Below are 461373 nucleotides of genomic sequence, written 5' to 3'. Positions count from 1 at the left end.
GATTGACCGATACCGGTTATGAAGTTCGTCGTTTGGATAACGGTAAGATAGTGAACGCGGCCTTTGATGGTGCAACCGGGACGCTAACGTTTAATGGTTTAGAGATCACCATGACAGGTACCGTAGAGCCGGGTGACAGCTTCCGAGTTCGGCCATTAGTAAATCAAGCACAGAGTTTTGAATTATTGCTCAATGAAGGTTCACAACTTGCAGCGGCTCAATCAACGGCTAGCGGTGACAACCGTAATGGTTTGGCCATGCTCGATTTGCAGAATCAGTTGCTCGTGGAAGGTAAGGGTACATTCAACCAAGCCTACGGCACGATGGTGAGTACCTTAGGTAACCAAATTAATGTCGTGCAGGCGAACTTAGCGGCTCAAGAAGGGTTAACTGAACAATTAACCTCATTACAGCAGTCGGAATCGGGCGTAAACCTTGATGAAGAGGCGGCTAACCTTATCCGCTATCAACAATTCTACCAAGCCAATGCCAAAGTGATTGAGACCGGTTCAACCATTCTCGATACCATTTTACAGTTGCGCTAAGCGAACAACGCGGAGTTTAAATCATGCGAATCAGTACTCTCACCATGTATAACCAAAGCGTGTCATCGATGAATCGGCAGCAAACCGATTTTATGAAAATAGGTCAACAAATTGCCAGTGGTAAGCGTATTGTGAACATTTCTGATGATCCGCAGGCAATGACGCAAGCAATTAACATTGGGCAGTCGAAAGCGGTATCGAGTCAGTTTAGCGACGCGCGCGTTGGCGTCCGTAATGCGTTATCGCAAGAAGAAAGCGTATTGAATACAGTGAACGATATATATTCACGCGCCAAGACCCTGATGGTTCAGGCGTCCAGCGATACCTTGTCTGATGCTGACCGAGCTTCGGTTGCCAGTGAGATACGTGGGTTGTACGAATCATTGATTGGCTTAGGCAATACACGCGACGGTAACGGCCGCTATTTATTTGGTGGCTATCAAGATGATACCGCACCGTTTGTTCGTGATGTGAATGGTAACGTCAACTATGTTGGCAATCCCGATGTGCGCGAACAACAAGTTGATGGTGATCGTCGGATGGCGGTCGGTCACTCAGGCGACAAAATTTTCCGTTCGGTGCATAGCAGCGCGGGCTACTTAGCTGACGCGGGATTAACCAATCAGGGAACAATGCAATTTAACGGTATTAATATCGTTGATTCGAATCATCCTGATTTCGGTCAAGCCTATGATATTGAGTTTGCCGATAATGCTGGGCAAATGCAGTACCGCGTGAATGGCGGCGCATGGACCGACTACAATGATCCAACAACAATTACGTTAGGTGGCGTTGAAGTTGAGTTGGAAGGTGCCCCAGCTACCGGCGATACATTGCGTGTGGCGCGTGGTCAAGATAACAACATGGATATCTTTCGGACATTTGAGAAAGCACTTTCAGTACTTGATAATGCTGCGAATACAGATGCTGAAAAAGCGCAGCGAGTGAATACATTACGTACCGCAATGCGTGAATTCGATAACGGCATGGACAATGTGTTAACCACCCGCGCCGAAGTTGGTGCACGGTTGAACGAGCTTGATGCGCTGGACACTATTGGTGGTAATCGCACATTAGCCTACGAACAAGCATTATCTGATCTAGTTGATTTGGATTATGTTGAAGCGGCATCGCAGTATAGTGTGCGGATGGTTGGTTTGCAGGCGGCACAGAAGGCGTTTGTAGACATGAAAGATATGAGTCTGTTTAAGTTCCTTTAAACGCAACGACGATATTAGCCGTTAGATATTAGATATTAGAGCGGTTGTTTTGGGCTTTTCCTAATATCCAATATCCAATATCTAATATCCAATAGCTAATATCGTAGTTGCCCTTTACATCGCGAGGAGGACTTGTTCGACCATGTCGAGGCCTAGACGGAATAGGCGCTGCAAGTAACCTCCGAGCTCTGTTGTTAGTACGGTCATCAAGACCAGTCCAAGCGTCAGCGACATGGGGAAACCGACTGAGAATACAGTAAGTTGTGGAGCTGAGCGGTTCAAGATACCGAGAGTCAGGTTCACAATAAGTAACGCACCGAAAACAGGTAACGCCAGTAAAATCCCCGAGCTAAATACGACTAGACCAAAGCGCGCGACTTGTTCGAATGCGCCTGCATTCAAACCGAGTGTACCTATCGGTAAAAACTCAAATGAACGCGCTAAAATTTCTAGCATGATCAAGTGCCCATCAATAGCCAGAAACATCAGGATAGCGAAGGTATAGAACACACGCGACAAAATCATTGTGTTCGCGCCGCTGTCGGGCGAAAAGAAGGTAGCGAAGGCAAGACCCATCTGTAAGCCAATGTACTCACCGGCAGCTTGTACGGCGGCGAAAACAACTTGAACAACAAGCCCGATAGTCACCCCAATGATGATTTGCTCAACAATAATGCCAAAGCTGGCCCATGAGAATAGCGGGATATCCGGTAATGGCGGCAGAACTGGCGCGATAATGACACTGAATATGAGAGCTAGCCCCAGTTTTACCTGATTTGGAATGCTGGAATGGCTGAATACAGGCGCAATCAGTAATAACCCCGTAAATCGACAGAATGGCCATAAGAATAAGCTAATCCATTCTTGAAGTTGCGCGAAGGTGACCGTAATCATGCGCGACTCCGTTATTGAATCATGGACGGAATATTGGTGAATAACCGCGTGGTGAAATCAATAATAAGCTGAAGCAGATAAGGGCCAATAAGCACGAGTACCGCAAGTACACCAAGAATTTTCGGAATAAAACTTAAGGTCATCTCGTTAATTTGCGTGGCGGCTTGAAACAAACTAATCAACAAACCGAGTAGCAGAGCTGTGAGCAACAAAGGGCCAGCTAAATAGACACAAAGCAACATGGCTTGGTAGGCAATTGTCATGACGGTTTCAGGTGTCATTGTTGCCCCCTACACATAAAAGCTGGCCGCAAGCGAGCCAATCAGTAACTGCCAGCCATCCACCAGAACAAACAGCATGAGTTTAAACGGCAATGAAATGGTTGCCGGTGGAACCATCATCATACCGAGCGCCATAAGCACACTGGCCACAACTAAATCGATAATCAAAAACGGAATAAAAATTGTAAAACCGATTTGGAATGCCGTTTTAAGTTCACTGGTTACAAATGAAGGTACAAGTACGTGAAATGGCACTTCTTGGGGCGAAGCTATGGGACCAACGTCAGCAAGATTTGCGAATAATGCCAAATCAGGCTCGCGGGTTTGTGCGAGCATAAATTCACGTAGTGGGCCGGACGCGAGTTCTAAAAACTGCGGGAAGTCGATATTGTCTTGACTAAATGGTAACCAGGCAATGTCATAAATTTGGTTGAAAACCGGTGCCATGATGAAAAATGTCAGAAATAACGCTAGCCCCAGCAACACCTGATTGGGCGGTGCTGACTGAGTACCCATTGCGGTTCTTAATAAACCAAATACGATGATAAGTCGCACGAAGCAAGTCATCATAAGCACAACAGCGGGTAAAAATGTCAGGCTGGTTAAAAAGAGTAAGGTTTGGAGCGATAATGACCATTGCTGACCGCCATTTTCGGTTGGCTCCACTAAAACACCAGGAATAGACTGGGCGAGTGTTTCAACAGGCAACCAAAAGACACCAACAGCGATGATGATAAGCCAAATACGACGCATTATTTTGCCTCTTTGGATGGCGCCGAGGCGTTTTTATTGAGAGCTTGTTGCAACCGCGCGGCGAAGCCATTTAGCTGAGCCTCTGGGCGTTCTTGAGCAGGCATTTCATGGAGCTTGCTCACCTTGCCTGATGCCACCCCTAATACCAACCATGTATTGTTGATTTCGACAATAACGACGCGCTCGCGCTGGCCGACGGCAACAGAGCCGACGACATTGAGCAGTTTCGAGTGGCCTAAAGAGGTGCCATTCATTTTGCGGAATAACCAAGCGCACAGCAGAATAATGCCAATGATTAAAATCAGCACCAATGTTACTTGGCCGAGGAGTGCGAGGCCGCTGTCCACTTCTACTGCCATTGGCTCGTTCATCGGTTTAGCTTTTGTACACGTTCAGACGGCGTCACAATCTCGGTGATCCGAATACCGTATTTATCATCTAAAACAACCACTTCGCCTTGAGCTATTAAATAGCCATTAATCAGGATGTCCATTGGCTCACCGGCTAAGCCATCAAGTTCCACCACGGAGCCTTGTGCTAATTCGAGTAGCTGTTTAATGGTAATGCGGGTACGGCCTAATTCCACACTCAACTTCACCGGAATATCCATGATGATATCCAGTTCATTCATTGAGCTTGATTGAACGGAATTTTCTAGTGGTTTAAATACACTATTCGCATTTTCATCTGGGGCAGCGTCAGCGTTCTCTTCCAGCGCATCAGCCCACGGGTCTTGCTCGTTATCAGGATTTAATTTGTCTTTATTCGTCATCAGAGGACTCCTTGGCACGCAACGGGGTAAAAACACCGCCTTTATTTCGTTCACGCAGAAGTGACTGCGGGTATCGATGATTTTCGAGTAATCGCTTCACTTTGAGCGCACGATTGTCGTTGAGACTGCCAAACTCACATTCCATGATTGGCAAGGCATTCACTGTTGCAGTGACGGTTTCGGGTAGCTCAATTGGGAGGACATCGCCAGGTTTCAGTGACATGACCTGCGGAATTCGCATTGGAATATCAACAAAATTAGCAATGAGCTCGACACTTGATGCTTGTAGTTCATGTGTGATGCGTTGGCGCCATGCTTTGTCGTTACTATTTCCGCCGATATCAGCGCGTAAGTTGGTGAGCTTGTCACGCAACGGCTCAACCATGGCGTATGGCATACAAATTTTAAAATTACTATCGAGGTTACCAACTTCGAGGTGAAATGTAGTCGTTACGACGATTTCACTTGGCGAGCTGGTGATTGCCGCAAATTTAGGCTGCATTTCTGAGCGAATGTAGCTGATTTCTAGCGGGTGGACAGCACGCCACGACTCTTGGTAGGCATCGATCGCCAAATTAAGAACACGATTGATGATTCGTTGTTCAGTACCGGTAAATTCTCGCGCTTCGTTGCGGGTCATAAAACGGCCATCGCCGCCAAATAAATTCTCGACAATCATCGATACAAGCGCGTGCGGGAACACAACAAGTGCGCTGCCGCGCAACGGCTTCATTGAGATAATATTTAAATTGGTCGGTGTTGGCGTCGCGTCAGCAAAATCGCTAAAGCGTTGGTATTTTACCGACTCAACCGAAATGTCAGCGTTACGGCGCAACAAGTTAAACAGGTTCATGCGAAATTGACGTGCGAAGCGCTCGTTTATGACCTCTAGAGTATGTAAGCGCTCACGTACAATACGCGCTTGTGATCCCGGATCAAACGGCTGTTGTTTCACCTTACGCTTGGGTTTTGGTGTCAATACATCGACGCCAGCATCATGGCTAAGAGGAGCCGTAGTCTGGTCATCAGCATCAACATCATCCTCGGGAGCGATACCCGCCAATAATGCATCAAGCTCTTCTTGTGACAGTTGGTGTCCGTTACTCATGTGTTCTCTTTAGTTTATGCTTATTCACGTCGTATTTTCATGCTTACTGAACAATGAATTCGGTAAACAAGACGTCGTTTATAGCGAGCTCTTCGTCACCTTGATAAGGTGCGCTGAGTGAATCCATAATGCTTTTCGCGAGCACTTTCTTGCCTTCTGATTGCGCGATGCTCTCGGCTTCTTGACCTGATAACAACACTAACAAGCGATTACGAACTTGCGGCATATTTTTCATGAGTGTTGCTTTAACTTTCTCGCTTGGCACTTCTAATGTTAGCCCTGCATATAATAAGCGCGGACCAAATTGATCACTCTGCAAATTCACCGTAAATGGCGAAATGTTCACAAATACTGGGTCGGTTGGTTCTGGCTCTGCTTGAACTGCGCCGATGGCAGAAGCCGCCGCCAAGTTACGCGTATCCCATAGTAAATAGGTGTTGAGACCAATTAGCACCAACACTAAAATCAAAATGATCAGCATAATTGGCGAATTACTGTTGCCAGGTGCTGCTTGAGTGTCATTTTTGCGCGCCATTTTCTTATCCTTTAATTTTTACCAACGTACTCATTAAGCAAACGTATCAACTTGACCGTTATGAGCGGCGGCAGTATGCCGAGAATTTGAGCCCATGTCAGTATTCTCGGCCGATTCTGAATTTTCTACAGTGCTTTCGTTGGTATTTTGTCCATTATTTTGCGAATTTGCTGCCCATTGTTGTGCTTGCTGGCGAGCCTGCTGTTGCGCAAATTGCTGTCCTTGATCGCTCACTTGCGATTCACCCAATTGAATGCCTTGGTTAGCAAGTGCATCACGCAAGGTCGACATAGCTTGTTCTAGCGCGCCACGAACCTGTTGGCTGTGCGTCAAAATATTTAACTGCGCCGTGTTGTCATCCATGCGCAACTGAACTTGTAGCGGGCCAAGTTCTGCTGGATGCAAGCGTAAAGTCATTTCATTTTGATTATGCATGACCATTTGCATCACGTTTTGTTGTAATTGGTTCGCCCAAGCTTGGCTACCGACCGGTGCTGCAAGTGACGCCGTCGCTGCTGTTGTGCTTGGTGTTGTTGGTGCCGTTTGGGCTGATTGCACTGATTGAGCAACCGGTGCTTCAACCATGACGACGCTTGCGCTCATCGTCGAAACCGGTGCTTGAACGGTACGAGTGGTTTCTAGTTGAGTGGTCGGTTTAACTGAATTCAACTCAGTTGTCAGCGGCGCACTTGAGCCACGGATGTCAGGTTTTGCCTGTTCAGGTTCAGGTGTAGCGACAGGAACAGACGCGGCTAATGGCTCGACAGGTTTTGTCGACACTGCATTATTACTGACAGGGGCGGAGGCAGTCGTTGTACTTGGTTCATCAGTGATGACCGGCGATATCTGGTTGGTTGCTACCGGTTGGCGTTGCGGTTGAGCTGCGCTAACAGCATTCGCAACAACGGCCTGCACAGATGGCTTGTTCGCAACCGACTGGGCTGATTGAGGCTGTTGCAAAGCTTGTTGCTGTTGTAGCTGCGCTAAAATCTGAGCAATGGCTTCGGGATTCAACTCGGCCTGCTCTAGTAACTGCTCTTGCTCACTTGGCTTTAAATTGTTGGCCAATTGCTGAAGCTGAGCTTCTGTTGTTGTGGCGTCGAATGAGTAGGTGTTTACCCCAGATTGTGAGCCGGAGTGGTTCGACAGCGCGGCAAAAAGCGCAGCAAAGCCTGAGATCGGTGCTTGTGTATCTGTCGATGCAGCAGCGCCTTTGGTGCTGGCTGGTGTAGTCGTCATTAAATTATTGAAATTAACCATCATACTCACCTTTTTTCTCCTAACGCAGCCCACGCTGACGCATGTACATGGCTAACGACAGCTCATCAGCGAGCTTCTGTTCGTGTTTCATGGCTACTTTAACTTCGGCTGCCTGCTTGCGGTCAGCTAAGGTTTCATAAGATGCCAATTTACGTTGTTTGGTCTGCCAAAATTGTTGGCTTTTATCTACTTTTGTTTCTTGATCGACTAACGCATTTTGAGCCCGCGCGACGGCGCTATCTAAACTCGCTAAAAACTGACGATAGTTGCTTAGTAAATGGCTCGCGATACCGTTTTGCATCTGTTGATGAAGCTGCACCGCATAATCGTTTCGATATTGTTGTAACGTTTGTAACTGTTGCGCAATTTTGTGTTTGTTTTGGCGTTCTTCTGCCAATAATTTGGCTGCCTCATTGCGTGCTTTCTCAGCTTGCTCAGTCAAGTGGGCTAAAACAAATCCATTCATGCTTAGGCGCCTCCAACCAATTCAGTTAAACGCTGCTGTGCTTGTGCAGTCGATGCTTGTTCCGACATTTTTTGCTGCAAATAGGCTTCAATTTGCGGGAATTTTTGTACCGCTTGGTCTAACAATGGATCATGTCCGGGGCTATAGGCACCAACGCTAATTAAGTCACGATTGCGCTGATACACTGAGATCAACTTTTTCAGTCGTTGAGCTTGTTGCTGTTGACCAAGCGTGGTTACCGACGGCATCACGCGACTAATCGATGCTTCAACATCAATTGCGGGGTAGTGACCGCTCTCAGCTAAGTGGCGCGACAATACAATGTGGCCATCAAGAATGGCTCGGGTAGAATCCGCAATCGGGTCTTGTTGGTCATCGCCTTCAGTTAAGACGGTATAAAACGCCGTAATTGAACCACCACCGCGAACACCGTTTCCAGCGCGCTCAACAAGAGCTGGAATTTTAGCAAACACACTCGGCGGGTAACCTTTGGTGGCCGGTGGCTCACCAATCGCCAAGGCAATTTCACGTTGCGCCATGGCAAAGCGAGTCAATGAATCCATGATCAGTAAGACATGCTTGCCTTTATCGCGGAAATCCTCAGCGAGACGTGTCGCATAGGATGCACCCTGTAAACGTTGTAACGGCGAGGAGTCAGCCGGTGCGGCAACAACAACGGAACGAGCCATACCCGCTTCGCCAAGAATATGGTCAATAAATTCTTGAACCTCACGACCCCGCTCGCCAATCAGACCAACCACAATCACGTCAGCTTTGGTGAATCGTGCCATCATGCCGAGTAATACCGACTTACCAACACCAGAGCCAGCAAAAAGCCCCATGCGTTGACCACGACCAACACTGAGCAAACCATTGATGGCGCGGATGCCAACATCAATCGAGGTATCAATGGGCGCGCGAAGCATTGGGTTGATGGTTGTGGTTGCCAAATAGCCGTATTCAGATTGCTTCGGTAACGGTTTGTTATCAAGTGGGCGTCCGCTACCATCAAGAACGCGGCCTAATAAACTCTCGCCTAACGGGAATCGACGGCTATCATGGTGACCATCGTTGAGCGGCATGACGCGAGCGCCAGGTACCAGCCCTTGAACTGCGTTAAGAGGCATCAAATAGGTCACCTCACCGGCAAAACCAACCACTTCCGCTTCAACTAAAACCTCGCCTTGCTGCGGCATTTCAATGACACAGCTACTACCCACTGGGAGTTTTAAACCAACAGCTTCAAGCACCATGCCGGTAGCACGCATCAAACGGCCGCACAGGTACCATTGTGGTAGGTGCTGCAGACGCTGGTTGACACTATTCAGTGTCACCTGCCATTGATGCAATTGCTGCTGGGCGTTAGCCATGGCGTCCTCGTAATTGGTGTACAATGCGTTGCCAACGGGTTTCGATAGTGGCATCGAGCTCGCCGTTAGCGCTAATTAAACGACATCCGCCACGCTCAAGACGATCATCAGCTCGTAGTTTCCAGCCGACCGTGGCAATCTCGTGTTCTAGATGCTGTTTGACTAGCTCTAAGTCATCTGGATTAAGCAACAACACTGGCTTGTCGATAAGCATTGGGTCTTCGTGCAAAATCGCCCGAATTAACTCTAAAACTTGCTCAGGATTCGCTGCTAACGCTTCACCAGCTAGCTGCCGACCGACAGTTAACGACAGTTGCAACAGGCTTTCTGATAAATGCGCATCCATACCTTGCACAGCTGTATCCGCTTCCTTAATCAGGTCAGCGATTGGCACTAAGGCGGCTTGTAACTGTGCGTTATATTCAGTAAGTCCTTCTTCGCGCCCTATTTTTAAACCTTCGTCATAACCTGCTTGATAGCCGGCTTCATGACCCGCTTTTAAGCCCTCGTTATAGGCTTCTTGGCGAGCTCGCTCACGCAGTTGGCGTAGTTCACTTTGCTGATCGAACTGCGCTTGTTCTGCTTTTTGCTGTTGCGAAGCATCGCGTTGCTGCTTGGCAGACAACGGCTCCATATTCCAACTGCGCCACTGATTATTGGTGTTAGACGTAGGCATCATCACCACTACTCAACACAATTTCACCCGAGTCGGCCAAACGCCGAACCACTTGCAGAATGGCTTTCTGTTCGCTTTCCACTTGAGAAACACGAATTGGCCCACGGGTTTCCATTTCTTCGCGAATAAGCTGTGCTGCTCGCTGTGACATATTGCGTAAGAATTTCTCCACCAAGGCATCGTCGGCACCCTTGAGTGCCACCACCAGTGAAGTGGTTTCGATTTGGCGCAGTAGTACTTGAATACTGCGGTCGTCCAAGTCCATAAGGTTTTCGAACAAGAACATTTCGTCGACAATTTTCTGCGCCAATTCATCGTTGTAAGCGCGAATGTTTTCAAGTGCGGTGTCTTCTTGACCGGCACTAAGCAAGTTAAGAATTTCTGCGGCGGTGCGCACACCACCCATTTTGCTGCGTTTCAGCGACTGACCATCAAGCATGCCACCGAGTACCTCGGTGAGCTCTTGCAATGCCGCCGGCTGTACGCCGGTAAACGTCGCAACACGCAGCACCACATCGTTACGCAAGCGCTCTTCAAACAACTCCAACACACCAGCGGCTTGCGCACGGTCTAAGTGAATCAAGATGGTGGCGATAATCTGCGGATGCTCGTCTTTGATCATCTCGGCCACTTCTGGCACGTCCATCATATTCAATGCATCAATACCAATGCCGCCAACTTTGTGCTCTAACACATCTTCAATGAGCGTATTGGCGCGGTCTGAACCTAATGCTTTCGTGAGAACCGAGCGTACATAATCATCATATTTGTCGAGTGAAGGTGTGTTCGCTAAATCACTGTGGAACATTTCAAGCGCAGCTTTAATGTCTGCATGCGACACATCGGATAGCTTCGTCATTTCTTTGCTGATTTTCTGAATCTGATTTGGCGCAAAATGCTTAAATACTTCCGCTGCCGATTCTTCTTCCAGCATCAACAGCAGCAGCGCCGTACGACGCAGGCCGGTCATTTCTTTAGCGACACTTTTGTCAGGTGCGTTAGACGTGGTCATCATCGTTCATCCAATTCTGTAAGATACGAGCAACTTGGCGCGGATTCGTTTGCGCTACTTCTTTCGCTTTTGCTAAGGCTTGGGTGTAGCTCTTGTTGTTACGCTGCTCTGGCCAATGGAAGCTATCGCCTTGATCTTCGGCGACGTTCGAGTCATCTTCAGCATCGTAGTTGGACCCATCTTTACGGCGGCGACGTTTCACCACAACGTCTTCCATGTCATCATCGTCACCAACAACCGCGCGTAGCGTTCCTCTACCGTTAGTTGCTGAGCCTTCGGCCGCCGGCGAAACATGTAAATAGCGCTTCATGACAGGGCGTAGCAGTAATAAGTAAAGAAGCAAAATGCCGATGCCGGCTACTACGTAACGCACCACGTTTTGCGCCAGTTGCATCACAGCAGGTTGTTTGTACCAAGGTTCTTCAACAACAGATTCTTGCTCGCTTACAAACGGACTGTTTACCACTTCAATTTGGTCACCGCGCGCTTCTTGAAAGCCCATGGCTTGGCGCACGAGACGGTTGATGTATTCGAGCTCCTCATCGCTGCGTCGAACGAGCTCAGGATTGCCTTCGTCATCAAGCACGGTACGGTGGTTTATCACCACAGCTACCGATAAACGCTCAAGCTGACCGCGCTGGTGATCCACATGCTCAACAAAGCGGTCGAGCTCGTAGTTCACGACTTGGTCTTGTTGCACTGCGCGATTGCCTGTGGCTGCCGTCGTTTCCGTCTCATTGCCTTCGGCAGTTGTTTCAATCGGTGACGGCTCAACGCCCGGTGGTGTATTCGTTAATGCGCCAGGAACGCCCGTTGCACCAACACCGTTACCTTGCAGGTTGGTATTACGTTGAATGCTACGAATAGCGGCGGTTTCGGGGGTTTGGTTTGGGCTGTATCGCTCAGCCGTCGCTTCACGCTTCGAAAAGTCAACTTGCGCGACAACCTGCGCTTTGATGTTGTCACGACCCAAAATAGGAATCAGGATGTTCTCAATACGTTGCTGATACGAACGCTCAACTTGTTGAATATAATCTAGCTTTGAGCCACTTAAAGCATCATCGCGGTTATTTTGGGAAAGTAACGCACCGTATTGGTCAACAACAGTAACATTGTCCGGTGCAAGCTCAGGTACGCTGCTCGATACCATATGAATTATGGCTTGTACTTGGCCGTCACCAAGCTTACGACCAGGATGCAAGGTTAAAATTACTGAAGCTTTCGCTGGTTCGCGCTCACGCACAAACACTGAGGCTTTCGCCATCGCAAGGTGCACGCGTGCTTTTTGCACCGGACCTAGCGATTCCATGGAGCTGGCGAGTTCGCCTTCGAGCGCACGCTGGAAGTTAACCTGCTCGGCAAATTGGCTGATACCGAACGCTTGATTATCCATAAGGGAGAAACCGGCGTTGCCACCTTGCGGTAAACCTTGTTCTGCCATTTGTAAACGAAGCTTATGTACTTGATCACTTGGTACCAAAATACTACCAGTGCTGTTAAGCTGATATTTCACTTGGCGGGCATCAAGTTCGCTGACAATTCGGCCGCCATCGGCTTCACTCAGGTTACTATACAACACCCGATATTCTGGTGCGCTTGCCCACATCACTAACGCAAACACCAAGCCAATAAACGCCGCACCACCAATTAGTAAGGGCACTAAACCGCTTTGCTTTAGCTTATTCAGCCATTGCGGAGGCGCTGCATTCGCTGCCGCTGGACTGCTCATTGTTTGTGCTTGCGTTGCTTCCATTGGGTATCTCAATTCAATTTGTGCACGGATTTATCTACTGCACATTATGCGCAAGGAAAAACAAGTCAAAGTGGTAATAAACGCACTTTTTTATGCTTTATTGCGGGCTTCAGTTTTGCATTGAATGGGTATAGTTGCTGCAATCAAAGAAGTGGGTTAGAAGGAATTAGTAATGAGCGTACCGGCTATTCAAACCGCATTACAACAAATGCAAACCATGAAAGCAGAGGTTGCTGCACCAGCCGCTGCTAAGGTGAATTTGAATGTGCAACCAGGCCTTGAGCAAACACAAAAAGGCAGTTTTGCAGGTGAATTGAAAAATTCAATTGAACGCATTAACTCGCTACAACAAACCTCTGCGGCAACAACGACAGCGTTTCAACTTGGCGACCCGAATGTGTCGTTGAACCAAGTGATGGTCGATAAGCAAAAAGCCGGCTTGGCATTTGAAATGGGTGTTCAGGTGCGCAATAAATTGGTGAGTGCGTATAAAGATATTATGAATATGCAGGTGTAACGAGTTGGCTGGTGTGAAGAGGCGTTAAGCCTCTTCGCGTACCAGTAACCCACTCATTTCATGCAAATGCTGAGCAATACGTAGCACTTCTTCGTTTGGAATTTGACGAATCACTTCGCCTGTTTCTTGGCTGACCACTTTGACAATGGTGCGGCCTGAACCATCATCAAACTCAAAATGAATGCCATAGTTATTCATGACTTCATTAATCTGTTGAACTGGTTTCACTAACTCGTCTTTTTTTATTTCTCGTTGCGCTTCGCTTTGACGTACGGCAGGTAATTGCTGCAGTACGCGGTCTAGTCGCTGCTTTTCAGCGGCGGCGGTTGTCACCGGCCAATTGGAAGTGGCTTCATTAATTGGGGTAGCCATAGTGTCATCTCCAAAAATACGAAAATATTTTTCGCTTATATTGGAATATCGGCTGAAATCGGACAAACTTTAGCCGATTATTATAGGTTATAAAGTGGAAGCTAATTCACTGACTTTGTTATACAAATTCATAATAGTGCTAAGCGCAACGCGCTCGCTGTCGTCGAGTTCCAAATAGGTATTTTCCGCGCGTCGGCCTTGCGGTTTAATAATATCGGCGTACCGAGTTAACAGGTGATCTAAGTTCATCTGAATCATCATTAATTCTAACTGAAATTCTTGCTGATAAACCTGATATTTAGCCTGTTGCTGCGCATCCTTGCTGTTTTCAATGGCGGCTTTGAGTTTGCTCTCCAAAATAAACTCGACCGTTTTTAGCTTAGGAATCACATCATTGATGAGTTGCTCTGATGTGATGGTTGCGCCTGCAGATTTCATAGTGATTATCCTACCTGCTTACAAACAAAACAGGCCCCCGAGGGAGCCTGCTATTGAGTTTGGCACTAGTTGAGTGATTAACCCAACAGTGACAATACTGACTGTGGTACCTGGTTTGCTTGCGCAAGAACCGAAGTACCAGCCTGTTGCAAGATTTGTGAACGGGTCATGTTCGATACTTCAACTGCATAGTCAGCATCTTCAATACGCGAACGTGCAGCAGACAAGTTGGTTGAAGTTGTTGCTAAGTTTTCAACAACTGAATCAAAGCGGTTCAGGGTCGCACCCAAAGTGCTGCGCGAGGTGTCAATTGTTGCCATGGCGGTATCAACGGCATCAATCGCTGCTTGAGCATTTACAGCGCTATCAACAGTCAAAGCGTTTACGCCAAGTGTTGCTGAAGTTGCGTCTACAGTAGCGACTTGAATTGAATCATTTGCAGTTGTGTTTGCGCCAACTTGAATCTGTAATGGTGCTAGAGCGCTTCCGTCAAGCAAGTTTGTGCCGTTGAAACTAGCGCCGCCAGCGATACGGTCGATTTCCGCAACACGCTCGGTGATTTCTGTTTGAATTGAAGTACGGTCATCAGCGCTGTTAGTATCAGACGCTGCTTGAACTGCCAATTCACGAATACGTTGTAAGTTGTCGTTGATTTGGTTTAAGCCGCCTTCCATAGTTTGCACCATAGAGATACCGTCGTTAGCGTTACGCTGAGCCTGACGCATACCAGTAATTTGTGCAGTCATGCGGTTAGCAATTGCTTGACCCGCTGCATCGTCTTTGGCGCTGTTGATACGCAGGCCTGAAGACAGACGTTCCATTGAAGTTTGCAGTGAAGACTGTGACTTCTGGAGGTTTTGCTGACCGATCAGTGAGGTCATGTTTGTGTTGATAACTGACATAGTCTTATTCCTTCTGTTTCCAAATTAGGCTGCCTAGTTTGGCCTGCCGTCGCTAAGGGTTATCGGTGGGTTAAAAAAAACCTTTAGAAATTTTTTTCAAAAAGCTAAAAATATTTTCGAAGGGAGCACAAACGCTTGCTATATTAGGGGTCAGTTAAAGGCATTAGCGCACATGCCGATAAATGGAACCAGAACATAACTAAGGAAAGGAGCATCGCGTGAGCGAGGCCAGTCAACACGCTCAAACGAGCGAAAATGAATTTACGCCAATAAACAGCTTGGTTGAGCTTGCGACATATTATGACGCATTGAGTCAGCCGGGCGTGGCGGTGTTGACGTTGCTTGGGCCTGCGGAAAAAGATCATCCTGTGGTGCTGGTTGAACAACTCGAAGAAGATTACCTCCTTTTTGATCTCACCGCGATTCGTGATGTAGCGCCACCACTGCGACGTGGTGGTAAGTTTATCCTTTCAGGTTTTACCCCCGGTGGTCTCGTTCGCTCGAACCCCATGGCTGTTCGCGAATTCACCACGGTTGATAGTCGTCTTCTAGCCTATGTCGATTGGCCTACCGAAATTCATGTGAAACAGCGTCGCGCGAGTTTCCGCGCCAGTTTGCGTATTGGCATGAACGTGGGTGTACATGTTCGCACTAAAGATAACGATAAAGATGAACTCGTCGAGCTACAGGGCGACTTGAAAGATCTGTCGGCCACAGGGTGTTTGGCAGAGTTTTTCATGCAAGATGGCGTGTCGCGAGTGTTACCAGATATTGCGACTGAGATTGAGTTGTATTTTCCGAACGGTACCTCGTTTGAAGTAAAAGCCAAAGTGCGGCATTTAAAAACCGACAATGATCGTCAAGTGCTAGCGGTTGGATTTGAATTTGAAGATGTGAGTAAACCGCAAGAACGAGAAATTTGGGGTTATGTTCGTGAAATCGAGCGCGAGGCGTCGCGCAGTGCGGGTAACGGAGATAATCGCAGTGAATCTGAATTGTTCCGCGTTCGCGATGAAAACGACAAGAAGCTAAGTCGCCGCCATGGGCATACTTATGCGACACCGATGGCTCGAAAAATGGCTCGCATTGCCGGTTATCTTGATAGTCAGATGGTGGTGATGAAGCAAGGGCAACCGGTGAACTCGTCGCAGTTGTCACTTCATGCCGACCGCATTTTGGATATGCTCGAAGATGACCGCCAAGAAACCTTATTCTCGGTGCATTGTATTCATCGCGAATCGCGCTGGGTGAAGCATGGGTTAGCTGTTGCCGTTCGTTTGGCTGATTTGTTAAATGCGGCAAAAATGCCGCGTGACCTGCGTAAAGCAGTGGTTGCGGCGGCAATGGTTCATGATCTTGGTAAGGGCACGCTTCCCCCGGAAATTTGGAAAGCGACGACATTAAGTACCGATGTGTACGAAGAAATGCAAAGTCACGTGGAAGCGATTATTGAAAAATTAGACGGTGTGAAGTGGCTTGCGCCGGTTGTTCGTGACAATGTGATTGCACAAATCAATGAACGCTTGGATGGCTCCGGTTATCCCAATGGACTTAAGGACAAGCAATTGGGTCAGTTGGCGCGGGCAGCTGCGGTGGTCGATGCAATTGATGCAATGCAGCGGCACCGACCTGATCGTCCAGCGATAACGCCTGTTGCCGCTGGCAAATCAATGCAAACAAGGCTAGATCAGTTTGATGAAGCGTGGGTGAAGCGTTACGTTGCACATTTCGGGCCGCTACCTATTGGTTCATTGCTCCGTTTTGAAAAAGGTCAGTTTGGCTGGGTTGTTGGCTTAGACGCTAAAAAGCGCGTCAATCGTGTTCGAATCTCGCCACATAAAATGGCTCCTGATGATAAATTAGGTTCCCCCATTGAAGGCGCTGCGCTAGCTGAATTGGGGCGTATTCGCGATATTTTAATACCGGAAAGTTGAAGCATTTCTCCGGTAACCGAAAAAATCACTAAAGTTGAACAAATTGTGGCCGATATACAGAATAGGCGTGTTTTGCGTCGCTTTTTATCGGTTTTGAATTGAATTTATTCATGCAAACTGATTGGCATGAGAAATAGGGGTTAGCACCATGGCATCAATAGCAGCATTAGGTATCGGTTCGGGTCTCGACCTGAACGGCTTACTAAATCAGCTGGAAGCAGCTGAGCGGCAGCGCCTACAACCGATCTCGTTACAGCAAAAGAGCTTTGAAGCGAGAATTTCTGCCTATGGCAAGCTACAGAGCGCGTTAACTAAATTTCAAGACGCAACTAGCGCTCTCAATTTAACGCCAACATTTAAAGCGACGAAAAGCTCAGTTAATTCTGATGTGCTGACTGTTGCCGCTGCATCGAATACACCGACGGGTACCTTCGACGTCAATGTGACGGGGTTAGCTAGAAGCTATAGCATTGCGACTCAGGGAGTTACTGATAGTGCTGCACAAATTGGAACAGGTACGGGAAATGTAAGCCTCACTCTAGCGAATGGTACAACACATAGTATCGATTTAGCGGATGGCGCAACGTCGTTAGAAGATATTCGAAGTGCCGTAAATAACGCACAAACTGATGTTCAAGCTTCAATTATAAATGATGGAAGCGGTAACCCATATCGGTTGGTTTTTAGTTCCGCGAGCACAGGAACCGATTCTGCTATTGCTGATATCACCTTCGGAGGCGCTCTTGCCGGCAATGTGGCGACGGATGTCTCTACTGAAGTGGCTGCATCGAATGCAACGCTTTCAGTCAATGGTGTTGCTATTACGAGCCAGACAAATGTTGTTGAGAATGCAATTCAAGGTGTGACGCTTTCGTTGGCGAAAGAAGGGCAAGCGCAAGTCAGTATTACGCGTGATGCCGAATCAATTTCAGGAAATGTGAACGACTTTGTTGAGTCATTTAATGAGCTCCAGCAACTCATTACTGATATGACGAAATACGACGAAGGCTCACAAGTTGCTGGCCAGTTGTTAGGTGACAGTGGCGTGAGAACGATCGAATCTCGTCTTCGAAACCTGCTGAGTGAAACGGTTGCAAGTCAGTTTACCAGGCTTGGTGATATTGGCATTTCGCGAGAACTTGGCGGCAAGTTAAAAGTGGATGAAGAAGCGCTCGCAAATGTCGTCCAAAATGACTTGCCAATGTTGCAAGAGTTTTTCGCAGGTACAGATACGATAGAAGGTTTTGCCGACAAGGCAAAGACAACGTTGAGCAATCTTTTAGCCGATGAAGGCCCAATCAATAGTCGAATCAAAGGGTTCGAGAGTACGCTTGAACGCTTAGATGACCGTTACTTCCAAGAAGAACAACGAATTGCATCAACAGTGGAAATCTATCGTAAGCAATTCGCACAAATGGACAGCATGATTGCGAGCATGAATTCAACCAGCGCTTACTTGCAACAACAATTCGCATCATTAAATGCGCAGTTAGGCCAAGGTAACTAGAGGGAATTATCATGTACGGTATGCGTGGTGCAGCAGCTTATGGTCGTGTGGATGTAGAGAGTCATGTGCTTTCTGCAAGCCCGCACAAGCTCATTGTAATGTTATTTGATGGCGTGCAAAAGCAAATCAGAGCGGCCAAGTTGCATATGGAAAACGGAAACGTTGCAGAAAAAGGGAAGGCCATTGCTAAAGCAACAGATATTGTGCACCTGGGTTTATTGGCGGCGCTAGATAAAGAAAAAGGCGGCGAGCTAGCTGAGCGGTTAGAGTCAATCTACTTATACGTGAGTGAACTCTTGCTTAAAGCGAATTTAAAGAACGATGTCGCCAAGTTAGACGAAGCTGCAGAGCTTTTAGAACAAATCGGCTCTGCATGGAAAGAGATTCAACCACAGGTTGAGGGGGCGTAAGGCACGTGGCCGCGCAACCAAAACTACAACGTGACTACCTGATGTCACCGACGGAGGTCATTATGTCGTATCAGACGCTACTGGAACATTCGAACAGAATGCTCGCCAGTGTGCGCAACGAAGACTGGGAAGCCTTAATTGAAACGGAAGTCGAGTACGTTCGTGAGGTTGAGCGGTTGAGCCATGCCGAAGCCGGAGTTAAGTTGTCTGAGGACCAGCAACTTAGCAAGTTACAACTTTTGAGCACCATCATGGATCAAGACCGTGAGATTCGGGAGCGGTTAGTCGCGCGTCGCACCATGTTGGAGCAGACGTTGCTCAGCATGCAGAAAAAGCAGAAGCTCGAGCACACCTATAGCAGTTGAGTAGTATAACTCCTCTTTTGGATACTTTGGTCCACCAAGTTGCCAAGCAACGTTCAACGGTGGACCTCCTCCCTCGCCACACCTTGCCAGTGGCTCCCATACAAGCTACCGCAAGCACCACCGAATTTAGTCAAGCCGGTCAGCAAATTGCTCGGCTAATCCAATTGATTCAGTCGTTTCAACAACAAGTACCACAACAAATGCAACCGTCTTCGCAGCAAATGGGTGGGCATATCAAGCCGGATGCACCTTTATTCCCAGCGTCAACGCAGCTCGACACACTCACGTTGATGGGGCGATTACAGACAATTGTGAAAGACTCAGGATTATTTTACGAAGCGTTATTAGCCCGGTGGGCAGCAGAGAAAGTCCCATTCCTGCAGGTACGCCAGCAACCACAAAACCTTGGGCAATTTCGAGCAAGCTCACCACAAATACAAGCGATTTTAGGTCAGCAACTTGAGTTGCTGAATTCGGGTATTATTCGTATTGAATCTGAATTGTGGCCACAAGCGCATTTGCAGTGGTTAGTGCAACCAGATGTGAATCCTTTGGTACAACGTTGGCGCGATGAACAACGCCGTAAACAAGGAGAAGAGCCAGAACCGCCGGCATGGACCAGTGAATTAAAGCTCACCCTGCCGCAGGTGGGCGAGATCCGCGCGCAAATGCGGCTGTCACAAAAGCATCTTACGATGCAGCTACAATGTGCAGAACCGTTGGTTGCATCATTGCAAGAAGCAACAACCCGTTTAATGGCGCGCTTGCGACTAGGAGCCGGCGTGGAGATTGATAGCATTCCAGTGTCGAGGTTACCGTGATGGCAGATGACCTTTCAAAAACCAAAAAGGCAGTTGCCTTGCGATATCAGGAATTCGAACCGGCACCTAAAATAGTCGCAAAAGGGGAAGGTTTGATCGCCGATAAGATTATAGCGCTGGCAAGCGAGCATAATGTGTTTGTCCACGATTCACCAGAACTGGTCGATCTTTTATCGCAAATTGATCTTGATGAATATATACCGCAAACGCTTTGGCTTGTTGTTGCGGAATTGTTGATTTGGGCAAAATCGGTTGATGCAAGCCGCTGACTTTACGTTTTATACCTCGCTTCAATTAACAAAAAACAAACAATAAGGTATGTAATGTAGGCTGTAAAGATTGATCTTTACTATTGACCAACAGTGGTAAGATTTGTTAAAGATCGCTTAAAGAAAGAAAAATAAACAGCAGTGTTGGAGAAATGCCCCCATGAGTCACAGTAAGACTATTTCTGAACTTCAGGAATTAAATTTCAGTTACCTGATGTTGGTTCAGAAATTAATCGTCGAAGATCGCGATACCGCAATTTTCCGATTAAAAATCGACGATGAATTAGCTGATCTTATTGCTGATATGTCTGCGAAGGAATTAACCATGTTGGCGCGTCAGCCGCAAAGTCTTCTACAACCTAATTTGGGTTCGGTAAGCCACTTAAAAGCGATTTTGACTAACAAGCGTGACACCGGTATGCAGGCAACTCATATAGCGATGCACATGGCTTCCGCTTAACCTAAACATAAAGAATCCTTGATGACTGCTAAGAAACTTCTTGAAGAACTCAATCAGGTACAGCTTGCAATAGAGCTCATTGAACTTGGTGCTCGGTTGCAAGTTTTAGAATCAGAGGTGAGTTTGAATCGCGGCCGCTTAGTTCGGTTGTATAAAGAAGTTTCAGGCAAATCACCTCCCAAAGGAATGTTGCCATTTTCAACCGATTGGTTCATGACATGGCAACCTAACGTCCATTCGTCGTTCTTCTTCAATATATATTCGCGCTTGCGAGAAGGGCAGAAACTGGAACGGATGCAGGCATTTATTAAAGCCTACAAACTCTACCAAGAACATATTCAACTGAGCGGTGAAGAAGAGGTTCTGGCGCTAACGCGAGCTTGGACATTAGTGCGTTTCTTTGAAAGTGATATGTTCCAGTTGTCTAAATGCAATTGCTGCGGGCTACAATTTGTTAATCATGCTCATACACCCGATGCGGATTATATTTGTGGGGTGTGTCAACCTCCCTCAAGAGCGGGTAAGCCGCTCAAGCAAAAAACCTCAAAATCGCGAAAAGATATTTAAGTCTTAAGCGTTCGCGCCGATAAACTTCTTAGATGTGTTTTTAGAAAAAGGAAGCGGCCGTGTTAATAGCTATCGGTTTTGTTGTAGTCATTTTTTCCGTATTTGGCGGCTTTGTTTTAGCCGGCGGAGCTTTAGGGCCTATTTTTCAGCCGCTTGAGTTACTAATTATTGGTGGTGCCGGTGTAGGCTCTTTCATTGCCGCCAATAATGGTAAAGCGATTAAAGCAACGTTGCAGTCAGTAAAGCGTTTTAAGCGTTCGACACAGTACAATAGCGAAACCTATCTTGAACTTCTCGCGGTCATCTACAAATTGCTCAATAAAATGCGCCGCGATGGCATGTTAGCCGTAGAGCGAGATATTGAAAATCCAGAAGAAAGTTCCATTTTCCAAGAACACCCCGATGTTCTTGAAGACACCATGATGTTGAATTTTATCGCCGACTATTTGCGTCTCATGATCAGTGGCAACATGAATCCACAAGAGCTTGATGAACTCATGTTGCACGAAATAGAGACGTTTGAAGCAGAGGCCGAAATACCTGGTGATGCATTGCATAAAGTCGGTGATGCGATGCCTGCGTTTGGTATCGTGGCGGCGGTACTTGGCGTGGTGCGTGCGCTCAGCACGGCTGATGTTCCCCCTGACGTTATGGGTACGATGATTGCTCACGCTCTAGTGGGGACATTCTTGGGTATTCTATTGGGTTACGGTTTTATTAACCCATTAGCAAGCCGAGTTGAACGTCAAGTTGCCGAACTTGTGAAAACGTTACAAGTGATACGTGTTACTTTGTTGGCAAGCATGCATGGCTATGCGCCACAGTTGGCAGTAGAGTTCGGTCGAAAAGCACTGCACACCTCTGAGCGTCCAACCTTTACTGAACTCGAAGACCATGTTCGTGGTGCGAAAGCGGAGCAGTAGTCATGGCTGAAGACCATCGCCCGATAATTATTCGACGAAAGAAAATCGTCAAAAAGCACCATGGTGGCAGTTGGAAGATTGCGCTAGCGGACTTTATGACGGCTTTAATGGCGTTGTTCTTGGTGATGTGGATTTTGTCGATGTCGAGCGAAAAAGACCGACAAAGCATTTCGGAATACTTTCGTACACCACTTTTGGTTTCGATGGCTGGCGGCGAACGCTCAAGTAATGCCGCAAGTGTTATTCAAGGTGGCGGTGCCGACCCAACGCATATGGAAGGTGAACAAGCGAGAATTGACTTGCGTCGTGAGACTCGCCCATCGGATGTGCGTCGGCATTTTAATGAAATTCGTCGTCGCGTTGAATCTGCAATTGAAGCGGACCCAGTGTTACGAGCTTTAAAAGCACAGTTACAATTTGATGTGACCCGTGAGGGATTACGCATCATGATGCTGGATACCGAGACGAAACCCATGTTTGAGGTGGGAAGTGACCGTATCGCGCCCTATATGGAACGTTTACTTCGAACGTTAGCGCCATTATTAAATGAAATTCCGAATGAAGTGACCATTAGTGGTCATACCGATAGCCTCCCGTATGCTGGCGGCGAGCGTGGCTATAGTAACTGGGAGCTTTCTGCTGACCGTGCGAACGAATCGCGCAAAGCGTTGCTAGACGGTGGATTTGAACCCGAAAGGCTGTTACTGGTAATGGGCGCCGCCGATCGGATTCCACTGGATGGCACGGCACCAGACGACCCCCGTAACCGCCGAATTACGATTGTGGTACACACATTTGAATCGGCGGAATTTATTAAACGCCAGGGCTTTTTCCCGCAAGATCAAGAAGAGCTCGATGCGCGCCTCGAACCGGATGTTCAGCAACTGAACGAAGAGTTTCAGCGCGCCACGAATGCAACGGATCAAACAAAACAGAAATAAGGGGTTCTAACCCCTTTTTTCGACCCTTCGCTCTTGCATATCATCAGCAATAATTGCTGTCATGGCAGAAGAGCAAACAAGTGACCAAGAAAAAACAGAGGAACCCTCCGCCCGCAGGTTACAAAAATCTCGGGAAGAAGGTCAGGTTGCGCGATCGCGCGAGCTGACCACTTTTGTGATCTTGTTTGGCGGCGTTGTGATGCTTTGGGCGCTAGGTAGCACCATGTATCAGAATCTTGGCTTGGTGATGGAGCAGGCGTTTTTATTCGAACGTTTGCAGGTATCGGAATCTGGTCCAATGTTGCAGAACGTATTAGAGCTCGGGCAATCTGCGTTACTCTCGATACTCCCTTTGTTTGCCGTAATGATGGTGTTGGCGCTCGTCGCGCCAGCCCTACTCGGAGGTTGGGTGGTGTCGGCAAAGGCAATGGCACCAAAGCTTAGTAAGCTAAATCCAATCAAGGGGTTAAAACGCGTATTTTCAAGCCAAGCCCTGGCTGAACTTGGCAAAGCCATTGCGAAAACGGTGTTGGTTGGCAGTGTTCTGATGCTGTTTTTGTGGGACCAGAAAGCGAACTTTCTACGTTTAATGAGTCTTGAAGTGAAACAGGCGCTAGGCGAAGCCATGAGTATGGCTGCGCTCGCTTGCTTTTTGATGATACTAACCTTGTTGGTTGTTGTTGCTTTTGATGTGCCGTTTCAGTTGTTCACGCACACCAAAAAATTGCGAATGTCCAAAGAAGAAGTGAAACGTGAAAACAAGGAAACCGAGGGTGACCCCCACGTTAAGGGTAAGATTCGACAGCAGCAACAAGCTATGGCACGCCGGCGCATGATGACCGAAGTTCCTAAAGCCGATGTGATTGTAACTAACCCGACACACTATGCGGTGGCATTGAAATACGATGATAGTAATATGGGCGCCCCGCGCGTGGTTGCGAAAGGCACCGATCTCGTGGCACAGCGTATTCGTGAATTAGGTGATGAGCATCAGGTGCCACGATTAGAAGCACCACCGCTAGCCCGAGCATTACATATGCATGTTGATCTGGGACATGAAATTCCTGCTCCGCTGTATACCGCGGTAGCCGAAGTTTTAGCTTGGGCATTTCAATTAAAACGTGCTCGTGAAGGGGCTGCAATAAAGCCACCAACACCAACCAATATTTCAGTTCCTGATGATTACGAGGTACCGGCACAATGAAGTTAAACATGAATGCGCTAGCAGGAAGCTTTAGCTCGGCGCGCTTGCAGGTTTTAATCGGCCCGGTACTCATCCTCATGATCTTAGCGATGATGGTACTGCCGTTACCGCCATTCGCGCTGGATTTCTTATTTACGTTTAATATTGCCCTGTCGTTGATGGTTTTATTGGTGAGCATGTTCACTGAGAAGCCACTTGAGTTTGCGGCTTTTCCTGCCGTGCTATTGTTTTCTACCCTGTTGCGCTTGTCATTGAATGTTGCTTCAACCCGTGTTGTTTTGATGGAAGGGCACAATGGTGGCGATGCGGCCGGTAAAGTCATAGAGGCGTTCGGGCAGTTTTTGGTTGGCGGTAACTTTGCCGTTGGTTTGGTGGTGTTCTTAATTCTCGTCGTCATCAATTTCATGGTTATCACCAAAGGTGCAGGACGTATAGCCGAAGTGGGCGCTCGCTTCACTCTTGATGCGATGCCGGGTAAACAAATGGCAATTGATGCTGATTTGAATGCTGGCCTAATCGGTGAAGAAGAGGCCCGTCGTCGTCGTCAGGAAGTCGCACAAGAAGCAGAATTCTATGGTTCAATGGATGGTGCCAGTAAGTTTGTTCGCGGTGATGCTGTCGCCGGTATGATCATCATGGTGGTAAACATCATTGGTGGTCTTTTGATTGGGGTCATGCAACACAATATGAGCGCCGGCGCTGCAGCAGAAACTTATGTGTTGTTGACCATTGGTGATGGCTTGGTTGCGCAAATTCCTGCGCTGATTATCTCAACCGCAGCCGGTGTGACCGTGTCACGCGTGAATACCGAGCAAGATGTGGGTCAGCAGTTAATTAAACAACTGTTTGTTAGCCCGAAGGTTTTGATGCTTGCTGCCGGTGTTATTGGCTTGTTGGGCTTAGTGCCGGGAATGCCCAACTTCGTGTTCTTGTTGTTTACCGCAATGTTAGGTGGTTTCGCGTGGTACCTTCACCAGCAACAAACCGCGGAAAAGGCCGCTACTGCGCAATCTGAACAAGTCGCGCCAGCGCCATCATTTAGCGCACCAGAAGCGAGTTGGAACGATGTTCAATTGGTTGATACGCTGGGTATGGAGGTTGGTCATCGTTTAATTGCCTTGGTTGACGATACGCAGCAAGGCGAGTTACTCGGTCGCATTAAAAGCGTGCGTAAGAAATTTGCGCAAGAAGTTGGTTTTTTGCCGCCTGTTGTGCACATTCGCGATAACCTCGAACTCAATCCAAATACCTATACCATCACATTAAAAGGCGGTGAAATTGGTCGCGCTGAAATTTATCCCGATCGCTGGTTGGCGATCAATCCAGGGCAAGTAAGCGGTGAAGTAGAAGGCATTGATACGACAGACCCAGCTTTCGGATTGCCGGCGAAGTGGATAAGCCAAGATCAACGCGAGCACGCGCAAATTTACGGCTATACCGTGGTTGATGCAAGCACCGTAGTTGCCACCCATTTAAATCACTTATTACAACGTTATGCATCGGACTTGTTAGGTCGCCAAGAAGTGCAACAGCTTGTTGATAAGTTGTCGGAAGAAAACAAAGCCTTAGTCGAAGATGTCGTGCCGAAATGTGTTACCGTAACCACATTGCAGCGTGTGCTACAAAACTTGCTTGAAGAAGACGTGTCGATTCGCGATTTACGCACAATTTTTGATACGTTAGCTGAGTTTGAAGGCCAGCAAGCCGATGCGCATGAATTGACGGCGCGTGTCCGTATTGCCCTAGGTCGCAATATCACGCAAAAATGGTTCGGTGGTGAGCGCGAGTTGCAGGTTATCGGCTTAGATGTTTCGTTAGAAAACATGCTTTCACAAGCGCTGCAGCAGAACAGCTCATTGGAGCCAGGTTTGGCGGTAACGCTACAAGAACAAACACAAAAAGCGTTGCATCATGCCGAAACATTAGGGTTGGCGCCGGTACTCGTAGTGCCACATCAGCTGCGTCCATTATTGTCGCACTTCTTACGCCGCCAGCTACGTGATTTAGTGGTATTATCGCAAGCCGAAATTCCAGATGACAGAACCATTAAAGTAGTCAGTGTTATTGGAGGGTCACAATGACCATTAGGCGCTTCCGAGCAGCCAGCCACAAAGATGCAATGCGCAAAGTTCGCGATGCGTTAGGTGATGATGCGGTAATTGTTTCATCACGTAAGACAACGCAGGGCGCAGAAATTTATGCCATTGGTGAAGCAGATTTGGCTAAACTTCATGATGCTGAAGATATTGATGCAACAGCAACCCCCGATTTTTCTGGTATTGCTCAACAGTTACTAAGCGATGTCCAAGATATGCGTGCCATGCTGCATCAACAGCAAGGCGATAAAGTAGCTGATGATAATCGTAAACGGCTGTATCGACAGCTACGTGCAGGTGGCTACAGCGATACATTGAGTCGCCAGTTAGTTGCGTTGCTACCCTCGGCATTGAATCATTCGAATAAAACCTATCCCGAAGCACTGAAGTGGCTACAGCAGCAAATTGTTGCTCGAATTTCTCATCAATCAGAGATGCAAGTACACGATTGGGAGCTTGTTCAGCATCAAGGCGTGATGGCACTCGTTGGGCCTACAGGGGTAGGCAAAACTACAACAACCGCGAAACTAGCCGCGAATTACGTAATGCAACATGGTAATGATAGTTTGCTGCTGGTGACCACTGATAGCTACCGTATTGGTGCGCAACAACAGTTGGCGATATATGCGGAGTTGCTCGACGTGCAAATGCATGCATTGGCAGATGGCGATACACTCGATTCATTAGCCGAGAAGATGCAAGGCAAGCGTTTGGTTCTGGTTGATACCGTTGGTATGAGCCAGCGTGATCAGCGTTTAGCGCAAAAAATTGCTGCGCTCGGTAGCGCCGAAAAACGAGACTCGACCCGTATTGTCTTATTGCTAAATGCGGCAGCGCAGCAAGAGACGTTGGATGAAGTCGCTCGTATTTACCAGCGCATTGCCAGTGTAAGTGATTTAATTATCCAAGATTGTATTTTGACCAAGCTGGATGAAACCGCCCGCATGGGGGGTGTTTTGGATACCGTGATTCGACATAAGCTGACGGTTCAGGCAACCTCGACAGGTCAACGCGTACCTGAAGACATTCAAGTGCCAGATGTAGAGCAATTAGTTGCTGATTCGTTAACGGCGGATGTCAGCCAATCGGCCTTAGCAGAAAGTGAGTGGGAACAAGGCAATGAAAAGCTGGAACCGTCGCAGGTATTTGCGCACGGCCATCTCATTCAATCGAGTATGCAGGCGCTGCGAAATCAGGTGCCACATTTTCAAGACTTCGTGCAGGCTTGGAAACAGCGGGTCTTGCCTGAAAACTGGATGAATGCGGCGTTTCCAGACGAATTGAATATGATTCGTTGGGCCGCGCCGCAACCGTTGCAAGGCTGGCATCATCTAACCCCACATTTGGGCTTGAACAAGCAAGGTTTGCCATTAGTGCCGCCGGTTCTGCGCAGCGCAGATGCGCCAGTGCTACCGGATATGGCATTAGCGCCGGTACAACTATTTGATTACCTGCCGCAAACCGAGCTACTTGAGGTTTTCTCTGAACATCAAACAGGTTGGTTGGCCACGTTAAATTTGAACCACAAAGTAACTGTTCAGGGTCAACCGAGAGCGGTCAGTGAACTCGTCAAAAAACACGGTATTCCACTGAGTAAGCACACAATTCTTTATCGTGGCGAACGGCGTCGCCTTGAGTTAACGATTGCTGCGGCCGAGTCAGAACAGAGTCAGCAACTCGTTCAAGTGGTGTATGCCGAATTGCATGGCGGGCCGAGTAAGAATCCAATCCAGCGCCGCTATTGGTTAGCTGATGGCCATTGTACCGCAGAACAAGTGGTTGAGCGCGCGCGCACCATGATGCAGCTGGAAGAATATGCGCGACTGACGCGTCTGGCATGGCGCGCTTTAGGGAAATTTGATTTAGACGGCGACACTCAATTGGCCTTAGCTGGCGCATTAGCTGCAGTAACCTTGCACGTTGAATATCATAGCGCCGCGCAGTTTGCTGGGTTAAGAGGCGAGCTTCTGAGCATTAGTGGCAAGCGCGGTCGAGTTCAAGGTGATAAACTGCTTCCCGCAATTTTGCATGTGATGCATGCCTATGAGTCGTTAGTGGCAGCAGGCCGAGAAATAGAGGCATAAGTTTAATATGAGTGATCAGGCAGCGAGTTTGCGGCAGTGGGCAGCCAAACGAAATGGCGATGACCAGGCAAACGAAGCCGTATCAGAAAAAGTGTCGGCGACGAAAGCGGCCGATAACCTGGAACAAGTTGTAGTACTTGGGTTGCCTAAATTGAATGAAGAGTATGCGCTGAAGGCAGCTTCAGTGTTTCATCGCTGGGCAGAAGATGGTATGAAATGGGTTGGTGCTGCTGAACGATGGCGTGTGATTCCGGTATCTTTGGAATACCCTGAATTTGATAAGTTGGTGGCAAACTATCCGCGCTGGGCGATCTGGGTAGAAGGCGATTTAGATAGCTTTCAGCGGGCTTATCGGGCGTTAAAACGAATTCATGAAGTGAATGGGCCGCGAAGAATTATTGCGCTGCATCCGCCGATGGCGCGAAAAGGGCTGTTGGCGAACATTCAGCAAGTAGCGCGCCAGTATTTCAACATTGATGTATTAGTATTTTCGGGCTGAAAATTATGTATACAGCTGAAGGTAAGTTCAACAAACACAGTATTATCGAACAGTATTATCCACTGGTTCGGCGCCAAGCGTTTAATTTGAAAGTTAAACTGCCCGCAGGCGTTGACGTGGATGATTTGATTCAAGCTGGTGTTGAAGGCTTACTGAGCTGTGTCGACCGCTTTGATCCTGATTCTGGCGTGGCGTTTTCAACTTACGCCCATCAACGTATTCGTGGTGCGATGATTGATGAATTACGTAGCCGAGATTGGCTACCGCGCAGCGTACGTCGCAATGGACGTGAACTTGAGCAAACCATACGAAAACTGGAACAGCAATTAGGACGACCTCCAGAGGAGCGGGAAATCGCTGCAGCGCTCAAGATTGAGTTGGCCGAGTATCATCAACTTTTGTTGGACACTAATAATGGCTTGGTTTTATCGTATGACGACGTGGTTGCCGATGCTCCGGGCAGTGAAACAAACGATGACGAAGATGCAGAACCGGAAGCACAAATTGGCAATGCGCAGTTAAAACAGCTATTAATAGAAGCAATTGATATGCTCCCAGAGCGTGAAAAATTAGTGATGACGCTCTATTATCAGGAAGAACTAAACCTCAAAGAGATTGGCGCAGTACTCGATGTTACCGAATCACGTGTATCGCAGTTACATAGCCAAGCGATCAAGCGAATTCGAGCACGGGTTGCCACCGATTAACCCAAACAGCGTACTCAAAGTACAAGTAGGTGCTTGATGAATAATTATAAATTAGAAATTCGTTGGGGCTTTATTTTTAGCGTAGCGATGCTGCTCTGGTTGTTATTAGAGCGTTTAGTGGGATTGCATAGTACGTATATAGCGCAACATATGATGTGGACTAATTTATTCGCAATTGTCGCTATCGCTATTTATGTGTTGGCTTTGCGTGAGAAGCGTGTGCGCGAACTCAATGGCAGCATGACCTGGAAGCAAGGGTTTATGTGTGGCGTTGGCGTAACCATCGTCGTTGCCATATTGTCACCGCTTACACAGTGGCTCGCACACACCTTCGTTTCCCCGCACTTTTTCGCCAATATGGTCGAGTATGCAGTGAGTAGTGGCAACATGACCGAAGCTCAGGCGCTGGATTACTTTTCGCTACAGAGCTATATGGTGCAGGCCGTTATTGGTGCCGTCGCTATGGGGATTATTACCTCGGCAGTCGTTGCATTATTCGTGCGTAATGCGAAATAACGAAGCGTTAATTTCAAGCAAACACCACGGCAGAATTTCTTTACTGTGCTAAATTGTATGTAACGTTCAGTTGCAAAAGGGAATATCAGCATGATGAAGAAATTAGCAGTCGCAGTGGCGGTATCTTCGCTTGTGGTAACCGGCTGCGCCAACATGAGTAACACTCAAAAAGGTGCTACGATTGGTGCAATTGCTGGTGCCGTTATTGGTAAAGGTACCGGCGATCACGATAAAAGCCGTTATGTATGGGGTGCTGTCGCCGGTGCCATTGCAGGTGGAGCGATAGGTGCTTACATGGATAAGCAAGAGCGCGAGTTCCGTGAAGAGCTCGCTGGTAGCGGCGTTCAAGTCATTCGTGATGGCGACAACATTCGTCTGCAATTACCAAGTAATGTGACGTTTGCTGTGGATAGCACGACCATTGCGTCAAGCTTTGATCCGGTGCTTGTTGATGTTGCAAAGGTGCTCAACCGTTATGAGAAAACCACCATGCTGGTGGAAGGTCATACCGATAGTACTGGCGATGCCAACTACAACCAACGTTTGTCAGAGAACCGCGCGTTAGCGGTGCGTAATCACTTGGTGGGTAATGGTGTCGATCAGCGTCGCGTGACCACCGTGGGTTATGGTGAAACTATGCCGATAGCGGACAACAGTACCGCTGATGGACGGCAACTCAATCGTCGCGTTGAATTACGTATTGTGCCGAACGAGGCATAATCTGAAGGTCTTGCTGTAATAAAGAAAAGCCGCTGATTGATATCAGCGGCTTTTTTGATCGTTTCTTCAAAACGAATTAGGTTGTTTTATTCGGCCTTAGACGCTTGATTCACCAAAAGTGCGATCGCTCCATCGCCGGTCACGTTACACGCCGTACCGAAGCTGTCTTGTGCCATATACAATGCGATCATCAAGGCAATGGCGGTTTCACCAAAGCCCAGCATGGAACCCAATAGACCTACCGCCGCCATCACCGCTCCACCAGGAACACCCGGCGCCGCCAGCATCACTACACCTAACATAAAAATAAATGGCAGGATGGTTAAGAATGATGGAATTGCTAATGCGCTGTGCAAATACATCACCGCGATGGTGCAGCTGACAATGGTAATAGTCGAGCCGGCCAAGTGTGTTGTTGCACACAATGGAATGGCAAAGTTAGCGACATCGTCATTCACTTTATTTGCTTTGGCGCTGCGCAAAGTTACCGGAATGGTTGCTGCGCTCGACATGGTGCCTAATGCGGTGAAGTATGCTGGCAACATGTTTTTGATGAGCGTAATGGGGCTGATACCGGCTTTTAATCCAGCGATGGTAAACATGCTGATGATATACACCCAATGCAAAGCTACGGCCAATAGGAGTACGATGCCGAAGGTCTTTAGCGTGCTAAATACAGTACCTGCGGCAGCCATTTCAGCGAAAACGCCAGTAATGTAAAACGGTAACAATGGAATAATCACTTTACCGAGCAATAATTCAATAATATCTCGGCCTTGATCGGAGATTTGTTTGAGTTGCTCTGCGCGGGTCGCGGTAATACCCAACCCAAAAATAAAGGCCAAAACCAGTGCTGTCATGATGCCAAACACGGGCGGCATATCGAGTGTAATAAATGGCTCTAATACCGCCGCATCGGCTGTTTGCGTAGTTCTAGCGGCAGTGGTCAACATCGGTACCGCAAAACTTGCGACAAAGTACGCAATAGTACCCGCAACAATAGTTGAAATGTAGGCAATACCTAAAGTGCGACTAAGAAGCTTGCCAGAATTCTGTGGTAAGCCAGCGATACCGCTCGTGATAAAAAACAAAATCAATAGCGGAATGGTAAAGAATAATAGTTGGCCGAAGAGTTCTTTAAACGTCAGCAATAGTTGAGTCACCCAATCAGGCGTATAAAGCCCAATTAGGGTACCAATCACAATCCCTAGAACTAGTTTAATAATTAAACCCATGGTGTTCTCACTTTTTGGTTTTATTGGTATCGAGAGTTCGGTTATTTCCCGATGCAGAATCTAACATACTATTTAAAAACAATAACGTATAAATATTTTGGAGCACCTACGGAGTGCAAAAAAACTGCGAAAAAAGTGCAAATATTTGTGTTTTTTTCAGAACCGGCTCCTGATCACCCAATCCCAAACCGGGATAAGTGGGAGACTGGGTGTAAATATCCCATTTAACCTAAACAGCCTTCCCCCCACTGCACTAGCTAGGGCTCGTAGTTCGGCACAAGGCTGAAGTCGCTTGGCTGCTTCGCTGTGCAGATCCATGACCCACTTTCCATCAAACTCCCGGTTGTAGTTCCACAAGCATCTCGCGAGTCTTGCCGGCCCGCTCCACTAACAAGACCACAACATCTCCAACATGCTTGTCGTCTAGCCGGGCCTGTAATGTGGTGACGTCGTCGACGGCGATACCGTCGATGCTGAAAATGCGATCGCCGGGCACGATGCCGCCGGCGGTGACCTCGACGCCGACGAGCCCGGCCCTGTGCGCCGCCGAGCCCGGCGTCACGCGCAATACGAATACGCCCTTACTGCCGGTCAGCGCCTGCAGACGCGTGTTGAGCTGCTCATCCACCTCGATGCCCAGCGCCGGACGGATGTACTTGCCGGTCTTTATGAGTTGCGGCACCACGCGCATGACGGTATCGACGGGCACTGCAAAGCCGATGCCGGCCGAGGCGCCAGACGGACTGTAGATGGCGGTATTGATGCCGATCAGCCGCCCAGCCGAATCGAGCAGCGGGCCACCGGAATTGCCGGGGTTGATAGCGGCGTCGGTCTGGATCAGGTGCTCGATGGCAGGGCCGCCACCTTCGCCGTCGAGCGTGCGCTCGAGCGCGGAAACGATGCCAGTGGTGAGCGTCCAGTCGAGCCCGAAGGGATTGCCAATGGCAAAGACCTTTTGCCCCACCTTGAGATCAGCACTGGTGCCCACCGGCACCGCCGGCGGGCGCTTGAAGCCGACGCCAATCTTGAGTACCGCGATGTCGTGGGCAGGACTGGCGCCAACAAGCGCAGCCTGATAATCGCGACCGTCGGCCAGTTTGACCGTGGCAGACGATGCCCCCTGGATCACGTGGAAGTTGGTCACCACGTGGCCGGCGTCGTCCCAAATGAAGCCCGATCCCGTGCCGCGGGGCACGGAGAAGACATTGCGCGTCCAGACGTCGTGCACTAGCTGCGCGGTGGTGATGTAGACCACCGAGGCGCGTGATTTTTCGAACAGTTCGATGGTGGCCTGTTCGTCAGCGGCCAGATCGCCACGCGGCGTGACGGTGCGCTCAGCGGCTTGGCGCGGGCTGAACCAGGCTTCGATGGCGGGCAGGAACTGCCAGAACAACATGAGTGCTGCAACGCACGCAGTGATGACGAGCCAGCGCCGGACGAAATGATCCGGTGCTGGGCGTTGTAGGTAAGGACTGGGGGAAGACATGACGGAAGCTCCTTTAGAGTGATTTAACGCCAAAAGGCCGCTCAGGCCCCGGCGTGGCGGACAAATCGGGGCGAACGACCTTCAGCAGGGTCAAAACCAGCAACAAGGTTTGAAAGCGATTGAGCCAGCGGTGCCTCGATCTGGCATCGTGTCGATCGTCTAGACTATAAAGAGTCATGGTCCAATTACTCGCTCATCCGGTCGTCGCGTTCACGCATGAGCCAATAGGTCAGACCCAAGGCTAGTATCGTCCCCGCCAGGGCGGCCAGTTTGGCAGGATCAACGTCGGGGGCAAGGATGATGAACTTGCGGGCCAGTGCCAGGATTGCGATCAGAATGACGGTCTTGACCTGGATGATGCTTTCCTTACGCAGCGCCACGCGCACGATGGAATGCTTGAATTCCATCGCGATCAGGAGCGTCATGATCATGCCGAACACCTTCTGGAATACCTTGTGATCCAGGGGATTGAAGGCATCGAGGACCAGCAGCGTGAAGACGATAGCGATCAGCTGGAACAGCGACACCACGATGATGACGGCAATGACCGCCGACAGAACGAGGGCGATGACCTGCTCGAAGCGCTCGTAAACCGTCATCAACCGCCACTGGGCGCGCATCTCGTCAAGGGTCGTGTGGTCAGATTCTTTATGCATAAGCGTTGCTCTCTCTTTCAATGAAACGTTAATGGAACGGGGAGTGCGAGAAGACGACTCGATCAGCCTTTTGCACGTCAACCCTTTGTCCCGTGCATGGCATCAATCCGGCTTCTGGTCTGGCGGCAGCAACTCCAGCAGATCCGCCTGCAAATGTTGCAACTTGTCGATACCCGCCCTCAATGCCTCGACACGGCCGGTATTTTTCATTTCACTCAGGGTGTGCGTTAACTGCTGGATGCTCTGATGCAGGACATCGACCTGATCATCAGGGTCCTTGCCGAAGAACGTAGGGCGGCCACTTTGATCCCGCCAGTATTGGAGTGCTTCGGGTTGAGGCGGCACTTGGGTCTTACCTGACAGATAGTCGATCATCTGGGAAATCCAGACCCGGTGGTCGACGTATGTGAACGGTACGGGCAGCGCGGAGCGACTGTCAGGTTTGAATCCCTTCCAGGATAAGGGTACCTGCCAGGTGTGTAGCCATTGCTCGAATTCATGCGCCGGCATCGGATGCCCGATGGCATAACCCTGGCCCCACTCGCATCCCATACGCAGCAGCATTTCACCATGCCGAATGGATTCGACTCCCTCCGCGATGCAGTTCCTGCCAAACGACCTTGCCAGTGCCAGCAGCGCATCCAGGATGGCGATATCGTCCGGATCCTCGAGCATGTCGCGTATAAAACCTTGGTCGATCTTGAGCAGGTGCGCGGGCAGGCGCTTCAGATAGGCCAGCGATGAATAGCCGCTGCCGAAATCGTCGAGGGCAAAACGCAACCCCATCCTCTCGCACTGCGCCATCAACTGAGACACTTGAACGAAGTCCTCCACGGCGCTGGTTTCGAGGATTTCCAGCTCAAGGTCTTGCGGCTGGGCGCCGGGATGACGTGACAACATACCCCGTAGATGCGTGATGAAGTCCGGTTGCAGCAAGTGCCGCGCACCGATATTCACGCTAATCGGGACATGAAGGCCGGCCTTGCGCCAAACTTCGATCTGGGTCAGTGCAGCCTCGATGGTCCATTCCCCCACGTCAATCCCGAGCGGATGGTTCTCAATGATCGGTATGAAGGAGGCAGGAGATAACAAGCCACGCGTCGGATGTTGCCAGCGGATCAAGGCTTCGGCGCCCAGCACCTCACCGGTGCGCATGTTGACCTTAGGTTGGTAATAAAGCAGAAACTGCCCATTGGCAAGTGCATTCTCTATGCTGTCAAATCCTTCGTGACGGGTGCGCAGTGTACGATCCTTCTCCGTATCGAAAACGTGATATCGATTCTTGCCGGCTTGCTTGGCACGATACATAGCCTGATCTGCCTGCCGCAGCAGTTGGTCGGCGTCGATATCTTCGCCTTGCGGGTAGTAGCTCACACCGATACTCGCGCTCACCTCGCACAGTGCGTCACCAATCGGTACGGGCTGTGCAGCCACCTCGATCAGGCGATCGAGAATCGGTACGCTGACGGAAATATCCGGCAGGTCGAGCAGAATAGCGACAAACTCATCACCACCAAGACGGGCCAAGGTATCGCCTTCGCGCAACACCTGCGTCATACGCCTGGACAGGACGGAAAGCAATTTGTCGCCGACTCCGTGGCCGTGCTGGTCGTTGACCTTCTTGAACCCATCCAGATCGATGAAGACAACCGCCAGGTGCATGCCACGCCGACGTGCCTGACGAATGGCCTGCTTAAGGCGGTCTCCAAGCAATAGTCGATTGGGCAAGCCGGTGAGCAGGTCGTAATGAGCAACGCGTTCAAGCTGTTGCTGGTTCTCCTTCAGCGGTGTGATGTCGGAAAACATGGCTGCGTAATGCTCGATATTGCCCCGCATATCCGGGACTGCGCTGATCGTCAGCAGCGCGGCAAACTGACTGCCGTTCTTGCGTCGGCACCAGAGCTCTCCGTGCCAGTAGTCGTGCTCACGCAGAGCCTGCCAAACGGTCTGATAGAACTCATCTTCATAGCGATCGGACTCGAGCAGACGAGGTGTCTGGCCCATTACTTCCTCCCGCGAATAACCAGTGATCACGGAAAACGCCCGATTGACGTTGGCAATGTGGCCTTGAGCGTCCGTAACGAGGATGCCCTCTCCTGCGTGCTCAAAAACTTTAGCCGCAAGGCGAAGCTCTTCCGCGGATCTTCTGCGTGAGGTGACATCATGGATATAGCCGTGCCAGAGGATGCTCCCATCAGGCATGGCTTCAGGCGACGCCTCGCCTTCGACCCAGATCACCCGACCGTCTGGAAACTGCACCCGGTACTCGTCATGCCAAAGCGCGAGTGACTGCCCCGACGCCTGTATGGTTTCATGCACACGGTCGCGGTCTTCAGGATGGAGCGCAGCGAACGCAGGAGTGGCATCTTCAACAACATCCTCCGGTGCAACCCCGTATATTTCCCGTATCTTCGCGCTGGCATAAGGGAAGTGCGAGCTGCCGTCCGGACGAAGACGGTATTGGTAAAGCATACCGGGAACGTGGCTGGCCAACTCTTCTCGCTGTAGGCGCATAGAGTTCAGCGCCTGCTCGATCCTCCTGAGATCGGTGATGTCCTCTACCGACGCTGTGGTCATCTCGATGGGGTCTCCGGTGAAAAGAGGTGCTGGCACTGCACGCAATTGGGCTTCTCTGCCAACTTGTTGGCTGGCACGCGATTGGTGGCTTGGTCGATGCGTGTCTGAGTCGATTCAGCGACCGCCAGCGACACCACGACGGTGGCTGCCCATGTCAGCCCGTTGGGGTCGGACACGACAGCCTCCCATCGCTCAAGATTGCTCAAGATTCGCCGCCCGCCGGCTTCTTCTTGCGCGTAACCTTGCTCTCGCCGTTCGGCGGTGCCTCGGCCACGTTCGCGGCATCGGGCTCGGCCGGCTTCGCGGGTGGCTCCTGGCGCTCGAAGACCACCCGTTCGGCCTTGTCATCCCAGCGGGCACTGGCGTGATCGGCCTTGCCGATGCCACCACCGAGCATTTCGCGTGCCAGCGCGGTTTCCAGCTCGCTGCGGATCAGCCGCTTGAGCTCGCGCGCGCCGAACTCGGGTTTGTAGCCTTCCTCCGCGAAGTGGTCGATCAAGGTCTGGTCGAAGGTTAACGTCACGCCCTGGCTGGCGGCGTTGCGCGCCACGCGATCGAGCTGCAGGCCGACGATATGGCGGATCTCCTCCTTGCCCAGCGCATGGAAGACGATGATCTCGTCGATGCGGTTGAGGAACTCGGGGCGGAAGTGTCCGCGCAGCACGTCCATCACCTCAGACTTGGTCTTCACGTATTCCTCGCCGCCGGCGCTACGGGCCTTCAGCCGACGCTGGATGATGTCCGAGCCCAAGTTCGAGGTGGCGATGATGATGGTATTGGTGAAATCCACCACCCGGCCCTTGCCGTCGGTAAGCCGCCCGTCGTCGAATACCTGCAGCAGGATGTTGTAGACATCGGGGTGCGCTTTTTCGATCTCATCGAGCAACAACACGCTGTAGGGTTTGCGCCGTACTTTCTCGGTGAGCTGGCCGCCCTCGTCATAGCCCACATAGCCCGGAGGCGCGCCCACCAAGCGTGCCACGGCATGGCGTTCACCGTACTCGGACATGTCGATGCGCAGCAGCGCACCTTCATCGCCATAGATGGAATCGGCCAGCGCCTTGGCGAGTTCGGTCTTGCCCACGCCGGTCGGCCCAAGGAACAGGAAAGTCGCCACCGGCTTGCTGCCCTCGCGCAAGCCCGCCCGCGACAACCGCACGGCATCGGCCACCGCACGCACCGCTTCGTCCTGGCCCACCAGGCGCTCGTGCAGCCGCTGCTCCAGATGCAGCAGCTTCTCGCGTTCTTCCACCGTCAGCTCGTTGACCGGAATGCCGGTCAGGCGCGAGACGATCTGCGCGACATGCTCGGCCTTGACTTCGGCGCTACCCGAGGCGCGCTCGCGTTCCCATTCCTCGACGAGCTTCTTGAGTTCAGTCTCCTTGGCCTCGATGCGCTTGCCCAGCTCGGCGGCCTTGTCGTACTGTTTTCGCGAGGCCATATAGTCCTGCTCACGCCGCAGCTGGTGCAGTTCGGACTCCAGCTCTTGCACCGCCACCGGGCGGGCCGTGGCCGACAGCTTTACGCGTGCGGCCGCCTGGTCGAGCAGGTCGATGGCCTTGTCAGGCAAAAAGCGCGCGGTGATGTAGCGGTCCGACAACTCGGCGGCGGCGATGATCGCATCCTCGGTGATGCTGACCTTGTGGTGCGCCTCGAAGGTGTCGCGCAGGCCGCGCAGAATCATCATGGTCTGTGCTACCGTTGGCTCGGGCACCATCACCGGCTGGAAGCGACGCTCCAGCGCGGCGTCCTTCTCGATGTACTTCTGATACTCGTTGAGCGTGGTGGCGCCGATCAGGTTCAGTTCGCCGCGCGCCATCATCGGCTTGAACACGTTGGCGACGTCCAGACCGCCTTCACCGCCACCCTGGCCTGCACCGACGATGGTGTGCACCTCGTCGATGAAGAGAATCATCTCGCCCTGGTGCTCGGTCACTTCCTTGAGCACCTTCTGCACGCGCTCCTCGAACTCGCCGCGGTACTTGGCGCCTGCCACCATGGCGTTGATGTTGAGTTCCACCAGGCGCTTGTCGCGCAGCGTCTCGGGCACTTCGCCGGCGACCATCCGCTGCGCCAGTCCTTCGACAATGGCGGTCTTGCCGACGCCGGGCTCACCGATTAACACCGGGTTGTTTTTCTTGCGCCGGGCCAGCACCTCGATGGTGGTCTCGATCTCCTGCGCACGACCGATGACCGGATCGAGTTTGCCCTCGCGCGCCATCTTGGTGAGGTCTCGCGAGTATTTATCCAGCTCGGGCGTGTTGGTCGGCGTCTCGGCGCGGCCATCCTCGGCACCTTTGCCGACCACCTTGCTCACCTGCTGGCGCAGCGCTTGCGGCGTGAGGCCGTAACGGCGCAGCAGGTTAGCTGCCAAGCCTTCGCCTTCCTCGGCCAGCCCGATCAGAAAATGCTCTGGGCCGACATAGGCGTGGCTGAGTTCGTTGGATGCCACGAAAGCGCGGCTGAGCGCGTCCTTGACCCGGGGCGATACGCCGATTTCGCCCTCAAACGGCTTCTCGCCACGCTTGGCTTCGGATTCGATTTGCCGCTTGAGGTCATCGACCTTGATCTTGAATTGTCCCAGGATGGTCTTCACCACGTCGCTGTCGGCGAGAGCCAACAGTAGGTGTTCGGTATCGACTTCGGGGCGGCCAAATTCGGCGGCATGTTTGGCGGCCTCCTGCAACAGGGCCTCAGACTGTTCGCTGATACGGCTGGCCAGCCCACTGCCGCGGCGGCGTGCCGTGCCCGCCGTTGCGGGAGCAGATTCGCCGAAAGAGGCATCGACGACCTCGTCGGTATCGGCCGCCATGGACGGTGCGTCGTCACCGATGCGGAGGAGGTCGCTGCCAAGGAAGTCTTCGAACAGCCCGCTGCGCGAGCCGAACAAGGCTTCCAGCGGTGAGACGGTGCGCTTTTGCTGGCGCACCAGTTGGCGATAGTGATCGTCACACAACTGTATAGTGCTGTGGCGACCATTGAGATTGGCTTCCACCCGCACCGTGGCGGGTTGGCCGCAGATTCGGCATTGTTTTCTGACCATGATGATGCTCCTTAACAGGACTCATTTGACGAGGCACCGAAGGTCACGGCGCCTTGCCTTTCACTTGGTTTTTCTGTGGAGAACGAGCCGATCGGCGTCAGTCGTTGATCGGGATCGAGCGGCCCTGCTTAGGCGCACTGGCCTCGCGCTTGTCCATCGAGATCGTGAGCACGCCGTTCTTGAATGCGGCCTTGATCGATTCCTGGTCGGCGTTGTCAGGCAGGTTCAGGACACGCTGGAAACTGCCGTAGGAGCGTTCGACGCGATGGAAGCCACCTTCCTTCTTTTCCTGCTCCTGGCGCTTCTCGCCCCGTACCATCAGCACGTCGTTGTCGAGCGTGATCTGAATGTCCTTTTCCTCGACGCCGGGAACCTCCAAGGAAATCTTGTACTGCTTGTCGGTTTCTTGAATGTCCAGCGCCGGCTTCAGCATGTCCGGCCACTCCGACGACCATCGCGGCATGGCCAGCGCCGGGAAGCCGAAGCCTCGAAACGCATCGTCAAACAGGCGATCGATCTCGCGATGCAATTGCAGGATGGGACCGCCTGCCACCGGCAGGTCATTGCGCTGCACGGACAGCGAGGCAGTGCTCTGTTGTTCTTCCTGCTCTTTCTTAAACCAGTTCCAGGGAGCCAATTTCTTAAAATCAATGTCCATGTCACACCTCCAGAAGAAAAATTAAAGAATCTCACTCACTTCGTTTGCCTGCGGCTATGGATAGCCGCCCAGGCAACACGGGATGTTTCGCTGACTTCGACTGCTCATCTGTAGGTATCACCTCCTTCTTTCTGCCTGCTTGGGTCTGATTATTGATCCATCGATCGATTTCACTTTGACGAAACTGTCATACCCCCCCCCACAAGTTCCGTCGTCACGCGGCCTCGATCGAGGAAATTCTTGCAAGACTTTGTAAGTTATGGTGCCTAACATGCCGAAAGTCAAGAGTCAACATCCAGCGACCGCACGATTCACTCAATGACATGACGCCATTTGAGTACCGCAATGCGGCATAAATACTCTACAAGTTGACTGTGTTATAAATGGGGATTTACACACCGAAGATCAAGACGGCGGAGTGTTTGATGTGGGGCAGGTGTAAAGCGGGACTGTGAAAGCTCCTCATGGCTTCAGTACGGCGCGTTTCGAGAATATCCGCATAGATCTCTGTAGTGCGCAGTTCGCTGAATACACGGGCAACAGGCTTGCCAGGATTCTCCAGGTTAAGCAGTTTTACCGCTGAATCGGGAAGGTCAAGGTATTGCAACGAATTTCCGGCATTTACCAGCTTCTTCTACCGGAAAATGATGCGGTAATGGCCATCAGCGAATTCCTCTATCTCACCCCAGACCAGCTTGTGGATGTCTGACCAGCGAAGGCCAGTAGTGCAGGAAAACAGGAAAGCCCGCCTCAGCACGTCATACCGGCATTCGGCTTTGGTCAGAGCCCGGACCTCTTCCAGGGTCAGGTAAGTCCGTTTCGTGTTTTCCGGCTTGATGGACTTGACATGTTGAACCGGGTTGTCGCGGACAATGCCATCCCGATATGCTTGGTCCAATCATCCAATCCATGTCGTGACGACTCGATTTCCAACAGCCGCTTTGCGCGGATGGCCTCAGCCTTCTGATTCACGGTCTTGTTGTGCTCACGCTTCGCCGGAAGGCGGGGTTTGTCGTAGAGGAGCAAGAGGGGGCAAAAAGGATCAAACCGTTTGCAAAAAAATAAAATAAAATACGTTTTAAAACAATGGTCTATTTGTATTTGATTGGATGCTTTTCGATCTTTTTGGCCGTTTCACTTCCCGATACAGAAGCTACTAAAAATTTTGCCCAGCAAGTCATCGGAAGTGAACTCACCGGTGATCTCGTTTAAGTGTTGTTGGGTGAGGCGAAGCTCTTCAGCAAGCAATTCGCCGGCCAAATTCATTTCTAGTTGTTCTTGCCCAATCATCAGATGTTCGCGCGCACGCTCGAGGGCATCAAGGTGACGGCGACGTGCCATAAAGCTACCTTCGCTGGTGGCGGTATAACCGACGCAGTGTTTTAAATGCTCGCGCAGTAAATCAATGCCGTGTCCGGTTTTTGCGCTTAGATGAAGCACTGGAATGCCACCAATATCTTCAATGATCACCGGCTCTTCATTCAAATCAACCTTGTTACGAATAACCGTGAACGGCAGATCTTCGGGTAACTGCGTAAAAAACTCAGGCCAGATATCGGCAGGATGAACGGCGTTGGTTTCAGTCGCATCGACCATAAATAGCACACGGTCAGCGCCACGAATTTCGTCCCATGCGCGTTGAATACCGATGCGTTCGACTTCATCGGGGCTTTCTCGGAGTCCGGCGGTATCGATGATGTGCAATGGCATTCCATCAATTTGAATATGCTCGCGCAACACATCGCGCGTGGTACCAGCAATAGCCGTTACAATCGCTGATTCACGACCGGCGAGGGCGTTTAATAACGACGATTTCCCAGCATTAGGTCGACCGGCGATCACCACTTTCATGCCTTCGCGTAATAACGTGCCTTGCTTTGCTTGCACCATCACTTGTTGCAGCCGATCAATAATCGCCTCAAGGTCCGCCGCAACTTTACCGTCACTGAGGAAGTCAATTTCTTCATCGGGGAAGTCAATCGCAGCTTCGACGTACATGCGCAGGTGTATGACTTGATCGACAAGTTGGTCTATCTCGTGTGAGAAACCGCCTTGCAGACTCTGTAAAGCGGCTTTAGCGGCTTGTTCTGAGGTGGTATCGATGAGATCAGCAATGGCCTCTGCCTGAGTTAAATCGAGTTTATCGTTTAAAAACGCGCGCTCGCTGAATTCGCCGGGGCGAGCAGGGCGTACTTCAGGGAAGTCGAGAATTGCCTTGATGATCATGTCGATGAGTATGGGGCCACCGTGGCCTTGCAACTCAAGTACATCTTCACCGGTAAACGAGTTTGGTCCCGGAAAAAAAAGCGCAATGCCTTCATCAAGCACTGCGCCGTCAAGGTCTTTAAACGTTAAGTATTCCGCCTTACGTGGAACTGGGCAATGCCCCAACATCCGCTCAGCGACGTTGCGCGCCGCGGGGCCGCTAACGCGCACAATGCCGACACCGCCACGCCCAGGAGGCGTGGCTTGTGCAACGATAGTGTCGTTCGTTAGCTCAAAGTCCATGACTTATTTCTTTTTACGACGTTCCATCATGCCTTTCTTTTCAAGGCCTCTGTAAATCCACTGCATCTGACCAATGGTGATCAAGTTGCTGCTCAACCAATAAAGTACGAGGCCGGCAGGGAACCAGAGGAAGAATACCGTAAAGATGACCGGCATATATTGCAGTAGCTTCTGTTGCATCGGGTCAGTAGCAGGCGTTGGTTGTAGCTTCTGCATAATGAACATCGATGCGCCCATCAATATAGGTAAAATGAAGTATGGGTCTTTCGCTGACAGGTCGTTAATCCAAAGGAATAACGGTGCGTGGCGTAGCTCGACGCTCTCCAAAAGTACCCAGTATAGAGCTAGGAAAATTGGCAACTGAAGAAGCATCGGTAAACAACCACCGAGTGGGTTTACTTTTTCTTCTTTATACATCTTCATCATGGCTTGTGACATCTTCTGACGGTCGTCGCCATAACGTTCACGAAGCGCTTGCATCTTCGGTTGAATCATCCGCATTTTTGCCATCGACACGTACTGTGCTTTAGTGAGCGGGTACAATAATGCTTTGATGATGATGGTGATTGCGATGATTGATAGACCCCAGTTAATGAGGACGCTCTGTACCAATTGAAGCAGTTTAAAGATAGGCTGCGCTAACCACCACAAGAAACCGTAATCGACAGTAAGATTCAAATCTTCTGCAACCAGAGCCATGGCGTCTTGGTCTTTTGGACCAATAAACAACGTTGAGCGAATCTGCGCTTCAGCACCTGGTGCAACAGTCGCGGTTGGGTAAAGTACGCCCATAATCGCTTGGTCGCCGCCGACAATACGCGAGAACAGTTGCTTGGTGCCTTCACCACGGGGAATCCATGCCGATACGAAATAATGCTCAAGCATGGCAACCCAACCTTTTTGGGTTTCGCGGCTTAAACGTTGATCGCGCATGTCATCAAATGAGTATTTTTCGTAACGATCTTCGTCCCAAGAATAAGCACCTCCTTTATAGGTTGGCATCATCATGTTGCCTGAACCTTCAGTCATAATTTGTTTCAGCTGAGCATAGAACTGGAGCTGTTTATGCGTGGTGGTGGCATTGCGAATGGTATAAACCACATCAACGGCATATGAACCCTTGCTGAAGATGAAGGTTTTGATGATTTCGCTACCATCCTCAAGAGTGTAGTAAAGTGGTACTTCAAGCTTGTCGCCGGTTAATTGGTATTCAGTTTGTTCTACGTGGAACACCGGACGACCTTGAGCTGAATCGGTGCCGTCGGCGCCAATCAAGCCGGACTGAGCGATATAGAGCTGGTTCGGGTTTGAATGTAGTAACTCAAAACGCTCTTCTGAATTTTGTGTACGAGCAAACTCAAGAAGCTGGGCGTTAACAACGTCGCCGCCGTGGGTGTCGATAACCACATCAAGTACGTCTGTTTTGACCTTCACGCGTGGATTGTTTGACGCGCTACTTGTGGCAGGCAAACCACTGTCACTTGACTCTGGAACAGCGCTTTCAGTCGCTGACGGTTCCATACGCGCTTCAGGCACACCTGAATCGATTGTTTGAGTTTGTTGGGTTTGCGCCGATTTTTGTGTACCCGGTGCAGTATCAATAAGCCAATTTTGGTAGAGGAAAAAGCTTACTACCAAGAAAGCAATAAACAAGATAGAACGTGGCGAATTCATAAGTCCTTCGTCTCTGTTTTACTTTGATTCGTTGTTTCCGCTTCACAAGGTTCAGTACCTGGAACCGGGTCGAAGCCACCTGGATGCCCTGGGTGACATTTGAGAATACGCGTACTGGCAAGCCAGAAGCCTCGAATGATACCATGCTTTTGGATTGCTTCTATGGCGTATTGTGAACAGGTTGGCGTAAATCGACAACGCGGCCCTATTAGCGGACTAATAATCAGCTGGTAGAGTCGGATGAAGCCGATAGGTATTGCGCGCAACGCTTGCTTAAGGTTCGCCATAAGTAATCCAAACGTTGCTGTAATTCTTCCTGAGAAAGGTCAACAACACCGTTTTTTCCAATCACGATAATATCGAATGCCGGTATTTTATGCTGTTTTAGACGAAAACTCTCGCGAATCTTGCGTTTTATTCGATTTCGATCAACAGCGCGCTTGGCTCGCTTTTTTGAAAGCGTGACACCAATTCGAGGAAAACCGAGATTATTAGGGGTAGCAAGCATGGTGAGTTCAGCCGTGACAGCTTTCACCGGGGGATTATCGAAGACTTTTTGAAAGTGCGCGGGAGTTAACAGTCTTAACTCCCGCCCGTAAGCGTAATTCTGCTTCAATATTATGCAGACAGAACTTTACGGCCTTTGGCACGACGGCGAGCCAACACTTGACGACCGTTTTTCGTTGCCATACGAGCACGGAAACCGTGAGTGCGCTTGCGCTTCAATACGCTTGGTTGAAATGTTCTTTTCATGACGTTACTTCCGTATTCGAGTTACCTAAAAATTTAGAGCGCGAATTCTAACGGTTAAAAGGATCAAAGTCAACGTAAAAAGCTATCCACAAATGGAAGATGAGAATGATTTTAATTGTGGATAAGCGCTCATATTCCACGCAGTAAATTTGCTGCAAATGCTAGCGATCCTGAGGTGCTTTTAGTACAATCAAATCAATCCAGCCGATACTAAAAATAAAGGATCGCTACCGATCTGGCTTTAGCTATCGAGACTAATAATTATAACTGACAATATCGGGAGACAGGTGTGAATAAATCGCTTTGGCAATTATGCGCAGATAGACTGCAAAGCGAATTAACCGCGCAGAATTTCAATACCTGGATCCGTCCACTTCAATCTGAAGTTGAAGACAACATTCTTACCTTATACGCGCCAAATTCATATGTTGTTGATTGGATCAAAGATAAATATCTGAATCAGATTAATGACTACCTGAATGAGCTTGCTACCGAACGCGGCGAGAAGAGTCCTCGTGTTTCGTTTCGTGTTGGTGGTGTCGAGAAGAAGCAATCCGGCAATGGTGTAGCAACAAGTACCACAACGAATCGAACGGCATCAACGCCTGCTACAGCGCCGGTCCAGCGGCAGCCACGCGCAACGCCATGGAATGCAACTGATGCACCAGCTCCCGCTTTTGAATGCAATATAGATGAAGAATATACCTTTGATAATTTCGTTGAAGGTAAATCGAATCAACTCGCACTGGCGGCTGCACACCAAGTAGCTGAGAATCCCGGTAGTGCATACAACCCGCTGTTTGTTTACGGCGGCACTGGCCTAGGTAAAACGCATTTGTTACATGCGGTAGGCAACGCTATTCGCGCACACAAGAAAGATGCAAAAGTATTCTATATTCGTGCCGAGCGATTCGTTCAAGACATGGTGAATGCATTAAAGAATAGTACTATTGATGAAATGAAGCGCTATTATCGCTCTGTCGATGCATTGCTTATTGATGATATTCACTTTTTCTCGAACAAAAAGGGTACGCAAGAGGAATTCTTCCATACTTTCAATGCGTTACTTGAAGGCAATCAACAGATTATTCTCACGAGCGATCTGTATCCGAAAGAGATTGAAGGATTAGAAGATCGACTGCGGTCTCGTTTTGGCTGGGGTTTGACCATAGCAATTGAGCCACCAGAACTAGAAACACGGGTGGCGATTTTGATTCGCAAGGCGCAAGAACGTGGTATCACTTTGCCGCATGAGGTGGCGTTTTTTATAGCGAAACGGCTACGTTCGAACGTACGCGAATTAGAAGGCGCTTTGAACCGCTTGGTTGCCAACGTAAATTTAACTGGTCGTCAGATTACTATCGATTTTGTGCGAGAAGCACTACGAGATTTAATTGCGGCACAAGAGAAGTTAGTTACGATTGATAATATTCAAAAGACAGTGGCTGAGTACTACAACATTAAAATGTCAGATATGCTGTCTAAGCGTCGCTCGCGTTCAGTCGCTCGACCTCGCCAAATGGCGATGGCGTTAGCGAAGGAATTAACGAACCATAGTTTACCGGAAATTGGTGACGCCTTCGGTGGGCGTGATCACACGACGGTATTACATGCGTGTCGAACGATTGCTAAGTTAAAAGATTCACAGAACGATTTAAAAGAAGATTATCGTAATTTAATTCGGACGCTGTCGGCGTAACGTTTGACGTTTAGTACAGACGCAGCGAAGCGACAAGGAACAAACAACAGGGGAATGTGGGTATGAAATTTTCCATCAGTCGTGATGCTTTTTTAAAGCCACTTCAAGTTGTCAGCGGTGCAGTTGAGCGCCGACATACCATTCCGATTTTATCGAATGTACTCATTCAAGCATCGTCGGATCAGGTACGGCTTACCGGTACGGACTTAGAGGTAGAACTAGTTTCTTCCTGCGCTATTGAGGGCGGCGAAGCCGGTGAAGTAACAGTTCCGGCGAAGAAGTTGGTGGATATTGTCCGCAGCCTACCCGATGGTGCAACAGTTGAATTTACGGCATCTGCAGATAAAGCAATGATTCGCTCAGGTCGCAGTAAATTCACGCTAGCAACATTGCCGGCGCAAGATTTCCCAAATATTGACGACTGGGATAGCGATATTCAGCTAGTTACAAGCCAAGCAGTGCTTAAAGACTTAATGGAACGCACCCATTTCTCTATGGCGAACCAAGACGTTCGCTATTACCTGAACGGCATGCTGTTCGAAACAGATGTAAACACCTTGCGTACCGTCGCAACCGATGGCCACCGTCTCGCCATGAGTAGCTGTGAGATTGGTCAACCGAATCTCGCTGCCCGTCAAGTGATTGTGCCGCGTAAGGGTGTCATGGAATTACTTCGTCTACTGGACGATGTTGAAAACGAAGTGAAGATTTTAATTGGTAACAACCATATACGCATTGAAACGAATGGTATTGGGTTTACGAGTAAGCTTGTTGATGGTCGCTTCCCTGATTACCGCCGTGTACTTCCGAGTGGCGGAGACAAGGTAGTGGTGGCTGAGCGCGACGTTTTAAAACAGGCCTGTTCGCGCGCTTCGATTCTTTCCAATGAAAAGTATCGTGGCGTCCGTGTTAATTTAAGCGCCGGCGAGATGTGTTTAACAGCAAATAACCCAGAGCAAGAAACGGCTGAAGAGGTGATTGAAGTTGAATACCAAGGCGAGCCATTAGAGATTGGCTTTAATGTAAGCTACTTGATTGATGTACTGAATACCGTACAAGGTAGCAAAGTAAAACTGACGCTATCCGGTTCAGATGCAAGTGGACTTATTGAAGATAACGATGATGATTCGTCGTTGTATGTGGTCATGCCAATGCGTCTGTAAAAGGCGCATTGTTATCGTTTATGTATCTGGAGTCGTTGTCGCTTAAAAGTTTTCGAAATTTTGCGTCAGTATCGATGACGCCAAGTCGAACGGTTAATATTATTTCCGGAGCAAATGGTAGCGGCAAAACAAGTTTAATCGAATCAATTTATTGCTTGGGTTTTGGACGGTCGTTTCGACCCGGTACATTTCGCCAATTGATTCGAAACGAGGATGACCATTTTGTTGTGTTCGCGCGATTAACCGAACAGAATGGCGCAAAGCATCAGGTTGGCTACCAGCGTAATCACGCAGGCGAAGTTCAGCTACGAATTGACCAAGCAAAAGAAAAACGATTTTCAGCATTGGCCCGAATGGTGCCGGTTCAGCTGATGACCCCCGAAAGCATCGAGCTAATTTTGGGTGGCCCTAAGGTAAGACGGCAATACATAGATTGGGGCGTGTTCCACGTGGAACATTCCTTTTATAGCGATTGGGTTGGTTTCGCGAAATTGTTGAAGCAGCGAAACAGTTTGCTCAAGATGAAACGCTTTTATGAAGAACATCAGTATTGGGATGAGCAATTTGCAAGGTTTGGAGAACGCATACAAGCGCATCGAGAAACTTACGTTGAAGGCTTCGTTCCGGTACTAACAAAACGTTTGGCGGAGTTTTTGCCAAACTATAAATTTGAGTTTCAACTGCGGTCTGGTTGGGAGAAAGGCATTTCTCTAGCTGAGGCGCTCGAAAAACATCGTGATCAAGATTTACGATATGGGCACTCAACCGTCGGTCCGCACAAAGCTGAACTTAGAATTTTGGCCAATGGAGAAGATGTCAAAAACTTACTCTCACGAGGCCAGCTGAAGTTACTTGTTGCCGCACTCAAATTGGTACAAGGTGAATACCTTCAGCAGAAAACTGGCGTACAATGTATCTACTTAGTGGACGACATTACAGCCGAATTGGATTCGGTTAGTCAGCAGAAGTTTTGTGGTGCGCTTGTCGCATCCAAGTCACAGGTTTTTGTATCGGCGATTGACGGCAGTGACGTAAGTGCACTCCTCAAAACTGAAGATACTAGAATGTTCCACGTGGAACATGGAACCGTCAAGGAACAATAGAGAAGCTAATTATGGCAGAAAACAATTACGATTCGTCCAGTATTAAAGTCCTTAAAGGGCTTGATGCAGTTCGCAAACGCCCCGGTATGTACATCGGTGACACCGATGACGGTACCGGCTTACATCACATGGTTTTCGAGGTTGTCGATAACTCAATCGATGAAGCGTTAGCAGGGCACTGCAAAGATATTCTCGTGACGATTCATTCCGACGGATCAGTGTCAGTTCGAGATGATGGGCGTGGTATTCCGGTCGACATCCACTCAGAGGAAGGTGTATCAGCGGCACAGGTAATTATGACTGTACTGCACGCCGGCGGTAAGTTCGATGACAACTCGTACAAGGTTTCGGGCGGTTTGCACGGTGTCGGTGTGTCTGTAGTGAATGCTTTGTCAGACAAACTATTGCTGACTATACAACGCCAAGGGCATATTTATCAGCAAACCTATAACCTAGGTGACCCAGTAGCGCCGTTAGCTCAGATCGGCGATACCGATAAAACGGGTACAGAAATTCGTTTCTGGCCGAGCCCTACAATTTTTAGTGATATCGAATTCCATTACGACATTCTTGCGAAACGATTACGCGAATTGTCTTTCTTGAATTCAGGTGTATCAATCATCCTTAAGGACGAGCGTAACGAACGCCAAGACCACTTTAAATATGAAGGTGGAATATCGGCGTTTGTATCGTATTTAAACAAGAACAAAACCCCAATTCACCAGAACGTGTTCCACTTCACAAGTGAGCGTGAAGACGGTATTTCAGTGGAAGTTTCAATGCAATGGAATGACTCATTCCAAGAAGCTATCTACTGTTTCACCAACAATATTCCGCAACGCGATGGTGGTACGCACTTAGCCGGTTTCCGCGCAGCATTGACACGTACGTTAAATACTTACATGGAAAAAGAAGGTCTGAATAAGAAATATAAGACCAATGCTACAGGTGATGACGCGCGCGAAGGTTTGACAGCGGTTGTTTCGGTGAAAGTACCCGACCCGAAATTCTCATCGCAGACGAAAGATAAATTGGTTTCGTCTGAAGTGAAGAGTGCGGTCGAGCAAGCTATGAACGAAAAGCTTGCGGACTTCCTACTTGAGCAGCCTGGTGACGCGAAGATAATCGTCGGTAAAATTATCGATGCAGCGCGAGCTCGTGAAGCGGCTCGCAAAGCCCGTGAAATGACTCGTCGTAAGGGCGCATTAGATTTAGCTGGCTTACCTGGTAAGCTAGCAGATTGTCAGGAAAAAGATCCGGCTTTGTCTGAACTCTACATTGTGGAGGGTGACTCTGCGGGTGGTTCTGCGAAGCAGGGCCGTAACCGCAAAAACCAAGCGATTTTACCTTTGAAAGGTAAGATTCTAAACGTCGAAAAGGCACGCTTCGACAAGATGTTGTCATCGCAAGAAGTTGCAACACTCATTACCGCATTAGGCTGTGGTATTGGGCGTGACGAATATGATCCAGATAAAACCCGTTATCATCGCATCATCATTATGACCGATGCCGATGTCGACGGCTCCCATATTCGGACGTTGCTGTTGACCTTCTTCTATCGTCAAATGCCAGAGCTTATCGAACGTGGTTATATGTACATTGCTCAACCGCCGCTTTATAAAGTGAAGAAAGGGAAGCAAGAGACATATATCAAAGATGATCCGGGTTTGATTCAGTATCTGACCAGTCTTGCACTTGATGGTGCCTCTTTGCATGTTACGAGCGATGCCCCCGGTATTAGTGGTGCACACCTTGAAACATTGGTGAACGACTATCAGTTAGCGCAGAACTCAATTAAAACACGGCTCTCGCGTCGTATGCCTGAAACGTTCCTGCAACGCTTACTGTATGCACCTCGGTTGACAGAGGAAATGCTTAAAAATCAACAGGCTATGACGGAGTGGGCGGGTACGTTGCAAAATGACCTTACTGCACGAGAAGTAAACTCTGCAACATATACCTTGTCGGTTCAACATGACGAAGAACGTAACTTCTATTTGCCAGTTGTTATCGTACGTCGGCATGGGATTGATACGCCATATCCATTGAGCTATGAATTCTTGATGTCGCGTGATTACGACCAGCTCGTATCAATTGGTGAAAAGATTAATGGATTGGTCGAAGCGGGTGGCTTTGTGCGCCGTGGTGAGAAAGAGAAACCTGTCAGCGATTTCGTTGAGGCCGTTGAGTGGTTAATCAGCGAATCGAAACGTGGTATCTATATCCAGCGTTACAAAGGTTTGGGTGAGATGAATCCGGAACAATTGTGGGAAACCACGATGGATCCAGAAACTCGCCGTATGCTTCGCGTAACAATTGAGGATGCTATTGCCGCAGACCAATTGTTTACGACCCTAATGGGCGATGATGTAGAGCCGCGTCGTGCGTTCATTGAAACGAATGCTCTGAAGGTTGCAAACCTTGACGTGTAGTTACTAATTGCATCAAAAAAAGGGAGCCAATTGGCTCCCTTTTTATTTTTGGAAACAAAGAATCTAGGCCAGTTATCAAGTAACCTGAATCTTATGGACCTTAGTTTAATTTAAAACCGAAATATCCGCAATTTGTAAGAATAGCTCACGTAGATTTTGTAGTAACGCGAGACGATTCTGACGTACTGAATCATCATCGGCGTTCACCATCACATGATCAAAAAACGTATCTACCGGTTGTTGCAGCGACGCCAGCGAAGCGAGGGCGGCGGTATAATTGCCTGCGTTCAATGCTGCTGCCGAAACCTCTCTAGCTTCTTTAATCGCGTTCGCCAAGGCGCGTTCCGCATCCTCTTGTAACAAGTCATCATTGACTGTACTGGGTAGCTTGCCTTCAACCTTCGCTAGGATGTTACTCACCCGCTTATTGGCGGCTGCCAACGCTTCAGCGGCCGAATGATTTCTAAACTCAGTCACCGCTTTCACGCGAAGATCAAAATCAACAGGCTTGGTAGGGCGTCGCGCAAGAACCGCTTGAATAACGTCAACTGCGATACCCTGTTCTTGATACCAAGTGCGGAAGCGGCCTAACAAGAAATCGACGACATCCTGTTGAACATCTTTCGCGGTTAATAGCGTTCCAAAACTCGCCGCAGAGTGCTTAACTAACACTTCCAAATCGAGGTTGTAGCCACCTTCAACGATGATTCGTAACAAGCCGATGGCGGCGCGACGCAATGCAAATGGGTCACGGTCGCCTTTTGGTGTTTGCCCGATACCGAATATTCCGACTAAGGTATCGAGCTTATCCGCGATAGCAACTGCCGCGCCTTCTGGCGATTGGGGCAGTTCGTCACCAGCAAAGCGTGGTAGATAATGCTCGAAAATCGCTTGCGGTACGCCTTCGGCTTCGCCGTCATGACGCGCATAATGCATACCCATCACACCTTGTGTTTCAGGGAATTCCAACACCATTTGCGAGGCGAGATCGGCCTTACACAAATAGCCGGCGCGCTCTGCCACTGCCGCATTGGCGTTCAAGTCAGACGCAATTGACGCTGCAACTTTCGCAATACGGTCCGATTTATCTTTGATGGAACCAAGTTGCTTTTGGAATAAGATACTAGCTAATCCATCAACACGGTCAGCTAAACGGATCTTCTTATCTGATTCAAAGAAGAATTGCGCATCGGCTAGGCGAGGGCGAACTACTTTTTCGTTGCCCGAAACTATTTGTGCAGGGTCTTTCGATTCAATGTTAGTAATAAAGATAAATGCAGGCAGCAAATTACCTTGCTCATCTTCGAGTGGAAAGTAGCGCTGATCGTCTTTCATGGTCACAATCAACGGCTCTTTCGGAACCGATAAGAATGATTCATCAAACGAAGCCGATAATGCCACCGGCCATTCAACTAGGGCAGTAACTTCGTCAATCAAGTCAGCATCTTCGACAACACGGCCACCGAGTTCTTTGGCTAATTTATCAATACCAGAAACGATAATATCCCGACGTTTTGCAAAATCACCGACAACCCAAATAGATTCGAGCGTCGCTTCATAATCATTGGCACTCTTCAGCGCGGCGCCTTGAGGGGCGTGAAAACGGTGACCTTGAATCTGATTGCTCGCACTCACGTCCAAAATGGTGCCCGGAATCAGTTCAGAACCGTACAGCATGGTGACGGTTTTAACCGGACGAATAAACTGCGCTGTGCCGTTACCCCAACGCATCGGCTTCGGAATTGGCAGTTTTTTCAGTGCCGCAGCTACGAGTTCAGGTAACACGTCAGCCAAGGGCTGCCCCTGAACCTCAGCTTTATAGAGTAACCATTCGCCTTTATCAGTGACCAAACGCTCAGCTTCCGCCACCGTGATACCGTTACCGCGCGCCCAACCTTCGGCGGCCTTGGTCGGATTGCCTGCGTCATCAAACGCTACATTGACCGCAGGGCCGCGTTTTTCGACGATTTTATCGGCCTGTTGAGAAGCTAGCCTCTCAACCTGAACCGCTAATCGACGCGGGGTTGCGAACGACTTGACGCTGTCAAAGGTAAAGTCGTTTTCTTTAAGTAGGCTGCTTAAACCGTCTGTAAATGATTCGCTTAAGCCTTTTAATGCTTTTGGAGGTAGCTCTTCGGTGCCAATTTCAACTAATAACGTATCGTAGCGCACGGTTAAGCTCCTTCTTTTACTGCTGATTGGTTTTGCACAAGCGGAAATCCTAATGCTTCACGAGCCGCAAAGTAGGCTTCAGCGCAACCTTTCGCCATGGTTCGAACGCGTAAAATATATCGTTGACGTTCGGTCACCGAAATGGCGTGGCGCGCATCGAGTAAATTGAATGCGTGTGAGGCACGCATAACCTGTTCGTATGCGGGCAATGGCAGGTTCGCTGATAGTAAGTGCTCACATTCTTTCTCACAAGAATCAAAGCGAGCAAATAATACATCAACATCGGCGTGCTCAAAATTGTAAGTCGATTGTTCGACTTCGTTTTGATGGAACACATCGCCATAAAGGATCTTGCCGCGCGGACCATCGGTCCACACCAGATCATAAATGCTATCGACACCTTGAATATACATAGCGAGGCGTTCGAGGCCATAGGTGATCTCACCAGCAACCGGCTTACACTCAAGACCACCAACTTGCTGAAAATAGGTAAACTGGGTGACTTCCATACCGTTTAACCAAACTTCCCAGCCTAAACCCCACGCGCCCAAGGTAGGTGATTCCCAGTTGTCTTCCACAAAACGAATATCATGAACAAGCGGGTCAAAACCCAACATCTCAAGTGAGCCTAAATAGAGCTCTTGAATATTCGAAGGTGATGGTTTGAGTAGCACTTGGAACTGGTAATAGTGCTGTAAACGATTGGGGTTTTCACCATAACGACCATCTGTCGGACGGCGGCACGGCTGCACATAGGCAAAGCTAGCTGGCTCGGGGCCAACTGAGCGCAAGAACGTCATTGGATGGAAGGTGCCTGCACCCACTTCCATATCCAACGGTTGTACTACAGCGCAACCTTGCTGCGCCCAGTAATCTTGAAGGGCTAAAATAAGGCCCTGAAATGTTTTTACATCGTAGCTAGCCATGCGATATCTCGTGCTGATTTTTAAACCAAATTGGCGTAAATTATACCCTGTGTTGACGCGAGGTTACAGGATACCGTGCGAAATGACGAAAACAATTCACCGCTGCAGTTGGTGCGGCACCGACCCTGAGTATGTTCACTACCACGACACCGTATGGGGGCGTCCTGTGAGTGACAGCCAAGAGCTATTTGCGAAGTTGTGTCTTGATGGCCAACAAGCAGGATTAAGTTGGATTACTATTCTACGCAAGCAAACCAATTACGAAAAAGCCTTTTGTGACTTTAACCCCCATAAAATTGTGCAATTGTCAGAAGATTACCAAGCCAGCCTGATGCAAAATGCGGGCATTATTCGCAATCGCTTAAAAATAGAATCAATCTTTAAAAACGCACGCGCCTACCTTGCACTCGAAGAGCAGGGCATCAGTTTTAACGAGTTTCTATGGCAATTCAGCGACGGGCAGCCCAGAATTTTCGCTCGACAGGGGGGTGACATTCCCACTTCTGATAAAGTTTCTGATACCATGGCGAAAGCCTTAAAAAAAGCTGGCTTTAGCTTCGTTGGTACCACTATTTGTTATGCGTTTATGCAAGCGGTGGGGATGGTGAACGATCATGTCGTCACTTGCCACTGCTATGAACCAACCTGCGACGCCATGCGCCGTTTCTCATTATAGATAAGAGTTAATCATGTTAGAGATTGTACTTGCCGATTATAGTAATCCGAAACACCGCCAAGCCGTTGTTGATATGCTAGATGACTACGCCCGTGATCCAATGGGTGGTGGCGAAGCATTGCCCGAAGCAACGCGGGAAAACTTGATTGATGAAATGGCGAAGCGTGACCACGTCTTTTCAATTCTTGCGTATGTTGATGAGCAGCCAGTTGGCCTGGCGAACTGCGTTGAAGGTTTCTCAACGTTCGCTGCGAAACCAGTGATGAATATTCATGACATTGCAGTCATCAAAGACTTCCGCGGCCAAGGTATTTCGAAGCGCCTGTTGCAAGAAGTTGAAACTTTGGCGCAATTCCGCGGCTGCTGCAAACTAACCCTTGAGGTGTTGCAAGGCAATGAACCAGCAAAAATAGCTTACGAGAAATTTGGTTTTAAACCTTATCAGCTCGATGATGCGATGGGCAAAGCGGAATTCTGGCAGAAATACCTGTAATTGACGTTATTCGTTAGTCGTTATTGGTTATTCGTGAAGTGAGGTAAACGCATGGCGGGAGAAGTGACGTCACAGCTCGATACTTTGGGTTTGCGGTGCCCAGAGCCGGTGATGATGTTGCGTGTCGCGATGCGTAAACTGAACCCTGGTGATACGCTGGAGGTGATTGCTGACGACCCGGCTACGACTCGCGATATTCCAAGTTTTTGCCGCTTTATGGATCACGAGTTGCTTCTGGCAGAAACGGAAAATCAGCCATATCGCTACCTCATCCGCAAAGGCTCTTAAAACCAAAAGCGTTATTTGTTAATCGTTATTCGAAAAAAAACTCCGAAGCATTTAAGCCTCGGAGTTTTTTTAGTTTTGCTTCTTGGCTTTTCCGAATAACGAATAACCAATAACGAACAACGCTTTTTACTTACACGCGTTCGAAGACGGTGGCGATGCCCTGACCTAAACCAATACACATCGTCGCCACACCCAACGTCGCATCTTTGCTTTCCATAAGATTAATGAGCGTGGTTGAAATACGCGCACCTGAACAGCCGAGAGGGTGACCTAACGCAATTGCGCCGCCGTTCAAGTTGACCTTCTCGTCCATCACATCAAGTAAGCCTAAGCCTTTTAGTACAGGCAGTGACTGTGCCGCGAACGCTTCGTTAAGTTCCCATAAATCAATGTCTTTGACATCTAAGCCAGCGCGTTTCAGTGCTTTTTGCGTCGCTGGCACTGGGCCGTAACCCATAATGGAAGGGTCGCAACCAGCTGCCGCCATGGCGCGAATACGAACACGCGGGGTTAAGCCAAGCTCTTTCGCTTTGTCTGCAGACATCACCAAACAAGCGGCTGCACCGTCAGATAACGCTGACGACGTACCGGCTGTCACGGTACCGTTGGCTGGGTCGAAGACCGGGCGTAACGCGGCTAAGCCTTCTACCGTGGTTTCTGGGCGGATGACTTCGTCGTTTTTAACCAAGTGCAAAATACCGTCGGCGTCGTGACCTTCTAACGGTAAGATTTCTTTTGCAAAACGGCCTTCAACGGTCGCTGCGTAAGCGCGTTGATGCGAACGCGCGCCAAATGCATCTTGAGCAGCACGATCGATACCAAATTTGCGCGCCAATAACTCAGCGGTCATACCCATGCTACCAGCTGCGCGAGCAACGGATTTGTTCATGCCTGGGTGGAAATCGATGCCGTGCGTCATTGGTACGTGGCCCATGTGCTCAACACCACCCGCGATCATAATGTCGCCGTCGCCGTGCATAATGGCACGAGCAGCGTCATGAATCGCTTGCATTGAAGAACCACATAAACGGTTCACTGTGACCGCTGAAACTTGATGCGGAATGCCAGCAATAAGCGCGGCATTTCGCGCAATATTAAAGCCTTGTTCTAAGGTTTGCTGAACACAGCCCCAGTAGATGTCTTCGAGCTCGTTAACATCTACTTGCGGATTACGTTCGAGTAATCCTTTCATTAAGTGCGCCGATAAATCCTCGGCGCGAACATTGCGAAAAACACCGTTTTTCGAACGACCCATCGGGGTGCGAATACAATCGACAATCACTACGTCTTTCATAAATTCCTCCGTTAGCGCTACGCTAATGATTAACCGGCCAGGTATGACTTGCCTGACTTCGCCATTTCACGCAGGCCATCGGTTACTTGATACATTTCACCTAAGTGCGCGTACTTGTCGGCCAAAGCAATAAAGTTATCGAGGCCAACGGTTTCTAGGTAACGGAATGGCCCACCACGGAACGGCGGGAAGCCAAGTCCGTAAAGTAGCGCCATATCGCACTCAGCAGCACTAGCGACAATGCCTTCCTCTAAGCAACGTACGCACTCGTTTACCATTGGAACCATGCAACGAGCGATGATTTCATCAGCATCGAGTTGCTTGTCGCCGATACCGAGCATTTCGTAGACTTCAGGTGCTTTTTCTTTGGCTGGGCGACCTTTCTTGTCCACGCCATAGTTGTAGAAACCTTTGCCGTTTTTCTGACCGTAACGCTCAGCTGCTGCTAATTTTGCAATCGCACTGCTGGTGTCGCGTGGCATACGACTTGGGAAGCCATCAGCCATAACCACGGTACAGTGATCCGCGGTGTCGATACCGACAACGTCAGAAAGGTAGGCTGGACCCATTGGCCAGCCAAACTGACGCTCCATGACCTTATCGATACCGGCGAAATCGACGCCTTCATCAACCATACCGGCAAAGCCAGCAAGGTAAGGGAACAACACGCGATTCACTAAGAAGCCTGGGCAATCGTTAACAACAATGGCGGTCTTACCCATGCGCGAAGCATAAGCGACAACAGCTGCGACGGTTTCGTCTGAAGTTTTCTCGCCACGAATGACTTCCACTAATGGCATTTTGTGCACTGGATTAAAGAAGTGCATACCGCAGAAGCGTGACGGGTCTTTTAGATTCTTCGCTAAGCGATCAATTGAAATGGTTGAGGTGTTTGACACGATAATGGTGTCATCATCAACAACGCTCTCCATTTGCGCCAGTACTTTGCCTTTCACATCGGGGTTCTCGACCACCGCTTCAACGACAATATCAACGCCTTTTACGCCTTCATCGAGCAACGTCGGGGTAATGGAAGACAGTACTTTAGCCATTTTCTTGTGATCCATACGACCACGTTCAACTAATTTACCGAGAATCTTGCTTGCTTCAGCCATACCTAAATCAAGCGCTTCCTGACGGATATCTTTCATCACAACCGGCACGCCTTTATAGGCTGATTGGTAAGCAATACCGCCGCCCATAATGCCAGCGCCAAGTACCGCTGCGCGCTTAATTTCTTTGGTTGCTTGCTTAGCGGCTTTCTTTGCTTTGCCCTTGACTAACTGGTCGGCCATAAAAATACCGACTTGTGCGCGACAGGCATCTGTTTGCGTTAAACCGACAAAAGCAGCGTTTTCTGCATTTAAAGCTTCTTCACGACCATGTTTCGCGCCATCCTCAACCGCTTTAATAGCTGCATGAGGTGCTGGATAATGTTTACCAGCTTGTGCCGCAGCCATCGCTTTAGCGGTAACAAAGGTCATGGTTAATTCGGTATCGTTAGCTTTCAATGCTTCAAGTTTTGGCTGACGTTTTGCGCGCCAATCTAACTCGCCATCTGCTGCTGATTTCACCATGCGCAATGCCGCATCGCGCAATTTCTCTGGCATCACGACGGCATCCACTAAGCCAATCTTTAACGCATCTTCAGGCTTATTATTTTTACCAGTCGTGATGAGTTCTAACGCGTTGTCTGGGCCGATAATGCGCGGTAAACGCATGGTGCCACCGAAGCCTGGAATCAAACCAAGTTTTACTTCCGGCAGACCAATAACAGCACTGGTATCAACAACACGGTAGTCACACGCAAGCGTGGCTTCACAACCACCACCAAGCGCAAAGCCAGCAACTGCGGCAACGGTCGGTACAGGTAAGTCTTCCAATTGGTCAAATACGCGCGATGCTTTGGCTACCCAAACTTTGGTTTGTTCGACATCGGCAAATAAAGTAAGGAATTCTGTAATATCAGCGCCTACAATGAAAGTAGGTTTCGCGCTGGTGACAATCACACCGCGCAAATTTTTGCTGTTGGCCAATTCAGTTAATGCTTGGCTGAATTCTTCCAAGGTTTTCTGGTCAAATTTGTTCACAGAGCCTGCGGCTGCGAATTGAAGCTCGGCAATGCCGTCTTCTACAAATTCAACCCGAATGCTATCACCCTGATAAATCATATTCGGTCTCCTTGAGCGTTTACTGATAATCAGATTGCTTTCGGTTAAAGTGGTTCTTATAGTCGCCCTAGAGTGTGGCCTTATTGGGGCAATTTTTCAATGATTTTTTAAACGTGCGTTTGAATTATGTCGAAGTGGTATCAGCATTTTTGTACGGTTGTATTATGTACTAGCGGTTTGGTGAGCGGTATTCATGCCAATGAATTATCGACGACTCAAGCGGCAGACAGTGCTATCGATGTGCGTCAACATCAACGCGACCTTTTTCTAGACGCAGAGGAAGCCTTGAAACGACGCCAACTCGATGAGTACGCTCGGCTTAACCAAGCGCTAAAAGACTACCCTTTACAGCCTTACCTCGAGGCAGATTACATTCGGCTGTTAGCCACACCTGAAGATGATGATCGAGTACTTGAATTCCTCAGCCAACATCATTTATCGCCATTAGGTTGGCAAGTGCGCTCGGTGTGGCTGGATAAGCTCATGGATGGTCATCATTATGAACAGTTTCTGCGAGATTATGAGCACCCTGGTAGCACTCGACACCAATGTTTCTCTATTTATGCGCAGTTGGCGACCGGCTCGGGTGACACGAAACCGGTATTGCGACGCGTCAATGATATTTGGCTGACCGGCGAGTCGTTACCTAAAGATTGCGACCCAGTATTAGAAGCATGGACAAATGCTGGTATGCGCACGACGGACATGGTGTGGCAGCGAATTGCACTGGCAGCTGAAGGTGGTAAGCACACATTAATTCCGTATTTGCAGAAAATGTTGCCGACGCCGATGCATTATTTATCCGAGCACTATCATCGGGTTCGACGTAATCCGAGTAGCCTCAATGAATTAAAGTACTTAACTGGAGACTATCCAGAACTTGAAACACAAATTGTTGCATATGGTTTAGGACGATTAATTTGGCGTGATCCAGACATTGCGCTCAAACTCATCGATAATTTACCGGCTCATATTAACTTTTCCGCCGATCAATACCTCAAACTGAGGCAAACATTTGCCGTTGCCTTGAGCGTGAAAGGCCATGAACAAGCTGGCCGATGGCTTGCTCGAATTGACGCAACCGAACACACGGATGTAACTCTGCATTGGCAACTTGCCGAATGGCTGAGGCAGGGGGCGTGGACTCAAATCATGGGCCTAGTACCACGACTACCGGATACACAACGCGAGTCTGAACAATGGCAGTATTGGTTCGCTCGATCGCTTGAAGCGTTGGGTTTTGTGCCGGTATCAAAGCAAGTATTTGAGCGCGTTGCTCAGCAACGCAGCTATTATGGATTTCTCGCAGCAGCGAAACTGAAACAACCGTTAACTCTCAGCCGTAATGGGCTTGAATTACCTGCTGAGCAAGTGAATCGAGTGCGACAACTACCCGGTGTTCAGCGAGCGTATGAGTTACGAGCATTGGATAGAAATTTAGCTGCGCGACGAGAGTGGAATGCATTGCTTGAGCATCTACCGCCAAATGACCAGCGGGCGTTGGCAGTCATTGCAAGCGAGTGGGGCTGGCATGATCAAGCGATTTACACGCTGGGTCTGCTCGGCGAATATGACGCCATTGCTCAGCGTTTCCCAACCGCCTACATGGAAGAGCATCAAGAATTTTCAAACGCAGCAAATATTGATGTGAACTGGGCCCTTGCCGTTTCAAGGCGCGAAAGTGCGTTTCGTAATGATGCGCGCTCACACGCCGGCGCTTATGGTCTCATGCAATTACTTCCGAGTACCGCCAACTTGGTCGAACGTCGCGATGTGAGCGTGCATGAGTTGTTTAATCCGTCCTATAACATCCGGCTGGGCACGCGTTATTTAGCGGATTTACAGCGGCGGCTAGGGAACAATTGGATCTTGGCGACAGCGGCGTATAATGCTGGCATCTATCGAGTCTATGATTGGCTTCCAGCGCAACCAATGGAGGCCGATCGGTGGATAGAATTGATTCCGTATGTTGAAACAAGAAACTATGTAAAGAATGTATTGGCGTATCAACAGATTTATCGCTCGCTACGTGAAAATGAACTACAACCGGAATTATTTGGTGAATTAGTGCCAATGCAAATTAGCGGGTCGCAACTGAAACCTTAGGATGGATATGAGCGGATATCGGGTGCCGAGTGTGCCGGCAACCCATGAAATAGTGATTAAAAACAGCCGCTTTGTTGCTTCGGTACGTCATGCGGATTCGGCCGCTGCGCATCAGCAGCATATACGCGAATGTCAGCAACAATGGCCTGGTGCGAGTCACTATTGCACCGCAGCCCTCTATGGGTCACCTCAAGATAGTCAGAGCTATGCCATGAGTGACGATGGTGAGCCATCAGGTACCGCGGGACGACCGATGTTTCATGTGTTGCAAAGTAGTGGTATTGGCGAAGTTTCAGTGGTTGTTACGCGTTACTTTGGTGGGGTAAAACTTGGCACGGGTGGTTTGCAACGCGCCTATAGCCAAGCGGTAAGTGAAGTGCTTAAAGTTTTGACCTGCCATGAAAAAGTACTACGCAAACCCGCTCAGATAAACTACGATTATGCAGACCAAAGTGTGGTTTCGCACGCGCTACAACATTATGATGCAGTAATAAAAGAACAACAATTCACGGCTCATATTGAAGCGATACTTGATGTTGTGGCTGACACGGCAACTGAACTTCAATCCGACATAAAAAATGCTACGCAAGGGCGCGTAGTCATGACAATTATAAATGAGGACGGCTAGTGCGCTTTCGCGGCATACTTCGTATTCTAGGACTACTGATTTGCCTCTTCAGTGTGACATTGATTCCGCCAGGAATCGTTGCGCTTATTTATGAAGACGGCGGTGGCGTTGCGTTTTTGCTGGCATTCATTGTCAGTATTACCGTGGGCTTTTTGGTGTGGTACCCAAACCGCAATGAGCGTTCCGATTTAAAGGTTCGTGATGGTTTTCTTCTAACCGTTTTGTTCTGGACGGTACTTGGCTCGGTAGGTATTTTGCCGCTGTGGTTCACTGCCGAAGTGCCACTTTCTATTACGGATGCGGCTTTTGAATCCTTCTCCGGCCTAACGACGACTGGGGCGACAATACTTACCGGTATCGAACATTTACCGCACAGTATTCTGTTTTATCGCCAACAACTTCAATGGCTAGGCGGTATGGGTATTATCGTCTTGGCGGTTGCAATTCTACCAATGCTAGGTATCGGCGGCATGCAGCTTTATCGTACGGAAATACCTGGGCCATTAAAAGACGCTAAAATGACCCCGCGCATTGCCGATACTGCCAAACATTTATGGTACATCTATGTGGCGTTAACAGCAGTGTGCGCAATTGCCTACAAACTCGCAGGTATGGGCTGGTTTGACGCCATAGGTCACGCCTTTTCGACCATTGCTGTCGGTGGTTTTAGCACTTACGATGCCAGCATCGGTTATTTCGATAATTCGCTGATAAATACCATATGTGTGGTATTTTTGATCTTATCATCGATCAATTTTGCCGTTCACTATGCAGCAATAACTGGGCGTTCTTTATGGGGGTATTTTCGCGATCCAGAAGCGCGCGGGTTCATCTTTATTCAAGTGACCCTCATTATCATCGTATTTATGACCGTGCTCGTGCATAAAATTTTCGACAATACCGAAACTGCCTTCAACCAAGCGATGTTTCAAGCTGTCTCGATTAGTACGACGGCCGGTTTTGCAACGACCGATTTTGCGAGTTGGCCGTTGTTTTTGCCGATACTTCTTATTTTTGCCAGCTTTATCGGCGGGTGTGCGAGTTCAACCGCTGGGGGCCTGAAGGTTGTGCGCGTGATGCTGTTGTTCCGTCAAGGTGTCCGCGAATTGAATCGGCTAGTTCATCCGCAGGGTATGTATTCGGTGAAATTAGGGAAGCGAATTGTTCCTCCACGTGTTGTCGAGGCGGTATGGGGGTTCTTTGCTGCTTATGCATTAGTGTTTGTTGTGATCATGCTGGGGCTATTAGCAACGGGCCTCGATGATATCACTGCTTTCTCGGCAACCGCTGCGTGTTTGAATAATCTCGGGCCAGGTTTAGGCGATGTTGCTGCGAACTATGCTGGTATACCAGATACCGCGAAGTGGCTACTGGTTGTAGCCATGCTGTTTGGGCGCCTTGAGGTATTTACCATTTTGGTGCTACTAACACCTACGTTCTGGCGTAGCTAGAAGAATAGGGCGCTTGGTTGGAACAGGCGCTCTACTTCGCGAATATATTTCTTATCAACTAGGAATAAAATGACGTGGTCATCTGCTTGCAATACGGTATCGTCATGAGCAATGAGCACTTCGTTTCCGCGCACAATGGCACCGATAGTAGTACCCGGCGGTAACTTGATTTCATCAATCGTCTTACCGATAACTTTCGAAGTCTTCTCATCACCGTGAGCAATCGCTTCGATCGCTTCAGCAGCTCCTTTGCGGAGTGAGTAAGCGTTTACTATATCGCCTTTTCGAATCAGCGATAATAATGCCGAAACGGTCGCGCGTTGCGGCGAGATCGCAATGTCAATTACGTTATCTTGTACAAGATCCACATACGCTTGACGCTGAATCAGTACCATCGTTTTCTTCGCACCGAGCTTTTTAGCTAACATCGCCGACATTATGTTGGCTTCGTCATCGTTAGTTACCGCAATAAACACATCCATATCTTCAATATGTTCTTCGGTAAGCAACCGCTCATCAGAAGCGTCACCTTGTAAAATAGTAGTGTTTTGTAGGCTCTCGTTAAGTGCTTCTGCCCGCTCTTTATTGTGTTCGACAAGTTTAACGCGATGGTTTTCTTCGAGTAGTGCTGCGAGCCCCGCACCAACATTACCGCCGCCGGCAATCATGACACGACGATACTGGTGCTCGAGTTTTTGCATTTCTTCCATGACCATTCGCACATACCGGGTGTCCGCAATGAAAAAGATTTCATCGCCTGCTTCAATGATGGTGGTACCCATGGGCTTAATCGCTTGCCCTTGGCGGAAGATTGCCGCAACCCGTGTTTCCACGTTTGGCATATGGCTTTTTAATGTCGAAATAGCATGCCCAACTAACTTACCGCCATAATAAGCTCGCACAGCAACAAGGCTGGCGCGCCCACCGGCAAACTCCATTACCTGCAGTGCGCCCGGATAGTCCACTAAGCGTTTAATATAGTGGGTAACCTGCTGCTCAGGAGAAATCAGGTAATCTACCGGTATATCGTCTTTGTGGAATAACTTATCTTTGTAGTCGCTGTATTCTTGCGAGCGAATGCGCGCAATTCGTTTCGGTGTACGATAAAGCGTATAGGCAATCTGGCATGCGAGCATATTGGTTTCATCGCTTGGCGTCACCGCAATTAGCATATCCGCATCTTCGCAGCCCGCTTGGCGCAGTACCCGCGGATGTGATGCATGCCCTTCAATCGTGCGAATATCGTGAACTTCAGACAGGGATTCGAGGCGCGATTTATCCGTATCAACAACGGTAATATCGTTGTCTTCACCGACTAGGTTCTCAGCTAAAGTACCGCCAACTTGACCACCGCCTAAAATCACTATTTTCATTTGCGCTTTTCCAGTTTTGCGTAGTAAAACCCATCACCATTTTGGTCGCCGGGTAACCATTGCCACTCTACTGCGCCATCGGGCTTCGTTGCAACAGCTATTGCATCCGAATGGCGTTGTTTAAATGCTTCAATTTGCAGTGTATTTTCTTCTGCCAGTATAGAACATGTTGCATACAATAGTGTGCCACCAGGCTTTAAGGTTGGCCACAAGGCATCCAAAATCTGTCGCTGAATAGCTACAAGCTCAGTAATATCGCTATCACGACGTAACCATTTGATATCAGGATGGCGGCGGATGACACCGGTTGCCGAGCAAGGTGCGTCGAGCAAAATGCGATCAAATAACTGACCGTCCCACCACTTGGTATGAGTGGCGTCGGCGGTTTGTACTTCGGCTTTAAGCTGTAATCGTTGTAAGTTTTCATGAACGCGCTTTAAGCGCTGTTCATCGGCATCAATCGCTAAAACCTGCGCTTCTGGTTGCTTCTCTAAAATATGCGCGGTTTTTCCGCCCGGCGCAGCGCAACAATCTAAAATACGTTCGCCAGCTTGTGCATCAAGTAACCATGCGGCGTGCTGCGCGGCGATGTCTTGCACTGAAACCCACCCATCTTGAAAGTGCGGTAGTTGTTGCACATCAACTGCATTTACGAGTTGTATGGCGGTTTCTAATGGCGCATCGGCAACCGCCTCAATATCGGCCTCGCGCAATAGCTCAAGATATTCCGCCCGATTCGTACGTTGAGAATTGATGCGTAACCACATCGGTGCTTGGTCATTATTGGCCTTGAATATCGCGTCTGCTTGGGTTGGATAATGTTGCGTTAGTCTATCGGCAAGCCAACGCGGATGGCCGTGTAACAGAGCAGGTTTTGTGTTTAATTGCTGTTGCAGTTGCGGAAGCTGGCGCTGAAGATTTCGTAACACGCCATTCACCAAGCCTTTTTGTTTGCCGCGCTTTAATAACACCGCCGCATCAACGGTGGCGGAAACCGCAGCATGTTCAGCTGAGCCCATATAGACGAGTTGGTAGGCACCTACCAGCAATAAACTGTGCAATATTTTCAGTTCACCCTTGAGCGGCTTACTTACTAAGGCACCAACCATAAAATTAAGTGCAGGCAAATGACGCAATGTTCCATAAGCGAGAGCTTGCGCCATACCTTTATCACGCGGTGTCAGCTGTCGATTTAAGTTTGGCAAGGCTTGGCTAAGTGAGCGACCTTGTTCAATAACTTGAAATATCGCCTGAGCAGCAACAGCCCGACTATCGGCTCCCGGGCGCACGTTGGTTTGGCTCATGACTGTACCTGAGGTAGCGAAGTGTTTGGCGTAAGCCAATCACTGCGGCCATTGAGAAAGTCTGCGGCAGCCATCGGCTTTTTACCAGCTGGCTGAAGTTCCAATAAACGTAGTGCTTGGTCTGCGGTTTGAACAACAATGCCGTGCTTATCGGCGCGTAAAATTGTTCCTGGTGCGGCATCCCCACCTTCAACAACATCAGCGCGCCAAACTTTGACAATCTCGTTATTCGCACAAGTGAACCAACAAATGGGCCAAGGATTAAACGCACGAACCCATCGTTCTAGCGCGACAGCGGGCTGATGCCAATCGAGTTGCGCTTCTTCTTTGCTCAACTTCTTCGCATATGTTGCCTGAGACTCATCTTGAGTGATTGCGGCGCCTTGCAACTGCTCTAAATTGTGTAGCGCATCACGTAATGCTGCGGGACCCAGCTTTGCAAGTTTTGTATAAAGTGTCGCCGATGTATCAACGGGTAAAATAGGTAATCGGGCTTCAAGCAAAACAGGGCCGGTATCTAAACCTGCCTCCATTTGCATAATGGCAACGCCAGTCTCGTCGTCGCCAGCCCAGAGTGCGCGTTGAATTGGCGCCGCACCGCGCCAACGCGGCAACAGTGAGCCGTGAACGTTCACGCAACCAAGTCGAGGCGTATCTAATACCGCCTGCGGTAACAATAAACCGTAGGCAACCACCACCATCACATCAGCGTGATAGCTTGCCAACTGCGCTTGCGCTTCTGCCTGTTTGAAGTTCTCCGGTTGCTCTACCGGAATCTCATGTTGTAGCGCTAATTGCTTGACGGGGCTTGCTTGAAGTTTTTTACCGCGTCCTGCTGGCCGGTCAGGTTGTGTATAAACGGCGACAACATTGATGTTGTCATCCTCGATTAATGCCGCCAAATGCTGCGCAGCAAAATCTGGCGTACCGGCAAACACCACCTTCAATTTATTCGGCATGCAAACGCGCTTCTTTTTCGAGTTTTTTACGAATGCGGTCGCGTTTTAGCGGCGACAAGTAGTCAACGAACAGCTTACCATTGAGGTGATCGAGTTCGTGTTGGATACAAATGGCCAGCAAGCCTTCGGCCGTCAGCGAGAATTCTTCGCCGTTGCGGTCAAGTGCTTTCACGGTCACTTTGCCGGCGCGTTCAACCTTCGCGTACACGCCAGGGAACGATAAACAGCCTTCTTCGTTGGTGAAATGGCCTTCTTGTGCTGTAATCTCAGGGTTAATAAACACCAGAGGTTCGTTCTGATCTTCACTACAGTCAGCAACGAATAGGCGACGGTGAATATCGACCTGCGTAGCCGCAAGGCCAACGCCATTCGACTCGTACATCGTTTCAAACATGTTGTCGATGGCCGCTCTCAGAGCGTCGTCAACTTGCTGAATTGGTTGTGCGACGGTGCGTAATCGCTCGTCTGGATATTTTAAAATTGTTAATTTACTCATAACCTTTCATTCGCTAGTTTCATCTTGCGTGATTTTAACGTAATTTGGGGATGAACACACGGTTTTACAACGGAGCTCAAGATGACCAAATGGCAATTACCGGCGATTGCGCTAATCGGTTTTCTGCTAGGTACACCACTGCATGTTGCCGTGGCGCAGTCAAATACAGCAGAACAAACAAAAGGCGATGTGTTGTCGTTACGTGAAGACGCGCCGCAAGAATATGTTGTCAAAAAAGGCGATACGCTGTGGGATATTTCCGAGTTGTACTTAAACGACCCGTGGTATTGGCCTGAATTGTGGCGTATTAATGAAGATGTGGCGAACCCGCATTTAATTTACCCTGGCGACCGATTACTTTTGGTTTGGGTAGATGGCCGACCGCAATTAACGCGTAAAGAATACCGTGCGTTGTTGCCGCAAGGTGAAGTGAAAGAAAAAGGTGAGCCCATTCCGACGTTTTCGCGTGAGATGCTAGCACCACTGCTAACTGAGCATCGATTGGTAACCCGCGCAGCGCTGGATGCATTGCCGCAAGTTTTGGGTGACAACCGCGGTGCGCCGCGCGTGAACGGAATGTTACCAGTATTTATTAAAGGCGCGGTGGAGAAAACCACCTATAGTGTGTTCACTCCGGTTGAGCGCATTGATCAAGGTGAATTACTTCGCTATGTGGGTGATGTCGATATCACCTATAACAGTGGTGAAATCGCCGAAGGTGAACTGAGTCGAATTCAACGAGAAATTCGTCGTGGCGACTACCTGCTAGAGACCAAACCATTAAATATTCCAGACGTAATCACGCCAGTTTCTGGCGCTGAAATGGATGGACAAGTGATTGCCTCACTCAATAATCGTAAAGAGCAGGGCAAGTACGATGTGGTGGTGTTAAATAAAGGCGCAAAACAGGGCGTAAAAGTAGGCCAGATGTATCAAGCGATTCGCCCAGGTTCAACGGTTTTTGTTGAAGGCAAGGAAATCAGCTTGGTGAATTTCTACAAACCATCTGATGACATTTCGCGCTACTGGCGTAACACCGTTCAGCTACCGGTATCAGCAACGGCCGAAATGATGGTTCTAGAAGTGCAGGAAGAGACGAGTTTCGCGATTGTATTGCGTTCACGCGAGTGGCTATCGGTAGGCGATTACTACATTCCAAAGCAGCTTTAAATAAAATCAGAAGCTTGCATTCCTAAACACTGGAGGTTATCAGCATGGATGCTGAAACCGCGACGACGTTGCTGGCACTTGCCAGCGCGCCGAGCAAACATCGGAAGTTTTTACGCACCCTGAGTTCGTTTGAACAAATTGCTGCCCATGCACGATGGCCGAGTGCCAATCTTGTTCCGGCACGCATTGAAAAGCTGCAGCAGTGGGCAGAACAGCCAAATTGCCATGCTATTCATCTGCGCGATCCGTTATATCCTGAAGCCCTAAAACATATTCACGATCCACCGATGGTACTGTTCGCTCACGGCGATTTGCGCTGTCTGGATGCAACAAATGTTGCGGTAATTGGCAGCCGAAACGCGTCTCCAGTAGGGCAACATACAGCCGATTATTTCGCGCGAGGCTTAGCTCGTTCTGGCGTCGTTGTCAGTAGTGGCTTAGCAGCGGGTATCGATGGAGCGGCGCATCGTGGTGCGCTAGATGAGGGGAGAACGCTTGCGGTATTGGCGTCTGGTCCTGATATTTACTACCCATCGCGGAATCGTCAACTGCAACAACAGATTATGCAAGCCGGGTTAGTGATTAGTGAATTCGCGCCGGGTACGCCCCCAAAACGCGATCATTTTCCGCGGCGCAACCGTATTCTCAGTGGTTTGTCGCAACTGGTACTGGTGATTGAGGCGAAGCTTTACAGCGGCACACTGATTACGGCTGGGTTAGCGCAAGATCAGCAAAAAACAATTATGGTTGTACCTGGTTCAATTTGGGATGCCGCATTTACTGGAAGTTTCAAGCTGCTAACTGAAGGTGCAGGAATAGCGGTTTGTGTAAACGATATTCTGCGTGAGTTGAATTTACCAGAATTGCCCCCATCTCAATTATCAGTAAAACAGCATCAAATAAATTCAACGCGAAGCTTGGCAAACCGCCAATTGTTGGCTAATGTGGGATCAGAGGTCACCTCAATAGACACCATTGTGGCGCGCAGTGGACTGCCGGTTGCGATTGTTACAGAGCAGTTGGTGTTACTAGAACTTGAGGGTAGTGTGATCTCAGTTTCAGGCGGTTATATAAAAATGGGGAGGCGCTAACGATGTTTGATATCCTCATGTACTTGTTCGAGAACTATATACATTCGGACATGGAGGTTGTAGTTAACCATGATGAGCTAACTGACGAACTCACCCGCGCTGGATTCCATCGCCAAGAGATTCATAAGGCGCTTGCTTGGTTAGAACGCTTGGCTGACTTACAAGACAGCCATGCCTCACCGTATGTAAATAAATCTGAGAGCAAAAGTACACGGGTCTTCACGACCGAAGAAGTTGCACGACTGGATTGTGCCAGCCGTGGTTTTTTAATGTACCTAGAGAGCCTTGGGGTATTGGATTTTACGACTCGCGAAATGGTAATTGACCGAGTCATGGAACTCGACACCCAACAGTTTACGCTCGATGATTTGAAGTGGGTGGTGCTGATGGTGCTGTTTAATGTACCTGGCCGCGAAGATGCCTACGATCAAATGGAAGGCTTGCTGTTTGAGGAACCCGAGGGTTTATTGCATTAAATGACCGATAACTTCTTGGAACCACAGTCGCTGGGCGTGCCTTGCCCCCGGTGTCAGCGTGATCTGCAACTCAAAAAGGGCCGCTACGGCTTATTTGTTGGCTGCAGCGGCTACCCTGATTGTGATTACATGACTGCTGCCGACTTCGATCCCGGTACTGATGCGCCTTGTCCAGTATGCCAATCTGGCAAGCTGGTTCAGAAGACGAGTCGTTTCGGTAACTCCTTTTATGCCTGTGACCATTATCCTACGTGCAAGTATTCGGTGAATTTGCCGCCAGTTGCCCAAACTTGCCCAACCTGTGAATTTCCGCTGCTACTCAAGAAGAAAACCGCGGCTGGTGAACGGTTGATCTGCGCAAATGATTCCTGTAACTACAAATCTTCGTTAAAATAACGCCACTTTCGGAAATAATCCGGCACTTTTAGGCATTTGAAGAGATTATTTACATGACTGAACAAACTGATCCATGGTTCTCAGCTAAGCAAGCATTTGCCAACGGCGAATTGTTGGCATATCCAACTGAGGCCGTGTTTGGTCTGGGTTGTGATCCGCGTAACGCTGAGGCGGTGAATAAACTACTGCAGGCAAAACAGCGTCCACAAGAAAAGGGGCTCATTTTGTTGGCTGCCGATTACAGTCAGCTGGTGGAATTTGTTGCTGATCATAAAATTCCACAAGATAAACGTTTCAGCGTGTTTTCAAATTGGCCAGGACCGGTCACGCTACTATTACCGGCGGCGGAAAATGTACCGGAATGGTTACGCGGTGCGCATGACCAAATTGCAGTGCGTGTAACCGCTCATGAGCCGGCTCGTCAGTTGTGTAAAGCGCTAGGTAGCGCCATCGTATCAACTAGTGCGAATTTATCTGGGCAGCCAGCGCTCACCACTGCTGACGATGTCCGTGCAACTTTCGGTGACAGCATCGCTTGGGTGATGGATGCACCAACCGGTGGCGCATTAAAGCCATCACGGATTATTGATCCACTCACGAAAAAGGTTATCCGAGATTAAACATGCACGATTCGATGTTGGAACAGGTCAATCACTACTTAAAAAGCCTGCAAGATAAAATCTGCGATGCCTTAGAGCAAGCTGACGGCAAGGGTGTTTTCCAAGAAGAGGCTTGGCAGCGTGCTGGCGGCGGCGGTGGTCGCTCTCGCGTACTTCGCGATGGCGCTGTTCTAGAGCAAGGTGGGGTTGGCTATTCGCATGTGTTTGGTGAACAAATGCCAGCATCGGCAACAGCTCATCGACCTGAACTGGCCGGTCGCAATTTTAATGCGTGCGGGGTGAGTTTAGTGATGCATCCACGTAATCCTTATGTACCCACAAGCCACGCAAACGTTCGTTTTTTCATTGCCGAAAAAGAAGGTGTCGAGCCTGTTTGGTGGTTTGGCGGCGGTTTTGATCTCACGCCATTCTATCCATTTGATGACGACATCAAGCATTGGCACCAGTTGGCATACAACGCGCTGCAACCGTTTGGCGACGAGCTGTATCCAAAATTTAAGAAATGGTGTGATGATTATTTTTGGTTAAAACACCGTGATGAAACGCGTGGTGTTGGCGGATTGTTCTTTGATGATTTGAACGAACGTGGTTTTGAGGAGAGTTTTGCGATAATGCGTGCTGTTGGCGACGCTTATCTCGACGCTTATTTGCCAATTATTGCCCGCCGTAAAGACATGCCATATGGCGAACGCGAGCGTGAATTTCAGCTCTATCGCCGCGGTCGTTATGTCGAATTCAATTTAGTGTGGGACCGCGGCACATTATTTGGCTTGCAAACAGGCGGTCGCACCGAGTCTATCCTCATGTCGATGCCACCGCTGGCGCGTTGGGAGTATGGCTATCAGCCTGAACCGGGAAGTGCTGAAGCCAAACTGTACGCGGATTATTTACGTCCGCGCGACTGGTTAACAGAGCTTTAATTAGAATTAATCATGTGATGCGCCAATTGCGTGAAGCGTTGGCGTAACTGCATTTTTAACAGTTCATCGTGCACTTGTTCATCAAGTACTTGATACATACATAGCAACCATTGATCTCGTAATTTAACGTCAATAGTAAACGGCATATGGCGTGCGCGAAGACGTGGGTGGCCATATTTTTCTTCAAATAATTGTGGACCACCAAACCAGCCGCTCAAGAATTCAAAGAATTTTTGCCGAATGGCCGTCATTGGTTGTGGGTGTATCGCTAACAAATCTTTTGCGCGTGGGTCACTCTCCATGACATCATAAAATCTCTCAGCCATGGCGCGAACTGCAGGTTCTCCGCCAAGCTGGTCATAAATTGATTGTGGGCCTTTTGCTTCTTTGCCCGCACGAAGGAAGTTAAACATGGCGATATTTACAGTTTTTGGGAATCCGGTTGCACACAGTTTGTCTCCCCAAATTCACCAAGCATTTGCTCAACAAATTGGGGTAGAGCTTAATTACACGCGCAGTTTAACATCAGCGTCTGGGTTTAGCCGAGCAGTCGCTAAGTTTTTTCGCTCTGGTGGTGCGGGCGCTAATGTTACGGTACCGTTTAAGCAACAAGCCTTCGAACTCGTCACCTATGTAACGACACGTGCACAGCTAGCTGGCGCCGTGAATACACTGGTGCCTCTCGGTTACGGTCAGCTATTGGGTGACAATACCGATGGCATTGGCCTCGTACGCGATTTACAAAAGAATTTACAGCAAACGTTGGCCAACCGTGATGTCGTTGTTTTGGGAGCGGGTGGGGCCGCGCGCGGCGTTATTGCACCGTTAATAGAGCACGGCGTCGCCAGTTTAACCATTGCGAACCGATCGCGGGAAAGAGCCGCCAATTTGGTCGAGCAGATGGCGGATTTAAAACTTCGAGCATTTACCTTCAAGCAACTGACTATTCCTTCGGGTGCCATTGTTATTAATGCGACCAGTGCCAGTTTGACAGGTCATGAAATTCCTATAGAGAACAATGAATTAGCGAATGCTGGATGCGTCTATGATATGGTGTATGGAGCGCAACCAACGGCGTTCATGCAGCAAGCGCAACAAGCAGGTGTCGCGACTGTTTATGATGGCTTAGGTATGTTGGTTGAGCAAGCAGGAGCTGCTTTTCAAATGTGGCACGAAGGCGCCAAGTTAGATACTCAAAAAGTCATTCAGAAATTACGTGAAACAATAAGCGGGTGACGTTTAGTCGCGTAAAACAATATCAGGACTGAGGTCAACATCGCCTTCATGATTGACACTGGCGAATTCACTGCCACGGCGCACAACCGCCAGCGGGCCGTCTTCAGTATTACGGATAAACGCCAAATCAAATCCAAACTTCTGTAGCTGGTAAACACCAAACTTTTGGTCCATTGACAATCGATCCCACCACTCTGATTGATTGAGAGCGATACGGCGTCGCTCAAACTCCTCGAGTTGGCGTAGCTCATCTTTTGTCAACTTCATTGATTCTGTTTCCATAGGACCACGTTTGGTTAAGTATTAAACAGTCACACTCATCATATACATAGTACTCATTCAACACTAGTTCAGATTGCTTTTGCAAGAACTATGACAAGCAGTATATAGAAAAAGTAAGACAATGTTGATTCCTTTTGCGTATATGGGATTTTGATAACGCACAAAAATTGTTCTAAGAAAATCGCATTTGGCACTGGCAATCGTCGATTAATGTGATAGTCTTCTATTTCGATTCAACGAGAATTGACAGAGCACGCCGTTACCTTCCAAGTATGTGCTAAAAATCAGTTTCCACAACTGAGCCAAAATAAGAATAAAACGCTGTCAGGGATTCAGAAGTACTTCGAACCCCTTGTTTTTCAAGACGTTTACAAATCTGCTGTCACCAGAGATCTATGATCTTTCGCTGGTGCAGTTTGTCGTTTTCAACAGACTTATCCACAGCCTTTACACAGTATGCTCACGCCTCTCAGTGGCGAAGATTTCGAAGCTGTGGCATGCTACACAGCAACTCTTAGCAGCAAATTTTTGAGATTGCATCCATGGCATCACCAACACCATCAGTACCTGAGAACCCATTCATTCTTGTCGACGGTTCGTCCTATTTATTTCGGGCGTTTTATGCGCCACCGCATTTAACGAATTCTGCGGGAGAACCTACGGGTGCAATCTACGGTGTGGTTAACATGCTTAGAAGCCTGTTGAAAAAATATAAGCCTTCCCATATGGCCGTCGTGTTCGATGCAAAAGGTACGACATTTCGTAATGAAATATATGCAGAATACAAAGCGCATCGTCCGCCTATGCCAGATGATTTGCGTCAGCAAATAGAGCCGTTGCATAAAATTGTTCAGGCTCTCGGGTTACCACTGCTATGTATTGATGATGTTGAAGCCGATGATGTGATTGGTACCCTAGCCGAACAGGCGGGCAAGGAAGGGCGATTTACCCTGATTAGTACCGGCGATAAAGATATGGCGCAGTTGGTAAATGACCACGTGATGCTGATTAATACCATGACAGACACGCTGTTGGATTATGACGGCGTGGTCGCAAAGTATGGTGTCAAGCCAGATCAAATGATTGATCTCCTCTCATTGATGGGCGATAGCTCAGATAATATTCCAGGCTTACCTAAAGTGGGTGAGAAAACTGCCTTGGCGATGTTGCAGGGGATGGGGTCAATTGATGCCATGCTGGCCGATCCTGATGCAATTGCAAAGCTTGAGTTTCGTGGTGCTAAAACGATGCCGGATAAACTCCGCGAAAACCAAGACATTCTGTTGATGTCGCGTGAACTCGCAACCATTAAACTGGATGTTCCACTGGATTTTCGACCTGATCAGTTGACCATTCAGCCATCAAATCGCGATGAACTCATCCAGCTCTATAAACAGTGTGAATTCCGCCGCTGGTTAGCCGAGGTATTAGAAGAGGGCGCAGCGACCGATCAAGCGTTGGGAGAGGCGAGTTCGTCAAACACTGCAAACGAAACGCCGGTAAGTCATGACGCCTACGAAACAGTGACCACGAAAGAGCGTTTTGCGCACTGGTTGAAACAACTAGAACAAGCCGAGTATTTCGCTTTTGATACTGAAACCACCAGTTTGAATTATATGGAGGCTGAGCTTGTTGGCGTTTCATTTGCGATTCAGCCAGGGCAGGCCTGTTATATTCCGGTGGCGCATGATTATCCTGGAGCCCCTGATCAACTTGACCGAGCTTGGGTACTCGAGCAATTGAAACCGCTGCTTGAATCAGAGCAGCCTAAGTTAATTGGTCAAAACCTGAAGTATGACAGCCACATTTTGCGTCGTTACAACATTCGAGTTGGCGCCATTCGTAACGACACTATGCTGGCATCTTATGTATTCAATAGTGTCGGCTCACGTCATGACATGGATAGCTTGAGCTTGCAGTATTTGGGGCATAAAGCGATTTCTTTCGAAGATATTGCCGGCAAGGGCGCCAAACAATTAACGTTTAACCAGATTGGATTAGAACAGGCCGCGCCTTACGCGGCAGAAGATGCTGATGTGACGCTTCAGCTGCATCACAAGCTTTGGCAGGAAGTAAGCCAAGAGAAAGCGCTGTTAAATGTATTGCAAACCATTGAACTACCCTTGCTACCAGTGCTTGTCGATATGGAGCAACGCGGTGTACAGATTGATGCACCATTACTGGCTAAACAAAGCCACGAAATTGCGATGGCGCTGCAGCAACTCGAGAAAACGGCTTATGAAATTGCTGGCGAAGAATTTAATTTGAGTTCGACCAAGCAATTGCAGACGATTTTGTTTGAGAAATTACAGCTACCAGTGCGTAAAAAAACGCCAAAAGGTGCACCATCGACTGCGGAAGAAGTACTACAAGAATTAGCACTCGATTATCCCTTGCCAGATGTCATTATGCAGCACCGCGGATTGAGTAAGTTGAAATCGACTTACACCGATAAATTGCCGAAGATGGTCAACCCGCGCACGCATCGCATTCACACCTCTTACCATCAAGCGGTGACGGCAACTGGACGGTTATCATCGAGTGACCCGAACTTGCAGAATATTCCGATTCGTACCGAAGCCGGGCGTCGTGTACGTAAAGCGTTCACAGCACCTGCAGGCTACAAAATCATGGCGATTGACTATAGCCAAATCGAGCTGCGGATTATGGCGCACTTGTCGCAAGATCCGGCGCTTGTAGAAGCCTTCTCAAAAGGTCGAGATATTCACAAAGCCACTGCCTCGGAAGTGTTTGGCGTGGCCTTGGATCAAGTCACCAGTGAGCAACGTCGCCGAGCGAAAGCCGTGAACTTCGGGTTGATATACGGCATGTCTGCGTTTGGCTTGGCGCGTCAGCTTGATATTCCGCGCCAAGAAGCGCAAGACTATATGGACAAGTACTTCGACCGTTTTCCAGGTGTCTTGAAATATATGGAAAACACGCGCGCGCAAGCGAAACGAGACGGTTATGTCGAAACAATCTTTGGACGTCGATTGCAGCTACCGGAAATTAAATCTCAAAATGGCATGCGTCGCAAAGCGGCGGAACGTGCCGCAATCAACGCGCCAATGCAAGGCACTGCTGCTGACATTATTAAACGCGCAATGATAGCCGTTGCCGATTATATAAATACCCAGGTAGGTGACGACGAACTACATATGATTATGCAGGTGCACGACGAATTGGTATTTGAAGTGCGAGAAGATAAAGTTTCTGACTATCAAAAGAAACTCGTTGAAATCATGGAACAAGCGGCGGATTTGAAGGTGCCGCTTATTGCCGAAGCGGGTGTTGGAAACAACTGGGACGAAGCTCATTAAAAAATTTTCAGAAATTAAAAATTTTTTTTGAACTATTTTTTGAACAGCCAGTCTGAATCAGTGAAAGGCGCATTAAACGAATCGAGTTCGTTTGTCATTACCTTTCTGAGATGTTCTCTCCCTGGATTGTAAGAACTTTTGCCCGGCTTTATGCCGGGCTTTTTCTTTTTAAAAACAGAATAAATATTAAAATGAATCCTGCGAATGTGAGTAATGACGATACGCCAAGAAATGGATCTAAAACTTCCCGCTTAATGTAACCACCATAAAGAAGATAAAGCCCGATAGTGAGCCCTAACGTACCAAGCTGGTGCAAACCAAACTGTATCCATAACTCTTTTGTCGGTTCGGTTAGTTTCATCCAAACTTTAAGCAGCGCGGCATAAAGAATGGGCACCGTAAAGCCTAACAACATCATGTGAGTATGGGTGGGTAGTTGACGGTGATTTGCGGTAGCCGCCATCCACATGCCTAAGGCAATGCCTAAAATGCCATAGATGAAAGCTATTATTATATATTTGCGATCCATGGTGATGTCCTCTCGTTTTGCATCACCACAAATTTAGTTGGTTATTTTTTAACCGCAAGTTTACGCCGTTGGAGCCACGCGAGGTTTTCGGGCGCGTCGATTAGCGATAAATACGCCAGTCAAAATGGCCGCCATACCAATTGCGTGTTCAATCAGGAACGGCTCACCATCAACCACCCCAAGTATCAACGCCACAATCGGAATGAGGTAGGTGACGGAGCTGGTAAACGTCGTATCAGTCATTTTTACAACCGTATTAAAAATGACGAGTGCCATTGCCGTCCCAACAACACCAAGTATCAAAATCGCTGTTAGCGAGAAATAGGCATCCGGTTGCGAGCCAAGTTGCTCAACAAACGGTGTTGCAAACAGTAAATAGATGAGCGCTGGCGGTGCCACTAAAAATAGACTTACCCCAGTAATAGTTAAGGCACCCAAATCAGGAATATGATGCTTAATGAGATTGAGGTTAATGCCATAGCAAATGGTTGCAACAATGATCAGTAGTGCATAGGCATTGAACTGAAACTCACCGCTGGCATTGGCGGTAATTAGAACCACGGTGCCTGCCAAGCCAATAAGAACACCCACCCATTGCTGTACGGCGACAATTTGATGAAAAATTAGCACACCAATAAGCAAGGTAGCCAACGGCGTAAATGTATTGAGAACGCCAGTAACACCGCTGGGTAGTTGTGTTTGCGCAAACGCAAACAAAAACGCTGGAATAAAACTACCAACTAATCCAACCGAAATTAACTTAGGCCAGTGGTGCCGTTGCACAGTTTTAAAGCGTTGCATTAAGAATGGCAGTAACACGAAGCCTGCAGAGGCAATACGAATTGCGGCAAGTTGATCGGGATTAAAGGCAATGAGGCCCTTTTTAATCAAGATAAATGAGCTACCCCAAATCATTGCGAGGAGCAGTAACAATAACCAAGCTTTTAGCGGTGGTGCTTCATTCTGCTGCATCGGCGCTAACCGTTGCTTCTGCTGGCGTGTTAAGCCAGTCGGAAAGAATCACCTCAACTTGTGGAAGGCCGATTTTGTTATGCGATGAAAACATTTCTACCTGCACGCTATCACCGAACACCAATGCAGCTTCACGAGCTTGTAATAACGTGCTTTTACGTTGGCCGGGTTTCAGCTTATCCGCTTTCGTTAACAAGACGAGAACTGGAATGCCGCAATCAGTTGCCCAATGCAGCAAATCCTGATCGGTGTCACGGTATGGATGACGAATATCCATCAATAATACGAGGCCACGCAGTGACTGACGTTTCTGCAGGTATTCACTGAGCGCTTGGTTCCATTTTTCTTTAACCGCTAAAGGCACTTTGGCATAACCATAGCCAGGTAAATCGATTAAGCGTTTATTGGGTTCCACTTCAAAAACGTTGATTAGCTGCGTGCGGCCAGGCGTTTTACTGGTGCGAGCTAAGGCTTTTTGCCGCGTGATCGTGTTTAGTGCGCTTGATTTACCCGCGTTTGAACGACCCGCAAATGCGATCTCGACGCCTGAATCTTCAGGCAATTGTCGAATATTTGCGGCACTCGTGATAAATTTTGTGGGCTGAAAGTTTAACGTGGTATTCATAAACGTATTGTGCGACCTCATTTGAAACCACATAGTAGCATGATTAGACGTTTAATCCTTACAACTTTTGTGTAAAATAGCGTCTGTTACAACTACCCAGAGCAGAGATATCGATCATGAAAAAAATCGCAATGTTCGTAGGCCTGTACCTTGGCTTGACTGGTTTTGCCATGGCAGCAACTGGCGATGCGGAAGCAGGACAACAGAAATCCGCTGTATGTGCTGCGTGTCACGGGCCGGATGGCAATGCCCCATCTGATATGTATCCGAAAATTGCTGGTCAGCACGAGAGCTACCTGTTCAAGCAATTAACAGATTATAAGCTAGCTGCCGAAACGGGTGGCGAGCAAGGTCGTGCCAACGCAATAATGCAAGGTCAAGTTGCGATGCTAAGCGAACAAGACATGGCTGATTTAGCAGCGTTTTATGCTGCTCAAGAAATGGAAGGCGGTTCTGCCCCAGAAGATGTCATCGCTGCAGGTAAGAAATTGTTTGTTGCCGGTGATGAGTCTCGCGGAATTGCAGCTTGTGCAGCGTGTCACGGTCCTCGTGGCGATGGCATGGCACTGGCGAACTTCCCTGATATTTCAGGTCAACATGCCGCATATACCAAGCAGCAGCTTGAATTATTTCGCAGTGGCGAACGCGCAAACGATTTAAACAACATGATGCGTGACGTGGCTAGCAAACTGACCGATAAAGACATCGAGATCTTATCTCAGTATATTCAAGGTCTATATTAAAATAGGCGATAAAAAGGCAGCGAAAGCTGCCTTTTTTGTTTTTTTGTTGCAAAAAAAACGTAAGAAAAGCCCTATAAAATCGAGGGTTTGACAATAAAGTTATAAAGAAATTCATTTTTAGAACATAATAATCATTGATAATTCGGCACGAATCAGTACTCTGAATGCCATTGGATTTACGGGAAGCCTCATATTATAAGGCTTTCCCAGTAATAAGATTTAAAATCCAGGGAATAACAACACGGCCAGGAGGCCGACTTTTAACCAAGCAAAATAAAAACAACAGAGCTCGGTTAATGCGCTTAATTAATAACAATAATAATAAAGACCTCACGGACGTTATAATTAAAAACATGGAAGATAATGACAACCGTTCTCGAAATCGCACGTGCGCTGTGTGAAAGAATGAGAATAAATCAGGCGATGGCAACATCGCCTTTTTTATTGTCTGCTAGATCAGTTAAACTATGTGTTACGTTTGCAAGCACGCTATGCTTAAGCCAACGTATTACACTCAACTGTTCTGGAAGCACACATGACACGCGTCAAGAAAACCCGCAAAACTGGTCCTCTAGCCCCATCCAAGAAAGTCGAAAAGGATTGGCAGCAGCCGAAAGCAAAGTCAGCACCAACAAAACCGACGCATAAAACCAAGGGCCACAAGCCGGGCAGTCGATTTAATCCAACTTCGAATAAAGCCAAGCGCCAAGATGCGAGTGGCAATACTCAAGCGCACGACCCGCGCCATGGTAGCAAGAAGCCAATTAGCTTAGTTGATCCGAAGCAGGCGGTGCCAGTGCCGAAACAGCCTAGCTTTGACCGTAAAGCAGCAATGGCGGAGTTGACGTCGATTGAAAACGACGAACGTTTACAAGCGTTGTTAGAGCGCGCTGAAGATGGCGAAACATTAAACGCCAGTGATACAAAGTACATGGAAGAACGTACTGAGAGATTCTCTCAGCTTGCTGAAATGCTCGGCATTGAGCTTGAAGACGATGATGATTTAGACTTCGACGACGAATTTGAGGATGACGATGACAGAAGCTAACTTTCCAGCCTGGGCTTGGATTGCTGTTCTGCTCGGTGTTGTAATTATTGCCGGGCTCGCGTTTTATGCTGGTCGCCTGTTAGCGCAATTAAAAGCGCAGAATCAACGACGTGATCAAGCATTAGCAATGCGAAATGAGAATCTCCACGAAAGTATCGTAACGATAGCGAAGGCGATGGAGCAGGGGCAATGCCCACTGTCAGAAGGCGCGCTTCGTTTGGTGGTATTGTTGGATTTGCGGGTTGAATCAAACCAAGCAGGGTATGCGAGAAAATATCCGTCGTTGCATGATATGTATGAGCGCATCAAACACATGCCAACTCATGAGGCACGCAAGCAATACCCGAAAGCAGAAATTCGCAAAATGGATAATGAGCGCGAAGGCTATGAAAAAGAGCTGGAAGACGTGATATTGCAAGACGTCCGCCAGCTCTTGAAAGATTTCGCTTAACTTATTGTTTGTAGACCGTACCGTCTTTCACAACCAAATTAATGTTGCTGAGCAGGGAAATGTCGTTTAACGGATTTCCCTGTACCGCTACCACATCAGCGCGCTTGCCAACTTCGATGGTACCGATATCAGATACGCCCAAGAGTTTTGATGCTTCTGCTGTCGCACTTCGAATCGCCGCTAAAGGCGGCATACCGGCTTCAACCATGTAGATAAACTCGCGATAGTTTTCGCCGTGGTCGAATACGCCTGCATCAGTACCGAACGCAATTTTCACGCCAGCTTTGTAGGCTTCAGCAAAAGTGCTCTGAATTTTTGGGCCGATGGCAGCGGCTTTTGGCCGCACTAGTTCAGGGAAGAACCCGTCAATTTTAGCGCGGTCAGCGACAGACCGACCCGCCGTAATGGTTGGAACGTAGTACACACCTTTCTTTTTCATGGCGCGCATGACTTCGTCATCCATATAAGTGCCGTGCTCAATGGAATTAACACCGGCCTCAATAGCGCGCAACATGCCTTCTTTACCATGTGCGTGAACGGTGACCTTCATTTCGTAGTCTTTTGCGGTTTGCACCACAGCTTCGAGTTCATCCATCATAAATTGTGGGTTGTGACCGCTCTTCGCAACGCTCAGTACACCACCTGTAACTGTCAGCTTGATCAAATCTGAGCCGTCTTGATAACGAGCGCGAACTGCTTGTCGTGCTTCATAAGGGCCATTTAACACGCCGTCTGCCGGCGTCGGTGTTTCATACAAGCCACTATGCGCGCCGTTGGTTGGATCAGCATGTCCGCCTGTCGTTGCAAGTGACTTGCCTGCAGTATATATGCGAGGGCCAACCACTTTACCGGCGTTTACAGCGTTACGTAGTGAAATACTGGCATTATACGAGTCACCCAAATCGCGAACCGTAGTAAAGCCAGCCATAAGTGTTTTGCGGGCATAATTTACCGCATCTAAGGTGACGTCTGGCGCCCCTTTGGTAAATTTATTCATATAGCTACCGGGACCCAACTGTGAAGTCAGGTGTGTGTGCATATCGATAAAGCCAGGCATCACCGTGCCGTCACGGCGATCGATGACCACATCTCCGTCTTGCGGCTGTTTGAAGCCCTTCTCGATGGCCTTAATCGTGCCTTCATCAATAACCACGGTCATTTCTGACTTCGGATTGGCTTGAGTACCGTCAATGAGTGTACCGGCGTAAATAAGCGTGTCGGCATGGGCGGTTGAAGCCAAGCCGAGTGCTATAGATACTGCTAATAATTTCCGCATGTGATTTACCTCGCTTTATTTTTGCTATAGTCACCACAGTAGCGAGTTATTGCTAGAGGGGTCAATGAAGCGGTCAGCATTTAACCGCTTAAACTGAGTGAACTGACGCAACCAACCTTAAATCTTGGTATAATAACGTTCTTAATGACACTGATTAGGCTTTACATTTCATGTTCAAACGCGTTCGAGAAGATATTCAAAGTGTTTTTGCCCGCGATCCGGCTGCGCGTAATGCTTTTGAAGTACTCACCACATATCCAGGGCTTCATGCTATTTGGTGGCATCGTTTTAGCCATAAGCTATGGACCTGGCGTTGGTATTGGCTGGCGCGTTTCGTTTCCACCATCTCGCGATGGTTAACGGGAGTCGAAATTCATCCAGGCGCGAAAATTGGCCGGCGTTTCTTCATTGACCACGGAATGGGTGTCGTGATTGGTGAAACGGCCGAAATTGGCGATGACGTGACCATCTACCACGGCGTCACGCTCGGCGGAACAAGTTGGAATCAAGGTAAACGTCATCCAACACTCAAAAACGGCGTGGTTATTGGTGCAGGAGCTAAGGTTCTTGGTCCAATTGAGATTGGTGAGAATGCACGTATTGGTTCGAATGCGGTCGTAGTGAAAGATGTACCAGCCGAGGCAACCGTAGTTGGAATTCCGGCGCGCGTGGCGCGAAGTGCAGCAACAGCGGAGACGTCTGAGGTCACCAAACGACGTCAAGAAATTGCGAAACAATATGGCTTCGATGCGTATGCAATTTCTGCAGATAATCCCGATCCTGTTGCAACGGCCATTGGCCGCATGCTCGATCACGTTCATTTATTAGACCAAAAAGTGAGCGATTTGTGTTGCGCAGTGAATCAACTTGGCGGTAATGTGTGTGAAGAAATACCGGATGTCGATTTAGACGATATGGACTTCCTTAAGGCGGAACAGGAAGCAGCTGAACGTCGTCAGAAAGAGCAACAGAAAGAGCAACCAAAAAAGTCGCCCACTGAAACCAACTAACTCTTGACGATAACCAGTTGCTAGCGGAGGTAATTATGAAGCTAGCAAATATTCTCATGATGGCATTATCACTTGCTGCAATAAGCGGCTGTGCCGGGCAATCGTCAATGAATAGTGTGGCAGAGGCGCATGCGAAGGCTCAAATGCCGAGCCTAAACAGCGCTCTCTTCAGGCCCCAACAGTCCGTTGTGTCAGCACAACAATTGTTTGCACTAACCGCTTCGCAACAGCAAGATTTCTTACTTGATTTCAATGATCGTCTCAGTGATTTACCTGAGCACGAACGCATTAGCGTATACCTTCAAGATTTAACTTTCGGCTTCAATTATAAGGAACAAACGTATACTGCCAGTGAAGCTTTTGCACTGAGCGCTGGTAATTGCATGGCATTAGCCATTCTTACGAAAGGTTTAGCTGATCTTGTTGATGTAGAAATTAAGTTCCAGCGCGTGACCAATGCACCGGTCTTTGACCGCAAAAACAATATTGTTCTGGTATCTGATCATGTTCGCGCACGATTGTATAAACCGCTTGAACCAGCAAAAGAAGGCGAGAATAAAACGCTTCTTAAGCGCGCTTGGGTTGTTGTGGATTACTTTCCTTCATTGGCTTCGCAGAATGCCGAGATGATTAGCGAAACGGAGTTTCTGGCACTGTATTACCGTAATCGGGCGGCTGAATTGATGGTTGATGGCTTGGTGGATGAGGCTTATGCGTATGCCACCGAAGCTCTGACATACACGCCGAAAGATAGTGAAGTACTGAATATTTTGGGGCTCTTGCACGGGCGCAAAGACGACGCTAACACCGCAGAGCAACTATTTAATTACGCTTTGCGCTTAGATGCCGACAACCTCAACGTACTGCACAATTACCAAGCCCTTGCTAAACGTCAGCACCGTCACGAATTAGTGGCGAAACTTGAGCAACGTATTCAGTCAATTCCCGAAGCGAATCCATACGCTTGGATAGCCTTAGGTGATGCGGCGTTTGCACAAAACCAGCTTGATATAGCCATGACCATGTACCGCAAAGCAGCTGAACAGGCACCATACGTGCACGAAGCCTATTGGGGACAGGCCCAGGTATTTGTCGCACAAGGTGAAACTCACAAGGCGCGACGCATTCTTGAGAAGGGAATGCGCGAAGCGAAAATGTCAGCTACTAAAGCGCGTTTCAAAACTGGCTGGTATAGCTATCAAGAACAGGCACAAAAAAAGCCGCTCAAGTGAGCGGCTTTTTGGAATTCTTCGCTAGAAGAAACGTAATTACATAGGAACTACGTTAGAAGCCTGTGGGCCTTTAGGACCTTGTTCAATAGTGAACTGAACAGTTTGGCCTTCAGCTAAGGTTTTGAAACCGTCTGATTGAATAGCAGAGAAGTGTACGAATACGTCCGCGCCTTGCTCTTGCTCGATGAAACCGAAACCTTTAGCTTCGTTAAAGAATTTTACTTTACCAGTTACTGTAGACATGCTGTGATTCCTCGTAGTGCATGTGAAAATCTAGGGTATTGCTAATAAAAATTACGTGTATTACTTGAGGACTTACAAAACGAGGTACAGCAATTGACTTCGTAACAGGCCACAATTAGACAGCCGAATTTTTCTAGCGACCGTCAGTATACGCTGATCCTAACCCCTGTCAATTAAAGATTTATTAACGCTTATAAGGGCTTTAGCCGCGAATCCAGTTTTTCGTGATGTGACGAAACTGGTCAGTTCCTGAGCGATATAGCCATTCATAGGCCGCCATTTCCGAAGAAATTATCACGACACCCTCTTGCCGCATGCGCTTTAAAGCGGTTTGTTTGTCACTATCGCGACGTGAACCCACCGCATCTTCAACGACAAATACTTGATAATCGTCGGCAATTAAATCAAGCGCCGTTTGCAATATACATACGTGTGTTTCCATTCCCATTAGTATCACTTGAGAGCGGTTGATTTCGCCGATAGCGTTGACGAAGTTGGGTTCTTGCATGGCGCTAAAGTGCATCTTCTCGATTACTTGAGCATTCTCAATAACGCCGGATAGATCATCGACACTAATGCCTAAGCCTTTGGGATACTGTTCGGTAACAACAACAGGTATATCTAATTCATTGGCGATTTCACCAAGCCAACGCATGCGAGCGATGAGTTGATCGCGCTGATGGATGACGGGCGCGAGTTTTTCTTGCGCATCGACAATGACAAGTATGCTTTGGTCTGCTTTCATCAGCATGATGACAACTCCTTTGATTTGACTTAAATGAATTATGCCGCAAAGTTATTGCTATTCCTAATGCTTGGCGATACTTTGAGCATAGACATGCAATTCAATTTGGTAAGTCAGAAGGACGCTGGCCATGCCCAATCAATCGGCAGATACGCTGCTGCAAAGCTTTCGAAATAAAGTCACGCGCAACATTGTGTGGGCGGGGGCAATTACTCAGCTGCTATTAGCTGGTGTTCAAGTGTGGTTGGTTCATTACATTCAGGCAGCAGTTCTGTTGGCCGCGGCAATCGTGTTAGCTGTCATTGCATATTGGTATCGCAGTAAACGTATTCCTGACGTGTGGCGAGTCATATTCATGATGCTGCTAACCTCCATTTGTTTTGCTTCAATTCGCACCAATGGTGCCATCGGTGTTTACTGGGCATATCCGTTACTCGTTGCTAGCTTCTTTATGTTTCGCGATGGCTTTGCTATTGCGCTTGCCTCGGTTGTAACCATAGTGATGAGCGCGGCAGCGTTACTTTATATGCCGGTTAGCGATGGTTGGCGTATCACCGCATCGCTGCTGGTTATTTTGGTACTCGGCAGTGTTTTTGTGGTGATGCTGGGGCGCATGCAAAAATTACTACATCAGTTGGTTGTCACCGATACTTTGACCGGTCTACAAAATCGTCATCGATTAAATAATGTACTTAGCCAGTTGATTCATAATTTTCGCCGATACCATCGTCCCGCCAGTTTAATTATGCTCGACCTCGACCATTTTAAACTGCTTAATGACAAGCATGGGCACCTATTCGGCGATCAGATGCTCAAGCAACTTGCCGCACGATTAAAAGCAACCTTACGCATTAATGATCAATTATTTCGCGTTGGTGGTGAAGAGTTTCTGGTGGTCATGCCAGAAACTGAACTCGAAGAGGCTGTAAAAGTTGCGGAAAAATTGCGACTTGCCATTGCGAATACGCCGTTCGACGGTAAAGATGCACAGGCTCACTTGACCATTAGCATTGGGGTTGCCCAGTTGCGAGCCGAACAAACATGGGCGGAATGGATAAATACCGCAGATACTGCTTTACTTGAAGCAAAACGCAAAGGTCGCAATCAAGTTTGCAAGGCAGAAAGTTACACTCCAACAGCTTAATTGAGAACGGATATTCATGAACTCGACGGTAGCAACTCCCGCATTATCACTGAATTTGTGGCAGCAATTTCGATTAGTTGCCATGCGCACTATCTATTTTGGTGTCGGCTTGGTAATTCTGGTGTTAGCTGGGGTACTTGCCACGGATTCACGCTGGCTAGAATCTGGGGCATTAGTGAGCGTTGCCTTAGCGTTTATTCTCACCGGCGTTATTTACCGAAATGAACTCGCACCGCAATGGATAAACTTCCTATTTATCTGCGCGTTGGGCACGCTAGTTAGTGTCTCGATGAAATCATCCGGCATGATGGGTGTGTACTGGATGTACCCAGTATTAGCTATGGTCTTTTTTATGTTTGACCGCACCATATTCGTGCTTGTCATCATGCTAATTTATGCACTATTTGCAGCAGTAATGTACCAGTTTTTACCGTTTGAGTACGCCTGGCGAATAGCGCTTTCGATGTTGGTGTTAATAGGCGTCGGCGCCGTATTTTTGGTTATGATGAGTTATATGCAGCGCAATCTTTCCAAGCTGTATGCAACCGATCCGTTAACTGGTTTTTATCGTCGCGACTATGTATCCGAGATGATGCAAGCTGAGCTCGAGCGCGCAAAACGTCATCAGCATCCCGTAAGTGCAATGCTGCTTGATCTGGATTCGTTCAAGAATATCAATGACAAGTTTGGCTATATGTTTGGCGACGCTGTGCTAAAGGAAACAGCCGCTCGGTTAGCTCGAATTTGTCGTAATAACGATGTCATGGTGCGCTACGGCGGTGCCGAATTTCTTGTCATTTTCCCAAATACTTCTCTAAAGCAAGCCGCTGAGCTAACCGGCGAGATGCTTGATAGCCTGCGCCACGAACCATTTGCGATAAAAAGTATGATGACCACAGTCACGGCCAGCGCTGGTGTTGCCGAATGGCGCAAGGGGCAAGATTGGGGCCAGTGGCTTGAGTGCGCCGACGCCGCTAAGGATAAAGCCAAAAGTCAGGGCCGCAATCGTTTGAGAATTGCGCAATAAATTTGCACCTATCGCTTGTCCTAGCTACAATTCGCTCCTTTGAAAAACGGAGCACCACATGGCACCTGTCTTGATCTTAATGGGCTCGCAGTCTGACTGGCCCGTCATGCAACATGCAGCACAAATGCTGAAAGACCTCGGCGTTGAATGGCGCGCTGAAGTTGTGTCTGCGCACCGCACCCCTGATTTATTGAAAACCACCATGGAACAAGCCGAACAAGATGGCGTTCCTGTGGTCATCGCTGGCGCCGGCGGCGCAGCACATTTGCCTGGCATGCTCGCGGCATTCACTGCTATTCCAGTATTGGGCGTACCGGTGCCGAGCAAACAACTGAAGGGCTTAGATAGCTTGCTGTCGATTGTACAAATGCCAAAAGGCGTCGCGGTAGGCACATTAGCAGTTGGCCCCGCTGGCGCTGCGAATGCTGGCTTATTAGCGGCACAAATTATCGGCTCATTTAATGTCGATGTTCGTCAACGTGTGCATGCATTTCGCGAGCAACAACGCGAGAAGGTGATGAACGGTCCGAAATTGGAGCTGCCTGAATCATGAAAATTCTGTTTATCGGTGATGGCCAATTAGGGCAGATGCTGGGTGCAAGCGCTATTAGTCATGGACACGAGTGTCTACTATTTAGTACCCGCAGCAACACCGTTAAACCGCTTTCAGCTCAGATTGATTTGCAGTTATCGCTAACCGACGCCATTGCTTGGGCTGATTTGGTGAGTTGGGAGCACGAAGATATTCCGGCGGATATCCTTGCCGCTGCGCACGACAAGTTTTTGATGGACCCAGCGCGAATTAAAAGCCTTACCGACCGCCGTGCTGAAAAGAAACTCTTTGATGATTGCCGTGTACCGACCTCGCCGTGGCAAACTTATAACAATGCGGATGAGCTTGAAAAAATTCTCAGTAAAGCAGAACAGCCGATGGTGCTAAAAGCCGCTCGTGGTGGTTATGATGGTAAAGGCCAATGGCGTTTCCGAATGGTGGATAACCCGAGCGAGTTAGCGCAACAGGCTGGTCAAGCGCCCGGTATTGCCGAGCATATGATTCCGTTTCACCGCGAAGTATCGCTAGTTGGAGCGCGCAGTAAAGATGGCAGCATTTGTTGCTATCCGCTAATTACCAATGTGCATGATCGCGGTATATTAAGTTATAGCCTCGGCGCCATTGATGTTGTCGACGAGCGCCTACAGAGTGTTGCTGAAGACTGTTTCCGTAAGCTCACGGATGCGCTGCATTACGTTGGTGTTTTAGCCATTGAGTTTTTTGTGGTAGGCGAAGGCGATGATGCACAACTGTTAGTGAACGAAATAGCACCGCGAGTACACAACTCAGGGCATTGGACAATGACCGGCGCGAATAGCAGCCAATTTGACTTACATATTCGCGCACTAACCGGGATGCCACTACCTTTATTGCGGTTAGAACCAACCCTCATGATTAACGTGATTGGCGCTGACCAAATTCCTGCCGGCTTATGGCATCACGCTGATACCGATTGCCATTGGTACAACAAAGAACCTCGCCCAGGCCGCAAGGTTGGCCATGTGAATATTCGCACAGCGAATCGCGATACGGCCATGACGTGGGTAGCGCAATGGGCAGAAAAACTTCAGGTTCTCGCTGACTAAGCGAGAACCTTCTGCAACCATGTATTTATGGCTTGCACCTGCTCGCCACATACCTGATGTTGCATTGCAAAGCTTTGATATTCGGCGTTGTAGCCCTGCTGTTTTAACCATTGATAGGCATGCTGTCCGAGTGCTTCAGGTACAACAGGATCTTGCGAGCCATGCTGCACCAAAATAGGGATATCATTGTTCGCTGCATGCGGTGTAATACTTTGATGCGTCGCTAAATAGGTTGAGAGCGCTAGCAAACCACGTAAGCGTTTGGGATAAGTTAGCGCTGCTTCATAGGCAACCGCGCCGCCTTGAGAAAAACCTGCCAATAAAATATTTTCGGCCGGAATACCACGTTCAATTTCACGCTCAATCAATTGCTGCACTGCTGCTGCAGAATCACGAAGCTGCTGCTCATCAACTTCACGCCCAAGTGACATGCTCAGAATGTCATACCAAGCAGGCATACGCATACCGCCATTAATAGTCACTGGTATTTGAGGTGCATGCGGGAATACAAATCGAACCGCAACCGGCGGTGTTAAATGCGGTACTAAGGGTGCAAAATCGTTACCATCGGCACCGAGACCATGTAACCAGATAATTGCATGCGTGGCCGGCTTCTGAGGTTCAATTTCTACACATGGAAGGTAAGACATATATACTCCACTAGTCTTCGTTTACTGGAAATTGTCGATTTTTACCAAGCCCACCGCTAATAGTGAGTTGCATGGCATCTGCGGGTGACATATCGAGTTTTTCGACGCTTTCGCGCGGCACAATAAGCATATAACCACCGACGTTGTAACTCATTGGCAGGAATACGGCGATGTGGTCTTCATCGAGCATAGCTGAAAGTCGATCGTCTTTTTGTCCTGGTTTTTTCGTGACGATGCCAATTAATTTCACGTCGGCACCGGGCAGTGTGACAAGTACAACAGACTCATCTGAAAAACTTTTGCCTGACATTAAATCAAACACATCAGTAATGGTGCCGTACAAACTGCGTAGAACTGGCATACGATGCATGATGTTGCCCGGCAGCTCCCATAGCTTGTTAATGAAGTTCCAGCGAGCACTAAAGCCAATGATAATGGCAAGTACAATGAAGCTTAAAAACGCTAAACCAGGGAAGTAATATTTGGTGCCAAGAATTGTTTCCCAAATAGGGCGCAACCATGACTCAATGGTCACTAAAAACCAATGAACCAGTGCGATTGTCACCACCAATGGGAGTAGAATGGTGAGACCTTTGAGTAAATACTGTATTCCACGTTTCATTTTGGTAATCTCAAGCAGAATGAAGGCATAGCTTAACGTCTTTTAGGGGGCATTATGAAGTTATTTGGCAGTTATACCTCACCATATGTGCGTCACTGCCGTATTGTGTTGACCCAGAACAATGACAAATTTGAATTTATTCCAACCGATTACACGCAAAGCGCGCAACAATCACCCACCCAACGTGTGCCGTTTTTACATGATGGCGAGGTGCAATTGACCGACTCAGCATCTATTTTGCGTTACCTACGCGAGCGTCATCAACAGCCATTTTGCGACGATGTTGCCGACTTCGACTTATTTTGTCTCGCAAATACGGCGCTTGATGCCACGGTGAATTTATTTTTACTCGAGCGTGATAATATAACTACCGAGAACAGCCCATATTTGCAGCGCCAAAAAGATCGAGTTCACTCCATCTTAACGGAGCTCGATCAGCGTGACTGGCCACAGCGAGAAACATACAGTGATGGGCAATTACGGCTCGCATGTTTTTTAAGTTGGGCACAATTTCGCGAGCGTATAAACGTTGCCGATTACCCAAGATTACAACAGTTTTTACTAGGCATGAATCATCAGCCTTGGTTTGCAAATACGCATCCAGCGCTGAGTTAAAAAATAATAACGAGGGGAGTTAAAGCACACATGAAATATCTAGCAGCTGTGGCTGGCGTTGCATTACTAAGCGCCTGTTCGCCACAACAAGAATCACACACGGAGACTGCGGTGGATGCAAATATCAGCTATCCAATGACAGTGCGCGGTAATGTTACCGATGAGTACTTCGGTACCGTTGTCGCTGACCCATACCGCTGGTTAGAAGATGACCGTTCGGCTGAAACCGAAGCGTGGGTAAAAGCGCAAAACGAAGTAACCTTTGACTATCTGGAGCAGATTCCTTATCGCGACCAAATTAAAGACCGTTTAGCTGAGCTTTGGAACTACGAAAAAGTTGGCGCACCGTTTAAAGAAGGTAAATACACCTATTTCTATAAAAATGACGGTTTGCAAAACCAGTACGTGGTGTACCGCACTGATGAAGAAGGCAACACTGAAGTATTTTTAGATCCAAATACCTTTAGTGAAGATGGCACCACCTCATTGGCAACCTTGAGCTTTTCAAAAGATGGTTCACTTGCTGCTTACGCTATTTCGGAAGGCGGAAGCGACTGGCGCAAAATTATTGTGATTGACGTTGAAACCAAAGAGCAACTTGAGCCGACATTGGTTGATGTGAAATTTAGCGGTATCTCTTGGTATGGCAACGAAGGTTTCTATTATTCAAGCTATGACAAGCCAGAAGGTAGTGAGTTGTCAGCGAAAACCGATCAACACAAGCTTTATTATCACCAGCTAGGTACTGACCAAGCCGATGACAAGGTTGTATTCGGCGGTACTGAAGCTGAGAAACATCGTTATGTTGGCGGCCAAGTTACCGACGATGACCGTTTTTTAGTGATCACCGCAGCAGTTTCAACTTCTGGTAACAAGTTATTTATTAAAGACTTAACGAATCCAGAAAGTGACATGGTCACAGTTCTTGACCACACTGATTCTGATACTTACGTATTGGATAATGTGGGTACCAAACTCTATTTGGTAACGGATTTGAATGCGCCGAACAAGCGCGTTGTAACGGTTGATGCAGCGAATCCTCAGCCTGAAAACTGGGAAGACTTCATTGCCGAAACTGAGCACGTGTTAAGCCCTTCAACTGGTGCTGGCTACATTTTTGCCGAGTATATGGTTGATGCAATTGCAAAGGTAGAACAATACAACTACGACGGCGAGCGTATTCGTGAAATTGAATTGCCAGGCGTTGGTAGTGTTGGCGGCTTCAGTGCGAAGCGTGAAGACGACGTGGTGTATTACACGTTTACCAACTACAACACCCCAGGTACCATTTATGCGTATGAGCCAGACGCTGGTGAATCTGAAGTATATGCTGAATCGAAAGCACAATTTGACAGCAACGCTTATGAATCGAAGCAGGTGTTCTACACGTCAAAAGATGGCACCGAAGTACCGATGATCATTACCTATAAAAAAGGTATGGAACTGGACGGAACCAACCCGACCATTTTGTACGGTTACGGTGGCTTTAATGTTAGCCTTACCCCAAGCTTTAGCATGACCAACGCAATGTGGCTTGAGTTAGGCGGGGTTTATGCAGTTGCTAACCTTCGCGGTGGTGGTGAGTACGGTAAAGATTGGCACAATGCTGGCACCAAAATGCAAAAGCAGAACGTGTTCGATGACTTTATTGCCGCGGCTGAATACCTCATTGAAGAAGGTTACACGTCAAATGGTAAACTTGCCGTACGCGGTGGCTCAAATGGTGGTTTGTTGGTTGGTGCGGTGATGACTCAACGTCCTGACTTAATGCAAGTGGCATTGCCTGCAGTGGGTGTACTCGATATGTTGCGTTACCACACCTTCACAGCTGGCGCTGGTTGGGCATACGACTACGGCACCGCTGAAGACAGCAAAGAAATGTTCGAGTACTTAAAAGGTTACTCACCAGTGCATAACGTTGAGTCGGGTGTGCATTATCCCGCAACGATGATTACCACGGGTGATCATGATGACCGTGTGGTTCCAGCACATTCATTTAAGTTCGCAGCTGAGCTTCAAGCGAAAGACTCGGGACCGAATCCACAGCTGATTCGCATTGAGACCAATGCAGGTCACGGTGCCGGTACCCCAGTATCGAAAACCATTGAGCAGTATGCTGATATCTATGGTTTCACCTTGTGGAATATGGGCATTAAAGAACTGAAGTAATTGCTAAGAGAGGCAAAACCCCGAACGTCTAGCGGCGCTCGGGGTTTTTTATTAGGGTTTTGGTTGTTCTGGGCCGTGGAGAATTTCGACACTGATGGCATCTTGCTCAATGGCACCAGGTAAGTCGGTTTCAAGTAGCTTTTGCACTTCGGCGAAAGGCTTGTTGAGCGCCATGACACCCCACGCCTGATTGCGGCCGTGAACTTTACCGGCATAAAGAACCATATCGGCAAGCTGCAATGTTTCTTCCCAATCCATTTGATTCTCATGCAAATCAGCAAACGGGTAACTAATAAAGCCAGCCGTTGCAGTTATCCAGATTTCACGGTCACCGGACTGAATTGGGGTGGAACCAATCACGTCGAGCATGCGTTTTGCCATTGCTGGCAGTTTGCTTTGCTCGGTATTGGTTAAATAAATCAAGAATTCTTCACCACCCCATCGGACAACGAGATCAGACTCTCGAGAAACTTGCAGAAGGCGTTTTGAAACTTCAACGAGCACGTCATCGCCAGCGGCATGGCCAAGGTTATCGTTAATACGTTTAAAGTGATCAACATCGAGTAATAACATCGCGTCGTGACCAACTTTATGTGGCGTTCTTAGTTTATTTTGTAAAGCGCGTCGGTTCAAAAGACCGGTTAATGGGTCGCGCACGGATTGCTCAGCTAGCTTACTATTCGCCACTTTTAATTCCCGGTTACTACGCTGCGCGGCACGGTATAACAGGACAACTAAAATCATCGCAAAAACAGCAACAACAACGAAAAGCGTTAAAATGGTGCGCTTTTGACTTTCATTTTCAATAAGCTGTTGGTTGAGTTCATTTTTTTGCGATAGCAGCTCGATCTGCATGGCTTTGTCTTTGCTATCATACAGATTCTGCAATTCAGCAATGCTCTTTTGCTGATCACCCTTGTATGCTTCTTCTCGCAATTCGCGCTGCTCTATCAATACATCGATTGCTTCGTCATGTAACCCAACATGAATAAGTGCGTCGGCATACTCTCCGAGTAGCTCTTCAAATTCAGATGGTGCCCACGCCTCGCGAGCAGCATCCACAATCTGACGCATTTCATTTAAACCCTGTTCGATTTCACCCAGGAAAACATCAACATAACCTAAATTAAATTGAATAATATCGGGTTTAAATTGTTGAGGGTTCAACTTAGCAACGGTGTAAGCTTCCTCTAATACGCGTCGAGCATCTTCGTAGCGGCCGATACGAATATCGACATCGCCCATATTATTGAGGACGGTGAGATAGTTCGCGACGTTATCGGGATTGTCTTTAAGTTGATCACGCAGGCGTGCGTAAATTCCTAACGCGCGGTCGAAGTTTTTACGATCGCTTTCAATATAGGCGCGCTGCAACATGATATCTGCGCCCACTTGCTTCATGAGGTCGTTTTCGTTTGCTAACTTTTCCGCATCATCGAGTTGCTCGATAGCTAAGTCATAACTTTTTTGCTGTGTGTAGAGATTCGCAATTTGCAGCTTGGTGGAAACCAGTCGAATTAGGGTTCGCGAATCATCTGTTTCAGCGACAGCATCGGCCGCATAAATGAGGTGTTCAAGTGCGCGATCAAACTGACTACGTTGCTGATAAAGATAAGCCGCTAAATTATTTACAAAATACTTCACACGAGGTATTTGCGCACTTTCAAGCGGAATTAAGGCGTCATTGAGATTTGCCATGGCTTGCGAAATTTTACCCTGCATGGCCACAATTAAGAGTGCCGTTGCTTCAACTTCAGCTATCGCGTCAGGTAAACCGCTTCGCTCAGCAATGCGACGAACCTCTTCAATTTGTTCTAATGCTTTTTCTTGGTCGCCAAGGTATGCGTAATCAAGGGCAATATAACTGAGGGTGCGAACACGCGTCATTACCGGTGTTTCAGCAGTAAGGTCGTCGCGAATTTCGGTTAACTGCTGGAGTGATGTTTCTGTATTGGCGGCATTAAGCACTGCATCGAGCCGATCTTCGATGGTTTGGTCTACAGCAGGAACAGTCGCTTCTTGGGCTGAAACGGTGGTAAACGACAGACCCAACAACAGTGCTATCAGAAACAAAAATTTAGGCATCCGCCCTCCAACTAGATGTTAACTTTGCCTAAAACATCGTCAGTTTGACACAAGTGGTCGGACGTGTGTGCCCAATTGCGGCGAATGGCGCGCTATGAACGTTCGTAAGATGGCATGTTAATCTTATGTGTTATACGCTCGATGATACCTCATTTTTTGAGCAAGTGTAACAACTTGTAACACTGATTTGTTGCGCATTTAGAAATGCGCCGTATAGTTAAATTTCCATCTCCTTCGGAATAACAACATGGCTTTAAAAAACCGTTTATATACAACTAGTTTAGTTCTTTCAGCGCTCTGGTTGGCTGCGTGTAGCCCAGCTTCACAAAATACTGCAACGAACGATACGACCGCACAACCACCGATAGCGGAACAACGCCCATATGTGGTTGAGTCACCACAAGGGAATCGTCAAGATCCATACTACTGGCTACGTGATGACAGTCGTACCGACGCTGATGTACTTGCGTATTTAGAAGCTGAAAACACGTACTACGATGCTTATCGTGCGGACTACACTGAACTGACAGAAACGCTCGAAAGCGAGATTATTGGCCGTATTAAACAAGACGATACTTCGGTGCCCTACCAGAAAGGTGACTACCTGTATTCGGTGAAATACGAAGCCGGTAAAGAGTATCCAATTTACGTGCGTGCTGACAAAGAAGGCACCGAGCAAGTCATGCTCGATGTGAACAAGCTGGCTGAAGGCCAAAGCTATATGAACGTTGGCAACTTGGCGGTTAGCCCAAATCAGCAATTGATGGCGTACATGGTCGATAACACCGGCCGTCGCCAGTATGAATTGCGTATTCGTGATTTAACAACGGGTGAAGATAACGCTCAGACTTTAACTGGCTTATCCGCTTCAATTGCGTGGGCGAAAGACAATGAAACATTATTCGTGATTGAAAATGATCCGCAAACCTTATTGTCTACTCGCGTAATGAAATATCGCATTGGTGAGCCGGCAGATACCGCTGAACTGGTTTATGAAGAGAAAGACAACACGTTCTACATGTGGGTGAACAACACCACGGACGGTGAGTACATTCAGATTAACTTGGATCAAACGGTTTCAACAGAAGTGCATGTATTGGATGCGGATGAGCCTGATGGCAAATTCCAAGTATTGGCGCCGCGAGAGCGCGATTTTCAGTATAGTGCTGATCACCTCGATGGTCGGTGGATTATCCGCACGGATTTAGATGCACCGAACTTTCAAGTCATGCAAGTTGCACATGAAGAAATTGGCGATAAGACAAAATGGCAGCCTCTAGTCGAGCATCGCGATGACGTATTCATTCAAGACTTCGCCGTGTTCAGTAATTACCTCGCCATTAACGAGCGTAGCGATGGCTTGCGTCGCATTCGCATCGTGCCTTGGGATGCACCAGACGAAGCGAAGTTTATTGCTTCCGACGAAGAAGCGTACGTCACCGTGTTTGAGCGTAACGTGCAACAAGATACCGACACCTTGCGTTATACCTACAGCTCATTAACCACACCGTCGACGGTATATGCTTACGATATGTCGACCGGTGAGCAAGAGCTATTAAAGCAAAACGAAGTACCAAACTTTGATGCAAGTCTTTATGAAACTGCACGCACTTGGGCAACCGCAGAAGACGGTACAAAAATTCCGGTGTCGCTGTTGTACAAAAAAGGCTTTAAGCAAGATGGTTCTGCGCCATTATATCAATACGCCTATGGCTCATACGGTAGTAGCTCTGACCCTTATTTCCGTTCCACCATTTTCAGCCTTGTCGACCGTGGCTTTGTTTACGCCATTGCTCACATTCGAGGTGGTCAAGAAATGGGTCGTCAATGGTATGAAGACGGTAAGCTTCTGAAGAAAATTAATACGTTTACCGACTACATTGACGTAACCAAGCACCTTGTTGCCGAAAAGTATGCACACCCAGACAAAGTTTTCGGCATGGGCGGCAGTGCGGGTGGCCTATTAATGGGCGCCGTGGCGAACATGGCACCGGAACACTATCGCGGCTTAATGGCCCATGTGCCGTTTGTTGATGTGGTAACCACCATGTTAGACGAGAGCATTCCGCTTACGACCAATGAGTTTGACGAGTGGGGTAATCCAAAAAATCAACCGTATTACGACTACATGCTGTCGTATTCACCGTATGACCAAGTGAAGAAGCAGGACTATCCGGCAATTTTGGTCACCACCGGATTACACGACTCGCAAGTTCAATACTTCGAACCAGCGAAGTGGGTTGCTAAATTGCGTACCCACAAAACCGACGCAAACCCGCTGATGTTCAAAACCAATATGAGTGCAGGACATGGTGGTAGTAGCGGTCGGTTTGCGCGAATGAAGGAAATTGCAGAAGAATACGCCTTCATCCTAAACCTACTGCAATAACGAAAAGCGTTATTGGTTGTTCGTTATTAGTTATTCGTGACCCGGCGTTTTACGCCGGGTCTTTTTTACGAACAACGATTAACGAATAACGATTAACGATTAACGAAGTTACCACTGGGCGTTGTGGTAGACGTTTTGAACGTCGTCACAATCATTCAGCATATCCAGCAACTTCTCCATCTGCGCAATATCTTCCTCACTTGTCAGGTCAGTCATCATTTGCGGTAGATATTGCACTTCGTCGACTTCAAACTCGATACCGTCGAAGGCGTCTTGTAACGCAACTTTCGCTTTATGTGATTCGGTGTGCGGTGTGAATACGGTAATAAAGCCTTCGTCTGTTTCAATGTCGGTCACATCAACATCGGCCATCATCAGGGCTTCAAGCGCCGCGTCTTCATCGTCGCCAGCGAATCGCAAGATAGCGCAGTGATCAAACATGTGGGAAACGCTACCCGGTGCGCCGAGCTTGCACTTGGTTTTGGTGAAGCAGTTACGTACTTCACCAATGGTGCGGTTCGGGTTATCTGTAAGCGCGTCAACCATAACCATACAATTGCCTGGACCAAAGCCTTCATACATGGCTGGCGAGTAATCTTCACCGGCACCGCCTTTGGCTTTATCAATCGCTTTTTCGATAACGTGTGCGGGAACTTGGTCCTTCTTGGCGTTATCAATCAAGCTACGTAACTGCAAGTTCGCATCGGGGTCGACTCCGCCTTGCTTTGCCACGACATAAATTTGACGACCGTACTTGCTGTAAACTTTGCTTTTTGCAGCGGCCGTTTTGGCTATCGAATCTTTTCGGTTTTGATACGCGCGACCCATAAATTGCTCTCAATCATGTTTGGTTATAAATGAAGTTGGCAATTTTATACCCAGTTACAGGTGATAATCCAGCTTAAACCAGAAAGTACGACCTGGTTCGTTGACCTGTGTGGTTTGTTCGAACCCGGCAACTGGCATTCTTGTCAACTTGATTCATACTTAAACAGTAATTCGGTAGGAGCTAAAACATTTGACCATTCGGGATATTTTAACGGCAATCATACTACTGCTCATTACGGTGCTCGCTAACAGCTTCATTTGGCTAAACGGCGCGGCAACGAACCCTTATGCCGTGTTGATTCTCGTCCCGATGGCGGCAGCCATGTTGCTCTTACCATTTCGTTTAGCATGGTTGGTCATTGTTGTGGGTGTCGCAGGGCAACTGATGCAGCTACAGGCGCCACTACCCACTCATCATCAGATGGATACCCACTATAGGGCAATGGTGTATGGTCAAATTTTCGCTGGCTTGCTCCTTGGGGTGACCTTACATATCTTGCGCGTGCGCATTGTGCGTCAGCAACAAGCCTTACGAGCCTTGCATCAGCGCCAACATCGCGACGAACAATTGGTAACTATTGGTACCGCTGCGGCGCAATTCAGTCATGAGGTTGCCACGCCCATCCAGACCATACAGTTTATGCTTGAAGATGTGCGGCAACGCTATCCAAACGATGAAGACTTGCAGCGAGCAGAGCAGCAAATTAAGCGTATTCACAACTTGCTATTAGATTGGCGGCAAGTGGCCGAAGATGTTTGGACTCACCGTGTACTTGAGCTGCAAGTAAACGAACTCGTTGAGCAGGTTCGCGATGCATTGCTGATTGCCCGTCCCGATATTCGTGTGCATTGGCATGACGATGAACAGCCTGGCTGTGTTATTCAAGCAGATCGAACATTAATCCCAGCCATTTTAAGCTTGTTGCACAACGCTGCCGATGCAGCGCCGCTCGATTCGAAAATCGACGTTAAAACGCAAGTTGTTGAGAACACTTGGCAGATGATTATTCGTAATGAGGGCGAGCCACTTGATGCTCCTCGAAAGCGTGGGTTAGGGCGAGAGCTGCTGCCAAGTAGCCGTGGTGTTGGCGCTGGCGCGATGCTGAGTTATGCATCCTTTGAGCGGTTCGGCGGTACTGTAAGTTGGCATGTTGAGTCGGGGCACACCGTGACTGAGATTTGTATGCCAGTGGAGGCTCGTCATGGCTGACACCGTGCTGATTATTGATGATGACATTAACCTGCTGCAGGCGCTGAGTAGTCGGCTGGAACGTGCGGGCTATCAAGTGGTGACAGCAGCGACGAAAGCCGAGCTCGATATGCAGCCTTGTGCGCAAGTCGATCATATTCTTTTAGATTTAAAGTTCGGTGAAACGAACGGTTTAGAGTTAATCAAACCATTGAAAATGCGGTTTAATCCTAAGAATCTAGTGATTTTAACTGGCTATGCGAGTATTGCCACATCAGTAGCAGCGATTAAGGCTGGAGCGACCGATTATCTTGCCAAGCCAATACAAACGCAGGTTCTGCTGCAAACCCTGGCAACAGACGAGGAATTGCCGCCTGAGTTGAGTGACCAGCCACTGACTCCAGCCCAATTAGAGTGGGAACACATTCAACGTGTTATGCAAGAACACCAAGGTAATATTTCTGCCACCGCAAGGGCGCTCGGTATGCACCGCCGCACTTTGCAACGCAAATTAAGCAAGCATTCACCTATTAAGCAATAATCAAACTATACGGGTTTAATCCGTGTAAAAAGTAGTTTAGTATTTACTAAATTAATCAATTTTCTTGATGAGGTTGAGTGATGTCAGCAGTACAAGTGAAAGCATTTTTGGACGATGACAGCGAAACGTTTAGCTATGTGGTTTACCGTGAGGATGAACGAAAAGCCGTTGTTATTGATCCGGTCTTAGATTTTGACTACAAGTCGGGTCGTACGAGCACACGCGGCGCTCAACGCTTAGTTGATTTTGTCAAAGCTGAAAAATTGCAAGTAGAATGGGTGTTGGAAACGCATGCGCATGCCGATCACTTATCTGCAGCTCCGTTTGTGAAAGAGCAGGTTGGTGGCCAAATTGGCATTGGCGAGCACATCAAAGATGTGCAGAAAATTTTCAAAGATGTGTTTAACCTCGAAAAAGAATTCCTACCGAATGGTCATCAGTTTGATCATCTATTCAAGGATGGTGAAACGTTTAAAGTCGGCTCGATGACGTTTCGTGTCATGCATACTCCAGGGCATACCCCAGCAGATTTGTGTTACATCGTCGATGAAGAGAAAATTTTTGTGGGCGATACGTTATTTATGCCTGATGTTGGTACCGCGCGTTGCGATTTCCCTGGCGGAAGCGCAAGCACACTGTATCAATCGATTCAGAAAATTTTGGCATTACCTGAAACAACGGAAATTTATATTTGCCATGATTATCCGACACAAGGGCGCGAGCATGAGTTTAAGACTACCGTGGCGCAGCAACGTCAACACAGCAAGCACGTTCACGATGGCGTGACGGAAGCTGAATTTGTGAAAATGCGTGAGGAACGCGATGCGACCTTAGAGATGCCGCGGCTGATTTTGCCGTCAATTCAGGTTAATATTCGGGCGGGACACATGCCGCCAGCAGACGCAGACGGCAAAGTGTATTTAAAATTGCCGATTGACCAACTCTAAGCAAGCGTCAATCTCCACCGCAAAGGTGAGTTGTGACTCATATTAAACCGGCATTGTTTTGGCTTGTCGGCATTCTAACGTTAACACCTTGGATCAGTGCGCCGGTTGCTTTAATTCTCGGCGCGCTGATGGCCCACTTCAGTGCCATTCCGCCGTATATTCAACCAAGTATATTGGTGAAAAAACTACTCGCAATTGCGATTGTGGCGTTGGGCTTTGGTGTGCAACTCAATGTGGCTTGGCAGGTGACCAGTGATTATTTTGCATTGATGGTCACTAGCATTGTGGTGACTTTGCTGCTGGCGCTGGGGCTCGGTCGACTATTTAAAATGGACACCACCACGAGTCACCTGTTGGGTTCAGGTACGGCCATTTGTGGTGGTAGTGCGATTGCGGCAGTGGCCCCAGCCATTCATGCCAGAAACGATCAAATGGCTCTAGCGCTGGCCAGTGTATTTACTCTCAACGCTGTTGCCTTGTTAGTTTTCCCAATCATTGGCACCGCTTTGGGTCTCAACGAACAAACATTTGGTGTGTGGGCGGCCATTGCCATTCATGATACCAGTTCGGTGGTCGGCGCGGCACAAGCATACGGCGACCACGCATTACAAGTGGCGACAACGTTAAAACTGGCGCGAGCTCTTTGGATCATTCCATTGGCACTCATTTCGGCGCTTGTCTACCAGCACATGACGAAAACCGAAGGACAACGCAACATCACTGTTCCGTGGTTCATTCCTGGTTATATTGTTGCCATGCTGTTTGCGTCTTTGCTACCGCAGCTTGAAACCTTTTACAGCGCTACGTTTAGCGTTGGTAAGCAGTTACTGGTTTTCTGTTTGTATTTGGTGGGGGCGAGCATTACCGTCGAACGGCTTAAAGCAGCTGGCTGGCGTCCGCTGCTTTTGGCCGTTGTGTTATGGTTTGTTATTGCGACGCTATCGTTAGTGTGGCTTACAGTACTGACTGGCTGAGTACAAAAATAGCCATTAAAATCAGAAACACAGCAAATGCCTTTTGCAGTTTCTGTCGCGGTAAACGTGCGCCAATCCACGCGCCGGCGTAACTTCCGGCAATACCGGCAACCGAAATAATGGCAATAATGGTCCAATCGAATTCATAGCCTTGCGCACTGAGGGCAGAATAGTATTTGGCAAAGCCAACAAACGATTTCAGCGCAATAATCATCAAGCTGGTACCGATGGCAAGAATCATCGGAACGCCACCCAAAAGGACTAAAGCCGGAACAATCAAAAAGCCGCCGCCAACACCAACGAAACCAGTGATTGCCCCTACCAAAAGACCATCAATAACAACGCGGATAACTTTCACATCTTTAGGGGTATCGGTCGTGCTGCGACCGCGCCACATCATCACCGAGGCAATAGCCATCAGCACAACGAATACTAAGAGCTGAATGCGGCTATCAACCGCCGCACCGCCCCATGCGCCAGCGTAGGCACCAATCATGCCCGGTATACCAAACAACCAAACGTGTGGCCATGAGACGATCTTCTTTCGAGCACTTAATAACCCGCCAAACAAACTGATGAATGCAACAATCAACAAAGACGAAGCAATGGCGAGATTGGCCGGCATGTTCACCAAATACAGTAGCACTGGCACCGTCAGAATTGAGCCGCCCGAGCCGAAAATACCTAAGCTCAAGCCGATTAGAACCGCACCAATAATTGCTTGAATCATGCTTACCACTCCACATTGCGACGCTCACATAACAATTTAAATGAACGCTGAATTCAATCGAACGAAACGATTGCTTGTATCGATTGTCGATACTTGCAGAGCGTCATCATAGCACCTATACATTAGAGTCAATCAACAAGAGGATATAGCAATGGGATTACGTATTGGCGATATCGCACCTAACTTTAAAATTGAAACCACCAAAGGTGAAATTGATTTTCATGAGTGGTCAAAAGGTTCTTGGGTATTCTTTTTTAGTCATCCTGCCGACTATACGCCGGTGTGTACCACAGAAATGGGACGTACATCGCAGCTTGCAGGTGAGTTTGAGAAGCGTGGTGTGAAACCTTTGGGTCTTTCAACGGATACCGTTGAAGAACACTTAGGTTGGATTAACGACGTAAATGAAACACAAAACACCAACCTGCAGTTTCCAATTGTCGCAGACAAAGACAAGAAAGTAGCCGCGCTGTATGAAATGATTCATCCAGGCGAAAGTGAGACCGCGGCGGTGCGTTCGGTGTTTATCATTGATCCGAACCACAAAATTCGTCTAACCATGACCTACCCAATGAGCGTTGGTCGTAACTTCACCGAGATTCTACGTGTGATTGACGCATTGCAAACCGGCGACCAATTCGGCGTGGCGTGTCCGGCTGATTGGCAAGTGGGCGGTGATGTGATCATTCCACCTAGCGTATCGATGGAAGACGCAAAGAAAAAATTCCCACAAGGTTTTAAAACCGTGAAGCCTTATTTGCGTTACACTAGCGTAAACAAATAACCTTCAATTGATGAATGATTGCGACCGCCTACTCAACAAGTTTTGATACGTTACTCCCCGCGCTTGAGGCATGGGTAACCGAAGCTGAACGCGAGGCGGCGCAAACTTATCGACAAGAGCCACGTCAACAGCAATTTCTTGCTGGGCGTGGCTTATTACGTTGGCTTGTCTGCACTACTTGGCATTGTGCTGCCGGCGCTGTATCGATAACCCGCCAAGAAAACGGTGCGCCGTTACTCTCTGTTGGGGGGCAAACATGGCAGTGCTCAATTAGTCATACCAAGGGTGCCGTTTTAGTTGCCGCAAGCCCTGAATATGTGGTTGGTGTTGATGTTGAACGCATTAAACCTCGCAAGCGTTTAGCTGAACTTGTCGCGAATTACCAAGATGGTTTTTTTGCCGATTTGTCTGCTGAGCATTGGCAACGATTTTTTGAACGGTGGACTCTTGCTGAGGCGGTGACAAAGGCTGAGCAGGGGCTGCTGTTACAAACACTCAAACGGCCAGTTGCGAACTACCAAACTGATGCGACACATGAACACCACGATGATTTTATGTTGTGTTGTTACACGCCGAAATTTACCGACTCAGTCACTTTTCAACGCTTTCCCAGCTAAGCCTTCAATGGTAATCTTGCTTTCATAATCCTTTATACGATCTACCATTAACGAGAGCGCCATGACTCCAGAACAAGCAAAGCAATTGGTTGAAATGCAAATTGCATTTAACCAAGTCATCGATCCGTCTTATCCGGAAAATCCGCAAGTAAAACGCGACGACGTGAAAGCAATATTGGTCGAACTCGGCGAGTATTTTGAGCATACAGCTTACAAATGGTGGAAGAAGCAATCAGCCGATTGGGCGCAAGCCAATATGGAGCTCATCGATATCCTGCATTTCGCCATATCTGATGCGGTCGAAAATGCCTGTGCGCGAGGCTTGAATCATGAACAGGCGGCAGAAGAAGTTGCTGCACTGGTTCTTCAAGGCGCCACTGGCGGGGCAACCATTAACGATGGTAAAGAAATCGTCGTCGCCCTTGCGAAAGATGGCGATGCGACCAAAGCGTTACAGTGCGGAAGTGCTTTTTTCGCGACATTATTTGCCGCGCTCATTGATGCTTATGGTGATGCGAACACAGTTTACCTGACTTATATTGGTAAAAATGCCCTGAATAACCTACGTCAACAACGCGGATATAAGCAGGGTACTTACATTAAAATGTGGCAAGGTCGTGAAGATAACGAAGTGATGATGGAGTTGCTTGAGGCGCACGAAGAAGCAATTATTAATGCGCCTCAACCATTACAACAAGCTCAGCAGTTGCTTCTTAGTCACTATGACGAGCAAGTCGCTTAAGATGCTTTAACGAAGCGCAGCAACGTTTCATTGTTGTTGCGCAATTGCAACGTGTTGCCATTGTCACCCACTTCGAAACCGGTCACTTGATCAAGCGCTTCAAATAGCGCTTGCTCGGCTGACATCTGTTCCTGCGAGCACATCATTTTCGTAGCGGCTAACGGATTAAAGCTGAGCCCCTCACCACTTAATTGAAAGTTACCTTGAAAACGATTGCAGCCACTGTAACCAAATACCGAATTGTCACTCATAAACTGAATGGTCGGCGGCTTATCGAGCTCACTAGCGTGTAACTGCCACGATGCCCCCGAAAGGAGTCGTTGTGGCTCACCCGCACAGCCACTGAACGATGTATCATCACGGGTTAATTTTGCTGTGTATGGATAAGGCATGCCGGACATGGAGTCGCGACAGATAACGTCTGAAATTTGCAGTACTTCGTCAGTGCGTAGTTTTATTTCCCAAGTATTTCGAGAGGTATCGTTCAGTCGAGACGTTTCTATTTTCGGGTAATCACGATCCCCAGTAGGCTGACGTAGCGATGCGCTACCATTATTGACGTGCACAAGCCAGAAGGGCTCGTTGCCGCGCGCACTAAATTGTTGCGGAAGGCTTGCTTTGTCGATACACAGCGGATAAGGCTGCCCAGCGATGGTTAACTGTGCTTGTGAGCCTTTATTCCAAAACTCAAGCTCTTGTTGTTGGTTAACGTATAGCGCGCCAGATGCACTCGTTTTGGCATCGAGCGCAACACGTTGATCGCCAAACCGAAGTTCGACGTTTTGATTTGAAAAGGTTGCTTCTACGTCAAGTGCACCGCAACCGTACTCAACTGTGGTCGATTGCGGTGCGTTATCACAACCTGTTAAAACAATGATGCTACCAAGCGCTGATAATGCATAAATCAAACGCATCTTAGAATCCTTCACCTAACTGACGCCCATGTTATCTGTTATGACCGTGTTTCAAGTGAATGATTCCATTTTTTAATAATCGTCTTTTTTATCTCTATTCTTCCGTTTATCGTTCTCTTTCATGCGATCTTTCATTGCCTTCGCACGGTCTTTTTCAGACTTTTCCATTTGTTTATACGCTTCGCGCTCTTCCTTATGCATTTCGCGCATCATTTCCATCTCTTCTTTGTGCATTTCACGCAGCGTTTTTTCTTCGTCCTTATGAATTTCACGCAAGAGCTTACTATCCTCTTTCATCATTTGAGCTTGGGTCTTGCGATCACGTTTCATCATCTCCATTTCCGCCTTACGTTGTTCACGCATGGCTTCCATTTCTGCTAGGCGAGCTTCTCGATGTTGCTGATCCATCATTTTAGTTTGCTCGCGCATTTGCTCAGAATCTTGGCTTTGTTGTGCCATTGCTGATGAAGAAAGTACTGCCATTACAATAAAAACTGAAAGTTTAACGTAGTTCATAATCAATTCTCCGTAATTACAGGTCATCTGCACTGCTCGCTGAGTATAGTTCAACTTTCAAATAGCAAATTGAAGCTTTACCTTTTCTTGATAAGGCACAGATATTTTCTTTCCTTTGAGCGATCTATTGACTACTTTCTTTAGTAATAACTAAAAAACATCGGAGGCTTTATGGTCAACGTCGGAACACCGGATCGGATTATTCGAATTATCATTGGAATTGCACTGATTGCATGGAGCGTTTCTGCGGGAAATCTGTGGTGGATTCTTGGTGCAGTCGTACTTGCAACGGGTATCTTTCGTTTTTGTGGATTGTACAAAGTATTGGGTATCAATACCTGTTCAGTAAAATAAGCTGTTTCAAGGAGAAAGTAGTTCCATGTTAAATATGGATTTCTCACAACGAATTGTGATTCGAAGCGCTGAGCTTGATTGGGTCAAAAGCCCAGCCGGTGGTGTGTTGCGTAAGCCGCTTGAACGCGAAGAAGCAGAACGTGGCCGCGCAACCAGTATTGTAAAGTATGAGCCCGGCGCTTCCTTTCAAACCCATCAACATCCGTTGGGCGAAGAGATTTTTGTACTCGATGGCGTCTTCTCCGATGAGCATGGCGACTACCCAGCCGGTACCTATATTCGCAACCCACCGGGCTCATCGCATGCCCCATTTAGTGAGCAAGGTTGTACATTATTCGTCAAGCTCCACCAATTTTCTGATACTGACCGTAATGTGGTGCGTATTGATACCAAAAATACGCCTTGGCTACCTGGGCAGGGAAATTTAGAGGTGATGCCACTACATAGTCATGAAACTGAACATTGCGCGTTGGTGAAATGGCCAGCCGGCGAAGTATTCAAACCACATCGGCATTTCGGCGGCGAGGAAATCTTGGTGCTAAGCGGCGAGTTTATTGATGAGAACGGGCGCTACCCAACTGGAACATGGATACGCAGCCCACACCTAAGTACGCATACGCCATTCGTTGAGCAGGAAACAATCATCTACGTAAAAACCGGTCACTTACCGTTATCACCAACCTAAAATGCGCGGCCAAATTTCGCGTTGATGTTGCGTGGTTTCCACCACGTAATGTTGGTGCATGGCTGCAGTCGCACACGCGTGATTTGGCAATACACGTAGCTGGGTACCAATGGGGAAGTCTTGCACGGTGCGACTATCTGGTAGCGCAATAACCCCATGTTCTTGATTAACTTTGGTGACGCAAACATTGTCTAGCGGAACGCCGTTTCTGTCGCAGACAAGGCCGTAACCAAAATCTTGGTTTTGCGATGCCGTGCCACGGTCGCGTGACAGAGCCATCCAACCGGCATCGACCAATACCCAGTTTTTTTCTGCGTTATGGCCAATGATCGTCGTTACAACCGACATGGCGATATCGCTGAGAGTGCAGACGCCGAGGTTATACATAACCAAATCAAATGTGGTATACACCCCAGCGCGAACTTCGGTGATGTTGCTTAGATCTTCGGCAAAATGCGCTGTTGGTGTCGAGCCGACGCTGAGAATCGGGCAATCAATGCCAAGCTCACGAATTTGTTCTGCTGCTAGACGAATTGCCGCGCATTCTTGTGCTGCGGCTTGCGCAATCTCTGCCGTTGTTGTTGCAGAATACGAGCCGCCCGAATGCGACATAACACCGGTAACAATCATGCCATTATCGTGAAGTAATTGGGCTATACGACCGATGAGTGCGCTGTGCGGAGGCAACCCACCGCGATGGTCGTCGCAATCAATTTCAATGAACACAGAAAATGAAACACCATGGTTTCGACCGTAATCGACGACCGCTTCGGCTTGCGTAATGCTATCAAGCAATATATGTAACTGAACGCCACGTTCAAGCAGCGCTCGAACTCGGCTAAGTTTATTCGCACTGATACCTACGGCGTATAGCAAGTTGCTATAACCCGCATCGGCAAAAGCCTCGGCTTCTGCTAAGGTCGATACCGTTGCCGGTGAGGATAAATCTGGTAATAAATAGCCCGCTGCATCTATCGAGCGTAAGGTTTTGAGATGCGGCCGTAGCTGACACCCAAGCGCCGAAATACGTTGTTGTAATCGCTCAACATTACGAAGGAAACGTTGCTGGTCGATCAATAAAAAAGGCGTTTGTTCAGTTTCAAGCCACGGCACAACATCAGTCATGGATACAACCTATAGGTAATCAAAATTGGTTACGAAGATAACTCCGATGTACAAGCAGGGCAGCGTTTTGCCGCTAACGGAATGCTTGTTGCACAAAATTCACAGGTTTTTGTAGTGACCGGCGCAGCCTCTTCTTTCGTGCGTAGTGTGTTCATGCCTTTCACAAGGAAGAACACAGCAAATGCTACTATCAAAAAGCTAATGGTGTTGGTAATAAATAAACCATAATTTATTGTTACCGCACCGGCAGCTTGGGCATCAGCAAGCGCCACGTAAGGGCCCGCATTCTCGACACCTTCGCGTAAGACAACAAACATATCGGTGAAGTCGACACCACCGAGCAACAAGCCAATCGGTGGCATAATAATGTCTGAAACAAAGCTTTTCACAATTGTACTAAAAGCTCCGCCAATAATAATACCTACAGCCATATCGACAACATTACCTTTCATGGCAAATTTTTTGAATTCATTCAACATAAGCGTCATCTCACTGTAAATAGCCGTAACCCATTGTTGCGGCAGTGTTATATGTTATAGGCGATATTTGGGATAAAAGATATGTTCAGAGCCAGATTACACACTACGGCGAAACACTAACTTTTTCTGAAAGCGATAACTCAGCAGAAAAACAATGATTTCTGCAACGGGTTTCCCAATAAATGGGGATAATCCAACAGCGTAAAGGGTTTTCGTAAATAGATAATTTGCGAGGACAAGCACAATAGCGAGTGTGGTGTATTTCAACGCATCAGTGGCGAGCGAACGGCCTTTACCAAATACCCATTGTCGGTTGAGTGTGAAGTTAAAAATGCCGGAAACAAGTCTTGCGGAGGCAATTGCGAATAGAATTTCTCCAGTCAATCCATAAACGAGAGCGAATAAACCATAGTCTAGCGCTGCCGATGCAATACCGACACCAGAAAACTTCAGGAATTTTTTATAAATTAGGATGGAGTCTTGCAATGGGCGAAAGTGACTGCTGGCGTTACCTTGTTCATAAACGGTCGTGATCTCAATCGAGCGAAATGGAACCTCTTCCTGCTTAGCTAAAATCAGCATATCAAGTTCAAACTCATAGTGATCGCTTGGCGTGTGAACCAATGCATTGAGCAACTTGATTGGAATGCCACGTAATCCGGTTTGGGTGTCAGGGATATGAATACGCAAGCCCAGACGAAAGGTATAACGAGCAAACGTATTGCCAAGCCATGAACGAAACGGAATACCTCGGCGTTTGAAATTTCGGCTACCAAGCCAGAGTTCCTGAGGGTTCTGGCGAAATTGATCCAGAACCCGAATAATATCTGTCGGTAAATGCTGGCCATCTGCATCCGCAGTTATCGCGCCGAGACTGTTGGGTTTATTATCGAGTACCCACTGAAAACCAGATTTCAGCGCGGCACCTTTGCCACGATTATCGTCATGGGTGAGTACATGCAAATTATCAATTTGCGGTAATCGGGAAAAAACATCAGCGCTGGCGCTACCGTCATTGATGACGACAATACTGTCATAGTGTTGGCGAAATTCCTGCAACGCTTCAATTAAGTGCAGTAGTTCGTTATTTGGATTGTATGCAGGTATTACGATGACTGGCTTTGACACAAAGTCCTCATCCTTTGGTTTGTGGTTATTAAGATAATGACCACAAACCGGGATGAGCGCAATATAAAGGTCGTTTGCTAACGGCCTATTCAGCTGAATTTAAGTAGCGGTCAATCACCTCAGTGATACGTTTATCCATGGGTTCTACTTTGCTTGGAAAACTCGTTACCTGTTTTCCATTTGCCGAAACAATGTATTTATGAAAGTTCCAGCCAGGGGCTTGCTCGGTAGCTTGAGTCAGTGCTTTGAAAATTGTATTTGCTTCGTCGCCTTTTACCGATGTTGTTGCCATCATTGGAAACGTGACGCCAAAATTAACGAAACAAACCGTTGCTGTCTCTTCCTCTTCGTTATGCTCTTGGCGAAATGAGTCGGAAGGGAATCCTAAAATAACGAAGTCTTCTTCTTTGTAGGCTTGATAGAGCTCCTCAAGCCCTTCGAACTGGCCTGTGTAGCCGCATTTGCTTGCCGTATTTACCACCATCACGACGCGATTCTTTGTTAGCTCGCATAAGTTGTGATTATCTTTCGAGTGTAACGCTCGCATACTGTGGTCGAACGTTGCTAAACATTCTTTATCCGTTGTAGCAAAGCTCTGTGCCGCACGCTGCGCTGTTGTCACTTCTTTTTGCGTGCCACCGGCAACAGCTGAAAATAAGGTAACACCAGCAATGCCTGCTGCCGCAATTAGCGCAATGCGCTTGCCAATTTTAGTTTGAACCGGTTGCTTCATTGTAAAAAGCTCCACAACAATTTGATGAAAGATGAACTACAACATACGACGATCACCAAGTAATAGCGATATCGTGATAAAAACGATCACTTTGATCGCGATGACATATGAGCCATATCAAGTTAGCGCCGCCACGAGGCTTCACAGTAATCTTCGTTATAGCTAATTTCAAACTTTCCATCATAGGCTTGTTCTAGCGCATGACCAATTCGCTTTGGATGGTGACCATCCGTGAAAGTAAGCACTGTTTCATCAGCATCAGAGTGCAGATCAATAAGTCGGTTCAGAGGGTGTTGTTTGGTTTCGACTTCGATGACGTGTCGAACAAGCCCGAGCACTTCATCTCGGTGCGCTTGAAAAAAATCACCGGCAAGCATCAAGCGACCGTTTGACTGCCCATTTTGAATTAATTCGCATGCCGGGCAGATTACCTCTGCTGCATCAGGTTCTGGCCGCTCGAGCCACTGCCAACGAGAATTTTGATACACCACACCACACTGTGAACAAACCGACGGACTCTTTAATTTGTGTGGCGATAATTTGGGTTGCCAAACGCCTCGTTGACCAAGCGTTTTTTGCGGATCTTTGGGAAAGTGAGAGCTCATGATTGACCTCCTCGATACAACTCGCTGTACCAATAGTGAACGAAGTATAGTTAGTGATTGTGAGACTGTCGAACTTCCCTCTCGAAAACAAAATTAGTTAGTAATAATGCGTTGAATCACATGATGTTTGCGTTCGAGGAAAACGGCCAGTTGTAAAATTGTGTTAACTTGATAACAACAACTAAAGACAACAAAAAGGCATTGTTTATGAACAAACCTTCCGCATTGAATGCATTGGTATTAGCGCTGGGGCTTGGCTCGTTTTTGTTAAGTTCAGCGCCGATTAATGCTAATCCAGTTAAAATTGATTACCAGCAGCCAAGTCAGGGGCTAATTGATATTGTTGATGCTGCTCCGTCACCTGGCGGTAGTTTGAGTCCAAATGGTGATTTGCTGATGGTGATGAACTATCCGTCGCTGCCAACTATTGCGGACGTTGCCGCTGACGAGCTGAAACTGGCCGGACGTCGCATCAATCCGGCCAACTATACAGTTAGCCAAGCTCGATACATAAGCTCGTTAGGGTTCGTTGATGTCGATTCAGGCGAGAGTCTGCGCATTAAAGGGTTACCTGAAGAATTGAAAATTATTGGCGCCAGTTGGGCGCCTAATGGCGACTATGTCGCGTTTGCACAAATGACAGCTGAAAACGTTGAACTTTGGCTTGTCGATATTGAAAAAACTCGAGCGAAGCGTTTAACCAAGCAGTCGTTGAATGCCGTTTGGGGGCCGATGCTAGAGTGGCGCCATGATAGTGCAGGATTGTATACCTACACCGTAGCAAGTGGGATGAAGAAACCAGCGCTGAAGACAGTACCGACCGGCCCAGTCATCACTGAGAGTATGGGGCGTAACGCTCCTGGTCGTACCTATCAAGATTTGCTGCAGAATAAACAAGATGAGTTGCTGTTTGATTATTATTTCACCAGCCAAATCAGTTTTGTTGGCGTGAATGGTCGTACGAAAGAAGTCGGTGAGCCGGCTATTTATCGTAGCGTAAGCACCTCGCCAAACGACGAGTTCTTGCTGGTTGCGAATATTGAACGCCCATACTCTTATGCCGTGCCTTGGTACCGCTTCCCAGTCACAACAAAAGTCTGGAATACGAGTGGCAAAGCGGTTTATACCGTTGCTGAGCAACCGTTGGCCGATAACTTACCGATCGCTTTTGACGCGGTTGAACAAGGACGCCGCTCGATTAGCTGGCGTAACGACGCGGATGCCACCTTAGTTTGGGCAGAAGCCGCCGACCAAGGCGACCCAGCTGTTAAAACTGAAATTCGTGACCGCGTGTATCAACAAGCAGCGCCGTTTAACGAAGAGCCGCAAAAACTACTCGATTTAAGCAAGCGATACTCGCGTTTATTGGCTGCTGATGCTGACACCATGTTGGTGTGGGAACGTTGGTGGGCGGACCGCGATGAGAAGCTCTGGTTGGTGGATGGTACAGGCGCAGCCGAGCCGAAACTTGTTTGGGAACGCTCGTGGGAAGATCGCTATAACGATCCAGGTCAACCGTTCACCGTGCAACAAGATGGTCGAACGTTACTGTATGTTGATGGCGACAATATGTTGCTAAGAGGTGCTGGCGCTTCCGACGAAGGCGACCGTCCATTTGTGGACAGCTACAGCCTTGCAACCGGCGAGAGCGAACGTTTGTGGCGCAGTGAAGCACCATATTTTGAGCAGCCGCGTGACATCATTGATGCCGAAGAGCTTACCTTCTTGACGCAACGTGAAGGTGTCGATGATCCTGCAGACTTCTATGTTCGCGATCTCGATGACAACAAACTTCGTGCTTTGACAGAAACGCCGCACCCTATGCCACATACATTAGGCATTACGCGCGAACTGATTACTTATAAGCGTGAAGATGGCTTGCCAATGTCTGCGGAGCTGTATTTACCCGCTGGTTATGACAAAGACCGCGATGGTCCATTGCCGACTATGGTTTGGGCTTATCCACGCGAATACAAGAGTTCAGCTGCCGCAGCGCAAGTTTCGGGTTCGCCATATGAATTCGTTCGCATTAGTTATTGGGGTCCGCAATACCTCGCGACGCAAGGCTATGCGGTGCTTGATAGCGCCACCATGCCAATTGTTGGGGAGGGTGATAAACAACCGAATGACACCTTCATTGAGCAATTGGTGATGAACGGTAAAGCGGCGATTCAAGCGGGTGTTGAGCGCGGTGTGACCGATCCAGAACGTGTAGCACTTGGCGGGCACTCCTACGGCGCCTTTATGACAGCAAACATGCTGGCGCACAGTGATTTGTTCACCACCGGTATCGCTCGAAGTGGCGCGTACAACCGCAGTTTGACGCCATTTGGCTTCCAGCGTGAAGAACGTACTGTTTGGGATGACCCTGATTTGTACATTCGCATGTCACCGTTTTTCCATGCGCATAAAATCAACGAGCCATTGTTGATGATTCATGGTTCTAACGATAACAACTCAGGTACTTTCCCGATGCAGTCTGAGCGTCTGTATCAAGCCATTAAAGGCTTAGGTGGCAGTTCGCGCTTGGTGATGTTACCGCATGAGTCTCATGGCTATCGTGCACGTGAATCAATTCTGCACATGTTGTGGGAGCAAACACGCTGGCTCGATACCTACTTAAAAGAAGAGAAGTAAATTTTATTTTCGGTGACTTTAAAACCCCAATAATTGCAAAGTTATTGGGGTTTTTTGATGGTCTATTTTCCCGCCTGCTTCGATTTAAAGTGCTGCGCAAGGTAGTACGCCACAATGCCAATCAGTAACCCCCAGAATGAACTATTAATTCCGAAAAAATGTGTCCCGGATGCGGTGGTTAAGAAAGCCAAAATGGGCGGAAGTTGATTATTAGCGTCGCTAAAAGCTTTAAACATGTTCGTACTTAGCACCGGTAATAACGCTAGGCCGGCGATGGTGGCAGTAACTGCGGCAGGTAACATTAGAAACAACCCAACAATTGCCGAACTTGCTAAACCAGCAAGGAGATAAAATATACCGCCGGCTACGGCTGCTTTGTAACGCTGAGAGCTATCTGGATCAGCGTCTGACGATTGGCAAATAGCGGCTGTAATTGCTGCGAGGTTTATTGCAAAAGCTCCCAACGGCGCAAGAATTAAACCAGCTAAACCGGTTGTTGTAAGAAGTGGCGACATGGGGGGTGTATAACCATTGCTACGCAGCATCATTATGCCTGGTAGGTTCTGCGACACCATTGTCACAACAAATAATGGAATACCAACCCCAATCATTAATGACAAATCAAACTCAGGCCAAACCCAAACCCATGTCGGCATTGAAAATGTTAATTGGGAGAAATTAAGATCTTGCATGAAGGCTGGTAAACCGATCGCCAGCAAGAGAACCCAGAAAAATACAAACCGTGGGGTGAAATAACGCAACACAAAGAATGCAATCACAAGCGAACCAGCGATAATCGGTTGCTCATAAACTGCCGGCATGACCGCCAATACAAATTTCAACAAAATACCGGCGAGAATCGCCGCGGCTACCGATACCGGAATGTACTTTATCAGGCGATCTGAAATGCCGCTTAAACCAAACAGAACAATAAGCGCAGACGAGAAAATAAAAATACCAACAGCCTGAGATAGTGATACGCCCTCGAGTGCCACAATGAGTAACGCAACGCCGGGTGTTGACCAAGCCGTAAATATGGGAGCTTTATAACGCAACGACAAAACAATACTGGTCATGCCCATAGCGAGACCAAGTGCAAGTAGCCATGAACTTTGCACCGCAGGCGAACCATTGAGCGTTTTCACCGCTTCAAGTATCAGTACCACGGCACTGCTATAACCAACAAATACGGCTGTAGCGCCGGCAGAAATGTGTGATAGAGAAAATTTCATGCATTTGTTTCCAAAACGGGACATCGATGAACTATTGTCATATTAAGCATATTGCCGTTTTTAGGGAACGACAAAACCGAATGAAGTTACCATTTAAAAATCGTCGAGAAGCCGGAGAACAACTGGCAAGCGAATTAGCATCGATGACCAGTCTCACCAATGTTCTTGTCTTGGCACTGCCGCGCGGCGGTGTTCCAGTGGCAGAGCCAATTGCGCAGCGGCTCGGCGTGCCGCTTTCCGTTTTACTTGTTCGAAAATTGGGTGTTCCTGGTCAACCCGAGGTAGCGATGGGCGCAATTTCAGAGAACGGTGTTCGTGTACTTAACAATGAGATAGTGGAAACCTTGGCGATTGATACGCGCGAGATCGCCCGTATCGAGCAACGTGAGCGCCAAGAACTAGAGCGCCGTCAACAACTCTATCGCTCGGGAACGCCATTACCCAAAGTTACGGGAAAAACTGTCATTTTAGTTGATGATGGGCTGGCGACAGGAGCAACAATGAAGGCAGCGATTAAAGTGCTCAAAAGAGATAAAGCCGGCACTATCGTGGTGGCAGTTCCCGTTGCCGCCCGCGAAACCGCGCTGGAAATACGAAGCGATATTGATAGGTTGGTCTGTTTGGCGAAACCGTATCCGTTTGCTGCTATCGGTTATTGGTATCAGGATTTCTCGCAAGTAAGTGACGATGAGGTGCTAGAAATTATTCAGCGACATTCATCTAAATTCGGAAGCGCAGTATAAGCGCTAACTTTATTTGCTGAAACCGCAAACTTCCTTTGTGTTTTTCGTCTAAACCACGTAGATTACGCGCCTATTTTTTGTTCGGGTGTTAAAACGTGATTTCTGCTGCAAATATCACCATGCAATTTGGTGCAAAACCTCTTTTTGAAAACATTTCTGTTAAGTTTGGCGAAGGTAATCGCTATGGTTTGATTGGCGCAAACGGCTGCGGCAAGTCAACGTTCATGCGTATCCTTAGTGGCGAGCAAGAGCCATCAGCCGGAAACGTTTCTATTGAACCAAATATGCGCGTGGGTAAATTGCGCCAAGATCAGTTTGCCTACGAGCAATACAGTGTCATTGATACGGTGATTATGGGCCATGAAGAATTATGGCAAGTAAAAGCTGAACGCGATCGCATTTATGGCATGGCAGAAATGAGCGAAGAAGATGGCATGCGGGTGGCTGACCTTGAGGTTGCCTTTGCTGAAATGGATGGTTACACCGCTGAGTCACGTGCAGGTGAACTTTTATTAGGCGTTGGCATTTCGTTGGAATCTCACTTCGGATTAATGAGCGAGATTGCGCCGGGCTTAAAGTTACGTGTGCTATTGGCGCAAGTGTTGTTCTCTGACCCAGACATCATGTTGCTTGACGAACCAACCAACAATTTGGATATCAACACCATTCGTTGGCTGGAAAACATTTTGAACGATCGCCAAGCTACCATGATCATTATTTCGCACGACCGTCATTTCTTAAACAGTGTGTGTACGCATATGGCGGATATTGATTATGGCGAATTACGCGTATATCCCGGCAATTACGACCAATACATGTTTGCTGCGACGCAAGCGCGTGAGCAATTGCTCAATGATAATGCGAAAAAGAAAGGGAAGATCGCCGAATTACAACAATTTGTGAGTCGCTTCTCGGCAAACGCCTCGAAGGCAAAGCAAGCCACGTCACGTGCAAAGCAAATTGAAAAAATCCAGCTTGCCGAAGTAAAAGCTTCAAGCCGAGTTAGTCCATTTATTCGCTTCGAACAAGAAAAGAAGCTCTATCGATTAGCGCTTGAAATGGAAGGCGTAAGCAAATCATTCGACGAACTACAGGTGCTTCGTAAGTTGAGCGCCATGATTGAAGTCGGCGAGAAAGTCGCGATACTCGGTGCCAATGGTATCGGCAAAACCACGTTGCTCAAGTGCTTGGTTGGGCAACATCAAGCTGATAACGGCATGATCAAATGGTCTGAAAACGTCAATATTGGTTACTACGCGCAGGACCATGCTGATTGGTTTAAAGAAAAAATCACTGTATTTGACTGGATGAGTCAGTGGAAGCAGCCGCACCATGATGAACAAGCGGTGCGTGGCGTGCTTGGCCGTATGTTGTTTTCTCAGGACGACATTAAAAAGCCGGTCACAATTTTGTCGGGTGGCGAAAAGGGCCGCATGATTTTCGGAAAGCTGATTATGCAGCGTCCGAACATTTTGATTATGGATGAGCCGACCAACCACTTAGATATGGAATCGATTGAAGCGTTGAACCTCGCGCTTGAGCATTACGACGGTACGTTACTGTTCGTGAGTCACGACCGTGAATTTGTGTCATCGCTCGCCACGCGCATCATCGAATTGACCGAGAGCGGCATGCGAGACTTCTCAGGCACTTATGACGACTATTTGCGCCAGCTAGCTGTTGATTAAAAACGTGCAGCGCATTACCGTTAATAACTTCTGAAGTTAAGAAGGCAGAACAATGAAAAAATTAACGAGCGTTGCAGTTTTTCTCTCTTTTGGGTTGCTTGGACAAGCTCAAGCCAGCACCGAGAGTTCGCATGAATTAACACTCACTGAGGCGGACAAGTTAATCACGTTGCCACTGCACTGTGTTGAAACGCCTTATCCTTACAAAACTGGGATTGTGCTCGGTAGCGCGGAAGATCTAAAAGAACCTTCACAACATCACCCAATATTTTATGGTTGCTTTGATTGGCACAGCGCTGCGCACGGTTATTGGTCGTTGGTAACTTTGCTTCGGCAGTTTCCAGACATGGCGCATGCAGAGCAAGCTCGCGAAGTATTAAAGCGCAATATCACCAAAGAGAATGGCCTGCGCGAAGCGGAATTTTTCAGCAAAGACATCAATAAAGCCTTTGAACGCACGTATGGCTGGGCTTGGCTACTTAAGTTGGCCGATGAACTCGAAGCTTGGGACGACCCAATGGCTGCGGAACTCTATGCTAACCTGCAACCGCTTGTTGATGTGATTGTGCAACGTTATATGGAATTTCTACCGCAGTTACTTTATCCAGTGCGTGTGGGTGAACATACCAACACCGCGTTTGGATTGAGTTTCGCCTATGACTACGCGGTAAACCATGAATTGGCAGAGCTTCAGCAACTTATTGAGATGCGAGCAAAAGCCTATTTTCTTACTGATAAAAACTGCCCAATTAGTTGGGAACCAAGTGGGTATGATTTCATTTCGCCATGTTTAGAAGAAATTGGCCTGATGCAACGCGTTTTATCGAAGAACGAGTTCTTGCCTTGGTTATCTGATTTTATGCCGCAGCTCGCCGATAAAAATTATCAGCTTGAGGTAGGTAAAGTTAGCGACCGTGGTGACGGTAAACTCGTTCACCTTGATGGCCTAAACTTCAGCCGAGCGTGGAATTTATATGCGCTAGCGAATGCCTACCCACAATACGCGCATTTACGTGACGTGGCCGACAAACACGTTGCTTATTCGTATCCAAATTTAATTGGCGATAGCTATGAAGGCGGGCACTGGTTAGGTAGCTTTGCTATTCAGGCATTAAATCAATCGAGAGATTAGCAGACGTTTGAAAAAAGGTGGCTATAGCGAAACAATCTAACTTAGAAAGATTCGTTCGTTCATAAATTAAACGCAACAACATATATTGAGCGCCAATACCTTTATGGGAGGCGCTCATGAACGCTGCAACATTACCGATTATCTCTTTAACATCGCTTGATTCTGATGAAGGCTTGGCGCATTTGCTCCAAGCTGCCAGTGAGGTCGGTTTTTTCTACCTTGTTGATCACGGTTTAAGTCACGATGCGCAACAAGGCTATTTGGCGTTAAGTAAGGCATTTTTCCAACTCTCCACTAAAGAAAAGCAGTCGGTTGACATGATTCATTCGCCGCATTTTCGCGGTTATAACGCTATGGGAAATGAAATGACAGCCGGTCGGTTTGATGCACGCGAGCAATTCGACTGGATGAATGAAGAGCTTGCCCTTTCAGCCGAACAAGTGCGATACCCCTGGCAAAAACTAATCGGACCTAATCTATGGCCAAGCGCGATGCCTAAACTCAAGCCGACATTAACTAAGCTGCAAACTAAGCTAAGTGATATCACGGTTGAGTTATTGCAGAAGCTCTGTGAATCATTGGGTGTTGACGGTCACGCACTTGACCATACCATTGGTGCGCAGCCATACACTCATGCAAAACTAATTCGTTATCCAGCGCAGCAGTCGCCCCAACAAGGCGTTGGTGCGCATAAAGATCCGGGCTACCTGACATTGGTCATGCAAGATTCACAGAGCGGACTCAAGGTTGAGCGTGGCAATGAGTGGGTTGATGTCGCACCAATTCCGGGCGCTTTAGTCGTGAATATTGGTGAGTTATTGGAGCTTGCTTCGAACGGCTTTTTAAAGGCAACCAATCACAAAGTTGAAAGCCCTACTCAAGGTAGCGAACGTTATTCCATTGCTTTCTTTATGGCTGCACAATTATCCGCGACAGTACCGGTACTCTCATTGCCGCCAGAACTGAAATCGCGTGCCTTAGGTCCATCGGTTGATCCGAGTAACCCGCTACTGACTGATGTTGGCAATAACGTGCTGAAAGGGCGTTTACGCTCGCATCCTCACGTAACACGGAAGCATTACTGCGATGAACCGTTAAGGCATCTACTTGAGAAAAGCTTTGCCCACATGCCAACCGCTGACATCTGTGATGAGTGCCGCGTATAGGCCCCATTTTGGTTAAAATGATACTCTAGGGTTGCAAGGTGATACCTTTAGGTTATATTATGAAACCTAAGGGTATCATTGTGATGCCTCAAAGAGGATTACTTTATGTCAAAATGGACAGCAGAAGCTCAGGCGAAATCGCTCAAATATGGCGCTTATATCTCGCTTATAAGCGGTGTTTACTTCACTATTATGTTGATATCGAAATGGCTGGAGCTTGCAGGAAAAGATGTTGGTGAGTGGCCAAGTATTTTGATGGTTCTAGTGGCACTACTATTTGTTGGTGTTGTGACACGAATGAGTACAGGTAGTCATAAACTCGCTGGTGGCTGGCGGGAAATGTTTGGCATTTATTATGACGAATTCACGCGTGAAACAAGTCGTAAAGCCAATGCTCGAGCGTTTGTTGGGTTAATCATTGTATTGATTCCTGGTGTGTTGATTGGCGAGAATCTAGAAGCAGCGCATATTGGAAGTTACGTAACCGTGAGCACCTATAGTTTAACGCTCATCGTCGTCGGAACTTTAGTGTGGTCATTGTCAGTGTTGTGGGAAATGCGAGATCAAGGAGACGATGACAATGGATGATCAGGTTCTGAATAATTTGCCAACATTTCGAGCAAAGCACAGCATGTCGCAACAAGAGCTGGCTGATGCTATCGGGGTATCGCGCAAAACTATCAGTACCATTGAAACACGTCGGTTCACGCCATCTGTAGTAATTGCTTTGAAATTAGCGAATTTTTTTAATGTGCCTGTTGAAGAAATTTTTACTTTAGAGGTTAGTTCATCATAATGAATCGATTATGGTAGAAAACGTTAATTCGCATAAGGAAATCAAAATGAAAGCAATAGCATTAGCACTGACGTCAGTAAGCCTGTTATCAGGCTGCGTGGTCTACGCGAATGTACCAGGTGATGGTGACTCATGGAGAAACAGTGAGCTTCAGCATGAAACAAGAAGTCTGTCGTTAGAGCTTACTGACATTGATGAGGTGAAAGCTGATACAGGCGCCGGAAGTTTAGAAATTATCGGTGAAGCGGGTCGTACTCGAATTGATGTGGTTGCAGAAGTTTATTATCGCGATGCTGAAGACATTCGATTGTCACTTCAGAAAACGGGCAGTGACGCAGTTTTAATTGCGGATTTTGACCGAAATTCATATCGCGGTAACAACCCATATATCAATTTGACAGTGCGCGTACCGGCCGATCTGAGTATTGATTTGAATGACGGATCAGGCTCAATTGTATTGCGCGATGTGATGGGTGATCTCAACATCGAAGATGGCTCGGGTAGCATCACGATTGAAAACGGCGGCAATGTCGATATTGACGACGGTTCAGGCTCGATCACGGTACGTTATCTTCGTGGCGATTTAACGATTGAAGATGGCTCAGGTTCAATTGATATTGAACAAGTGGATGGCAAGGTGACTATTGACGATGGCTCTGGTGGCATCAATGTGCGCCAAGTTGGCGACCTAAATATCATTGAGAGTGGTTCTGGCAGCTTGCGCATTGAGGGCGTTGGTAACTCGTCGAAAATGTAAGGTTGGAGCGCAGGCGAATACGCCTGCGCATTATCGCAATGAAGCGTTTTAGGCCGGACAAGCTACAGTTTCACCATATTTTGCGAACTATTGCTGAACAACAGGTTTTTCGCAACAGTTCTAACCACCGTTAACCGGAACCCACGGAAGAGAATAAGGCTGCTTTCTGACCTCAATGAAGTTTCCAGACTCATGATCAACAATGCGGGCAACTGTTCCCTCTGGATAAGAGCCTTTTTGTTTTGCCGAATCTTGTATATCACCAACTAAAGTTAGCTGAACTGACAAATCTTCCCAAACTTGATCTTTAACAGCATCACAAGATAGCCAGCAGTCAATAATCGGGCCGTCGAAATCAACGTCAGCAAAGTAGCTGCCTGAAGCATGATTTGAATAGTTAGTTTTTGATACTGAGTTTTGCTTCGCCGAAACGTAGCGATTCAAGCGCAATGCAAGTGTCAGTGTGCTATCAAACGTTCGGTAAAACTGACGGAATTTCTCCGCATCAACGTCAGCTCGAGCTGCTAACAATTCGGTTTCGATTTCATATCGCTTCGCAATTAACATCAGGTGTTCGGTTTCTATATTCGCATAGGGCTCTGCTTTCAAATTAACTTTGGCAAGTACCTCTTCATCTGAGAGAGACTCAAGTTCCGAGAGAGCAAATTTACGCGACTGAAAATCGGATATGACGCTAAAAGATCGGTTCAACTCATCGCGCGAGAGACCCACTGTCGATGCTATAAGAAGGATGACTTCTGCGCCTAGATCTGGTCGTTGTTTGTCATTGGCATTGACCGGTTTCGCGTTTAGCAATGACAGCAAGGTCAGGAAAGCTATAGGTAAGAGAAATCGCATTGCAGGAACTCCCAGATATTTAGTGTCATTACTTTATGGATGAACACCTAATTAAGATTCACGTAATATGTTATATAAAAGTTAAAAAATAAACCGTAAAAACATACCTGTCAATTTAAAGTCGGTTTATCGATATCGTTAACGCTTTTGAGGTGATTCCGCAGGTTGATAATCATGGCGAACTTCATGATCGTCGCATAAGCCAAATTAGGTTTCGTCAAACCAGAACACTTCAATAAGACTTTTGTTGAAAACTTTGGCAATACGAAAAGCAGTTTCAAGGGACGGTGAGTAGCGGCGTTGTTCAATTGCCGCTATCGTTTGGCGTGTTACACCAACGAGATCGCCTAATTCGCCTTGCGTCATATCGCCATTTTCTGCTCGTAATTCTCGTACGCAGTTTGCGATTGGCAACATGACTAATAACCTCGGCGGAAGCTAGCAATCTGGACAGCGTATTCGGTGACTTGTGCCACAACTAAACTGAGAAGACAGCTATAGAAGAGTAGGTTGCCATCGTTCAAGAACAAAAAATGTAGTAACGAAGTGACAACACCAACGGCTAATACACCGCCTGCCGCAGCTTGACCACGACGGATAAATAGCTTTTCTCTCTCGTCAGTTTTTTGTTCAGCCTGTTTACGGTTGGTGATAGCTAGAACTATTTGCCCAATCACACTTAGAACAATTAAGGTGATTGTGAGTTGAATAAATACAGGTAGTACCGCCGGAACCTGATGTTGCTCCACGTAGGTTTGCACGACAACGTACGTCATGTAAAGCCCGACGCTTAAGGTTGCCAACAACAATAACCAAGCTGATTTTTCCTTGAAAGCCATGTTTCAATCCTAAAGTAAAAAATAATTAACATGCTTAGTTTATATACAAAGCTGCCAATGTCAAATATCTTTAACATTGGTTGTCGTTAAAAGCTATCTAATATAAATGACGCATCCGGCAGAAGTTGAACCTGATATACTCAAATAGTGTCTGATTTGATGGCGAAAGCAGTGTAATAAGAGTGCGGATTTTCAAAAGGCGGATGTGTGCTTAAACCCAAGGTTGTGATTCCTCAGCAATTTATCCATGAACATCCTATTGTTCACGGTGAAGAGTTCGGTGTGCTGTGTTGGAACACTCAGAAACTTACCGAGACACCGCAGTTTCAGCGCGCTTTAGCAAGCGTTCTAGCCGACTACCCATGCCTATTTTTATTGCTGCAAGAGGCGAAGTTGAGTGCGAAAGAGAATTGGCTACTCCCACATTGGTCGTATGCTGTTGCTCCGAATATGCAGACGCGACGCTCTAGCTATGGCGTACTTACTGCAAGTCAGTATGCTTTTACCGAAGCCCAAGCTCGACTGAGCAGGAGGCGCGAAGGTATGTTCGCCACACATAAAAGTTATATGTTGTCGTATCACTCGCTGGCAGAAGGTGGTTCATTGTTAGTCGTCAATGTGCACGCAATCAACTTCGTTCGCGCACATCAGTTTTCGCAAGAAATAGAGCTAATTAAAGAAGAGATTCTAGGTCACAAAGGGCCGCTTATTGTGGCTGGTGACTTTAACGTGTGGAGCCGCCAGCGCCGCTTGCGCTTACTGCAATTCTGTCGAAGCATTGGTCTTCGGCGGGCGATTATGGTGGACCCACATCATATTAAAACTTACCGCCAACACCCTTTGGATTTCATCTTCTACCGCGACCTGTCGCTTCAAGAGGCGTCCGCGATTGATACTAATACGGTGTCCGACCATAATCCTCTTTATGCTCGGTTTAAGTTATAGCGGTTTAAGTTATGATTCTGCAACCCAATAAAATTATTGGGTTGCAGAATTACCGATTAGAACTCCGCCTTGTAAAACTTTGCAGGCTAATTAATTTGCGAACTGTATGGGATTGAATACTTTCCATCCGTCAACTCGTCAATTCGTCAATTCGCCAATTTCAATGTAATCGTTGATTGTTTCATCGAAACAACTGCATGTCTTCTTTCCTGAGCTATTAGGGGGCGTCGAGCTTCCGTAATAACCTTTATCTAAGCAAATCTTCGCACATTGTTCGCTAAGCGTTTTGGGGCGAAGTTCGCCGCGTATTAAAAACAGAGTGACCGAAAGAGCCATAATGCCAGTGGCAGTAATAGAATAGATTAATTGAGTCTTGAAAGAAGAAGAACGGGTATTTTGTTTACAGCCGTGTTGAAATCCAGCATAAATGGTGAGTAACCAGACGCTCAGAAAAACAATGAGTGCAACACTACCAAGGAAATAATCTGACCAATCCGGCCAAGGATTGTCGCCATAAATAAAGAGCCAGAAAATACCAGCAAGCAATGCGACAGTCGCCATCGCCGCAATAAACGCCACCACAAGACCGGGTAATCCAAATAAAATTGCGTAACGATAAGTGGTTTTCATGATTGTTGAGAGACCCAGTTTATTAGTTCAGAGCGCACCATAACTTTAAATTTAGCTGGAAGGCTACAAATTATCCATACAGGCGCTACCACAGGCATCACGGACCGCGCTGGGTTATAACCGACGTCATTGAAGTGGAGTTGGATTTTCTACTTATAACTGCTCCGATTTTTCGGGGGGATTACAGTGACGGTGCAAGGTTTCGTATCAATGCAATGCTTGGTGGCAAAAGCCATCAGTTTCTTATCGTAAAAGTTAATATCCCGTTTGTAACGGCAGAAGAACTTTATTTCTGCATTTTCTTGGTCATATATAGCCCGAATATCGTTTTCCCCGGCATCAGCCGAAAAAGTACCATCGTCTAGCAGATATCGGAATTGTCTCTAACAATGCTCCTTTGGCCAATGAAGAAGGCGCGTCTTTAATTTTATTTAAAACCGGGCTAACCGTTTAATCAGCTCTGGTGGTATAACCTATCAATATGATGGTCATGGTCGACGCGTGTCGAAAACCTCGGGTGGAATTAAGACCTATAGTCTGTATAACCAACAAGGGACGTTACTGGCGACCTACAGGAATGGCAATTACATTGAGTATTACCATTTAGGCTCGCAACTAGTAGCGCGCTATAACGATGCGCCACAGCAGTCGGATGGTCTCGGCTACACAGGTCATTTGGAAGACGATGACCTTGAGCTGACGTATATGCAGGCACGATACTATGATCCTGTTATCGGGCGGTTTTATTCGAATGATCCAGTTGGTTGGACAGCTTCCAACCCAGTAATGTCGTTCAATCGCTACTTGTATGTTAATAATAACCCTTACAAGTATACCGACCCAAAGGGTGAGTATTTAGAATCTATTTGGGATGCCGCAAGTCTTAGTGTTGGCTTAACATCACTTGGAAGCAATCTGGCTAATGGAAATTGGGCTGCTGCTGGATTAGATGCACTCGGCGTAATAGCTGATGGAGCTGCACTGGCTCTACCCGTGGTTCCCGGCGGTGCAAGTATGGCAATTTCGGCCTCCAGAAAAGGGGCAGATTTTATAGCTACAGCAGATGGAGCAGTCGTCCACAACTCAACAAGTGGAGTAAGAAACTCCCTTGAAGAGGCAGGTATGAGCGGTACGACTGTGACAAATAAAGCTGGAACTGAATCGGGAACGATACACAATGTGCCTGAAATGAAAATGGATGTGCGGGTAATGGATTGGGGGGCCAAACCATCCCCAAGAGTGGTGACTTCACGAGAGGGATCATCACAAGCAGTTAATCCAGCGAACGGCTCAAATTTTGGTAATATTCCAAAAACTGAGCAACGACGCGAAGTCACATTGAATTAGAGAATTAAAATTATGGATATAGCACTGCTAGCTCTAGCCAATAAAAGGGCAAATGATCATCTTCTTAAGTGTCAGTTGGATAGGTTGATTGTTTCAAGTATCGAGTTGCGCCTATGCTTCTTGACAGAATCAATTCCAAAAAAAGAAATTTGGTTAACTGTTTCAGGTGCTGCATGGGTCGATGATCAATCAGAAAAAGAGGATAACTTTTTCTTGCAGCGAGGTAGGTTTTTATCCCAAATTTATATGCTTATGGGGGAAAGTGTAACAAGTGTAGAAGTTCACAAAGACGGACAGCTCTTGCTATCCGTTGGGCAGCAAAATCTCGTTGTAGAACCTGACGAAGAAAGCTTTGAAGAGGTTTGGTCAATTACTCCAGATAACAGTTCTCAGTTCGCCGAGTTTGACTGGTATGTAACTTACACAGACAGTCGTGAGTTACAATTTAAATAGACAACGATTCGAACCTCTGGCCTCTGCCTCCGGAGGGCAGTCACGGGTTCGGTGGTAAATCGTTAAAGCTATATTGAGCAGGGGATTAAGCGGTGTTTTGGTTCTCAAGCTAAACATCCGTATGGAACTTAAACGCTAATAAAGCATTCCGCACCATTAATGGTTGCGGGGTAACGCTTTATAAACGTGAGCCATATTATTTCAGGAAAATAAAAAAGGAATTTAAGGAGCCCTTGGCAATGCGTCATAAGTTAATTTTATTGGCAGGTTTGTCAGCATTGTTTTTTATCGCTGGCTGCGCTGTACCAATAGTCTACTTAAACGATTATGAGCTTGAAGAAAGCAACTTTGAAAAGGTGAAAAACGCATTAGAAGAGAAGGGCTTTAAGGTAAATCGAGTGTCGTTAAAACCGCCTAGTAACATCCATGAATCTACAATCATAACCGGTTCGAAAGCGACCGTTGAACAGAACTATAATCAGATTATGCCGATTCTTGCAAGCTTAGGGTATTCAAACACGGATATTACATTCGTTGAGTCGGGAAATCACTGGTACCGTGGTGATAACATAGGTGTATACCTTTTTGATGATGGGGTTGGTGAAAAGCCCGAGAGGGAAATTATTGGTGAATACTCAAGCGATAATTGTGAATCGATGAAATCACTAATATTAAAAGCGGATGGCAATTTTAATGTTGCTTATACTTTTGGCGGTGAACTGTCCGGCGAATGGCAGATCATCTCGATGCCCTATGTGAATCTTTGGAATAAACGTACGGGTTTAAATTTTTACTATCAGATAGAGATAGAAGAGCAATCAGATTTCTCAGGTAAAGTAGATGTCATTACTTTAGTACCTCTTGATGATCAATCTCAGATTCGAGATTGTATATTTTACAAAGGTATTAGAAAGGGTAAAGCAATATGATTCTCTCCCACAGGAATCGAGCCCGTGACCTCTGCTATCGTGATAGAGCATTTTTCAGGCATGATTAAAATCTCAGTTTAGAGGTAGAAAAAATGCCATCTAAGAAATCGTTCAACTACCGCTAGGGATTAAGCTGATGTCATGAGTTTCATCAGGCGAGGATTCACAAATAGCTTTTCTTTACCTGAAGTTGTCTCTTCTAATATGCCAATTTCAACGAGCTGTTTAAGGTAAACAGAAGCGGTTTGACGCTTGGCGATATCGCGTTCCACTAAATTACTAATGCGACAATAAGGCTGCTCAAAAATCACTTGAACAAGCTCATAGCTGTATATTTTCGGTAATTGCTCGCGAATCCTGTTTGTAGTCTGCTCCATTAACGCTCGAATAGCGGCGATCTTCTCACAAGTCCAAAGCGACGTTTGCTCAACACCACGCAACATGAATACCAGCCAGTCTTCCCAGTTTTGTTTCTGAGTTACTTGATTCAGTAATCGATAGTAATCTTGCTTGTGCGCAACAATGTACCGGCTGAGGTATAAAATCGGCAGTGTTAGGAGCTTCTGCTCAATCAAATAAAGAACATTTAAAATTCTGCCAGTACGCCCGTTGCCATCATAAAATGGATGAATTGCTTCAAATTGATAGTGGCTCACCGCCATTTTTATCAGCGGATCGATAGTATCGGTATCGTGCAGAAACTGTTCCCAGTTACTGAGTAAATCGCGAATAATCTGTTCGCCCACCGGTGGTGTATAAATCACTTCATTTGTTGTTTGATTACCAATAATGGTGCCAGCTAGCTTCCGTAATTCCATCGCAGTGTTCTTCAATGTACTACATACTTCAATGGCTGTTGTCGTACATAGAGGTTTGCGTTCTAACTGTAAGAAACCTTGATAGAGTGCGGTGCGATAACGAAGCGCTTCTTTGGTTGCATGATCAGCACCGCTGTCTTGTTGTGCATATCGAAATAGCTGATCCGTTGTGGTGACGATATTTTCAATTTTCGAACTGTCTTTTGCTTCTAAAAGAGGAAGCAAATTGATCAGCATACTTTGATTAGGGAGTAGCGCACCAGCTTGTTTCAACTCGGCAAGCGCAGCGCGCGCAGAGATGCATGCTTTCAATACATCGCGCGTTTCGATGAGTTCTAATTTGGGAGGTAACCTCGGCAAATCGTTGTAAGGTTGGTTAGCTTGCCACGTCATGTTTAAATATCCATGTAATTTCGACACATTATCAAATTAACCTAAGTGTATGTCGATTCGATCGACACGACAAGTTTATTTGTCGATTATTTATTGTTTTATCGACACGGCTCATTTCGAGACTGTAACGGGTCAATTACTCGAGTTTGAATACGGAAACGGGTTGTTGTTTAACCAGAGCTTGGACGCAAAGTTTCGTCCTGACCTGCGGTCGATCAGCAATAGTACGGCACTTTTTGAGCATACTTACCACTACGATCTGAATAGCAATTTACTGGCAGTCACAGACATTCTAATGCCTGTCAACACTCTGACGCTCGGCTACGACCGTCTTGATAGATTGACAAGTGCCGATGGTGCATGGGGTAGAGGTTATTTTAGTTATGATGCGCTTGGCAACATCATCAGTAAGACGGTGGGGAACGAGAATATCAATTACCACTACAATAGCTCGAATCGATTGGCTAGTGTGTCAGGTGCAGTTTCGCGAACCTTTAGCTATGACAGCCGTGGCAGTGTGACTTCAAATGGAACGCGTAGTTTTAACTATAATCGGGCTAACCGTTTAATCAGCTCTGATGGTATCACCTATCAATATGATGGTCATGGTCGACGCGTGTCGAAAACCTCGGGTGGAATTAAGACCTACAGCCTGTATAACCAACAAGGGACGTTACTGGCGACCTACAGGAATGGCAATTACATTGAGTATTACCATTTAGGCTCGCAACTAGTAGCGCGCCATAACGATGCGCCACAGCAGGCGGATGGTCTCGGCTACACAGGTCATTTGGAAGACGATGACCTTGCGCTGACGTATATGCAGGCACGATACTATGATCCAGTCATAGGTCGGTTCTACAGTAATGATCCGGTTGATGCTTTAGGGCATATACAGCGTGGTAACAGCATTGCACATGGTTTTAACCGCTATGCTTATGCCAATAATAATCCATATAAATACACTGACCCTGATGGGGAATTTGTTTTCCTAGCAATCGCTGCTGTTGGAGCTGCGATCACCGCTTATGATACTTATCAAACTTATCAGAATGAAGGTGCTGGTGCAGCAGCCAAGTCTCTTGCTGTGGGCGGACTTATAACAGCCGCTACTGGAGGAGTCGGAAAGCTTGCTCATTCAGCCTATAAAGCCTATAAAGGTGCTAAGGTTGCCAGTGGAGCTGAATCTGCTGTTCAAGGTGTCAAACTAGAAAAACAATTAGCGTCTGAATCCCAGTTAACAGAGCTTGCTGAGGGAGGAGGCACCGTAATCAGTCAACCTGCTAAGCAGGCAAATCGTATCGCTGAACAACATGGCGTTGATGCCGTAAATGTACAGAAAGTTAGTTCTTCTGCACATACCGCAAAAGACGGTTCTCAAGTGCAAACCCATGCTTTTAGAGATGCCTCTAGTAATAAAGTTATTGAGCCTAAGTCAATAATTGATGAAAATAATTAGTGAGTGAAGAGTTATGACAAAAATTAAACGTATCTCAACAGAAGATGGCAAAGAAAGTGTTGAAATACACCAGTCAAAAGAAGGAGCATATGTACTTCATAAATATGTTCAGAAGTATGACTTTGAAGAAGAGGTGTATTATGAGGTGCGAGTAACACCAGATCCTGCTGGATTGTTTGGTGACGCAGATTCAGCCACCCAAGAAGCAAAACTATTGCTAGGGTTGGAGTGATGTAAGCCTTTTGTAAATACCCTGTAACTACCCCGTAAAATAATACAGCTCACTCGTAGAATTTCTTTTAAACTAAAATTGATACGGCCTTAGGTTTGCAGACACTTTTCATTTTAAAAACTTGATAAAGGCATATCGTAGCTGTCAAGAAAAAAACAGGATTGTCACTTATCGGTTTGGTCAAGTCATTAGGGACGTTTTCAATTAAACACGGCGCATAGATTTAGAATTGAAACTATCGATTAGCAATCGTTACTGCCGATAATTGGCATTATCGGTAGTTAAACGATCATGAATCCCCTAGCGAAAGGATGTGTCAACATTAGTTGTAATCGCATTCGTGTAGAGAAAGCATTTCGTGAATTTGTTTCAAGGAATCGTTATTTGGCGGTAGAACTTTAGAACTAGAGAAACCTCATTTAAATATTTCCTAAATGAGAGTTTATCAATGGCCCGCCCGAGAGGATTCGAACCTCTGACCTCACCCTCCGGAGGGGTGCGCTCTATCCAGCTGAGCTACGGGCGGCTTGTATTTGCTGAGTGCATACAGGTGATTCACTAAGGAATCGAAATGAGCCGGCATTATAGTGACCGTCGGCGTTGCTGTCCAGCCGGAATAACGCCAACTAAGGTTGGCGTTTTAACTCTAAATTATGAAAATCGAAGCTGAAATCGGTAAATGGCGCAACGGCTTCCATTTTGGCACCGGTGACCTCGTTCGAGCGATTCACTTCGAAATCTATATAGGCATCGGCTTCTAACAATGGTTCGTCCCAGCGCACCACAAAAGTATCGCCGTTGTAGTGCTCTAGCGTTCCTTTGAGCATTGGCGTGTGGGTAAAGTTAATGCGTAACTTCTTGTCTGCCATGCCAATATCTACCGCACCGTACCAAGCATCAACGTAGCTGCCCACGTAACGCGTCAACGGCAACGCTTCGCGCACAACATCAGGTGTTGGCATTTTAAATTCGGCTTTCGAATCCATAAACTCTCGGTATTTTTCACTTTCTTCCGCCACCCAATCACGATCTGGCAGTTCTAATAAATCTTCCAGCGCTTCTTGAGTGATAGCTGTTAACGCACCGAAGGCTTGTTGGTTGCTCATCACGGTAATGGCGAAATTGCGCTCTGGAATGATAGTAGTGAGCGAGAGCATGCCTAAAATGCCACCGCTATGGTAAACGTGCTTCACGCCATGCTCGTTTTTCACGAACCAACCAAGGCCGTAGCCACGGTAATGGGTGCCGTTCTCTGCAGCGCTAGCGCTTACCGACAGTGGCGTCACAACCTGCCACATGGCACGTTGCGAATCCGCACTGAATACTGATGAACCTGAAGAATTAGAACCTTGAGCGACCTGCGCTAGAAGCCATTTTGCGAAGTCATTGGCGTTGCTTGCCATAGCGCCTGCTGCTGCAAAATCTTCCAGATAATCCAGCGGGAAGCGGTGTAAGTCGTCATTCATTTCAATGGTGCCGACGGCGACATTAGAAACGTCTGACGGTATATTCGAATAACCAAGTACGGTGTCAGTCATGCCCAACGGTTCAAGTAGCGTTTCTCGCACATAATCGTTATATGACATGCCACTTGCGCGTGCGATCACTTCACCGGCGGTAACAAACATTAAGTTGTTGTAGGCGAACCGCTCACGCAGCCCAGAAGCAAATGGTACGTGCGCAAGCCCAGCCAGAATGTCGGCGGTGGATTTGTCGGTATTTGGCCAAATCATCAAATCGCCTGCGCCAAGGCCTAAGCCTGAACGATGGCTCAACAAGTCACGAATGGCCAGCTCGGCGGTAATCGTAGGGTCTGACAGGCGAAATTCCGGAATATACTGAATGACTTTATCGTCCCAACGAAGTTTCTTTTGCTCAACGAGTGTGGCAAGCGCCGCTGCCGTAAACGCTTTGGTATGTGAGGCAACGCCAAATAGGGTGTCGGCAGTTACCGGTTCGCCTTTACCAATATCACGTATCCCGAACCCTTCAGCTAACACCACCTCGTTATCTTTCACCGCAACCACGGCAAGCCCAGGAATGTTAAATGCGCTTAACGCCTCTTCGGCGATTGCGCGAATTTCATCGGCAGATTGACCGAACGCTGGCGCGGTTGAAAAGAGCAATGCACCGCACACGAAACTGGCTATAGGTTTGAAAGATAACGTCATGATGGTGTCCTAATTTTTGTTCTATTTGTTGCTTGCCAATCTAACCTCATCGCAGAGTTTAGGCAACTTGCCCGAATAGACTAGTGAACCGAAACGGTTAGGATAAACTACATAACGATATATTTCTTAACGAGGAAGAATGATGAAAGCAATGAAAGTTGTTGCGATACTTGCAGCCTTGATGTTGTCAGTACAGGCGTTTGCTTCGCAGTTTTTAATAGAACATAAGTTCAGCGAAGCGGCGAACAATGATAGCAAGGTGATGGTTGTATTTGCCGCCGAAGATCAGACCGTGGCGCTAGAGTCGTGGTCAAGTGCAACGCAAACCATGGTAACCACAGCGTTAAACGCGAAAGAGTTCGCGGGAAAACATGGTCAAATGGTTGAAGTATTGGCGCCTACAGGTTTAACTGCAGAACGTTTAGTTGTTGTGGGTGTTGGCGCGGCTGAGGCGTTTAATCGTGTGAAAGCTGAACAAGTCGGCGCAAAACTCTTGAGCTCATTACCAAGTGATAGCGCCGTGGTTTTAAACGCTAGCCTTATCAATGACGCTGCGGCTGTTGCTGCCATTGCGCATGGTATGGATTTAAAGAATTACCGTTTTGATCGCTACAAGAGCGATGCAAAAGATCGCGAAACAGTTGCCTATCACTGGCAAGTGGCCGACGATTCAGAGGCACAGCAACATTATGCTGAATTCCAAGCCATTGCTAAGGGTGTTTTCTTATCGCGCGACATTATTAATTTACCTGGTGGTGACGGCTATCCCCAGGCCATTGCAGAAATGGCTTCGAAGGCACTGAAGCCGCTTGGCATTAAAGTGACCGTGTTGAACCCTGAGCAAGTGCGCAAAGCCGGCATGGGTGCGCTATACGGCGTAAGTAAAGGCAGTGAACACAAGGCTTATTTACTGGCGGCGCACTGGGAAGGTAGCAACGATCAGCCGATAGCATTGGTTGGTAAAGGCAATACGTTTGATACTGGTGGGTATAATCTTAAAACGTCATCAAGCTCTATTCTGCGCATGCAGACAGACAAAGCGGGTGGCGGTGCGGTGTTGGGCGCAGTAATGGCATTAGCTGGCCAAAAAGCGCCAGTGAATGTTGTTGCCGTTGTACCGTTGTCGCATAACTTAATTTCAGGCTCAGCGTTGTTGCCAGGTGATGTGGTCACTGCTGGCGATGGCACCAAAGTTGAAGTGGCGAACACTGATGCAGAAGGTCGTCTGATTCTTGCTGATGGCATCTGGTACGCTCGCGACAAATTCAAACCACGCGCCATTGCTGACATTGCAACGCTAACCGGTTCAAAAGTAGGTGCCTTGGGCACAGCTTACTCAGCTGTTTTCACTGAGCACGACGATTTGCTTGCAACAATGAAGCAAGCGGGTGAAGCAACCGACGAGTTGGTGTGGCAACTACCGTTAGGTCCATATCCGGGTATTATTAGCAGCACCTTGGCGGATATTAAAAACGTCGGCTCACCGGGTGCGCAAGCTGGAGCCGTGTTTTTGCAGCATTTTGCAAAAGACACCCCATGGATTCACATCGACATGGCAGGTAATGCTTACAATGCTGGCGCGAGCGGTATTCACCCAGCTGGCGGTAACGGTTACGGCGTTCGCTTACTCACCGAGTGGGTGAAGCTGTACTCAAACCAAGCAAACTAAAGTAACACCGCTCGAATAATCAGGCCGACCAGGGTGATGGTAATCACTCCGGCGGCCCATATACCAACAAACCATAGCCAGCGCTGCCAAGTTGGTTTAGTCATGATAGCCACTATCCTCTTTCACTTTGCCGCGAAATACCCAGTACGTGTAGCCGGTATAGGCGAAGATAATCGGCAACAAAATGACCGCGCCAACTAACAAGAACGCCAAGCTATTGTCCGGCGCTGCAGCTTCCCAGAGCGTGATTTGAAATGGAATTAAATAAGGAAAAATACTTACGGCAAACCCAATAAAAGCAATTAGAAATACGCCAAGCGCCCATAAATAGGGGCGGCCTTCTTGTTGCTTAGTGAGTGAGTTGAGTAATCCGCCGCCAATCACAGCCAAGGCAAATGGTACCACCCACAGCGCTGCTGAACCCGGCCAAGTGAGCCAGCGGTCTGCCACATTTTCAAATGATGACACCAGATAAATACTGACGGCAGCAATGGCGAGAATTAACAAGATGGCGCTGTTACGTCCATAGTTATAGGCTCGCGCTTGCAGCGGGCCGTCGGTTTTCATTACCAACCAAGTTGCGCCCAACAAGGCGTATCCCACACAAACGGCAATACCGGCAAAGATAGTGAACGGGCTGAGCCAGTCAAACCAGCCGCCCGCATAGGCGCGGTCGGTTACTTTAATGCCTTGCAACATGGCACCAAGCATGATGCCTTGGCTTAACGCCGCCACCATAGAGCCGAGCATGAAGGCGCGGTCCCACCAATGTTTGTTGGCTTTACTCTTAAAGCGGAACTCAAATGCTACGCCGCGGAAAATCAGCCCCAATAACATCGCAATCACGGGCATGTAGAGCGCGGGCATTAATACCGAGTAGGCTAAGGGGAAAACGGCAAGTAAGCCGCCACCGCCAAGTACTAACCAGGTTTCATTGCCATCCCATACAGGAGCAACGCTGTTCACCATACGGTCACGATATTTTTCTTCAGGCACCCAGGGGAATAAAATCCCCATGCCTAAATCGAAGCCATCGAGTGCGACATACGCGAACACAGCAATGGCAATAAGAGCTGCCCAAATGAGTGCATAATCCATGGCTTAGTCCTCCTCGTGATAGAGACGTTCAGCGGCCATCGGCACGCGCGCGTAATCAGGGATGTGAGTGTGTTCAGGACTGCCCGCCATTTTCCGTAAAATGTAAACGGTACCTGCGCCAAACACTAAGAAGTACACCACAATAAAGGCCACTAAGCTGGCGCCAACACCTACCGCGTCAATCGGGGATACCGCATCATTGGTGCGCAACAAGCCTTGAATGACCCACGGTTGACGACCGACTTCGGTAACAACCCAGCCAGCGATAACCGCGACGAAACCAAGTGGTCCCATGAGAACTGCGGCACGATGAATCGGGCGCGATTCATAGAGTTGTTTGCGCAAACGCAAATATCCTGACCATAAGCCAATAAGCACCATCAGCACGCCAATGCCAACCATGATTCGAAACGACCAAAATACAATTGGAACTGGAGGCCATTCGTCGCGTGGAAAAGCGTCTAAACCAGTCACCGTGGCATCAATGTCGTGCTTCAATATCAAGCTGGCGAGACCGGGGATCTTAATCGCGTAATCCACTTCTGCGGTTTCTTCGTTTGGCCAGCCAAATAAATACAGTGGTGCTCGGGCTTCCGATTTGAAGTGCCCTTCCATGGCAGCGACTTTGGCCGGTTGATGCTCTTGGGTGTTCAATCCGTGCAAGTCGCCAACGAATACTTGCAGTGGTGCGACAATTAACGCCATCCACATTGCCATCGAGAACATTTTACGCGCCGCTTGTGAGCTCTTGTCTTTCAACAAATGCCAAGCGCCGACAGCGCCCACCACAAACGCAGTGGTCAAGTAAGCAGCTAATAACATGTGCGCGAGTCGATACGGAAACGACGGATTAAATATCGCTTCAAGCCAGCTCGTTACAACGTATTGACCTTGTTCATTCATGGTGAAGCCGGCAGGCGTTTGCATCCAGCTATTCACGGATAAAATCCAGAACGCACTGATAGCGGTTCCTACCGCCACCATTAAAGTTGCAAAGTAGTGTAAGCGCTCACCAACTTTGTTCATACCGAACAACATGACGCCCAAGAAACCGGCTTCTAGGAAGAAAGCGGTCAGAACCTCGTAGCCCATCAATGGACCGATGACGGGACCGGCTTTATCGGAAAACACCGACCAGTTGGTGCCAAATTGGTAACTCATGACGATGCCTGAAACCACGCCCATGCCGAACGCGACAGCAAAGATTTTCAGCCAGTAACGATAAAGCTTTTGGTACACTGGGTTACGAGTTTTTAGAAATAAGCCTTCGAGTACCGCCAGATAACTGGCTAAACCAATGGTGAAGGCAGGGAAGATAATATGAAAGGCAATGGTGAATGCGAATTGAAACCGGGCGAGCAACACCGCATCTGCCTGTGAGAACCAACTTTCGAACATCGTTCACCTCATGGGTAGTATGTACCTTAGTCAAAATAAGTATAGGTGTTATTTTAGCTCGTTACGAACGATAACCTGCTGCAGAGCAAGATAATAACTAATCATGCCCATACAAAATGTATGGCATAAAACCTGAGAATTCATCATGTACGTCACACTTTTTATAGCCGCATTGTTATCAGCCACGCTGTTACCCGGCTCATCAGAAGTTTTGCTGGTGACACTGCAAACGCAAGGTTATGCCGTTGGGTGGTTGTGGTTGGTGGCAACACTTGGGAATACATTGGGTTCATGTGTGAACTATGGGCTTGGGCGCTATGCGTTGCACTGGCAGCATCAACGTTGGTTTCCGGTATCACCGAAGCAGTTAGAGAAAGGTCAACAGTGGTTTGGGCAATACGGGAAGTGGAGCCTGCTACTAGCTTGGTTGCCCGTGGTGGGTGACCCTATCACTTTGTTTGCGGGCATTATGCGGCTTCACTTTGGCGTGTTTTTTATGCTTACCGCCATCGGTAAAGCCGCACGTTATGCGGTTATTCTTGGTTTACTGCTCAGTCTCGGTTAATTCGGCGTAAGCTTTTGCAATGTCGGCTAAACGCGCATCGATGGTCTCTCGATCTAGCCATTGCCCCGCCACCATTACTCCAGCATGCTCAGCAAGAGTTTCCGGCGTGATCAGTGGGTTCTCGTTAAGCAAGATAAAATCGGCACGCTGGCCCTCAGCAATAGCACCGAATTTGTCTTTGTTGGCAAAATATTCACCGGCAGCAACCGTTGCACTATGCAGAATGCCTGCCGTAGGAATGCCAGCGTCACGCAACATGCGAATTTCATGCATGGCCGAAAAGCCCGGAACACTAAATAATTGGGGTGCATCGGTGCCAAAAATCATGGTTACACCACCGTCATACAGGGCTTTGATTAGGCGTTGACGATTTTGCTGCTGCACCATGGCGTTGTCTTCATTGAAGTAGCCAAGCGTCGGCTCAGTGAGATAACCAAACCAGCCATCACGAACTTGTTGTGGCACATAGTTAATCTCAGGATAAGCACGTAAGGCTTCTTTGTCCGCAGCGCCGATAATGGTTGCCCATAGTGCTTGAGTTGGCACCACTGCAACGTTATGGCGCAAGGAAAGTGCAACCAAATACTCAAGCTCATATTTTGACGCCGCTCGATTGGTTGCATCAATGGCTTCAAGGTAACCGTCAAGGTGGTCAATTGTGCGTTGACCAGCCTTTAAGGCTTCTTCTAAACCAACATCAGTCGGCACATGGCCACCGAAATCCATCTTCGCATCGCGCGCCGTTTTCGCCATCGCTTGGTATTCAGCCAGTGTTAACCCCGGGTGAACTTTGAGTAAATCCCAGCCTTCGTCACGTTGATCAATGACGCGCTGCGTTGCCTGCTCTGGCGATTCAATGCTATTGCCATTGAAGCTTGGGCCCGCTAAATAAAGCGTTGGGCCAATACGCTTACCGTCGGCGATATCTTGTTTTAATTGCAGTTGATGCGGGTAACCGAGCATACCGCGCACGGTTGTCACACCGTTGGCGACATACATAAACAATACATCATCGAGGTAACGGTCAGGATATTGTCCGAAGCCACTCGCTGGCGGAACGTGCCCATGCATTTCCGCTAAGCCGGCAAGTATATACTTCCCTGTACCATCAATGTGTTGGTAATTTTCAGGAACGGACAAACTAGCTGTATCACCCACCGCCGTAATACGGTCCCCCTCAACTAGAACCGTTTGATTGCTGCGAATCGAACCATCCGTGCGGGTTAACTCAACAACGCTCACCCCATGAAAAGCATAACCACTTGGCTCAACTGCTTGCGGATTCGCTTCGGATTGAGGTTGGCAAGCACTGACTCCAACCACCAAGAAAAGCATGAAAACAAGAACAATGTAACGTTGCATACAGGGTTACCTTTTCTTAAGAAACTAAAATGTATTGTAGTCAAAACACTTCAATGAACAGGCGTTATTTATCGCATGAACATACAAGCTAATCGGATTTCTACTCGCAACCGCTGCAAAATGCTTTAGTCTGAATCCAATAACTTCACTAGAACAACGAAAAAGGATCATCCATGCGACAATTTATCATTCCAGTGGTGCTGGGTTTGTCAGCACTAACGACACAGCTAATGGTTGCGCCAGCAACTGCGCAAGAAGCGCCTAAAACACTTCAGGCAGAAGATATTTTTGCATTGGAGTGGGCCAATGACGTGCAAATTTCACCAAACGGACGTTATGTGGTGTACGTGCGTCATGGTTTCGACATCATGAAAGATAACACCAAGCGTGCCTTATGGTTGGTGGATACCGAAACGGGGTCACATACGCCGCTATTTGATGACCAGCATTCGTACGGTAATCCGAGCTGGTCGCCGGATGGCTCAAAATTAGCGTTTAGTTCCAACCGCGATGGTCGTAACCAAATTCATGTGTATCACGTTGCCACCAAAACTTCGAGTGCGATTACTGAAGTAACCGAAAGTCCACGACAGTTTTCGTGGTCACCAAATGGTAAGCACTTGGCATTTTTAATGAATGTAGCGGCTGAAAAAACTGAGTATGCGAAAGCGGTGAAAAAGCCAAAGGCGCCAAAAGGTGCGAAGTGGGCGAAGCCGCCAGTCATTGTAGAGCGCACGTATTATCAACGTGACGGTGCGGGCGTACTTCCAGATACGTACAGCCAAATTTTCGTGGTGCCTAGTGACGGCGGTTCTGCGCGTCAACTAACCAGTGGTGCTTATAGCCACAACGGGCCGTTAGCCTGGGTCGATAACGGGAAGGCGCTCGTATTCAGCGCTAATCGGAACGACGACTGGGAATACCAAGTCAATGAATCTGATTTGTGGAAAGTGGCCGTGCAAGATGGTGCGTTGACCCAAGTCACCGATATGCCAGGGCGTGAATGGTCACCGGTAACCTCACCAAATGGCGAGCAACTAGCATTTTTACATCGCGGTAACGAAGCTATTCCATACCACAATACCAAGCTACGGATTATGGATCTTGACGACAACGAGCAACGCGAACTGCTCAGTGATTTCGACCGCTCAATTGATAGCCCGCTGTGGATCAGTAATGACCGCTTAGCTATTCAATATGCGGACCGCGGTCGCTACAAGCTCGCTGAAATTCGCATTAATGGTAACAAGAATGAGTGGGTGGATGACGTCGGTGGTGTCTCGGTAAGTCGTCCGTACATGAGCGGTATGTTTTCAGTTGCCGCCGATGGTGACAAAGTTGCCTACACACGTGGCTCAAGCTATCGCCCAGCAGATGTTGCAGTGTTTAAAATTCCACGTCGCGGTAGCGCAAAACCACAAAGCTTTACGGCGTTGAACGATGATGTTTTAGACCATCGTAAGTTGGGTAAAGTGCATGAGTTCACCTACAATTCAAGTTACGACGACACAGAAATTCACGGCTGGTATATTACACCGCCAGATTACGATCCAAACAAAAAGTATCCGTTATTGTTAGAAATTCATGGTGGCCCTCATTTAGCCTATAGCCCTATGTTCGCTGCTGAACAGCAACGCTATGCTGCTGAAGGTTACATTGTCTTCTACAACAACTATCGCGGAAGTACTTCATACGGTGCAGAACATGCACTGAAACTGGATGGTTTCTACTCGTCAGAGCGAGATCACGCAGACCATATGTCGGGCATAGATGCGCTGATTGATAAGGGCATGGTTGATCCGAATAACCTGTTTATTGCGGGTGGTTCAGCGGGCGGTATCGCAACGGCCTATGCCGTTGGTCTCACGGATCGCTTTAATGCTGCGGCAGCGACGAACCCAGTGATTAACTGGATTAGTAAAACACTGACAGCGGATAGCTATTTGGGTCAAATCACCAACCAGTTTCCGGCAATGCCGTGGGAAGACTACGACCATTATTGGAAGCGTTCGCCGTTATCGATGGTGGGTAAAGTAAATACGCCAGTCATGCTGTTCAGTGGCGAAAATGATCGCCGTGTACCGATGTCTGAAATAGAGCAGTTCTACCAAGCATTGCAGTTACGCAAAGTAGATACCGCGATGGTACGTGTTCCGGATGCATCGCACGGGGTAACCGCGCGTCCATCAAATATGATTGCGAAAATTGAACACACGCTGGCGTGGTTCAAGCTTTATCACAAGAAGTAACGTTTAAAAAGTAGCATGTGAACAAAATGGTTGCGGCATTGTATTTTTTGATATGATGTCGCAACTTTTTTTGATTAGTTAAGTGACGGGGCAGAACATGGAACGATTCATTGAAAACCTGATGTACAATTTGCGTTGGTTATTGGCGCCTATTTATCTGGGTTTAAGTCTCGCAGTGTTACTTCTTGGTGTGAAGTTCTTCCAAGAACTTGTGCATGTATTTCCCAACATTCTTGAAATCAAAGAAGTCGATCTCATCCTTCTGACTCTAACGCTTATTGATATCGCATTGGTCGGTGGCTTACTGGTGATGGTGATGTTAAGTGGTTACGAAAACTTTGTCTCCACGCTTAATATCAATAACGACACGGAAAAGTTGGCCTGGTTAGGTAAAATCGATTCAGGCGGTTTGAAGAACAAAGTGGCGGCTTCAATCGTTGCGATTTCTTCCATTCACTTACTCAAAATTTTCATGAATGCACAAAATATCGATCACGAAACCATCAAGTGGTACGTGATTATTCACTTAACTTTTGTGGGTTCGGCGTTTGCAATGGGTTACTTAGACAAAGTAACTCGTAAACAAGGTGACTTTTAACGAGTTACCCGCGGCACGCGCGCTGAAACATTAGTGAGTAAATCGTAGCTGATGGTACCGGCGTGCTGTGCTACCCGCGCCACGCTTAAGTTAGGCCCCCACAACTCGGCTTCATCGCCTACGGTGATTTCTGCAAAGTCCGTCACGTCGACGGTAATCATATCCATGGAAACTGTGCCGGCGAGCGGTACTTCATGGTCACGTATTACTACCGGTGTACCGTTTTTCGCGTGGCGTGGATAGCCATCGGCATAACCAATTGCAATGGTTGCGATGCGACTTGGACGTTCGGCTTTCCAGGTACTTCCGTACCCAACAGATTCACCTTTAGCAACATCACGTATCGCAATGACGGGTGCAATGAGGCGCATGACCGGTTTTAATGGCTGCGGCAATGGCATTGCCTTTTCCACTGGATTATCGCCGTATAGCAAAATGCCGGTGCGTATCCAATGACCGTTATGTTGCGACATATCAATGGCTGAACTCACAAGAGCAGCCGAAGTGGCAAGACTCATGTCGAGTTGAGATTCGGTTTGCGCGCAGACATCTTCGAACAACTCTAACTGTTTGTTGTTTAATGGGTGAACATGTTTCTCGGCATTGGCAAAATGTGACATTAAGGTGACACTACCTACTTGCGGCGAGGCTTTTAATTCATCATGAACACGTTGTACCTCATTCGGCGCCCAACCGAGTCGGTGCATGCCGGTATCAACCTTGAGCCAAACCGCCAACGGACGCACTAAGCGAGCCATTAAAATAGCGTCAAGTTGCTGTTGTTGATGAACCACAGGTTGAAAGTTGTGATGTGCGCAAACAGGCAATTCAGCATCACTAAAACAGCCCTCAAGTAGAACAATGGGCTGTTGGAATCCAGCGTTACGAATGGTAATAGCTTCATCAATAAAGGCGACCGCAAAAGCATCCACATGCTCACTAATCGCCTCAGCAACAGTCAGAACACCATGACCATAACCGTCGGCTTTAATCACACCGAGTAAGCGGGCATCGCCAGCAAGCTGACGTGCAATTCGTGCATTATGATGCAAGGCATCGCGATCGATCTCGGCGCGGGTAGGGCGAAAGTGCACACCATTAGCCATGGAGAGCGCCTAATATTGTCGCGTTGAGTTCAATCACGCAGTGATACAACATACAACCGTTTCCTTAAATCATCATAAAACTAGCAATAACGTACAAAATAAGTGTCGCCGCACCTGCAGTTAGCGCATATGGTAATTGCGTGCGTACGTGCTCGAGCAAGTCACACCCAGACGCCAGAGCCGATACTGCCGTGGTGTCTGAAATCGGCGAGCAGTGGTCACCAAAAACGCCACCGCCTAGCACCGCCGCCAACAGTAGCGGCGCTGGTAAATCAAGCGCAATAATCATGGGCGCGGCAATAGGGATCAAAATTGCAAACGTTCCCCACGAGGTGCCGGTCGTAAACGATATTAATGCACCAGTTAAAAACAGCATCGGGGCTATTAGGTATAGCGGCAGGAAATCACCGACTAAGTTTGCCAAAAAGATACCGGTACCTAACTCACGCAGGCTGCTACCAAGTGCCAATGAGAGCAGGACGATACTCACCAGAGGTAATAATTCGCTCATGCCCTTAAAGCCGATATCCACCAGCTGTTGGTGACTATTACGTCGGCTCATCAGCAACATGATATAGGCTACCACGCACGCCAAGGCGGTTGCATAGAGCACAGATTTTGAGCCATCACCTTGGGTAATATCACCGTCACCGGTGCCAAACATAAAGGCAACCATGCCAAATACCATCACCGCCAGCGGCACCAACATATAGCGCGCTTTGCTGTTGCTTGGCACATGTTCTGGAATGTCTTGGTGCGGTTGCGGCTGCTGCTCAACGGCGCGCATCGGCCCGTATACTTTGCCTGAAAACGCCGTATAAAACACGATGCTCAGTGTAACGAGTGCGTAAAAATTATATGGGATGGTGGCCCAAAGCGTACTGACTGAGGAGCCGGGCAACCCCTGTTGCTCAATCATGCCAAGCACATAAGCCCCCCAACCGTTAAGTAAAATCAAGATGCATACGGGGGCACTAGTGCTATCAATAAGGTAAGCCAAACGTGCGCGGCTCATGCCGAGTTTTTCAAACAATCCGCGTGATAAAATGCCTGCCGTAAGCACACTCAAATTCGATTCAATAAATACAAACACACCGGTAAACACTGTCATCAGGCTGGCGCTACGCTTGGTTTTCCCTAAACCGCGCGCAAGCAGCGCCTCGACGGTTGCAGCAACGCCGCCGGATTCTCGGATATACGCGAGTAATGCGCCGACCATTAGGCTAAATACTAAAATGCGCGTGTTACTGGCGGAGCCAAATACGGCCACAATACGCTCAATAGTGGCAGTAAAGGTGAGTAAAACTGATTCACCTGCTTGCACAGTCAGCAATAATTCAGACGTCATAATGGCGAGTAGTAGTGCGACAATGACTTCTTTTCGCCAAAATACCACCAAAATGGCGACAAGTGGTGGTAAAACAGACATCCAACTCATAAGAATGGCCTTTTGTTGTTATTGTTCGGCTTTAGTGACAAATGCTGTGACAGCTTGCCTTGCATTACGATGCAATAGTGCCAAGGCTTCATGATTTATGCAATTTCTACCCACGAATTATGACATTGAGCAATAAAACCTCCTAGTGCTATTGCAATTCAAATGCGAATCGTTATCATTAGCACAATCATTTAGGTCGCTCTATTTTTGGGGGAAGTCATGCGCCTTAACGCTCTATCAATCGCTGTAGCTGCAGCATTAATCACCACACCACAGGTTGTCTTCGCACAAGACACTTCGGCAACCGTGAATGAAATCATTCAAGTTTCTGCTACCCGTACCTCGCAACCAGCCAGTAGCATCGCTGCAACGGTTTCGGTGATTGACGGTGATGAAATTCGCGAACAACTAGCTGTTGCCGACTCGTTGTCCGATGTACTTGGTAATTTAGTTCCTGCATTTTCACCATCGCGCCAAAAACTCACCAGTGCAGGTGAGACCTTGCGTGGTCGCGAGCCACTTTATCTAATTGATGGTGTACCGCAGTCAAACCCATTGCGTAATGGCTCGCGAGCAAGCTATACCATTGATCCACTGATGATTGAGCGCGTCGAAATTATTCACGGTGCCAGTGCCATCCAAGGTATGGGAGCAAGCGGCGGTATCATTAATATCGTGACCAAATCGGCAACTGACGGTTCAGAACAAGAAATTGTGGCCGGTTTAACAACTTCGCCGGAAGAGTTTAGCGACGGCTTGAGTTATCGGGCTGGCTATTTAACGCGTCATGTCTCGGGTGATTGGCAAGTTGTTGCTGGCGCACAGTTGCGCAGCACCGGCATGTACGTTGACGGCAACGGCGACTTCATTGGCACCGATGTCACCCAAGGTGATACTCAAGATTCAGAAAGCTTCGATGTATTCACCAAAGTTGGTTACAACATCGACGACCAACAGCACGTTGAATTGATGGTGAACCACTTCAATTTGCAAGGTAACGGCGATTTTTCGCCAGTTGATGGCAACCGTGCTGAGGGTATCGCCGCTATTTCTGTGAAACAGCCAAGTGAAGGTGATCCAGCTGAAAACAAAGTTACCACTGCCACGTTAACCTACAAGAATAAGTCGGTATTAGGCGCTGATTTGAACTGGCAAGTGTTCTTGCAAGATTTCTCAGCACTATACGGTGGCGGTCGCTACGCCACATTCCAAGATCCGGCTTACGGCGATGATATCTTCGATCAATCACGTAACGATTCGAACAAGTTCGGTTCGCGCCTAACAATGAACTGGCCTGCATTATCGGACTTGCCCGTTGACTTGAGCGCGGGCGTGGATTATTTGCGTGACACCACCTTCCAAGAGCTCGCGCAAACCAACCGTAAGTGGGTTCCAGAAACAACTTTCGATAATTGGGCACCGTTTGCACAATTACGCTATCAACAGGACGGCCTGACCGTCAGCGGTGGTTTGCGTTACGAATACGGCAAGCTCAATGTCGACGATTTCACCACGCTGTACGCTTATAACAGCACGTTTGTTGAAGGTGGTGAGCCATCATTCAACGAATTACTTCCAAACCTAGGCGTGGTTTATGCGTTTACTGACTCAGTACGTGCGTTTGCGAGTTACTCAGAAGGCTTCAGCATGCCAGACGTTGGTCGCGTGCTACGCGGTATTAATACCCCTGATTTAAGCGTAGATAGCTTTTTAGATCTGCAACCGGTGATCGCCGATAATCGTGAAGTGGGTGTTGAATATCGTGGGCAAGCGATTCGCGCAAGCCTCAGCTATTTCACCTCGGAATCCGACTTAGGCGCACGTTTACAACCAAACGAAGACGGCATTTTCTCGGTTGCGCGAGAGCGCACTGAAATTGATGGTATCGAATTCTCAGCAAGCTATGCACTGTCGAATTCCACCAGCTTTGATTTGAACTATGCCGATACGGACGGTGAGTATGATAGCGACGCTGATAACGTAGTCGACACGCAATTAGGTGGCCGTAACATTGCGCCACGTCGTATGAATGTAAGCTGGCAGCAGCAATGGACCGACATGGTGAATACGCGTCTGCAACTGAACCATTTATTCGACCGCGATATCTACACCGGTGAGCAAGCCATTAATAACTTCGAAGGCTATCAAACCGTTGATTTGCAGATGAACTACGATTCACCAGATTACGGTTTGTTCACGGTGGGTATCGAGAATCTGTTGGATGAGTATTACCTGACCTATTATGCGCAAACCGCGGGTGCAGATCGCACTAACTTTGCTGGTCGTGGCCGCACAGTGAGCATCAATTGGTTCTATCAATTCTAACCAAGCTGCATCGCTGGCTGGGCTTATTCTTTGGTATATGGCTCGTGCTCGTCGCTTTGACGGGCACGTTGCTGTTGTACAAAGTCGAATTGTTGCAGTGGCGCTATCCGCAATTGCAGCTCGAGCAGCTACCGACCGAACAAACCGCCGCCGGTGTTTTTGATCGTTACAACGAAGGCTACGCGTACATGCCGCGTGAGGCGAATCCGTGGCTTGAAATTGTGATGCCATCGGGTGCTCGTCATTACTATAATGCGAACGGCGAACAGATACTCGAACGCCCGTACTTAAGTGACCTCGTGGGTTTTATGGTGGAGTTTCATCACCACTTGTTACTCAAAGATTTGGGTAAAGATCTACTTGGTTATATGGGGATAGCTGGGTTAATTCTTCTTACTACCGGCATCATTCGCTGGTGGCCGCGTCATTGGTCTCGGCGGTTACTTGCAATTCGCTGGGTCTGGCCATGGCACCGCAGTTTCGCTGCTACCTTATTTCAGTTACATAAAGTGATTGGTAGCGTTCTATTTGTACCGGTACTCATTGGAATGCTCACGGGTACCGCGATCATGTATGCCGCGGCAGTGAGTGCTGGTTTAACGGCACTAGCGCCCGAGCAACAGCCACAACCGATCACCGCAGAGGAGTGGCAGCAAGTGGCACCGGCACATAATTGGCAGGAGCGTTTCGAGCGCGCGCATCAATTATTGCCAGACCATCAGCCGCAGCTTGTTTCGTTGTCGAACCTGAGTTTGCGTATGACGTTTCCAGGTGAATGGCATCCGAACGGTCGCAGTCATGTGCAATTTGATGCAGGTACTGGCGCGGTCACCAGCGTTTATGATTTACGTTACGACAGCAAAGGCTACCAAGTTAGCCAGATGATTTTCCCAGTACATGTCGCAGCCGTTGGTGGTCTAGCGTGGTTTATTGTGGTGCTTTTAGGTGGTTTAGCTTTAATTATTCTGCCAGTTAGCGGTATATATTTTTGGTGCTGGCGTCAGTACAAAAAACGCTGTAGGTTGTAGAAATTCCTGCAACCTATTTAAGTCGTGAGAAGTTCGCTGTGACCACTAAAATTGCCACGCTTGGCCCCGCCGGCACATTTTCAGAGCTTGCCGCTCGTGATTTTGCCAAACGCTACAGCAGTAGCGACATTGTTTTCTTTCCGACACTTCGACGCACCATTGACGCCCTAGAGCAGGGTGCTGATATTGTCGTGGTGCCAATTGAAAACATTGTTGAAGGCATTGTCTCACCGGTCGTTGATAGCTTTGTTCGCAAGCCATTACAGATTATTGCTGAAGTCGCAATTCCGGTGCGTTTCTCAGTGGTCATGAATCACTCTCAGCCACAGCGATTATTCGCACAGTTTGTCGCACAAGGTCAGTGCAGCGAATGGCTAACGCAGCATGCGCCCGATATTGTGACAACCGCGAGCAATACTGAAGCGCTCGCATTATTGTTGGCAAACAATGAACCGGCAGCGGCGTTAATTCCAGAGCATTTACTTGATTCGGGAAATATCGCGTCACAATCCTTTGCCAAGGTTGTGCATGACGTGACTGATTTTGCCCACAACGTTACTCGCTTTGTCGCGTTGCAAGCGGCGCAACCGCTGGCGTTACCGAATCATGCCAGTGTTTATAAATCTGCGGTGGTCATTGTGGATGATGCCGATCATCCAGGGCTACTTTTGGAACACCTACAAGCGTTTGCGGTGCACCAGGTTAACTTGCTGTCGTTGGTCTCGCGTCCCACTGGACAAAAGTTTGGTCAATATCATTTCTTTATTGAGTTTGAAGGGCATTTACAGCATAGCCGAGTACAAGCGGCACTTAGCGCAATTAAGTTACGTAACCAGGTGATTGAACTCGGTAGCTACACCTACTCAAGCTCCAGCTCAAGCTGCAGCTGATCGTCAGGGTCGGGCAACGCGACGCTGATGCCAACTAAGCGCACACCTCGATGATTACGACGTTCCCAGGCTTCGCGCACTAAATGATAAAACAAACTCGGCGATGCGGTTTGTGCGGTGCGCGACACGGTGGTTTGTTGGAAATCGCTAAACTTTAATTTCACCGTTTGATTTTTAATGTGTGTCTGTTGCCAACGTGATACGCGCAATCGTTTCAACAACTGTGGTAGTAAAACCTCATCAACAAATTGCTCAACTTGGCGTAGTTGATGAAAATCGCTGGGAAGTGTTTCTTCGACACCGACGCTTTTACGAATGCGCTCGGTCACCACTTGTCGAGGGTCAATACCTTGGCAGCGTTGATATAACAACCAACCTGCTTTCTCGCCAAGTAATTCTTGTAACCGCTCAATGCTCGCTTGCTGAATATCGCGCCCGAGGAAAAATCCGGCATAATTCAAACGCTCTAAACTTTTGGGGCCAACGCCAGGAATACGCTTAAGCTGTAACTTAGCTAAATAACCAAGTACCTGTTCAGGCGACACAACAAATTGACCGTCGGGCTTATTTTCTTCGCTGGCGATTTTTGCCACCATTTTTTGGTTTGAGATACCCGCGGAAGCAGTGAGCCCCATTCCTCTTAGCGTGTGCCGGATACTCTCCATGGTGATACTGGCGCTGCCCTGATAGCGCGTGTTGTCGGTCAAATCGAGATAGAATTCGTCTATTGATGCCGGCTCGACGATTGGCGTTGCCTCAGCGAGTACCTGAAATACTTGTTTTGATAATTCTCGGTAATAACCGTGATCGGGTGTCACGAAATGGAGTTCTGGACACAATCGCCGCGCATGCGCACCACTCATTGCGCTGCGAACACCATACTGTCTTGCTAAATAATTAGCTGTAGCCACAACCCCGCGCTCACCACCACCGCCTACGGCGAACGGCCGGCTCTTTAAGCTTGGGTCGCGCAGAACCTCGGCGCTAGCAAAGAAAGCATCGAGATCTAAAAGAGCAATTTTACGCGTATTACTTTGTGTGTTATCTGACATAGCACGGAAGTGTTTAACCTTGGACGGAATCTGGCTATAATCGCAACAACGAACCGAGCTAGCAAGCTCATCAGCTTATACAGGAGTCCACTGTGAACGTACTGAAAGTCGTAAAATCAAGCCGTATTTGGGTTGCTGCACTGGCATTAACCGTTGGTAGCGCAAGCGCTGCTATGTTGCCACAACAAAGCAACGATGACATTAAAGAGCGTATTGCTCCAGTTGCAAAAGTGCGTGTTGCTGGCGCAAATGGCTCAGCTAGTGGTGGTGGCGCAGAAAGCGCACGCTCAGGTGAAGATGTCTACAACAAATTTTGTGCAGCATGTCACACTTCTGGTGTATTGAATGCACCTAAAATTAATGACGCTGCCGATTGGGAAGAACGTTTAGCTCAGGGCATGGATACCGTATTGAAGCATGCGGTTGAAGGCTATAACGCAATGCCTCCAAAAGGTACTTGTAACGATTGTAGCGATGACGAAATTCAAGCCGCAATTGATTATATGACCGCGGAAATTTAAAGAAAAACTTCTTAAATTCACAATAGTTATAATGAAAAAAACCGCTTCGGCGGTTTTTTTGTGTCTGTAATTTAACCAAAACTCTTTTCTAACTTCATGATGAAAGATATACTCGAGCGTTGTTTTTACTAAAAGTTTACATAACTTTTAGCAAAAAGCGCTGTTCTATATGTATGAACGGTCACCAAATCAGAATAATAAAACGAACAAAAACAATAAGATGCAACAGTCTGTCGAGCTTATTAAAAAGCAAAAGGAAATTGCGCGATTGCGTAAGGCTGTTGCACGCCTGCAAGACCTTGCCCTGAAATATCGCGAATCGGAAGTTATTCAAAAAGCACTCTTCAAAATATCGGAACTCGCGTCGTCAGTTACAGACATGCAACAATTTTACCAATCGGTCCACAATATTATTGGTGACCTGATGGTAGCGAAGAACTTCTTCATTTGTTTGTATGACCAAACCGAAGATACGGTTAAATTTGTTTATTTCGTTGATGAATATGATGATATTCCTTCGCTAGAATCGATTCCTGCTGAACTATTAGGCAAAGGGTTGACCGGTTACGTCATGCGAACCGGAAAACCTTTTTTGTACGACGCAGAAGTATTTAAACGTTTGCTAGACAGTGGTGAAATTCGCGACCTTGGGGCAGCGCCTGTCGATTGGCTCGGTGTTCCTCTCCACTCAGATAATCGTGTTATCGGTGCAATGGTTGTGCAGAGCTATACTGAAGATGTGCGTTATAGCGAAGCCGACAAAGAGCTATTTATGTTCGTGTCGCAGCACATTGTCAACGCATTAGAGCGGGTGCGTCAGCGAGAGTTGATGCAGGCGGAAATTGAACACCAAACGGCAAGACTGCGCCAAATTAATGATGATTTAAAATCAGAAATTGCTGAGCGTGAGCGAGCTCAGCAACTCAGTTCGGTATTGTTCTCGATTTCTGAGGTAACGAATACTTCAGATTCCATGAAAAGCTTCTATGAGCAATTACACCGCCAAATTGGGCAGCTCATCAACAACGACAACTTCTTCGTTGCACTATTAGACGACGACAAGAAATTTCTTGAGTTTCCTTATTATGTTGATGCGTTCGACAACAACCTACAGAAAAAACGCCCATTAGCTCGGGGTATGACTGAATACGTTATTCGCCATAAAAAGCCTGTGTTTATTGAGCGCGAAAAATATGCCGAGTTAATTTCGTCGGGCGAGGTTGAAGGTTCAACCAGCTATTATGGTACGCAACCAACGCAATGGCTGGGCTCTCCGCTACTGGTCGATGATGAAGTTATTGGTGTACTGTCAGTGCAAACCTACAGCGACAAAGTGACCTACAAGCAAGATGATCTCGAATTGCTCAACTTCGTTTCGCAGCATGTTGCAGTAGCCATTGAGCGCCGACGTAATGCTGACGAAGTGCGCCGCGTTAATGCCTATTTGGAGCGCAAGGTCGCCGAGCGCACCGAAGAACTGGTAAGTGAGATTGAGCGACGAAAGAAAGTTGAAGAGAAGTTGTTCTATGATGCGCATCATGATGCCCTGACAGGTTTACCAAATCGTTCGATGTTCACCGAGCGCTTGCAGCAAACCTTGAAACATAAGCGCCGCTATCCACATCATAATTTTGCGGTATTGTTTGTTGATCTTGATCGCTTCAAAGACATTAACGATACCCTTGGCCACTCGGCAGGCGATGAATTCCTGCTTGAAGCCAGTCGCCGTATTGGTGAATGTATTCGAGATAACGATACGATTGCGCGTTTAGGCGGCGACGAATTCGTTATTTTGCTTGATATGATCCGTCATATCGAAGATGCCTGTGACATTGCCTCACGCATTATTGAAAAAATGAAACTGCCGTTTGTGTTTGGCGAAAGTGAGCATTACTCAGGTGCCAGTGTTGGAATTGCAGAATGCAAGTCGCGCAATGACTCTGCCGAACGATTGCTACGTGATGCCGATGCGGCCATGTACCAAGCCAAGAGTATGGGACGTGGTCGTTACGTGGTATTCGATGAGAGTATCCACAAAGATTTAGTGGCGTCATTAAACCGAGAAACCGAACTGCGCCATGCTCAATTCGATCAAGACTTTATTCTACAGAAGTTTACAGTACACGAACTGGGCAAGAATCAACCGGTTGCGCAAGAGTTATTGTTGCGCTGGCAACGTGATGACAGCTTGTTACCGGCGGACCGTTTCCTAGCAATTGCTGAGAAAACGGGCATGACCATGGCACTTGACCAATGGATGCTCACCCGCTGCTGTGAATTGCTTGCTAGTGATGACGAGGCATTACCGGTTTACGTCAGCATTTCCGCGAAACATCTCTTTAAGTTGGCCGATGTAAAAGCCATTCAGGAAATTATTACCGACTCAGGTGTAGCACCAGAGCGTTTAATTCTTGAATTTAGTGAGACTGAGCTACACGACAACTCCAAACGCCAGCTCAGTTGCTTGCGTCAACTTGCCGAATTCGGTGTTGGCTTAGCACTCAATGAATTTGGCCGCAGCGCCGGCGCATTGCAGTACATACTGAATTATCCATTTACTCATGTGAAGCTTGATCCACGCTTTGTTGCCGATATTGCAACCAGTCAGCGCGCTCAAACTATGGTGCGCAACGTGGTGCACCTATGCCGCGATTTAGGAATTGAAATTTCAGCGTCAGGAATTGATACCACGGACCAACAAAAAGCTTTGGTGCATAATGGGGTTAATGTAGGACAGGGTTCATTGTTTGGGGAACCCGAACAGGTAAAGTCACTATCGCAGGACGAGCCGACTCAAGTGCAGTCGGCCGGAACGGCGTAATCTCTTCTTAATCTTCCATGGCTTTGCGAAGTAAAGCTAAACCGCTTGCGCGGGCAGTCTCACGCGCCGCTTCGTTGGCGGCCGCATGTTCTTCCCACTCTAAATCGTCTTGCGGCAGTTCATACAAAAACCGACTCGGTTCGGGTCGCATCACGTCCCCATATTGGCGTCGCTCTTTGGCCATGGTAAATATCAATGACTGTTGCGCTCGCGTAATACCAACATAGGCTAAACGGCGCTCTTCTTCGACCATCCCCTCATCTATGCTGGATTGATGCGGAAGCAGACCTTCCTCCATACCGACCATAAAGACATGCGGAAACTCGAGGCCTTTGGATGCGTGCAACGTCATGAGCTGAACTTGGTCGCCTTGCTCTTCTTCTTCGTTGCGCGAGAGCATATCGCGTAAGCAAAGCTTTGCCACCGCTTGTTCTAGCGTCAAAGGTTCGTTTTCGTCATCGCCTTTGAGCATTTCAGTAACCCAACGCATGAGTTCGCTGACGTTTTTCCAGCGCATCTCAGCCGCGCTGACACTTGGACTGCTTTCATACAGCCATTCTTCGTAGCCGATGAGTTTCAGCAAATCAAATAATGCTGATGCGGCTTCCGGCGTATGATCGCAACGCCTTGCGGCGCGCTTCATGAAATCGACAAAATACTGCACGGACTGATATTCTCGTGCGCCAAGACGAGTCTTCAATGCCTGATGATCGGCCGCTTCAAACAAACTTATGTGAAGTTCATGCGCCAATTCACCGACGCGCTCCACGGTTTGTGGGCCGATACCGCGCTTTGGAATATTGATGATACGGATAAACGCCGTATCGTCGCTTGGGTTCACCAATAAGCGCAAATACGCCATGACATCTTTAACTTCTGCGCGCGCGAAAAAGCTCTGTCCACCGGTCATGCGATACGGAATACGGTTACTCATCAAAGCCTTTTCAAACACACGAGACTGGTGGTTGCCGCGATAAAGTACCGCAAATTGATGATACGGCGTTCGTTCGAGAAAGCGTCGGCGAACAATCTCAGCCACAACGCGCTCAGCCTCATGTTCTTCATTGCGTCCGTAAATAACGCGTAGTGGAACACCGTATTCCATCTCGGAAAATAACTTTTTATCAAATACGTGCGGATTATTCTCAATAAGAATATTCGCCGCTTTTAGAATGCGACCATGCGAGCGGTAATTTTGCTCGAGCTTGATGACACGTAACTGCGGGAAATCCTTTTGCAATAACGCCAAGTTTTGCGGTTGAGCACCACGCCACGAGTAAATTGACTGGTCATCATCGCCCACCACGGTAAAGTTAGCGCGCTCGCCTACAAGTAATCGTACTAACTCGTACTGACTGGTGTTGGTATCTTGATACTCATCGACTAACAAGTAATGGAATTTATTTTGCCAGCGAGTCCGGGCCTGTTCGTTAGTTTTTAACAATAACGTTGGCAATAGAATTAGATCGTCAAAATCTATGGCGTTACACGCTTTCATGTTCTGTTGATAACGGCGATAAAACTCTGCGAACATTTGATCATCGGCTTGCTGCGCCTGGTTCAACACCTGATCGGGGCTGAGCATCGCATTCTTCCAGTTACTAATTTGGCTCTGCAGTAGTTTTAAGAGATTCTTATCACCGTCTAGCTCAGGTTCGGTAAGCGCTTTTAGCAACGCAAAAGAATCTTGATCGTCAAACAACGAGAATCCAGCCTTCATATTCAACTGGCTGACTTCTTTACGAATAATCGTCAGACCAAGCGTATGAAAAGTAGAAACAGTTAATCCACGAGTATATTGGCGACCGAGCGTTTGCCCTACGCGCTCTTTCATTTCACGTGCGGCCTTGTTGGTAAAGGTGACGGCGGCAATATGTCTTGCCTGATACCCACAGCGCTGAATTAAATGCGCAATTTTCTCAGTAATCACGCGGGTTTTCCCGCTACCAGCGCCCGCCAATACCAACACCGGCCCTTCGATGGCTTTCACGGCTTCTTGCTGGCGGGGGTTTAATAGCATGGATAAAAAGGCCTTTGACTGATCGGTTCGATGAATGAGCCGCAGATTTTACCGTAAACTCCTGCTAAGCTAAAAGGTAATTACTCTGAATTGATTTTTAGTGGCTGAAACATTTCTTAAAAGAAGTACAAACGGAAGCATTATGGACCCGAAAAAAATTGAAGATATTGCGCGTCAAATTAACGAAAGTATTCCAGCAGGTGTCAAAGACTTTGCCGGTAACATCGAACAGCGCGTGAAAACCGTATTGCAGCAACAGCTTGGCAAACTTGATGTGGTTACCCGCGAAGAACTCGATGTGCAGCAACAACTTTTGCTACGTTTGCGTCAACGTGTTGATCAGCTTGAGCGCGAACTCGAAGCAATGAAACGCGATATCGACGACGAATCGTAATCTCGACTTATTCAGCAGATCGGCACTGCGCCCACGTGGGTGCGGTGCTAATCGTTTTAGTTGGCGCTGACAGTGGCGGTAGAGCCGCACTCGCTTTCGCCACGCGCGCTTCATAGTCAGTCAGAGTTAATTCGTTGCGTAATATTTGATTCACATCGCGATTAATGAAATACGCTGACGTTCCGATGTTATAAAGTGGCGAGTTCTTTTTTTCGCGAACCAATGCCGTTGCGTTCCCGTTTAATTGATTCAAACAACATTCTTCTAGTTTATTGACCAGTGTTCGGGTAATTGAGTCGGGCACCTTCATATTTTCTGGGTCGCTTGCGTAGGCGCGTAAGCCTTCAATTTGCTCGTAAGCTTCGGCAGTCACAGCAATTACTTGCTGAAGTAGCCCAGCGGTTTCATGGGCAAGGGCAATATTTAATGCAGACAGAATCGCACGACTATCATCTGCTTCAGAATTTCGAAACATGCCTTCAGTACGATTAAGATCGCGCCATTGCTCGTTCAGATATCGCAGCTCTGCAGTATTCACAGGATTGGTCGGCAGGCCTGCTAACTCTTGCGCAAACTCACACACCTTAGTATTGCTATAGCGCACCATAGGTTGTTCCGAGGTGCTTTCTGGTGCTTCCGATGGTGGCTTACAGCCAGCCACAATAGTCATGCTCGCTACGAGCATCATCATCTTCAATGTTGTTGTTTGTCGATTCACCAGAATACTCCTCATGTGTACAGCAAGTGTAACACCTGAGCTGACGCAAAAGCACTGTTCCCGCTAGAAAAACTAGCGTTAAAACCTTACTATGAAACCAGTGCTCACCAACGCGAGGAGATACCAATGGCACAATGGTTAACCGGAGAAGTCATTGAGAATTATGCGTGGAATCAAGAGCTTTTCAGTTTGCGTGTGAGAACGCAGCCATTCGAATTTATCGCTGGGCAATTTGTACGACTCGGTTTACCCCATGAAGGCGGACGCGTGCAGCGTGCTTATTCATTGGTGAACGGCCCCGATGATAACGTCTTAGATTTCTTAGTCAATCGTGTTCATGATGGCTTGTTTTCGCCGCTTCTGCACGATTTGAAGGCCGGCCAAACTATTGAGGTTTCGCAGCCACCTAGCGGCTTTTTTACGTTGAACGAAGTGCCTGATGGCGACAGTCTCTGGCTAATTTCTACCGGCACTGGCATTGGTCCCTATTTGTCGATGCTATGTACCGATATTCCGTGGCAACGCTTTTCTCGCATTCATCTCATTCATGCCGTTCGTTACAGCGCTGATTTAGCCTACCAACGCAAAATACTCAACTGGGTGGAAGCCCACCCAGGACAACTGAATTATCAACCGATTGTCAGTCGCGAGGATTATCCGGGCGCATTGCGTGGCCGTATTCCTGCATTAATTGAAAGTAGCGATTTACAGCGAGCCGTTAACGATGTGCTCGACGAGCGCGCGCAAGTAATGCTGTGTGGTAACCCTGAGATGATTCGAGACGCCAAAGTTGTACTCAATGACATGGGCTTACCGAAAAATCTGCGCCGTAAACCAGGCAATGTCACCATGGAACATTATTGGTAGTGAGTGATAGCACGTTAAAAGGATAAATACATGTCAGAACACCATATTGTCGTTGTTGGTGGTGGTGCGGGTGGTTTGGAACTGGCCAGTAAACTGGGTCGCAAGTATGGCTCAAGTGACAGCGTTAAAATCACACTGGTGGATAGAAATTTGACCCACATTTGGAAACCGCTTCTGCATGAAGTGGCCGCAGGGGCATTGGACGCAGATATCGATGGTGTGGACTACCGTGTCCAGGCGGCCGCAGCTGGTTTTCGCTTTCAACCTGGTGAGCTGATCGCGGTTGACCGGGAATCAAAAACGCTGACCTTAGCGCCTATCTGCGATGATGCTGGCCATGAAATTGTGGCAGCGCGAACGCTCCAATATCACCACTTGGTGCTTGCCATCGGCTCGGTGACCAATGATTTTGGTACAGTTGGTGCCGCTGAACATTGTTATTTTCTAGATAGCGTGAAGCAAGCGCAGAAATTTCATCATACCCTGATGAATACTTTCTTGGCGTTGCAATCAGAGCGCTACCCGCGGCCACTTCGGGTAGGTATTGTCGGAGCGGGTGCCACCGGTGTCGAGTTGGCAGCTGAGCTCCATAAATCAGCAGAATTAATTCGCAGTTATGGGTTTGATGACTTTGACTTGAAGCAACTTGAAATTGTTTTAATCGAGGCAGGCGAGCGTATATTACCGGCACTAAGCGAGCGGATCGCCGCCGCTGCGAGCCGTGAACTTGCCAAATTAGGCGTAAAAATTTGTGTTAACACTGCGGTTGAAAGTGTAAACAAAGACGGGTTCGTCACACGCTCTGGGGATTTTATTGAGGCCGCCATAAAGGTCTGGGCCGCAGGCGTACGTGCACCAAACTTTCTAGCAAACTTTGCTGGGTTAGAAACGAATCGTGGTAATCAATTGGTGGTGACAGATGTTCTGCAAACGACTCGCGATGCCTCTATTTTTGCGATAGGCGACTGCGCTGCATTTACTCAAGCGAATGGCAGCAGAGTTCCGCCTCGCGCACAGGCAGCCCACCAAATGGCTGACTGCGTGTATGACAATATTGTGCGCAGTGTAAACGGTCAGTCGTTGAAACGCTTCACCTACAAAGACCATGGTTCACTGGTATCGTTGTCGAACTACACGGCAGTGGGGAGCCTCATGGGTAACTTGACCCGCGGCTCAATGATGATTGAAGGCTTGATGGCGCGGTTTATGTACAAGTCGTTGTATCGTATGCACCAAGTTGCCTTGCATGGTTATTTCAAAACCTTGTTGTATATGCTGGCGCAAGGCATTAACCGCCGTTTGCGCCCACGCCTTAAATTGCATTGAGAAAGAAGCGAAAGAGTACAGCACGATACGATTTTGAGCTAACTTCATCACCTCGCTGACCTGCTATAGTTTGATAGTAGAGCCAAGGAGGGCAGTGATGGCAGGTAAAGCTGTTTCAATTGCGCGTGTGTTTACGCGCGCAACGCAGGGCATTGAAGCGCCGCAAGTCTCGGTGGAAGTCTGTTTGGCAGGTGGGTTACCTGGGTTTGCGGTGGTTGGCTTGCCGCAGGCGGGCGTGCGAGAAGCGCGAGACCGAGTGCGTTCGGCGATTCTCGCCAGCGGTTATAGCTTTCCCAAAGCGACAAAAATCACAGTGAACTTAGCGCCGGCGGATTTACCCAAATACGGTGCGCGATATGACCTTGCTATTGCCATTGGTATTTTGGTGGCTGACGGACAAATCAGCGAACGTGCAGTTGCTGGTCGCGAGTTTTATGGTGAACTAACACTCAATGGCGATTTGCGTGAAGTGACGGGTATTCTTCCTGCGGTGTTACGCTGTCGCGACGAGGGGCGTGAAGCGGTTATTCCGCTCGACAATGCGGAGGAGGCTGCTGCGTTAACAGTGCAACAATGCGTTGCGGCGATTAGTTTGCGCGATGTGTTTGAGCATTTAACCAGTCCGTCGCCGTTGCCATACATTAAACCGTCAAACGAAAAACCCCAACTCACGCCGCATGGTGATATCGCCGATGTGATTGGACAAGAGCAAGCCAAACGAGCGTTGTTACTCGCGGCAAGTGGTGGTCATCATATTCTATTTGTCGGGCCGCCGGGCACTGGCAAAACCATGTTGGCGCAACGCTTACTTGGGTTGTTACCACCGCTAGATGAACGCGATGGGCTGGATGTGGCAGCCATTCGTTCGGTCAGCGGCACACTGCGCAGTGCACATTGGCAGCAGCGGATTCTTCGGGCGCCGCACCACTCCTGCTCGGCGGCGGCGCTTGTCGGTGGGGGCTCACCACCGCAACCTGGTGAGATTTCATTAGCGCACCGCTCCTTATTGTTCCTTGATGAACTGCCGGAGTTCGCTCGACATGTTCTTGACTCATTGCGAGAGCCACTCGAATCCGGGCATGTCACGATCAGTCGCGCTGGTCATCAGGTAACTTACCCAGCACAATTCCAATTAATTTGTGCGTTAAATCCGTCACCCTGCGGTCACTTTGACGGAACGTTAGCTAGCGCTCGTGCAACACCTGATCAAATCATGCGTTACTTGGGAAAATTATCAGGGCCGTTATTAGATCGAATCGACATGCAGGTGGATGTACCGCGACAGCCCGATGTGCTGAAGCAACAACATCAGCAGGCCGAGCCGGTCACGCCCGTTTGGCGTGACTATGTGCGTGAGGCGAGAGCCACACAACTTGAACGTCAAGGCTGTTTAAACAGTGAACTAAAGCCTAGTCAGTTCGCAGAGTTTTGTAAGTTAGACGACGATGATCACCAGTTTCTAGTGGCCGCGATTGAGCAATTTAAACTATCGCACCGTGCCTATCATCGGCTGCTACGATTAGCCCGTACTATTGCTGATTTAGCTGATGCCGAGATGATTTCCCGAACCCATTTGGCCGAGGCGCTCAGCTTCCGAGCCCTCGACCGCCTTTTACAGCAGTTACACGCGAGCTAGGGCTTGCTTGAATAATGTCAGTACTTGCTCGACATCGGAACGCGAAATATTCAAATGGGTCACAAGACGCATGCGTTGTGAACGTGCTGTTAATACGCCGTTTTCGCGCAAGTAATCGCTTACTTTTTGGGCTGCTTCAAGGTTTGCAAAATTAATGTACACCATATTGGTTTGCGCTGGTTCAATCTGTAAGTCGGTATGCTGAGTGGCAAGTTCAGCCAAGCCATTATGTAGCAACTGCGCATGTGCATGGTCGTCTGCAAGACGTTCAATATGATGATCTAACGCATAATCCATAGCGGCAGCAACAATGCCGGCTTGGCGCATGCCGCCGCCGACCATTTTGCGCCACCGGTGTGCGCGTTGAATAAACTTTTTGGTACCAACTAACACTGAACCAATTGGTGTACCGAGGCCTTTTGAAAAGCAAATGGACACACTATCAAACGGTGCCGATAGCTCAGCAAGTGACAGCCCAGTGGCAATGCTGGCGTTGAAGATTCGGGCACCATCAAGGTGCAGTTTCAGGCCATGCTTGTCACATAACCGCCGTGCTTTGAGCATGTAATCCTGGGGAATTACTCGGCCAGTATGGGTGTTTTCTAATGACAACAAGCGCGTGATTGGAAAGTGTGGGTCATCAGGTTTAATGCGTTTCTCAACCGCACTCAAATTCAGTGTACCGTCCGCTTCAATTTCAAACGGCTGCGGCACAATACCGCCAAGTACCGCGGCGCCGCCAGCCTCATAACGGTAAGTATGGTACTCTTGTCCAACTAAATACTCGTCGCCGCGTTGGCAGTGACTGAGCAACGCAAGCAAGTTGGTTTGTGTGCCGCTGCTGGCAATTAACGCCGCTTCTTTCCCGGCCAGCTTGGCAACACGTTGCTGTAATGCATTGATGGTTGGGTCATCGCCAAAAACATCGTCTCCAACGGGTGCTGCAGCCATTGCTGCGCGCATTGCGGCGGTTGGTTGCGTAACTGTGTCACTACGTAAATCAATCATCGAAGCGAACCCTTCTACTAAATTTGAAAAGAAGTTTACTGCTCGTAACCCCAAGCTGGCGGTGGCACATCAATTGGCGTACTTAAATCCACATGAACTTCAAAGATGCGGCCTGGGCGCGATAGCTTATAACTCATGGTTTTGTCATCGACAAAGCTGATTGTCCAAGTATTGGTCACCGAGACATCAAGGCCATTTTCAATAAACAATGCTTGACTGGCTTCATCCACTGGAAATGCTTGCATTGTGGCACTGCCAGCAGCCAATGTTTGTCCACCATACGGCGAAACATCGTCCGCGCTGCCATCTTCGTGTAGGTGATAATGTTGAAAATCGATATAACCTGGATGCTGAGTTAACACCCACGTGCGCGAACGATCATCACCGACGTGCAGTGGCATACGAATCACATTTTCTTCGCAATCGCGAATGTGCACCACTAACGGTTTGTCCCAAGCCGCGCTTGGCTGATTGTCTTCAACAATGGTCGCAGCAAAAGCTTGGCCGCAATACGGACGGAAAGCGTCAATAAAGGTAGTTTGTTCTGCCACATAACCAGTAGTCGAAGCTTGTTCTGCTGGCGCACAAGCGACTACAGTCAAAAGGCCAGCGGCGATGACGGTACGCTGCCACGTCGGTAAATAGTTGTGTAAATGGTGCATCCAATTTCCTAGTTATGTCATATTCCAAAGAGTGCTGATACTTTGCCACAGCTCGCTTTGCTATAAAACAGGGCATCGTGCGATAATAGTCGCCATTGAGCGCAATTTTTAACGAATTCAAAGAAACGGATTAGACAATCATGCATGTTTATCAGAATGTTTTAGAAATGATCGGCAAAACGCCGATGGTCAAGGTCTCAACTATCGATACCGGCCCTTGTGAGTTGTACTTGAAGCTTGAACTCATGAATCCAGGTGGTTCGATAAAAGACCGCATTGCTGTGAGCATGATTGAGGCAGCCGAAAAATCGGGAGCGTTAAAACCCGGTATGATAATTGTTGAGGCGACTGCAGGTAACACCGGTTTAGGGCTTGCGTTAGTTGCTGCCAGCAAAGGCTACCCGTTAAAGATTGTCATGCCAGACAAAATGTCGGCAGAAAAAGTAAATAACCTCAAAGCGATGGGTGCCGAAGTGGTTCGTACCCGTTCAGACGTGCAAAAAGGCCACCCAGAATACTATCAAGATATGGCAGCACGTATGGCTGAAGAAAACGGCTATTTTTATGTGAACCAGTTTGCGAACCCAGCGAACGTTGAAGCGCACTATAAAACCACTGGCCCTGAAATTTGGGAACAAATGCAAGGTAACCTTGATGCGTTTGTGTGTGGCGTTGGCTCTGGCGGCACGCTGACCGGTATTGGTCGTTATCTGCGTGAGCAAAACGGTGCGGTTGATTTAGTCTTGGCTGACCCAGATGGCTCAATTCTTGAACCGATGATTAACCGTGGTGAAACGGTTGAAGCGGGTAGCTGGTTGGTTGAGGGCATTGGTGAAGATTTCGTGCCAGACATCTGCGATATCCACTTGGCTAACAAAGCGTACGCAATTAGCGATAAAGAAGCCTTTCACACCGCTCGTGAAGTACTGGTGAAAGAAGGGGTGATGGTTGGCTCATCAAGCGGTACTTTGATTGCTGCAGCATTACGTTACTGCCGTGAGCAAACAGAACCAAAACGCGTGGTCACTTTGGCTTGTGATACCGGTAACCGCTACCTTTCAAAACTTTATAACGATGAGTGGATGGCCGCTCAAAATTTGCTGGAGAAGTAATATGGCTGATGCAAAGAACATGAAATTCGCAACGCGCGCCATTCATGGCGGACAATCACCTGAGCCGGCAACCGGCGCTGTCATGCCACCTATTTTTACCAGCTCAACCTATATTCAAGAAAGCCCAGGCGTGCACAAAGGCTTTGAATACTCGCGTTCACACAACCCAACACGATTTGCTTGGGAACGCGCAGTGGCGAGCCTAGAAGGCGGGAAGCAAGGCTTAGCTTTCGCTTCTGGTATGGCGGCGACGTCAACAATTATGGAATTGCTTGATAGTGGTGATCACGTTATTGCCATGGATGATCTGTACGGCGGTACCTTCCGCTTATTTGATAAAGTACGCGGTCGCTCGGCGGGCCTCGAGTTTTCTTATGTCGATTTAGCGGATTTGAGTGCGGTTGAAGCGGCGATTACGCCAAAAACACGCATGATTTGGATTGAAACGCCAAGCAACCCCATGTTGAAGTTGGTCGATATTGCTACTGTGGCGGCTATCGCAAAACAACACAACATGATTGTGGTGGTAGATAATACTTTTGCGACACCTTACAACCAGCGTCCGCTTGAACTAGGCGCCGATATTGTGATGCATTCGGCTACCAAATACCTGAACGGGCATTCCGATATGGTTGGCGGTATCGCGGTAGTCGGTGACAACGACGAGCTCGTGGAAAAAATGCTGTTTTTGCAAAATTCCGTTGGTGCGGTTGCTGGACCATTTGATAGCTATTTGGCATTGCGCGGCGTGAAAACCTTGGCGCTACGCATGAAGCATCATAACGAGGCGGCATTGAAACTGGCGCAATGGCTTGAAGCGCATCCGCAAGTTGAGAAAGTCATTTACCCAGGCTTGCCAAGTCACCCGCAACATGAATTGGCGAAAAAGCAAATGAGCGGTTTTGGCGGCATGATTTCTATTTTGCTGAAAGGTGATTTAGACAAGGCGCGTCGCTTCTTAGAAGCCGTCGAAATTTTCGCGTTGGCGGAAAGCCTTGGCGGTGTTGAGAGCTTAATCGAGCACCCAGCGATTATGACGCATGCGTCGATTCCGAAAGAAAATCGCGAAAAACTCGGCATTTTGGACAACTTTGTTCGAATTTCGGTGGGTATCGAAGATCTTGATGACCTGATTGCGGATTTAGATCGTGCTCTAAGCGCCTGATATTTCAGGCGCATTAACACTCTTTTACAATTTCATGAAGATACGGTAGGCTAATTCCCACAATAAAAACAGAATAAACAAGGAACAAAATATGCCTATTAGCCTGTTTCTTTTACAAGGGTTAGTGGCGGCATTGTTGTTTTATGTGTTGGTGGGACAGTATCAGCGCCAACCGTTGTGGAATATGCTCGCCGTATTACTTTGTGGACTCGTACCGCCGGTCAACTGGATGGTATTAATGGTTGCTGTTGGTGTGCGTATGTGGCGCAAATCAACCCCGATGGTGCCAATTAAATAACTGCATTAAATAACTACATTGGAGTTTGCTGTCTCTATGTCTTCGTCGTCTTTACGCCCGTTTCATTTAGCCGTGCCAGTACACGATATCGCAAAAGCACGTGAGTTTTATGGCGAAATTTTAGGGCTAAGTGAAGGCCGTAGCAGCGAACACTGGGTTGATTGGAACTTCTTTGGTCACCAATTCGTCACGCACCTCGCGCCAGATCGCGCAGGTGTTGCACATCGCAACCCAGTGGACGGGCACGATGTGCCGGTTCCGCATTTTGGTGTGGTATTAACGATGGCCGATTGGCATGCTCTGGCTGAAAAAGTAAAAGCGGCCGGCATTGCGTTCGTGATCGAACCGCACATACGCTTTCAGGGTCAGCCTGGTGAGCAAGCGACCATGTTTTTTTATGATTTCAGCGGTAATGCACTGGAATTTAAGGCGTTTAACGACCTCGGTCAGCTGTTCGCGAAATAATTAATCAGTTCACTATGAAATGATTGCCGGCGGTGCAATATTGCCGCCGCTAATAATCACCCCAATACGCTTCCCTTTGAATAACTTCGAATAACGTTGAATAGCGGCAATTACCGTTGCCGATGAAGGCTCTATCCACTGATCGGTTAATTCAAACACCAGCTTTTGTGCAGCCAGCGCCTCGCTGTCCGAAACCAACAAAATATCATCCACATTCTGGCGAATGATCGGAAAGGTTTGATCGCCGACACTCGTTAGCAGACCATCACAAACACTCAGTGGTGGCATGGCAGGCTGCAGCACACCTGTTCGAAACGACGCTTCACCATCAGCAGCAAGCTCAGGTTCCACACCAAATACCTGCGGCACACCATGCGCTTTGGCTGCGACCGAAGTGCCGCTTAACAAACCACCACCACCAAGCGGCGCAATCACACAATCAAGCTCTGGTTGCTCTTGCAGTAATTCATAGGCTGCGGTGCCTTGTCCCTGCCAAATATGGGCATGATTATAAGGTGGAATAAATATCCGTCCGGTTGGGCGCTGCGCAGCGACAAAGGCTTCGCGAGCTGCCATTCCCGGCTCTATAGTCACTAACTCAGCACCATACTTCGCCATGTTGGCACGTTTCACCGCAGATGCGTTCGCCGCAACACCAACCCGCACCTTGATGCCAAGTTGTTGCCCAGCCGCTGCCAAAGCCGCACCGTGGTTCCCCGATGACACCGTATAGACGCCTTGCGCACGTTCAGCTTCCGTCAGTTTCAACAGCGCATGGCAGGCACCACGATATTTAAATGCGCCGGTATGCTGCAAGTGCTCGCATTTCAGCCACACTTGCGCGCCTAACGCGTCATTGAGTTTCAGGCTAACCAGCACGGTGGTGCGTCGAACCATGGGCGCAATTAATTTTGCTGCCGCTTGAATGGAAGAAGAGTCGAGTTGCAAAGTCATAAAGCGTATACTACCTCAACAGAAAAACGTTATTCGTTATTCGTTCGTCGTTATTAGAAAAAAGCGTCTCGAATAACCAATAACGATTAACGATTAACGTCTTTGGGGTTTTTATGGTTTTAAACACGTTTGAGCGCATCCGCGCCTTACCCTTAGCATACCAAACCGTCATGGCCTTATACTTATGCCAACGCATGGTGCCAAATTACGAACTATTCCACCATGTTACTGGCTTTGGTGATCCAAAACCACTGCAAGGCGCACTCAATGCATGTTGGGATTGGGCGTGGCAAGGGAAAGCAGTGAAAGTCAACTTTTCACGCTGGCAAGAAAAAGTGGACGAGGTGACGCCAAGCGAGCATGGTCACGATATGCTCGGCGTGTACCCAGCCATGGATGCGTGCACGGCCATTAGCACCTTATTACAAGGGCTAATGGATCAGAATAGCGCTGATTTGGTGAGTGTGGCAAAGGTTTCGCAGGCCAGTGTTGCGAAATTCTTGGAGCTGACCGAAGGTGCTGACATGGATGCGCAAGAGCGACGAAAGCTCCTACGCGAACATGAGCTGGTTCAATATGAAATTGAAGTGCAGCAAGCCATTCTCAATTACCTAGAAACCTTGGCTGCAACGCAAGCGCAACCAAGCCAAGAGTTGGTGCGCCAGGTTCGCGACATGGTCGCTGACGAAGGCGTTTCAAATATTGGTGTGAGTATGGCTGACGAATAACTACGGTTTGCCGTTCGTTTGCTCTGGCTGAGCTTGGGTGCGTGTCGGTTGTGCACGCACAATGGCTAACCAGCCAATCACGCCAAAAAATATGATTTGCCAATAATCGCCGCGTCGCCATTGAATGTGTTCTTTGTAAACCGTTGCGAACATCAGCAGCTGCAGTAAGTGTAGGGCAATCAGCAATACCATTAAGAATAGAAAGAATGCGAAGCCTTTGCCTTCGAATGGCGCCACAATATTTGCCAGCATCACGCCCCAAATTACAGCGAAAATAAGTCGCCCAAGCCAAACTGCAATACCCATGTATGAAATACCCTTGTTAATAAAAGTAAATTAATTCACCTGATATAAGCGAAACGCTACTTGTCCCGCAAACTTTTCACGGTGTAATTGCCACGTTGCCGGTACTTGCGGATGAATCGCGCGCTCAGTTTCTACATACACCCAGCTGCCACGACTCACCCAATTGTTCTGCGCAATAAGCGACAGACAATCGTCAGCCAGCCCCATGCCAAAAGGTGGGTCGACAAAAATCACATCAAAGCTTGCGTCGGGTTGTTGTTGTAAAAAATGCAGGGCGTCGCCACGTTGCACAAGTGCTTGTCCGGTAACCGCAGCAGATAACTTCGCCGCATGTTGGGCTAATAAATTAGCCGCTTGCGCGTCTTTCTCAACTAAAATAACTTGTTTGGCACCGCGCGATAAGGCTTCAAAAGCCAGTGCGCCGCTACCGGCAAATAAATCAATGCAACGGCTATCGGTTAACTCAAACTGCAACCAATTAAATAGCGTCTCGCGAACTCTGTCGGTGGTTGGTCGTAAGCCCGGTACATCCGCGATAGCGAGCTTTCGGCCGCGCAATAACCCACCAATAATACGCAGTTCGCCTGCACCTTTGTGCGAACGTTGCTTGGCGTCATGATGGGGAGCGCTTTTCTGCTTGTACGAGCTTCGCGGCATGCTAAAGTAAGCCTTCTTTTATTTGACGTGTTAAACTGTGTGCCATTGTAAACCGAGCAGCAGTGAACTTCCAAAGGTAAAGCAGGCATGGCCAAAGGATCTTTTTTCTCGTTATTTCGCAAAAATAAACCGAACGAAGCCGAATCAGCGTCGGTAGAGAAAGAGCAAGAGCAGCAAGAACAGCAAGAGCAACAGTCGCAAGAGGCCGATCCGATAGCATCAGAGGCACTTCCAAAAGAGCCGTCAGTAGCCGAGGTGGCTGCGCCTGATGCCGCTGAAATTTGTGCGCAAGTCACCGCTGAATCGAAAGCTGCTGAAGTTGCGAAGCAACCAGAAACACAGTCAAAGCCGAGCTTGTGGAAGCGTTTAACCGCAGGACTACGGAAAACGTCATCCGCGATTGGCGACGGTTTGTGGGGTATTTTTAAAGATAAGAAAATTGATGATGAGCTGTTTGAGGAGCTCGAAACTCAATTGTTAACAGCCGACATTGGTGTACCGACAACGCTCAAAATTGTCGAGCGTTTGACCGAGCAAGCGAATCGTAAACAATTACAAGATTCGGCCGAGCTGTTTAAACTTTTACAGCAAGATATGACTGAAATTTTGTCACCGGTGGCGCAACCATTAACCATTCCAAACGACCATGAAGGCCCGTTTGTGATTCTCATGGTGGGTGTTAACGGCGTCGGTAAAACCACAACCATCGGTAAGTTAGCCCAGCAATTTAAGCGCGAAGGCAAGTCGGTGATGCTAGCGGCTGGGGATACCTTCCGTGCGGCGGCGGTCGAGCAGTTGCAAGTGTGGGGACAGCGCAATGACATTCCGGTGGTTGCTCAGCATACCGGTGCTGATAGCGCATCGGTAATTTATGATGCTGTTGAAGCAGCTAAAGCGCGCGGTGTTGATGTGTTGATTGCGGATACCGCTGGTCGATTGCAAAATAAAGCACATCTGATGGATGAACTGAAGAAAGTGGTACGGGTGATGCGTAAGCTGGACGAATACGCTCCGCACGAAGTGATGCTGACATTAGATGCCGGCACCGGGCAAAATGCGATTAGCCAAGCAAAACTATTTACTGAAGCAGTTGGCGTGAGTGGTATTACACTAACTAAACTGGACGGTACGGCGAAAGGCGGTGTAATTTTTGCTATTGCCGACCAATTTAATATTCCAATTCGCTACATTGGTGTGGGCGAGGGAATAGACGATTTGCGACCGTTTGATGCGCAAGAGTTTGTTGATGCCTTATTTCAACGCGAACTGAAAGAGACACAACCATCATGATCAAATTTGAGCAGGTGAGTAAAACCTATCCGGGCGGCTTCCAGGCATTGAACAATGTCAGCTTTCACCTGGAACCGGGCGAAATGGCTTTTCTAACCGGTCATTCTGGCGCTGGTAAAAGTACCTTACTCAAGCTCATTAGTATGATGGAGCGGCCAACAGCAGGCCGTGTGATGATCAACGGACACGATCTCAAGCGTATTCATTCGCGCCAAATTCCATATGCGCGCCGCGACATCGGCATGATTTTTCAAGATCACCGCTTGCTGATGGACAAAACGGTATTTGATAACGTTGCGTTACCACTGTTAATAGAAGGCTATAGCATGCAAGAAGCGCGCAAGCGTGTGCATGCAGCGCTGGAGAAGGTGGGATTAGGCGATAAAGTACGTCACTACCCGATGATGTTATCGGGCGGTGAGCAGCAACGTGTCGGTATTGCCCGTGCGGTTGTGAATAAACCACCGTTGCTGTTAGCAGACGAACCAACAGGCAACCTTGATCCAAAATTATCGATGGAAATCATTCGATTATTTGAGGATTTCAACCGTGTTGGGGTGTCGGTTCTGATTGCGACGCACGATTTAGGACTCATTGCTCGCTTACGTTATCGCACACTCACGTTGCGCGATGGCCGTATGATTAACGATGGTTTGCAGGAGAGCTAAGCCATGAGTTTACTGTTTCGTTCTCGCCAGCAAGGTGCACAACAAGTCAATATTTCGGGCTTTCGTCGTTTTGTCATGTTTTGGGTGCACAATCTGCAGCAAGCCGTGGCCAGTTTAGGTGAATTAGCGCGTTACCCTATGGCCAGCCTGATGACAATGGCGGTGTTGGGTCTGAGTCTGACGCTACCAGCAACGCTTTATGTGGTGGTTAAAAATACCGAAGCCATTGGTGCTGATTGGCAACATGCTTCGGAAATTACGTTGTTTTTGCGCAAAGATTTAAGCCAACAAGAAGTGTCAACGTTTCATAAGCGTTTGAGCTTATCGAACGATATTGAGAGCGTTCGTTGGATAGACAAAAATGAAGCGTTACAAGAGTTTCGAGAAAGCTCAGGTTTCGGTGAAGCGCTTGATGCGTTAACCAATAACCCGTTGCCGGATGTGTTGTTAGTGCTACCGGTCGCCAACAAGCGCGGCACCGTTCAGGCACAACAACTGGCTCAGCAACTGCGTAATGAACGTGAGGTTGAGCAAGTACGACTTGATTTAGATTGGCTGCAGCGCCTCGAGGCCTTATTGAACTTAGTGCGCGATGGTTTGTTAGCACTAGCAGCGTTACTGTGTATTGCGGTGGTGCTGATTGTAGGTAACACCATTCGCCTGAATATTAATAGCAAGCGCGATGAAATTATGGTGATGAAGCTGGTTGGTGCAACCGACGGTTATATCCAACGTCCATTTTTGTATACCGGTGTTTGGTACGGTTTTGTTGGTGGATTGATCGCGTGGCTTGCAACGGCCGTAATGATTTTATGGATTTCTGGCGCCGTTGCTGACATTAGTGAATTGTATGAAAGCCAGTTTGCCCTAATTGGGCTTACATTTAACGAAATGCTGGTGCTATGGTTACTGGCAATTGGCTTGGGATTATTAGGTTCGTATATTGCGGTAAGAAAACACGTTCGTACCATTGAACCGCAATAATCTATCCCCATATGGGTAAAATAGGTGATCAAAATTCATCCCAAAGCAGTCATTGTCAGCAGCGTTAATTTTGCTAGAATGAGGGAACTATTAGACCTTAAAGTGGTCTGAGCAGTGTCTGGATAATGTTGTGCAGACACCAGTGAGAGAGGATGTTGTTGCATGAGCTCTGAAATTACTAGTATGGCATTAGCTGTTCCACAGTCGAGTGGCAGCTTAGAGGCGTACATTTCGACAGTGAACCGCATTCCTATGTTATCGGCAGAGGAAGAGCGCGAGCTGGCGACACGCTTGCAGGAACAGGACGACTTAGAAGCTGCACGTCAGTTGATCATGTCGCACCTGCGCTTTGTCGTACATGTTGCCCGCAGCTACTCAGGCTATGGTCTACCTCAAGCCGACCTAATTCAAGAAGGTAATATTGGTCTCATGAAAGCGGTACGTCGTTTCGACCCTGCGGTTGGCGTACGCTTAGTATCGTTTGCGGTACATTGGATCAAAGCTGAAATTCATGAATATGTGCTGAAAAACTGGCGCATGGTCAAAATTGCAACCACGAAAGCGCAACGTAAGTTGTTCTTCAACTTACGTAAAATGAAGAAGCGTTTAGGGTGGTTTACCAACGAAGAAGTGAATACCGTTGCCGAGACGTTAGGTGTCAGCACTAACGAAGTATTGGAAATGGAAGCGCGCATGAGCGCGTATGATCAAGCATTCGAATTGAGTTCGGACGATGATGATGCAAAAGATAGTAGCACCTATTCGCCAGCACAATATCTTGAAGACAAACGCTCAGACTTAGCTGAAGAAGTGGAAAATGAGCAGTGGGAAAACCACACGCAACGCCGCTTGTTGTCAGCCATCAATACACTCGATGAGCGCAGCCAAGATATCGTACGTGCACGTTGGTTAGACGAAGAAAATAAAACCACATTACAAGAACTCGCTGATAAATATCAGGTTTCTGCTGAGCGGGTACGTCAGCTCGAAGCGAATGCCATGAAGAAACTACGCATGGCAATGTCTTAAAGAAAACACACTAACACAAAAACGCCGGCTTCATCGCCGGCGTTTTTATTTGGTTGGTAATTAGTTCTTAGTTCCACCACACCAGCGTTATGGGAACTTCACCACCGGTATATTCAAACTCAACACTGACTAAACCACCACTGTCGGCTATGGCAACAAGGCCATCACAGTCGACGTTCTCAGCACATAAAAATTCATACTGATAAAACGCATATACGCCAGCAGTTTCTTCGTTCGCGGTAAATGGATTGCCTTCTAATGTTACTTCGTTGTACACGTAACTTGTGCCAATTTCGTCGGGCTCTGAACTGATGATTTCAACAAGTTCGATAGATGTGGCACTGCTATCGGCGACATTATCCGTATCGACATCTTTTTCAACAACCCGAAGCTCATACGATGTGCCAAATTCATGTTCGAAACCAACAATACTATCAGCAAACATTTCACGACCACTGTCAGATGTCGCGATTGCGGCCAAAGCTGGTGTGAATTGAATGCCTAATCCATAATAGACCGGCGCCGACTCAACCGAGACATTAAACTCAGTCCCTTCGTTAGAGTCACTCGAACCGCCACAACCCATTAAAGTTGCCGTCATTAGAATGGGAAAAATAGTTTTAATTTTCATTTGGGTAGATATCCTTTTCGTTTATAAATTCCTTTGGAATCGCTTTGTGTTCGGTGAGTTGAATCGTTTCCGTATCGGGGCGTTGAGCTAAGGATGAGGCGACTACAAGTTTGACGCCATAATGACGTTCAATATCGGGCAGAACTTCTTTTAGAAACTCAAGTGTGGAAAGGTGCGGATGCGCAATAGCGATAGCTTCGCCGTGTTTGTGAGCATGACGAATCAGATCTTTCCAGCGCAACGCAATTTCGGCAGGTTCTGGATTGTTGTCTAGAAAAACGTGACGTCGTGCAACCGGAATACCGAACTCGCGGGCGACAGTCTCTGCCTGCGTAGCCGCAGTTGTGCGGCTGTCGAGAAAATAAAAGTTACGCAACGCAAGCTGTTCCATCACCCACTGCATCGGTTCAATCAACGCCGTTAAACGACTGCCCATATGATTATTCATACCAACGGCCTGCGGTAACTGAATAAACGCTTGCTCCATGAGCAGAATAGTTTCAGCTTTATCATCTTCCGACGACAGCATACCAGCACCGGCGTCGGCATTCGCCGATGCCTGCATAGGCATGTGAATAATCACTTCCTTACCGTTTTGTTGTGCGGTTTGCGCAATGCGCTCGGCATACGGTGTGTGTGGCAACATGGCAAGCGTTAGCGGGCCTGGAAGTTGGGCAAACTGCTGCTGGAATCGGCTATTACCAAGATCATCAATCACAATCGCAATACGTGGTAATACCTTCTCCTCCGCCACGGTAGCAGGAGCGATCAGGAGTACTGCTGCAATGCTCACAATTTTAAATAACGTAGTCATTTAGCGACACCAATTGACAGGGTTTACCGCATCACCTTTTACACGAATTTCAAAATATACCGCAGGATCTTCACGACCACCACTCTGACCAACTAAGGCTATCGTTTCATTAGCTCTGACAACGTCACCTTCGGCCGGTAAAATCGTCTGGTTATGCCCGTATAGACTCATATAACCGTCGCCGTGGTCAAGCACAATCACTAAACCGTAGCCGCGTAACCAGTTGGCAAATAGCACGCGACCATCGGCAATTGCCTTGACCGGTTCGCCCGCATCCGCTTTAATCACCACACCTTTCCAGGTGACGCCACCACTGCGCTGACGGCCAAATAAACGTTCAACTTTACCATCGGTCGGCCAGCTCATTTTGCCTTTACGTTCCGTCAAACCAGCCAGGCGAGGCTCATCGCGCTGTGCCGCTCGAATTGCTGCAAGCACTTGTTCCAAAGCTTCTTGGTTGTCGCGTAATTCTTGAATACGTTTTTGGTCTGCCGATTGTTCACGTTGCAACCGCTTAACTAATTGTTGCTGGTCGGTCTGTTGGGCTTTCAAAACACCTTGTTGCTGACGTTGTTGCTGTTGGCGTTGCGCCAGTTGCTGTTGCTGATCGGCAACGTCGGCTTGTACCTGAGCCAGTTGCTCTTGGGTGATTCGAATATCATCGAGCTCTTGCAATCGTGCTCGATTAAAATAGCCATAATAGCCAAGCAATCGTTCGAATTTGGCTGGTTCTTGCTGTTTTAAAATGAGCTTTAAGTAATCGTGCTCACCCATGCGATAAGCCATATCGAGCTGCTTTTCGAGCAACTTGCGCTGTTTATTGAGCTGTGCGGTGAGTTCTTGTTCTTGTTGCTGAAGGTCGTTAATACGACCTCGAATGTCGGCTAGGCGTTGTTGTGTTGCGTTTAATTCGTTCGCGACGGTTGCCATTTGTTGTTCTAATTGGCGAAGTTCACGCTCAGTAATACTTAGGCGCTCAGCGCGTTGCCCAATGGCGGCTTCGCGCTTTTTTAGTTCCTCAGCTATTTGCGCCAACTGGGCTTCAGTTGCCGCCTGCTCTTGTGCACTTGGCTGTTGTCCCCAGCTAGCTGGCGACAACAATAGAATCATGAGTGCAACAAGTGCGCGCTTCACGAAGTTAACGTCACAATTGGTGAGCCAGTCATTTCTGCCGGCTGCTCAAGACCGAGTAGGTGCAACATGGTCGGTGCAACATCAGATAATGTACCGCCTTCACGTGCTGTAGCGTCACGCCCGACGTAAATAAATGGTACAAGTTCGCTCGTATGAGCCGTGTGAGACTGACCGGTAGTGTGATCTTGCATTTGTTCGGCGTTACCATGGTCTGCTGTAATCAGACATTCGCCGCCAACCTCTTGCAAAGCTTCGATAACACGAGCAATGGAGCGATCAACAGCCTCAACGGCTTTCACTGCCGCGTCAAAATTACCGGTGTGGCCAACCATATCGCCATTCGGGTAATTACAAATAATCACGTCAAATTGACGCTGACGAATCGCTTCAACAAGAGCGTCGGTTAATTGCTCTGAACTCATTTCTGGCTGTAAATCGTAGGTCGCGACATTTGGCGATGGAATAAGAACGCGTTTCTCACCATCAAATTCTTCTTCACGACCGCCACTGAAGAAGAACGTCACGTGGGCATACTTCTCGGTTTCAGAAATGCGGAGTTGACTATAGTCATTCTTGGCGAGCCATTCACCAAGCACGTTGGTGAGACTTTCTGGCGGATACGCAATCGGGCCTTTTAAGTCAGCCGCATATTCGGTGAGCATGACAAAGGCTGATAATTGCGGCACGTGACCACGATCAAATCCATCGAAGTCAGCGTCTAAAAATGCATGGCTCAGTTCACGCGCTCTGTCGGCACGGAAGTTCATAAAGAACACGCTATCGCCATCTTGTATTGGTGCGGCGTCACCAATCAATGTTGGCTTCACGAATTCATCGCTTTCATCACGTTCGTAGGCGTTTGCCAATGCGATACTGGCGCTATCGACTTGGTATGGCGCTTGCCCCTGCACTAATGCTTTCCAGGCTTGCTCGACACGGTCCCAGCGCTTATCGCGGTCCATGGCAAAATAACGACCACAAAGCGTGGCAAAGCGACCCACACCAAGCTGCATAAATTGCTTTTCAAACCGTTCGATGGTTGCGGCCGCCGAGCGCGGCGGGGTGTCACGGCCGTCAAGAAAGCCATGTACATAGATATGTTTTGCGCCACGTTGAGCAGCAAGTTCAACCATGGCTAATAAATGATCTTCATGGCTGTGTACACCACCTGGCGACAACAAGCCCATGATATGCACTGCTTTACCTGCAGATACAGCCGCATCGACGCCTCCAGTTAACGCTGAATTTGTGAAGAAATTGCCATCGGCAATCGCTTTACTAATGCGGGTGAAATCTTGATAAACCACTCGGCCAGCACCTAAATTGACGTGACCGACCTCTGAGTTGCCCATTTGACCGTCAGGTAATCCAACCGCCATGCCTGAACCATCAATCAACGTATGTGGTCGAGTGGCCCAAAGTTTATCCATGGTGGGCGTATGGGCTGCGGCAATGGCGTTATCTTCAGCGGCTTCACGATGACCCCAACCATCTAAAATCAATAGGGCTAACGGTGTATGTGGCTTGGCCATGACATCCTCAGTGGTTTTTTAGTAAATTCAAAAAATTGAACTTATTTTATGCGATTTTGTAGCGTAACGCATCCTTTCTAACCTGCGTTTCGTGGCAAATTTTACTGGCAACGTGCGTTGCAGTCGGTATACTCTGTGCCTTGTTTTTTTCAATTGGAGTAGGCAACCCCATGGATCAACTTCTCGCTTTCGCGATGGACCACTACTTTATGAGCCTGTTGTGGGTTATCCTTCTGATCGCGATAATTGTCAGTTATGTGAAAGGCGCAACCTCAAAAGTTAAATTGTTAGAGCCACAGCAAGCCACTTTGTTGGTCAACCGAAACGACGGTGTGTTTGTTGATATTCGTTCAGTGGACGAGTACCGTAAAGGCCACATTCAAGACGCACTTCATGTCACTGCCGACAAGATTCGAAAAAATGAGGTGCAGCCTCTTGAGAAATTCAAATCTGCCCCCATCGTGGTTGTATGTGCAACAGGAATGACTGCTCGTTCAGCAGCAGCTTCGCTTAGCAAAGCTGGGTTTGAGAATGTTGCCGTACTTCAAGGTGGAATCTCAGCCTGGCAGGGCGCCAGTTTCCCACTGGTTAAAAAATAATAAGTGTAACTTTCAGTAATAGGACGTATTAAAATGGCTGACGAACAGCAAGTAAACGGCGCCGCTCAAGACGAAGCGCAACAGCAACAAGCTTTCCAAATTCAACGCATTTATACCAAAGACGTTTCTTTTGAAGCGCCGAATGCACCAGAAGTTTTCCGTCAAGAATGGAAACCTGAACTGAGCTTAGATTTGAACGTGAAAAACACCAAAATTGACGACGGTGTTTATGAAGTTGTTCTTAAAGTAACGGCAACCAACAAAATTGGTGAGACGGTTGCATTTATTGGCGAAGTTCATCAAGCAGGTATCTTCTCAGTTTCTGATGCAATTGAAGAAGGTCAACGTGCTCATTTGTTAGGCGCTTTCTGCCCGAACATTTTGTTCCCATATGCACGTGAGTGTTTATCAAGCTTAGTTAGCCGTGCAACGTTCCCACAATTGAACTTAGCGCCAGTTAACTTTGATGCGGTATTCGCACAACACGTTCAACAACAGCAACAGCAGCAACAAGCTGCCCAAGCTGACGCGTAATATCAGCGCAATCTATGCGTAATTCGCAAGTAACAGTGCTAGGCGCCGGTTCCTATGGAACTGCCCTAGCACTTTGTTTTGCTCGTAAGGGCACACATACCTGTTTGTGGGGCCGTGACGTCGAACAAATCGAAGCCATGGCGAAAACCCGCGAGAACACGCGTTACCTTCCTGGCATTCAACTTCCTGACACGCTGCATGTGACTGCCGATTTAGCGGAAGCTGTTGCTGACTGCAAGAATATTGTGGTGGTGGTGCCGAGCAGTGCATTTGCACAGGTATTAAAAGATATGCAACCTAGCTTGTTGCCAGATGCGCGCGTGGCATGGGCAACCAAAGGTTTAGAGCCAGAAACTGGCCGCTTACTGTTTGAGGTGGCGCAGGAAATTCTTGGTGATTCACACGCGCTAGCGGTGTTGTCTGGGCCGACCTTTGCGATGGAAATGGCCAAAGGGTTACCTACGGCAATTTCGATGTCATCTACCGACCCGCAGTTTGTTGAAGAGCTCTCCGAATTATTGCATTGCGACCGCAGTTTCCGTGTTTACACCAATGATGACTTTATTGGCGTACAGCTTGGCGGCGCAGTTAAAAACGTGATTGCGATTGGCGCAGGTATGGCCGATGGTATCGGGTTTGGGGCCAACGCACGTACGGCATTAATTACGCGTGGTTTAGCAGAGCTAACGCGGCTTGGCTTAAAACTCGGCGCGAAGCCAGAAACCTTCACCGGCATGGCCGGCTTAGGGGATTTGATTCTCACTTGTACCGATAACCAATCGCGAAACCGTCGCTTTGGTCTTGCTTTAGGGCAGGGGAAGTCGGTTGAGCAAGCGATGAAAGAAATTGGCCAAGCAGTCGAGGGTTATCGCAATACACGCGAAGTAGTTGCATTAGCGAAGCGGCATGGCGTGGAAATGCCAATTTGTGAGCAACTTTACGATGTCTTATATGGTGACACCACGCCTCAGCAAGCTGCAATTAACTTGCTGAGCCGGGCACGCACTTCTGAATAACCGTTGAGTTAGCTGAGTAACTGTTGAGCGATGGTTTGCCATTGCTCATCAAAGTGCTCAGTTGGTGAACGTTTGAACTCTGAGCGAACGAACTGGGTGATTTTACCATCGGCATAGGCCATCACTAAGTTCGCTAACATCCCTTCATCTAAACCGCCTCTCACTTGCTCGCGTAAACGGCGTTCGCGCAATACTTGCTTCAGGTTGGCTTCTACTTTCTCGAAAATGCCAAGTACGCGGCCGCGCAAGCGCTCGTGTTCACCAAGCAATGCATCACCAGTAAGAATTCGAGTGATACCAGGGTTACGAGCAACGAAGGTCAACACCAAGCGAACAATCATTTCACAGCGGGTGACAGTGTCTTTTTCGTTCTCAAGAATTTGATTAATGCGCGACAAAATGGCGTCTTCGGTGAAATCAATTAACCCTTCAAACATCTTCGCTTTTGACGGAAAGTGACGATACAGCGCGGCTTCCGATACGCCCACCTCGCTGGCTAAACGAGCCGTGGTAATGCGTTGTCCCGGGCCGGTTTCTAGCATGGTTGCTAAGGCTGCTAATATTTCTTGTTTTCGGTCTTGTTTCGCGGCCACGCAAAACTCCTTCTGTTTGTCGTTGATCGTTATTAGTTAGTCGTTATTGGTTGTTCGATAGAAGCTTTGCTGCTTGTTGCAGAATTTGTTGGGCGATGGTTGATTTGCTGGCGCGTGCAAGCGCTTGCTGCTGCACGGTGTTGTTCATATCACGCCAGAATAGAATCATCGCGTTGTCGTCACTATTAAAGCCGATACTACTGTCGCTTACGTCGTTGGCGGCAATCATGTTGAGTTTTTTGCGCGCTAACTTATCTTGGGCATAGTGTGCAACATTGTTTGTTTCTGCGGCAAAACCGATGGTAAATGGTGCTTTGGTGCGCGCTGCTACATCCGCAAGAATATCCGGATTACGTACCAGCGTTATTTGCATACCATCATTTGATTTTTTGATTTTGCTATCGGCTACTTGCTCGGGTCGATAGTCGGCAACGGCCGCACAGCCAATAAATACATCCGCATTGTCGACTGCCTGCATCGCTGCGGTATGCATTTGCTCGGCACTCACCACATCTACTCGCGTCACGCCGGTCGGCGTTGCTAAGTTCACGGGGCCAGCAATCAGGGTTACTTGCGCACCCATGGCTTGTGCTGCTGCCGCGAGTGCAAATCCCATTTTCCCAGAGCTGTGATTACTTAAGTAGCGCACTGGGTCGATGGCTTCGCGCGTCGGGCCAGCGGTAACCACAATATGCTTGCCGGCTAGTTCACGGTTTTGCGGAAGCAACAAACTGCAGATAACCTCACGTAATTCGAGAGGTTCTGGCATACGACCAGCACCGACGTCGCCACATGCCTGCGCGCCACTTGCCGGAGTAACGACGTTCACACCACGTTGGCGTAGCAAGTCGCAATTAGCTTGCACTGCAGCATGCGCCCACATTTGTTGATTCATGGCCGGTGCGACGGCAACAGGCGCAGCAGTCGCTAAACATAACGTGCTTAGTAGATCGCTAGCGTGCCCATGAGCAAGTTGCGCTAATGTATTCGCTGATGCTGGGGCAATGAATACCAGCTCGGCCCATTTCGCCAATTCAATGTGGCCCATAGCGGCTTCAGCCGCAGGATCAAGCAAATCGTGATGCACTGGGTTGCCAGATACCGCTTGTAGCGTCAGCGGTGTAATAAACGCCTGACCACCTTGGGTCAGTACACAGCGCACATCGGCGCCGTAATCTTTTAATCGGCGTACTAAATCTGGAGTTTTATACGCAGCAATGCCACCGCTTATACCAAGCAGAATGCGGCGACCAAGTAACGGCTGATTGGGGCTTGTACTCATAGTAAGTCCTTACCTTTAAACTCTTTTTACACTACCACGAATACGAAAATTGCGCGATATACAAATTTTCGCCAACTCAACATTCAGTGATTGCCGCACAACCGAGCGAATAGAATCGTAATTCGCAAAAGAGCCAGTTTGGCTGTGCTAATTTATCGGTTCAAATAATCGGTTCATTTCAAAGATCAAGGAGCGATCATGGCGAGTGTGAAGGATTGGCCTGTAGCGGAACGGCCGCGTGAGAAGATGGCTGAATTAGGTGTCGCGACCTTAACCGACGCTGAATTGTTGGCTATTTTATTGGGCACTGGTATTCGCGGCAAAGACGTAGTGGCGTATTCCCGCGATCTGCTTAGTGAGTTCGATGGTCTGGGTGGTATGTTAGCGGCGAGCGCTGAAACCTTGATGGAGCAACCTGGGTTGGGGCCTGCCCGCGTCATGCAACTCCAAGTGGTGATGGAGATATCGCGACGCTATTTGGCTTGGCAGTTACGTCGTGACGATGGTTTTACCCAACCCGCCATGGTGAGAGACTATTTAACCGCGCAACTACGACACCAGCAACGTGAAATTTTTGTGGTGTTGTTACTCGATAGCCAACACCGCTTATTAAAATACGTGGAATTATTCCAAGGCACCATCAATGCGGCGCCGGTCTATCCGCGGGAAATTATTAAATTAGTCATGCAACATAACGCAGCTGCCGTTATTCTCGCCCATAATCACCCATCAGGGGTCGCTGAGCCAAGTCAGGCGGATCAGCGAGTTACCGAGCGACTCAAGCGGGCCTTGAGTATGATCGACGTTGCCTTGCTGGATCACTTCGTTATTGGCGCTGGAACACCAGTTTCATTTGCCGAACGCGGACTCTTGTAGTAAAGTAGCGCCGCCGTTTACAGGATCAGAAAGATCAAAAAATATCAGCGATCACTTGATTGCCGGGCCGATTTGCTGTATAAAATGCGCCCTCGGATTCAAGGCAAGGCCGCGATGGGCGACAGGCGAGCTTGAAGCAATTTTGGAGTAAATAAACGATGTCACAAGTATGTCAAGTTACAGGAAAGCGTCCGGTTACCGGTAATAACCGTTCTCACGCGCGCAATGCGACCAAGCGTCGTTTCCTGCCGAACCTGCAATCTCACCGCTTCTGGGTAGAATCAGAAAAGCGTTGGGTTAAGTTGCGTATCTCTACTAAGGGTATGCGTATTGTTGATAAAAATGGTATCGACGCGGTGCTCGCAGATTTGCGCGCTCGTGGCGAGAAAGTGTAAGGAGCTAAACCATGCGTGATAAGATCCGTCTAGTTTCTTCTGCCGGTACTGGTTACTTCTACACTACCGACAAGAACAAGCGCAACATGCCAGAAAAAATGGAAATCAAAAAATACGATCCAGTGGTTCGTAAGCACGTGGTTTTCAAAGAAGCTAAAATTAAGTAAGCTTCTTCTGAGCACAAAAAACCCAGCTTGGCTGGGTTTTTTTGTGCCTGAAATTCCAAACCTTAACGCGTCGGATCAATCACCCCGTTGATACTCGTGTTGTGTCGATACCAACCGGTTATACTGAAGCGATCACGATTGCCAGCTAATACTTCATGCACAAAGACGTCGCTTAAAAATACAACTAATTTGCCTGCTTCTGGGAGTATGGTTTCGAGTACGTTACCACGCTCACCATACATTACCAGTTGACCACCATCGGCTTCCTGCCATTCTGGGTTTAAATAAAATACGGTGGTAAGAATACGATTACTGCGTCCTTTGAATGCATCAAGATGTTTACGGTAAAACGCACCGGGTGGATAGTGGGCTAAATGGCACTCGTAATCGAATAAGCCCATGAACAATTCACGATTCACTTGCAGGCGTAAATCGTCCATCATGGTTAAGTAAGCGCGCTCAAGCTCAATATCACGCTGCAACCAACGAATTTTATCTTGGCGTACGGCAGTGTTGGTGGTGTATTGATCGGCTCGACCAATACCAGCTTGTTGCCAATCAGACGCTTGCAACGATTGCGCATAATCAAACAAACGCTGACAATAGGGCGCTTCTAGAAAGTTCGGCACCACCACATAACCGCGCTCCGCGAGTTGGTCAAAATCAATGGCGGAGGTACGAAATGCGTTGGCGTCAAGCTGTACAGGAGCCAAAATTGTCAATGCCGTTAAACTCCAAGATGCGTTGTTGCGTATCGATATCGTTGTCGCTGAAACTGCGGCAAGCAAACGTTGCGCGAATATAATGTAGCCAATGAATAAACACAAGCCACTGTGGATAGAGTATGCCTGAATTACCTGAAGTTGAAGTGAGTCGACGTGGCGTAGCGCCACACCTTGAGAATCAAGAAATTAGTCACGTCATTGTTCGTGATCATCGCCTGCGTTGGCCGGTATCGGCAGAATTAGAGCAGTTGGGCGGGGCGCATATTAGCCAGGTGGAGCGCCGTGCGAAGTATTTAATTCTGCACACTTCAAAAGGTTATGTGATCGTGCATTTAGGCATGTCCGGTGCATTGCGCGTGGTGCCGGCAGAGACCCCAACGGTTAAGCATGACCACGTTGATCTGGTGCTGACGTCGGGCTTCTGTTTACGCTTTAACGACCCACGTCGGTTTGGCTGCTGGCTCTATTCGAAAGAGCATCCGAGTTTAGCGCACCCGCTACTCTGTGAACTCGGCCCTGAGCCATTAACCGACGTCTTTGATGCCGACTATTTGTTTGCGGCTTCGCGTGGTCGCCAGCAGTCGATAAAAACCTTTATTATGGATAACCACGTGGTGGTTGGCGTGGGGAATATTTACGCTAATGAATCACTATTCAAAGCCGGCATCCATCCGAAACGCGCCGCAGGCAAAGTCAGCAAACAGCGTTATCAAAAACTTGTTCCGATTATTAAGGCAACGCTTGCCAAAGCGATTGAACAAGGCGGCACCACCTTGCAAGACTTCACCCAAGTGGATGGGCAGCCGGGCTACTTTAAGCAGGAGCTGATGGTGTATGGGCGTGGTGGCAAATTATGTATGGCGTGTTCTGGTCGATTAAAAGAAATACGGCTCGGACAACGTAGCACGGTTTATTGCCCGAGCTGTCAGCGCTAAGGCATATGTCGTTGTAGGAATGGCACTAAGTGCGAAATAAAGCCCTCCGGATCGCTGATAAACGGTGCGTGACTGCATTTGGGGGCGACATAGCACTCACTCTCAGGTAGCCACTCACTAACGCGCTCAGCGACTGTTTTGGGCACGAGCGCGTCGAGTTTTCCATACATGCGCAAGCAGGGTACCTTTAATTCGGGCAGGCGCGAGCGGAGATCGACACTCGCCAACATATCTAAACCGGCATCCAAAACCTCCACTGATGCCATCGGTTTAGCAAACAACCATTCTTTAATTTGTTTGACGTCTTCGCGGGCATGCGGTGAGCCCAGCGATTGCAGCGCCAAAAACCGTTCGACCGTGCGCTTGAAGTCTTTGCTAAGTTGCTTGGCGAAGGTGTTTAACACATGTGGCTCAATACCTGGCCAATCGTTTTCAGCAGGCCCACTCTGCGAAGGAAAGTAAGGCGACGACGCCACCGTGGTTAAACTATAAAAGCGCTCTGGGTAGCGCAACGCCAATTCGGTAGCCACTAGCCCCCCGAGTGACCAGCCAATTAAATGACAACGTTCTGGCAACGCGGCTAAAGTCAGCTCGCAGAGATTGTCAAAATTCAACGGCATGTCTTCTGGCCAAGCCGATTCGCCATAACCCGGCAAATCGAAGCGGTGCAGCGTGCCTACTTGTGCCAATGGCGCCACAATTGGTGTCCAAATATTGGCGTTCAAGCCCCAGCCATGGAGTACAACAATATCCGTCCCTGTGCCCCTGACGGCACGCCAAACCGAAGCTACCATTTTAAATTCTCTATCACTGCGAAAGGATGCGTCTATGTTAGGGTATTGCTGGTTGTGTGATCAATCATTACGTATTGCGGAGACCAGTGGCTTATGCCAAGTGTGTCTGCATGATCTTCCGCGTTTACCACCGGCCTGTTTGCGCTGGCGCTGCCAACGCCCTGAATTAGCTTTAGGTCGTTATTGGTTCGCTGCATTTCGTTGGCAGCCAGATATTCAACATTTAGTGCATCGTTTTAAGTTTCAGCGTTGTCCAGAACTTGCCGGTATTCTTGCGCCTTTTCTTGCCGCTCAAGTGCAGCATTGTTACCGGGAACAACCGGATGCCTGGCCAGATATGTTGGTAGCGATGCCAATGACCTACAAGCGTTGGTGTCAGCGCGGTTATAACCAAGCCGGTTTACTTACCCACCAAGTCGCGCCGTTGCTGCAGCTACCAGTAGCCACCGGTTTATTGCGCCGAATTCGAGACGATGATGGGGCACAACACCAAGCAGGTGCCGCTCAACGATGGCAGAATATGCATCGCAGTATGCATTGCAGTCGGGATGTGAGCGGCTTAAAACTGGCGATTATTGATGATGTGTTGACCACCGGCGCATCCATGTCGGCGGCAGCCGATGCGTTGATGCGACGCGGGGCCAAAGTGGTTGATGCGTGGGCGTTGGCGTACGCCGAGCCGCATCAACCAGATAGGGAGGATTAGTGCGCGTGAGCAGCTTCGGCTGCTTCTGCAGCCGCCGCTTCTGCATTTTCTTCATCGCTTAAGGTGGGTCGAACCTCAGGTGCTAAGAAAATCGCATTACTCAGTAATTTTGCACTGCCATAGAAGAAGGCACGGAAATTCATGTCATCAGCGAAAGCAATGACACGACCAGAGCCTTTACGGTGCGCGACAATGGCAGCTTTGTCAGCTAAAACCTCACGGTTTGGTTTGGCGGTGAAGCCAGCTAACAGCGGCTCTTTCTCACTGTATTTGGCGACAGTAACAAAGGGTTGCTCAGGCACAACCATGGCGTTGGTGCTGTCTTTAAATACCGGCAGATTGGCACGCGGGTAACCAAATGCAAGTGGGTGCGTGATATCTAGCTGCACTTCAAAAATGGCACCAGCAAGGCGACGTTCGCCATAAAAATCGTCCATATCCCCATAGCTCAAGTCTTCTTGTTTAAACGCTTCGCGGAAGGTTTTGGCTTCGACGAACTTCGCACCAAGAATGTCATGCTCACTTAACCATTTCGCGCCGCCTTGTTGGCCAATAATGACACCACCGTTATTGACCCAGTTACGGAGCATATCGGCGCTACGTTTGTTTAGGTTAGAGTAACGGCCGTCAACCATAATGATATGGGTGTAGCGGCTCAAATCTGAGCGGTTCAAACGGTCGGTATCAACCATTGATACTGGAATACCAACGTGACGGTCTAAGTAATACCAAGCTTCACCCGCTTCGTACATATTGGCATCGGTACCGACAACCATCATGACGTTAACAGGTTTTACAGGTGACAAGTTGCGGCTACCGAGATCCATACCACGGGGCGTTAAACCTGAAGTAATGGCATGAACTTTCACTTGGTTATCGGTTGCAATCTCGGCCAATTTCGCTTGTACATCGGCCCAATCATGTTCTTGATAAGCGCGTGTGACAACAACGGTGCCTGGTGTAAACGTGTAGTCGCCGTCGGTTGTTTTTGCGGTAAATTCTTGGTTGGCCTGACGCACATGTACACCGGCTTGCAGCAAGCGGTTTAAGGTACGCGGCGAGAAGTAATTGTGCCACTCAAACGCGTAAGCATAGGCGTCTTGCGCCAGCTCAACTTGCTGCGAGGCAGGCTTTTGCCATGGCGTCTCAGAGGTTTTAATACGCCAACCGTCAAACTTATCAAAGTTCACATTAAACGCATGTGGGAATGTCCACGCTGATACGTCATAGAAGGTGTTGTCTTTGAAGCTTTGCTGATCCATAAAAATGGCGCGAATTAATACGTACTGCTCTTGAGCAAGCGGCACATAGTAGCTTTCATTTGCAGGATAAGTTGTGCCATCAATTTTGATGGTATCGGTTAACGCATAGGCTTTAATACCGTGCTGTGACAGTACGTTAAGCATCTCGTTTACACGTGCTGGGTCGGTTGAATCACCAATCAAATAACCTTTGAAGCCAGCCTTATCTGCTGCCGCCATGGCATCGTCATAAAAACGTTGCTGATAATCGTTAAACCAACGCTTGTTGGCATGCGCGCCATACATGCTAGTTAACGAAGTCGTAAACTGGTTTTGAATAGTGAACGGGAACTCTAAAACGCCATTAATCGAATCTTGGGCGTGACCGCGGCTTGATGCTTGCTCAAACAAAATACCAATCGCGCCTTGAACGTCTGGGTAGGTTGAACCTTTACCCACGTAAAAGTCATCAAACGCCTCTTCGGTAAAATATAAACGGCCTTGCTCATCAAGCGCTGCTGCGTGGCCCTCGGCCAGGGTTTGCGTCAGCTTGACGTTTTCATCTGGCGTATTCGGGTTTTTACGCGAAGGAATGCCTGGCTGGAAGAAGAAGGTGCTGTCGGTTCCCATTTCATGGAAATCAGTTAATACATTCGGTTTCCATTTTTGGAAGTTAGCAATGCGAGCGCGTGATTCTGGGTGTTGTAACAGCAGCCAATCACGGTTGAGGTCGAACCAATAATGGTTAACACGGCCGCGAGGCATCGGTTGAACGTGCTCACGATGCTGAGTATCACTCACAAGATTCTGACTCTTGTGTTGGTTCGCCCATTGCGCAAAGCGCGCTAAACCGTCTGGGTTGTAGCTCGGATCGAGTAAGATAATGGTGTCTTTTAATACTTGCTCAATTTTATCGCCTTGTGCGGCGGCTAGATAGTAGGCATATAGCAGCGCTGAGTTACTGCCGCTCGGCTCGTCACCGTGAATGCTGTAACCCATGTATAAAACAAGAGGTGCCTTGTCTGGGTCGCCTTTGCGGTTTGGATCAGACAATGCAATGTGCGCGTCGCGTAGCTCATCAATATTCTGATGGTTTTCTGGTGTGGTGACCGTAACCAACACCAACGGGCGACGTTCATGAGTATAGCCCGTAATTTCAAACGAGAAGCGGTCAGATTGTTCTGACAATACTTCCATGTAACGCACTAATTGCTCAGGTCGAACATGCCATTCACCTACTTCATACCCGAGTACCTCTTGTGGTGTCGAAATATCAGGGTTATAGGTGACATCTTTTGGTAAATAGTCGTCTAACGTGGTTGCTGCGGCTGTTGCCGTGGTCAGTAACCAAACAAGCGCAATCGAAATAATACGAGCCATACGGTTTTCCTATCTTGCATCGCGAAAATGAATCTCCCGAAGCTAACAAAATCTGTTGCTCTTCCCAAGTTGATTACTATGCAATGCGCGAAATTTGCGATAAGATATACCTTACTAAATTACTCAGGTATAGCAGTGAGGTGGTTAACCCATGATTCGTATTACAGAAAGTGCTCAAGCACATTTTCGCAAGCTACTTGCCGATCAGCCGGATAATACTAATATCCGCGTGTTCGTGGTGAACCCGGGTACCCCGTCAGCTGAGTGTGGCGTTTCATATTGTCCGCCAGATGCGGTTGAGCCGGATGATGAGTTGTTGCCGTTTAGCGGTTTTGACGCTGTGGTTGACTCAGGCAGTGCACCATTTTTAATTGATGCGGTCATTGATTTTGAAGAACAAGATCTTGGCTCACAGTTAACCTTAAAAGCACCCAATGCCAAGGCCAAAAAAGTCGCAGACGATGCACCGTTAATTGAGCGCGTTGAATATGTGATTCAATCAGAAATTAACCCGCAATTAGCCAACCATGGCGGTAAAGTGGCAGTCAACCATATTACTGATGACGGCATTGCCGTGTTGCAATTCGGTGGTGGCTGTAATGGTTGTAGTATGGTTGATGTAACCTTGAAAGAAGGTATTGAAAAGGAACTTGTACAGCGCTTTCCTGGTGAGTTAAATGGCGTTCGAGACGTTACAGAGCACCAGCCTGGCGAACATTCGTACTATTAATTTTGTGTAAAAATTAATCTTGTATAAGTTTTGAGAGTGATCCCATTCTAATTCTTTCTTCGTAGTGTGATTTGCCTATACACACAATGAGGATTAAATCATGAATGGGATCACAAAACTTGGTCTCGCGCTGTCAGCAGCAGTTTTAGTCGCTGCTTGCGGTAGCGATAACGACACCCCCGATAATACCGTAACACCACCGCCGCCGCCACCAGCGTCGACGTATGTGCGTGTTCATCACTCGGTTGCTGACGCACCTGATGTCAACGTTCTTGTTGATGGTACGGCAGCGCTTGAAGCTGTGCCGTTTGGTGCTTCATCAGGCGTACTTGAGCTTGAAGAGGGTACCTACAGCATTCAAGTGGATGGTATTCTTCCTGACGAAAGCGTTGCGACAGTTATTGGTCCGGCGGATCTCGAATTCGGTGGTGATAACCGTTACGAAATTTTCGCCGTTGGTAGTGTCACTGACGAAACCATCGCCCCGCTTGTTATTGAAAACCCAGTCTCAGATATTCCAGATGGTAATTTCCGCTTGCAGGTGGTGCACGCCGCGCCAAATGCTCCGGCGGTTGATGTTTACCTCACAGCAGTTGACGCTGATTTAAGCGCCGAACAACCAGCTGCAACCCTTGAATTCACCGATTACACGGCGCAATTAGATGTGCCAGAAGGTGAATACCAAGTGCGTATTACTGCAGCTGGTGATGCAAGTGCCGTGGTATTTGATAGTGGCGCGTTAGACTTAGCTGCTGGTGCTGATTTGGTTGTGGCTGCTGTAACCAACACCGGTACTGGTGATTCACCTGTCATGTTGCAGGTAGCGGATGGTGAAAGTGCACAAATTCTTGCTTCAGCGGATGCTGGTGGCGAGTTGCGCATTATTCATGCTAGCGCCGATGCACCGGCAGTTGATATTACGGTAAACAATGCCGAGACACCTGCGGTAGCAGACCTCGCCTTCTTAGAATTTACCGATTTCATTAACTTGCCAGGCGATACTTACTTAGTTGATGTTGCTGCCGCAGGTGGCACGCCAGTGGTAATTGATGACGCAGAGTTGGCGCTCGCTGAAAGCCAACGTGTTAGCGTATATGCGGTCGGTGAATTAGGTGATTCGTCACTAACCTTAGCGGTTGTTGAGGACGACGCGCGTCGCATTGCAACGGCAGCACAAGTGCAGTTAGTGCACGCCTCGCCAAGTGCAGGTAACGTTGATATTTATGTGACAGCAACCGATGATTTAACGGATGCAACGCCTGCGTTTACTGACGTGCCATTTAATGCCGCGGCTTTAGTATCAACTGGTTACGTTGCACTAACACCAGGTACGTACTTTGTAACAGTTACCGCAACGGGTACTCAAACAGCGGCAATCGGGCCAATTGAGCTTACCTTGGAAGGTAACGGTGTTTATACCGCTGTTGCGGTTGATGCCACTGGTGGCGGCTTACCACCACAGCTCATTTTGATGGATGATCTTGCACCAGCAATGTAAGCCCTTTATAGCGTAGGTAGAGCCACTGGCTTACACCTCGCGCTAATAGGAACAAACTCAATGCCAACCACAAGCCGTGGTTGGCATTGCTTTCTGAAAACCACCATTGACTCATCAACCACACGGGCACGAACACACCCAATACACTAACCGCCATGGTATTACGCATCGCACGTGTTAAGCCCAAGCCGATATAAACGCCATCAAAGTAATAGCTCCAATGTCCAAGCAGTGGCATGACGACTAGCCATGGCAAATACATTTCGGCAACCTGAATCACATCGCTTAAATCAGTAAGCAATCGCACAATCTGTGTACCCGCTATCCCGAAAATGATGCAATAAGCGATAGCGAATAACACCGACCAGATCAGCGACAAACGCATCCAATAACGTATTTTTGTGACATCTTTTCTACCCCGGGCGGCGCCCAATAATGCTTCAACCGCATAAGCAATGCCATCTAATCCTAATGAGATGAGCATTAAAAACTGCATCAGTACAGCATTGGCGGCTACCACGACCGCGCCAAAGCGCGCCGCATAGCCAGTCATAACCGCCATACACAGTTGCAGTAACAACGAACGAATGAAAACATCACGGTTCATGGCAGCGAATTGTTTGAAGTACGCTGGGGTGATACGCCAATAAGCGGGCTTTGGAAGCAAATCACGAATGAACCATAATCCAAGTGCCGCTGTCGAAATTTCGGCAAGCACGGAAGCCCATGCAGCGCCGTGTACGTTCAGTTCAAGCCCGATAATTAGGATAACGTCAGCAACGACGTTGACCGCATTGGTAAAAATTACCAATATCATGGCTAAGCGACTTTGTTGGCGGCCAAGCAAAGCGCCGAGAACCAGTAAGTTTATCAGTGCTGCAGGCGCCGCCCAGAGGCGAATACCGATATATTGGGCGGCATAGTGTTGGAGCTCTGGTTCTGGATTGATGACCAGCCAAGCTAAATCAATCAGCCAAGGACGAGCCAACAGAAGCAGCAGACCAAGACCCATCGCTATGGCGACACCATGCACCACTACCCGTTGCGCAAGGTGGTGATTCTCAGCACCAAATGCATGAGCGATCTCTGCCGTAGTGGTCATCCGTAAGAAGATAGCGAGCAGGTAAACAAAGCTAACAACCATTGCACCAAGAGCAACTGCGCTTAGGTAGATAGAGTCAGGCAGATGTCCAATAATAGCGGTATCGACTAAACCCAATAACGGCGCCGCAATATTTGATATGATCATCGGCAAAGCAATGGCAAAAATAGTGCGATGATCAGCACGTTTGCCCAACCAAGAGGGGAGTTTTTGAATGCGTTTCATGATTTTCTTATTCGCACTATTAAGTAGCGTCGCATGGGCTGCTCCAAGTAGCGTCGCGATTCTTCAATATCATCATATTGGTGATGATACACCGCGCGTCACTTCGGTAACAGCCGAAGAGCTTGAAGCTCATTTCGCTTGGCTGAAAGAAAACAATTTTACGGTGTTATCATTAGCTGAAATTCAACAACGCTTCGAGAACGGTAAGTCAGTACCGGAATATACCGCGGCAATTACCATAGATGATGGCTGGCGCAATGTTTATCGCGAGGGACTCGAAGTCTTTAAAAAATACAATTATCCGTTCACGATTTTTGTGAATCCGAAGTTGATGCGGGAAGCTTCGTCACAATATATGGGGTGGGAACAATTGCGCGAATTGCAAAAGTATGGCGCGCATATTGCCAATCACTCAAACAGTCATTGGCACATGACTTGGCGCCATCAAGACGAAACAGAGCAAGCATGGCGCGAGCGCGTGTTAGCTGATGTGCTCGATGCGCAAGCGGAGATTGATGAACAATTGGGCGAGCAGCCACGGCAGTTTGCATATCCGTATGGTGAATATGATGTGGCATTAGAAGAAATGTTGGCAGAGCATGGCTTTATTGCCTTTGGTCAGCACTCAGGCCCGTGGACGCAGCATAGTCCAAGCACCGCAATACCGCGTTTTCCGGCTTCAGCGCAGTACGCAAATCTTGAAAGCTTAGCGACCAAGCTGAAAAGCTTAGGATTACCGCTTGTTTCGGCCGAACCTAAAGCGATGTTGGTGGCACCGGATGAAGTTACTCCGTCATTTCGTGTCGAAGTCACTTCGATTGATGATTTCAATCCAAATCAGATGAATTGCTTTGCTGGCGGCGATGTTTTGCAACCGCAATGGGAAGGTAATACGTTCACCGTGCAACTTAAAAAAGAACTTCCAGTTGGTCGTTCGCGGGTTAATTGCACGGTGCCGAGTTTCTCACAGCAAGGGCGCTTTTATTGGTATTCGCACCCATTTATTCGCGCTGATCAAAAAGGCCGTTGGCCCGATTAGTTAAAGCTCGAGGCAATGATGGCGAAGTCGGTGGCCATGGTGTCCATGTTCACGGTTGGTACTTCGCCCATCACATGTTCAGCTTTAAAAATCGCTTGGCGTTCGCCATTAGGGTTGACCAAAACAATGGCCGCACTGTGGTTCACTAAGTAGTCAGTTTCGCCTTCTTCAGGAATCGAATACATCAAACCAAGGCCATTCACAAACGGATATAGCTGTGGATGCTCCGCACGAATACCCACAAACTCTTCTCCAAAAAATGAAGCGTAATCGGTAACGCGTTTCACTGTGTCACGTTGTGGGTCAACCGAAATCATCCATACGCGTACCGGTAACTCGGTATGCTTTGTGAGTTGCGGTAGGGCTTTGCGTAGATCGGCCATTGTTGTTGGGCAAATATCGGGGCAAAAGGTATAGCCCGTAAATAGCAAGGTCCATTGGCCCTTTAGGTTGTCGTTAGTGACATCACGACCTAAAGAACTTTCCAGTGTAAACGATTCAAGTGCACGCGGCGGGTCATAAACTAGCGCCTGAGGCTGCGGTTTGGGTAGCGTGTTGTATATAACCACACCAGCAACCAAGGCAATGAGGGCAACAACGCTAATGAGTAGTTTTTGCATACCGCTTACTCCGAAATCTAAATGTATTTAAAACGCTGGCGTGACTAAGTAGTGGTCCGCTAACAAAAGAATGAATAATCCGAATAACTGCCAAATTGAGAATTTGAACATATTAAAAGCGGTTAACTTACTTGGCGAAAACTTCAACTTCCACGCGTAAACTAAGAACCAAATACTTAGAATGGTTGAGCCAATCAAATAGATAACACCCGACATACCAATAATGTACGGTAACAAGCACACCACACCTAATAAAATGGTATAGAGCAGAATACATGTTTTCGTGAATTCGATGCCATGCGTGACCGGCAGCATTGGAATATCAGCTTTCGCGTAATCCTTCGCACGGTGAACTGCTAAAGCCCAGAAATGCGGCGGCGTCCACGTGAACACAATCATCACCAGTAATATTGCGAACGGGTGAATTTCGTTGGTGACTGCGGTCCACCCTAACAGTGGTGGTGCCGCGCCAGCGAGACCGCCAATGACAATATTTTGCGGTGTCGCACGCTTCAGGTACATGGTGTAAACAATGGCGTAGCCCACTAGGCTAGCAAGTGTTAACCAAGCCGTTAGCATATTGACCCAAAGAGCTAAAACCGCAAAACCTAACGCGCCAAGCACTGCGGCGAAGGTTAATACGCGGCGAGGCGACAAGGCACCTGATGGAAGCGGACGTCGCAAGGTGCGAGCCATGCGTGCATCGATATGTCGGTCAACTAAATGATTCACTGCAGCGGCAGAACCAGACATGAAGCCGATTCCAATCAGACCAGGAACCATAATTTGCCACGGCACCCAAGTGGGAGAGGCTAAACACATGCCTACCAAGGCCGTGAGCAATAGCAGTAGCACCACATTCGGCTTGGTTAAGGTTAAATAGTCACGCCAGCTGGCATGTTTTTTATAGGTTGCGGCAAGCGCTTCATCGGCGCTTGCTAGTTGTACTTGTTCTGTCATCTGCCGTACCCCGCCGCTCATGCATTGCGAGCGATCTTATAATTTAATCCAATTAAGCTGAGCAGTAGTAAGGCGCCAACTGCGTTGTGTGCAACAGCGACTTTCAGTGGCAACATGAAAATGACGTTGCTAAAACCGAGCGCTAACTGCACCACCAGTGCCACCGCTACCCAATTTAAACTGCTGCGAATGACTTGGGTTTGAGTGCGACGATAGCCTAGCCACAATAGAAGTCCGACTACAACGGTGGTGAAGTACGCGCCAAACCGATGTGCAACGTGCATCGTCATTCGCTCAGCGTAATCGTGCGCACCATATTGATAAGTGTCAGCTGCTGGTACAGAAAACGCACCGGCGAAATCAAGACGTTCACCCCAATTACCTTCGCAGAACGGCAATTCGGTGCATGCCATTGCTGCATAGTTAGCGGCAACCCAACCGCCAAGCGCAATTTGTCCGAAAACGACAATAAGTGCGAATAGCGCAAAACCGCGTAGCGACCGCATTTTCGAATCACCTAGTGGCATATGCACGCGTTCAAGTCGCAATTGGAGTAAGTACAGCAGTGAAATGGTCGTAAAGCCACCCAACAGGTGTCCCATAACGATCAACGGCTGTAAATTCATAGTGACAGTCCACATACCGAGTGCGGCTTGGAATGTGACTAATGCAAGCAAAAATACGGGTAACCCAACCGGTTGGGAAGGGTCGTGACGACGGCGCACAAATGCGGCAATTGTAATAGCAAGAATTACCAAGCCTAAGGTTCCGGCCGCATAGCGATGAATCATTTCATTCCATGCTTTCTGTGATTCGAGCGGTGCGTGTGGGAACAGCTCGACGGCTTTCTCGGCATCTTTTGGCACCGTTAACTCGCCATAACAACCTGGCCAGTCTGGACAACCCAAGCCGGCGTCGGTTAAGCGCGTATACGCACCAAGAACAATCACTACAAATGCCAATAAAACACTGATTTTGACAAACGTACGCATAGCTCTAACCTACCTTTGAGAGTTTCAACAATGTGCGAAGATCGGCGAGTAGATTCTTCGCTTCCGCCCGCATTGCTTCTTCGTCAGCATGCGTTGGGTAATGCAACACCACATTACCAAGCGGGTCGATAATGAAGAGGTTATGAGCAGGTAATTGGGTTACAGCAAGTTCTAAATCGCCATTTTCGATATGTTTTACAAGTGGTACGTTGGTTAAATCGAGCGTGGTACCGGTAGCGGTAATAAGAATCGGGTTAACGCGGTCGGTCTCTTTGCCAAGGGCGACATCTAATTGATTCATGGCATATAACCCTTGCATGCATGCGTCGCTGCAATTTCCATCATCAACTAGGGCTACACGCCATCCTTCAGGTAGTACTGAGTTTAAATCGCCAAGCTCAATCGGTGGCACTAACATGGTGCCCTTGTTTGTCACTGCGCCTTGATACCAATTTTGATCAAGAACGAGTTTTGCGCCAATGACAGGAATTAAAAATGCGAGTACGACACCAATTAGCGTTGCTCGCGATCGTTTTACGTTCGTCATGGTCATTCCTCTGTTGTTATTTTTTTGGAACGGCTGGCAAACCAAAATACCAATAAACATGCGAGCGCTAGCGAAAACCATTGCATTGCGTAGGCTCGATGTTTTGAAGGTGTCATGACTTGCGGTTGCCATTGGCGTGGCCACCCAAACTCAGCAGTTTCTGAGAGTAGCACCACATAGGGCTCAATGGGAAGTTGTGTTGCTTCGCTTATTGCCTTGGCGTCCAGTTGGGTAACACGAACCGGCCAGCGATTGGCTTCAACATAGGTTTCTCCCGCCCCCCATACTTCGGTTAGCTCTGGCTTATAGAATAGTCCGTCGACGGTTACTTTACCTTGAGGGAGTGCTACCTGCGGCAGTTGCTGTCGGTCTTGCCCCCAAGGCACCCAGCCCATGTTTACCATCACAATGCCGCTGCGACCGGCTGGGAATTCAACGTCAAGGAGGCCAATAACCTGGTAGCCCGCCTGGCCTTCCAATATTTGATTATCAAGTAGTAAGTAGTTTTCTAAAAATGTACCTGCGACGGACACTTCAGCATAGCGGACGATATCATTGAACGGTTCATCTGAATGATTCAGGTCTATCGGAGTGGATTGCCGAGCTTCGTAGTCGGCGAAGAGTTGTTCTTTTTCATTGGCGCGGTCAAGTTGCCAGAATCCAAGCTTGACCAAAATTGTAATTGCCAGCACAGTGAGCACTGTCGCAATGAGTTTACTTTTACGCATGGTAAACCCTGCCCACAATTACTCGATAGGAAGCTGTGATGGTCATTACTGCAAAAATCATATTGGTACTACTCATGTTATTTATGGTCGTTAATTTGTTTCGTGCATTATTTGCAATGCTGCGTAACGACCCGACCAAACCATCAATGACAAAGTACTTGGGACAACGTGTGCTGTTTTCAGCTATTGCCATTGTGGTGATCGTGATACTGCTGGCTTCCGGTGTACTGGTGCCAAATCCGCGGCCGTACTGACGTTTTACGCCAGTACGGCGTTAGTTACTACAATTCGTTTTACGTTATAAAACGTACACAAAGATAAACAAGCAAACCCATACCACATCAACAAAGTGCCAGTACCAGCTCGTTGCTTGGAAAGCAAAGTGATTGTCTGGCGTGAAGTGGCCTTTGATAACACGTAGGAACATGATGATTAGCATCAAGGTACCGAGGGTAACGTGCATACCGTGGAATCCGGTGAGCATGTAGAAAGTGTTACCGTAAATGCCTGAATCGAGCGTCAAACCAAGTTCTTCATACGCGTGCACGTACTCTGCACCTTGTAAGTACAGGAAGATACAGCCGAGAATAATGGTGATACCGAGCCAAACGGTGAGTTGTTTCCGGTTATTCTTCTCGAGGCCTACGTGAGCAAAATGACAGGTAACACTCGAGACAATCAGAATAATGGTGTTGTAGAGTGGTAAGCCCATCCAACCCATTGCACCTGACTCGGTGCCGCCTGGCGTTTGTGTCAGTGGCCAATGTGCTTCAAAACCAGGCCACAGCACTTCGTTTGTCATGGCATTGTTACTCGCGCCGCCAAGCCATTCAACAGCAATAACGCGGGCATAGAACAAGGCGCCAAAAAACGCAGCGAAGAACATAATTTCCGAGAAGATAAACCAGCTCATACCTTGACGGTACGAATGGCCGAGTTGATTGCTGTATAAGCCAGACATTGACTCATTGATTTGATCGCGAAACCAACCAAATAACATCACAATCATTACGGCAATGCCGCCAAAAAGAACGTTTGAGCCCCAGCCGTCGGCGGCTTCATTTTTCATGTCAATAACGGTGTGGCCTGCACCGAAGGCAATCAAGCCGAGTCCAATTGCACCCACAATAGGCCACGGACTTGAGGCCGGTACATAATATTTTTCGTGTTGTTGTGCCATAAAACGAATCCTCAGTCTGCCGATGTTGCCGCTTCAAACGAAGCAATAACATCCGGTTGAGCATTGGCTGTCATATCGTACATGGTGTATGACAAAGTCAACGTGTGTATGTGTTTAGGAATGTCAGGGTCTAAGTAGAACTGCATTGGCATTTTTGTATCCGCACCGGCAGCAAGTGGCTGTTGGTTAAAGCAAAAGCATTCGGTTTTGTTTAAATACAAACCCGCCTCGCCCGGAGCAACCGATGGAATCGCTTGCGCGACCATATTTTGCCCGGTTGGATTGCGTGCCAAGAAATTCACGACTTTCGTTTCGCCCGGATGGACACGAACTGACTTTACTTCCGGTTCGAAACCCCACGGCATTCCTTTGTTAACCCGAGTTATAAATTGCACATTAATGGTGCGCGAGGTGTCGACACTACGTGTATTCGCGGCGGCTTGTTCATTCTTAGTGCGGCCGTTGAATCCAGTAATATCGCAGAACACCTCGTACAGCGGCACCAGTGCAAAGCCGAAACCAAACATGCCGACGACCACAAAGAGCAAGCGTCTTACGACGCGCGCATTGTCTGCGCGCGGTGTTGGGTTTGGTGTTGGGCTATTGGTAGTCATGACTACTTCACCTCAGGTGGTGTTTCAAAGGTGTGGTATGGCGCCGGTGACGGCACTGTCCACTCGAGACCTTCTGCACCTTCCCATGGTTTCGCTGGTGCTTTCTCACCGCCGCGTACACATTTGATAACCACCCAGAGGAATATCAATTGGGATAAACCAAATGCGAAGCCGCCAATACTAACGATCTGGTTAATATCCGCGAATTGCAGTGAGTAGTCAGGGATACGACGTGGCATACCTGCAAGACCAGCAAAGTGCATTGGGAAGAACAGTACGTTGACGGAAATTAGCGAGCACCAGAAGTGCCATTTCGCTAAGGTTTCGTCGTACATGTACCCCGTCCATTTTGGTAACCAGTAGTAAGCTGCCGCCATAATCGAGAAGATTGCACCGCTCACCAATACATAGTGGAAATGTGCCACCACGAAATAGGTGTCGTGATACTGGAAGTCCACTGGAGTAATCGCGAGCATCAAGCCTGAGAAGCCGCCAATGGTGAATAGAATCACGAACGCGAGGGCAAACAACATCGGTGTTTCAAAACTAATTGAACCCCGCCACATGGTGGCAACCCAGTTAAACACCTTCACCCCAGTTGGTACTGAAATCAGCATGGTTGCGTACATGAAGAATATCTCCGCCGCAACTGGCATACCGGTGGTGAACATGTGGTGCGCCCAAACAATGAAACTCAAGCCGGCAATGGCTGCTGTTGCATATACCATCGATGAGTAACCGAACAGTTTCTTACGAGAAAATGCCGGAATAATCGCCGAGATAATACCAAATGACGGTAGAATCATGATGTAAACTTCGGGGTGTCCAAAGAACCAGAAGATATGCTGGAACAACACTGGGTCACCGCCACCGGCCGCATCAAAGAAGCTGGTACCGAAGTATTTGTCAGTGAGCACCATGGTTACCGCGCCGGCAAGCACCGGCATTACCGCAATCAGCAAGAACGCGGTGATAAACCATGTCCACACAAACAGTGGCATCTTCATGTAGGTCATGCCCGGAGCACGCATGTTCATAATGGTAACAATCACGTTAATCGCGCCCATAATGGACGAAATACCCATGATGTGAACCGAGAACACGAACAATGCAGTTGAGTCGCTACTGTAGGTGGTTGATAGTGGTGCGTAGAAAGTCCAACCGAAAGCCGGACCACCGCCTTCCATAAACAACGATGCAAGCAGGATTGCAAACGCAAATGGCAGAATCCAGAAGCTCCAGTTGTTCATCCGCGGCAATGCCATATCTGGGGCACCAATCATCATTGGAACCATCCAGTTAGCAAGGCCAGTGAAAGCCGGCATAACCGCACCAAACACCATAATCAGACCGTGAACGGTTGTCATTTGGTTAAAGAAGTGCGGGTCTACAAGTTGTAGGCCTGGTTGGAATAACTCGGCGCGAATAACCATCGCCATGGAGCCGCCAACCAAAAACATGATGAAACTGAACCATAAGTACATTGAGCCAATGTCTTTATGGTTCGTCGTGAATAGCCAACGGGTAATACCCGATGGCGCGTGGTGGTGATGATCGTGGTGATCCATCTCGCCAGCAACTGTGCTCATATCGGGTCTCCCTTAATTATTCAAATAGTCATTAACGTCAGCGGCCTGAATCAGGTCGCCGGTATCATTGCCCCAAGCGTTGCGCTCGTAGGTAATAACTGCCGCTAATTCACGCAGGCTCAACTGATTGCCGAATGCCTGCATAGCCGTACCAGCTTTACCGTTTACAACAATGTCGATGTGACCAGCTTTATCATTCATCACCATTTCGGTGCCTTTGAGGCTTGGGAATACACCTGGGATACCTTCACCATTTGCCTGGTGACAGGCAGCGCAGCTACCAAGATAAATGCGTTCGCCGAGTTCCATGAGTTCTTCTTTACTCATCGACATAGATAGTAGACGTTGTTCTTCTTCTTTCTCGGCTTTAGCAATGGCTTCTTGTTCGCTTATCCACGCTTCATACTCAGCTGGTTCTTTTGCAATAACCACAACTGGCATAAAGCCGTGATCTTTACCGCAAAGTTCAGCGCACTGACCCCGATAGATGCCCGGCTTGTCAACTTTAGTCCAAGCTTCGTTGATAAAGCCTGGGTTAGCGTCTTTTTTCACAGCAAAATCCGGTACCCACCACGAGTGGATAACGTCATCTGAGGTAACTAAGAAGCGAACTTTCGTATCGGTTGGGATAACCAGTGGGCGGTCGACTTCAAGCAAATAGTTTTCGCCTTTGTCGAGACGATTGTTGATTTGATCTTGGCGAGTAGCAAGCAAACTGAAAAATTCGACATCTCGGTCGAAATATTTGTAATGCCACTTCCACTGTGAACCTGTCACCAATACAGTCACTTCAGCCTCAGACGCGTCTTCCATAGCAAAAAGTGTCTTAGTAGCTGGAATGGCCATACCGACCAGAATCAAAAATGGGATAACGGTCCACAGAATCTCAACTTTTACGTTTTCATGGAACGTAGCTGGTTTGTGGCCTTTCGATTTGCGGTGCAAGATCATTGACACGAACATGGCACCGAAAACGATGACACCTATCACACAGCAAATGTAAAAAATTGTCATGTGCAGGTCGTAAACGCGTTGACTGATCTCGGTAACACCTTGAGTCAGGTTCAACTGCGATTGCGCACTAGCAGCAAGTGGAATACTTGCCAATAGCGCAGTGATGAGTCTAGTACTCACGCGACATCTCCTCTCATTCTTCCGACGTGGATTTCCCACGAATACACCGAAGTGCGAGCCTGAAGAACAACGAGGTGAGTAGAAAAAGGAACAGCATTTCAAAAGAAAAATCGCTTTCCCCACTAACCCTTTGTTGTTATGTATCAATATTTATAGTTGTTTATTGTGTTAGCAGTTAATGCACATTCAAAATACCATTTTCTGGTGAAAAAGAAACCGCCATTTCGAATAATTTTTACATTCAACTATAAAAAAAGGGCTGCACTGCAGCCCTCAACTGACAACCTTCACAAGCAGGATTAGTGGAGTGGGGGAAGTGAAGGTAAATCATTAAACACAAAACTGTGGGTTTGGCTGACTTTGCTCGCCATTTTTAGGCGTTGCTGCATGCGTGGTGACATGTCGCCCAACCAGCTAAGAACAATACTACTTGTACTTGCAAGCAAGGCTTGTTCAGTTGCCCATTCACGCTCATCTTGATTACGACCATGCACCCAACGAATACGCGTGCGGCTTATACCCGCGGCAACAAGCTGCTCAATAATCTCGCGACGCCCACCAATGACAGTAATCCACTGGTGTGTGCGCAGCGATAACGCATGTAAACGAGGTAACAGGCTTTCTAAATCGGTTTGAATAGCCGAGAATTCAGGTGCTGCAGACCAAATATCAAAACCTGAGTCATTAAACTGATTGCCAAATTGATTTCTCATAACCATGCTCCATTGCGGATCACACCAACAGCTAAGCCTTCAATAGTGAAGTACTGATGTGTGAGATCGACTTGAATAGGTGAAAACTCTTCATTTTCAGGATGCAGTAAAATAATGTTGCCGCGACGCTCAAACCGTTTCACAGTGACGTCGTCTTCTACGCGGGCAACAATAATTTGCCCATTACGTGCTTCATGTGTTTTGTGCACAGCGAGCAAATCACCGTCTAAAATACCGATATCTTTCATACTCATACCGTTAACGCGTAATAAGAAATCTGCGTGCGGCTTAAATAGGTTTTGATCGACCTGATAATGGCTTTCAATGTGTTCTTGCGCCAAAATAGGCTCACCGGCAGCAACCTGACCGATTAACGGTAAACCTTCAGGAACTTCTTCCTCTTCGATACCGACTAAGCGAATACCACGAGACATGCCCGGCATCATCTCAATCACGCCTTTTTTGGCTAAAGCTTTTAAATGCTCTTCGGCTGCATTCGCTGACTTAAAGCCAAGACGATGAGCTATCTCAGCGCGAGTTGGTGGCATACCCGTCGCATCAATATTGTCTTTGATGAGATCAAGAATTTGCTGTTGTCGAGGCGTTAATGGTCGCATATGAATACCTGTTTATCTATACAGTAATACTGTGAGTATATACAGGTGTTTTGGTTTCGCAACTTTTTTGTGCAAATTTTTTTCGTTCAGACAAATTAAAGCAACAGTGGTATGCTTTATACGTCTGTATTTTGTGGGGATATTGCATGAGTCTGAAAGGCTTTTGGCGCGCTTTAATGTTCTGGCCAGTACGCTGGTTAACGCGCTTTGAAACAATTCTAGATGACGCGACGGCGCAGATTGTTGGCGATAACAATGTGGTTTACGTAATGCGTTCAACGTCAAACACCGACATGCTTGTGGCGCAGCGTGCGTTAAGAAGTGCGGGGTTACCTGACCCAACGGAAGATCTCATGATCAATGGGCAGCAACTCGCTCGTGTCATGTATCTTGATCAAACCGATCATGGTTCTGCCGAGAAGGCCATCGAGGATTTTGAAAAGCTCATTTCTGCACATCAAAAAGACCAACAATTGAATGTCAAAGTTGTTCCTATCGGCCTGTTTTGGGGGCGTAAGCCTGGCCAAGAAGCTCGTCAAGGGCACACCATGGTTGCTGACATTGACAACCCAGGTCACTGGCGTAAGTTTTGGCTGACGATGTTTTCCGGTCGTCATATTCTGATTCGGGCGAGTTCACCAGTACACCTTCGCGAAATGGCCGAGCAACGCGGCTCAACCCAGCGTTTGGCGCATAAATTAGCGCGCGTGGCCCGGGTGCATTTTGTGCGCTTACGCCATGCTGTGGCGGGACCGAAGATGACCGAGCGTGCCGTGGTCATTCAGGATTTACTTGATACCCCAGCACTGAAGCAAGCGATTGCCGATGAAGCTCGCAGCAAAAAAGTATCGGAGCAGCAAGCACGGAAGACGGCTGAAAAGTACCTGCATGAAATTGCCGCAAACTACAGCGATACATTAGTTCGCTTGCTCGATCGCTTCATGACTTGGTGTTGGAGTCGAATTTACAACGGTATCCATATTGAAGGGGGTGAACGCATTCGCGAGCTTGCTGAAGCAGGCCACGAAATTGTGTATGTGCCGTGTCACCGCTCGCACATGGATTATCTGTTATTGAGTTATGTTATCTATAAAGAAGGTTTGGTACCGCCGCACATTGCAGCCGGTGTGAACTTAGATTTCTTCCCGGCCGGGCCAATTTTCCGCCGTGGTGGCGCATTCTTTATCCGTCGTAGTTTCCGTGGCAACAAACTGTATTCCACCGTATTTCGTGAATATTTAAACCGATTATTCCAAAAAGGTTATCCTGTTGAATACTTTACCGAAGGTGGGCGCAGTCGCACTGGGCGCTTGTTGCCACCGAAAACCGGTATGGTGGCGATGACTGTGCAAGGCATGTTACGCGGCCAGCAACGTCCTATGTCGTTGGTTCCAGTCTATTTGGGATACGAACATGTAATGGAAGTTGGTACTTACCTCAAAGAGCTTAAAGGTAAGTCGAAAGAGAAAGAGTCGGTATGGCAGGTAATCAGTAGCCTTCGTCATCTGCGTAACTTTGGTCAGGGTTATGTGAGCTTTGGTGAGCCGATTAATCTTGGCGAAGCGCTTGAGAAGTTGCAACCAAACTGGCGTGATTCAATTACAACTGGCGCTGAAGAGCCAGAACGTCCGAAGTGGCTCACGCCAACTGTGAACTTACTTGCGGATCAGATTATGTATCGCATTAATAATTCCGCTGCATTTAACAGCGTCAACTTGTGTGCTCTGGCGATTCTTAGTTCCGAGCATCATGCGTTAACTCGCGAAGAGCTTGTAAGCCAGTTAAATTTGTACACGCGCATTATGCGCGAAGTTCCATATAGCAAAGATGCCTACGTGCCGGAAGAAGATGGTGAACAGCTGTGGCAGCTTGCGAAAAAGCACGACAAGTTTGTTGTAGAAGCGGACGGTATCGGCGAGTTGATTCGTCTGGATGGTTCGACCGCTATAGCGATGACCTACTATCGCAACAACATCATGCACATGATTATTGTGCCGGCGCTATTAGCGGCATTTGCGCTTGGTCATAAGCGTTTCAATGCTGATGCTGCAATCAAATTATTAACCCAGTTGCATCCATTGTTGCAAAACGAATTGTTTATTAGCCATAGCGCTGGAGACATGACGTTATGGGTTAATGCATTACTCGAACAATATGTGCAATGCGGTTTGCTTATTGACGCGGGTGAGGGCACATTCGCCGTCGCCAAGCGTGATTCGCGTGCTTATTCACAATTGGTGCTACTTGCGCGTAGCTCAAGTGAGACAGCGCAGCGTTATGCCATTGTGTTGGAACTGCTGCAACAGGCACAGCCCATTGCGCGAAGCGACCTCGAGCAACACTCGGTACAACTTGCTGAGCGTCTCAGTGCCATTCATGGGGTCAACGCGCCAGAGTTTTTTGATAAGAAGGTGCTTAGTACGTTAATCGGCACGCTTAAATCAGAAGGCTACTTCAGTGTGGTTGATTCTGGTGAGATGATGGCTGACCATCGAGTTGGGGAATTAAGTGATGCCGTGGACTTGTTACTCGAGCCAGCAGTACTTCAAACGATTCGTCAATCGGTGAAACAACTGGTTAACGCTGAGCGTTAACCAGTGTATGTAGAGCTCGATCCTAAAACCAGAAACTAAAACCAATAATGCGCAGCAACAGCGAGGGTTAATACCCAACCCACGTTGTTGTTGTGCAAGAACGCCTGAAAACACCGGCCTGGCTCGCGATACCAAATTAAGTAGTGTTGCCAGACAAACAGCAGCCCAATGATGACAAGCCCTACCCAATAAACCCAATCAAGTAGCAACAAATAGCCCAACCAACCCAATAATGCGAGCGTTATAATTTGTAATAAGGCAATCGCGAATTTATCGTGGCCAGCAAATAAAATCGCTGTGGATTTTACCCCAATTTTTAAGTCGTCTGCCCGGTCTGCCATAGCGTATTCAGTGTCATAAGCTACCGTCCAAGCAATGTTGGCAAAGAACAGAATCCATGCCACTAATGGCAGACCTTGGTCGAGCGCTGTAAACGGCATCAGTACACCAAAGCTAAATGCCACGCCTAATACCACCTGAGGTAATTGCGTAAAGCGTTTGCAAAACGGGTAAAGAGTGGCAACAGCGGCGGCGGCAACGCTCATTAAAACAGTCGCTCGGTTGAATTGCAGAACAATTAGCAATGCGATGATTAACAGCACCCCAAACAGTGCCAGTGCATGCCAAGGCTTCAGCTCGCCGGTAGCTAACGGGCGCAGTTTGGTGCGGCTAACATGGCCATCAATGTGGCGGTCGGCGTAATCATTGATCACACAACCTGCAGAGCGCATCACAAATACACCGAGCATAAATAAAACCACGGTGCGCAGTGGCGGGTTACCTTCACCGGCAATGAGTAACGCGACTAATGTTGGCCAGCCAAGCAGCAAACTACCAATAGGGCGGTCGGCGCGCATTAAACGCCAGCATGCACTAATGAATTGACCAACTTTGACCATGTTAAGCTTCCTCGTCTTGCAGCAATTGCATGAGTTTGGCGGGTACTGAATCGCCGATAAATACTTCGGCAACTAATACTTTCTGACCTGCGGCTTTGAAGCAACTACGACGTCCCCACAAATGTTGCGCTGGATACCCGAGCTGCTGATTGAGTTGACCAATAGGTGACTGTGGCGAAAAATGAGCGACTTCAATTGCGCCACGTTCGAGGTCTGATTGAGCAAATAAGTGTGCGCCGAGCGGCTTATTGCCAAGTTGCCCGAGCTGCAATGCCTGTTCATCTAGCGCACTTTGCGGGAACACACTGCGCGCAAACACCCAAGGCTGCCCATCGCAGCATAACAACACCTCGCGGATGGTGGCGTGTTCGTCATCGCCCAGCCATTTGGCTTCATCAGGGCGAATGCTGCCCGATTGTTGGCCAAGTACCTTCACTTCAAAGCTGTCGCAGTGGCGTTTTAATTTCGCCGTGAGTGAATCAGGATCAAGAAGCCAAGCTTGAATAAGTGAACTGTCAGGTAGAACCGTTTCATTTGCCAACGCCCAGTCAGCTTGCTGATGCGCACGGATAATCGGAAACTCAAGTTGTGCTAACACTGCGCTTTTCATAAGTTGCTATTGGGAGTCTTCTTTGCGGCCAGAATTCTGACCATAAAGCGTAAGCGCACGAATGCCTGCACCTACTAGGAGTCCAGATATGAGTCCGGCGGTATGCGCGGTGTTGGCAATGTTGACCCAAAGTAGCCCGGTATATCCAATAACCAACCAAACCAACATAAAGATAATGAGGCCATTCGGTAAGAACAATGGGTGTCGCGGATTTTGCCAGCCTACCACTGTGGCAATACCAAATAACCCGTAGACCACTCCAGATAAGCCGCCAAAATAAGGGCCACTCTCAATGAACTGTGAGGTGTTAGAGGCTAGAGCGCAAAACAGAAAAGCGAGAATTAGCCATTTACTGCCGTAGTAGCGCTCGAAACGACCGCCGAGATACCACCACCAGAACACATTAAACACAATGTGCAACACGCTAAAGTGCAACAGTGCTGGGGTGAAGAAACGCCAAGGTTGCGCCCATGGCATCGCTTCAAAGCTGTCAGGGTTAAACAAAAATGCGCCGAGAATTGACTCGGCAAGCGGTGTTAACAAACCGATAAAGGTAAGAATAACAACAACGGCGTAACCTGCGGTAAACCAACCGGCCTGTTGCAAAAGCTGCTGCAAGAAACTTTGTGGCCGCTGTGCTTGAGGTTCGCTTTGAATGTCTTCGAGAACTTCAGCTGTGGCAAGCTCTGGATTCTCTTTAAATGCTTGAATGAGCGATTTGGCATGAGCTTGATAGCTCGATACTGTTAACCAAAGCTCTAATTCATCACCATGCTCACTGACCGTCACCGGTACATTATGGCGTTGCAAGTATGCGTACAACAATGCCATTTCGTCGGCGTTTCGTGTGGTCAGTAATTTTTTCATTTAGCTACGCTCCACCGCCTCAGGGAATGCTTGCGCCCAAGCCGTCATGCCGCCGTCGAGACTACTGACGACTTCGACGCCTTGATGGGCAAGATATTGCGCGGCCCCTTGGCTGCTGTTGCCGTGGTAACAGACGACAACAACCTGGTCATTGTCGTCTAATTCGCTAAGAAATTGCTGAACATTGGCGTCGGTTAATCGCATAGAACCAGGAATATGCGCAGCCACGTAGGAGCGCTCATCGCGTATATCCACAAAGCGCGCTTGCTTGGATTCCCATAACTCGTGCGCTTTGAGGGTATTAATACGTTTAAAATCAGCCATGTTCTATTCCTTGATTGAGGGCCTTAACTCCAGTCTAAAACAACTTTACCAGATTGGCCTGAGGTCATGATATCAAAGCCTTTTTGGAAGTCGTCCACTGGCATACTGTGCGTCAAAATTGGCGATAGGTCGAGTCCCGATTGTAATAAGCTCGCCATTTTGTACCAAGTTTCAAACATTTCGCGGCCATAAATACCTTTGATCACAAGCCCTTTGAAAATGACTTGGTTCCAATCAATGGCAACGCTGGTTGGCGGAATACCGAGCATGGCGATTTTGCCACCATGATTCATGGTTTCGAGCATTTGCGCAAACGCAGAAGGAACGCCGGACATCTCAAGGCCGACATCGAAGCCTTCCTTCATGCCGAGCTCTTTCATTACATCTTTTAAGTTCTCTTTGCTCACATCAACCGCACGGGTGGCGCCCATTTTCTTCGCTAAATCTAAGCGGTAATCGTTCACATCGGTAATGACGACATGACGGGCGCCAACGTGACGGGCGACCGCTGCCGCCATGATTCCAATTGGACCAGCGCCAGTAATTAAGACATCTTCACCAACCAAATCAAATGCTAAAGCGGTGTGTACAGCATTACCGAATGGGTCAAAAATGGCTGCTAAATCATCGCTAATATCGTCGGGTAATTTGAATGCGTTTTCCGCAGGAATTACTAAGTATTCAGCAAATGCGCCAGGACGATTAACGCCAACGCCAACTGTGTTGCGGCAGAGATGACGACGGCCAGCACGGCAATTGCGGCAATGACCGCAGGTGATATGACCTTCGCCAGATACGCGATCGCCTTTGGTAAAACCACGAACGCCTTCACCCATGGCTTCTACCACGCCGACATATTCATGACCCACGACCATCGGTACAGGAATTGTCTTCTGTGACCACTCATCCCATTTATAGATGTGCACATCGGTGCCACATATTGCGGTTTTCTTGATGCGGATGAGCAAATCATTGTAGCCGTATTCAGGCGTCTCAACGTCGGTCATCCAGATACCTGGTTCAGCGTGCAATTTTGCCAATGCTTTCATAAATCGTTCCCTTCAGTCTTCTAAAAGACGATTAAATAATGCCGAGATCTTTACCAATGCGCGTGAAAGCGTCAATGGCGCGATCGAGTTGCTCACGGGTGTGTGCGGCAGACATTTGCGTGCGAATTCGTGCTTTGCCGCGCGGCACCACTGGGAATGAGAATCCCACAACATAAATACCTTCTTGCAACATGCGATCAGCCATCTCAGAAGCGAGGCGCGCATCACCAATCATCACTGGAATAATCGCGTGATCAGCGCCACTCAAGGTGAAACCAGCTTTGGTCATTTCGCTGCGGAAGTAATTCGCGTTATCCCAAAGTTTTTGACGAAGGTCGTGACCATTTTCAAGCATTTCGAGTACGCGAATAGAGGCTTGAACAATGGCTGGTGCCACTGAGTTTGAGAATAAGTACGGGCGTGAACGCTGACGTAACCAGTCAATCACAGGCTTTTTACCCGATGTATAACCACCAGATGCACCACCCAGCGCTTTACCGAGGGTTCCAGTAATGATATCGACACGCCCCATGACATTGCAGTATTCGTGCGTACCTTTACCGTTTTCGCCCAAGAAACCAGTCGCGTGACAATCGTCCATCATCACCAATGCGCCGTATTCGTCCGCTAAATCGCAGATGCCGTTTAGGTTTGCAATTACGCCATCCATGGAGAATACACCATCAGTGGCGATAAGGATGTTGCGAGCGCCATCAGCTTTGGCTTGCTTTAATTGCGCTTCCAAATCAGCCATATCGTTGTTTTTATAACGATAGCGCTTGGCTTTGCTCAAACGAATGCCGTCGATAATTGATGCGTGGTTCAGTTCGTCACTGATGATGGCGTCTTCTGGGCCCATCAGTGTCTCGAATAAACCGCCATTCGCATCGAAACATGACGAGTATAAAATTGTGTCTTCGGTACCTAAAAACGCGCTGAGTTTCGCTTCGAGTGTTTTATGAATATCTTGCGTACCGCAAATAAAACGAACCGAGGCGGTGCCAAAGCCGTGCTCATCAAGACCTTGTTTCGCCGCTTTGATGAGCTCAGAATTATTGGCCAAACCTAAATAATTGTTGGCACAAAAGTTCAATACCGATTCGCCGTTGCCTACTTCAATTTCAGCATCTTGATCACCAAGAATAATGCGTTCGCTTTTGTATAAACCTTCGTTCTTTAGCTCTTCTAACTGCGTTTCAAGCTGTTGATAAAAATCTTGCTTCATGTAATTCTCCGTGCTTCGGACCTGACGGGTGAACTTAAGTGAGGACATGAGTGTTCTGACTTAAGCTGTTACGATTAAGCATAGTTTACCCGATCAGCGGGGGGCTGCGCATCCTCATTTCATCAGCTGGAGAAATTTCATGCACAAACGCGCCATTTATCCTGGAACCTTTGATCCTATTACCAATGGTCATGCCGATTTAATTGAGCGGGCATCGAATTTGTTCAGTGAAATTATTGTGGGTGTGGCAAATAGCCCAAGCAAGAAGCCAATGTTTACCCTCGACGAGCGGGTTGAACTGGTGCGTGAAGTGACTGCTGAATTACCCAATGTCACGGTTGTTGGATTTAGCGGTTTGTTGGTTGATTTTGCAAAAGAGCAGGGCGCAACGGTATTGATCCGCGGCTTACGTGCTGTGTCCGATTTTGAGTATGAATTTCAGTTGGCAAACATGAATCGCCGTTTGTTTCCGGGCTTAGAAAGCGTGTTTTTAACGCCGGCTGAAGAAAATTCGTTTATTTCCTCAACACTGGTGAAAGAAGTCGCTATTCACCACGGTGACGTGCGTCAATTTACCGACGCACGGGTTGCAGAAGCTTTGGAAAATAAAATCAAATCGCGCAAGTAAGTTTCTACTTACAGCGCAACATCCACAAACACCCACGCTAACAGAAGCGGACAGAACAAACGTAAATGCCAGAATAATAAGCGGTAGCGCCATGACGTTGCCGCCAACTCGCGTACCCGGTTACTGCGCTGCCAAAACCAACCCAGCACAATAAAGTAAAACAAGCCAGAAAGTGGCAGCTGAAACTGTGTGACATAGGTAACCACCCAGTTAAATAACGGCTCAAACCAAATCACCAACGTACAACCAATCACCGCAATAATTGTGGCAATAATACGTGCAGCCTGGCGGCGATTGAGTGGATGCGTCTCAATGGCATAAGCGATTGGTACTTCGGCGGTCGCAATGGTTGAAGTGAGCGCGGCAATGCTCAGCAACGCGAAAAAGCCAAAACCTAACCAAGCACCGGCATAACCTAACTGGGTGAACAAATCCGGTAGCACTTGGAAAATCAAACGGCCTTCGCCAATCAGTTGTTCACCTTCGGTAACACTCAATCCTTGTGCCATGGCAACATACAATGCCGGTATAATCAGCAGACCCGCCAAGAAAGCCACCATCGTATCCAGTGCGGCGACGCTCCAAGTTAAACGACCGATTCGGGTGTCTTTCTTTAAGTAGCTGCCGTAAATCATCATGCCGCCCAAACCAATCGACAGAGAGAAAAATGCTTGTCCCATGGCGGAAACTAATAGGTCGGCGTTCCACATTGCCGAAAAATCTGGTACCAGATAGGCTCGAAAACCATCAGCAGAGCCGGGTAACGTGCTCATGTAGGCAATTAACCCAACCAATAACACAATCAATAATGGCATTAAGCGTCGCGACCAGCGTTCGATACCTTGTTGCACACCGTTGATGACAATGCCAAAGGTAAGGGCAACGAACACCAGCAACAAAATAATGTCACGCATCGTCGAGGCATCTGCAAACCAAGGGGGCATTGCCGGCAAATGCAGGGCAGTTAATAAAAACGTGAAGCCTTCAGCAAGCATCCAGGCCGCTACCAAATGATAAAAGCTCAGCATTAAAATGGCGCCGATAACGTTTAAGTATCCCATCGTTTTGCCGCTGATTGCCGTCAACGGTTGCGCAGTTGTGCTTAACGAGCTTAGCGCTTTTACAGGATTGGCTTGAGCCGCATGGCCAAGGCTTAACTCGGTATATAACGCCGGTACGGCGAGAACCACCACAACGAGCAAATAGACGATTAAAAATGCGGCGCCACCGTGATTCGCAACTTGACTAGGAAAGCCCCAAATATTACCGAGACCAATAGCTGAGCCTGCTGCGGCAAGAACGAAACCAATACGTGTGTGAAAACTATCGCGCATATTTTAACCATAACTTTTGCGGTAAAAGGCGCCATTCTAGCCTTAAAATGATGACAAAGACTATCAATTTCGCGCGTTTGAAGGTAGAATCGCGCCCCACGTTTACTTTTCAAATTTTGCTCAAACCAGACCCGCAGGAGTCCGTCACATGACTGATCTGGATTTAGGCCGTTATGGCATCACAGACGTCACTGAAATTGTCCACAACCCTTCTTATGAACAGTTGTTCGAAGAAGAAACACGCGCCGATCTTCAAGGTTTTGAAAAAGGTGTTGTCACCGACCTTGGCGCCGTTGCCGTTGATACTGGTATTTTTACGGGTCGTTCGCCAAAGGACAAATACATCGTACGCGACGACACCACGAAAGATACGTTGTGGTGGGCCGATCAAGGCAAAAATGATAATAAAGCGATCACCCCAGAAATTTGGGCCGATCTAAAAGAAACGGTAACAGGCCAGCTTTCTGGCAAGCGTCTGTTTGTTGTTGATACCTATTGCGGAGCGAATGAAGATACGCGCTTAGCAGTTCGCTTTATCACCGAAGTGGCATGGCAAGCCCACTTTGTGAAAAACATGTTTATTCGCCCATCAGCAGAAGAGTTAGAAAACTTCACTCCTGATTTCGTGGTTATGAACGGTGCAAAATGCATTAACCACAAATGGCAAGAACATGGCCTTAACTCTGAAAATTTCGTTGCTTTTAACTTAACTGAGCGCATTCAGTTAATCGGCGGTACTTGGTACGGCGGCGAAATGAAGAAAGGTATGTTCTCAATCATGAACTACTACTTGCCGTTGCAAGGTATTGCGTCAATGCACTGCTCAGCCAACGTTGGCGAAGATGGCGACGTTGCTATTTTCTTCGGTTTATCGGGCACCGGTAAAACAACGTTATCCACCGATCCGAAACGTCAATTGATTGGTGACGATGAGCACGGTTGGGACGATGACGGCGTGTTCAATTTTGAGGGTGGTTGTTATGCGAAAACCATCAACTTGTCGGCCGAAGCAGAACCAGATATCTACAACGCGATCCGTCGCGATGCATTGTTAGAGAATGTGACTGTTCGTGAAGACGGTAGTGTTGATTTCGATGACAACTCAAAAACTGAAAATACCCGCGTGTCATACCCGATTTATCACATCGATAACATCGTGAAGCCAGTTTCTAAAGCGGGTCATGCGCAAAAAGTTATCTTCTTAACGGCTGATGCGTTTGGCGTATTGCCACCTGTTTCGAAACTGACAAAAGAGCAAACTGAGTACTACTTCTTGTCTGGCTTCACTGCGAAACTGGCTGGTACTGAGCGTGGTATTACTGAACCGACGCCAACTTTCTCAAGCTGTTTTGGTGCGGCATTCTTAACGCTGCACCCAACACAATACGCTGAAGTATTGGTGAAGCGCATGGAAGCAGCAGGTGCAGAAGCCTACTTGGTGAATACCGGTTGGAATGGCACTGGCAAACGTATTTCAATTCAAGCCACGCGCGCCATTATTGATTCAATTCTCGATGGCAGCATTGAAGATGCTGAATTTGTTCAATTGCCATACTTCAACTTGGCCATGCCAACGGCGCTTAATGGCGTTCAAGAGCAACACATTTTAGACCCTCGCAACACCTATGCAGATGCCGGTGACTGGGATGTGAAAGCAAAAGATTTGGCACAACGTTTTGTGGCAAACTTCGAAAAGTTCACTGACAACGAAGAAGGTAAAGCACTCGTTGCCGCTGGTCCGCAACTCTAACCATGCGGGTGTGAAATTTGAAAAAGGCAGCTACTTAGCTGCCTTTTTTATTTTCTTGGAATGCGCGTCGTTTTGCCTAGTCGAGTGCAATTACGACCATCATGCTTAGCTTGGTACAAACCATTATCGGCGCGTTGAATAATAGTAATAAGGGTGTCTTCACTACTATATGCAGCACAACCGATACTTACCGTAAGATGCAGCTTTTCATCAGTAAAGCGATGTTCTGCCACAGCAATACGAATTTTTTCAGCTAGCTCGACGGCACCGTCCTCATCGGTATCTGGAGCGATAACTAAAAACTCTTCACCGCCCCAACGCCCGAGAATGTCGCTAGAGCGCACATGACTCAATAGTACTTGGCTCAACTCTTTAAGAACTTGGTCACCGACAATATGACCGTAGCTATCATTCAGGGTTTTAAAGTGGTCCGTATCGAGAATTAACACGGCAAGCTCATGCTGATGGCGTTGCGCTCGGTTGAGCTCTTGCTCTAACACGTCGTCTAAATGCGAGCGGTTATTCAGTTGAGTAAGCGGGTCTGTGGTGGCAAGCACTTCAAGCTCGCTATTACGTCGTGCCAGAAAGTTAAATGCTTCTTCTCGCGATTTTTCGTAATGGCGAGAAATAGTAAGTACCGCAAATAGGGCTAGGGCAATATTAAAAATAGCCGGAATATTTATCGCATAACTTGGCCACTGTGGTGCAAACCAAATAACAAATACGACTAACGCAGCCAAGAAGCTACCACTGACATACAACCCGAGGCGCAAACCAAGTAAAAAGAATGCGAGCAATGGCAACAGACTAAACCAAATAAATGAATAGTTACGGCCTTGTGCTATGACAAAATAAACGGCCATAAACGCAACCAGTATGCCAATGAGCATTCGTGCGCTTCGTTCAATATTTAGGTTTTTGCGCAAATCAATTTGCAATACCACAATTGCGCTAAACATGATGGCATTGGTGAGTGCCATCCATAAATAATCAAATAGAAAGATGTTTAATACGACAAATAAACCGGTGTATAGCTGCAGAATAAATTGAATATTCTGCATGAGCTTTACCCGCCAGTAGCGCAGATCTTCTGGCTGGAAAGGGTGGGGAATAACCCACCACCCTTTCTTAAATAGATCCTTAAGACCTGACACAAGTCACCTCTATTTTAACTTTTCGGCATGAGGTAGTTCGTGTGCTGGCGCTTCTTTATTACCCTCTACCAAGAAATGCTGCATCCAACGCATTAAGCGCATAGAGTAATCTAGCTGCGCGGCAACGCGACGGTTACCATGGCCTTCGCCTGGGTACAGCACGAGGCGAACAGGAACATTGCCATGGGTTTTCAGATAGCGATAAAGCTCCATAGATTGACTTGGGTGCACACGGGTATCTTCTTTGCCATGCATGATTAAGATTGGTGTACGCGCTTTCTCGGCATGATAAATAGGGCTACGCTCTAAGTACCACTGCCATTTTTCCCACGGATAGCTGCGGGCATGAACCGCGTGCATTTCTTTTGCAATATCAGTTGTACCGAACTTCGAAATGTTATCGCTGATACCGACAAACATCACACTTGCGGCAAAATGCTCAGTCAGTGCTGTGGCACCCCAAGCTGAAGCAAAACCGCCGTATGAGCCACCAGTGATACCTACTTTCTTCTCATCAACGAGACCCATTTCAACCAAGTGGTCTTTACCGTCAACTAGGTCATCAAACTCTTTACCGGCATAGTCGTTCTGACCAAGCTTCGAGAACTCAACACCACGACCGGTGCTACCACGGTAGTTCGGGAAGAACAGTGCATAGCCCTGTTGTGCAGCATATTTGACTGGGCTACCGTAGCGGTCTAGCCAACCGTTACTGTAATGCGCTTCGGGCCCGCCATGAACGACCATGATTAATGGATAGCGTTGGCCTTCTTTATAGTCGGTTGGATAAACCACAATGCCTTCAAGATCCAAGCCGTCACGTGCTTCGTAGCGCACGGTTTCTTGCCGCGGCATGGTGATGTCCGCCAGCCATGGATTTGAGTCGGTAAGGCGCTCAATGCGCTGACCACTAATGCGGAACAACTCGGTAGGGTGGGCGGCACTGTGGGCACGAACTAATATATCCTCTTGCCCCGGCGTTACTTCAATATCAACCGCAATTAACTCACTAGGCTCCATGATAATGCGTGTTTCCAGCCACTGCATGGTAAGTGCCTGTACCTCACTTTGCGTGCCACGGTGACCTAACCAGATCAATTCGTCGTTACGACGCCAAGCGATATCTTGAACGTGTCCTTGATAATCCGGCAACACTTCTTTTCGCTCGTTGTCTTTGCGGGTGTCATAAACGTACAATCGACCGCTGGCTGGGTCATTGTAATCGGCGGCGCCGATGACTGCTAAGTAGCGACCGTCTGGTGAAAATTCCGCTTGACCTAACTTACCAACCGATTCAAACGCACTAACTTGCTTACCTTCAAAGTCGAGCAATTGATATTGGCTGCTCATGTAATTGTCATCAACAAGCGCGGTCGGAGCAACACGAACCAGTAATTGCTCGTGTTCAGGACGGAACGCCACCGACAGTACTTGTTGTGAGTCAGTTAGCTGAACTGGTTTAGCGTCTTCGGTTTGGGTATCGTAAAGCCACAGATGAGTGAACTGATGTTCTTCCTCATAAACTTCAGCTTTAAACCCTTTTTTTGCTAACTTTGACTTGGTGTCGTCAGCTTTGCTGCGCGCACGAAAAGCAATGTAGCGGCCGTCGGCACTAATAGCGTAACTGCTAATGGCGGCATCGTGACTCAGTGCGAGTTGTGCTTCACCACCGGTGGTGGCCATTTTATAAAGGCTGGTGTGTTTCGCGCCATCGCGTTTTGCTAAAAAATAGATGGTTTGGCCATGAAAGCTCACAGCGCCTAAACTTTCTTTGCCGGTAATAAATGGCACACTAGCAGCCGTTCCACGCACAGTATAAAGCTCAATGTATGAACCGCCATCATCATCAGCGTATGGCGTACGTGGCACCACACGCGTGAAAGCAGCCAGCTGTCCGTCAGCGGCAAGAGCGGCACTATTAATGGATTGGACGGTAACGGTTTCTTCCAACGTGATATCACGCGCATGGGCAGAAACGGACATTACCGCAGCGACTAATACAAGACCAATGCTGCGCAGCATGATGTACTCCTCGTTGCTTTTTATTGTTTCGTTGTTCATGAAATATTCATAATTATTTCCCAATCTTACCAGCAAAATTATTGACTTCCCACGAAATAACGCCAATCTGTTAACAACATTTTAAGGTTTGGACGATACATGGTTGACCAATTATTAATCGGCGCAATTCTACTTGGGGCTCTGACCCTGTTTGTTTGGGACCGCTGGCGCTATGATTTAGTGGCAATGTTCGCTTTATTAGTAGCGGCTGCGTTAGGGTTAGTACCGACCAACGAGGTATTTTCCGGCTTCGGGAATGCCGCGGTAATAACCGTTGCGGCGGTATTAGTAATTAGCCATGCTATGTGGCGCTCGGGTGTGGTTGATGCGCTGGCGTCACTAATGAAACGCGTTGGCGATAAAGCGTGGATACAAATGTTAGCACTGACAAGCATTACCACCTTTTGCTCGGCTTTTATCAGTAACACCGGCACCATGGCAATAATGATTCCCGTTGCGCTGCAGTTGTCGCGTAGCGGCTTAGGGCATGCCTCAAAAGTACTGATGCCGATGGCTTTTGGCTCGTTACTTGGCGGTACCATCACGATGATTGGTACACCACCCAATATTATCATTGCTGATATTCGAGAAGATGCTTTAGGTGAAAGCTTTGGTATTTTCGATTTCACCCCAGTAGGACTATCGCTTGCGGTTATCGGACTCGTTTTTATGTGGTTGACGAGTCGGTGGCTGGTGCCGACAACGAACAGTCGAGATAGCGCTAACTCACCCTATGATATGAGTTCATACATGACCGAATTGTGGGTACCGGAAGGCGCGAACCACGTCGGTGAAACCTTGTATGAATTGGAAAGTAACATCAAAGAAAACTTTGCTGTTGTTGCGATAAAGCAAGGGAAGACCGTAACGACAGCGCCACCGCGCTATTACCGCATCAAGGCGGATGATGTGTTGATTATTGAAGCGGATACAGAGACGCTACAACAAATAATTGATGCAACTGGCTTCGAGTTGAATGCGGATGAAGAACTAGCCGACCGTTTTTTAATTTCCGATGAAGTTCAAGTAGTCGAGGGCGTGGTTGGGCCTGACTCTCGTTTGATTGGTCGATCTGCAGCAGACTTGCGCCTTCGTCACCGGTTTGGCGTGAATGTATTAGCGGTAGCGCGCCAAGGTCAACCGGTAAAGCCGAATTTGTCGAATATTCGCTTTAAACCAGGAGACGTCTTGTTACTACAGGGCGATGCGGAAATTTTGACCGACGTATTTCGTCGCTTTGGCTGTTTTCCGCTGGCGCAACGCAGCATGCGCATTGGTGCCGGTAAAAAATTATTTACGCCGCTGGCAATCTTTGCCGTGGCAATCATGCTAAGTGCGCTTGGAATTCTCTCGGTACCAGTCGCTTTCACCGCCGCGGCTGGTGCGATGGTTTTAAGTAATATTATTCCATTGCGCGAATTATACGAGAACGTCGACTGGCCAATAGTTGTGCTGTTGGGCGCAACGATTCCGCTTGGTGCGGCGTTAGAGCGCAGTGGTGCAGCTCAGACACTTGCGGATTGGGCATTGTTAGTCAGTAGCGATGCCCCGGCAGCGGTAGCCTTAAGCATTCTATTGCTTGTAACTGTTATTCTATCGAATATTGTCAACAATGCTGCTGCCGCAGTATTGATGGCGCCAATTGCATTGAATATGGCCAGTGGCCTTAATGTCGCTACTGACCCATTTTTAATGGTGGTTGCGATTGGTGCGGCTATTCCATTTATCACCCCAATTGGGCATCAATCTAATATCTTAGTTATGGGGCCAGGGGGTTACGGATTTGGTGATTATTGGAAGCTCGGTTTACCACTGACGTTGGTATTGTGTGTTGCTACGGTTCCACTAATTCTTTGGTTTTGGCCGCTTGGCGTGTAGCTTCTGCGCCACGTGCAACAACCCGAAGTTGCGCGATGGTTTGCTCAGTTAAACGCTGGCGCTCCTTTGCGTCAGCGTCTAGAGCATCGGCTCCTGCGCTGAATACAATGCGCACAATGGCATCGGCTTGCAGCTCAGCCAATTCACGCTCAAACTGCTGTTCGTCCACTAAGTAATCGACTAATTCAGCGGTAAAGTGTTCAACTTCTCGCGTTACCGCCAAACGGAATTCACGTGAATTTCCGGACTTTTCCTGTAGCAATAAACGAAAAATAGCGGTGTTATTGGTCACAAACTCCATAAATGTGGTCACCGACGCACGAATAATTGATCCGCCTTTGGCAATTTGTTGACGCGACTGCCGCAACAATTGGCGCAATGTAAGGCCTCCTTCATCGACCAAGGTTAAGCCTAATTCTTCCATATTTTGAAAGTGTCGATAGAACGATGTTGGTGCAATACCTGCCTCACGAGCCACTTCACGCAAACTTAAACTGGCGTAACCATGTTCCGCACTCAACTGATTCATTGCCGCTTGGATAAGGGCGCGTCGGGTTTTTTCTTTTTGGGCTGCACGAACACCGGCCATAGGATGGAACTCTTGTTTGATTTAGTCGTCGAACAGATTATGTCAGTGAACGTGTGTTCACGCAATTCACCGTTTTTTGCACGATTTTACTTGCGTGCAATAGAAAGGGTAGGTAAATTGAGCGAACACGTGTTCACTGAATGCGAGCGATTTTCTTTTTAGTTTTTAAGTTGGTTAATTTATGTCGTCACATCCTGTTTCAGCAGCCGCTGAAAAACCCCCAATTCTTTGGCTTAACCTTAGCGTGTTTGCCATTACCTTTTTAGTGAGTGTTATTGGCGTACCATGGTACGGCATGACGCACGGTTTTTCGGCTGGCCTTATTGCTGGATTAATCGGTACCATCGTATTCGCAGGTATTTCAATTACAGCGGGTTATCACCGTCTATGGGCGCACCGCGCCTACGATGCACATTGGTCGCTAAGAATTTTATTTGCGCTTGGCGGGGCCTTAGCTGTTCAGAACAGCGCCTTGCACTGGTCATCCGATCACCGTGAGCATCACAAACACGTGGACGATAACGACAAAGATCCGTACTCGGCGAAGCGTGGCTTTTGGTACTCGCACATTGGTTGGATGCTGCGTGAATATCAGGCATCGCGCTATAGTAATTACGACAATGCAAAAGATTTGCAGAAAGACCCAATTGTCATGTGGCAACACCGCAATTATCTGTTGTTAACGTTGGTCACCTCAATAGGTTGGCCAGTTGCTTTAGGTTTGATGCTTGGTGATGTTTGGGGAGCGATTATCTTAGTTGGCTTTGCCCGTTTGGTAATTAATCACCACACTACGTTCTTCATCAACTCGTTAGCGCATATTTGGGGTAAGCAAACTTACACCGACCGCAATACCGCGCGTGACAACGGCGTATTAGCGCTGCTGACATTTGGTGAGGGCTACCACAACTATCATCATATTTTCTCGGCGGACTATCGAAACGGTATTCGTTGGTGGCATTTTGATCCGACGAAATGGTTGATCCGAGCTTGTTCTTGGGTGGGGTTGACCAGCAACCTGAAGCGCACGAATGGTTATCAAGTTGAGAAAGCTCGCTTAGAAATGCAATTTAAAAAAGCGACGGCAAAGGCACAAGTTTCGTGCGAAACAACGATGGCCAAATTACATGATGAATTTGATGCGATGGTGGCTAAACTGCGCGAGTACTATCAAGTTCGCAAACAGTTACTTGATACGAAAGCAAAAGCGATGGCAGATAGCATGCACATGCCGACGTTAGCCGAATTGCAGGCGAAAGCAGAAATTATGCGAATTGCTTTTCAAACACATAAACAAGAGTTTCACGAGTTATTGCAGCGTACGTTGCGTGCACCACAACTTGCGTAAACTGAAACACCAAAGAAAAAGCCGACCATGAGGTCGGCTTTTTTGTGCTTACTCATCACTATTTTTTCGCTTTGGCGAATGCTTCAGCGAAGGCTGAGCCCATGGCCGAATTCGCTGCTGGCTGAGCCGCAGATTTCGGTCGTGATTGGCCGCCAGTACCACGTGGCTTATTGCCTTGAGGTTTGGCTTGGTTTGCTTGGCTTGGCGCTACGGCAGTTGGCTCATCGGTTAGGCGCATGGTTAAACTTATACGTTTACGTGGCACATCCACTTCCAACACCTTGACCTTCACAATATCGCCAGCTTTGACGATTTCGCGAGGGTCACTAACGAACTTATCTGACAACGCCGATACATGCACTAAGCCATCTTGGTGTACACCGATATCAACGAATGCACCAAAGGCGGCAACGTTACTCACCACGCCCTCAAGTGTCATACCCGACTTTAGATCTTTAATATCGTCGACGCCTTCTTTAAAGCTGGCTGTTTTAAACTCAGGGCGAGGGTCTCGGCCTGGCTTATCTAATTCGCGTAAAATATCTTGCACTGTTGGCAAACCAAACGTGTCATCGGTAAAGTCTTTCGCGTTGAGTTGCTTCAAGAATGCCGTGTCACCGATGATTTCGCTCACTTGTTTCTGGTTTTGTGCGGCAATACGCTCAACCACCGGATACGCTTCAGGGTGAACCGCAGAACTATCGAGCGGTTGCTCACCGTTCATGATGCGTAAGAAGCCCGCCGCTTGTTCAAACGACTTCGGCCCCATCCGTGCCACTTTTAATAAATGTTGGCGGGTCGCAAAACGACCATGACTATCGCGGTGCGCGACAATGTTTTGTGCCAAGGTTTTGGTTAAACCAGCAACGCGCGCTAGAAGTGCCACGGATGCGGTATTCAAATCCACTCCAACGGCGTTTACACAGTCTTCGACCACGGCATCAAGGCTCTGAGCTAATTGAGCTTGGCTAACGTCATGCTGATACTGGCCAACACCAATCGATTTGGGTTCAATTTTCACAAGTTCAGCGAGCGGGTCTTGTAAACGACGTGCAATTGAAACAGCACCACGCAATGATACGTCTAAATCTGGAAACTCGAGTGCGGCTAGCTCCGAGGCAGAGTACACTGAAGCACCAGCTTCGTTGACAATCACTTTACTGGCTTTAATTTCTGGGTTTGCTTTAAGCATTTCGCCAACAAGCTTGTCAGTTTCGCGCGAATACGTTCCGTTACCAATCGAGATAAGCTCAACTTTATGTTGTTTACACATACCCGCTAGCGTGCGCATGGCTTTATCAACCTGATTTTGCGGCTGGAACGGAAACACCGTGTTGGTTCCCAATACTTTACCGGTGCTATCGACGACCGCTACTTTAATTCCGGTACGTACACCTGGGTCGAGCCCCATGGTCACTTTGTCTCCGGCTGGTGCCGCCATTAACAAGTCTTTTAGGTTATTGGCAAAAATTTGAATGGCGTCTGTTTCTGCGCGTTCGCGTACAGAACCGAATAGCTCGGTTTCCATATGCAACAATATTTTGATTCGCCAAGTCCACTGCACAGTTTGCTGTAACCAGGTATCGGCGGCGCGGCCTTTGTCCTGCCAATTAATATGAGCGGCAATTAACTGCTCACCATAACTCCGCGCCTTCGGGTCTTCCTGTTGCGGATCGGGATTCAACTTGAGTTGCAGAATACCTTCGTTGCGCCCACGGAATAATGCCAATGCACGATGCGAAGGAATTTTTTTCAGCGCTTCGTTAAATTCAAAGTAGTCGCGGTACTTCGCTCCTTCGGTTTCTTTGCCTGCAGCAACAGCACTGGTAATTTCGGCGTTGTTCCACAAGTAATCGCGCACCTTTTTCAACAATGATGCATCTTCTGCAAAACGTTCCATCAAAATAAAACGCGCACCGTCTAGTACCGCTTTTTCGTCGGCAAAACCGGCATCTACATTAATGTACTTCTGCGCTTCAGTCTCTGGTGATAGTTCTGGGTTATCAAAGAGCGCGTCGGCAAGCGGTTCAAGACCAGCTTCAATGGCAATTTGGCCTTTGGTGCGGCGTTTTGGTTTATAAGGGAGGTATAGATCTTCGAGTTCGGTTTTTGATGCGGTTTCTAGAATCGCTTGCTCAAGTTCAGGCGTAAGCTTGCCCTGATCTTTGATGCTACCCAAAATTACTGCGCGACGATCTTCTAACTCGCGTAAATAGGTAAGTCGCTGCGATAAATTTCGCAGTTGTGTGTCATCTAGGCCACCAGTAACTTCTTTTCGGTACCGGGCAATAAAAGGTACTGTCGCACCGTCATCTAATAGCGCGATAGCAGCTTGTACTTGCTGCGAACCTACCGCTAATTCGTTCGCGATTTGCTGAGTAATCGAGCTCATAAATTCTCTCATAACGTCGTGTTCAAAATTAGGAATCGGGCCAGTATATCAGGCTGTTTCTTGCTTGTGTGCGTTTCGGTGTAGAGAATGCGTAAATGCGCCAATGTAGGCTATGAACGGGTCAAAATGTAATCGATTTTGGTTACAATCCAGAGTTTTGACCCTGTTGGCGTCACCACCGTGAACTCGTCATCGAGTTGTTTGCCAAGCGCTGCGCGCGCCATTGGCGCATCAATCGAAATCACGTCATTGCGTTGGTAAATCTCATCGGGGCCAGCAATGGTAAAGGTTCGTTGCTCGCCATGCTCATCTTCCACTGTAACCGTTGCACCAAAAAACACTTTGCCGTCTTGCTGCGGTGAGTAATCGACAATTTTTAGCTGCTCAAGACGTTTTCGTAAAAACCGAATACGTTTGTCTATTTGCCGTAGTTTCTGTTTATTATATTTGTAGTCTGCGTTTTCACTGCGATCGCCTAAACTGGCAGCCCAAGCGACTTTCTCGGTCGTTTCGCGACGCTCAACGCGCCATAAATGGTCGAGCTCCTGTTGTAATTGCAGGTAGCCCGAACGACTTATTAGATTGGTTTTCATGAGATACCGACTGACAGAATTAAAGTGAATAATATATGTGACGAGTTTACGATGAAGTGAAAGTGATTAAAATCATCAAACTTTGAATACTTGAAACTTTTCGTTACAAGCCTTTGTTGGCAAAAGAATTTGCTTCGCATATAGTTCATCATAGTTGCCTACATAGTTGCCTAACAGAGCAAAATAATTATGAGCCAAGAAACCTTTAAAATCATCGTCGTTGATGACGATGCGCGTCTTAGAAGTTTACTCGAACGCTACTTAACCGAGCAGGGCTTTCACGTACGTACGGCCGGGGGCGGCGATCAAATGGATCGTTTGTTAGAGCGTGAGAATTTTCATTTGATGGTTCTCGATTTAATGCTGCCTGGTGAAGATGGATTATCAATTTGCCGTCGCTTACGCCAGCAAAACAACGAAATTCCTATTGTGATGTTAACCGCCAAAGGCGACGAGGTGGATCGGATTATTGGGCTTGAACTCGGTGCTGATGATTATCTCGCTAAGCCATTTAATCCGCGCGAATTGTTAGCACGAGTGCGCGCTGTGTTGCGACGTCGAGGCAAAGATATACCCGGTGCACCAAGTGCCGAAGACGAAGAAATTCGCTTTGGCGAATTTCGTCTCAACTTGGGAACACGCGAAATGTTTCGAGGTGACGAACCAATGCCGCTTACCAGCGGCGAGTTTGCGGTGTTAAAGGCACTTGTCACGCACCCACGCCAACCGATGTCTCGTGATAAGTTAATGAATCAAGCTCGAGGCCGAGATTACAGCGCACTGGAACGCAGTATTGATGTGCAAGTGTCGCGCCTGCGCCGAATGCTTGAAGCTGATCCGGCAAGCCCTCGTTACATTCAAACCGTTTGGGGTTTAGGTTACGTGTTTGTTCCAGACGGCAAAGATTCCGGTAAATAAGTCGACTATGAGACTGTTCCCCCGATCAGCGTTCGCGCGCACAGTGGCGCTGATTGCAGTTCTGTTGCTAATCAACCAAGTTGTGTCATACATCATGATTGGCTTGTACGTGGTCAAGCCGAGTATGCAGCAAATTAGCAGTGTGGTCGCTCGGCAGGTGCAAGGGATTATGGCGCTCGATCAATGGTTGAATGAGTCGGAAATTTCTCCTGAGCAACAGCAACGCTTGGTTATGCGATATACCGACGCAACTGGCATTGAGGGCATTAGCGAAGACAAAGCGCTCGATTATGGTCTCGCGCAAACGACGACCTATAATTTCTTGTCCGCACAACTCTCAGACTTATTGCAGGCCAATACCGAAGTGCGTATTTCTCAGGGCGATGCATATCGCGTCTGGATACGCACCGAGAGTCTGCCGGGCTATTGGTTAGTCATTCAACTTGATAGCTTCGACGAAGCGCGCTTCTCACCATTACTATTTTATTTGGTACTTATTGGTGCATTGAGTGTCTTTGGCGGCATGGTGTTTACCAATTGGCAAAACCGTCCGCTGAAGGCTTTAGAGGCCGCGGCAAAGAAAATTGGGCAGGGCGATTATCCTGACGATTTACCCGAGCGAGGCTCTAGCGAAATTATTGCGGTGACTCGAGCCTTTAACCAAATGACGCAAGGCGTGAAACAACTTGAGCAAGACCGAGCATTGCTTATGGCCGGCGTGTCTCACGACTTACGGACACCGTTGACGCGCATTCGCTTAGCGACAGAAATGATGCCGCCAAGCGAAGATTACTTGGCGGAGGGAATCATCAGCGATATCGATGATATGAACGCCATTATTGACCAGTTTATTGATTATGTTCGCAGCGATACATCAGCTGATAACGACCAACAGAATCTAAACTACATTGTTGAAGATGTTGTCGCTCACGTACCAGATTCATGGCACAGCAAAATCGAAGTGATTTATAACGAGATGCCAGAAGTACTGGTTCGTGAGGTATCGATTAAACGCGTGTTACTTAACCTACTCGAAAATGCCGAGCGTTATGGCCATGAGAAGGTCTTGATTGAAACCGGCTATGACGAGCAACGTCATATGGCGTGGATTAAAGTTTGTGATGATGGCCCAGGCATTCCTGCCAGCCAAATTGAGTACTTACTGCAACCATTCACACAAGCTGATAAAGCGCGCTCAACCAAGGGTTCAGGTCTCGGATTAGCGATTGTGAAGCGCCTTGTTGAGCGCCACCATGGCCGCGTTCTATTTGGTAGCAGTCAGCGGCTTGGTGGGTTATGTGTTCGTGTGGAAATACCTTCGCAATCCAATACCGGCCAAAGTTAACCGCGAACGCGGTTTAAGCCATTCAGTGCGGCAACCCGATAAGCTTCGGCCATAGTTGGATAATTAAAGGTAGTATTAACGAAATACTCAATAGTATTGCCAGCCCCTTTTTGCTCCATTATGGCCTGACCGATATGAATAATTTCCGCCGCACGCTCGCCAAAGCAATGAATTCCCAGCACTTCATTGGTTTCGCGATGGAATAGAATCTTCAAGCTACCAACGGCCATATTTGAAATTTGCGCACGAGCCAAGTGTTTAAACTGCGCGCGACCCACTTCATAAGGAACTTTTTGTGCGGTGAGTTCTTCTTCGGTTTTACCTACCGAACTAATCTCCGGAATAGTGTAAATGCCAGTTGGAATATCGCTAATAAGGCGTTGATCGCACTCACCATCAAGCATCGCTGTGGCGCAAATTCGGCCTTGATCATAGGCCGCGCTGGCTAATGACGGATAGCCGATAATATCGCCAACAGCGTAGATATTATCTGTTTTGGTTTGATAGTGATTATTTACTTCAAGTTGGCCGCGGTGATTCGGTTTTAGGCCAACCGCATTAACGTTGAGTGTTTCGATATTACCCGAGCGACCGTTAGCGAATAATAAGCAGTCGGCATCAATGCGTTTGCCTGATTTCGTATATAAAGTGACACCATCGGCATGGCCTTCAATGCGCTCATATTCTTCATTGTGACGTATGACCACACCACTATTGCGTAAGTGATAGCTCAGCGCATCGGAAATTTCTGCATCGAGAAAGCTCAGCAGCCGCTCCCGGGTGTTAATTAAATCGACTTTTACCCCTAAGCCACGAAAAATACTCGCGTACTCACAACCGATAACACCGGCACCGTAAATAATAATGCTGCGCGGCTCGTGTTCGAGATTAAGTACGGTATCGGAGTCATATAGGCGAGCATGCGAGAAATCGACATCAGGTGGATGGTATGGCCGTGAACCGGTGGCGATAACCACCTGCTTTGTGGTTATATACTCAAGCGTCCCATCGGCTTGCGTAATTTTAAGACGATTGGCATTTTCAAACGAAGCAGTGCCGTGAATAACGGTAACGCCGTTGCGCTCGTAAAAACTACTGCGCAACCGAACTTGCTTGCGAATGACCCCTTGCGCATGCTTCAAAATTTCGGCAAAGGTGAGGCCGCGTTGAATGCGCTCGGCGGCAAACAGCGGGTTGGCATTATATTCAATGAGTCGACTAACCGAATGGCGCAACGCTTTCGATGGAATGGTTCCCCAGTGCGTGCAGCCACCACCGATCGAGCTGTGCTTTTCGACCATGGCAACTTTGCGGCCATTTTTTGCTAGTTGCATTGCGGCACCTTCGCCGCCTGGGCCACTGCCGATCACTACGGCATCAAATTGCAGATCTGCCTGACTCATCAAATGCTCCTTCTGGTTGTACCGCTTGCTTCTTTGCCGTTATAGTAACGAAAAGCCGATGTATTTAGCCAGTAATATGGAATTCTTATGGCGCACAAACCAGTTCCAGAGATTTTAACTCGCCAAATTGTAGCAACGAGTCGCCTTCTGCGTATTGAAGCAGTTGATTTACGTTTCAGTAATGGTGTTGAGCGCCAATTCGAACGCATGGCAAGTAGCGGTCGTGGTGCGGTCATGATTGTTCCGTTTATTGATGACGAAACCCTCATGTTGGTGCGCGAATATGCCGCTGGTTTGCACAACTACCAACTCGGCTTTCCTAAAGGATTGATTGATCCGGGTGAAACTCCGGAGCAGGCTGCAAACCGCGAACTAAAAGAAGAAATTGGTTTCGGCGCAAAACAACTCATTCCACTTAAGAGCGTGACCATGGCGCCACAGTTTTTTTCGGCAACCATGCATATTTTTATCGCCCACGATTTGTATCCTGAAAGCTTACCAGGTGACGAACCGGAGCCATTGGAAAAGGTGCCGTGGCTATTGAGTAAAACCGACGCATTGTTGGAACAAGAAGACTTCACGGAAGCACGCAGCATTGCCGCTTTGTTGATGACGTTACGGGAGCTTGGCAAGTGACGACAAATAGCTCGGTAGAACAATTACAGGAATGGTTACACGGCGCGGCGGATATTGCGTTGAAAGCTGGCGATCTCATTCTTGAGCTGTATGAAGAACAGGCTTACGAAACGTACGAGAAAGACGATGATTCACCGGTCACGAGTGCCGATTTTGCCGCCAACCGCTTGATTGTTGATGGGCTTACGGCATTGACTCCAGACATTCCGGTTCTCTCCGAAGAAGGCTCACATTTAACCTTTGAAGAACGCCGTCAGTGGCCACGCTATTGGATGATTGATCCGATTGACGGTACGCAAGAATTTATTGCCCGCAGTGGTGATTTTGGTGTCATTATCGCGTTGGTTGAACATAATCAGCCGGTACTTGGTGTCATTTATTGGCCAGCTGGCGATGTGTTGTATACCGCGCAACGCGGGCAGGGTGCTTTTCGCCGCGATGTGCACGGCACGCAACGTATTCACGTGCGTCGTCTGGCCGACCCGCTTAACGATGTTCTGCATTTAGCCATTAGCAGACGTCAGCCACGCGAGCGCGTGTTGCAACGCATGACGAGCGAGCGAGAATTACAACTCGTGCCGGCGGGTAGCTGCTCGTTGAAAGCATGTATGATTGCTGAGGGACGTGCCGATTGTTTTCTGCGCGTTGGACCAACTGGTGAGTGGGACACCGCAGCCGCAGAAGTGATAGTCGGTGAAGCTGGCGGCTGCATTGTCAGTGAGAGCTTTACGCCACTTACTTACAATCAGGAAGCTAACTTAGGCAATCCCAACTTTATTATCCTCGGCGACCCAGATGTGCCGTGGCAAGAGGTGTTTATTCATCATCGAAACGATGATTAGCCGGTAAGATATTTACGGTTTCGTGAAGTTCTGACCAGACCAACACAGCCTCGCCAGCGGCCAGTTGGCGTCGCACATCTTCCACTTTTTCTTCTAGTGACTTTTCTTCATCGCCGTAATCTGTGCCTTCACGCAATACGAACATCTCGATCAAGTTCGTGAGCGTTTCAGGGTCAACCTGTTGCCATGGAATTTGCATTAATCTTGTGCCTCTTGTAATGCTTCTTCGGCGGCCATCCATTCTTCTTCCGCTACGGTAAGCTTAGCCTGTGCCTGGGCTTGTTGCTGAAGAATATCGGCAAGTTCAGCTTTGCGTTCAGCCTCGTAAAGTGACGTATCAGCTAACAATTCGTTGAGTTCTGCCAGTACGTGCTCTGCCTGCTGGAGCGCTTTTTCTGCTTTGGTGACACGCTCTTTGAGTGGCTTCAACGCTTGTCGACGTTCGGCCGCTTGACGCTTTTCGGCCTTTTTATCAGCCTTTCCGCTATTGGAGCTCGTCGTCGTTTGCGAGCTTTGAGCCTGTTGCTTCAGCCAATCGTGGTAGGCATCCAAGTCACCGGCGAAGGGCTCAACTTGTTGGTGGGCAACCAAGTAGAATTCATCAACCGTCGTGCGCAACAAATGACGGTCGTGTGAGACAATAACCATGGCACCGGTAAAGTCTTGCAGCGCGTAAACCAGTGCCTCACGCATGCTGCTATCGAGATGGTTGGTTGGCTCATCGAGAAGTAACATGTTTGGTTTTTGATAGACTATGAGGGCTAAAACTAAACGCGCTTTTTCGCCGCCCGACATCGGTCCAACAAGGCTGGTAGCGGCATCGCCAGAAAAACCGAAACCACCAACAAAATCGCGGAGCTGCTGTTCCGATGCAAATTTATCAAGCCGCTGTAAGTGCTGTAACGGCGTCGCTTGTGAATCTAAAGTTTCCAGTTGATGCTGGGCGAAGTAACCCAGTTTAACACCCGGATTCAAAGCCACCACGCCTGCTTGTGCGGTTAATTCTCCGGCCAGCAACTTGACCAATGTTGATTTACCAGCGCCGTTGCGGCCAAGAAGACCAATGCGACTGCCTGGCACCAGGTTAAACTGAATATTTTTTAGAATAACCGCATCGCCATACCCCGCCTGCACTTTTTCAAGCGTTAATAGAGGGTTTGGTAATTGTTCGGGTTCTTTAAACGCAAATTGAAAACCGCTTGCAGCGCGCAACGGTGCACTTGCTTGCAATCGCTCCAAGGCTTTGATGCGGCTTTGTGCTTGCTTGGCTTTGCTCGCTTTGTAACGGAATCGGTCAATATAGCTTTGCAGATGTTTACGCTGGGCTTGTTCTTTTTCAAACTGTGCTTGTTGTTGCGCTAACTGCTCGGCTTGCTGGCGCTCAAAACTACTATAATTGCCGCTGTAGCTGGTTGCGCGCTGGTGTTCGATAAGAACAATCTGCTGCGCGATGGCATTGAGAAAGTCGCGGTCGTGCGAAATTACAATTAATGTACCTGGAAAGCGTTGTAACCAATCTTCAAGCCAGAAAATCGCATCAACATCTAAATGGTTGGTGGGCTCATCAAGTAACAACAAATCGGCGCGTGCAATCAAAGCTTGCGCCAAGTTAAGACGCATTCGCCAGCCACCTGAGAATGATTTTACCGGTGCATATATTTGCTCAGGCTCAAAACCTAAACCAGCTAAGAGAGCGGCCGCCCGTGAGGGGGCTTCGTAACCGCCAATTGTAGCAATGGCATCATGCAAGTGCCCAATGGCATTGCCATCTTGCTTGGCTTCGGCGTCAGCAAGTTGTTTTTCCAAGTCGCGGAGCTCTTTATCACCATCAAGCACGTATTCTATAGCAGCCTGTTCAAGTGCAGGCGTTTCTTGCTTTACGCTGGCAATACGCCAGCCACTTGGCAGGTCGCAAGAACCTTGTTCAACGCTAAGTTCGCCGCGAAGCAATGCAAAGAGAGATGACTTACCCGTGCCATTACGACCAACGAGCCCAACGTGATGGCCGGGGAAAATGGTTATGTTTGCATCTTCGAGTAATAACTTGCCGCCGCGCATTAACGACATCGCGCGAATGTTTATCATGAATAGTCCTAACTTGGTGTTCGACTCAGTTTCTGCGACAATTATACCTGATAGCCACAGAGGTGAATATGACTCAAACTCGCAAACGTTTTATCGCTGGTGCGGAATGCCCAGCCTGCCATGCGCAAGATACGCTCATGCTCACCATTAAAGGTGAACAGGAAGAAGTGAGCTGTATACAGTGCGGTCATACGTTTTCAGAACGTGGTGCTAAGCCTCCTGCGGCAAAACAAGCGGAGACGAGTGCGCCAACCGCAACGGGTAAAAGTATTCAATCCGACAGCATTATCGGTATCTTCAAGCCTGAATAAGTTGCCATTGCAGACCTTGTCATTACCCGCTACTGTAAGGTTTCTTAGATTCACGAAAAGGTAGGGTCATGAGTCATCTCGTTTACGCTGGGGTTTGGGTTATTTTAGCCACTGTGATGGTGCAGTGGTTCATCGCGAGCGGCAGTAAAGCAAAGCAACCTGGAGCAATTCCAGGGAAAATTGATGAGCGTTTAAGTCATCAGTCATTCGTGTTCCGTGCCCATCGAACCTTTCAAAATAGCCTTGAGAATGTTCCATTTTTTCTCGCCGCCGTTTTCTTAGCCGTTTTTGCGGGCGTCGATTCGCAATGGTTCGCGATATCAGTTTGGGCGTTTGCCTTTGCTCGTATCATTCACATGTTGCTGTATTACGGCATCGCGACTGAGCGCAATCCGAGTCCACGTAGTTATTTCTTTATGATTGGCATCATCGCCAATATTGTGGTGTTGGTTCAAATCGCCATCAAGTTATTGGCATAAGAAGATTTGCGCAAAATAAGAGAGAAAAGGTTAAACAATGACAGAGCAGCAGTATCCAATTGGCACCCCAGGACAACCTTGGGGTGTTGAAGAAAAACAGCATTGGCTTAAACAACAATCTGTAAAACGGTCATATTTTGATGATGTTGTGACTCAAATTAATCGACTACATGATCAATTTGATGTCGAGCAATATGGCGCGCTCGAATATCCCAACAATACATTTCCGCTGTTTTTACTAAAAACACGAAACTGGGATGCCGCCAAACCAAATGTGTTGGTGACAGGTGGTGTGCACGGCTATGAAACATCAGGCGTTCATGGCGCATTAGCCTTTGCAAAACAGCACGCTGAGCATTACAGCCAATGGTTTAATATTCTCATTGCGCCATGCATTAGCCCATGGGGCTACGAAACCATTAATCGCTGGAATCCGTTTGCCATCGATCCGAACCGTTCGTTCAAAGAGAACAGCCCAGCGGGTGAGTGTGCGGCAATTATGGACTACATCGCGAGTCATCAACTTGAGTTCGTGATGCATATTGATTTGCACGAAACCACCGATACGGACAATTCAGAATTCCGTCCAGCGCTTGCGGCTCGCGATGGCAAGGTAAACACCAATTGGAACATCCCAGATGGCTTCTATACCGTTGGTAATTCTGAGAAGCCAACAGCGGATTTCCAAAAGGCGATTATTGATTCGGTGCGCCAAGTTACCCACATTGCTCCTGCCGATGACGAAGGCAAAATCATTGGAGCCCCGGTTGAGCAAGAGGGTGTCATTCACTATGCCGGGAAAGAGCTCGGCCTATGCATGGGCTTAACGGATGCCCCGTACGTGAGCACCACCGAGGTCTATCCAGACAGCGCCAATGCATCACCCGAAGAATGTATTGAGGCACAGGTAGCCGCCGTGAAAGGCGCGTTAGAGTATATGCGACAGCTATAAAGACTAAGTTATTTTTGCAAACGGAATGCAGTACTGTGCTGATGAGCCCAACATCTCGCAGACCGACAACAAGAAGGGCAAATCAAAAAGGAAAAATAACATGAACTGGTATCTTACCGTTTTAAAGAAGTATGCGGTTTTCAGTGGTCGCGCCCGACGTTCTGAATATTGGTTTTTCGTTTTATTTAACACCATTATTGGTTTCGTGCTTGGGTTTATTGATGGCATTTTAGGGTTCAGTGACCCAGATATGAGCATCGGTGTTCTCGGTGCAATATACAGCTTAGCGGTGCTAATACCGTCTATTGCAGTCGGTGTGCGTCGTTTACATGACACAGACCGTTCTGGTTGGTGGCTATTAATTGCCTTGATTCCGTTGATTGGTGCGATTGTGTTGATCGTCTTCTTTGTGATGGACAGCACGCCAGGTGAAAACCGCTTTGGTCCGAACCCGAAGGCGATGGCATGAAGCCTCGAATCTCCTTTATTACCTTAACGGTGGACAACTTGGAGAAAGCCGTCGCGTTTTATCGCGACGGCTTAGGTTGGCCAACTGAGGGCATTATTGGCGAGCAATATGAGAATGGAGCCGCTGCTTTTTTTAAGCTTGAGAATAATCTGATGTTTGCTTTGTGGCCACGGCAAAGTTTGGCAAATGACAGTGGCTTGCCACTGGGGAAAGCCGAGCCAACGCATGTTTTATTGGCACACAATGTTGATTCCGAAGAAGCCGTTGATGCTATTTTGGATGAAGCATCGAAAGCGGGTGCTGCTTGGGTGAAACCAGCAAAAACCACCTCGTGGGGTGGCTATGCCGGTTATTTTATGGACCCTGAAAAACATTTATGGGAAGTGGTATACAATCCGCATTTATGACAACTGACTTGATACCGCAAATCACTGCGCAAACTAAAGCTTGGGTAGACCAAGTGATTGTTCAATTTAATTTATGCCCGTTTGCGCGTCGTGAAGTTGAACAACAAACCATTCACTATCAGGTGGAGACGAGTGCCGATATTGCGGAACAGCTCCAAGCATTACTCAAATTAATACAGGAGCTCGATACTCAGCCTGATATTGCGACGGCGCTGCTGATTTTGCCAAACGGAGTGAGCGATTTTGATGACTATCTTGATTTAGTCGACTATGCAGAGCGCTTACTCGAACTCGAAGGGTACGACGGAGTCTATCAACTCGCCACGTTTCACCCAGAATATCAGTTTGCCGATAGTGATGCTGACGATGCTGCAAACTATACTAATCGCGCCCCATACCCAATGCTTCACGTGCTTCGCGAGGACAGTGTCGCCAACGCACTGGCAAGCTACACAAAGCCGGAGCGAATCCCCGAACGAAATATTGATTTTGCCAGACAAAAAGGCGCCGATTTCTTTGCTAAGATTCTAGACGATATCGCTAAAATTAAGAGTTAACACCACTTCAATGACGGAGGACTTATGCAAGCAAATTGGCATGCGATGCCGCCTGCAGCTGTTCTCCAACAGACCCAATCCAACACTAGTGGCTTAACGAGCGTTGAAGCTGAACAACGGTTTCACGAACAGGGGCCGAATACACTTCCGGCGATAAAGACTGAGCCAGCATGGAAACGTTTCATCCGGCAGTTTCATAATGTACTTATCTACGTTCTTTTAGCGGCAACTGGCGTCACGCTATTACTGCAACATTATGTCGACACGGTGGTGATATTTGCCGTCGTTGTTATCAATGCGATTATTGGTTATTACCAAGAAGGCAAGGCGGAGTCGGCACTTGCCGGATTACGTCATATGCTGGCGCCAACCGCTTTAGTCGTGCGTGACGGTAAACGACAGCAACTTCCAGCTGAACAGTTGGTTGTCGGAGATATCGTGATATTAGAGGCGGGGGCTCGCGTTCCGGCTGATCTCCGCCTGCTAGAAACCTTTAGCCTTCAGGTGCAAGAGGCGGTACTGACTGGTGAATCGCACGCGGTGACCAAACAGACCGAAGATCTTGCCGAACAAACAGCGTTAGGCAGTCGTTCAAATATGGCCTACCTTGGCACCTGGGTGACTACTGGGCATGCGCAAGGCGTGGTGGTTGCGACAGGTTCCAGTACGGAGTTTGGTCGTATTGGTGTGATGTTGACAGAAGTATCGAAATTAACGACACCGTTGGTTGAACAAACCGCACGTTTTTCGAAATGGCTGACGTTTCTTATTCTTTTCTTTGCTGGCGCTCTGCTCGCTTATGCAAGTTGGTTGCAACTCAAGCCATTTGCTGAGCTATTCATGATTATGGTGAGCATCGCTGTTGCGGCGATACCTGAGGGCCTGCCAGCGGTGATGACCATCACACTGGCTGTTGGCGTACAAGCGATGGCGCGACGCCATGCCATTGTGCGCCACCTGCCAAGTATCGAAACTCTCGGTGCAGTCTCAGTGATCTGTACCGATAAAACGGGAACGTTAACGCGCAACGAAATGATGATCGCAGCGCTCTCGTTGAGCGATGCCCAGTTTAATATAACCGGCGATGGTTATGCGCCGAATGGCGAAGTGATCAATGCGACGGTTGACACTGCTTTGGTCAGCGATGAGGCGCGTTTGCGTGATATTGGGCGCATAGCACTGCTATGTAACGATGCACAGTTACATGAATCGGCAGACGGCTGGCAAGTTGTGGGTGATCCGATGGAAGGCGCGCTACTAGCTTTCGCAGCAAAACTCGGCATTTCGGTTGAACACGATCGCCGGCAATGGCATCGCCACGATGAAATTCCTTTTGATGCCGAAACGCGCTACATGGCGACGTTAGATCATGATCACCAAGGGCATGCGTTTGTCAGTGTAAAAGGCGCGCCTGAGCAAATCCTAACGATGTGTTCTTGGCAGTATGCGGTGGGACGGCAGGTTACCGAACTTAATCGTGACTACTGGCTGGCCGAAGCCAAGCGGCTTGCCGCACAAGGATTGCGTGTGTTGGCATTGGCGCAACGCCAAGTGGCGGATACTGATGTCGTGCTTGAGCAATCAGAGTTGAGCAAAGACCTTGTTCTGGTTGGTTTGGTTGGGCTCATCGATCCGCCACGTGCGGAAACAATCGCGGCGATACAACAGTGTCGCCAAGCTGGTATTGGTGTGAAAATGATTACTGGCGACCATCCCGGAACTGCGACAGCGATTGCACATCAAGTCGGCATTGAAAATGCGGATAAGGTACTGACCGGCAGCGAGCTTGATAATTTATCTGATGAACAATTCAACGACACCGTAAAAGAAGTGCATGTGTTCGCCCGTACCAGCCCTGCGCATAAATTGCGCTTAGTTCAGGCGTTACAAGCACAGCAGCAAGTCGTGGCGATGACCGGCGATGGCGTGAATGATGCGCCGGCTCTAAAACGCGCTGATGTTGGCATCGTTATGGGTATTCGTGGTAGTGAAGCGACCAAGCAAGCAGCAGATGTGGTACTCACTGACGATAACTTTGCCTCCATTGTCGCGGCAGTGCAGCAAGGGCGCACCGTTTACGATAACCTCAAGAAGGTGATTAGCTGGGATATTCCAACCAGTGTTGGCGAATCTATGGCAATTATTCTCGCCTTGTTACTGGGGTTGGCATTACCCATTACACCAGTTCAGCTGTTGTGGGTGAATTTGGTGACCGCCATCACCTTAGGTTTAACGTTAGCGTTCGAACCGACGGAGCCGAATAGTATGAAACGACCGCCACGACATCGTTCAGAACCCTTGTTACGCGGCGCTTTAGTATGGCACGTTGTATTTGTTTCGATATTATTTGTTATTGCTCTATACGGGGTGTTTCAATACGCCCTCAATCAAGGTCAGAGCCTTGAAGTTGCGCGCAGCATGGCACTGAATACAGCGGTTGTGCTCGAAATCTTTCATCTTTTCTTTATCCGCAATATTTATGGTGCTTCGCTTACATGGCGGGCCCTCCGAGGCACTCGTCCATTATGGACAGCAGTTATTTTGATTGTCATGGCGCAAGCACTGGTCACTTATGTGCAACCGCTACAACAGCTCTTTGGTATCGCTGCGCTTGACTGGCACGAGGTATTACTCGTACTGCTGATTGGGGTGGCGCTATTGGTAACCGTTGAATTTGAGAAGCAATTACGAATCCGGTTCTTTAACTGGCGATTGTAACTATTTACCTAATCCTTTCACTTCTCACATTGTTCATGGGCGCGCCGCTCGCTACTATGCAACCGTGAATTCAACGGTACGCAAGTGGGGGCGCAATCATGTACAAATTCTTATTGGGACTAATCATGAGCACCATGGTGATTTTGGTTGCTTGCAGTCCGCAAGAACAAGAAACCTTTGTGAAAAGCTCGAGCATTAAAGAGCCTTCTACTCCGGTGGCTAAGCATCACGCGGGAGCCCCTTCTCAACAGCGCGGACAAGTCGAACTACCTGTTTTTCAACTTTAACGGCACCACTGCGTTGCCGTTCAAGCGCCCAATCAATGTGTTCGGCAACCATTTCAGAAACATCGGGGCGACGTTTTTCTAGTGCTTTGATTATGTCGGTATCGGTTGGCGCATTCCCCATCGCTACAGCCAAATTGCGTAGCCAGCAATCATAGCCAATACGGCGAATCGGCGAACCTTCAGTACGCTTCAAAAACGTTTCTTCATCCCACTGCCATAACTCGAGTAACTCTGGCGCATGCAATTCCTGGCGGGGCGAAAAATCGCCTTCATCGGTTAGTTGAGCATAGCGGTTCCACGGGCAAATCAATTGGCAATCATCACAGCCATAGATTCGATTCCCCATAAGTGGGCGGTACTCTTCCGGAATGCTGTCGCGTAATTCGATGGTTAAGTAAGAAATGCAGCGGCGTGCATCGAGTACATAGGGCTCCACAATGGCTTGCGTGGGACAAATAGTGATGCAAGCACTGCAAGTACCACACTTCTCCTCAACTTCGCTATCGGTAGGCAACGGCAAATTAACCAATAATTCGCCTAAAAAAAACCATGAGCCGCTACCTTCATCAAGCACCAGAGTGTGTTTTCCACGCCAGCCGAGTCCTGCTTTTATGGCCAAAGGTTTTTCCATAATCGGCGCAGAATCGACGAAAGGTCGAAAATCTAGCTCAGCGCAGGCTTCTTGAATTTTTTCACCGAGTTGCTTGAGCCGTTTGCGCATCAATTTGTGGTAGTCGCGTCCCAATGCATAGCGGCTGATATAGCCCAAGCGCGGGTTTTTTAAAGTTTTTGCAAAGCCAGCCTCAGCCGGCAGATAGTTCATACGCACAGAAATCGCGCGCACGGCACCTTCGTGTAGTTGGTCGGGGCGGGTGCGTAATGCCTCATGACGCGCCATCCATTCCATGTCGCCATGCATACCTTGCTCTAACCAGCGGCGCAAATGCTCACGTTCAGTGCTGAGATCGACATCGGTAATACCAACCTTTTGGAACCCCAATTCGGCGCCCCAGCGTTTAATATCTTCGGCCAGTTGGTGATAATCCATAGAATTCGATTTATCCTCTACACTAATAGTGCACGTAATAAGTCAACGTGATGTGGCGCTAACATAGCAAAAACGGCCAAGGGATGCACCGATGTCATTCGATTTAACCAGTATGATCTACACCGCAGAGCAAGTACGAACTGGTGAGCAACAAGCCGCTGCCGCTTGTGATGTGAGTATGGCACAACTGATGCAGCGTGCCGCACAAGCATGTTTGGGCGCAATTCAAGCGAAACAGCCAGCTCCCGCTAACTTGTTGATCGTCTGCGGGCCAGGTAATAACGGTGGTGATGGCTGGGTACTAGCACGCTTGGCGCAGCATGCAGGCTACAAAGTGCAAGTTGCAGCGGTTCAGCCAAGCTCGGAACTAGCGGTGCTTGCGGCACAAGCCTGGCGTGACCAAGGTGGACTGGTGCTTGAACTTGAATCATTGTCAGCCGAGCACTTTCAAGGCATCGATATTGTTATCGACGCGATGCTAGGCAACGGGCTCAACCGCAACTTGACGGCACCATTTGTCGATGCGGTTGAATTGATTAATCGCTATGGGCGTCATTGCTGGATCTTGAGTGTTGACGTTCCGACCGGTTTAGATAGTGACACTGGGGTAGCGAAGCCTACGGCTGTGCAAGCCGACTGCACAGTAACGATGATAGCGCTGAAGGTCGGGTTAGTCACCGGCGAGGCCGCGGACTATTGTGGCGACATTGTGCTGGCTGATCTGGGTATTAGTAAGGCTTTTTTCCGCACACCAGCAACGCTGCGCGTTATACAGAGTAATTTGGTGAGTGAGCACTTACAACGCCGTCGTAAATCGTCCCATAAGGGAGATTATGGTCACGTATTAATTGTTGGGGGCGGTGTTGGCATGAGTGGTGCTGCTGTGTTAGCGGGACGAGCGGCATTAAGATGTGGTGCTGGAAAGGTATCCATTGCCTGCCACCGTGATTCGCAACTGGCCATCGCATCGGCACAACCCGAATTGATGGTGCATGCCGTAGCGAATGATTTAACCGAGTTGTTAGAGGTAGCAACAACGGTGGTGATTGGACCGGGACTTGGCCAAACACCATGGGCAAGAGTATTAGTTGAACAAGTAGCAAAATGGCCGGGGACAGTCGTGTGGGATGCGGATGCACTTAACAGCCTTGCCAAAGCTCCGTTATCGAAACCAGATAAACATGATTGGTTGTTTACCCCTCACCCCGCCGAAGCTGCTCGTTTATTGCGTTGCGCCACGCAAGACGTTACTGCGAATCGACTTCAGGCACTTACACAAATTTGTCAGAACTTTCATGCGTATGCGTTACTCAAAGGAGCAGGAACATTAGTGAAGTCGCCGTACCAACAGGATGCATGGGTATGTCGTCGAGGTTCACCAGCTTTAGCAGTAGGTGGTAGTGGGGATGTATTAAGCGGGGTTGTTGGCGCTTTGTTGGCACAGAATGTGTCGCAACCCGTAGCGCAACAAATTCCGCTTGAACAGGTACTTGCAATGGCTGCATGGTTGCACGCTGTAGCTGGCGAAAATGCTGCGCAACATGGAGAACGTGGTACACTACCGAGCGATTTAATGGCCGAACTTCGCGCCCTTGTGAATCCGCACCAGTTACTGACAACCGGTGCTTGAAAAAAACGCTGAATGAGTAGGGGTTCATGCACAAGCAGACTTTGTTTTTGAAAGATGAAGCGGCGTTACTGGATACTGCACGCGCGCTTGCTGATGGGGTTAAAGCACACGAAGAAGAACTAGCCGAGAGCGGCTTGACGATTTATTTGTTAGGTGAACTGGGCGCTGGGAAAACGACGTTTAGTCGCGGATTTATTCAACAGCTCGGTCATCAGGGGCATGTGAAAAGCCCGACGTACACGTTAGTTGAGAGCTATGAGTTAGAGCCTTGGCAAATTAATCATTTTGATTTGTATCGCCTAGCCGATCCAGAAGAGCTTGAATTTATGGGCATCCGTGATTACCTTGGAACCCATAGAATCATTTTGGCCGAATGGCCGCAACGTGGCAAAGGCTATTTACCACAGCCCGATATAATTATAACGATTGATTATGCGGATACTGCGCGATCAATCACCTTAGAAGCGCTAACAGAACGAGGTCGAGAGTTACTCGATACGATGTAATGCGAAACTTTTTAGCGAAAGCGGCGGTGTTGTGCTGGCTATTAGGCAGTGCGGCGTACGCGAACGATATTGACAATATCCGTATCTGGCCAGCTCCGGATAATACGCGCGTTGTTTTTGATCTGGGAACAAGCCCAGATTACAGCTACTTTACACTGTATCAGGCACCGCCTTATCGTTTAGTGATTGATTTTAATGCCACCAAACTCAATGTCGATCTTGCTAAGCTGCAAAACGAATCATTGCTCATTAAAAAAATTCGTACCAGCACCCCAAAAGATAAAAACTCAACGCGTATCGTGTTAGAGCTCAGTGACAAAATCGATGCGAAAGTATTTCCTCTGGCAGCAAATGATCGCTACGGCGAGCGCTTAGTCATTGACCTTCCAGGACGCTCGATTGAACGACGTTCTGAAGCGTTAACCGTCGAGCAATTACAAGAACGAAAAGTCACTATCGCAATAGATGCAGGTCACGGTGGCGATGACCCCGGCTCAATTGGACCTCGTGGTACTTTTGAGAAACACGTTGTACTTAAAATAGCGAAAGCGCTGGCTGATATCATTAACCAAGACAGTGCAATGCAAGCTTATTTAATACGCTCAGGTGATTATTACGTGGGCCTAAAGGACCGAACTCGCAAAGCCGAAGACATCAAAGCCGATTTATTAGTGTCGATTCACGCAGACGCCTTCACCAGTCCGCAGCCTCGTGGGGCATCGGTGTGGGTGCTGTCCACACGTCGCGCAAACAACGAAATGGGTCGAATGCTCGAAAATAAAGAGCGCATGTCGGATGTACTCGGTGGTGTCGATATGCGCCTAGAAGAGGATGATACCTACGGTTACATCAGTAAAACCATTCTCGATTTGAGTATGGGGCACGCCATGAGTACTGGCTACGAAATGGCGAAAGAGGTTATAGCAGAAATGGGACGCGTTGCTCGTATGCATAAGCACGAGCCGCAACACGCGAGTTTGGCGGTTTTAACCTCCGGTAATGTCCCGTCGATGTTGGTCGAGACTGGGTTTATTTCAAACCCACAAGAAGAACAGCAGTTGTTGACCAATAAACATCAACAGCAACTCGCGCGAGCGATTTATCAGGGTGTGCGTAATTATTTTCAGCGTCGTCCGCCGGACGGTACCTTGTTTGCTACGAGCCGAAGTAAAACGCATATTGTGCGTTCGGGCGAATCGTTGTCGGTTTTAGCGCAGCGTTACAACACCACGGTTAAAGCAATCAAAGAGCGCAATAGCCTTTCAAGCAACGTGCTGCACATTGGTCAAAAGCTAGAAATTCCGTCGTCATAATATTAGGTTTCGGTTATGCCTATTCAGTTACTGCCAATTAGTCTGGCCAACCAGATTGCGGCAGGTGAAGTTATCGAACGTCCCGCATCAGTAGTTAAAGAATTGGTGGAAAACTGTCTGGATGCGGGCGCATCACAAATCACCATCGACATCGATCAAGGTGGACGGCGACGTATTCGTGTGCGGGATAACGGCAGTGGTATTCCGCGCGACGAGCTGGCGCTGGCTTTGAGTCGTCATGCAACCAGCAAAATAAGTTCATTGAGTGATTTAGAGGCGATTCAAAGCTTAGGTTTTCGCGGTGAAGCATTGGCGAGTATTAGTTCTGTATCGCGTCTAACTCTCACCTCAAAAACAGCGGAGCAAGAGCAAGCCTGGCAAGCATGGGTTGAAGGCCGTGATATGCAGGCGGAGTTAGCTCCAGCGAGCCATCCCCAAGGTACCACGGTGGATGTTCAAGATCTGTTCTTCAATACGCCAGCCCGACGAAAGTTCTTGCGCACTGACAAAACTGAATTTAGCCATATTGATGAAGTATTGCGGCGTATTGCCTTGGCTCGTTTCGATGTGCGTTTTCAGCTACTTCATAACGATAAAATTGTCCGTCAATATGCCGCCGTGCAAACACCAGAGCAATATATAAGACGCATAGGGCAAGTTTGTGGTAATAACTTTACCGATGAAGTCATTGCTATTGATGAGCAATCGGGCCCGGTAAGATTGTGGGGTTGGGTTGCCCCAGCTCATGCGTGCCGCCATCAAGCGGATGTGCAGTATTTTTATGTGAATGGCCGTATGATGCGTGACCGTTTATTGGGACATGCTGTACGTCAAGCCTACGGCGATAGCTTGGGTGAAGATAGAACGCCTACCTTTGTGTTGTACCTTGAGTTACCAGCGCAAGATGTCGATGTAAATGTACATCCGGCCAAACACGAAGTACGCTTTCATCAGGCTCGGCAAATTCATGATTTTGTTTTGGCGGGCGTGCGTCAAGCAGTCGCTACGCAGAAATCACAGTCGAATGCTGAAGCGACGAGCCGTAGTCAACATGGTTATATATCGAGTAACGAAGCGCTCGCACAACAGGTGCGAGAGTTACAGCCGCAGCATCGAGATATTTTTCCAACGCGTACGACAGTTTCGCCATCGGCCGTCGCTGATTATGCGAACTTTGCAACGCCAACACGAGCGCCGTCAGAAGATAGTGCAAGTGTCGAAACGACGAAATCCGATAGCAAAGTATTGACGATTATTCAGCAGCGTTTTGCGCTTGTTGAGAATAAATCTTTGGCTTTGCTAAATTTGCAGCAGGTGCAACACCATTATTTGCAACACCAGTTAAGCCAACAGGCTAAAATTGGGCTTGCGGGACAACCTTTGTTAATACCGGTGAAACTCACCGACCCAGACATTGTGACTGCGCTAAAGTCTGTCGATACGAAAGAGCTCGCGTTATTGGGCATTCGAATAGAGTGCTCAAAGCAGTCAGTTACCGTATTAGACGTGCCATCAGCACTACGTCAAACCGACATTGCATCGAGTATGCGAACCTTGGTATCGAAGCGCAACAGTCAACAAGAGTTGATTGCATGGTTGGCACATCACCAAGTGCAAACAAACTACTCAATGGCTCAAGCCGAACACTGGTTACAATATGTACGAGAACTGAATGACTGTCCGGCGTCATTTTGGTTGGCGGTAACGTTACCATCTTTACCAGAGGCGTTACGATGACTAAACCTCATGTCATTTGCCTTTATGGGCCCACCGCAGCAGGAAAAACAGGATTAGCGATTGCGCTCACGCAGCACTTGCCGTGCGACATTATCTCTGTCGATTCAGCGTTGATTTACCGCGGAATGGATATCGGTACAGCGAAACCTACGGCGGAAGAATTAGCACAAGCACCACATCGATTAATTGATATCTGTGACCCAGCTGAAAGTTACTCCGCAGCACAATTTGCCGCAGATGCACGTCGAGAAATTGACAACATTATTGCGGCTGGCCGTATTCCGTTATTGGTCGGTGGCACTATGTTGTATTTCAAAGCGCTGCTTGAAGGCATGTCGAAACTGCCGGAAGCTGACGCCGCGATTCGCGCGCAATTGACTCGAGAACTAGAACAAAAGGGTAGTGAGGCACTGCATACCGAACTGCGACAAGTTGATCCACAAAGTGCACAGCGCATTCACCCGAATGATCCACAACGTTTATTGCGCGCATTAGAGGTTTACCGAATTAGCGGTAAAACAATCTCAGAACTTACCGAAGCACGGCACGGGGCATTACCATATCCTATTATCCAAATAGCGGTTGCACCGAGTGATCGTGCAGTCTTGCATGATCGTATTGCGTTAAGATTTCGTCAAATGGTGGAACAAGGCTTCATTGATGAGGTCGAACAACTACGACAACGGTCGGATTTACATATTGATTTGCCTTCGATACGTTGTGTCGGCTATCGCCAGGCGTGGCAATACCTCGATGGCGAGTTTGATTTTGAAGAAATGATCAATCGCGGCATTTTCGCGACTCGACAGCTGGCGAAACGCCAGTTAACGTGGTTGAGGAAATGGCCTGGTATTCATTGGTTGGAAACTGAATCGCCTACCTTGGTGCAGGATGCGTTAGCAATTTGTGCCAAACCGGCACAGTTATTTACACAAAGCGACCTTGAAAACTAAAACATTCACCTTATATTCAGTATAAGCTGAAATAAAACTAATCCCGATGTGAAATCGCGAGATTTAAACTATATTAGAAGTGGCTGGCATAAGCGGGTGGTAAGATATTGCTAGACACAAACAATAACAAAAAAGGAAATAAGAATATGGCTAAGGGGCAAACATTACAGGACCCGTTTTTGAATGCGTTGCGCCGTGAGCGCGTTCCGGTGTCAATTTACCTGGTTAATGGAATTAAACTGCAAGGCCAGATCGAGTCATTTGACCAATTTGTCATTTTATTAAAGAACACGGTAAGCCAGATGGTTTACAAGCATGCAATCTCGACTGTTGTTCCGGCGCGTATTCCGCAGAACTACTTGCCGATTGGCGAGAACAGCGAAGAGGCAATTGACTAAGACAACTTAAAAGGAGCAGTGATAGCTTGTTTGATAGGTTTGAAAGTGGTGAGCGGGCTATCCTGGTCCACGTTGATTTCCCTGCCGAAATCGATCGTGAAGATCTCTCTGAACTTAAATTATTAGTTTCCTCAGCGGGTGTTGAAACACTTGGCGTGGTCACCGCCTCACGGAGCACACCAAGCTCCAAGTATTTTGTGGGTTCTGGTAAAGCGGAAGAAATTGCCGATCAGGTCAAGTTACTTGATGCCAATATTGTGATTTTTAATCACAGTTTAAGCCCTACCCAAGAGCGTAACCTCGAGAAACTTTGCGAGTGCCGAGTACTCGATCGTACAGGGTTGATTCTTGATATTTTCGCTCAGCGAGCGCGAACTCACGAAGGTAAATTGCAGGTAGAGCTTGCGCAACTTCGACATATTTCCACTCGACTTGTTCGAGGTTGGACTCACTTAGAGCGCCAAAAAGGTGGTATCGGTTTGCGTGGTCCTGGTGAAACCCAGCTCGAAACGGACCGACGCTTAATTCGTGGGCGCATCAAGAATATTTTAGGGCGTCTCGAGAAAGTTCAAAAGCAACGTGAGCAAGGACGAAGAGCACGTCAGCGTGCCGAGATTCCGACAGTTTCGTTAGTTGGCTATACCAACGCCGGCAAATCAACCTTGTTTAATCGCATCACTGAAGCGCAGGTATATGCTGCGGACCAACTGTTCGCGACACTCGATCCAACGCTACGAAAATTAGAATTGCCCGATGTTGGCCCAATTATCCTGGCCGATACAGTGGGTTTTATTCGGCATTTGCCGCACGAATTGGTCGCGGCTTTCAAAGCTACTCTACAAGAAACCCAAGAAGCCGATTTACTGTTGCATGTGATTGATGTGGCTGACGAACGTCAGGCTGAAAATATGCAACAAGTACAAGATGTACTGCATGAAATTGGTGCGGATGAAATTCCGCAACTGCTGATTTGTAATAAGATTGATAAACTTGCCGACGGTTCAGCGCGTATTGATACAAACGATGAAGGCTTACCGATTCGTGTGTGGCTCTCAGCGCAAACGGGCGACGGAATTGATTTGTTACAAGAAGCCTTGGTGCAACGCTTGCGCCCAAGCATGGTTGACGTATCCTTACGAATTCCGCCATCAATGGGCAAATTACGTGGTAAGCTGTATGCCATGAAGAGTGTTACGGGCGAAGAAACTCGTGATGATGGCCAGCTAGCTCTGCACGTGCGGATGTCGGCGGTCGATTGGCAGCGTTTAAGTAAACAAGTCGCCGAAGAGTATGGCGATAGCTTGCAAGGCTTTGTAGAATAGCTGCAACATTTTTAATAAAACTTATTTTAAACTACCCAGAGTTGGAGTAATCAATGGCCTGGAATCAACCGGGAAACGGTAATAACAATGACCGTGATCCATGGAAAAACCAAGGCGGCCGCGATCAAGGCCCGCCTGATTTAGATGAAGCGATTCGTAACTTGCTTGGCAAGTTAGGTCTTGGCGGCAACAAAGGTAATGGTGGTGGCGCCAACAAAAGTGGTGGCGGTATGCCGTCGCGCGGAATCGGCGTTATTGTCATTCTTGCCGTTGTCATTTGGTTCATTGCCGGTTTTTATACCGTCAAAGAAGCAGAGCGCGGAATCGTATTGCGCTTTGGCCAATACCACAACTTAGTTGAGTCTGGTCTGCACTGGCGCCCGTTCTTAGTCGACACGGTGGAAACAGTCGACGTGAGCAACGTGCAACAGTTCCAATCTGAAGGCTTTATGCTGACTCAGGATGAGAACGTGGTTCATGTTGAGCTGGACGTTCAATATCGTATCGTTAATCCACGCGACTATTTGTTTGCGGTTGAAAATGCCGACCGTAGTTTGGCGCAAGCGACTGATAGTGCATTACGTTTCGTAGTGGGTCACACCACAATGGACGAAGTACTAACTGTAGGTCGTGAGAGTGTTCGTCAAAACACCTTGGAGTTATTGGAAAACATTATTGCACCATACCAATTAGGTATTCAGGTGGTTGATGTGAACTTACTTCCAGCACGCCCGCCAGAAGCTGTGAAAGATGCGTTCGATGATGCCATTGCGGCACAAGAAGATGAGCAACGCTTCATTCGTGAAGCAGAAGCTTATGCGCGTGAAATTGAGCCGCTTGCTCGTGGTCAGGTTCGCCGTATTCTGCAAGAAGCTCAGGCTTACCGTGAGCAGACCGTGTTAAAAGCACAAGGTGAAATCGCACGTTTCCAAGAACTCTTGCCTCAGTACAAGGCCGCGCCTGTAGTCACGCGCGAGCGTCTGTATCTTGAAACGCTAGAGAAAATTTACAGCAACACGGCCAAAGTTATGGTTGATGTTGAAGGTAGTAATAACATGATGTATCTACCGCTCGATAAAATTCTTGAGAAACAGCGTGCAACAGAGCAGCCTGCGCGTAGTGAAGCGCAAGGCACTAATTCGAGCCCAACGCGAAGCTCTAACAATAATGAGTCAAGCAACTCGTCTCGCTCAAACAATAGCGTTCGCACCAGCGATCGCTTCAACGATGGTCGGGGGTAAACGATGAAAAACTTTGTAGCTGTATTAGTTATCGTCGCTGTCGTACTCGGCTTTTCGTCGGTGTTCGTAGTGAAAGAAGGCCAACGCGCCATTGTGGTTCAGTTTGGTAAGGTATTACGCGACGCCGATACTGGCGAAGCAACCGTGTATGCTCCTGGTCTGCACTTCAAATTACCATTCATTGAAGACGTAAAACGTCTTGATGCGCGTTTCAAAACGCTTGATGGTAATCCAGATCGCTTCGTGACCAGCGAGAAAAAAGATTTGATTGTTGATACCTATGTGAAATGGCGTATTTCTGATTTCGCAACGTATTACCTTTCAACGAATGGCGGTAACCAAGCACAAGCAGAAGCGCTCTTAACGCGTCGTGTAAGCAGTGGTCTTCGTGCGGAATTTGGTAGCCGTACTATCAAAGAAATCGTCTCTGGTGAGCGTGATAACCTCATGCGTGAGGCGCTTATTCGTGGTGCTGATAGTGCACAAGAGCTAGGCATTGAAGTCATTGATGTTCGCGTCATGCAAATTAATTTGCCGACCGAAGTCAGTCAATCAATTTTCCAGCGTATGCGTGCAGAACGTCAAGCGGTTGCCATGGAGCACCGCTCAGAGGGTCGTGAGCAAGCTGAATTTATTCGTGCTGATGTTGATGCGCGGGTAACGGTTATGCTAGCCGATGCTGAACGTGAGTCACGTCAGTTACGTGGTCAGGGTGATGCTGAAGCGGCTGGTATTTATGCTAGTGCTTACAACAAAGATTCAGAGTTCTTCTCGTTTATTCGAAGCCTACAGGCTTATGAAAAGAGCTTTGAAGCTGGCAACGATGTCTTGGTACTTGAGCCAGATAGCGACTTCTTTAAATATCTAAACAAAGCGACTGCGAATTAAAAGCAAGAGCGATATTAGCTAGTTAAAAGCAAGAGCGATATTAGCTATTAGATATTGGATATTAGGAACCCGCGGTTGTCCCGCGGGTTTTTTGTGTTTACTCTCTGACGAATAACGAATAACGAATAACGAATAACGAATAACGAATAACGAATAACGGACACCTATATATGTCGTATAAAAAACACTATAGTCGCTATCTAGCCGAGCATCCGAATAGCCTACATTTTGCACCCCACAGTCACCATTATTGGCCTGATGTGACGCGCGATGCGCAATTGGCGTATTGGGATGATAGCGCGCGGGGTGTTGATCATAAGTGGGGAACTATCTTTGGCGAGCGCGTTCCTGCGGTGCAGAAATACCTTGCTCAGTTGTTGAACCATCCGTATCCCGAGCAGTTCGTATTCGCCAGCAATACTCATGAATTGCTGTATCGTGTTATTTCGAGCTATGCGCCGAATAAACCACTGAAGATTCTCAGCACCGATAGCGAATTTCATAGTTTCTCACGGCAAATTAGACGCCTTCAGGAACGGCCTGAAGTTGAATTTGTTAGTATCGCAACCGAGCCATTTGCGACCTTTGAAAGCCGCTGGCTCGAGGCCATTCAGCAACAAACGTTTGATCTGATTTTTACCAGCCAGGTGTTCTATAACTCCGGTATCGTTGCACCTGAGTTGAATACTTGGATTGATGCTGTGCCTTCACGCACACAGATTATTATTGATGGCTACCACGGCTGCGGCGCCATTCCGACTGATCTTGCATCGTATGCTGATCGGGTATTCTATCTCGCTGGAGGTTATAAATATTTGCAAGCGGGTGAGGGCTGCTGTTTTATGGCAGTTCCCAAAGGATGCCAGCTGCGACCAGAGTTTACTGGTTGGTTCGCCGATTTCGCCAATCTTGCGAAGCCTCAAAAAGCGCAGGTTGAGTATGCCGACGACGGCATGCGTTTTGCTGGCGCTACGATGGATTTTTCAGCCGTATATCGCCTCGAAAGCGTCTTAGCATGGTGGTATCGCGATGGCCTTACTGTGGCAGCGATGCATGATTATGTGAAGCAGTTGCAGCAAGCCTTTTTAACTATTTTAGATGAGGTTAAGCATCCGCATATTAATCGCCAAAATCTACTTGCGAAAGATCTGAACCACCACGGTCATTTTCTTACATTCAAGCTTGTTAATGCAGAGACAGTTGAACAACTTGCCGCACACCTCAGTCAGCACGGCATAGAGACCGACTATCGGGGTGAACGTCTACGTTTTGGCTTCGCGATTTATCATGATGTTGAAGACTACCAGCAATTAAAAAATGCGTTGACTCAGCTCTGATCGGGCTACCGTCGCCCCTAAATACCTGTTAAAATCGCCGCCTGTTTTTTCAACAGTAACTGCTGGTAGCGAGATCATGGGTAAAAATGTAGTAATTCTAGGTACACAATGGGGTGACGAAGGTAAAGGCAAAATCGTTGATTTGCTTACCGATAAGGCGTCGCTAGTCGTTCGCTATCAAGGCGGACATAACGCTGGCCACACCCTGGTCATCGACGGTGAGAAGACCGTTTTACACTTGATCCCATCCGGCATTTTGCGCGCGAACGTAAAATGTGTGATTGGTAACGGCGTGGTTCTGTCGCCAGAAGCACTCATGACTGAAATTGCGATGCTTGAGCAACGCGGTGTACCAGTGCGTGATCGTTTACTTATCAGTGAAGCCTGCCCGTTGATTTTGCCATACCATATTGCTTTAGACCAAGCGCGCGAAAAAGCACGTGGCAATAAAGCGATTGGCACCACAGGTCGCGGCATTGGCCCAGCCTATGAAGACAAAGTTGCTCGCCGTGGTTTGCGTGTTGGCGATTTGTTCAACTTCGCTCGCTTTGAAGAAAAACTTCGTGAAGTTGTTGAGTTCCACAACTTCACCCTAGTCAATTATTACCAAGTTGAACCGGTGAATGTTGATGATGTATTGGCTTATTGTGAAGACGTTGCGAAGCAATTAAAGAGCATGGTTGCAGATATCCCAGCGTTACTAGATGACGCTCGTAAATCTGGCCAACACATCATGTTTGAAGGTGCTCAAGGTACTTTGTTAGACATCGATCACGGTACTTATCCATACGTGACCTCATCAAACACAACCGCCGGCGGTGTATCTACTGGTGCTGGTTTTGGTCCGCGCTACATTGATTACGTATTAGGTATTGTGAAAGCTTACACGACGCGTGTTGGCAGCGGTCCATTCCCAACTGAATTGGAGTGTGAAGTAGGGCAGCATTTAGGCGTTAAGGGCCATGAGTTTGGCGCAACCACCGGACGTAAACGTCGTACCGGTTGGTTTGACGCAGTAGCGGCTCGTCGTGCGGTACAAATCAACTCAGTGAGTGGTTTCTGCTTAACTAAACTCGACGTGTTAGATGGCCTCGAAGAATTGAAGATCTGCGTCGGTTACAAACTACCAAATGGCGAAGTGGTTGAGTACCCGCCGATGGCTGCTGAAGACTACGAAACCGTCGAGCCGGTATATGAAACTATGCCTGGTTGGAATGACAGCACTGTGGGCATTACTCAACATAAAGATTTGCCAACTGCTGCACTTGCGTATATCAAACGAATTGAGGTTTTAACTGGCGTACCAGTGGACATTATTTCAACAGGTCCAGACCGCGCTGAGACGATTATTTTGCGCCATCCGTTCGCAAATTAACCGATCGAACCAAGAAAGCTAAAAAAAATGGTATTTCCTATTGCATCATCAAAATTGATACAATAGAATGCGCTCCACCTAACCGGGGTGCCGGCATAGCTCAGTTGGTAGAGCAACTGACTTGTAATCAGTAGGTCCCGAGTTCGACTCTTGGTGCCGGCACCATTTTAAAATCTGGTTTTGGAGGGGTTCCCGAGCGGTCAAAGGGATCAGACTGTAAATCTGACGGCTCAGCCTTCGCAGGTTCGAATCCTGCCCCCTCCACCACTTTTTAGCATGGTCATGCGAATGCGGTGAGTCCAGAATGGTTTGAGGTGGCCCGATTCAAGGCATGCGGGTATCGTATAATGGCTATTACCTCAGCCTTCCAAGCTGATGATGTGGGTTCGATTCCCACTACCCGCTCCAAATAATCTGTATTGTGCTGATATAGCTCAGTTGGTAGAGCGCACCCTTGGTAAGGGTGAGGTCGGCGGTTCAAATCCGCCTATCAGCACCATGTGTCAGGCCAAACTCTTCCCTTGTCTCGCTTATTTCGGCATAATCGCCGGCTATAGATTTTCAATTGTTGGTGTTAATCCACCGTACGTTGTCCAAAAAGAGGCTGTCATGGCAAAAGAAAAATTTGAACGTTCCAAACCGCACGTTAACGTCGGTACAATCGGCCACGTTGACCACGGTAAAACTACTCTGACCGCTGCGATCACCACAGTATTGGCGAAAACCTACGGTGGTTCAGCACGTGCATTCGATCAAATCGATAACGCACCAGAAGAAAAAGCGCGTGGTATCACCATCGCAACTTCACACGTTGAGTACGATACTCCAGCACGTCACTACGCACACGTAGACTGCCCAGGACACGCTGACTATGTTAAAAACATGATCACCGGTGCGGCGCAGATGGACGGCGCTATCTTGGTAGTTGCTGCGACTGACGGCCCAATGCCACAAACTCGTGAGCACATCTTGTTGTCACGTCAGGTTGGTGTTCCATACATCATCGTGTTCATGAACAAGTGTGACATGGTCGACGACGAAGAGTTGTTGGAATTGGTTGAGATGGAAGTTCGTGAACTTCTTTCTGAGTACGATTTCCCAGGCGACGATTTGCCAGTAATCCAAGGTTCAGCATTGAAAGCATTGGAAGGCGAAGAGAAGTGGGAGAAGAAAATCATCGAATTGGCAGAAGCTTTGGATTCATACATTCCAGAGCCAGAGCGTGATATCGACAAGCCGTTCATCATGCCAATCGAAGACGTATTCTCAATCTCAGGCCGTGGTACTGTAGTAACTGGTCGTGTTGAGCGCGGTATCGTTCGCACTGGTGACGAAGTCGAAATCGTAGGTATCCAAGATACAACGAAGACGACTGTAACTGGTGTTGAAATGTTCCGTAAGTTGCTTGACGAAGGTCGTGCAGGCGAGAACATCGGTGCGTTGTTGCGTGGTACTAAGCGTGACGAGATTCAACGTGGTCAAGTATTGGCGAAGCCAGGTTCAATCACGCCACACACTCAGTTCGAAGCTGAAGTGTACGTATTGACCAAAGAAGAAGGTGGTCGTCACACTCCATTCTTCAAAGGCTACCGTCCACAGTTCTACTTCCGTACCACGGACGTAACTGGTGCAGTACAGTTGCCAGAAGGCGTAGAGATGGTTATGCCAGGCGACAACCTGAAGTTCGTAGTTGAACTGATTCACCCAATCGCGATGGACGAAGGTCTTCGTTTCGCGATTCGTGAAGGTGGTCGTACCGTAGGCGCAGGCGTTGTATCTAAGATCATCGCTTAATGCGTAGCCCGGCGTTCTCTCTATGAGGGTAAGGCCGGGTTGTTTAGAAAAGGGAGCTTCGGCTCCCTTTTTTAATTGCAAAAGCGTTATTCGTTATTCGATCGCTACGCTTGTCGTCCGCTTCGCTGTTCGGTAACTACACTTCGAACAGTGAGGCGAAGCCGAACGCACGAACAGTGAACGCAGTGAACGATCGAATAACGACTAACGCTCTTGCAGTTCCCCTTGTTTTACGGTCTTTGATCGGTATAATACAGCGTCCGTTTCTGTCACATGTACAGAACTTGCAGGGGTGTAGTTCCAATTGGTAGAACAGCGGTCTCCAAAACCGACGGTTGGGGGTTCGAATCCCTCCACCCCTGCCAAACAGATTAAAGGCGTTATTCGTTTGTCGATCGCTCCGCTTGTCGTTACTCGAAGTGGCGAATAACGAATAACGAATAACGAGTAACGGTTTTTCAAACAGGATTGAATAATGAGTGCAAACACCGAAACGCAAAGCAGCTCACTCGACGGCTTAAAATGGATCGTCGCTATTGCACTGCTCGCTGCTGCAGTACTGGGTAACTACTATTATGGTGACCAAGTGTCTGTACTTTATCGTGCCATTGGCGTGGTACTTTTAGTTGTTATTGCGGGTGTGATTGCAGGTATGACTGGTAAGGGTCGCCAATTCCGCGAATTTGCCAAAGAAAGCCGCAAAGAGACGCGCCGCGTTGTATGGCCATCGCGCCAAGAAGCGACGCAAACGACTTTGATCGTCGTTGTTGCTACCGCAATCGTTTCATTAATTCTGTGGGGTATGGATGCGATTTTGGTGCGCATCGTAGGCTTCTTCACCGGACTGGAGTTTTAATCAATGACTGATCAAGTGAAAAAACGCTGGTACGTGGTTCAAGCATTCTCAGGTTTCGAGAAGCGCGTAGCCGATTCTTTGCGCGAGCATATCAAAATGCACGGCATGGAAGATAAATTCGGTGAAGTGTTAGTGCCTACCGAAGAAGTTGTTGAAATGAAAGCTGGTAAGCGTGCGAAAAGCGAACGTAAATTCTTCCCAGGCTATGTTCTTGTAGAAATGGCGATGGATGAAGATGCGTGGCACTTGGTAAAAAGCATCCCACGAGTATTAGGTTTTATTGGCGGTACGCAGGAGCGTCCTACGCCAATCACTCAGAAAGAAGCAGATATTATTTTAAACCGTCTGCAAGAATCTGTTGATAAGCCGAAGCCGAAAACGTTGTTTGAACCAGGTGAAGTGGTTCGCGTTAACGATGGCCCGTTTGCAGATTTCAATGGTACGGTTGAAAGCGTTGATTATGAGAAGAGCCGTTTGACTGTATCGGTTTCTATTTTCGGTCGTGCAACGCCGGTCGAACTCGAGTTCGGCCAGGTCGAAAAGGCCTAAAACCCAAAAGCGTTAATCGTTATTGGTTATTGGTTACTCGTGAAACACTAAAGACGAATAACGAATAACGAATAACGAATAACGAATAACGAAGTGTACGAAAAACGCACTTCGCTTGTTGCAATGAGGGGCGAATAGGACTATAATTCGCCTCCTTTTTTATATTGGGGAGCCGTTAGAGTAAGTCATCTCTTAGATTTACGAGGCGTTTGACCCACAACCAAGAGGCATAAACATGGCTAAGAAGTTAAAAGCTATCATCAAGTTGCAAGTAGCAGCTGGTGCAGCTAACCCGTCACCACCAGTTGGTCCAGCTTTGGGTCAGCACGGTGTGAACATCATGGAATTCTGTAAAGCGTTTAACGCTGCAACTGACCAGCTTGAGAAAGGCGCGCCAGTTCCAGTAGAAATTAGCGTTTTTGAAGATCGTTCATTCACGTTCATCACCAAAACTCCTCCAGCAGCATTCTTGTTGAAGAAAGCAGCCGGTATCAAGAGCGGTTCAGGCCGTCCTAACACTGAAAAAGTGGGTACTGTGACTCGTGCTCAGCTGGAAGAAATTGCGAAGGTTAAAGAGCCAGACTTAACAGCGGCTGACCTTGACGCAGCGGTACGTACTATTGCCGGCTCTGCTCGTGCAATGGGCCTGAATGTGGAGGGTCTGTAAGATGGCTAAGTTAAGCAAACGTGCACGTCTTATCCGTGAAAAAGTTGAAGCGCGTGATTATGAAATCAACGAAGCAATCAACTTGTTAAAAGAATTAGCGACTGCAAAATTTAAAGAAAGCGTTGATGTATCTGTAAACTTGGGTATCGACGCTCGTAAATCTGACCAAAACGTTCGTGGTGCAACTGTACTACCAAACGGTACTGGTCGTGACGTACGTGTAGCAGTTTTCACTAGCGGTGCTAACGCTGATAAAGCGAAAGAAGCTGGTGCAGACCTAGTAGGTATGGAAGACTTAGCTGAGAAAGTTAAGAAAGGCGAAATGAACTTTGACGTTGTTATCGCTTCTCCAGACGCTATGCGTGTTGTTGGTATGTTAGGTCAAATCTTAGGTCCACGCGGCTTAATGCCAAACCCTAAGACTGGTACCGTAACGCCAGACGTTGCAACTGCGGTTAAGAACGCAAAAGCAGGTCAGATTCGTTACCGTAACGATAAAGCGGGTATCATCCACGCGACTATCGGTAAAGTTGATTTTGATAACGATAAATTGAAAGAAAACCTTGAAGCATTGTTGGCAGCTTTGAAAAAAGCGAAGCCGTCTTCAGCGAAAGGTCAGTTTATCAAGAAAGTTAGCCTTTCAACCACTATGGGCGCTGGCGTAGCCATCGACCAAGGTTCGTTGACTGTAGCTTAAGGTTTTATGGGTTGGAGCTGTAGCTCCCGTCCAAGACCGCAGGTGTATCGCGGCTGACATCTCGAGAGAGATTATTCAGCGACACTTAATTTCCTGCGCAGATGGTGATATCCGATCCAGACTCTCTGGGTAAGAGATTCACCGTGACAACGTGGTAGATGCAATAACGGTCTACCTATGTGTAACGATCGGCCCAAAGTTCTTTGAACTGCGGGCTAAAAAAAGAGGTGATACTAGTGGCACTAGGTTTAGCAGCAAAACAAGCAATCGTTAAAGAAATTAACGATGTAGCTTCAAACGCTCTATCCGTCGCTGTTGCTGAGTATCGTGGTATGGAAGTTGCGCAAATGACTCAACTTCGTCGTCAAGCGCGTGAGCAAGGCGTGTATCTGAAAGTTATTCGGAACACTCTAGCGAAGCGTGCATTTGTTGACACGAAGTTTGAAGACATGGATTCAGCGTTAACAGGTCCTTTGGTCTACGGTTTTTCTTTGGACGCGCCAGGCTCTGCCGCACGTTTGTTCAAAGAGTTTGCTAAAGACAGTAAGCACCTGAAAGTTACTGCACTATCAATTGGCTCAGGCCTGATGGGCGCAGACAAGCTTGACGCTGTTGCATCACTTCCGACTCGCGACGAAGCATTGGCGAAATTGCTCGCAACCTTCAAAGCGCCTGTTAGTAAGTTCGTTCGTACTATTAACGAAGTGCCTACTAAGTTTGTGCGTGTGTTGTCGGCAATTAAAGACGCTAAATAGAAGCGGTTTTTTTAACCATTTTTTTGTAATTTATAACCCAGGAGTTTAGAGTTATGGCTCTTACTAAAGAAGATATTTTGAACGCGATCGCTGAAATGCCAGTTATGGAATTGGTTGAGTTGATCGAAGCTGCAGAAGAAAAATTCGGTGTTGACGCTTCAGCTGCTGTTGCTGTTGCAGCTGGTCCAGCTGCTGCCGGCGCTGCTGCTGCAGAAGAGAAAACTGAATTTGACGTAATCTTGAAATCTGCTGGCGCTAACAAAGTAGCAGCTATCAAAGCAGTTCGCGGCGCAACTGGTCTTGGCTTGAAAGAAGCGAAAGACATGGTTGAGTCTGCACCTGTTGCTGTTAAAGAAGGCATCAGCAAAGAAGACGCAGAAGCACTTGCTAAAGAATTGACTGAAGCTGGTGCGGAAGTTGAAGTTAAGTAAGTTTAACAACTTGCATAACTTGGCCTTTTAGGCCTAGGGCTGGTGGCAATTTTGCTACCAGCCTTTTTGCGCTGTAAAGCATGTATCATTTTTGCCCGTTATTGGGGTGCATGCTCGCGGTGACAAAAACGGGAACGACAAGCTTTAAGTAGTTTGTTTTTAACCATCGACTCCTACTCCGGTGGTTAGGGTCATCAATCAGCTAGCTGAGGAACCCCATGGCGTACTCCTACTCTGAGAAAAAACGTATTCGCAAGGATTTTGGTAAACGCCCTCATGTACTTGAGGTGCCATACCTGCTGTCAATCCAATTAGATTCATTTAAAAAATTCATCGAGCCGGATCCAGAAGGCAATAATGGCCTGGAAGCGGCATTTCGCTCAGTATTTCCAATTACCGCTTATTCAGGTAATTCGGAACTGCAGTACGTGAGCTATCACCTTGGTGAGCCTGTATTTGACGTTCAAGAATGTCAAATTCGTGGCATCACTTACGCAGCTCCTTTGCGGGTTAAACTGCGCTTGGTTCTTTTTGATAAAGAAGCAGCGGCAGGTACCGTTAAAGATATCAAAGAGCAAGAAGTTTACATGGGTGAAATCCCATTGATGACCGAGAACGGTACGTTTGTAATTAACGGCACCGAGCGGGTTATCGTATCTCAGTTACACCGTTCACCAGGTGTATTCTTTGATCATGACAAAGGTAAGACGCATTCTTCAGGTAAAGTGTTGTATAACGCTCGCGTTATTCCTTACCGTGGTTCGTGGTTGGATTTTGAATTCGACCCGAAAGACAACGTATTCGTACGTATCGACCGTCGTCGTAAACTACCGGCGTCAATCATTCTTCGTGCGCTTGAATTTAGCACTGAAGAAATTCTCGATATGTTCTTCGAAACCACGTACTACCAGTTCCGCAATAAGAAAGTATTTATGCAACTGGTACCAGAGCGTTTACGTGGTGAAACTGCGAAATTCGACATCAAAAATGATGATGGCGAAATTATCGTAGAAAAAGGCCGTCGTATTACTGCACGCCATATCAACCAAATTGCAAGCTTGAACCAACCAGAGATGGAAGTTCCACTTGAGTATTTGGTAGGTAAAGTTTTAGCGAAAAACTACACCGACAAGAAAACCGGTGAAGTGATTGCTGAAGCGAACTCTGAGTTAACTTTAGAGTTGCTTGCGAAACTGCGTGAAGCTGGCTTCAAGAAATTTGAAACTTTGTTCGTGAACGACCTTGATCACGGTCCGTACATGAGCGAAACCCTGCGCATCGATTCAACCAACAATCGTTTAGAAGCGTTAGTTGAAATTTACCGTATGATGCGTCCAGGCGAGCCGCCAACAAAAGAAGCGGCTGAAACATTATTTGACAACTTGTTCTTCAGCGAAGATCGCTATGACTTATCGTCAGTAGGTCGCATGAAGTTCAACCGTCGTTTAGGTCGTGAAGACTTAACTGGCCCAGGTGTATTGACCAAAGAAGATATCGTTGAGGTGATGAAAAAACTCATCGAGATTCGTAACGGTCAAGACGAAGTCGACGATATCGATCACTTAGGTAACCGTCGTATCCGTTCTGTGGGCGAGATGGCTGAGAACCAATTCCGTGTTGGTTTGGTTCGTGTTGAGCGCGCTGTTAAAGAACGCTTAAGCCTAGGCGACCTTGATGGCACCATGCCACAAGACTTGATTAACGCGAAGCCAATTAGTGCTGCCGTGAAAGAGTTCTTTGGTTCAAGCCAGTTGTCACAGTTTATGGACCAGAACAATCCATTGTCAGAAGTCACGCACAAACGTCGTATTTCTGCATTGGGTCCAGGTGGTTTGACGCGTGAGCGCGCGGGCTTCGAAGTACGTGACGTACACCCAACGCACTACGGTCGCGTCTGTCCAATCGAAACCCCTGAAGGTCCAAACATCGGTCTAATCAACTCGTTGTCAACGTTTGCACGTACCAACGAATATGGTTTCTTAGAAACACCATATCGTCGCATTGATAACGGTGTCGTAACCGATGAAGTCGATTATTTGTCAGCGATTGAAGAAGGTAACTTCGTCATCGCACAGGCAAACGTTGCCTTGAACGATAAAGGTGAGTTGGTTGAAGACTTGGTTCCATGTCGTCACAAAAACGAATTCACTTTAATGTCAAAAGAGCAAGTTCAGTACATGGACGTTGCTCCGCAGCAGATCGTGTCGATTGCAGCAAGCTTGATTCCGTTCCTTGAACACGATGACGCCAACCGTGCATTGATGGGTTCAAACATGCAACGTCAAGCCGTACCAACACTGCGTGCTGACAAGCCGTTAGTCGGTACTGGTATTGAACGTACCGTTGCGGTTGACTCAGGTGTAACCGTTGTTGCGAAACGTGGTGGTGTCGTCGATAAAGTTGACGCAAGCCGCATTGTCGTGAAAGTGAACGAAGAAGAAATGATGCCAGGCGAAGCCGGTATCGATATTTATAACCTTGTTAAATACACCCGTTCTAACCAGAACACCTGTATTAACCAGACCCCAACAGTGAATGTTGGTGAGCCGGTAATGCGTGGCGATGTATTGGCTGACGGTCCGTCAACCGATATGGGTGAATTGGCATTGGGTCAAAACTTACGCGTGGCATTCATGCCATGGAATGGTTACAACTTCGAGGACTCGATTCTGATTTCAGAGCGTGTGGTTCAAGAAGATCGTTTAACCACTATCCACATTCAAGAATTAAGCTGTGTGGCGCGTGATACCAAACTAGGTGCTGAAGAAGTTACTGCCGATATTCCAAACGTAGGTGAATCTGCTCTGAACAAGCTTGATGAAGCCGGTATCGTTTATGTTGGTGCAGAAGTTTCTGGCGGCGACATCCTCGTTGGTAAAGTAACGCCGAAGGGTGAGACTCAATTAACGCCAGAAGAAAAACTGCTGCGTGCAATTTTCGGTGAAAAAGCTTCAGACGTAAAAGATAGCTCACTGCGTGTGCCTAACGGTGTCACCGGTACGGTTATCGACGTTCAAGTATTTACGCGTGATGGCGTAGAGAAAGACGCACGTGCGAAGTCTATCGAAGAAATGCAATTGAAGCAGGTTAAGAAAGACTTAACGGATGAGTTCAAGATTCTTGAGAAAGGTATTTTTGAACGCGCTCGTAGCTTGTTGTTAGCGAACGGTTTTGACGAGTCTAAACTTGCTAGCCTTGAGCAAAGCAAGTGGTTGACGCAAAACTTGAAGAAAGAAGCTGCGCAACAACAGCTTGAGCAAATTGCACAACAGTACGAAGAAATTCGCGCCGATTTCGACAACAAGTTCGAAAACAAGCGTCGTAAGATCGAGCAAGGTGATGATTTAGCGCCTGGCGTACTGAAGATTGTTAAAGTGTACCTTGCGGTTCGTCGCCGTATCCAGCCTGGTGATAAGCTAGCTGGTCGTCACGGTAACAAAGGTGTTATCTCAACGATTGTTCCAGTTGAAGATATGCCACACGACGAGCACGGCACGCCAGTGGATATCGTATTGAACCCATTGGGCGTTCCGTCGCGGATGAACATCGGTCAGATCCTTGAAACTCACTTGGGTATGGCTGCGCGTGGCATTGGTACCAAAATCGAAAACATGATGAAGCGCCAAGCGAAAGTTGCTGAAATGCGTGAATTCTTGGACAAGGTGTACAGCTTAGGTAATACCCGTCAAGAAGTTGATATCAACGACTTCAGCGATGACGAAGTGTTACGTTTAGCGGAAAACCTGAAAAAAGGTCTTCCAACTGCAACACCTGTATTCGATGGTGCAGTCGAAAGCGAAATTAAAGAACTACTGAAACTGGCTGATTTACCAGAATCAGGTCAGATCACGTTGTGGGATGGTCGTACCGGTGAGCGTTTCGAGCGTGATGTAACTGTTGGTTACATGTACATGCTGAAATTGAACCACTTGGTTGACGACAAGATGCACGCGCGTTCTACTGGTTCTTACAGCTTGGTTACTCAGCAGCCGCTGGGTGGTAAAGCACAGTTCGGTGGTCAGCGCTTCGGTGAGATGGAAGTGTGGGCACTGGAAGCATACGGTGCTGCTTATACGTTGCAGGAAATGTTGACGGTGAAATCGGACGACGTAAACGGTCGTACGAAGATGTACAAAAACATTGTCGACAACGATCTGCGCATGGAAGCAGGTATGCCGGAATCCTTCAATGTACTTCTGAAGGAAATCCGCTCGCTTGGTATCAACATCGAGTTGGACCAAGACTGAGACACCACCGGACGCTATTTGCCAGGAGATAAATCGTGAAAGACTTATTAAAGTTTTTAAAACCGCAAAACCAGACTGAAGAGTTCGATGCGATTCGCATCGGACTTGCTTCTCCGGACATGATCCGTAGCTGGTCTTTCGGTGAAGTGAAAAAGCCAGAAACGATCAACTACCGTACGTTCAAGCCTGAGCGTGACGGGTTGTTCTGTGCGCGCATTTTCGGCCCGGTAAAAGACTACGAGTGCTTGTGTGGTAAATACAAGCGCTTGAAGCACCGTGGTGTAATTTGTGAGAAGTGTGGCGTCGAAGTTACCCTCACTAAAGTGCGTCGTGAGCGCATGGGTCACATCGAATTAGCGAGCCCAGTTGCACACATCTGGTTCTTGAAATCATTACCAAGCCGTATCGGTTTGATGCTAGATATGACCTTGCGTGATATCGAGCGAGTATTGTATTTCGAATCATACGTTGTTACTGAAGCAGGTATGACCGATCTCGAGCGCGGTCAAATTCTGACTGAAGAAGAGTACTTAGACGCATTAGAAGCACACGGCGACGAATTTGAAGCCAAGATGGGTGCTGAAGCGGTGTTGTCATTATTGCAACACATTGATATCGAAGGTGATATCAAGCAATTGCGTGAAGAACTTCCAGAAACCAATTCAGAAACGAAGCGTAAGAAAATCAGCAAGCGCTTGAAGCTTCTTGAATCATTCCATAACTCAGGCAACAAGCCAGAGTGGATGATCTTGAAGGTACTTCCAGTATTGCCACCTGATTTACGTCCGTTGGTTCCATTGGATGGCGGCCGTTTCGCGACTTCAGATTTGAACGATCTTTATCGTCGCGTTATTAACCGTAACAACCGTTTGAAGCGTCTATTAGACTTGGCAGCTCCTGACATCATCGTACGTAACGAAAAGCGTATGTTGCAAGAAGCTGTTGACGCCTTGTTAGACAACGGTCGTCGCGGTCGTGCTATCACTGGTACCAACAAACGTCCTCTGAAATCTTTGGCTGACATGATCAAAGGTAAGCAGGGTCGTTTCCGTCAAAACTTGTTGGGTAAGCGTGTTGACTACTCAGGCCGTTCAGTAATCACTGTTGGTCCTAAGTTGCGTTTACACCAGTGTGGTTTGCCAAAGAAAATGGCACTCGAGCTATTCAAACCATTCATCTACGGTAAGTTAGAAGGTCGTGGCTTAGCTACTACCATCAAAGCTGCTAAGAAGATGGTTGAGCGCGAGATTCCAGAAGTTTGGGACGTACTTGACGAAGTAATCAAAGAACACCCGGTTATGTTGAACCGTGCACCAACGTTGCACCGTTTGGGTATCCAGGCGTTTGAACCAGTATTGATCGAAGGTAAAGCGATTCAGTTGCACCCATTGGTGTGTGCGGCTTATAACGCCGACTTCGATGGTGACCAAATGGCGGTTCACTTACCATTAACGTTAGAAGCGCAGTTAGAAGCGCGCGCGTTGATGATGTCAACCAACAACATTTTGTCACCAGCAAGTGGCGATCCAATTATCGTTCCTTCACAGGACGTTGTATTGGGTCTGTACTACATGACGCGCGAAAAAATTAACGCGAAAGGCGAAGGCATGGCGTTTAAAAACGCTAAAGAAGCCGAGAAAGCATACCGTAACAAGGATGCTGAGCTGCACGCACGCGTTAAAGTACGTATCACTGAAACGTTAACCGACGAAGAAGGTGTTACAACCACCACGACAAAACTGTACGACACCACTGTAGGTCGTGCCATCTTGTCACTGATTCTTCCTACTGGCATGCCGTTTGACATGATCAACCAGTCAATGGGTAAGAAGCAGATCGGTCGTTTGTTAAACCGTTCTTATCGTGACTTAGGCTTGAAGCCAACCGTTATTTTTGCTGACCAAATCATGTATACCGGTTTCCACTACGCGATGATCGCGGGTGCATCTGTTGGTATCGACGATATGGTTATTCCAGACGCTAAGAAAGATATTATCGAAGCGGCGGAAGAAGAAGTTGCTGAAATTCAGGAACAGTTCGAGCAAGGTTTGGTAACAGCCGGCGAGAAATACAACAAAGTTATCGACATTTGGTCAACTGCGAACGAGAAAGTCTCGAAAGCAATGATGGAAAACCTGTCGAAAGAAACTGTGATCAACGCCAAAGGTGAAGAAGAGCAGCAAGATTCTTTCAACTCGGTTTACATGATGGCTGACTCAGGCGCTCGTGGTAGCCCTGCACAGATTCGTCAGTTGGCTGGTATGCGTGGTTTGATGGCGAAACCAGATGGCTCAATCATCGAAACCCCAATCGTTGCTAACTTCCGTGAAGGTTTGAACGTACTCCAGTACTTCATCTCAACCCACGGTGCGCGTAAAGGTTTGGCCGATACCGCATTGAAGACCGCGAACTCAGGTTACCTGACGCGTCGTTTGGTTGACGTTGCACAAGACGTTGTTATCGTTGAAGACGATTGTGGCACCGAAGATGGCTTGTACGTGAAGCCGTTGATTGAAGGTGGTGACGTTGTAGAACCATTGCGCGAGCGCGTATTGGGTCGCGTTGTTTGTGATGACGTTCTTATGCCTGGTGGCGACGAAGTACTGATTCCACGTAACACATTGCTTGATGAAAAAATGTGTGACGTGTTAGAGCAGAACTCTGTTGACCAAGTAAAAGTACGCTCTGTCATTACCTGTGACACCGACTTCGGTGTGTGTGCGAACTGTTACGGTCGTGACTTGGCTCGTGGTCACTTGGTGAACCAAGGTGAAGCAGTCGGTGTTATCGCGGCACAGTCAATCGGTGAGCCTGGTACACAGTTAACCATGCGTACGTTCCACATTGGTGGTGCGGCATCGCGTGACTCTGCAGCCAACAACATCCAAGTGAAGAACAAGGGTACCTTGAAACTTCACAACGCGAAATTCGTTGAAAACAGTGACAGCCACTTGGTTATCACCTCACGTTCAACTGAATTGACGTTGATTGATGAATTTGGTCGTGAGCGTGAGCGCTATAAAGTGCCTTACGGTGCGATTCTGAAGAAAAACGAAGGCGACACCGTTGATGCGGGCGAAATCGTTGCGAACTGGGATCCACATACGCACCCAATCATCACCGAGGTGGCAGGTCGTCTGAAATTCGTCGACTTGATCGATGGCGTCACCATGACCCGTCAAACCGACGAGCTGACTGGCCTATCAAGCATTGTTGTGCTTGAAACGGGTCAACGTACTAGCGCCGGTAAAGACATGCGTCCAATGGTGAAGCTAGTTGATGCGAAAGGTAAAGATGTCAACATCGCCGGCACCGATATGCCAGCGCAGTACTTCTTGCCAGGTAACGCGATTATCAACCTTGAAGATAACGCTGAAGTGAAAGTGGGTGACACGGTTGCACGTATTCCACAAGAAGGTTCAAAAACACGCGATATTACCGGTGGTCTACCGCGCGTTGCCGACTTGTTCGAAGCACGTCGTCCGAAAGAGCCTGCAATTTTGGCAGAAGTCTCTGGTACCGTTAGCTTTGGTAAAGAAACCAAAGGGAAACGTCGCTTGATCATCACCCCTACGGATGGTGGCGAGCAGTATGAAGAGATGATTCCAAAATATCGTCAGTTGAACATCTTCGAAGGTGAGCAAGTGACCAAAGGTGAAGTAATCGCCGACGGTCCAGAAGCACCACACGATATCTTACGTTTGCGTGGCGTTAGCGCGCTTGCAAACTACATCGTGAACGAAGTGCAAGAAGTTTACCGTTTGCAAGGTGTTAAGATTAACGATAAGCACATCGAGACCATCGTGCGTCAGATGTTGCGTAAGGCAATCATCTTGAACCCAGGTGAAACGGAACTGCTTGAAGGCGAAATGATGGAGCTGTCTGAAGTACTTGCTGCGAACGCGAAAGCGGAAGCAGAAGGTAAGATTCCAGCTTCTTATGAGCGTCAGCTGTTAGGTATCACTAAGGCGTCATTGTCGACTGAGTCGTTCATCTCTGCTGCATCGTTCCAAGAAACGACGCGCGTATTGACCGAAGCAGCCGTACAAGGCAAGCAAGATCCATTACGTGGCTTGAAAGAGAACGTTATTGTGGGTCGCTTGATTCCAGCTGGTACTGGTTTCGCTTACCACCGCGAACGTGCGCGCAAGCGTGCTGAAGCGTTGGCAGGTACCGAAGCACCTCGTTTAACCGCAGAAGAAGCAGAACAGCAACTCGCTGATGCTTTGAACTTCGGTAACGAAGCTGCTGATAACGGTGACAATACCGAGTAAGCAGTTGCTTTGACGAGCAAAATATAGCGTTAGAGGCCGTTCGCGTTAGCGAGCGGCCTTTTTATTTCCGTCGCTTTTCCTTGACAGTCCAATTATTGACCATTAAAATTCGGCCTCCCCATATTTGGGCGATTAGCTCGTGGCTTGTCGACAGCAAGCTTAAAAATAGGGGGAAACTTGGATTTTTCATTCTGTTGAGCGACATCAACATAATCAGGAGTAATGAATGGCAACAGTTAATCAGCTGGTGCGCAAAGGTCGTCAAAAGCCGGTTGTTAAAAGCAACGTTCCGGCACTTGAGGCTTGCCCACAAAAACGCGGCGTATGTACCCGTGTTTACACTACTACCCCGAAGAAGCCAAACTCTGCACTGCGTAAAGTATGCCGTGTACGTTTGACTAACGGCTACGAAGTTTCTTCGTACATTGGTGGTGAAGGTCACAACTTGCAAGAACACTCAGTCGTATTGATTCGCGGCGGTCGTGTAAAAGACTTGCCAGGTGTTCGTTATCACACAGTTCGTGGTGCTCTCGACTGTGCAGGCGTGAATGATCGTCGCCAAGCACGTTCTAAGTACGGCGCGAAACGGCCTAAGTCTTAACGGTTCTCCGTTAGTAAGGCCAAACTGTAATTTATAAGTTTTGGGGAATACCCTGAATTAATCGGAGAATATTGAGATGCCAAGAAGACGCGTCATAGGTCAACGTAAAATCCTTCCGGACCCTAAGTTCGGATCAGAGTTGTTGGCTAAGTTTATCAATGTCGTCATGGTTGACGGCAAAAAATCTGTCGCTGAAAAGATCATCTACGGTGCGTTAGACATCCTGGCTGACAAGTCAGGCAAAGACCACCTTGAAATTTTCGAAACTGCGTTGGACAACGTTCGTCCTACTGTCGAGGTTAAATCTCGTCGTGTTGGTGGTTCTACCTACCAAGTACCAGTAGAAGTACGTCCTGTTCGCCGCAATGCACTGGCTATGCGCTGGTTAGTTGATGCTGCGCGTACTCGGGGTGAAAAATCCATGGCTCAGCGTCTAGCAGGTGAAATGCTAGATGCATCAGAAAATAAAGGCTCTGCTGTGAAGAAGCGTGAAGACGTCCACCGTATGGCCGAAGCGAACAAAGCGTTCGCACACTATCGCTGGTAAATTCACAGTTAACCCAAAGAGGAATTTATGGCTCGACAAACATCGATTGAGCGTTACCGTAACATCGGTATCTGTGCTCACGTAGACGCAGGTAAAACAACCACTACAGAACGTGTGTTGTTCTACACCGGCTTGTCTCACAAATTGGGTGAGGTACATGACGGTGCAGCGACTACCGACTGGATGGAGCAAGAACAAGAGCGTGGTATTACAATTACCTCTGCTGCTGTAACTGCTTTCTGGAAAGGTATGGATCAGCAGTTCCCAGAACACCGTATCAACGTTATCGATACGCCAGGACACGTTGACTTCACTATCGAAGTAGAACGTTCACTGCGTGTACTTGATGGCGCGGTCGTTGTTTTGTGTGGTTCTTCTGGCGTACAGCCGCAAACTGAAACCGTATGGCGTCAAGCAGACAAGTACGAAGTTCCACGTATGGTATTCGTCAACAAGATGGACCGTGCTGGTGCTGACTTCTTGCGCGTTGTAGGTCAAATCAAAACGCGTTTGGCTGCGACTCCAGTTCCAATTCATTTGAACATCGGTGCTGAAGATAACTTCAAAGGCGTTGTTGATTTGATCAAGATGAAAGCGATCAACTGGAATGAAGAAGACCAGGGGATGACTTTCAACTATGAAGAAATTCCAGCGGAACTGAAAGACAAAGCTGAAGAAATGCACAACGACTTGGTTGAAGCTGCTGCTGAAGCCAACGAAGAGCTGATGAACAAGTACCTTGAAGAAGGCGACTTGACTGAAGCTGAAATCAAAGCTGGTTTACGTCAACGTACGTTGAACAACGAAATCATCCTTTGCTTGTGTGGTTCTGCGTTTAAAAACAAAGGCGTTCAGGCAATGCTTGACGCGGTTATCGAATACTTACCTTCACCAACTGAAGTTAAAGCGATTCGTGGTATTTTGGAAGACGAATCTGAGGGCGTGCGTAAGTCATCTGACGACGAGCCGTTCTCAGCATTGGCATTCAAAATCGCAACCGACCCATTCGTAGGTACTTTGACCTTCTTGCGCGTATACTCGGGCGTCCTAAAGCAGGGTGATACCGTTTATAACCCAGTGAAGAGCAAGCGCGAGCGTATCGGCCGTATGGTACAGATGCACGCAAACGACCGTAAAGAAATCAAAGAGATCTTGGCGGGCGACATTGCTGCAGCTATCGGCTTGAAAGACGTAACGACTGGTGACACCTTGTGTGACCCGAACAACGTCATCACGCTTGAGCGTATGGAATTCCCAGAGCCTGTAATCTCTGTTGCTGTAGAACCAAAAACTAAAGCTGACCAAGAAAAAATGGGTATCGCTTTAGGTAAATTGGCTGCAGAAGATCCATCGTTCCGCGTTAAAACGGACGAAGAGTCTGGCCAGACAATCATCTCTGGTATGGGTGAGCTTCACCTAGACATCATCGTTGACCGTATGAAGCGTGAGTTCAAGGTTGAATGTAACGTTGGTAAACCACAGGTTGCTTACCGTGAAACTATCCGTCAGAAAGTGGAAGTTGAAGGTAAATTCGTACGTCAATCAGGTGGTCGCGGTCAGTTCGGTCACGTTTGGTTACGTATCGAGCCAATGGACTTTGATGCGAACGACGATGATGCACCAAACTACGAGTTCGTTAACGAAATCGTTGGTGGTGTTGTACCGAAGGAATACATTCCTGCGGTAGACAAAGGTATCCAAGAGCAAATGCAGAATGGTGTAATTGCTGGTTACCCAGTACTTGGCGTTAAAGCGACCTTGTACGATGGTTCATACCACGATGTCGACTCATCAGAAATGGCGTTCAAAATCGCTGGTAGCATGGCATTCAAGAAAGGTGCTCAACAAGCTAAACCAGCATTGCTTGAACCAATGATGAAAGTTGAAGTTGTTACCCCTGAAGATTTCATGGGTGACGTCGTTGGTGACTTGAACCGTCGTCGCGGTATCATCGAGGGCATGGAAGATGGTCCTGGTGGTCTGAAAGAAGTTCGCGCACAAGTTCCATTATCAGAAATGTTCGGTTACGCTACTGACCTGCGCTCGCAGACTCAGGGCCGTGCATCGTATGCAATGGAATTCTTGAAGTACGCTGAAGCACCAAACAACATTGCTGAGCAGGTTATTGCTGCTCGTCAGGTTAAAGATAAAGATTAAGTAGAGTCTGGTCCGGTTCTACCAAGGACCGGACTTTTAACTTAAGTTAAGGAAAAGTCATGGCAAAAGAAAAATTTGAACGTTCCAAACCGCACGTTAACGTCGGTACAATCGGCCACGTTGACCACGGTAAAACTACTCTGACCGCTGCGATCACCACAGTATTGGCGAAAACCTACGGTGGTTCAGCACGTGCATTCGATCAAATCGATAACGCACCAGAAGAAAAAGCGCGTGGTATCACCATCGCAACTTCACACGTTGAGTACGATACTCCAGCACGTCACTACGCACACGTAGACTGCCCAGGACACGCTGACTATGTTAAAAACATGATCACCGGTGCGGCGCAGATGGACGGCGCTATCTTGGTAGTTGCTGCGACTGACGGCCCAATGCCACAAACTCGTGAGCACATCTTGTTGTCACGTCAGGTTGGTGTTCCATACATCATCGTGTTCATGAACAAGTGTGACATGGTCGACGACGAAGAGTTGTTGGAATTGGTTGAGATGGAAGTTCGTGAACTTCTTTCTGAGTACGATTTCCCAGGCGACGATTTGCCAGTAATCCAAGGTTCAGCATTGAAAGCATTGGAAGGCGAAGAAAAGTGGGAAAAGAAAATCATCGAATTGGCAGAAGCTTTGGATTCATACATTCCAGAGCCAGAGCGTGATATCGACAAGCCGTTCATCATGCCAATCGAAGACGTATTCTCAATCTCAGGCCGTGGTACTGTAGTAACTGGTCGTGTTGAGCGCGGTATCGTTCGCACTGGTGACGAAGTTGAAATCGTAGGTATCCAAGATACAACGAAGACGACTGTAACTGGTGTTGAAATGTTCCGTAAGTTGCTTGACGAAGGTCGTGCAGGTGAGAACATTGGTGCGTTGTTGCGTGGTACGAAGCGTGACGAGATCCAACGTGGTCAAGTATTGGCGAAGCCAGGTTCAATCACGCCACACACTCAGTTCGAAGCTGAAGTGTACGTATTGACCAAAGAAGAAGGTGGTCGTCACACCCCATTCTTCAAAGGCTACCGTCCACAGTTCTACTTCCGTACCACGGACGTAACTGGTGCAGTACAGTTGCCAGAAGGCGTAGAGATGGTTATGCCAGGCGACAACCTGAAGTTCGTAGTTGAACTGATTCACCCAATCGCGATGGACGAAGGTCTTCGTTTCGCGATTCGTGAAGGTGGTCGTACCGTAGGCGCAGGCGTTGTATCTAAGATCATCGCTTAATAGCCTTGGTATCCGTTAACGGATATTGATGAAAAGGGAGCTTCGGCTCCCTTTTTTGTTTTTGAAGGCAACAACGATATTAGCTATTAGATATTAGATATTAGCGAAAACACGAAAGACCAAGACCGCTCAACTAATATCCAATATCTAATAGCTAATATCGTTCTTGCAGTTTCCCTTGACTTTGAAGGCTGATGTGTGAAGGATACACAAGAGTTAACGGAGTAAGCGAAGTCTTGAAGTACTTAATAACTATAATAACTATAATAACAATACTATCTGGTTTGTTTTTTCATGCGACCGCAGAACCAATTCAAGTTCGAGTTGCGGCGTACGAGTACCCACCATATTACTCTGAACAAATGCAATCGCACTTGGTTGGTGAAGTCATCAAGGCTTTGAATCATATTCAACAAGACTACCATTTTTCTCTTGAACCTATCGCTCCGAATGCGCGTTATGTTGCTTTAAGTGCTGATGGTTGTTGTGATTTGATGTTATTCGAGGATATTGACTGGGGCTGGCGTGATGAAGACATCGATTTGCATGTAACCGAACCGTTGCTTGTCGGTCGAGAGCGTTTCGTGGCGTTAAAACACTTGAACCGAGATCAGCGTTTTTTCGAAATGAAAGGTCTCAGATTTGGTGGCATTGTAGGTTATCACTATCCATTTGCTGCGAATGAAAAAGACCATCGAATTCTTGAAGAGGATTACGGCATCTATTTAGCGCATTCTCACGAAGTTAATTTGCAGATGCTTTTGAATAAACGATTAGATTTGATCATGCTCTCGGACGAATATCTGGCGGCGATGGTTCCTCGTTCAGTGAAGGAGCAGTTATTAATTTCCAAAAAGCCATATGGCGTTTTTAACATGGCCACTGTGGTCAATAAAAATAAAAACGTTGATGCGTCTCAAGTTGAGCATTTAATCGACCGTCTAAAAGAAAACGGCAGGCTTAGTGCTATCTTTAAGAAGTTTAAACTACCGGCCAGCCATTAGGGGCGTCGATTAATAAACACTCAAGCCTAAGTGGTTAGCTAGCTCGCGAATCATAAACATGCCTCTCGCGGAGTTGCCATAACTATTAAGTGGCGGGCTCCAAGCCGTGATAACACCATAGTCAGGAACGATGGCAACGATGCCGCCACCAACACCACTTTTGGCTGGTAACCCAACCGTGAATGCAAACTGCCCCGATTGATCATACATGCCGCTGGTACTTAATAATGCATTAATGCGCTGTGCGTCGCGATGTGAGGTGATTTGTGCACCGCTACGTGGGCATTTACCACGGTTGGCGAGAAACGCGAAGCTACGGGCCAATTGTTCCGTTGACATGGTCAATGCACATTGCCAAAAGTAGTGGTCTAATACCTCTTCAACATCCGCTTCAATATTACCAAAGCTTTTCATCAAGTAAGCTAACGCGGCGTTGCGAGCCCCATGCGCACGCTCAGAGTCGTGCACGCGCGAATCAACGCAAACATCGTCACTACCGCACAAACCGCGCACCATACTTAGCAAAGCCGATTTACTGGCAGAATAATGACTAACTAAAACGTCACTGACTAATAGCGCACCGGCATTGATCATCGGGTTACGGGGTATTCCTTTTTCCCACTCCAGCTGAACAATAGAATTAAAGGGTTGGCCCGACGGCTCCATTTGAACCCGTTCCCATAGCGGATCGCCAAGCCGTTCCATGGCAAGCATTAGGCCAAAGATTTTTGAAATGGATTGAATCGAAAAAACCTTGTCGGAATCACCAACAGAGGTGACTTTGCCATCTAATGTTGCGACGGTAAGCGCGCAATAATCAGATTTCACTTCAGCCAGCGCAGGAATGTAATCAGCAACTTTTCCATCATTCACCGTTAAAGCCTGTTGAAGAATGCTCTCCAACAAAGGCTTTAAGTTGTCTGGTGCATGGATGGATTGACCACCACTGATGACATCTGTCGTCATGATTACCCTAACATTGGTTTAAGGAAGCGAGCGGTGTGTGACGCTTTACATGTCACGATATCTTCTGGCGCACCTGCCGTCAAAATTTCACCTCCGCCAGAGCCGCCTTCAGGGCCCAAGTCGATGATCCAATCTGCGGTTTTAATGACATCGAGGTTATGCTCAATAATCACGATGGTGTTGCCATGGTCCCGCAGTCGATGCAAGACCGTCAGTAACTGCTGAATATCATGGAAGTGCAGACCTGTGGTCGGCTCATCCAAAATGTACAAGGTTTTGCCGGTATCACGTTTGGATAATTCGCGCGCTAATTTGACGCGCTGGGCTTCACCGCCTGACAATGTGGTTGCACTTTGACCTAGACGAATATACGACAAGCCAACATCGATAAGCGTTTGCAGCTTGCGCGCAATTGCGGGAATTGGTGCAAAGAATTCACGCGCGTCCTCAACGGTCATATCTAAGACCTCGTGAATGCTCTTGCCTTTGTATTTAATCTCTAAGGTCTCGCGGTTGTAGCGCTTGCCTTTACAAACGTCACAGGGCACGTACACGTCCGGTAAGAAGTGCATCTCTACCTTAATGACACCATCGCCTTGGCAAGCCTCGCAACGACCACCTCGCACGTTAAAGCTGAAACGCCCAACCTTATAACCACGAGATCGTGCTTCTTCTGTACCAGCATAAAGCTCACGAATTGGCGTAAAGATGCCTGTATAGGTTGCTGGGTTCGAACGCGGTGTACGGCCGATCGGACTTTGGTCAATATCAACGACTTTATCTAAAAATTGCATGCCGTCGATGCTCTCATAAGGCGCTGGCTCATTGGCTGTCGCTTTGTTGAGCTCTCGGTGGGCAATACGGAATAGGGTGTCGTTAATCAACGTTGACTTGCCGGAGCCGGAAACGCCGGTTACACAAGTCATCAAGCCTACAGGTATCTCGGCGTTGACGTTTTTCAAGTTATTGCCAGAAGCGCCATTCAATTTAACCCAATGTTTGCCAGGTTGATGGCGCTTTTTCGGTACCGCAATCTCTTTTCGGCCCGACAAATAATCACCGGTTAATGAGTCTTCGTTGGCCATGATTTCTTCGTAATGGCCTTGCGCAATCACTTGGCCACCGTGAACGCCCGCTCCTGGACCGATATCAATGACATGATCGGCGGCTCGTATTGCATCTTCATCGTGCTCAACCACAATTACGGTATTACCGAGGTCACGTAAGCGCGTGAGCGTGCTCAATAGACGTTCGTTATCGCGCTGATGTAAGCCAATCGACGGTTCATCAAGCACGTACATCACGCCAACCAGGCCGGCACCTATTTGCGATGCTAATCGAATACGTTGCGCTTCACCACCTGAGAGGGTCTCTGCGCTACGCGATAAGCTCAAATAGTTTAAGCCAACGTTGACGAGAAAGCCGAGACGGTCATTAATTTCTTTCAGAATTTTTTCGGCAATTTTTGCGCGCTGGCCTTCAAGCTCGAGTTCTTGGAAGAATTTCAGAGCATCGCCAATCGAGCGCTCAACAACCTGAGGTAACGTTGTGTCATTCACAAACACATGACGCGCTTCCTGACGTAAACGGGTGCCGCCACAACTCTTACATGGCTGTGATGCAAGATACTTCGATAAATCTTCGCGAACCGCCATCGAGTCGGTTTCCCGATAGCGGCGTTGCATGTTAGGAATAATCCCCTCAAACGCATGCGTACGCGCCACACGGTCGCCGCGATCGTTCATATAGGTAAATTCTATTTCTTCTTTGCCACTGCCAAATAACACCACTTGTTGGTGTTTTTCGTCGAGGCTCGCAAACGGCTTATTCAGGTCAAACTTGTAGTGACGCGACAGCGACTGCAACATTTGGTAGTAGTAGAAATTACGTTTGTCCCAGCCACGAATCGCGCCGCCAGTAAGACTAAGCTCTGGATTGGTGACGACTTTGGCAGGGTCAAAGAACTGTTCAATACCCAAACCATCACATGAGCCACACGCACCAGCCGGGTTATTAAACGAGAATAAGCGCGGCTCAAGTTCTTGCATGCTGTAACCACAATGAGGGCAGGCAAAGTTTGCGGAAAACACAATATCTTCAATTTTCGAATCGTCTTCCATAGGCACCACAAGGGCCGTCCCGCCACTCAACTCAAGCGCGGTTTCAAACGATTCAGCGAGTCGTAACTCAAGGCCTTCGCGAACTTTAATGCGATCAACCACCACTTCGATGGTGTGTTTTTTATGTAACTCCAGTTTTGGAGGATCGCTTAAATCACATAATTCACCGTCAATGCGGGCACGTATGAAGCCTTGCGCCGCGAGATTTTCGAGAACCTTAGTGTGCTCACCTTTACGCTCCTGAATAATTGGTGCGACAATCATCAGTTTTTCGCCTTCTGGTAAGGCAAGTACTTGGTCCACCATTTGTGAAATGGTTTGTGCCGCTAACGTAACATTGTGCGTTGGGCAACGTGGTTCGCCGACCCGAGCAAACATTAAGCGCAAATAGTCATATATTTCGGTAATGGTACCGACCGTTGAGCGCGGGTTGTGTGACGTTGATTTTTGTTCAATCGAGATAGCTGGGGATAGACCTTCGATGCTATCCACATCTGGCTTTTCCATCAGCGATAAAAACTGCCGCGCATAAGCCGATAGGGATTCAACGTAACGACGCTGCCCCTCGGCATATAGCGTATCAAAAGCTAACGAAGATTTTCCCGAGCCAGACAGCCCTGTGATGACCACCAGTTTGTCGCGCGGAATGGTCACGTTAATGTTTTTCAGGTTGTGGGTGCGGGCACCGCGGATTTCTATTTTATCCATGAGAATTACAACTCTCCGTTGCCAATGACAAGCAATTGAATGAAACGAGTATTATCGCACAACCGATACCTTCTGGTACAATGGCCAGCGATTTTTTCCTGCAGCAATGAGATGTTCATGCGACAGCAAAACCAAGACAATCGACTCACTCCGACTGAGCGGCGCGCCTCTGGTGCTTTAGCTACTGTATTTGGATTACGTATGCTCGGGCTATTTTTGATCATGCCCGTTATTGCCATATATGGTCAGCAGTATCCAGATTACACACCGTTGTTAATCGGCTTAGCCATTGGTGCCTATGGTTTAACACAGGCGCTATTACAGATTCCGTTGGGTATGCTCTCTGATCGAATTGGTCGTCGGCCTGTGATTATTGCTGGTCTGTTAGTCTTTGCCGCTGGGAGCTTAGTGGCTGCATGGGCAGATACACTTGTCGGCGTAGTTATCGGTCGCGCATTGCAGGGAATGGGCGCAATTGCTGCTGCAATATTGGCTTTGGCGGCGGATATTACGCGCGATTCACAACGTCCGAAAGTAATGGCCGCAATCGGCATGTTTATTGGTTTGTCGTTCGCCTTGGCGCTAGTTTTAGGCCCATTGCTTGGCGCGCAAATTGGCTTGTCTGGGTTATTTTATTTCACTGCCGTAAGTGCTGTGTTTGGTATTGTGGTATTTCTTGCGGCCGTTCCAAAAGTTGCGCAGAAGTCAGCGCGCGGTGATTTGATTCCATTAAAAAATGAACTCGGCCAGCTATTTAAAGACCCCCAATTAGCGCGTTTGAATTTTGGCGTACTGGTACTGCATTGCGTCTTAACGGCGTTTTTTGTGGTGGTGCCGTTACAGCTTATGCGCGGTGGATTGGCCGCAGATGAACATGCGTGGTTGTATTTACCAACATTGATTGCATCTTTTGCCTTTATGATTCCGATGTTGATAAAAGCCGAGCGCCAACGTCAGCAACCACGTTATTTCCGCGTTGCCATTGGCTTAGTCATCTTGGCCGTGGCAGTTATCGTATTTATCCCAGCGCATTGGACTTATTTAGCTATCGCCGTTGTGCTATTTTTTACTGGTTTTAACTTCCTTGAGGCGACGCTGCCAAGCTCACTCACGCGCTTTGCGCCAGCAGGGCGAAAGGGAAGTGCAAGCGGTATCTACGCCACATGCCAGTTTTTAGGTGCGTTTGTAGGTGGTGCCGCTGGTGGCTCCATTTATCAATATTTTGGTTTGTTAGGTGTTGGGATTTTCTGCACGGTACTGCTAGTATGCTGGTTTACAATCAGCTTCGGCATGCAGCCACCGCCACAACAACAAAGTGTGAGTTTCACCTTGGGTAAATTGAATGCGTCTCAAGCCGATGGCTTAGCCGAACAATTGAGTCAGTTGAATGGGGTAGAAGAAGTTCGCATTGTGGCCGACGAACAAACGGTGTATTTAAAAGTTCATAAAACTGATTACAATGATTCTGAAATAGAGGCGCATATAGCGCCGTACCGAACGTAAGTATCGAAAATAAGAGATAGTGAAGGAGCAGATGGCATGGCCAGTCGCGGCATTAATAAGGTAATTTTAATTGGTAATTTAGGCGCCGATCCAGAAGTGCGCTACACGCAAAATAATACAGCCATCGCAAACCTTTCAGTTGCAACCAGTGAGACGTGGAAAGACAAGCAAACTGGCGAGCCGCGCGAGCAAACCGAGTGGCATCGTTGTGTAGCGTATCGTCGCTTAGCGGAAATTGCCGGCGAGTACCTGAAAAAAGGCTCAAAAGTTTATGTTGAAGGCCGTCTGCAAACACGTAAATGGCAAGGACAAGATGGCGTTGAGCGCTACACCACTGAAATTGTTATCAACGACCTGCAAATGCTTGATGGTCGCCCAGGTGGCGGACAAGGTGGTTACGGTGGCGGTCAGCAATCGGGCGGCTTCGGTGGTCAGCAAAGCGGTGGTCAAAGCGGCTCACAAGGTGGACAAGGCCAGGGTGGCTTCGGTGGCGGTCAGCAAGGTGGTCAGCGTCAAGCGCCAGCACAAAGCTTTAACCAACAGCCTGCGCAGCAACCGCAGCAGCAAGAACCGTTCGTTCCTGATCAAGACTTTGACGACGATATTCCGTTCTAAATCATATAGATAGAAATAAAAAGAGGCGCAATTCAGCGCCTCTCAACTCAAAGTCTTTAGCTAACCCTGTGCTCTGCAGCAACCTTATCAAAGTATTCTAGTGCCTGCTTCGCGTAGGCACGTTTCGCAATGTAGTCACCCGCAAAAAAGTTTTTCTTAAAGCCATAAGCAACTATATCTTTTAAACGTTTTAACGGCACATCGACAGCACTTAACGCGAGTTCATATTCTTGCGTCACGCTAGTACGCGAGACTAGTCGGTTATCGGTACAAATGACGGTTGCTAACCGGTTCGCATACATGTGTTTAAAGTTATGGTTGCTGACATCGCCAATATCTGGGTTTGTTTGTAGGTTACTGGTAATACACACCTCAATAGCGATGCGACGGTCGGCAATAAACGACGCTAACCGACGCGCATAATCCTCTTTATCGGTAATTGTCGGGTCTTGAATCATCTCTGGCGAGAACAGTGAATAACCATGCCCTAAACGGTCGGCATAACACTGTGTGAGTGCTTCAAAAATACTCTCAGCGCCGTAGGCTTCGCCAGCATGGACAGTTTTCAGCAAGAAATTTTGATGTGCATACTCGTAGACTTCTTTGAAATCGTGCGCCGGGTAGCCCATTTCCTGACCGGCGATATCTAAGCCAACAATTGGTAAGCCTTCTTCATCGCGCAGACGCACGCTGGCGCGGATCATTTCCATGGCCGCGGTTTTAATCACTTGCTTTGGCTCATGGTCGCGCAACATTTGGAATAGCTGGGTGTAGTAAGGCGAGAATCCTTTTTTGCCGAACATACGCATAGCGCAGTTGATGATGCCGTAATCAAACGGCGGTTTAGTTCCATTCTGAACCTCAGGCTGTGCATTGTATTCAATTTTGGCGCGCTTTAAGCCTTTGTTCGTTGTGTGCATCACGGTATCAAAATCGATGCCCCTAGCTGGGTCCATCATTAATTGCGGCGCAAAGCGAACTTCAATGTAGATAACACCCTCAGCAATATTATCTTGGGCTAATTCATACGCGGCTTGCTCAAGGTTTTCCATGTCGCGTAAAACCGCACAGGTGTATTGGAAGCCGTTCAAATATTCACCTAAATTCTGATACGACTCTTTAAACACAAGGTCGTACAAGCCATCAACCGTGTATGACGGTAGCTCAATACCACTGCGCTTTGCCATTTCAATTAAGCCATCCGGACGTAAACTACCGTCCAAGTGCAAATGCAGGTCGGCTTTTGGCATAGCTTTTAAGAAGGCGTGAGAATAAGGTGCGGTCATGGGCTTCTCCTATTTGAATTTCACAAAGTATATCAAAACAAAGGCGTTAATCGTTATTGGTTGTTCGTTATTCGTGGGAAAGAAAAAGAGTGGATATTAGCTATTGGATATTAGATATTAGAAAAACACGTCGAATAACCAATAACCAATAACCAATAACGATTAACGATTCTATGGCTTCACTTTATTTTACTTACTCGGCAATGAATGCCGGAAAAAGCACTTCGTTGCTTCAAGTTGCCCATAACTATGAAGAACGTGACCAACACGTGTTACTGCTGACCCCGTCGATTGATGATCGGGCGGGGCACGGGCGTATTGCTTCGCGGTTGGGGATTGATCGTGAAGCGTTGGCCTTTTCAAACACGACGGATTTAGCCGCACTAATTGAAGCGCGGCATCAACGAAAACACATTGACTGTGTATTGATTGATGAGGCGCAGTTTCTAACCGAAACGCAGGTTTGGCAGCTTACCGAGGTGGTTGACCGTGTTGATATTCCGGTAATGTGTTACGGTATCCGCAGTGACGCATTTGGCAAAGCTTTTCCAGGTAGTGCTGTATTACTAGCTGTGGCTGATAAATTGGCAGAGATGAAAACCATTTGTTTCTGTGGTCGTAAAGCGACTATGAATTTGCGGATTGATGCTGAGGGCAATGCGGTGAAGGCGGGTGACCAAATCGCAATTGGTGGCAATGATCGCTATATCTCATGTTGCCGTAAGCATTGGAAGGAACGATTAGGTCTTTAAGCCGTAAAATAGTTAATTGCATCAATTGCTTTGGGAAAAGTCTGCTACTATTTGAATAGAAATTGATCAAGTTCAAAGTGGAGAGTCAATGAAACCAGCACCGCTACCGCGAAACGAAGTAGAACGGCTGCACTTGCTGCATGAACTCGACATCCTAGATACCGAGCCCGAACCAGTTTTTGATAAAATCACCCAATTTGCCAAACAACTGTTTGATGTGGATGCTGCGTTGATTACGCTTGTTGATAGCGAGCGGCAGTGGTTTAAATCCAAGATTGGATTTCAAGAAAATGAAACCCCTCGGGAAGTTTCGTTTTGTAGTCATGCGGTAGAAAAAGCGTCGACTATGGTGGTAGAGGACGCAACAAAGGATGAGCGCTTTTTCGATAATCCCTATGTTGTTGCCGAAAATGGTTTACGCTTTTATGCCGGTGTACCGCTAGAAATCGCACCAGATATTTTTGTCGGCACATTATGTATTACGGACTCTCGCCCTCGGAATTTTTCAACTCAGCAACGTGAATGGCTCGAAATTCTTGCAGAATGGGTAAAAAACGAGCTTGTTGGTCGTTATGCGATTAGTAATTTTGAACAAGAACGACGAGTACTAGCTGAAGGGCCGGTAGCTGCGGTGGTGTGGCAAGTCGAGCCATTTCCACATTTAATTTATACGGCATCGAATGTTGAGCGCGTACTGGGCTATCCGAGCGACTATTTGTTAGATCCTGAAGTTAACTACGAAACGATTGTTCATAAGTCTGATTGCGAGGAGTTGCTTGCCCGTATGCAAGCAGTTCTTGATGGTGAGCAAGAATCACTCGAATTAGAATACCGTGTTATTACACCTCAAGGCGATGTCCGTTGGGTTCATCATTATGCGCGAGCGGATCGCGACAGTCATGGCCACCTAGTTCGGGTACGTGGTTACTTACATGACAGCACGAAACGCAAAGAGCTCGAAATAAGCCTACAACAAGCGAACCAAAGTTTTGCCCTTGCACTGGCAGCTGGAAACTTGGCGACTTGGGATTGGAATCTGATCAAGCAAACCGTATCGGTTAATCATACTTGGGCTGAAATACTAGGTCGCGATGAAAGTTATGCTCAAAACAATCGCTGGGCGACGTTAATTCATCCCGAAGATTACCAAGCGACCCGAGATGCGTTACAACGCCACCTAAAAGGCCAAGCTGAACGATTCGAGGCGCGCTTCCGATTACAACATGCTGATGGTCATTTTATATGGTTACACAGCATCGGCAAAGTCATAGAGTTCGATGAAAATGGCTTGGCGGTGCGTATGGTAGGTATTCATCATGATATTACCGATGAAGTTAAGAATGAATTGCGCCGTAAGCAACAAGAAACTGTCCTAAACCTCGTCTCAGCAGTTCAGCATGAATTTTTATTCGTCAAAGAATTCAGTGAAGTGTGTGATATCGCTTTACCGCAACTAATGGCTCTAACCCAAAGTAAAGTAGGCATTATCGGTGAACTTCCAGGCAAATCAGTGTCACGGGAATTACTTTGGTTGCATGGTGTTCGGCGTAGCGACGACGAAGTAAAGAACCAAGCATATCAAAAGTTAATTCACCAAGGGCTTGAAGTTGAGGTAACGGGTCGTGTTGTTTGGCAAGTATTAACGGAAGGGAAAGCACAACTCTGTCCTTATCCGGTTCAGAATGAAGAAGCGTTGTTTCAGCCTCTCGACCTGCCATCATTAGAAAATGCTTATATATTACCGCTTTATTTCAAGCGTCAAGTTGTTGGTTTATTACTTTTGGCGAACTCTGCGCAAGGCTACAACCAAGAACTCCTAGCCACTCTCGAACCTATTTTGAATACGCTTGGCACTTTGATGCATTTTCGCCGCATTGATGAGCAACGAATCAACGCCACTGAAGAACTTCGGCGCATGGCAACTATCGATGAGTTAACTCAAGTGGCGAATCGCCGAGTGTTTATCGAGGCCGCTGAGCAGCGATTTAACGAACAGCAACGCTACGAGCTGCCAGTCAGTGTCGCCATTATCGATTTAGATCATTTTAAAAAGGTAAATGATACCTATGGTCATGCAGCCGGCGACAAAGTGCTGAAACAATTCGCGGATATTACTAGAGAAGTTTTGCGTGATGGCGATTTGTTAGGACGCCAAGGCGGTGAGGAATTTGCCATTTTATTACCGCATGCAGATATTAATCAGGCACTACAGGCTGCTGAACGCGTGCGGCAACGTATTGAAGAAACTGAGTTTGAATGGCAAGGTAAAACCATCCCAGTCACCATTAGTATTGGCGTCGCGCAGCTTCTCCCGACCGATAAAGATGTCGACCGTTGGTTTGCGCGCGCGGATAATGCTCTTTACCAAGCAAAATCTGACGGACGTAATCGCTGTATTGCTGCAAAAGAGGTATAATATTGCGTAATTAATCATCGTATCGAACATTTCACATTATAGAGGTACACATGCAGGTTTCTGAGCTAACAATTCCCACTCCCGACGATTGGCATTTACATCTTCGCGACGGCGAACTGTTAGCGACAACGGTGCCTGCGACCGCAGAAGTGTTTTCTCGCGCGGTGATCATGCCGAATTTGGTACCGCCAGTCACAACCGTCGAATTGGCGCAGCAGTATCGTCAGCGTATTCTTGAAAATCGTCCGCATGGAAATCAATTTGAGCCGCTGATGGCGCTATATCTTACTCAAAACACTGCGTTAGAGACGGTGCGAGCGGCCGCTGCCGATCCTAATATAATCGGATTTAAACTGTATCCCTCCGGTGCAACCACCAACTCAGATGCTGGTGTTACGAATGTCGATGGTTTAGACGATGTGTTCGCAGAAATGGCGAAACTCCAAGTGCCATTGCTTGTACATGGCGAGGTTACGACAGCAGATATAGATATTTTTGACCGTGAAAAGGTGTTTATCGATCGACACTTACGTCCGTTGCTGCAGCGTCACCCGAAACTGAAGTTAGTACTGGAGCACATCACGACGGCCGACGCCGTAAAATTTGTTGAAGAACAAGGTGAGAATGTGGCAGCAACGATAACGCCGCAACACTTATTGATGAACCGCAATGATTTATTAGTAGGCGGAGTGCGACCGCATAATTATTGCTTACCGATTTTAAAGCGCCGTGATCACCAACTTGAACTGCGGCGAGCCGCAGTATCTGGAAACCCGAAATTTTTCTTAGGTACCGATTCGGCACCTCATGCGCAATCAAAAAAAGAAACGGCATGCGGATGTGCGGGTTGTTACTCAGCGCCGGCGGCGTTACCTTTGTATGCAGAGTTTTTTGAACAAATGAATGCGCTTGAAAAATTGGCAGACTTTGCGAGTGGTTTCGGTGCAGATTTTTACGGGTATGCACGTGCAACATCTTGCGTGACTTTGGTACGGAAACCGTGGCGCGTACCCGAAACGGTCATGACAGCCGTTGGGCCCATGGTGCCATATTGGGCTGGCGAAATATTAAATTGGCAGCTAAAGTAATTGTTAACAAAATAAAAACAAACTATTGAACAATTTAACACGCTAGCAATCCCCCTCAAGACATGGTCTTATATGGCTTGAGGGTTTATAAATAGAACTATAATAAAAATTATAATTTGAAAGGAAAGCAACTTGATTCGTTTGTGGCGCGCTAAACACAACAATCGACTGGTGCTGACGTACGCGTTGGCCTCAGGGTTCGTGTCTCTGGCGGTTGCTGAATTTGCTGATGACGACGCAGGTCACGCGCCGGCCCTTATTGTTTCCGACCATCTTGAAGTTATCGATGGCAACTGGGCGACTGCAATTAAGTCTCTGACGGTAAAATATGCGCGTTACACGAAAGGCAATCCTACTGTTCTCGTTGTGCTTGGCCCCTCGTTATATCAAAGCGTGCAACTAGAGCGCCCGAATCTCCCTGCTGAAGAAATTACCCAAGCTTTGCGTTACAACCTGCGCGATCTCGTCACGTTGCCTCCGGCAGATATTATCGCTGATTACTATGACGCGCCGGTACAGCTAGCAGGACAAGACAAAATCAACGCGATTGTTGCTGACAGAAAGGTACTCGAACCGGTATTACACGAACTTCACCAAATTAGTGGCAATATCGCTGGCATTGTTTCTGAAGAACAAGCGATAGCGCAATTGTTCGCAGAGCAAGTTGAGCCTGCGGTATTGGCTTATCAACACGATTTAGAACCCGCATTGCTACAGGTGTATCAGCAAGGGCGGCTCCAAGTAAATCGTGTAGTACGCAGCTTAGAGCAATTATCTCAGTTAACTTCAGACGAAATAAAACTCGGCGGTGCTGCGCCGCTTAGCGTCGAGGTACAACGCTCAGCTGACTACTTTGAACGTCAATTACGGCAGCGACCCATTCGTGAAGTAATTATTGCGATTGGCACAAAGAATCGCCAAGGCATTACCCAGCAGCTTGATGAAGATCTTGGGCTTACGTCGCGTTGGGCTGATTATCCGCAATGGGCACAAGAGTTAGCGGCGGGCGATTTCTCGGATTATCCGGTGCTTGGAGGGGTATTGCTCGCGCAACGCTTGCGCATTGAAAGTCGGGAGGTTGCATGAAGCAAATAGCGAACCTTTACGTACTTGAATTGCGGCCCAAGCATGAAACGTTAACCTTTAAGCGGGTGATGACTGCGGTGGCTGCTGTCTTAGTTCTCGGCGTATTTGGTTCGGTTGCGATGACGTTGTGGGCAAACCAAACCGAGATTAATACACAGCGCATGGCTCACAATCTTAGCCAGTCGCAGCAGCAACTAATAGCGAAACAAGCTGAACTTCGTGCAGCGATGAATGATGCAAAAGTAGCGCAACAAATTGAGCAAATTGAACTCGATTTAGCCCAACGGCAACGATTGCTGCAACAGATGCAAAATGTGACTCAAACTCAGGCAGCAAGTTTTGCCGACGTACTCGACGATCTGGCTCGCGCCGACACAGATGCCATTTGGCTTCATCGAATCTTGATTTCGAACGGGCAGTTGACGCTGCAGGGTAAAACCGCCAGCGCCAGTGCGTTGCCGCTTTGGTTGGCGAGTTTTTCCGATTACGACACGTTGAGCGGTCGACAGTTCGGCGTTTTTGAATTACGAGATGTTAATACATCAGGTGTTCTCGATTTTACCGTGGGTAGCCTACAGCACAGCAGTTTGCTGGCACAGCCACGAACGAATGCGGGGGCAGCGCGATGAAACAGCAATGGCTGCAGTGGCAACAAAAATTCGAAGCAGTTGATGCAAAGCGCCGCCGCATTTGGTTCATTGCTGCGTTGTTCTTAATTATTTATTTGAGTTATTGGTTTGGTTTCCGTCCAGCTCTTGACGTCATTCAGGCAGAAAAGACCAAGCAAGAAATGCAACAAAGCCAAGTAGACCAATTATTGCGTGAGATAAAACAAATAGATCAGCGTTTGGCAGGTGACCCACAAGCTGCTCAAAGACGGCGCTTAGAGCAATTGCAGGCAAGTCTGCTTGAAGTCGATCAGCAACTCAATCAAGAAGCCAATTATGTGAGTGCTGCCGACAATCGAGCTTTACTGCGAGCTTTATTGAATCAAGCAAGTAACGTCAAAGTACAGTCGGCTCAAGCCTTACCGGCTGAACTTATTTACCAAGATGAAATGAACCAAGATACAGGTATCTTTCGTCATCGTTTACAGCTTGTCATTCGGGGTAATTATTTTTCGTTAAGTAATTACCTGCAACAGCTTGAGAAGTTGGAGTGGTCATTCTACTGGCAGCGCTTGGATTACAATGTACTCCAAGCCCCTGAAGCGGAATTGACGTTAGAAATTTATACCATCAGCTTGGAGCGTGATTATGTTGCGAGCTAATGGATTACTGATATTACTACTCATAAGTGTACCGGCATCGGCGCTGCAAGAACTGCGTGACCCAACGGCGCCACCTCGAGTTCTTGAACGTGCTGGTAGCCCAACGCCTGCATCAGAAGTATTGAAATTGCAGTCTATTCGGTGGGTTGGTGAACAACGAAAAGCACTGATTGATGGCCAGTGGAAAGTTGTAGGTGAGACAATTGGACCGTACAAGGTGACAGCTATCCAAATGAGTGAAGTAAGTTTGCGAGATACGCGGAACAGTAAAGATTTAACCTTACGGCTGTTTAGCTTTTCAGCAACACCGTATTACCCGTCAGCAGGGAGCAGTTTATGATTCGAGTAGGCTTGATTAGCATCGCCTTACTGTTGGTGGCCGCCTGCGCTCATCAGCCAGAGCGCAAGCCAACAGAGGCGCAGCAGGCGTTGCAAGAGCGTTCGGCAGGGCGCGCAACGAGTGAACGCCCACCACTGCCTGATTCAGTGCGCGAAAGCCTGCGTGGTCAAAATAATCAATTGCGTGAGGCGGGCGAACAACTTCTTGCTGAACCGCGTTTTTCTATTGCCGCAAATGAAGTTCCTGCTGCTCAGTTTTTTGCAGGATTAACCGCCGACTCGCCCTATAACATCGTGGTTCACCCCGAAGTTTCGGGTTCCATAACGGTAAACTTAAAAGACGTAACACTAACCGAAACGCTCGATGTTATTAGCGATATTTATGGTTATCAGGTGCGCAAAGAGCGCAATATGATTCGTGTATTTCCAGCAGGGTTACGTAGCGAGACCATTGCACTTGATTATCTAGCGCTGCGTCGCATGGGGCTTTCACAAACTAGTGTCAGCTCAGGCGGAGTAAAAGACAACGATCGCAACAATAGCGGTAACAACCAGTACGGCAGCAACGCTAATAACAATTTATTAGGTAACCAGGGGGGTGTGAATAACAACAATCCGCTCTCGCAAAACTTGAACGGCATGCAAACCAACGGTTCTTCAATTAGTAGCTCTTCTGAAACCGATTGGTGGAGCGACCTGAAAGCTATTATTGAGGGCATTGTGGGGCCAGGCGAAGGACGTCGTGTCGTTGTTGCGCCGCAAGCTGGATTAGTTACGGTCACCGCATTACCTAGTGAAATTCGCGCTGCGCGAGAATTTCTGGAATCAGCACAACGTCGTCTACAACGTCAGGTCATTCTTGAAGCGCGCATTGTCGAAGTTGCACTGAATGACGATTATCAACAAGGCATTAATTGGAACGATATTTTTGAAGCTGGTAACTCGGTAGGCACTATTAGCATGAGCGGTTCTGGCATTACTGGTAGCAGCCTCGGCGGTGTATTCGGTATGACCTTGAACGTTGGTGAGTTCACTGGTGCATTAAACCTGTTGCAAACTCAAGGAAATGTCCAGGTACTGTCAAACCCGCGGGTGAGTGCAGCAAACAACCAAAAAGCCGTAATTAAAATCGGTGAAGACGAATACTTTGTTACCAACGTTTCAACAACGACGGTCACTGGTACAGCCACCACGTCGACACCGAATATTGAGTTAACGCCGTTCTTCTCTGGTATCTCTCTCGATATTACGCCGCAAATTAGTGAAGACGGTGAAGTGATTTTGCATGTGCATCCTTCCGTTGTTGAAACCACGGAACAAGAAAAAGTGGTTAAGCTGAACAATGACACCTTTGTTCTTCCATTAGCGCAAAGCAACATTCGTGAGAGTGACACGATCGTAAAAGCACGCAATGGTGAAATTGTCGTCTTGGGTGGGTTAATGCAGACCTCATACACCGATACTGAAGCGAAAGCACCTTTGTTGGGCGATATTCCGGTCGTTGGCAACCTATTTAAAAATAAGCGCCGCGTCGAACAGAAGAAAGAGCTGGTGATATTGATTCGCCCAACCGTGGTTGGCGTGGATACTTGGCAGGACGAACTTGACCGTTCTAGCGAAATTTTAAAGCAATGGTACGGAAACTGAGACCGCTATGTATCAAAAGCATTACGGCTTAACCGAACTACCATTCACGCTGACGCCGAATACCAGTTTCTATTGTGATCTTGAAGGTCACCGCGCAGCTTTGGAAGTATTGTTAACCGCATTGCGTACCGGTGAAGGTTTCATCAAAGTTGTTGGTGAGGTTGGTACCGGTAAAACCTTATTGTGTCGTAAGTTACTGAACGAATTACCCGAACCATATGTGACGGCATACATCCCAAATCCGTTTTTAAATCCGGATGAACTGCGTGCACAAATTGCTCGCGAACTACAAGTGGATATTTCATCAGCAAGCAGTCAGCAGTTAGTTACGCAAGCGATTCAACAACGGCTCATGGAGATTAATGCTGCGGGTAAAACGGTTGTCATTGTATTGGATGAAGCGCAAGCATTGCCGAGCGACTCACTTGAAGCGCTGCGTCTGATCTCGAATTTGGAAACTGAGACGCGAAAACTCTTACACATCGTTTTGTTTGGGCAACCTGAGCTGAACGAACGTTTAGCGGCACGAGAGCATCGCCAGTTACGCCAACGCATCTCGTTTAGCTATCACTTGCAAGCAATGACGGTACACGAGTTGGCACGTTATATTTCCCATCGTTTACATGTGGCCGGTTATAAAGGTGCGCCAATCTTTAATGGCCGCGTCGTGAGTATGCTACATCAGGCGAGTCGCGGTATTCCAAGACTTGCGAATGTTTTATGCCATAAGGTGCTATTGCTGTGTTATGGCGAGGGTGTGTATCCGGTTACTCCGAAGCATGTGCGTACTGCCGTCGACGATACAGAAGATGCAATGTTGCCGAAACGTACTTGGTATTGGTGGGTATTAGGTGCTGCTGCGCTCGCCGCGCTAGCATTTTGGGGTTATCAACAGCAATGGTTTGCTGGAGGTAACCTATGAGTGTTATCAATCGGATGTTACGTGATCTTGACCAGCGTCAGCAGCAAAATAACCGACGCACTTATACACCGGCGGCGGTTGCGCCTCAACCGATTCATTGGGCATGGATTGTTGGCATTTTAGTCGTGAGCTTAGCGGCGATAATCGGGGCATTAAATCTGTGGTGGATGTACAGCTCAAATCAAGCGTCAGCGGAAGTTGAGTCAGCATCAACGGTTGAAACGACCCCAGTTGAACTGAGCCAATCCATTGCTAAATCGGAGGCGTTGGCTGCCGAGACCGTGGGAAAAGAGACGCCGACAAAATCTGAAACCTCATCACAAGAAGCGGCAGCAAAAGTCGAAAAGCCAAACGTCATTGTTGATGTGGCAACGTTACCTAAAACTCAAGACACCGAAGTGACGGAAAAATCACCGAAGCAGCCTACGACAGAGTCGGAGCCTGCGGAAACTAACGTGATAACCGAACCAGCTCCAACACCTGAGCCGACCCCAAAAGCAACGAAGAAGCCGCCAGCATCAAGTTCATCTCAGTCGTTTAGTGTTGAGCGGGTGCAATTATCATCGCAAGAATTAGCCGATACAAACCTAGCAAAAGCTCGTGAAGCGTTCCAGAAAGGTGAACAGGCTAGAGGACAAGAGTTACTCGAGAAAGCATTGGTGGTTAAACCAGATCATGTAAAAGTTCGCTCTGAACTGGCCGCATATTGGTACGGGCGGGGTTTAACGAGCCGAGCAATCACCTTGTTACAACAAGGGTTAGATTTAAAGCCTCAGCAAACCGAATGGCAGTTGTTGTTAGCACGAATATATGAGCGAGTGGGTCGAGTTGAACAGGCGTATCAGGTACTTGCCGTTATTCCTATGCAAGCGCCAGAAACTCCGGAGTTATTGCAATTAAGAGCGTCATCGGCAACGCAGCTTGGTTATTTTAATGAGGCTGCCGCTGACTATACCGCGCTTGCGACGCAATCGAATGAAGGTCGTTGGTGGCTTGCCGCAGCTGTCGCTTACGAAGATGGCGATAATATTGAAGCTGCGGTTCGCAGTTATCATCAAGCGATAAAGCAACCGGACTTAGGTCAGGACGCTCGCTCGTATATCGAACAACGTCTTGCTGTATTGGAGGGATTCTAAGATGCGCCCACGTTTAAAAATGCGCCTCGGTGATCTACTCGTTCAAGATGGCATGATTACAGAGTCTCAGTTGCAGCAAGCGTTAGCCGATCAGAAGCAAAATGGCCGGAAGCTTGGCGTGACATTGATTGATCTTGGGTTCATTGAAGAACATGATTTGCTTGAATTCTTAGCGCGTCAGTTGAACATCCCGTTGATTGAACTCGGTGACCGTAAGATTTCACAGCAAGTGGTGAACCTAATTCCCGAAGTTCAGGCGCGTCGTCATCGCGCCTTAGTCATTGAAGCTGATGAAACGAATGCTCTCGTTGGTATGAGCGATCCTGCTGATCTTGCTGCCGTAGACGCTATTTCTCATTATCTGCAGCCACGCGAAATGAAGCTTGCGGTAGTGCCCGATGCGGATTTGCTTGAGGCATTTGATAACCTTTATCGCCGTACCAAAGACATTGCTCAGTTTGCAAAAGAGCTGCAAACCGAAACCCAGGATGGAGCCGAATTTGATCTTGGCGCATTGTCGCTTGATGACGATGACGACGAAGCAACGGTCGCCAAGCTCTTACAATCGATTTTTGCTGATGCCGTGCAAGTGCGTGCTTCAGACATTCACATCGAACCAGATGATCGTGCATTGCGCATTCGGATGCGAGTTGACGGTGTGTTACAAGAAAACGTGCTCACTGAAACCAATATTGCCAACGCCCTGTTGTTGCGATTGAAGCTGATGGCTGGCTTGGATATTTCCGAGAAGCGATTACCACAAGATGGCCGCTTTAATATTAAAATACGCGACCACTCTATTGATGTGCGGGTATCGACGATGCCGGTACAGTATGGCGAATCGTGCGTCATGCGTTTGCTGGATCAGTCTGCAGGCTTGCTGCAGCTCGAGCAGACGGGTATGCCAGAACATATCCTCAAGCGTGTGCGTCGATTGATTCATCGTCCGTATGGCATGTTAATTGTGACCGGTCCGACAGGCTCGGGTAAAACCACAACATTGTACGGCGCGCTAAGTGAACTCAACCAAGCCGAAAAGAAGATTATCACGGTTGAAGACCCAGTCGAATACCGCTTACCTCGTATTTCTCAGGTTCAAGTAAACAGCAAAATTGGACTGAGTTTCTCGAACGTATTACGTACCACTTTGCGCCAAGACCCCGACATTATCATGGTGGGTGAGATGCGTGATCACGAAACCGTTGAGATTGGTCTGCGTGGTGCGATTACGGGTCACTTAGTACTGACCACTTTGCACACCAACGATTCGATTACGAGTGCGCTGCGATTAATTGATATGGGTGCAGCACCATATTTAGTTGGTGCGGCTTTGCGAGGTGTTCTCGCACAACGCTTGATTCGTCGCGTGTGCGACAATTGCAAGATAGCCGATACGCCAGAGGTTGCTGAGTTGACACTCTTACGCCGCATGGATCCCAGTATTCCGACAAATGGCAGTGGTTTTGTGCGTGGTAAGGGCTGTCGTAGCTGTAATCATACGGGCTATAAGGGTCGAATTGGTGTATTCGAATTTCTAGAAATGAACGAAACGATGATTGATGCGTTACGCGATAGCAATATGCGCGAGTTTGCCCAAGCAGCGCGTCAGTCAGAAGGGTTTAAACCATTAGCGAGCGTTGCATTGGAGTATGCGCGAGCAGGTATTACTTCTCTTGATGAAGTGTTGTTTTTGGCTGAAACAGTCGAAGAAAAAGAACTACGAATAACGGCGGCAACCACAGAGGGTGGCGATGGCGAACTATAAGTATCGTGGCCGCGATAATGGTGGCCAGCCAGTGCAGGGGGTTATTGAAGCGGCGAGTGAAAGCTCAGCAGCCGATAGCTTATTGCGTCGGGGAATCACCCCGTTGGCGATACAAATTGAAGTGACCGAAGCCAAAGTAGGAGCCAAGTCCTCTGGATTGTTTCAACAACGCATTAGCCATGTTGATCTGATCATATTTACTCGACAAATGTATTCGTTAACCAAAGCAGGTATACCGCTGCTTCGTGCCATGGAGGGATTAGCGGAGAATACGAGTAACAAACGATTTGGTGCTGTATTAAAAGATTTAGTGGAGCAGCTAGAGCGCGGTCGCCAGCTATCTTCTGCAATGGCCTCTCATCCACGTGTGTTTCCACGCCTATTGGTTGCAATTGTGCACGTTGGCGAAAACACGGGTGAATTAGAAGGCGCATTTTTGCAGCTTTCAGACTACCTAGAAAAAGAACAAGAAACGCGTAAAGCGATTAAGTCAGCGCTGCGCTACCCCATGTTTATTATGTTGGCGTTAGTGGCTGCGGTCGTAATCATAAACATTTGGGTGATACCGCCGTTTGCGCAAATGTTTGCGAATTTTAATGTGGATTTACCATTACCGACGCGCATTATTCTCGCCACATCAAATTTCTTCGTAAATTGGTGGCCACTGATGCTCGGAGTGGTTGTAGTGGCGATTGCAGGCGCAATCAACTACGTTAAAACCGTACCTGGAAGAATGGTGTGGGATCGATTCAAAACGCGTATGCCAGTGGTTGGTGATATTGTCATGCGTTCATTGCTAGCTCGGTTTGCGCGCACGTTTGCGGTGATGTTGCAAGCGGGAGTGCCATTAACGCAAGGCTTAGGTTTAGTCGCTGAAGCAGTGGATAATAGCTGGATGAGTGGGCGCATTAACGACATGCGACGTAATATTGAGCGCGGTGAGAGCTTAACGCGAACTGCCCGCAATAGTGAGCTATTTACGCCCTTAGTATTGCAAATGATAGCCGTTGGCGAAGAAACAGGTCGAGTCGATGAAATGTTATTTGAAGTGGCTGGATATTACGAACGCGAAGTCGATTATGATCTCAAGAGTTTGACCGCGCGCATCGAGCCGATTTTATTAGTATTTGTGGCGGTAATCATCACCATTATGGCATTGGGTGTATTCTTACCAATGTGGGAAATGATGGATGCGTATCGGGGTCGATAATTAACCGTAATTTAACAATTGTGGATAACCATTAATATTTGCATGGTTTTGTTATAAAAATCATAATAAACCTACGGGGAATAAGGGATGCAAGCAGTGCAGACGAAACTTACTTCAACAGCGAACCAGTCGGGTTTTACCCTGATTGAGCTGATTATTGTTGTTGTTATTCTGGGCTTGTTGGCAGCCTCGGCACTGCCACGCTTTACCAGTGTGACAGCTGATGCCGAAGATGCGGCCGTAGAAGGTGTTGCCGGAGGCTTTGCCAGCGCGGTCGGCCTTGTGCGTGCTGAATGGGAACTACGCGGTCGTCCACAAGGTAACGCGGATGGCGCAGGCGCCGTTGTTGTCATGGATGGCATTAGCGTTAACGTGGATGGAAGCACCGGCTACCCAGTCAGTGGCGACAACAATCTTAATGCCCACGATTTAAACATTACCAGTGAAGATTGCCGCACCATGATGCAAGCCATTTTACAAGGTGCGCCAACCGCTACCACCAGTTTTACCCTGCTGGGTGAAAACCGTTATTACGTGACCCGCGAAAATAACGGAACCAATGATATTTGCGTGTATTATTTAGCAAATACCATTAAAAACTTGGCTTCAGCGCCAAGTGGCACCGACTATCTCTCTGTCGGTAACGTGTTTGTATATAACCCACGTACCGGTGGGGTCAGTATTTTTAGTAATAATTAGTTTATACTTTGGGGAATACTCCTTACTTATTAAAAGGGAAAGCGCTATGAAAACACAAAAAGGTTTTACATTGATCGAACTGATCATCGTCATCGTGGTACTCGGCATCCTCGCCGTCACTGCCGCTCCGCAATTCTTTAACTTCTCAACTGACGCTCGCGAGTCAACGCTCAATGGATTGAAGGGTTCTATGAATGGTGCGGCTGATCTAGTGTATGGAAAAGCTGCAATTCAAGGCGTTGAAGGTGATGCTGATGATGGAGCGACTCCAACAGCCGATTATGTTTCTGTAGATGGTATTGATGTAGTCTACGGATACCCTGCAGCAACTGCAGCAGGCATTACCGCGGCATTAAATATCACTGTAACAGACTGGGATATCGCCTATACTGATAGTGCAGATATCGGTAATACAGCAAATGTTGTGCGCTTTGCTCCAGCAGGTACAACGCCATCGGCAACGTTAGATGTTGCTGATCATACAACTATCACTGAGTGCTATGTAGAATATACAGATGTTACTTCAGCTGGTTCACGTCCAACAATTACAATTGAAACAACAGGCTGTTAATTAGAGATCTTTCATTTTAAAGCGCCTTCGGGCGCTTTTTTATTGTCTGTGATTTAACCGAACAGTGAGCGAAGCGAACGGACGAACAGCGGAGCGCACGCACAACGAATAACGAGCAACGAATAACGAATAACGAATAACGAACACCGTATTTGAGCTCCAGATTAACGGCGCTTCGCGCCACTCGGCGTAGAACGCCGAGCTACCGCCACTCGGCGTGAAACGCCGGGCTACTGTCTTTCCATCCAGAAGATGACGCGGTCATTACCGCGGTACTGACCGAAGCCCGCCGTGGCTCGTGGATTCTCGTTTATTTCAGCTGCATCGTGACCCCACTCATAACGCAACCATGAGTCAGCTTGATATTCGAAGATAAAGTCACCGAAGTTATTTGGTGCATTGGGCGCAAGCCAGAACAAGTCGCCGTAGATCAATTCACCGTTACTGAACGTAATTGGACCCGTCAGCTGATCGGCAACGGTATCGATCGCGTCTGGATTATCGATGATATTAAGATTTGCGGCGGTTACCGTGGTACATGAATCAATATCATTGAGGACAAAGCGGTTGCCATCAAAGTATTCGTTGTACATCACAATCGGTAAATCTTCATTTTCGGGGCCGAAGATATTCTCAAGTCTCATTCGACCGTAACGAAGCTCGAGTAAGCCGCCAATTGGCACGGCGGTTGATGGCAACGTCAGTGCCGGATCGTTCTGGACGGTCATCGACTGATCGGCGGCCGCGAAATTGCGGGCATCTGTGCTGGGATCGAGCAACTGCAAACCAAGCTGGAGATCAGGGTAGGGGCCGTCGGGCTCATTATCTACTCGGCGGTTAAATGATACGGCCGAGCTTGCAAAAGTAAGTTCGCCCGCTAACCAAGTGGTTTGAGGCAAGAAATCGAGGCGGTTATAAAACTCATCACCAATATCATCAACAGGAGTTAAACTGGCGGCGCGCATTTGAACCGTCGCAGTATCGCTGTAGAGTACACCACCGGAATTGGCGTAGTTTTTCGTCACTTCATCCAGTTGATTTAACGCTTGAACGGTGTAGGTGACTTCAATGGCATCTTGTCCCATATAACTGAAGCCGCTACAAGCATTGACTACGTTCGCCGCTGAAACGGTGAAGCGACTCGGATAAAAACGACCGATGGGGCTTGGAGGACGCGAGAATGCGTCACCGGCGCCAAGATAGTTGTCGCCGCTTAAGCGAGCCGTTAAGTTGACGGTGCCAACTTCCTTCCAAATTGCCCCAGATGTGCGCTTCGCTCCAGGATAGGTTGGATCAATGACAAAAGGGTTGTTCAAGGTCAATTGAGAGCCATTGCTATCGATATCTGCGGGGGTTGGATAAGCCATAGAATGAAATTGGACTTGTACTCCCGCAGAAGTCGATTCTAGGCCGAAGTTAGGCGTTGGATTGCCAGCAGCGTTTAGCGACTGGACAACCATACTAAACGGCGCTGCCGCGGCGGTAAATCCTGGCCCCGTTGCTGTCGTGCTGGTCCATAAATCACCAGCATCGTCGAGGGCGCGTGTCACTAATGTGTGCGGTTTTACTACAAAGTCATTGATACTGGTGCCCACAAGTTCAATATCGGGATCGCTAATAGCCGGATTGGACGCCGATGGTGCTTCCGTTAGTGGCAGTGAGGCAAATAATCGAATCTGGCCTACGTCGGAATAATTGACCACCAAATCATTTTCAACGCGGCCCGTCGCATCAAAAGTTAGCGCAAGTGCTTGGGTGTTGGTGTTGCTTCCAGCAGCATTGAGGCCAATAGCTTGACCGTCAATTGTCAGTGATTGTCCCGGTTGACACGTGCCCGGATTCAAACACTGCATGCCTAAGTTCACGGTATGAGTGCCGGATAATCGCGCTTCGCAAGCACCTGTCGTGGTATTGGTTTCAACCGCGCGTAAAGCTGCAGGTAAATCATTTCCTGCGAAGGTTGCAGGCAATGGGCTAGCGCCATCGATATCGGTAATGATTAAACCGGCGGTGTTGAACGTTACTTCACAACTGGTGGCTACTGTGCCACTGCTGTCGTAACACTGCGTCGCTTCAACCGCTGTGGGTGAGGCATTACTTAGCGTTAATGCTGCCGCTCCACCATTAATATTACGCAGGCCACTGCCACCAGTGCCGTTACTAAATAATAGGTTAGCATCGGCATCTGTGGTTGAGTCGAGAGAACCGCCTTGCCAGACACTGTCTGCATCGCTCGAACTCACGGTAATTGTAACAGGGTCATCATAAGTGGCTGAGCACGTTTCATCAGCGCAAGCGATCACCTCGATAGCTGCCGAGTAACAACTAACCAATACTTGTGGGTGGAGGAGACGGTAATGATGTACTTCGGAATCGACCGGCGCACAGCCTAACGATGCCGTGACTTCAGCTTGTACTTCCGGACTGTAATTGAAGACCGTATCGGTACCAACGTCAATGGTTCCAGCAGTTAGAATACTGCCTTGTAGCGTATTATTGTTGCCTAAGGTTATATCGTTGTCGGGGAATGGGCCATATATGGTGCCGTTAAAGTTGAGTGTATCCTTATTGCCACCCATATTACCGTTACCCAATGATATCGTCGCACCTTCGTAAAGATAAATTTGAAGATTCGACGCTGAGCCGCCGCTATTAATTTCGAGCTGGTTGGCATTGGTTTGGCCAATTCCGGTTTCGATAAACAATCGAGCTGGTCCAGCGCTGGTGGTATTTACATAGATACCTGAATGAAAAACAATTTCGCGAATAAAGTAATCGCCAGGGCCAAGTGTAATACCGGTTCCGCTCCCTGTTGCGCCAACTTCTAATCGATCAATATAGTAAGTGCCGCCAAGAAAATTACCATTATTGCCGCCTGCGACATTGATTGTGCCGTAAGTGCCGGCGGGAATGTCACTCGGATCGTTTTTCTTACTAATATTTAAATCTGCTCCACCACTAAACGTCGGGAAAATCAATGGATCAAGTGGCGGATACTCCAAGTCAACAGTATCAACTTGCCCAATAGGTGTCGGTGTGTTTCCGGTGCCATCGATGGGATTACCGTTAATCTCAGAACCATTGCCAAAGGTGAATCCCCCGCTTCCTACAACGCCATACGAGGTTAATAGTGTCACTTCACTACAGTAGTCGTATTCGGGATCCTGCGCGCCGGGGCACGGGCCAACATAAGAATTAATGCTACAAGTATATGGCGCCGTACCGGTACCACTAACGCTGGGCGCATTGATATACCCTAGTACGGTTCCGTCGTTCACCACCGGACTGCTGGCGTTAATACTGCCAGCTGTTGCGCCACTACTGTTGGTGACTGCTCCTACAGCATCAATATTGGAAGTAACAGTACCGTTATTCTGCACGCTACCTGACGCATCGACGCGTCCGCTAAGGACAGCGCCTGAATTATTAACGAAGTTACCCGCTGTCGTCACCTTGCCGTTAATCAGACCGCTATTTGAGACGCTGCCGCCAGCTATAATATCGCCATTAATGGTTGGCCCAGACGCAACGGAAACATTTGCGAGGGCGTTTAAATCGCCATTCACAATCGTTTCCAATCCACTAACGGTAATATTCGCGGCGGAAATATTCGCATTGATGACGGCATTATCACCGCTCATGAGAAAGTTACTACTGCCCAACTGTATGTTTAGAACATAACTATTATTCGGATTAATCGTGATGCCATCAGCGGTGGTAAATGCGCCATTTATCACCAAGTTAAGATTCTGTGTGAGGCTTAATGTTGCATCGACAGTGGTGAGCGTGATGTCACTATTACAGGTAACAGTCTGTCCCCCATCGAAGCTGCATCCGGCGAAGTCACCGACGTTATTCACTGCGTCATCAGGGAGGGTCCAATTGGCGAAGGCGAGCGCGGGCAACAATGCGATTGCTAGGATGACTGATTTAATAAACCCCATCACTTGCCTCCAACATAATTTCCTTTGAATACGTTAAATCGCCAGCACCACAGCTACCTTGTGCAAGAATACGAAAATGTATACCAGAATAGGGCGCCGATAACTCAGCTTGGTCGCAGTAAACGGTTGTTGAGCAATTAGCGAGTCCGTCAACCGAGAAACTGGATTGAATCACTACGGAGGTGGGTTCGCTGCTCGTTCGTTCCGGACAAATCGTCTCGTCGGCGTTGCTTGAATTAAGTGGAAACAAATCGACCAATAACGTTTCTGCGCCGCTACGAGCTGCGGCTTGGGCGCGAGCTCCAAGTACTTCGCTAACCGTAGCCGATGTGGCGTCGCCTAAAATACGTACCATGGCCATGCCGATCAGGCTCATTACAACAATAATAAACACCGCAACAGCCAGTGCGGCGCCACGTTGTCGATAAACTGAGGTTTGCAGTCGATTACGGAACATTCGGTATATACACCTCGTGTAAAATCTCGAGCGGTTCTTGTGCCGCATCACGACGGAAGCGCCAATCAAACTGAATCAAACTGTTTCTGTAGAGCGTTGCCTCAAACACTTTAAATGGGAACTCACTGTTATTGAGGTCATTATAGATATTTTCGGCCATAAGTTCGGCACTTGTCGCCGTTGATAATTGTAGGTCAGCGAAAGAGGGCTGGTTATTCAATCGACCATAGCCTTCAAATCGATACAACCCGCGACTGGTTTCGTCGTAGCACCAGCTGATTGGCATGCCGCCGATGTAGTAGCGTCGTACAGGACTGTCGGTAACGAAAAATGTGTTCGGCGAATAACTGATATCAACGAGATTATCAACCGGCGGCGTAACGCCGGTTACCTCTTTTCGACGCTGCGTAGCATTGCCATAAATATGCTGTGTGGTAGTGGCATATACCAACAAATAGCCGCCGACTAATCCATCAAGTGTGGTTGGCGCAATGGCTGTGAAGGGGACATTTGACACTGAAGGAGGGCCTGGGCGCGGAATGCGTACATACTGACTACTCGCCAGTATCGGCATAAATTCAATGCAACGTTGACTGTCGGCAACGCTTACACGAACACTGCGGGGAACAGCATTGCGCAGCTCACTCGTTAAGCGATTTAAGGCAAACCGTGATTGTGAGACGAGTTGATCACGTTCAGTGGTGTCGCGAAAAATCTGTGCACCGAATCCGAGGTAATTAAACACAAATAGCCCGGTAAGAGCGAGTAACACAATCACGATAACGAGTTCGACCAGTGTAAAGCCACGAGATCTATGCTGATAATTTATCATTAGTAATTACCTCGCAGTGAGGTAAAAACAAAGTCTTGGCCAAACGATGTAGAGACGGTGACGCGAATACGTTTAAACGCAGTAATGGTTGATTGGCATACGCCTAAATTATCGCTATAGCACACGTCAATGGCATAGGTGAAACCGACGTAGCGGCCAGCAATATCGTCACCCAAGGCGTCTTGTAAAGTTGGTGCGGTTAATTCGAGTTGATGGTAATCATCAACATCATCGAAGGTGTCACGTGTTTCGCTATCAGGGCCTAGAGCGGCTGGGGCGGTACAAGTTGTTGTACCCTCGCCACAACGAACTAAACCACCCTGGCGATCACTATTTTCATCAAATGATTTTCCGCTAATTTCATCGATAAAAGCTTGCCCCAAAGCGGCAGCTCGTTGTTGTAGGATTGGTTCGGCGCTACGTTGCGCTTGAGGAAACAGCAATACGGTTAGGAGCACTATCGAAATGCCCAAAACCACAATGCCAATAATAATCTCAATCAACGTGAAACCACGTTGTTTTGAGTGACTTGGCCGTTGCGTGATCGACATTCGAGGCATAGCTAAGCTCCGAGGCTTCTACTTTTCTTATAATTTGTTGATATATTGTTCTGTATACTACACTTTTTTCGTTTACACTGCATAAATTGTTCGCCCAAAATGATTAACGACAAAGAGCTGACGAAATCATGCTATTACGTCCGACAAGGCACCGTGTAATTGTAAATAATCAGCAAGGTTTCACGCTTGTTGAGCTGATTATTGTTATTGTATTGGTCGGTATTTTGGCCGTAACTGCAGGCCCTCGAATTTTTGGTTCGGGTAGCGTCGATCAGGTTGTAACCGAACGTCAACTTTTAAGCTTGTTGCGTTTACAACAGCAGCAAGCCATGCAGGATGTTGTCAATCGGTGTTATGGCGTGACATTAAATAGCGCCGAAGTGATACCGTACGACTGTGGCCAACCCGTTGATAACGCGCGTATTGTTGCCCTGCCTGCTGAAAACACCTTGTCGATAGTTTCTGCCTTGCCAAACGCAGCGACGGGGTTTCGGTTCAATGCGCTAGGGTGTCCGGTTTCAACGGGGCATGCAACCACTGCCGAGAACTGCGGTCAAAGTGCAGTAGAATTACAAATAAATGGCGCGAATGCTCGCAGTGTTTGCGTTCAAAGCCAAGGGTACATACGAGTGGGAAGTTGCAGTTAATATACACGGTATAACGCTTGCCCGCACGGTGTCAGCTTGGTAAAGTTACACAGTTTTCAGTCCACCAAATTACGAGTAAGGGAACATCCCCTCATGTTTAAGAAGTTACGCGGCATCTTCTCCAACGATCTATCGATCGACTTGGGTACAGCAAACACACTAATTTATGTGAAAGACGAAGGTATTGTCTTGAATGAACCTTCGGTTGTAGCGATTCGTCAAGAACGCTCAGGTGGTCCTAAGAGTGTTGCTGCTGTTGGTCAAGCAGCAAAACAAATGCTTGGTCGAACGCCTGGCAATATAAAAGCCATCCGCCCAATGAAAGATGGTGTAATTGCAGATTTTTACGTGACTGAAAAAATGCTGCAGCACTTTATTAAGAAAGTGCACGACAGCCATTATTTCCGCCCAAGCCCGCGTGTTTTAGTGTGTGTGCCATGTGGTTCAACTCAAGTTGAACGTCGCGCCATTCGTGAATCTGCGCTCGGTGCTGGCGCCCGTGAGGTGTACCTGATTGATGAGCCAATGGCCGCTGCAATCGGTGCTGGGCTTCCGGTTTCGGAGCCAACCGGTTCAATGGTCGTCGATATTGGTGGTGGCACAACAGAAGTTGCGATTATCTCACTGAATGGTGTGGTGTATTCGTCATCGGTGCGAATTGGTGGTGACAAGTTTGACGAAGCTATCGTGAATTATATTCGTCGTAACTTCGGTTCATTGATTGGTGAAGCAACAGCTGAGCGCATTAAACATGAAATTGGCTCAGCGTTCCCAGGTGAAGAAGTTCGCGAAATTGAAGTGCGAGGCCGAAATCTAGCTGAAGGTGTACCACGCTCATTTACACTTAACAGCAATGAAATTTTAGAAGCACTGCAAGAACCGCTGATGGGTATTGTCAGTGCCGTTATGGTTGCATTAGAACAATCACCTCCAGAGTTGGCATCTGATATTTCTGAGCGTGGCATGGTGTTAACCGGTGGTGGTGCGCTATTGCGTGATCTTGACCGACTGCTCATGGAAGAAACTGGAATTCCAGTGATTGTTGCTGATGACCCGCTGACTTGTGTTGCTCGTGGCGGTGGTAAAGCACTCGAAATGATCGACATGCACGGCGGTGACCTCTTCAGTTATGAGTAAGCGACATTATGAAGTCGCTTTTTGAACGAGGGCCAACCCTTCTTACACGACTCGTATTGGCGCTATTATGCGCCGGTACGTTGATGTTTCTCGACCACCGGCTGAACACCATGCAGCCGGTGCGTTCGTTTTTATCGACCCTTGTTGCTCCCGTTCAATATCTTGCCGTGTTACCTGAGCAAGTGCTCGATCGCTTGGTTTACTTATCCACAACTCGCACCACATTGCGCGAAGAAAACAAAGCCTTAAAACAAGAGCTGCAAGAATTGCAAATGGCCGTGCAGCGACTCAACTTCTTAGAAAATGAGAATGACAGACTACGTCAATTATTAGGTTCAGATATTCGCCAAGCAAGTCGACGCATGGCGGCGGAAGTTGTCGCCGTAGCAACCGACCCATTTTCACACCAAGTTGTGATCAATAAAGGTAGTGTCAACGGCGTTTATGAAGGTCAACCGGTACTGGATAATCGCGGTATTTTGGGTCAGGTGATGAGTGTCGGGCGCGGCACCGCTCGTGTTTTACTGATTTCCGATCAGAGCCATGCGTTGCCATTGCGAGCAGAGCGCAACGACATTCGCGTGTTAGCGCGAGGCACCGGCGATTTGCAACGTCTGGAATTAATGTTTATTCCACATTCAAGTGAACTTGAAGTGGGTGACAAATTAATGTCATCGGGGCTTGGTGGTGTTTATCCAGAAGGCTACCCCGTTGCCGAAATTACCCAGATTGACCGTAATGAGCGGCTACAGTATGCCCGCGTTACAGCGCGACCTTTTGCACAACTCGATCGTATTCGTACGGTGTTACTCCTTTGGCCGCCTAGTGCAACGGAGCAACCGGTTTACGACGATACGAAGGGGGCTGATAATGTGGATTAAATCCGGTTTATTACCGCTTCTTGTCAGTTATCTTGTTGCTTTGGTTTTGATGGTTATGCCAATGCCAACGTTTCTTGAAGCATGGCGGCCAGATTGGCTCAGCTTGGTCATTATTTACTGGGTGATGGCGCTACCACACCGTGTCGGTATGGGCACAGTGCTCGTGCTTGGGCTGATTGCTGATATTCTCATGGGCTCGGTTTTTGGCATTTATGCAACCGCCTTATTGATTATGGCTTATCCAGCAATTCGTCATTTTCAACGTATTCGCAATTATTCCTTTACCCAACAAGCATTCGTGGTGGCGGTTTTAATCCTCGTGAAGCGGGTTATCGTTTACGAGCTTGAGCACGTGCTCAACGATGCAGTTTTCAATTTTGCTTATTTATATCCGGTACTTTCGTCAGCTATCGCCTGGCCGTGGGTATACTTAATTTTGCGGAAATACCGGAGGCATTACCTTGTTCGCTAATGAACTTGTATTAGCTTCGGGCTCTCCGCGTCGCCAAGAGTTACTTAAACTACTCGACAGACCGTTTTCAGTGGTGATACCAAATGTACCAGAAGAACGCGCTGCGAATGAGTCGGCAACGAGTTATGTGCAACGTTTAGCGCTAACGAAGGCGCGTGCTGGGGCTAAACTAGCGCAGCCGAACAGCCTTGTGTTGGGCGCTGACACGATTGTCGTTTGTGACGACGAGGTTCTCGAGAAGCCGCGCAATTTCGAGCACTTTGTTGCCATGATGAGACGCTTATCGGGGCGCAGCCATTTTGCAATCACCGCCGTTGCTGCGGTGCTAGGCGCCAAGGAAAAAGTGGTAATCAGCCAAGCTGAGGTCACTTTTAAAGAGCTTAGCGACGAGGACATCGACCACTATTGGCAATCAGGTGAGCCGCAAGATAAAGCCGGTGGTTATGGTATCCAAGGGCGTGCATCAAAATTCGTGACACATCTTAACGGCAGTTATTTTGCCGTAGTTGGTTTACCGATGTATGAAACGGAACATCTTATTCAAACCATTGAGGGGCGCGTATGAGTGCAGAAATTTTAATGAACGTCACGCCCACCGAAACTCGCGTTGCGCTGATTGAAAACGGTATTTTGCAAGAAATTCATATCGAGCGCCAAGCGAAGCGTGGCTTAGTCGGCAATATTTATGTCGGAAAAGTGTCACGTGTGCTGCCTGGCATGCAAGCGGCATTTATTGATATTGGTTTAGATAAAGCGGCATTTTTACATGCGTCAGATATCGTCACGCAACTTGAACAAGCTGAGGGAATTGCTCGGGGTACCATGCCTGCTGCAGATATTGCGCAATTGGTGCGTCCTGGCCAAAAAATATTAGTGCAAGTAGTCAAAGACCCACTCGGTACTAAAGGCGCTCGGTTAACTACTGATATTACGATTCCTTCTCGCTACATGGTACTGATGCCGCAATCACCACATGTGGGTATTTCACAACGCATTGAAGATGAAAAAGAACGGAACCGACTGAAGCAAGCGGCGATGCCCTATTGCGATGACGAGGGTGGGTTTATTGTTCGCACCGCAGCTGAAGGCGCGAGCGACGATGAATTGCAGCGTGATGCCAAGTTTTTACGACGCCTGTGGGATACCATTCAAAAGCGTCGTAAAGGCATGCGCAATATCGGTTTGGTATACGAAGATCTCAATCTCTCGTGTCGAATCCTGAGAGATTTCGTCGGTGAGCAAATTGAACGAATTCGGGTCGATTCGCGCGTCACCTTCGACTTGTTGAGTGAATTTGTGAAAGAATTTATTCCAGAGTTAAGCAATGCGTTGGAATATTATGCGGGGGAGCGGCCGATTTTCGACTTGTTTGATGTCGAGAATGAAGTTCAGCGGGCGCTCGACCGAAAGGTGGAATTGAAGTCAGGCGGCTCGATAATTATCGACCAAACCGAAGCGATGACGACGATTGATATCAACACTGGCGGCTTTGTCGGTCATCGCAACCTCGAAGAAACTATTTTCAATACCAATATTGAAGCGACTCAAGCAATTGCTCGCCAACTACGTTTACGCAACTTGGGCGGTATTATCATTATCGATTTTATTGATATGCAAAATGCCGATCACCGTCGCCGTGTGCTGCATAGTTTGGAACAGGCGCTCGGGAAAGACCGTGCCAAAACCTCGATAAACGGTTTTACATCGCTTGGCTTGGTGGAAATGACGCGTAAGCGCACCCGCGAAAGCCTAGAGCATGTACTATGCTCAGAGTGTCCGGTATGTGGTGGACGTGGCTCAATGAAGACGGTTGAAACGGTGTGTTACGAAGTGATGCGCGAAATTGTTCGAGTCAACCGCGCCTATGCAGCCGACCACTTTATGGTTTATGCCTCAACAGCCGTAGCGGACATGCTCTTAAATGAAGAGTCGCATGCCTTGGCAGAGCTCGAGGTTTTTATTGGCAAGCAAGTCAAAGTGCTCGTGGAGCCGTTGTACAACCAAGAGCAGTTTGATGTGGTAATGATGTAATTATGGCGGGTAAGGCGTTCGGGTTTGTCTACCGTACTCTAATATACACTGTAGCAATAGCTTTGGTGCTCTTTGCGCTGCTCATTAGTGGGCTGCGCTATCTGTTACCGCAACTCCCCGATGTAACACAACAAGTTGAAACATTCCTTGCTAGTAATTATGCGACTGAAGTGTCGTTGTCGCAGATTAGTGCGGATTGGGGGCGAAGCGGGCCAGAGTTGATATTGCATGAACTGGTGGTGCGCCCCGATGCCAACAAGGCAACGCGTGTTGAAATTGACGAAGCGCGAGTGTTGATTGATTTTTGGGCGAGCGCGCGCTCGTTAAGTATTCAATTTGAACGCGTTCAACTCGATGCGATGCGCCTCCATTACGACTTGCGAGATAGTTATGGTGGTAGTACCGACAGCGAATTTAGATTGTCGCCCAATTTAACTAATTTGTTACTCCATCAACTCGATTATATTCAAGTCGCCGACAGTACGCTTGAGTTAGTCAATTTAGTTGGGGTGACCCGAGCAATCGAAATCACCGAATTACGCTGGGTTAATCAACAACAGCGGCACCAAGGTGTTGGTAAGCTGGCGTTTTCGACGGTATCCGATAATACACTCGATATTATCATCGATGTGCAAGGTTCGGACACGAGAGCGCTAAGTGGTCAAGTATACGTGGCTGCCAACCAGTTAGATATTACGCCTTGGGTACAACAGCAAATTATCGACACAGAAATTAAGAAGGCTGCTTTTAACTACAATTTATGGCTCAATTTTAAACAGAATCAGTTTACCGATGGTCTGTTGCAACTGGGTGAACAAGCGCTGATTTGGGAAGTGGATCAGCAGCAACATCAATTACGCATTCCAGGCGGAGAATTAAAGTTACGCCCGTACCGTAACGGCTGGCGCGTCAATTCCAACCCGCTTACTATTGAACATAATCAACGCAGTTGGACGTTGCCAACATTTAGTTGGGAGCACCAACCACCACCGCCGTCAGCGTCGATGATTTACCATTATCGCCGATGCTTGAATTACTCAATTTGTTCGGTAGCCAAGGGGCGCAAGTAAGTGAACAATTTGCAGAACGCGATACACAAGGTCTTATCGATGTCGTTTACGAGAGTGATATCGATGACGGCGCTCGCTGGTTCGCACGGGGCGAGGCCTTAAGTTGGGGACAGTTTGCCGGTGTGCCAGGCTTAAGTAACGTGAATTTGCGCCTGCGGGGCATTGATAATCAGTTGCACTGGCAGTTAGATGGTGAAAATGCGTCATTTATCAGCCGTGCTTTAGACTACGATGATCCTTGGCCATTATCGAAAGTGGCTTTATCTGGACAGTTTCTATGGTTCGAGGATGGTGATTGGCAGTTACGTGTTGCCCCACAAAGTGAATTGCACTTGGATGGTCTAGAAATAGGCCTTGCGGCAACGCTGACCCCGAGTGAAAGATCCGTACACGTTGACGCCGTAGCGAAGAGCTTGAATCAGCAACCTATTGATGCTGAGGTATTACGCCGTCATTTACCCGTGGTGATGGGTGACAATTTACATGATTACTTGAGTGTTGCCCTTCAAGACGGTCAAGCGCAAGATTTAGCGATGGTTTGGCGCGGTGCTGTTGAGCACTTTCCGTATCACGATAATCAAGGGTTATTCGAAGCACGAGCTCGTATTACCGAGTTGAATTATAAATTTCAACCAAATTGGCGACCAATTTATGACGCAACCGCGGTGGTTAACTTTCGTAACGAACGGATGCATATTACTGCCACTGATGGCTTACTAGGCAATATTGCCATTGCTCAAGCGGATGTCGTGTTACCGGATTTATTAGCACGTGAACAAGCTCGCTTAGATATCTCGGCTACGATTTCCGGTAACGCCAATGAGCTAAAACCTATCTTTGATGAAAGTCCATTGGCCAACTCTTTGGGCGCCACGTTTAGCGAACTTCAGTTAAGTGGTCCAATAGCGAGCGAATTAGAGTTAACTATTCCGCTGGTGAATTCAGCTGACGTTGTCGCACAGGGATATGCGCAACTGGACGATGTGACGATGTATGTTCGAGGTTTAAACGAGAACTTTCGTAATGTACATGGGCGTGTGAACTTTCGAAATGATGTTATCGATGCGCAAGATCTCATCATGACCTGGCGGGGCTTCCCACTTCAAGCAACGTTAAACAGCGCGCAGCGCGAAGATGATTATTTTGTTGAAGTAGATGCCAGCGGCACGTGGGAACTCGACGAATTTGCCCCGCTTACGGCCGGGGAAATGCCGTGGCAGGCAGACTTCAACTTAAGTTTACCAAAGGACGGCGGCTATTCGTTCCGCTGGCAGCAAACTGCCGATTTACAACCTGTCGCAATAAACGTGCCGGCGCCGTTATCAAAAGCTGCAGATGAATCGGAACAGCTAGAACTGAGTGTATCGGGAAGCGAAGACAGTATTTTGGTAAATGCTGAGCTCGGTGAAAAAATGATGCTCGAATTGCAATTCGATGGTGGCGCGGAAGTTTTGCAGTCAGGTTACGCAAGAATTGGAAGGGTATTAACGCGGGCACCCAATCCGAACGTTTTGCGGCTCAATCCAACCTTTACCGTTGAAGCAAATATGCCGCCAAGTGATGTAGCGGTTTGGCTTGAGAAATATCATCATTTGCAAAGCTTTCTCCCTGAAGGCTCAGGTGAAAGCGAGCTAGCGCAGCTATTGCGTCCTGATTACGTTCAACTGATCAGTCCACAACTGAGTTATGGTGACTTGTTACTTAATGACGTGACGGTTGTTGGCTGGCCGGAGCAGGATCGTTGGCGCGCAAGAATCGATTCGCAACAAGTCATCACGGATGTCGAGTGGCGATTGGCAACAGCCAACAGCGAGAGATCTCGTTCTCAGCTCGTATTCGATGCCGAGTTTATTGAGTTGCATGGTAAACGACCGAAAGAAGTGATCGATGAGACATCACCTTTCGAAGAAATTAGTTTGCCTCGAAGCTTCGCGAAACTGCCTGATATCTACCTGACCTGCAAGCGTTGCCGTTATGATATCTATGATTTGGGTGAAGTGAGTCTTCACTTGCGTGGTGAAGATAAGTTACTCGAGTTGGTTGATTTCAATGCACAACATCGCAACCATACACTGAAGGCGAGTGGCACATGGGCGCTGGAAACAGAAACGCAGCATCCGCAAACGCGCATTTTTGGGGAGTTTACCTCACCAGATTTTGGCGAGTTTTTGGAGAATTATGAGTTCACATCAATGGTTCGCGATAGTAATGCAACTATCGCTTTTGATTTGAGTTATTTGGGGGCGCCACAACAGATACAAGCAACTTCACTCAATGGCACGGTAAATTGGAGACTGGGTCAAGGATATCTGAATGAGGTGAGTGATCGTGGCGCTCGATTGTTCTCACTTTTGAGTCTCGATAGTATTTTGCGAAAACTTCGTTTCGATTTTCGTGATGTTTTCGCCAATGGCTTGTTCTACACCAATTTCAGTGGTGACTTTAATATCGTTAACGGAATTGTCTCTACCGAAAACACGCAGCTTAATGGCGCAGCAGGCGACATGGAGGTTAAAGGGCAAACCAACCTGATGACGCGCACGCTGGATTATGATCTGCAATTTGTACCAAAGGTCACTTCGAGCTTACCGGTTATTTTAGCGTGGATGATTAATCCACCATCAGGACTCGCTGCTTTGGTCATTGATCGAATGTTGCATGATGCGAAAGTCATTAGCCGTCTCGAATATAAAATTTCAGGGACAATGGACGAGCCTCTAATCGAAGAGATCGCGCGAGATAGCCGCGATGCGCCAATTCCACCGGAGGTGCAAAATGAACCAGAATCTGAACAACAGCCAAGTTCAACTGACGGCGCTGCAAATGACGAGCAGCCCGCATCCGCAACAGAACCTACAGGAAATTGAGCAGCAGCTAAAAACGCTACCTGATTTTCGTCCGCAACTCGTGGTATTGCCTGAAGCAAGCTTATGTTTTGGGGCCGGCGACAAGCGGCAACGAGAGCTCGCCGAGCTTCCTGGCGATGGTCCCATGCAACAAGGTCTCGCCGAGTTAGCTAAACGTTACAATATCTGGCTAGTTGGTGGCACTATTCCGCTAATCGACTCTCCAGAAGATAAGAAATTCAGCGCCGCAAGTTTAGTATTTAATCCGCAAGGTGCATGCGTTGCTCGCTACAATAAAATGCATTTGTTTGATGTTGATGTTGCGGATAACACCAAAAGTTATCGTGAATCCAATTGGACTGATGCGGGTGATGCTGTGGTAACCGTTCCAACTGAGTTCGGCACATTGGGGTTAGCGGTATGTTATGATGTGCGCTTTGCAGAGCTGTTTCGTGCGTTAAGAACAGCTGGCGCCGACATTTTGGTATTGCCCTCAGCATTTACCCAAGTGACAGGGCAGGCGCATTGGCATGTTTTGACGCGCGCTCGCGCCATTGAACAGCAATGTTTTGTCGTTGCCTCGGCACAAGCCGGTGAGCACGATAATGGCCGTCAAACCTATGGTCACGCCCTTGTAATTGATGGCTGGGGCCGCATATTAGCTGAAACAGAAACCATGCAACCAAGTATTGCAACAGCCTTGGTTGATACCGCAAGCTTACACAAGATCCGCCAAGATATCCCAGTAGCGGAACACTTCAACCGTAGTAAAAAGGTTTTACATGCAAGCACAGAACGTTGAGCATAACCTGCTTCATCAATACGATTTAGACAGTGATAAACTGCAGCAATCGCTCGCGACGCTCTACACGGGCGCCATCGATTTTGCCGACATCTATTTACAGAGCAGCGTCAATGAATCTTGGGTTTTAGAAGATGGCATTGTGAAAGAAGGGAGCTTCCATATCGAGGCTGGTCTGGGAGTACGCGCAGTACACGGTGAAAAAACTGGCTTTGCATATGCAGATGATATATCGCCGCAAGCCCTTCAAAAAGCCGCTGCAGCCGCTCGAGGTATTAGCTTAGCTGGTGATAATAAACAGGTGAACGCGTTCTCACGGTCAACTGTTGGATTGCGATACCCTGCGGTAAATCCGCTAGCCAGTTTAAACGAACAAGCGAAAATCGAGTTACTCCGCGAAATCGACGCTTATGCTCGAAGTCTTGACTCACGCGTTGTTGAAGTCATTGCCAGCATCAGTGGGAGTTACGATGAAATTCTTGTCGCTGCTACTGATGGCACTTTTGCGACGGATATTCGTCCGTTAGTACGAGTAAACTGCACTGTGCTGGTTGAACATAATGGCCGTCGAGAGCGCGGTAGTGCCGGCGGCGGAGCTCGGGTTGATTACCATTATTTCACTGCCCAAGTTGACGCAACGCCGCGCTGGAAAGCTTATGCGGATGAAGCCGTTCGCCAAGCGCTGGTTAATTTGGAGGCGCGTCCAGCACCAGCCGGAACAATGCCTGTTGTATTAGGCGCCGGCTGGCCGGGCGTGTTGTTACATGAGGCAGTTGGCCATGGCCTTGAAGGTGATTTTAACCGTAAAGGTGCCTCAGCGTATGCCGGCAAGATCGGCGAAATGGTCGCCTCGGAATTGTGCACAATTGTTGATGATGGCACGTTACAAGACCGCCGTGGTTCTTTGGCAATCGACGATGAAGGCACGGAAGCAGGTTATAACGTGCTGATTGAGAAAGGTCGTTTAGTCGGCTACATGCAAGACAAAATGAACGCGCGCTTAATGGGCGTGAATCCAACCGGTAATGGCCGTCGTGAGAGTTACGCCCATTTGCCGATGCCTCGGATGACCACTACGTATATGTTGGCTGGTGAACATGATCCAGAAGAAATTATTCGTAGTGTGAAGCGCGGCATTTATGCACCGCATTTTGCCGGTGGTCAAGTTGATATCACTTCTGGCAAATTCGTCTTCTCAGCATCTGAGGCTTATTTAATTGAGGATGGTAAAATTACCGCCCCAGTTAAAGGTGCAACCCTAATTGGTAATGGCCCTGAAGCCATGCGTCAGGTATCCATGGTTGGGCATGATTTAGCGCTAGATCAAGGTGTTGGTGTGTGTGGAAAAGACGGTCAAAGCGTACCTGTTGGTGTTGGACAACCAACATTGAAATTAGACGCAATGACCGTTGGTGGCACCGATTAAACGGTTGCCACTTCACGTAAATATTTAAACAGTTCGCGTTTTGCCGCAGGCGGCTTATTTTGTTCAGCTTGTTTGTTCGCTTGGCGATAGAGCTGACGCAACTTCTGACGATCGGCGTGCGGGTAGGCATCAATGAACTGCTGAATGGCCTCGTCGCCATTCGCCAAAATAGCATCACGATGTTTCTCAAGTTGATGAAACAACGCATTTTGCTCATGGTGTGAATGCTCAAGTTCGGCTAATGCCTGCTCGATAGGACCAGTATCTCGGTTGCGCATCATTTTACCGATAAGTTGCAACTGGCGACGATAGCCTTCGCGCGTGTTGCGAATACGCTGTGCAAGATGAATAGCATCACGTAGCTCTTCATCGAGAGGAATTTTTGCTAGTTTGCCTTCAGCTAGGCTAACAAGGGTTTCGCCAAGCTGTTGTTGCGCTTCAGCGGCGCGTTTTAATTCAGATTTACTGACGATATCGTCGTCGTGCTCAAATTCGCTCATGGGATGCCTCTGTGGTTTCGAGCGAATTGTACCCGAACACAGCGTATAAATACAAAAGCGTTGTTCGTTGTTCGTTATTCGTTATTCGAAAAAGACAAAACGAAAAAACAAAACACGCCCAACGAAAAGTGTGCAAATTCGTATTCGTACTCTCGAGCGAGATAAACTCACGAATAACGAACAACGAATAACGCTTTCAAAGGTTTTTAAAGGAGATCTAATGATTCCGGATATGAATGAACTTCAAACAGAACTGCACGAAGTGAAACAAGCTGTAGCTGACGCAATCAACTACGCCACACAGCTTGGCGTGAGTGCGGCTGAGTGTGCAATGAGCCGCAGCAGTGGCATTAATGTTGCAACGCGATTGGGTGAAGTTGAGACGGTTGAATTCAATCAGGATGGGGCGCTGGGCATTACCGTATTTCGAGGTCAGCAAAAAGGCTCTTCTTCGACTACAGATTTGACCGCCAAGGCGATTCGTGCAGCGGTGGAAAAGGCCAATGATATTGCTCGCTATACCTCGGAAGACCCTTACGCGGGGTTAGCTCCAGCTGAGTTAATGGCGACCGAAATTCCGGATTTGGACTTGTGTCACCCGGCGGATCAAAGTGCTGAATTTGCCTTAGATCAAGCACTCGCGTGCGAGCAACATGCGCTGCAACTCGACCCTCGAATTGTGAATTCAGATGGTGCCGGATATAGCAGTCATGTTGGCTATCGCGTGTATGGCAATAGTCATGGATTTGTGGCTGGATACTTGCAATCGCGGCATAGTTTGAGTTGCTCGCTCATTGCCAAAAGCGGTGAGGCTATGCAACGCGACTATAGCTATACCGTGGCGCGTCATCGTGACGATTTATGGACGCCTCATCAGGTAGCAGAAGATGCCGTGCAGAGTACGGTGTCGCGTCTAGATGCTCGCAAAATTGCAACCGCAAAAGTACCGGTAATTTTCCGCGCTGATGTTGCGAACAGCTTATTTGGGCATTTAGTGGCAGGAATTAGCGGCGGCAGTTTGTACCGTAAATCGAGCTTTTTGGTGGATCATTTGGGTAAACAAATTCTACCAAGTTGGTTAACTGTGCAGGAGCGGCCGCATTTACGTGGTGCCTTGGCGAGTAGCCCGTTTGATCATGAAGGTTTGGCGACGCATGACCGTGACATTATCAAAGATGGTGTATTGCAAACCTATTTATTGACGAGTTACTCGGCGCGTAAACTTGGTATGAAGCCTACCGGTCACGCTGGTGGTATTCACACTTGGGAAGTTAATCACCAGGTAGAAAACTTGGCAGCATTATGCAAAAAAATGGGCACGGGCTTATTGGTCACTGAACTGATGGGGCAGGGTGTGAATATCGTGAATGGCGATTATTCTCGCGGTGCAGCCGGTTTCTGGGTTGAGAATGGTGAAATCCAATATCCAGTCGAAGAGATCACAATAGCTGGCAACTTAAAGGATATGTTGGCGAATATTGTCGCCATTGCAGGTGACGTAGACGCACGTCATGGCGTTCGTACTGGTTCAGTTTTACTCGAAGAAATGCGAATTGCTGGCGTTTAACCCAGCAATAACGTTGCTGTGCCAAGGAAGGCAAAGATACCGACCACATCGGTGACAGTAGTCAGAATCACACCGCCAGCCAGTGCAGGGTCGATATCAAACTTTTTCAAAATAAGCGGAACAGTGACGCCAGCCAAACCGGCCGCTAATAAGTTGGCCATCATGGCGAACGCGATGATACCGCCGATCACCAAATCTTGTTTCCATAACGCAACGACACCGGCAACTAGAATTGCCCAGATGACACCATTGAGTGCACCAATAGCCAGCTCTTTACCAATCAACCAACGTTGGTTGCTTTGACCGATATGACCAAGAGCCATACCGCGAATGACCAAGGTCAGTGTTTGCGAGCCAGCGATACCGCCCATACTTGGTACAATGGTGTTCAAAATGGCCAAGATTGCCATTTGCGCCAAAATATCTTCAAACATGGAGCTTACCGCTGCAGCCAATAACGCAGTGATCAGGTTGACGCCTAACCAGATACTGCGGCGACGCGTACTTTTAAGAACAGGTGCAAAGGTATCTTCATCGTCGTCTAAACCGGCCATACTTAGCATGGAGTGCTGAGCATCTTCACGAATAATATCGACCACGTCATCGATGGTGATACGACCGAGTAGTCGATTTTCATCGTCAACGACGGGTGCTGAGATCCAGTCTTGGCGTTCGAAAAGCTTCGCGACTTCGGTTTCGTCCATTTCGACGGGAATACCTTGGATATCTTGATCCATCACATCGCTAACGAGCTTGGTTGGATCAACGGTAAGCAAGCGAGTAATGCCAATCTCACCGATAAATTTGTCGTCGCGGTCGACCACATAGAGTTTATCAGTGGCTTCCGGTAATTCACCTTTTAGACGCAGGTAACGCAGTACCACGTCGATGGTAACGTCTGGACGCAGGGTGATAGTGTCGGTATTCATCATACCGCCAGCGGTTTCGTCGGCGTATGACAGGGCTTGTTCGGCTCGATGACGATCTTGCTCGTCCATCGATTTTAGAACTTCTTGATAAATTTGCTCCGGCAGGCCACGTAACACGTAAGCAAGGTCATCGGTATCCATGCCTTCGGTTGCAGCTGCCAATTTCTCTGGCGCCATTTGCCGAATGACGGACTTTTGAACTTCTTCTGAAAGTTCTTCAAGAATATCACCATGCTCGTCAGCATCGACGAGTTGCCAAATAATGGCACGGGCTTTTGGAGGAGAGGATTCGAGTAATAGAGCAACGTCCCATGCTGGGAGGTTGTGCAGTTGCCGACGCGCTTGCACGTACATGCCACGAGCTAACGATTCAGAAACTTCCTGAATACGTTGTTCGGCAAATTCTTTGTCGGCAACTTCAGCTAGCATACAATAAACCCTCAGTGATATGAGAAGTTTACCGCATCATTGCTCTTCATCAAAGCGAGATTCAATTAAGTTTGCAATAGCATCAACTGCTTGACTGGCGTCTTTACCTTCGGCAACGATGTCAATTTCGCGTCCTTGACCACTCGCTAGCAACAGTAGACACATGACACTAGAGGCATCGACGTGTTGTTCACCTTGTACAATAGATACCTGCGCATCAAATTCATGAGTGAGTTTGGCGAGTTTGGTTGCTGCTCGAGCATGGAGACCGAGCTTATTGCGAATGGTCACGGTACGACGAATAACATCAGTCATGGTGTAGCCCTTGGGAAATTCGGTTCAAGGCTTTTTATGACGGCTGGATTCACGGTGCCGTACTTGAACCTTGAATGGTTGTTCAGTGAATCGCTTAGCAAGTTTTTCGGCGATGTACACTGAGCGGTGCTGGCCACCGGTGCAACCGATACCAATAGTTAAGTAGCTTCGGTTACTACGTTGGAAATGTGGTAACCAAGTTTCAAAAAATACTTCCAATTGATGGATGAACTTCGTCACGAGCGGTTGTTGCTCAAAAAAATGTTGTACCGCCGGATCGTTGCCGGTTAACGGTTTGAGCTCAGGAACCCAGTGAGGATTTGGTAATATTCGCGCATCGAAGGCATAATCTAAATCGGGCGGTAGACCATATTTGTAGCCAAATGACTGGAATACAACAATTAATCGAGAAGCCGCTTTGCCAAGCACACGTTCGGAAACCTGTTCGCTAAGTTGGTGAACACTGAGATCACTACTATCAATTCGCCATGTCGCACGCTCCGCTAAAGGCTCGAGCATGGCCGCTTCTGCTGCTAACGCATCGGCGAGAGGCATTTCCTTCTGCGATAACGGGTGTAATCGACGCGTTTCGCCAAAGCGGCGGAGCAAAATCGCTTCTGATGAATCGATGTAGAGAATCTCAGGCTTAACTTTGCTCGGCAAAAAATCGAGCGCTTCGGTCAGTTCGCTTTGGTCCGCAGGAAGGTTTCGAACATCAACACTGACAGCAACTTTATCGTATTGATCAATCACCGCATGCACCAATGTGGGCATTAATGTGATTGGTAAATTATCGACACAGTAATAGCCGAGATCTTCAAGAACTCTCAGCGCAATAGTTTTCCCTGAGCCTGATCGGCCTGTGACAATAATCAGTTGCATGTCGTTATCTACTTAACCCGTGAACAGGTCGTATAATTCTTGATCGCTATGGGCATCACGTAAAGCCCGCGTGCAATTTTTATCATTTAATCGCTGCGCCACTGACGCGAGTGTTTGTAAATGTTGTTCGTGCTGATCTTCAGGAACCAGCAAAGCAAAAATGATATCCACCGGTTGATTGTCTATCGCATCAAAATCGATAGGTGTTGACAGAGTAATCAATATTGCAACCGGTTTGTTGGCGCTTGCTAACCTGCCATGAGGTATCGCAACGCCCATCCCAATACCGGTGCTACCAAGCCGCTCGCGATTAAGCAGGCTCTCAAAAACATCGAAGCTGGTGGTGCCAGACAGACGAGGGGCGGCCATTTGACCAATGAGCTCAAGTACTTTCTTTTTACTTGAGCCGTCGACTGCACAGCGTGTGCAGTCGGGGCTTAACAAGGTGGATAAATCCATGATTTAGTGACGTTTCATCTTTTCTTTATGTTTAATAACCTGCCGATCGAGTTTGTCGATCAACCCGTCTATGGCGGCATACATATCTTGGTGCTCTGAATCTGCGAAAATTTCGCCGCCATTCAAATGCAGCGTAGCTTCCGCTTTTTGCGTCAACTTTTCAACATTTAAAATGACATGGACGTTGTTTATGTGGTCAAAATGTCGCTCGAGTTTACTAAATTTGCTATCGACGTACTCGCGTAATGCGTCAGTGATTTCTACGTGATGACCAGTCAGATTAATTTGCATAACATCTTCCTTCTGTTGTCCAAGATTCAGATAAGACGTTTGCGTTGACTCGAGGGCGGAATATTGAGCGCCTCTCGATACTTCGCAATGGTCCGTCTAGCTACTTGGATACCTTGTTCCGCGAGGAGTTCAGTTAGTTTACTGTCACTCAGCGGCTTTTTCGGATTTTCCGCAGCAACTAGCTTTTTCAACAACGCCCGAATGGCCGTTGATGAAGCTTCCCCTCCAGTATCAGTACCGAGCTGACTTGAGAAGAAGTACTTCAATTCAAACACACCACGCGGTGAATGCATATACTTTTGCGTGGTTACTCGAGAAATAGTTGATTCATGCATCTCAACAGCGCTTGCAATATCCGCTAACACCATTGGTTTCATTGCTTCTTCACCGTGTTCAAAGAATCCTTGTTGACGCAATACAATAGCATTCGCGACCTTCAGCAGCGTTTCGTTGCGGCTTTCAAGGCTGCGGATAAACCATTTCGCTTCTTGTGTTTGTTGGCGTATGTATTGCATGTCGTCGGTTTGGCGCGTTCCTTGGCATAACTTCATGTAACTTTCGTTCACTTTAAGTTTAGGCACACTTTCTGGATTTAGCTCAACCATCCAGCGATTATTTTTCTTGCGCACCAAAACATCGGGAATAACGTAGTCATCGTCGCTATTGTTAAACGCTTCGCCAGGCCGCGGCTGAAGGTGTTGAATGAGGTCAATTACAGCAGCGAGGTCGTCTTCATTTAAACGCAATCGACGTGCTAAAGTTCGGTAATCGCGTGATCCAAGCAAAGCCAAATGCTCACGCACAGTTGCTAACGCTTCGTTACGCCACGGCGTATCATGGGGCAATTGTTGGAGTTGTAAGGTGAGACATTCGCCGACATCACGAGCACCAACCCCAATGGGGTCAAAATGTTGGATGCGTTTTAATACGACAGCCGCTTCATCGAGTTCAACAGGTTCATCGGTTTGACGATTTACGGCGGTTACAACTTCTTCCAGAGAAACCGCCAAGTAACCACTATCGTCAATGGCATCAATGATGGCGAGGGCAATTGCTTCATCGATAGCCGAAAAATGAGAGAGTTGCATTTGCCAAATTAAATGGTCTTGCAAAGTTGTGCCTGAGGCCCCTTCAAACACTGAGTCTTCGCCATCAAAGCTCGAGCTGGACTGACCTAGTGCCGCAGAACAAGGACTATCCCAAAGATCATCATCGTCGGTAATGGCCGTTTCGCCTTCAGCCTCAGCTTGTTCTAATTCCAATAACGGGTTTTCTCCGAGCGCTTGTTGAACCTCTTGTTGCAGTTCAAGCGTCGAAAGTTGTAGAAGTTTAATTGCCTGCTGCAGCTGCGGCGTCATCGACAGCTGCTGAGAGAATTTAAACTGCAGGCCTTGTTTCATTGCACCACCTAAAGGGTGAATTGCTCACCCAAATACACGTCTTTAACCTGTTGATTATTTAAGATGGTATGGGCGTCACCAGTCGCAATCAACTCACCATGACTAACAATGTAGGCATTTTCACAAACAGATAAGGTTTCGCGAACGTTATGATCGGTGATCAAAACGCCAATGCCGCGATTCTTCAAATGTTCAATAATTTTTTTAATGTCTAATACTGAAATTGGGTCGACGCCCGCGAACGGTTCATCAAGCAGAATAAATGCCGGATCGGCCGCTAGCGCGCGAGCAATCTCTACGCGGCGACGTTCACCACCCGATAAGCTCATGCCAAGACTATTCGCAATGTGCCCAATATGAAATTCTTCCAGCAGGCCATCTAAGCGTTCTTCACGACCATTGGCATCAAGATCCTTTCGCGTTTCCAATATTGCCATAATATTGTCGCGAACCGTGAGTTTCCTGAAAATTGACGACTCCTGCGGGAGGTAGCCGATTCCGCGTCGCGCTCGTTCGTGCATTGGTAGTAATGAAATATCGTCATCATCAATCAGGATGCGGCCTTTATCATTATTGACCAAGCCAACAATCATATAAAACGTGGTGGTTTTGCCAGCACCGTTGGGGCCAAGCAAGCCGATAATCTGACCGGATTCAACGGTCAAACTCACATCTTTCACTACTTGTCGCTTATTGTATGATTTCGCTAGGTGTTCAGCGATTAATCGGCTCATTCTGGTTGTCGCCCTTTTTCTTTGGCATAAAAATAGTGGTGACACGATCGCTTTCGTTTTCACCGCGATTGGCTGTGAGTTGTTGCGTCGCAAAGTTGTAAATAATCTCGCTACCTTGAATCACACTATTATCTTGCGAGACTTTAACATTGCCAGACAACGTTAATAATTGCTTGTTTTGATCGTAACTAATTATGTCTGCTTCCGCTGAAATAGGTGAGCCATCATCAAGCATCTGCTCATAGATAGCTGGGCTCCCTTTGGCAGTAAAAACATCGGATTGGTCATCACGACGCGTAACTTCAAGATGGTCGGCGCGAATCGACAAGCTACCTTGACGAATCACCACGTTATTTTCGAACACGGCAACTTTGTTTGCGACATCAAATGAGTCACGATCGGCATTAATTTGAATTGGTTTATCAAAATCTTCTCGACCTTGAGCCGCACTATCACCGACGTACGCTAGATTAATTGCTACGAGTGCTACGACCGGTATAAATCGTTTCAACATGTTTCGTCATTTCCAATGTTTGAGCGCGCATATCGGCACGCAGACCTTCGCCTTTTGCCGTAAAGTCACGGCCAATAATTAAAACTGGTTGATCTGTGACAACGGTTTCTTCGCGCGTATCAATGGTTAGGTAACTGGTTTCAATCCGTTCAATAAACTCTTCTGTCGAGAGGCTCAACATTTCAATGTTGCGTTCTAAAACGAGAGTTTTATCCGCATAGAATGAACCTTGTTCAGCCTGAACTTGCCACATCGGGCCGCCATTATTCAACTGAACAATGTAAGTAGGCGCCATCAGTTCTGTTAGCCCAATGGGGCTATAGTGAGTCATTTGTTCGGCCGCGATTTTGTGCGCAAGTTCACCTTGCTCGCCGTAGACTCGAACAATGAGACCCTTAGCCGTGAAATCTGGTTTTATTTCTCGGTAGCCTTGTTGCTCTTCTGCACCGTCACCATCATCAAACGGACGCCAAATAAGTACCGCAGCGGCGAGAAATATAATGCCGATAACGACCAGAATATTCCGATTCACAGGCTGACGCCCCCGTGCAACTGCAGTCGCCCTTGCGCTAACAAAATTAAATCACTCAGTTCTCGAACCGCGCCATATCCGCCCCGTTGCGCCGTCACATAATCAGCTGACTGCTGCACATAGGGATGACCGTCTTGTACTGACACACCAATGCCACTGCGTTTAAGCATATCGACATCGGGAACATCATCGCCAATGCTCGCAACTTGAGCTTCGTCGAGACCCAGTGTCACAAGTAGTCGCTCAAAACAGCTTAGTTTATCTTCTTGGCCTTGGTAAATATGCTTTACGCCTAATGCGGTCATACGATTTTCAACAATGGCTGAACGCCGACCCGTGATTACAGCAACCTGAATGCCAGCATTGAGCAGTGCTTTCACGCCGAAGCCATCGCGAGTGTTAAAGGCTTTCAGTTCTTCGCCTTGGTTTCCAAGATAAATGCAACCGTCAGAAAATACACCATCCACATCGCAAACCACGAGCTTGATTTGCTTCAAGCGCTCAAATAATGTTGCGTTAATATCGCCATACCACGTGCTGATCATTGCCATTACATGACTCCTGCTTTCAATAGGTCGTGCATGTTCAACGCGCCCTGCGGTATGCCTTGGTTATCGACGACAAACAGGCCATTAATTTTACGATCTTCCATCAACTTCAACCCTTGCGCCGCAAGCACATCCGGTTGAATGGTAACAGGGTTGCGCGTCATGACTTGGGCAATCGGTGTGCTATGAAGATCGATGCGTTGGTCGAGAATACGACGCAAATCGCCATCGGTAAAGATGCCCGCTAACTTACCTTCGGTATTCGCAATACCAGTCATTCCAAGACCTTTACGCGACATTTCTAGTAGAGCTTCAGAAATGGTTGCTTGTTCGGCAACCATTGGCATACGTTCGCCGCTATGCATCACATCGTGAATATGTAGGAGTAAACGGCGACCTAGGCTACCACCTGGATGAGACATCGCAAAATCGTCGGCAGTGAAACCTCGGGCATTCAATAATGCCACCGCAAGCGCATCTCCCATCACTAATGTTGCTGTGGTTGAAGAGGTTGGGGCGAGCCCTAACGGACATGCTTCTTGCTCTACAGCGATACATACGTGCACATCGGCGAGCTCGGCCAATGTTGATTTTGGGTTTCCGGTCATACTAACCAGTTTGACGCCACGACGCTTAATGAGAGGGGCGATTGCTAGTAGCTCTCCGGTTTCACCCGAATTAGAAATACCTAATACCACGTCATGCTCGGTAATCATGCCGAGATCACCGTGGCTCGCTTCACCAGGGTGGACAAAAAATGCAGGGGTGCCGGTTGAAGCCAGTGTCGCTGCAATCTTGCCGCCAATATGTCCAGATTTACCCATACCGATAACAATGACCCGACCACGGCAATTTAAAAGCAGCTCACAGGCGTGCTCAAAATTGTTATCAAGAAACCGTTTTAAGCCAGAAACGGCGGCAGTTTCGATATCGATAACGCGTTCACCAAGCTCGCGAAACGAGCGTATACTGGAATCTGTCATATCTGGTTGTGCTCCGACCCAATCTGCTGGGATGTGTTATTAATAGCAATAATAACCGATCGAAAAGCGAAATGCAGACGTAAAAAGCAGAGAAACTAACGATTTGTCACAATTTTTACCGCCTTCACCTGTAGCAAAAGCGCTAAATCTGGTACACTAGCGGGCTCGAAAAGGGAGATATCAAGGCGATGCAGACGGCTCAAAATTCGACGAGCAACCAGCCACAAACTCACGCTGAGGATGAAGCACTCGTTGTTATTGACAACATTGACTTCGCGCATGGGTTCGGCGCTCACCAAGTTTATCGCGGTTTATCGATGCGGATTCCAAAAGGCAAAATCACGGCGGTGATGGGGCCAAGTGGTATCGGGAAAACAACCCTATTACGCTTAATTGGTGCACAATTGCGACCGCAGCAAGGAACAATTACATTCGCGAATGAGAATATTCATGCGCTAGGGCGTTCTGACTTATACGAACTGCGTAAACGAATGAGTATGCTGTTTCAAAGTGGTGCGTTGTTTACCGATATGACGGTTTACGACAATATTGCGTTTCCGATTCGCGAGCATAGCGACTTACCTGAAGAAATTATTGAAACCATCGTTAAGCTGAAATTAGAAGCCGTGGGTTTGCGTGGAGCTCGACATTTGATGCCAGCTGAATTGTCAGGGGGGATGGCGCGTCGCGCAGCACTCGCTCGAGCAATCGCTCTTGATCCTGAATTGATTATGTATGACGAGCCATTTGCGGGACAAGATCCAATCTCGATGGGCGTTATTGTGAAGCTTATTAAAGAGCTTAATCAGTCGCTTGGTCTTACTAGCATTGTAGTAACTCATGATGTAGCTGAAGTAATGACCATCGCCGATTACGTCTACATCATTGCGGATAAAAAGGTGGTTGGACACGGCACGCCGAGTCAACTTGAAGCGTCAGACGATCCGCTCGTTCATCAATTTTTGCATGGCGAAGCCGATGGCCCAGTGCCATTCCATTATGCAGCAGCGTCGCTGGAAGATGAACTATTGGGGGGAAACCATGCTCGATAGAGTCGCTGCTTTAGGGCGCACAACACTGGATACAATTGCTGGCGCTGGTGCGGCATTTTTCATGCTGATGCGAGCTTTGATCGGTAAGCCGAATTTGCGTAAATCGTGGCCGTTATTGATGCAACAAATGTACTCGGTGGGGGTACTGTCGCTGTTGATAATCGTGGTCAGCGGATTGTTCATCGGCATGGTTCTTGGCTTACAGGGTTACACTATTTTGGTCGATTTTGGTGCTGAGCAATCGCTTGGCCCAATGGTCGCATTGTCACTGCTTCGCGAACTGGGCCCAGTCGTAACGGCATTGTTATTCGCGGGTCGAGCGGGTTCTGCATTAACCGCAGAAATTGGTTTGATGAAGGCCACTGAACAACTATCGAGCCTTGAGATGATGGGAGTCGATCCACTAAGACGTGTGATTTCACCGCGTTTTTGGGCCGGTTTTTATAGCATGCCGATTCTCGCCATCGTGTTTTCCGCAGTAGGTATTTATGGCGGCTATCTTGTTGGTGTGCGTTGGTTAGGCGTCGATGATGGTGCTTTTTGGTCGGTCATGCAATCGAACGTAGAATGGGGCCAAGATATCGTCAATGGAATTATCAAAAGTTTAGTTTTTGCATTTGTAGTGACGTGGATAGCCTTGCACAAAGGTTACAGCTGCACACCGACTTCGGTTGGTATTAGCCGCGCCACAACATCGACCGTTGTTACCGCATCTTTAGCGGTACTCGGCCTCGACTTCGTATTAACAGCATTGATGTTTGGATAAAAAGCTATGGAATCAAGAAATACACAACTTGCAGTCGGTTTCTTTGTCATTATTGGCGTACTGGCATTGTTATTTTTGGGCTTACAAGCAGCTAATACGAGTGCTGTGACGAATGGCGAAACATATAAACTTTATGCAAAGTTTGACAACATTGGTGGACTAAAAGAGCGTTCACCGGTCAAAGTTGGTGGTGTTGTAGTTGGCCGCGTGAGCAAAATTTCACTCAGTGGCGACTACTATGAGCCGTTAGTCGAAATGACGATCAGCAAGCAATATAGTGAATTTTCTGACACGACGTCGGTCTCAATTCTCACTTCAGGTTTATTAGGTGAGCAATATATCGGATTGAACCCTGGTTTTATTGATGACACGGTTGAGATGTTGAAAGACGGTGATCAAATTTATGACACCAAATCAGCTCTTGTGTTGGAAGACTTAATTGGGCAGTTCCTATTTAGTCAGGGTAACGATTAAGGAGTACGTATGAAAAAGTGGTTGGTAGCACTATTGGTTACGGTAGTGGGGTTCACCGGAAGTAGCGCGGCGCACGCCGAGTTAATTCGTGACGAAAACCCATACGTTTTATTGGAAAAATTGGCGAACAAAACCATTGAACGTATCGAGCAAGACCGTGCCTTAATCGACGAAGACATTAACCATATTCGTGTTGTCATTCGTGAAGAAATGATGCCGTATGTAGATTACGTATATGCGGCAAAGCGTGTGCTCGGACGTAACTTAACTGAAACCACTGAAGAGCAACGCCAAGAATTTTACACCGTTTTCCGTGATTACTTAATCACAACATACGCTGGCGCGTTTACGCAATATGATGAAACCAAGCATACCATTGAGTTCGGTGACTCAGGTCGGTTCGAGAAAGGGAGCCGAATGGTTGTTGTGAACACCCGCTTAATTGAGAACGGTCGTCCACCGGTGCGCATGGATTTCAAAATGCGTTATGACAACAACGATGATGTTTGGAAAGCTTACGACTTAGTGGTCGAAGGTGTTAGCTTATTAAATAGTAAGCAAGCTGAAATCAGCGCGGTCATTCGTAGCAATGGCATCGATGGTACAATCGCACTATTGCGAGAAAAAGCCCAAGAATCGGTAAAACCGCATGATGACGGTGTGGGTGCTGACTAATGAAAAGTTGCGAATGGCAGCGTAACGAGCAAAATGAAATTGTCCTCGTCGGCGAGCTGGATCGTATGACAGTTCCTGCACTGTGGAAACAACGCAAAAGCTGGCTTAGTGGTGAGCGAGTACTTACTCTTAACTTGCGGGACGTGACTAAAGTGGATTCCGCAGGTGTCGCAATGTTACTAGAAGCGAAGCGAGCGCTGTTGGCCGAACAACGTGAGCTTGTGATTACTCATGCCAGCAAGCAATTGCACGCAATGGTGCAAATGAGTGGCGTTCAGGCGTTACTGCAACTTGATGAACACACTAATAAATAAAGCGATTAAATGAATATGATGACAGCAGAATCAATACAGCAGCATTTGCTGGATGAACTCGATGTAACAGAGGTTTTGGTGAAACTTGATGGTAGCCACGCCAATATTACGGTGGTTGGCGATATTTTCGCCGAACTATCTCGGGTTAAGAAGCAGCAGGTTGTGTATGCACCGTTGAAAGAACTAATCGCTAGCGGTGAGTTACATGCTGTGTCAATTCGCACCTACACCCCTACCGAATGGCAACGCGAGAAAAAACTCGCGATGCTCAGCTAAGCGGTAGGAGGAACAATGCAAAAATTAGTAATATGCGGCGGCAACCCGCTCCACGGCGAAGTTGTAATTTCTGGTGCTAAAAACGCAGCTCTTCCTATTCTGATGGCGGCTCTGTTGCCATCTGAAGATGTTCAATTGGACAATGTACCGGCGTTACAAGATGTGCGCACCAGCTTGAAATTGCTAAGCGAGCTCGGGGTGACCAGCGAGTCACTGGGGCCGAACAGTTATCTGATCAAGCCACAAGGTATCAACCATCATGTGGCCAGCTATGACCTCGTGAAAACAATGCGGGCTTCGATTTTAGTATTGGGCCCGTTACTGGCGAAATTTGGCCAAGCACAAGTCTCATTGCCAGGTGGTTGCGCAATTGGCGCTCGTCCAGTCAATCTACATATTGAAGGTCTGCGCCAAATGGGAGCCGATATTACCGTCGAAAACGGTTATATCAATGCCAAAGTAGATGGTCGTTTGCGCGGTGCAACGATTCTGATGGATATGGTCAGTGTAACGGGCACCGAAAATCTCATGGCTGCAGCAACCCTTGCTGACGGTGTGACGATAATCGAGAACGCCGCGCGTGAACCTGAAGTGGAAGACTTAGCCAACTTCTTGAACAGTATGGGTGCCGATGTTCGTGGTGCTGGTACCGATACAATTACGGTGTATGGAAAAGAAAAACTTCATGGCGGTACTTATCGTGTTCAACCCGATCGCATCGAGACCGGCACATTTTTAGTTGCAGCGCTGGCAACCGGGGGTGATGTAACGTGTCGCAACACCGATCCAAGCATGTTAGATGCCGTGATGAAAAAATTAACCGAAGCTGGCGCCACCATAACGAAGGGTGATGATTGGATTCGAATTCAGGCAGCGGAGCGGCCACGACCGGTTAATATTATAACGGCACCGCATCCGGCGTTTCCGACCGATATGCAAGCGCAGTTCTGCGCGCTCAATGCCATCGCCGATGGCGCCGGTTGGGTACGCGAAACGATTTTTGAAAATCGCTTCATGCACGTACCAGAGCTGCGCCGTATGGGTGCAAACATTGAGTTAGAAGGTAACACCGCGATTTCTAAAGGCGTGAAACAGCTAACGGGTGCACATGTGATGTGTACTGACTTACGCGCTTCAGCATCCTTGGTGATTGCCGGTTTAGTTGCTCAGGGCGAGACAGTCGTCGAACGGATTTATCATATCGATCGTGGTTATGAAGCGATTGAGAAAAAATTATCTGCACTCGGAGCAGATATTAAACGCGTGAGTTAATCTCACGCGTTTAATTCGTTACTGCTGCAGTTTTGTAATTGTAACTTCTGTTGTTTCTTCTTTATTGTCACGTAAAAACTGAACTTGTAATGTTGTACCTGGTTTGGTTTTCGCAACCAAGGCAAGACCCTCAGCCGCGGTAAGCATCGGCTGACCGTTAATTTCAGTAATATAATCTTCAGCACGTAAACCGGCTCGTTCTGCGGGGCTATTGGGATCAACCCCAGTAATAAAAATACCGGGTTGAGTGTATGGGTTTGACTGTGGCGTTTCGCCGACTTGCACTCCCAAGTAACCACGCACCACTTCACCTTCTCGAATGAGTGTATCCATGACCGAACGCGCGAGCGGGTAGGGAACGGCAAAATAAATACCGTCGATACCTTGACCGCGAGCATCACGAAACTGAGCATTATTGATGCCTACCAAATAACCTTGGCTATTAATCAACGCGCCACCGGAGGCGCCTTCATTGATGACCGCATCCATCTGAATCAGGTCGGCATGCGAGTGAATAACCCCCATACGCCCGCCAGTTGCACTGACAATACCTTGCGTGATGGTTTGGCCTAAGTTGTGCGGGTTACCAATCGCAAGCACCACATCGCCAACTTGCGTGGTCAGCGATTCATTTTGCGGAATAGTTGGAAGATTATCTGCTTCAATACGCACTACGGCTAGGTCGGTAATACGGTCAAACCCAATCACCTGACCGCTGTAGTTACGACCATCTTGTAGCGCAACTTGAATTTCGTTCACGTCAGCCACCACATGGTAGGCCGTTAACACATGTCCGCGATTATCCATGATCACGCCTGAACCCAATCGAACAAGGCTATTTGGTCGGCGTGAGTAATAAGAATCGCGTGTCGAGCCGATGCTATAAATATTCACGACCGCTGGAGCGGCACGTTGCACGGCTGTAGAAAAACTCAAAGGTTGCTGTGATTGCTGTGAATTATTACTAAATTGCTCACGCAATTGTGGCAAGGCATAAATCACAATGGCGGCGACAGCTAGGCCAAGAATGACCGAGCGAACAATGTACCAAGCAAATTGCCGTAGCTGCATAGTGACTTGTAACCTACTGATTTAAGAATAGAGCAAAGCATAACACTGTTTACAAAAGAAGGCAGTAATTGTACTGCCTTCGTTTTGGTTTTACCGAGTTAATTGGTGCCTCACCGCCAACCAATTAACCGCCGCGCAACACGAGATACAACTGGGAATTGCCTCGACGAATGTTTAACGCGACCACGCTACCTGCATTGCTTAGCGCTTCGCGTAACTCGCTCATACTATTTATCGGGCTACGGTTAACGCCAATAATTACGTCGTCTTTGCGAATACCGTATCGTTCAGCTAATGAACCTTCTTCGATATTGGTAACCTTAAGACCACCGCGTTCGTCCGGTGCTAAGATGATGCCATCTAGCGCAGGATGTAATGCCGCAGCAGTTACTTCTTGCTCGTCAGCGGTAAGCACCACATCAAATTTTCGCTCTTTTCCATCACGTAACACGGTAATTTCAAGTTCTTTGCCCACGCCAATGGTGCTCACTCGAGCGCCTAGGTCAGCAAAGGTGCGAATTTTCTCACCGTTCACCGCAACAATCACGTCACCTGATTTTAAGCCAGCTTTATCGGCTGCTCCCTCAGGAATCACTTCGGCAATAAACGCACCTTGGTTTGCTTTTAAATCAAGAGCTTTAGCGATTTCATGAGTCAAATCATTTCCGCGAACACCGAGTACACCGCGACGCACCTCACCAAACTCAACAAGCTGCGCAACAAGGTTTTTCATCATGTCAGCAGGAATAGCGAAACCGATACCAATATTGCCGCCATTTGGCCCCAAAATTGCGGTGTTGATGCCAATCAACTCACCTTTCAAGGTCACCAGTGCACCGCCTGAGTTACCGCTGTTAATGGCAGCATCGGTTTGAATGAAGTTCTCAATTTCTTCAATACCTAAGCCACTACGACCCAACGCGCTAACAATACCTGACGTGACCGTTTGGCCTAGACCAAATGGGTTACCAATGGCAACGACGAAATCACCAACGCGCAAATCAGCGGAGTTACCAATTTTGATCTCGGTTAGATTTTCACCATCTTTGATCTTAAGTAACGCAACATCAGAACGGTCATCCGTTCCGATAACTTTCGCATCGAACTGACGGCCATCTTTTAAAGTAACTAAAATTTCCGATGCGCCATCAATCACATGGTTGTTAGTGACAACATATCCTTCATCAGCATCAATAATAACGCCAGAACCTAGCCCCTGGAACGGTCGCTCCTGCACTTGCTCGCGAGGGCCTCCTGGACCAAAGAAAAAGCGAAACATATCTGGAATACGTTGGCGAACCTCACGTTTCCCTTTAACTGAGATATTCACCACCGCAGGGGTGACTTCCTCAAGCATAGGGGCAAGTGTTGGCGTCTCATCTTTATCGCCAAAGAAAGGAATACCGGCTGAAACAGGCGCAATAATTAATGCACTTGCCAATGCCAGAACCGCAATGAACTTCACTTTCATCAGAGTTAACTCCTATACACACATTTTCTGCTGCATGAGGGTGCGAGCAGGGTTTGGAATAATTTCAGGTAGATGCAGTTAAAGACTGACCATTATTAAATAAGTTCACAGCGGATGTGTTTCAAGATGTAAAACGAAAAACAAAAACGATATTAGCTATTGGATATTGGATATTAGAAAAGCAAGAGCGATAATCAATGTCAGCTATTAGATACTAGGATGTAACGGGTATTTGTCTTTTCTAATATCCAATATCCAATAGCTAATATCGCTCTTGCAGATTTACTTGAAGAGGCCCGACTTGGTGTCGCTGTAGTCACGCGGCATATCACTTGGCGCCTTATCATCCGAGCGACGTTTCTCGCCATTTACTTTGTTCGCCATACGCAGTTCGCGGATGGTATCTTCGGCAAAAAATGGCAAGCTAGGTTGTTCTTGCTCACGTTGTAATAGGTCGGCACTGTGGTGCAAATACGCTTTAAGCTTATCTTGAGTTTCTTCAAGCTGACCCACGAGTGCTTGGGCAGTAGCAAGGTGCTCAGCAACTTCTTGGCGATAATCTGCAAGTTGTTGTTTAGTTTGGGTGACTTGCTGGTTTAACTCGGCTTCATCTGTATGCTCGGCAAGCCAGTAACGCGCCACAAAAAATCCAACGATTGCGCCTGCTATCACGAGTAAAATTCCAACAATCCAGCTCATAAAAACTCCTTAAAAATGCATTTCGCATGATAAACTACTGCCTACTAGCATAATCCAGAATAGGGTCGAAGTGGTAGTGACAACGAACAAGCTGACACCATTATCAAAATATGAGCAGGATTTAGCGACTGGAAACTTTCAGCCGGATGCCGCGCAACGACGTGCTGTAGAGGCGTTACAGCGCCTTTATGACGAACTGGTCTTATTTCATCAAGCGCACAGTGAGGCGGGATTGTTTGCCCGAATAAAGCAAGCGCTAGGCGGTGCAAGACCAACTCCGAAAGGCATTTACTTTTGGGGTGGCGTAGGACGCGGAAAGACCTATTTGGTTGACACTTTTTTTGAAACTTTACCGTTTGATCAAAAGTTGCGTGTTCATTTCCATCGCTTTATGCACCGCGTACATAGTGAATTGAAAGAATTGAAAGGGCGTAGCGACCCGTTGCCGATTATTGCCGATAAACTGGCTAGCGAAGCTCGGGTGGTCTGTTTTGACGAGTTCTTCGTGCAAGACATTACCGATGCAATGATTCTCGGCACATTGATGCAAGAGCTATTCAAACGCAACGTTGTGTTGGTCGCTACATCGAATATTGTGCCTGATGATCTTTATCGAAATGGCCTGCAGCGACAGCGTTTCATTCCCGCCATCGAATTAATTAAGCAACATTGTGAAGTTATCAATGTCGACAGCGGTATTGATTACCGTCTACGAACGTTAACTCGCGCAGAAATTTATCACGCCCCAGCGGATGCAGCCGCTGATGAAAACCTCCAGCGATACTTTACGGAGTTAGCGCCTGATCATTGCAATCGCGATGAGCGAGGATACATTGTGGTGAATAATCGCAATATTCCGGTACGCATGGAGTGTGACGACGTCGTTTTATTCTCATTTGATGCTATTTGTGGTGGCCCACGTTCGCAGAACGACTATATTGAATTGGCGCAATGTTATCACGCAGTTTTGATTAGCGATGTGCCGCAAATGGGCGCGCACAATGACGATGCGGCTCGGCGCTTTATCGCGTTGGTGGACGAATTCTATGAACGCCGCGTGAAGCTAATTATGTCAGGAGCAGCGCCACTGGATGAACTTTACACGCAAGGTAAATTAAATTTTGAGTTTAAACGCTGTGTTAGTCGATTATTAGAAATGCAAAGTCACGAATACTTAGGACTCGCCCATAAACCATGATGTTAACTGACTGGACTTTAGCGCTCGGGGGCCTCGGCCTCTTGTTGCTCGGCATGCAATTGCTGACCGACGGCTTAAAAGCTGCAGCTGGAAGTCATTTACAGAGTTATCTAGAACGCTCCACGCAAACGAGGCTGCGAGCTGCTTTGTCAGGTTTTACGGTGACCGCATTAGTGCAGTCATCCAGTGCTGTTGTCGTAGCTTTACTCGGTTTTACCAATGCCGGCATGTTGAAGTTAAAGCAAGCGGCTTGGGTGGTGTTCGGAAGCAACGTCGGTACAACGATGACGGCATGGATAGTCGCACTGATTGGGTTGAAGCTGAATATCGGCATTGTTGCTTGGCCATTAATTGGCTTAGGTATGCTCCTTCAGCTGGTGCGTCGTGCCGACCCATTAGGTAGCATTGGTCTAGCCGTTGCTGGTTTCGGCGTGCTATTTGTCGGATTGGATACACTGCGAGAAGCCTTCGAGCAGCTTGTCACGATTTTGCCAGTTGGCCAATTATCAATTAGTGGTCCGTTCGGTATTCTCCTGGCGGTACTAGCAGGGGCGCTATTAACAGCTCTGGTGCAGTCTTCTTCCGCCGCTTTGGCGATTGTGCTTACCGCATCCGTCAGCGGTGTGTTTTCGCCGTTAGCTGGCGCCGCCGTGGTTATTGGCGCAAATATTGGCACCACCGTCACAGCGTTGCTAGCCAGCATTGGCGCCACAGCGCACGCAAAACGCCTTGCCGCCGTACATGTATTAATGAATACCGTCACCGGAATTGCGGCGTTAATTTTGTTAGTTCCTATGTGGTGGACGGCAGAATTATTATCAGGGGGCGAACAGGTTACGAATATTAGTACCGGTCTCGCGGTGTTCCATACATTATTTAATGTACTCGGTGTGGCCCTGATGTGGTTGCTCGATGAGCGAATTTTCCGCCGAGTAGAAAGTTGGTATCGGCTACCGCCACTGCGTTCAGGCGAACCGCGTTTCTTAGATAAAACCGTTTTAGAAGTTCCCGCGATGGGTCTCAACGCTGTGCAACAAGAGCTCAATCGCGTACTACGCCAGTATATTTTGCGGTTGCGTACCCTGTTAAAGGACGAGGCTGCGCTCACCGAAACCGAAGAAGATATCGCCACTGGTGAATTATTAGCGCATATAAAAACGTACCTAACCAAGTTAAGCGAGAAACAATTACATGGTGACGAAGCCTTATTGCTCGCGGAACTTCACACGAGTCATGCACGGTTACGCGACTTACGCGATATTGTTGAAAAACTACGCGCGGCTACTCCGGAACAAATTGACGCAAGCCTCAACCACCAGCTCCGCGAACAATTACTTGAGCTTCTAAATGGGGCAGATATGAAAGTTCGTCCTGCAGCAAACTGGGCATCACTTACCAGCTCTATTCGCGCAACGCGTAACTTATTGCGTCATACGTGGTTAAATCGAATTGCTGCTAACGAGCTTGAACCTACGGAAGGGGCGGCGTTGATGCAGTTGGCGAGTATGTGGGAGCGCAGCGCCGAAATCATCACCGCCCTGAAAACCTAAAAGCGTTATTCGTTATTCGTTACTCGTTATTCGGAAAAGCAAAAACGAAAAACCAAAATGACCACAACGAAAAGTGAGCGAATTGTAAATTGAGCTATCGGGCAAGCCAAGCTCACGAATAACGAATAACGATTAACGAATAACGCCGTTGATCTTTTAAGCGCTTTTCCCTATAATCCGCGCAGCCCACGTTACAGGTACAACTAACCGAATTTGTGGCTCAACCACAACGGTTGTTGTGGTTCGCGGGGAAGCCCGGAACTACTGTCGTGAACCTTAAAGAAAGAGTAATTCTCAATGAGTACATTTGTTGCAAAACCAGAAACAGTACAACGTGACTGGTATGTTATTGACGCTGAAGGTAAAACTTTAGGTCGTTTGGCAACTGAAGTTGCCCGTCGTTTGCGCGGAAAGCACAAGCCTGAGTACACGCCTCACGTTGACACTGGTGATTACATCATCATCGTTAACGCTGAAAAGGTTGCTGTAACTGGCCGCAAAGCGCAAAACAAAATCTACTATTCACACACGGGTTACCCAGGTGGTATCAAAGAAATCAACTTCGAGAAGTTGATTGCTAAGAAGCCTGAAATGGTAATTCAGAAAGCGGTGAAAGGTATGTTACCTCGTGGTCCACTAGGTCGTGCCATGTTCCGTAAACTGAAAGTGTACGCTGGTGCAGAGCACAATCATGTTGCTCAGCAACCAAAACAACTTGAAATTTAAGACGGAGCATGAAGACTATGGCACAGAATCAATACTACGGTACTGGTCGTCGCAAAAGCTCAACTGCACGCGTTTTCTTGCGTCCAGGCAGCGGCAACATCAGCATCAATAACCGCACGTTAGAAGAATACTTCGGTCGTGAAACTGCTCGTATGGTTGTTCGTCAACCACTCGAGTTGGTCGATATGGTTGAAAAATTCGACTTATACATCACTGTTAAAGGTGGTGGTGCAAGTGGTCAAGCAGGCGCAGTGCGTCACGGTATCACCCGTGCACTGATGCAATATGACGAAGCTTTACGTGGTGACTTACGTCGCGCGGGTTATGTAACTCGTGACGCGCGTCAAGTTGAGCGTAAGAAAGTCGGCTTGCATAAAGCACGTAAGCGTCCACAGTTCTCGAAGCGTTAATTCTTCGGAATCTCGACTACGTCAAAAACCCGGCCTTTGTGCCGGGTTTTTTGTCTTTATCCTTGTAAAAATCAGGGCATTTCTTTATCATCTGAAGGCATTTTTTTGCCGTTCACCTAAAATCACTTTAGGTGGACCTATCGCAGCAGCTAATTACTGACTTCGCGGCTATGTCTCGCGAAGCGTCCAAACTGGAGAGTAAGTGGATGAGCAATGCGCCTGTAGATAAAGGCCGCCGTCGTTTCCTGACCGTCGCGACATCTGTCGTCGGTGCAGCGGGCGCGGTTGGTGTTGCCGTTCCTTTCATTGCGTCTTGGAACCCGAGCGAAAAAGCTAAAAACGCGGGTGCCCCAGTGGAAGTGAACATTGGAAAAGCCGAGCCGGGTCAATTGATTCGTGTTGAATGGCGTGGTCAGCCGGTTTGGGTGGTACGCCGTACCCCTGAAATGTTGGCATCGCTTGAAGCCGTGAACGACCAACTCCGTGACCCAAATTCTGATGAACCACAACAACCTGAGTATGCGAAAAACTTGCACCGCTCGCGCAAAGAAGAGTTCTTTGTTGCCGTCGGTATTTGTACGCACTTAGGCTGTTCGCCACAGTTCCTCGATCAAGGCATGGGTGAATACGTTGAGGGGGCTCAGGCAGGCTTCTTCTGTCCGTGTCACGGTTCTACCTTCGATATCGCTGGTCGAGTATTCCAAGGCGTTCCTGCACCGTATAACTTGGTGGTTCCGCCTCATTACTACATCAACGATAACACCATTTTGGTGGGTGAAGATGGGGAGCAAGCCTAATGAATAAACTCATTGCATGGTTTGACGAACGTATTCCGATGACCAAAACGTGGAATATCCACTTAGCTCAATATCCAGCTCCAAAAAACTTTAACTTCTGGTACATCTTTGGTGTGCTAGCAACGTTGGTTTTGGTCAACCAAATTTTGACCGGTATCTGGTTAACCATGAACTACGTCCCTTCAGCTGAAGGCGCTTTCGCTTCAGTTGAATTTATCATGCGTGATATCGAGTACGGCTGGTTACTTCGCTATATGCACTCAACCGGCGCGTCGGCGTTCTTCGTGGTGGTTTACTTGCACATGTTCCGTGGCATGATGTACGGCTCTTACCAGAAGCCGCGCGAATTGCTGTGGGTGTTCGGTATGCTCATCTTCCTTGTCTTAATGGCCGAAGCCTTCATGGGCTATTTGTTGCCATGGGGTCAGATGTCGTACTGGGGTGCACAGGTAATCATCTCGTTGTTCGGTGCGATTCCAATTATTGGTGACGATTTAACACTATGGATTCGTGGCGACTACGTAATCTCAGGTGCGACGCTGAACCGCTTCTTTGCACTGCACGTGATTGCATTGCCATTAGTGTTGGTTATCTTGGTGTTCTTACACATCATCGCGCTACACGAAGTTGGCTCGAACAACCCTGAAGGTATCTCAATTAAGAAACCGAAGGGCTCGGTGCCAGACTCAGAGAAGCCGAAGTTTACCTTCCATGAGCGTTTTACTAAGAAGTACGACATTGTTGATGCATTCCCATTCTTCCCGTATTACATCGTGAAAGATTTAGTGGGTGTCGCTATCTTCTTGTTCTTCTTCTGTTATGTCATTTTCTTTGCTCCGGCAATGGGCGGCCTGTTCCTTGAGCCACCTAACTTTGAAGCGGCGAACCCGCTGAAAACACCAGAACATATCGCACCAGTTTGGTACTTCACGCCGTTCTACGCAATTTTGCGCGCGGTACCTGACAAGCTGCTCGGTGTTATTTTGATGTTCGGTGCTATCGTTGCGCTATTCGTACTGCCTTGGTTGGATCGTGGTAAAGTGCGCTCAGTTCGCTACCGTAGCACGTTGCACAAAGTAAACCTGACTGTGTTTGCAATTAGCTTTATTGCACTCGGTTATCTGGGTCTGAAGCCAGCGACAGAGGTTTACACCATGTTCGCTCGTATCTTCACCTTCTTGTACTTTGCGTTCTTCGTCTTGTTGTTCTTCTACAGCAAGAATGAAAACACGAAGCCAGTTCCAGAGAGGATTACTAAGTGATGAAACAGTTAATCAAAAGCACTCTGCTGGTAGCAGCATCACTGTGGTCAGTTGCAACATTAGCAGCTGGCCCAACAGTACCACTGGACAAAGCTGACATCGATTTGCATGACAAAGCGTCACTGCAACGTGGTGCACAGTTGTTCATGAACTACTGCTTGGGCTGTCACTCAATGCAGTATCAGCGCTATAACCGTACCTTCCGTGATTTAGAGATCCCTGAAGAGTTAGGTATTGAGAATCTTCAGTTTACTGGCGAGAAAGTCGGTGACTTGATGACCAATGCCATGGCCACTGAAGACGCGGGTAACTGGTTTGGTACAGCGGCACCTGATTTAACCTTGGTAGCTCGTGTGCGCGGCGCAGATTGGATTTACACCTATTTGCGTTCATTCTATGTGGACGAGTCGCGTCCATTTGGCGTGAATAACACGGTATTCCCGAACGTGGGTATGCCGCATGTGCTCGAAGAGTTGCAAGGTATTCCACGTAAAACCACCGAAGAGAAAATGATTGACGGTGAAATGCAAGATGTTTACGTGGGCATTAAAACCGACGGCAGCGGTATGTTGACTGATGCTGAATACGATCAAGCAGCGCTCGACTTGACTAACTTCTTGGTTTACACCGGTGAACCTATGATGTTGGAACAGCAGCGTATGGGTTGGTACGTGTTCGGTTTCCTACTGGTCTTTTTAATTTTCGCAGTACTGCTGAAACGCGAATTCTTTAAGGACGTGAAATAAGCTTTATGGAGAACAACATGTCGGTTGCGGCAAACAAGCGGTCAGTGATGACCTTATATTCGGGCGTAAATGACTTACGCAGCCATCAAACACGTATCGTACTCGCTGAGAAAGGCGTGGGCGTTGAGATTACTTTTGTTGAACCGGATAACCTTCCGGAAGACTTAATGCAGCTCAACCCCTATGCAGATGCGTTGCCAACGTTGGTGGATCGTGAGTTAGTGTTATACAACGCTCATATCATCATGGAATATCTTGATGAACGTTTCCCGCATCCGCCATTGATGCCGGTTTATCCGGTTGCGCGTGGCACGAGTCGATTAATGATGTATCGCATTGATCGCGATTGGTATGCGTTGGCGGATAAAATTTTGGCAGGTGGAAAGGGTGCAGATGCAGCGCGTCAAGAATTACGCGAAGGTATTCTTGCACTGGCACCTCTGTTCGCGGATTCACCGTTTTTCATGAGTGAAGAGTTCAGCTTGGTAGACTGCTACCTGGCGCCGTTGTTGTGGCGTTTGCCATTGTACGGTATCCAGTTAGAAGGTACTGGTGCGAAAGAAGTGAAAGCCTATATGGTTCGTGTGTTTGAGCGCGAATCATTTCAAGAGTCACTGACTGATATTGAGCGAGACTTAGGTCGGTGAGTGACGAAGCGATGACACCACGTCGCCCGTACTTAGTGCGGGCGATGTATGAGTGGATTCTGGATAATCAGCTCACACCACACCTTGCGGTTGACGCTGATTACCCTGGCTGTCAGGTGCCATGGCAATTTGTTCAAGATGGACAAATCATTTTGAACATTTCTCCTACCGCAGTAACTAACTTTACTGCTGACAACAATACGGTTCAATTCAATGCTCGCTTTTCCGGCAGCCCGCACCGAGTCATCGTGCCAATGGGGGCCATTCTTGCCATGTATGCGCGGGAAAATGGCGCAGGGACGATGTTTGAACCTGAACCAGATTACGACAATCCGAGCGCGATAACGCCTGTTAGTGAAGCTACGGCGGAGAGTGCAAAAAGCGAAAAAGCAGAAAAAGAAACCGACACCAAGAAAAAAGAAAGCCAGAAGAAAAAATCTTCCGGCTCTCATTTGCGGGTTGTGAAATAATTCAAATCTCTTTTATTCGAAAGCGTCAATAACGCGTGTGACACCGTTGATGTTGCGCGCTATGTCGATGGCCTGACGCGCGATGTCGCGTTCGACAAACCCCATTAAAGCGACCTCACCATTTTCCGTAACCACTTTAATATCGCTGGCTTTGATATTCTCGTCGGCAATAAATTTCGCTTTAATCTTACTGGTAATGTAAGTGTCTTTACTAATTTGACCGAGTGATATCACGGGCGCCACTTTAAGTTCATTGTGAACTCTATCGACGCCTTGAGTATTACGTACGATATGACTTGCTAAATCGCGCAAGGAGCTATTCGTTACTTGGCCCAATAGCAACACTGAACGATTAAATGAAACAACTTGGACACGAGAATTATCAAGGCGATCTTCGCGTTTTAGTGCCGTAATAACCCGAACTTCAATGGTTTGATCGTCAATTTGAGTACCAACGCTACGCGTATCCGTTGCTGCAGATATACCTACTGCAGTCGCGCCAACGAGAGCTGCAGCACAACCACTTAAACTAACCGCCACCGCGGTACAGAATACCGCAACAGACAAAAACTTCCGAGGTTCAGCCATTAATCTGTCTCCTGTGGGAAAATTCGATGCTCTACAACACTGCACAGCATGTTAGATATTTGCAGTAAATGCTCACTGGCACGAGCAGCATTACTTGTAGGAATACGTATCTCGACATCATCAGGGCCTAACAATCCGGCAATATCGACGTCACTGTTTTGGGTTAGCGCGATGATCAGCATGTCGCGGCTGAGCGCAGCCTCCATCGCTCGACTTACGCGAGGTGCACGCTCGGATGCATTAAATACAATGAGGACATCGCTTGGCTGCCCGACCGCTTGTAGTTGCTGTGCAAACATCCGATCATACTCAAGCGCACCATAATCGGCGTGCAGCGAGGTTACCGGAAATGGAGGGCGCTCGAAGCTTAACCCGGTAAGCATTATATGGGCGAAATGCCTTGAGGTTGCGTGTGCAAGCCCTTCACCACAACAGTATACTTTACGCCCATTCAATAACGAATCGACCAACAAATTGCAGGCCATCTCAATTGGCTCTTGCAGCATATCGGCGGCAGCTATTTGTGTCTGAATACATTCGGTAAATAAAGTCTTTATAGGGTCCTGCATAACACCTCGTTAAAACGCATCTTGCAACCACTGCGCTTGTTCGTAGTCCATCACAATAGCCACGACATCGAATCGCATGCGCGTCACGTGTTCATTTAAATTTTGCTGTATCAGAAAGAGTTGCGCACAGCGTCGAATTCTTTGACATTGGGCAGCGGTAATCTGTTCCACCACGCTAGCAAAATGCTCATTACTACGGCTTTTTACTTCAATGAAAACCCAGGTATCCGCCTCACGCATAATTAAATCAATTTCACCCATGTCGCAACTATAGTTGCTTTCGACATGCTCTAAACCATGGCGCTCAAGCAGTGCGCGGGCGATCTCTTCGCCGTCATTTCCCATATCTTTTCGAGACATTCCTTGTCCTTTTAGCGTTATTGGCCGGCGACAACCTCGTGTCCGTCGAAGCGCGCCCAATTTAATTCACGAATTACCTGATTATTGCGAACCGTGAGTACCCCAGTTAGCCCTTGTGCTGAAATGCCAGGCATTGTCTGTAGCAGAGGAAGGCGTTGGCTGAGCAACAACGCATCATGGCCGAATGCGACCAGCCGCGCTGTGTTATAACCCCAATTCTTTCTTAATTCGAGTAAATCGTTTAGCTGCTGAGCTTCGCTGTGACCGGGCAATAGCCACGGTGCATCGGTGAAGCGTACATCATCCAAATCATTTTCGCTTAAATCATTACGTAGCGTATGGCTGCCAGAGTTTGCATACACAGGTAACGCCTTCATAAATGGCGAAATATTAACATCAATGAACGGCTTTAAAAGGCGTGTTTGTTCAATACCGCCAACTAAATAGACCGAATCGACATCCGCCCGACTGCGCGCTTGAGAATCGACAATAATCTTGCCAGCAGCGATTTTTACCTGATTTATTCTGGCTTCACTGGTGGTTACACCCAATTGATCTTGAACCGCTGTTTTCATTTCCTCAGTATTACGGTAGTTGCCCATCGAAATAGGGATTGGATCATTGAACTCTGCTTCCCATGCTGATTTGAATACTTCGGCATGTAGTTGACCTCGCGCGGTTTCCGGCGCAAGCACAATTGGATGGCGATGTCCGCGTTTTGCCATATGTTTAGCTGCTTGGCGTATCTCAGTTTCCGCATCCAAAGCAAAAAAGTGCTGTTGTGGTAACGTTGGAATCAGCACCTCGCCCGGTTCATTTAAAGTTAACCACGGCAGACTTTCCGGTAATTGCGAAGCATCAATTGCAGCAACGTTCGGCTTGAGTAACGGGCCGATTAGAACATTGGCTTGGTGTTGCTGAAGTAGCTCGGGTAGCGCGGCAAAGTCTAGCGTGTTGGTATCGATAAACTTTGCGTGTACTTGCGGTAATCGACTTAAGGCTTTGACGAGCCCGTCACGAACCGCCAGGCCTTGCTCAGCGTACTGTCCAGTTAACGGGAGTAAAACTAGGGCACGATGGCGCGGCTGTTCGGTTAGCGCCATTAAGTTATCAACCACAAATTGCGCCGGGTGTTCTGAGAAGTTAGCTTGCCACTGAGCAAGTGCATCATCCAATTCAGACGGCGTTGCACTAATTTGGTGCAATGTACGCATTAAATTAGCCCAGCCCGCCACCAGTTGGCTACGATCAAAGCTTGGCGGCAATGTGACTTGGTCGGGGTTTTGTACGTTACGTAAAATTTCCCAAACTTGTTCCGGCTGAGTCGAATCTGGTGCGATATTCAGCAGTTGTAATTGGTAGCTTGCTGCAAGTTCCCATTCTTGTTGCGCGCTTGCTGATTTTAATGCTAGTTCTAAGGTTTGCTCGGGATAATCCACCGACAGGCGAGGCTGAAGCAAAGGCTCGAGAAGCTGTTCGACATAATTCCAGCGCCCGTCGTGTCCTGCAAAACGCGCCTCTAGCAGTGCCATAAGCTGTCTTTGGGCGTTATTTAATGACTCCGCTTCGAAGTGACGTTGAATTTGTGCGATCACGACAGCACTTTGTTGCCATTGTCCATCTCGTTGAAACGTTGCTGCTGCTTGTAATAACGCATCAACTTGCTCTTTGCCTTCCATTAATCGTGCATTAGCGAGCCAACTTTGTGCTGAACGAAATTGCTCGTCTAGCGGCACCGCAGTGAATTCAGAACTGTCTTGACTGGTTGTGGATTGGGAAGCGGGTTCGCGTGGCCCTGATGAACAGCCATTGAGCGCAGTGAACAGCGCGACAATAACCATGCACAACAGCAACTTCTTTGGCACAATAGCAACAGACATTTTGAATTCACCCATGTTTTTTGCAATGGGTCATACTATAAACCGTACGGCAAGGCTTCACAATCGCGCCGCGAGGTTCTTACAAGGGGTTAACATGAGTACCGACAACGTTGGCTGTTTATATATTGTGCCAACACCAATTGGCAATTTGGCGGATATCACCGAGCGCGCAATCACTGTCTTACGCTCATGTGATGCAATTGCTGCTGAAGATACACGCCATAGCGGACAATTGATGCAGCACCTTGGTATTCGCGCAACCTTGTTCGCTTTGCATGAACACAATGAGCGGCAGCGCGCTGAACAAGTGATTGAGCGATTGCAACGCGGTGAATCGATCGCGTTAATTAGTGACGCCGGCACGCCGTTAATTTCTGACCCTGGTTATGTGTTGGTACAACAGTGCCGTCAAGCTGGCATCAAAGTCATTGCCTTGCCAGGCGCCTGTGCATTTGTCACGGCGTTGTCGGGAGCCGGCTTGCCAACCGACCGCTTTAGTTTCGAGGGTTTTTTGCCCGCCAAGCCACAACAACGCCGCAAGCGTCTTGAACAGCTCGTCAGCGATACCCGAACGTTGGTTTTTTACGAATCGCCCCACCGAATCACGGATACTTTAGCGGATTTGATGACCACAGTTGGTAGCGAACGCCCGTTGGTCTTGGCACGTGAACTGACCAAACAATTTGAAACCTATTTAACGGGCACTGTTGCCGAAGTTCAACAGCAAGTGCTCAGTGATAGCAACCAACAGCGCGGTGAAATGGTGCTCATTCTAGGTGGTGCACCTGAAGTGGAGCACGATGATGTAAATCCAGCAGCACTGCGAACACTCAACCTACTGCGCAACGAATTGCCACTGAAAAAAGCGGCGGCGCTCGCAGCTGAAATACATGGCGCGCGCAAAAACACCTTGTATCAGCTAGCGCTTGAGCAAGATAACCAGTAGAATGCGCTTCGGGAGTCAGCCAGACAATCGCTGCCTATGCATGCATAGGGGGAGGAAAGTCCGGGCTCCACAGGGCAGGGTGCCAGATAACGTCTGGGCGGCGTAAGCCGACGACTAGTGCAACAGAGAGCAAACCGCCGATGGCCTACGCAAGTAGGATCAGGTAAGGGTGAAAGGGTGCGGTAAGAGCGCACCGCGCGGCTGGTAACAGTTCGTGGCACGGTAAACTCCACCCGGAGCAAGGTCAAATAGGGGTTCATTGGCGCGGCCCGCGTTGAACCCGGGTAGACTGCTTGAACGCTAGAGTGATCTAGTGGCTAGACGAATGATTGTCCACGACAGAACCCGGCTTATCGGCTGGCTCCCGACACTTCTTTCTCTGAGTTGGTTCGCTCTAACACATCACGATTAAATTGCTGCGTAAAGCGAATGAATTCCTTTAGAGGCATGGCACGGCCGTAGAAAAAGCCTTGCTGGTAATGACATTTTTGCTGCTGCAAAAATTCGACTTGTTGCTCATGCTCAACGCCCTCGGCAACCACACTCATGTTCAGCGTGTGTGCGATACGAATAAGCACTTCAACCAAGGCTTTTTGTTGCCCCTGATGTGGTACGTTATGTAAGAAACTGCGGTCGATCTTTATCACGTCAATAGGGTACGAACGCAGGTAGTTCAAGCTTGAGTACCCAGTCCCAAAATCGTCAATGGCTAACGAAATACCAGCGTCTCGCAGTTTACGCAAGTTAGCAAACTGGCGTTCTTTATTGCGCATAAGCATCGACTCAGTAATTTCGAACATCAATCGATTGGTCGGTACATCGGCTGCTGCAATCACATTTAACCAATGAGTTGCCGCCTGACGGTCATTGAATTCACGCGGCGAGCGATTCAGCGCAATTGCTAAATCAAGACCGGCGCTATGCATCTTTTTCCAATCACGAACGACCTGGCGCAGCACGAAGTCGCCCAAACCAATGATCGCGCCGGTCTTCTCGGCAATTGGAATGAATTCTGCGGGTGAAATTGCGCCTCGTTCTGGATGTATCCAGCGAATTAAAGCCTCACAACGTGTCAGTAAGCCTGTTTCCGTTTCAATAACCGGCTGGTAGTGCACCTCAAACTGTTCCGCTTCAATTCCTTTAATAATTTGATGGTGCAGATTAATGTCGCGCTCCGTGCTTTGGCGTAGCTGTTCATCGAAGAAGTGAACACTCATTGCGCCTTGCGCTTTCGCAGCATACATCGCTAGTTCCGCGTGCTTTAATAGCTGTTGAACTTCTTGGCCATCGTGCGGGAACATGGCGATGCCCGTACTGGCGGTCATATTGATATGGTTATGTTCAATGTCCAGCGTATGAAGTAAGTCGCTCATAATCGCTTTAGCGCGAATTTCAGCTTCACTCGGATCATTAAGATCTCGCAATACTATCGCAAACTCGTCACCACCAATGCGCGCTAATAAATCATCTTCGCGAATACTGGTTCGAATGCGCTCGGCAACACGTTGCAATAAAGCATCACCCACTTCATGGCCTAATACGTCGTTAATTTCGCGAAGATGATCAAGATCGAGAACCAGCAGTGCGAATTTTTGTTGCGAGCGTAAGGCCGAACGAATATCTGCGCCAAGTTGTTCCGAGAAGAAGTTGCGGTTCGGTAAATCCGTTAAACCATCGTAGCGGGCTTGATACGCGATAGTCGAAATAGCGCCGCGTAATCGATGCTGAGTAAAAATTAGCATTAAAAAGGCCGATAAAATAACAGCCGTAAGACCGATACCAATCGCCCAGTGCAGCCAAAAATCGGCATTATTTGCGACCCACTGCCCGTCGCGAGGATAAGCTGCTAACTGCCAGCGACCGCGAGGAAAAGCAATTTCAGTGACCAATGCATCAGGGTTAAATACATCGTTATTACCAGCAAATGCGGTGGGGGTCGGGTTCAGATCATTTTGCACATGACGAATAGCAAAAGAATAATTCGGATGCTGATAAAATCGGACACCCTCTAAGAGATTCACATGGTCAATAACCAGCGAAGCGACACCCCACAACGTACGGTCATTACGGAATACCGGCATCCGTGCAATCAGAGCATCACGGCCTTGATTAAGACGCAACGGACCGGTCAACACCACGTCTTTTATCGCAATTGCGCGCAAGATGCCCGCATACTGCTCGGTATCCAGTCGGTAATTAAAACCTATTAATGACTGATTACCTTCGACTGGGTAGACGAATTTAACGACCAAATCGGGCGCGAGGGCAACATGCATGATATCGAGATTAGAGGAGAGAAATTCATCAATGATGTGTTGTAAGCGAACGCGATCGGGTGTGTCTTGCCAAAGAATTTCAGGACGCAACGCGCGCAGTGCTAACATATTGGCTTGTAAGCGCTGTTCAATTTGGCCTCGCATTGCACTTAAGTGCTCGCTGGCTCGGCGTTTTTCTATTTCCAGTTGTTGTTGACGTTCACCATCGACGACAAGATACACCGCGTACAATAAAGCCGATGCAATAAAGAGCACAACAACAAGGTAGCGCAATAAGCGCCAGCGTTCGGACTGCTTACCGAACTTATCTGGAAAACTCACGACATCTATCTGCTTCATTTATATGAGAAAGCTTGTTATTAGAATTATATGCTTGTTGACATAGTATTCGCATCATCCTTTACCTAATCCTTGCCGTCAAGCGCTGTTACATATCGCAAAGCAATCATTTTTCCTTGACAGGTGGAAAGATCGGCACCTAGACTGTCACATTGTGGGGATTTGTGGGTAATAGTGGATCAAATAATATGTTTCGTGGCGCAGCAGCACTCAGTCTAGATGACAAAGGTCGGCTCGCGATACCAGCAAAGTATCGCAAGAGTCTGCTTTTGGATTGTGACGGGCAAATGGTCTGTACCATTGACATTAAGCAACCCTGTTTATTGCTGTATCCATTGCCGCAGTGGCAATTGATTGAACAGAAGCTCACCACCTTATCAAGCATGAACCCCGCAGAGCGTCGTCTCCAGCGTTTGTTACTGGGTCACGCCGAAGATTGCCAAATGGATAAAAACGGTCGCATTTTGATCGCACCAACCCTGCGTCAACATGCGGATTTGAGCAAGAAGATCATGATTATTGGTCAGCTCAATAAGTTTGAACTTTGGTCTGAAGCGGCATGGCAAGAACAAATCGCAGCCGATATGGCAGCGGAGCAAGAAGACGACTTGGCACACAGTGATCGACTACAAGACTTCTCATTATAATGACAACAGAAGCGCAACAACACGTCTCGGTGTTGTTACAAGAGTCCATCGAGGCTCTTGCGATCAAACCAGACGGAACTTATTTAGATGCAACCTTCGGTAGAGGGGGGCACTCGCGCGCTATTCTGGCCGAATTAAACTCGCAAGGTAAACTTTATGCACTCGATCGTGACCCCACCGCGATTGCTGCGGCCGCTGCCTTGCGTGATGACCCACGGTTTACCATCATCCACACCCCATTCTCACGATTAGATGACGTGCTTGAAACGCAGCAATTGCGCGGCAAGCTCGACGGAATATTATTTGACCTTGGCGTTTCCTCCCCACAATTGGACGACGCCGAACGCGGCTTTAGTTTCATGCGCGAAGGACCACTCGATATGCGCATGGATACGAGTACCGGCATGACTGCGGCGGACTTCTTAAACAGCGCTAGTGCAGACGAAATTGCATTTGTGCTGCGCGAATATGGCGAAGAACGCTTTGCTTGGCGAATTGCCCAAGCGATTGTTAAGCAACGCGAAGAGAAGCCTCTTGCCACTACACGCGAATTGGCCGAATTGATTGCGCAAGCGGTGCCATTCAAAGATAAACACAAGCACCCAGCGACGCGGAGCTTTCAAGGTATTCGCATTCACATTAATGGTGAGCTCGAGGAGATTGAAACAGCATTAACCGCAGCTGTCAGCGGATTGAAACCCGACGGACGACTTGCTGTGATTAGCTTTCATAGCTTAGAAGATCGCATGGTCAAACGCTTTATGCGTGCTCAGGCACAAGGCCGAGCAATTCCAGCTGGACTACCTATTCGAGACGCGGACTTTGATCGCGGTCAAACGCTGCGCCTCATCGGCAAGGCCATCAAGCCATCGGCGGCCGAAATAAAACTAAATCCAAGAGCACGGAGTTCCGTGCTACGCATTGCCGCGAGGTTAGATTATGAAAGCTAGCCGCGTACCTGCATTAGTAGCTGTTTTGTTTGACGATTTTCGCCAACACCTTGTGTTGGTTTTGCTGTTTTTAATGGTCATCGGCAGTGCCATGGCGGTGATTTACGTTTCGCATAGTCATCGCTTGCTCACCATAGAGCGCGACGAGCTACTCTCGCAGCGCGATGAGATCGATATTGAATGGCGTCATTTACAGATTGAACAGAACACCTTAACTGAACACAACCGAGTTGAACGGATTGCGCAGCAACGCCTCGATATGGTGCGTGCTGAGGCTGAGCAGGAGGTGCTAGTGCCATGGCAGTAACACCAAAACCAAACCGCCGCGCTGTTAAGAAGGCGCAACCACACTTAAGCAAGGGACGATTCTACTTCGCCTTGCTGATTGTGTTTGGTGTGTTTGGAAGTTTGGTGGCACGAGCGGCATACATTCAACTGATTGAACCTGAACGGTTAATTTTTGAGGGTGATCGTCGCTCCCTTCGTGCTGATGCAACGACCGTGCAGCGCGGCAGTATCTTAGATCGCAACGGTCGCGAGCTTGCAGTGAGTGTTCCGGTGCAGACGGTCTGGGCTGACCCGAAACGAGTTCATGAAGGCGATGGCTTAGCAAATCGTGAACGTTGGCTGGCTCTTGCAGAGGTATTTCGTACCGATGTGAATGAGTTGCTTAGCAAAGTGGCTGATCCAACTCGCCGCTTTGTTTATCTCGAACGTAAAGTTACCCCAGGTGTGGCCGATTTCGTTCGTCAGTTAGCTATTCCTGGTGTGTATTTGAAAACCGAATCACGGCGCTTTTATCCGGCGGGTGAAATCGCCGCGCATGTTGTTGGTTTTACGGATATTGATGGCTTAGGTATTGAAGGTTTAGAAGCCATTTACAATCAAGTTCTTACCGGGGTACCCGGTGAGCGAGTTTATCGCAAGGACGCGGCAGGACGGGTTGTTGAAGAAATACGGGTGACCGAAGCGCAACAACCACAACAATTAACGCTGAGTATTGATCAACGCTTGCAATCATTGGCTTATGCCGAAGTCAAAAAGGCCGTGCGCTATCACCAGGCGACTTCTGGTTCTGCAGTGATTCTTGACGTGAAAACCGGCGAGGTACTCGCAATGGTCAACAGCCCGTCCTACAACCCAAACAATCGACATGATTTGCAACCACACAGATTACGCAATCGTGCGATTACCGACGCTTATGAGCCGGGCTCAACGGTGAAACCGCTGGCTGTGATCGCTGGATTGGAGGCTGGCGTGATTCAACCGGACGACGTGATTAACACCAGCCCAGGTTGGATGCGTCTGGGTGGTCGTCGAGTGAGTGACCCAATTAATCGTGGTGAGCAAACTATTACACAAATTTTAGAGAACTCTAGCAACGTTGGCACTGCCAAAATCGCATTAGCTACAGGTATCAACAGTATGTTGGATACTTATGCGGCGGTGGGCTTTGGTAATGACACAGGGGTAGCCATGTTGGGTGAGAGTTTCGGTATTTTACAGAACCGTCAGCGTTGGTCTGATTTTGAAATCGCGACCTTATCGTACGGTTATGGCATGTCAGCAACCACGTTACAGTTGGCACAGATGTACGCCATTATTGCTAATGGTGGCAAACGTGTGCCGTTAACCGTTCAACGCCGCGAAGGCTTGCCCGAAGGCGAACAAGTTATTTCGGAGCGGACGGCGAAGACGGTTCTCACCATGCTTGAGAGTGTGGTTGCAAATGGTTCTGGTGGACGAGCGAAGGTTCGTGGCTATCGTGTAGCGGGCAAGACCGGTACATCGCGTAAAGCGATAGCTGGAGGCTATGGTGAAGAGTATGTCACCTTGTTTGCCGGTATTGCGCCAGTGAGCGATCCGCGAATAGCAGTGGTGGTGACGGTGAATGAACCAAGTGGCGACGAATATTATGGCAGCGAGGTTTCGGCACCAGTCTTTGCAGAAATTGTCAGCGACGCGCTACGCGTGATGAATATTCCGCCGGATAATTTAGCTGATGCACAGTTAAAAGCGGCTGGTTTTGGAGGTGCAGATGATTGATCTGATGACCTTATTACCAGATTACCCGTTACAGTTACCGGCCGTGAAAGTTGGCGGACTAAAGCTTGATAGTCGCCAAGTTGCAGCGAATGATGCGTTCGTTGCTGTGCCTGGCTATCAGGTTGATGGTCGACAATTTATTGATGCGGCAATTGAGGCTGGTGCCGCCGTGGTGCTTGCCGATTCGGAAACCGTTGGCATGGAGCTACGGGGGCGTACCTGGGTTGTTGAAGTACCACAGCTGAAGAATGAATTATCCGCTATCGCCGGTCGATTTTTTCATGAACCATCGCAAGCACTCAGCGTGATAGGCGTTACCGGCACCAACGGTAAAACCTCGGTGACTTATATTACAGCGCAATTACTTGAAGCTTTGGGGGTGCCATGTGGCGTGATTGGTACCACGGGTTCGGGTTTCCCGGGTCGATTGTTACCAGAAACGCACACCACCCCTGATGCCATTGCTGTGCAACACCGATTGCATGTGATGCGTAGCGAAGGAGCCCAAGCGGTAGCGATGGAAGTGTCATCGCATGCGTTGGTGCAGCGTCGTGTTGAGGCTGTGCACTTTAAAGTCGGCGTGGCCACCAACATCAGCCGTGATCATCTCGATTATCATGGCACGATGGCGAACTATGCTGGCGCCAAACGTCGGTTATTTACTGAGTTAGATACACAATTCAGCGTGCTGAATGCTGATGATTCGGCGGTAGCCGCTTGGTTGCCCGATCGCACTGACAGCTGGCGCTTCAGTTTAACGCCGCAAAACGCTACTCGCAGTATCTGGGCGGAACAGGTCAAGTATGATCATGACGGCACCCAGTTTAATTTGTATGTGCGTTATGACGCTGAGCGCGTTGAACAAATTTCGGTACAGTCGCCGTTATTGGGTGGCTTTAACGTTTACAACTTGCTGGCTGCTATTGCTGCCGTTATCAGTTTAGGTCAAGAACCACAAAAAATTGCTGCGGCATGCGCACAATTACATGCTGTGCCAGGTCGAATGGAAGCGTTCGGAGGTCATCACGGTAAGCCGCTGGTGATTGTCGATTATGCGCATACGCCTGATGCACTACAGCAAGTACTTAGTGCCCTGCGTCGTCATTGCGAAGGCCAACTATGGTGTGTATTCGGTTGCGGTGGTGACAGAGATCGTGGAAAACGTCCGCAAATGGGTGCAGTGGCGGCCGATATGGCCGACCGTGTTGTGGTGACCGATGACAATCCACGTACCGAGCCACCAGAACAAATTGTGCAGGATATTATTGCCGGCATGCCAACACGCCAACGTGTGCAAGTGATTATGGGGCGCGAGAATGCGGTACGCCAAGTGATCGCGCAAGCGAAAGCAAATGACGTGGTGCTATTAGCCGGCAAAGGGCACGAAGATTACCAAGTGATTGGTCAACAGCGCATTGACTATAACGAGCGTGCACTGGTAGCGGAAATCACTGCAACACCAACAGCGGAGGAGCTCTCATGATTCGCATTGACTTAGCATGGATAGCAGCCGCAGTTGAAGGACGATTAGTTGGCGCAAACCGCACGATTGATGCCGTCAGCACCGATACGCGGTCGCTGCCGAAAGATTGCTTATTTATTGCATTAAAGGGCCCCAATTTTGACGCGCACGATTTCGCTGCTCAAGCATTGCAGAGCGGTGCCGCGGCGATTATGGTGGAGCGTGAACTAACCGATGACGTTTGTATGGCGGCACCGCAAATTATCGTCAATGACACCCGTTATGCGTTGGGGTTACTCGGCGCAGCAGTTAAAGCGAAAGTGGCTCCAAAAACCATTGCAATAACCGGTAGTAGCGGCAAAACCACCGTCAAAGAAATGCTAGCGGCTATTTTGCGTCAACGTGGCGAAGTGCTTGCAACCGCTGGTAACTTTAATAACGACATTGGCGTGCCATTAACACTTTTACGAATTGAGCCACAGCACGAGTTTGCGGTTATTGAACTCGGCGCTAATCATTTAGGTGAAATTGCTTACACCACTCGCTTAACCCAGCCTGACGTGGCCATCATCAACAATGTCGCACCAGCGCACGTTGAGGGCTTTGGTGATATTCACGGTGTGTATCGGGCTAAATCGGAGATATTCCGTGGTTTAGGTCCGCATGGCTTAGCACTCACACCGTTTCACTCGCAGTTTGCGCAGGGTTGGAAACAGATGTTAGCGGGCACCAAACACGAAACGTTCGGCCGTGTGGTCGATGCGGCGGATGAGCAACCGACCGTGCGTGCATCCAACGTGCAAGTTAACCAGCAAGGTTGCGCGGAATTTGATGTCGAATTGACCGGTGAGCAGCCCCAAACAGGACATATCACCCTGAGTCTGCCTGGTTTACACAATGTTGACAACGCACTGGTAGCCATTCGCGCCGCAGTTGCGGTAGGTTGTGCGCTCGCTGATGCGCAGACAGCATTAGCGCAATTAACACCGGTTGCTGGACGCTTGAATGTGATTCGTCTAAATGACCACATTCAATTGATTGATGATACTTACAACGCCAACGTTGGCTCGGTAAAAGCGGCGCTCGACATGCTAGCGGTATACCCAGGCTATCGCATGATGGTTTTGGGAGATATGGGTGAGCTAGGTAGCCAAGCCCGTGAATACCATGAAGAGGTTGGTGCATACGCCATTACGGCGGGCATTGATAACTTGTATACCTTAGGCGTGCTGAGTCAAAGCGCAAGTGAAGTGTTTAATGGTCGCGGCGGACGTCACTTCTCAAATTTGGACAGCGCCGTTGCGGCGATTATCGCGACAGTGAATCAAGCACCAGCGCCGATCACCATTTTAGTCAAAGGCTCGCGCAGTGCCCGTATGGAGCGCGTGGTGCAAGCCTTGCAAGAACGTCAGGAAGAATTAAAACCAATGACTTCAGCAGAAGGAAAACACGCATGTTAGTGTGGTTAGCGGAATACCTCACGCAGTTTGCGAGTGCGTTTAACGTCATCTCGTATCTAACCATGCGCGCAATTTTAAGTGTATTGACCGCATTGTTGATTTCCCTGTGGATGGGGCCAACACTGATCAAATACTTGCAACGCTTGCAAGTAGGACAAGCGGTTCGCGATGACGGCCCACAAAGTCATTTAAGTAAGGCCGGAACACCAACCATGGGCGGCGTGCTCATTATCGCTTCCATCGTCATCTCTACCTTGTTGTGGGCGGATTTATCGAATCATTATGTGCAGGTCGTGTTGGCTGTGGTATTGGGTTTTGGTGCTGTCGGGTTTGTCGATGACTATCGTAAAGTCGTGCAGAAGAATCCGCGAGGTCTTCCGGCTCGATGGAAGTATTTCTGGCAATCGTTAATTGCCACGCTAGCCGCTGTCTATTTGTATGCCCACGCCACCGTTGGCGCAGAAACGCAACTGCTGGTGCCGTTTTTTAAAGATGTCATGCCGCAACTCGGCCTTATGTATATCTTGCTGGCCTATTTCGTCATTGTTGGAACCAGCAACGCCGTTAACCTAACCGATGGTCTTGATGGCTTAGCGATCGTGCCAACCATTATGGTCGCTGGCGCGCTTGGGGTATTCGCTTATGCGTCGGGTAACGCTAACTTCGCCAGCTATTTAAACATTCCATTCTTACCGCTTTCTGGTGAGTTATTGATTGTGTGTACCGCGATTTTTGGTGCTGGTTTAGGCTTCCTTTGGTTTAACACCTACCCAGCACTGGTATTCATGGGTGATGTTGGCTCGTTGACTCTGGGTGCCGCGCTCGGCGTGATTGCTGTCATGGTGCGCCAGGAATTGGTGCTCTTCATCATGGGCGGTGTGTTCGTGATGGAAACCTTGAGCGTCATGCTCCAAGTGGGTTCATACAAATTACGTGGCAAACGTGTGTTTCGGATGGCTCCTATCCACCACCACTACGAATTAAAAGGCTGGCCAGAGCCACGCGTCATTGTGCGCTTTTGGATTTTAAGTTTGGTATTCGTATTGATTGGTTTAGCAACCTTGAAGTTGAGATAAACAATGAAATTAGCAGCATTAGATACATATGAAGCAATCGGTGTGGTCGGTCTCGGCCAAACAGGGTTGTCGTGTGTGCGCTATTTGCTGCAGCGTGATATTGAACCCGTTGTTTTCGATACGCGTGCCGAGCCTCCGGGGTTGAAAGAGCTCAATGAGCTCAATGCCGAACTCGAAGTTCATACTGGCGCGTTGGAACTCGGACATATTTTGGCAATGGACTTGTTGGTTGTGAGCCCGGGTGTTGACTTACGTACGCCGGCGTTACAACTCGCAATTGATGCCGCCATTCCAGTTGTTGGTGATATGGATTTATTTGCGCGCCATGCCAACAAACCGGTTATTGGCATCACTGGCTCGAATGGAAAATCCACCGTGACTCGCTTGGTCACCGATTTACTGACCGCCGCCGGCAAGAAGGTTGCCATGGGCGGCAATATTGGCGTGCCGGTATTGGATTTGGTTGGGCAACCAGCCGATGTGTTTGTACTTGAGTTGTCGAGTTTTCAGCTTGAGCTTATGCACGATCTCCATTTGCGTGCTGGCACCATTTTAAATATCAGCGATGACCACATGGATCGCTACAGTGATTTGCGCGACTACTCGAATGCGAAACATCGCATTTATAACCGAGTTGACGTGGCTGTTTGGAACCGGGAACAGGAAATGACGGCGCCGTCTTTAGTGCCGATGAATGCTCAGCTTACTTTTGGTCTAACCCCAAGTAGCGAGCATGGACCTGACCAATTCGGGTTAGTTGAGCACGAAGGTGAGTTCGCGATTAGTTTTGCTGGCAAACCGTTGCTGAAAGCGAGTGAGTTGCAGTTAACCGGCGTACATAATTTACTCAATGTTCAAGCCGCATTGGCATTGGTTTATGCCTATGGTGTCGATCCTTATCAAGTACTTGATGCGGCGCGTCGCTTCAAAGGTTTGCCGCATCGCTGTGAACTCGTGGGTGAATATCAGCAAGTTCAATGGGTGAACGATTCAAAGGCCACCAACATTGGTGCAGCCGAAGCAGCCATTTTTGGCACCCGTCAGTTAGTAAAAGGCAAGCTGATACTCATTGCTGGTGGTGATGGCAAAGGTGCTGATTTTGCTCACTTTCGTGCCGCTCTCAAGCAAGTGGATGTGGTGATTGTGTTGGGTAAAGACGGCGAGCGCATCGCCAACCAGATTGAGCACGCAGTGCGGGTCAAAACACTTGAAGAAGCCGTCGCAACCGCAGCCGAGCTTGCAACGCCGAATAGCATGGTATTGCTGTCACCAGCTTGTGCCAGTTTAGATATGTTTAAAAATTACGAACAGCGGGGCGAACGATTCCGTGCCGCAGTGGAGGCCCATTATGGTCGCAAAAGCGCATAAAGCGCGTACGTCGAATAGCACCGAGCAGCAGCTGGAACTTGGTATCCAGCAGTCGCTTGATACTATGAGCGTGCCGCTTTGGCAGCGTTGGCGTGACTGGTGGGTGGCCAACGATAGTGCGTTATTGTATGACCGAGCGCTACTTTGGTTGACCTTAGCGCTAATCGCCATTGGCCTAGTGATGGTGACGTCAGCATCGTTTCCAGTGGCCGAGCGACTGACCGGCAATCCGTTCTACTTCATGATCCGTCACGGCATTTATGTGGGCGTCGGTATCGCATTATTGCTAACAGTTATACAAATACCGGTGCAGTGGTGGGAGAGTGGTAGTAGCAGTCTGCTGCTTATATCAATGGGCATGTTGATCATGGTGTTGTTTATCGGTCACGAAGTGAACGGGGCGAAACGCTGGATTAAATTAGGGCCATTAACATTGCAAGTTGCTGAGGTCGCTAAGCTCTTTTTCGTGATTTATATGTCGAGTTACTTAACCCGCCGCGTGGGAGAGGTTCAAGAAAACTTAAAGGGTTTCTTGAAGCCATTATTGGTATTGTTCTTCTTCGCCGGATTACTGTTATTGCAGCCAGACTTTGGCTCGCTGGTCGTCATGTCGTGTATTGCTGTGGGCATGCTGTTTCTTGCTGGTGCACGGTTATGGCAATTCTTTGGCGTCATGGTCGCCTTTGCTGCAGCGATTGTGCTGTTAATTGTGAAAGAACCGTATCGAATGCGCCGCGTTATTTCCTTTTTAGACCCTTGGGAAGATCCATTCGGTAGTGGGTATCAATTGACGCAATCGTTAATGGCCTTCGGCCGCGGTGATTGGTTCGGGCAAGGGCTAGGCAACAGTATTCAGAAATTGCAGTACCTACCTGAAGCGCACACCGATTTTATTATGGCTGTGGTAGGTGAAGAGCTGGGCTTTTTCGGCATTGTTTTGATTTTGGTACTGTCGTTTGCCTTGGTACTGCGTGTTATGCAACTGGGGCGAAATGCATTACAAGCGGGTCATCAATATGGCGGTTTCGTCGCCTATGGCATCGGTATTTGGTTTGCGTTTCAAGCTATGGTCAATATCGGTGCTGCAGCGGGCATTTTACCGACGAAAGGGCTGACATTACCGCTGATTAGCTATGGTGGTACCAGCTTACTTATCAGCTGCGTTGCCATCGGTATTTTACTACGAGTGGATTACGAGGTACGGGTGAGTCAAATTAAAGTGGCACCGCGCCGTCGTAGCCCAGCGAAAGCCGGAGGTGCCGCATGAATCGTGTGATGATTGCAGCTGCCGGAACGGGTGGTCATGTGTTCCCAGCACTGGCAGTGGCTGAACAACTGCGCGGTTATGGTTGGGAAGTGGTGTGGCTTGGTACCACCGAACAACGCTTAGAAAGTAACGTTGTCCCGGCTGCCGGCTTTAAACTCGAGCAGATAACCATGCAGGGTGTGCGTGGGCACGGCTTGATGCGTAAGTTAGGCACGCCATGGCGACTGTTTAAAGCGTTTCGTCAATGTCGACGATTACTTAAGGTGCATCAATCACAGTTACTTTTATCATTCGGTGGCTATGTATGTGGACCTGCGGGGCTCGCTGCGCGGTCATTAGGAATTCCGTTGTTAGTGCATGAGCAAAACGCGGTTGCGGGGCTCACTAACAAGGTACTATCACGTATTGCGCAGCACGTGATGGTTGGCTTTGCTGCGGCAAAAGCGCAGTTGCCTGATGCCGAAGTGGTCGGCAACCCATTACGAGCTGATTGGTTGAAGCCAATAGCGGACAAAGAATTTAGTGATAGTGTGCGCTTACTCATTGTTGGCGGTAGTCTTGGCGCTCAAGCGCTGAATGAAGCAGTTCCCGCTGCCGTTTCCCAGTTAGAAACTGAACTGCAGCAGAAACTTAGCGTCCACCACCAATGTGGAGTAGGTCGCAGTGCAGAAGTGAAACAGGCCTATGCAGCGGCGCAAGTCGCATCGCTCGAAGTTGAAGATTTTATTCATGACATGCACAGCGCGTACAGCAATGCCGATGTCGTGATTTGTCGCGCTGGCGCGTTAACAGTGGCGGAGCTGGCCGTTGTCGGAACACCAGCAATTTTCGTGCCGTTACCACATGCTGTGGATGACCACCAAACCGCGAACGCTAATGAGTTAGTGCGAGCTGGTGCAGCACGGTTACTACCGCAAGCACAGTTAAAAGAAGTGACACCCTTGGTGCAGTTGTTAACTGAATTAGTGCGCGACCGAGAAGGGCGCGAAACAATGCGTAAGAATGCAGCTCAAGCAGCTTATCCAAACGCAACAGAGGCAGTAGTTAGCCAATGTGAGCGTTGGGCAAATCCTGAACAAATAAAAGTAGGCAAATAGCAATGAAGCAAGAGAAGTTAGCCCCATTTACAGTGGTCAGTGTGCCGGAAATGCGCCGCGTGCGTCGCATTCACTTTGTCGGCATTGGCGGCGCGGGTATGGGCGGCATTGCTGAAGTATTGCTAAATCAAGGCTACACCATTGCTGGCTCAGATATAGCTGAGAACGCAAACACCCAACGTTTACGTAATTTTGGTGCCGAAATTTTTATCGGCCATGCGGCCGAGAACATTCAAGGCGCCGATGTAATTGTCGTGTCATCAGCAATTAAAGCAGATAATCCAGAACTTGTGGCAGCCAACGAGCAAATGATTCCACAAGTACGCCGTGCTGAAATGTTGGCGGAGCTCATGCGATTCCGTCATGGCGTAGCAATTGCCGGTACCCATGGCAAAACCACGACCACGAGCTTAATTGCTAGCGTATTCGCTGAAGCGGCGTTAGACCCCACCTTTGTCATTGGTGGTTTGCTAAATAGTGCTGGCACTAATGCCCGCTTAGGTACCAGTAAATATTTGATTGCGGAAGCAGATGAGTCCGATGCATCGTTCTTGCACTTGCAGCCAATGGTTTCTGTCGTTACCAATATTGAAGCGGATCACATGGACACCTATGGCGGCGACTTTAATAAGCTGCTCGATACCTATGTGGATTTCCTTCACAACCTACCGTTTTATGGTTTAGCGGTGATGTGTGTCGATGATCCTGTAGTACGCGATCTATTACCACGTGTTGGCCGTCAAATTATTACTTATGGCTTTAGCGAAGATGCCGAAGTACGTGCAGCAAATTATCAGCAAAACGGCGGGCAAAGCTCATTCACTGTTTATCGTCATGGCTTTGAACCGTTAACTGTCACCGTCAACCTACCCGGTAAGCACAATGCCTTGAATGCGCTGGCTGCTATTGCCGTAGCAACCGACGAAGGCGTTAGCGATGATGCGATTATTGCCGCCTTGGAAAAATTTGGCGGTATTGGTCGTCGTTTTGAGCACCTCGGCGCGTTTGCGAGTGAGCATAACGGTCAATCGGGAGATGTATTGTTAGTTGATGATTACGGCCATCATCCGTCGGAGGTGGCGGTTACGATTGCGGCAGCACGTGCAGGTTGGCCAGATCGACGTATCGTGATGGCGTTTCAGCCACATCGTTACTCACGTACCCGCGACTTATTTGATGATTTCGTAAATGTATTAAGCGAAGTTGATGTGTTGTTACTGTTGGATGTGTATAGTGCCGGCGAAGCGCCGGTAACTGGCGCAGATAGTCGTGCTTTAGCACGTGCTATTCGTATGCGCGGGCAAATGGAACCGATTTACGTAGGTGATCGTGCGTCGTTGTACAAAGTATTAGCGGATGTTCTGCAACCGAATGATATGTTGCTAGCGCAAGGCGCCGGAAACATTGGTGCAATTGCACGCGATTTGGTTGCTACGCAGCTAGCGCCAACACAATTGCGGCATAAAGCGGATGAATTGCAAGGAGAATCCAAGTCATGGTAGCGAAGACTGAGTTTGGCAAAGTCGCTGTATTGTATGGCGGCCATTCAGCGGAGCGTGAGGTGTCGTTGCGCTCGGGCCAGGCCGTTCTCGCTGCATTGCAAGCACAAGGCATTAATGCGCAAGGTTTTGACCCTGCAGAGCAGCCTTTGACTGCCTTGGTTGAGCAACAATTTGACCGTGCCTTTATTGTTCTGCATGGCCGTGGCGGTGAAGATGGCACCATTCAAGGTGCGCTTGAGTATTTGGGCATTCCGTATACCGGTAGTGGCGTGTTAGGGTGCGCGCTAGCGATGGATAAAGTACGTACCAAGCAAGTTTGGCAAGCGGCTGGTTTGCCGGTGGCGCCAAGTGCCGTGATTGCGCGAGGACGTGCGGTCGATTGGCAAGCACTGATCACCGATTTGGGTGGCAAAGTGATGGTGAAGCCGGCGCAAGAAGGCAGCAGTATTGGAATGAGCCCAGCTCGCAATGCTGCAGAGCTTGAGCAAGCTGTCGCGCTGGCGCACAAATATGACCGCGAGGCTCTGGTTGAAAGCTGGCTCAGCGGTCCTGAGTACACCGTGTCAATTTTAGGTGATCAAGCCTTACCGGCTATTCGGGTGCAGTCAACGCACGAGTTTTATGATTACGATGCAAAGTATCAAGCGGGTGACACCCAGTACCACTGCCCAGCGGGCTTGTGTGAACTTGAAGAGCGAGCGTTAGAACAACTAGCGGTAACGGCATTTCATGCAGTGGGTGGAAAAGGTTGGGGACGCATTGACGTGATGTGCGATCACAACGGGAATTTTAAGTTACTTGAAGCGAACATGGTGCCGGGTATGACCACCAAGAGTTTGGTGCCGATGGCCGCGAAGGCGGTTGGCATGAGCTTCGAGCAACTGGTGAAGCGCATTCTCGAACTTAGCGAGGTGTAGTGTGGCGGCAGTCCGCTGGCAGTTTTGGCTGGGATTTAGCTTTTTTCTCAGCGTCGTCATCGGAGCCATAGCCGGAGTCGCGTGGTTGTATTACCTCGCCATGGATGCCAATGAAGTACCGTTGAAACGGTTAGTGGTGCAAGGCGAACTGAAGTATCTACAGCGCACACAAGTACGTGATGCGTTGGCCGGAGAAGAACTGGGCAGTTTTTTCTCGGCGGATGTGAATGTCATTCGCGAACGGCTTGAATCGGAGCCATGGATTGCTCAGGCATCGGTTCGTAAGGAATGGCCGGATATTTTAAAGGTGTTTTTGGTTGAGCAGAAACCGCTGGGCCATTGGAACGAAAATAGCCGCCCGAATGCTTTAGTTAGTGCAACGGGCGAAGTGTTTGAAGTCGACAAATCGGTGATTGATGAGTTACTGCCGAAATTGTTTGGCCCAGAACACGCAGTCAAAGAAACTGTAGAGCAGTATCAACAAGTGCATGAACTGCTTGAAATTAACGGCCACCAGGTGGTGGCGCTGACGCTCTCCGAGCGTTTTGCAGTGGATGTTGAGTTGTTATCAGGCATTCGTCTGCGCTTAGGCCGCGAAGGCTTACTAGAACGGGTACAGCGATTTATTGAGGTATTCCCGACCATAGTGCGCCATAAAACGCAGCCAATAGATTATGTCGATTTACGTTATGACACCGGCGTTGCGGTGGCGTGGAAAGAAGACCAAGAGAGAAAATAGCATGTCGAAAGCAGCAGAACGGAACATGGTAGTAGGGCTAGACATCGGCACCAGTAAAGTGGTGGCGCTGATTGGTGAAGTCATGCCCGATGGTGATATCAGCGTTATAGGCGTTGGTGCCGCAGCTGCGCGCGGTATGGACAAAGGCGGCGTGAACGATTTGAATCTTGTCGTGCAATCAATTCAGCGTGCGGTGGAAGAAGCAGAACTAATGGCCGACTGCCGTATTGCCTCAGTCTATCTGAACATTTCCGGTCGTCACATTGCGTGTCAGAACGAATCAGGTATGGTGCCGATTAATGAAGCAGAAGTGACTCAAGACGATGTTGATAGCGTGATCCACGCTGCGAAATCGGTGCCGATTGCGCAAGAACGCCGCATTTTGCATGTGCTGCCACAAGAATTCATTATTGATTCGCAAGAGAGTATCAAAAGCCCCATCGGTATGTCGGGTGTGCGTATGGAAGCCCGTGTCCATATTATTACTTGTGCAAACGACATGGCGAAAAATATCGAAAAGGCGGTCGAGCGTTGCGGATTAAGCGTCGACCGTCTGATTTTCTCGGCATTGGCGTCAAGCTACGCGGTACTGACTGACGACGAGAAAGATTTGGGCGTGGCGCTGGTCGATATGGGCGCAGGTACTATCGATATCAATATTTACACGGGTGGCGTATTGCGTCACACCGCAGTCATTCCAGCGGCAGGTAACCAGGTCACCAGCGACATCGCGAAAATCTTCCGCACGCCATTGAATCATGCCGAAGAAATTAAAACCAAATATGCATGTGCACTGCGCGAATTGGTTGGTAAAGATGACCATATTGAAGTGCCATCCGTGGGTGGACGTCCATCACGTAGCATGGAACGGCATATTTTAGCTGAGGTGGTCGAACCACGTTACCAAGAGCTATTCGAATTGATTCGTGACCAGATCACGCAAAGCGGTTTAGAAGATCAAATTGCGGCAGGTATAGTGCTCACCGGCGGCTGCGGCCGCATGGAAGGAGCCATTGAGTTTGCCGAAGAAATATTTCAAATGCCAGTGCGCTTAGGCGAGCCACTTGGCATGCACGGCTTGAGCGATTACGTACAAGATCCAACCTATGCGACGGCGGTTGGCTTGTTACGTTATGGCCAACAAGATGTCCAAAATCGTCAAACTGAAGCAAGCTCAACGAACGTTATAGGAATGGGGAAACGTTTATTGAGCTGGTTTAAGGGCGAGTTTTAATAAAAACAACATTTTGGATATGAATTTAGGGGTAGTACAATAAGCAGGTTAAAGGAGAATTAACATGTCAGAAGAAGTGTTTGAAGTACTCAACAACTTTGATACTGACGCGGTGATTAAAGTCATCGGCGTCGGTGGTGGCGGTGGCAACGCCGTGAAACACATGATCAATGAGTCCATTGAGGGCGTGCAATTTATTGTTGCCAACACCGATGCGCAAGCGCTGCGTAATCACGGTGCTCATGTGACCATTCAACTCGGCAGCGACATCACCAAAGGACTCGGTGCTGGCGCCAATCCGGAAGTCGGTCGTCAGGCCGCTGAAGAAGCGCGCGATGAAATTCGCAAGCAGTTGCAGGGCGCCGATATGGTATTTATCGCGGCCGGTATGGGCGGTGGCACCGGTACTGGTGCAGCACCGGTCGTTGCGGAAGTTGCGCGCGAGCTCGGTATCCTAACGGTAGCGGTAGTGACCAAGCCATTTCCGTTCGAAGGTCAGCGCCGCATGGCTGCAGCAAAAGAAGGCATTGAACAGCTGGCTCGCTATGTCGACTCGTTGATTACCATTCCGAACGAAAAACTTTTGAAAGTTTTAGGTAAAGGCACCAGTTTGTTGGATGCATTCGGCAAGGCAAACGACGTATTATTAGGCGCGGTTCAAGGCATCTCCGATTTAATTACCCGTGATGGTTTAATTAACGTCGACTTTGCTGACGTTCGTGCAGTGATGCGCGAAATGGGCACTGCGATGATGGGTACCGGTGTGGCACGTGGTGAAGATCGTGCGCAGGAAGCGGCCGAAATGGCGATCAACAGCCCACTGCTGGAAGATATCGATCTTTCTGGTGCTCGTGGCGTATTGTTGAACATCACCGCTGGTATGGACTTGAGCATGGAAGAGTTCGAGATTGTCGGTAACGTTGTTAAAGGCTTCGTGTCTGAGAACGCAACGGTTATCGTCGGTACCGTTATTGATATGGATATGTCGGAAGAATTACGCGTTACTGTCGTTGCTACCGGAATTGGTGGTGAACGAAAGCCTGATATCTCGCTGGTTAATCGTCGCGAACCAGCGCCAAGCTATGGTAACCGTACTTCAGCTGGTAGCTCAGCCGCTGGTAACAATTACAGCAACACGGCTACGGCACGCCAGTTGGAACCAGAAGTAGATGAAGAGCCTATGGAGGCAGAGCCGGTGGCATCGAAGCCAGCGTCAAAACCTCAGGCAAATCAAGGCAAAGATATGGATTATCTCGACATCCCGGCATTTTTACGCCGTCAAGTCGATTAAGAACGCGGTTTTCTTGCGGTTTTTTAGATAATCCGGTAAACTATTGCGCCTTTTGCTAGTCAAAGGACTGGAAACTTCTTTAACTTTTGAGAAGAACGAGAAGAGCAGACATGATTACACAACGTACAATCAAGCAGCCGATTGCAACCACTGGTGTGGGTTTGCATAAAGGCAACAAGGTTCAGCTCACGCTGCGCCCAGCACCTGTGAATACAGGTCTGGTGTTTCGCCGTGTGGATTTGAACCCTGCGGTTGATATTCCTGCTAACGCTGAGTTAGTGCGGGATACGCGTATGTGTACCTGTCTGATTAACGATGACAACGTGCGTGTATCTACCGTCGAGCATTTGCTTGCGGCGGTTGCGGCAATGGGCATCGACAATCTTGTTATTGAAGTGGACAGCCACGAAATCCCGATCATGGATGGAAGCTCTCACCCCTTTGTATACCTGCTACAGAGCGCGGGAATTGAAGAGCAAGGCGCAGCGAAAAAGTTTATCAAGATTAAACAGCCGGTTCGGGTTGAAGAAGGTGATAAGTGGGCGGAACTGCTACCCCATAACGGTTTCCGCATCGACTTTGCTATCGATTTCGACCACCCGGCAATTGCCGACACCGGCCAAGTGCTGAGCATTGATTTCAGTAGCAGTAATTTCATCAAAGAAATTAGCCGTGCGCGTACCTTTGGCTTCATGAAAGACATCGAAATGTTGCGCGCCAACAACCTGGCACTTGGCGGCAGCTTTGACAACGCCGTGGTACTAGATGAATTCCGTATTCTTAACAGCGACGGCTTGCGCTACGACGATGAGTTCGTTAAACACAAAATTCTCGACGCAATTGGCGACCTATACATGGGTGGCTATGCAATTCTAGGTAACTTGCGCGCGTTTAAATCGGGCCATGCTCTGAATAATCAGTTGTTGCGTGCGGTTTTGCAGAATCAAGAGGCGTGGGAATTTGTGACGTTTGAAGATGAAGCGGAAGTGGCACCAATCGCGTTCGCCAACCCCGTCGTCGCGTAGCCCGGCGTTTCACGCCGGGTGGTGCGCAGCACCGTTAATCGTTATTCGTTATTCGTTATTCGTTATTCGAAAAAGAAAAAACGAAAAACCAAAACCTGCGTAAATAAAAGTGTGCTATCTGTGAGCAAGGTTCTCAAACGAACCAAACTCACGAATAACGAATAACGAACAACGCTTTTAAGTTTTCTCGTATTTCTCCGCCAAGGCGAGTAGCTGCGAGCGCAACGGCTCCTCGCACAACTCCGCCTGCCGCCTCAATTTCGCTACCGTCTCATCATCATTTTTGCCTGCGTTTTTAACAGGTTGCGGTGCTTTTTCGGTCGGTTGAAGCGACGGCGTACTGATTTTTGGACGTACCTGCACATCAATACGAGAGATATGCCCCGTAGATTCATCTTGAAAATACGTTATAATGCGGCTTTGCTGAAGTTTTATACGGCTAGCAAGAGCTGCCGATGAGACTTCGAGCACGAGGGTGTGCGCACGAACCGACACCACTTTACAGTGTGCCAACAGAGGCGACAGCTGCAGTGCAACAAAACATTGTTGCAATTGCTGTTGCCAGCGTTGGTATTGCTCTGTAAAGTCAGTAAAACGCTGTAAGCGCTGACCGCCAAACAGTTGTTGGATATCGCGAGGTCGTTTTCGAGCCATGTTTGCGTGCCATTTAATTATAATTAGCAGCGAGAGATTGCATGAGTTTATCAGTCTTCTACCGAGGCACCAAAGTAAAATTCAGCTTTGAGCTGAGCCGTCGACGTTTGATGTCGCTGGCCGGCCTTGCTGCGCTTGGTGTGCTTGCTGTAACGAAGCCATGGGAACATCAGGGGTTAGACGCCGAAGCCGCCCGGGCGAAAATTACAGAAGAGAAAATCGCGTTAGCTGCACAAGAGCAAGCTGTACGTGAGTTAAAAGACGAAACCGAGAAAAAACTCACCGCCATGACCATTTATTTAGGTGAAATGCAGTCACAACTGCGTCGCCTTGATGCGCTTGGCAAACGGTTAGCATCAGTTGCGGATCTTGATAACGGCGAGTTTGCCTTTGAGCAGCCACTGATTGAGATCATGGGTGGTCCGGAAGCATCGATTACCGATGCACCAAAAGTTGATGGCCGTGATGTCATTGATCAAATTGAAGGCATGATGGGTGAGCTTGCCAGTAAACAAAAACAGCTCGCGCTACTTGAGTCGGTGATGATGAGTCACCATATCTCAGCAGAGAGCTATATTGCTGGTCGTCCTGTCGACTCAGGTTGGTTGTCGTCGCAGTACGGTATTCGTAAAGACCCATTCAACGGTCGTCCGGCAATGCATAAAGGTCTCGATTTCGCCAGTTTAGAAGAAGGTGCCGGCGTTTATGCTACCGGTGCTGGTGTCGTGACATGGGCTGGCGAGCGTTCAGGTTATGGCCAGTTGATTGAAATTGATCACGGCGGCGGGCTGAAAACTCGCTATGGCCACAGCAAAGAATTATTGGTGAAAGAAGGTGATGTTGTCACGCGCGGGCAGAAAATTGCTCTGTTAGGTAGCACCGGTCGCTCTACTGGGCCACATGTTCATTACGAAGTGCTACGCAACAATCGTCAAATTGACCCATATAAATATGTCTATCGTTCGGCTGACTAAGGCCGTTCGATTGTTACAACAGGAACATAGATTCACATGTTAGGTAGTTTATTCCGCAAGGTATTTGGTAGCCGCAACGATCGTATTCTTAAAGGTTTGCAAAAGAAAGTTCAGCAAATCAATGCACTTGAACCTGAATTTGAAGCGCTTAGTGACGAAGAACTTAAACAAAAAACCGTCGAATTTAAACAGCGCATCGAACAAGGTCAAAAACTCGATGATTTACTAGTTGAAGCATTTGCGACAGTGCGTGAAGCATCGAAGCGTGTGTTTAAAATGCGTCATTTCGATGTGCAGTTAGTCGGCGGTATGATCTTAAACGACAACCGCATTGCTGAGATGCGTACCGGTGAGGGTAAAACTCTAACCGCAACATTGTCGGCTTACTTGAACGCATTAAGCGGCAAGGGCGTGCATATTGTAACCGTAAACGATTACTTAGCTCGTCGTGATGCCGAAACCAACCGCCCTTTGTTTGAATTTTTGGGTCTTACCGTAGCCTTCAATATTCCAGGCATGAATCCAACGGATAAGCGTGCAGCTTACGCAGCCGATATTACTTACGGTACCAACAACGAATTCGGTTTTGATTACCTTCGCGATAATATGGCATTTAGCCCACAAGAGCGTGTTCAGCGTGAATTGAACTATGCGATTGTGGATGAGGTTGACTCCATTTTAATTGATGAAGCGCGTACGCCGTTAATCATTTCAGGTGCAGCAGAAGACAGTTCTGACATGTACATCAAGATGAACGAGATTGTTCCGTTGCTTGTACGTCAAGAAAAAGAGGATACCGAAGAAGAGCGCGGCGAAGGTGATTTCACCGTCGATGAAAAATCGAAGCAAGTGCATATGACCGAACATGGTCAAGAGCACGTTGAAGAGATTTTGAAAGAGCGTGGGCTACTCGCTGAAGACGATTCGCTGTTCTCAGCAGCTAACATTACGCTGCTTCACCACGTGAACGCTGCCTTGCGCGCGCACCACTTATTCCAAAAAGACGTCGATTATATTGTCAAAGACGATCAAATTGTGATTGTTGATGAGCATACCGGTCGTACAATGGAAGGTCGTCGTTGGTCAGAAGGCTTGCACCAAGCCATTGAAGCCAAAGAAGGCGTGAAAATTCAGAACGAAAACCAGACGTTGGCGTCAATTACGTTCCAGAACTACTTCCGTTTATACACCAAGCTCGCCGGTATGACCGGTACAGCCGATACCGAAGCATTTGAGTTCCAATCCATTTACGGCTTGGAAACGGTGGTGATTCCAACCAACCGTCCGATGATTCGAGATGACCGTGCGGATTTGATTTTTATCACCGCCGAAGAAAAATACGAAGCCATCGTGGCTGATATTGAAGAATGCCGTGTCGCGAAGCGTCCGGTCTTGGTTGGTACCATTTCAATTGAAAGCTCTGAGCTACTGTCTAAGCTTTTGAAGAAGAAAAAGATCCCACATAACGTACTGAACGCAAAATTCCACGCTCGTGAAGCTGAAATTGTTGCGCAAGCCGGTCTGCCAGGTGCGGTGACTATTGCTACCAACATGGCCGGTCGTGGTACCGATATTGTGTTGGGTGGTAATTTACAGACAGAAATTGCTGAGCTGAAAGACCCAACGCCTGAAAAAATTGAGCAAGTGAAAACTGAATGGCAGAAGCGCCACGATGCCGTCATTGAGTCAGGCGGCCTGCATATTATTGGTACTGAGCGTCATGAATCACGTCGTATCGATAACCAGCTTCGCGGTCGTTCAGGCCGTCAAGGTGACCCGGGTTCATCACGTTTTTATCTCTCGCTTGAAGATAGTTTGATGCGGATGTTTGCATCGGAGCGCATGGCAACCATGATGAAGCGCCTCGGCATGAAACGTGGCGAAGCGATTGAACATCCGTGGGTTAGCCGCGCGATTGAGAACGCACAGCGTAAAGTTGAAGGGCGTAACTTCGATATTCGTAAGCAATTGCTTGAGTATGATGACGTTGCAAATGATCAACGTAAAGTCGTTTACGAGCAACGCAACGAATTGCTAGATGAAGGTGATATTTCAGAAACCATCGAGGCGATTCGCGCCGATGTGGTTGATCGCGTCATCAGCGAATACATTCCGCCGCAATCACTCGTTGAATTATGGGATCTTGAAGGTCTCGAAGAGCGCTTGCGAGCCGATTTCGCATTGCCATTGCCAATTCAGCAATGGTTGGAGGAAGACGACAAGCTTCACGAAGAAATCTTGCGCGAACGTATTCTTGACGAGTTAGTAAAAGCATATAAAGAAAAAGAGCAGATGGTAGGCGAGCAGGTGATTCGCCAGTTCGAGAAAACCATTATGCTACAAAGCCTCGATATGCACTGGAAAGAGCATTTGGCGGCAATGGACCATTTGCGTCAAGGTATTCATTTACGTGGCTATGCACAAAAGAACCCGAAACAAGAATACAAGCGTGAGGCATTCGAACTGTTCGCTGAAATGCTTGAAGCACTGAAGCTAGAAGTAGTAACTATTTTAAGCAAAGTACGAGTTCGTGCGGAAGAAGATGTTGAAGCGGTTGAAGCGAAGCGTCGCGCTGCAGAAGCTGCTCAGCAGAAAGAATACCAGCACGAAGGAGCGCCTACCAGCGGCACTGAACCATCGCCTAAACAAGCTGCAGCGGCTGCACAGGTCGGTCGTAATGACCCGTGTCCATGTGGTTCTGGTAAGAAATTTAAACAGTGCCATGGCAAAATCTAAACGCATTCACGTTGCCGTTGGGGTGATTCAAAACCCCGACGGCGATGTGTTTATAAGTCGTCGTCACGCCCATCTTCATCAGGGCAACAAATGGGAATTTCCTGGCGGTAAAGTTGAAGCCGACGAGGATGTTTACCAAGCGTTGTGCCGAGAACTTCTCGAAGAATGCAATATTAAGGTGCAAGCTGCCGCGCCATTCACGGCAATTAGCTTTGATTACCCAGATAAGCAGGTATTGCTAGACGTGTGGGTGGTGACTGAATTTCACGGCGCAGTACGTCAGCAAGAAGGGCAAGAATGGGCTTGGGTGCCTTTGCATCAGCTTGATGCTTATCCGTTTCCAGAAGCCAACCAGCCAATTATTGAACGGTTACAGGCGCAAACCGCGCGATAGGTAACGAGATTCCAGAATAAGTGGGATTATGGGCAGAGTGCCAGCTCGAATTTCACCTCGTCGTCGACAGAGGCTTTGCCATTAATTGGCTCATATCGCAAAAAGCGAATGCTAAAACGTTGTTTGTGCCCAGAAATCACCGGGTAGGCCGGTAAATCGGCTGGCACACGAATACGTAATAAACTCAGCGGTTCGGTACTTTCTTGCAGTAAGCCATTGGGTGCGGTTACCGTCTGGTAACGCGCCTGACCACGCATCAGTTCTAATTCCAACAATAAGCCATTCACCAAAATCTCAAGCTCAGACCACCAACGCATGGTATCAACATCGCGCACTTGCTGCGGTTGGTGCAACCAAAAATGTAACTGTGGCACATCGAAGTTGCAGGTGCCGCCCGGCATCGCAAAGCGTTGACGAATGGCGCTCAGCAAGCGGTCTTGCTTTAAGCTACTGCCTACTCGATTAATCGGTTGTATTGCTTGGATTGCTTGATTGACCTGGTTTAAGGTCTGCTCTAATGAATCTTGATTCACATCGGGGTGTTGCGCCCATACTTTTAGCTGCGCTTTACGACGCTCAAGATCTTTTTGCACGTCGGTGCGCACGTCACTGCGCTCGCACAGATCGAGAATTGCAAACAATGCACTGAAGTATCGTGTGTAGTTTTGCAGGGTAACCGGCGTATCAGGCTGCAACGCTTGTAAGATATGTTCTAGGCGCAAATACGTGCGCACCCGCTCAAGAAGTGGGTACTCGTAAGCTATGGTTGCATGATTATTATTATTATCCATCTGCTCTATCATAGCTGCTTATTAAGAAGTTTCAATGAGTTGACTGTTTAACTAGTGCTAAACGTAGGTAAAGCTCGTGCAGAGTCTCAACTTGCGACGTCAATTCGGCTTCATCGCCTTCATTGTGAATGATGTTATCTGCTGCTTGTAAGCGTTGCTCGCGCGAAGCCTGCGCATTAATAATCGCCTGCACTTGGTCTTCGCTCACATTATCACGTTGTTGGGTGCGTTCAAGCTGGGTTGCTTCGCTAACATCGACTACCAGTACTCGGTCACAAAGTTTGGTCAGACGGTTTTCAATCAGCAATGGCGCCGACAGAATCACATAGTCAGATTTTGCTTGCTGCAATTGACTTAGAATTTGATCACGAATCAGCGGATGGGTGAGGTCGTTCAGCCATTGCTTGTCTTCAGGGTGCTTAAAAATTCGTTCACGAAGCCAAGCTCGGTTCAGGTTACCATCGTCTAACAACGCCTTATCACCGTAGCGTTGCACGACAGCTCTCAGCGCTTCGCCCCCTTTATCCATAATATGACGCGCAATCACATCGGCATCGACAATCATAATACCGTGCTGCTGGAATAAATTGGTGACCGTGGTTTTACCGCTACCAATTCCGCCAGTAACGCCCACAACAAACATTAGTGTGCAACCCAGTTGAGATAACCAGTGAGTAAAGACTCACCCCAGAGCATGGCGACAACGCCACCACAAATCAAAAACGGGCCAAACGGAATGGGCTGTCCTTGTTTATTGCGGTTAATCGTTTGCCACGCAATGCCAATGATAGCGCCGCTTGCTGCTGCCGCTATGATTGTGACTGGTAGAAGTTGGTAGCCATGCCATGCCCCAAAGGCCGCTAGCAGCTTAAAGTCGCCATACCCCATGCCTTCCTTGCCAGTCAGCAATTTAAAGCCCCAGTAGACGCTCCAGAGCGCTAAATAGCCCGCCATAGCACCAATGACGGCGTCTTTAAGTGGGATATGACCGCTATATATCGCAAAACCTAAGCCAGTCCATAACATGAGGTAAGTCATTTGATCCGGCAGTAGCATGTGATCGGCATCAATAAAGAACATGCTGATCAACAAGCACGCGAGGAATAAATACACGAATGTGGTGAAAGTGAAACCCAGGTTCCAGACGACTAGCGCAAAGATAATGCCAGTGAGTAGCTCGATGGCTGGATAACGTGCGGAAATTTTCGTTCCACAGCTACGGCACTTTGCCTTTAATACCAGCCAACTGACGACAGGAATATTGTCATACCATTTAATTGGCGCTTGGCACTTCGGACAATGCGAATTCGGTTTCGCAAGATTAAACGGTTCATGTTGCTCTGGCTCAATGCCGTTAACCTCAGCACATTCGCGCTGCCACTGACGTTGCATCATCACCGGAAAGCGGCCAATGACAACATTCAGAAAGCTTCCGACTACAAGACCAAGTAATAAGCCAAAAACCGTCACCCACCAAGTTTGTGCCGGGTAGTCAAAAACGATTTCCATGTTAGCTAACCACCTTACCGAGTGAGAAGATTGGTAAGTACATAGCGACTATCAGACCACCAACAAGCACACCAATCACAACCATGATCATCGGCTCGAGTAGGGCGGTTAAGTTATCGACGAGGTCGTCCACTTCACGCTCATATATATTCGCGACTTTCGCCAGCATATCATCCAGTGAACCGGATTCCTCGCCGATAAACACCATTTGTTCAGCCAGCGTTGGGAATAGGTCTTGCGATTGCATGGCCGTATTCATTTGCATACCGGAGGTGACCTCTTCACGAATGCGCAAAATCGCATCGCGATAAACGGCGTTTCCTGATGCACCAGCTGCCGATTCAAGGGCGTTAATGAGTGGCACACCCGCAGCGAAAGTTGTTGAAAGTGTACGAGCAAAGCGTGCAACGGCGGCTTTATTTAAAATTTCTTTAATGACCGGTATTTTTAATGAATATTTATCGACTTTATCTCGAACATTTTGACTTTTCGAATAGGCACGCTTAAATAGCCATCCTGCGACAACGAATCCAGCCGCAACATAGAGGAAGTAGGCTTGCACAATTTCGGACAAGGTGACAACAAACTGCGTCATAGCCGGTAACTCGGCACCGAAATCTTTAAATACCGCTTCAAATTGAGGTACCACAAATACCAGCAAGATAATGGTCACAACAATTGCAACCACGATAACCGACGCCGGATAAACCAATGCTTTTTTGATTTTTGCTTTGAGTGCTTCTGATTTTTCGCGGTACGTCGCGATACGATCGAAAATCGTTTCCAGTGAACCTGATTGCTCACCCGATTCTACAAGGTCGCAGTACAAGGTATCGAAAATATCTGGGTGCTTACGCAGCGAAGAGGCAAACGGTGAACCGGCGGCGACGTCATTGGCAATGGTGAGCATCAAATCACGAATTTTAGGATTCTCAACACCCTTAGCAACCATCTCTAATGATTGCAATAAAGGAACACCCGCACTTAACATGGTAGCGATTTGACGGGTAAACAGCGCGATATCACCGCCGTTAATTTTCTTACCACCAAATAACGATTTGCCCTTCTTCTTGACGCTTTTCGGCATGACACCTTGGTCGCGTAGTTTAGCGCGTACGTGCTTGTCATTATCGGCACGCATCACGCCTTTGACGCGTTGCCCACGCTTATTAATGCCCGTCCAGGCAAATTCGGAAATCTCTTTGATGGCTTGTGGCTTTTTGGCCATGACTGCACCTTTATTATTCTGATTATACTAATTAGAAGTTGGTGACACGGTTGGCTTCTGCCAGGCTAATGGTACCTTTTAATACTTTCAACAATGCCGACTGGCGTAATGAGTTAATGCCGTCTCGACGTGCCTGCTTTGCAATTTCTAGTGACGATGACCCTTGCATTATAAGGTCTGCAATGTTGTCTGTAATGGGCATAACTTCGTATACACCTGTACGACCTTTATACCCGCCGGTGCATTGATCGCAACCAACCGCCTTGAATATTTTCGCAGTCTTTACCTGTTCTTCAGAAAAGCCTTGGCGCAACATTTCTTCTTTCGGCAACTTTTCTTCATCTTTGCAGGTGTTACACAAGCGACGAGCAAGACGCTGCGCAATAATCAGGGTGACCGAACCCGCAATGTTGTACGACGGCACGCCCATGTTCATCAAACGTGTCAGGGTTTCAGCCGCCGAGTTGGTGTGCAAGGTGGAGAGAACTAAGTGACCGGTTTGTGCCGCTTTAATCGCAATTTCTGCGGTTTCTAAGTCACGGATCTCACCCACCATCACCACGTCGGGATCCTGACGTAAGAAAGAGCGCAGTGCATCAGCGAAGGTCAAACCGGCTTTAACATTAATCTGAACTTGGTTAATTCCCATTAAGTTAATTTCAACAGGGTCTTCTGCCGTCGAAATGTTGCGCTCTGGGGTGTTCAGAATATTCAAACCGGTATAGAGCGAGACGGTTTTACCCGAACCTGTCGGACCCGTCACCAAAATCATACCTTGCGGCTTTTCTAACGCTTCTTCGTAGAGTTTCTGCTGGTCGGGTTCATAACCTAATGATTCGATACCAATCATTGCTGCGGCAGCATCGAGTATCCGCAAAACGATTTTTTCGCCATACAAAGTGGGCAAAGTACTGACCCGGAAATCAATCGCTTTATGTTTCGATAATTTGAGCTTAATACGACCATCTTGCGGTAATCGGCGCTCGGCAATATCGAGCTGTGACATAACTTTCAAGCGAGCAGCAATACGGCCTGCGAGTTGAACTGGCGGTTTAGCCACTTCATGTAACACACCATCGATACGAAAACGGACACGATACTCTTGTTCGTATGGCTCAAAGTGCAAATCCGAGGCGCCACGTTTAATGGCATCGAGCAGCATCTTGTTGATGTAGATAACAATCGGCGCATCGTTTTTTACATCGGCCGATACCGCGCCGCTATCGTCCTGACGTTCGCCTTCAGCATCAATTTCGCGAAGCTCTTGCTCGTCTTCCGCAGTAACACCTAATGCAGACGAGTCATTCTCAAGAACCGTATCAATTAGTTTTTGAAGCTTGTTCTCTTCGACTAATACCGCTTCAGTTTGCATCCGCGTACGGAATTGAAATTCATCGAGTGTCTCAATCCGTGTGGGATCAGAAACTGCCACGTACAGCACGCTGCCACGCATATACAGCGGTATCGCATGGTTTTTACGAATTAAGCGTTCATTGATAAATTCTTGCGGGATGTAATCAGGATTAAAAGCGTCGAGGTCAAGCCAAGGGGCATTTGATTCGAGGTAACAAAAGTTGGCAAGCTCGCTTGGCGAAATAAGCTTCTGATCAATTAAGCAGGCGCTAAATGGAAGTTTATTTTCCCAAGCATACTCACTGCATTTCGTGAGTTTTTCTTCAGGAATAAGTTTGTCACGCAGCAACAGCGCCGCGAGGGAGTGATGCAGCATGATTTACCTTAAACATCTAGATGAAGAAGCCTCAACCCAAACTACTGGTTGAGGCTTTAATAATAATTATCTAATTATAGTTATAAATCAATTAACCTGCAGCCTGTGGCTCAGAAGAACATCCATCAACACGAGAACCTTTCGTATAGTCTGAACATCCGATCGTCCAATTGAGCACACCACCGCCTGTTGATGCTTCAGGTTTGATTGTTACTTGGATTGGTTGACCATCAACATCGACAGCCTCCAAGGTTGCTGTGATCAAACCACCTTGAACATCTGCAACTGTTACCCCGTTTACGTTATCCGCTGACGTAATTGCTGGTGGAATAGGGGTCGGGTTGCCTGCTGCTGTTTCATCTTCTGGAGTCGCAGGGTCGTCGACTACAGGTCCGGTCGTCGCATTACAGTTAGTCAACGCGCCATAAGTCTGATAGCACATTGCAACAGTAGTTTTGTAGTTAGCCAACGCAGCTAAGCCAGTAGAAGCTTTTGCACGCTGGGTGTAGTCGCTGTACATAGGAATTGCTACAGCCGCCAAAATACCGATAATCGCAACAACGATCATCAATTCGATTAAGGTAAAACCTTTTTGAACTTGCGCTTTCATGAAATATCTCCCGAAAGTAATTTCAACTTATTAGTTATTGTAGTTGTCTAAAAGTAGCATCCAGATGCACTTCAGCACTTGGATGGCCGCTTTACGGACCACTACAAGTCTTCTGCATCAGCCGAAAGAACAAGTGGTATTTGCTTTGTCGACATACATCGGAAAGCTACTTCATCCACCAGACTTTAGCCTGCAGCCCCGCTATCCGCTGAAACCCAGAAGGGTTAAATCCAGTTGGACCGGAGGTTTTGCGTCACCACCTCTCAGTGGCTTTGCCTTTTAAAGCATGCCTGGCCCCCAAGCCCATTTCTGGTACTTAGTTGCGCATTGCTCCTAAAACATAGCAGATGAATAAAATTCGTCAATAGCTAAAGTTTTTGAAATCTTAAAGAAAGGTCAACGGCCTGTATATTTTTTGTTAAAGCGCCGGATGAAATGTAGTCAACGCCAGTTAAGGCCAATTCTTTCAAACGCTTATCGGTTATGTTTCCCGACACTTCTAAACGAGTTTGACCTGTACGTTGTTCTACTGCGGTGTAAATATCATGTAAAGGGAAGTTATCGAGCATAATGATGTCTGCCCCTGCTTGCAGAGCATCTTGATATTCGTCTAAATTCTCGACTTCCACTTCGACGGGTTTACCTGGATTTAGTTCGCGAGCTTTACGAATTGCTTGCACAATGCCACCACATGCCATGATGTGATTCTCTTTAATAAGGTAGGCATCGTACAGGCCAATACGGTGATTAAAGCCACCGCCGCATACCACGGCATACTTCAAAGCGGTACGTAATCCGGGAATAGTTTTGCGTGTGTCTAGTAGGCGCGTATCGCTACCTTCTAAATGGCGCACATAATGTGCGGTCGTCGTTGCAACGCCCGACAACGTCTGCAAAAAGTTTAAGGCGGTACGCTCGCCGGTTAAAATAACCTGAGCTGGTCCCTCGAGCTCACATAAAACCGTATCGGCATCAACTGTATCGCCATCAGCCACATGCCAAGTGACGGTGACAGCCCCACCGAGCTGTTTGAATACTTCGTTCACCCAATCAATACCACATACCACGGCATCTTCACGGGTAATGATCGTCGCACGAGCCTTTTCGCTGGCTGGAATCAGCTGCGCAGTAATATCAAGCTCCGCACGCAAACCGTTCAAATCTTCCTGCAATGCACGCTGCACCATTTGCTCACGATCAGATGCCAAAAGGGTAGGGTCAACTCGAGTATCCATCGGTGTGCCTTCTATATAGATGTAACCAGTTCAAATTGCGCTTATTGTAGGGCGACCGGCCACTTCCCACAAGGCGCTTCGCGATTAATCGGCGTTGCGTAAAATTTCTCGGGTTTCTAACAAATACAATTCAAACAGTTTGTAATGTGTGGCGTTGAGTATTTGCGTGACATTCACACGCGATTTTTTCAGTTTATTCGCCAGTGCTTGATGCGTCATTGGCATAAATCGCAGGTAGTAACTGAGTACTTGGGCTTGCTTCGTTGTTAACTGTGACAATAAGGCATCGGCGAACTTTGTTGTGAGCCTTAACCTCTCATTTATCTGCTCACTATCGGTCTGAATACCTAAGCGTTCTTTTTTAATTGCATTCAGCGCTCTCTCAGAAAGCTGTTCGGCAAGGCGTTTAACTGTCGAATGGTTATTTGATACTTGCGTGACCACACCCACGCCAATGCGTACATCCCAATCTTCTTGTTGCTGCTTGGATTTAAGAAATAAGCGCAGCAATAACGCAATAGTCACAGATTGATCAGCGTGTTCAGTTTCTATCACGAACCGACTCCCACGAAATACTTCATAAGAAAGTGGGATATAGTCATGAATCAGCCGTAGCCCCAGCTCAATGTGCGCACCGAGATGCCGGCGACTGTCAGCACTTTGATTGGGCGACTCAACAATATCTCCCATTAACACAGCAAATTGAGCAGACATGTGATAATTTCCTTAGTTTATTAGGTAATCAAATATAGTTACATGGAGAAAAGTAATCAAAATAAATTACTAAAAACCATCTTGCAATCAAAATTTAAAGTGGAAGAGCTTAATGAAATGGACTAATTTAATTAAATCGTTCGATTTAATCGGAGTTAACATGAAGACGATCACCGCCAATGAAGCAAAAACACATTTCGGCGAACTCATTATGAGTGTGCAGAGTACTCCCGTACGAATAAATAAGAACGGTAAGCCTGTTGCTGTGATGATGTCAGTTGAAGAATATGAATTAATTGAGCAAATGAAGCTCGAAGCATTGAAGGCAAGACTAAAGGCATCTGAAGAGCAAGCGCGAGCGGGTCTACTTCACGATGGAGAAACTGTATTTTCAGATATACTTGCTGGTAAATATGACTGATGCTTCATTATAAATTTACGTCGTTAGCACTAGCTGATCTTGTCGAAATTCGGGAGTATACAGTTGGTCAATGGGGAGCATTAAAAACGAATAGTTACATTGACCAAATTGAATCGACAATAAAGCTTTTATGTGAATTTCCTCAACTAGGGAAACTGAATACAAATTTAGATTCTAAATATCAGAGTTATCCGTTTGAGAGTCATATAATCTTTTACATGGTTGAACAAAACACCTTAGTCATTCACGCAATACTGCATCAACGTATGCTGCCAACGAGACTTTGAGATGATCTATGATTAACAACGGCTGGCTAGAGAAAGCAACCAAGCGCGAATCGCCGCATGCCGATGAGCGACCGGATCCTGAAGACATTAGTTTACTGGTGGTTCACGGTATTAGTTTGCCGGCGGGCGAGTTCGGTGGCCCGTATATCGATGACTTATTTATGGGCACACTCGACAGCACGGCACACCCTGATTTCAAAATACTCGAAGGCTTGCGCGTTTCTGCACATTGTTTAATTAGACGCGATGGCGAGCTCCTTCAGTACGTACCATTTCATCGTCGCGCTTGGCACGCAGGACGCTCAAACTATTGCGGCCGGCGCCGTTGCAACGACTTTAGTATAGGCATTGAACTTGAGGGAACCGATGACCAGCCTTACACTAAAGCGCAATATGCGCGCTTAGCTGAAGTGGTCGAACATCTGCTGCAACACTACCCAGCGTTAACGCGGCATCGTATAGTAGGGCACCAACATATTGCGCCGGTGCGAAAAACTGACCCAGGCCCGGCATTTGATTGGGCTTACTTCAAACAACTTGTTAGCGAAAGGGTATAAGCATGTACTTGTTGGCAATATTGCTTGCATATTCATTAGAACGCACGCTAGAAATCACGCGCAATTTGCACTGGCGTCGTATTATTCTGCGCTGGCAACATTGGCAAGTAAGCAACACCAAACTTGAAGGCTGGCGCCAGAATGATCTGGGTTATGTTCTGTGGGCAATTATCCCAGCGCTATTGATCGGCTTTGTATTACTGCTGCTCGATAACGTCTTATTGACCTTTGTAGTAAGCACCGCAGGTTTACTTAGCGCCATTCAAGCACCAGCTGCTCGCGCAGCATACAAAGCTTACTTGCAAGCAGAACATGATGAAGACGGCGCTGAGCAAGCAAAGCAACTGAAACTGTTGCAGCAGGCTTCAGGTCGTCACGAAGCCGCACCAGTTGAACACCTTATTTTATGGATACACTTACGCCATTACTTCGCCGTGATGATTTATTTCGTCTTGCTAGGCGTGGCAGGCGCACTGGTTTACGCCACGCTACGCGACATGCGTCACAATAAGAGCCCTCGTTGGCAAGTTGTTCATCAAATTATCGATTGGCTACCAACACGCTTAATGACTTTAGGCTTCTTATTAGTGGGTAATTTCTCGAAAGCCGCAGCAACATGGCTGAACTCAGTGGGCAACAAACCACAAAACAACTTCATAGCCCTGACCAAAGTTGCTGAGCTTGCCGATGACCTCACTGCTCCGACCACCACCGCACTCGTTAAGCGTAACTTCTTGTTATATATCGTTTTCGTGGCGTTATTGACGATTGGTGGTTGGCTGTAAGCGGAATCTGTTTGGTTTTTTCGCGTCACTGATCTAAAATGTTGGTCTATTGGTATGACCAAAAAGCAAAAGCGTTATTCGTTATTGGTTGCTCGTTACTCGAAGTACCACTGACGAATAACGACTAACGAATAACCAGTAACGGGTTTTCTATGACTTTCCAGCGCATACAACAGACCAAACTTTCCGATGTCATCATGGAGCGCATCGAAGCCATGATCGTCGACGGCACGCTCGAAGCAGGAGCGCGGTTGCCGTCTGAGCGCGATCTCGCGGCACAGTTCTCGGTGTCACGCCCAAGTTTGCGCGAAGCCATTCAAAAACTCGAAGCGCGCGGCTTAGTTGAGCGACGTCAAGGCGGCGGTACGTACGTGTGCGATAACATGCAAGAGCGTGTTGCCGAACCTTTGCTAGACTTACTGGCGCAACATCCAGAATCACAATTTGATTTGCTTGAGTTTCGTCATGCGCTTGAAGGCATCTCTTCTTATTATGCAGCGATGCGCGGCACGGCTACTGATATTGAAGCCATCAACGCAGCATTTGAGAAGCTACAGCAAGACCCCGGCGCGGAGCTTGCCGCACAGGCGCAGGCACTGACCGAGTTTAATTTGCGAATTACCGAAGCCTCGCACAATGTGATCCTATTGCACTTGGTACGCAGTATGCTGCCATTGTTGCAGAAAAATATTCAGCAAAACCTGCAGGACCTCGCGCACAAGCCCGGCGTCATGCAGCAGTTACATGAACATCGGCAGCAAATAGTTGCTGCCATCACGGCTGGTGAACCCGAACAGGCGCGAGAAGCTTGTCATCAGTTGCTAGCCTATATTGAACATGCGTTGCTCGCCTCGAATCGTGAACAATCACGAATTCAGCGTTCGCTACGCCGAACTCAGCAAGGGTAAGGACAGAAGTATGACTGACCATTTAAAAGACGACATCGACCCGCAAGAAACGCGTGAGTGGCTTGAAGCCCTCGAGGTCGTGTTGGAAGAAGACGGCCCCGAGCGTGGCCATTTCTTGCTTGAAAGTCTGATTGAGAAAGCGCGCCGCAGTGGTGCGTACTTGCCATATAACGCAACGACAGCGTACTTGAACACCATTCCAGCAAGCCAAGAGCCAACCATGCCAGGCGACCGCACAATTGAAGCGCGTATTCGTGCGGCGATTCGCTGGAACGCTTTGGCAATGGTATTGCGTGGTTCGAAGAAAGAACTCGAGCTTGGCGGTCATATTTCAAGTTTCGCATCGTCGGCCATGTTATACGATGTCGGCTTTAACCATTTCTTCCGTGCACCGACTGATCAAGACGGTGGCGACTACCTGTTTGTTCAAGGACACGTGTCGCCGGGAATTTATGCGCGAGCCTACTTGGAAGGTCGCATTAGCGAAGAACAATTGAATAACTTCCGTCAAGAAGTTGATGGTAAAGGCGTACCTTCTTATCCGCATCCACATTTGATGCCTGATTTTTGGCAGTTCCCAACGGTATCAATGGGCTTAGGTCCAATTCAAGCAATCTATCAAGCACGCTATCTGAAATATTTAACTGATCGTGGCATTAAAGATTGCTCGAACCAACGCGTTTACTGCTTCTTAGGTGATGGCGAAGTCGATGAGCCAGAAAGCTTGGGTGCAATTGGCCTAGCAACGCGCGAAGGTCTCGATAACCTGACCTTCATCGTCAACTGTAACTTACAGCGTTTGGATGGTCCGGTACGTGGTAACGGTAAAATCATTCAAGAACTTGAAGGTACCTTCCGAGGCGCAGGCTGGGAAGTTATTAAAGTAATTTGGGGTCGCTACTGGGATCCATTGTTGTATCGCGACACCGAAGGCAAGCTTGCACAAATCATGCAAGACAGCGTTGACGGTGAGTATCAGAACTATAAAGCAAAAGGTGGCGCGTATACCCGTGAGCATTTCTTCGGTAAAACAGAAGAAACCAAGGCCATGGTAGCGAACCTCACCGACGAAGATATCTGGCGCTTAAATCGTGGTGGTCACGACCCAATGAAAGTGTATGCGGCTTATCATAAAGCAGTAAACACCAAAGGTCGCCCGCAGGTGATTCTTGCGAAAACCGTCAAAGGTTACGGCATGGGTGCCGCTGGTGAAGGTAAGAACATTGCCCACCAGGTGAAGAAAATGGATATGGAAGCGATCAAACACTTCCGCGATCGTTTCAGCATTCCTATTAAAGACAGTGAGCTTGAAGATATTCCGTTCTACAAGTTCCCTGAAGATAGCGATGAAATGAAGTACATGCGCGAGCGTCGTGAGTCGCTTGGCGGCTTCATGCCGAAGCGCTTACCGAAAACGTCGGTTGAGCTTGAAATTCCATCGTTGAAAGCATTTGAAGCGGTGACCAAAGGCTCTGGCGAGCGCGAAATTTCGAGCACCATGGCGTTTGTGCGTGTACTAACCGCATTATTGAAAGATAAGAAAATTGGTCAACGCATTGTGCCGATTATTCCGGACGAAGCACGTACCTTTGGTATGGAAGGCCTTTTCCGTCAAGTCGGTATCTACTCTAGCCAAGGCCAGAAGTATGAACCACAAGATTCAGATCAAGTGGCTTACTATCGTGAAGATAAAAAAGGCCAAGTTCTACAAGAAGGTATCAACGAGCTGGGCGCAATGGCGTCATGGGTAGCGGCAGCAACCAGTTACTCAACCAATAATGAGCCGATGATTCCGTTCTACATCTATTACTCTATGTTTGGTTTCCAACGGGTGGGTGACTTGGTGTGGGCTGCGGGCGATAGCCAAGCACGCGGCTTCTTGGTCGGTGGTACAGCGGGTCGTACCACACTGAACGGTGAAGGTTTGCAGCACCAAGACGGCAGCAGCCACATCTTGTTTAACACCGTGCCAAACTGTATTACGTATGATCCAACTTACGGATACGAAGTGGCGGTGATTGTGCAGGACGGCTTGCGTCGCATGTATGGCGAGCAAGAAAATGTGTTCTATTACATCACCGTGATGAACGAGAACTACCAACAACCAGAAATGCCTGAAGGTGTGGAAGAAGGTATTCTCAAAGGCTTGTATGAGTTTGAAACGCACAAAGCCAAGAGCGCGAAGGGCGAAGTGCAGTTGCTAGGCTCGGGCACCATTTTGCAGCAAGTGCGTGAAGCGGCTAAATTGTTGGCGGATGACTTTGGCATTACCGCTAAAGTTTATAGCGCAACGTCGTTTAACGAGTTGGCGCGAGATGGGTATGACGTTGAGCGTTATAACATGCTACATCCTAGCAAAAAGCAGAAAACTGCGTACGTCACTGAGCTGTTAAGCAAAGCGAAAGGCCCAACCATTGCAGCAACCGACTACATGAAGCAATACGCAGATCAAATTCGTGCGTGGGTACCAACGCCTTATCGCGTGTTGGGTACAGATGGTTTCGGTCGTTCGGATAGCCGTGAAAACTTACGTCGTCACTTTGAAGTGAACGCGCACTACATTGTTGTTGCTGCGCTGACCGAGCTGGCGAAAGCGGGCGATATCGATGCCAAAATGGTAGAAAAAGCCATTAAAGATTTCGGCATTGATACCAACAAAATCAACCCACTGTACGCGTAAGCAACGGGAGCGGAGGCAATAATGGCAGATTTAAAAGAAGTAAAAGCCCCCGATGTGGGCGGTGATGAAGTAGAAGTCATCGAAATACTAGTTAGTAAGGGCGATAGCCTTGAAGCAGAAGATTCGCTAATTACTGTCGAGAGCGACAAAGCGTCGATGGATATTCCTGCACCGTTCGCTGGTGTTGTCGCTGAACTGAAAGTAAAAGTCGGCGACAAAATCAAAGAGGGCGACCTTTTAGCGATGTTTGAAGCATCGTCGTCTTCTGACGACGATGCCGACGCCGACACATCAGATGAACCGGCGTCTGACACCGCGCAAGCGGGGTCTGACACCCAATCTACCGACTCAGCAGACCAAGATGAGTCACCAGCCAAAGCTGAATCAGCCGACGAAGGCAAGCCAGCAAACAAAGGCAAGTCAGCCGGCGAGAAAAAAGTCATCGAGGTCACGGTCCCAGACATCGGCGAAGATGGTGAAGTTGACGTAATTGAGGTGCTCGTCAGCGAAGGTGACGAAATCAGCGCTGAAGATGGCTTGATCACGCTTGAAACTGACAAAGCAACCATGGATGTACCAAGCCCAGAAGCAGGCGTGGTGAAATCGGTGGAAGTGAAAGTTGGTGATAAAGTCAAACAAGGCTCACTCGTTGTGATGCTCGAAGTATCGACTGGCTCGGTGTCTGACACCGGCGTAGCCCGGCGTTCCACGCCGGGTGACAGCGAAGCTGACGCGAATGCTGACACGTCTTCAACTGCCGTTTCATCAGACGAAAGCAAGCCCAAAAGCGAAGAAAAGAGCAGCGAGCGCAAACCGCCAGTCCCTGATCATCCGCTGGACAAAAAATCGAAAGCCGAAGGCTTGGCTTACGCATCGCCTGCTGTGCGCCGCTTAGCGCACGAATTCGGTGTGGATTTGAACAAAGTAAAAGGTTCAGGTCGCAAAGAGCGGATTTTGAAAGAAGACGTGCAAGAGTACGTGAAGTACGAGTTGTCACGCCCGAAAGCGACGGCCTCGAGTGGCGTCGGTCAAGGCGCTGGCGGCTTGCAAGTGATTGCGCCTCCGAAAGTAGACTTTAGCAAGTTTGGCGAAATTGAAGAGGTGCCATTAACGCGCATTCAGAAAATTTCAGGCCCGAATCTGCATCGCAACTGGGTAACCATTCCACACGTTACGCAATTTGATGAGGCGGATATCACGGAACTAGAAGCATTCCGTAAGCAAGAAAACGAGCTGCAAGCGAAGAAGAAAGACGGCGTTAAAATTACGCCATTGGTATTCATCATGAAGGCTGTTGCCAAAGCATTGCGCGAGTACCCAGTATTTAACTCGTCGCTGGCAGATGATGGCGAGCACCTCATCATGAAGAAATACGTGCACATTGGTATTGCAGTGGATACGCCAAATGGCCTCGTCGTCCCAGTGATTCGTGATGTGGACAAAAAAGGCATCTACGAATTGTCTGACGAGTTGCTTGAAATCAGTGCCAAGGCACGCGACGGCAAGCTAAAAGCACAAGACATGCAAGGCGGTTGTTTCTCAATTTCTAGCCTTGGCGGCATTGGTGGTACGGCCTTTACGCCAATTGTGAATGCGCCAGATGTCGCAATTTTGGGTGTATCGAAGAGCGAAATGAAGCCGAAATGGAACGGCAAAGACTTCGAACCACGCTTGATGTTGCCGTTGAGCTTGAGCTATGACCACCGCGTGATTGATGGTGCCGTAGCAGCGCGCTTTAGCGTGTACTTAAGCGCAGTGCTTTCAGATATTCGCAAATTGGTTCTATAAATTAAACAAATGAGCACGGGGCTGTTATAATCAGCCCCAACGTTTTTCCCGAATTCTAACGAGGTTGATATGAGCAAAGAAGTGAAGGCCCAAGTTGTCGTTCTCGGTGGCGGCCCAGGTGGTTACTCTGCAGCATTCCGTGCTGCTGACTTAGGTTTAGAAACCGTATTGGTTGAGCGCTATAGCACCTTAGGTGGCGTGTGCTTGAACGTAGGCTGTATTCCTTCAAAAGCTTTGTTGCACCTTGCGAAGCACATTGAAGATGCGAAGCACATGGGTGCTGAAGGCGTGGAATTCGGCGAGCCAAAAATCGACCTCGACAAAATTCGCAAGCACAAAGAAAAAGTGATCGGTCAGTTAACCGGTGGCTTAGGTCAAATGTCGAAAATGCGTAAAGTGAAAGTTGTGAATGGCGTGGGCGAATTCGCTAGCGACAAGCAACTGAAAGTGAAAGACGCAGACGGCAACGAAACTGTGGTGAACTTTGAGCACGCCATCATCGCGGCTGGTTCGCAATCGATCAAACTACCATTTGTGCCGCACGACGATGAGCGCATTTGGGATTCAACCGATGCACTCGAATTGCCTTTCGTTCCAGACCGCATGTTGATCTTAGGTGGCGGTATCATCGGCCTCGAGATGGGTTGTGTGTACAGCGCGTTAGGTGCCACGGTTGACGTGGTTGAAATGACCGAGCAACTGATTCCGCCAGCAGATAAAGACATCATCAAAGCATTCACCAAGTCAATTTCGAAGAAGTTCGACAACATCATGTTGAACACCAAGGCGGCGAAAGTTGAAGCCAAGAAAGACGGCATTCACGTCACTTTCGAAGGCGACAAAGCACCTGAGAAACCAGTGAAATACGACGCCGTATTGGTTGCTGTCGGTCGCGCACCAAATGGTAAGAAGCTTGGCGCAGAAAATGCCGGCGTGAAAGTGACAGATCGTGGTTTCATTGAAGTCGACAACCAAATGCGCACTAACGTGAAGAATATCTTCGCTATCGGTGACATTGTTGGTCAACCAATGTTAGCGCACAAAGCTGTTCACGAAGGTCACGTGGCTGCCGAAGTCATTGCTGGCAAGAAACACTTCTTCGATCCGAAAGTGATTCCTTCAATTGCTTATACTGATCCTGAAGTGGCGTGGGCAGGCTTGACTGAAAAAGAAGCCAAAGAACAAGGCGTTGAGTACGAAGCCGCGGTATTCCCATGGTCAGCTTCTGGTCGTGCGATTGCGCAAGGCGCAACCGACGGCTTCACCAAGTTGTTGTTCGATAAGAACAACCGCATCATCGGTGGTGCCATTGTTGGTTCAAACGCGGGTGAATTGCTTGGCGAAATCTGCTTGGCTATCGAAATGGGCTGCGACGCAGAAGACATCGCGCTCACCATTCACGCTCACCCAACGCTACACGAATCAGTCGGCTTGGCCGCAGAAGTGTTCGAAGGCTCAATCACCGACCTCCCGAACAAAAAAGCGAAAAAGTAGCCCGGCGTTTTACGCCGGGTAGCGCGCAGCGCTGTTAATGCCGGCCAGTATCGCGATGTTACCGCCGGGTAGCGCGCAGCGCTGTGAATGCCGGCCAGTATCGCGATGCTACTGCCGGGTAGCGCGCAGCGCTGTTAATGCCAAAACCCCGTGACTCACCTCACGGGGTTTTTTTGTGGGTAATTTTTGAATTTTCACCGTGGCTTTGCCACGACCCGGCGTAAAACGCCGGGCTACGAAATATTTTGCGACAAAAAATCTGCCGATTGCGTTACTTCGCATAGCATTTGTGTTGTGAACAAATGGCGCATAGCTTATGGTAGAAAGGTTATTGCAACAATCACTGACATCTCACGATAGCAACAACGGAGGCATTTATGGCCAACGAAGGATATCACGAGCCGTACGAGCTGTTGTCGGACGAAACCCGCGACATGCACCGTGCAATTATTTCATTAATGGAAGAATTAGAAGCAGTCGATTGGTATAACCAGCGTATTGACGTCTGCGAAGATGAAGAATTAAAGAAAATTTTAATTCACAATCGTGACGAAGAAAAAGAACACGCAGCCATGACCCTCGAATGGATCCGGCGCCGTGACAAAGTGTTTGATGAAGAGTTAAAAGAATACCTATTCACTGAAGAAGTGATTGGTCATTAAGAAAACGGGGAACCTATGAACAAAGTAAGTACCATTGCGCTGAGCGTTGCGCTCGCGTTAGGTGTAGCTGCGTGCTCACCGCAACAATCAACTGAACAACAAAACCAGCAGGCCAAGCAAGAGCAACCGCAGCAACAGCTGACGTCAGGCTTGGTACTTGAAAACTTTGATACCGATGTGCGTCCACAAGACGACCTGTTCATGTTTGTGAATGGTACGTGGCATGAGAATACTGAAATGCCAGCGGATAAGTCGCGTATCGGTTCGTTTTTAGATTTGGCTGAATTAAACCAAGAACGCTTGCGCAAAATTATTGAAGAAGCCTCAGAAAGCAATGCCGAAGCGGGCAGCAATGCTCAGAAAATTGGCGACTTCTTCAATAGCTTCATGGATGTTGAAAAACTCAATAGCCTTGGTTACACGCCAATTGCAGCTGACTTACAAGCAACCGCAGACGTTTCAACGCATGCGGATGTTGTCACGCGCATGGCTGAGTTAACTAAGCTTGGCGTGAGCTCACCGTTTGGATTCTATGTTTATCCTGACGCTAAAAACCCGAACGTTAACGCTATTTATATGTCGCAGTCTGGTATTGGTTTACCCGATCGTGAGTACTATCTGAGTGACGACGAAAAGTACGTTGAGATTCGTGCGAAATACCAAGAATACATCAGCGATATTCTAGGTCTTGTTGATTATGCCGAGGCAGCCGAAGCCGCCGATGCAATTCTAGCCCTCGAAACGAAAATTGCCGAAGCGCATTGGACACGTATTGAGAGCCGCAACGCCGACAAAACATACAACAAAATGACCAAAGCTGATTTAGCGAAGGCCATGGATAGTTTTGATTTCGACAGCTACGCAGCACTGACAGGCGTTGACGTTGCCGAAGAAATTATTATTCGTCAGCCAAGCTATTTCGAAGCATTTGGCGACATGTTTGACGATGTTAACGTTGAAACGTGGAAACACTACATGACGTTGAAAACCGTTGAACGTTACGCAACGGCATTGACTGAAGAAATCAATGATCGCCGTTTTGCGTTCTACGGCACCGTGCTGAACGGTACCCCAGAACAAGAGCCGCGTTGGAAGCGTGGCGTGCGTGCAACAGATGGCGCTTTGGGCGAAGTTTTAGGTCAGCTTTTCGTGGCTGAATACTTCCCACCAGCAGCCAAAGCACGCATGGAAGAATTGGTTGATAATTTAATTGTTGCTTACGGCGAATCAATCAAAGATCTCGAGTGGATGTCTGACGAAACCAAAGAAAAAGCACTCGAAAAACTAAGCAAGTTTACTCCGTTCATTGGCTACCCGAGCGAATGGCGTGATTACTCCGATTTAGTCGTGGCAGCTGACGATTTGGTTGGTAACTACAAGCGTTCATATGCGTTTGATTATCAAGAAGAAGTGAGCAAAATTGGTCAGCCAGTGAAAGATGAAGACTGGGGTATGACACCACAAACCGTGAACGCATACTACAGCCCAGTGCGGAATGAAATTGTATTTCCAGCGGGTATTTTGCAGCCGCCATTCTTTGATATGGAAGCTGAAGACGCTGTGAACTACGGTGGTATCGGCGCTGTAATCGGACACGAATTAGGCCATGGTTTTGATGACCAAGGGTCAAAATACGACGGCGACGGTAACCTGAGCAGCTGGTGGACTGATGCTGACCGTGCTGCGTTTGATGAGCGTGGTAATAAGCTTGCTGCGCAAACCGACAAGTATGAAGTTATTCCAGATGCTTTCTTGCAGGGCAAATTAACCCTGGGTGAAAACATTGGTGACTTAGCTGGTTTAACTATCGCTTATCGTGCCTATCAAAATTCATTGAATGGCCAAGAAGCGCCAGTCATGGACGGGTACACTGGTGAGCAGCGTGTGTTCTTAGGTTGGGCGCAAGTATGGCGCACTAAGATGCGTGATGAATTCGTTCGCAACCAAGTGGTTCGTGGGCCGCATTCTACTGCAGACTATCGTGTCAACGGTACCGTAGTAAACATTCCAGCGTTCTACGAAGCCTTTGATGTGAAGCCAGGCGACAAGCTTTACTTGCCGCCGGAAGAGCGCGTTACTATCTGGTAATAGAATTTGGTAATAAAAGCTGGTAACAGCTCTTAGCAATCTAATTAAACCCACTTCTGGCATTTCACCCAGAAGTGGGTTTATACTATCTACCATGCAAACATTGATGAAACTGATGATTATCGTAAGCCTATTGCTAGCGCCGTTCGCGGGGCAAGCCGGAGAGGTCATGTCGGTACCATCAGAACAATCAATGTCTCACCACGCACAATCGCACGACATGACGGATATGCATGCCAATCATGATTGCTGTGATACCGAACCGGCGCAAGCAACAGCTAATGTTCACTTTGAGTGTGACAATAGCTGTGGCGACTGCCAACACCATTGTAGTTCTTCTGCTAGTGGTCTCATTGCCACCATGCAGGTAGAACCCAACATGACTATCTATGAACAGTGGCCAAATCTGCAAGCGGTGCCATTGTCGCGTCAAGAAGGCCAGTTGCGCCCCCCAATGTCTGCCTAATTAAAACTGTTCTAACGCAAGCAACGTAGCTTGCGCGTTTTAATTTTAACTTTGGCAGGTCTTTTTATGACAATTTTACGTTTGCTTACCGCGTTACTATGTTTGGTTTTTGTTGTGCCACAAGGGCATACACAAGAGTTCGAACTACAACATAATCACAGCGATCAAGCTGAACCAACTGAAAAGCGCACAGAGTATGTGTGCCCAATGCATAGTCATATTGTGAGTGACGAGCCAGGCTCGTGCCCAATTTGTGGCATGGATCTAGAACCGCGTCAGCGCCAAGAGGAAAAAACGGTACAAGTCAGCGGCTCGATGCAGCAAAACTTAGCTATCCGTACCACAACCGTGCAATACGACACACTGTGGCGTTACTATCCAACCATAGCGCAAGTGGCGTGGAACGATAATGCGCGTCATCATGTGCATGCCCGTGCCGCTGGGTGGATCGAAGAATTGTATGTACGAAGCGAAGGCTCATCGGTGAAACAAGGCGATCGACTCTATGATATTTATAGTCGTGACTTAGTTGTTGCGCAGCAAGACTTATTGCAGGCGCTTGCCAATGGCACCAGTAACGCGCGGCTAATTCGAGACGCCAAGCTTCGTCTTGAGTTGCTTGGCTTTGCACCTCAGTTAATCAAAGAAATTGAGAAAACCCGTGAAATTATGTACCGGGTACCCGTTTATGCACCGCAAGCTGGGGTGGTTACTGAATTGAACGTGGTCGATGGCATGTATGTTGAACCCGGTCTATCCATGCTGACCTTAACAGGCGACGAGAGTTTTTGGCTGATAGCCGATGTTCCTGAGCGATACAGTGATTGGCTGAGCGTCGGCGCACCGGTTGATGTGACCCTGCCACAAGCTAACTTAGACGGTTATGAAACCGAAATTGAATACATCTATCCGTCGCTCGACGCACAAGCTCGCACCCAACGTGTACGTATTAAATTACCAAACAGCCGAGTCGGCAGTAATTTATTGGTAGGAATGCAAGCACAAGTAGAACTTTATGGTGGGCCTAAGCGCGATGCGTTAACTGTGCCGCTGAGCAGTTTAATTGTGACGGGCTCAAACAATCGCGTCATCGTAAAAACCAACGACAATACCTTTGAGCAACGTGACGTGCACGTTGGTCTCGTCATTGGTGAGCAAGCAGAAATCTTGCATGGACTCGAAGAAGGCGAACAAGTGGTTGTTTCAGGCCAGTTTTTACTTGATTCAGAGGCAACGTTGTTAAATAGCCGAGCTACCGGCGAACAGGAGGCAACTGATGCTCACGCACATCATTAATGCCTCACTTCGCAACCGCGTATTAGTTATCATTGCGGCAGTGCTCGCTGCTTGGTTCGGTTGGCGTGCAATGACCACGACACCGCTAGATGCGATTCCTGATCTCTCGGATGTTCAAGTGATTGTTAAAACCAGTTATCCGGGCCAAGCCCCTCAATTGGTAGAAGAACAAGTAACGTGGCCGTTGGCTAACGTGATGCTCGCAGTGCCGGGCGCTTCAGAAGTGCGTGGATATTCGTTTTTCGGTGATTCCTACTTATATATTTTGTTTGAAGACGGCACCGATATTTACTGGGCGCGTAGCCGTGTACTCGAATATTTGAGCCAAGCACAAGAGCAGTTACCAACAGGCGTGACGCCAGAGTTAGGGCCAGATGCCAGCGGCGTGGGTTGGGTATTTCAGTATGTCCTTACCGACCGCACCGGCAAGCATGATCTTGGGCAATTGACCAGTTTACAAAATTGGTTCTTAAAGCAAGAGCTTCAAAGCGTGAGTGGCGTATCAGAAATCGCCACAGTAGGTGGCATGGTGCAGGCTTATCAGGTGGTCATTGAACCACAGCGCCTGCAAACCTATGGCTTAACCATCAGCGATGTTCGACAGACTATTCAGACAGCCAATCAAGAAGTCGGTGGCGGCATTGTGGAAATGGCTGAAGCTGAGTTTATGGTGCGCGGCACCGGCTATATTCAGTCATTGGAAGATTTGCGGCAGTTGCCGTTGAATGTGCGTAGCGCTGCCGGCAATGCAGTTACTCTTGATGACGTGGCGACCGTGCGTCGTGGACCACTGAGCCGCCGTGGTATCGCGGAATTTAATGGTGAAGGTGAAGTGGTTGGCGGTATTGTCGTGATGCGTCATGGCGAGAACGCGCTAGCCACCATTGAACGTGTACGCGATAAGCTGAAAACCCTGCAGCAGGGGCTTCCTGAAGGCGTTGAAATCACACCTGTGTACGATCGCTCACAGCTTATTGAGCGGGCGGTGGATAACTTAACTAATAAACTGATTGAAGAAATGGCATTTGTCGCATTAGTCACCGTGCTGTTTCTATTGCACATGCGCTCAGCGTTGGTTGCCATCATTACCTTGCCTTTGGCTGTATTGATTAGTTTTGTGGTGATGCGCTGGCTCGGTATCAACGCCAACATTATGAGTTTAGGTGGAATTGCTATTGCTATTGGCGCGTTAGTGGACGCGGCGATTGTTATGGTGGAGAACGCTCACAAGCATCTAGAACGTTACCGCGAACAACACGGCGACGAACCGCGAGGTGCTGAGCATTGGCAGGTGATGGCAAAAGCAACAGCAGAAGTGGGGCCAGCGCTATTCCTATCACTGCTGATTATTACCTTGAGTTTTGTACCTGTCTTCGCGTTAGAGCAGCAAGAAGGGCGTTTATTCGCACCGCTTGCTTACACTAAAACGTTCGCGATGGCGGCTGCCGCATTGTTGTCCATTACGCTTGTTCCGGTTCTGATGGGTTACTTCGTCCGCGGTAAAATAATTAGTGAGCAGCGCAACCCGCTTACTCGTATCATGGTTGCAATGTACCGACCGTTATTGAACGTGGTATTGAACTGGCCGCGCGTTACAATCGTCCTTGCAGTTCTTGCTGCAGTAAGTGCTTACTACCCTTACAGTAAGCTTGGCAGCGAGTTTATGCCGACCATGCAAGAAGGCGATTTGCTCTATATGCCAACCACGATGCCGGGCATCAGCCCTGCGGCTGTGGGCAAGCTACTGCAACAAACCGACCGACTCATTAAGCAAGTTCCTGAGGTGGATACCGTGTTTGGTAAAACCGGTCGTGCTGAAACAGCAACCGATCCGGCACCTTTAACGATGCTCGAAACCACTATTCAATTGAAGCCACAAAGCGAATGGCGTGAAGGGATTACGATTCACGATATTATTGCAGAACTTGATGCGACGGTGCGCGTTCCGGGTATCACTAATGCGTGGGTACAACCGATCAAAACACGCATTGATATGCTTTCAACTGGATTGAAAACGCCGCTCGGGTTAAAAATTGCAGGGCCTGAGTTAAGTGAAATTCAGCGAATTGGTGCGGATCTGGAACAGCGTCTGCAAAATGTCGAGGGGATTAAATCCGTTTTCGCTGAGCGTCCAGCAAGTGGTCGCTACATTGAAATTCGTCCTGATCTTGCGCGTGCGGCGCGTTACGGTTTAAGTCAGGCTGACATTCAAACGGCAATTCAATTTGGCATTGGTGGGGCAACCATTGCTGAAACTGTTGAAGGCACCGAGCGTTATCCAATCACACTGCGTTATCCACGTGCTGAGCGAGATCATGTCGAACGCCTGAAAGCTTTGCCATTGGTAAGTACAGATGGGGCTTGGGTTACACTTGAGCAAGTTGCAACGGTTGAGGTGACCGAGGGACCGGCCATGATTCGCAGTGAAAATGCGCGCCCGACCGGCTGGATTTTTGTTGATGTAGCAGATGGCGTTGCCGTCGGTGACGTTTTAGCCGCGGCGCAACCAATTGTCAGTGAGTACCAACTGCCGCCACGTTATAGCGTGAGTTGGTCCGGGCAGTATGAATCGATAGAGCGCGTGCAGGCTAAGCTTAAAGAGGTGGTGCCAGTCACTCTCGCGGTTATTCTAATTTTGCTGTACTTAACCTTCCGCTCATTCAAACAAGCGGTGTTGATTATGGCGACGTTACCACTGGCGTTGGCGGGTAGCCTCTGGTTTATTTGGCTGCTTGGTTACAACTTATCGATTGCTGTCGTTGTCGGGATGATTGCGTTGGCTGGTGTAGCCGCCGAATTCGGCGTGGTGATGCTGTTGTATCTGAACAATGCATGGCATGATAGTAATTCGCGATCCGAACAAGGCTTACACGATGCCATTATAGAAGGGGCGGTACAACGAGTGCGGCCGAAGGCCATGACAGTGATCACTATCATCGCCGGCTTGTTGCCGATTATGCTAACTCACGGTACCGGTAGCGAAGTGATGCAGCGCATCGCCGCACCGATGATCGGTGGCATGGTCGCAGCACCGTTATTGAGCCTATTTGTTATACCAGCCGTCTATTGGCTCTACCACCGTTATACGTTAGCTCGCGCCGAGCATAAACAGACGTAGCTGTTGCTCGTCGCGCATCACGTGCACAATGACAACCCGCTGTTGCTCGCATTTATAAAAAATGCGGCACGGCGGGATCACTAATTCACGATAAACCGAGCTCTGTAGTTCGGGTGGAATTCGACCGCGTTGCGGGAGTTGCTCTAACTGTCGACAGCTTGAGAGTTTCTTTTCTATGAGTGCGGCAGCTGCAGACGGGTTATCTAAAGCAATGTAGCTAGCGATGGCATGTGTATCGGCAAGTGCGGACTGTGTCCAAATCACTTCAGCCATTGTTTAAGTTCATTCTCCGCCTCGTCTTGGGTTAACGTTCGTCCCTCAAGTATATCGAGTTCACCGCGAGCCAACCCTTCGAGAAGTCTTAAACGGCGTTGCGAAAATTCGTAATCTTGCACATCCACCAGATAAGCCGAAGGTTGTCCATGCTCAGTGATCAACACGGGTTCCTTGGTTTCATGTAATTCGGCAAGAATTTTGGTGGCTTGGCGTTTCAAGTTAGTAACCAGTTCAACTTTCACAACACACTCTCATTAGTCGTCATAAAGTATCACTATAGTATCACTTTATTTAAAGTGCCATCCACGAATAACGAATAACCAATAACGTTTAAAGCAGAACCTGCCACCCTTGCGGTGGCTGAATCTCCCGAAGTTGCTTATGCACCGCATCAGCCACATCGGGTTTCAAGTGGTTAATCCACACGCGGCGGGGCTGCTCTTGCAGCCCTTCCAATAACTGCAAGCACAACTGCGGCGTGAGATGACAGGATTGTTGGGCAATGGCCTCGAGCTCATTCGGAAATGAACATTCTAAAATGATGTCATCAAGCGGACCTAAGGCGTTGATATTCTCAATTACGCTTTCGGCATACCCCGTATCGGCCACAAACGCCGTGGTTTGATTCTCTTTGCGAATCGCAAAACCGAAAGTGGGCACCGTGTGATAAGTGCGAAATGATTCTATACACACATCATCAATACAAATTTGTTCGCCGGCGTTAATCTCTTGTAGGCGTAACAGCGGCTTATCTTTTGATGGTAGTTCGCGCATATCCGGCCATACCACCCAATTAAAAACATGTTCGCGAATCGCTTCTAACGTGTCATGAGAACCATACACAGTAACGGGGGCGCCAGCGTCGGCAACGTTAAATAAGTTACCCAGTAGCATGGGTAAGCAACAGATGTGGTCACTATGGCTATGGCTCAGAAAAATATGACGCACCTGTTGCATTTGTTTTAGCAGTAACTGCGTGACGCCCGTACCGGCGTCAATCAAAATCGATTCATTAACCTGCAAGCAAGTACTGCCAGTGAGGCCGCCTAAGCCACCACTGGCACCTAACACATTTATGTTCATTTAACGCGCATCACCAAAGCATACATAACAGGAACCACCACCAAGGTTAACAAGGTGGCGAAGCCGAGGCCGAACATTATAACTACCGCCATGCTGACAAAAAAGTCGTCAAACAACAACGGAATCATACCAACTATCGTCGTTGCTGCGGTCATCGTAACCGGCCGCACACGACTGACTGAAGCATCAACCAAGGCTTGTAGCGCTTCTTTGCCGGAGTGTAATTCGACGCGAACTTGCTCGAGTAATACCACCCCGTTCTTAATCAACATACCCGACAAACTCAAGAAGCCCAGTAGTGCCATAAAGCCGAACGGTTGATTGGTCAGAACAAGACCTAAGGTGACGCCAATAACGCTTAATGGCACGGTGGTCCATAACACGCCGGCCTGCCGAATCGAACTAAACAGCAGCACGGTAATAATAAACATCACTAAAAATGCCAGCGGTAGCGCTTGGAAGATAGCGCCGGTGGCTTTATTTGAGGCTTCAAATTCGCCTCCCCAAGTCAGCTCATAACCGGCCGGTAATTCTATTGCTTCAATAGCAGGGCGAATGCGCGCAAGAACCATGGCCGGGGTTTCTTCGCCGAAAATGTCATGGTCGGCCATTACGGTCACCGTCCGCTTGCGGTCGCGCCGGATAATCAAATTATCTTCAGCTAATAGCGTTACATCACGCACCACCTGACCTAATGGAACATGTTGCTCTAGGGCTGAGCTATACACTTGCAGTTCTTGCCAATTATCTATGTCACTGCGCTCGTTCGCTGGTGCTCGCACAACAATTGGTAATAGTTCAGTACCATCGCGATAAACCCCGACCGTTTGACCTGTAAAGTTTCGTTTCAGTACATCATCGACATCAGCTTTGGTGATGCCGAGGCGACGCGCTGCAGCCTCATTAAAATCAGTTTCCAAAACTTTGGTACGCTGGCGCCAATTATCTCTTAGGTTACGAATACCCGAATCTTGTGCCATCACTTCTCGTGCCTGAGCCGCAAGTTGACGTAGCACAATTGGCTCTGGACCACTAAAACGCGCCTCAATCTTGGCAGTCTGTGTCGGTCCCATTTCAAGCGGCTTCATTTTATATTCAACATCGGGCTGTTCAGAGCGTAAATAATCTGCAAAGTCGCGAAGTATATGCTCGAGCTGCTCGGTGTTTTCAGCTCGCAAAATAAGCTGCGCATAACTCTCATAAGATTTCTCCACCATATAAGTCAGCGTAAAACGGGGAGCTCCCTGACCAATAGTTGCCGCCGAAAAGACTAACCCTTCGTTCTCAGCTCGTTCGTTTAAGTAATGCTCAAGCTGTTTAACTTGCTGCGCGGTGGCTCGAATATCCGTGCCTTGCGGGTACCACAAATCAATGAACGCCATGGGCGTGGTGCTAGGTGGGAAGAACGATTGCTTGGTGGTTGTGAAGCCGTACCCTGCAACAACAAGTAACAGTAACATCACCGCGATGGTCGTTTTGCGCCAAGCCAAGAACCGGTGCAACATGACACGATAACCGCGAAATACCCAGTGATTATAAACGTGGTCGTCATCTTCTGGCTGCTCGCGAGCCGAGCGTGCACGCGCATCTTTGCGGAATAAAATATTGCCCAAGAATGGGGTCAATGTAATGGCGGTGAACCAACTCAGTAGTAGCGAAATAAACAACACCCAAAACAGTGAGTTGGCATACTCACCGCTGGCATCACGGGAAAGCCCAATGGGCGCAAAGGCAATAACTGCTATGGCTGTAGCGCCGAGCAACGGCCAAATATTTTGTTGAACAACGTCGCTGGCTGCCTGAATGCGCGACAAACCACGGCGAACACCAACCAACATACCTTCGGCAATCACAATCGCGTTGTCCACCAACATTCCCAACGCAATAATTAGGGCGCCGAGTGAAACCCGCTGCAGTTGAATATCCATTAAATACATAAAGATGAAGCTACCGAGTACCGTGATCAGTAGCACCCCACCAATCAGCACACCAGAGCGCAGACCCATGGTTAACAGTAGCGCAATAACGACAATCACAACGGCTTCAGCGAGATTGATCAGGAAGTTGTTGACCGAGTTATCAACTTCCGACGGTTGGTCATAAATTTTATCAACCTGCATACCAACCGGCTGCGCAAAGCGAAGCTCTTCAAGCTTCGCCATCACTCGCGCGCCAACCTCTACCACGTTCACCTCTTCAGCAAATGACAGCGCAAGCCACAACGAGTCACGTCCGTTATAGCGCACTAAATGGGTTGGAATTTCTTGATAATCCCGAGTTACCGTCGCCACGTCACGCAACAAAATGCGTTCCTCGGCACCAGGATTACTAATCATCAAGTTCGCCAGTTCATCCACACTGTCAAACTCGCCACTGGTTTGTAGCCGAATTCGCTCTTGACCAACTTGCACGCGGCCGGCGTCACTCACAGCATTTTGGGTTTGCAGTAAATTCACCAGTTGTTGCGGTGGGATGCCAAAATTCGCCAGTTTTTCGCGCGACACTTCAACAATCACCTGCTCGTTCTGCTTGCCTGCCACCATGACCTTGCCAACACCTTTCACTAGCACCAGTTCACGGCGCAAATAGTCGGTGTAGTCAGCAATATCTTGATAACTATAACCGTCACCGCTAATGGCAAAGGTCATTCCGTATACATCGGCAAAGTCATCTTTTACCATCGGCTCGCCACTACCTGGCGGCAATGTTTTGCGCGAATCATTCACCTTGCGACGCAATTCATCCCACACCTGCGGCATTTGATGTTTGCGCAGCGTACTGTGCATTTCAATCATGATTTGGCTTAAGCCCGGCTGCGATACCGAGGTAATATGGTCAACGTAGCTCAGCTCTTGAATGGCATTTTCAAGCCGATAGGTGACTTCTTCTTCTACCTGCTGCGCAGTGGCGCCTGGGTACTGAGTAATTACCACTGCTTGTTTTAAGGTAAACTCAGGATCTTCTAATCGCCCAATATTTTGCAGAGCAACCAAACCACCGAGAAACAGAATTAGCAACAGCATCCAACTGGTGGTGCTGCGCTTCATACTGAAGCGAGCAATATTTATCACAGACCACGCTCCTTCACCCAAGGCCGCACGCGTTGGTTGTCAGAAATGGCATGCACGCCCGCAATAACAATCTGCTCACCGGGCACCAGCCCTTCAATGATTTCAGCACCGCGATTTGTCAGCGCACGTAGTTTCACCTCACGCTGACTAACACGTTGACTTTCGGCATCGTAAACCCAAACAAAATGGCCTTGTTCAGGAGCCTGAGTGCTTGGCGAGAACAACGCCGAGGCGGGAACAATCAGTGCGGCATCGCGTTGCTGAGAAACCGCCTGCGCGTCAACCGCAACCATTGCCGACATACCTGGCAAAACGTTTAAGTTCTCTGGCGTTGGTAGGGTAAACACCACCTTGTAGGTGTTGGTGGCAGGATCCGCGGTGGTATCCCACTCTTTCAGCGTTGCTTTAAACTGTTGCTCGGGCGCTGCCGCGAAAATCACATCGGGTTGATAGTTTGTATTGCGTTGAACGCGGGCGAACAGTCCCTCAGGGACGCGAATACTGACATCAATTGCATTGTTCACCTGCAATGTTGCTATCGCTCGTTGCGGTTGCACCGTTTCATAGCGTTCCACGAAGACATGCGCTATCGTGCCAGCGAATGGCGCCCGTAACTCGGTGTATCGCACGTTCGCTCGCGCCGTCTCAAGGTTTGCCCGTGCAACCTCTAAATTCGATTTCACTTCATCAAACTGTTGCGGTGAAATAACGCCTTGCTCCACCAAGTTCTCAGTACGGCGAAATTGGGCCTGCGCCAACTCAAACCGCGCCTGTGCTTGATCCAACACCAGTTGGTAATCGGTGGGGTCGAGCTTGGCAATTAAATCACCTTGCTTCACCTCGTTACCGGCTTTGACCGGAAACTCAGTAATTTCACCACCAACTCGAAACGCCAATTGCGCCACCTGCGCAGCCTCAACCACCGCAGGAAATTGCCGTAAACGTTGGTCATCAGAAAAATTCACCGTATATAGTTTCACCGGCTGCACAATTTCCTCACGTACTGCAGTTTCAGCGGCATCACTGCAGCCAACGAGGTTGGCAACTAAGGCGGCAAGGCCGGTCAGTAGTAAAGCCTGAATACGCATAAACTCTCCTTGGTGACACGTTGCTCGTTATTCGTTACTCGTTATTCGTTATTGGTTATTCGTTGGACTGGCTCGCTCGATAAATTAAATACGAATTAGCTCACTTCTGCGTGTGCTATTTTTTGTGTTTCGTGTTGTTGCTTTTTTGAATAACGACTAACGAATAACCAATAACGATTAACGCATTGTAGCCATTCTCATATTAATTTATATTGAATTAATCTTGACTACATATTCAGATAAACTTAATAAGATTGCCTCTTATGAAAATACAGCAGCTACAAATGCTCAATGCACTAAGTGAAACCGGTACCTTGCAAGGGGCTGCTGAGCAATTGCACCGAACGCAAGCCGCTGTCAGTATGGCACTTAAAAAGCTTGAGGACGAGGCGGGATTTCCGCTGTTTGACCGAGACGGTTATCGATTGAAGCTAACCGCTTTTGGTGAGCAGTTTTTGCGCCAGGCGAGAGAAGTTCTGAGGCAACAGCAGCGCCTGCAAAGTTTAACGCAACAATTGCGCGAAGGTGCCGAACCGCTACTGCGCATAACATATGATCACACTTGCGCTCCGGCGAGCTTATTTAAAGCGATGCGAGCCGTGCAGGAGCGTTATCCGGCCACTGACTTATTGCTAAACGGCGAAGCTCAGTTACGGTCGTTACGCGCTGTGCGCGAAGGTGAAGCCGATTTGGCGCTTACCCCGTGGCTACCGGTGTTTCGTCAACATGGTGATTTTGAAACTAAACTGGTGCGGCCTTTTGAGCTTTTAGTCGCAATGTCGCCCAGCCTAGCGGCTAAACATGGTTTGCCCAAACAACGCCGAGATTTACTCGATATTCCGATGCTCATGCCACAGAACCAAGACGTTGGCATTAACCTCGATAGAATGATTCGTATGCCGGGTCAACAACGAATACGCGTAAACGACTCAATTGCACAGCGAGAGCTTCTGGTTGCCGGAATGGGGTGGGGCATTGTGCCTGGCGATATTATTGTCGATGAACTGGCGCGTGGTGATCTGGTCCGCATCGACATTCCTGACTTCATCAATCAAGTTCACTTAGAGGTGCATTTGGTGCGCTCAGCCGAGCGAATAGCTGGTCCCGCCGCACAAATCATTTGGGATTACTTCTGAAGAGCGTTGTTCGTTATTCGTTATTCGTTATTCGAAAAAGCTAAACACGAAACACAAAGACTAGCGCACAGAAAAACGAGCAAACTTGAATCAGAGCTATCGAGCGAGCCAAATTCACGAGTAACCAATAACGATTAACGAAAAACGAATAACGAAGTTAAACGAGTTTCTTCCAGATTAAACGCGGCTTTGGATCTGGAATATAAATAGCGTAACCGAACTGTGCTCGAAGCTCCGTACCGCTGTTTTGCAAACTCAATAGAGATTCGCTTTTAATATCACTTACGGTTTCGTTGCGAATGTCATTTCGTGCAACGTCAACACTATGATCCCAGCTTCCGACAGCGCGTTCGGCGGAATAAACAAAGCGATATATTTGCATATCAGCGGGCTCAACCGATTCAGATGACTCAGCCGCAACTGGCGCTGCAGAAGTTAGTGCTGCAGCTAAAAAAAGACCTTTGAAAATGGATGTTTTCATGACGAATCCCCCCACAGAGATGTCATGTATTAAGATAGTAGAAAACTGTGAAAGGTTTATGTCAGAAGTGTAAATAATCGTTACTGGTTATTCGTTGTTCGTGCGCTGCGCTGTTCGTCCGTTCGGCTATGCCTCACTGTTCGATGTTTTACTACGAACAGCGCGAAGCGCGGACGAACAGTGAACGTAGTGAACGCACGAATAACGAATAACGAACAACGAATAACGCTTTTGCTCTCCATTCACAGCTTTTATCGCAAAGATTGATGCATATATCCTCTTATGAATTTAATTCAGCCACAAAACCTCGTATAATTCCGCGCACTTTTAAACCGCAACAGCAAAAGGGGTACCCAGTGCTGCAAGAATATCGTAAGCATGTCGAAGAGCGGGCCGCAGAAGGCATTCCGCCAAAACCACTGACAGCAGAGCAAGTTGCTGATTTAGTAGAATTATTGAAGAACCCACCAGCCGGTGAAGAAGATTTCTTGGTTGAGCTCATTTCTGAGCGCGTTCCTCCTGGCGTTGACGAAGCGGCCTACGTCAAAGCTGGCTTCTTGTCAGCCATCGTAAAAGGCGAAGCGAACAGCCCAGTGATCAGCAAAGATGCTGCGGTATCATTGCTTGGTAATATGCATGGCGGTTATAACATCGTCACGTTAGTAGAGCTGTTAGATGACGCAGAATTAGGCGAGCTAGCTGCGGCAGAATTGAAGCACACGTTATTGATGTTTGATGCCTTCCATGATGTGGAAGAGAAAATGAAAAACGGCAATGCGTTGGCGAAAGAAGTCATTGAATCATGGGCTGATGCCGAGTGGTTCACCAGCCGTGACGAAATGCCAGAAGCCATTAAAGCGACCGTATTTAAAGTAACTGGCGAAACCAATACCGATGATTTGTCACCAGCTCCAGATGCATGGTCGCGTCCAGATATTCCTCTGCACGCCAAAGCCATGTACAAAATGCCTCGCGAAGGCGTGACTGATGCCGCCAAACAAATTGAAGAGCTGAAGCAAAAAGGTCACCCGGTAGCGTTCGTTGGCGACGTTGTTGGTACCGGTTCATCACGTAAATCAGCGACAAACTCAGTACTTTGGTTTATCGGCGAAGACATGCCAGGCACACCAAACAAGCGTGCTGGCGGTATCTGCATTGGTGGCAAAGTTGCACCAATTTTCTTCAACACCATGAAAGACGCAGGTGCGTTGGTGTTTGAAGCTGACGTTGAAAAAATGAACATGGGTGATGTGATTACCATTTACCCATATGCCGGCAAAATCGAAAACGAAGCAGGCGAAGTTATTGCTGAGTACGACTATGCATCACGCGTGATTCTTGATGAAGTTCGTGCTGGCGGTCGTATTAACCTGATCATCGGTCGCGGTTTGACTGAAAAAGCACGCGAATCTTTAGGTATGGGTCCATCTGATCTGTTCTTGAAGCCTGAGCAACCAGCAGATACTGGCAAAGGTTATACCTTAGCGCAGAAGATGGTTGGTAAAGCTTGTGGTATGGAAGGCGTGCGTCCTGGTACCTATTGCGAACCGAAAATGACAACGGTCGGTTCACAAGATACTACCGGCCCTATGACCCGTGACGAATTGAAAGACTTGGCATGTTTAGGCTTTACTGCTGATTTGACCATGCAGTCATTCTGTCACACTGCCGCTTATCCGAAGCCAGTGGATATTGAAACCCAGCATACCTTACCTGACTTCATCATGAATCGTGGTGGTGTTAGCTTGCGTCCAGGCGACGGTATCATTCACAGCTGGTTGAACCGTATGTTGTTGCCAGACACCGTTGGCACTGGTGGTGACTCACACACCCGTTTCCCATTAGGTATTTCATTCCCGGCGGGTTCAGGCTTGGTTGCATTCGCGGCGGCCACCGGTGTCATGCCGTTAGATATGCCAGAATCAGTATTGGTGCGTTTCAAAGGTGAAATGCAGCCAGGTATTACCTTACGTGACTTGGTACACGCAATTCCTGCGTTCGCGATCAAAGAAGGTTTATTGACCGTTGAGAAACGCGGTAAAAAGAACATCTTCTCGGGCCGCATCCTAGAGATTGAAGGCTTAGATCACTTAACGGTTGAGCAAGCATTCGAATTATCAGACGCCTCAGCAGAGCGTTCAGCAGCAGGTTGTACCATCAACTTGTCAGAAGAGTCAGTTGCTGAGTACTTGCGTTCGAACATCACTATGTTGCGTTGGATGATCAACGAGGGCTACGGTGATTCACGTACCCTTGAGCGTCGCGCACGTAAAATGGAAGAATGGTTAGCGAATCCGCAATTAATGCGCGCCGATGCTGACGCTGAGTACACTGCGGTCATCGAAATCGATTTGGCGGATATTAAAGAGCCAATCGTATGTTGCCCGAACGACCCGGACGACGCGAAATTCTTGAGCGAAGTTGCTGGCGACAAAGTTGACGAAGTATTCATCGGTTCATGTATGACCAACATTGGTCACTTCCGCGCGGCAGGTAAACTGCTTGAGAAGAACACTCAAGAGTTGAATACGCGCTTGTGGATTGCTCCGCCAACTAAAATGGACGAAGCGCAGTTACGTGAAGAAGGTTACTACAACATCTACGCGAACAACGGTGTACGCACTGAAATGCCAGGTTGTTCACTGTGTATGGGTAACCAAGCACGTGTTGAGCCAGGCGCAACTGTGTTGTCAACTTCAACGCGTAACTTCCCGAACCGCTTAGGTGACGGTGCCAACGTGTACTTAACTTCAGCTGAATTAGCTGCGGTGGGCGCTATCTTAGGTAAATTGCCAACGCCTGCTGAGTACATGGAATACGCACAAGACATTAACGCCATGGCTGGCGAAGTTTACAAGTACTTGAACTTCGATCAGATGGATGCTTTCCGCGAGGCAGAAGCCGCCGCCAAAGCCAACATCATCCCAACCATTAACGTAGCGTAGCCCGGCGTTTCACGCCGGGTGGCGCGAAGCGCCGTTAATATTCGGGCTTCCGCGTTAGCCGAGGCTTCCGCGTTGGCCGGGGCTTCCACGGTGTCGCCGTTATAGTTGTCAAAAGGAGCTCTCCCCGAGCTCCTTTTTTTTCTCAAAAATTTCAACCCCTTAAACAAAAGTTATAAATTTCTCTTGCCATAACTCAATCTTTGCATAATCTTAACGTTAGCTGTTTGCTCAGCGATCAGATGTAAAACAACAACAATAATTTCAGCTCACGGAGAGCTCCAATGAATAACATCAAACTCGCCCTCGTGGCATGTACCGCCCTATTTTTAAGCGCTTGCGCGATGGGCCCTCAACTCGCTCAGCCTTACCAATTAACCGCACCGCCAGCCATTCAAGATAACAGTGGCGAATACATGAGCCCTTATACCTCTGACGGCGTTTTAGCCGAGTGGGTCAACAACGCCCGCAACGCAGAAATGGGTGCTGCAATTGGTGGTATGGCAGGCGCTTATGCAGGCCAGAAACTTGCCGAAAACATTCCGTTCATTGGTGGTTGGATTGGTCAAGAAATCGGTAACTCTGTCGGTCGTGAAATTGCATTAGAAATGGCTGGTGGCGAAGAAGTCATTCGTGGCACTTCCGATATTTCATTCAATAGTCTCTATGAACTGTCTGTATGGATGTACGTGACGCACTCAGCGCATCCGCATTATCAAGATGCTCTCGAGTCAGCAATGTCAATCTATCCAGAGATGAAAACCGTGTATACCCAAGCGCTTTATCAAGCGTCAGCACAAGCCGGTTTTTAATCACATCCTAGTCATCTAGAAAAAGGCATTTGTTATGAAATATTTTGTCATGACAGCGGCGTTGGCAAGCACGATGGTGCTTGCTGGCTGCTCTAGCACAACCATCGATAATAGCGCTGGCCGCGCAACTGTATATGAAGACGCACGCTCACCTGGCAAAGTTCAGGGCGTTGGTGTTGAATCGCAAGACATCATGGCCGTCACCGACCAAATGATGCGCGACATGCTCAGTAATCCTCAGCTTGTCAGCCGCGAAGTCGCACCGCGAATCATTATTGATAGCCAGTACTTTACCAACGAAAGCTCATCACGTATCAATAAAAACATGCTTACTGACCGCTTGCGCATCAACTTAAACCGAGCCTCAAATGGCCGTTTAGTTTTCGTCGGTCGCGAGTATGCCGATATGGTTGAGAAAGAGCGTGAACTGAAGCGCATGGGCGTTGTTGACGGTGGCACTATTCGTACCACTCAAGCTACAGCTGGCGCTGATTTCCGTTTAGTGGGTCGCATCATGTCGCTTGATGCCATGGACACACGTAGCCAAGAACGTTCTCGGTATCATCAAATCACCTTTGAATTAGTTGACCTTGAACTCGGAACCTATGTCTGGAGTGGCATGTATGAATTCCAAAAATCTGCACAAGACGACGTTATCTATCGCTAGTGCAGCGTTGATCATTGCGTTAGCGGGGTGCACGAGCACCGGGCCGGCGCAATACCAGCCATTAGCACTGAACGCGCAAGAGCAAGATGCGGTTGCTGATAAACCGGCTTACTTACAACCGCTTTATCGTAAGCTATTTGAGGAAGGGAAGCGCAACGAAGTTTTAAATCGCATGGAGATTGGCACCGCAGCTTTTTATCGTGGCGATATAGATTTAGCGCGAGAAAACTTCGATGCGGCGTTGGAAACCATTGAAACGGTTTATGCCGATAACGAAGCGGCAACGCAAGCCCGTAGTATGTGGCACGAAGAAGGGCGCAAGGATTTTAAAGGCGAACCTTATGAACGTGCGATGGCGTATTACTACCGCGGTGTGATTTATCTTATTGATGGTGAATACGATAACGCGCGAGCCAGTTTTGTTAGTGGTTTAATGCAAGATGCGTTTGCTGAAGAAGAACAAAACCGGAGTGACTTTGCGGTGATGATGCTTTTGGCGGGCTGGTCTGCACAAAAAATGGGTAGCCCAGTATTAGCTGAAGAAGCCTATGATGAACTTCGCGCTTTGCGTCCTGATTTCCCAATTCCAGCTGCCGAAGACAATGTTCTTATCCTCGCTGAAACCGGCTTCTCACCACGCAAGTTAGCGGATGGCATGGGCCATTACGAACTGGTTTTCCGCCCCGGCAAAAACTTTACTGAAAAGCATGTGATGTTGAATACCGGTGCTGACCAATTTGAACTAGCTCCTGTTGAGAGCGTTTATTGGCAGGCGACGTCACGAGGTGGCCGGCCTGTGGATGCCATTATTGAAGGCAAAGCAGCTTTCGCTAACACGACCGCTGATTTGGGTCGAGATTTAGCACAACTTGGCGTAACAGCACGCGTGTTTTCACCTGCACTTGGTGGTAGCAGTGGCCAAGTTGGCAATACCTTAGCACTGATTGGTGTGGCCAGTATGGCATTATCAGCGAATGTAAAGCCGCGAGCAGATACCCGTTATTGGTCGCGTTTACCTGATACCGTGCATACCTCAACCATGCGCGCGAACGTGGCAGACGTGTCGCAGTGGCAGGCCTCCTATACAGATATTGATGGCAATCCAGTTAACTTGAAGTCGGGTGTGTTTCGACACTACCAAGATCCGCAAGGAAACCATGTGATTTGGCATAGTTCACGGGCTCGATAAGAACAATAAGGAACCCAAACATGAAACGTACGTTAGTTATGGCAAGCGCGGTTGCTGCTGGTTTAGCGTTAACTCTAGCTGGGTGCGGAAGCACACAAAATGGCTACAGTGGCTCACATCCGGTGCAACGCACAACCACCAATGAATTGAATACAATTGTGTTTATTGATCACAATCTCAATCGCACCGATATCACCAAGACGCTCACCGGTGAAAAAGTCCGTGACACCGTCAAAGTGACGCTCGATCGCAGCGGTATGAGTAATACCGCAACAGGTCAGCTTGAAGTTTGGACGATGATTCGGAACCGCACCGATTATGATCTTCAAATTGAAGGTAAAGCGCTGTTTTTTGATGCGAATCAAACACCATTAATGGACGAATCAATGTGGCGTAGGGTTTATGTTCCAGCGAACGGAACAGCGATTTACAAAGAAACCTCATTGAACGATCGGGCCGAGTATTTCTTGGTTGAGCTACGAGAAGGTCGATAATATGAAAGCCGTGCATGTTTTTACACTCTGTGCGGCTGCCACCTTGTTGGGTAGCAGCCTTGCTCATGGGCAAGATACACCTGCTCAACCGATGCTGAACGACAGTTATTTTGATCGTGCCCGCACTGCCGAACAGCAGCAAGTGAGCCTTATCACCGTTGATCAGACTACATTCAAAGCGGCCTACGAAAAAGCTGGGCGTCCGAAACTCGTCATGTTGGTTGGTGAACCATTTAGTGACATGGTTTCAGACTGGCATATGCAACGTCGGGTAAGTGTGAATGCCCAAGCAACCGGAACCGAAGGAACTTTTGTGCCTGAATCGCAGAGCGTTCAAGTGGGCGTCGAACAACGTAATTACGATAGTCCTCGTCGCTCGGGCATGCTCACTGGCGCCCAATGGGACGAGTATCAACGTGGTTATCAAAGTACGCTCATGCAGTACGGAGTGCGCTTGGTAAATCGCGCGGTCGCCATGCGATTATTAGATTCTGAAATTCGTGCCGAATCGAAACGGAACCCACAAGATGATAACCAACGCCTCGAGATGGATATGTTGCGCAAGCACACCAATCTATTATTAGAGGTGATGCCGTATCGCGAGAACAAGCTTAATTTTGAGCCAATTGGATATCAAATCACCATGACCTCTTTGGAAGATGCCACATTATTAGCAGATGATCGTGTTGCCATTCCCCAGGGGTTAATGGAATATCGCGCAGGTGCAGGCGGCTACAACCTCCAACGTCCACGGCAAGTGGCAGGTGTAACGGCGCAGCCTGGCGGCTATGAGGTGATTGAGGAAGAGCTCGAATTGTGGGCAGAACAAGGTGAACTTGCTGCTCAAGCAACAATACAAATGCTTTACGACCGCTATTTGTAGCGCTACGCTCAAGGGCACAGACAATGTCGAGGAGTACCTGTGCTTTGAGTGCACCCAAATGGATTCTTATACTCTTCTGTGGAATACTTTCCGCTTGTAGCTCGTCTTCTAAGGCACCGTCGCTGACACTCAGTGACGGTGTTTATTGGTCGAGTCATTACCAGAGTTATCTTGTTGTTGATGATCCTGTTGTCACGCATTATCAATGGACGCCCAATAATTGTTGGGCAGCCAACGCAGGGCTGCTTCCTCGCGTGTTCTCAAGTGCCCAAAACCCTGGGCAACACACATGGGTTGGCGCAGGTGAACGCACGTTGGTGTTGCAACGGCTATCGGACGGTTTACCGGTAATTTTCACACGTGAGCCATTTTTACCAAGTCACTGCTTACAATCCCCGAAGCAGTCAGCTGCGCAAGTCATTACAACGTTGTCCGAAGTATTATCACAATTTCAGCACGGTCTCTCTCAATCAGCTATGGTGCGCTGGCGCTATGAAGCCGAGTTACTCGACAAGGCAGAGCAACTTGAGTCGCTGGATAAAAAGCTCGCTTTATTTCAGCTGGTGAGCGAAGTTCTAGAAGATAGTGGTGATGAGCATGCGTTTGTTCTTGCTAATGATATTCAACGATACCAACGAGTCAGTGATTTTGAAGTGGGCGAATCTCAGCGTAAACGCTCTCGGCAAAATTTATTAAGTGAGTTGCGGCAAAGTCGCCTTAGCCACGGATGTAATGAAGCATTGTGGTGGGGGTTGTTAAGCACCGGAGAGTATTACTTGGGTGTGCAGCGTCTGCATTTATACAGTGAGGATGCGGCCTACAGTGAAGCGGGGCAACGCTGTTTACAACGTGCACTGCGTACTATCGAGAGCGACTTAAAGCTTACCGCGCAGTCAACCGGAGAAAAACCTAAGCTACTGATTGATTTGCGATTTAATGAAGGTGGCAGCTTATTATTGGCGAGCCAGCTAGCGAATAGCTTAGTGAGTCGTGATGAGCCTTTAACCACCATTCGAGGGCAAGCAGTTTATGAACAACGGCCGCCGTATTTGGAGGCATTGCATCAGCGTGGCACGGTGTTAGTGACTGAAGTGACAGCCAGTGCCGCAGAACACCTTGCACAGGCTCTGCGGCTAAGAGGCTTTTTATTGCGAGGACAAAATACCCGCGGTGCGTTTGCCCCGACCACAGTAAAAAGTTTACCCAATGGTTGGGTGGTTGGGTTGTCGATGTACGCGCCCGCCGAGGTGGTTGATGGGCGCGGTACAGAGCTACCCGAAGGTGTTGGGTTAACACCGGATGAAACACTCGCCGTCGAAATCTTGTTTCCGGCGAAGTAGCCCGGCGTTTCACGCCGGGTGGTGCGCAGCACCGTGATTGCTTGGGGGTACTTCAGTGTTGGCTCTCATGGAACCCCATATATTAACGGCGCTACGCGCCACCCGGCGTGGAACGCCGGGCTACGCCTTCATCAATCCAGTTGCGGATTTCTTGCTCGAGGATGTCGAGTGGAATGCTGCCATTACGCAGTACCACGTCATGGAACTCGCGAATGTCGAAGTCGGCGCCGAGTGCGGTTTCAGCTTCGGTGCGTAATTGACGGATGAGCATTTCGCCGAGTTTATACGACAGCGCTTGGCCAGGCCAAGTGATGTAACGGTCAATTTCAGTTTTCACATTATGCAAGCTCAGCGCTGTGTTGGAAGCCATAAAGTCCATTGCTTCTTCACGTGTCCAACCCATCGCGTGCATACCGGTATCGACCACCAAGCGCGCCGCGCGCCACATTTCGTAGCTCAAACGACCAAAATCGCTGTATGGGTCTTGATAGAAGCCCATCTCTTTACCCAGCCACTCTGAATACAAGCCCCAGCCTTCGCCGAATGCCGAGATATAGGTGTAGCGACGGTAGTCTGGTAAGTCATCCATTTCGCGCGCTAACGCGCCTTGTAAGTGATGTCCTGGCACCGCTTCGTGCAAGGTTAACGCTTCCAGTTGATACAGTGGGCGGCGATCTAACGCATAAGTATTCACCCAATAAAAACCAGCGCGATCACTACGATTACTGCCGGCATAGCGGCCAGTGGTGTACTTCGGTGCAATTTCCGCAGGCACTGGTGCCACACCGTATGGCTGGCGTGGTAACAGCTTAAAGAACTTCGGCAACTCGCCGTCGGCTTTCTTCGAAATATACGACGCTTCTTTGAGTAACTCTTCAGCGGTTTCTGGATAAAACTGTGGGTCAGTACGCAAGAAGTTCGTGAAATCTTCGAAACTTCCTTTATAACCAGTTTTCTCGATCACCACCGCCATTTCATTACGAATACGTTCAACTTCGGCGAGGCCGCGTTGGTGAATTTCTTCTGGTGTTAAATCTAACGTGGTGTAGTGCTTAATACGGTTTTGATAATACTCACTGCCATTAGGTAACTCGCTTGCACCAACGCTGTCGCGACTGTTCGGCAAGTACTCCATCACCATAAAATCAAAATAGTCTTGGTAAGCAGGAAGCACTAAACCATCAATGACATTGGCGGCCTGCTGTTGTAACTCCTGCCATTGCTCTGCGCTGACAAAAACCGGTTTGTTGGCCTGAAACGGTTGATAGAACAAGCTATCTTGTGGCGATTGTACAATGAATGCAGCAATACTCTCTTCAAACCCCTGCATGGCAGCTTTTGGCTGCGTGTAGCCTTCTTCCAGCGCAGCTTTTAACCAATCCGTTTGTTGCGACATATAACGTGGGATAGAACGTAAACGCTGTAAGTAGTTCTCATAGTCTTCAAAACTACGGAAACTTGCATTGCGCACCATAAACCCTAAATTGCTATGAAAGCCGCCTTCGGCATTCAGTGGCATATAGTGCTCATTGAAGGTATAGCCATCGATATCGTTCTGCAAACGATAGGTAAGCATGCGGTGATTGATTTGGTTCTGACGTGATAGCTCATTCACGTCCACCTGCTCAAGTTGTGCTAACCATACTTTCTGTTCATCAGCACGCTGCTTAATAGCTTCTGCTGACATATCTGGTAACTCATTGCTTTGCCACGGATTCTGCGCTTGTAGCTTGTCATAAATTCCATCGGCTAGCGCTTCATAGCGGCTATCTGCACTCTCAACCACTTGCTTCGTGCTTGTGTCAGGTTGTGTTTCCTGGGTTGCAGCGCAACCGCCAAGCAATAGCGTGAATGAAGTGGCTAGAACGGTGGCCTTAAAAAGTTGCTTTTTTCGTGACGCAGCTGTGAATTCTGAACGCATGATATCTCCGGCAGTTGGCTCAATGAGTTATAACGTTTTAATATGACATGAATTTGCTAGACTTTTGTATCAACTAGCATCAACAAACGTGTCAATTTATGGTAAAAATCAATAATCCATTTAAACCGATCTATGGCACAGCCAAACCTTTACCACAAGAGCATTGCGATTGATGCGGCAGTTTCGGCGAGGAAACGCTCTAAATAGTGGCCAATGAGGAATCTATGAACAACGCGCAGACGGGCATTTACGCAGAACCAAACTTACACGGCATCACACTTTTATTAAATGTGATGACCGACGATGCCGACTATATGCGCCGCAAATTAGCGCGAGTCCCGCAACTACTCGATGATCTTGACTTGCGCTTCTCAGAGTCCATGCTCAATGGTTTTATTGCAGTAGGCAGTGATTATTGGGATGTTTTATATCCCGATGTTCGGCCACTGCAATTAACCAGCTTTCCCGATTTAAGTGATGGTGATAGACACACGCCACGAGAGTCCGCCGACCTACTATTATGTATTCGCTCCGACCGCTTCGATGTTAACTTTCAAGCAGCTCGAACTTTAATGGAATGGCTCGGCCACGATGTTGAGTTGGTAGAGCAGAGCAATACATTTCGCTTTATGGATGGTCGTGATTTGCTTGGTTTTATTGATGCGCCTGACAATCCGCGTGGTATGCGTCGACGTGAAGTGGCGGTGGTTTCCGACGACGCCTTATTTAAAGGCGGTAGCTATGTGTTTACCCAAAAGTTCCGCTACGACTTGCGGCGCTGGGAGCAATTAAGTACTGAAATTCAAGAACATGTCATGGGCCGAAAGAAAGTGACGGGTGAACGTATCAGCGAGGCTGTACTGAGCATGGTTACCCACACCCAAAAAGCGCGCTTGCTCGATGCCAACGAGCAACCACTGGAACTATTACGTCAGAACATGCCGTGGGGCAATCTACGTGAACAAGGGCAATTGGCCATGTACTTTTCCGGCAAACCACAACATGTGGTGCAATGGCTCAAGAATCGTTACATTGCGGACGAGCAGGGGGAATATGATCCGTTGCTTGACTATATTGAAGCGACAGCGAATGCGGCCTATTTCGCCCCCTCAATCGAGTTTCTGAAAAGGTAGCCCGGCGTTCTACGCCGGGTAGCGCGCAGCGCTGTTAATGCTGAATTTAAAGTTGATATCGAAAGGGCGAGATTAACCTCGCTACGCTCGTCCCGGCGTGAAACGCCGGGCTACGGTTGCTGCTGCTCAAAGAGTTTTTTTACGTTCTGCAGGGTGAAGTCAATTTCCGACACCTTCAACGGCGCAATAAAAATCGTATCATCGCCAGCAATCGTGCCAAGCACTCCCTCTTTTTTGCCAACCGAATCAAGCAAGCGAGCAATGAGTTGCGCTGCGCCGGGGGTAGTGCGAATGATTACCATGACATCATTGTGCTGTATATCCAAAACAAGCTGAGTTAATGGCGCTCGGGTGCTTGGAATACCGAGTTCAGCGGGTAAACAGTACACCATTTCTTGGCGCGCGTTGCGCGTACGAACGGCACCGTACTTGCTCAATAGACGCGATACTTTTGATTGGCTAATGTTCGCAAAACCCTGTTCTTTCAAGGCATCGACAATCTCACCTTGAGAACCGTAGCGTTCTTCTTTTAGTAACGCCTTAAAGGCTTCGATCATGTCTTCGGTTTTTTTTGTTGGCATGATATTGCTCAATTATTTAGTCGAGATAACGGTCAAATTAATCGTTCATCATATACTTGCGCCTAATTTACGCAAGAGTAACGCAACTATTTCACAGTGCCTATACCAGCGTCTTTGGTTGTAATTTCGGCGTAAAAGGAGTAGAGTTTTCGGCCTAAAATTTCCCCAAATAACTGGATGGAGTCTGAGATGAAAGTTGCAGTTTTAGGTGCAGCTGGCGGTATCGGCCAAGCACTATCATTACTTTTGAAAACCCAATTACCGGTTGGTTCTGAGCTAGCGCTGTATGACGTAGCGCCTGTTGTTCCTGGTGTTGCTGTTGATCTCAGCCACATTCCAACCGCTGTTTCTGTCAAAGGCTATGGCAAAGACGACTTAGCATCAGCATTAGTTGGTAGTGACATCGTATTAATTCCAGCTGGCGTGCCGCGCAAGCCGGGGATGGATCGTTCAGACTTGTTCAACATCAACGCTGGTATTGTTGCAAACTTGGTTGAAGCAATTGCGGACAACTGCCCAAATGCATGCATCGGTATCATCACCAACCCAGTGAACACAACGGTTGCTATCGCGAAGAAAGTTCTTGAGAAAAAAGGCGTTTACAACAAGAACAAACTGTTTGGTGTAACCACCCTAGACGTGATTCGCGCGGAAACTTTCGTTGCTGAAGTGCACGGCAAGAACCCAGCTGAAGTATCGGTTCCGGTTATCGGTGGTCACAGCGGCACAACTATTTTGCCATTGTTGTCACAATCTGGCTTAAGCTTCACTGACGAACAAATTGAAGCGCTGACTAAGCGTATTCAGAACGCTGGTACTGAAGTTGTTGAGGCGAAAGCTGGCGGCGGCTCGGCAACCCTATCAATGGGTCAAGCAGCAGCACGCTTCTGCTTATCATTAGTGAAAGCATTGCAAGGCGACAACAGCGTTGTTGAATGCACTTATGTTGAAACTGACGGTAAAGACGCATTGTTCTTTGCTCATCCAGTGCGCCTTGGCGCGAACGGCGTGGAAGAAATTCTGCCATACGGTAAGCTAAGCGCTTACGAAGAAAAAGCCAAAGCTGACATGCTGGATGGTCTGAAAAACGACATTCAAATCGGCTTAGATTTCGTTAAATAAGCGAATCACAATGCCAAAGCAGAGCGTCTTACCACCCCTAGTGATAAGCGCTCTGCTTTTTTGTATCTTTTATTTTCTTACTCCTTGGCATGATCATCTACTCATGCGTTATCCACGAGTTATGGATGGCGCTTGGTGGCAACTCATCACCAGCCAATTAATGCATCATGACGCACCGCACTTATGGTTCAATATTGCTGGGGTTTGGATAGCTTGGCTGTTGTTTCCCGAGCAATTGAAAAAGCCGCAGAATTGGGTTGTCGCTTTACCAATATTACTCAGCAGTAGCATCGTCGAACTTATCGGCGCACCAACCTATGAAGTCTACGCCGGTTTTTCCGGCACACTGTACGGGCTATTTGCCTACGCAGCCCTTAAAGATGCTTTGAATAAAAACTGGATTGGCGGCCTTATATTCGTTGCATTAATAATCAAAATAATTCTCGATTTAGACCAACCTGAGTACGGAGATGTTGTTGCAGTGTTTGCACATATAGGCGGCGCTGCGGCTGGCATTGCGATGGTATTTTTTACCCGAAAAACCGCCAAACAGCAGTCCGATTTATAGCATATGTTATAAATTACTCGGTATTTGATCAAAAAACCTCCTTGTATTATTCAAGCAATTGGCGATATTTAATACAGCGACTAGTACTTTAGTGCTATGCGCTTTTGCACAACAACACAAAACAACAAGAATAATCGGGGAGAAATTTATGACAAAACCTGTCATTGAAAAAGTAGTCCCATCTGTACATGGTATTCGACCAACTCTTGTCGCATGTGCAATTTTAGCAAGTTTATCTACCACATCATTCGCACAAGAAGCCGGTGCTGATAGCGTTGAGCCAGATACCCAAGCCGATGAACGTATTGCGGTTGTGGGTACACGTTCAGCGCCACGGTCAGTTGGTGATTCCGCTGTGCCGCTCGATATTGTTGGCGCTGATGAGTTACGAGACCAAGGCTCCACCGATATGATGAACATGGTGAGTACGGTAGTACCGTCATTCAACGTGAACGACCAGCCCATCAATGATGCATCGACGTTAGTTCGCCCAGCCAACCTTCGCGGTTTGGCATCAGACCACACCTTGGTGCTCGTTAATGGTAAGCGTCGTCACCGCAGTGCGGTTATCACCTTTCTTGGCGGTGGCTTATCTGATGGCGCTCAAGGACCAGATATATCCAATATTCCAGCGTCAGCGTTGCGACAAATCGAAGTACTTCGTGATGGCGCTGCTGCGCAATATGGCTCAGATGCAATAGCTGGGGTGATCAACTTTGTCCTCAATGATGCATCGGAAGGGGGAACGCTTGAAGCTCGCTACGGTACTACTGCCGAAGGCGACGGTGACACTATACAGATTAGCGGTAATATTGGGTTGCCGTTAAGTGAGCGAGGGTTCGCGAATCTCAGCGTCGAATATCGTGAAGCCGATGCGACCAGTCGCTCGGTTCAACGTGATGACGCGGCTGCGTTAATTGAGGCGGGTAACACGTTTGTTGCCGACCCAGCGCAAATATGGGGAACGCCAGAAATCAAATATGATTTCAAGGCGCTGGGTAACTTTGGTCTTGATTTAGGCGGCAATAAAGAAGCCTATCTATTTGCCAACTACGCTGAACGTGAAATTGAAGGCGGCTTTTACTATCGCCACCCTCATGATCGAGATGGCGTATTCTTTGGCGGTTTTAACGATCAAGATGAACAATTGCTGCTAGTGGCTGATCTTGATGGTGTAGGGCAAGGGCTATCATGTCCTGAAGTGCCAGTGGGCGATAATGTACTGGACTCTCCAGAATATCAATTAATTGCAGATAACAGCACACCGCTCGGCGCGAACTGTTTTGCCTTTAACGAACTATTCCCAGGCGGTTTTACGCCGCGCTTCGGTGGTATCGTGACTGATGCATCGTTTGTTGCCGGAACGAACGGCTATTTAGCAAGCGATTGGGCGTATGATGTTTCTGTTGGCGTTGGTTATTCACGGGTTGAGTATTTACTTTTCAATACTGTGAACCCATCACTTGGCCCAGATACGCCGTTTGATTTTAGCCCTGGCGCAGCAAGTCAGCTCGAGAAGAACTTTAACCTCGACTTCAGTAAAGGCTTCCAATTTGACAGCTTTTACGACCTCGTGAATTTCGCAACCGGTATTGAGTATCGTCGCGAAACGTTCAAGCAGGAAACCGGCGATCCAGCATCATTTGCCGTAGGTCCATTAACTGAGCAAGGCTTTGGTATTGGCTCAAATGGCTTCCCGGGTATCAAGCCTGAAGCTGCCGGCGAGTGGAGCCGAGGTAACTGGGCCTGGTATGCCGACGTTGAAACCTATTTGACGGAAGATTTCATGGTGGGTGCTGCCATTCGCCTTGAAGATTTTAGCGACTTTGGTTCAACGTCTAACGGCAAACTTTCGGCGCGCTGGCAATTAACCGCCGATTGGGCACTTCGTGGTGCTGTTAGCACCGGTTTTAAAGCGCCAACAGTTGGACAAAGTAATGTCATCAACGTGACAACTGCGTTTGTCGGCGATGCCTTGCAAGATCAAGCACTGCTGCCACCGACGAACCCAATTGCGGCGTTAAAAGGCGGTAGACCACTAGAGCCAGAAGAATCAGTTGCTTACAGCTTGGGTCTTGTCGGTGAATTTGAGAATGGTCTCTATTTAACTGTCGACTATTTCAACATTGAAGTGACCGACCGTCTAAGCCGTACATCGGCCATTCCATTAACCCAAGAAGATCGTGACGCACTCATTGAGCAGGGTGTTCGCGATGCAGCAAGTTATAGCAGTGTTGTGTATTTCACCAATGACTTTGACACCACCACCCAAGGTATCGATGTTGTCGCCAACTACGGGCATGACCTCTGGGAAGGTGATATGAAATACACCCTGGCATATAACTGGACTGATACGACCGTTGATTCATTCAATCCAGACAACATTAACCTTGCCAAAGTGCAGATGTTAGAGGATAACCTACCGGCTCACCGTGCAACCTTCACAGCAAACTACCGGTTCGATGCGATGCGTACGCTAGCTCGTGTTAATTACTACGGTAAATACTATGAAGACCATGTTGACGCGGGCGGTGGTTTGGATATCTTCCCTGGCGCTGAAACAACGGTCGATGTTGAGTTTAGCTATGACTTTAGCGAAAGCTTTACGGCAGCGATAGGCGGTAAGAACGTATTCGATAACCGCCCTGATGAGAACCCGTTCGCAAGTGCAGTTGTTGGTTCGTTGTATCCACCAACCTCACCGATGGGTGTCAACGGCGGCTACTACTACCTTCGCGCGCAATACAAGTTCTAACATGTTGCGATAGAAAAACACCAAGGCAGGCCGAGCGCCTGCCTTTTTTCTGTGCCCTTCAGCGAAATTCGTGTACAATCTTTGGCTTAATTTAACAGTCACACTGAAGCTATGAAGTTATCAGAAATCAACGCCTTGATGGCCGACGACATGACGGGAGTAAACCAGCTGATTGGTGCTGAACTTCAGTCGGATGTCGCTCTAATCAATCAATTGGGTCTGTATATTGTGAACAGTGGCGGCAAACGTCTACGGCCGCTACTCGCTGTAACCGCCGCACGTGCCGTAAATTATGAAGGGCAGGGGCATTTAACCCTCGCGACCATCATTGAGTTTATTCACACCGCTACGTTGTTGCATGATGATGTTGTTGATGCATCAGAATTACGTCGTGGTAAAGAAACCGCTAACGCAGTATTCGGTAACGAAGCGAGCGTGCTAGTCGGCGATTTTCTATATACCCGTGCGTTTCAGTTGATGGTGACGTTAGATTCCATGAAGGTGATGAAGATACTTGCCGACGCCACCAATATTATTTCAGAGGGTGAAGTTTTGCAGTTAATGAACTGCAATGATCCAGACACCACTGAAGCGAGCTATTTTGACGTTATTTATGGCAAAACTGGTAAGCTGTTTGAAGCGGCCACACAACTCGGCGCAGTGCTGGCTCAGCAGCCACAGCAAGTAGAAGATGCGCTAGCGGCTTATGGTCGTCATCTAGGCACTGCGTTTCAGTTGGTTGACGATTTACTCGATTACACCGCCGATAGCGAAACCATGGGTAAGCAAGCTGGCGATGACCTAGCCGAAGGGAAGCCAACACTGCCATTGTTGTATGCCATGTGGCACGGCAACGATGAAGAAGCGGCTATGATTCGTCTCGCGATCGAACAAGGTGATGGGCGCGACCAATTGCAACAGGTGCTTGCGGCAATGCAGCGCACTGGCGCACTTGAGTACACGCGTAATCGGGCGTTAAAAGAAGCCGAGTTGGCACAGCAGCAGTTGGTGCATTTGCCTGCGTCGCCATATCGCGAGGCGTTGCACGCGCTCGCCGCCATCGCCGTCGACCGCATCGCTTAAAAACCGTTACTCGTTATTCGTTACTCGTTATTCGTGAGTTTGGTTCGCTGGAGAATTCGCAGACGTATTTGCTCTCTCCTCGTGGTGGCGACTTTGGTTTTTCGTTTTTGGTGTTTCGAATAACGAATAACGAATAACGAATAACGCTCTTTACTCACGCAGTGAGTTTATGTACAATTCGCGCCCTGAATTTAATTCAAATAAAGACCCCTCGGGGGAAATCGGAGAAAGACATGTACGCAGTATTCCAAAGTGGCGGTAAGCAACACCGTGTAACTGAAGGCCAAATCGTCCGCCTGGAAAAACTGGAAGCGGCCACTGGTGATGTGGTTGAGTTCGATCAAGTGTTAATGCTATCGAACGGTGACGACGTGAAAATCGGCGCACCTTTTGTTTCTGGTGGATCTATCAAGGCGGAAGTTATCAACCATGGTCGTGCAGACAAAGTGAACATTATCAAGTTCCGTCGTCGTAAGCACCACATGAAACGTCAAGGTCATCGTCAGTGGTTCACCGAAGTGAAAATCACTGGTATTAACGGTTAATTGAAGGAGTAACGACACATGGCACACAAAAAAGCCGCAGGTTCAACTCGTAACGGTCGTGACTCAGAAAGTAAACGTCTGGGTGTTAAGCGCTTCGGTGGTGAGTCAGTATTAGCTGGTAGCATCATCGTTCGTCAACGTGGTACTAAATTCCACGCTGGTGATAACGTCGGTATCGGTCGTGACCACACTTTGTTCGCATTAGCGGACGGCAAAGTTTCTTTTGCGGAGAAAGGTCCTAAAAACCGCAAATACGTTAGCATCGTAACTGAATAATAGTAGCCCGGCGTTCTACGCCGGGACGTAGCGCAGCTACGGTGAATCTCGCCGCATCCGCGGTGTTGAATCTCGCCGCAGCAAGAGCTACGGCTAACAATGAAGTATTGAAACCCCGTCCGGAGTGGCGGGGTTTTTTCATGTAAGCAGGTAGGTAATATCATGAAGTTTGTAGATGAAGTCGAAATTCGCGTAGAAGCAGGCGACGGCGGCAACGGCGTAGTCAGTTTTCGACGTGAAAAATATATCCCCAAAGGCGGTCCCGATGGCGGTGACGGTGGTGATGGCGGCGACGTTTATCTAGAAGCCGATGAAAACCTAAACACGCTTATCGATTATCGTTTTGAACGTTTCCACCGCGCTCAACGCGGTGAAAATGGCCATGGCAAAAACTGCACCGGTAAACGTGGTGCAGACTTAGTCTTGAAAGTACCTGTGGGTACGCGCGCCACGGATCAAGAAACCGGTGAAGTGCTGGGCGATTTAACGCGTCACGGCTTGCGTCGCATGGTGGCCAAAGGTGGTTTCCACGGTTTGGGTAACGCCCGCTTCAAAAGCTCAACCAACCGTGCACCGCGTCAGAAAACCATGGGTACTCCAGGTGAAATTCGCACATTAAAGCTTGAACTGATGTTGCTGGCTGATGTTGGCTTGCTAGGCATGCCGAATGCCGGTAAATCAACGTTCATTCGTTCCGTATCGGCAGCGAAACCGAAAGTAGCCGACTATCCGTTTACTACGTTGGTCCCTAATTTAGGTGTTGTACGCCCTGTACCACACGCCACATTCGTTATTGCCGACATTCCAGGACTTATTGAAGGCGCAGCAGAAGGTGCGGGCTTGGGTATTCGCTTCTTGAAACACCTTGAGCGTTGCCGTTTATTGTTGCATCTTGTTGATTTAGCACCGTATGATGACACTGACCCAGCAGAACAAGCAGTCAAAATTGTTCATGAGCTTGAAAAATACAGCCCAGAACTTGCTGCTAAACCGCGCTGGTTAGTGGTAAATAAAGTGGATTTGCTAAGCGAAGAGCAAATCGCTGAAGGCATCGAACGCGTTAAAGCGGCACTTGATTGGGATGGCCCGGTTTACCAAATCTCCGGCTTATCGAATATCGGTACCGATGCGTTGTGTAAAGAAATCATCGCCTATTTAGAGACTTTGCCGAAGCAAACGCCAGAAGAAATGGAAGCCGAAGCGAAGGCAAGCGTCGAGTTTAAGTGGGATGATTATCACAAGCAGCAGCTGGAAGCGTTCGAAGACGAAGATGATGATGACTTCGACGACGATGATTACGACGTGGAAGTGATCTACCAGAAATAACAGCAAATACGATATTAGCTATTGGATATTGGATATTAGAACTGCGAATTCGATATTAGCTATTGGATATTAGATATTAGGATTGATGTATCGGGTATTTGTGTATTGCTAATATCTAATATCCAATAGCTATTATCGTTTTTGAATTCATGGGGGTGAGATGCATATCGCTTTAGTTGCGGCCATGGCGGCCAATCGCGTCATCGGGAAAGACGGCAAAATGCCTTGGCATCTCCCTGCTGAATTGCAGCACTTCAAACGTATAACCCTCGGTAAACCCGTTGTCATGGGGCGTACCACCTATGAATCGATTGGGCGCCCGTTACCAGGGCGTACCAACATTGTCTTAAGTCGCAAATACCAGCAACCCTATACTGACGAGCAAGGTGTGATTTGGGTCAACAGCCCAGAGCAAGCGGTGCATACAGCTGGTCATACTGAAGAGTTGATGGTCATTGGCGGCGGTCACGTTTATGCAGAGTTTTTGCCGCATGCATATCGGTTGTACCTTACTCAGATTCAACTCGAGACTGAAGGCGATACGTTTTTTCCTGACTATCATGCTCAAGCGAACTGGGAACTTGTTGAATCGGTTGAGCATCCAGCTGACGAAAAGAATCCACACGCATTTGTAACAGAAGTTTACGAGCGTGTAGGAGCACACCGCTAGCGCAATAAAAGTGTAGAAATTGCGTTAATATAGGGCGCTTTATAACATTTTAATCCGTTGCGAATGACAATATCGGTCGTTAACATACCTTTCAAATAATAATTTAGCGATTGGTTATGAAAGGTTTTGGGACAGCTCGAAAGGGCTTCGTGACAACATTGAGTGCAGCGTTAGTTCTAGCCAGTGGGTCAGTTGGCGCACAGCCTATGCTGAGTAGCTTTGGCGATGACATGGCATTGTTGTTTTGTAGCCAAATTCGTCATAACAATTCATACGATTTCCGCAATAAATTACGCGAATATCGCTTACGCATTCGTGATATCTACCCGCGCGTTCGTTGTAACGGCGAAACCATGATTCAATTCGCTCAGCGTAACGGCTCTTTTGATATTGGCCGCTTTATCGCGCATAGTGTACTCATCGATGACTTATATGAGGTTGGCGATGCAAATTGGATTCGGCAATTGCCGGAACAAAACACGATACGTCAAGCGATTGAAGAACGGCTGCAGCAAGTATCCCAGTAAAAACAAAAACAAACTTTTACAGTTTGTTGCTTTCCACCTACCCCATAGAAAGGATAGACTGAGCACAGTTGTTACAACCGGATAACAAATCATGCGAAATAAGGGAATATCTGCTCTAGCATTATTGCTAGGGGGAACACTCTACGTTGGTACTGCCACTGCTGCATTCGCGGCAATTCAAGATGATACCCAAGAAGCCAAATCGGCACTGCAGCAGCAGGAGCCGCTCGCTTCATGTTACTTGAAGAACATTAGTGAGCAAGTGCTGTGCGGCACGCTCATGGTGCCTGAAAACTACGAACAACCAGATCAGCGTCAAATTCCTATCAATTACGCTGTGTTGCCGGCGGTCAGTGAGAATAAGAAAGCGGACCCTTTACTGATCTTGGCAGGCGGCCCCGGCCAAGCCGCGACAGAGCTTGCTGCTATGATAAATCGGATGTTCAACGATGTACGCAAGCAGCGTGATATTTTGTTAATCGATCAACGCGGCACCGGAAAATCCAATCCACTTGGCTGCGAACTGAGTCAGGTCGATGAATTAGTGAAAGCGGATGACGACATCGAGCTCTCGCGGATAGCTGGCGAATGTCTTGCCCAATACACGGAAGAAGACCTGACCCAGTATCACACGGTGAACGCTATTCGCGACTTTGAGGCGGTACGCGAACATTTGGGTTATCAACAAGTTAACCTTTATGGTGGTTCGTATGGAACCCGCGCTGGATTAGTCTATATGCGCGAAGCGCCAGAATCTGTCCGCGCAGCGGTGCTGGACGCAGTTGCGCCACCTGAGGTAGTTGTTGGACCGTTTGGTCGACATGGCGCTGACTCGTTCGATTTATTGCTGGAGCAATGTGCGGGCTCAACAGCGTGTGAGAAAACGTTTCCAAGTCTGCGGAGCATCTATGCAGAGACGCTGACTCAACTGGAAGCGAATCCCGTTCCGCTCACAGTGAACGATCCGCTCACCAACGAACCAACTGATATTCTAATCACGGCCGGACGCTTCACTTCGGTCATGCGGGTGGGCCTCTACCACCCAGTAACGCGACAATTGCTTCCGTTCGCCATTCAAGAAACGCACCGTGGTAATTACACACCGCTGGTTGGTTTGATTGGGAGTAGTATGTCGCAATCAGAAATGTATATGGGTTTAACCTTATCGGTGCTGTGTAGTGAAGACCTGCCACGAGCTACCGATAAACTGCTAGCGCAAGACGGCGATAATGACTTCATTGGTAGTCGTACTGCCGATGCGTTTATCGAGATGTGTTCGGTTTGGCCTACTGCACCACGTCCTGAATCTTGGTTTGAGCCAGTAGAAAGCGATATTCCGAGCTTATTGTTATCGGGTCGTCTAGATCCTGTCACCCCTCCAACTTGGGGAGCCTTAGCGGCGCAATCGCTATCAAATAGTCGTCATTTAATCGCACCGAATGGCTCGCACACAATTGCCGGTCATACTTGTGCCAACAAGTTAGCTGCGCAATTTATCGATACATTGGACTTGGCTGCGCTCGACGATAGTTGTTTGCAACAGCAAAAACCATTGCCGTTTGTACTGAATGCTAACGGCAAAGGCTTGTAAGGTACCCGTCATGATTCAAGTAACAGAACTTCGCAAACAATTTGGCAAAGTCACCGCATTGGACGGACTTACCTTTACCGCCCCTGAAGGGCAAATAACCGGTTTGTTAGGGCCAAACGGCGCGGGTAAAACCACTTGTTTACGCACGATCTATGGTCTGCTTAAAGCTGATAGTGGACAAGCGCTTATTGATGGTATCGATGCGAGTAAGGAACCACTCGAGGCGCGTCGAAACATCGGCATCTTCCCAGATAAATTCGGGTTGTATGAGCGTTTGACGGCGCGTGAGCAGGTGGCGTATTTTGCCGCCCTGCATGGTCTTGATAAAGATACTGGTGAAGCAGCCGTGCAGGAGGCTCTTGAGCGCTTAGATATGCTCGCTATCGCCGACCGCAAAGCAACCGGGTTCTCGCAAGGCCAGCGCATGAAAGTGGCGTTGGCACAAGCGATTGTCCACCGCCCCAAGCATCTGATTCTTGACGAGCCGAGTCGCGGTTTGGATGTCATGAGTACACGCATTCTACGCGATTTGTTGCGCGAGCTTCGCAGTCAAGGCACCAGTATCTTGTTTTCCAGCCACGTGATGCAAGAAGTAGCAGCGCTATGTGACCAAGTGGTGGTGGTCGCAAAAGGGAAAGTGGCCGCTCAGGGCACAACGGAAGAACTTTGTCAGTTAACTGGCGAATCAGCGCTCGAAGAAGCGTTCGTAAAAATAATCGGAACCGATGAGGGAATCGCTGCATGAGCAAGTCTGTTCGCAGTCCAATAGGAATTGTTTGGCGTAAAGAATTAAAAGACGCAATTCGCGATAAACGCTCAGTGATGGCGGCGATGTCATACGCATTTTTCGGCCCATTACTTATGGCGGTTGCTTTTTACGTGATGATCAGCCAATTGACTGATCCCAGCGATGTTGAAATTGATATAAAAGGGGCAGAAAACGCGCCGGCACTGATTAATTATTTAGAACAACAAGGTATTGTTGAACGCGACAAAGCTTGGCCTGCTGGCCAGCAACCCATAGAACTCGATATCGGTGAAAGTTGGGCTGACGACATTGCGAGCGCAACGCCAGCTCCGGTGACATTAACCGCTGATTTTAGTGCCACCAAACAACGCTCAGATATCCGCCGTATTGAGCAAGCCATTGAAGGTTATAGCAGTAAACTCTCGTTTATTCGCATGCAAATGCGAGGCCTTGATCCTCGTGTGGTGCAGCCGATTGATCTCATCAAGCAAGATACAGCAACCAAAGGTTCTCGCTCAGCCATACTCATGGGCAGCGTGTTAATCTTTATCCTGTTGTCGGTGTTCTTCTCAGGCATGAACGTTGCTATTGATATTAGCGCCGGTGAGCGTGAACGTAATTCCCTGGAATTATTGTTATCGCAACCCTTAAGTTCACACCAGTTGGTACTTGGTAAAGCATTCGCGGCAAGTTGTTTTGCCATGTTCGGCGGCGTACTGAGTGTGGTATTGATACCGATTATTTTCCGGTTCCTGCCGCTGCACAATATTGGGATTAGTGTCTCAATCGAATGGCCAATGATGTTGTTAATGGTATTGATGCTTGCACCGCTTGCATTATTCGCAACGGCACTGCAGCTATTTGTAAGTTTCCGCGCTAAGAGCTTTAAAGAGGCGCAAACATACATCTCATTCTTACTCATGCTACCGATGTTAGCTGTGTTTGGCGTTGAATTTGCGCGCCTCAAGAATCCAGTACTTTACTATTTACCATTAACCGGGCAGCACCAAGCTTTGCTCGATATCATCAAGGGCGAGGCATTACAGTGGTTGCCGTTGGTGGTTAGTGGGGTAGTGACGGCGATTGTGAGTTTGTTGATTATTCGCTTTATTGGCAAAATGCTCGCAAGCGAAAAAGTCGTCTTCGGACTTTAAAGCAAGAGCGTTGTTCGTTATTCGTTACTCGTTATTCGTGGGTTCGTCTCGCTGTTGAGATTAGAGACAAATTTGCTCATATTTTTGTGTGATCACTTTGGTTTTTCGTTTTTTCGAGTAACGAATAACGAATAACGAATAACGAATAACGAATAACGAATAACGAATAACGAATAACGACTAACGCTGTTCCACATGTAGTAGAGCCACTGGCCGAGGCGGCGCAGCCTCGGTAGCGGAAACTTCGGTAACGGCGACTCGTAAAACGGTAAAGGCGGCAATTTCTCGCCCATCGCCAACTCGGCAACACGTTGTCCGGCTAATTGCGTGAACGTAACGCCGGCACCACAATACCCCATGCTGGTGAAAACATTCTTCGCTGGGCTGTAAATGCGCGGATAGTCATCCAATGCTACAGACACCCAGCCACTCCAACTATATTCAGGCTTCTCTTGGCTTAACTGCTGCAAGGCTGGAAACGTATCTGCCATCGCGCGCAGTAGGTTGCGCTGATAGCGTTCCTTGTGCGCGTCTTTGCCGCGAATGGCACCTCGACCACCAAATAGCAAGCGACCATCGGGTAAGAGTCGGAAGTAATATTTAAGTGTGCGAGTATCCATCACCAGCTCGTGTGGCTCGACACCAATTGCAGTGCGCTCTTTAGCCGTTAATGGACGTGTGACAAGCACACTCGAGAGTACAGGCAAACTGCGCCCATGAATTGCTGGATGTAAGTGGTTTGGCGTATAACCGTTGGTGGCCACAATAACTTTCTGAGCTCGAATGGTCCCTTTGGCAGTGAGTAAGTGATGCGACCCGTCGCTCTGGGTATGCCACTGCTCAACAGGCGCGTGCTCAACTAGCGTGGCGCCGGCCTGCGATGCTTGACGTGCCACACTCGCCAATAACAGCAGTGGATTGACTCCAAAACTTTGCGGAAAGTGAACCGCAGCAAAGGCTTGAGGGCTTCTCACCCGTGCCTGAATAGCATCATAATCAAGCCATTTGGTACTCGGTTCGTATTGACACAATGCCTGATACTGTTGCTCTAACTCATTGATTGCGGATGCTTTGTGGGCAATTTTCAAATAGCCGCCACGTTGCACTTGTAGTTGTTCCGGACACGCTTGCAAGTGACGTTCAAGTCGTTTAAAAGCAAGCTGGTATTCGTTCTGGATGGCTTGTGCAACCGCTTCACCGCGACGCTTCTTCCAAGCGACGTAACCTAAGCGTCCAGTACCAGGCATGGCAAAGCCAGCATTGCGTGTTGAACAGCCCCAGCCAAGCTGATTGGCTTCAACGACAACGACGCGTTGTTGGTATCGTTCGGCAAGCTCAAGGGCGGCATTTAGCCCCGTATAACCGGCACCTATAATCACAATATCGGCTTCTGCCGGTAACGTTTCAGAGCAAGCTGGCCAAGCAGTTTGAGTGTGAGCGTGCCAATAACTTGCCGGGTAAGGTTGATTTGGGCCTGGATTTTTATCGTGGAGAGGGTCGTACATTATTGCACCAGGCCTTAGTTAAATTAAAATTTCAGTACCATTTCACCAGCGGTGCAATAACACACACCATCGCAGACAGGACAATGGTACCCGTCATTAATCGAAAGATCATACCAACGTTTATCGTGTTCTTGAATCAGCTCACCACCGCAGCGGGTAAAGTATTCAAAAGCCGCATTTTGAGGGCTTTGCATCCAAATATGCGCCAATCCTGCTTTACAACCAAGTTTCTTGGCTTCAGCAATCGAACGTTGCAGTAAACCGCGACCAATGCCACCACCGCGAACATCAGGATCAACCGCGACACATTTAAAGTAACAAATTTGCGCAGCTGGCACAGGCCATTTAGAAGGGCTGCAGTGACCATCGATATCCCAATTACCCGGAGCGAAAGTCAAACGAATACCCGCCAATTTGCCATCAGCAAAGGCCAGCCAGTTTAAATTGATGTCGCCAACGCGCCCACGCTGGTCATAGTCAGCAAGTGATTCTGGCGTCAAATAGTTGTCGCCATGAACGCGGTTGCCTAATTCAATTACGGCCGCGTAATCGGCGGCCGTCAGTTGCTTGTATTCAATCATAAAAAACCAAGTTCGATATTTGATATTAGATATTGGATATTAGTAAGAGCGAAATCGCTAATATCTAATATCCAAGTGCTAATATCGCTTTTGTCTTTAGTAGCGGTAGTCGTCGGACTTGAATGGCCCTTCAACAGCGACATGAATATAATCCGCCTGCTGCTGCGTCAATTTCGTCATCACGCCGCCGAAACCCTGCACCATATAACGTGCAACTTCTTCGTCGAGTTGCTTCGGCAGTACTTCAACGCGAAGCTTGGCCGTTTTTTCAGAAGCTGGCAAGTCAGCAAATTTCTCTTCGAATAAGTGCATTTGCGCGAGTACTTGGTTAGCAAATGAACCATCCATAATACGGCTTGGATGACCCGTTGCGTTGCCTAAGTTCACCAAACGACCTTCCGACAATAGCAACAAATAATCGTTGTCATCGTCGCTGCGATAGATTTTATGAACTTGTGGCTTTATTTCGTCCCAGCGCCAGTTATCGCGCATAAATTTGGTGTCGATTTCGTTATCGAAGTGACCGATGTTACAAACCACAGCAGTAGATTTCAATGCGGCGAGCATGTAGCGGTCGCACACGTTGACATTACCGGTGGTGGTAACGATCAGATCAATGTTCCGCAGTAAGTCACGGTTGATGCCTTCGGCGGAATTGGTGTTGACGCCGTTAATGTATGGCGACACGACTTCGTAGCCGTCCATGCACGCTTGCATCGCACAAATTGGGTCAACTTCAGTGATTTTGACGATCATGCCTTCTTGGCGCAAGCTGGCTGCTGAGCCTTTACCTACATCGCCATAACCAACGACTAGAGCTTTCTTACCCGACAATAAATGGTCGGTCGCACGCTTAATCGCGTCGTTCAGTGAATGGCGGCAACCGTACTTGTTGTCGTTCTTTGACTTTGTCACGGAGTCGTTCACGTTGATAGCTGGAACGCGCAAGGTGCCGTGTTTCAGCATTTCTAATAAACGATGTACACCCGTGGTGGTTTCTTCAGTGATACCGTGAATTTTGTCGAGCATTTGCGGGTATTTTTCATGAATCAACAGGGTCAAATCACCACCGTCATCCAAAATCATGTTGGCATCCCACAACTCGCCATCTTTGTGGCAAGTTTGCTCCAAACACCACTCGTATTCTTCTTCAGTTTCACCTTTCCAAGCAAATACCGGCACGCCCGCCGCAGCCATTGCTGCCGCCGCGTGATCTTGTGTCGAGAAAATATTGCAAGATGACCAACGCACTTCTGCACCTAGCTCAATCAACGTCTCAATTAATACCGCTGTTTGAATGGTCATGTGAATACAGCCAATGATACGCGCACCAGACAATGGCTTGCTGTCTGCGTATTTACGACGGATGGTCATTAGCGCTGGCATTTCTGATTCAGCGATTGCGATTTCTTTGCGGCCCCAATCGGCCAAGCTAATGTCTGCGACTTTGTAATCTTGCATATAAAACCTCTTAATTCGTTATTCGTTACTCGTTGCTCGTTATTCGCAGTTCTGCTCGCTGGTTCACTCTTCATAGCGATTCGCACATTTTTCTGTGCGGTAACTGCTGTCATTCGCTTTTTTTCTCGAATAACCAATAACGAACAACGAATAACGCTCTTTCTTTTAATTGAATTCTGGTTCGTGCTGTAAGCGAATCAACAACTGCTGCTGCCGATCAAGACTCAAACGCGGGCCGAAATTCGACACCACCTCCGCCGCCGCATGACTGGCTAACAAACCACATGCAGCTAACGAATAGTTATGCGTTAAACCATACATCATCGCCCCAGCAAACATATCACCAGCACCGTTGGTATCTACCGCTTTCACTTTCACACCGGGTACCACAACTTGGCGTTCGCCATCACCTAACAGAGCACCGTTTTTGCCAAGTGTAATGGCGACCAAATCAGCGTGTTGTTGTAATTGTTGCAGCGCTTCTTGTACGTCAGTGGTGCCAGTTAAGATCCCAGCTTCTTCTTCATTACAAAAAAGCACATCAACGCCGCCATCAAGAATCAAATCAATGCCGTCACGGAAGTACTTCACCATGGCGGGATCAGAACAGGTTACGGCTATTTTGGTGCCGTTAGCGCGGGCGATCTCTTTGGCGCGAGTAATTGCTTCACGAGCAACCATTGAGGTGACCAAGTAACCTTCAATGTACAGGTACTGAGCGCGTGCAATCGCATCTTCATCTAGCTCATCAACTGATAAATCAGCGGTGATACCTAAATAGGTGCGCATAGTACGCTCGGCATCAGGGGTCACCATCACCAAACAACGACCGGTTTTGCCTTCGTGCTTTTGGCTACCTGTATTCGTGGTAATGCCGACCTGTTCTAGGTCTTCACAATAAAATTTACCGGCTTGGTCATCAGCAACTTTACAACAGTAAAATGCGTTGCCACCAAACTGGGCAAAACCAACTAACGAGTTGGCTGCAGAACCACCGCCAGATTGCTTTTTAAGTTCGCCGCGCTGAGCCAAGAGTTTAATTAGTCGCTCTTGGTCCTCATCTTCTATCAGCGTCATCATGCCTTTTTCAATTTGATGCTGCTGTAGAAATTCGTCAGTGACTTCAAATTCCTGATCAACGAGCGCGTTGCCAATTCCAACGATATCAATAGGTTCCATGCCTTTCTCGTATAAGGTTTTCATTAGGTTATAAAACAAAAAAATCCGGCCGCAAAGTATACCGCAGCCGGATTAGTAGGTCGATAAATTGGTTAAGCTTTGTAACCGCCAGGCACGCCTTTGGTGGTAATACTCACAGCGTCATGAGCGTGCAGTGATTCGTAGTGATTCACGCGCACCCAGAAGTCTGAGAATTGCGTCTGCAAATTCAATGCATGTTGCAGACGGCGAGCAGCGTCTTCGCAGAACATTAGGTTCTGGCCGTTTAAGCGTGCGAACTCTTGTTCGTCTTCACGTTTCACCGCTGCTTGCACAGGGGTCTTCAATGCATCTTCAATCGCATCAATGAGCGCAATGATTGGCAGTTCAGACACGTTGTCGCCCATAATCACTTTCACTTGAGCAACAGAGCGTTGGCTATGAGGTGTCGCGACGATACCTTGGGTTGTGCCTAACCAGCGATGAACGAGTTCAGCATCAACTTCGCTATCCGTTCCGAATTGATTTGCGAAGGCATCCTGAATCAACTGTCGAGCAAGAGCTGCTGAACACGGACAGGTACTTGAATACGGCACTTCAACGCCTAGTTCGAGGTTCAATTTGCCATTATCGTAACGCCCAGTCACAGTGACAGGGTAGGCTTTCCAACCCTGTTTTTTGCTGATCAGCGATTTACGACGCAGGTGATAGTCGAAACTAAATTTCACGTAAGCTTGATCTGCAAGCCCATCGTGACTATCTATAAAGTCATGCAATAATTTACCAAGCGACTGATGGCTGAGCACGTCGTTGTTTGATAAATCTTCCAACAGCAGGTATAAGCGAGACATGTGAATGCCTTTCGCTTTTGGATCGGTAAGATTGACGAATGCATCAACGTGAGCACTCACTGGGCGCTCAGGTTCTTGTGCAGCACCGACCACCAGTGGCATCTCGATATTGCTCATGCCGACCCAATCGAGTTTACCCTCGGTTTGCGCGCGAGTTTGATTGGCGATATCTGGCATCATTGTTGGTGTAGCTGTTGGCATGCTTGTACGGCTCCAAACGTTAAAAATACTGTTCCCTGCGAAAGGGGGCGATAGTATACAAGAATTATGCTCAATACGGTAGTTTGCCAGATTGGGTTTATAACCAAAGGAAAAGTTTTCGATTAGGTGAATCGAAAAATATGGATAAGGACAGCACGATGTTGGATGAAAAGCTTTTAGAGCAATACCATGAACTACTTGGTAATGAAGGTGTGCATGAAATGTACGATACCTTCAGTGACAACATTGCCGGTTATTTAGATCACCTGCAGCATGTCGTAAAAAAACGCGATGAAGCAGAAACTCGCCGGCAGGCACATAAGGTCAAAGGCGCTTGTCGTTCAGTTGGGCTTAGACAGCTTGCGGATCAAATGGAACGCTTAGAGCGAGAAGAGTGGCATTGGGGCGACGCCGATGAACTGCTGGAGCAGTGGGCGGTTGAATTGCCACTGCACCAGCATCAGCTTCGTCGTTGGTTACATGCTCGGGGCATTTAACGATGGCTGCTCAAGGTGTTGAATTGAGACATCACCAATAAAGCGATAGCCTTCACCATGAATAGTCGTGATGAGGTTCGGCGAATCAGGCTGAGCCTCAAAGTGACGGCGGATACGGCGAATAGCAACGTCGACCGTCCGGTCGTTTGGTCGCAATTCACGATCCAGCATTTTCTTCACCAACGTTTCGCGATCTAAAATCTTACCCGGATTCGTTAAGAATAATTCCATCGCGCGATATTCGCTTTTCGGCAGACGGAACATTTTACCATCTGGCGAGAACAAGCAGCGACTATCACTCTCTAAGCGCCAACCATTAAATTCATAGACGACACTGTCGTGACCAACATTTTTTTGTTGGCTCTTTAATGCTTCGATACGGCGGTATAAGTTGCGTACGCGAATAATCAATTCTTTTGGGTTGTATGGCTTGATGAGGTAGTCATCAGCACCCAATTCGAGTGCAAGCAAGCGGTCTTCTTCAGCATCACGGCCAGTAAGGAAAACTAAGCCAATGTTGTCGTTCTCGCGCAATTTTTCTGCGAGTTCGATACCACTTTTGCCCGGCAAGTTGACATCCATGATGACAAGGTCAATTTGTTGACGCGCCATGATGCGTTGCATTTGCATGCCATCTGCGGCGTCGAACACATCGTAGCCTTCTTGCTGAAACAGGCGCGTGAGTGTATTGCGTGTAACAACTTCGTCTTCAACGATTAGTAATCTGGCGCTCATAGATGGTTCCAAGAATCTGTTAACATGTGTTGAAATTTGGTAATGAAATATAGTGTAGCATGCGATTTTATATATAGCTGTATATTCATGCAACTATTCTTACAAAAGTTTACTTACTCGCAGCGACGTGGCGTACCGGCATTGTGATATGAAATTCAGTGCCTTGCTGTGATTGGCTTGCAAGACTAATTTGCCCCTGCAAGGCGTGTACTACCAAGTTATAAACTAAGTGCAAACCGAGGCCTGCCGCGCCATGACTGCGTTTCGTAGTAACGAACGGGTCGAAGACTACTTTGATCAATTCATCTGGTATGCCATCACCGTTGTCGGAATAATTCAACTCGAGTTCACCTCGCTCAGCACTATCTTCCATTGCGTGATAGTTAAATTCAAATTTAATTCTGGGTTGAGCCGTATGTGTAAACGCGTGCTGCAAAGCATTTTGAACTAACTGACTAATCACTTGATTCAAAGGCCCCGGGCGTACACTAACGGTTAGCTCGTCAGGGAATTCTGCGACAAGTTGCACGTTCGCTAATTCAGGATGACGATTGCGCAAACTTTGTTCAATTTCCGCCCAGAATTTCGAAATAAGTACCGGACGATCTTCGTCGCTAAACTGATCCATCGATAATTTGCTGAAGTTACTAATCAGGTCAGCAGTGCGCCGAATATTTCGGCTTATCAGCGCTAAATTTTCATCGAATGAGGTCATGTAGCGCTGAAACTCCTGGCTGGTGAGCTTCTTTTCCGCAAATTTTTGTTTCATGCTGAGTAAGTGATCTTGCAATATGGACGTTGAAGTCACTGCTAAACCAACCGGCGTATTAACCTCATGTGCGACGCCAGATACCAATTTCGCTAAACTTTGCATCTTCTCAGCTTGCACCAATTCGTTTTGATACTGGTGGGCAGAAGCGAGTGCTTGTTGCAGCTCTTGGTTCGATTCAAACAACATTTGTGTGCGCTGCTTTACTTGCAATTCAAGCTCTGCGTTAAGATCGCTGGCCTGACGTTCAGCTTGCTCTTGGCGTTTAATGTGCTGCTGTATACGGCTTAATAGGGAGTTAAATGCGTTGGCGACACGGTCGAGCTCTTGTAACTCAAATTCATGCAGCGCCGTATCATATTGCTTATCACGCGCGATGTCTTGAATGCTCTCCACCATTTCATCTAACGGCTGCGTGATAATACGACGCAACCAAAGTGACATAAGCCAACTTAAAATTAAACTGGCGGTGGTGATGGCAATACTAATCGCTAGCGAGAATACTTGTGCCTGATCGTAATCGGTACGCGAGGTCCGTATATACACATATCCTTGCAGCGAATCTTCAACCATAAGCGGACGTGCCGACTCCACATAGTTATCAGTAAAACGCGCCTGAATAAGTGTTTTCGCTCGCTCGAAGCGAACCGGAATTGGCGCTTCTTGTTCAGCGTAATAGCTCGCAAAAAAGCTCAGTGAATCGCTGTCAGGATCATGGCGGTACAAGTGGATGTGCTTAATTAGTGGCGAGCTTTTAAATGACTTTAACCATCGTTCGGCCGAATCCGCTTGGTTATAAACCATGAATGCATTGGCGTTGGCGGCAACAAAACTGGCAACTTCATCGGTCTGACGTAACAACCGTTGATGGGTATCATGAATAAAGTTAAAGCTAAGCACCAGGCACGCCAACGCCACCGAAATCGTTGTAATTAAGATAACGAGGCTGGTAACACTGCGTTTTATGGAGCTAACTTTAAGCGTCATGAAGGCTACACCTGTTTATCGCCGCTTAGTATGAGTTTTTGACGCCGGCAACTTAGTGGCGTGATAAACGGCAAACTTATTATCTTCTGCAACACGGTCACAATGCCCAAAAGCTTGTTCGATAAGCTCGGGCCAAGGTAAGAACCGATTAGCCACCAGCCATAGTTCACCGTGTGAATGTAAATGCTGATAGACACTACGTAAGAACTGCTTGCCAATTTCATAATCAGTTGCCAAGCCAGTATGAAATGGCGGATGACTAATTACGTAATCGAACTGTCCCAAAGTATCAGATAAACCATCGCTTGCAATGCAAGTACCGGTTAGCGCATTCAGCTCGAGCGTACGCTCGGTTGCTTGTAACGCCAGCGCACTCACATCTAAGTAGGTAATCTCCAACGCTGGAGTTTGACGATTTAGCCATGCGCCAAGCACGCCATGGCCACAAGCGAAATCGAGCACTTTGCCGCGCTGCCAAACCGGAAGGTGTTGTAATAACATCGCGCTCCCAGCATCAATGCTTGGGAAAGCAAAAACACCCGGCAGACTCGCTAGTTTCAGTGGCGTGGGCTGATTGGGTTGGTCAAGATCAACATAAACAAAATGATCATCCACTGCGAAGCTATCGGCATGTTGGTTAACACATGTTCGCAGTAACAGCGAATGGTTTCCAACCGCCACTTTTTGCGCCGGTGCGACCGTATTCGGAAACTGTTTGTGAATACTTTTGATACCGCCACGATTGTCACCGACTAACCAAATCGTTGCGCCTTCTTGTAACACGTGACGGAGCGCCTCAAGCACGTACAGCGTCAATTGCTTCTCTTTCGGTATCCAGACAAGTGCAGCCTTAGCACTCCCTGCTTGCGGCGCGCTTGCACCAAAATGGTGCAAAATATCAGGAGCTTGGCGTTGCCATTGCTCGGAATAACCGGCATGCCACTGCCAGCAACTGACGACGGGAAGTAATTGCGCCAACTCAGCGTCAGGCGCATTCACAACCAACAATGGCTCATCTTCGAGTCGCAATTGTTGGCGAAGAACCAGTTGTGAAGGAGGACTTAAATGCTTCAATGTATGCTTCTCTAAGTTACCTAATTGCTATTGTTATATCGGTTTTTGGTCGTAAGCTTCCGCGAATACGTCAACATTTTCGCTGGCATGTTCAATTCGTTCACCATCAAATTGTGCCACATTAAATAAAGCTTCGCCCTCGTTGGCAACAGGAATGTTACTGATACCAATCACAATACCATGATACGGACTCTTGATTGCATGGAGTTCATCACCATGCGGGTTCACCGTTTGCGCAATCACTTGCCCTTTATTAATGGTCTGGCCAAGCTCGACTTTAGGAACCACCAACCCATCGTATTCATTTCGAATCCATGCGCTGCGGTGTGCAACCACCGGTTTTACTTTTTTGCGGCTACGGCGGCCTTTGAGCATCTTCAAGCTCTTCATCACGTTCTGTACGCCAATCACACCGGCCTTAATTGCCGCATAATCAAATCGTAAAGCTTCACCCGCCTCGTAAAGAATCAAGGGAATGCCGAGCTCTGATGCTAATGAGCGCAATGAACCATCGCGCTCTTTGCTATGGAGAATCACCGGCGTACCGAACGCTTCCGCCATTTTAAGCGCATCGCCGTTATCCGTGTCGACACGTATTTGAGGCAGGTTACTGCGATGAATCGCGCCCGTATGCAAATCAATAATATGCGTCGCGTTCTGCACCAAGGTTTCGTTAAATAAGTGTGCCAGCCGGCTTCCCAATGCACCACGCTCCGAGCCAGGGAAACAACGATTCAGGTCACGACGGTCGGGTAAATAACGCGACTGTTGAATAAAACCAAATACATTAACTATCGGTACAATGATCACAGTACCGGCCAGTTGTAACGGATCTAACTCACCCATTAAACGCCGACATACTTCAATACCATTCAATTCATCGCCGTGAATTGCCGCACACACGAGCAACGTAGGGCCAGGCTTCACGCCATGAAACACTTCAGCATGCAAATCCATCGGGGTATCGTTGTACAGCCGTGCCGCCGGTATTTTCACGCTGTGGCGCGAACCGGGTGCAATGCGCTGGTTAGCTAACTGAAAAGATTTATGCTTCATAAAACATCCGTTATTCGTTGTTCGTTATTCGTTATTCGTGAGTTTGGTTCGCCGGAGAATTCGCAGATGTATTTGCTCACTTTCTGTTGTGATGTTTTTGGTTTTTCGTTTCGCTTTTTCCAATAACGAATAACGAATAACGAATAACGTCTTTGCCTTTGCTGTTAGCCCTTGCCCTTGGTTCTGGTTTTGTTGGCCTTGGCGTTCTTCTCAATGAAACTGATAATTTGATCAGCCACATCCTTGCCCGTTGCACCCTCAATGCCTTCGAGGCCTGGCGATGAGTTGACCTCCATCACCAGAGGCCCGTGGTTAGAGCGAAGGATATCGACACCGGCAACGTTCAAGCCCATGGTCTTGGCTGCTTTGACGGCGGTTGCGCGTTCTGCTGGCGTCAGTTTCACCAGGCTAGCTGAGCCACCACGGTGCAAGTTAGAACGGAATTCGCCCGGCTTGGCTTGGCGCTTCATGGCTGCAATAACTTTATCGCCAATCACGAAACAGCGGATATCGGCACCGCCAGCTTCTTTAATGTACTCCTGCACCATGATGTGCGACTCGAGTCCCATGAAAGCTTCGATAACGCTCTCTGCAGCTTGACGCGTTTCGGCCAAAACAACACCAATACCTTGCGTACCTTCAAGTAACTTAATAACTAATGGCGCACCGCCAACCATTTCAATTAAATCAGGAATGTCTTGTGGCTGACTCGCGAAACCAGTGGTCGGAAGCCCAATTCCTTTTCGGCTTAGCAATTGCAATGAGCGCAGTTTGTCACGGCTGCGTGAAATCGCGACCGACTCATTGAGCGGGTAGGTACCAATCATTTCAAATTGCCGTAATACCGCTGTACCGAAGAAGGTAATCGAGGCGCCAATACGTGGAATAATCGCATCGTATTGCGGTAAGTCTTTCCCTTTCATGTGAATTGAGCTTTCGCGGGCGTTAATATTCATATAGCAGCGCAACGGGTCGAGCACATCAACAATGTGGCCTCGAGCTTCGCCGGCTTCAACTAAGCGGCGCGTTGAATAAAGACGCGGATTACGCGATAAAATGGCAATTCTCATGCGGTAGCTCCAGGCTGGCCGAGTAAATAAGATTTATCAGGGTCGACAAGGAAATGTCCACGCATTGCTTGGCGGCCCAATAACATACGAAATTTCATGGTGTCGCGGTTCGTTAACGTCAACTCAATTGGTTGCGAGAACTCACCTAAATTTAATGTGGATAGAATAACATATCGCAGCTCAGTATGACCTCCAGAATCTGTCACCTCGCGCTGATCATGTATTTTCGCCTCACAGATTAGCTCTCGGTCGCTGTGTTGTTCAGGATGCAACCAAATACGTAGCCAATCTTCGCCGTTGCGTTCAAACGGCTCGAGTTTAAATGCGTGCAAACACGATGTACGCGCGCCTGTGTCGACTTTCATTTTGAGGGCATCGATGCCAAGTTCAGGAAGTGAACCCCATTCGCGCCAACCAAGTGTTTGCATAAAAACTCCCTTAAAGACTAAAAGCGTTGTTCGTTATTCGTTATTCGTTATTCGTGAGTTTGGTTCGCTGGAGAATTCGAGAACGAATTTGCTTACTTTTCCGTGCGATGTTTTTGGTTTTTCGTTTTCGTTTTCGTTTTTGTTTTTCGAATAACGAATAACGAATAACGAATCACGCTCTTGTGTTTTTTAACTGTTGTAGCCAAGTGATGAAATCTTCGGGGGCCCGATCAAGCGCAGCCGCCGGCACAAACAAATCATAACCCAATAATTCGCGAAAGTGTTCACATCTTACAGCGAACATCGCTTGTACGCCGCGATATTCGATTCCGGAGGCACTTTGATAGCGGTCCGGCACTTCGAAATAAGGTGAATATTCACGTAATTCGGGGCGTTCATGGCGTAGCGCAGCAACCAATAAATGACGCTGCTCACTAAGTAAGTAGACAGCTAGGCGCGGCGTGATGGTTTGGATGATGGGCTCAATGTCATGTAGGCGAAAACCGATATACGGCATTTGCTCGAGCTCTAGGCCTCGGTGCAACCGCGGGATGTCGAACCGTAAAATGTTGTTCCATTGAATTTGCCAACGGCCTCGACGGTGCAAATACGTGATTTCTTTTGGTGTGATGGTCATGCTGACAGGCGGTTCAAAAACCTTCGCGCTACCGAGAAAAATCAGCAGCGCACTGGCAATAAACAGGAGACCATACGCCGCAGTGATAATAGGAGCGTCAATAAGCCATAGAAACATGGTCACCGCAAAGATAACCAAACCTAACGCGTTAAAACCAAGACCATGCGCTCGGGTCAGAGGTTTGACATAAACAATGCGCTCTTCTGTTGAAGTATCAGTCATAGGTTGTGGCCGGATCGGGCAGACCAAATGTCTCGCGAATGATCTGACTGGTGAACTGGGTTTTTAAATAGAAGCCACGGGGTAAGGTTTGAATGATCTCGCCATTTGCGCCGATAGCTTCGGTCAATACACGGCTGTTAGCTGCTTTAGGCCGTAATTGCAGCACTTCACCTTGATGAGCGGTGATAGATTCTACTTCGCCGAGGGCAATTTTATCCATATGTTCTTGCCAGTCGGCACGCAATTGGGCTTCTTGTTGAACACTAGGCTGCCATAAGAATGCGGTGCCGATACAGCGTTCAGCCAGCGGTACGTCGCGACGCCCGTCAATAGGTATCCACAGGACGCATTGGAGCTTATTGCGCACATTACTGGTTTCCCACGTCAACTGATGCACATCGATTAATGGCGTGGTACAGACGAAGGTGGTTTCTAACGGCTTGCCGTTGGCGTCCAGCGGAATGGTTTTCAATTCAACGCCGAGCTCAGGGAAGTCTTGTAACGCCTGTGAACCCGCGCTTGCCCCTAAAGCGCTTTCCAGTAGTTGTCCAACCCAGCCTTTGTTCCGGCGCAAATCGTTTGGCACGGTCATACCAACGTGATTAGCCAGCTCTGCAAAGCTTAAGCCTGCCAGCGCGCTGGCTTTATCAAAGAGCTGTTTGAGTTGCACAATTACCTCGTCTAAACCGATTAATCCTTTCATTCATGACGCGATTATGGAAAAATCCAAGCCATATGTCGAATTTATGAGGGCGCTCGCGTGATAGACGCAGAAGGATTTCGCGCCAATGTGGGAATCATTATCTGCAACGAGCAGGGACAAGTCTTTTGGGCGCGTCGATTCGGGCAACATAGTTGGCAGTTTCCGCAAGGCGGAATTGATGATGGCGAAACGCCAGAACAAGCTATGTACCGTGAACTCTGGGAAGAGGTTGGGCTGAAGCCTGAACAAGTCGAAATTGTTTACACCAGTCGCAATTGGTTTCGCTACCGATTACCAAAGCGTTTGGTACGACGCGAACAACGACCAACCTGTATTGGTCAGAAGCAGAAATGGTTTTTGCTGCGGTTAAAATGTAATGAAAAGGACGTGAACGTCATGCAGTCGTCACATCCTGAGTTTGATGACTGGCGTTGGGTCAGTTTCTGGTATCCTGTGCGACAAGTAGTGTCGTTCAAACGGGAAGTGTATCGACGGGTTTTGAAAGAGTTTTCGGCAGTCGTGATGAATACCGCACCGCGTCGTCCAAGACCTCCGCGCCGCCGCCGTTCTTAACAAAGGTTTTGTGATTAACAAGGCAGGCTATGCTTCGAATACTACAGCGCATTGTTGAAGCAGTGAATCAGGCGCCAGATTTTGATCTGGCGCTGCAAACCATGGTGCGCCAAGTTAAAGAAGCGCTTCACACCGATTCCTGCACGGTCTACCTCGCTGATCATGAGCAACAGCAATTTGCACTCGCCGCCACTGATGGCTTAGAAATTCGTTCAGATAAACCGATTCATGTACCATTTGGCGAAGGCGTGATTAGCCTTGCTGCGTCACGTGAAGAGCCCTTAAATATCGCTAATGCTTCCGATCACCCGGCGTTTTTGAAACTCGAGCATGTCGTTGAAGATCGCTACAAAGCGATGCTGGCTGCGCCGGTTATTCATCGCCGGCGGGTGCTTGGAGTGCTGGCCGTTCAACAAGAGCAAGCGCGTGCTTTTACCCGCGACGAAGAAGCCTTCGTCGTAACTTTGGCGGCTCAGTTAGCGGTGGTTATTGCCCATGCGGAAGCGAAAGGGCTGTTACGTACTGCAAAACAATCACCGTGGTTGCAGACCATCAAAGGCTTGCCAGCCGCGCCGGGTGTTGCCATTGGTGAGGCTTTCGTGGTGAAACCGCCAGCGCGTCTAAGTGAGGTAACACCAAAGCGCAGTGATATGCCAGAGCACGAAATTCGTGCGTTTCGAGCGGCCGTCGCGCGTACTCGCCAAGAATTATTGAACATCAGTGACAGCATGAAAGGGCAGGTAGCTGACGAAACGCTTGCGATATTTGATGTCTATCACGCCATGATGGACTCGGCCAGCCTTGGGAAAGAGGTGGAACAAACCATTAATGACGGTTGGCGGGCACAAACGGCCTTGAAGTTGGTGGTGGAACAACTGGTCAATCAATTCGAAAACCTCGACGATGAATATATTCGCGAGCGAGCGAGTGATGTACGCGACCTTGGTAACCGCATCTTAGCGCACTTACAAAATCGTGAGGCACGACGATTCAATCCTCCGGCGCAATGTATTTTGGTGGCTGATGAAGTGACCGCGACTATGTTGGCAGAACTGCCTCAAGCCGACATTATCGGAATGGTATCGCTGCGCGGTTCAGGTAATTCCCACGCCGCTATAATGGCACGCAGCATGGGTATTCCGGCCGTGTTGGGTGTTGATGATATGCAGCTCAGCGACGTCAACGGCGAAACGCTGATTGTCGATGGCTACAACGGCGATGTGTTTGTCAGCCCTCCGCTGCAAGTTGAAAACGAGTATCGCCAACTAGCTGACGAAGAGCTCGCACTACGTCAAAAAGTAATGCAGGCGCGTGACCTGCCCGCTGAAACCACCGATGGCGTGCGTGTTCAGCTAAATTTGAATGTTGGTCTAAATACCGAACGCGACTGGCTGAATGATTTAAATGTGCACGGTGTGGGGTTATATCGCACCGAGATACCGTTCATGATGCGTGAACGTTTGCCAACCGAAGACGAACAAGAAGAGCTCTACAGCCAAGTGTTGGAACAATTTCGTGGCGCCCCTGTTGTTATGAGAACCCTAGATGTTGGCGGCGATAAACCGTTGCCGTATTTGCCGATGGACGAAGAAAACCCGTTTTTGGGCTGGCGCGGTATTCGTATGACGCTGGATCATCCTGAGATTTTCTTGGTACAGATTCGAGCCATGTTGCGCGCCTCGATGGGGCGTAACAATTTACGCATTTTATTACCGATGATCTCCAGTGCTGAAGAAGTCGATGAAGCGGTTCGAATGATTCATCAGGCCTATCATGAAGTGGCTGAAGAGCTGCAATGCAGCGTTGATGAACAATTATTTGAGCCGCAAATTGGTGTCATGATTGAAGTGCCCGCGCTGATTTATCAGCTTCATTGTGTTGCCGATAAGGTCGATTTTTTCTCGGTGGGTACCAATGATTTGACCCAATACATGCTGGCTGTTGATCGCAACAACTCGCGCGTCGCTAGTTTGTACGATGCGTTTCATCCGGCTGTGCTACATGCACTGAAGCAGATTATTGAGCGTTGCGACCAATTGAATAAGCCAGTGTCGGTGTGCGGCGAATTAGCCGGAGAGCCAGGTGGGGCGCTGTTATTGCTCGCCATGGGTTACCGTAATTTCAGCATGAACAGCTATAATATTGATCGTATTCGCTGGATTATTCGGCATATTTCTGCCGCCGATTTAGACGAAGTATTACAACGCGCATTAGCGTCGCGTTCCCCGCAAGAAGTGAAACAACACGTTATCATGGCACTGGAAAACGCCGGTCTCGGCGGTTTTGTTCGTGCCGGTGGTTAAGGAGATTCGGTGCTCTTAACGGGCTGGTTATGGTGTTTAGCCGGAGGCATGGTGGCAGGCTTGTTAGCCGGCATGCTGGGCATTGGCGGCGGCCTTGTGATTGTTCCATTACTGATTTATCTGTTGCCAATGCTTGGTGTCGCACCCGATCTCGTGGTGCAAATGGCTGTCGCAACGTCTCTTGCCACTATTGTCATGACCACTTCAAGCTCGGCGCGCTCGCACTTGAAGCACGGCCAAGTGAGTTTCTTCTGGGTTCGACGTTTAATTCCTGGGCTCATGGTTGGTGCCGTATTAGGGGCGTGGCTGGCGACGTTACTGGATCCGGATTGGTTGCAACGTATATTCGCAGGCGTGCTGGCATTGCTCTCCATTCGTATGTTGATACCGCAGCGCAGTGGTGAGCCACTTACCAACGTATCAAAACGCTTGATGGCCTTAATTAGTGCAGCGATGGGCACTTTATCAGCACTTGTCGGTATTGGCGGGGGCTCACTAACCGTACCATTATTGCAGCGTCTGCGTGTTCCCATCCGTCAAGCAATTGCGGTATCCTCGGTGGGAAGCCTAAGCATTGGCTTGAGCGCGGTGATCGCCTTTATTGTGCTTGGACAACAATTAGAGGGCGGCGATGGTTTACTTGGGTATGTGCACGTGAAAGCGTGGCTCGCAATTTCACTGACCTCCATGCTGTTTGCACCGCTCGGTGCCAGCTTGACTCAACGGATACCAGTTAAACATTTGCAGCGCGGCTTTGCGGTGTTTTTAGTTATTATTTCAATAAAGTTAGCAATAGGATAATTGATGCAAACAGGAATGACACAAACAGAATACATGGTGCATCCAAGTATCGATCCGATTATCGTCAGCATCGGGCCGTTAGACCTGCGCTGGTATGGCTTGATGTACCTCGTTGGCTTTCTGTTTGCTTGGTGGTGGGGAAACCGCCAATGCCGTATGCCGCATTATGCGGACCAAGGTTGGACCGAGAAACGCTTCAGTGACTTGCTGTTTTGGGCATTTATGGGCGTCATTTTAGGGGGCCGTATTGGCTATGTGGTGTTTTACCAATTCGAGTACTTCATCGAAAACCCGCTCTATCTGTTTGATATCACCAGCGGCGGCATGTCGTTCCACGGCGGTATGCTGGGTGTGATTGCCGTATTATGGATATTCGCTGCGAAAACCAAGCAATCATTATTGGCTATCGGTGATTTTGTCGCGCCATTGGTTCCAGTGGGATTGGGTGCTGGCCGTATCGGCAACTTTATTAATGGTGAGCTCTGGGGTCGCGTTACGGATGTACCATGGGCGATGATCTTCCCGGCAGCCGGGCCACTACCACGTCATCCGTCACAGCTTTATCAAGCCGCACTTGAAGGCCTGTTGCTATTTATAGTGCTGGCACTATATAGCCGTAAACCGCGTCCGGTTGGCGCCATTGGCGGTTTATTCTTGATTGGCTACGGCTTAGCACGGTTCGTCGTTGAATATGCCCGCGAGCCTGATAGTCACTTAGGCTTGCTATCCTTTGGCTGGTCGATGGGCCAGTGGTTATCAGCCCCCATGGTTGTTGCGGGTGTGGTGTTGATGTTGCTAGCGTATAAAAACAAAAACAATAACGGAGCCAATGCGTGAAACAGTATCTAGAACTTTGCCAACGTATCGTTGAAGATGGCGTTTGGGTAGAAAACGAACGTACCGGCAAACGCTGTTTAACCGTGATCAATGCGGATCTTGAATATCGCGTTGATCGCAATGAATTTCCGTTAATCACCACCCGTAAAAGCTATTGGAAAGCCGCTATTGCTGAGTTGCTCGGATATATCCGAGGCTACTCCAATGCCGCAGATTTTCGTGCGCTTGGCACCCCAACATGGGATGCCAACGCCAATCTAAATGAAGCATGGCTAGCCAACCCACACCGTAAAGGTGAGGACGATATGGGGCGCGTTTATGGCGTACAAGGTCGAGCTTGGGCTAAGCCTGACGGCGGCGTGGTCGATCAATTGCGCAAAGTGGTCGACAACTTATCTCGCGGCATCGACGACCGCGGCGAAATCATAAGTTTCTATAACCCAGGCGAATTTCATATGGGCTGCTTACGCCCGTGCATGCATACCCATAATTTTTCGCTACTGGGTGATACCTTGTATTTAACAAGTTATCAGCGCTCATGCGATGTACCGCTGGGGCTAAACTTCAACCAAGTACAAGTATTTACCTTCTTAGCATTAATGGCCCAAATTACCGGTCATAAAGCCGGTGTGGCCTATCACAAAATCGTCAACGCCCATATTTACGAAGACCAACTCGAACTGATGCGTGACGTGCAGCTCAAGCGCGAGCCTTACCCCGCGCCGCAGCTCGAAATCAACCCAGACATCAAAACCTTAGAAGACTTGGAAACCTGGGTCACCATGGACGACTTCGCCGTCCACAACTACAAGCATCACCCACCAATAGCCTACCCCTTCAGCGTGTAGCCCGGCGTTTCACGCCGGGCGGCGCGAAGCGCCGTTAATCGTTATTCGTTATTGGTTATTGGTTATTCGAGGAGCTCATTGCGTAAAGTTGAAACATTGCAACAAACCCCAGAGCTCCTAAACACGAATAACCAAAGCGAGAGAGAGGTATATACACCCCCCTTTTCTAAAAAACTCGATTTTCAGCGCTTATTATAAAATCCTTTATACGATACCTAATCGCCATTTATTGATATTAAAGTGCTATTTATGGGTCTTTATTTCATCTTGGTTCAGGCTTGAGATTTTGGTTACCTTCCGCTTTTTATGTCCGCTTATCGGAGCTTTTAAAGCTAAAACCTATAATAAAGTTCGAATAGCGTTATATAAGCTATAGTTTGTATTTTGATGGTTCCGAGGAAATACCCCCACACATACACCCATCAACCTAACCTCCCTAGTCACATCATTCAACGTCATTTAATGTCCGATATATAGTATTTAATTTGCTTAAAAATTAACTAAAGTTCAAATATTAGAACTTTACTTTATCTAATATCAGGTCTACGCTTTAAAGAACAGCAAAGCGTACGAACAGCAAAGCGTACGAACAGCAAAGCGTACGAACAGCAAAGCGTACGAACAGCAAAGCGTACGAACAGCAAAGCGCACGAACAGCAAAGCGCACGAATAACGAATAACGAATAACGAACAACGGACACCGACATGCTTTCACCTGCAGCCCAAGCCGAACAACTCGGCGAACGCCTCAAACAAGCGCGACTTAACGCGAATATTACCCAAGTAGAGCTTGCAGAGCAGGCGGGGGTGTCGCGTAAGATTGTGTTGAATGCTGAAAAAGGCCAAGCCACGCTTGAGAACTTTGTGGCATTAATGCAAGCGCTTGATCTTACGGCGCAGTTAGACAATTTCTTGCCGCCACAGCCGATATCGCCAGTGCAGTTGAAAAAGCTGCAAGGTAAAAAACGTAAGCGCGCAACAGGCTCTCGCGGTAAAGGTTACGACGACGAATTGGATGTTGAAGCATGGTAATGGAAGTTATTGGCGTATGGTATCAAGACCACGAAGTTGGCGCGTTGAGCTTTGATACTGTGCGTGGTGTTGGCGCCTTTGAATATACGCCGGAATTTCTTACCAGTGGCATTGAGCTAGCACCGCTGAAAATGCCACTCCGTAAACAAATCTACAGCTTTCCTGAATTAAATTATGAAACCTTTCACGGCTTGCCAGGCCTTACCGCTGATTCACTGCCTGATGATTTTGGTAACGCCGTACTCAATGCTTGGGTAGCCAGTCAAGGTAAACAACCGAGCGACATTACACCGCTACAACGCCTGCAGTACACCGGAAAACGCGGTATGGGAGCGTTGGAATATCGACCAGCTACGCGGGTAAGAGGATTCGAAAAGTCTCAAGATGTTGAAATTAAAGAACTCATAAAAGTAGCGCAAGATGTACTCAATAAGCGCTCGCAATTTCACGTTGAGCTTGATCCTAGCGGTAGAACCGATCAAGAGGCGATGTTGTCGTTGCTCTCTGTCGGGATGAGCGCGGGCGGCGCCAGGCCTAAAGCTGTATTGGCATTCAGTGGTGACTTCACTGAAGTGTGTTCAGGTCAAACCGATGCGCCTGAGGGATTCGTGCATTACATCATGAAATTTGATGGGGTGACCGAACGCAATATTCAACGGGAAACGTTTGATGATCCGCAAGGGTTTGGTGCCATGGAATACGTTTATTATTTGATGGCGCGTGAATGTGGTATCGAGATGATGCCTTGTCACTTGTTGGACGAGGGCGATCGTCGGCACTTTTTGACACAACGCTTTGATCGCCGCGATAACGAAAAGCTTCATGTACAGACATTGACAGGCATCGCGCATGTCGATTTCAAAAAGCCCGGCAGCTTTTCGTATGCCGAGCTATTTGCGGTCGCCCGTCAACTTAAGCTCAATGCGCATGAGGCTGAGCAGTTGCTACGACGCATGATCTTCAACATCGTCGCTCGCAATCATGACGACCACGCAAAGAACTTCGCCTTCCTTTATCAAAACAACCGCTGGCAACTCGCACCGGCTTACGATGTCGCATATAGCTATAAGCCCGGTAGTAAATGGGTCAACCAACATTGGATGCAACTCAACGGTAAACGTGAAGATTTTAACCGCGCTGATCTGTATAGCCTCGAAAACGTGAGCCCGTTGTTTACCCGCAAACGTATCGACGCCATCCTCGAACAAACCATCGAAGCTGTCTCAAACTGGCCAAAGCTCGCCAAAAAACAACACGTACCCAACGACCTCATCAACGAGATCGCCACCAACCACCGCCTCGACCTTTAATATCTAATATCTAATATCTAATATCTAATATCTAATATCGTTTTTGCACTTATCTCTTCAAAAACAATTTGCTAACATCCAACTCAGTTCATAATAACAAAATAATAATTGAGAGCTCTGGATGTCAGCAATAGCTTGGATAGCTGTAGCGGTTTTATTGCTAGCAGTATTCTTTTTTTTCAAATCCCGTAAATTTCGAGGCTTTATCTTGCTGACGGCATTTGCCGCATTGCTCGGTATGCTCTTTGGTCCGCCGTCGTATGTTGTGCATACCGATTACACGACAACGTTGCGTGATGATGCCAGCGGTACCGAATATCACTACGCTTGGGCAATTAATAAATTGGCTCCGACCAACGCCAAGTTTGCACGGGTAGGGCTGTATAATCCCTCGACCAAAGAATTTAGACGTTTTGATGACGAATTAGCTAAACGTGCAAACTTAACTTTCGTATCGCCAACGGGTGCCAGTTGGCTATTGCATATTTGGTGGTGGATTTTCCCCGCAACTTACCTCGCATTTTTCCTACAACGAAAGTACGGCGGATTATCAAATATTGGTGGGATCTTGTATTTTCCGCGTCGCAACCGTTTATGCCAAGAGCAACTGGCGAACGCTCGTGAGTACGGCACAGTTTGGGCCTATGAAAAAGCTCTTAAGTTTTGTGAAAGCTATCGCTGGCCACCGCGAAAACTAGTCGAAATCCTTCATAAGGAGCGTCAGGCGATTTTCCAAACTTATCGGCAACGCATTCAAACGCTCGAACGGTTATACCGTAATGCCGGCAGTACTCTGCAACAACGTGATGCTAGTGCCTATCAGCGCTATGGAAAGCTGTATCTTATTGCTAACTTTATGCACCTGATTAGTCGCCAACTCGAGCAACGCGAAACACAACAAGCGGCAGGGTTAGCGCTCGATATTCAGGTGCTAGAGGGCTGGTATAGCTATGCAGGCCCAGATAATGAGCTGACTAAATACGACAGTTTGAGTTCACTCGAGCGCGCAAAACTCGCTGAATGTGAGCAGCGCTGGGGCGCGCTTGGTATTACTGCTGTCACGCTGCATGAGGCCACGGAAAAATATGCAAGTGAACGCACGAGTTTTGCTGCGATACGTCAACAGCTCACGAAAGTTGAAAGTGCACAAGGGTTTGTTAGCGAGCAAGTTAGCCAATTTCTGGCTTTCGTTGAGCAGTTATTGCAGGGCACATTGACTGAGCAACAACAGTTAGGAGTGCGACAACTGGCGCACTCTTATTTTATCCAGCGGCTATTTCAAGAGGTTTCTGATCGTTCGCAGGATCATGTGTTTCACCGCTCGTTTTCAAAACAGTTACGTCACACCCTAGCGACCATTATGTCGGCTTACTTTCCAGAGGAAAGCAAAGGCACGCACGGCTTAGCATTATTTAGCGATGCGCCTCTCGCTAACCTTGAGCAACAACAATTGCAGTTTCATTTGTTGCCAGTTGGGCGATTAACAACGGGAGCGCCAACTATTGAAGCGACCGTATTTTATCAGGTCAACAAGCAACAAATATGGCGAGCAGGCTTGCGACAACCGCAATTGCCGAATAACTTTAAAGCGAGCACAGACGCGTTTGGGCATATCGCTGCGACGGCGATGCTACGCGACACCTTCAGTACACGTCAAAATCAGCCAGCGCCATCGCGCCAAAGCGTGTCTGAGCAAACCAAGCAAGACATTATTGATGAACTGAATGAGACCATGAAAGAGCTGGCACAAGGAGCTGGGGAAGATCTTGCTCTTGAACTCATTAATCAGATTATCGCGGGCAATGGCAGTAACGCAGTGTTGCAATTCGAAGCGGCTGTCGATAGCGAAATGAGTACGCTCGTATTTGAATCATTAGAGCATGCCGCAGGCTTGCTGGAGGCCGGATTGAGCTTATTTGGAGGCGATGACTAATGCGCGGAACAATGAGAATGGCAAGTGCAATGTTATTGGCAGTAAACCTCATACTAAGTGCGCCGGCAGCTGCCCAAGATGGCTGGGGACGAAAACTCGGCGAGGTGCTCGGCGAATTGCCGCTTGGCGAATATTATCGTTCGCTTACTGGTTTCAATGATGTGCAGTGGGTCACCAATGATACGCTCGTTGTCCAAGGGGTTATGTATCGCGTACAGGCAAATAGTAACGTGAATGTCAGAGCTGGAACGTCCACGCAAACGGCTGTGGTTGCTTCGGCGTCACCGAACGAGCGTGTAATGATTTTAAAAAAACAACCGTTTGAACCTTGGTTTTTGGTGCAGTTAGCAAACGGTACACAGGGTTATATTCACGAGAGTTTGTTGACTCAAATAGATGATTGACGGTTGTTGTCACGGCGTGTGAAAACGCAGACAAAACTGCTAGAATGCCGCAGTTTTTCGTCCATTGAGTTAGAGAGTTCATGAGCAAAGAGCGTTTTGCGGGTATTCAACGCGTATACGGCACGGCCGCGGCCCAATCTTTTCAACAGCATCACGTTGCAGTGATCGGTTTGGGCGGTGTTGGCTCATGGGCGGTTGAGGCGCTCGCGCGCTCTGGTATTGGTGCGCTCACGTTAATTGATCTTGACGACGTTTGCGTGACCAACATCAATCGTCAGTTACCGGCACTAACAAGCACGGTTGGTCAACTTAAAACAGAAGTATTAGCCGCACGGGTAAAAGATATTAATCCAGATTGCGAAGTGCGCATAATTGACGATTTTCTCTCAGCCGATAACCTCAACGACTATCTCGGTGAACCCGTCACCGCAGTATTAGATGCAATTGATAGTGTGACCGTAAAAGCAGCACTGATTGCTTGGTGTAAGCGCCGCAAAGTGCCGTTGGTTACGTGTGGTGGGGCTGGTGGTCAGGTTGATCCAAGCCAAGTGACATCGGGAGACTTAGCCAAAGCGACACAAGACCCGTTATTAGCAAAAGTTCGTTCCATGTTGCGTCGCGATTATAACTTCTCGAAGAATCCAAAACGCTCGTTTGGCGTTACCGCCGTGTATTCTACCGAACAATTACGTTACCCAACGGGTGATGGCGAGTGGTCGCACGCGAAACCAGGCGCTGGCAGCATGCGTATGGATTGTGCCACTGGCTTCGGCGCCGCGATGCCGGTCACCGCCACCTTCGCCATGCACGCCACCGCACTGCTCCTGAAAAAACTGTAGCCCGGCGTTTTACGCCGGGTGGCGCGAAGCGCCGTTAATATCTGGGGCTTACCGGATGCCAACCCCGCCGGGTGGCGCGCAGCGCCGTTATCGCTCTTGCAGTTTGGCGATGACATTGCGCAAACCATTTCGCCGCGAAGACGTCACAAAGTCAGCCAACCCAAGCGCATCGAAGTGGTCATCTAACGAATAGCCAGAAACTTGTTCTGAGCTCGCACCATGCAACGCCTGCCGAATCACCATCAATAAACCCAACACCACGCGTGACTCACTATCAACCGTAAGCGCCAGTCGGTCATCACGCCAATCAGCTTGCACCCAAACCCGTGCCTCACAACCAAACACCTCGCGCCCAGATGTTCGAAAGTCATCAGGAATCTCAGCTTGCTTCGCCAATTGCACCAAATAACGCATACGATTCTCACGCGAGCCAAGTTGCTCCCGCAGTGCCAACAGATCAGATTCGCTCAAAATGCCGTACATGTAATTCCTAGTGAAAAGTGACAATTCGTCAGGTTAGTCAATAAAAACGCCCGTAAGAGTACCATTTTTGTGCCGAAAAATGTTAATCTTGCTCGGTCTCAAATTCATTTGAACAGAACTCTAAACAACAGGAACGACAACATGAAAGTATTAGTGGCGGTCAAACGCGTCATTGATTACAACGTGAAAGTTCGCGTGAAAGCGGACCAATCAGACGTTGATTTGGCCAACGTAAAAATGGCCCTGAACCCGTTCTGTGAAATCGCTGTCGAGGAAGCAGTACGACTCAAAGAAAAAGGCATTGCCGAAGAAGTCGTGGTTGTGAGCATCGGCCCAAAAGCGGTGCAAGAACAATTGCGTACAGCGTTGGCACTCGGTGCTGACCGTGCTATTCAAGTTGAAACCGATGAGCTTCCAGATTCATTGGCAGTGGCCAAACTGTTGAAAGGTGTTGTGGAAAAAGAACAACCGCAGTTGGTTATTCTTGGTAAACAAGCGATTGATTCTGACAACAACCAAACTGGCCAAATGTTGGGTGCGTTAACTGGTATGCCGCAGGGCACCTTTGCGTCGAAAGTAGACGTTGCTGATGGCAGCGTGAATGTGACGCGTGAAGTTGACGGCGGATTGCAGACCGTGAAGTTGCAGTTGCCAGCCATTGTCACCACCGACTTACGTTTGAACGAGCCGCGCTATGCATCATTACCAAACATCATGAAGGCAAAGAAGAAGCCACTCGATGTGACCACGCCAGACGAATTAGGTGTAAGCGTGACGCGCACTGTGAAATTGCTAAAGGTTGAGCCACCTGCAGAACGCAGCGCTGGTATCAAAGTGGCGAACGTCGCAGAGCTAGTTGAAAAACTTCAAAATGAGGCAAAAGTGATATGAGCATTCTCGTTATTGCCGAACATGACAACGCACAACTGAATGGCGCCACGCTAAAAACCTTAGCGGCAGCAAAGCAAATTGGCGGCGACATTCACGTATTAGTAGCCGGCCAAGGTTGCCAAGCAGTCGCTGACGAAGTTGCGAAGGCCGACGGCGTGAGCAAAGTTCTGCTCGCAGACAACGCAGCCTATGGTCATTTTCTAGCTGAGAATTTAGGTCAGCTGGTTGCCGATCTAGGCAAAGACTACGGTCACATCTTGGCTCCAGCGACTACCACCGGTAAAAACTTCATGCCGCGTGTCGCTGCACTGCTAGATGTTGCCCAAATCTCTGACATTATCGCCGTAGAAAGCGCAGATACTTTCAAGCGCCCAATCTACGCGGGTAATGCAATCGCAACCGTGCAATCAGAAGACGCCATCAAAGTCATCACCGTACGCGCAACCGCATTTGATGCTGTCGCTGCAGAAGGCGGTAACGGTAGCGTTGAAACGATTGATAACGTTGTGAATAACGACAAAGCTGAATTTGTTGGCGAAGAGCTGGCGCAGTCTGAGCGTCCCGATCTCACCGCAGCACGCGTTGTGATTTCAGGCGGTCGCGGCATGCAAAACGGTGAAAACTTCCACCTGCTTGAAAAAGTTGCCGATAAACTTGGCGCCGCCGTTGGTGCTTCGCGTGCCGCTGTTGACGCAGGCTTCGTACCAAACGACATGCAAGTTGGCCAAACCGGCAAAATTGTCGCGCCAGAACTCTACATTGCAGTCGGTATCAGCGGTGCGATTCAGCACTTAGCCGGTATGAAAGACTCAAAAGTCATCGTCGCTATCAACAAAGACGAAGAAGCACCAATCTTCCAAGTGGCAGATTATGGCTTAGTCGCTGATTTGTTCGACGTACTGCCAGAGCTAGAGCAAAAACTCTAAAAGTACAAAAGCGATATTAGCTATTAGATATTAGATATTAGCCCGATGATTCGGGCTTTATCTAATACGTTCATCCAATAGCCAATATCCACCCCACCTTTCTAATATCCAATATCTAATAGCTAATATCGTCTTTGCGGTTTTTTAACTATGCAAAGTGCGTGGACAGGTTATAAGACCGTTGCTATAACATCCATATACGTCAATGATCATATATCAACGTTTATAGTGAAGGATGCTCAAGGCATGAAAACAATACTAACAAAGTCTCTGACAGCATTAACCCTGACCACCGCCTTTAGTTTTATTAGTCTACCAACCGCGCAAGCCGAAATCATTGAGGTGCGTGGCCAAATTAACTATGGCTACAGCTTCAATCCGGCTGGTGTCACTCAATATGATTCAGGCGAATACGTGCTTGAAATTACGCAGCGCCCGCAAATGCCACTGGTATATGCCGCGAGTACATGGCGTCAATATAGTAATGCAATCGAACGAGTGACCGTTTCGGTGTATGACAGCGAAGGCAATGCCGTGAGTGTTCGTCAGCCACTGGCGGCAAGCGATCTCGGTGAACCAACCACCAATACCTTATATTTCGATTATGGTTACCGCTCGAACTACACCAGTTGGACCATGAATGGCATGAGCCAAGATGGCTTCAATAGCCAATTGAATTTAAACCTGCGTGGGCCGCGCGATAGTTTGTTCGCATCAACGGCTGAGTTTCCACGTTTCGTAAACACTCCCCAGTACGTGAACGCTACTTTGTTTTCAAACGTGGAAACCGCCGATGGTGACGATGTTGTCTATATTTATGGCCCTGTCACTGAAGTCAACTATCTCACCGCAGACAGTGACGGCGATGGCATCAATGATGACGTCGACGCATGTCCAGCTTCAGACATCAGTCGCAGTGTCGTTGTCGATTTCACCGATACTGGCGTAACCAATAGCGTGGATAGCACCGGCTGTTCGGTCACGGACAAAATCTTGGCCTGCCAAGCTGACGCGAATAATCGTGGTGACTATGTCTCTTGTGTGAGTCATTTGGCGAAGCAGTTACGTAAAGAGGGTGTGATCAGCAACACCGAGCACGGCGCACTCCTGCGTCACCTCTAAACTCAAAAACGATATTAGCACTTGGATATTAGAAATTAGCCCTGAACCATCGGGCTCTATCTAATATCCTATATCTAATAGCTAATATCGAATTTGCCTTTCTAATATCCAATATCTAATAGCTAATATCGTCTTTGTTTTTTTCCTAACGAATCACTTGCATATTTGCAACTCATCGGACATGATTGAACCTATAACATCCTAATCGGATTAGGTGGCTAACATGAAAAGAAGAACAACTATGCTCAAAAAATTACCTATCGCGTCAGCTATCGCGCTGGCATTAGCAGGAACAGCAAGCGTCCAGGCAGCGGAGTTTGAAGTAGGTGACTTCCGCGTTAAGTTCGATTCCATCATTTCATATGGTGCCGCATGGCGTATGGAAGAGCGTGATATGCGCTTTATCCACCCAGGCAATATGGAAGGTGGCCTTGGCCAGTCAGGTGTTGCCGACGACGGTAACCTGAACTATGACAAAGGCGACATGGTCTCGTCTGTTATTAAAGGTGTGCACGATTTAAGTATCGATGGCGGCGATTACGGCGCGTTCGTACGTTTCAAATATTGGTATGACGATGTCATCAAAAATGAAGAAGTGGCGCACGGTCATACTTCTACCAATTACTATCCAAATGTAACGCTTGATAACGATGGTCTTGACGATTGGTCAACCGGTTCTGGTATCAAGTTGCTTGATGCTTTTGTTTACGGCTACTTTGATATGGGCGACGTACCAGTTAACGTACGTTTAGGTCGCCAAGTATTAAGTTGGGGTGAAAGTACTTTCATCTTTAACGGCGTGAACGCCATCAACCCAGTGGACGTGAACGCCATCCGTCGTCCAGGCGTTGAAATTAAAGAAGCATTGTTACCAGTTGGTATGTTGAACATCAACTTAGGCTTAACCAACGAAACTAGCTTAGACATGTTTTATCAATATGAGTGGGACGACTACAAACTAGACGGTTGTGGTACCTTCTTCTCAACAGTTGATATTTTAGGTGGCGAAGGCTGTAACAAAGTAACACTAAACCCAACTTTGATTGCAGGCGTGCCAAGTTCAAGCTTAAGCGATTTAGAATCAATTCAATTTGGTACCTACCTTGAGCGTCGTCCTGATATCGAGCCTGACGACGGTGGCCAGTACGGTTTCGCATTACGTCACTACGCAACCGATATCGATACTGAATTCGGTGTGTACTACATGAATATTCATACGCAGACACCAATTATTTCTGCGTATAACTGGGTTGAGCAGCCATCTCCTGCACTAAGTCACCCTGATGGTATTCCAATTGCGGGTCCTGACTATGTATTGCAGTTCCCTGAAGACCAAGAAATCATTGGCTTCAGTGCTTCAACTCTAGTTGGTGAATGGTCTGTTGGTGGTGAAGTTAGCCATCGTTTCGACATGCCAGTGCAAATCAACACGACTGAAATCTTAACGGCTGGTTTGCGCGCAGGCGTACCAAGCACGTTCTCTGACCGTATTCAACGTGATGAAACCGGTGCAATCACCAACTTGGGAGAACTCCAAGAAGGTTACGACAAGTATGATGTGAGCCAGTGGCAGTTGACGGGTGTACGTTTCTTTGACCAAGCACTTGGCGCTGACCGTATTACCTTTATCGGTGAAGTAGCAGTCAGCAAGGTTCACGGTTTAGCGGGCTTAGACGAGCAGCGCTACGGTCGTAACCCAGTGTTTGGTAAGTGTTTGACCGTTGCTGACCAAGCGGCATTAGGCAACCCAACCGCTACTGCAGACATTAACTGTGAAGGGTTCGTCACTGCGACTTCATGGGGTTACCGCGCACGTATCGTCGGTGAATACAATAACGTATTCTCTGGCTGGAACATGACGCCAACCTTAGCATTTGGTCACGACGTGAAAGGTTATTCAGCGAACTCAAACTTTATTGAAGGTCGTAAAACAATTGGTTTGAGCGTAGACTTCAGCTACCTGAGCAATTATAAAGTGGGTGTTGGCTATAACATCACCGACGGTGCTGAGTTTGACCCAGCAGATGACCGCGATTTCGCAGCCGTAAGCTTCAGCTACAGCTTCTAATTGAAAAACACTGAAAAAACCGCCATTACGGCGGTTTTTTTTTGCCGTTAATCGTTTGTGAAGTGCAAAAGCGTTATTAGATATTAGATAGTAGCCGAGTGGTTTAAGATTTCAGCTAATATCAAATATCTAATAGCTAATATCGAAGTTGTCTTCGAATAACGAATAACGAACAACGAGGTTTTCACTTATGAAAAAACTCTTAACGCTTAGCTTGGCTTTGGCAGCGACTAGCGCCTTCGCCAATACCGACAACACACTTCAGCTCGAAGATGTGTTCCAGCTGGAGTATGCAAGCCAGCCAACCATTCATCCAGATGGCGGTTACACCGTTTTCGTGCGCAATTACATGGATATTATGAGCGATCGTCGCTTAGGTAATTTGTGGCGTGTCGATAACAAAGGCGAGTTGCGTCCGTTAACTGGTGGTACGGCTAATGATCACTCACCAACATGGTCGCCAGATGGCAAAACGTTAGCGTTTGTTTCGAATCGTACCGGCGCTAATCAGATCCATTTGTATTGGACAGACACTCGCGATCACGCGCCTGTAACTCGCCTGACAGGTAGCCCAAGCAACCTGACTTGGTCTCCGGATGGTAACTGGCTTGCATTCACTATGTTCACCCCAAGCAGTAAAGCGCCGCCGGTAAGTCTGCCAGGCAAACCGAAAGGCGCAGAGTGGGCGGAGCCTGCGCGTTATATCGAGAAAGATAACTATCGTTTTGATGGCGCTGGTTATGCACCGGACGGCTTTACCCAAATCTACGTGATTCCAGCGAGTGGCGGTACACCACGCCAGCTAACGCATGACGAGTTTAACCATGGTGGTCAGCTAACTTGGACGGGTGATAGCCAGAACATTATATTCTCGGCGAATCGACGCGACGATGCATTCGAGCAACCGAATAATTCTGAGCTCTACCAAGTCGCAATGGCAAGCGGTGAGATCAAGCAATTGACTGACCGCAATGGCCCAGATCGCTCTCCGCAAGTAAGCCCTGATGGCAAAAAACTCGCGTGGTTGGGTTATGACGATAACTATAAGAGTTATCAGCTAACGCATCTGTATGTCATGGACCTCAATGGCAACGGCGCGCCGAAGCTCATGACAACAGAGCTAGATTACTCAGTTGATGATGTGAAATGGTCTGATGACAGCCGTGGTTTGTACTTTAGCTACGATAAAGAAGGTAAAGGCAATATCGTCTATCAAAGCCTCAGTGGCAGCCGTCGTGTGTTAACGGATGCCATGGGTGGCTTAAGTTACACGCGTCCCTACAGTGGCGGTAGTTTCGATGTGAGTAAGAGTGGCGATTTGGTATTCACCATGGCGAACCCATACCGTCCAGCTGACTTGATGCTGCAAACCAGCAAAATCAAACGTAAGCTCACGAGCCTGAACGAAGATGCGTTGGCGCACAAAGAGTTAGGACGTGTTGAGGAAATCTGGTACGAATCAAGCCATGATGATTACAAAATTCAAGGCTGGATTGCTTATCCACCGAATTTTGACCCAACTAAAAAATACCCACTGATTCTAGAAATTCATGGTGGTCCACATACCGCATATGCCGGCTCATTTGCAGCTGAAATTCAGTTGATGGCAGCGAAGGGTTATGTGGTGTTGTACACCAACCCACGCGGAAGCACCAGCTACGGCGTTGAATTCGCGCAAGAAATTCATCATAACTACCCGAGCCAAGATTACACCGATTTAATGGACGGCGTTGATGCTGTCATTGAAAAGGGCTTCATTGACGAAGAACGTTTGTATGTTACCGGTGGTAGCGGTGGTGGTGTGTTAACAGCTTGGATTGTTGGTCATACTGACCGTTTTGCCGGTGCTGTTGTCGCTAAACCAGTGATTAACTGGTATAGCTTTGTACTCACGGCTGATATGTACAATTACTTCACCAAATATTGGTTCCCTGGCTTGCCATGGGAGAATCAAGAACATTACATGAAGTATTCACCAATTAGCTACGTGGGCAATGTGAAAACACCAACCATGTTGCTAACCGGTGAGTCAGATTACCGTACGCCAATTTCAGAATCTGAACAGTATTACCAAGCGCTGAAGTTAGCAGGCGTGGAGACCGCAATGGTTCGTATTCCAGACGCACCTCACGGAATTGCGGGACGCCCGTCAAACTTAATGGCCAAAGTGGCTTATATCCTCCATTGGTTTGAAGAGCACAAATAACCAAGAAGCGACAGTGATATATTACAAGCGCGGCGTTCGACGTCGCGCTTTTTTATTATCAAAATACAAACCAACCTGATGCTTCAAGCGGCGCCAACCACTTTTGTGAACATCATGTCTGTTCTCGACGGCAAATATTTCACTGCCATGCTGGTGCGTGTTATCCACTGTGTAAGGCACCAACCCGAACGTTCGAATGCCAAGTTCAAACGACCACTGAAGATCAACGTCAACAGGTCTGAAAATTGGTGGACGTGAACGCAACAGCTGACGTGCGCCGGCATAACTAATTGCTTGAGCACAAGCCCCCATTGGTGGTTTGCGTCGATAATGAACCACGTTAAGTTGCCGATCGGATTCAATGATGTCGTACGGTTGATCTTTAAATGGCGCCGCGAGCTTGATCACATCCCATGCATTCTCAAAGGCTGCAATACGTTGCGGAACCTCAGCGAATAGGGCGTTAAAATTGATATCGTCCTCAAGCACAATGCCGAAATCGAGACCTTCATCAACAATACGCTGCCAAGCCTTAATATGGGAAAGATAACAAGCAATCTCGCCGCGAGTTAAACGGTAGTGGAAATATTTATCCGCGAGCGCAGTCGAAAAAACCGTCTCAATTTCTGAGTCGGTCAGAACCTTGCCGTTTACGGCGTCAATACGCTCGTAGGGTAATTGAAGTTTATCGAGTTGCTGCGAAACATGCTGCCAACGTTCAGTTGAATGTGCCAAGTTAATGATAAATATTTTGAATTTAGGCTGAACAGGCTGTTTCACACTACCCCCTCATGACATTTAACTACTCATTTTTTGACTTGTCTTGCTGGTGCTTTTGACGATAATGCATTTCATAAAGTTTCGCTTCGGTTAAGAAAAAATGAAATGCGTCGATGTTTGCCTTGATAAACCCTCGCCAGCCCGACCAGATCATCTGCCTGCCGAGATAGAACTTCAAGAACATTAACGGAAAAATTACTAACAGCCGAGGCAAACTGCAGGGGCGACCTTGCTCCATACGTTGCTCGGCTTTAAGTTTCGAATACTTATTGAGCTTATCCATATAGCCGTGGGCTGAGTCGTACCCATAATGCTTCAAATAAATTGGCAAATAAGCAGTTGGTTCATCCACGTGAATATGCTCATGCACTAACACTGACGTATCCATGCGGCTGCGATCTTTTCGATACACGCGACGATACTTGTGATGGCGCGCTTTGGTAAGGCTGTGACCCATAAAAATATCATCATGATGAATCCATATTCCGTTGATATCACCCTCGGCAATACGTTCACGTATCATCTGTAAGCCACCTTCCGGTAGCACTTCATCGCCATCAAGGTTAAGTACCCAGTTATGCGTGCACTGCTCAATACCGAAAGCCTTTTGTTTCGCATAACCCGGCCAATCGTTATGTACAATGCGCGCACCGTGCTTCTTCGCAATTTCTAAGGTAGCGTCTGTAGAACCTGAATCGATGATGACGATCTCTTCGACACCGCGCACACTCTCAAGAACTTCGTCTAAATGCTCGGCTTCATTGAGGGTAATGACAAATACACTTATTGGCGGGTAGGGCTTACTCATCAAATGCTCTCTTTTGTTGGTATCACGATTCGTCTCGATGTTAGGATATCGAACAGATATTGGCACAATAATACAAAGGTTAGTCTATAAATGACAGCACAGGCGTTAAGCTGGAGCGACTTGCTCGGCGAAGAAAAACAACAACCATACTTTCTTGAGCTGATGCAGCGCGTGCAGGCTGAGCGCGATGCCGGTAAACAGATTTATCCACCGAGCGACCAAGTATTTCAAGCGTTTAAGCTTACTACATTGGCCAATTTAAAGGTTGTGATACTCGGGCAAGACCCATATCACGGGCCTGGACAAGCACATGGCTTGTGTTTTTCTGTACCCGATGGGGTGAAACACCCGCCGTCATTGCGCAATATCTTTAAAGCCATTCAACACGATTACCCTGATTATCAAATACCGGAATCAGGCAATCTAGAGCGTTGGGCGCGACAGGGCGTGCTGTTATTGAACACGGTGTTGACGGTAGAGCAGGGTAAAGCGCATTCGCATGCTAGCTGGGGATGGGAGACCTTTACTGACAAAGTGGTGGAGCAAATTAATCGACATTGCGAAGGTATCGTGTTTTTGCTGTGGGGAGCGCACGCACAAAAGAAGGGCGCTTTAATTGACCGCCAGCGCCATTATGTATTAGAAACGGTGCACCCGTCGCCGTTATCGGCGCATCGTGGTTTCATCACCGCTGGCCACTTTCGCCGCACTAACGAGCTGCTGGACACACGGATAAGCTGGTAGCCCGGCGTTCTACGCCGGGTGGCGCGAAGCGCCGTGATACTTCGAAAATCACTAGGATCGCTTGATAACAGGCAACTCTAGGTACATCACCTGATAACAGGCAATTCAAGGTACATCACCTGATAACAGGCAATAACAGTGCTGCGCACTACCCGGCGTGAAACGCCGGGCTACAGGTCTAATTCGTCGAGTTCGGCATCGAATTCAAAATCGATATCTTGGAGTTCGTCGCGTAACCGATACTTTTCCTTAAGCACCTCAATTTCACGCCACTTACGAGGGGCTGCTTTCTTGCTAGACTTAGATTCAACTTGCTTTAGCTCTTGTGAATGATCCATCGGACCCTCCGGCTTTTTTGTGTTGTTGTTCTAATTTAATGCCTGATTTTTTGCATAGCGCAACAATCTTATAGCACGAGCTGTTTGAAAAGTGAACACTTGCTTAACTGCTTCATTCTCCGTATAATCCGCGCCCACAAAATTGTTCTTTCACAGCACAGGTAATTGGTATGCATCCGATGTTAAACATAGCGGTGCGCGCAGCGCGTGCGGCCGGCAAAATTTTAGTCAAAAACTTTGGCGTAGAAGTTGACCTTAATGTTCAAACGAAAAGCCAAAACGATTTCGTCACCGAACTCGATAAAGCGGCTGAAAGTGCCATCATTCGCACCATTCAAAAAGCTTACCCCGATCACTCTTTCTTAGCAGAAGAAAGTGGTGAAGTAGTGGGCAAAGAAAGCGACCATCAGTGGATCATTGACCCACTCGACGGTACCACCAATTACCTGCGCGGTATCCCCCATTTCGCCGTTTCTATCGCCTACTTATTCAAAGGCGCCGTTCACGCTGCCGTGGTTTATGACCCGCTGCGTGAAGAACTATTTACCGCAACCAAAGGCCAAGGCGCGCAGCTAAACGGCAAGCGTTTACGTGTCACCAAACAGCGTGACCTCAACGGCGCTCTATTAGCAACCGGTTTTCCATTCAAACGCAAAGACATGACCAAAGATTATCTCGCGGTGTTTGCAGCGTTATTCGAACACACAGCTGATATGCGTCGTGACGGCTCTGCCGCACTTGATTTAGCCTATGTCGCCAACGGTCGTATCGACGGTTTTTGGGAATTTAGCCTAAAACCTTGGGACATCGCGGCCGGTCAATTGATTGTACGTGAAGCTGGCGGTATTGTGGCTGACTTCGCCGGTGGTCACGGTTTTATGCGCAGTGGTCATGTGGTTGCAGGCAATCCGAAGGTGGTGCAGCACCTACTCACCAAGGCTCGCCCGCACTTACCTGAAAGCTTGAAGTAAGACGTTACTCGTTATTCGTTGTTGGTTATTCGATGATGGTGTTAGCGAATAACCAAGAATTCCGCGCAGCACCGGAGTAAAATTCGGAGCCGTGCGTAACAGCGAAAGCAATCACGAATAACGAATAACCAATAACGAACAACGCCGTTAAAGGTTTATACCATGCTGGAAAGAATCCGAATTGTTTTAGTCAACACCAGCCACACCGGTAACATCGGCTCAGTGGCGCGCGCCATGAAAACCATGGGGCTCAGTGAGCTGTATCTGGTTGATCCTGTGCAAGAACCAGACAGCCATGCGTCAGCTTTAGCAGCGGGTGCCACCGACGTGCTATATAACGCGAAGATTGTATCGACGTTAAGTGAAGCCATCGGTGATTGTGGCCTCGTGGTTGGCACCAGTGCGCGCAATCGCACCCTCGATTGGCCGTTACTCGGCCCGCGTGAGGCGGCTGTGAAAGTGTTGGCGGAAGCGCCAAATTACCCAGTTGCAATGGTATTTGGCCGTGAAAGCAGCGGTCTTACTAACGAAGAATTGCAGCAATGCACGCATCATGTGCATATACCTTCGAATCCGGATTACAGCTCATTGAATTTAGCAATGGCTGTGCAGACCTTGGCCTACGAAGTACGTATGCAATTCTTAGAAGCGGACGCTCACCCTGAGCGCGAGCAAAGTGAGTACCCACTTGCTGAAGATCTCGAGCGCTTCTACGTGCACCTAGAAGAAACCTTGGGCGAAACCGGCTTCATCATCAAGAACCATCCAGGCCAAGTGATGGCGAAGCTACGCCGCTTGTTTAATCGGGCGCGCCCGGAATCGGCCGAGCTGAATATCCTGCGCGGCATCCTGACCTCAATCGACAAGAAAATGAAGTAGCCCGGCGTTCCACGCCGGGACGCCGCAGGCGGTTATTGTTGACTAGTAGACATCGCTTGATAACAGGCAATAACTTATAAACATTACCTGATAACAGGCAGTAACTTATAAACATTTCCTGATAACAGGCAATAACTTATAAACATTACCTGATAACAGGCAATAACTTATAAACATTACCTGATAACAGGCAATAACGGTGCTGCGCACCACCCGGCGTAGAACGCCGGGCTACGGTATTAGCGACTTTGTCGCTAATACTTGACTAAAATAGTCGGGAATGGCAAAATTGAGGCCTAACTAAATGGAGGCAACACCGCTATGCGTTTAACCTCAAAAGGCCGCTACGCCGTAACCGCAATGATTGACGTTGCGTTGCATACAGAACAGGGTCCGGTGCCATTGGCAGACATTTCTGAACGCCAAGGTATTTCCCTAAGTTATCTTGAACAATTATTTGCGCGTTTGCGTAAACAAGGTCTGGTAAGCAGTGTGCGCGGGCCAGGTGGCGGTTATCGATTAGGCTTAGAAGCCCATCAAATTTCAATTAGTGCGGTCATTCAGGCGGTGGATGAGAGCATTGACGCCACACGCTGCCAAGGTAAGGGCGGCTGTCAAGGCGGAAGTCGGTGCTTAACACATTCGCTGTGGACCGACTTAAGTGAACGTATTGAAGATTTTCTGGCTGGCATCACGTTAGCCGAACTGGTCAAGCAAGAAGACATTGCACAAGTGGCATTACGCCAAAACAAGATTATTTCTGACCAGAAAAAACGCGAAAACCAAATTGCATTGAGCCAGTAAAGCAGTCTGGCATGAGGAGTAGCTTGATGAAATTACCGATTTATTTCGATTATGCAGCAACCACACCGGTTGACCCGCGTGTTGCTGAAAAAATGATGCAGTTTCTGACCCCAGATGGTCAGTTCGGTAACCCTGCGTCACGCTCGCATCGCTTTGGCTGGCAAGCCGAAGAAGCGGTTGATATTGCCCGTAATCAAGTGGCTGAACTCATCAACGCTGACCCGCGTGAAATCGTATTCACCTCAGGTGCAACCGAGTCAGACAACCTGGCTATTAAAGGTGCAGCTGAGTTTTACAGCAAAAAAGGTAAGCACATCATTACGGTGAAAACTGAGCACAAAGCGGTGCTAGATACTTGCCGTCAAATGGAGCGTGAAGGCTTCGAAGTTACTTATCTTGATGTCAAAGAAGATGGCTTAATCGACATCGACGCATTCAAAGCAGCACTGCGTGAAGACACCGTATTAGTTAGCGTGATGCACGTGAACAACGAAATCGGCGTGATTCAAGATATCGAAACCATCGGTAACTTGTGTCGTGCGAACAAGACGATTTTCCACGTCGATGGCGCGCAAAGCTGCGGTAAAATTGAAGTTGATATGGAAAAGCTTCCGGTTGATTTGTTTAGCATCTCAGCCCACAAAATGTACGGCCCGAAAGGTATCGGTGCCTTGTATGTACGCCGTAAGCCGCGTGTACGCTTGAATGCACAAATGCACGGTGGCGGTCACGAGCGTGGCATGCGTTCAGGTACCTTGGCGACGCACCAAATTGCAGGTTTCGGTGAAGCCGCACGTATCGCGAAAGAAGAAATGGGCGCTGAACGCGAGCGCTTTAAAATGTTGCATGACCGTTTATGGAACGGCGTAAAAGACATCGAAGAAGTGTATGTGAACGGTAATCAAGAGCATGCGGTACCGCACATTTTTAATATCAGCTTTAACTTCGTCGAAGGCGAAAGCTTGATTATGGCACTGAAAGACTTGGCCGTATCCTCAGGTTCAGCCTGTACATCAGCAAGTCTTGAGCCGTCATACGTATTGCGTGCATTAGGCCGCAATGATGAATTAGCGCACAGCTCAATTCGCTTTAGCTTCGGTCGTTTTACTACCGAAGAAGAAGTGGATTACGCCATTAAGCAAATTAATAATTCAATTGGTCGTCTACGCGACATGTCACCCCTTTGGGAAATGTACAAAGACGGCGTCGATCTTTCCAAGGTCGAATGGGTGGCACACTAAGAGAGGTAACACGGTATGGCATACAGCGAAAAAGTAATCGACCATTATGAAAACCCGCGCAACGTAGGCGCTTTCGATAAAAACGATCCGTCTATTGCAACCGGCATGGTCGGCGCACCAGCATGTGGTGACGTGATGAAGTTGCAATTAAAAATCACTGACGACGGCATTATCGAAGATGCGAAATTTAAAACCTACGGTTGTGGTTCTGCTATTGCTTCAAGCTCGCTCGTCACCGAATGGGTGAAAGGCAAGTCAATTGCCGAAGCTGAGCAACTGAAGAATACTCAAATTGCTGAAGAATTAGCGTTGCCACCAGTGAAAATTCACTGTTCAATTTTGGCTGAAGACGCAATTAAAGCAGCAATTGCAGACTACAAAAAGAAACACGCAGGTTAATTAGGTTAGCAAATGGCAATTACCATGACTGAAGCGGCGGCACAACGTGCGCGCTCGTTTCTGGAACAACGCGGTAAAGGTGTTGGCATCCGTTTAGGTGTGAAAACCACCGGATGTTCGGGCCTTGCCTATGTGATGGAATTCGTTGATGAAGTCGACGATACCGACACGGTTATTGAAGACAAAGGTGTAAGCATCATTATCGATGGCAAGAGCCTCGTGTACCTCGATGGCACCGAAATCGACTTTGTCAAAGAAGGCCTGAACGAGGGCTTCGAGTTCCGTAACCCGAACGCCAAAGGTGAGTGTGGTTGCGGCGAAAGCTTTAATGTTTAACAGGTAAAAAATGAATCATTTTGAACTGTTTGGTCTATCCGCCGCATTCAATTTGGATGCGGCGGAACTACAACAGCGCTACCGAAAATTACAACAAACCATGCATCCCGATCGCTTTGCCAGTGGTAGCGAGCGCGATAAGCTGATGGCGGTGCAACGTACCGCACAACTCAACGATGCCTATCAAACCTTGCGATCACCGCTGTCACGCGCCGAGTACTTACTCGAACTGCGCGGTATTGATCTTGCCCATGAACAAACCACCCTGCAAGATCCTGAATTTCTCATGGCGCAAATGGAATGGCGCGAACGCATTGCCGAAGTAGACGATGTTGATTCGCTTGATGGCGCCTACAAAGACTTGCAAGAACAGATGCGCGATTTGCAGG

General features: G+C 48.1%; 443 protein-coding genes, 6 tRNA genes, 1 other RNA gene, 1 pseudogene and 1 riboswitch (2 of these 452 running past the window's edge). Of the genes and pseudogenes, 275 read left to right on the top strand and 176 right to left on the bottom strand.

Translation table 11 applies throughout. From position 1 onward, the window contains the following. Both flgK and flgL read left to right on the top strand, forming a co-directional pair. Window positions 1-545 carry the 3' end of a flagellar hook-associated protein FlgK gene (flgK, locus tag CWI76_RS08165; RefSeq protein ID WP_126759836.1) on the top strand. It extends 1060 nt beyond the left edge of the window, so the window shows 545 of its 1605 coding nt (coding positions 1061-1605); the start codon falls outside the window, past its left edge; it ends in the stop codon at window positions 543-545. 23 nt (window positions 546-568) lie between these two features. Next, window positions 569-1765 (top strand): flagellar hook-associated protein FlgL, encoded by a 1197-nt coding sequence (flgL, locus tag CWI76_RS08160; protein ID WP_126759835.1) that lies wholly within the window; start codon window positions 569-571, stop codon window positions 1763-1765. A gap of 114 nt (window positions 1766-1879) precedes the next feature. Here the strand turns inward: flgL and fliR are convergent, their stop codons facing one another. The 13 genes from fliR to fliF are packed head-to-tail and all read right to left on the bottom strand — an operon-like array spanning window position 1880 to window position 12645. Continuing rightward, on the bottom strand, window positions 1880-2659 hold the full coding sequence (gene fliR / locus CWI76_RS08155; protein WP_126759834.1) for a flagellar biosynthetic protein FliR: 780 nt from the start codon (window positions 2657-2659) through the stop codon (window positions 1880-1882). A gap of 11 nt (window positions 2660-2670) precedes the next feature. Then, complete coding sequence (fliQ, locus tag CWI76_RS08150) at window positions 2671-2940, bottom strand: flagellar biosynthesis protein FliQ (RefSeq protein WP_055439886.1); 270 nt, start codon at window positions 2938-2940, stop codon at window positions 2671-2673. Between the two features lie 9 nt (window positions 2941-2949). After that, window positions 2950-3693, bottom strand: a complete 744-nt coding sequence (gene fliP / locus CWI76_RS08145; RefSeq protein WP_126759833.1) for a flagellar type III secretion system pore protein FliP — start codon at window positions 3691-3693, stop codon at window positions 2950-2952. After that, window positions 3693-4052: a flagellar biosynthetic protein FliO gene (gene fliO / locus CWI76_RS08140; protein WP_198678586.1), complete on the bottom strand. Its 360-nt coding sequence runs from the start codon at window positions 4050-4052 to the stop codon at window positions 3693-3695. Before fliO ends, fliP begins: the two co-directional genes overlap by 1 nt. An 8-nt stretch (window positions 4053-4060) precedes the next feature. Then, window positions 4061-4465 carry a flagellar motor switch protein FliN gene (fliN, locus tag CWI76_RS08135; RefSeq protein WP_126759831.1) on the bottom strand — a complete coding sequence of 135 codons (405 nt, stop codon included), beginning with the start codon at window positions 4463-4465 and terminating at the stop codon, window positions 4061-4063. Further along, window positions 4455-5573: a flagellar motor switch protein FliM gene (gene fliM / locus CWI76_RS08130; protein ID WP_126759830.1), complete on the bottom strand. Its 1119-nt coding sequence runs from the start codon at window positions 5571-5573 to the stop codon at window positions 4455-4457. The genes fliN and fliM overlap by 11 nt, the downstream gene beginning before the upstream one ends. 43 nt (window positions 5574-5616) lie before the next feature. Further along, complete coding sequence (gene fliL / locus CWI76_RS08125; protein WP_126759829.1) at window positions 5617-6108, bottom strand: flagellar basal body-associated protein FliL; 492 nt, start codon at window positions 6106-6108, stop codon at window positions 5617-5619. A gap of 33 nt (window positions 6109-6141) precedes the next feature. Next, window positions 6142-7371 carry a flagellar hook-length control protein FliK gene (locus CWI76_RS08120; RefSeq protein WP_198678585.1) on the bottom strand — a complete coding sequence of 410 codons (1230 nt, stop codon included), beginning with the start codon at window positions 7369-7371 and terminating at the stop codon, window positions 6142-6144. 16 nt (window positions 7372-7387) lie between these two features. After that, a complete protein-coding gene (fliJ, locus tag CWI76_RS08115) occupies window positions 7388-7834 on the bottom strand; it encodes a flagellar export protein FliJ (protein WP_126759827.1) in 447 nt (148 codons plus the stop codon). Window positions 7835-7836: 2 nt separating this feature from the next. After that, a complete protein-coding gene (gene fliI, locus CWI76_RS08110; RefSeq protein WP_126759932.1) occupies window positions 7837-9204 on the bottom strand; it encodes a flagellar protein export ATPase FliI in 1368 nt (455 codons plus the stop codon). Continuing rightward, window positions 9197-9883, bottom strand: a complete 687-nt coding sequence (locus tag CWI76_RS08105) for a flagellar assembly protein FliH (RefSeq protein ID WP_126759826.1) — start codon at window positions 9881-9883, stop codon at window positions 9197-9199. Before CWI76_RS08105 ends, fliI begins: the two co-directional genes overlap by 8 nt. Beyond that, on the bottom strand, window positions 9867-10895 hold the full coding sequence (gene fliG / locus CWI76_RS08100; RefSeq protein WP_198678584.1) for a flagellar motor switch protein FliG: 1029 nt from the start codon (window positions 10893-10895) through the stop codon (window positions 9867-9869). Before fliG ends, CWI76_RS08105 begins: the two co-directional genes overlap by 17 nt. After that, on the bottom strand, window positions 10879-12645 hold the full coding sequence (gene fliF / locus CWI76_RS08095; RefSeq protein ID WP_126759825.1) for a flagellar basal-body MS-ring/collar protein FliF: 1767 nt from the start codon (window positions 12643-12645) through the stop codon (window positions 10879-10881). The genes fliG and fliF overlap by 17 nt, the downstream gene beginning before the upstream one ends. Before the next feature lie 172 nt (window positions 12646-12817). Between fliF and fliE the strand changes: the two genes are divergently transcribed. After that, window positions 12818-13162: a flagellar hook-basal body complex protein FliE gene (gene fliE / locus CWI76_RS08090; protein ID WP_126759824.1), complete on the top strand. Its 345-nt coding sequence runs from the start codon at window positions 12818-12820 to the stop codon at window positions 13160-13162. Window positions 13163-13186: 24 nt separating this feature from the next. On the opposite strand, the gene CWI76_RS08085 is transcribed toward fliE, so the two are convergent. The 3 genes from CWI76_RS08085 to CWI76_RS08075 form a co-directional block, all read right to left on the bottom strand. Then, window positions 13187-13534: a flagellar protein FlaG gene (locus tag CWI76_RS08085; RefSeq protein ID WP_126759823.1), complete on the bottom strand. Its 348-nt coding sequence runs from the start codon at window positions 13532-13534 to the stop codon at window positions 13187-13189. A gap of 87 nt (window positions 13535-13621) precedes the next feature. Next, complete coding sequence (locus CWI76_RS08080) at window positions 13622-13972, bottom strand: hypothetical protein (protein WP_126759822.1); 351 nt, start codon at window positions 13970-13972, stop codon at window positions 13622-13624. A gap of 77 nt (window positions 13973-14049) precedes the next feature. Further along, complete coding sequence (locus tag CWI76_RS08075) at window positions 14050-14874, bottom strand: flagellin N-terminal helical domain-containing protein (protein WP_126759821.1); 825 nt, start codon at window positions 14872-14874, stop codon at window positions 14050-14052. A 218-nt stretch (window positions 14875-15092) separates the two neighbouring features. Here CWI76_RS08075 and CWI76_RS08070 point away from each other — a divergent pair, with 218 nt between their 5' ends. The 17 genes from CWI76_RS08070 to CWI76_RS07990 all read left to right on the top strand — a co-directional run bounded on the left by CWI76_RS08070 (window position 15093) and on the right by CWI76_RS07990 (window position 30897). Beyond that, the gene (locus CWI76_RS08070) at window positions 15093-16808 is read left to right on the top strand and encodes an HD domain-containing phosphohydrolase (protein ID WP_126759820.1); all 1716 of its coding nucleotides are present in this window, start codon (window positions 15093-15095) and stop codon (window positions 16806-16808) included. Between the two features lie 148 nt (window positions 16809-16956). Next, window positions 16957-18315 carry a flagellar filament capping protein FliD gene (fliD, locus tag CWI76_RS08065; protein ID WP_126759819.1) on the top strand — a complete coding sequence of 453 codons (1359 nt, stop codon included), beginning with the start codon at window positions 16957-16959 and terminating at the stop codon, window positions 18313-18315. 11 nt (window positions 18316-18326) lie between these two features. Further along, window positions 18327-18725, top strand: a complete 399-nt coding sequence (gene fliS, locus CWI76_RS08060; protein WP_198678583.1) for a flagellar export chaperone FliS — start codon at window positions 18327-18329, stop codon at window positions 18723-18725. 5 nt (window positions 18726-18730) lie between these two features. Next, window positions 18731-19090, top strand: a complete 360-nt coding sequence (locus CWI76_RS08055) for a flagellar protein FliT (protein ID WP_126759818.1) — start codon at window positions 18731-18733, stop codon at window positions 19088-19090. A 59-nt stretch (window positions 19091-19149) separates the two neighbouring features. Next, complete coding sequence (locus CWI76_RS08050) at window positions 19150-19911, top strand: flagellar hook-length control protein FliK (RefSeq protein ID WP_157980819.1); 762 nt, start codon at window positions 19150-19152, stop codon at window positions 19909-19911. Then, entirely contained in the window at window positions 19911-20180 is a 270-nt protein-coding gene (locus CWI76_RS08045) for an EscU/YscU/HrcU family type III secretion system export apparatus switch protein (RefSeq protein WP_126759816.1), read from the top strand. Before CWI76_RS08050 ends, CWI76_RS08045 begins: the two co-directional genes overlap by 1 nt. A gap of 160 nt (window positions 20181-20340) precedes the next feature. Then, window positions 20341-20640, top strand: coding sequence for a flagellar transcriptional regulator FlhD (locus tag CWI76_RS08040; RefSeq protein WP_126759815.1), 300 nt, complete (start codon window positions 20341-20343; stop codon window positions 20638-20640). A gap of 21 nt (window positions 20641-20661) precedes the next feature. Then, entirely contained in the window at window positions 20662-21207 is a 546-nt protein-coding gene (flhC, locus tag CWI76_RS08035; protein WP_126759814.1) for a flagellar transcriptional regulator FlhC, read from the top strand. A 59-nt stretch (window positions 21208-21266) separates the two neighbouring features. Further along, window positions 21267-22130, top strand: coding sequence for a flagellar motor stator protein MotA (gene motA / locus CWI76_RS08030; RefSeq protein WP_126759813.1), 864 nt, complete (start codon window positions 21267-21269; stop codon window positions 22128-22130). A 2-nt stretch (window positions 22131-22132) separates the two neighbouring features. Then, window positions 22133-23071, top strand: a complete 939-nt coding sequence (gene motB / locus CWI76_RS08025) for a flagellar motor protein MotB (RefSeq protein ID WP_126759812.1) — start codon at window positions 22133-22135, stop codon at window positions 23069-23071. Window positions 23072-23132: 61 nt separating this feature from the next. Next, window positions 23133-24275 (top strand): flagellar biosynthesis protein FlhB, encoded by a 1143-nt coding sequence (gene flhB, locus CWI76_RS08020; protein ID WP_126759811.1) that lies wholly within the window; start codon window positions 23133-23135, stop codon window positions 24273-24275. Further along, window positions 24272-26356, top strand: a complete 2085-nt coding sequence (flhA, locus tag CWI76_RS08015) for a flagellar biosynthesis protein FlhA (RefSeq protein WP_126759810.1) — start codon at window positions 24272-24274, stop codon at window positions 26354-26356. Before flhB ends, flhA begins: the two co-directional genes overlap by 4 nt. Further along, complete coding sequence (gene flhF / locus CWI76_RS08010; protein WP_126759809.1) at window positions 26353-28455, top strand: flagellar biosynthesis GTPase FlhF; 2103 nt, start codon at window positions 26353-26355, stop codon at window positions 28453-28455. The genes flhA and flhF overlap by 4 nt, the downstream gene beginning before the upstream one ends. 7 nt (window positions 28456-28462) lie before the next feature. Next, window positions 28463-28954, top strand: coding sequence for a hypothetical protein (locus CWI76_RS08005; protein ID WP_126759808.1), 492 nt, complete (start codon window positions 28463-28465; stop codon window positions 28952-28954). A gap of 5 nt (window positions 28955-28959) precedes the next feature. Beyond that, window positions 28960-29661 (top strand): RNA polymerase sigma factor FliA, encoded by a 702-nt coding sequence (locus CWI76_RS08000; RefSeq protein WP_126759807.1) that lies wholly within the window; start codon window positions 28960-28962, stop codon window positions 29659-29661. 36 nt (window positions 29662-29697) lie between these two features. After that, window positions 29698-30177 (top strand): DUF4199 domain-containing protein, encoded by a 480-nt coding sequence (locus CWI76_RS07995; RefSeq protein ID WP_126759806.1) that lies wholly within the window; start codon window positions 29698-29700, stop codon window positions 30175-30177. Between the two features lie 90 nt (window positions 30178-30267). Continuing rightward, complete coding sequence (locus tag CWI76_RS07990; RefSeq protein WP_198678582.1) at window positions 30268-30897, top strand: YiaD family glycine zipper/OmpA-like lipoprotein; 630 nt, start codon at window positions 30268-30270, stop codon at window positions 30895-30897. An 86-nt stretch (window positions 30898-30983) separates the two neighbouring features. Here CWI76_RS07990 and CWI76_RS07985 read toward each other — a convergent pair whose 3' ends face one another. From CWI76_RS07985 to rpmH, 12 genes are all read right to left on the bottom strand, one after another. Next, complete coding sequence (locus CWI76_RS07985; RefSeq protein ID WP_126759805.1) at window positions 30984-32132, bottom strand: dicarboxylate/amino acid:cation symporter; 1149 nt, start codon at window positions 32130-32132, stop codon at window positions 30984-30986. 331 nt (window positions 32133-32463) lie between these two features. Beyond that, window positions 32464-33618, bottom strand: a complete 1155-nt coding sequence (locus CWI76_RS07980) for a S1C family serine protease (RefSeq protein WP_126759804.1) — start codon at window positions 33616-33618, stop codon at window positions 32464-32466. Window positions 33619-33803: 185 nt separating this feature from the next. Next, window positions 33804-34274: a phosphate-starvation-inducible PsiE family protein gene (locus CWI76_RS07970; protein WP_126759803.1), complete on the bottom strand. Its 471-nt coding sequence runs from the start codon at window positions 34272-34274 to the stop codon at window positions 33804-33806. Between the two features lie 102 nt (window positions 34275-34376). Further along, a complete protein-coding gene (locus CWI76_RS07965; protein ID WP_241967988.1) occupies window positions 34377-36851 on the bottom strand; it encodes a putative bifunctional diguanylate cyclase/phosphodiesterase in 2475 nt (824 codons plus the stop codon). Beyond that, a complete protein-coding gene (locus tag CWI76_RS11825) occupies window positions 36848-36985 on the bottom strand; it encodes a hypothetical protein (protein WP_476742302.1) in 138 nt (45 codons plus the stop codon). The genes CWI76_RS07965 and CWI76_RS11825 overlap by 4 nt, the downstream gene beginning before the upstream one ends. A gap of 68 nt (window positions 36986-37053) precedes the next feature. After that, on the bottom strand, window positions 37054-39894 hold the full coding sequence (gene clpK / locus CWI76_RS07960; protein ID WP_126759802.1) for a heat shock survival AAA family ATPase ClpK: 2841 nt from the start codon (window positions 39892-39894) through the stop codon (window positions 37054-37056). Between the two features lie 97 nt (window positions 39895-39991). Continuing rightward, window positions 39992-40552 (bottom strand): Hsp20/alpha crystallin family protein, encoded by a 561-nt coding sequence (locus tag CWI76_RS07955; RefSeq protein ID WP_126759801.1) that lies wholly within the window; start codon window positions 40550-40552, stop codon window positions 39992-39994. A 1134-nt stretch (window positions 40553-41686) separates the two neighbouring features. Beyond that, window positions 41687-43060: a tRNA uridine-5-carboxymethylaminomethyl(34) synthesis GTPase MnmE gene (mnmE, locus tag CWI76_RS07940; RefSeq protein WP_126759800.1), complete on the bottom strand. Its 1374-nt coding sequence runs from the start codon at window positions 43058-43060 to the stop codon at window positions 41687-41689. Between the two features lie 3 nt (window positions 43061-43063). Beyond that, window positions 43064-44734 (bottom strand): membrane protein insertase YidC, encoded by a 1671-nt coding sequence (yidC, locus tag CWI76_RS07935; RefSeq protein ID WP_126759799.1) that lies wholly within the window; start codon window positions 44732-44734, stop codon window positions 43064-43066. After that, window positions 44731-45021 (bottom strand): membrane protein insertion efficiency factor YidD, encoded by a 291-nt coding sequence (yidD, locus tag CWI76_RS07930; RefSeq protein WP_126759798.1) that lies wholly within the window; start codon window positions 45019-45021, stop codon window positions 44731-44733. The genes yidC and yidD overlap by 4 nt, the downstream gene beginning before the upstream one ends. Then, on the bottom strand, window positions 44958-45350 hold the full coding sequence (gene rnpA / locus CWI76_RS07925; RefSeq protein ID WP_126759797.1) for a ribonuclease P protein component: 393 nt from the start codon (window positions 45348-45350) through the stop codon (window positions 44958-44960). The genes yidD and rnpA overlap by 64 nt, the downstream gene beginning before the upstream one ends. 2 nt (window positions 45351-45352) lie before the next feature. Continuing rightward, on the bottom strand, window positions 45353-45487 hold the full coding sequence (gene rpmH / locus CWI76_RS07920; protein WP_055439485.1) for a 50S ribosomal protein L34: 135 nt from the start codon (window positions 45485-45487) through the stop codon (window positions 45353-45355). A 289-nt stretch (window positions 45488-45776) separates the two neighbouring features. Here rpmH and dnaA point away from each other — a divergent pair, with 289 nt between their 5' ends. From dnaA to gyrB, 4 genes are all read left to right on the top strand, one after another. Continuing rightward, window positions 45777-47186, top strand: a complete 1410-nt coding sequence (gene dnaA / locus CWI76_RS07915; protein ID WP_126759796.1) for a chromosomal replication initiator protein DnaA — start codon at window positions 45777-45779, stop codon at window positions 47184-47186. A 62-nt stretch (window positions 47187-47248) separates the two neighbouring features. After that, a complete protein-coding gene (gene dnaN / locus CWI76_RS07910) occupies window positions 47249-48349 on the top strand; it encodes a DNA polymerase III subunit beta (RefSeq protein ID WP_126759795.1) in 1101 nt (366 codons plus the stop codon). 20 nt (window positions 48350-48369) lie between these two features. Further along, entirely contained in the window at window positions 48370-49452 is a 1083-nt protein-coding gene (gene recF, locus CWI76_RS07905; RefSeq protein WP_126759794.1) for a DNA replication/repair protein RecF, read from the top strand. Window positions 49453-49463: 11 nt separating this feature from the next. After that, window positions 49464-51884 (top strand): DNA topoisomerase (ATP-hydrolyzing) subunit B, encoded by a 2421-nt coding sequence (gene gyrB / locus CWI76_RS07900; RefSeq protein ID WP_126759793.1) that lies wholly within the window; start codon window positions 49464-49466, stop codon window positions 51882-51884. Between the two features lie 105 nt (window positions 51885-51989). On the opposite strand, the gene glyS is transcribed toward gyrB, so the two are convergent. Then, entirely contained in the window at window positions 51990-54056 is a 2067-nt protein-coding gene (glyS, locus tag CWI76_RS07895) for a glycine--tRNA ligase subunit beta (RefSeq protein ID WP_126759792.1), read from the bottom strand. A gap of 2 nt (window positions 54057-54058) precedes the next feature. After that, the gene (glyQ, locus tag CWI76_RS07890; protein WP_126759791.1) at window positions 54059-54982 is read right to left on the bottom strand and encodes a glycine--tRNA ligase subunit alpha; all 924 of its coding nucleotides are present in this window, start codon (window positions 54980-54982) and stop codon (window positions 54059-54061) included. An 82-nt stretch (window positions 54983-55064) separates the two neighbouring features. Between glyQ and CWI76_RS07885 the strand changes: the two genes are divergently transcribed. From CWI76_RS07885 to tusA, 3 genes are read left to right on the top strand one after another with little or no spacing between them, the layout of a single operon-like run. After that, on the top strand, window positions 55065-55658 hold the full coding sequence (locus tag CWI76_RS07885) for a DNA-3-methyladenine glycosylase I (protein WP_126759790.1): 594 nt from the start codon (window positions 55065-55067) through the stop codon (window positions 55656-55658). Window positions 55659-55671: 13 nt separating this feature from the next. Further along, window positions 55672-56151 (top strand): GNAT family N-acetyltransferase, encoded by a 480-nt coding sequence (locus CWI76_RS07880; protein ID WP_126759789.1) that lies wholly within the window; start codon window positions 55672-55674, stop codon window positions 56149-56151. A 51-nt stretch (window positions 56152-56202) separates the two neighbouring features. After that, window positions 56203-56439 carry a sulfurtransferase TusA gene (gene tusA / locus CWI76_RS07875; RefSeq protein ID WP_126759788.1) on the top strand — a complete coding sequence of 79 codons (237 nt, stop codon included), beginning with the start codon at window positions 56203-56205 and terminating at the stop codon, window positions 56437-56439. A 130-nt stretch (window positions 56440-56569) separates the two neighbouring features. Here the strand turns inward: tusA and fadA are convergent, their stop codons facing one another. Further along, the gene (gene fadA, locus CWI76_RS07870; protein WP_126759787.1) at window positions 56570-57733 is read right to left on the bottom strand and encodes an acetyl-CoA C-acyltransferase FadA; all 1164 of its coding nucleotides are present in this window, start codon (window positions 57731-57733) and stop codon (window positions 56570-56572) included. Between the two features lie 29 nt (window positions 57734-57762). After that, window positions 57763-59904: a fatty acid oxidation complex subunit alpha FadB gene (fadB, locus tag CWI76_RS07865; RefSeq protein ID WP_126759786.1), complete on the bottom strand. Its 2142-nt coding sequence runs from the start codon at window positions 59902-59904 to the stop codon at window positions 57763-57765. A gap of 126 nt (window positions 59905-60030) precedes the next feature. Here fadB and CWI76_RS07860 point away from each other — a divergent pair, with 126 nt between their 5' ends. The 3 genes from CWI76_RS07860 to CWI76_RS07850 are packed head-to-tail and all read left to right on the top strand — an operon-like array spanning window position 60031 to window position 64089. After that, window positions 60031-62010: a transglycosylase SLT domain-containing protein gene (locus tag CWI76_RS07860; protein WP_126759785.1), complete on the top strand. Its 1980-nt coding sequence runs from the start codon at window positions 60031-60033 to the stop codon at window positions 62008-62010. A 7-nt stretch (window positions 62011-62017) separates the two neighbouring features. Then, window positions 62018-62638 carry a YigZ family protein gene (locus CWI76_RS07855; RefSeq protein WP_157980818.1) on the top strand — a complete coding sequence of 207 codons (621 nt, stop codon included), beginning with the start codon at window positions 62018-62020 and terminating at the stop codon, window positions 62636-62638. Continuing rightward, window positions 62638-64089, top strand: a complete 1452-nt coding sequence (locus CWI76_RS07850; RefSeq protein WP_126759783.1) for a TrkH family potassium uptake protein — start codon at window positions 62638-62640, stop codon at window positions 64087-64089. The genes CWI76_RS07855 and CWI76_RS07850 overlap by 1 nt, the downstream gene beginning before the upstream one ends. Here the strand turns inward: CWI76_RS07850 and trkA are convergent. From trkA to def, 4 genes are read right to left on the bottom strand one after another with little or no spacing between them, the layout of a single operon-like run. Next, a complete protein-coding gene (trkA, locus tag CWI76_RS07845) occupies window positions 64086-65462 on the bottom strand; it encodes a Trk system potassium transporter TrkA (protein WP_126759782.1) in 1377 nt (458 codons plus the stop codon). The genes CWI76_RS07850 and trkA overlap by 4 nt on opposite strands. Further along, window positions 65459-66766: a 16S rRNA (cytosine(967)-C(5))-methyltransferase RsmB gene (rsmB, locus tag CWI76_RS07840; RefSeq protein WP_126759781.1), complete on the bottom strand. Its 1308-nt coding sequence runs from the start codon at window positions 66764-66766 to the stop codon at window positions 65459-65461. Before rsmB ends, trkA begins: the two co-directional genes overlap by 4 nt. Then, a complete protein-coding gene (gene fmt / locus CWI76_RS07835; RefSeq protein ID WP_126759780.1) occupies window positions 66763-67725 on the bottom strand; it encodes a methionyl-tRNA formyltransferase in 963 nt (320 codons plus the stop codon). Before fmt ends, rsmB begins: the two co-directional genes overlap by 4 nt. Next, the gene (gene def / locus CWI76_RS07830; RefSeq protein ID WP_126759779.1) at window positions 67715-68221 is read right to left on the bottom strand and encodes a peptide deformylase; all 507 of its coding nucleotides are present in this window, start codon (window positions 68219-68221) and stop codon (window positions 67715-67717) included. Before def ends, fmt begins: the two co-directional genes overlap by 11 nt. A gap of 81 nt (window positions 68222-68302) precedes the next feature. Between def and CWI76_RS07825 the strand changes: the two genes are divergently transcribed. From CWI76_RS07825 to hemF, 6 genes are read left to right on the top strand one after another with little or no spacing between them, the layout of a single operon-like run. Beyond that, on the top strand, window positions 68303-69391 hold the full coding sequence (locus CWI76_RS07825) for a LysM peptidoglycan-binding domain-containing protein (RefSeq protein ID WP_126759778.1): 1089 nt from the start codon (window positions 68303-68305) through the stop codon (window positions 69389-69391). A 44-nt stretch (window positions 69392-69435) separates the two neighbouring features. Further along, window positions 69436-70482 (top strand): DNA-processing protein DprA, encoded by a 1047-nt coding sequence (dprA, locus tag CWI76_RS07820; RefSeq protein ID WP_126759777.1) that lies wholly within the window; start codon window positions 69436-69438, stop codon window positions 70480-70482. A gap of 2 nt (window positions 70483-70484) precedes the next feature. Continuing rightward, window positions 70485-70958, top strand: coding sequence for a DUF494 family protein (locus tag CWI76_RS07815; protein ID WP_126759776.1), 474 nt, complete (start codon window positions 70485-70487; stop codon window positions 70956-70958). After that, the gene (locus CWI76_RS07810; RefSeq protein ID WP_126759775.1) at window positions 70959-71354 is read left to right on the top strand and encodes a DNA topoisomerase family protein; all 396 of its coding nucleotides are present in this window, start codon (window positions 70959-70961) and stop codon (window positions 71352-71354) included. 53 nt (window positions 71355-71407) lie between these two features. After that, window positions 71408-71974: an L-threonylcarbamoyladenylate synthase type 1 TsaC gene (gene tsaC / locus CWI76_RS07805; protein ID WP_126759774.1), complete on the top strand. Its 567-nt coding sequence runs from the start codon at window positions 71408-71410 to the stop codon at window positions 71972-71974. 2 nt (window positions 71975-71976) lie between these two features. Further along, window positions 71977-72894 carry an oxygen-dependent coproporphyrinogen oxidase gene (gene hemF, locus CWI76_RS07800; protein WP_126759773.1) on the top strand — a complete coding sequence of 306 codons (918 nt, stop codon included), beginning with the start codon at window positions 71977-71979 and terminating at the stop codon, window positions 72892-72894. On the opposite strand, the gene CWI76_RS07795 is transcribed toward hemF, so the two are convergent. Further along, window positions 72891-73307 (bottom strand): group II truncated hemoglobin, encoded by a 417-nt coding sequence (locus CWI76_RS07795; protein ID WP_126759772.1) that lies wholly within the window; start codon window positions 73305-73307, stop codon window positions 72891-72893. The two genes, hemF and CWI76_RS07795, sit on opposite strands and share 4 nt — an antisense overlap. Between CWI76_RS07795 and aroE the strand changes: the two genes are divergently transcribed. Further along, the gene (gene aroE, locus CWI76_RS07790; RefSeq protein ID WP_126759771.1) at window positions 73306-74130 is read left to right on the top strand and encodes a shikimate dehydrogenase; all 825 of its coding nucleotides are present in this window, start codon (window positions 73306-73308) and stop codon (window positions 74128-74130) included. The two genes, CWI76_RS07795 and aroE, sit on opposite strands and share 2 nt — an antisense overlap. 3 nt (window positions 74131-74133) lie before the next feature. On the opposite strand, the gene CWI76_RS07785 is transcribed toward aroE, so the two are convergent. Beyond that, a complete protein-coding gene (locus tag CWI76_RS07785) occupies window positions 74134-74412 on the bottom strand; it encodes a hypothetical protein (protein ID WP_198678581.1) in 279 nt (92 codons plus the stop codon). Between the two features lie 542 nt (window positions 74413-74954). Here CWI76_RS07785 and polA point away from each other — a divergent pair. Continuing rightward, window positions 74955-77732 (top strand): DNA polymerase I, encoded by a 2778-nt coding sequence (polA, locus tag CWI76_RS07780; protein ID WP_126759769.1) that lies wholly within the window; start codon window positions 74955-74957, stop codon window positions 77730-77732. Between the two features lie 148 nt (window positions 77733-77880). Here the strand turns inward: polA and CWI76_RS07775 are convergent, their stop codons facing one another. The 3 genes from CWI76_RS07775 to yihA are packed head-to-tail and all read right to left on the bottom strand — an operon-like array spanning window position 77881 to window position 79858. Continuing rightward, window positions 77881-78261 (bottom strand): TonB-dependent receptor, encoded by a 381-nt coding sequence (locus tag CWI76_RS07775; protein WP_126759768.1) that lies wholly within the window; start codon window positions 78259-78261, stop codon window positions 77881-77883. Between the two features lie 60 nt (window positions 78262-78321). Then, window positions 78322-79233 carry a DMT family transporter gene (locus CWI76_RS07770; protein ID WP_126759767.1) on the bottom strand — a complete coding sequence of 304 codons (912 nt, stop codon included), beginning with the start codon at window positions 79231-79233 and terminating at the stop codon, window positions 78322-78324. Further along, window positions 79220-79858 (bottom strand): ribosome biogenesis GTP-binding protein YihA/YsxC, encoded by a 639-nt coding sequence (yihA, locus tag CWI76_RS07765; RefSeq protein ID WP_126759766.1) that lies wholly within the window; start codon window positions 79856-79858, stop codon window positions 79220-79222. The genes CWI76_RS07770 and yihA overlap by 14 nt, the downstream gene beginning before the upstream one ends. A 116-nt stretch (window positions 79859-79974) precedes the next feature. On the opposite strand from yihA, the gene CWI76_RS07760 reads away from it, so the two are divergent. From CWI76_RS07760 to CWI76_RS07750, 3 genes are all read left to right on the top strand, one after another. Further along, on the top strand, window positions 79975-80601 hold the full coding sequence (locus CWI76_RS07760; RefSeq protein ID WP_126759765.1) for a c-type cytochrome: 627 nt from the start codon (window positions 79975-79977) through the stop codon (window positions 80599-80601). A 535-nt stretch (window positions 80602-81136) separates the two neighbouring features. Further along, window positions 81137-81649: a Der GTPase-activating protein YihI gene (yihI, locus tag CWI76_RS07755; RefSeq protein ID WP_126759764.1), complete on the top strand. Its 513-nt coding sequence runs from the start codon at window positions 81137-81139 to the stop codon at window positions 81647-81649. Then, a complete protein-coding gene (locus CWI76_RS07750; protein ID WP_126759763.1) occupies window positions 81636-82100 on the top strand; it encodes a DUF2489 domain-containing protein in 465 nt (154 codons plus the stop codon). Before yihI ends, CWI76_RS07750 begins: the two co-directional genes overlap by 14 nt. A 1-nt stretch (window position 82101) precedes the next feature. Here CWI76_RS07750 and CWI76_RS07745 read toward each other — a convergent pair whose 3' ends face one another. Beyond that, complete coding sequence (locus CWI76_RS07745) at window positions 82102-83376, bottom strand: metal-dependent hydrolase family protein (protein WP_126759762.1); 1275 nt, start codon at window positions 83374-83376, stop codon at window positions 82102-82104. A 170-nt stretch (window positions 83377-83546) separates the two neighbouring features. Here CWI76_RS07745 and cysE point away from each other — a divergent pair, with 170 nt between their 5' ends. Next, entirely contained in the window at window positions 83547-84386 is an 840-nt protein-coding gene (gene cysE, locus CWI76_RS07740; RefSeq protein WP_126759761.1) for a serine O-acetyltransferase, read from the top strand. Window positions 84387-84421: 35 nt separating this feature from the next. Beyond that, window positions 84422-85618: a tetratricopeptide repeat protein gene (locus tag CWI76_RS07735; RefSeq protein WP_126759760.1), complete on the top strand. Its 1197-nt coding sequence runs from the start codon at window positions 84422-84424 to the stop codon at window positions 85616-85618. 36 nt (window positions 85619-85654) lie between these two features. On the opposite strand, the gene CWI76_RS07730 is transcribed toward CWI76_RS07735, so the two are convergent. Both CWI76_RS07730 and CWI76_RS07725 read right to left on the bottom strand, forming a co-directional pair. Further along, on the bottom strand, window positions 85655-85861 hold the full coding sequence (locus tag CWI76_RS07730) for a cold-shock protein (RefSeq protein ID WP_055439451.1): 207 nt from the start codon (window positions 85859-85861) through the stop codon (window positions 85655-85657). 202 nt (window positions 85862-86063) lie between these two features. Further along, window positions 86064-86612 carry a hydrolase gene (locus CWI76_RS07725; protein ID WP_126759759.1) on the bottom strand — a complete coding sequence of 183 codons (549 nt, stop codon included), beginning with the start codon at window positions 86610-86612 and terminating at the stop codon, window positions 86064-86066. Window positions 86613-86736: 124 nt separating this feature from the next. Here CWI76_RS07725 and CWI76_RS07720 point away from each other — a divergent pair, with 124 nt between their 5' ends. From CWI76_RS07720 to CWI76_RS07705, 4 genes are read left to right on the top strand one after another with little or no spacing between them, the layout of a single operon-like run. Beyond that, window positions 86737-87750, top strand: a complete 1014-nt coding sequence (locus CWI76_RS07720) for a GGDEF domain-containing protein (RefSeq protein WP_126759758.1) — start codon at window positions 86737-86739, stop codon at window positions 87748-87750. Between the two features lie 16 nt (window positions 87751-87766). Continuing rightward, window positions 87767-88777: a GGDEF domain-containing protein gene (locus CWI76_RS07715; RefSeq protein ID WP_126759757.1), complete on the top strand. Its 1011-nt coding sequence runs from the start codon at window positions 87767-87769 to the stop codon at window positions 88775-88777. A gap of 58 nt (window positions 88778-88835) precedes the next feature. Further along, the gene (gene purE / locus CWI76_RS07710) at window positions 88836-89330 is read left to right on the top strand and encodes a 5-(carboxyamino)imidazole ribonucleotide mutase (RefSeq protein ID WP_126759756.1); all 495 of its coding nucleotides are present in this window, start codon (window positions 88836-88838) and stop codon (window positions 89328-89330) included. Beyond that, window positions 89327-90415 (top strand): ATP-grasp domain-containing protein, encoded by a 1089-nt coding sequence (locus tag CWI76_RS07705; protein ID WP_126759755.1) that lies wholly within the window; start codon window positions 89327-89329, stop codon window positions 90413-90415. The genes purE and CWI76_RS07705 overlap by 4 nt, the downstream gene beginning before the upstream one ends. Here CWI76_RS07705 and CWI76_RS07700 read toward each other — a convergent pair. Together CWI76_RS07700 and CWI76_RS07695 are read right to left on the bottom strand one after the other, a co-directional pair. Next, complete coding sequence (locus CWI76_RS07700; RefSeq protein WP_126759754.1) at window positions 90412-91065, bottom strand: alpha/beta hydrolase; 654 nt, start codon at window positions 91063-91065, stop codon at window positions 90412-90414. The two genes, CWI76_RS07705 and CWI76_RS07700, sit on opposite strands and share 4 nt — an antisense overlap. 10 nt (window positions 91066-91075) lie before the next feature. Then, on the bottom strand, window positions 91076-91687 hold the full coding sequence (locus tag CWI76_RS07695) for a DUF502 domain-containing protein (RefSeq protein WP_126759753.1): 612 nt from the start codon (window positions 91685-91687) through the stop codon (window positions 91076-91078). A 54-nt stretch (window positions 91688-91741) separates the two neighbouring features. Here CWI76_RS07695 and CWI76_RS07690 point away from each other — a divergent pair, with 54 nt between their 5' ends. Together CWI76_RS07690 and CWI76_RS07685 are read left to right on the top strand one after the other, a co-directional pair. Next, window positions 91742-92302, top strand: coding sequence for a glutathione S-transferase family protein (locus CWI76_RS07690; RefSeq protein ID WP_126759752.1), 561 nt, complete (start codon window positions 91742-91744; stop codon window positions 92300-92302). A gap of 30 nt (window positions 92303-92332) precedes the next feature. Then, window positions 92333-94471, top strand: a complete 2139-nt coding sequence (locus CWI76_RS07685; protein WP_126759751.1) for a prolyl oligopeptidase family serine peptidase — start codon at window positions 92333-92335, stop codon at window positions 94469-94471. 51 nt (window positions 94472-94522) lie between these two features. Here the strand turns inward: CWI76_RS07685 and CWI76_RS07680 are convergent, their stop codons facing one another. Continuing rightward, window positions 94523-96556 carry a tetratricopeptide repeat-containing diguanylate cyclase gene (locus CWI76_RS07680; RefSeq protein ID WP_126759750.1) on the bottom strand — a complete coding sequence of 678 codons (2034 nt, stop codon included), beginning with the start codon at window positions 96554-96556 and terminating at the stop codon, window positions 94523-94525. Between the two features lie 247 nt (window positions 96557-96803). Here CWI76_RS07680 and CWI76_RS07675 point away from each other — a divergent pair, with 247 nt between their 5' ends. Beyond that, window positions 96804-98945 (top strand): S9 family peptidase, encoded by a 2142-nt coding sequence (locus tag CWI76_RS07675; RefSeq protein ID WP_126759749.1) that lies wholly within the window; start codon window positions 96804-96806, stop codon window positions 98943-98945. A gap of 108 nt (window positions 98946-99053) precedes the next feature. Here the strand turns inward: CWI76_RS07675 and CWI76_RS07670 are convergent, their stop codons facing one another. Then, window positions 99054-99773 carry a YebC/PmpR family DNA-binding transcriptional regulator gene (locus CWI76_RS07670; protein ID WP_126759748.1) on the bottom strand — a complete coding sequence of 240 codons (720 nt, stop codon included), beginning with the start codon at window positions 99771-99773 and terminating at the stop codon, window positions 99054-99056. 190 nt (window positions 99774-99963) lie between these two features. Between CWI76_RS07670 and CWI76_RS07665 the strand changes: the two genes are divergently transcribed. The 4 genes from CWI76_RS07665 to CWI76_RS07650 all read left to right on the top strand — a co-directional run bounded on the left by CWI76_RS07665 (window position 99964) and on the right by CWI76_RS07650 (window position 103424). Beyond that, window positions 99964-100983 carry a sensor histidine kinase gene (locus CWI76_RS07665; RefSeq protein ID WP_126759747.1) on the top strand — a complete coding sequence of 340 codons (1020 nt, stop codon included), beginning with the start codon at window positions 99964-99966 and terminating at the stop codon, window positions 100981-100983. After that, window positions 100976-101503 (top strand): response regulator transcription factor, encoded by a 528-nt coding sequence (locus tag CWI76_RS07660; RefSeq protein ID WP_126759746.1) that lies wholly within the window; start codon window positions 100976-100978, stop codon window positions 101501-101503. Before CWI76_RS07665 ends, CWI76_RS07660 begins: the two co-directional genes overlap by 8 nt. An 80-nt stretch (window positions 101504-101583) precedes the next feature. After that, entirely contained in the window at window positions 101584-102450 is an 867-nt protein-coding gene (locus CWI76_RS07655) for an MBL fold metallo-hydrolase (protein ID WP_126759745.1), read from the top strand. A 32-nt stretch (window positions 102451-102482) separates the two neighbouring features. Beyond that, the gene (locus CWI76_RS07650) at window positions 102483-103424 is read left to right on the top strand and encodes a YeiH family protein (RefSeq protein WP_126759744.1); all 942 of its coding nucleotides are present in this window, start codon (window positions 102483-102485) and stop codon (window positions 103422-103424) included. Here the strand turns inward: CWI76_RS07650 and CWI76_RS07645 are convergent. Further along, a complete protein-coding gene (locus CWI76_RS07645) occupies window positions 103405-104154 on the bottom strand; it encodes a sulfite exporter TauE/SafE family protein (protein ID WP_241967987.1) in 750 nt (249 codons plus the stop codon). The genes CWI76_RS07650 and CWI76_RS07645 overlap by 20 nt on opposite strands. Window positions 104155-104305: 151 nt before the next feature. Here CWI76_RS07645 and CWI76_RS07640 point away from each other — a divergent pair, with 151 nt between their 5' ends. The 3 genes from CWI76_RS07640 to CWI76_RS07630 all read left to right on the top strand — a co-directional run bounded on the left by CWI76_RS07640 (window position 104306) and on the right by CWI76_RS07630 (window position 106297). Beyond that, window positions 104306-104938, top strand: coding sequence for a peroxiredoxin (locus CWI76_RS07640; RefSeq protein ID WP_126759743.1), 633 nt, complete (start codon window positions 104306-104308; stop codon window positions 104936-104938). 14 nt (window positions 104939-104952) lie between these two features. Continuing rightward, the gene (locus tag CWI76_RS07635; protein ID WP_126759742.1) at window positions 104953-105555 is read left to right on the top strand and encodes a 4'-phosphopantetheinyl transferase family protein; all 603 of its coding nucleotides are present in this window, start codon (window positions 104953-104955) and stop codon (window positions 105553-105555) included. Window positions 105556-105616: 61 nt separating this feature from the next. Next, entirely contained in the window at window positions 105617-106297 is a 681-nt protein-coding gene (locus CWI76_RS07630; RefSeq protein ID WP_126759741.1) for a dUTP diphosphatase, read from the top strand. Here CWI76_RS07630 and CWI76_RS07625 read toward each other — a convergent pair. Together CWI76_RS07625 and CWI76_RS07620 are read right to left on the bottom strand one after the other, a co-directional pair. Then, on the bottom strand, window positions 106294-107211 hold the full coding sequence (locus CWI76_RS07625; protein ID WP_126759740.1) for an META domain-containing protein: 918 nt from the start codon (window positions 107209-107211) through the stop codon (window positions 106294-106296). The two genes, CWI76_RS07630 and CWI76_RS07625, sit on opposite strands and share 4 nt — an antisense overlap. 72 nt (window positions 107212-107283) lie before the next feature. Continuing rightward, window positions 107284-107727: a hypothetical protein gene (locus CWI76_RS07620; protein WP_126759739.1), complete on the bottom strand. Its 444-nt coding sequence runs from the start codon at window positions 107725-107727 to the stop codon at window positions 107284-107286. 171 nt (window positions 107728-107898) lie between these two features. Here CWI76_RS07620 and CWI76_RS07615 point away from each other — a divergent pair, with 171 nt between their 5' ends. Next, the gene (locus tag CWI76_RS07615) at window positions 107899-108081 is read left to right on the top strand and encodes a YgaP family membrane protein (protein ID WP_126759738.1); all 183 of its coding nucleotides are present in this window, start codon (window positions 107899-107901) and stop codon (window positions 108079-108081) included. 25 nt (window positions 108082-108106) lie between these two features. Then, entirely contained in the window at window positions 108107-108766 is a 660-nt protein-coding gene (locus tag CWI76_RS07610; protein WP_126759737.1) for a cupin domain-containing protein, read from the top strand. Here CWI76_RS07610 and CWI76_RS07605 read toward each other — a convergent pair. From CWI76_RS07605 to CWI76_RS07585, 5 genes are all read right to left on the bottom strand, one after another. After that, on the bottom strand, window positions 108755-109891 hold the full coding sequence (locus CWI76_RS07605; protein ID WP_126759736.1) for a DSD1 family PLP-dependent enzyme: 1137 nt from the start codon (window positions 109889-109891) through the stop codon (window positions 108755-108757). The two genes, CWI76_RS07610 and CWI76_RS07605, sit on opposite strands and share 12 nt — an antisense overlap. 29 nt (window positions 109892-109920) lie before the next feature. After that, window positions 109921-110370 carry a large-conductance mechanosensitive channel protein MscL gene (mscL, locus tag CWI76_RS07600; RefSeq protein WP_126759735.1) on the bottom strand — a complete coding sequence of 150 codons (450 nt, stop codon included), beginning with the start codon at window positions 110368-110370 and terminating at the stop codon, window positions 109921-109923. Between the two features lie 96 nt (window positions 110371-110466). Next, window positions 110467-111498, bottom strand: coding sequence for a bifunctional glycosyltransferase family 2/GtrA family protein (locus CWI76_RS07595; RefSeq protein ID WP_126759734.1), 1032 nt, complete (start codon window positions 111496-111498; stop codon window positions 110467-110469). 85 nt (window positions 111499-111583) lie between these two features. After that, entirely contained in the window at window positions 111584-112231 is a 648-nt protein-coding gene (locus tag CWI76_RS07590) for a glutathione peroxidase (RefSeq protein ID WP_241967986.1), read from the bottom strand. Window positions 112232-112353: 122 nt separating this feature from the next. Beyond that, on the bottom strand, window positions 112354-112836 hold the full coding sequence (locus tag CWI76_RS07585) for a BCAM0308 family protein (protein WP_126759733.1): 483 nt from the start codon (window positions 112834-112836) through the stop codon (window positions 112354-112356). Between the two features lie 207 nt (window positions 112837-113043). On the opposite strand from CWI76_RS07585, the gene CWI76_RS07580 reads away from it, so the two are divergent. Further along, complete coding sequence (locus CWI76_RS07580; protein WP_126759732.1) at window positions 113044-115473, top strand: S9 family peptidase; 2430 nt, start codon at window positions 113044-113046, stop codon at window positions 115471-115473. 62 nt (window positions 115474-115535) lie between these two features. Here the strand turns inward: CWI76_RS07580 and CWI76_RS07575 are convergent, their stop codons facing one another. Continuing rightward, window positions 115536-116705, bottom strand: a complete 1170-nt coding sequence (locus tag CWI76_RS07575; RefSeq protein WP_126759731.1) for a benzoate/H(+) symporter BenE family transporter — start codon at window positions 116703-116705, stop codon at window positions 115536-115538. A gap of 80 nt (window positions 116706-116785) precedes the next feature. On the opposite strand from CWI76_RS07575, the gene CWI76_RS07570 reads away from it, so the two are divergent. The 7 genes from CWI76_RS07570 (at window position 116786) to CWI76_RS07540 (ending at window position 122987) form a co-directional block, all read left to right on the top strand. After that, on the top strand, window positions 116786-117448 hold the full coding sequence (locus CWI76_RS07570) for a phosphoribosyltransferase (RefSeq protein ID WP_126759730.1): 663 nt from the start codon (window positions 116786-116788) through the stop codon (window positions 117446-117448). 95 nt (window positions 117449-117543) lie between these two features. Further along, window positions 117544-119136: an ABC-F family ATPase gene (locus CWI76_RS07565; protein WP_126759729.1), complete on the top strand. Its 1593-nt coding sequence runs from the start codon at window positions 117544-117546 to the stop codon at window positions 119134-119136. 52 nt (window positions 119137-119188) lie between these two features. Then, window positions 119189-120268, top strand: coding sequence for a DUF2891 domain-containing protein (locus tag CWI76_RS07560; protein ID WP_126759728.1), 1080 nt, complete (start codon window positions 119189-119191; stop codon window positions 120266-120268). A 116-nt stretch (window positions 120269-120384) separates the two neighbouring features. After that, complete coding sequence (locus tag CWI76_RS07555) at window positions 120385-121434, top strand: isopenicillin N synthase family dioxygenase (protein ID WP_126759727.1); 1050 nt, start codon at window positions 120385-120387, stop codon at window positions 121432-121434. A 105-nt stretch (window positions 121435-121539) separates the two neighbouring features. Continuing rightward, window positions 121540-122022, top strand: a complete 483-nt coding sequence (locus tag CWI76_RS07550) for a hypothetical protein (protein ID WP_126759726.1) — start codon at window positions 121540-121542, stop codon at window positions 122020-122022. Further along, window positions 122015-122230 (top strand): helix-turn-helix transcriptional regulator, encoded by a 216-nt coding sequence (locus CWI76_RS07545; RefSeq protein ID WP_126759725.1) that lies wholly within the window; start codon window positions 122015-122017, stop codon window positions 122228-122230. Before CWI76_RS07550 ends, CWI76_RS07545 begins: the two co-directional genes overlap by 8 nt. 46 nt (window positions 122231-122276) lie before the next feature. Beyond that, complete coding sequence (locus CWI76_RS07540) at window positions 122277-122987, top strand: DUF4097 family beta strand repeat-containing protein (RefSeq protein ID WP_126759724.1); 711 nt, start codon at window positions 122277-122279, stop codon at window positions 122985-122987. Between the two features lie 120 nt (window positions 122988-123107). Here CWI76_RS07540 and CWI76_RS07535 read toward each other — a convergent pair whose 3' ends face one another. From CWI76_RS07535 to CWI76_RS07525, 3 genes are all read right to left on the bottom strand, one after another. Then, the gene (locus tag CWI76_RS07535; protein ID WP_126759723.1) at window positions 123108-123845 is read right to left on the bottom strand and encodes a hypothetical protein; all 738 of its coding nucleotides are present in this window, start codon (window positions 123843-123845) and stop codon (window positions 123108-123110) included. A 207-nt stretch (window positions 123846-124052) separates the two neighbouring features. Continuing rightward, window positions 124053-124262, bottom strand: coding sequence for a helix-turn-helix transcriptional regulator (locus CWI76_RS07530; protein ID WP_126759722.1), 210 nt, complete (start codon window positions 124260-124262; stop codon window positions 124053-124055). 2 nt (window positions 124263-124264) lie between these two features. After that, window positions 124265-124684, bottom strand: a complete 420-nt coding sequence (locus CWI76_RS07525) for a hypothetical protein (RefSeq protein ID WP_126759721.1) — start codon at window positions 124682-124684, stop codon at window positions 124265-124267. 207 nt (window positions 124685-124891) lie between these two features. Between CWI76_RS07525 and CWI76_RS07520 the strand changes: the two genes are divergently transcribed. Continuing rightward, window positions 124892-125629: an endonuclease/exonuclease/phosphatase family protein gene (locus tag CWI76_RS07520; protein ID WP_126759720.1), complete on the top strand. Its 738-nt coding sequence runs from the start codon at window positions 124892-124894 to the stop codon at window positions 125627-125629. Between the two features lie 138 nt (window positions 125630-125767). Here the strand turns inward: CWI76_RS07520 and CWI76_RS07515 are convergent, their stop codons facing one another. Beyond that, window positions 125768-126259, bottom strand: coding sequence for a hypothetical protein (locus CWI76_RS07515; RefSeq protein ID WP_126759719.1), 492 nt, complete (start codon window positions 126257-126259; stop codon window positions 125768-125770). A gap of 501 nt (window positions 126260-126760) precedes the next feature. Here CWI76_RS07515 and CWI76_RS07510 point away from each other — a divergent pair. The 3 genes from CWI76_RS07510 (at window position 126761) to CWI76_RS07500 (ending at window position 128988) form a co-directional block, all read left to right on the top strand. Then, entirely contained in the window at window positions 126761-127606 is an 846-nt protein-coding gene (locus CWI76_RS07510; protein ID WP_241967985.1) for an RHS repeat-associated core domain-containing protein, read from the top strand. 12 nt (window positions 127607-127618) lie between these two features. Then, a complete protein-coding gene (locus CWI76_RS07505; RefSeq protein ID WP_126759718.1) occupies window positions 127619-128059 on the top strand; it encodes a hypothetical protein in 441 nt (146 codons plus the stop codon). 239 nt (window positions 128060-128298) lie between these two features. After that, a complete protein-coding gene (locus CWI76_RS07500) occupies window positions 128299-128988 on the top strand; it encodes a hypothetical protein (protein WP_126759717.1) in 690 nt (229 codons plus the stop codon). A gap of 128 nt (window positions 128989-129116) precedes the next feature. On the opposite strand, the gene fic is transcribed toward CWI76_RS07500, so the two are convergent. Continuing rightward, a complete protein-coding gene (gene fic, locus CWI76_RS07495) occupies window positions 129117-130199 on the bottom strand; it encodes a protein adenylyltransferase Fic (protein WP_126759716.1) in 1083 nt (360 codons plus the stop codon). Window positions 130200-130278: 79 nt separating this feature from the next. Between fic and CWI76_RS11700 the strand changes: the two genes are divergently transcribed. Both CWI76_RS11700 and CWI76_RS07485 read left to right on the top strand, forming a co-directional pair. After that, window positions 130279-131658: an RHS repeat domain-containing protein gene (locus CWI76_RS11700; RefSeq protein WP_157980817.1), complete on the top strand. Its 1380-nt coding sequence runs from the start codon at window positions 130279-130281 to the stop codon at window positions 131656-131658. Between the two features lie 13 nt (window positions 131659-131671). Beyond that, a complete protein-coding gene (locus tag CWI76_RS07485) occupies window positions 131672-131890 on the top strand; it encodes a hypothetical protein (RefSeq protein ID WP_126759714.1) in 219 nt (72 codons plus the stop codon). 449 nt (window positions 131891-132339) lie between these two features. Here the strand turns inward: CWI76_RS07485 and CWI76_RS07480 are convergent. Together CWI76_RS07480 and CWI76_RS07475 are read right to left on the bottom strand one after the other, a co-directional pair. Next, window positions 132340-132416, bottom strand: a tRNA-Arg gene (locus CWI76_RS07480). Window positions 132417-132516: 100 nt separating this feature from the next. After that, window positions 132517-134061: a serine hydrolase gene (locus CWI76_RS07475; RefSeq protein ID WP_126759713.1), complete on the bottom strand. Its 1545-nt coding sequence runs from the start codon at window positions 134059-134061 to the stop codon at window positions 132517-132519. A 139-nt stretch (window positions 134062-134200) separates the two neighbouring features. Here CWI76_RS07475 and CWI76_RS07470 point away from each other — a divergent pair, with 139 nt between their 5' ends. Then, window positions 134201-135730 (top strand): leucyl aminopeptidase family protein, encoded by a 1530-nt coding sequence (locus tag CWI76_RS07470; protein ID WP_241967984.1) that lies wholly within the window; start codon window positions 134201-134203, stop codon window positions 135728-135730. Here CWI76_RS07470 and CWI76_RS07465 read toward each other — a convergent pair. From CWI76_RS07465 to CWI76_RS07455, 3 genes are read right to left on the bottom strand one after another with little or no spacing between them, the layout of a single operon-like run. Next, a complete protein-coding gene (locus tag CWI76_RS07465) occupies window positions 135727-135834 on the bottom strand; it encodes a DUF2474 family protein (RefSeq protein WP_126759712.1) in 108 nt (35 codons plus the stop codon). The genes CWI76_RS07470 and CWI76_RS07465 overlap by 4 nt on opposite strands. After that, window positions 135827-136828, bottom strand: coding sequence for a cytochrome d ubiquinol oxidase subunit II (gene cydB / locus CWI76_RS07460; RefSeq protein WP_126759711.1), 1002 nt, complete (start codon window positions 136826-136828; stop codon window positions 135827-135829). Before cydB ends, CWI76_RS07465 begins: the two co-directional genes overlap by 8 nt. 3 nt (window positions 136829-136831) lie before the next feature. Then, the gene (locus CWI76_RS07455; RefSeq protein ID WP_126759710.1) at window positions 136832-138226 is read right to left on the bottom strand and encodes a cytochrome ubiquinol oxidase subunit I; all 1395 of its coding nucleotides are present in this window, start codon (window positions 138224-138226) and stop codon (window positions 136832-136834) included. A 145-nt stretch (window positions 138227-138371) separates the two neighbouring features. On the opposite strand from CWI76_RS07455, the gene CWI76_RS07450 reads away from it, so the two are divergent. Next, window positions 138372-138791, top strand: a complete 420-nt coding sequence (locus CWI76_RS07450) for a YqaA family protein (RefSeq protein ID WP_338068859.1) — start codon at window positions 138372-138374, stop codon at window positions 138789-138791. On the opposite strand, the gene CWI76_RS07445 is transcribed toward CWI76_RS07450, so the two are convergent. Then, window positions 138771-140153 (bottom strand): amidohydrolase family protein, encoded by a 1383-nt coding sequence (locus tag CWI76_RS07445; protein ID WP_241967983.1) that lies wholly within the window; start codon window positions 140151-140153, stop codon window positions 138771-138773. The two genes, CWI76_RS07450 and CWI76_RS07445, sit on opposite strands and share 21 nt — an antisense overlap. A 173-nt stretch (window positions 140154-140326) precedes the next feature. On the opposite strand from CWI76_RS07445, the gene CWI76_RS07440 reads away from it, so the two are divergent. Both CWI76_RS07440 and CWI76_RS07435 read left to right on the top strand, forming a co-directional pair. Continuing rightward, the gene (locus CWI76_RS07440; protein WP_126759708.1) at window positions 140327-142402 is read left to right on the top strand and encodes a S9 family peptidase; all 2076 of its coding nucleotides are present in this window, start codon (window positions 140327-140329) and stop codon (window positions 142400-142402) included. Window positions 142403-142499: 97 nt separating this feature from the next. Continuing rightward, window positions 142500-143000, top strand: a complete 501-nt coding sequence (locus CWI76_RS07435) for a TIGR00645 family protein (protein WP_126759707.1) — start codon at window positions 142500-142502, stop codon at window positions 142998-143000. Here CWI76_RS07435 and alr read toward each other — a convergent pair. Then, complete coding sequence (gene alr, locus CWI76_RS07430) at window positions 142997-144106, bottom strand: alanine racemase (RefSeq protein WP_241967982.1); 1110 nt, start codon at window positions 144104-144106, stop codon at window positions 142997-142999. The two genes, CWI76_RS07435 and alr, sit on opposite strands and share 4 nt — an antisense overlap. A gap of 64 nt (window positions 144107-144170) precedes the next feature. After that, complete coding sequence (locus CWI76_RS07425; RefSeq protein WP_126759706.1) at window positions 144171-145544, bottom strand: Na+/H+ antiporter NhaC family protein; 1374 nt, start codon at window positions 145542-145544, stop codon at window positions 144171-144173. A gap of 219 nt (window positions 145545-145763) precedes the next feature. On the opposite strand from CWI76_RS07425, the gene CWI76_RS07420 reads away from it, so the two are divergent. Genes CWI76_RS07420 through CWI76_RS07410 form a run of 3 tightly spaced genes read left to right on the top strand, consistent with a single transcriptional unit; the run spans window position 145764 to window position 149787 of the window. After that, window positions 145764-147869, top strand: a complete 2106-nt coding sequence (locus CWI76_RS07420; RefSeq protein ID WP_126759705.1) for a TonB-dependent receptor — start codon at window positions 145764-145766, stop codon at window positions 147867-147869. Beyond that, the gene (locus tag CWI76_RS07415) at window positions 147851-148897 is read left to right on the top strand and encodes a PepSY-associated TM helix domain-containing protein (protein WP_126759704.1); all 1047 of its coding nucleotides are present in this window, start codon (window positions 147851-147853) and stop codon (window positions 148895-148897) included. Before CWI76_RS07420 ends, CWI76_RS07415 begins: the two co-directional genes overlap by 19 nt. Before the next feature lie 38 nt (window positions 148898-148935). Next, window positions 148936-149787, top strand: a complete 852-nt coding sequence (locus tag CWI76_RS07410) for a prephenate dehydratase (protein WP_157980816.1) — start codon at window positions 148936-148938, stop codon at window positions 149785-149787. On the opposite strand, the gene dinB is transcribed toward CWI76_RS07410, so the two are convergent. After that, entirely contained in the window at window positions 149757-150839 is a 1083-nt protein-coding gene (dinB, locus tag CWI76_RS07405; protein ID WP_126759702.1) for a DNA polymerase IV, read from the bottom strand. The two genes, CWI76_RS07410 and dinB, sit on opposite strands and share 31 nt — an antisense overlap. Before the next feature lie 173 nt (window positions 150840-151012). On the opposite strand from dinB, the gene CWI76_RS07400 reads away from it, so the two are divergent. Together CWI76_RS07400 and CWI76_RS07395 are read left to right on the top strand one after the other, a co-directional pair. After that, window positions 151013-151360: a c-type cytochrome gene (locus CWI76_RS07400; protein WP_126759922.1), complete on the top strand. Its 348-nt coding sequence runs from the start codon at window positions 151013-151015 to the stop codon at window positions 151358-151360. 220 nt (window positions 151361-151580) lie between these two features. Next, entirely contained in the window at window positions 151581-154181 is a 2601-nt protein-coding gene (locus CWI76_RS07395; protein ID WP_126759701.1) for a sensor domain-containing phosphodiesterase, read from the top strand. A 7-nt stretch (window positions 154182-154188) separates the two neighbouring features. On the opposite strand, the gene rep is transcribed toward CWI76_RS07395, so the two are convergent. Next, window positions 154189-156201, bottom strand: a complete 2013-nt coding sequence (gene rep / locus CWI76_RS07390) for a DNA helicase Rep (RefSeq protein ID WP_126759700.1) — start codon at window positions 156199-156201, stop codon at window positions 154189-154191. A gap of 142 nt (window positions 156202-156343) precedes the next feature. Here rep and CWI76_RS07385 point away from each other — a divergent pair, with 142 nt between their 5' ends. Then, window positions 156344-156595, top strand: a complete 252-nt coding sequence (locus tag CWI76_RS07385) for an accessory factor UbiK family protein (RefSeq protein WP_126759699.1) — start codon at window positions 156344-156346, stop codon at window positions 156593-156595. Window positions 156596-156602: 7 nt separating this feature from the next. Here the strand turns inward: CWI76_RS07385 and CWI76_RS07380 are convergent, their stop codons facing one another. Further along, window positions 156603-157313, bottom strand: a complete 711-nt coding sequence (locus CWI76_RS07380; protein ID WP_126759698.1) for a hypothetical protein — start codon at window positions 157311-157313, stop codon at window positions 156603-156605. A 126-nt stretch (window positions 157314-157439) separates the two neighbouring features. Between CWI76_RS07380 and CWI76_RS07375 the strand changes: the two genes are divergently transcribed. The 3 genes from CWI76_RS07375 to CWI76_RS07365 all read left to right on the top strand — a co-directional run bounded on the left by CWI76_RS07375 (window position 157440) and on the right by CWI76_RS07365 (window position 161142). Next, entirely contained in the window at window positions 157440-158180 is a 741-nt protein-coding gene (locus tag CWI76_RS07375) for a ferredoxin--NADP reductase (RefSeq protein WP_126759697.1), read from the top strand. A gap of 30 nt (window positions 158181-158210) precedes the next feature. Beyond that, the gene (locus tag CWI76_RS07370; RefSeq protein WP_126759696.1) at window positions 158211-159506 is read left to right on the top strand and encodes an NAD(P)/FAD-dependent oxidoreductase; all 1296 of its coding nucleotides are present in this window, start codon (window positions 158211-158213) and stop codon (window positions 159504-159506) included. A 97-nt stretch (window positions 159507-159603) separates the two neighbouring features. Further along, window positions 159604-161142, top strand: a complete 1539-nt coding sequence (locus CWI76_RS07365; protein ID WP_126759695.1) for a YifB family Mg chelatase-like AAA ATPase — start codon at window positions 159604-159606, stop codon at window positions 161140-161142. On the opposite strand, the gene ltaE is transcribed toward CWI76_RS07365, so the two are convergent. Both ltaE and CWI76_RS07355 read right to left on the bottom strand, forming a co-directional pair. Next, window positions 161128-162150, bottom strand: coding sequence for a low-specificity L-threonine aldolase (gene ltaE / locus CWI76_RS07360; protein ID WP_126759694.1), 1023 nt, complete (start codon window positions 162148-162150; stop codon window positions 161128-161130). The genes CWI76_RS07365 and ltaE overlap by 15 nt on opposite strands. A gap of 35 nt (window positions 162151-162185) precedes the next feature. Beyond that, entirely contained in the window at window positions 162186-162812 is a 627-nt protein-coding gene (locus CWI76_RS07355) for a hypothetical protein (RefSeq protein ID WP_126759693.1), read from the bottom strand. 140 nt (window positions 162813-162952) lie between these two features. Between CWI76_RS07355 and CWI76_RS07350 the strand changes: the two genes are divergently transcribed. The 4 genes from CWI76_RS07350 to CWI76_RS07335 all read left to right on the top strand — a co-directional run bounded on the left by CWI76_RS07350 (window position 162953) and on the right by CWI76_RS07335 (window position 165852). Continuing rightward, the gene (locus CWI76_RS07350) at window positions 162953-163924 is read left to right on the top strand and encodes a PLP-dependent cysteine synthase family protein (protein WP_126759692.1); all 972 of its coding nucleotides are present in this window, start codon (window positions 162953-162955) and stop codon (window positions 163922-163924) included. Between the two features lies 1 nt (window position 163925). Continuing rightward, entirely contained in the window at window positions 163926-165089 is a 1164-nt protein-coding gene (locus CWI76_RS07345) for a cystathionine gamma-synthase (RefSeq protein ID WP_126759691.1), read from the top strand. A gap of 91 nt (window positions 165090-165180) precedes the next feature. Beyond that, window positions 165181-165387, top strand: coding sequence for a hypothetical protein (locus CWI76_RS07340; protein WP_126759690.1), 207 nt, complete (start codon window positions 165181-165183; stop codon window positions 165385-165387). A 36-nt stretch (window positions 165388-165423) separates the two neighbouring features. Next, window positions 165424-165852 carry a VOC family protein gene (locus tag CWI76_RS07335; RefSeq protein WP_126759689.1) on the top strand — a complete coding sequence of 143 codons (429 nt, stop codon included), beginning with the start codon at window positions 165424-165426 and terminating at the stop codon, window positions 165850-165852. Window positions 165853-165864: 12 nt separating this feature from the next. Here CWI76_RS07335 and CWI76_RS07330 read toward each other — a convergent pair whose 3' ends face one another. Next, a complete protein-coding gene (locus CWI76_RS07330) occupies window positions 165865-166806 on the bottom strand; it encodes a pyridoxal-phosphate dependent enzyme (protein WP_126759688.1) in 942 nt (313 codons plus the stop codon). 113 nt (window positions 166807-166919) lie between these two features. Here CWI76_RS07330 and CWI76_RS07325 point away from each other — a divergent pair, with 113 nt between their 5' ends. Continuing rightward, window positions 166920-167534, top strand: coding sequence for a YjaG family protein (locus CWI76_RS07325; protein WP_126759687.1), 615 nt, complete (start codon window positions 166920-166922; stop codon window positions 167532-167534). Here CWI76_RS07325 and CWI76_RS07320 read toward each other — a convergent pair whose 3' ends face one another. Both CWI76_RS07320 and rsmD read right to left on the bottom strand, forming a co-directional pair. Then, a complete protein-coding gene (locus CWI76_RS07320) occupies window positions 167535-167840 on the bottom strand; it encodes a DUF1145 domain-containing protein (protein ID WP_126759686.1) in 306 nt (101 codons plus the stop codon). It abuts the gene before it with no gap. A 30-nt stretch (window positions 167841-167870) separates the two neighbouring features. Next, a complete protein-coding gene (gene rsmD, locus CWI76_RS07315; RefSeq protein ID WP_126759685.1) occupies window positions 167871-168497 on the bottom strand; it encodes a 16S rRNA (guanine(966)-N(2))-methyltransferase RsmD in 627 nt (208 codons plus the stop codon). An 87-nt stretch (window positions 168498-168584) separates the two neighbouring features. On the opposite strand from rsmD, the gene ftsY reads away from it, so the two are divergent. The 4 genes from ftsY (at window position 168585) to rpoH (ending at window position 172468) form a co-directional block, all read left to right on the top strand. Then, window positions 168585-169787 (top strand): signal recognition particle-docking protein FtsY, encoded by a 1203-nt coding sequence (gene ftsY / locus CWI76_RS07310; protein WP_126759684.1) that lies wholly within the window; start codon window positions 168585-168587, stop codon window positions 169785-169787. Further along, window positions 169784-170455, top strand: a complete 672-nt coding sequence (gene ftsE / locus CWI76_RS07305; RefSeq protein ID WP_126759683.1) for a cell division ATP-binding protein FtsE — start codon at window positions 169784-169786, stop codon at window positions 170453-170455. The genes ftsY and ftsE overlap by 4 nt, the downstream gene beginning before the upstream one ends. A 3-nt stretch (window positions 170456-170458) precedes the next feature. Then, entirely contained in the window at window positions 170459-171439 is a 981-nt protein-coding gene (ftsX, locus tag CWI76_RS07300; RefSeq protein ID WP_126759682.1) for a permease-like cell division protein FtsX, read from the top strand. 162 nt (window positions 171440-171601) lie between these two features. Beyond that, entirely contained in the window at window positions 171602-172468 is an 867-nt protein-coding gene (gene rpoH / locus CWI76_RS07295) for an RNA polymerase sigma factor RpoH (protein ID WP_126759681.1), read from the top strand. A 67-nt stretch (window positions 172469-172535) separates the two neighbouring features. Here rpoH and CWI76_RS07290 read toward each other — a convergent pair whose 3' ends face one another. The 4 genes from CWI76_RS07290 to gpmI are packed head-to-tail and all read right to left on the bottom strand — an operon-like array spanning window position 172536 to window position 176579. Beyond that, complete coding sequence (locus CWI76_RS07290; protein WP_126759680.1) at window positions 172536-173099, bottom strand: DUF4377 domain-containing protein; 564 nt, start codon at window positions 173097-173099, stop codon at window positions 172536-172538. Beyond that, window positions 173089-173913 (bottom strand): divergent polysaccharide deacetylase family protein, encoded by an 825-nt coding sequence (locus CWI76_RS07285; RefSeq protein ID WP_126759679.1) that lies wholly within the window; start codon window positions 173911-173913, stop codon window positions 173089-173091. The genes CWI76_RS07290 and CWI76_RS07285 overlap by 11 nt, the downstream gene beginning before the upstream one ends. After that, a complete protein-coding gene (locus tag CWI76_RS07280) occupies window positions 173914-175047 on the bottom strand; it encodes a murein hydrolase activator EnvC family protein (protein WP_126759678.1) in 1134 nt (377 codons plus the stop codon). Continuing rightward, entirely contained in the window at window positions 175044-176579 is a 1536-nt protein-coding gene (gene gpmI / locus CWI76_RS07275; RefSeq protein ID WP_126759677.1) for a 2,3-bisphosphoglycerate-independent phosphoglycerate mutase, read from the bottom strand. Before gpmI ends, CWI76_RS07280 begins: the two co-directional genes overlap by 4 nt. Window positions 176580-176749: 170 nt before the next feature. On the opposite strand from gpmI, the gene CWI76_RS07270 reads away from it, so the two are divergent. From CWI76_RS07270 to gpsA, 3 genes are read left to right on the top strand one after another with little or no spacing between them, the layout of a single operon-like run. Beyond that, window positions 176750-177178 (top strand): rhodanese-like domain-containing protein, encoded by a 429-nt coding sequence (locus CWI76_RS07270; protein WP_126759676.1) that lies wholly within the window; start codon window positions 176750-176752, stop codon window positions 177176-177178. 33 nt (window positions 177179-177211) lie between these two features. Continuing rightward, on the top strand, window positions 177212-177712 hold the full coding sequence (gene secB, locus CWI76_RS07265) for a protein-export chaperone SecB (protein ID WP_126759675.1): 501 nt from the start codon (window positions 177212-177214) through the stop codon (window positions 177710-177712). 14 nt (window positions 177713-177726) lie between these two features. Further along, the gene (gene gpsA, locus CWI76_RS07260) at window positions 177727-178728 is read left to right on the top strand and encodes an NAD(P)H-dependent glycerol-3-phosphate dehydrogenase (protein WP_126759674.1); all 1002 of its coding nucleotides are present in this window, start codon (window positions 177727-177729) and stop codon (window positions 178726-178728) included. Window positions 178729-178736: 8 nt separating this feature from the next. Here gpsA and slmA read toward each other — a convergent pair whose 3' ends face one another. Together slmA and coaBC are read right to left on the bottom strand one after the other, a co-directional pair. Further along, complete coding sequence (slmA, locus tag CWI76_RS07255) at window positions 178737-179321, bottom strand: nucleoid occlusion factor SlmA (protein WP_126759673.1); 585 nt, start codon at window positions 179319-179321, stop codon at window positions 178737-178739. A gap of 43 nt (window positions 179322-179364) precedes the next feature. Beyond that, a complete protein-coding gene (coaBC, locus tag CWI76_RS07250; RefSeq protein ID WP_126759672.1) occupies window positions 179365-180603 on the bottom strand; it encodes a bifunctional phosphopantothenoylcysteine decarboxylase/phosphopantothenate--cysteine ligase CoaBC in 1239 nt (412 codons plus the stop codon). Window positions 180604-180801: 198 nt separating this feature from the next. Here coaBC and radC point away from each other — a divergent pair, with 198 nt between their 5' ends. The 3 genes from radC to rpmG all read left to right on the top strand — a co-directional run bounded on the left by radC (window position 180802) and on the right by rpmG (window position 182041). Further along, the gene (radC, locus tag CWI76_RS07245; protein WP_126759671.1) at window positions 180802-181479 is read left to right on the top strand and encodes a RadC family protein; all 678 of its coding nucleotides are present in this window, start codon (window positions 180802-180804) and stop codon (window positions 181477-181479) included. Between the two features lie 158 nt (window positions 181480-181637). Next, window positions 181638-181874 carry a 50S ribosomal protein L28 gene (gene rpmB, locus CWI76_RS07240; protein ID WP_092857738.1) on the top strand — a complete coding sequence of 79 codons (237 nt, stop codon included), beginning with the start codon at window positions 181638-181640 and terminating at the stop codon, window positions 181872-181874. 11 nt (window positions 181875-181885) lie between these two features. After that, the gene (gene rpmG, locus CWI76_RS07235) at window positions 181886-182041 is read left to right on the top strand and encodes a 50S ribosomal protein L33 (protein ID WP_092857736.1); all 156 of its coding nucleotides are present in this window, start codon (window positions 181886-181888) and stop codon (window positions 182039-182041) included. Between the two features lie 62 nt (window positions 182042-182103). Here the strand turns inward: rpmG and CWI76_RS07230 are convergent, their stop codons facing one another. Further along, entirely contained in the window at window positions 182104-182763 is a 660-nt protein-coding gene (locus tag CWI76_RS07230; RefSeq protein ID WP_338068858.1) for a 2OG-Fe(II) oxygenase, read from the bottom strand. Window positions 182764-182885: 122 nt separating this feature from the next. Between CWI76_RS07230 and mutM the strand changes: the two genes are divergently transcribed. Next, window positions 182886-183701 (top strand): bifunctional DNA-formamidopyrimidine glycosylase/DNA-(apurinic or apyrimidinic site) lyase, encoded by an 816-nt coding sequence (gene mutM, locus CWI76_RS07225; protein ID WP_126759670.1) that lies wholly within the window; start codon window positions 182886-182888, stop codon window positions 183699-183701. Here mutM and bioH read toward each other — a convergent pair. Beyond that, on the bottom strand, window positions 183698-184495 hold the full coding sequence (bioH, locus tag CWI76_RS07220; RefSeq protein ID WP_126759669.1) for a pimeloyl-ACP methyl ester esterase BioH: 798 nt from the start codon (window positions 184493-184495) through the stop codon (window positions 183698-183700). The two genes, mutM and bioH, sit on opposite strands and share 4 nt — an antisense overlap. Window positions 184496-184529: 34 nt before the next feature. Here bioH and CWI76_RS07215 point away from each other — a divergent pair, with 34 nt between their 5' ends. Beyond that, complete coding sequence (locus tag CWI76_RS07215; protein WP_126759668.1) at window positions 184530-185201, top strand: ComF family protein; 672 nt, start codon at window positions 184530-184532, stop codon at window positions 185199-185201. Here CWI76_RS07215 and CWI76_RS07210 read toward each other — a convergent pair. Beyond that, window positions 185198-187822 carry a M14 family zinc carboxypeptidase gene (locus CWI76_RS07210; RefSeq protein ID WP_126759667.1) on the bottom strand — a complete coding sequence of 875 codons (2625 nt, stop codon included), beginning with the start codon at window positions 187820-187822 and terminating at the stop codon, window positions 185198-185200. The genes CWI76_RS07215 and CWI76_RS07210 overlap by 4 nt on opposite strands. Window positions 187823-187973: 151 nt before the next feature. On the opposite strand from CWI76_RS07210, the gene nfuA reads away from it, so the two are divergent. Together nfuA and CWI76_RS07200 are read left to right on the top strand one after the other, a co-directional pair. Further along, window positions 187974-188552, top strand: coding sequence for a Fe-S biogenesis protein NfuA (gene nfuA, locus CWI76_RS07205; RefSeq protein ID WP_126759666.1), 579 nt, complete (start codon window positions 187974-187976; stop codon window positions 188550-188552). 100 nt (window positions 188553-188652) lie between these two features. After that, on the top strand, window positions 188653-190050 hold the full coding sequence (locus tag CWI76_RS07200) for a DUF4397 domain-containing protein (RefSeq protein WP_126759665.1): 1398 nt from the start codon (window positions 188653-188655) through the stop codon (window positions 190048-190050). Here CWI76_RS07200 and CWI76_RS07195 read toward each other — a convergent pair. Next, on the bottom strand, window positions 190016-191377 hold the full coding sequence (locus tag CWI76_RS07195) for an MATE family efflux transporter (RefSeq protein WP_126759664.1): 1362 nt from the start codon (window positions 191375-191377) through the stop codon (window positions 190016-190018). The genes CWI76_RS07200 and CWI76_RS07195 overlap by 35 nt on opposite strands. Here CWI76_RS07195 and CWI76_RS07190 point away from each other — a divergent pair. Then, window positions 191367-192416 (top strand): polysaccharide deacetylase family protein, encoded by a 1050-nt coding sequence (locus tag CWI76_RS07190; protein ID WP_126759663.1) that lies wholly within the window; start codon window positions 191367-191369, stop codon window positions 192414-192416. The genes CWI76_RS07195 and CWI76_RS07190 overlap by 11 nt on opposite strands. On the opposite strand, the gene CWI76_RS07185 is transcribed toward CWI76_RS07190, so the two are convergent. Genes CWI76_RS07185 through CWI76_RS07165 form a run of 5 tightly spaced genes read right to left on the bottom strand, consistent with a single transcriptional unit; the run spans window position 192413 to window position 196263 of the window. After that, a complete protein-coding gene (locus CWI76_RS07185; RefSeq protein WP_126759662.1) occupies window positions 192413-193036 on the bottom strand; it encodes an SCO family protein in 624 nt (207 codons plus the stop codon). The genes CWI76_RS07190 and CWI76_RS07185 overlap by 4 nt on opposite strands. 27 nt (window positions 193037-193063) lie before the next feature. Beyond that, window positions 193064-193996 carry a heme o synthase gene (gene cyoE, locus CWI76_RS07180; protein ID WP_126759661.1) on the bottom strand — a complete coding sequence of 311 codons (933 nt, stop codon included), beginning with the start codon at window positions 193994-193996 and terminating at the stop codon, window positions 193064-193066. A 17-nt stretch (window positions 193997-194013) separates the two neighbouring features. Further along, window positions 194014-194988, bottom strand: coding sequence for a COX15/CtaA family protein (locus tag CWI76_RS07175; RefSeq protein ID WP_126759660.1), 975 nt, complete (start codon window positions 194986-194988; stop codon window positions 194014-194016). A 4-nt stretch (window positions 194989-194992) separates the two neighbouring features. Next, window positions 194993-195535 carry a hypothetical protein gene (locus CWI76_RS07170; protein ID WP_126759659.1) on the bottom strand — a complete coding sequence of 181 codons (543 nt, stop codon included), beginning with the start codon at window positions 195533-195535 and terminating at the stop codon, window positions 194993-194995. 2 nt (window positions 195536-195537) lie between these two features. Next, the gene (locus tag CWI76_RS07165; RefSeq protein ID WP_126759658.1) at window positions 195538-196263 is read right to left on the bottom strand and encodes an SURF1 family protein; all 726 of its coding nucleotides are present in this window, start codon (window positions 196261-196263) and stop codon (window positions 195538-195540) included. Window positions 196264-196301: 38 nt separating this feature from the next. On the opposite strand from CWI76_RS07165, the gene CWI76_RS07160 reads away from it, so the two are divergent. After that, window positions 196302-196517, top strand: a complete 216-nt coding sequence (locus CWI76_RS07160) for a DUF2909 domain-containing protein (protein WP_126759657.1) — start codon at window positions 196302-196304, stop codon at window positions 196515-196517. A 44-nt stretch (window positions 196518-196561) separates the two neighbouring features. Here CWI76_RS07160 and CWI76_RS07155 read toward each other — a convergent pair whose 3' ends face one another. The 6 genes from CWI76_RS07155 to lexA all read right to left on the bottom strand — a co-directional run bounded on the left by CWI76_RS07155 (window position 196562) and on the right by lexA (window position 202110). After that, window positions 196562-197443 (bottom strand): cytochrome c oxidase subunit 3, encoded by an 882-nt coding sequence (locus CWI76_RS07155; protein ID WP_126759656.1) that lies wholly within the window; start codon window positions 197441-197443, stop codon window positions 196562-196564. A gap of 11 nt (window positions 197444-197454) precedes the next feature. After that, entirely contained in the window at window positions 197455-198057 is a 603-nt protein-coding gene (locus CWI76_RS07150; RefSeq protein WP_126759655.1) for a cytochrome c oxidase assembly protein, read from the bottom strand. Between the two features lie 2 nt (window positions 198058-198059). Continuing rightward, on the bottom strand, window positions 198060-199646 hold the full coding sequence (gene ctaD / locus CWI76_RS07145) for a cytochrome c oxidase subunit I (protein ID WP_126759654.1): 1587 nt from the start codon (window positions 199644-199646) through the stop codon (window positions 198060-198062). A gap of 12 nt (window positions 199647-199658) precedes the next feature. Continuing rightward, window positions 199659-200780, bottom strand: a complete 1122-nt coding sequence (gene coxB / locus CWI76_RS07140) for a cytochrome c oxidase subunit II (protein ID WP_126759653.1) — start codon at window positions 200778-200780, stop codon at window positions 199659-199661. A gap of 299 nt (window positions 200781-201079) precedes the next feature. Further along, on the bottom strand, window positions 201080-201493 hold the full coding sequence (locus tag CWI76_RS07135; RefSeq protein ID WP_126759652.1) for a hypothetical protein: 414 nt from the start codon (window positions 201491-201493) through the stop codon (window positions 201080-201082). Beyond that, the gene (gene lexA, locus CWI76_RS07130) at window positions 201490-202110 is read right to left on the bottom strand and encodes a transcriptional repressor LexA (RefSeq protein ID WP_126759651.1); all 621 of its coding nucleotides are present in this window, start codon (window positions 202108-202110) and stop codon (window positions 201490-201492) included. The genes CWI76_RS07135 and lexA overlap by 4 nt, the downstream gene beginning before the upstream one ends. A 146-nt stretch (window positions 202111-202256) precedes the next feature. Between lexA and plsB the strand changes: the two genes are divergently transcribed. Beyond that, window positions 202257-204704 carry a glycerol-3-phosphate 1-O-acyltransferase PlsB gene (gene plsB, locus CWI76_RS07125; RefSeq protein WP_126759650.1) on the top strand — a complete coding sequence of 816 codons (2448 nt, stop codon included), beginning with the start codon at window positions 202257-202259 and terminating at the stop codon, window positions 204702-204704. A 35-nt stretch (window positions 204705-204739) separates the two neighbouring features. Here the strand turns inward: plsB and ubiA are convergent, their stop codons facing one another. The 6 genes from ubiA to CWI76_RS07095 are packed head-to-tail and all read right to left on the bottom strand — an operon-like array spanning window position 204740 to window position 209678. Continuing rightward, the gene (gene ubiA / locus CWI76_RS07120) at window positions 204740-205603 is read right to left on the bottom strand and encodes a 4-hydroxybenzoate octaprenyltransferase (RefSeq protein WP_126759649.1); all 864 of its coding nucleotides are present in this window, start codon (window positions 205601-205603) and stop codon (window positions 204740-204742) included. Between the two features lies 1 nt (window position 205604). Continuing rightward, window positions 205605-206213, bottom strand: a complete 609-nt coding sequence (locus CWI76_RS07115; protein WP_126759648.1) for a chorismate--pyruvate lyase family protein — start codon at window positions 206211-206213, stop codon at window positions 205605-205607. A 6-nt stretch (window positions 206214-206219) separates the two neighbouring features. Further along, window positions 206220-207080: a rhomboid family intramembrane serine protease gene (locus CWI76_RS07110; protein ID WP_126759647.1), complete on the bottom strand. Its 861-nt coding sequence runs from the start codon at window positions 207078-207080 to the stop codon at window positions 206220-206222. After that, window positions 207081-207404: a thiosulfate sulfurtransferase GlpE gene (gene glpE / locus CWI76_RS07105; protein WP_126759646.1), complete on the bottom strand. Its 324-nt coding sequence runs from the start codon at window positions 207402-207404 to the stop codon at window positions 207081-207083. A gap of 23 nt (window positions 207405-207427) precedes the next feature. Then, window positions 207428-208453, bottom strand: coding sequence for an L-threonine 3-dehydrogenase (gene tdh, locus CWI76_RS07100; RefSeq protein ID WP_126759645.1), 1026 nt, complete (start codon window positions 208451-208453; stop codon window positions 207428-207430). Between the two features lie 31 nt (window positions 208454-208484). Further along, window positions 208485-209678: a glycine C-acetyltransferase gene (locus CWI76_RS07095; RefSeq protein ID WP_126759644.1), complete on the bottom strand. Its 1194-nt coding sequence runs from the start codon at window positions 209676-209678 to the stop codon at window positions 208485-208487. A 139-nt stretch (window positions 209679-209817) separates the two neighbouring features. Here CWI76_RS07095 and coaD point away from each other — a divergent pair, with 139 nt between their 5' ends. After that, a complete protein-coding gene (coaD, locus tag CWI76_RS07090) occupies window positions 209818-210306 on the top strand; it encodes a pantetheine-phosphate adenylyltransferase (protein ID WP_126759643.1) in 489 nt (162 codons plus the stop codon). An 8-nt stretch (window positions 210307-210314) separates the two neighbouring features. Here the strand turns inward: coaD and CWI76_RS07085 are convergent, their stop codons facing one another. Beyond that, entirely contained in the window at window positions 210315-211640 is a 1326-nt protein-coding gene (locus CWI76_RS07085; RefSeq protein ID WP_126759642.1) for a sodium-dependent transporter, read from the bottom strand. 148 nt (window positions 211641-211788) lie between these two features. Between CWI76_RS07085 and pckA the strand changes: the two genes are divergently transcribed. Next, entirely contained in the window at window positions 211789-213390 is a 1602-nt protein-coding gene (gene pckA, locus CWI76_RS07080; RefSeq protein WP_126759641.1) for a phosphoenolpyruvate carboxykinase (ATP), read from the top strand. 47 nt (window positions 213391-213437) lie between these two features. On the opposite strand, the gene CWI76_RS07075 is transcribed toward pckA, so the two are convergent. Continuing rightward, window positions 213438-214544 carry a GGDEF domain-containing protein gene (locus CWI76_RS07075; protein WP_126759640.1) on the bottom strand — a complete coding sequence of 369 codons (1107 nt, stop codon included), beginning with the start codon at window positions 214542-214544 and terminating at the stop codon, window positions 213438-213440. Window positions 214545-214553: 9 nt separating this feature from the next. After that, window positions 214554-216566: a S9 family peptidase gene (locus tag CWI76_RS07070; protein WP_126759639.1), complete on the bottom strand. Its 2013-nt coding sequence runs from the start codon at window positions 216564-216566 to the stop codon at window positions 214554-214556. Between the two features lie 138 nt (window positions 216567-216704). Here CWI76_RS07070 and CWI76_RS07065 point away from each other — a divergent pair, with 138 nt between their 5' ends. Continuing rightward, a complete protein-coding gene (locus CWI76_RS07065) occupies window positions 216705-218483 on the top strand; it encodes an SLC13 family permease (protein WP_126759638.1) in 1779 nt (592 codons plus the stop codon). Here CWI76_RS07065 and fabR read toward each other — a convergent pair. Continuing rightward, entirely contained in the window at window positions 218440-219072 is a 633-nt protein-coding gene (fabR, locus tag CWI76_RS07060; protein WP_126759637.1) for an HTH-type transcriptional repressor FabR, read from the bottom strand. The two genes, CWI76_RS07065 and fabR, sit on opposite strands and share 44 nt — an antisense overlap. 181 nt (window positions 219073-219253) lie before the next feature. Between fabR and CWI76_RS07055 the strand changes: the two genes are divergently transcribed. Further along, the gene (locus CWI76_RS07055; protein ID WP_126759636.1) at window positions 219254-220420 is read left to right on the top strand and encodes an acyl-CoA desaturase; all 1167 of its coding nucleotides are present in this window, start codon (window positions 219254-219256) and stop codon (window positions 220418-220420) included. Window positions 220421-220478: 58 nt separating this feature from the next. On the opposite strand, the gene CWI76_RS07050 is transcribed toward CWI76_RS07055, so the two are convergent. Then, on the bottom strand, window positions 220479-222812 hold the full coding sequence (locus tag CWI76_RS07050; protein WP_126759635.1) for a Tex family protein: 2334 nt from the start codon (window positions 222810-222812) through the stop codon (window positions 220479-220481). Between the two features lie 110 nt (window positions 222813-222922). Then, window positions 222923-223405, bottom strand: coding sequence for a transcription elongation factor GreB (greB, locus tag CWI76_RS07045; RefSeq protein ID WP_126759634.1), 483 nt, complete (start codon window positions 223403-223405; stop codon window positions 222923-222925). A 189-nt stretch (window positions 223406-223594) separates the two neighbouring features. On the opposite strand from greB, the gene ompR reads away from it, so the two are divergent. Both ompR and envZ read left to right on the top strand, forming a co-directional pair. Further along, on the top strand, window positions 223595-224323 hold the full coding sequence (gene ompR, locus CWI76_RS07040) for an osmolarity response regulator transcription factor OmpR (RefSeq protein WP_126759633.1): 729 nt from the start codon (window positions 223595-223597) through the stop codon (window positions 224321-224323). Window positions 224324-224330: 7 nt separating this feature from the next. Beyond that, window positions 224331-225668 (top strand): two-component system sensor histidine kinase EnvZ, encoded by a 1338-nt coding sequence (gene envZ, locus CWI76_RS07035; RefSeq protein ID WP_126759632.1) that lies wholly within the window; start codon window positions 224331-224333, stop codon window positions 225666-225668. Here the strand turns inward: envZ and sthA are convergent. Further along, window positions 225665-227071, bottom strand: a complete 1407-nt coding sequence (gene sthA / locus CWI76_RS07030) for a Si-specific NAD(P)(+) transhydrogenase (protein ID WP_126759631.1) — start codon at window positions 227069-227071, stop codon at window positions 225665-225667. The genes envZ and sthA overlap by 4 nt on opposite strands. Before the next feature lie 87 nt (window positions 227072-227158). On the opposite strand from sthA, the gene nudE reads away from it, so the two are divergent. Further along, the gene (gene nudE / locus CWI76_RS07025; RefSeq protein ID WP_126759630.1) at window positions 227159-227707 is read left to right on the top strand and encodes an ADP compounds hydrolase NudE; all 549 of its coding nucleotides are present in this window, start codon (window positions 227159-227161) and stop codon (window positions 227705-227707) included. After that, on the top strand, window positions 227704-228549 hold the full coding sequence (gene cysQ / locus CWI76_RS07020; protein WP_126759629.1) for a 3'(2'),5'-bisphosphate nucleotidase CysQ: 846 nt from the start codon (window positions 227704-227706) through the stop codon (window positions 228547-228549). Before nudE ends, cysQ begins: the two co-directional genes overlap by 4 nt. Here cysQ and CWI76_RS07015 read toward each other — a convergent pair. Beyond that, window positions 228524-228748, bottom strand: a complete 225-nt coding sequence (locus CWI76_RS07015; RefSeq protein ID WP_126759628.1) for a YheU family protein — start codon at window positions 228746-228748, stop codon at window positions 228524-228526. The genes cysQ and CWI76_RS07015 overlap by 26 nt on opposite strands. Then, entirely contained in the window at window positions 228748-230634 is a 1887-nt protein-coding gene (locus tag CWI76_RS07010) for an ATP-binding cassette domain-containing protein (RefSeq protein WP_126759627.1), read from the bottom strand. Before CWI76_RS07010 ends, CWI76_RS07015 begins: the two co-directional genes overlap by 1 nt. A 68-nt stretch (window positions 230635-230702) precedes the next feature. Between CWI76_RS07010 and CWI76_RS07005 the strand changes: the two genes are divergently transcribed. The 7 genes from CWI76_RS07005 to CWI76_RS06975 all read left to right on the top strand — a co-directional run bounded on the left by CWI76_RS07005 (window position 230703) and on the right by CWI76_RS06975 (window position 236527). Next, window positions 230703-230945 (top strand): YheV family putative zinc ribbon protein, encoded by a 243-nt coding sequence (locus CWI76_RS07005; RefSeq protein ID WP_126759626.1) that lies wholly within the window; start codon window positions 230703-230705, stop codon window positions 230943-230945. Window positions 230946-231013: 68 nt separating this feature from the next. Next, the gene (locus CWI76_RS07000) at window positions 231014-231424 is read left to right on the top strand and encodes an MAPEG family protein (protein WP_126759625.1); all 411 of its coding nucleotides are present in this window, start codon (window positions 231014-231016) and stop codon (window positions 231422-231424) included. Between the two features lie 37 nt (window positions 231425-231461). Continuing rightward, the gene (locus CWI76_RS06995; protein ID WP_126759624.1) at window positions 231462-232376 is read left to right on the top strand and encodes a M14 family metallopeptidase; all 915 of its coding nucleotides are present in this window, start codon (window positions 231462-231464) and stop codon (window positions 232374-232376) included. A gap of 100 nt (window positions 232377-232476) precedes the next feature. Then, window positions 232477-232845, top strand: coding sequence for a DUF805 domain-containing protein (locus CWI76_RS06990; RefSeq protein ID WP_126759623.1), 369 nt, complete (start codon window positions 232477-232479; stop codon window positions 232843-232845). Then, entirely contained in the window at window positions 232842-233252 is a 411-nt protein-coding gene (locus CWI76_RS06985; protein ID WP_126759622.1) for a VOC family protein, read from the top strand. The genes CWI76_RS06990 and CWI76_RS06985 overlap by 4 nt, the downstream gene beginning before the upstream one ends. After that, window positions 233222-233809: a DUF1415 domain-containing protein gene (locus CWI76_RS06980; protein ID WP_241967981.1), complete on the top strand. Its 588-nt coding sequence runs from the start codon at window positions 233222-233224 to the stop codon at window positions 233807-233809. The genes CWI76_RS06985 and CWI76_RS06980 overlap by 31 nt, the downstream gene beginning before the upstream one ends. Before the next feature lie 24 nt (window positions 233810-233833). Further along, window positions 233834-236527: a cation-translocating P-type ATPase gene (locus CWI76_RS06975; RefSeq protein ID WP_126759620.1), complete on the top strand. Its 2694-nt coding sequence runs from the start codon at window positions 233834-233836 to the stop codon at window positions 236525-236527. Window positions 236528-236746: 219 nt separating this feature from the next. Here the strand turns inward: CWI76_RS06975 and queG are convergent, their stop codons facing one another. Further along, entirely contained in the window at window positions 236747-237862 is a 1116-nt protein-coding gene (queG, locus tag CWI76_RS06970) for a tRNA epoxyqueuosine(34) reductase QueG (RefSeq protein WP_126759619.1), read from the bottom strand. A gap of 91 nt (window positions 237863-237953) precedes the next feature. Between queG and CWI76_RS06965 the strand changes: the two genes are divergently transcribed. From CWI76_RS06965 to CWI76_RS06820, 30 genes are all read left to right on the top strand, one after another. Beyond that, window positions 237954-239492: an NAD(P)H-hydrate dehydratase gene (locus CWI76_RS06965; RefSeq protein WP_126759618.1), complete on the top strand. Its 1539-nt coding sequence runs from the start codon at window positions 237954-237956 to the stop codon at window positions 239490-239492. Window positions 239493-239518: 26 nt separating this feature from the next. Then, window positions 239519-239998, top strand: a complete 480-nt coding sequence (gene tsaE / locus CWI76_RS06960; RefSeq protein ID WP_126759617.1) for a tRNA (adenosine(37)-N6)-threonylcarbamoyltransferase complex ATPase subunit type 1 TsaE — start codon at window positions 239519-239521, stop codon at window positions 239996-239998. After that, window positions 239998-241311 carry an N-acetylmuramoyl-L-alanine amidase gene (locus CWI76_RS06955; protein WP_126759616.1) on the top strand — a complete coding sequence of 438 codons (1314 nt, stop codon included), beginning with the start codon at window positions 239998-240000 and terminating at the stop codon, window positions 241309-241311. The genes tsaE and CWI76_RS06955 overlap by 1 nt, the downstream gene beginning before the upstream one ends. A 15-nt stretch (window positions 241312-241326) precedes the next feature. Next, window positions 241327-243048 carry a DNA mismatch repair endonuclease MutL gene (gene mutL, locus CWI76_RS06950; RefSeq protein ID WP_126759615.1) on the top strand — a complete coding sequence of 574 codons (1722 nt, stop codon included), beginning with the start codon at window positions 241327-241329 and terminating at the stop codon, window positions 243046-243048. Then, on the top strand, window positions 243045-244001 hold the full coding sequence (gene miaA, locus CWI76_RS06945) for a tRNA (adenosine(37)-N6)-dimethylallyltransferase MiaA (RefSeq protein WP_126759614.1): 957 nt from the start codon (window positions 243045-243047) through the stop codon (window positions 243999-244001). Before mutL ends, miaA begins: the two co-directional genes overlap by 4 nt. A gap of 146 nt (window positions 244002-244147) precedes the next feature. Then, window positions 244148-244399: an RNA chaperone Hfq gene (gene hfq / locus CWI76_RS06940; protein ID WP_092857623.1), complete on the top strand. Its 252-nt coding sequence runs from the start codon at window positions 244148-244150 to the stop codon at window positions 244397-244399. A 26-nt stretch (window positions 244400-244425) separates the two neighbouring features. Then, window positions 244426-245721 carry a ribosome rescue GTPase HflX gene (gene hflX / locus CWI76_RS06935; RefSeq protein WP_126759613.1) on the top strand — a complete coding sequence of 432 codons (1296 nt, stop codon included), beginning with the start codon at window positions 244426-244428 and terminating at the stop codon, window positions 245719-245721. A gap of 53 nt (window positions 245722-245774) precedes the next feature. Further along, window positions 245775-246962 carry an FtsH protease activity modulator HflK gene (gene hflK / locus CWI76_RS06930; RefSeq protein WP_126759612.1) on the top strand — a complete coding sequence of 396 codons (1188 nt, stop codon included), beginning with the start codon at window positions 245775-245777 and terminating at the stop codon, window positions 246960-246962. A 3-nt stretch (window positions 246963-246965) separates the two neighbouring features. After that, a complete protein-coding gene (gene hflC, locus CWI76_RS06925; RefSeq protein WP_126759611.1) occupies window positions 246966-247850 on the top strand; it encodes a protease modulator HflC in 885 nt (294 codons plus the stop codon). 170 nt (window positions 247851-248020) lie between these two features. Beyond that, complete coding sequence (locus CWI76_RS06920; protein WP_126759610.1) at window positions 248021-249187, top strand: aminotransferase class V-fold PLP-dependent enzyme; 1167 nt, start codon at window positions 248021-248023, stop codon at window positions 249185-249187. 76 nt (window positions 249188-249263) lie between these two features. Further along, on the top strand, window positions 249264-250562 hold the full coding sequence (locus CWI76_RS06915) for an adenylosuccinate synthase (protein ID WP_126759609.1): 1299 nt from the start codon (window positions 249264-249266) through the stop codon (window positions 250560-250562). An 89-nt stretch (window positions 250563-250651) separates the two neighbouring features. Next, window positions 250652-250727, top strand: a tRNA-Thr gene (locus tag CWI76_RS06910). A gap of 17 nt (window positions 250728-250744) precedes the next feature. Next, a tRNA-Tyr gene (locus tag CWI76_RS06905) sits at window positions 250745-250829 on the top strand. 66 nt (window positions 250830-250895) lie between these two features. Continuing rightward, a tRNA-Gly gene (locus CWI76_RS06900) sits at window positions 250896-250970 on the top strand. A gap of 15 nt (window positions 250971-250985) precedes the next feature. Then, window positions 250986-251061: transfer RNA gene (locus CWI76_RS06895), tRNA-Thr, on the top strand. A gap of 110 nt (window positions 251062-251171) precedes the next feature. Continuing rightward, complete coding sequence (gene tuf / locus CWI76_RS06890) at window positions 251172-252356, top strand: elongation factor Tu (RefSeq protein WP_126759600.1); 1185 nt, start codon at window positions 251172-251174, stop codon at window positions 252354-252356. Window positions 252357-252644: 288 nt separating this feature from the next. Then, a tRNA-Trp gene (locus CWI76_RS06885) sits at window positions 252645-252721 on the top strand. Between the two features lie 110 nt (window positions 252722-252831). Continuing rightward, window positions 252832-253212, top strand: coding sequence for a preprotein translocase subunit SecE (gene secE, locus CWI76_RS06880; protein ID WP_092858796.1), 381 nt, complete (start codon window positions 252832-252834; stop codon window positions 253210-253212). Window positions 253213-253215: 3 nt separating this feature from the next. Further along, the gene (nusG, locus tag CWI76_RS06875) at window positions 253216-253761 is read left to right on the top strand and encodes a transcription termination/antitermination protein NusG (RefSeq protein ID WP_092858794.1); all 546 of its coding nucleotides are present in this window, start codon (window positions 253216-253218) and stop codon (window positions 253759-253761) included. 235 nt (window positions 253762-253996) lie between these two features. After that, window positions 253997-254428 carry a 50S ribosomal protein L11 gene (gene rplK / locus CWI76_RS06870; protein ID WP_092858792.1) on the top strand — a complete coding sequence of 144 codons (432 nt, stop codon included), beginning with the start codon at window positions 253997-253999 and terminating at the stop codon, window positions 254426-254428. Window position 254429: 1 nt separating this feature from the next. Next, entirely contained in the window at window positions 254430-255125 is a 696-nt protein-coding gene (rplA, locus tag CWI76_RS06865) for a 50S ribosomal protein L1 (RefSeq protein WP_126759607.1), read from the top strand. 236 nt (window positions 255126-255361) lie between these two features. Then, window positions 255362-255880, top strand: a complete 519-nt coding sequence (gene rplJ, locus CWI76_RS06860; protein WP_126759606.1) for a 50S ribosomal protein L10 — start codon at window positions 255362-255364, stop codon at window positions 255878-255880. 53 nt (window positions 255881-255933) lie between these two features. Further along, window positions 255934-256311, top strand: a complete 378-nt coding sequence (rplL, locus tag CWI76_RS06855; RefSeq protein ID WP_126759605.1) for a 50S ribosomal protein L7/L12 — start codon at window positions 255934-255936, stop codon at window positions 256309-256311. A gap of 218 nt (window positions 256312-256529) precedes the next feature. Beyond that, the gene (rpoB, locus tag CWI76_RS06850) at window positions 256530-260558 is read left to right on the top strand and encodes a DNA-directed RNA polymerase subunit beta (protein ID WP_126759604.1); all 4029 of its coding nucleotides are present in this window, start codon (window positions 256530-256532) and stop codon (window positions 260556-260558) included. 35 nt (window positions 260559-260593) lie between these two features. After that, window positions 260594-264832 carry a DNA-directed RNA polymerase subunit beta' gene (rpoC, locus tag CWI76_RS06845; protein ID WP_126759603.1) on the top strand — a complete coding sequence of 1413 codons (4239 nt, stop codon included), beginning with the start codon at window positions 260594-260596 and terminating at the stop codon, window positions 264830-264832. A 226-nt stretch (window positions 264833-265058) separates the two neighbouring features. Then, window positions 265059-265433, top strand: a complete 375-nt coding sequence (gene rpsL / locus CWI76_RS06840; RefSeq protein ID WP_034777283.1) for a 30S ribosomal protein S12 — start codon at window positions 265059-265061, stop codon at window positions 265431-265433. A gap of 76 nt (window positions 265434-265509) precedes the next feature. After that, window positions 265510-265980 carry a 30S ribosomal protein S7 gene (gene rpsG, locus CWI76_RS06835; protein ID WP_126759602.1) on the top strand — a complete coding sequence of 157 codons (471 nt, stop codon included), beginning with the start codon at window positions 265510-265512 and terminating at the stop codon, window positions 265978-265980. A gap of 27 nt (window positions 265981-266007) precedes the next feature. After that, window positions 266008-268137 (top strand): elongation factor G, encoded by a 2130-nt coding sequence (fusA, locus tag CWI76_RS06830; protein WP_126759601.1) that lies wholly within the window; start codon window positions 266008-266010, stop codon window positions 268135-268137. A gap of 59 nt (window positions 268138-268196) precedes the next feature. Further along, complete coding sequence (gene tuf, locus CWI76_RS06825; protein WP_126759600.1) at window positions 268197-269381, top strand: elongation factor Tu; 1185 nt, start codon at window positions 268197-268199, stop codon at window positions 269379-269381. 236 nt (window positions 269382-269617) lie between these two features. After that, window positions 269618-270385, top strand: a complete 768-nt coding sequence (locus tag CWI76_RS06820) for a substrate-binding periplasmic protein (RefSeq protein WP_157980815.1) — start codon at window positions 269618-269620, stop codon at window positions 270383-270385. Between the two features lie 9 nt (window positions 270386-270394). On the opposite strand, the gene glsB is transcribed toward CWI76_RS06820, so the two are convergent. Together glsB and uvrA are read right to left on the bottom strand one after the other, a co-directional pair. Continuing rightward, the gene (gene glsB, locus CWI76_RS06815) at window positions 270395-271351 is read right to left on the bottom strand and encodes a glutaminase B (protein WP_126759598.1); all 957 of its coding nucleotides are present in this window, start codon (window positions 271349-271351) and stop codon (window positions 270395-270397) included. A 2-nt stretch (window positions 271352-271353) separates the two neighbouring features. Further along, window positions 271354-274179, bottom strand: coding sequence for an excinuclease ABC subunit UvrA (gene uvrA, locus CWI76_RS06810; protein WP_126759597.1), 2826 nt, complete (start codon window positions 274177-274179; stop codon window positions 271354-271356). A gap of 117 nt (window positions 274180-274296) precedes the next feature. Here uvrA and CWI76_RS06805 point away from each other — a divergent pair, with 117 nt between their 5' ends. Further along, window positions 274297-275682 (top strand): MFS transporter, encoded by a 1386-nt coding sequence (locus CWI76_RS06805; RefSeq protein WP_126759596.1) that lies wholly within the window; start codon window positions 274297-274299, stop codon window positions 275680-275682. Between the two features lie 36 nt (window positions 275683-275718). Beyond that, window positions 275719-276297, top strand: a complete 579-nt coding sequence (gene ssb, locus CWI76_RS06800) for a single-stranded DNA-binding protein (RefSeq protein ID WP_126759595.1) — start codon at window positions 275719-275721, stop codon at window positions 276295-276297. A gap of 56 nt (window positions 276298-276353) precedes the next feature. Here the strand turns inward: ssb and CWI76_RS06795 are convergent, their stop codons facing one another. Beyond that, window positions 276354-277583: an adenosine deaminase family protein gene (locus tag CWI76_RS06795; protein WP_126759594.1), complete on the bottom strand. Its 1230-nt coding sequence runs from the start codon at window positions 277581-277583 to the stop codon at window positions 276354-276356. Window positions 277584-277756: 173 nt separating this feature from the next. On the opposite strand from CWI76_RS06795, the gene CWI76_RS06790 reads away from it, so the two are divergent. The 14 genes from CWI76_RS06790 to CWI76_RS11755 all read left to right on the top strand — a co-directional run bounded on the left by CWI76_RS06790 (window position 277757) and on the right by CWI76_RS11755 (window position 292484). Further along, a complete protein-coding gene (locus CWI76_RS06790; protein ID WP_126759593.1) occupies window positions 277757-278335 on the top strand; it encodes a thymidine kinase in 579 nt (192 codons plus the stop codon). An 88-nt stretch (window positions 278336-278423) separates the two neighbouring features. After that, window positions 278424-280751 (top strand): sensor domain-containing diguanylate cyclase, encoded by a 2328-nt coding sequence (locus CWI76_RS06785; RefSeq protein ID WP_126759592.1) that lies wholly within the window; start codon window positions 278424-278426, stop codon window positions 280749-280751. A 50-nt stretch (window positions 280752-280801) separates the two neighbouring features. Continuing rightward, on the top strand, window positions 280802-281839 hold the full coding sequence (gene pyrC / locus CWI76_RS06780) for a dihydroorotase (protein WP_126759591.1): 1038 nt from the start codon (window positions 280802-280804) through the stop codon (window positions 281837-281839). A 132-nt stretch (window positions 281840-281971) separates the two neighbouring features. Continuing rightward, a complete protein-coding gene (locus CWI76_RS06775; RefSeq protein ID WP_126759590.1) occupies window positions 281972-282925 on the top strand; it encodes a hypothetical protein in 954 nt (317 codons plus the stop codon). Further along, the gene (locus CWI76_RS06770; protein ID WP_126759589.1) at window positions 282922-283554 is read left to right on the top strand and encodes a PilN domain-containing protein; all 633 of its coding nucleotides are present in this window, start codon (window positions 282922-282924) and stop codon (window positions 283552-283554) included. The genes CWI76_RS06775 and CWI76_RS06770 overlap by 4 nt, the downstream gene beginning before the upstream one ends. Then, window positions 283551-284195, top strand: coding sequence for a hypothetical protein (locus tag CWI76_RS06765; RefSeq protein ID WP_126759588.1), 645 nt, complete (start codon window positions 283551-283553; stop codon window positions 284193-284195). Before CWI76_RS06770 ends, CWI76_RS06765 begins: the two co-directional genes overlap by 4 nt. After that, window positions 284182-284535 carry a hypothetical protein gene (locus tag CWI76_RS06760; protein ID WP_126759587.1) on the top strand — a complete coding sequence of 118 codons (354 nt, stop codon included), beginning with the start codon at window positions 284182-284184 and terminating at the stop codon, window positions 284533-284535. The genes CWI76_RS06765 and CWI76_RS06760 overlap by 14 nt, the downstream gene beginning before the upstream one ends. Next, window positions 284532-286181 carry a pilus (MSHA type) biogenesis protein MshL gene (gene mshL, locus CWI76_RS06755; RefSeq protein WP_126759586.1) on the top strand — a complete coding sequence of 550 codons (1650 nt, stop codon included), beginning with the start codon at window positions 284532-284534 and terminating at the stop codon, window positions 286179-286181. The genes CWI76_RS06760 and mshL overlap by 4 nt, the downstream gene beginning before the upstream one ends. 7 nt (window positions 286182-286188) lie before the next feature. After that, window positions 286189-287103, top strand: a complete 915-nt coding sequence (locus CWI76_RS06750; RefSeq protein ID WP_126759585.1) for an ExeA family protein — start codon at window positions 286189-286191, stop codon at window positions 287101-287103. Continuing rightward, on the top strand, window positions 287100-288239 hold the full coding sequence (locus tag CWI76_RS06745; RefSeq protein ID WP_126759584.1) for a tetratricopeptide repeat protein: 1140 nt from the start codon (window positions 287100-287102) through the stop codon (window positions 288237-288239). Before CWI76_RS06750 ends, CWI76_RS06745 begins: the two co-directional genes overlap by 4 nt. 1 nt (window position 288240) lies before the next feature. Continuing rightward, window positions 288241-290004 carry a GspE/PulE family protein gene (locus CWI76_RS06740; RefSeq protein WP_126759583.1) on the top strand — a complete coding sequence of 588 codons (1764 nt, stop codon included), beginning with the start codon at window positions 288241-288243 and terminating at the stop codon, window positions 290002-290004. Continuing rightward, a complete protein-coding gene (locus CWI76_RS06735; protein ID WP_126759582.1) occupies window positions 289991-291214 on the top strand; it encodes a type II secretion system F family protein in 1224 nt (407 codons plus the stop codon). Before CWI76_RS06740 ends, CWI76_RS06735 begins: the two co-directional genes overlap by 14 nt. A gap of 87 nt (window positions 291215-291301) precedes the next feature. Further along, the gene (locus CWI76_RS06730) at window positions 291302-291913 is read left to right on the top strand and encodes a type II secretion system protein (RefSeq protein ID WP_126759581.1); all 612 of its coding nucleotides are present in this window, start codon (window positions 291302-291304) and stop codon (window positions 291911-291913) included. A gap of 46 nt (window positions 291914-291959) precedes the next feature. Continuing rightward, complete coding sequence (locus tag CWI76_RS11755) at window positions 291960-292484, top strand: type II secretion system protein (RefSeq protein ID WP_126759580.1); 525 nt, start codon at window positions 291960-291962, stop codon at window positions 292482-292484. Between the two features lie 230 nt (window positions 292485-292714). On the opposite strand, the gene CWI76_RS06720 is transcribed toward CWI76_RS11755, so the two are convergent. The 4 genes from CWI76_RS06720 to CWI76_RS06705 are packed head-to-tail and all read right to left on the bottom strand — an operon-like array spanning window position 292715 to window position 298277. Next, the gene (locus CWI76_RS06720; RefSeq protein WP_126759579.1) at window positions 292715-296428 is read right to left on the bottom strand and encodes a polymer-forming cytoskeletal protein; all 3714 of its coding nucleotides are present in this window, start codon (window positions 296426-296428) and stop codon (window positions 292715-292717) included. Beyond that, complete coding sequence (locus CWI76_RS06715) at window positions 296415-296885, bottom strand: hypothetical protein (protein WP_126759578.1); 471 nt, start codon at window positions 296883-296885, stop codon at window positions 296415-296417. Before CWI76_RS06715 ends, CWI76_RS06720 begins: the two co-directional genes overlap by 14 nt. Further along, window positions 296875-297717 (bottom strand): PilW family protein, encoded by an 843-nt coding sequence (locus CWI76_RS06710; RefSeq protein ID WP_126759577.1) that lies wholly within the window; start codon window positions 297715-297717, stop codon window positions 296875-296877. Before CWI76_RS06710 ends, CWI76_RS06715 begins: the two co-directional genes overlap by 11 nt. Then, complete coding sequence (locus CWI76_RS06705; RefSeq protein WP_126759576.1) at window positions 297717-298277, bottom strand: type IV pilus modification PilV family protein; 561 nt, start codon at window positions 298275-298277, stop codon at window positions 297717-297719. Before CWI76_RS06705 ends, CWI76_RS06710 begins: the two co-directional genes overlap by 1 nt. Before the next feature lie 128 nt (window positions 298278-298405). Between CWI76_RS06705 and CWI76_RS06700 the strand changes: the two genes are divergently transcribed. The 10 genes from CWI76_RS06700 (at window position 298406) to tldD (ending at window position 309589) form a co-directional block, all read left to right on the top strand. Then, window positions 298406-298924, top strand: a complete 519-nt coding sequence (locus CWI76_RS06700; protein WP_126759575.1) for a type II secretion system protein — start codon at window positions 298406-298408, stop codon at window positions 298922-298924. Window positions 298925-299017: 93 nt separating this feature from the next. Further along, complete coding sequence (locus CWI76_RS06695) at window positions 299018-300061, top strand: rod shape-determining protein (protein WP_092856688.1); 1044 nt, start codon at window positions 299018-299020, stop codon at window positions 300059-300061. An 8-nt stretch (window positions 300062-300069) separates the two neighbouring features. Next, entirely contained in the window at window positions 300070-300942 is an 873-nt protein-coding gene (gene mreC / locus CWI76_RS06690; RefSeq protein ID WP_126759574.1) for a rod shape-determining protein MreC, read from the top strand. Beyond that, window positions 300932-301414, top strand: coding sequence for a rod shape-determining protein MreD (gene mreD / locus CWI76_RS06685; RefSeq protein WP_241967980.1), 483 nt, complete (start codon window positions 300932-300934; stop codon window positions 301412-301414). Before mreC ends, mreD begins: the two co-directional genes overlap by 11 nt. Continuing rightward, window positions 301404-301979 (top strand): Maf family protein, encoded by a 576-nt coding sequence (locus CWI76_RS06680; protein ID WP_126759573.1) that lies wholly within the window; start codon window positions 301404-301406, stop codon window positions 301977-301979. The genes mreD and CWI76_RS06680 overlap by 11 nt, the downstream gene beginning before the upstream one ends. After that, window positions 301976-303445, top strand: coding sequence for a ribonuclease G (gene rng / locus CWI76_RS06675; RefSeq protein WP_126759572.1), 1470 nt, complete (start codon window positions 301976-301978; stop codon window positions 303443-303445). The genes CWI76_RS06680 and rng overlap by 4 nt, the downstream gene beginning before the upstream one ends. Before the next feature lie 2 nt (window positions 303446-303447). Then, a complete protein-coding gene (locus CWI76_RS06670; RefSeq protein ID WP_126759571.1) occupies window positions 303448-304515 on the top strand; it encodes a YhdP family protein in 1068 nt (355 codons plus the stop codon). Then, window positions 304416-307382: a YhdP family protein gene (locus CWI76_RS06665; RefSeq protein WP_157980814.1), complete on the top strand. Its 2967-nt coding sequence runs from the start codon at window positions 304416-304418 to the stop codon at window positions 307380-307382. The genes CWI76_RS06670 and CWI76_RS06665 overlap by 100 nt, the downstream gene beginning before the upstream one ends. Beyond that, window positions 307291-308163, top strand: a complete 873-nt coding sequence (locus CWI76_RS06660; protein WP_241967979.1) for a carbon-nitrogen hydrolase family protein — start codon at window positions 307291-307293, stop codon at window positions 308161-308163. The genes CWI76_RS06665 and CWI76_RS06660 overlap by 92 nt, the downstream gene beginning before the upstream one ends. Beyond that, the gene (tldD, locus tag CWI76_RS06655; protein ID WP_126759569.1) at window positions 308144-309589 is read left to right on the top strand and encodes a metalloprotease TldD; all 1446 of its coding nucleotides are present in this window, start codon (window positions 308144-308146) and stop codon (window positions 309587-309589) included. The genes CWI76_RS06660 and tldD overlap by 20 nt, the downstream gene beginning before the upstream one ends. Here tldD and yjgA read toward each other — a convergent pair. Next, window positions 309586-310089, bottom strand: coding sequence for a ribosome biogenesis factor YjgA (yjgA, locus tag CWI76_RS06650; RefSeq protein WP_126759568.1), 504 nt, complete (start codon window positions 310087-310089; stop codon window positions 309586-309588). The two genes, tldD and yjgA, sit on opposite strands and share 4 nt — an antisense overlap. Window positions 310090-310309: 220 nt before the next feature. On the opposite strand from yjgA, the gene pmbA reads away from it, so the two are divergent. Then, window positions 310310-311656 carry a metalloprotease PmbA gene (gene pmbA / locus CWI76_RS06645; protein ID WP_126759567.1) on the top strand — a complete coding sequence of 449 codons (1347 nt, stop codon included), beginning with the start codon at window positions 310310-310312 and terminating at the stop codon, window positions 311654-311656. On the opposite strand, the gene mgtE is transcribed toward pmbA, so the two are convergent. From mgtE to CWI76_RS06590, 11 genes are read right to left on the bottom strand one after another with little or no spacing between them, the layout of a single operon-like run. Beyond that, window positions 311653-313014: a magnesium transporter gene (gene mgtE, locus CWI76_RS06640; RefSeq protein WP_126759566.1), complete on the bottom strand. Its 1362-nt coding sequence runs from the start codon at window positions 313012-313014 to the stop codon at window positions 311653-311655. The two genes, pmbA and mgtE, sit on opposite strands and share 4 nt — an antisense overlap. A gap of 36 nt (window positions 313015-313050) precedes the next feature. After that, a complete protein-coding gene (locus CWI76_RS06635) occupies window positions 313051-313329 on the bottom strand; it encodes an HPr family phosphocarrier protein (protein ID WP_126759565.1) in 279 nt (92 codons plus the stop codon). Window positions 313330-313353: 24 nt separating this feature from the next. Next, window positions 313354-314211 (bottom strand): RNase adapter RapZ, encoded by an 858-nt coding sequence (gene rapZ / locus CWI76_RS06630; RefSeq protein WP_126759564.1) that lies wholly within the window; start codon window positions 314209-314211, stop codon window positions 313354-313356. A 12-nt stretch (window positions 314212-314223) separates the two neighbouring features. Beyond that, entirely contained in the window at window positions 314224-314670 is a 447-nt protein-coding gene (gene ptsN, locus CWI76_RS06625; protein WP_126759563.1) for a PTS IIA-like nitrogen regulatory protein PtsN, read from the bottom strand. Between the two features lie 3 nt (window positions 314671-314673). Then, entirely contained in the window at window positions 314674-314961 is a 288-nt protein-coding gene (gene hpf, locus CWI76_RS06620) for a ribosome hibernation promoting factor (RefSeq protein WP_092856647.1), read from the bottom strand. Window positions 314962-314987: 26 nt separating this feature from the next. After that, a complete protein-coding gene (locus tag CWI76_RS06615) occupies window positions 314988-316361 on the bottom strand; it encodes an RNA polymerase factor sigma-54 (protein ID WP_126759562.1) in 1374 nt (457 codons plus the stop codon). Between the two features lie 8 nt (window positions 316362-316369). Further along, window positions 316370-317095: an LPS export ABC transporter ATP-binding protein gene (lptB, locus tag CWI76_RS06610; RefSeq protein ID WP_126759561.1), complete on the bottom strand. Its 726-nt coding sequence runs from the start codon at window positions 317093-317095 to the stop codon at window positions 316370-316372. Then, window positions 317076-317609, bottom strand: a complete 534-nt coding sequence (gene lptA / locus CWI76_RS06605) for a lipopolysaccharide transport periplasmic protein LptA (RefSeq protein ID WP_126759560.1) — start codon at window positions 317607-317609, stop codon at window positions 317076-317078. The genes lptB and lptA overlap by 20 nt, the downstream gene beginning before the upstream one ends. Next, window positions 317566-318141 (bottom strand): LPS export ABC transporter periplasmic protein LptC, encoded by a 576-nt coding sequence (lptC, locus tag CWI76_RS06600; protein ID WP_126759559.1) that lies wholly within the window; start codon window positions 318139-318141, stop codon window positions 317566-317568. The genes lptA and lptC overlap by 44 nt, the downstream gene beginning before the upstream one ends. Continuing rightward, entirely contained in the window at window positions 318138-318686 is a 549-nt protein-coding gene (gene kdsC / locus CWI76_RS06595) for a 3-deoxy-manno-octulosonate-8-phosphatase KdsC (RefSeq protein ID WP_198678593.1), read from the bottom strand. The genes lptC and kdsC overlap by 4 nt, the downstream gene beginning before the upstream one ends. A 5-nt stretch (window positions 318687-318691) precedes the next feature. Further along, window positions 318692-319672 carry a KpsF/GutQ family sugar-phosphate isomerase gene (locus CWI76_RS06590; RefSeq protein ID WP_126759557.1) on the bottom strand — a complete coding sequence of 327 codons (981 nt, stop codon included), beginning with the start codon at window positions 319670-319672 and terminating at the stop codon, window positions 318692-318694. A gap of 188 nt (window positions 319673-319860) precedes the next feature. Between CWI76_RS06590 and CWI76_RS06585 the strand changes: the two genes are divergently transcribed. Genes CWI76_RS06585 through murA form a run of 7 tightly spaced genes read left to right on the top strand, consistent with a single transcriptional unit; the run spans window position 319861 to window position 324501 of the window. Beyond that, on the top strand, window positions 319861-320724 hold the full coding sequence (locus CWI76_RS06585; RefSeq protein ID WP_126759556.1) for an ATP-binding cassette domain-containing protein: 864 nt from the start codon (window positions 319861-319863) through the stop codon (window positions 320722-320724). Next, window positions 320714-321490, top strand: a complete 777-nt coding sequence (gene mlaE / locus CWI76_RS06580; protein ID WP_126759918.1) for a lipid asymmetry maintenance ABC transporter permease subunit MlaE — start codon at window positions 320714-320716, stop codon at window positions 321488-321490. Before CWI76_RS06585 ends, mlaE begins: the two co-directional genes overlap by 11 nt. A 6-nt stretch (window positions 321491-321496) precedes the next feature. Then, the gene (gene mlaD / locus CWI76_RS06575) at window positions 321497-321964 is read left to right on the top strand and encodes an outer membrane lipid asymmetry maintenance protein MlaD (protein ID WP_126759555.1); all 468 of its coding nucleotides are present in this window, start codon (window positions 321497-321499) and stop codon (window positions 321962-321964) included. A 9-nt stretch (window positions 321965-321973) separates the two neighbouring features. Next, the gene (locus CWI76_RS06570) at window positions 321974-322639 is read left to right on the top strand and encodes an MlaC/ttg2D family ABC transporter substrate-binding protein (protein ID WP_126759554.1); all 666 of its coding nucleotides are present in this window, start codon (window positions 321974-321976) and stop codon (window positions 322637-322639) included. Continuing rightward, a complete protein-coding gene (locus tag CWI76_RS06565; RefSeq protein WP_126759553.1) occupies window positions 322639-322953 on the top strand; it encodes an STAS domain-containing protein in 315 nt (104 codons plus the stop codon). Before CWI76_RS06570 ends, CWI76_RS06565 begins: the two co-directional genes overlap by 1 nt. A gap of 9 nt (window positions 322954-322962) precedes the next feature. Then, window positions 322963-323229: a BolA family protein gene (locus CWI76_RS06560; RefSeq protein WP_338068857.1), complete on the top strand. Its 267-nt coding sequence runs from the start codon at window positions 322963-322965 to the stop codon at window positions 323227-323229. Window positions 323230-323244: 15 nt separating this feature from the next. Beyond that, window positions 323245-324501 (top strand): UDP-N-acetylglucosamine 1-carboxyvinyltransferase, encoded by a 1257-nt coding sequence (gene murA, locus CWI76_RS06555; RefSeq protein ID WP_126759552.1) that lies wholly within the window; start codon window positions 323245-323247, stop codon window positions 324499-324501. An 18-nt stretch (window positions 324502-324519) separates the two neighbouring features. Here murA and CWI76_RS06550 read toward each other — a convergent pair whose 3' ends face one another. The 3 genes from CWI76_RS06550 to CWI76_RS06540 all read right to left on the bottom strand — a co-directional run bounded on the left by CWI76_RS06550 (window position 324520) and on the right by CWI76_RS06540 (window position 327742). Further along, complete coding sequence (locus CWI76_RS06550) at window positions 324520-325572, bottom strand: trypsin-like peptidase domain-containing protein (RefSeq protein ID WP_126759551.1); 1053 nt, start codon at window positions 325570-325572, stop codon at window positions 324520-324522. A gap of 124 nt (window positions 325573-325696) precedes the next feature. Further along, the gene (locus CWI76_RS06545; protein WP_126759550.1) at window positions 325697-327043 is read right to left on the bottom strand and encodes a DegQ family serine endoprotease; all 1347 of its coding nucleotides are present in this window, start codon (window positions 327041-327043) and stop codon (window positions 325697-325699) included. A 282-nt stretch (window positions 327044-327325) separates the two neighbouring features. Further along, window positions 327326-327742, bottom strand: a complete 417-nt coding sequence (locus tag CWI76_RS06540) for a Z-ring associated ZapG family protein (RefSeq protein ID WP_126759549.1) — start codon at window positions 327740-327742, stop codon at window positions 327326-327328. A gap of 91 nt (window positions 327743-327833) precedes the next feature. Here CWI76_RS06540 and zapE point away from each other — a divergent pair, with 91 nt between their 5' ends. The 9 genes from zapE to CWI76_RS06495 all read left to right on the top strand — a co-directional run bounded on the left by zapE (window position 327834) and on the right by CWI76_RS06495 (window position 335548). Further along, window positions 327834-328940, top strand: coding sequence for a cell division protein ZapE (zapE, locus tag CWI76_RS06535; protein ID WP_126759916.1), 1107 nt, complete (start codon window positions 327834-327836; stop codon window positions 328938-328940). Beyond that, window positions 328937-330490, top strand: a complete 1554-nt coding sequence (locus CWI76_RS06530; protein ID WP_126759548.1) for a Na/Pi cotransporter family protein — start codon at window positions 328937-328939, stop codon at window positions 330488-330490. Before zapE ends, CWI76_RS06530 begins: the two co-directional genes overlap by 4 nt. Before the next feature lie 297 nt (window positions 330491-330787). Beyond that, the gene (rplM, locus tag CWI76_RS06525; RefSeq protein ID WP_092856588.1) at window positions 330788-331216 is read left to right on the top strand and encodes a 50S ribosomal protein L13; all 429 of its coding nucleotides are present in this window, start codon (window positions 330788-330790) and stop codon (window positions 331214-331216) included. A gap of 17 nt (window positions 331217-331233) precedes the next feature. Further along, on the top strand, window positions 331234-331626 hold the full coding sequence (rpsI, locus tag CWI76_RS06520; protein ID WP_092856585.1) for a 30S ribosomal protein S9: 393 nt from the start codon (window positions 331234-331236) through the stop codon (window positions 331624-331626). A gap of 206 nt (window positions 331627-331832) precedes the next feature. After that, window positions 331833-332423, top strand: coding sequence for a ubiquinol-cytochrome c reductase iron-sulfur subunit (petA, locus tag CWI76_RS06515; protein WP_126759547.1), 591 nt, complete (start codon window positions 331833-331835; stop codon window positions 332421-332423). Then, window positions 332423-333685 carry a cytochrome b gene (locus CWI76_RS06510; RefSeq protein ID WP_126759546.1) on the top strand — a complete coding sequence of 421 codons (1263 nt, stop codon included), beginning with the start codon at window positions 332423-332425 and terminating at the stop codon, window positions 333683-333685. The genes petA and CWI76_RS06510 overlap by 1 nt, the downstream gene beginning before the upstream one ends. Continuing rightward, window positions 333685-334431 carry a cytochrome c1 gene (locus CWI76_RS06505; protein ID WP_126759915.1) on the top strand — a complete coding sequence of 249 codons (747 nt, stop codon included), beginning with the start codon at window positions 333685-333687 and terminating at the stop codon, window positions 334429-334431. Before CWI76_RS06510 ends, CWI76_RS06505 begins: the two co-directional genes overlap by 1 nt. Window positions 334432-334448: 17 nt before the next feature. Beyond that, window positions 334449-335078, top strand: a complete 630-nt coding sequence (gene sspA / locus CWI76_RS06500) for a stringent starvation protein SspA (protein ID WP_126759545.1) — start codon at window positions 334449-334451, stop codon at window positions 335076-335078. A gap of 11 nt (window positions 335079-335089) precedes the next feature. After that, a complete protein-coding gene (locus CWI76_RS06495; RefSeq protein ID WP_198678580.1) occupies window positions 335090-335548 on the top strand; it encodes a ClpXP protease specificity-enhancing factor in 459 nt (152 codons plus the stop codon). A 12-nt stretch (window positions 335549-335560) separates the two neighbouring features. Here CWI76_RS06495 and dolP read toward each other — a convergent pair whose 3' ends face one another. Genes dolP through CWI76_RS06475 form a run of 4 tightly spaced genes read right to left on the bottom strand, consistent with a single transcriptional unit; the run spans window position 335561 to window position 338945 of the window. Next, the gene (gene dolP, locus CWI76_RS06490; RefSeq protein WP_126759543.1) at window positions 335561-336136 is read right to left on the bottom strand and encodes a division/outer membrane stress-associated lipid-binding lipoprotein; all 576 of its coding nucleotides are present in this window, start codon (window positions 336134-336136) and stop codon (window positions 335561-335563) included. Then, entirely contained in the window at window positions 336136-336705 is a 570-nt protein-coding gene (locus CWI76_RS06485) for an SIS domain-containing protein (protein WP_126759542.1), read from the bottom strand. Before CWI76_RS06485 ends, dolP begins: the two co-directional genes overlap by 1 nt. A 9-nt stretch (window positions 336706-336714) precedes the next feature. Continuing rightward, on the bottom strand, window positions 336715-337065 hold the full coding sequence (locus CWI76_RS06480) for a YraN family protein (RefSeq protein WP_126759541.1): 351 nt from the start codon (window positions 337063-337065) through the stop codon (window positions 336715-336717). 17 nt (window positions 337066-337082) lie between these two features. Further along, a complete protein-coding gene (locus CWI76_RS06475; RefSeq protein ID WP_157980813.1) occupies window positions 337083-338945 on the bottom strand; it encodes a penicillin-binding protein activator in 1863 nt (620 codons plus the stop codon). Between the two features lie 94 nt (window positions 338946-339039). On the opposite strand from CWI76_RS06475, the gene rsmI reads away from it, so the two are divergent. Together rsmI and rnpB are read left to right on the top strand one after the other, a co-directional pair. Next, the gene (gene rsmI, locus CWI76_RS06470) at window positions 339040-339891 is read left to right on the top strand and encodes a 16S rRNA (cytidine(1402)-2'-O)-methyltransferase (protein WP_126759539.1); all 852 of its coding nucleotides are present in this window, start codon (window positions 339040-339042) and stop codon (window positions 339889-339891) included. Window positions 339892-339902: 11 nt separating this feature from the next. Further along, window positions 339903-340260: RNase P RNA component class A (rnpB, locus tag CWI76_RS06465), an RNA gene on the top strand. A 95-nt stretch (window positions 340261-340355) separates the two neighbouring features. Here rnpB and CWI76_RS11790 read toward each other — a convergent pair. Continuing rightward, window positions 340356-342167 (bottom strand): annotated as a pseudogene (locus tag CWI76_RS11790) (putative bifunctional diguanylate cyclase/phosphodiesterase); the annotation flags it as partial. Window positions 342168-342694: 527 nt separating this feature from the next. Between CWI76_RS11790 and mraZ the strand changes: the two are divergent. The 16 genes from mraZ (at window position 342695) to lpxC (ending at window position 360587) form a co-directional block, all read left to right on the top strand. Continuing rightward, on the top strand, window positions 342695-343153 hold the full coding sequence (mraZ, locus tag CWI76_RS06450; protein ID WP_092856553.1) for a division/cell wall cluster transcriptional repressor MraZ: 459 nt from the start codon (window positions 342695-342697) through the stop codon (window positions 343151-343153). Then, entirely contained in the window at window positions 343153-344103 is a 951-nt protein-coding gene (gene rsmH, locus CWI76_RS06445) for a 16S rRNA (cytosine(1402)-N(4))-methyltransferase RsmH (RefSeq protein ID WP_126759538.1), read from the top strand. The genes mraZ and rsmH overlap by 1 nt, the downstream gene beginning before the upstream one ends. Continuing rightward, window positions 344093-344410 carry a cell division protein FtsL gene (gene ftsL / locus CWI76_RS06440; RefSeq protein WP_126759537.1) on the top strand — a complete coding sequence of 106 codons (318 nt, stop codon included), beginning with the start codon at window positions 344093-344095 and terminating at the stop codon, window positions 344408-344410. Before rsmH ends, ftsL begins: the two co-directional genes overlap by 11 nt. Beyond that, on the top strand, window positions 344401-346149 hold the full coding sequence (locus CWI76_RS06435) for a peptidoglycan D,D-transpeptidase FtsI family protein (protein WP_126759536.1): 1749 nt from the start codon (window positions 344401-344403) through the stop codon (window positions 346147-346149). Before ftsL ends, CWI76_RS06435 begins: the two co-directional genes overlap by 10 nt. After that, window positions 346142-347632 carry a UDP-N-acetylmuramoyl-L-alanyl-D-glutamate--2,6-diaminopimelate ligase gene (gene murE, locus CWI76_RS06430; protein ID WP_198678579.1) on the top strand — a complete coding sequence of 497 codons (1491 nt, stop codon included), beginning with the start codon at window positions 346142-346144 and terminating at the stop codon, window positions 347630-347632. The genes CWI76_RS06435 and murE overlap by 8 nt, the downstream gene beginning before the upstream one ends. Continuing rightward, on the top strand, window positions 347629-349071 hold the full coding sequence (locus CWI76_RS06425; protein ID WP_126759534.1) for a UDP-N-acetylmuramoyl-tripeptide--D-alanyl-D-alanine ligase: 1443 nt from the start codon (window positions 347629-347631) through the stop codon (window positions 349069-349071). The genes murE and CWI76_RS06425 overlap by 4 nt, the downstream gene beginning before the upstream one ends. Beyond that, a complete protein-coding gene (mraY, locus tag CWI76_RS06420; protein ID WP_126759533.1) occupies window positions 349065-350147 on the top strand; it encodes a phospho-N-acetylmuramoyl-pentapeptide-transferase in 1083 nt (360 codons plus the stop codon). Before CWI76_RS06425 ends, mraY begins: the two co-directional genes overlap by 7 nt. 3 nt (window positions 350148-350150) lie before the next feature. Next, a complete protein-coding gene (murD, locus tag CWI76_RS06415) occupies window positions 350151-351515 on the top strand; it encodes a UDP-N-acetylmuramoyl-L-alanine--D-glutamate ligase (protein ID WP_126759532.1) in 1365 nt (454 codons plus the stop codon). Beyond that, window positions 351496-352782 carry a cell division protein FtsW gene (gene ftsW, locus CWI76_RS06410; RefSeq protein WP_420849471.1) on the top strand — a complete coding sequence of 429 codons (1287 nt, stop codon included), beginning with the start codon at window positions 351496-351498 and terminating at the stop codon, window positions 352780-352782. The genes murD and ftsW overlap by 20 nt, the downstream gene beginning before the upstream one ends. After that, the gene (gene murG / locus CWI76_RS06405) at window positions 352779-353879 is read left to right on the top strand and encodes an undecaprenyldiphospho-muramoylpentapeptide beta-N-acetylglucosaminyltransferase (RefSeq protein ID WP_126759531.1); all 1101 of its coding nucleotides are present in this window, start codon (window positions 352779-352781) and stop codon (window positions 353877-353879) included. The genes ftsW and murG overlap by 4 nt, the downstream gene beginning before the upstream one ends. A 2-nt stretch (window positions 353880-353881) precedes the next feature. Next, window positions 353882-355381 (top strand): UDP-N-acetylmuramate--L-alanine ligase, encoded by a 1500-nt coding sequence (gene murC, locus CWI76_RS06400; RefSeq protein WP_126759530.1) that lies wholly within the window; start codon window positions 353882-353884, stop codon window positions 355379-355381. After that, window positions 355375-356298, top strand: coding sequence for a D-alanine--D-alanine ligase (locus CWI76_RS06395; protein ID WP_126759529.1), 924 nt, complete (start codon window positions 355375-355377; stop codon window positions 356296-356298). Before murC ends, CWI76_RS06395 begins: the two co-directional genes overlap by 7 nt. A 1-nt stretch (window position 356299) precedes the next feature. Further along, the gene (locus tag CWI76_RS06390) at window positions 356300-357037 is read left to right on the top strand and encodes a cell division protein FtsQ/DivIB (RefSeq protein ID WP_241967978.1); all 738 of its coding nucleotides are present in this window, start codon (window positions 356300-356302) and stop codon (window positions 357035-357037) included. A 1-nt stretch (window position 357038) separates the two neighbouring features. After that, the gene (gene ftsA / locus CWI76_RS06385; RefSeq protein WP_092856519.1) at window positions 357039-358271 is read left to right on the top strand and encodes a cell division protein FtsA; all 1233 of its coding nucleotides are present in this window, start codon (window positions 357039-357041) and stop codon (window positions 358269-358271) included. A 64-nt stretch (window positions 358272-358335) separates the two neighbouring features. Further along, a complete protein-coding gene (gene ftsZ, locus CWI76_RS06380) occupies window positions 358336-359562 on the top strand; it encodes a cell division protein FtsZ (RefSeq protein ID WP_420849470.1) in 1227 nt (408 codons plus the stop codon). 110 nt (window positions 359563-359672) lie between these two features. Then, window positions 359673-360587, top strand: coding sequence for a UDP-3-O-acyl-N-acetylglucosamine deacetylase (gene lpxC, locus CWI76_RS06375; RefSeq protein ID WP_126759528.1), 915 nt, complete (start codon window positions 359673-359675; stop codon window positions 360585-360587). A gap of 177 nt (window positions 360588-360764) precedes the next feature. On the opposite strand, the gene CWI76_RS06370 is transcribed toward lpxC, so the two are convergent. Then, complete coding sequence (locus CWI76_RS06370; protein ID WP_126759527.1) at window positions 360765-361241, bottom strand: DciA family protein; 477 nt, start codon at window positions 361239-361241, stop codon at window positions 360765-360767. Between the two features lie 41 nt (window positions 361242-361282). Between CWI76_RS06370 and CWI76_RS06365 the strand changes: the two genes are divergently transcribed. The 3 genes from CWI76_RS06365 to mutT are packed head-to-tail and all read left to right on the top strand — an operon-like array spanning window position 361283 to window position 365345. Beyond that, entirely contained in the window at window positions 361283-362215 is a 933-nt protein-coding gene (locus tag CWI76_RS06365) for a M23 family metallopeptidase (protein ID WP_126759526.1), read from the top strand. Between the two features lie 36 nt (window positions 362216-362251). Next, window positions 362252-364951 carry a preprotein translocase subunit SecA gene (secA, locus tag CWI76_RS06360; protein WP_126759525.1) on the top strand — a complete coding sequence of 900 codons (2700 nt, stop codon included), beginning with the start codon at window positions 362252-362254 and terminating at the stop codon, window positions 364949-364951. Further along, the gene (gene mutT, locus CWI76_RS06355) at window positions 364938-365345 is read left to right on the top strand and encodes an 8-oxo-dGTP diphosphatase MutT (protein WP_126759524.1); all 408 of its coding nucleotides are present in this window, start codon (window positions 364938-364940) and stop codon (window positions 365343-365345) included. Before secA ends, mutT begins: the two co-directional genes overlap by 14 nt. A 26-nt stretch (window positions 365346-365371) precedes the next feature. Here mutT and zapD read toward each other — a convergent pair whose 3' ends face one another. The 8 genes from zapD to CWI76_RS06315 form a co-directional block, all read right to left on the bottom strand. Then, window positions 365372-366136 (bottom strand): cell division protein ZapD, encoded by a 765-nt coding sequence (zapD, locus tag CWI76_RS06350; protein WP_157980812.1) that lies wholly within the window; start codon window positions 366134-366136, stop codon window positions 365372-365374. Window positions 366137-366167: 31 nt separating this feature from the next. After that, window positions 366168-366779 (bottom strand): dephospho-CoA kinase, encoded by a 612-nt coding sequence (gene coaE / locus CWI76_RS06345; protein ID WP_126759522.1) that lies wholly within the window; start codon window positions 366777-366779, stop codon window positions 366168-366170. Next, on the bottom strand, window positions 366779-367645 hold the full coding sequence (locus tag CWI76_RS06340) for a prepilin peptidase (RefSeq protein WP_126759521.1): 867 nt from the start codon (window positions 367643-367645) through the stop codon (window positions 366779-366781). The genes coaE and CWI76_RS06340 overlap by 1 nt, the downstream gene beginning before the upstream one ends. A gap of 1 nt (window position 367646) precedes the next feature. Next, window positions 367647-368873, bottom strand: coding sequence for a type II secretion system F family protein (locus CWI76_RS06335; RefSeq protein WP_126759520.1), 1227 nt, complete (start codon window positions 368871-368873; stop codon window positions 367647-367649). A 31-nt stretch (window positions 368874-368904) separates the two neighbouring features. Further along, window positions 368905-370602: a type IV-A pilus assembly ATPase PilB gene (gene pilB / locus CWI76_RS06330; RefSeq protein WP_126759519.1), complete on the bottom strand. Its 1698-nt coding sequence runs from the start codon at window positions 370600-370602 to the stop codon at window positions 368905-368907. A gap of 91 nt (window positions 370603-370693) precedes the next feature. Then, window positions 370694-371212, bottom strand: a complete 519-nt coding sequence (locus tag CWI76_RS11750; RefSeq protein WP_126759518.1) for a pilin — start codon at window positions 371210-371212, stop codon at window positions 370694-370696. Between the two features lie 188 nt (window positions 371213-371400). Further along, a riboswitch (cyclic di-GMP riboswitch) is annotated at window positions 371401-371499 on the bottom strand. An 81-nt stretch (window positions 371500-371580) separates the two neighbouring features. Then, a complete protein-coding gene (nadC, locus tag CWI76_RS06320; protein WP_126759517.1) occupies window positions 371581-372447 on the bottom strand; it encodes a carboxylating nicotinate-nucleotide diphosphorylase in 867 nt (288 codons plus the stop codon). An 84-nt stretch (window positions 372448-372531) separates the two neighbouring features. Further along, window positions 372532-373161, bottom strand: coding sequence for a sigma factor-like helix-turn-helix DNA-binding protein (locus CWI76_RS06315; RefSeq protein WP_126759516.1), 630 nt, complete (start codon window positions 373159-373161; stop codon window positions 372532-372534). Between the two features lie 160 nt (window positions 373162-373321). Between CWI76_RS06315 and CWI76_RS06310 the strand changes: the two genes are divergently transcribed. The 13 genes from CWI76_RS06310 to CWI76_RS06250 all read left to right on the top strand — a co-directional run bounded on the left by CWI76_RS06310 (window position 373322) and on the right by CWI76_RS06250 (window position 389711). Further along, window positions 373322-373582, top strand: coding sequence for a type II toxin-antitoxin system Phd/YefM family antitoxin (locus CWI76_RS06310; RefSeq protein WP_126759515.1), 261 nt, complete (start codon window positions 373322-373324; stop codon window positions 373580-373582). Beyond that, on the top strand, window positions 373582-373869 hold the full coding sequence (locus CWI76_RS11785) for a type II toxin-antitoxin system RelE/ParE family toxin (RefSeq protein ID WP_126759514.1): 288 nt from the start codon (window positions 373582-373584) through the stop codon (window positions 373867-373869). The genes CWI76_RS06310 and CWI76_RS11785 overlap by 1 nt, the downstream gene beginning before the upstream one ends. 8 nt (window positions 373870-373877) lie before the next feature. Beyond that, window positions 373878-374426, top strand: a complete 549-nt coding sequence (gene ampD / locus CWI76_RS06300; RefSeq protein WP_126759513.1) for a 1,6-anhydro-N-acetylmuramyl-L-alanine amidase AmpD — start codon at window positions 373878-373880, stop codon at window positions 374424-374426. A 2-nt stretch (window positions 374427-374428) separates the two neighbouring features. Continuing rightward, window positions 374429-375211, top strand: coding sequence for a regulatory signaling modulator protein AmpE (gene ampE, locus CWI76_RS06295; RefSeq protein WP_126759512.1), 783 nt, complete (start codon window positions 374429-374431; stop codon window positions 375209-375211). 152 nt (window positions 375212-375363) lie between these two features. Next, on the top strand, window positions 375364-376119 hold the full coding sequence (gene pdhR, locus CWI76_RS06290; RefSeq protein ID WP_126759511.1) for a pyruvate dehydrogenase complex transcriptional repressor PdhR: 756 nt from the start codon (window positions 375364-375366) through the stop codon (window positions 376117-376119). A gap of 10 nt (window positions 376120-376129) precedes the next feature. Then, window positions 376130-378799, top strand: a complete 2670-nt coding sequence (gene aceE / locus CWI76_RS06285; RefSeq protein ID WP_126759510.1) for a pyruvate dehydrogenase (acetyl-transferring), homodimeric type — start codon at window positions 376130-376132, stop codon at window positions 378797-378799. Between the two features lie 21 nt (window positions 378800-378820). Then, window positions 378821-380587, top strand: coding sequence for a dihydrolipoyllysine-residue acetyltransferase (aceF, locus tag CWI76_RS06280; RefSeq protein ID WP_126759509.1), 1767 nt, complete (start codon window positions 378821-378823; stop codon window positions 380585-380587). 69 nt (window positions 380588-380656) lie between these two features. Next, the gene (gene lpdA, locus CWI76_RS06275; protein WP_126759508.1) at window positions 380657-382081 is read left to right on the top strand and encodes a dihydrolipoyl dehydrogenase; all 1425 of its coding nucleotides are present in this window, start codon (window positions 380657-380659) and stop codon (window positions 382079-382081) included. A 377-nt stretch (window positions 382082-382458) separates the two neighbouring features. Continuing rightward, complete coding sequence (locus tag CWI76_RS06270) at window positions 382459-382743, top strand: encapsulin-associated ferritin-like protein (protein ID WP_126759507.1); 285 nt, start codon at window positions 382459-382461, stop codon at window positions 382741-382743. Between the two features lie 15 nt (window positions 382744-382758). Continuing rightward, entirely contained in the window at window positions 382759-384831 is a 2073-nt protein-coding gene (locus CWI76_RS06265) for a M13 family metallopeptidase (RefSeq protein ID WP_126759506.1), read from the top strand. 106 nt (window positions 384832-384937) lie between these two features. Then, complete coding sequence (locus CWI76_RS06260; RefSeq protein WP_126759505.1) at window positions 384938-385297, top strand: hypothetical protein; 360 nt, start codon at window positions 384938-384940, stop codon at window positions 385295-385297. 66 nt (window positions 385298-385363) lie between these two features. Then, entirely contained in the window at window positions 385364-386593 is a 1230-nt protein-coding gene (locus CWI76_RS06255; protein WP_126759504.1) for an efflux RND transporter periplasmic adaptor subunit, read from the top strand. Then, on the top strand, window positions 386574-389711 hold the full coding sequence (locus tag CWI76_RS06250) for an efflux RND transporter permease subunit (protein ID WP_126759503.1): 3138 nt from the start codon (window positions 386574-386576) through the stop codon (window positions 389709-389711). Before CWI76_RS06255 ends, CWI76_RS06250 begins: the two co-directional genes overlap by 20 nt. Here CWI76_RS06250 and CWI76_RS06245 read toward each other — a convergent pair. The 5 genes from CWI76_RS06245 to CWI76_RS06225 form a co-directional block, all read right to left on the bottom strand. Next, complete coding sequence (locus CWI76_RS06245; protein ID WP_126759502.1) at window positions 389682-389984, bottom strand: type II toxin-antitoxin system RelE/ParE family toxin; 303 nt, start codon at window positions 389982-389984, stop codon at window positions 389682-389684. The genes CWI76_RS06250 and CWI76_RS06245 overlap by 30 nt on opposite strands. Next, the gene (locus CWI76_RS06240) at window positions 389972-390229 is read right to left on the bottom strand and encodes a type II toxin-antitoxin system Phd/YefM family antitoxin (RefSeq protein WP_126759501.1); all 258 of its coding nucleotides are present in this window, start codon (window positions 390227-390229) and stop codon (window positions 389972-389974) included. Before CWI76_RS06240 ends, CWI76_RS06245 begins: the two co-directional genes overlap by 13 nt. Before the next feature lie 88 nt (window positions 390230-390317). Further along, window positions 390318-391070 (bottom strand): 3',5'-cyclic-nucleotide phosphodiesterase, encoded by a 753-nt coding sequence (locus tag CWI76_RS06235; RefSeq protein WP_126759500.1) that lies wholly within the window; start codon window positions 391068-391070, stop codon window positions 390318-390320. Beyond that, on the bottom strand, window positions 391067-394138 hold the full coding sequence (locus CWI76_RS06230; RefSeq protein ID WP_126759911.1) for an efflux RND transporter permease subunit: 3072 nt from the start codon (window positions 394136-394138) through the stop codon (window positions 391067-391069). Before CWI76_RS06230 ends, CWI76_RS06235 begins: the two co-directional genes overlap by 4 nt. Then, the gene (locus CWI76_RS06225; protein ID WP_126759499.1) at window positions 394138-395229 is read right to left on the bottom strand and encodes an efflux RND transporter periplasmic adaptor subunit; all 1092 of its coding nucleotides are present in this window, start codon (window positions 395227-395229) and stop codon (window positions 394138-394140) included. Before CWI76_RS06225 ends, CWI76_RS06230 begins: the two co-directional genes overlap by 1 nt. A gap of 263 nt (window positions 395230-395492) precedes the next feature. Between CWI76_RS06225 and CWI76_RS06220 the strand changes: the two genes are divergently transcribed. After that, entirely contained in the window at window positions 395493-396365 is an 873-nt protein-coding gene (locus CWI76_RS06220) for a LysR family transcriptional regulator (protein WP_126759498.1), read from the top strand. A 157-nt stretch (window positions 396366-396522) separates the two neighbouring features. Here the strand turns inward: CWI76_RS06220 and CWI76_RS06215 are convergent, their stop codons facing one another. Further along, window positions 396523-396846 carry a hypothetical protein gene (locus CWI76_RS06215; protein WP_126759497.1) on the bottom strand — a complete coding sequence of 108 codons (324 nt, stop codon included), beginning with the start codon at window positions 396844-396846 and terminating at the stop codon, window positions 396523-396525. Between the two features lie 356 nt (window positions 396847-397202). Here CWI76_RS06215 and acnB point away from each other — a divergent pair, with 356 nt between their 5' ends. From acnB to CWI76_RS06180, 7 genes are all read left to right on the top strand, one after another. Then, a complete protein-coding gene (acnB, locus tag CWI76_RS06210; RefSeq protein ID WP_126759496.1) occupies window positions 397203-399791 on the top strand; it encodes a bifunctional aconitate hydratase 2/2-methylisocitrate dehydratase in 2589 nt (862 codons plus the stop codon). Window positions 399792-400072: 281 nt separating this feature from the next. Continuing rightward, window positions 400073-400600 (top strand): hypothetical protein, encoded by a 528-nt coding sequence (locus tag CWI76_RS06205; protein WP_126759495.1) that lies wholly within the window; start codon window positions 400073-400075, stop codon window positions 400598-400600. A gap of 34 nt (window positions 400601-400634) precedes the next feature. After that, on the top strand, window positions 400635-401267 hold the full coding sequence (locus tag CWI76_RS06200) for a penicillin-binding protein activator LpoB (protein WP_198678578.1): 633 nt from the start codon (window positions 400635-400637) through the stop codon (window positions 401265-401267). Further along, window positions 401224-402456 (top strand): COG3014 family protein, encoded by a 1233-nt coding sequence (locus CWI76_RS06195; RefSeq protein WP_126759494.1) that lies wholly within the window; start codon window positions 401224-401226, stop codon window positions 402454-402456. Before CWI76_RS06200 ends, CWI76_RS06195 begins: the two co-directional genes overlap by 44 nt. 20 nt (window positions 402457-402476) lie before the next feature. Further along, entirely contained in the window at window positions 402477-402950 is a 474-nt protein-coding gene (locus CWI76_RS06190) for a putative periplasmic lipoprotein (RefSeq protein WP_126759493.1), read from the top strand. A 1-nt stretch (window position 402951) separates the two neighbouring features. Next, window positions 402952-403833 (top strand): hypothetical protein, encoded by an 882-nt coding sequence (locus CWI76_RS06185; protein ID WP_126759492.1) that lies wholly within the window; start codon window positions 402952-402954, stop codon window positions 403831-403833. Between the two features lie 44 nt (window positions 403834-403877). After that, window positions 403878-405173 carry a S41 family peptidase gene (locus CWI76_RS06180; protein WP_157980811.1) on the top strand — a complete coding sequence of 432 codons (1296 nt, stop codon included), beginning with the start codon at window positions 403878-403880 and terminating at the stop codon, window positions 405171-405173. A 91-nt stretch (window positions 405174-405264) separates the two neighbouring features. Here CWI76_RS06180 and CWI76_RS06175 read toward each other — a convergent pair whose 3' ends face one another. Continuing rightward, window positions 405265-407094: a DUF885 domain-containing protein gene (locus CWI76_RS06175; protein WP_126759490.1), complete on the bottom strand. Its 1830-nt coding sequence runs from the start codon at window positions 407092-407094 to the stop codon at window positions 405265-405267. Window positions 407095-407318: 224 nt separating this feature from the next. Between CWI76_RS06175 and CWI76_RS06170 the strand changes: the two genes are divergently transcribed. Continuing rightward, on the top strand, window positions 407319-408227 hold the full coding sequence (locus CWI76_RS06170) for a Dyp-type peroxidase (RefSeq protein ID WP_126759489.1): 909 nt from the start codon (window positions 407319-407321) through the stop codon (window positions 408225-408227). Between the two features lie 110 nt (window positions 408228-408337). Here the strand turns inward: CWI76_RS06170 and argR are convergent, their stop codons facing one another. Next, window positions 408338-408808, bottom strand: coding sequence for a transcriptional regulator ArgR (gene argR, locus CWI76_RS06165; protein WP_126759488.1), 471 nt, complete (start codon window positions 408806-408808; stop codon window positions 408338-408340). A gap of 189 nt (window positions 408809-408997) precedes the next feature. Here argR and mdh point away from each other — a divergent pair, with 189 nt between their 5' ends. From mdh to CWI76_RS06105, 12 genes are all read left to right on the top strand, one after another. Next, a complete protein-coding gene (mdh, locus tag CWI76_RS06160; protein WP_126759487.1) occupies window positions 408998-409930 on the top strand; it encodes a malate dehydrogenase in 933 nt (310 codons plus the stop codon). A 103-nt stretch (window positions 409931-410033) separates the two neighbouring features. After that, a complete protein-coding gene (gene rrtA / locus CWI76_RS06155) occupies window positions 410034-410498 on the top strand; it encodes a rhombosortase (RefSeq protein WP_157980810.1) in 465 nt (154 codons plus the stop codon). 148 nt (window positions 410499-410646) lie between these two features. Next, the gene (locus tag CWI76_RS06150) at window positions 410647-413253 is read left to right on the top strand and encodes a TonB-dependent receptor plug domain-containing protein (RefSeq protein ID WP_126759485.1); all 2607 of its coding nucleotides are present in this window, start codon (window positions 410647-410649) and stop codon (window positions 413251-413253) included. 111 nt (window positions 413254-413364) lie between these two features. After that, window positions 413365-414336 (top strand): octaprenyl diphosphate synthase, encoded by a 972-nt coding sequence (ispB, locus tag CWI76_RS06145; protein ID WP_126759484.1) that lies wholly within the window; start codon window positions 413365-413367, stop codon window positions 414334-414336. A 233-nt stretch (window positions 414337-414569) separates the two neighbouring features. Further along, on the top strand, window positions 414570-414881 hold the full coding sequence (rplU, locus tag CWI76_RS06140) for a 50S ribosomal protein L21 (RefSeq protein ID WP_055439239.1): 312 nt from the start codon (window positions 414570-414572) through the stop codon (window positions 414879-414881). An 18-nt stretch (window positions 414882-414899) separates the two neighbouring features. Further along, on the top strand, window positions 414900-415157 hold the full coding sequence (gene rpmA, locus CWI76_RS06135; RefSeq protein WP_055439238.1) for a 50S ribosomal protein L27: 258 nt from the start codon (window positions 414900-414902) through the stop codon (window positions 415155-415157). Window positions 415158-415319: 162 nt separating this feature from the next. Next, window positions 415320-416483: an Obg family GTPase CgtA gene (cgtA, locus tag CWI76_RS06130; protein WP_126759483.1), complete on the top strand. Its 1164-nt coding sequence runs from the start codon at window positions 415320-415322 to the stop codon at window positions 416481-416483. A gap of 160 nt (window positions 416484-416643) precedes the next feature. Beyond that, window positions 416644-417153 carry a type 3 dihydrofolate reductase gene (folA, locus tag CWI76_RS06125; protein ID WP_126759482.1) on the top strand — a complete coding sequence of 170 codons (510 nt, stop codon included), beginning with the start codon at window positions 416644-416646 and terminating at the stop codon, window positions 417151-417153. Window positions 417154-417302: 149 nt separating this feature from the next. Beyond that, window positions 417303-417680: a DUF3718 domain-containing protein gene (locus CWI76_RS06120; RefSeq protein WP_157980809.1), complete on the top strand. Its 378-nt coding sequence runs from the start codon at window positions 417303-417305 to the stop codon at window positions 417678-417680. A 91-nt stretch (window positions 417681-417771) separates the two neighbouring features. Then, a complete protein-coding gene (locus CWI76_RS06115) occupies window positions 417772-419271 on the top strand; it encodes an alpha/beta hydrolase (RefSeq protein ID WP_126759480.1) in 1500 nt (499 codons plus the stop codon). A 10-nt stretch (window positions 419272-419281) separates the two neighbouring features. After that, window positions 419282-420016: an ABC transporter ATP-binding protein gene (locus CWI76_RS06110; RefSeq protein ID WP_126759479.1), complete on the top strand. Its 735-nt coding sequence runs from the start codon at window positions 419282-419284 to the stop codon at window positions 420014-420016. Continuing rightward, the gene (locus tag CWI76_RS06105) at window positions 420013-421173 is read left to right on the top strand and encodes an ABC transporter permease (RefSeq protein ID WP_126759478.1); all 1161 of its coding nucleotides are present in this window, start codon (window positions 420013-420015) and stop codon (window positions 421171-421173) included. Before CWI76_RS06110 ends, CWI76_RS06105 begins: the two co-directional genes overlap by 4 nt. A 92-nt stretch (window positions 421174-421265) precedes the next feature. Here the strand turns inward: CWI76_RS06105 and CWI76_RS06100 are convergent, their stop codons facing one another. The 5 genes from CWI76_RS06100 to folE2 all read right to left on the bottom strand — a co-directional run bounded on the left by CWI76_RS06100 (window position 421266) and on the right by folE2 (window position 426930). Further along, window positions 421266-422678, bottom strand: coding sequence for an NAD(P)/FAD-dependent oxidoreductase (locus CWI76_RS06100; protein WP_126759477.1), 1413 nt, complete (start codon window positions 422676-422678; stop codon window positions 421266-421268). Window positions 422679-422701: 23 nt separating this feature from the next. Beyond that, window positions 422702-423259 carry a GNAT family N-acetyltransferase gene (locus tag CWI76_RS06095; protein ID WP_126759476.1) on the bottom strand — a complete coding sequence of 186 codons (558 nt, stop codon included), beginning with the start codon at window positions 423257-423259 and terminating at the stop codon, window positions 422702-422704. Window positions 423260-423355: 96 nt separating this feature from the next. Then, a complete protein-coding gene (gene ahcY, locus CWI76_RS06090) occupies window positions 423356-424720 on the bottom strand; it encodes an adenosylhomocysteinase (protein WP_126759475.1) in 1365 nt (454 codons plus the stop codon). A gap of 165 nt (window positions 424721-424885) precedes the next feature. Next, on the bottom strand, window positions 424886-425899 hold the full coding sequence (locus tag CWI76_RS06085; protein WP_126759474.1) for an adenosine kinase: 1014 nt from the start codon (window positions 425897-425899) through the stop codon (window positions 424886-424888). 92 nt (window positions 425900-425991) lie between these two features. Next, window positions 425992-426930 carry a GTP cyclohydrolase FolE2 gene (gene folE2, locus CWI76_RS06080; protein WP_241967977.1) on the bottom strand — a complete coding sequence of 313 codons (939 nt, stop codon included), beginning with the start codon at window positions 426928-426930 and terminating at the stop codon, window positions 425992-425994. A 140-nt stretch (window positions 426931-427070) separates the two neighbouring features. On the opposite strand from folE2, the gene CWI76_RS06075 reads away from it, so the two are divergent. Then, window positions 427071-427427 carry an Hpt domain-containing protein gene (locus CWI76_RS06075; protein ID WP_126759473.1) on the top strand — a complete coding sequence of 119 codons (357 nt, stop codon included), beginning with the start codon at window positions 427071-427073 and terminating at the stop codon, window positions 427425-427427. Here the strand turns inward: CWI76_RS06075 and arcA are convergent. The 8 genes from arcA to mutH all read right to left on the bottom strand — a co-directional run bounded on the left by arcA (window position 427407) and on the right by mutH (window position 435108). Further along, window positions 427407-428162: a two-component system response regulator ArcA gene (gene arcA, locus CWI76_RS06070; RefSeq protein WP_092856363.1), complete on the bottom strand. Its 756-nt coding sequence runs from the start codon at window positions 428160-428162 to the stop codon at window positions 427407-427409. The genes CWI76_RS06075 and arcA overlap by 21 nt on opposite strands. Window positions 428163-428271: 109 nt before the next feature. Next, entirely contained in the window at window positions 428272-429918 is a 1647-nt protein-coding gene (locus tag CWI76_RS06065) for a HAMP domain-containing sensor histidine kinase (protein WP_126759472.1), read from the bottom strand. A 15-nt stretch (window positions 429919-429933) separates the two neighbouring features. Next, a complete protein-coding gene (locus CWI76_RS06060) occupies window positions 429934-430992 on the bottom strand; it encodes a class I SAM-dependent methyltransferase (protein WP_126759471.1) in 1059 nt (352 codons plus the stop codon). Window positions 430993-431025: 33 nt separating this feature from the next. Then, window positions 431026-432048: a succinylglutamate desuccinylase/aspartoacylase family protein gene (locus tag CWI76_RS06055; RefSeq protein WP_126759470.1), complete on the bottom strand. Its 1023-nt coding sequence runs from the start codon at window positions 432046-432048 to the stop codon at window positions 431026-431028. 164 nt (window positions 432049-432212) lie between these two features. Then, entirely contained in the window at window positions 432213-433118 is a 906-nt protein-coding gene (gene rimK, locus CWI76_RS06050; protein WP_092856355.1) for a 30S ribosomal protein S6--L-glutamate ligase, read from the bottom strand. Next, window positions 433115-433546 carry an ATP-dependent zinc protease family protein gene (locus CWI76_RS06045; RefSeq protein ID WP_126759469.1) on the bottom strand — a complete coding sequence of 144 codons (432 nt, stop codon included), beginning with the start codon at window positions 433544-433546 and terminating at the stop codon, window positions 433115-433117. Before CWI76_RS06045 ends, rimK begins: the two co-directional genes overlap by 4 nt. A 172-nt stretch (window positions 433547-433718) precedes the next feature. Beyond that, window positions 433719-434405, bottom strand: a complete 687-nt coding sequence (locus CWI76_RS06040) for a DUF2982 domain-containing protein (RefSeq protein ID WP_126759468.1) — start codon at window positions 434403-434405, stop codon at window positions 433719-433721. After that, window positions 434398-435108 (bottom strand): DNA mismatch repair endonuclease MutH, encoded by a 711-nt coding sequence (mutH, locus tag CWI76_RS06035; RefSeq protein ID WP_126759467.1) that lies wholly within the window; start codon window positions 435106-435108, stop codon window positions 434398-434400. The genes CWI76_RS06040 and mutH overlap by 8 nt, the downstream gene beginning before the upstream one ends. Window positions 435109-435165: 57 nt before the next feature. Here mutH and rppH point away from each other — a divergent pair, with 57 nt between their 5' ends. The 10 genes from rppH (at window position 435166) to tcdA (ending at window position 445988) form a co-directional block, all read left to right on the top strand. After that, window positions 435166-435681 carry an RNA pyrophosphohydrolase gene (gene rppH, locus CWI76_RS06030; protein WP_126759466.1) on the top strand — a complete coding sequence of 172 codons (516 nt, stop codon included), beginning with the start codon at window positions 435166-435168 and terminating at the stop codon, window positions 435679-435681. Window positions 435682-435710: 29 nt separating this feature from the next. Then, a complete protein-coding gene (gene ptsP / locus CWI76_RS06025; protein WP_126759465.1) occupies window positions 435711-437984 on the top strand; it encodes a phosphoenolpyruvate--protein phosphotransferase in 2274 nt (757 codons plus the stop codon). 9 nt (window positions 437985-437993) lie between these two features. Then, window positions 437994-438785, top strand: coding sequence for a sulfite exporter TauE/SafE family protein (locus tag CWI76_RS06020; protein ID WP_126759464.1), 792 nt, complete (start codon window positions 437994-437996; stop codon window positions 438783-438785). A 15-nt stretch (window positions 438786-438800) separates the two neighbouring features. Next, window positions 438801-439622, top strand: coding sequence for a prolipoprotein diacylglyceryl transferase (lgt, locus tag CWI76_RS06015; RefSeq protein ID WP_126759908.1), 822 nt, complete (start codon window positions 438801-438803; stop codon window positions 439620-439622). Beyond that, on the top strand, window positions 439619-440470 hold the full coding sequence (locus CWI76_RS06010) for a thymidylate synthase (RefSeq protein WP_126759463.1): 852 nt from the start codon (window positions 439619-439621) through the stop codon (window positions 440468-440470). Before lgt ends, CWI76_RS06010 begins: the two co-directional genes overlap by 4 nt. Before the next feature lie 705 nt (window positions 440471-441175). Then, complete coding sequence (locus CWI76_RS06005; RefSeq protein ID WP_126759462.1) at window positions 441176-441502, top strand: helix-turn-helix transcriptional regulator; 327 nt, start codon at window positions 441176-441178, stop codon at window positions 441500-441502. Further along, window positions 441496-442812 (top strand): type II toxin-antitoxin system HipA family toxin, encoded by a 1317-nt coding sequence (locus CWI76_RS06000; protein WP_126759461.1) that lies wholly within the window; start codon window positions 441496-441498, stop codon window positions 442810-442812. The genes CWI76_RS06005 and CWI76_RS06000 overlap by 7 nt, the downstream gene beginning before the upstream one ends. 121 nt (window positions 442813-442933) lie before the next feature. Then, entirely contained in the window at window positions 442934-444745 is a 1812-nt protein-coding gene (locus tag CWI76_RS05995; RefSeq protein ID WP_126759460.1) for a hypothetical protein, read from the top strand. A 17-nt stretch (window positions 444746-444762) separates the two neighbouring features. Further along, complete coding sequence (locus CWI76_RS05990) at window positions 444763-445149, top strand: SH3 domain-containing protein (RefSeq protein ID WP_157980808.1); 387 nt, start codon at window positions 444763-444765, stop codon at window positions 445147-445149. Between the two features lie 80 nt (window positions 445150-445229). After that, window positions 445230-445988, top strand: a complete 759-nt coding sequence (gene tcdA, locus CWI76_RS05985; protein WP_126759458.1) for a tRNA cyclic N6-threonylcarbamoyladenosine(37) synthase TcdA — start codon at window positions 445230-445232, stop codon at window positions 445986-445988. An 87-nt stretch (window positions 445989-446075) separates the two neighbouring features. Here tcdA and CWI76_RS05980 read toward each other — a convergent pair whose 3' ends face one another. After that, the gene (locus CWI76_RS05980) at window positions 446076-446471 is read right to left on the bottom strand and encodes a SufE family protein (protein WP_126759457.1); all 396 of its coding nucleotides are present in this window, start codon (window positions 446469-446471) and stop codon (window positions 446076-446078) included. A gap of 141 nt (window positions 446472-446612) precedes the next feature. Here CWI76_RS05980 and CWI76_RS05975 point away from each other — a divergent pair, with 141 nt between their 5' ends. The 5 genes from CWI76_RS05975 to CWI76_RS05955 all read left to right on the top strand — a co-directional run bounded on the left by CWI76_RS05975 (window position 446613) and on the right by CWI76_RS05955 (window position 453684). Further along, on the top strand, window positions 446613-447362 hold the full coding sequence (locus CWI76_RS05975) for an electron transfer flavoprotein subunit beta/FixA family protein (RefSeq protein WP_126759456.1): 750 nt from the start codon (window positions 446613-446615) through the stop codon (window positions 447360-447362). Then, complete coding sequence (locus tag CWI76_RS05970) at window positions 447359-448288, top strand: electron transfer flavoprotein subunit alpha/FixB family protein (protein WP_126759455.1); 930 nt, start codon at window positions 447359-447361, stop codon at window positions 448286-448288. The genes CWI76_RS05975 and CWI76_RS05970 overlap by 4 nt, the downstream gene beginning before the upstream one ends. 246 nt (window positions 448289-448534) lie before the next feature. Then, the gene (locus CWI76_RS05965) at window positions 448535-449410 is read left to right on the top strand and encodes a hypothetical protein (protein WP_126759454.1); all 876 of its coding nucleotides are present in this window, start codon (window positions 448535-448537) and stop codon (window positions 449408-449410) included. A gap of 223 nt (window positions 449411-449633) precedes the next feature. Next, a complete protein-coding gene (locus CWI76_RS05960) occupies window positions 449634-451478 on the top strand; it encodes a DUF1302 domain-containing protein (protein WP_241967976.1) in 1845 nt (614 codons plus the stop codon). Window positions 451479-451668: 190 nt separating this feature from the next. Then, window positions 451669-453684: a S9 family peptidase gene (locus CWI76_RS05955; RefSeq protein ID WP_126759453.1), complete on the top strand. Its 2016-nt coding sequence runs from the start codon at window positions 451669-451671 to the stop codon at window positions 453682-453684. 21 nt (window positions 453685-453705) lie between these two features. On the opposite strand, the gene CWI76_RS05950 is transcribed toward CWI76_RS05955, so the two are convergent. Further along, window positions 453706-454464 (bottom strand): glycosyltransferase family 25 protein, encoded by a 759-nt coding sequence (locus CWI76_RS05950; protein ID WP_126759452.1) that lies wholly within the window; start codon window positions 454462-454464, stop codon window positions 453706-453708. A gap of 22 nt (window positions 454465-454486) precedes the next feature. Then, on the bottom strand, window positions 454487-455272 hold the full coding sequence (locus CWI76_RS05945; protein WP_126759451.1) for a glycosyltransferase family 2 protein: 786 nt from the start codon (window positions 455270-455272) through the stop codon (window positions 454487-454489). Between the two features lie 90 nt (window positions 455273-455362). Here CWI76_RS05945 and ung point away from each other — a divergent pair, with 90 nt between their 5' ends. Then, the gene (gene ung, locus CWI76_RS05940) at window positions 455363-456016 is read left to right on the top strand and encodes a uracil-DNA glycosylase (RefSeq protein WP_126759450.1); all 654 of its coding nucleotides are present in this window, start codon (window positions 455363-455365) and stop codon (window positions 456014-456016) included. 170 nt (window positions 456017-456186) lie between these two features. Here the strand turns inward: ung and CWI76_RS05935 are convergent, their stop codons facing one another. Beyond that, the gene (locus tag CWI76_RS05935; protein ID WP_126759449.1) at window positions 456187-456354 is read right to left on the bottom strand and encodes a DUF3545 family protein; all 168 of its coding nucleotides are present in this window, start codon (window positions 456352-456354) and stop codon (window positions 456187-456189) included. A 170-nt stretch (window positions 456355-456524) separates the two neighbouring features. Between CWI76_RS05935 and suhB the strand changes: the two genes are divergently transcribed. From suhB to hscB, 7 genes are all read left to right on the top strand, one after another. Then, window positions 456525-457325 (top strand): inositol-1-monophosphatase, encoded by an 801-nt coding sequence (suhB, locus tag CWI76_RS05930; protein ID WP_126759448.1) that lies wholly within the window; start codon window positions 456525-456527, stop codon window positions 457323-457325. Window positions 457326-457487: 162 nt separating this feature from the next. Next, window positions 457488-458204 carry a tRNA (cytosine(32)/uridine(32)-2'-O)-methyltransferase TrmJ gene (gene trmJ, locus CWI76_RS05925; protein ID WP_126759447.1) on the top strand — a complete coding sequence of 239 codons (717 nt, stop codon included), beginning with the start codon at window positions 457488-457490 and terminating at the stop codon, window positions 458202-458204. Window positions 458205-458525: 321 nt separating this feature from the next. After that, window positions 458526-459008, top strand: a complete 483-nt coding sequence (gene iscR, locus CWI76_RS05920; RefSeq protein WP_126759446.1) for a Fe-S cluster assembly transcriptional regulator IscR — start codon at window positions 458526-458528, stop codon at window positions 459006-459008. A 26-nt stretch (window positions 459009-459034) separates the two neighbouring features. Further along, the gene (locus tag CWI76_RS05915; RefSeq protein ID WP_126759445.1) at window positions 459035-460249 is read left to right on the top strand and encodes an IscS subfamily cysteine desulfurase; all 1215 of its coding nucleotides are present in this window, start codon (window positions 459035-459037) and stop codon (window positions 460247-460249) included. A gap of 15 nt (window positions 460250-460264) precedes the next feature. Then, window positions 460265-460648: a Fe-S cluster assembly scaffold IscU gene (gene iscU, locus CWI76_RS05910; protein ID WP_126759444.1), complete on the top strand. Its 384-nt coding sequence runs from the start codon at window positions 460265-460267 to the stop codon at window positions 460646-460648. A gap of 12 nt (window positions 460649-460660) precedes the next feature. Then, window positions 460661-460984, top strand: coding sequence for an iron-sulfur cluster assembly protein IscA (gene iscA / locus CWI76_RS05905; protein WP_126759443.1), 324 nt, complete (start codon window positions 460661-460663; stop codon window positions 460982-460984). Between the two features lie 10 nt (window positions 460985-460994). Further along, a protein-coding gene (gene hscB / locus CWI76_RS05900) for a co-chaperone HscB (protein WP_126759442.1) crosses the window boundary here: on the top strand, window positions 460995-461373 show its 5' portion. 125 nt of this gene lie beyond the right edge of the window; the window shows 379 of its 504 coding nt (coding positions 1-379); the start codon lies at window positions 460995-460997; its stop codon lies off the right edge, out of view.

It is taken from the genome of Pseudidiomarina marina (assembly GCF_003987045.1).
In the GTDB taxonomy this organism is placed as follows: Bacteria; Pseudomonadota; Gammaproteobacteria; order Enterobacterales; family Alteromonadaceae; genus Pseudidiomarina; species Pseudidiomarina marina.
The sequence above is the reverse complement of the archived record's forward strand: the minus strand, read 5'-3'. Positions and strand labels throughout refer to the sequence as shown.

Excerpts from the sequence above, each read along its gene's own strand:
- CWI76_RS07185 (WP_126759662.1), bottom strand. The coding sequence starts at position 193,036 with ATGCAAAAACTACTCATTAGCGTTGTTGCCCTCATTGCCTTGGTTGCT.
- CWI76_RS06560 (WP_338068857.1), top strand. The coding sequence starts at position 322,963 with ATGAATATGATGACAGCAGAATCAATACAGCAGCATTTGCTGGATGAA.
- CWI76_RS06040 (WP_126759468.1), bottom strand. The coding sequence starts at position 434,405 with ATGACTGATACTTCAACAGAAGAGCGCATTGTTTATGTCAAACCTCTG.
- fliE (WP_126759824.1), top strand. The coding sequence starts at position 12,818 with ATGAGCGTACCGGCTATTCAAACCGCATTACAACAAATGCAAACCATG.
- CWI76_RS06215 (WP_126759497.1), bottom strand. The coding sequence starts at position 396,846 with ATGAAAACATCCATTTTCAAAGGTCTTTTTTTAGCTGCAGCACTAACT.
- rpmB (WP_092857738.1), top strand. The coding sequence starts at position 181,638 with ATGTCACAAGTATGTCAAGTTACAGGAAAGCGTCCGGTTACCGGTAAT.
- CWI76_RS11785 (WP_126759514.1), top strand. The coding sequence starts at position 373,582 with ATGCTTCATTATAAATTTACGTCGTTAGCACTAGCTGATCTTGTCGAA.
- tdh (WP_126759645.1), bottom strand. The coding sequence starts at position 208,453 with ATGAAAGCATTGGCAAAATTGCACGCTGAACCAGGTATCTGGATGACC.
- rsmI (WP_126759539.1), top strand. The coding sequence starts at position 339,040 with ATGAGTACCGACAACGTTGGCTGTTTATATATTGTGCCAACACCAATT.
- CWI76_RS06340 (WP_126759521.1), bottom strand. The coding sequence starts at position 367,645 with ATGGAAATCGTTTTTGACTACCCGGCACAAACTTGGTGGGTGACGGTT.
- CWI76_RS06105 (WP_126759478.1), top strand. The coding sequence starts at position 420,013 with ATGAGCAAGTCTGTTCGCAGTCCAATAGGAATTGTTTGGCGTAAAGAA.
- glpE (WP_126759646.1), bottom strand. The coding sequence starts at position 207,404 with ATGGCTGATTTTAAACGTATTAATACCCTCAAAGCGCACGAGTTATGG.
- mreC (WP_126759574.1), top strand. The coding sequence starts at position 300,070 with ATGAAGTCGCTTTTTGAACGAGGGCCAACCCTTCTTACACGACTCGTA.
- CWI76_RS06975 (WP_126759620.1), top strand. The coding sequence starts at position 233,834 with ATGCAAGCAAATTGGCATGCGATGCCGCCTGCAGCTGTTCTCCAACAG.
- fliL (WP_126759829.1), bottom strand. The coding sequence starts at position 6,108 with ATGGCGCGCAAAAATGACACTCAAGCAGCACCTGGCAACAGTAATTCG.
- iscU (WP_126759444.1), top strand. The coding sequence starts at position 460,265 with ATGGCATACAGCGAAAAAGTAATCGACCATTATGAAAACCCGCGCAAC.
- CWI76_RS07540 (WP_126759724.1), top strand. The coding sequence starts at position 122,277 with ATGAAAGCAATAGCATTAGCACTGACGTCAGTAAGCCTGTTATCAGGC.
- ompR (WP_126759633.1), top strand. The coding sequence starts at position 223,595 with ATGAGCCAAGAAACCTTTAAAATCATCGTCGTTGATGACGATGCGCGT.
- trkA (WP_126759782.1), bottom strand. The coding sequence starts at position 65,462 with ATGAAAATAGTGATTTTAGGCGGTGGTCAAGTTGGCGGTACTTTAGCT.
- CWI76_RS07685 (WP_126759751.1), top strand. The coding sequence starts at position 92,333 with ATGAAATATCTAGCAGCTGTGGCTGGCGTTGCATTACTAAGCGCCTGT.
- CWI76_RS06985 (WP_126759622.1), top strand. The coding sequence starts at position 232,842 with ATGAAGCCTCGAATCTCCTTTATTACCTTAACGGTGGACAACTTGGAG.
- yjgA (WP_126759568.1), bottom strand. The coding sequence starts at position 310,089 with ATGAGCGAATTTGAGCACGACGACGATATCGTCAGTAAATCTGAATTA.
- gpsA (WP_126759674.1), top strand. The coding sequence starts at position 177,727 with ATGCGTAATTCGCAAGTAACAGTGCTAGGCGCCGGTTCCTATGGAACT.
- argR (WP_126759488.1), bottom strand. The coding sequence starts at position 408,808 with ATGCCAACAAAAAAAACCGAAGACATGATCGAAGCCTTTAAGGCGTTA.
- CWI76_RS11755 (WP_126759580.1), top strand. The coding sequence starts at position 291,960 with ATGAAAACACAAAAAGGTTTTACATTGATCGAACTGATCATCGTCATC.
- motB (WP_126759812.1), top strand. The coding sequence starts at position 22,133 with ATGGCTGAAGACCATCGCCCGATAATTATTCGACGAAAGAAAATCGTC.
- iscA (WP_126759443.1), top strand. The coding sequence starts at position 460,661 with ATGGCAATTACCATGACTGAAGCGGCGGCACAACGTGCGCGCTCGTTT.
- miaA (WP_126759614.1), top strand. The coding sequence starts at position 243,045 with ATGACTAAACCTCATGTCATTTGCCTTTATGGGCCCACCGCAGCAGGA.
- cyoE (WP_126759661.1), bottom strand. The coding sequence starts at position 193,996 with ATGACAGAACAAGTACAACTAGCAAGCGCCGATGAAGCGCTTGCCGCA.
- fadB (WP_126759786.1), bottom strand. The coding sequence starts at position 59,904 with ATGATTTATCAGGGTGATAGCATTCGGGTTGAATTTGTAGAAGACGGC.
- CWI76_RS07005 (WP_126759626.1), top strand. The coding sequence starts at position 230,703 with ATGACTCAAACTCGCAAACGTTTTATCGCTGGTGCGGAATGCCCAGCC.
- CWI76_RS07455 (WP_126759710.1), bottom strand. The coding sequence starts at position 138,226 with ATGTTCGAAAGTTGGTTCTCACAGGCAGATGCGGTGTTGCTCGCCCGG.
- CWI76_RS06045 (WP_126759469.1), bottom strand. The coding sequence starts at position 433,546 with ATGCAAACACTTGGTTGGCGCGAATGGGGTTCACTTCCTGAACTTGGC.
- aceE (WP_126759510.1), top strand. The coding sequence starts at position 376,130 with ATGACTGACCATTTAAAAGACGACATCGACCCGCAAGAAACGCGTGAG.
- CWI76_RS06475 (WP_157980813.1), bottom strand. The coding sequence starts at position 338,945 with ATGTCTGTTGCTATTGTGCCAAAGAAGTTGCTGTTGTGCATGGTTATT.
- secE (WP_092858796.1), top strand. The coding sequence starts at position 252,832 with ATGAGTGCAAACACCGAAACGCAAAGCAGCTCACTCGACGGCTTAAAA.
- CWI76_RS07070 (WP_126759639.1), bottom strand. The coding sequence starts at position 216,566 with ATGCTGCGCAGCATTGGTCTTGTATTAGTCGCTGCGGTAATGTCCGTT.
- CWI76_RS07200 (WP_126759665.1), top strand. The coding sequence starts at position 188,653 with ATGAATGGGATCACAAAACTTGGTCTCGCGCTGTCAGCAGCAGTTTTA.
- ctaD (WP_126759654.1), bottom strand. The coding sequence starts at position 199,646 with ATGAGCACAGTTGCTGGCGAGATGGATCACCACGATCATCACCACCAC.
- CWI76_RS07660 (WP_126759746.1), top strand. The coding sequence starts at position 100,976 with ATGGCTGACACCGTGCTGATTATTGATGATGACATTAACCTGCTGCAG.
- rsmB (WP_126759781.1), bottom strand. The coding sequence starts at position 66,766 with ATGAGCCAAACCAACGTGCGCCCGGGAGCCGATAGTCGGGCTGTTGCT.
- folE2 (WP_241967977.1), bottom strand. The coding sequence starts at position 426,930 with ATGCCAACAGCTACACCAACAATGATGCCAGATATCGCCAATCAAACT.
- CWI76_RS07590 (WP_241967986.1), bottom strand. The coding sequence starts at position 112,231 with ATGAAGCAACCGGTTCAAACTAAAATTGGCAAGCGCATTGCGCTAATT.
- CWI76_RS06115 (WP_126759480.1), top strand. The coding sequence starts at position 417,772 with ATGCGAAATAAGGGAATATCTGCTCTAGCATTATTGCTAGGGGGAACA.
- CWI76_RS07575 (WP_126759731.1), bottom strand. The coding sequence starts at position 116,705 with ATGAAATTTTCTCTATCACACATTTCTGCCGGCGCTACAGCCGTATTT.
- CWI76_RS07645 (WP_241967987.1), bottom strand. The coding sequence starts at position 104,154 with ATGATTCAAGCAATTATTGGTGCGGTTCTAATCGGCTTGAGCTTAGGT.
- CWI76_RS07465 (WP_126759712.1), bottom strand. The coding sequence starts at position 135,834 with ATGACTAAACCAACTTGGCAGCGCTGGCTATGGTTTGTTGGTATATGG.
- rplK (WP_092858792.1), top strand. The coding sequence starts at position 253,997 with ATGGCTAAGAAGTTAAAAGCTATCATCAAGTTGCAAGTAGCAGCTGGT.
- nadC (WP_126759517.1), bottom strand. The coding sequence starts at position 372,447 with ATGGATACTCGAGTTGACCCTACCCTTTTGGCATCTGATCGTGAGCAA.
- CWI76_RS07065 (WP_126759638.1), top strand. The coding sequence starts at position 216,705 with ATGGTTGACCAATTATTAATCGGCGCAATTCTACTTGGGGCTCTGACC.
- ispB (WP_126759484.1), top strand. The coding sequence starts at position 413,365 with ATGAAGTTATCAGAAATCAACGCCTTGATGGCCGACGACATGACGGGA.
- CWI76_RS08000 (WP_126759807.1), top strand. The coding sequence starts at position 28,960 with ATGTATACAGCTGAAGGTAAGTTCAACAAACACAGTATTATCGAACAG.
- dinB (WP_126759702.1), bottom strand. The coding sequence starts at position 150,839 with ATGTCAGATAACACACAAAGTAATACGCGTAAAATTGCTCTTTTAGAT.
- CWI76_RS06545 (WP_126759550.1), bottom strand. The coding sequence starts at position 327,043 with ATGAAAGTGAAGTTCATTGCGGTTCTGGCATTGGCAAGTGCATTAATT.
- murD (WP_126759532.1), top strand. The coding sequence starts at position 350,151 with ATGAAATTAGCAGCATTAGATACATATGAAGCAATCGGTGTGGTCGGT.
- CWI76_RS05965 (WP_126759454.1), top strand. The coding sequence starts at position 448,535 with ATGAAAACAATACTAACAAAGTCTCTGACAGCATTAACCCTGACCACC.
- CWI76_RS06965 (WP_126759618.1), top strand. The coding sequence starts at position 237,954 with ATGTCATTCGATTTAACCAGTATGATCTACACCGCAGAGCAAGTACGA.
- CWI76_RS07635 (WP_126759742.1), top strand. The coding sequence starts at position 104,953 with ATGATTGCGACCGCCTACTCAACAAGTTTTGATACGTTACTCCCCGCG.
- CWI76_RS07500 (WP_126759717.1), top strand. The coding sequence starts at position 128,299 with ATGCGTCATAAGTTAATTTTATTGGCAGGTTTGTCAGCATTGTTTTTT.
- CWI76_RS07530 (WP_126759722.1), bottom strand. The coding sequence starts at position 124,262 with ATGTTGCCAATCGCAAACTGCGTACGAGAATTACGAGCAGAAAATGGC.
- CWI76_RS07810 (WP_126759775.1), top strand. The coding sequence starts at position 70,959 with ATGACCGATAACTTCTTGGAACCACAGTCGCTGGGCGTGCCTTGCCCC.
- CWI76_RS06365 (WP_126759526.1), top strand. The coding sequence starts at position 361,283 with ATGAGTTTATCAGTCTTCTACCGAGGCACCAAAGTAAAATTCAGCTTT.
- CWI76_RS07095 (WP_126759644.1), bottom strand. The coding sequence starts at position 209,678 with ATGAAGCAAGATTTTTATCAACAGCTTGAAACGCAGTTAGAAGAGCTA.
- CWI76_RS06085 (WP_126759474.1), bottom strand. The coding sequence starts at position 425,899 with ATGGAACCTATTGATATCGTTGGAATTGGCAACGCGCTCGTTGATCAG.
- CWI76_RS06995 (WP_126759624.1), top strand. The coding sequence starts at position 231,462 with ATGACAGAGCAGCAGTATCCAATTGGCACCCCAGGACAACCTTGGGGT.
- CWI76_RS06730 (WP_126759581.1), top strand. The coding sequence starts at position 291,302 with ATGCAAGCAGTGCAGACGAAACTTACTTCAACAGCGAACCAGTCGGGT.
- rplA (WP_126759607.1), top strand. The coding sequence starts at position 254,430 with ATGGCTAAGTTAAGCAAACGTGCACGTCTTATCCGTGAAAAAGTTGAA.
- mnmE (WP_126759800.1), bottom strand. The coding sequence starts at position 43,060 with ATGGACTTTGAGCTAACGAACGACACTATCGTTGCACAAGCCACGCCT.
- CWI76_RS06065 (WP_126759472.1), bottom strand. The coding sequence starts at position 429,918 with ATGACGCTTAAAGTTAGCTCCATAAAACGCAGTGTTACCAGCCTCGTT.
- CWI76_RS07725 (WP_126759759.1), bottom strand. The coding sequence starts at position 86,612 with ATGCTGATGAAAGCAGACCAAAGCATACTTGTCATTGTCGATGCGCAA.
- zapD (WP_157980812.1), bottom strand. The coding sequence starts at position 366,136 with ATGGATAATAATAATAATCATGCAACCATAGCTTACGAGTACCCACTT.
- CWI76_RS05970 (WP_126759455.1), top strand. The coding sequence starts at position 447,359 with ATGAGCATTCTCGTTATTGCCGAACATGACAACGCACAACTGAATGGC.
- CWI76_RS05955 (WP_126759453.1), top strand. The coding sequence starts at position 451,669 with ATGAAAAAACTCTTAACGCTTAGCTTGGCTTTGGCAGCGACTAGCGCC.
- tuf (WP_126759600.1), top strand. The coding sequence starts at position 251,172 with ATGGCAAAAGAAAAATTTGAACGTTCCAAACCGCACGTTAACGTCGGT.
- CWI76_RS06265 (WP_126759506.1), top strand. The coding sequence starts at position 382,759 with ATGAACAAAGTAAGTACCATTGCGCTGAGCGTTGCGCTCGCGTTAGGT.
- CWI76_RS07470 (WP_241967984.1), top strand. The coding sequence starts at position 134,201 with ATGATGAAAGCAATGAAAGTTGTTGCGATACTTGCAGCCTTGATGTTG.
- CWI76_RS06760 (WP_126759587.1), top strand. The coding sequence starts at position 284,182 with ATGTTGCGAGCTAATGGATTACTGATATTACTACTCATAAGTGTACCG.
- CWI76_RS07620 (WP_126759739.1), bottom strand. The coding sequence starts at position 107,727 with ATGAACTACGTTAAACTTTCAGTTTTTATTGTAATGGCAGTACTTTCT.
- mlaD (WP_126759555.1), top strand. The coding sequence starts at position 321,497 with ATGGAATCAAGAAATACACAACTTGCAGTCGGTTTCTTTGTCATTATT.
- CWI76_RS07825 (WP_126759778.1), top strand. The coding sequence starts at position 68,303 with ATGACCAAATGGCAATTACCGGCGATTGCGCTAATCGGTTTTCTGCTA.
- CWI76_RS06315 (WP_126759516.1), bottom strand. The coding sequence starts at position 373,161 with ATGTCTGCTCAATTTGCTGTGTTAATGGGAGATATTGTTGAGTCGCCC.
- fic (WP_126759716.1), bottom strand. The coding sequence starts at position 130,199 with ATGACGTGGCAAGCTAACCAACCTTACAACGATTTGCCGAGGTTACCT.
- coaD (WP_126759643.1), top strand. The coding sequence starts at position 209,818 with ATGCACAAACGCGCCATTTATCCTGGAACCTTTGATCCTATTACCAAT.
- aceF (WP_126759509.1), top strand. The coding sequence starts at position 378,821 with ATGGCAGATTTAAAAGAAGTAAAAGCCCCCGATGTGGGCGGTGATGAA.
- CWI76_RS07150 (WP_126759655.1), bottom strand. The coding sequence starts at position 198,057 with ATGACTACCAATAGCCCAACACCAAACCCAACACCGCGCGCAGACAAT.
- ptsP (WP_126759465.1), top strand. The coding sequence starts at position 435,711 with ATGCTTCGAATACTACAGCGCATTGTTGAAGCAGTGAATCAGGCGCCA.
- CWI76_RS07175 (WP_126759660.1), bottom strand. The coding sequence starts at position 194,988 with ATGCGTACGTTTGTCAAAATCAGTGTTTTATTGGCATTTGTAGTGATT.
- CWI76_RS06790 (WP_126759593.1), top strand. The coding sequence starts at position 277,757 with ATGGCTTCACTTTATTTTACTTACTCGGCAATGAATGCCGGAAAAAGC.
- CWI76_RS06485 (WP_126759542.1), bottom strand. The coding sequence starts at position 336,705 with ATGCAGGACCCTATAAAGACTTTATTTACCGAATGTATTCAGACACAA.
- CWI76_RS07965 (WP_241967988.1), bottom strand. The coding sequence starts at position 36,851 with ATGACCACAGCGTCGGTAGAGGACATCACCGATCTCAGGAGGATCGAG.
- nudE (WP_126759630.1), top strand. The coding sequence starts at position 227,159 with ATGGCGCACAAACCAGTTCCAGAGATTTTAACTCGCCAAATTGTAGCA.
- CWI76_RS06150 (WP_126759485.1), top strand. The coding sequence starts at position 410,647 with ATGACAAAACCTGTCATTGAAAAAGTAGTCCCATCTGTACATGGTATT.
- CWI76_RS07210 (WP_126759667.1), bottom strand. The coding sequence starts at position 187,822 with ATGGCTCGTATTATTTCGATTGCGCTTGTTTGGTTACTGACCACGGCA.
- CWI76_RS06590 (WP_126759557.1), bottom strand. The coding sequence starts at position 319,672 with ATGACAGATTCCAGTATACGCTCGTTTCGCGAGCTTGGTGAACGCGTT.
- CWI76_RS08120 (WP_198678585.1), bottom strand. The coding sequence starts at position 7,371 with ATGATGGTTAATTTCAATAATTTAATGACGACTACACCAGCCAGCACC.
- rpmG (WP_092857736.1), top strand. The coding sequence starts at position 181,886 with ATGCGTGATAAGATCCGTCTAGTTTCTTCTGCCGGTACTGGTTACTTC.
- CWI76_RS06480 (WP_126759541.1), bottom strand. The coding sequence starts at position 337,065 with ATGTCTCGAAAAGATATGGGAAATGACGGCGAAGAGATCGCCCGCGCA.
- CWI76_RS06550 (WP_126759551.1), bottom strand. The coding sequence starts at position 325,572 with ATGCAGCTACGGCAATTTGCTTGGTACATTGTTCGCTCGGTCATTCTT.
- CWI76_RS06245 (WP_126759502.1), bottom strand. The coding sequence starts at position 389,984 with ATGGCTGAAGTGATTTGGACACAGTCCGCACTTGCCGATACACATGCC.
- CWI76_RS06670 (WP_126759571.1), top strand. The coding sequence starts at position 303,448 with ATGGCGGGTAAGGCGTTCGGGTTTGTCTACCGTACTCTAATATACACT.
- CWI76_RS06740 (WP_126759583.1), top strand. The coding sequence starts at position 288,241 with ATGCGCCCACGTTTAAAAATGCGCCTCGGTGATCTACTCGTTCAAGAT.
- CWI76_RS07695 (WP_126759753.1), bottom strand. The coding sequence starts at position 91,687 with ATGAAACGTGGAATACAGTATTTACTCAAAGGTCTCACCATTCTACTC.
- nusG (WP_092858794.1), top strand. The coding sequence starts at position 253,216 with ATGACTGATCAAGTGAAAAAACGCTGGTACGTGGTTCAAGCATTCTCA.
- CWI76_RS06095 (WP_126759476.1), bottom strand. The coding sequence starts at position 423,259 with ATGATTGAATACAAGCAACTGACGGCCGCCGATTACGCGGCCGTAATT.
- fliR (WP_126759834.1), bottom strand. The coding sequence starts at position 2,659 with ATGATTACGGTCACCTTCGCGCAACTTCAAGAATGGATTAGCTTATTC.
- yidC (WP_126759799.1), bottom strand. The coding sequence starts at position 44,734 with ATGAATTCGCCACGTTCTATCTTGTTTATTGCTTTCTTGGTAGTAAGC.
- CWI76_RS06255 (WP_126759504.1), top strand. The coding sequence starts at position 385,364 with ATGACAATTTTACGTTTGCTTACCGCGTTACTATGTTTGGTTTTTGTT.
- CWI76_RS06715 (WP_126759578.1), bottom strand. The coding sequence starts at position 296,885 with ATGTTCCGTAATCGACTGCAAACCTCAGTTTATCGACAACGTGGCGCC.
- CWI76_RS08105 (WP_126759826.1), bottom strand. The coding sequence starts at position 9,883 with ATGATGCCTACGTCTAACACCAATAATCAGTGGCGCAGTTGGAATATG.
- CWI76_RS07525 (WP_126759721.1), bottom strand. The coding sequence starts at position 124,684 with ATGGCTTTCAAGGAAAAATCAGCTTGGTTATTGTTGTTGGCAACCTTA.
- CWI76_RS06660 (WP_241967979.1), top strand. The coding sequence starts at position 307,291 with ATGAACCAGAATCTGAACAACAGCCAAGTTCAACTGACGGCGCTGCAA.
- mlaE (WP_126759918.1), top strand. The coding sequence starts at position 320,714 with ATGCTCGATAGAGTCGCTGCTTTAGGGCGCACAACACTGGATACAATT.
- CWI76_RS07700 (WP_126759754.1), bottom strand. The coding sequence starts at position 91,065 with ATGTCTTACCTTCCATGTGTAGAAATTGAACCTCAGAAGCCGGCCACG.
- CWI76_RS06250 (WP_126759503.1), top strand. The coding sequence starts at position 386,574 with ATGCTCACGCACATCATTAATGCCTCACTTCGCAACCGCGTATTAGTT.
- dprA (WP_126759777.1), top strand. The coding sequence starts at position 69,436 with ATGGATGCTGAAACCGCGACGACGTTGCTGGCACTTGCCAGCGCGCCG.
- nfuA (WP_126759666.1), top strand. The coding sequence starts at position 187,974 with ATGATTCGTATTACAGAAAGTGCTCAAGCACATTTTCGCAAGCTACTT.
- folA (WP_126759482.1), top strand. The coding sequence starts at position 416,644 with ATGCATATCGCTTTAGTTGCGGCCATGGCGGCCAATCGCGTCATCGGG.
- CWI76_RS07110 (WP_126759647.1), bottom strand. The coding sequence starts at position 207,080 with ATGAAAAAATTACTGACCACACGAAACGCCGACGAAATGGCATTGTTG.
- CWI76_RS07345 (WP_126759691.1), top strand. The coding sequence starts at position 163,926 with ATGGCTGATGCAAAGAACATGAAATTCGCAACGCGCGCCATTCATGGC.
- CWI76_RS05990 (WP_157980808.1), top strand. The coding sequence starts at position 444,763 with ATGGCAAGTGCAATGTTATTGGCAGTAAACCTCATACTAAGTGCGCCG.
- CWI76_RS07270 (WP_126759676.1), top strand. The coding sequence starts at position 176,750 with ATGGATCAACTTCTCGCTTTCGCGATGGACCACTACTTTATGAGCCTG.
- bioH (WP_126759669.1), bottom strand. The coding sequence starts at position 184,495 with ATGGTAGCTTCGGTTTGGCGTGCCGTCAGGGGCACAGGGACGGATATT.
- CWI76_RS07715 (WP_126759757.1), top strand. The coding sequence starts at position 87,767 with ATGAACTCGACGGTAGCAACTCCCGCATTATCACTGAATTTGTGGCAG.
- def (WP_126759779.1), bottom strand. The coding sequence starts at position 68,221 with ATGAGTAAATTAACAATTTTAAAATATCCAGACGAGCGATTACGCACC.
- CWI76_RS07450 (WP_338068859.1), top strand. The coding sequence starts at position 138,372 with ATGTACGTCACACTTTTTATAGCCGCATTGTTATCAGCCACGCTGTTA.
- yihI (WP_126759764.1), top strand. The coding sequence starts at position 81,137 with ATGACACGCGTCAAGAAAACCCGCAAAACTGGTCCTCTAGCCCCATCC.
- CWI76_RS08045 (WP_126759816.1), top strand. The coding sequence starts at position 19,911 with ATGGCAGATGACCTTTCAAAAACCAAAAAGGCAGTTGCCTTGCGATAT.
- rpoH (WP_126759681.1), top strand. The coding sequence starts at position 171,602 with ATGAGCTCTGAAATTACTAGTATGGCATTAGCTGTTCCACAGTCGAGT.
- CWI76_RS06735 (WP_126759582.1), top strand. The coding sequence starts at position 289,991 with ATGGCGAACTATAAGTATCGTGGCCGCGATAATGGTGGCCAGCCAGTG.
- CWI76_RS07285 (WP_126759679.1), bottom strand. The coding sequence starts at position 173,913 with ATGACTACGTTATTTAAAATTGTGAGCATTGCAGCAGTACTCCTGATC.
- ampE (WP_126759512.1), top strand. The coding sequence starts at position 374,429 with ATGTACTTGTTGGCAATATTGCTTGCATATTCATTAGAACGCACGCTA.
- CWI76_RS06585 (WP_126759556.1), top strand. The coding sequence starts at position 319,861 with ATGCAGACGGCTCAAAATTCGACGAGCAACCAGCCACAAACTCACGCT.
- rep (WP_126759700.1), bottom strand. The coding sequence starts at position 156,201 with ATGCTATTAAACCCCCGCCAGCAAGAAGCCGTGAAAGCCATCGAAGGG.
- mraZ (WP_092856553.1), top strand. The coding sequence starts at position 342,695 with ATGTTTCGTGGCGCAGCAGCACTCAGTCTAGATGACAAAGGTCGGCTC.
- CWI76_RS07290 (WP_126759680.1), bottom strand. The coding sequence starts at position 173,099 with ATGAAAATTAAAACTATTTTTCCCATTCTAATGACGGCAACTTTAATG.
- CWI76_RS06195 (WP_126759494.1), top strand. The coding sequence starts at position 401,224 with ATGAATTCCAAAAATCTGCACAAGACGACGTTATCTATCGCTAGTGCA.
- CWI76_RS06075 (WP_126759473.1), top strand. The coding sequence starts at position 427,071 with ATGGATAAGGACAGCACGATGTTGGATGAAAAGCTTTTAGAGCAATAC.
- CWI76_RS06395 (WP_126759529.1), top strand. The coding sequence starts at position 355,375 with ATGGTAGCGAAGACTGAGTTTGGCAAAGTCGCTGTATTGTATGGCGGC.
- dnaN (WP_126759795.1), top strand. The coding sequence starts at position 47,249 with ATGAAATTTTCCATCAGTCGTGATGCTTTTTTAAAGCCACTTCAAGTT.
- rplU (WP_055439239.1), top strand. The coding sequence starts at position 414,570 with ATGTACGCAGTATTCCAAAGTGGCGGTAAGCAACACCGTGTAACTGAA.
- CWI76_RS07885 (WP_126759790.1), top strand. The coding sequence starts at position 55,065 with ATGACGAAAACAATTCACCGCTGCAGTTGGTGCGGCACCGACCCTGAG.
- CWI76_RS07155 (WP_126759656.1), bottom strand. The coding sequence starts at position 197,443 with ATGGCACAACAACACGAAAAATATTATGTACCGGCCTCAAGTCCGTGG.
- CWI76_RS07860 (WP_126759785.1), top strand. The coding sequence starts at position 60,031 with ATGTCGAAGTGGTATCAGCATTTTTGTACGGTTGTATTATGTACTAGC.
- CWI76_RS06110 (WP_126759479.1), top strand. The coding sequence starts at position 419,282 with ATGATTCAAGTAACAGAACTTCGCAAACAATTTGGCAAAGTCACCGCA.
- rapZ (WP_126759564.1), bottom strand. The coding sequence starts at position 314,211 with ATGCAACTGATTATTGTCACAGGCCGATCAGGCTCAGGGAAAACTATT.
- rsmH (WP_126759538.1), top strand. The coding sequence starts at position 343,153 with ATGACAACAGAAGCGCAACAACACGTCTCGGTGTTGTTACAAGAGTCC.
- CWI76_RS08075 (WP_126759821.1), bottom strand. The coding sequence starts at position 14,874 with ATGTCAGTTATCAACACAAACATGACCTCACTGATCGGTCAGCAAAAC.
- queG (WP_126759619.1), bottom strand. The coding sequence starts at position 237,862 with ATGGATTATCACCAACTGGCCGAAGATATTAAACGCTGGGGCGCCGAA.
- hfq (WP_092857623.1), top strand. The coding sequence starts at position 244,148 with ATGGCTAAGGGGCAAACATTACAGGACCCGTTTTTGAATGCGTTGCGC.
- CWI76_RS07015 (WP_126759628.1), bottom strand. The coding sequence starts at position 228,748 with ATGCAAATTCCATGGCAACAGGTTGACCCTGAAACGCTCACGAACTTG.
- envZ (WP_126759632.1), top strand. The coding sequence starts at position 224,331 with ATGAGACTGTTCCCCCGATCAGCGTTCGCGCGCACAGTGGCGCTGATT.
- tsaC (WP_126759774.1), top strand. The coding sequence starts at position 71,408 with ATGACTGAACAAACTGATCCATGGTTCTCAGCTAAGCAAGCATTTGCC.
- CWI76_RS07615 (WP_126759738.1), top strand. The coding sequence starts at position 107,899 with ATGGTCAACGTCGGAACACCGGATCGGATTATTCGAATTATCATTGGA.
- CWI76_RS11750 (WP_126759518.1), bottom strand. The coding sequence starts at position 371,212 with ATGAAAGCGCAAGTTCAAAAAGGTTTTACCTTAATCGAATTGATGATC.
- fusA (WP_126759601.1), top strand. The coding sequence starts at position 266,008 with ATGGCTCGACAAACATCGATTGAGCGTTACCGTAACATCGGTATCTGT.
- CWI76_RS06635 (WP_126759565.1), bottom strand. The coding sequence starts at position 313,329 with ATGACTGATGTTATTCGTCGTACCGTGACCATTCGCAATAAGCTCGGT.
- CWI76_RS07815 (WP_126759776.1), top strand. The coding sequence starts at position 70,485 with ATGTTTGATATCCTCATGTACTTGTTCGAGAACTATATACATTCGGAC.
- CWI76_RS06235 (WP_126759500.1), bottom strand. The coding sequence starts at position 391,070 with ATGAACATAAATGTGTTAGGTGCCAGTGGTGGCTTAGGCGGCCTCACT.
- CWI76_RS06170 (WP_126759489.1), top strand. The coding sequence starts at position 407,319 with ATGAACAACGCGCAGACGGGCATTTACGCAGAACCAAACTTACACGGC.
- CWI76_RS08040 (WP_126759815.1), top strand. The coding sequence starts at position 20,341 with ATGAGTCACAGTAAGACTATTTCTGAACTTCAGGAATTAAATTTCAGT.
- lpxC (WP_126759528.1), top strand. The coding sequence starts at position 359,673 with ATGATTACACAACGTACAATCAAGCAGCCGATTGCAACCACTGGTGTG.
- ptsN (WP_126759563.1), bottom strand. The coding sequence starts at position 314,670 with ATGGATTTATCCACCTTGTTAAGCCCCGACTGCACACGCTGTGCAGTC.
- CWI76_RS07365 (WP_126759695.1), top strand. The coding sequence starts at position 159,604 with ATGGCAGGTAAAGCTGTTTCAATTGCGCGTGTGTTTACGCGCGCAACG.
- glsB (WP_126759598.1), bottom strand. The coding sequence starts at position 271,351 with ATGACGACAGATGTCATCAGTGGTGGTCAATCCATCCATGCACCAGAC.
- CWI76_RS07055 (WP_126759636.1), top strand. The coding sequence starts at position 219,254 with ATGTCGTCACATCCTGTTTCAGCAGCCGCTGAAAAACCCCCAATTCTT.
- CWI76_RS06615 (WP_126759562.1), bottom strand. The coding sequence starts at position 316,361 with ATGAAACAAGGCCTGCAGTTTAAATTCTCTCAGCAGCTGTCGATGACG.
- CWI76_RS06785 (WP_126759592.1), top strand. The coding sequence starts at position 278,424 with ATGAAACCAGCACCGCTACCGCGAAACGAAGTAGAACGGCTGCACTTG.
- fliF (WP_126759825.1), bottom strand. The coding sequence starts at position 12,645 with ATGGAAGCAACGCAAGCACAAACAATGAGCAGTCCAGCGGCAGCGAAT.
- mscL (WP_126759735.1), bottom strand. The coding sequence starts at position 110,370 with ATGTTGAATGAATTCAAAAAATTTGCCATGAAAGGTAATGTTGTCGAT.
- CWI76_RS07785 (WP_198678581.1), bottom strand. The coding sequence starts at position 74,412 with ATGGAAACAGAATCAATGAAGTTGACAAAAGATGAGCTACGCCAACTC.
- dolP (WP_126759543.1), bottom strand. The coding sequence starts at position 336,136 with ATGGCTGAACCTCGGAAGTTTTTGTCTGTTGCGGTATTCTGTACCGCG.
- CWI76_RS06795 (WP_126759594.1), bottom strand. The coding sequence starts at position 277,583 with ATGACCGCACCTTATTCTCACGCCTTCTTAAAAGCTATGCCAAAAGCC.
- lptA (WP_126759560.1), bottom strand. The coding sequence starts at position 317,609 with ATGTTGAAACGATTTATACCGGTCGTAGCACTCGTAGCAATTAATCTA.
- aroE (WP_126759771.1), top strand. The coding sequence starts at position 73,306 with ATGGCGATATTTACAGTTTTTGGGAATCCGGTTGCACACAGTTTGTCT.
- CWI76_RS06710 (WP_126759577.1), bottom strand. The coding sequence starts at position 297,717 with ATGATAAATTATCAGCATAGATCTCGTGGCTTTACACTGGTCGAACTC.
- CWI76_RS06570 (WP_126759554.1), top strand. The coding sequence starts at position 321,974 with ATGAAAAAGTGGTTGGTAGCACTATTGGTTACGGTAGTGGGGTTCACC.
- rpoB (WP_126759604.1), top strand. The coding sequence starts at position 256,530 with ATGGCGTACTCCTACTCTGAGAAAAAACGTATTCGCAAGGATTTTGGT.
- CWI76_RS07610 (WP_126759737.1), top strand. The coding sequence starts at position 108,107 with ATGTTAAATATGGATTTCTCACAACGAATTGTGATTCGAAGCGCTGAG.
- rrtA (WP_157980810.1), top strand. The coding sequence starts at position 410,034 with ATGCGTTATCCACGAGTTATGGATGGCGCTTGGTGGCAACTCATCACC.
- sspA (WP_126759545.1), top strand. The coding sequence starts at position 334,449 with ATGTCGGTTGCGGCAAACAAGCGGTCAGTGATGACCTTATATTCGGGC.
- CWI76_RS07385 (WP_126759699.1), top strand. The coding sequence starts at position 156,344 with ATGGACCCGAAAAAAATTGAAGATATTGCGCGTCAAATTAACGAAAGT.
- hflC (WP_126759611.1), top strand. The coding sequence starts at position 246,966 with ATGAAAAACTTTGTAGCTGTATTAGTTATCGTCGCTGTCGTACTCGGC.
- CWI76_RS07550 (WP_126759726.1), top strand. The coding sequence starts at position 121,540 with ATGTCAAAATGGACAGCAGAAGCTCAGGCGAAATCGCTCAAATATGGC.
- secA (WP_126759525.1), top strand. The coding sequence starts at position 362,252 with ATGTTAGGTAGTTTATTCCGCAAGGTATTTGGTAGCCGCAACGATCGT.
- CWI76_RS06510 (WP_126759546.1), top strand. The coding sequence starts at position 332,423 with ATGAATAAACTCATTGCATGGTTTGACGAACGTATTCCGATGACCAAA.
- CWI76_RS06990 (WP_126759623.1), top strand. The coding sequence starts at position 232,477 with ATGAACTGGTATCTTACCGTTTTAAAGAAGTATGCGGTTTTCAGTGGT.
- CWI76_RS07985 (WP_126759805.1), bottom strand. The coding sequence starts at position 32,132 with ATGGGTTTAATTATTAAACTAGTTCTAGGGATTGTGATTGGTACCCTA.
- CWI76_RS07750 (WP_126759763.1), top strand. The coding sequence starts at position 81,636 with ATGACAGAAGCTAACTTTCCAGCCTGGGCTTGGATTGCTGTTCTGCTC.
- kdsC (WP_198678593.1), bottom strand. The coding sequence starts at position 318,686 with ATGATCAGCACGTGGTATGGCGATATTAACGCAACATTATTTGAGCGC.
- CWI76_RS08080 (WP_126759822.1), bottom strand. The coding sequence starts at position 13,972 with ATGAAATCTGCAGGCGCAACCATCACATCAGAGCAACTCATCAATGAT.
- ssb (WP_126759595.1), top strand. The coding sequence starts at position 275,719 with ATGGCCAGTCGCGGCATTAATAAGGTAATTTTAATTGGTAATTTAGGC.
- CWI76_RS07730 (WP_055439451.1), bottom strand. The coding sequence starts at position 85,861 with ATGTCTACAGTAACTGGTAAAGTAAAATTCTTTAACGAAGCTAAAGGT.
- ahcY (WP_126759475.1), bottom strand. The coding sequence starts at position 424,720 with ATGCAAGATTACAAAGTCGCAGACATTAGCTTGGCCGATTGGGGCCGC.
- CWI76_RS07350 (WP_126759692.1), top strand. The coding sequence starts at position 162,953 with ATGCATGTTTATCAGAATGTTTTAGAAATGATCGGCAAAACGCCGATG.
- gpmI (WP_126759677.1), bottom strand. The coding sequence starts at position 176,579 with ATGGCCAAGCCACATACACCGTTAGCCCTATTGATTTTAGATGGTTGG.
- CWI76_RS06695 (WP_092856688.1), top strand. The coding sequence starts at position 299,018 with ATGTTTAAGAAGTTACGCGGCATCTTCTCCAACGATCTATCGATCGAC.
- flhB (WP_126759811.1), top strand. The coding sequence starts at position 23,133 with ATGGCAGAAGAGCAAACAAGTGACCAAGAAAAAACAGAGGAACCCTCC.
- radC (WP_126759671.1), top strand. The coding sequence starts at position 180,802 with ATGGCGAGTGTGAAGGATTGGCCTGTAGCGGAACGGCCGCGTGAGAAG.
- hflK (WP_126759612.1), top strand. The coding sequence starts at position 245,775 with ATGGCCTGGAATCAACCGGGAAACGGTAATAACAATGACCGTGATCCA.
- greB (WP_126759634.1), bottom strand. The coding sequence starts at position 223,405 with ATGAAAACCAATCTAATAAGTCGTTCGGGCTACCTGCAATTACAACAG.
- fliJ (WP_126759827.1), bottom strand. The coding sequence starts at position 7,834 with ATGAATGGATTTGTTTTAGCCCACTTGACTGAGCAAGCTGAGAAAGCA.
- fliM (WP_126759830.1), bottom strand. The coding sequence starts at position 5,573 with ATGAGTAACGGACACCAACTGTCACAAGAAGAGCTTGATGCATTATTG.
- CWI76_RS07625 (WP_126759740.1), bottom strand. The coding sequence starts at position 107,211 with ATGCGTTTGATTTATGCATTATCAGCGCTTGGTAGCATCATTGTTTTA.
- mdh (WP_126759487.1), top strand. The coding sequence starts at position 408,998 with ATGAAAGTTGCAGTTTTAGGTGCAGCTGGCGGTATCGGCCAAGCACTA.
- CWI76_RS07445 (WP_241967983.1), bottom strand. The coding sequence starts at position 140,153 with ATGCAACGTTACATTGTTCTTGTTTTCATGCTTTTCTTGGTGGTTGGA.
- CWI76_RS07215 (WP_126759668.1), top strand. The coding sequence starts at position 184,530 with ATGTTAGGGTATTGCTGGTTGTGTGATCAATCATTACGTATTGCGGAG.
- CWI76_RS06370 (WP_126759527.1), bottom strand. The coding sequence starts at position 361,241 with ATGGCTCGAAAACGACCTCGCGATATCCAACAACTGTTTGGCGGTCAG.
- iscR (WP_126759446.1), top strand. The coding sequence starts at position 458,526 with ATGCGTTTAACCTCAAAAGGCCGCTACGCCGTAACCGCAATGATTGAC.
- ltaE (WP_126759694.1), bottom strand. The coding sequence starts at position 162,150 with ATGATTGATTTACGTAGTGACACAGTTACGCAACCAACCGCCGCAATG.
- pyrC (WP_126759591.1), top strand. The coding sequence starts at position 280,802 with ATGCAGGTTTCTGAGCTAACAATTCCCACTCCCGACGATTGGCATTTA.
- CWI76_RS06540 (WP_126759549.1), bottom strand. The coding sequence starts at position 327,742 with ATGAGCTGGATTGTTGGAATTTTACTCGTGATAGCAGGCGCAATCGTT.
- CWI76_RS07775 (WP_126759768.1), bottom strand. The coding sequence starts at position 78,261 with ATGGATCGCAAATATATAATAATAGCTTTCATCTATGGCATTTTAGGC.
- arcA (WP_092856363.1), bottom strand. The coding sequence starts at position 428,162 with ATGAGCGCCAGATTACTAATCGTTGAAGACGAAGTTGTTACACGCAAT.
- CWI76_RS07375 (WP_126759697.1), top strand. The coding sequence starts at position 157,440 with ATGGCACAATGGTTAACCGGAGAAGTCATTGAGAATTATGCGTGGAAT.
- hpf (WP_092856647.1), bottom strand. The coding sequence starts at position 314,961 with ATGCAAATTAATCTGACTGGTCATCACGTAGAAATCACTGACGCATTA.
- CWI76_RS07425 (WP_126759706.1), bottom strand. The coding sequence starts at position 145,544 with ATGAGTTGGATGTCTGTTTTACCACCACTTGTCGCCATTTTGGTGGTA.
- CWI76_RS06805 (WP_126759596.1), top strand. The coding sequence starts at position 274,297 with ATGCGACAGCAAAACCAAGACAATCGACTCACTCCGACTGAGCGGCGC.
- fmt (WP_126759780.1), bottom strand. The coding sequence starts at position 67,725 with ATGCCGAATAAATTGAAGGTGGTGTTTGCCGGTACGCCAGATTTTGCT.
- CWI76_RS07990 (WP_198678582.1), top strand. The coding sequence starts at position 30,268 with ATGATGAAGAAATTAGCAGTCGCAGTGGCGGTATCTTCGCTTGTGGTA.
- coaE (WP_126759522.1), bottom strand. The coding sequence starts at position 366,779 with ATGTTTGTTGTGGGCGTTACTGGCGGAATTGGTAGCGGTAAAACCACG.
- CWI76_RS05935 (WP_126759449.1), bottom strand. The coding sequence starts at position 456,354 with ATGGATCATTCACAAGAGCTAAAGCAAGTTGAATCTAAGTCTAGCAAG.
- pmbA (WP_126759567.1), top strand. The coding sequence starts at position 310,310 with ATGATTCCGGATATGAATGAACTTCAAACAGAACTGCACGAAGTGAAA.
- CWI76_RS06000 (WP_126759461.1), top strand. The coding sequence starts at position 441,496 with ATGGTAATGGAAGTTATTGGCGTATGGTATCAAGACCACGAAGTTGGC.
- CWI76_RS07955 (WP_126759801.1), bottom strand. The coding sequence starts at position 40,552 with ATGGACATTGATTTTAAGAAATTGGCTCCCTGGAACTGGTTTAAGAAA.
- CWI76_RS06310 (WP_126759515.1), top strand. The coding sequence starts at position 373,322 with ATGAAGACGATCACCGCCAATGAAGCAAAAACACATTTCGGCGAACTC.
- CWI76_RS07395 (WP_126759701.1), top strand. The coding sequence starts at position 151,581 with ATGCAACAGTCTGTCGAGCTTATTAAAAAGCAAAAGGAAATTGCGCGA.
- CWI76_RS07545 (WP_126759725.1), top strand. The coding sequence starts at position 122,015 with ATGGATGATCAGGTTCTGAATAATTTGCCAACATTTCGAGCAAAGCAC.
- ung (WP_126759450.1), top strand. The coding sequence starts at position 455,363 with ATGACAGCACAGGCGTTAAGCTGGAGCGACTTGCTCGGCGAAGAAAAA.
- tcdA (WP_126759458.1), top strand. The coding sequence starts at position 445,230 with ATGAGCAAAGAGCGTTTTGCGGGTATTCAACGCGTATACGGCACGGCC.
- CWI76_RS07135 (WP_126759652.1), bottom strand. The coding sequence starts at position 201,493 with ATGAGAAATCAATTTGGCAATCAGTTTAATGACTCAGGTTTTGATATT.
- CWI76_RS07440 (WP_126759708.1), top strand. The coding sequence starts at position 140,327 with ATGCGACAATTTATCATTCCAGTGGTGCTGGGTTTGTCAGCACTAACG.
- rpmA (WP_055439238.1), top strand. The coding sequence starts at position 414,900 with ATGGCACACAAAAAAGCCGCAGGTTCAACTCGTAACGGTCGTGACTCA.
- rpsG (WP_126759602.1), top strand. The coding sequence starts at position 265,510 with ATGCCAAGAAGACGCGTCATAGGTCAACGTAAAATCCTTCCGGACCCT.
- CWI76_RS07970 (WP_126759803.1), bottom strand. The coding sequence starts at position 34,274 with ATGCATAAAGAATCTGACCACACGACCCTTGACGAGATGCGCGCCCAG.
- CWI76_RS06100 (WP_126759477.1), bottom strand. The coding sequence starts at position 422,678 with ATGTACGACCCTCTCCACGATAAAAATCCAGGCCCAAATCAACCTTAC.
- CWI76_RS06720 (WP_126759579.1), bottom strand. The coding sequence starts at position 296,428 with ATGGGGTTTATTAAATCAGTCATCCTAGCAATCGCATTGTTGCCCGCG.
- mraY (WP_126759533.1), top strand. The coding sequence starts at position 349,065 with ATGTTAGTGTGGTTAGCGGAATACCTCACGCAGTTTGCGAGTGCGTTT.
- CWI76_RS06175 (WP_126759490.1), bottom strand. The coding sequence starts at position 407,094 with ATGCGTTCAGAATTCACAGCTGCGTCACGAAAAAAGCAACTTTTTAAG.
- CWI76_RS06745 (WP_126759584.1), top strand. The coding sequence starts at position 287,100 with ATGAGTGTTATCAATCGGATGTTACGTGATCTTGACCAGCGTCAGCAG.
- trmJ (WP_126759447.1), top strand. The coding sequence starts at position 457,488 with ATGCTGGAAAGAATCCGAATTGTTTTAGTCAACACCAGCCACACCGGT.
- CWI76_RS07760 (WP_126759765.1), top strand. The coding sequence starts at position 79,975 with ATGAAAAAAATCGCAATGTTCGTAGGCCTGTACCTTGGCTTGACTGGT.
- CWI76_RS06055 (WP_126759470.1), bottom strand. The coding sequence starts at position 432,048 with ATGAAGCATAAATCTTTTCAGTTAGCTAACCAGCGCATTGCACCCGGT.
- yidD (WP_126759798.1), bottom strand. The coding sequence starts at position 45,021 with ATGGCGAACCTTAAGCAAGCGTTGCGCGCAATACCTATCGGCTTCATC.
- rpmH (WP_055439485.1), bottom strand. The coding sequence starts at position 45,487 with ATGAAAAGAACATTTCAACCAAGCGTATTGAAGCGCAAGCGCACTCAC.
- rplL (WP_126759605.1), top strand. The coding sequence starts at position 255,934 with ATGGCTCTTACTAAAGAAGATATTTTGAACGCGATCGCTGAAATGCCA.
- CWI76_RS05915 (WP_126759445.1), top strand. The coding sequence starts at position 459,035 with ATGAAATTACCGATTTATTTCGATTATGCAGCAACCACACCGGTTGAC.
- murC (WP_126759530.1), top strand. The coding sequence starts at position 353,882 with ATGAAGCAAGAGAAGTTAGCCCCATTTACAGTGGTCAGTGTGCCGGAA.
- CWI76_RS07420 (WP_126759705.1), top strand. The coding sequence starts at position 145,764 with ATGCGCCTTAACGCTCTATCAATCGCTGTAGCTGCAGCATTAATCACC.
- tusA (WP_126759788.1), top strand. The coding sequence starts at position 56,203 with ATGGCGGGAGAAGTGACGTCACAGCTCGATACTTTGGGTTTGCGGTGC.
- clpK (WP_126759802.1), bottom strand. The coding sequence starts at position 39,894 with ATGGTCAGAAAACAATGCCGAATCTGCGGCCAACCCGCCACGGTGCGG.
- CWI76_RS07505 (WP_126759718.1), top strand. The coding sequence starts at position 127,619 with ATGGATATAGCACTGCTAGCTCTAGCCAATAAAAGGGCAAATGATCAT.
- murA (WP_126759552.1), top strand. The coding sequence starts at position 323,245 with ATGCAAAAATTAGTAATATGCGGCGGCAACCCGCTCCACGGCGAAGTT.
- CWI76_RS07160 (WP_126759657.1), top strand. The coding sequence starts at position 196,302 with ATGGTCATTACTGCAAAAATCATATTGGTACTACTCATGTTATTTATG.
- ftsW (WP_420849471.1), top strand. The coding sequence starts at position 351,496 with ATGGTCGCAAAAGCGCATAAAGCGCGTACGTCGAATAGCACCGAGCAG.
- ftsE (WP_126759683.1), top strand. The coding sequence starts at position 169,784 with ATGATCAAATTTGAGCAGGTGAGTAAAACCTATCCGGGCGGCTTCCAG.
- purE (WP_126759756.1), top strand. The coding sequence starts at position 88,836 with ATGGCACCTGTCTTGATCTTAATGGGCTCGCAGTCTGACTGGCCCGTC.
- CWI76_RS07320 (WP_126759686.1), bottom strand. The coding sequence starts at position 167,840 with ATGGGTATTGCAGTTTGGCTTGGGCGACTTATTTTCGCTGTAATTTGG.
- murE (WP_198678579.1), top strand. The coding sequence starts at position 346,142 with ATGATTGATCTGATGACCTTATTACCAGATTACCCGTTACAGTTACCG.
- fliQ (WP_055439886.1), bottom strand. The coding sequence starts at position 2,940 with ATGACACCTGAAACCGTCATGACAATTGCCTACCAAGCCATGTTGCTT.
- CWI76_RS07485 (WP_126759714.1), top strand. The coding sequence starts at position 131,672 with ATGACAAAAATTAAACGTATCTCAACAGAAGATGGCAAAGAAAGTGTT.
- rsmD (WP_126759685.1), bottom strand. The coding sequence starts at position 168,497 with ATGCCGCGAAGCTCGTACAAGCAGAAAAGCGCTCCCCATCATGACGCC.
- flgL (WP_126759835.1), top strand. The coding sequence starts at position 569 with ATGCGAATCAGTACTCTCACCATGTATAACCAAAGCGTGTCATCGATG.
- mreD (WP_241967980.1), top strand. The coding sequence starts at position 300,932 with ATGTGGATTAAATCCGGTTTATTACCGCTTCTTGTCAGTTATCTTGTT.
- CWI76_RS07880 (WP_126759789.1), top strand. The coding sequence starts at position 55,672 with ATGTTAGAGATTGTACTTGCCGATTATAGTAATCCGAAACACCGCCAA.
- alr (WP_241967982.1), bottom strand. The coding sequence starts at position 144,106 with ATGGCTAATGGTGTGCACTTTCGCCCTACCCGCGCCGAGATCGATCGC.
- pilB (WP_126759519.1), bottom strand. The coding sequence starts at position 370,602 with ATGCTGCATCACTCCCTCGCGGCGCTGTTGCTGCGTGACAAACTTATT.
- CWI76_RS06770 (WP_126759589.1), top strand. The coding sequence starts at position 282,922 with ATGAAGCAAATAGCGAACCTTTACGTACTTGAATTGCGGCCCAAGCAT.
- CWI76_RS07535 (WP_126759723.1), bottom strand. The coding sequence starts at position 123,845 with ATGCGATTTCTCTTACCTATAGCTTTCCTGACCTTGCTGTCATTGCTA.
- CWI76_RS07630 (WP_126759741.1), top strand. The coding sequence starts at position 105,617 with ATGACTCCAGAACAAGCAAAGCAATTGGTTGAAATGCAAATTGCATTT.
- CWI76_RS06225 (WP_126759499.1), bottom strand. The coding sequence starts at position 395,229 with ATGCGTATTCAGGCTTTACTACTGACCGGCCTTGCCGCCTTAGTTGCC.
- CWI76_RS07050 (WP_126759635.1), bottom strand. The coding sequence starts at position 222,812 with ATGAGCTCGATTACTCAGCAAATCGCGAACGAATTAGCGGTAGGTTCG.
- CWI76_RS07085 (WP_126759642.1), bottom strand. The coding sequence starts at position 211,640 with ATGCGCGATAGTTTTCACACACGTATTGGTTTCGTTCTTGCCGCAGCA.
- CWI76_RS06435 (WP_126759536.1), top strand. The coding sequence starts at position 344,401 with ATGGCAGTAACACCAAAACCAAACCGCCGCGCTGTTAAGAAGGCGCAA.
- CWI76_RS06980 (WP_241967981.1), top strand. The coding sequence starts at position 233,222 with ATGGGAAGTGGTATACAATCCGCATTTATGACAACTGACTTGATACCG.
- tsaE (WP_126759617.1), top strand. The coding sequence starts at position 239,519 with ATGCACAAGCAGACTTTGTTTTTGAAAGATGAAGCGGCGTTACTGGAT.
- CWI76_RS07605 (WP_126759736.1), bottom strand. The coding sequence starts at position 109,891 with ATGACTGATGTTGTGCCGTGGCTTGAAACTGAACAAACGCCTTTTTTA.
- CWI76_RS07735 (WP_126759760.1), top strand. The coding sequence starts at position 84,422 with ATGAAGCTAGCAAATATTCTCATGATGGCATTATCACTTGCTGCAATA.
- plsB (WP_126759650.1), top strand. The coding sequence starts at position 202,257 with ATGAGTCTGAAAGGCTTTTGGCGCGCTTTAATGTTCTGGCCAGTACGC.
- CWI76_RS07435 (WP_126759707.1), top strand. The coding sequence starts at position 142,500 with ATGGAACGATTCATTGAAAACCTGATGTACAATTTGCGTTGGTTATTG.
- mutL (WP_126759615.1), top strand. The coding sequence starts at position 241,327 with ATGCCTATTCAGTTACTGCCAATTAGTCTGGCCAACCAGATTGCGGCA.
- CWI76_RS06185 (WP_126759492.1), top strand. The coding sequence starts at position 402,952 with ATGAAAGCCGTGCATGTTTTTACACTCTGTGCGGCTGCCACCTTGTTG.
- CWI76_RS07555 (WP_126759727.1), top strand. The coding sequence starts at position 120,385 with ATGAACGCTGCAACATTACCGATTATCTCTTTAACATCGCTTGATTCT.
- sthA (WP_126759631.1), bottom strand. The coding sequence starts at position 227,071 with ATGAGTCAGGCAGATCTGCAATTTGATGCCGTAGTGATCGGCAGTGGC.
- recF (WP_126759794.1), top strand. The coding sequence starts at position 48,370 with ATGTATCTGGAGTCGTTGTCGCTTAAAAGTTTTCGAAATTTTGCGTCA.
- CWI76_RS07580 (WP_126759732.1), top strand. The coding sequence starts at position 113,044 with ATGAACAAACCTTCCGCATTGAATGCATTGGTATTAGCGCTGGGGCTT.
- CWI76_RS07670 (WP_126759748.1), bottom strand. The coding sequence starts at position 99,773 with ATGGGTCGCGCGTATCAAAACCGAAAAGATTCGATAGCCAAAACGGCC.
- murG (WP_126759531.1), top strand. The coding sequence starts at position 352,779 with ATGAATCGTGTGATGATTGCAGCTGCCGGAACGGGTGGTCATGTGTTC.
- CWI76_RS07115 (WP_126759648.1), bottom strand. The coding sequence starts at position 206,213 with ATGAAAAGCGCAGTGTTAGCACAACTTGAGTTTCCGATTATCCGTGCG.
- ftsZ (WP_420849470.1), top strand. The coding sequence starts at position 358,336 with ATGTCAGAAGAAGTGTTTGAAGTACTCAACAACTTTGATACTGACGCG.
- CWI76_RS07400 (WP_126759922.1), top strand. The coding sequence starts at position 151,013 with ATGTTGCCACAACAAAGCAACGATGACATTAAAGAGCGTATTGCTCCA.
- mutT (WP_126759524.1), top strand. The coding sequence starts at position 364,938 with ATGGCAAAATCTAAACGCATTCACGTTGCCGTTGGGGTGATTCAAAAC.
- lptB (WP_126759561.1), bottom strand. The coding sequence starts at position 317,095 with ATGAGCCGATTAATCGCTGAACACCTAGCGAAATCATACAATAAGCGA.
- uvrA (WP_126759597.1), bottom strand. The coding sequence starts at position 274,179 with ATGGATAAAATAGAAATCCGCGGTGCCCGCACCCACAACCTGAAAAAC.
- CWI76_RS06565 (WP_126759553.1), top strand. The coding sequence starts at position 322,639 with ATGAAAAGTTGCGAATGGCAGCGTAACGAGCAAAATGAAATTGTCCTC.
- CWI76_RS06920 (WP_126759610.1), top strand. The coding sequence starts at position 248,021 with ATGTCGTATAAAAAACACTATAGTCGCTATCTAGCCGAGCATCCGAAT.
- rpsI (WP_092856585.1), top strand. The coding sequence starts at position 331,234 with ATGGCACAGAATCAATACTACGGTACTGGTCGTCGCAAAAGCTCAACT.
- CWI76_RS05960 (WP_241967976.1), top strand. The coding sequence starts at position 449,634 with ATGAAAAGAAGAACAACTATGCTCAAAAAATTACCTATCGCGTCAGCT.
- CWI76_RS07475 (WP_126759713.1), bottom strand. The coding sequence starts at position 134,061 with ATGACGTTATCTTTCAAACCTATAGCCAGTTTCGTGTGCGGTGCATTG.
- petA (WP_126759547.1), top strand. The coding sequence starts at position 331,833 with ATGAGCAATGCGCCTGTAGATAAAGGCCGCCGTCGTTTCCTGACCGTC.
- CWI76_RS06270 (WP_126759507.1), top strand. The coding sequence starts at position 382,459 with ATGGCCAACGAAGGATATCACGAGCCGTACGAGCTGTTGTCGGACGAA.
- lgt (WP_126759908.1), top strand. The coding sequence starts at position 438,801 with ATGACACAAACAGAATACATGGTGCATCCAAGTATCGATCCGATTATC.
- CWI76_RS08085 (WP_126759823.1), bottom strand. The coding sequence starts at position 13,534 with ATGGCTACCCCAATTAATGAAGCCACTTCCAATTGGCCGGTGACAACC.
- fliS (WP_198678583.1), top strand. The coding sequence starts at position 18,327 with ATGTACGGTATGCGTGGTGCAGCAGCTTATGGTCGTGTGGATGTAGAG.
- mgtE (WP_126759566.1), bottom strand. The coding sequence starts at position 313,014 with ATGCTAGCTGAAGTTGCCGACAAAGAATTTGCCGAACAACGTATTCAG.
- CWI76_RS06530 (WP_126759548.1), top strand. The coding sequence starts at position 328,937 with ATGATGTTAACTGACTGGACTTTAGCGCTCGGGGGCCTCGGCCTCTTG.
- flhC (WP_126759814.1), top strand. The coding sequence starts at position 20,662 with ATGACTGCTAAGAAACTTCTTGAAGAACTCAATCAGGTACAGCTTGCA.
- CWI76_RS06200 (WP_198678578.1), top strand. The coding sequence starts at position 400,635 with ATGAAATATTTTGTCATGACAGCGGCGTTGGCAAGCACGATGGTGCTT.
- tldD (WP_126759569.1), top strand. The coding sequence starts at position 308,144 with ATGCAAGCACAGAACGTTGAGCATAACCTGCTTCATCAATACGATTTA.
- CWI76_RS06750 (WP_126759585.1), top strand. The coding sequence starts at position 286,189 with ATGTATCAAAAGCATTACGGCTTAACCGAACTACCATTCACGCTGACG.
- tuf (WP_126759600.1), top strand. The coding sequence starts at position 268,197 with ATGGCAAAAGAAAAATTTGAACGTTCCAAACCGCACGTTAACGTCGGT.
- flhA (WP_126759810.1), top strand. The coding sequence starts at position 24,272 with ATGAAGTTAAACATGAATGCGCTAGCAGGAAGCTTTAGCTCGGCGCGC.
- CWI76_RS07330 (WP_126759688.1), bottom strand. The coding sequence starts at position 166,806 with ATGACTTTGCAACTCGACTCTTCTTCCATTCAAGCGGCAGCAAAATTA.
- CWI76_RS07355 (WP_126759693.1), bottom strand. The coding sequence starts at position 162,812 with ATGCACCATTTACACAACTATTTACCGACGTGGCAGCGTACCGTCATC.
- CWI76_RS06425 (WP_126759534.1), top strand. The coding sequence starts at position 347,629 with ATGATTCGCATTGACTTAGCATGGATAGCAGCCGCAGTTGAAGGACGA.
- CWI76_RS07705 (WP_126759755.1), top strand. The coding sequence starts at position 89,327 with ATGAAAATTCTGTTTATCGGTGATGGCCAATTAGGGCAGATGCTGGGT.
- CWI76_RS06335 (WP_126759520.1), bottom strand. The coding sequence starts at position 368,873 with ATGGCCAAAAAGCCACAAGCCATCAAAGAGATTTCCGAATTTGCCTGG.
- fliG (WP_198678584.1), bottom strand. The coding sequence starts at position 10,895 with ATGATGACCACGTCTAACGCACCTGACAAAAGTGTCGCTAAAGAAATG.
- CWI76_RS06220 (WP_126759498.1), top strand. The coding sequence starts at position 395,493 with ATGAAAATACAGCAGCTACAAATGCTCAATGCACTAAGTGAAACCGGT.
- CWI76_RS07010 (WP_126759627.1), bottom strand. The coding sequence starts at position 230,634 with ATGATAAACATTCGCGCGATGTCGTTAATGCGCGGCGGCAAGTTATTA.
- CWI76_RS06005 (WP_126759462.1), top strand. The coding sequence starts at position 441,176 with ATGCTTTCACCTGCAGCCCAAGCCGAACAACTCGGCGAACGCCTCAAA.
- CWI76_RS06260 (WP_126759505.1), top strand. The coding sequence starts at position 384,938 with ATGAAACTGATGATTATCGTAAGCCTATTGCTAGCGCCGTTCGCGGGG.
- CWI76_RS06955 (WP_126759616.1), top strand. The coding sequence starts at position 239,998 with ATGCGAAACTTTTTAGCGAAAGCGGCGGTGTTGTGCTGGCTATTAGGC.
- CWI76_RS06190 (WP_126759493.1), top strand. The coding sequence starts at position 402,477 with ATGAAACGTACGTTAGTTATGGCAAGCGCGGTTGCTGCTGGTTTAGCG.
- CWI76_RS06495 (WP_198678580.1), top strand. The coding sequence starts at position 335,090 with ATGACACCACGTCGCCCGTACTTAGTGCGGGCGATGTATGAGTGGATT.
- CWI76_RS07195 (WP_126759664.1), bottom strand. The coding sequence starts at position 191,377 with ATGAAACGCATTCAAAAACTCCCCTCTTGGTTGGGCAAACGTGCTGAT.
- CWI76_RS06700 (WP_126759575.1), top strand. The coding sequence starts at position 298,406 with ATGCTATTACGTCCGACAAGGCACCGTGTAATTGTAAATAATCAGCAA.
- cydB (WP_126759711.1), bottom strand. The coding sequence starts at position 136,828 with ATGGATTATGCACTCATTTGGGCAGCTCTTATTGCCATTGCTGTGTTC.
- mutH (WP_126759467.1), bottom strand. The coding sequence starts at position 435,108 with ATGAAAGGATTAATCGGTTTAGACGAGGTAATTGTGCAACTCAAACAG.
- rpsL (WP_034777283.1), top strand. The coding sequence starts at position 265,059 with ATGGCAACAGTTAATCAGCTGGTGCGCAAAGGTCGTCAAAAGCCGGTT.
- CWI76_RS07675 (WP_126759749.1), top strand. The coding sequence starts at position 96,804 with ATGGCTTTAAAAAACCGTTTATATACAACTAGTTTAGTTCTTTCAGCG.
- CWI76_RS07340 (WP_126759690.1), top strand. The coding sequence starts at position 165,181 with ATGCCTATTAGCCTGTTTCTTTTACAAGGGTTAGTGGCGGCATTGTTG.
- CWI76_RS07515 (WP_126759719.1), bottom strand. The coding sequence starts at position 126,259 with ATGAAAACCACTTATCGTTACGCAATTTTATTTGGATTACCCGGTCTT.
- ftsA (WP_092856519.1), top strand. The coding sequence starts at position 357,039 with ATGTCGAAAGCAGCAGAACGGAACATGGTAGTAGGGCTAGACATCGGC.
- glyQ (WP_126759791.1), bottom strand. The coding sequence starts at position 54,982 with ATGGCTAGCTACGATGTAAAAACATTTCAGGGCCTTATTTTAGCCCTT.
- fabR (WP_126759637.1), bottom strand. The coding sequence starts at position 219,072 with ATGGCCGGTGTTCGTGCAGCCCAAAAAGAAAAAACCCGACGCGCCCTT.
- pckA (WP_126759641.1), top strand. The coding sequence starts at position 211,789 with ATGACTGATCTGGATTTAGGCCGTTATGGCATCACAGACGTCACTGAA.
- CWI76_RS07370 (WP_126759696.1), top strand. The coding sequence starts at position 158,211 with ATGTCAGAACACCATATTGTCGTTGTTGGTGGTGGTGCGGGTGGTTTG.
- CWI76_RS07570 (WP_126759730.1), top strand. The coding sequence starts at position 116,786 with ATGAAGTTACCATTTAAAAATCGTCGAGAAGCCGGAGAACAACTGGCA.
- CWI76_RS07585 (WP_126759733.1), bottom strand. The coding sequence starts at position 112,836 with ATGAGCTCTCACTTTCCCAAAGATCCGCAAAAAACGCTTGGTCAACGA.
- CWI76_RS07560 (WP_126759728.1), top strand. The coding sequence starts at position 119,189 with ATGAAAAAATTAACGAGCGTTGCAGTTTTTCTCTCTTTTGGGTTGCTT.
- coaBC (WP_126759672.1), bottom strand. The coding sequence starts at position 180,603 with ATGAGTACAAGCCCCAATCAGCCGTTACTTGGTCGCCGCATTCTGCTT.
- ftsL (WP_126759537.1), top strand. The coding sequence starts at position 344,093 with ATGAAAGCTAGCCGCGTACCTGCATTAGTAGCTGTTTTGTTTGACGAT.
- CWI76_RS05975 (WP_126759456.1), top strand. The coding sequence starts at position 446,613 with ATGAAAGTATTAGTGGCGGTCAAACGCGTCATTGATTACAACGTGAAA.
- lpdA (WP_126759508.1), top strand. The coding sequence starts at position 380,657 with ATGAGCAAAGAAGTGAAGGCCCAAGTTGTCGTTCTCGGTGGCGGCCCA.
- CWI76_RS07745 (WP_126759762.1), bottom strand. The coding sequence starts at position 83,376 with ATGCGGAAATTATTAGCAGTATCTATAGCACTCGGCTTGGCTTCAACC.
- fliD (WP_126759819.1), top strand. The coding sequence starts at position 16,957 with ATGGCATCAATAGCAGCATTAGGTATCGGTTCGGGTCTCGACCTGAAC.
- CWI76_RS07855 (WP_157980818.1), top strand. The coding sequence starts at position 62,018 with ATGAGCGGATATCGGGTGCCGAGTGTGCCGGCAACCCATGAAATAGTG.
- cgtA (WP_126759483.1), top strand. The coding sequence starts at position 415,320 with ATGAAGTTTGTAGATGAAGTCGAAATTCGCGTAGAAGCAGGCGACGGC.
- mutM (WP_126759670.1), top strand. The coding sequence starts at position 182,886 with ATGCCTGAATTACCTGAAGTTGAAGTGAGTCGACGTGGCGTAGCGCCA.
- CWI76_RS05980 (WP_126759457.1), bottom strand. The coding sequence starts at position 446,471 with ATGTACGGCATTTTGAGCGAATCTGATCTGTTGGCACTGCGGGAGCAA.
- flhF (WP_126759809.1), top strand. The coding sequence starts at position 26,353 with ATGACCATTAGGCGCTTCCGAGCAGCCAGCCACAAAGATGCAATGCGC.
- rplM (WP_092856588.1), top strand. The coding sequence starts at position 330,788 with ATGAGTACATTTGTTGCAAAACCAGAAACAGTACAACGTGACTGGTAT.
- CWI76_RS07655 (WP_126759745.1), top strand. The coding sequence starts at position 101,584 with ATGTCAGCAGTACAAGTGAAAGCATTTTTGGACGATGACAGCGAAACG.
- CWI76_RS05995 (WP_126759460.1), top strand. The coding sequence starts at position 442,934 with ATGTCAGCAATAGCTTGGATAGCTGTAGCGGTTTTATTGCTAGCAGTA.
- CWI76_RS07795 (WP_126759772.1), bottom strand. The coding sequence starts at position 73,307 with ATGTTTAACTTCCTTCGTGCGGGCAAAGAAGCAAAAGGCCCACAATCA.
- yihA (WP_126759766.1), bottom strand. The coding sequence starts at position 79,858 with ATGAATACCACGTTAAACTTTCAGCCCACAAAATTTATCACGAGTGCC.
- CWI76_RS08005 (WP_126759808.1), top strand. The coding sequence starts at position 28,463 with ATGAGTGATCAGGCAGCGAGTTTGCGGCAGTGGGCAGCCAAACGAAAT.
- fliI (WP_126759932.1), bottom strand. The coding sequence starts at position 9,204 with ATGGCTAACGCCCAGCAGCAATTGCATCAATGGCAGGTGACACTGAAT.
- fliN (WP_126759831.1), bottom strand. The coding sequence starts at position 4,465 with ATGACGAATAAAGACAAATTAAATCCTGATAACGAGCAAGACCCGTGG.
- suhB (WP_126759448.1), top strand. The coding sequence starts at position 456,525 with ATGCATCCGATGTTAAACATAGCGGTGCGCGCAGCGCGTGCGGCCGGC.
- mshL (WP_126759586.1), top strand. The coding sequence starts at position 284,532 with ATGATTCGAGTAGGCTTGATTAGCATCGCCTTACTGTTGGTGGCCGCC.
- CWI76_RS07640 (WP_126759743.1), top strand. The coding sequence starts at position 104,306 with ATGGGATTACGTATTGGCGATATCGCACCTAACTTTAAAATTGAAACC.
- CWI76_RS06765 (WP_126759588.1), top strand. The coding sequence starts at position 283,551 with ATGAAACAGCAATGGCTGCAGTGGCAACAAAAATTCGAAGCAGTTGAT.
- CWI76_RS07690 (WP_126759752.1), top strand. The coding sequence starts at position 91,742 with ATGAAGTTATTTGGCAGTTATACCTCACCATATGTGCGTCACTGCCGT.
- rng (WP_126759572.1), top strand. The coding sequence starts at position 301,976 with ATGAGTGCAGAAATTTTAATGAACGTCACGCCCACCGAAACTCGCGTT.
- CWI76_RS07995 (WP_126759806.1), top strand. The coding sequence starts at position 29,698 with ATGAATAATTATAAATTAGAAATTCGTTGGGGCTTTATTTTTAGCGTA.
- CWI76_RS07770 (WP_126759767.1), bottom strand. The coding sequence starts at position 79,233 with ATGCAGCAGAATGAAGCACCACCGCTAAAAGCTTGGTTATTGTTACTG.
- fadA (WP_126759787.1), bottom strand. The coding sequence starts at position 57,733 with ATGAAAGACGTAGTGATTGTCGATTGTATTCGCACCCCGATGGGTCGT.
- ampD (WP_126759513.1), top strand. The coding sequence starts at position 373,878 with ATGATTAACAACGGCTGGCTAGAGAAAGCAACCAAGCGCGAATCGCCG.
- lexA (WP_126759651.1), bottom strand. The coding sequence starts at position 202,110 with ATGCGACCATTAACGCCTCGACAACAGCAAATTCTTGATCTCATCAAA.
- secB (WP_126759675.1), top strand. The coding sequence starts at position 177,212 with ATGGCTGACGAACAGCAAGTAAACGGCGCCGCTCAAGACGAAGCGCAA.
- ftsX (WP_126759682.1), top strand. The coding sequence starts at position 170,459 with ATGAGTTTACTGTTTCGTTCTCGCCAGCAAGGTGCACAACAAGTCAAT.
- CWI76_RS07000 (WP_126759625.1), top strand. The coding sequence starts at position 231,014 with ATGAGTCATCTCGTTTACGCTGGGGTTTGGGTTATTTTAGCCACTGTG.
- CWI76_RS07190 (WP_126759663.1), top strand. The coding sequence starts at position 191,367 with ATGCGTTTCATGATTTTCTTATTCGCACTATTAAGTAGCGTCGCATGG.
- CWI76_RS07325 (WP_126759687.1), top strand. The coding sequence starts at position 166,920 with ATGGTTTTAAACACGTTTGAGCGCATCCGCGCCTTACCCTTAGCATAC.
- fliO (WP_198678586.1), bottom strand. The coding sequence starts at position 4,052 with ATGGCAGTAGAAGTGGACAGCGGCCTCGCACTCCTCGGCCAAGTAACA.
- CWI76_RS07165 (WP_126759658.1), bottom strand. The coding sequence starts at position 196,263 with ATGCGTAAAAGTAAACTCATTGCGACAGTGCTCACTGTGCTGGCAATT.
- CWI76_RS06915 (WP_126759609.1), top strand. The coding sequence starts at position 249,264 with ATGGGTAAAAATGTAGTAATTCTAGGTACACAATGGGGTGACGAAGGT.
- CWI76_RS07980 (WP_126759804.1), bottom strand. The coding sequence starts at position 33,618 with ATGTCTTCCCCCAGTCCTTACCTACAACGCCCAGCACCGGATCATTTC.
- CWI76_RS05945 (WP_126759451.1), bottom strand. The coding sequence starts at position 455,272 with ATGAGTAAGCCCTACCCGCCAATAAGTGTATTTGTCATTACCCTCAAT.
- polA (WP_126759769.1), top strand. The coding sequence starts at position 74,955 with ATGGCATCACCAACACCATCAGTACCTGAGAACCCATTCATTCTTGTC.
- pdhR (WP_126759511.1), top strand. The coding sequence starts at position 375,364 with ATGACTTTCCAGCGCATACAACAGACCAAACTTTCCGATGTCATCATG.
- CWI76_RS07335 (WP_126759689.1), top strand. The coding sequence starts at position 165,424 with ATGTCTTCGTCGTCTTTACGCCCGTTTCATTTAGCCGTGCCAGTACAC.
- CWI76_RS06505 (WP_126759915.1), top strand. The coding sequence starts at position 333,685 with ATGAAACAGTTAATCAAAAGCACTCTGCTGGTAGCAGCATCACTGTGG.
- CWI76_RS07680 (WP_126759750.1), bottom strand. The coding sequence starts at position 96,556 with ATGCCTAAATTTTTGTTTCTGATAGCACTGTTGTTGGGTCTGTCGTTT.
- rimK (WP_092856355.1), bottom strand. The coding sequence starts at position 433,118 with ATGAGAATTGCCATTTTATCGCGTAATCCGCGTCTTTATTCAACGCGC.
- fliP (WP_126759833.1), bottom strand. The coding sequence starts at position 3,693 with ATGCGTCGTATTTGGCTTATCATCATCGCTGTTGGTGTCTTTTGGTTG.
- ubiA (WP_126759649.1), bottom strand. The coding sequence starts at position 205,603 with ATGGTCAAAGTTGGTCAATTCATTAGTGCATGCTGGCGTTTAATGCGC.
- gyrB (WP_126759793.1), top strand. The coding sequence starts at position 49,464 with ATGGCAGAAAACAATTACGATTCGTCCAGTATTAAAGTCCTTAAAGGG.
- CWI76_RS07170 (WP_126759659.1), bottom strand. The coding sequence starts at position 195,535 with ATGACGAACGTAAAACGATCGCGAGCAACGCTAATTGGTGTCGTACTC.
- CWI76_RS07720 (WP_126759758.1), top strand. The coding sequence starts at position 86,737 with ATGCCCAATCAATCGGCAGATACGCTGCTGCAAAGCTTTCGAAATAAA.
- ftsY (WP_126759684.1), top strand. The coding sequence starts at position 168,585 with ATGGCCAAAGGATCTTTTTTCTCGTTATTTCGCAAAAATAAACCGAAC.
- CWI76_RS06205 (WP_126759495.1), top strand. The coding sequence starts at position 400,073 with ATGAATAACATCAAACTCGCCCTCGTGGCATGTACCGCCCTATTTTTA.
- cysE (WP_126759761.1), top strand. The coding sequence starts at position 83,547 with ATGTTCAAACGCGTTCGAGAAGATATTCAAAGTGTTTTTGCCCGCGAT.
- hemF (WP_126759773.1), top strand. The coding sequence starts at position 71,977 with ATGCACGATTCGATGTTGGAACAGGTCAATCACTACTTAAAAAGCCTG.
- CWI76_RS06705 (WP_126759576.1), bottom strand. The coding sequence starts at position 298,277 with ATGCCTCGAATGTCGATCACGCAACGGCCAAGTCACTCAAAACAACGT.